General features: G+C 64.3%; 418 protein-coding genes, 7 tRNA genes and 2 riboswitches (1 of these 427 only partly in view). Of the genes, 198 read left to right on the plus strand and 227 right to left on the minus strand.

From position 1 onward, the window contains the following. Nucleotides 1–21: 21 nt before the first annotated feature. The 7 genes from F812_RS23140 (at nucleotide 22) to F812_RS23160 (ending at nucleotide 8,134) form a co-directional block, all read left to right on the plus strand. Nucleotides 22–1,698, plus strand: a complete 1,677-nt coding sequence (locus F812_RS23140) for a hypothetical protein (protein ID WP_156827328.1) — start codon at nucleotides 22–24, stop codon at nucleotides 1,696–1,698. Nucleotides 1,699–1,705: 7 nt separating this feature from the next. Next, nucleotides 1,706–2,653 carry a site-specific tyrosine recombinase XerD gene (locus F812_RS0108335; RefSeq protein ID WP_020085511.1) on the plus strand — a complete coding sequence of 316 codons (948 nt, stop codon included), beginning with the start codon at nucleotides 1,706–1,708 and terminating at the stop codon, nucleotides 2,651–2,653. 517 nt (nucleotides 2,654–3,170) lie between these two features. Beyond that, nucleotides 3,171–4,127, plus strand: a complete 957-nt coding sequence (locus F812_RS0108340) for an acetyl-CoA carboxylase carboxyltransferase subunit alpha (protein ID WP_026867953.1) — start codon at nucleotides 3,171–3,173, stop codon at nucleotides 4,125–4,127. A gap of 195 nt (nucleotides 4,128–4,322) precedes the next feature. Next, entirely contained in the window at nucleotides 4,323–5,324 is a 1,002-nt protein-coding gene (locus tag F812_RS23145) for a L,D-transpeptidase family protein (RefSeq protein WP_020085513.1), read from the plus strand. A gap of 87 nt (nucleotides 5,325–5,411) precedes the next feature. After that, on the plus strand, nucleotides 5,412–6,263 hold the full coding sequence (locus tag F812_RS23150; RefSeq protein ID WP_020085514.1) for a L,D-transpeptidase family protein: 852 nt from the start codon (nucleotides 5,412–5,414) through the stop codon (nucleotides 6,261–6,263). 167 nt (nucleotides 6,264–6,430) lie between these two features. Next, nucleotides 6,431–7,399: a L,D-transpeptidase family protein gene (locus F812_RS23155; protein WP_156827329.1), complete on the plus strand. Its 969-nt coding sequence runs from the start codon at nucleotides 6,431–6,433 to the stop codon at nucleotides 7,397–7,399. Nucleotides 7,400–7,543: 144 nt separating this feature from the next. After that, the gene (locus tag F812_RS23160; protein ID WP_156827330.1) at nucleotides 7,544–8,134 is read left to right on the plus strand and encodes a TIGR00645 family protein; all 591 of its coding nucleotides are present in this window, start codon (nucleotides 7,544–7,546) and stop codon (nucleotides 8,132–8,134) included. A 12-nt stretch (nucleotides 8,135–8,146) separates the two neighbouring features. On the opposite strand, the gene F812_RS0108365 is transcribed toward F812_RS23160, so the two are convergent. Then, nucleotides 8,147–10,315, minus strand: a complete 2,169-nt coding sequence (locus F812_RS0108365; RefSeq protein WP_020085517.1) for a putative bifunctional diguanylate cyclase/phosphodiesterase — start codon at nucleotides 10,313–10,315, stop codon at nucleotides 8,147–8,149. A 380-nt stretch (nucleotides 10,316–10,695) separates the two neighbouring features. On the opposite strand from F812_RS0108365, the gene F812_RS23165 reads away from it, so the two are divergent. Further along, nucleotides 10,696–11,841 (plus strand): saccharopine dehydrogenase family protein, encoded by a 1,146-nt coding sequence (locus F812_RS23165; protein ID WP_020085518.1) that lies wholly within the window; start codon nucleotides 10,696–10,698, stop codon nucleotides 11,839–11,841. Nucleotides 11,842–11,881: 40 nt separating this feature from the next. On the opposite strand, the gene F812_RS0108375 is transcribed toward F812_RS23165, so the two are convergent. From F812_RS0108375 to F812_RS0108395, 5 genes are all read right to left on the minus strand, one after another. Beyond that, nucleotides 11,882–12,316 carry a GlcG/HbpS family heme-binding protein gene (locus F812_RS0108375; RefSeq protein WP_020085519.1) on the minus strand — a complete coding sequence of 145 codons (435 nt, stop codon included), beginning with the start codon at nucleotides 12,314–12,316 and terminating at the stop codon, nucleotides 11,882–11,884. 89 nt (nucleotides 12,317–12,405) lie between these two features. Beyond that, complete coding sequence (locus F812_RS23170) at nucleotides 12,406–13,149, minus strand: glycoside hydrolase family 25 protein (RefSeq protein ID WP_083929128.1); 744 nt, start codon at nucleotides 13,147–13,149, stop codon at nucleotides 12,406–12,408. Nucleotides 13,150–13,151: 2 nt separating this feature from the next. Further along, nucleotides 13,152–14,318, minus strand: coding sequence for a slipin family protein (locus F812_RS0108385; protein WP_020085521.1), 1,167 nt, complete (start codon nucleotides 14,316–14,318; stop codon nucleotides 13,152–13,154). A gap of 378 nt (nucleotides 14,319–14,696) precedes the next feature. Then, nucleotides 14,697–14,761, minus strand: a tRNA-Pro gene (locus F812_RS0108390). Nucleotides 14,762–14,764: 3 nt separating this feature from the next. Further along, nucleotides 14,765–14,839: transfer RNA gene (locus tag F812_RS0108395), tRNA-Gln, on the minus strand. A gap of 417 nt (nucleotides 14,840–15,256) precedes the next feature. Here F812_RS0108395 and F812_RS23175 point away from each other — a divergent pair. Together F812_RS23175 and F812_RS0108405 are read left to right on the plus strand one after the other, a co-directional pair. Next, a complete protein-coding gene (locus F812_RS23175) occupies nucleotides 15,257–16,951 on the plus strand; it encodes a GMC family oxidoreductase N-terminal domain-containing protein (protein ID WP_198011165.1) in 1,695 nt (564 codons plus the stop codon). A gap of 11 nt (nucleotides 16,952–16,962) precedes the next feature. Then, nucleotides 16,963–17,901: a 50S ribosomal protein L11 methyltransferase gene (locus tag F812_RS0108405; RefSeq protein ID WP_020085523.1), complete on the plus strand. Its 939-nt coding sequence runs from the start codon at nucleotides 16,963–16,965 to the stop codon at nucleotides 17,899–17,901. Between the two features lie 35 nt (nucleotides 17,902–17,936). Here F812_RS0108405 and F812_RS0108410 read toward each other — a convergent pair whose 3' ends face one another. The 4 genes from F812_RS0108410 to F812_RS0108425 form a co-directional block, all read right to left on the minus strand. Continuing rightward, on the minus strand, nucleotides 17,937–19,403 hold the full coding sequence (locus tag F812_RS0108410; RefSeq protein WP_020085524.1) for a polyhydroxyalkanoate depolymerase: 1,467 nt from the start codon (nucleotides 19,401–19,403) through the stop codon (nucleotides 17,937–17,939). Nucleotides 19,404–19,599: 196 nt separating this feature from the next. Beyond that, nucleotides 19,600–20,262, minus strand: coding sequence for an SCO family protein (locus F812_RS0108415; protein WP_020085525.1), 663 nt, complete (start codon nucleotides 20,260–20,262; stop codon nucleotides 19,600–19,602). Nucleotides 20,263–20,275: 13 nt separating this feature from the next. After that, entirely contained in the window at nucleotides 20,276–21,106 is an 831-nt protein-coding gene (locus F812_RS0108420) for an ABC transporter permease (RefSeq protein ID WP_020085526.1), read from the minus strand. Beyond that, complete coding sequence (locus F812_RS0108425) at nucleotides 21,103–21,897, minus strand: ABC transporter ATP-binding protein (protein ID WP_020085527.1); 795 nt, start codon at nucleotides 21,895–21,897, stop codon at nucleotides 21,103–21,105. The genes F812_RS0108420 and F812_RS0108425 overlap by 4 nt, the downstream gene beginning before the upstream one ends. Nucleotides 21,898–22,280: 383 nt before the next feature. On the opposite strand from F812_RS0108425, the gene F812_RS23180 reads away from it, so the two are divergent. Next, nucleotides 22,281–23,708, plus strand: coding sequence for an ActS/PrrB/RegB family redox-sensitive histidine kinase (locus tag F812_RS23180; RefSeq protein WP_156827333.1), 1,428 nt, complete (start codon nucleotides 22,281–22,283; stop codon nucleotides 23,706–23,708). 322 nt (nucleotides 23,709–24,030) lie between these two features. Then, complete coding sequence (locus F812_RS0108435) at nucleotides 24,031–24,597, plus strand: ActR/PrrA/RegA family redox response regulator transcription factor (protein ID WP_020085529.1); 567 nt, start codon at nucleotides 24,031–24,033, stop codon at nucleotides 24,595–24,597. A 15-nt stretch (nucleotides 24,598–24,612) separates the two neighbouring features. Here the strand turns inward: F812_RS0108435 and F812_RS0108440 are convergent, their stop codons facing one another. Beyond that, on the minus strand, nucleotides 24,613–25,143 hold the full coding sequence (locus F812_RS0108440; protein ID WP_020085530.1) for an MmcB family DNA repair protein: 531 nt from the start codon (nucleotides 25,141–25,143) through the stop codon (nucleotides 24,613–24,615). 226 nt (nucleotides 25,144–25,369) lie between these two features. On the opposite strand from F812_RS0108440, the gene F812_RS0108445 reads away from it, so the two are divergent. From F812_RS0108445 to F812_RS0108465, 5 genes are all read left to right on the plus strand, one after another. Then, a complete protein-coding gene (locus tag F812_RS0108445) occupies nucleotides 25,370–27,877 on the plus strand; it encodes a Lon protease family protein (RefSeq protein ID WP_020085531.1) in 2,508 nt (835 codons plus the stop codon). Then, entirely contained in the window at nucleotides 27,874–28,740 is an 867-nt protein-coding gene (locus F812_RS0108450) for a hypothetical protein (protein ID WP_020085532.1), read from the plus strand. Before F812_RS0108445 ends, F812_RS0108450 begins: the two co-directional genes overlap by 4 nt. Before the next feature lie 114 nt (nucleotides 28,741–28,854). Then, nucleotides 28,855–29,580, plus strand: coding sequence for a YjbE family putative metal transport protein (locus F812_RS0108455; protein ID WP_020085533.1), 726 nt, complete (start codon nucleotides 28,855–28,857; stop codon nucleotides 29,578–29,580). A gap of 12 nt (nucleotides 29,581–29,592) precedes the next feature. Beyond that, nucleotides 29,593–30,480: a bifunctional DNA-formamidopyrimidine glycosylase/DNA-(apurinic or apyrimidinic site) lyase gene (gene mutM / locus F812_RS0108460; protein ID WP_026867957.1), complete on the plus strand. Its 888-nt coding sequence runs from the start codon at nucleotides 29,593–29,595 to the stop codon at nucleotides 30,478–30,480. A gap of 18 nt (nucleotides 30,481–30,498) precedes the next feature. Continuing rightward, a complete protein-coding gene (locus tag F812_RS0108465) occupies nucleotides 30,499–31,272 on the plus strand; it encodes an enoyl-CoA hydratase (RefSeq protein WP_020085535.1) in 774 nt (257 codons plus the stop codon). Here the strand turns inward: F812_RS0108465 and F812_RS23185 are convergent. From F812_RS23185 to F812_RS0108485, 4 genes are all read right to left on the minus strand, one after another. Then, nucleotides 31,259–31,900 carry a hypothetical protein gene (locus F812_RS23185; protein ID WP_020085536.1) on the minus strand — a complete coding sequence of 214 codons (642 nt, stop codon included), beginning with the start codon at nucleotides 31,898–31,900 and terminating at the stop codon, nucleotides 31,259–31,261. The genes F812_RS0108465 and F812_RS23185 overlap by 14 nt on opposite strands. Before the next feature lie 13 nt (nucleotides 31,901–31,913). Next, nucleotides 31,914–32,507, minus strand: coding sequence for a hypothetical protein (locus F812_RS0108475; protein ID WP_020085537.1), 594 nt, complete (start codon nucleotides 32,505–32,507; stop codon nucleotides 31,914–31,916). Between the two features lie 117 nt (nucleotides 32,508–32,624). Next, entirely contained in the window at nucleotides 32,625–33,560 is a 936-nt protein-coding gene (gene argF / locus F812_RS0108480; RefSeq protein WP_020085538.1) for an ornithine carbamoyltransferase, read from the minus strand. 32 nt (nucleotides 33,561–33,592) lie between these two features. After that, nucleotides 33,593–34,762 carry an aspartate aminotransferase family protein gene (locus F812_RS0108485; protein ID WP_020085539.1) on the minus strand — a complete coding sequence of 390 codons (1,170 nt, stop codon included), beginning with the start codon at nucleotides 34,760–34,762 and terminating at the stop codon, nucleotides 33,593–33,595. A gap of 695 nt (nucleotides 34,763–35,457) precedes the next feature. On the opposite strand from F812_RS0108485, the gene F812_RS0108490 reads away from it, so the two are divergent. Continuing rightward, nucleotides 35,458–36,024, plus strand: coding sequence for a GcrA family cell cycle regulator (locus F812_RS0108490; protein ID WP_020085541.1), 567 nt, complete (start codon nucleotides 35,458–35,460; stop codon nucleotides 36,022–36,024). A gap of 103 nt (nucleotides 36,025–36,127) precedes the next feature. Here F812_RS0108490 and F812_RS0108495 read toward each other — a convergent pair whose 3' ends face one another. Next, nucleotides 36,128–36,625, minus strand: a complete 498-nt coding sequence (locus F812_RS0108495; protein ID WP_020085542.1) for a DUF2244 domain-containing protein — start codon at nucleotides 36,623–36,625, stop codon at nucleotides 36,128–36,130. Nucleotides 36,626–36,664: 39 nt separating this feature from the next. Here F812_RS0108495 and nth point away from each other — a divergent pair, with 39 nt between their 5' ends. Then, nucleotides 36,665–37,387 carry an endonuclease III gene (gene nth / locus F812_RS0108500; RefSeq protein WP_020085543.1) on the plus strand — a complete coding sequence of 241 codons (723 nt, stop codon included), beginning with the start codon at nucleotides 36,665–36,667 and terminating at the stop codon, nucleotides 37,385–37,387. A gap of 156 nt (nucleotides 37,388–37,543) precedes the next feature. Beyond that, complete coding sequence (locus F812_RS0108505) at nucleotides 37,544–39,358, plus strand: putative bifunctional diguanylate cyclase/phosphodiesterase (RefSeq protein WP_020085544.1); 1,815 nt, start codon at nucleotides 37,544–37,546, stop codon at nucleotides 39,356–39,358. Between the two features lie 3 nt (nucleotides 39,359–39,361). Here the strand turns inward: F812_RS0108505 and hisF are convergent, their stop codons facing one another. Both hisF and hisA read right to left on the minus strand, forming a co-directional pair. Then, nucleotides 39,362–40,135 (minus strand): imidazole glycerol phosphate synthase subunit HisF, encoded by a 774-nt coding sequence (hisF, locus tag F812_RS0108510; RefSeq protein WP_020085545.1) that lies wholly within the window; start codon nucleotides 40,133–40,135, stop codon nucleotides 39,362–39,364. Nucleotides 40,136–40,140: 5 nt separating this feature from the next. Continuing rightward, the gene (hisA, locus tag F812_RS0108515; protein ID WP_020085546.1) at nucleotides 40,141–40,872 is read right to left on the minus strand and encodes a 1-(5-phosphoribosyl)-5-[(5-phosphoribosylamino)methylideneamino]imidazole-4-carboxamide isomerase; all 732 of its coding nucleotides are present in this window, start codon (nucleotides 40,870–40,872) and stop codon (nucleotides 40,141–40,143) included. Nucleotides 40,873–41,004: 132 nt separating this feature from the next. Here hisA and F812_RS0108520 point away from each other — a divergent pair, with 132 nt between their 5' ends. Both F812_RS0108520 and F812_RS0108525 read left to right on the plus strand, forming a co-directional pair. Next, nucleotides 41,005–41,313, plus strand: coding sequence for a hypothetical protein (locus F812_RS0108520; RefSeq protein ID WP_020085547.1), 309 nt, complete (start codon nucleotides 41,005–41,007; stop codon nucleotides 41,311–41,313). Between the two features lie 255 nt (nucleotides 41,314–41,568). After that, complete coding sequence (locus tag F812_RS0108525; protein ID WP_020085548.1) at nucleotides 41,569–41,928, plus strand: hypothetical protein; 360 nt, start codon at nucleotides 41,569–41,571, stop codon at nucleotides 41,926–41,928. A gap of 132 nt (nucleotides 41,929–42,060) precedes the next feature. On the opposite strand, the gene pyrE is transcribed toward F812_RS0108525, so the two are convergent. From pyrE to hisB, 4 genes are all read right to left on the minus strand, one after another. Further along, nucleotides 42,061–42,618 carry an orotate phosphoribosyltransferase gene (gene pyrE / locus F812_RS0108530; protein ID WP_026867959.1) on the minus strand — a complete coding sequence of 186 codons (558 nt, stop codon included), beginning with the start codon at nucleotides 42,616–42,618 and terminating at the stop codon, nucleotides 42,061–42,063. A 105-nt stretch (nucleotides 42,619–42,723) separates the two neighbouring features. Then, entirely contained in the window at nucleotides 42,724–43,377 is a 654-nt protein-coding gene (gene hisH, locus F812_RS0108535; RefSeq protein ID WP_020085550.1) for an imidazole glycerol phosphate synthase subunit HisH, read from the minus strand. A 2-nt stretch (nucleotides 43,378–43,379) separates the two neighbouring features. Next, the gene (locus F812_RS23190; RefSeq protein WP_020085551.1) at nucleotides 43,380–43,928 is read right to left on the minus strand and encodes a DUF2628 domain-containing protein; all 549 of its coding nucleotides are present in this window, start codon (nucleotides 43,926–43,928) and stop codon (nucleotides 43,380–43,382) included. Beyond that, nucleotides 43,928–44,521, minus strand: a complete 594-nt coding sequence (gene hisB / locus F812_RS0108545) for an imidazoleglycerol-phosphate dehydratase HisB (RefSeq protein WP_020085552.1) — start codon at nucleotides 44,519–44,521, stop codon at nucleotides 43,928–43,930. The genes F812_RS23190 and hisB overlap by 1 nt, the downstream gene beginning before the upstream one ends. Before the next feature lie 142 nt (nucleotides 44,522–44,663). Between hisB and hslV the strand changes: the two genes are divergently transcribed. From hslV to F812_RS23200, 6 genes are all read left to right on the plus strand, one after another. Further along, a complete protein-coding gene (hslV, locus tag F812_RS0108550; RefSeq protein WP_020085553.1) occupies nucleotides 44,664–45,233 on the plus strand; it encodes an ATP-dependent protease subunit HslV in 570 nt (189 codons plus the stop codon). Next, a complete protein-coding gene (locus F812_RS23195) occupies nucleotides 45,230–46,279 on the plus strand; it encodes a YdbT family protein (protein WP_020085554.1) in 1,050 nt (349 codons plus the stop codon). The genes hslV and F812_RS23195 overlap by 4 nt, the downstream gene beginning before the upstream one ends. A gap of 49 nt (nucleotides 46,280–46,328) precedes the next feature. Further along, nucleotides 46,329–46,646, plus strand: coding sequence for a DMT family transporter (locus tag F812_RS0108560; RefSeq protein ID WP_020085555.1), 318 nt, complete (start codon nucleotides 46,329–46,331; stop codon nucleotides 46,644–46,646). A 10-nt stretch (nucleotides 46,647–46,656) separates the two neighbouring features. Next, nucleotides 46,657–47,970 (plus strand): ATP-dependent protease ATPase subunit HslU, encoded by a 1,314-nt coding sequence (hslU, locus tag F812_RS0108565; protein WP_020085556.1) that lies wholly within the window; start codon nucleotides 46,657–46,659, stop codon nucleotides 47,968–47,970. 252 nt (nucleotides 47,971–48,222) lie between these two features. Further along, a complete protein-coding gene (locus tag F812_RS0108570) occupies nucleotides 48,223–49,281 on the plus strand; it encodes a WD40 repeat domain-containing protein (protein ID WP_020085557.1) in 1,059 nt (352 codons plus the stop codon). Nucleotides 49,282–49,419: 138 nt separating this feature from the next. Continuing rightward, nucleotides 49,420–50,139 carry a hypothetical protein gene (locus F812_RS23200; protein WP_020085558.1) on the plus strand — a complete coding sequence of 240 codons (720 nt, stop codon included), beginning with the start codon at nucleotides 49,420–49,422 and terminating at the stop codon, nucleotides 50,137–50,139. On the opposite strand, the gene gcvA is transcribed toward F812_RS23200, so the two are convergent. The 11 genes from gcvA to F812_RS0108630 all read right to left on the minus strand — a co-directional run bounded on the left by gcvA (nucleotide 50,123) and on the right by F812_RS0108630 (nucleotide 62,840). Then, nucleotides 50,123–51,085 (minus strand): transcriptional regulator GcvA, encoded by a 963-nt coding sequence (gene gcvA / locus F812_RS0108580; RefSeq protein WP_040498092.1) that lies wholly within the window; start codon nucleotides 51,083–51,085, stop codon nucleotides 50,123–50,125. The genes F812_RS23200 and gcvA overlap by 17 nt on opposite strands. A gap of 248 nt (nucleotides 51,086–51,333) precedes the next feature. Beyond that, nucleotides 51,334–52,134 carry an oxygen-dependent tRNA uridine(34) hydroxylase TrhO gene (gene trhO / locus F812_RS23205; RefSeq protein WP_020085560.1) on the minus strand — a complete coding sequence of 267 codons (801 nt, stop codon included), beginning with the start codon at nucleotides 52,132–52,134 and terminating at the stop codon, nucleotides 51,334–51,336. Continuing rightward, entirely contained in the window at nucleotides 52,135–53,088 is a 954-nt protein-coding gene (gene pip / locus F812_RS0108590; RefSeq protein ID WP_020085561.1) for a prolyl aminopeptidase, read from the minus strand. After that, a complete protein-coding gene (locus tag F812_RS23210; RefSeq protein WP_020085562.1) occupies nucleotides 53,085–53,483 on the minus strand; it encodes a hypothetical protein in 399 nt (132 codons plus the stop codon). The genes pip and F812_RS23210 overlap by 4 nt, the downstream gene beginning before the upstream one ends. Nucleotides 53,484–53,496: 13 nt before the next feature. Continuing rightward, the gene (gene gyrB / locus F812_RS0108600) at nucleotides 53,497–55,935 is read right to left on the minus strand and encodes a DNA topoisomerase (ATP-hydrolyzing) subunit B (RefSeq protein ID WP_020085563.1); all 2,439 of its coding nucleotides are present in this window, start codon (nucleotides 55,933–55,935) and stop codon (nucleotides 53,497–53,499) included. Nucleotides 55,936–56,103: 168 nt separating this feature from the next. Then, entirely contained in the window at nucleotides 56,104–57,303 is a 1,200-nt protein-coding gene (gene recF / locus F812_RS0108605; protein ID WP_020085564.1) for a DNA replication/repair protein RecF, read from the minus strand. A gap of 223 nt (nucleotides 57,304–57,526) precedes the next feature. Beyond that, the gene (gene dnaN, locus F812_RS0108610; protein ID WP_020085565.1) at nucleotides 57,527–58,645 is read right to left on the minus strand and encodes a DNA polymerase III subunit beta; all 1,119 of its coding nucleotides are present in this window, start codon (nucleotides 58,643–58,645) and stop codon (nucleotides 57,527–57,529) included. A 357-nt stretch (nucleotides 58,646–59,002) separates the two neighbouring features. Further along, nucleotides 59,003–60,556, minus strand: a complete 1,554-nt coding sequence (gene dnaA / locus F812_RS0108615) for a chromosomal replication initiator protein DnaA (RefSeq protein WP_020085566.1) — start codon at nucleotides 60,554–60,556, stop codon at nucleotides 59,003–59,005. 101 nt (nucleotides 60,557–60,657) lie between these two features. Beyond that, complete coding sequence (locus F812_RS0108620; protein WP_245257655.1) at nucleotides 60,658–61,128, minus strand: rhodanese-like domain-containing protein; 471 nt, start codon at nucleotides 61,126–61,128, stop codon at nucleotides 60,658–60,660. 631 nt (nucleotides 61,129–61,759) lie between these two features. Then, on the minus strand, nucleotides 61,760–62,023 hold the full coding sequence (rpsT, locus tag F812_RS0108625; protein WP_020085568.1) for a 30S ribosomal protein S20: 264 nt from the start codon (nucleotides 62,021–62,023) through the stop codon (nucleotides 61,760–61,762). Nucleotides 62,024–62,285: 262 nt separating this feature from the next. Further along, nucleotides 62,286–62,840: a thioredoxin family protein gene (locus F812_RS0108630; RefSeq protein WP_020085569.1), complete on the minus strand. Its 555-nt coding sequence runs from the start codon at nucleotides 62,838–62,840 to the stop codon at nucleotides 62,286–62,288. 132 nt (nucleotides 62,841–62,972) lie between these two features. On the opposite strand from F812_RS0108630, the gene F812_RS23215 reads away from it, so the two are divergent. Further along, nucleotides 62,973–64,178 (plus strand): cyclic nucleotide-gated ion channel, encoded by a 1,206-nt coding sequence (locus tag F812_RS23215; protein ID WP_020085570.1) that lies wholly within the window; start codon nucleotides 62,973–62,975, stop codon nucleotides 64,176–64,178. Between the two features lie 14 nt (nucleotides 64,179–64,192). Here F812_RS23215 and F812_RS0108640 read toward each other — a convergent pair whose 3' ends face one another. The 4 genes from F812_RS0108640 to fabA all read right to left on the minus strand — a co-directional run bounded on the left by F812_RS0108640 (nucleotide 64,193) and on the right by fabA (nucleotide 67,970). Next, nucleotides 64,193–65,050 carry a glutamate racemase gene (locus F812_RS0108640; protein ID WP_020085571.1) on the minus strand — a complete coding sequence of 286 codons (858 nt, stop codon included), beginning with the start codon at nucleotides 65,048–65,050 and terminating at the stop codon, nucleotides 64,193–64,195. Nucleotides 65,051–65,139: 89 nt separating this feature from the next. Further along, the gene (gene fabI, locus F812_RS0108645; RefSeq protein ID WP_020085572.1) at nucleotides 65,140–66,009 is read right to left on the minus strand and encodes an enoyl-ACP reductase FabI; all 870 of its coding nucleotides are present in this window, start codon (nucleotides 66,007–66,009) and stop codon (nucleotides 65,140–65,142) included. Nucleotides 66,010–66,140: 131 nt separating this feature from the next. Beyond that, nucleotides 66,141–67,376 (minus strand): beta-ketoacyl-ACP synthase I, encoded by a 1,236-nt coding sequence (gene fabB / locus F812_RS0108650; protein WP_026867961.1) that lies wholly within the window; start codon nucleotides 67,374–67,376, stop codon nucleotides 66,141–66,143. 57 nt (nucleotides 67,377–67,433) lie between these two features. Further along, entirely contained in the window at nucleotides 67,434–67,970 is a 537-nt protein-coding gene (gene fabA / locus F812_RS0108655) for a 3-hydroxyacyl-[acyl-carrier-protein] dehydratase FabA (RefSeq protein ID WP_020085574.1), read from the minus strand. Nucleotides 67,971–68,392: 422 nt separating this feature from the next. Here fabA and irrA point away from each other — a divergent pair, with 422 nt between their 5' ends. Beyond that, nucleotides 68,393–68,836, plus strand: a complete 444-nt coding sequence (irrA, locus tag F812_RS0108660; RefSeq protein WP_020085575.1) for an iron response transcriptional regulator IrrA — start codon at nucleotides 68,393–68,395, stop codon at nucleotides 68,834–68,836. A 58-nt stretch (nucleotides 68,837–68,894) separates the two neighbouring features. Here the strand turns inward: irrA and F812_RS23220 are convergent, their stop codons facing one another. Beyond that, on the minus strand, nucleotides 68,895–69,398 hold the full coding sequence (locus F812_RS23220; RefSeq protein WP_245257656.1) for an SH3 domain-containing protein: 504 nt from the start codon (nucleotides 69,396–69,398) through the stop codon (nucleotides 68,895–68,897). A gap of 541 nt (nucleotides 69,399–69,939) precedes the next feature. Here F812_RS23220 and F812_RS0108670 point away from each other — a divergent pair. Beyond that, complete coding sequence (locus F812_RS0108670) at nucleotides 69,940–70,938, plus strand: 2-hydroxyacid dehydrogenase (RefSeq protein ID WP_020085577.1); 999 nt, start codon at nucleotides 69,940–69,942, stop codon at nucleotides 70,936–70,938. Between the two features lie 61 nt (nucleotides 70,939–70,999). On the opposite strand, the gene F812_RS25385 is transcribed toward F812_RS0108670, so the two are convergent. The 7 genes from F812_RS25385 to F812_RS0108705 form a co-directional block, all read right to left on the minus strand. Next, a complete protein-coding gene (locus F812_RS25385; RefSeq protein ID WP_020085578.1) occupies nucleotides 71,000–72,199 on the minus strand; it encodes a metalloprotease in 1,200 nt (399 codons plus the stop codon). A 93-nt stretch (nucleotides 72,200–72,292) separates the two neighbouring features. Next, the gene (locus F812_RS0108680) at nucleotides 72,293–73,129 is read right to left on the minus strand and encodes a HesA/MoeB/ThiF family protein (RefSeq protein WP_020085579.1); all 837 of its coding nucleotides are present in this window, start codon (nucleotides 73,127–73,129) and stop codon (nucleotides 72,293–72,295) included. A gap of 113 nt (nucleotides 73,130–73,242) precedes the next feature. Continuing rightward, nucleotides 73,243–75,072 carry an AsmA family protein gene (locus F812_RS0108685; protein ID WP_020085580.1) on the minus strand — a complete coding sequence of 610 codons (1,830 nt, stop codon included), beginning with the start codon at nucleotides 75,070–75,072 and terminating at the stop codon, nucleotides 73,243–73,245. Nucleotides 75,073–75,682: 610 nt separating this feature from the next. Next, nucleotides 75,683–76,312 carry a hypothetical protein gene (locus tag F812_RS0108690; protein WP_020085581.1) on the minus strand — a complete coding sequence of 210 codons (630 nt, stop codon included), beginning with the start codon at nucleotides 76,310–76,312 and terminating at the stop codon, nucleotides 75,683–75,685. 66 nt (nucleotides 76,313–76,378) lie between these two features. Next, nucleotides 76,379–76,762 carry a hypothetical protein gene (locus F812_RS25390; protein ID WP_020085582.1) on the minus strand — a complete coding sequence of 128 codons (384 nt, stop codon included), beginning with the start codon at nucleotides 76,760–76,762 and terminating at the stop codon, nucleotides 76,379–76,381. 31 nt (nucleotides 76,763–76,793) lie between these two features. Then, a complete protein-coding gene (locus F812_RS0108700) occupies nucleotides 76,794–79,910 on the minus strand; it encodes an efflux RND transporter permease subunit (protein WP_020085583.1) in 3,117 nt (1,038 codons plus the stop codon). Nucleotides 79,911–79,921: 11 nt separating this feature from the next. Continuing rightward, nucleotides 79,922–81,655 (minus strand): efflux RND transporter periplasmic adaptor subunit, encoded by a 1,734-nt coding sequence (locus F812_RS0108705; protein ID WP_020085584.1) that lies wholly within the window; start codon nucleotides 81,653–81,655, stop codon nucleotides 79,922–79,924. Nucleotides 81,656–82,113: 458 nt separating this feature from the next. Between F812_RS0108705 and F812_RS0108710 the strand changes: the two genes are divergently transcribed. Further along, nucleotides 82,114–82,443 (plus strand): hypothetical protein, encoded by a 330-nt coding sequence (locus F812_RS0108710; protein ID WP_156827336.1) that lies wholly within the window; start codon nucleotides 82,114–82,116, stop codon nucleotides 82,441–82,443. A 127-nt stretch (nucleotides 82,444–82,570) separates the two neighbouring features. Here the strand turns inward: F812_RS0108710 and F812_RS23235 are convergent, their stop codons facing one another. From F812_RS23235 to exbB (F812_RS0108730), 4 genes are all read right to left on the minus strand, one after another. Beyond that, nucleotides 82,571–83,362 (minus strand): tetratricopeptide repeat protein, encoded by a 792-nt coding sequence (locus F812_RS23235; RefSeq protein WP_020085586.1) that lies wholly within the window; start codon nucleotides 83,360–83,362, stop codon nucleotides 82,571–82,573. 207 nt (nucleotides 83,363–83,569) lie between these two features. Further along, the gene (locus F812_RS0108720) at nucleotides 83,570–84,376 is read right to left on the minus strand and encodes an energy transducer TonB (RefSeq protein WP_020085587.1); all 807 of its coding nucleotides are present in this window, start codon (nucleotides 84,374–84,376) and stop codon (nucleotides 83,570–83,572) included. Further along, entirely contained in the window at nucleotides 84,373–84,837 is a 465-nt protein-coding gene (gene exbD / locus F812_RS0108725) for a TonB system transport protein ExbD (RefSeq protein WP_020085588.1), read from the minus strand. The genes F812_RS0108720 and exbD (F812_RS0108725) overlap by 4 nt, the downstream gene beginning before the upstream one ends. 20 nt (nucleotides 84,838–84,857) lie before the next feature. Beyond that, nucleotides 84,858–86,003 (minus strand): tonB-system energizer ExbB, encoded by a 1,146-nt coding sequence (gene exbB, locus F812_RS0108730; RefSeq protein ID WP_020085589.1) that lies wholly within the window; start codon nucleotides 86,001–86,003, stop codon nucleotides 84,858–84,860. Nucleotides 86,004–86,498: 495 nt separating this feature from the next. Here exbB (F812_RS0108730) and F812_RS23240 point away from each other — a divergent pair, with 495 nt between their 5' ends. From F812_RS23240 to F812_RS0108755, 5 genes are all read left to right on the plus strand, one after another. Then, entirely contained in the window at nucleotides 86,499–87,218 is a 720-nt protein-coding gene (locus F812_RS23240) for a Crp/Fnr family transcriptional regulator (RefSeq protein WP_020085590.1), read from the plus strand. 102 nt (nucleotides 87,219–87,320) lie between these two features. Beyond that, nucleotides 87,321–87,563: a hypothetical protein gene (locus tag F812_RS0108740; RefSeq protein WP_020085591.1), complete on the plus strand. Its 243-nt coding sequence runs from the start codon at nucleotides 87,321–87,323 to the stop codon at nucleotides 87,561–87,563. A 334-nt stretch (nucleotides 87,564–87,897) separates the two neighbouring features. After that, nucleotides 87,898–89,067: a tonB-system energizer ExbB gene (gene exbB, locus F812_RS26980; protein ID WP_020085592.1), complete on the plus strand. Its 1,170-nt coding sequence runs from the start codon at nucleotides 87,898–87,900 to the stop codon at nucleotides 89,065–89,067. Between the two features lie 93 nt (nucleotides 89,068–89,160). Next, complete coding sequence (exbD, locus tag F812_RS0108750; RefSeq protein WP_020085593.1) at nucleotides 89,161–89,685, plus strand: TonB system transport protein ExbD; 525 nt, start codon at nucleotides 89,161–89,163, stop codon at nucleotides 89,683–89,685. A 2-nt stretch (nucleotides 89,686–89,687) separates the two neighbouring features. Continuing rightward, nucleotides 89,688–90,548 carry an energy transducer TonB family protein gene (locus F812_RS0108755; protein WP_026867964.1) on the plus strand — a complete coding sequence of 287 codons (861 nt, stop codon included), beginning with the start codon at nucleotides 89,688–89,690 and terminating at the stop codon, nucleotides 90,546–90,548. Here F812_RS0108755 and F812_RS0108760 read toward each other — a convergent pair. The 23 genes from F812_RS0108760 to F812_RS0108870 all read right to left on the minus strand — a co-directional run bounded on the left by F812_RS0108760 (nucleotide 90,545) and on the right by F812_RS0108870 (nucleotide 111,116). Continuing rightward, nucleotides 90,545–91,672 carry an alpha-hydroxy acid oxidase gene (locus tag F812_RS0108760; RefSeq protein WP_040498093.1) on the minus strand — a complete coding sequence of 376 codons (1,128 nt, stop codon included), beginning with the start codon at nucleotides 91,670–91,672 and terminating at the stop codon, nucleotides 90,545–90,547. The two genes, F812_RS0108755 and F812_RS0108760, sit on opposite strands and share 4 nt — an antisense overlap. 40 nt (nucleotides 91,673–91,712) lie before the next feature. Beyond that, entirely contained in the window at nucleotides 91,713–92,396 is a 684-nt protein-coding gene (locus tag F812_RS0108765) for a Fe2+-dependent dioxygenase (protein WP_020085596.1), read from the minus strand. A gap of 109 nt (nucleotides 92,397–92,505) precedes the next feature. Further along, on the minus strand, nucleotides 92,506–94,953 hold the full coding sequence (locus F812_RS0108770; RefSeq protein ID WP_156827337.1) for a TonB-dependent receptor: 2,448 nt from the start codon (nucleotides 94,951–94,953) through the stop codon (nucleotides 92,506–92,508). Nucleotides 94,954–95,229: 276 nt separating this feature from the next. After that, nucleotides 95,230–95,475, minus strand: a complete 246-nt coding sequence (locus F812_RS0108775) for a hypothetical protein (RefSeq protein ID WP_040498094.1) — start codon at nucleotides 95,473–95,475, stop codon at nucleotides 95,230–95,232. 2 nt (nucleotides 95,476–95,477) lie between these two features. Further along, nucleotides 95,478–95,747, minus strand: a complete 270-nt coding sequence (locus tag F812_RS0108780) for a cytochrome C oxidase subunit IV family protein (RefSeq protein WP_020085599.1) — start codon at nucleotides 95,745–95,747, stop codon at nucleotides 95,478–95,480. Between the two features lie 4 nt (nucleotides 95,748–95,751). Continuing rightward, entirely contained in the window at nucleotides 95,752–96,330 is a 579-nt protein-coding gene (locus F812_RS0108785; protein ID WP_020085600.1) for a cytochrome c oxidase subunit 3, read from the minus strand. Continuing rightward, complete coding sequence (locus tag F812_RS0108790; protein WP_020085601.1) at nucleotides 96,327–98,276, minus strand: nitric oxide reductase activation protein NorD; 1,950 nt, start codon at nucleotides 98,274–98,276, stop codon at nucleotides 96,327–96,329. Before F812_RS0108790 ends, F812_RS0108785 begins: the two co-directional genes overlap by 4 nt. A gap of 10 nt (nucleotides 98,277–98,286) precedes the next feature. Further along, nucleotides 98,287–99,090, minus strand: coding sequence for a CbbQ/NirQ/NorQ/GpvN family protein (locus F812_RS0108795; protein ID WP_020085602.1), 804 nt, complete (start codon nucleotides 99,088–99,090; stop codon nucleotides 98,287–98,289). 4 nt (nucleotides 99,091–99,094) lie between these two features. Continuing rightward, nucleotides 99,095–100,468 carry a cbb3-type cytochrome c oxidase subunit I gene (locus F812_RS0108800; protein ID WP_020085603.1) on the minus strand — a complete coding sequence of 458 codons (1,374 nt, stop codon included), beginning with the start codon at nucleotides 100,466–100,468 and terminating at the stop codon, nucleotides 99,095–99,097. A gap of 25 nt (nucleotides 100,469–100,493) precedes the next feature. Continuing rightward, the gene (locus tag F812_RS0108805; RefSeq protein WP_020085604.1) at nucleotides 100,494–100,946 is read right to left on the minus strand and encodes a c-type cytochrome; all 453 of its coding nucleotides are present in this window, start codon (nucleotides 100,944–100,946) and stop codon (nucleotides 100,494–100,496) included. A gap of 254 nt (nucleotides 100,947–101,200) precedes the next feature. Further along, on the minus strand, nucleotides 101,201–101,497 hold the full coding sequence (gene tatB / locus F812_RS23245) for a Sec-independent protein translocase protein TatB (RefSeq protein ID WP_020085605.1): 297 nt from the start codon (nucleotides 101,495–101,497) through the stop codon (nucleotides 101,201–101,203). Nucleotides 101,498–101,523: 26 nt separating this feature from the next. After that, entirely contained in the window at nucleotides 101,524–101,724 is a 201-nt protein-coding gene (gene tatA / locus F812_RS0108815; RefSeq protein ID WP_020085606.1) for a twin-arginine translocase TatA/TatE family subunit, read from the minus strand. Between the two features lie 53 nt (nucleotides 101,725–101,777). Next, entirely contained in the window at nucleotides 101,778–102,125 is a 348-nt protein-coding gene (locus F812_RS0108820) for a cupredoxin domain-containing protein (protein ID WP_020085607.1), read from the minus strand. A 53-nt stretch (nucleotides 102,126–102,178) separates the two neighbouring features. After that, a complete protein-coding gene (locus F812_RS0108825; protein WP_020085608.1) occupies nucleotides 102,179–103,216 on the minus strand; it encodes a cytochrome c peroxidase in 1,038 nt (345 codons plus the stop codon). A 12-nt stretch (nucleotides 103,217–103,228) separates the two neighbouring features. Further along, complete coding sequence (locus F812_RS25395; protein WP_020085609.1) at nucleotides 103,229–104,164, minus strand: methylamine utilization protein MauJ; 936 nt, start codon at nucleotides 104,162–104,164, stop codon at nucleotides 103,229–103,231. Between the two features lie 31 nt (nucleotides 104,165–104,195). Then, entirely contained in the window at nucleotides 104,196–104,564 is a 369-nt protein-coding gene (locus tag F812_RS0108835; protein WP_020085610.1) for a cupredoxin domain-containing protein, read from the minus strand. Between the two features lie 78 nt (nucleotides 104,565–104,642). After that, the gene (gene mauA / locus F812_RS0108840; RefSeq protein WP_020085611.1) at nucleotides 104,643–105,194 is read right to left on the minus strand and encodes a methylamine dehydrogenase (amicyanin) small subunit; all 552 of its coding nucleotides are present in this window, start codon (nucleotides 105,192–105,194) and stop codon (nucleotides 104,643–104,645) included. Nucleotides 105,195–105,258: 64 nt separating this feature from the next. Next, on the minus strand, nucleotides 105,259–105,891 hold the full coding sequence (gene mauD, locus F812_RS0108845; RefSeq protein ID WP_020085612.1) for a methylamine dehydrogenase accessory protein MauD: 633 nt from the start codon (nucleotides 105,889–105,891) through the stop codon (nucleotides 105,259–105,261). After that, on the minus strand, nucleotides 105,891–106,457 hold the full coding sequence (locus tag F812_RS23250; protein WP_020085613.1) for a MauE/DoxX family redox-associated membrane protein: 567 nt from the start codon (nucleotides 106,455–106,457) through the stop codon (nucleotides 105,891–105,893). The genes mauD and F812_RS23250 overlap by 1 nt, the downstream gene beginning before the upstream one ends. A gap of 10 nt (nucleotides 106,458–106,467) precedes the next feature. Further along, entirely contained in the window at nucleotides 106,468–107,661 is a 1,194-nt protein-coding gene (mauB, locus tag F812_RS0108855) for a methylamine dehydrogenase (amicyanin) large subunit (RefSeq protein ID WP_020085614.1), read from the minus strand. Nucleotides 107,662–107,798: 137 nt separating this feature from the next. Continuing rightward, entirely contained in the window at nucleotides 107,799–108,641 is an 843-nt protein-coding gene (locus F812_RS0108860; RefSeq protein WP_020085615.1) for a cytochrome c biogenesis protein CcdA, read from the minus strand. A 368-nt stretch (nucleotides 108,642–109,009) separates the two neighbouring features. After that, a complete protein-coding gene (locus F812_RS23255) occupies nucleotides 109,010–110,452 on the minus strand; it encodes a sensor histidine kinase (protein WP_020085616.1) in 1,443 nt (480 codons plus the stop codon). After that, the gene (locus tag F812_RS0108870; protein ID WP_020085617.1) at nucleotides 110,442–111,116 is read right to left on the minus strand and encodes a response regulator; all 675 of its coding nucleotides are present in this window, start codon (nucleotides 111,114–111,116) and stop codon (nucleotides 110,442–110,444) included. Before F812_RS0108870 ends, F812_RS23255 begins: the two co-directional genes overlap by 11 nt. 386 nt (nucleotides 111,117–111,502) lie before the next feature. Here F812_RS0108870 and napG point away from each other — a divergent pair, with 386 nt between their 5' ends. Both napG and napH read left to right on the plus strand, forming a co-directional pair. Beyond that, a complete protein-coding gene (napG, locus tag F812_RS0108875) occupies nucleotides 111,503–112,294 on the plus strand; it encodes a ferredoxin-type protein NapG (protein WP_020085618.1) in 792 nt (263 codons plus the stop codon). Between the two features lies 1 nt (nucleotide 112,295). After that, nucleotides 112,296–113,237, plus strand: coding sequence for a quinol dehydrogenase ferredoxin subunit NapH (napH, locus tag F812_RS0108880; protein WP_020085619.1), 942 nt, complete (start codon nucleotides 112,296–112,298; stop codon nucleotides 113,235–113,237). Nucleotides 113,238–113,251: 14 nt separating this feature from the next. Here the strand turns inward: napH and F812_RS23260 are convergent, their stop codons facing one another. From F812_RS23260 to F812_RS0108965, 17 genes are all read right to left on the minus strand, one after another. Beyond that, nucleotides 113,252–113,611: a response regulator gene (locus tag F812_RS23260; RefSeq protein WP_020085620.1), complete on the minus strand. Its 360-nt coding sequence runs from the start codon at nucleotides 113,609–113,611 to the stop codon at nucleotides 113,252–113,254. 4 nt (nucleotides 113,612–113,615) lie between these two features. Next, a complete protein-coding gene (locus F812_RS23265; RefSeq protein ID WP_020085621.1) occupies nucleotides 113,616–115,046 on the minus strand; it encodes a sensor histidine kinase in 1,431 nt (476 codons plus the stop codon). A 10-nt stretch (nucleotides 115,047–115,056) separates the two neighbouring features. After that, nucleotides 115,057–121,350, minus strand: coding sequence for a HAMP domain-containing protein (locus tag F812_RS0108895; protein ID WP_026867970.1), 6,294 nt, complete (start codon nucleotides 121,348–121,350; stop codon nucleotides 115,057–115,059). Between the two features lie 63 nt (nucleotides 121,351–121,413). Beyond that, complete coding sequence (locus F812_RS0108900) at nucleotides 121,414–121,686, minus strand: DUF5985 family protein (RefSeq protein WP_020085623.1); 273 nt, start codon at nucleotides 121,684–121,686, stop codon at nucleotides 121,414–121,416. Then, nucleotides 121,683–121,943, minus strand: a complete 261-nt coding sequence (locus F812_RS0108905; protein WP_020085624.1) for a DUF5985 family protein — start codon at nucleotides 121,941–121,943, stop codon at nucleotides 121,683–121,685. Before F812_RS0108905 ends, F812_RS0108900 begins: the two co-directional genes overlap by 4 nt. Beyond that, nucleotides 121,940–122,320 (minus strand): hypothetical protein, encoded by a 381-nt coding sequence (locus F812_RS0108910; protein WP_020085625.1) that lies wholly within the window; start codon nucleotides 122,318–122,320, stop codon nucleotides 121,940–121,942. Before F812_RS0108910 ends, F812_RS0108905 begins: the two co-directional genes overlap by 4 nt. A gap of 383 nt (nucleotides 122,321–122,703) precedes the next feature. Beyond that, nucleotides 122,704–123,435: a type 1 glutamine amidotransferase gene (locus tag F812_RS25400; protein ID WP_020085626.1), complete on the minus strand. Its 732-nt coding sequence runs from the start codon at nucleotides 123,433–123,435 to the stop codon at nucleotides 122,704–122,706. Nucleotides 123,436–123,487: 52 nt separating this feature from the next. Beyond that, complete coding sequence (locus F812_RS0108920) at nucleotides 123,488–124,261, minus strand: FadR/GntR family transcriptional regulator (protein WP_020085627.1); 774 nt, start codon at nucleotides 124,259–124,261, stop codon at nucleotides 123,488–123,490. Nucleotides 124,262–124,439: 178 nt separating this feature from the next. Continuing rightward, nucleotides 124,440–125,387 (minus strand): alpha/beta hydrolase, encoded by a 948-nt coding sequence (locus F812_RS23275; protein ID WP_083929135.1) that lies wholly within the window; start codon nucleotides 125,385–125,387, stop codon nucleotides 124,440–124,442. A 53-nt stretch (nucleotides 125,388–125,440) separates the two neighbouring features. Then, nucleotides 125,441–126,802: a glutamine synthetase family protein gene (locus tag F812_RS0108930; RefSeq protein ID WP_020085629.1), complete on the minus strand. Its 1,362-nt coding sequence runs from the start codon at nucleotides 126,800–126,802 to the stop codon at nucleotides 125,441–125,443. Between the two features lie 22 nt (nucleotides 126,803–126,824). Further along, the gene (locus F812_RS0108935) at nucleotides 126,825–127,898 is read right to left on the minus strand and encodes a hypothetical protein (protein WP_020085630.1); all 1,074 of its coding nucleotides are present in this window, start codon (nucleotides 127,896–127,898) and stop codon (nucleotides 126,825–126,827) included. Next, nucleotides 127,895–128,941 (minus strand): branched-chain amino acid ABC transporter permease, encoded by a 1,047-nt coding sequence (locus tag F812_RS0108940; RefSeq protein ID WP_020085631.1) that lies wholly within the window; start codon nucleotides 128,939–128,941, stop codon nucleotides 127,895–127,897. Before F812_RS0108940 ends, F812_RS0108935 begins: the two co-directional genes overlap by 4 nt. Then, the gene (locus F812_RS0108945; protein ID WP_020085632.1) at nucleotides 128,938–129,837 is read right to left on the minus strand and encodes a branched-chain amino acid ABC transporter permease; all 900 of its coding nucleotides are present in this window, start codon (nucleotides 129,835–129,837) and stop codon (nucleotides 128,938–128,940) included. Before F812_RS0108945 ends, F812_RS0108940 begins: the two co-directional genes overlap by 4 nt. 2 nt (nucleotides 129,838–129,839) lie before the next feature. Continuing rightward, a complete protein-coding gene (locus F812_RS0108950; protein ID WP_020085633.1) occupies nucleotides 129,840–130,553 on the minus strand; it encodes an ABC transporter ATP-binding protein in 714 nt (237 codons plus the stop codon). Beyond that, on the minus strand, nucleotides 130,553–131,704 hold the full coding sequence (locus tag F812_RS0108955; protein WP_083929136.1) for an ABC transporter substrate-binding protein: 1,152 nt from the start codon (nucleotides 131,702–131,704) through the stop codon (nucleotides 130,553–130,555). Before F812_RS0108955 ends, F812_RS0108950 begins: the two co-directional genes overlap by 1 nt. Nucleotides 131,705–131,715: 11 nt before the next feature. Further along, entirely contained in the window at nucleotides 131,716–132,363 is a 648-nt protein-coding gene (locus tag F812_RS0108960) for an ABC transporter ATP-binding protein (protein ID WP_020085635.1), read from the minus strand. 400 nt (nucleotides 132,364–132,763) lie between these two features. After that, nucleotides 132,764–133,531: an SDR family NAD(P)-dependent oxidoreductase gene (locus F812_RS0108965; protein ID WP_040498095.1), complete on the minus strand. Its 768-nt coding sequence runs from the start codon at nucleotides 133,529–133,531 to the stop codon at nucleotides 132,764–132,766. 131 nt (nucleotides 133,532–133,662) lie between these two features. On the opposite strand from F812_RS0108965, the gene F812_RS0108970 reads away from it, so the two are divergent. The 4 genes from F812_RS0108970 to F812_RS0108985 are packed head-to-tail and all read left to right on the plus strand — an operon-like array spanning nucleotide 133,663 to nucleotide 137,479. After that, the gene (locus F812_RS0108970; RefSeq protein WP_020085637.1) at nucleotides 133,663–134,448 is read left to right on the plus strand and encodes an SDR family NAD(P)-dependent oxidoreductase; all 786 of its coding nucleotides are present in this window, start codon (nucleotides 133,663–133,665) and stop codon (nucleotides 134,446–134,448) included. A gap of 60 nt (nucleotides 134,449–134,508) precedes the next feature. Then, the gene (locus tag F812_RS0108975) at nucleotides 134,509–135,879 is read left to right on the plus strand and encodes a glutamine synthetase family protein (protein WP_020085638.1); all 1,371 of its coding nucleotides are present in this window, start codon (nucleotides 134,509–134,511) and stop codon (nucleotides 135,877–135,879) included. Between the two features lie 53 nt (nucleotides 135,880–135,932). Further along, entirely contained in the window at nucleotides 135,933–136,694 is a 762-nt protein-coding gene (locus tag F812_RS0108980; protein ID WP_020085639.1) for an SDR family NAD(P)-dependent oxidoreductase, read from the plus strand. Between the two features lie 29 nt (nucleotides 136,695–136,723). Further along, complete coding sequence (locus F812_RS0108985; protein WP_026867977.1) at nucleotides 136,724–137,479, plus strand: creatininase family protein; 756 nt, start codon at nucleotides 136,724–136,726, stop codon at nucleotides 137,477–137,479. A gap of 67 nt (nucleotides 137,480–137,546) precedes the next feature. Here the strand turns inward: F812_RS0108985 and F812_RS0108990 are convergent, their stop codons facing one another. After that, the gene (locus F812_RS0108990) at nucleotides 137,547–138,992 is read right to left on the minus strand and encodes a flavin-containing monooxygenase (RefSeq protein WP_020085641.1); all 1,446 of its coding nucleotides are present in this window, start codon (nucleotides 138,990–138,992) and stop codon (nucleotides 137,547–137,549) included. A gap of 258 nt (nucleotides 138,993–139,250) precedes the next feature. Between F812_RS0108990 and F812_RS0108995 the strand changes: the two genes are divergently transcribed. Together F812_RS0108995 and F812_RS0109000 are read left to right on the plus strand one after the other, a co-directional pair. Beyond that, entirely contained in the window at nucleotides 139,251–140,009 is a 759-nt protein-coding gene (locus F812_RS0108995; protein WP_020085642.1) for a TorF family putative porin, read from the plus strand. Between the two features lie 335 nt (nucleotides 140,010–140,344). Then, a complete protein-coding gene (locus tag F812_RS0109000; RefSeq protein WP_040498151.1) occupies nucleotides 140,345–141,496 on the plus strand; it encodes a DUF2778 domain-containing protein in 1,152 nt (383 codons plus the stop codon). A gap of 36 nt (nucleotides 141,497–141,532) precedes the next feature. Here F812_RS0109000 and F812_RS0109005 read toward each other — a convergent pair. Together F812_RS0109005 and F812_RS0109010 are read right to left on the minus strand one after the other, a co-directional pair. Further along, nucleotides 141,533–141,609: transfer RNA gene (locus F812_RS0109005), tRNA-His, on the minus strand. 272 nt (nucleotides 141,610–141,881) lie between these two features. Next, complete coding sequence (locus F812_RS0109010) at nucleotides 141,882–142,241, minus strand: HigA family addiction module antitoxin (protein ID WP_020085644.1); 360 nt, start codon at nucleotides 142,239–142,241, stop codon at nucleotides 141,882–141,884. 454 nt (nucleotides 142,242–142,695) lie between these two features. On the opposite strand from F812_RS0109010, the gene F812_RS23280 reads away from it, so the two are divergent. Then, complete coding sequence (locus F812_RS23280; protein WP_051113804.1) at nucleotides 142,696–144,357, plus strand: FMN-binding glutamate synthase family protein; 1,662 nt, start codon at nucleotides 142,696–142,698, stop codon at nucleotides 144,355–144,357. A gap of 71 nt (nucleotides 144,358–144,428) precedes the next feature. Here the strand turns inward: F812_RS23280 and F812_RS0109020 are convergent, their stop codons facing one another. The 12 genes from F812_RS0109020 to F812_RS26480 all read right to left on the minus strand — a co-directional run bounded on the left by F812_RS0109020 (nucleotide 144,429) and on the right by F812_RS26480 (nucleotide 154,992). After that, nucleotides 144,429–145,376: a DUF2950 domain-containing protein gene (locus F812_RS0109020; protein WP_020085646.1), complete on the minus strand. Its 948-nt coding sequence runs from the start codon at nucleotides 145,374–145,376 to the stop codon at nucleotides 144,429–144,431. A gap of 36 nt (nucleotides 145,377–145,412) precedes the next feature. Further along, a complete protein-coding gene (locus F812_RS0109025; protein ID WP_020085647.1) occupies nucleotides 145,413–146,690 on the minus strand; it encodes a DUF3300 domain-containing protein in 1,278 nt (425 codons plus the stop codon). Nucleotides 146,691–146,707: 17 nt separating this feature from the next. Then, nucleotides 146,708–147,649 carry an HlyD family secretion protein gene (locus F812_RS0109030; protein ID WP_020085648.1) on the minus strand — a complete coding sequence of 314 codons (942 nt, stop codon included), beginning with the start codon at nucleotides 147,647–147,649 and terminating at the stop codon, nucleotides 146,708–146,710. Continuing rightward, nucleotides 147,646–147,882: a DUF3302 domain-containing protein gene (locus tag F812_RS0109035; RefSeq protein WP_020085649.1), complete on the minus strand. Its 237-nt coding sequence runs from the start codon at nucleotides 147,880–147,882 to the stop codon at nucleotides 147,646–147,648. The genes F812_RS0109030 and F812_RS0109035 overlap by 4 nt, the downstream gene beginning before the upstream one ends. A 3-nt stretch (nucleotides 147,883–147,885) precedes the next feature. Further along, nucleotides 147,886–149,397: a DUF1254 domain-containing protein gene (locus tag F812_RS0109040; RefSeq protein ID WP_020085650.1), complete on the minus strand. Its 1,512-nt coding sequence runs from the start codon at nucleotides 149,395–149,397 to the stop codon at nucleotides 147,886–147,888. A 293-nt stretch (nucleotides 149,398–149,690) separates the two neighbouring features. Next, complete coding sequence (locus F812_RS0109050; RefSeq protein ID WP_020085652.1) at nucleotides 149,691–150,284, minus strand: HdeD family acid-resistance protein; 594 nt, start codon at nucleotides 150,282–150,284, stop codon at nucleotides 149,691–149,693. A gap of 2 nt (nucleotides 150,285–150,286) precedes the next feature. Further along, entirely contained in the window at nucleotides 150,287–150,688 is a 402-nt protein-coding gene (locus F812_RS23285; protein WP_020085653.1) for a DUF1622 domain-containing protein, read from the minus strand. Between the two features lie 10 nt (nucleotides 150,689–150,698). Further along, nucleotides 150,699–151,640, minus strand: coding sequence for an HAD family hydrolase (locus tag F812_RS0109060; RefSeq protein ID WP_020085654.1), 942 nt, complete (start codon nucleotides 151,638–151,640; stop codon nucleotides 150,699–150,701). 224 nt (nucleotides 151,641–151,864) lie between these two features. Beyond that, nucleotides 151,865–153,436 carry an arylsulfatase gene (locus F812_RS0109070; protein WP_020085656.1) on the minus strand — a complete coding sequence of 524 codons (1,572 nt, stop codon included), beginning with the start codon at nucleotides 153,434–153,436 and terminating at the stop codon, nucleotides 151,865–151,867. 72 nt (nucleotides 153,437–153,508) lie between these two features. Next, the gene (locus F812_RS26475) at nucleotides 153,509–153,673 is read right to left on the minus strand and encodes a hypothetical protein (RefSeq protein ID WP_020085657.1); all 165 of its coding nucleotides are present in this window, start codon (nucleotides 153,671–153,673) and stop codon (nucleotides 153,509–153,511) included. Beyond that, a complete protein-coding gene (locus tag F812_RS0109080; protein WP_040498096.1) occupies nucleotides 153,670–154,653 on the minus strand; it encodes a formylglycine-generating enzyme family protein in 984 nt (327 codons plus the stop codon). The genes F812_RS26475 and F812_RS0109080 overlap by 4 nt, the downstream gene beginning before the upstream one ends. A gap of 186 nt (nucleotides 154,654–154,839) precedes the next feature. After that, entirely contained in the window at nucleotides 154,840–154,992 is a 153-nt protein-coding gene (locus F812_RS26480) for a hypothetical protein (RefSeq protein WP_020085659.1), read from the minus strand. A gap of 569 nt (nucleotides 154,993–155,561) precedes the next feature. On the opposite strand from F812_RS26480, the gene F812_RS0109090 reads away from it, so the two are divergent. From F812_RS0109090 to F812_RS0109110, 4 genes are all read left to right on the plus strand, one after another. Then, complete coding sequence (locus F812_RS0109090; protein ID WP_020085660.1) at nucleotides 155,562–156,584, plus strand: SphA family protein; 1,023 nt, start codon at nucleotides 155,562–155,564, stop codon at nucleotides 156,582–156,584. Nucleotides 156,585–156,766: 182 nt separating this feature from the next. Next, nucleotides 156,767–158,050 carry a sensor histidine kinase gene (locus F812_RS23290; RefSeq protein ID WP_020085661.1) on the plus strand — a complete coding sequence of 428 codons (1,284 nt, stop codon included), beginning with the start codon at nucleotides 156,767–156,769 and terminating at the stop codon, nucleotides 158,048–158,050. Between the two features lie 244 nt (nucleotides 158,051–158,294). Then, the gene (locus F812_RS0109105) at nucleotides 158,295–159,353 is read left to right on the plus strand and encodes a Fe(3+) ABC transporter substrate-binding protein (protein ID WP_020085662.1); all 1,059 of its coding nucleotides are present in this window, start codon (nucleotides 158,295–158,297) and stop codon (nucleotides 159,351–159,353) included. A 91-nt stretch (nucleotides 159,354–159,444) separates the two neighbouring features. After that, complete coding sequence (locus tag F812_RS0109110) at nucleotides 159,445–161,181, plus strand: ABC transporter permease (protein WP_083929137.1); 1,737 nt, start codon at nucleotides 159,445–159,447, stop codon at nucleotides 161,179–161,181. A gap of 77 nt (nucleotides 161,182–161,258) precedes the next feature. Here the strand turns inward: F812_RS0109110 and F812_RS0109115 are convergent, their stop codons facing one another. The 5 genes from F812_RS0109115 to F812_RS0109130 all read right to left on the minus strand — a co-directional run bounded on the left by F812_RS0109115 (nucleotide 161,259) and on the right by F812_RS0109130 (nucleotide 165,924). Then, on the minus strand, nucleotides 161,259–161,834 hold the full coding sequence (locus F812_RS0109115) for a YceI family protein (protein WP_020085664.1): 576 nt from the start codon (nucleotides 161,832–161,834) through the stop codon (nucleotides 161,259–161,261). 26 nt (nucleotides 161,835–161,860) lie between these two features. Further along, nucleotides 161,861–162,412: a cytochrome b gene (locus F812_RS0109120; protein WP_020085665.1), complete on the minus strand. Its 552-nt coding sequence runs from the start codon at nucleotides 162,410–162,412 to the stop codon at nucleotides 161,861–161,863. A 194-nt stretch (nucleotides 162,413–162,606) separates the two neighbouring features. After that, a complete protein-coding gene (locus F812_RS26485; RefSeq protein WP_156827338.1) occupies nucleotides 162,607–162,915 on the minus strand; it encodes a hypothetical protein in 309 nt (102 codons plus the stop codon). A gap of 411 nt (nucleotides 162,916–163,326) precedes the next feature. Next, a complete protein-coding gene (locus tag F812_RS0109125) occupies nucleotides 163,327–164,175 on the minus strand; it encodes a class I SAM-dependent methyltransferase (RefSeq protein ID WP_020085666.1) in 849 nt (282 codons plus the stop codon). A gap of 216 nt (nucleotides 164,176–164,391) precedes the next feature. Then, entirely contained in the window at nucleotides 164,392–165,924 is a 1,533-nt protein-coding gene (locus tag F812_RS0109130) for an acyl-CoA carboxylase subunit beta (protein ID WP_020085667.1), read from the minus strand. A 148-nt stretch (nucleotides 165,925–166,072) separates the two neighbouring features. On the opposite strand from F812_RS0109130, the gene F812_RS0109135 reads away from it, so the two are divergent. From F812_RS0109135 to F812_RS0109150, 4 genes are all read left to right on the plus strand, one after another. Then, on the plus strand, nucleotides 166,073–166,468 hold the full coding sequence (locus F812_RS0109135) for a VOC family protein (protein WP_026867982.1): 396 nt from the start codon (nucleotides 166,073–166,075) through the stop codon (nucleotides 166,466–166,468). 391 nt (nucleotides 166,469–166,859) lie between these two features. Further along, entirely contained in the window at nucleotides 166,860–167,663 is an 804-nt protein-coding gene (locus F812_RS0109140) for a hypothetical protein (protein ID WP_156827339.1), read from the plus strand. Nucleotides 167,664–167,831: 168 nt separating this feature from the next. After that, nucleotides 167,832–168,263, plus strand: a complete 432-nt coding sequence (locus F812_RS0109145; RefSeq protein WP_026867983.1) for an Hsp20 family protein — start codon at nucleotides 167,832–167,834, stop codon at nucleotides 168,261–168,263. 232 nt (nucleotides 168,264–168,495) lie between these two features. Then, entirely contained in the window at nucleotides 168,496–168,726 is a 231-nt protein-coding gene (locus F812_RS0109150) for a BQ00720 family protein (protein WP_020085671.1), read from the plus strand. Nucleotides 168,727–168,868: 142 nt separating this feature from the next. Here the strand turns inward: F812_RS0109150 and F812_RS0109155 are convergent, their stop codons facing one another. From F812_RS0109155 to hisS, 4 genes are all read right to left on the minus strand, one after another. Further along, nucleotides 168,869–169,153 carry a hypothetical protein gene (locus F812_RS0109155; protein ID WP_020085672.1) on the minus strand — a complete coding sequence of 95 codons (285 nt, stop codon included), beginning with the start codon at nucleotides 169,151–169,153 and terminating at the stop codon, nucleotides 168,869–168,871. Nucleotides 169,154–169,371: 218 nt separating this feature from the next. Next, nucleotides 169,372–170,070 carry an ATP phosphoribosyltransferase gene (gene hisG / locus F812_RS0109160; RefSeq protein ID WP_020085673.1) on the minus strand — a complete coding sequence of 233 codons (699 nt, stop codon included), beginning with the start codon at nucleotides 170,068–170,070 and terminating at the stop codon, nucleotides 169,372–169,374. Then, on the minus strand, nucleotides 170,070–171,251 hold the full coding sequence (locus F812_RS0109165; protein WP_020085674.1) for an ATP phosphoribosyltransferase regulatory subunit: 1,182 nt from the start codon (nucleotides 171,249–171,251) through the stop codon (nucleotides 170,070–170,072). The genes hisG and F812_RS0109165 overlap by 1 nt, the downstream gene beginning before the upstream one ends. Before the next feature lie 213 nt (nucleotides 171,252–171,464). Beyond that, entirely contained in the window at nucleotides 171,465–172,955 is a 1,491-nt protein-coding gene (gene hisS / locus F812_RS0109170) for a histidine--tRNA ligase (RefSeq protein ID WP_020085675.1), read from the minus strand. Nucleotides 172,956–173,291: 336 nt separating this feature from the next. On the opposite strand from hisS, the gene rlmN reads away from it, so the two are divergent. From rlmN to F812_RS0109190, 4 genes are all read left to right on the plus strand, one after another. Next, nucleotides 173,292–174,527: a dual-specificity RNA methyltransferase RlmN gene (rlmN, locus tag F812_RS0109175; protein WP_051113805.1), complete on the plus strand. Its 1,236-nt coding sequence runs from the start codon at nucleotides 173,292–173,294 to the stop codon at nucleotides 174,525–174,527. Nucleotides 174,528–174,532: 5 nt separating this feature from the next. Continuing rightward, nucleotides 174,533–174,955, plus strand: a complete 423-nt coding sequence (locus F812_RS0109180) for a hypothetical protein (RefSeq protein ID WP_020085677.1) — start codon at nucleotides 174,533–174,535, stop codon at nucleotides 174,953–174,955. A 66-nt stretch (nucleotides 174,956–175,021) separates the two neighbouring features. Continuing rightward, nucleotides 175,022–175,453 (plus strand): hypothetical protein, encoded by a 432-nt coding sequence (locus tag F812_RS0109185; protein WP_020085678.1) that lies wholly within the window; start codon nucleotides 175,022–175,024, stop codon nucleotides 175,451–175,453. 120 nt (nucleotides 175,454–175,573) lie between these two features. Further along, on the plus strand, nucleotides 175,574–176,167 hold the full coding sequence (locus tag F812_RS0109190; protein ID WP_020085679.1) for a hypothetical protein: 594 nt from the start codon (nucleotides 175,574–175,576) through the stop codon (nucleotides 176,165–176,167). Nucleotides 176,168–176,272: 105 nt separating this feature from the next. Here F812_RS0109190 and F812_RS25405 read toward each other — a convergent pair whose 3' ends face one another. After that, entirely contained in the window at nucleotides 176,273–177,031 is a 759-nt protein-coding gene (locus F812_RS25405; protein WP_156827340.1) for a hypothetical protein, read from the minus strand. Between the two features lie 214 nt (nucleotides 177,032–177,245). Between F812_RS25405 and F812_RS0109200 the strand changes: the two genes are divergently transcribed. Next, nucleotides 177,246–178,517: an argininosuccinate synthase gene (locus F812_RS0109200; protein WP_020085681.1), complete on the plus strand. Its 1,272-nt coding sequence runs from the start codon at nucleotides 177,246–177,248 to the stop codon at nucleotides 178,515–178,517. A 123-nt stretch (nucleotides 178,518–178,640) separates the two neighbouring features. Here the strand turns inward: F812_RS0109200 and F812_RS0109205 are convergent, their stop codons facing one another. Continuing rightward, nucleotides 178,641–179,036 carry a (R)-mandelonitrile lyase gene (locus F812_RS0109205; RefSeq protein ID WP_020085682.1) on the minus strand — a complete coding sequence of 132 codons (396 nt, stop codon included), beginning with the start codon at nucleotides 179,034–179,036 and terminating at the stop codon, nucleotides 178,641–178,643. Between the two features lie 348 nt (nucleotides 179,037–179,384). Here F812_RS0109205 and F812_RS23300 point away from each other — a divergent pair, with 348 nt between their 5' ends. Then, nucleotides 179,385–179,579, plus strand: a complete 195-nt coding sequence (locus F812_RS23300) for a hypothetical protein (RefSeq protein ID WP_020085683.1) — start codon at nucleotides 179,385–179,387, stop codon at nucleotides 179,577–179,579. 73 nt (nucleotides 179,580–179,652) lie between these two features. Here the strand turns inward: F812_RS23300 and F812_RS0109215 are convergent, their stop codons facing one another. Further along, complete coding sequence (locus F812_RS0109215) at nucleotides 179,653–181,440, minus strand: SLC13 family permease (RefSeq protein WP_020085684.1); 1,788 nt, start codon at nucleotides 181,438–181,440, stop codon at nucleotides 179,653–179,655. A 152-nt stretch (nucleotides 181,441–181,592) separates the two neighbouring features. Between F812_RS0109215 and F812_RS0109220 the strand changes: the two genes are divergently transcribed. The 3 genes from F812_RS0109220 (at nucleotide 181,593) to F812_RS0109230 (ending at nucleotide 185,101) form a co-directional block, all read left to right on the plus strand. Continuing rightward, nucleotides 181,593–182,384: a hypothetical protein gene (locus F812_RS0109220; RefSeq protein ID WP_020085685.1), complete on the plus strand. Its 792-nt coding sequence runs from the start codon at nucleotides 181,593–181,595 to the stop codon at nucleotides 182,382–182,384. Nucleotides 182,385–182,625: 241 nt separating this feature from the next. Beyond that, complete coding sequence (gene typA, locus F812_RS0109225) at nucleotides 182,626–184,464, plus strand: translational GTPase TypA (RefSeq protein ID WP_020085686.1); 1,839 nt, start codon at nucleotides 182,626–182,628, stop codon at nucleotides 184,462–184,464. Nucleotides 184,465–184,660: 196 nt separating this feature from the next. Beyond that, entirely contained in the window at nucleotides 184,661–185,101 is a 441-nt protein-coding gene (locus F812_RS0109230) for a nuclear transport factor 2 family protein (protein ID WP_198011167.1), read from the plus strand. Between the two features lie 36 nt (nucleotides 185,102–185,137). On the opposite strand, the gene F812_RS0109235 is transcribed toward F812_RS0109230, so the two are convergent. Continuing rightward, complete coding sequence (locus tag F812_RS0109235) at nucleotides 185,138–185,806, minus strand: TetR/AcrR family transcriptional regulator (RefSeq protein WP_020085688.1); 669 nt, start codon at nucleotides 185,804–185,806, stop codon at nucleotides 185,138–185,140. A gap of 192 nt (nucleotides 185,807–185,998) precedes the next feature. On the opposite strand from F812_RS0109235, the gene F812_RS23305 reads away from it, so the two are divergent. Further along, on the plus strand, nucleotides 185,999–186,292 hold the full coding sequence (locus F812_RS23305) for a putative quinol monooxygenase (RefSeq protein WP_020085689.1): 294 nt from the start codon (nucleotides 185,999–186,001) through the stop codon (nucleotides 186,290–186,292). 57 nt (nucleotides 186,293–186,349) lie between these two features. On the opposite strand, the gene F812_RS0109245 is transcribed toward F812_RS23305, so the two are convergent. Then, on the minus strand, nucleotides 186,350–187,630 hold the full coding sequence (locus F812_RS0109245; protein WP_156827341.1) for a hypothetical protein: 1,281 nt from the start codon (nucleotides 187,628–187,630) through the stop codon (nucleotides 186,350–186,352). A 247-nt stretch (nucleotides 187,631–187,877) separates the two neighbouring features. Between F812_RS0109245 and F812_RS0109250 the strand changes: the two genes are divergently transcribed. Together F812_RS0109250 and F812_RS0109255 are read left to right on the plus strand one after the other, a co-directional pair. Continuing rightward, nucleotides 187,878–189,719 (plus strand): cation:proton antiporter domain-containing protein, encoded by a 1,842-nt coding sequence (locus F812_RS0109250; protein ID WP_020085691.1) that lies wholly within the window; start codon nucleotides 187,878–187,880, stop codon nucleotides 189,717–189,719. Between the two features lie 166 nt (nucleotides 189,720–189,885). Then, nucleotides 189,886–190,737, plus strand: coding sequence for a hypothetical protein (locus tag F812_RS0109255; protein WP_020085692.1), 852 nt, complete (start codon nucleotides 189,886–189,888; stop codon nucleotides 190,735–190,737). An 83-nt stretch (nucleotides 190,738–190,820) separates the two neighbouring features. Here F812_RS0109255 and F812_RS23310 read toward each other — a convergent pair whose 3' ends face one another. Then, the gene (locus F812_RS23310) at nucleotides 190,821–191,132 is read right to left on the minus strand and encodes a hypothetical protein (RefSeq protein ID WP_020085693.1); all 312 of its coding nucleotides are present in this window, start codon (nucleotides 191,130–191,132) and stop codon (nucleotides 190,821–190,823) included. Between the two features lie 245 nt (nucleotides 191,133–191,377). Between F812_RS23310 and F812_RS0109265 the strand changes: the two genes are divergently transcribed. The 12 genes from F812_RS0109265 (at nucleotide 191,378) to F812_RS0109315 (ending at nucleotide 200,106) form a co-directional block, all read left to right on the plus strand. Next, nucleotides 191,378–191,467: transfer RNA gene (locus tag F812_RS0109265), tRNA-Ser, on the plus strand. A 170-nt stretch (nucleotides 191,468–191,637) separates the two neighbouring features. After that, the gene (locus F812_RS0109270; protein WP_020085694.1) at nucleotides 191,638–192,867 is read left to right on the plus strand and encodes a tyrosine-type recombinase/integrase; all 1,230 of its coding nucleotides are present in this window, start codon (nucleotides 191,638–191,640) and stop codon (nucleotides 192,865–192,867) included. Further along, nucleotides 192,864–193,280 (plus strand): hypothetical protein, encoded by a 417-nt coding sequence (locus tag F812_RS26490; RefSeq protein WP_156827342.1) that lies wholly within the window; start codon nucleotides 192,864–192,866, stop codon nucleotides 193,278–193,280. Before F812_RS0109270 ends, F812_RS26490 begins: the two co-directional genes overlap by 4 nt. A 102-nt stretch (nucleotides 193,281–193,382) precedes the next feature. Further along, nucleotides 193,383–193,586 (plus strand): excisionase family DNA-binding protein, encoded by a 204-nt coding sequence (locus tag F812_RS27270; RefSeq protein WP_020085696.1) that lies wholly within the window; start codon nucleotides 193,383–193,385, stop codon nucleotides 193,584–193,586. A gap of 290 nt (nucleotides 193,587–193,876) precedes the next feature. After that, nucleotides 193,877–194,161, plus strand: coding sequence for a hypothetical protein (locus tag F812_RS0109285; RefSeq protein ID WP_020085697.1), 285 nt, complete (start codon nucleotides 193,877–193,879; stop codon nucleotides 194,159–194,161). 246 nt (nucleotides 194,162–194,407) lie between these two features. Then, nucleotides 194,408–195,529, plus strand: coding sequence for a hypothetical protein (locus F812_RS0109290; RefSeq protein ID WP_020085698.1), 1,122 nt, complete (start codon nucleotides 194,408–194,410; stop codon nucleotides 195,527–195,529). A 59-nt stretch (nucleotides 195,530–195,588) separates the two neighbouring features. Continuing rightward, entirely contained in the window at nucleotides 195,589–196,050 is a 462-nt protein-coding gene (locus F812_RS23315) for a gene transfer agent family protein (protein WP_020085699.1), read from the plus strand. Beyond that, nucleotides 196,047–196,472, plus strand: coding sequence for an HK97-gp10 family putative phage morphogenesis protein (locus F812_RS25410; protein ID WP_020085700.1), 426 nt, complete (start codon nucleotides 196,047–196,049; stop codon nucleotides 196,470–196,472). The genes F812_RS23315 and F812_RS25410 overlap by 4 nt, the downstream gene beginning before the upstream one ends. An 8-nt stretch (nucleotides 196,473–196,480) precedes the next feature. Further along, nucleotides 196,481–198,991: a tape measure protein gene (locus tag F812_RS25415; protein WP_020085701.1), complete on the plus strand. Its 2,511-nt coding sequence runs from the start codon at nucleotides 196,481–196,483 to the stop codon at nucleotides 198,989–198,991. A 12-nt stretch (nucleotides 198,992–199,003) separates the two neighbouring features. Continuing rightward, nucleotides 199,004–199,243 carry a hypothetical protein gene (locus tag F812_RS0109310; RefSeq protein ID WP_020085702.1) on the plus strand — a complete coding sequence of 80 codons (240 nt, stop codon included), beginning with the start codon at nucleotides 199,004–199,006 and terminating at the stop codon, nucleotides 199,241–199,243. 146 nt (nucleotides 199,244–199,389) lie between these two features. Beyond that, entirely contained in the window at nucleotides 199,390–199,578 is a 189-nt protein-coding gene (locus F812_RS27275) for an HGGxSTG domain-containing protein (RefSeq protein ID WP_083929163.1), read from the plus strand. Between the two features lie 54 nt (nucleotides 199,579–199,632). Beyond that, nucleotides 199,633–200,106, plus strand: coding sequence for a hypothetical protein (locus F812_RS0109315; protein WP_020085703.1), 474 nt, complete (start codon nucleotides 199,633–199,635; stop codon nucleotides 200,104–200,106). A gap of 707 nt (nucleotides 200,107–200,813) precedes the next feature. Here the strand turns inward: F812_RS0109315 and F812_RS23330 are convergent. Next, nucleotides 200,814–201,119 (minus strand): helix-turn-helix domain-containing protein, encoded by a 306-nt coding sequence (locus tag F812_RS23330; RefSeq protein ID WP_020085704.1) that lies wholly within the window; start codon nucleotides 201,117–201,119, stop codon nucleotides 200,814–200,816. A gap of 88 nt (nucleotides 201,120–201,207) precedes the next feature. On the opposite strand from F812_RS23330, the gene F812_RS0109325 reads away from it, so the two are divergent. From F812_RS0109325 to F812_RS0109340, 4 genes are all read left to right on the plus strand, one after another. Further along, nucleotides 201,208–202,323, plus strand: a complete 1,116-nt coding sequence (locus F812_RS0109325; RefSeq protein ID WP_156827343.1) for a tyrosine-type recombinase/integrase — start codon at nucleotides 201,208–201,210, stop codon at nucleotides 202,321–202,323. 91 nt (nucleotides 202,324–202,414) lie between these two features. Further along, nucleotides 202,415–202,828 (plus strand): hypothetical protein, encoded by a 414-nt coding sequence (locus F812_RS0109330; protein ID WP_020085706.1) that lies wholly within the window; start codon nucleotides 202,415–202,417, stop codon nucleotides 202,826–202,828. Nucleotides 202,829–203,342: 514 nt separating this feature from the next. After that, the gene (locus F812_RS0109335; protein ID WP_020085707.1) at nucleotides 203,343–203,654 is read left to right on the plus strand and encodes a hypothetical protein; all 312 of its coding nucleotides are present in this window, start codon (nucleotides 203,343–203,345) and stop codon (nucleotides 203,652–203,654) included. A gap of 519 nt (nucleotides 203,655–204,173) precedes the next feature. Then, nucleotides 204,174–204,401, plus strand: a complete 228-nt coding sequence (locus F812_RS0109340) for a hypothetical protein (protein ID WP_020085708.1) — start codon at nucleotides 204,174–204,176, stop codon at nucleotides 204,399–204,401. 38 nt (nucleotides 204,402–204,439) lie between these two features. Here F812_RS0109340 and F812_RS0109345 read toward each other — a convergent pair whose 3' ends face one another. Then, nucleotides 204,440–205,675: a hypothetical protein gene (locus F812_RS0109345; RefSeq protein ID WP_020085709.1), complete on the minus strand. Its 1,236-nt coding sequence runs from the start codon at nucleotides 205,673–205,675 to the stop codon at nucleotides 204,440–204,442. 253 nt (nucleotides 205,676–205,928) lie between these two features. Between F812_RS0109345 and F812_RS23335 the strand changes: the two genes are divergently transcribed. The 3 genes from F812_RS23335 to F812_RS0109360 are packed head-to-tail and all read left to right on the plus strand — an operon-like array spanning nucleotide 205,929 to nucleotide 206,674. Further along, the gene (locus F812_RS23335; protein ID WP_020085710.1) at nucleotides 205,929–206,153 is read left to right on the plus strand and encodes a hypothetical protein; all 225 of its coding nucleotides are present in this window, start codon (nucleotides 205,929–205,931) and stop codon (nucleotides 206,151–206,153) included. 11 nt (nucleotides 206,154–206,164) lie between these two features. Further along, a complete protein-coding gene (locus F812_RS0109355; RefSeq protein WP_020085711.1) occupies nucleotides 206,165–206,401 on the plus strand; it encodes a hypothetical protein in 237 nt (78 codons plus the stop codon). A gap of 24 nt (nucleotides 206,402–206,425) precedes the next feature. After that, nucleotides 206,426–206,674, plus strand: a complete 249-nt coding sequence (locus F812_RS0109360) for a hypothetical protein (RefSeq protein ID WP_020085712.1) — start codon at nucleotides 206,426–206,428, stop codon at nucleotides 206,672–206,674. Nucleotides 206,675–206,970: 296 nt separating this feature from the next. On the opposite strand, the gene F812_RS0109365 is transcribed toward F812_RS0109360, so the two are convergent. Together F812_RS0109365 and F812_RS0109370 are read right to left on the minus strand one after the other, a co-directional pair. Next, nucleotides 206,971–210,618, minus strand: coding sequence for a mechanosensitive ion channel domain-containing protein (locus tag F812_RS0109365; protein WP_020085713.1), 3,648 nt, complete (start codon nucleotides 210,616–210,618; stop codon nucleotides 206,971–206,973). A 168-nt stretch (nucleotides 210,619–210,786) separates the two neighbouring features. Further along, nucleotides 210,787–211,797, minus strand: a complete 1,011-nt coding sequence (locus tag F812_RS0109370; RefSeq protein WP_020085714.1) for an ELM1/GtrOC1 family putative glycosyltransferase — start codon at nucleotides 211,795–211,797, stop codon at nucleotides 210,787–210,789. 453 nt (nucleotides 211,798–212,250) lie between these two features. On the opposite strand from F812_RS0109370, the gene F812_RS0109375 reads away from it, so the two are divergent. Continuing rightward, nucleotides 212,251–213,474, plus strand: coding sequence for a hypothetical protein (locus F812_RS0109375; protein WP_020085715.1), 1,224 nt, complete (start codon nucleotides 212,251–212,253; stop codon nucleotides 213,472–213,474). 63 nt (nucleotides 213,475–213,537) lie between these two features. Here F812_RS0109375 and F812_RS0109380 read toward each other — a convergent pair whose 3' ends face one another. After that, a complete protein-coding gene (locus F812_RS0109380) occupies nucleotides 213,538–213,936 on the minus strand; it encodes a phasin family protein (RefSeq protein ID WP_020665372.1) in 399 nt (132 codons plus the stop codon). 443 nt (nucleotides 213,937–214,379) lie between these two features. Here F812_RS0109380 and F812_RS0109385 point away from each other — a divergent pair, with 443 nt between their 5' ends. Next, a complete protein-coding gene (locus F812_RS0109385) occupies nucleotides 214,380–215,261 on the plus strand; it encodes an SDR family NAD(P)-dependent oxidoreductase (protein WP_156827345.1) in 882 nt (293 codons plus the stop codon). A gap of 256 nt (nucleotides 215,262–215,517) precedes the next feature. On the opposite strand, the gene F812_RS0109390 is transcribed toward F812_RS0109385, so the two are convergent. Both F812_RS0109390 and F812_RS0109395 read right to left on the minus strand, forming a co-directional pair. Next, nucleotides 215,518–215,733 (minus strand): hypothetical protein, encoded by a 216-nt coding sequence (locus F812_RS0109390; RefSeq protein WP_020085718.1) that lies wholly within the window; start codon nucleotides 215,731–215,733, stop codon nucleotides 215,518–215,520. A 46-nt stretch (nucleotides 215,734–215,779) separates the two neighbouring features. Then, entirely contained in the window at nucleotides 215,780–216,127 is a 348-nt protein-coding gene (locus F812_RS0109395) for a DUF883 family protein (protein ID WP_020085719.1), read from the minus strand. A 154-nt stretch (nucleotides 216,128–216,281) separates the two neighbouring features. On the opposite strand from F812_RS0109395, the gene F812_RS23340 reads away from it, so the two are divergent. Together F812_RS23340 and F812_RS0109405 are read left to right on the plus strand one after the other, a co-directional pair. After that, complete coding sequence (locus F812_RS23340) at nucleotides 216,282–216,473, plus strand: hypothetical protein (protein ID WP_020085720.1); 192 nt, start codon at nucleotides 216,282–216,284, stop codon at nucleotides 216,471–216,473. 115 nt (nucleotides 216,474–216,588) lie between these two features. Beyond that, on the plus strand, nucleotides 216,589–216,777 hold the full coding sequence (locus tag F812_RS0109405) for a hypothetical protein (RefSeq protein WP_020085721.1): 189 nt from the start codon (nucleotides 216,589–216,591) through the stop codon (nucleotides 216,775–216,777). Between the two features lie 109 nt (nucleotides 216,778–216,886). Here F812_RS0109405 and F812_RS0109410 read toward each other — a convergent pair. Continuing rightward, nucleotides 216,887–216,962 (minus strand) — tRNA-Thr (locus F812_RS0109410). A gap of 219 nt (nucleotides 216,963–217,181) precedes the next feature. Between F812_RS0109410 and F812_RS0109415 the strand changes: the two genes are divergently transcribed. Beyond that, complete coding sequence (locus tag F812_RS0109415; protein ID WP_020085722.1) at nucleotides 217,182–217,445, plus strand: hypothetical protein; 264 nt, start codon at nucleotides 217,182–217,184, stop codon at nucleotides 217,443–217,445. 6 nt (nucleotides 217,446–217,451) lie between these two features. Here the strand turns inward: F812_RS0109415 and F812_RS0109420 are convergent, their stop codons facing one another. The 4 genes from F812_RS0109420 to tsaD form a co-directional block, all read right to left on the minus strand. Beyond that, nucleotides 217,452–218,111: a class I SAM-dependent methyltransferase gene (locus F812_RS0109420; RefSeq protein ID WP_020085723.1), complete on the minus strand. Its 660-nt coding sequence runs from the start codon at nucleotides 218,109–218,111 to the stop codon at nucleotides 217,452–217,454. After that, the gene (locus F812_RS0109425; protein ID WP_020085724.1) at nucleotides 218,108–218,560 is read right to left on the minus strand and encodes an EVE domain-containing protein; all 453 of its coding nucleotides are present in this window, start codon (nucleotides 218,558–218,560) and stop codon (nucleotides 218,108–218,110) included. The genes F812_RS0109420 and F812_RS0109425 overlap by 4 nt, the downstream gene beginning before the upstream one ends. A 67-nt stretch (nucleotides 218,561–218,627) precedes the next feature. Beyond that, on the minus strand, nucleotides 218,628–219,623 hold the full coding sequence (locus tag F812_RS0109430) for an NAD(P)H-dependent glycerol-3-phosphate dehydrogenase (RefSeq protein ID WP_020085725.1): 996 nt from the start codon (nucleotides 219,621–219,623) through the stop codon (nucleotides 218,628–218,630). Nucleotides 219,624–219,710: 87 nt separating this feature from the next. Continuing rightward, nucleotides 219,711–220,862, minus strand: a complete 1,152-nt coding sequence (gene tsaD / locus F812_RS23345; RefSeq protein ID WP_020085726.1) for a tRNA (adenosine(37)-N6)-threonylcarbamoyltransferase complex transferase subunit TsaD — start codon at nucleotides 220,860–220,862, stop codon at nucleotides 219,711–219,713. A gap of 63 nt (nucleotides 220,863–220,925) precedes the next feature. Here tsaD and hemC point away from each other — a divergent pair, with 63 nt between their 5' ends. The 6 genes from hemC (at nucleotide 220,926) to F812_RS26495 (ending at nucleotide 228,595) form a co-directional block, all read left to right on the plus strand. Further along, a complete protein-coding gene (gene hemC / locus F812_RS0109440; RefSeq protein ID WP_020085727.1) occupies nucleotides 220,926–221,855 on the plus strand; it encodes a hydroxymethylbilane synthase in 930 nt (309 codons plus the stop codon). Then, nucleotides 221,855–222,592 (plus strand): uroporphyrinogen-III synthase, encoded by a 738-nt coding sequence (locus tag F812_RS0109445; RefSeq protein ID WP_020085728.1) that lies wholly within the window; start codon nucleotides 221,855–221,857, stop codon nucleotides 222,590–222,592. Before hemC ends, F812_RS0109445 begins: the two co-directional genes overlap by 1 nt. A gap of 57 nt (nucleotides 222,593–222,649) precedes the next feature. Next, nucleotides 222,650–224,416, plus strand: a complete 1,767-nt coding sequence (locus tag F812_RS0109450; protein WP_020085729.1) for a COG4223 family protein — start codon at nucleotides 222,650–222,652, stop codon at nucleotides 224,414–224,416. A 13-nt stretch (nucleotides 224,417–224,429) separates the two neighbouring features. After that, nucleotides 224,430–226,079, plus strand: coding sequence for a heme biosynthesis protein HemY (locus tag F812_RS0109455; protein WP_020085730.1), 1,650 nt, complete (start codon nucleotides 224,430–224,432; stop codon nucleotides 226,077–226,079). Nucleotides 226,080–226,341: 262 nt separating this feature from the next. After that, entirely contained in the window at nucleotides 226,342–228,291 is a 1,950-nt protein-coding gene (gene acs, locus F812_RS0109460) for an acetate--CoA ligase (RefSeq protein ID WP_020085731.1), read from the plus strand. 127 nt (nucleotides 228,292–228,418) lie between these two features. Next, nucleotides 228,419–228,595 carry a hypothetical protein gene (locus F812_RS26495; RefSeq protein WP_156827346.1) on the plus strand — a complete coding sequence of 59 codons (177 nt, stop codon included), beginning with the start codon at nucleotides 228,419–228,421 and terminating at the stop codon, nucleotides 228,593–228,595. Here the strand turns inward: F812_RS26495 and F812_RS0109465 are convergent. Next, nucleotides 228,588–230,660, minus strand: coding sequence for a M3 family metallopeptidase (locus tag F812_RS0109465; protein ID WP_020085732.1), 2,073 nt, complete (start codon nucleotides 230,658–230,660; stop codon nucleotides 228,588–228,590). The two genes, F812_RS26495 and F812_RS0109465, sit on opposite strands and share 8 nt — an antisense overlap. A 565-nt stretch (nucleotides 230,661–231,225) precedes the next feature. Here F812_RS0109465 and F812_RS0109470 point away from each other — a divergent pair. Next, nucleotides 231,226–231,627, plus strand: coding sequence for a DUF2794 domain-containing protein (locus F812_RS0109470; RefSeq protein WP_020085733.1), 402 nt, complete (start codon nucleotides 231,226–231,228; stop codon nucleotides 231,625–231,627). Between the two features lie 110 nt (nucleotides 231,628–231,737). Here the strand turns inward: F812_RS0109470 and F812_RS0109475 are convergent, their stop codons facing one another. The 3 genes from F812_RS0109475 to F812_RS0109485 all read right to left on the minus strand — a co-directional run bounded on the left by F812_RS0109475 (nucleotide 231,738) and on the right by F812_RS0109485 (nucleotide 236,015). Continuing rightward, nucleotides 231,738–232,511: a Bax inhibitor-1/YccA family protein gene (locus tag F812_RS0109475; protein WP_026867987.1), complete on the minus strand. Its 774-nt coding sequence runs from the start codon at nucleotides 232,509–232,511 to the stop codon at nucleotides 231,738–231,740. A 214-nt stretch (nucleotides 232,512–232,725) separates the two neighbouring features. Further along, complete coding sequence (locus tag F812_RS0109480; protein WP_020085735.1) at nucleotides 232,726–235,308, minus strand: ABC transporter permease; 2,583 nt, start codon at nucleotides 235,306–235,308, stop codon at nucleotides 232,726–232,728. Next, nucleotides 235,305–236,015 (minus strand): ABC transporter ATP-binding protein, encoded by a 711-nt coding sequence (locus F812_RS0109485; RefSeq protein ID WP_020085736.1) that lies wholly within the window; start codon nucleotides 236,013–236,015, stop codon nucleotides 235,305–235,307. Before F812_RS0109485 ends, F812_RS0109480 begins: the two co-directional genes overlap by 4 nt. A gap of 180 nt (nucleotides 236,016–236,195) precedes the next feature. Here F812_RS0109485 and F812_RS0109490 point away from each other — a divergent pair, with 180 nt between their 5' ends. Both F812_RS0109490 and thpR read left to right on the plus strand, forming a co-directional pair. Continuing rightward, on the plus strand, nucleotides 236,196–236,843 hold the full coding sequence (locus F812_RS0109490; protein WP_020085737.1) for an arylesterase: 648 nt from the start codon (nucleotides 236,196–236,198) through the stop codon (nucleotides 236,841–236,843). 31 nt (nucleotides 236,844–236,874) lie between these two features. Continuing rightward, the gene (gene thpR / locus F812_RS0109495) at nucleotides 236,875–237,444 is read left to right on the plus strand and encodes an RNA 2',3'-cyclic phosphodiesterase (protein ID WP_020085738.1); all 570 of its coding nucleotides are present in this window, start codon (nucleotides 236,875–236,877) and stop codon (nucleotides 237,442–237,444) included. A gap of 22 nt (nucleotides 237,445–237,466) precedes the next feature. Here the strand turns inward: thpR and F812_RS0109500 are convergent, their stop codons facing one another. Together F812_RS0109500 and F812_RS0109505 are read right to left on the minus strand one after the other, a co-directional pair. Continuing rightward, the gene (locus tag F812_RS0109500) at nucleotides 237,467–238,393 is read right to left on the minus strand and encodes a DUF2865 domain-containing protein (protein ID WP_083929142.1); all 927 of its coding nucleotides are present in this window, start codon (nucleotides 238,391–238,393) and stop codon (nucleotides 237,467–237,469) included. A 129-nt stretch (nucleotides 238,394–238,522) separates the two neighbouring features. Then, nucleotides 238,523–239,455: a DUF2865 domain-containing protein gene (locus F812_RS0109505; RefSeq protein ID WP_156827347.1), complete on the minus strand. Its 933-nt coding sequence runs from the start codon at nucleotides 239,453–239,455 to the stop codon at nucleotides 238,523–238,525. Between the two features lie 239 nt (nucleotides 239,456–239,694). Between F812_RS0109505 and F812_RS0109510 the strand changes: the two genes are divergently transcribed. After that, nucleotides 239,695–241,143: an MFS transporter gene (locus tag F812_RS0109510; RefSeq protein WP_020085740.1), complete on the plus strand. Its 1,449-nt coding sequence runs from the start codon at nucleotides 239,695–239,697 to the stop codon at nucleotides 241,141–241,143. Here F812_RS0109510 and F812_RS25420 read toward each other — a convergent pair. From F812_RS25420 to htpX, 5 genes are all read right to left on the minus strand, one after another. Next, nucleotides 241,124–241,654: a GNAT family N-acetyltransferase gene (locus F812_RS25420; protein ID WP_198011168.1), complete on the minus strand. Its 531-nt coding sequence runs from the start codon at nucleotides 241,652–241,654 to the stop codon at nucleotides 241,124–241,126. The two genes, F812_RS0109510 and F812_RS25420, sit on opposite strands and share 20 nt — an antisense overlap. A gap of 6 nt (nucleotides 241,655–241,660) precedes the next feature. After that, on the minus strand, nucleotides 241,661–243,244 hold the full coding sequence (gene purH / locus F812_RS0109520) for a bifunctional phosphoribosylaminoimidazolecarboxamide formyltransferase/IMP cyclohydrolase (RefSeq protein ID WP_020085742.1): 1,584 nt from the start codon (nucleotides 243,242–243,244) through the stop codon (nucleotides 241,661–241,663). Between the two features lie 96 nt (nucleotides 243,245–243,340). Beyond that, the gene (locus F812_RS0109525; RefSeq protein WP_020085743.1) at nucleotides 243,341–245,056 is read right to left on the minus strand and encodes a heparinase II/III family protein; all 1,716 of its coding nucleotides are present in this window, start codon (nucleotides 245,054–245,056) and stop codon (nucleotides 243,341–243,343) included. Between the two features lie 119 nt (nucleotides 245,057–245,175). Beyond that, nucleotides 245,176–246,591 (minus strand): RsmB/NOP family class I SAM-dependent RNA methyltransferase, encoded by a 1,416-nt coding sequence (locus tag F812_RS0109530; RefSeq protein WP_020085744.1) that lies wholly within the window; start codon nucleotides 246,589–246,591, stop codon nucleotides 245,176–245,178. A gap of 101 nt (nucleotides 246,592–246,692) precedes the next feature. Further along, on the minus strand, nucleotides 246,693–247,664 hold the full coding sequence (gene htpX / locus F812_RS0109535) for a zinc metalloprotease HtpX (RefSeq protein ID WP_020085745.1): 972 nt from the start codon (nucleotides 247,662–247,664) through the stop codon (nucleotides 246,693–246,695). Nucleotides 247,665–247,834: 170 nt separating this feature from the next. Between htpX and F812_RS0109540 the strand changes: the two genes are divergently transcribed. The 3 genes from F812_RS0109540 to F812_RS0109550 all read left to right on the plus strand — a co-directional run bounded on the left by F812_RS0109540 (nucleotide 247,835) and on the right by F812_RS0109550 (nucleotide 250,373). Further along, nucleotides 247,835–248,071 carry a DUF1674 domain-containing protein gene (locus tag F812_RS0109540; protein WP_020085746.1) on the plus strand — a complete coding sequence of 79 codons (237 nt, stop codon included), beginning with the start codon at nucleotides 247,835–247,837 and terminating at the stop codon, nucleotides 248,069–248,071. 257 nt (nucleotides 248,072–248,328) lie between these two features. Further along, entirely contained in the window at nucleotides 248,329–249,543 is a 1,215-nt protein-coding gene (locus tag F812_RS0109545; RefSeq protein ID WP_020085747.1) for a vWA domain-containing protein, read from the plus strand. A gap of 116 nt (nucleotides 249,544–249,659) precedes the next feature. After that, nucleotides 249,660–250,373 (plus strand): extensin-like domain-containing protein, encoded by a 714-nt coding sequence (locus F812_RS0109550; RefSeq protein WP_020085748.1) that lies wholly within the window; start codon nucleotides 249,660–249,662, stop codon nucleotides 250,371–250,373. 10 nt (nucleotides 250,374–250,383) lie between these two features. Here the strand turns inward: F812_RS0109550 and F812_RS0109555 are convergent, their stop codons facing one another. Beyond that, entirely contained in the window at nucleotides 250,384–251,163 is a 780-nt protein-coding gene (locus F812_RS0109555) for a DUF1223 domain-containing protein (RefSeq protein WP_245257659.1), read from the minus strand. Nucleotides 251,164–251,507: 344 nt separating this feature from the next. Continuing rightward, a complete protein-coding gene (gene acnA, locus F812_RS0109560; RefSeq protein ID WP_020085750.1) occupies nucleotides 251,508–254,237 on the minus strand; it encodes an aconitate hydratase AcnA in 2,730 nt (909 codons plus the stop codon). 246 nt (nucleotides 254,238–254,483) lie between these two features. On the opposite strand from acnA, the gene ccmA reads away from it, so the two are divergent. The 5 genes from ccmA to F812_RS0109585 all read left to right on the plus strand — a co-directional run bounded on the left by ccmA (nucleotide 254,484) and on the right by F812_RS0109585 (nucleotide 257,492). After that, nucleotides 254,484–255,152, plus strand: coding sequence for a heme ABC exporter ATP-binding protein CcmA (ccmA, locus tag F812_RS23355; RefSeq protein ID WP_051113794.1), 669 nt, complete (start codon nucleotides 254,484–254,486; stop codon nucleotides 255,150–255,152). After that, a complete protein-coding gene (gene ccmB, locus F812_RS0109570; protein ID WP_020085752.1) occupies nucleotides 255,149–255,817 on the plus strand; it encodes a heme exporter protein CcmB in 669 nt (222 codons plus the stop codon). Before ccmA ends, ccmB begins: the two co-directional genes overlap by 4 nt. Nucleotides 255,818–255,945: 128 nt before the next feature. Further along, nucleotides 255,946–256,698 (plus strand): heme ABC transporter permease, encoded by a 753-nt coding sequence (locus F812_RS0109575; protein ID WP_051113808.1) that lies wholly within the window; start codon nucleotides 255,946–255,948, stop codon nucleotides 256,696–256,698. 6 nt (nucleotides 256,699–256,704) lie between these two features. Then, entirely contained in the window at nucleotides 256,705–256,893 is a 189-nt protein-coding gene (gene ccmD, locus F812_RS0109580; protein WP_020085754.1) for a heme exporter protein CcmD, read from the plus strand. Next, nucleotides 256,890–257,492, plus strand: coding sequence for a DsbE family thiol:disulfide interchange protein (locus F812_RS0109585; RefSeq protein WP_020085755.1), 603 nt, complete (start codon nucleotides 256,890–256,892; stop codon nucleotides 257,490–257,492). The genes ccmD and F812_RS0109585 overlap by 4 nt, the downstream gene beginning before the upstream one ends. Nucleotides 257,493–257,606: 114 nt before the next feature. Here F812_RS0109585 and F812_RS0109590 read toward each other — a convergent pair whose 3' ends face one another. Then, nucleotides 257,607–258,245, minus strand: coding sequence for a carbonic anhydrase (locus F812_RS0109590; RefSeq protein WP_020085756.1), 639 nt, complete (start codon nucleotides 258,243–258,245; stop codon nucleotides 257,607–257,609). Nucleotides 258,246–258,566: 321 nt separating this feature from the next. Here F812_RS0109590 and F812_RS0109595 point away from each other — a divergent pair, with 321 nt between their 5' ends. Beyond that, nucleotides 258,567–260,111, plus strand: a complete 1,545-nt coding sequence (locus F812_RS0109595; RefSeq protein ID WP_020085757.1) for a SulP family inorganic anion transporter — start codon at nucleotides 258,567–258,569, stop codon at nucleotides 260,109–260,111. Nucleotides 260,112–260,219: 108 nt separating this feature from the next. Here the strand turns inward: F812_RS0109595 and nhaA are convergent, their stop codons facing one another. Together nhaA and F812_RS23360 are read right to left on the minus strand one after the other, a co-directional pair. Continuing rightward, entirely contained in the window at nucleotides 260,220–261,422 is a 1,203-nt protein-coding gene (gene nhaA / locus F812_RS0109600; RefSeq protein WP_020085758.1) for a Na+/H+ antiporter NhaA, read from the minus strand. A 70-nt stretch (nucleotides 261,423–261,492) separates the two neighbouring features. After that, nucleotides 261,493–262,317, minus strand: coding sequence for a PfkB family carbohydrate kinase (locus F812_RS23360; RefSeq protein ID WP_020085759.1), 825 nt, complete (start codon nucleotides 262,315–262,317; stop codon nucleotides 261,493–261,495). A gap of 207 nt (nucleotides 262,318–262,524) precedes the next feature. Between F812_RS23360 and F812_RS0109610 the strand changes: the two genes are divergently transcribed. From F812_RS0109610 to F812_RS0109640, 7 genes are all read left to right on the plus strand, one after another. Beyond that, on the plus strand, nucleotides 262,525–263,415 hold the full coding sequence (locus tag F812_RS0109610) for an HpcH/HpaI aldolase/citrate lyase family protein (RefSeq protein ID WP_026867993.1): 891 nt from the start codon (nucleotides 262,525–262,527) through the stop codon (nucleotides 263,413–263,415). Between the two features lie 202 nt (nucleotides 263,416–263,617). Beyond that, nucleotides 263,618–264,670, plus strand: coding sequence for a MaoC family dehydratase (locus F812_RS0109615; protein WP_020085761.1), 1,053 nt, complete (start codon nucleotides 263,618–263,620; stop codon nucleotides 264,668–264,670). A gap of 141 nt (nucleotides 264,671–264,811) precedes the next feature. After that, complete coding sequence (locus F812_RS0109620; protein ID WP_271029653.1) at nucleotides 264,812–265,840, plus strand: NAD(P)/FAD-dependent oxidoreductase; 1,029 nt, start codon at nucleotides 264,812–264,814, stop codon at nucleotides 265,838–265,840. Between the two features lie 360 nt (nucleotides 265,841–266,200). After that, the gene (sdhC, locus tag F812_RS0109625; RefSeq protein WP_020085763.1) at nucleotides 266,201–266,626 is read left to right on the plus strand and encodes a succinate dehydrogenase, cytochrome b556 subunit; all 426 of its coding nucleotides are present in this window, start codon (nucleotides 266,201–266,203) and stop codon (nucleotides 266,624–266,626) included. After that, nucleotides 266,623–267,003: a succinate dehydrogenase, hydrophobic membrane anchor protein gene (gene sdhD / locus F812_RS0109630; protein ID WP_020085764.1), complete on the plus strand. Its 381-nt coding sequence runs from the start codon at nucleotides 266,623–266,625 to the stop codon at nucleotides 267,001–267,003. The genes sdhC and sdhD overlap by 4 nt, the downstream gene beginning before the upstream one ends. 7 nt (nucleotides 267,004–267,010) lie before the next feature. Next, nucleotides 267,011–268,852 carry a succinate dehydrogenase flavoprotein subunit gene (gene sdhA, locus F812_RS0109635; protein ID WP_020085765.1) on the plus strand — a complete coding sequence of 614 codons (1,842 nt, stop codon included), beginning with the start codon at nucleotides 267,011–267,013 and terminating at the stop codon, nucleotides 268,850–268,852. 321 nt (nucleotides 268,853–269,173) lie between these two features. Then, nucleotides 269,174–269,773, plus strand: coding sequence for a hypothetical protein (locus F812_RS0109640; protein WP_020085766.1), 600 nt, complete (start codon nucleotides 269,174–269,176; stop codon nucleotides 269,771–269,773). A 375-nt stretch (nucleotides 269,774–270,148) separates the two neighbouring features. On the opposite strand, the gene F812_RS23365 is transcribed toward F812_RS0109640, so the two are convergent. Then, nucleotides 270,149–271,513, minus strand: a complete 1,365-nt coding sequence (locus F812_RS23365) for an ATP-binding protein (protein ID WP_198011169.1) — start codon at nucleotides 271,511–271,513, stop codon at nucleotides 270,149–270,151. Between the two features lie 254 nt (nucleotides 271,514–271,767). On the opposite strand from F812_RS23365, the gene ppk2 reads away from it, so the two are divergent. Further along, nucleotides 271,768–272,676, plus strand: coding sequence for a polyphosphate kinase 2 (gene ppk2 / locus F812_RS0109650; protein ID WP_020085768.1), 909 nt, complete (start codon nucleotides 271,768–271,770; stop codon nucleotides 272,674–272,676). A 102-nt stretch (nucleotides 272,677–272,778) separates the two neighbouring features. Here ppk2 and F812_RS0109655 read toward each other — a convergent pair whose 3' ends face one another. Then, entirely contained in the window at nucleotides 272,779–273,222 is a 444-nt protein-coding gene (locus F812_RS0109655) for a hypothetical protein (RefSeq protein ID WP_020085769.1), read from the minus strand. A 210-nt stretch (nucleotides 273,223–273,432) separates the two neighbouring features. On the opposite strand from F812_RS0109655, the gene F812_RS25425 reads away from it, so the two are divergent. Further along, nucleotides 273,433–275,004 carry a calcium-binding protein gene (locus F812_RS25425; RefSeq protein WP_156827349.1) on the plus strand — a complete coding sequence of 524 codons (1,572 nt, stop codon included), beginning with the start codon at nucleotides 273,433–273,435 and terminating at the stop codon, nucleotides 275,002–275,004. 122 nt (nucleotides 275,005–275,126) lie between these two features. Beyond that, nucleotides 275,127–276,005 carry a thermonuclease family protein gene (locus F812_RS23375; RefSeq protein ID WP_020085771.1) on the plus strand — a complete coding sequence of 293 codons (879 nt, stop codon included), beginning with the start codon at nucleotides 275,127–275,129 and terminating at the stop codon, nucleotides 276,003–276,005. 44 nt (nucleotides 276,006–276,049) lie between these two features. Here the strand turns inward: F812_RS23375 and F812_RS23380 are convergent, their stop codons facing one another. The 5 genes from F812_RS23380 to F812_RS0109690 all read right to left on the minus strand — a co-directional run bounded on the left by F812_RS23380 (nucleotide 276,050) and on the right by F812_RS0109690 (nucleotide 282,825). Next, nucleotides 276,050–277,141, minus strand: a complete 1,092-nt coding sequence (locus F812_RS23380; RefSeq protein WP_020085772.1) for a CarD family transcriptional regulator — start codon at nucleotides 277,139–277,141, stop codon at nucleotides 276,050–276,052. A 479-nt stretch (nucleotides 277,142–277,620) separates the two neighbouring features. After that, a complete protein-coding gene (fdxA, locus tag F812_RS0109675) occupies nucleotides 277,621–277,959 on the minus strand; it encodes a ferredoxin FdxA (RefSeq protein ID WP_020085773.1) in 339 nt (112 codons plus the stop codon). Nucleotides 277,960–278,070: 111 nt separating this feature from the next. Beyond that, nucleotides 278,071–278,493, minus strand: coding sequence for an RNA-binding S4 domain-containing protein (locus F812_RS0109680; RefSeq protein ID WP_020085774.1), 423 nt, complete (start codon nucleotides 278,491–278,493; stop codon nucleotides 278,071–278,073). Beyond that, a complete protein-coding gene (locus F812_RS0109685) occupies nucleotides 278,490–281,711 on the minus strand; it encodes a helicase-related protein (protein ID WP_020085775.1) in 3,222 nt (1,073 codons plus the stop codon). Before F812_RS0109685 ends, F812_RS0109680 begins: the two co-directional genes overlap by 4 nt. A gap of 250 nt (nucleotides 281,712–281,961) precedes the next feature. Then, nucleotides 281,962–282,825: a DUF3108 domain-containing protein gene (locus F812_RS0109690; protein ID WP_020085776.1), complete on the minus strand. Its 864-nt coding sequence runs from the start codon at nucleotides 282,823–282,825 to the stop codon at nucleotides 281,962–281,964. Between the two features lie 379 nt (nucleotides 282,826–283,204). Between F812_RS0109690 and rpmB the strand changes: the two genes are divergently transcribed. Next, on the plus strand, nucleotides 283,205–283,498 hold the full coding sequence (gene rpmB, locus F812_RS0109695) for a 50S ribosomal protein L28 (protein ID WP_026867995.1): 294 nt from the start codon (nucleotides 283,205–283,207) through the stop codon (nucleotides 283,496–283,498). 216 nt (nucleotides 283,499–283,714) lie between these two features. Here the strand turns inward: rpmB and F812_RS0109700 are convergent, their stop codons facing one another. Together F812_RS0109700 and F812_RS0109705 are read right to left on the minus strand one after the other, a co-directional pair. Continuing rightward, entirely contained in the window at nucleotides 283,715–284,203 is a 489-nt protein-coding gene (locus F812_RS0109700) for a VOC family protein (protein WP_020085778.1), read from the minus strand. Continuing rightward, nucleotides 284,200–285,105, minus strand: a complete 906-nt coding sequence (locus F812_RS0109705; RefSeq protein ID WP_040498098.1) for an SDR family oxidoreductase — start codon at nucleotides 285,103–285,105, stop codon at nucleotides 284,200–284,202. The genes F812_RS0109700 and F812_RS0109705 overlap by 4 nt, the downstream gene beginning before the upstream one ends. A 112-nt stretch (nucleotides 285,106–285,217) precedes the next feature. Here F812_RS0109705 and F812_RS0109710 point away from each other — a divergent pair, with 112 nt between their 5' ends. Continuing rightward, nucleotides 285,218–285,628: a winged helix-turn-helix transcriptional regulator gene (locus F812_RS0109710; RefSeq protein ID WP_020085780.1), complete on the plus strand. Its 411-nt coding sequence runs from the start codon at nucleotides 285,218–285,220 to the stop codon at nucleotides 285,626–285,628. Between the two features lie 24 nt (nucleotides 285,629–285,652). On the opposite strand, the gene F812_RS27110 is transcribed toward F812_RS0109710, so the two are convergent. The 3 genes from F812_RS27110 to F812_RS0109725 form a co-directional block, all read right to left on the minus strand. Next, on the minus strand, nucleotides 285,653–286,312 hold the full coding sequence (locus F812_RS27110; RefSeq protein ID WP_020085781.1) for a methyl-accepting chemotaxis protein: 660 nt from the start codon (nucleotides 286,310–286,312) through the stop codon (nucleotides 285,653–285,655). A 172-nt stretch (nucleotides 286,313–286,484) separates the two neighbouring features. Next, nucleotides 286,485–286,634, minus strand: coding sequence for a hypothetical protein (locus F812_RS23385; RefSeq protein ID WP_156827352.1), 150 nt, complete (start codon nucleotides 286,632–286,634; stop codon nucleotides 286,485–286,487). An 82-nt stretch (nucleotides 286,635–286,716) separates the two neighbouring features. After that, nucleotides 286,717–286,968 carry a GlsB/YeaQ/YmgE family stress response membrane protein gene (locus tag F812_RS0109725; protein ID WP_020085783.1) on the minus strand — a complete coding sequence of 84 codons (252 nt, stop codon included), beginning with the start codon at nucleotides 286,966–286,968 and terminating at the stop codon, nucleotides 286,717–286,719. A 278-nt stretch (nucleotides 286,969–287,246) separates the two neighbouring features. Between F812_RS0109725 and F812_RS0109730 the strand changes: the two genes are divergently transcribed. From F812_RS0109730 to atzF, 17 genes are all read left to right on the plus strand, one after another. After that, entirely contained in the window at nucleotides 287,247–288,062 is an 816-nt protein-coding gene (locus F812_RS0109730; RefSeq protein ID WP_020085784.1) for a hypothetical protein, read from the plus strand. A 144-nt stretch (nucleotides 288,063–288,206) separates the two neighbouring features. Next, nucleotides 288,207–288,809 carry an ANTAR domain-containing response regulator gene (locus F812_RS0109735; protein WP_020085785.1) on the plus strand — a complete coding sequence of 201 codons (603 nt, stop codon included), beginning with the start codon at nucleotides 288,207–288,209 and terminating at the stop codon, nucleotides 288,807–288,809. Between the two features lie 8 nt (nucleotides 288,810–288,817). Next, on the plus strand, nucleotides 288,818–290,080 hold the full coding sequence (locus F812_RS23390) for a CmpA/NrtA family ABC transporter substrate-binding protein (protein ID WP_020085786.1): 1,263 nt from the start codon (nucleotides 288,818–288,820) through the stop codon (nucleotides 290,078–290,080). A gap of 359 nt (nucleotides 290,081–290,439) precedes the next feature. Beyond that, nucleotides 290,440–291,756, plus strand: coding sequence for a CmpA/NrtA family ABC transporter substrate-binding protein (locus F812_RS0109745; protein WP_020085787.1), 1,317 nt, complete (start codon nucleotides 290,440–290,442; stop codon nucleotides 291,754–291,756). Nucleotides 291,757–291,787: 31 nt separating this feature from the next. Beyond that, nucleotides 291,788–292,717, plus strand: coding sequence for a nitrate ABC transporter permease (ntrB, locus tag F812_RS0109750; protein WP_020085788.1), 930 nt, complete (start codon nucleotides 291,788–291,790; stop codon nucleotides 292,715–292,717). Nucleotides 292,718–292,729: 12 nt separating this feature from the next. Continuing rightward, nucleotides 292,730–293,539, plus strand: a complete 810-nt coding sequence (locus F812_RS0109755) for an ABC transporter ATP-binding protein (protein WP_020085789.1) — start codon at nucleotides 292,730–292,732, stop codon at nucleotides 293,537–293,539. A gap of 1 nt (nucleotide 293,540) precedes the next feature. Then, nucleotides 293,541–294,773, plus strand: a complete 1,233-nt coding sequence (locus tag F812_RS23395) for an NAD(P)/FAD-dependent oxidoreductase (RefSeq protein ID WP_020085790.1) — start codon at nucleotides 293,541–293,543, stop codon at nucleotides 294,771–294,773. A gap of 14 nt (nucleotides 294,774–294,787) precedes the next feature. Beyond that, nucleotides 294,788–296,563: a NirA family protein gene (locus tag F812_RS0109765; protein ID WP_020085791.1), complete on the plus strand. Its 1,776-nt coding sequence runs from the start codon at nucleotides 294,788–294,790 to the stop codon at nucleotides 296,561–296,563. After that, nucleotides 296,560–298,176, plus strand: coding sequence for a sulfite reductase subunit alpha (locus tag F812_RS0109770; RefSeq protein ID WP_020085792.1), 1,617 nt, complete (start codon nucleotides 296,560–296,562; stop codon nucleotides 298,174–298,176). The genes F812_RS0109765 and F812_RS0109770 overlap by 4 nt, the downstream gene beginning before the upstream one ends. 11 nt (nucleotides 298,177–298,187) lie before the next feature. Continuing rightward, complete coding sequence (locus F812_RS0109775; protein ID WP_026867996.1) at nucleotides 298,188–300,890, plus strand: nitrate reductase; 2,703 nt, start codon at nucleotides 298,188–298,190, stop codon at nucleotides 300,888–300,890. 368 nt (nucleotides 300,891–301,258) lie between these two features. Continuing rightward, a riboswitch (guanidine-I (ykkC/yxkD leader) is annotated at nucleotides 301,259–301,375 on the plus strand. A 116-nt stretch (nucleotides 301,376–301,491) separates the two neighbouring features. Further along, complete coding sequence (locus tag F812_RS0109785; protein WP_020085795.1) at nucleotides 301,492–302,556, plus strand: putative urea ABC transporter substrate-binding protein; 1,065 nt, start codon at nucleotides 301,492–301,494, stop codon at nucleotides 302,554–302,556. A gap of 48 nt (nucleotides 302,557–302,604) precedes the next feature. Further along, the gene (locus F812_RS0109790) at nucleotides 302,605–303,423 is read left to right on the plus strand and encodes an ABC transporter permease (protein ID WP_020085796.1); all 819 of its coding nucleotides are present in this window, start codon (nucleotides 302,605–302,607) and stop codon (nucleotides 303,421–303,423) included. Further along, nucleotides 303,420–304,271, plus strand: coding sequence for an ABC transporter ATP-binding protein (locus F812_RS0109795; protein ID WP_020085797.1), 852 nt, complete (start codon nucleotides 303,420–303,422; stop codon nucleotides 304,269–304,271). The genes F812_RS0109790 and F812_RS0109795 overlap by 4 nt, the downstream gene beginning before the upstream one ends. 107 nt (nucleotides 304,272–304,378) lie before the next feature. After that, nucleotides 304,379–305,104 carry an urea amidolyase associated protein UAAP1 gene (locus F812_RS0109800; protein WP_020085798.1) on the plus strand — a complete coding sequence of 242 codons (726 nt, stop codon included), beginning with the start codon at nucleotides 304,379–304,381 and terminating at the stop codon, nucleotides 305,102–305,104. 11 nt (nucleotides 305,105–305,115) lie between these two features. Next, nucleotides 305,116–305,763, plus strand: a complete 648-nt coding sequence (locus tag F812_RS0109805; protein WP_026867997.1) for an urea amidolyase associated protein UAAP2 — start codon at nucleotides 305,116–305,118, stop codon at nucleotides 305,761–305,763. A gap of 1 nt (nucleotide 305,764) precedes the next feature. Continuing rightward, nucleotides 305,765–309,388: an urea carboxylase gene (gene uca, locus F812_RS0109810; RefSeq protein ID WP_020085800.1), complete on the plus strand. Its 3,624-nt coding sequence runs from the start codon at nucleotides 305,765–305,767 to the stop codon at nucleotides 309,386–309,388. After that, nucleotides 309,385–311,184: an allophanate hydrolase gene (gene atzF / locus F812_RS0109815; RefSeq protein ID WP_020085801.1), complete on the plus strand. Its 1,800-nt coding sequence runs from the start codon at nucleotides 309,385–309,387 to the stop codon at nucleotides 311,182–311,184. The genes uca and atzF overlap by 4 nt, the downstream gene beginning before the upstream one ends. Nucleotides 311,185–311,396: 212 nt before the next feature. On the opposite strand, the gene F812_RS0109820 is transcribed toward atzF, so the two are convergent. Further along, on the minus strand, nucleotides 311,397–312,659 hold the full coding sequence (locus tag F812_RS0109820; RefSeq protein WP_020085802.1) for an MFS transporter: 1,263 nt from the start codon (nucleotides 312,657–312,659) through the stop codon (nucleotides 311,397–311,399). 305 nt (nucleotides 312,660–312,964) lie between these two features. On the opposite strand from F812_RS0109820, the gene F812_RS0109825 reads away from it, so the two are divergent. Both F812_RS0109825 and F812_RS26070 read left to right on the plus strand, forming a co-directional pair. After that, nucleotides 312,965–313,660, plus strand: coding sequence for a cysteine hydrolase family protein (locus tag F812_RS0109825; RefSeq protein WP_020085803.1), 696 nt, complete (start codon nucleotides 312,965–312,967; stop codon nucleotides 313,658–313,660). Between the two features lie 551 nt (nucleotides 313,661–314,211). Further along, nucleotides 314,212–314,907, plus strand: a complete 696-nt coding sequence (locus tag F812_RS26070) for a trypsin-like serine peptidase (RefSeq protein ID WP_198011170.1) — start codon at nucleotides 314,212–314,214, stop codon at nucleotides 314,905–314,907. A gap of 194 nt (nucleotides 314,908–315,101) precedes the next feature. Here the strand turns inward: F812_RS26070 and F812_RS0109830 are convergent. Next, a tRNA-Arg gene (locus F812_RS0109830) sits at nucleotides 315,102–315,178 on the minus strand. A gap of 144 nt (nucleotides 315,179–315,322) precedes the next feature. On the opposite strand from F812_RS0109830, the gene polA reads away from it, so the two are divergent. Then, nucleotides 315,323–318,322 carry a DNA polymerase I gene (polA, locus tag F812_RS0109835; RefSeq protein WP_020085804.1) on the plus strand — a complete coding sequence of 1,000 codons (3,000 nt, stop codon included), beginning with the start codon at nucleotides 315,323–315,325 and terminating at the stop codon, nucleotides 318,320–318,322. A gap of 307 nt (nucleotides 318,323–318,629) precedes the next feature. Here the strand turns inward: polA and F812_RS0109840 are convergent, their stop codons facing one another. The 6 genes from F812_RS0109840 to trxA form a co-directional block, all read right to left on the minus strand. Continuing rightward, nucleotides 318,630–321,413 carry a [protein-PII] uridylyltransferase gene (locus F812_RS0109840; RefSeq protein ID WP_020085805.1) on the minus strand — a complete coding sequence of 928 codons (2,784 nt, stop codon included), beginning with the start codon at nucleotides 321,411–321,413 and terminating at the stop codon, nucleotides 318,630–318,632. After that, nucleotides 321,410–324,286 carry a DNA mismatch repair protein MutS gene (mutS, locus tag F812_RS0109845; protein WP_020085806.1) on the minus strand — a complete coding sequence of 959 codons (2,877 nt, stop codon included), beginning with the start codon at nucleotides 324,284–324,286 and terminating at the stop codon, nucleotides 321,410–321,412. Before mutS ends, F812_RS0109840 begins: the two co-directional genes overlap by 4 nt. Nucleotides 324,287–324,414: 128 nt before the next feature. Next, complete coding sequence (gene olsB, locus F812_RS0109850) at nucleotides 324,415–325,422, minus strand: l-ornithine N(alpha)-acyltransferase (RefSeq protein ID WP_198011171.1); 1,008 nt, start codon at nucleotides 325,420–325,422, stop codon at nucleotides 324,415–324,417. Nucleotides 325,423–325,511: 89 nt separating this feature from the next. Then, nucleotides 325,512–325,730, minus strand: a complete 219-nt coding sequence (locus tag F812_RS0109855) for a Trm112 family protein (RefSeq protein ID WP_198011178.1) — start codon at nucleotides 325,728–325,730, stop codon at nucleotides 325,512–325,514. Nucleotides 325,731–325,755: 25 nt separating this feature from the next. After that, complete coding sequence (locus tag F812_RS0109860) at nucleotides 325,756–326,430, minus strand: LON peptidase substrate-binding domain-containing protein (RefSeq protein WP_020085809.1); 675 nt, start codon at nucleotides 326,428–326,430, stop codon at nucleotides 325,756–325,758. 142 nt (nucleotides 326,431–326,572) lie between these two features. Continuing rightward, a complete protein-coding gene (trxA, locus tag F812_RS0109865; RefSeq protein ID WP_020085810.1) occupies nucleotides 326,573–327,487 on the minus strand; it encodes a thioredoxin in 915 nt (304 codons plus the stop codon). Between the two features lie 297 nt (nucleotides 327,488–327,784). On the opposite strand from trxA, the gene F812_RS0109870 reads away from it, so the two are divergent. Beyond that, nucleotides 327,785–327,859 (plus strand) — tRNA-Gly (locus F812_RS0109870). A 72-nt stretch (nucleotides 327,860–327,931) separates the two neighbouring features. On the opposite strand, the gene F812_RS25430 is transcribed toward F812_RS0109870, so the two are convergent. Continuing rightward, complete coding sequence (locus F812_RS25430; RefSeq protein WP_020085811.1) at nucleotides 327,932–328,843, minus strand: ParA family protein; 912 nt, start codon at nucleotides 328,841–328,843, stop codon at nucleotides 327,932–327,934. Nucleotides 328,844–329,015: 172 nt separating this feature from the next. After that, the gene (locus tag F812_RS23405) at nucleotides 329,016–329,594 is read right to left on the minus strand and encodes a hypothetical protein (protein ID WP_020085812.1); all 579 of its coding nucleotides are present in this window, start codon (nucleotides 329,592–329,594) and stop codon (nucleotides 329,016–329,018) included. A gap of 211 nt (nucleotides 329,595–329,805) precedes the next feature. Between F812_RS23405 and F812_RS0109885 the strand changes: the two genes are divergently transcribed. Genes F812_RS0109885 through F812_RS0109895 form a run of 3 tightly spaced genes read left to right on the plus strand, consistent with a single transcriptional unit; the run spans nucleotide 329,806 to nucleotide 331,900 of the window. Further along, nucleotides 329,806–330,429 (plus strand): LemA family protein, encoded by a 624-nt coding sequence (locus tag F812_RS0109885; protein ID WP_020085813.1) that lies wholly within the window; start codon nucleotides 329,806–329,808, stop codon nucleotides 330,427–330,429. After that, nucleotides 330,426–331,256 (plus strand): TPM domain-containing protein, encoded by an 831-nt coding sequence (locus F812_RS0109890; RefSeq protein WP_020085814.1) that lies wholly within the window; start codon nucleotides 330,426–330,428, stop codon nucleotides 331,254–331,256. Before F812_RS0109885 ends, F812_RS0109890 begins: the two co-directional genes overlap by 4 nt. 17 nt (nucleotides 331,257–331,273) lie before the next feature. Beyond that, nucleotides 331,274–331,900, plus strand: coding sequence for a TPM domain-containing protein (locus F812_RS0109895; RefSeq protein WP_020085815.1), 627 nt, complete (start codon nucleotides 331,274–331,276; stop codon nucleotides 331,898–331,900). A gap of 28 nt (nucleotides 331,901–331,928) precedes the next feature. Here F812_RS0109895 and F812_RS0109900 read toward each other — a convergent pair whose 3' ends face one another. Next, on the minus strand, nucleotides 331,929–332,906 hold the full coding sequence (locus F812_RS0109900) for an NADPH:quinone oxidoreductase family protein (protein ID WP_020085816.1): 978 nt from the start codon (nucleotides 332,904–332,906) through the stop codon (nucleotides 331,929–331,931). 67 nt (nucleotides 332,907–332,973) lie between these two features. On the opposite strand from F812_RS0109900, the gene F812_RS0109905 reads away from it, so the two are divergent. Both F812_RS0109905 and F812_RS0109910 read left to right on the plus strand, forming a co-directional pair. Continuing rightward, nucleotides 332,974–333,531 carry an RNA methyltransferase gene (locus tag F812_RS0109905; protein WP_020085817.1) on the plus strand — a complete coding sequence of 186 codons (558 nt, stop codon included), beginning with the start codon at nucleotides 332,974–332,976 and terminating at the stop codon, nucleotides 333,529–333,531. 65 nt (nucleotides 333,532–333,596) lie between these two features. Further along, a complete protein-coding gene (locus tag F812_RS0109910; RefSeq protein WP_020085818.1) occupies nucleotides 333,597–334,121 on the plus strand; it encodes an invasion associated locus B family protein in 525 nt (174 codons plus the stop codon). A gap of 73 nt (nucleotides 334,122–334,194) precedes the next feature. Here F812_RS0109910 and F812_RS0109915 read toward each other — a convergent pair whose 3' ends face one another. Genes F812_RS0109915 through F812_RS0109925 form a run of 3 tightly spaced genes read right to left on the minus strand, consistent with a single transcriptional unit; the run spans nucleotide 334,195 to nucleotide 336,748 of the window. Continuing rightward, nucleotides 334,195–334,830, minus strand: a complete 636-nt coding sequence (locus F812_RS0109915) for a Smr/MutS family protein (RefSeq protein WP_020085819.1) — start codon at nucleotides 334,828–334,830, stop codon at nucleotides 334,195–334,197. Continuing rightward, complete coding sequence (gene mltA, locus F812_RS0109920) at nucleotides 334,827–335,957, minus strand: murein transglycosylase A (RefSeq protein ID WP_020085820.1); 1,131 nt, start codon at nucleotides 335,955–335,957, stop codon at nucleotides 334,827–334,829. Before mltA ends, F812_RS0109915 begins: the two co-directional genes overlap by 4 nt. Before the next feature lie 44 nt (nucleotides 335,958–336,001). After that, nucleotides 336,002–336,748, minus strand: coding sequence for a Tim44/TimA family putative adaptor protein (locus tag F812_RS0109925; RefSeq protein WP_020085821.1), 747 nt, complete (start codon nucleotides 336,746–336,748; stop codon nucleotides 336,002–336,004). 339 nt (nucleotides 336,749–337,087) lie between these two features. Here F812_RS0109925 and secB point away from each other — a divergent pair, with 339 nt between their 5' ends. Next, nucleotides 337,088–337,597: a protein-export chaperone SecB gene (secB, locus tag F812_RS0109930; RefSeq protein WP_020085822.1), complete on the plus strand. Its 510-nt coding sequence runs from the start codon at nucleotides 337,088–337,090 to the stop codon at nucleotides 337,595–337,597. Nucleotides 337,598–337,656: 59 nt separating this feature from the next. Here the strand turns inward: secB and dnaQ are convergent, their stop codons facing one another. The 5 genes from dnaQ to F812_RS0109955 form a co-directional block, all read right to left on the minus strand. Beyond that, the gene (gene dnaQ, locus F812_RS0109935; protein WP_020085823.1) at nucleotides 337,657–338,379 is read right to left on the minus strand and encodes a DNA polymerase III subunit epsilon; all 723 of its coding nucleotides are present in this window, start codon (nucleotides 338,377–338,379) and stop codon (nucleotides 337,657–337,659) included. A 102-nt stretch (nucleotides 338,380–338,481) separates the two neighbouring features. Continuing rightward, nucleotides 338,482–339,096, minus strand: coding sequence for a dephospho-CoA kinase (gene coaE / locus F812_RS0109940; RefSeq protein WP_020085824.1), 615 nt, complete (start codon nucleotides 339,094–339,096; stop codon nucleotides 338,482–338,484). Further along, entirely contained in the window at nucleotides 339,096–339,926 is an 831-nt protein-coding gene (locus F812_RS0109945; RefSeq protein WP_020085825.1) for a shikimate dehydrogenase, read from the minus strand. The genes coaE and F812_RS0109945 overlap by 1 nt, the downstream gene beginning before the upstream one ends. After that, nucleotides 339,923–340,537 (minus strand): Maf family protein, encoded by a 615-nt coding sequence (locus F812_RS0109950; protein WP_020085826.1) that lies wholly within the window; start codon nucleotides 340,535–340,537, stop codon nucleotides 339,923–339,925. Before F812_RS0109950 ends, F812_RS0109945 begins: the two co-directional genes overlap by 4 nt. Next, nucleotides 340,527–341,417, minus strand: coding sequence for a pyruvate, water dikinase regulatory protein (locus tag F812_RS0109955; protein WP_020085827.1), 891 nt, complete (start codon nucleotides 341,415–341,417; stop codon nucleotides 340,527–340,529). The genes F812_RS0109950 and F812_RS0109955 overlap by 11 nt, the downstream gene beginning before the upstream one ends. A 414-nt stretch (nucleotides 341,418–341,831) precedes the next feature. Here F812_RS0109955 and hemE point away from each other — a divergent pair, with 414 nt between their 5' ends. The 3 genes from hemE (at nucleotide 341,832) to rho (ending at nucleotide 344,951) form a co-directional block, all read left to right on the plus strand. After that, on the plus strand, nucleotides 341,832–342,899 hold the full coding sequence (gene hemE / locus F812_RS0109960; protein WP_020085828.1) for a uroporphyrinogen decarboxylase: 1,068 nt from the start codon (nucleotides 341,832–341,834) through the stop codon (nucleotides 342,897–342,899). A 32-nt stretch (nucleotides 342,900–342,931) separates the two neighbouring features. Further along, nucleotides 342,932–343,462 carry a protoporphyrinogen oxidase HemJ gene (gene hemJ / locus F812_RS0109965; protein ID WP_026868000.1) on the plus strand — a complete coding sequence of 177 codons (531 nt, stop codon included), beginning with the start codon at nucleotides 342,932–342,934 and terminating at the stop codon, nucleotides 343,460–343,462. 223 nt (nucleotides 343,463–343,685) lie between these two features. Continuing rightward, the gene (rho, locus tag F812_RS0109970; protein ID WP_020085830.1) at nucleotides 343,686–344,951 is read left to right on the plus strand and encodes a transcription termination factor Rho; all 1,266 of its coding nucleotides are present in this window, start codon (nucleotides 343,686–343,688) and stop codon (nucleotides 344,949–344,951) included. A 113-nt stretch (nucleotides 344,952–345,064) separates the two neighbouring features. Here the strand turns inward: rho and F812_RS0109975 are convergent, their stop codons facing one another. Both F812_RS0109975 and F812_RS0109980 read right to left on the minus strand, forming a co-directional pair. Beyond that, on the minus strand, nucleotides 345,065–346,003 hold the full coding sequence (locus F812_RS0109975; RefSeq protein WP_040498099.1) for a sterol desaturase family protein: 939 nt from the start codon (nucleotides 346,001–346,003) through the stop codon (nucleotides 345,065–345,067). A 132-nt stretch (nucleotides 346,004–346,135) separates the two neighbouring features. Then, on the minus strand, nucleotides 346,136–348,166 hold the full coding sequence (locus tag F812_RS0109980) for a thioredoxin domain-containing protein (protein WP_020085832.1): 2,031 nt from the start codon (nucleotides 348,164–348,166) through the stop codon (nucleotides 346,136–346,138). Nucleotides 348,167–348,259: 93 nt separating this feature from the next. On the opposite strand from F812_RS0109980, the gene mnmE reads away from it, so the two are divergent. Next, complete coding sequence (gene mnmE / locus F812_RS0109985) at nucleotides 348,260–349,606, plus strand: tRNA uridine-5-carboxymethylaminomethyl(34) synthesis GTPase MnmE (RefSeq protein WP_020085833.1); 1,347 nt, start codon at nucleotides 348,260–348,262, stop codon at nucleotides 349,604–349,606. A gap of 70 nt (nucleotides 349,607–349,676) precedes the next feature. On the opposite strand, the gene F812_RS26500 is transcribed toward mnmE, so the two are convergent. Together F812_RS26500 and F812_RS23410 are read right to left on the minus strand one after the other, a co-directional pair. Beyond that, nucleotides 349,677–349,982 (minus strand): hypothetical protein, encoded by a 306-nt coding sequence (locus F812_RS26500; RefSeq protein ID WP_156827353.1) that lies wholly within the window; start codon nucleotides 349,980–349,982, stop codon nucleotides 349,677–349,679. Between the two features lie 10 nt (nucleotides 349,983–349,992). Continuing rightward, nucleotides 349,993–350,436, minus strand: coding sequence for a hypothetical protein (locus F812_RS23410; protein WP_020085835.1), 444 nt, complete (start codon nucleotides 350,434–350,436; stop codon nucleotides 349,993–349,995). Between the two features lie 229 nt (nucleotides 350,437–350,665). Here F812_RS23410 and mnmG point away from each other — a divergent pair, with 229 nt between their 5' ends. From mnmG to F812_RS0110030, 7 genes are all read left to right on the plus strand, one after another. After that, complete coding sequence (mnmG, locus tag F812_RS0110000; RefSeq protein WP_020085836.1) at nucleotides 350,666–352,540, plus strand: tRNA uridine-5-carboxymethylaminomethyl(34) synthesis enzyme MnmG; 1,875 nt, start codon at nucleotides 350,666–350,668, stop codon at nucleotides 352,538–352,540. After that, nucleotides 352,537–353,211, plus strand: a complete 675-nt coding sequence (gene rsmG, locus F812_RS0110005; RefSeq protein WP_020085837.1) for a 16S rRNA (guanine(527)-N(7))-methyltransferase RsmG — start codon at nucleotides 352,537–352,539, stop codon at nucleotides 353,209–353,211. Before mnmG ends, rsmG begins: the two co-directional genes overlap by 4 nt. 4 nt (nucleotides 353,212–353,215) lie before the next feature. Next, entirely contained in the window at nucleotides 353,216–354,040 is an 825-nt protein-coding gene (locus tag F812_RS0110010) for a ParA family protein (RefSeq protein WP_020085838.1), read from the plus strand. A gap of 89 nt (nucleotides 354,041–354,129) precedes the next feature. Further along, nucleotides 354,130–355,020, plus strand: coding sequence for a ParB/RepB/Spo0J family partition protein (locus F812_RS0110015; RefSeq protein ID WP_026868002.1), 891 nt, complete (start codon nucleotides 354,130–354,132; stop codon nucleotides 355,018–355,020). Nucleotides 355,021–355,196: 176 nt separating this feature from the next. After that, nucleotides 355,197–355,520, plus strand: a complete 324-nt coding sequence (locus F812_RS0110020) for a phosphoribosyl-ATP diphosphatase (RefSeq protein ID WP_020085840.1) — start codon at nucleotides 355,197–355,199, stop codon at nucleotides 355,518–355,520. Between the two features lie 59 nt (nucleotides 355,521–355,579). Continuing rightward, nucleotides 355,580–356,590, plus strand: coding sequence for a type I pantothenate kinase (gene coaA, locus F812_RS0110025; RefSeq protein ID WP_198011172.1), 1,011 nt, complete (start codon nucleotides 355,580–355,582; stop codon nucleotides 356,588–356,590). A 237-nt stretch (nucleotides 356,591–356,827) separates the two neighbouring features. Continuing rightward, a complete protein-coding gene (locus F812_RS0110030; RefSeq protein WP_020085842.1) occupies nucleotides 356,828–357,082 on the plus strand; it encodes a hypothetical protein in 255 nt (84 codons plus the stop codon). An 86-nt stretch (nucleotides 357,083–357,168) separates the two neighbouring features. On the opposite strand, the gene leuB is transcribed toward F812_RS0110030, so the two are convergent. From leuB to dapB, 4 genes are all read right to left on the minus strand, one after another. Further along, nucleotides 357,169–358,284, minus strand: a complete 1,116-nt coding sequence (gene leuB / locus F812_RS0110035; protein WP_020085843.1) for a 3-isopropylmalate dehydrogenase — start codon at nucleotides 358,282–358,284, stop codon at nucleotides 357,169–357,171. 140 nt (nucleotides 358,285–358,424) lie between these two features. Further along, nucleotides 358,425–359,021: a DUF4337 domain-containing protein gene (locus tag F812_RS0110040; RefSeq protein ID WP_020085844.1), complete on the minus strand. Its 597-nt coding sequence runs from the start codon at nucleotides 359,019–359,021 to the stop codon at nucleotides 358,425–358,427. Beyond that, entirely contained in the window at nucleotides 359,008–359,655 is a 648-nt protein-coding gene (locus F812_RS0110045; RefSeq protein WP_020085845.1) for a 2,3-bisphosphoglycerate-dependent phosphoglycerate mutase, read from the minus strand. Before F812_RS0110045 ends, F812_RS0110040 begins: the two co-directional genes overlap by 14 nt. Before the next feature lie 41 nt (nucleotides 359,656–359,696). After that, complete coding sequence (gene dapB, locus F812_RS0110050) at nucleotides 359,697–360,503, minus strand: 4-hydroxy-tetrahydrodipicolinate reductase (RefSeq protein WP_020085846.1); 807 nt, start codon at nucleotides 360,501–360,503, stop codon at nucleotides 359,697–359,699. A gap of 205 nt (nucleotides 360,504–360,708) precedes the next feature. Between dapB and F812_RS25435 the strand changes: the two genes are divergently transcribed. Further along, nucleotides 360,709–361,284 (plus strand): hypothetical protein, encoded by a 576-nt coding sequence (locus tag F812_RS25435; RefSeq protein ID WP_020085847.1) that lies wholly within the window; start codon nucleotides 360,709–360,711, stop codon nucleotides 361,282–361,284. A 7-nt stretch (nucleotides 361,285–361,291) separates the two neighbouring features. Here the strand turns inward: F812_RS25435 and F812_RS0110060 are convergent, their stop codons facing one another. The 3 genes from F812_RS0110060 to F812_RS27115 all read right to left on the minus strand — a co-directional run bounded on the left by F812_RS0110060 (nucleotide 361,292) and on the right by F812_RS27115 (nucleotide 364,042). After that, on the minus strand, nucleotides 361,292–361,804 hold the full coding sequence (locus tag F812_RS0110060) for a GNAT family N-acetyltransferase (protein ID WP_020085848.1): 513 nt from the start codon (nucleotides 361,802–361,804) through the stop codon (nucleotides 361,292–361,294). Between the two features lie 165 nt (nucleotides 361,805–361,969). Further along, nucleotides 361,970–362,422 (minus strand): phasin family protein, encoded by a 453-nt coding sequence (locus F812_RS0110065; RefSeq protein ID WP_020085849.1) that lies wholly within the window; start codon nucleotides 362,420–362,422, stop codon nucleotides 361,970–361,972. 282 nt (nucleotides 362,423–362,704) lie between these two features. Next, nucleotides 362,705–364,042 (minus strand): ATP-dependent DNA helicase, encoded by a 1,338-nt coding sequence (locus tag F812_RS27115; RefSeq protein ID WP_273219359.1) that lies wholly within the window; start codon nucleotides 364,040–364,042, stop codon nucleotides 362,705–362,707. Between the two features lie 419 nt (nucleotides 364,043–364,461). Between F812_RS27115 and F812_RS0110075 the strand changes: the two genes are divergently transcribed. Beyond that, nucleotides 364,462–365,490 (plus strand): aspartate-semialdehyde dehydrogenase, encoded by a 1,029-nt coding sequence (locus F812_RS0110075; protein ID WP_020085851.1) that lies wholly within the window; start codon nucleotides 364,462–364,464, stop codon nucleotides 365,488–365,490. 107 nt (nucleotides 365,491–365,597) lie between these two features. Here F812_RS0110075 and F812_RS0110080 read toward each other — a convergent pair whose 3' ends face one another. The 5 genes from F812_RS0110080 to dapF all read right to left on the minus strand — a co-directional run bounded on the left by F812_RS0110080 (nucleotide 365,598) and on the right by dapF (nucleotide 370,290). Next, nucleotides 365,598–366,194 (minus strand): septation protein A, encoded by a 597-nt coding sequence (locus F812_RS0110080; RefSeq protein WP_020085852.1) that lies wholly within the window; start codon nucleotides 366,192–366,194, stop codon nucleotides 365,598–365,600. Between the two features lie 109 nt (nucleotides 366,195–366,303). Further along, nucleotides 366,304–366,912, minus strand: coding sequence for an inner membrane-spanning protein YciB (locus tag F812_RS0110085; RefSeq protein WP_020085853.1), 609 nt, complete (start codon nucleotides 366,910–366,912; stop codon nucleotides 366,304–366,306). Between the two features lie 79 nt (nucleotides 366,913–366,991). Next, nucleotides 366,992–368,092, minus strand: a complete 1,101-nt coding sequence (gene ftsY, locus F812_RS0110090; RefSeq protein WP_020085854.1) for a signal recognition particle-docking protein FtsY — start codon at nucleotides 368,090–368,092, stop codon at nucleotides 366,992–366,994. Next, nucleotides 368,089–369,345: a tRNA (N(6)-L-threonylcarbamoyladenosine(37)-C(2))-methylthiotransferase MtaB gene (gene mtaB, locus F812_RS23420; protein ID WP_020085855.1), complete on the minus strand. Its 1,257-nt coding sequence runs from the start codon at nucleotides 369,343–369,345 to the stop codon at nucleotides 368,089–368,091. The genes ftsY and mtaB overlap by 4 nt, the downstream gene beginning before the upstream one ends. Before the next feature lie 39 nt (nucleotides 369,346–369,384). Continuing rightward, nucleotides 369,385–370,290 (minus strand): diaminopimelate epimerase, encoded by a 906-nt coding sequence (gene dapF, locus F812_RS0110100; protein WP_040498100.1) that lies wholly within the window; start codon nucleotides 370,288–370,290, stop codon nucleotides 369,385–369,387. 154 nt (nucleotides 370,291–370,444) lie between these two features. On the opposite strand from dapF, the gene F812_RS0110105 reads away from it, so the two are divergent. Then, on the plus strand, nucleotides 370,445–371,578 hold the full coding sequence (locus F812_RS0110105) for a PQQ-dependent sugar dehydrogenase (protein WP_026868005.1): 1,134 nt from the start codon (nucleotides 370,445–370,447) through the stop codon (nucleotides 371,576–371,578). A 56-nt stretch (nucleotides 371,579–371,634) separates the two neighbouring features. Here the strand turns inward: F812_RS0110105 and F812_RS23425 are convergent, their stop codons facing one another. Further along, nucleotides 371,635–372,132 carry an EF-hand domain-containing protein gene (locus F812_RS23425; protein ID WP_083929150.1) on the minus strand — a complete coding sequence of 166 codons (498 nt, stop codon included), beginning with the start codon at nucleotides 372,130–372,132 and terminating at the stop codon, nucleotides 371,635–371,637. A gap of 417 nt (nucleotides 372,133–372,549) precedes the next feature. On the opposite strand from F812_RS23425, the gene ffh reads away from it, so the two are divergent. From ffh to rimM, 5 genes are all read left to right on the plus strand, one after another. After that, nucleotides 372,550–374,109, plus strand: a complete 1,560-nt coding sequence (ffh, locus tag F812_RS0110115; protein WP_020085858.1) for a signal recognition particle protein — start codon at nucleotides 372,550–372,552, stop codon at nucleotides 374,107–374,109. Nucleotides 374,110–374,206: 97 nt separating this feature from the next. Continuing rightward, nucleotides 374,207–374,578 carry a 30S ribosomal protein S16 gene (gene rpsP / locus F812_RS0110120; RefSeq protein ID WP_020085859.1) on the plus strand — a complete coding sequence of 124 codons (372 nt, stop codon included), beginning with the start codon at nucleotides 374,207–374,209 and terminating at the stop codon, nucleotides 374,576–374,578. A 322-nt stretch (nucleotides 374,579–374,900) separates the two neighbouring features. Continuing rightward, nucleotides 374,901–375,083 (plus strand): hypothetical protein, encoded by a 183-nt coding sequence (locus F812_RS0110125; protein ID WP_020085860.1) that lies wholly within the window; start codon nucleotides 374,901–374,903, stop codon nucleotides 375,081–375,083. Nucleotides 375,084–375,291: 208 nt separating this feature from the next. Continuing rightward, nucleotides 375,292–375,669: a hypothetical protein gene (locus F812_RS0110130; protein WP_020085861.1), complete on the plus strand. Its 378-nt coding sequence runs from the start codon at nucleotides 375,292–375,294 to the stop codon at nucleotides 375,667–375,669. A 22-nt stretch (nucleotides 375,670–375,691) separates the two neighbouring features. After that, nucleotides 375,692–376,282, plus strand: a complete 591-nt coding sequence (gene rimM, locus F812_RS0110135) for a ribosome maturation factor RimM (protein ID WP_020085862.1) — start codon at nucleotides 375,692–375,694, stop codon at nucleotides 376,280–376,282. An 8-nt stretch (nucleotides 376,283–376,290) separates the two neighbouring features. Here rimM and F812_RS0110140 read toward each other — a convergent pair whose 3' ends face one another. Continuing rightward, nucleotides 376,291–377,553: an FAD-dependent monooxygenase gene (locus F812_RS0110140; RefSeq protein ID WP_026868006.1), complete on the minus strand. Its 1,263-nt coding sequence runs from the start codon at nucleotides 377,551–377,553 to the stop codon at nucleotides 376,291–376,293. Nucleotides 377,554–377,677: 124 nt separating this feature from the next. Here F812_RS0110140 and tesB point away from each other — a divergent pair, with 124 nt between their 5' ends. The 4 genes from tesB (at nucleotide 377,678) to F812_RS0110165 (ending at nucleotide 382,471) form a co-directional block, all read left to right on the plus strand. Then, the gene (gene tesB, locus F812_RS0110145; RefSeq protein ID WP_020085864.1) at nucleotides 377,678–378,580 is read left to right on the plus strand and encodes an acyl-CoA thioesterase II; all 903 of its coding nucleotides are present in this window, start codon (nucleotides 377,678–377,680) and stop codon (nucleotides 378,578–378,580) included. Nucleotides 378,581–378,819: 239 nt separating this feature from the next. Continuing rightward, nucleotides 378,820–379,158, plus strand: a complete 339-nt coding sequence (locus F812_RS0110150; protein WP_026868007.1) for a P-II family nitrogen regulator — start codon at nucleotides 378,820–378,822, stop codon at nucleotides 379,156–379,158. A 44-nt stretch (nucleotides 379,159–379,202) separates the two neighbouring features. Continuing rightward, nucleotides 379,203–380,522 carry an ammonium transporter gene (locus tag F812_RS0110155; protein WP_020085866.1) on the plus strand — a complete coding sequence of 440 codons (1,320 nt, stop codon included), beginning with the start codon at nucleotides 379,203–379,205 and terminating at the stop codon, nucleotides 380,520–380,522. A gap of 512 nt (nucleotides 380,523–381,034) precedes the next feature. Next, nucleotides 381,035–382,471 carry an ammonium transporter gene (locus tag F812_RS0110165; protein WP_020085868.1) on the plus strand — a complete coding sequence of 479 codons (1,437 nt, stop codon included), beginning with the start codon at nucleotides 381,035–381,037 and terminating at the stop codon, nucleotides 382,469–382,471. Nucleotides 382,472–382,604: 133 nt separating this feature from the next. On the opposite strand, the gene F812_RS0110170 is transcribed toward F812_RS0110165, so the two are convergent. Further along, nucleotides 382,605–383,177, minus strand: coding sequence for a L,D-transpeptidase family protein (locus F812_RS0110170; protein WP_245257662.1), 573 nt, complete (start codon nucleotides 383,175–383,177; stop codon nucleotides 382,605–382,607). Between the two features lie 129 nt (nucleotides 383,178–383,306). On the opposite strand from F812_RS0110170, the gene F812_RS0110175 reads away from it, so the two are divergent. Both F812_RS0110175 and F812_RS0110180 read left to right on the plus strand, forming a co-directional pair. Beyond that, nucleotides 383,307–383,993 (plus strand): response regulator transcription factor, encoded by a 687-nt coding sequence (locus F812_RS0110175; protein ID WP_020085870.1) that lies wholly within the window; start codon nucleotides 383,307–383,309, stop codon nucleotides 383,991–383,993. A gap of 187 nt (nucleotides 383,994–384,180) precedes the next feature. Continuing rightward, complete coding sequence (locus F812_RS0110180; protein WP_020085871.1) at nucleotides 384,181–384,708, plus strand: Crp/Fnr family transcriptional regulator; 528 nt, start codon at nucleotides 384,181–384,183, stop codon at nucleotides 384,706–384,708. Between the two features lie 246 nt (nucleotides 384,709–384,954). On the opposite strand, the gene F812_RS0110190 is transcribed toward F812_RS0110180, so the two are convergent. The 3 genes from F812_RS0110190 to fic form a co-directional block, all read right to left on the minus strand. Further along, nucleotides 384,955–385,863: a hypothetical protein gene (locus tag F812_RS0110190; protein ID WP_020085873.1), complete on the minus strand. Its 909-nt coding sequence runs from the start codon at nucleotides 385,861–385,863 to the stop codon at nucleotides 384,955–384,957. 125 nt (nucleotides 385,864–385,988) lie between these two features. After that, a complete protein-coding gene (locus tag F812_RS0110195) occupies nucleotides 385,989–386,660 on the minus strand; it encodes a YggS family pyridoxal phosphate-dependent enzyme (protein WP_020085874.1) in 672 nt (223 codons plus the stop codon). Then, on the minus strand, nucleotides 386,657–387,820 hold the full coding sequence (gene fic, locus F812_RS0110200; protein ID WP_020085875.1) for a protein adenylyltransferase Fic: 1,164 nt from the start codon (nucleotides 387,818–387,820) through the stop codon (nucleotides 386,657–386,659). Before fic ends, F812_RS0110195 begins: the two co-directional genes overlap by 4 nt. A 380-nt stretch (nucleotides 387,821–388,200) precedes the next feature. Between fic and leuS the strand changes: the two genes are divergently transcribed. The 5 genes from leuS to F812_RS25440 all read left to right on the plus strand — a co-directional run bounded on the left by leuS (nucleotide 388,201) and on the right by F812_RS25440 (nucleotide 394,506). Then, nucleotides 388,201–390,837, plus strand: coding sequence for a leucine--tRNA ligase (leuS, locus tag F812_RS0110205; RefSeq protein WP_020085876.1), 2,637 nt, complete (start codon nucleotides 388,201–388,203; stop codon nucleotides 390,835–390,837). Between the two features lie 109 nt (nucleotides 390,838–390,946). After that, nucleotides 390,947–391,516 (plus strand): LPS assembly lipoprotein LptE, encoded by a 570-nt coding sequence (lptE, locus tag F812_RS0110210; RefSeq protein WP_020085877.1) that lies wholly within the window; start codon nucleotides 390,947–390,949, stop codon nucleotides 391,514–391,516. A 100-nt stretch (nucleotides 391,517–391,616) separates the two neighbouring features. Then, nucleotides 391,617–392,669 carry a DNA polymerase III subunit delta gene (gene holA / locus F812_RS0110215; protein ID WP_051113811.1) on the plus strand — a complete coding sequence of 351 codons (1,053 nt, stop codon included), beginning with the start codon at nucleotides 391,617–391,619 and terminating at the stop codon, nucleotides 392,667–392,669. 71 nt (nucleotides 392,670–392,740) lie between these two features. Further along, the gene (locus F812_RS0110220) at nucleotides 392,741–393,742 is read left to right on the plus strand and encodes an adenosine kinase (RefSeq protein ID WP_020085879.1); all 1,002 of its coding nucleotides are present in this window, start codon (nucleotides 392,741–392,743) and stop codon (nucleotides 393,740–393,742) included. A 35-nt stretch (nucleotides 393,743–393,777) separates the two neighbouring features. After that, a complete protein-coding gene (locus tag F812_RS25440; RefSeq protein WP_156827355.1) occupies nucleotides 393,778–394,506 on the plus strand; it encodes a hypothetical protein in 729 nt (242 codons plus the stop codon). Between the two features lie 77 nt (nucleotides 394,507–394,583). Here F812_RS25440 and argE read toward each other — a convergent pair whose 3' ends face one another. From argE to F812_RS0110240, 3 genes are all read right to left on the minus strand, one after another. Continuing rightward, nucleotides 394,584–395,750, minus strand: coding sequence for an acetylornithine deacetylase (gene argE / locus F812_RS0110230; protein WP_020085881.1), 1,167 nt, complete (start codon nucleotides 395,748–395,750; stop codon nucleotides 394,584–394,586). A 49-nt stretch (nucleotides 395,751–395,799) separates the two neighbouring features. After that, nucleotides 395,800–396,207 (minus strand): Co2+/Mg2+ efflux protein ApaG, encoded by a 408-nt coding sequence (gene apaG, locus F812_RS0110235; RefSeq protein ID WP_020665374.1) that lies wholly within the window; start codon nucleotides 396,205–396,207, stop codon nucleotides 395,800–395,802. 136 nt (nucleotides 396,208–396,343) lie between these two features. Then, a complete protein-coding gene (locus F812_RS0110240; RefSeq protein WP_020085883.1) occupies nucleotides 396,344–397,561 on the minus strand; it encodes an O-succinylhomoserine sulfhydrylase in 1,218 nt (405 codons plus the stop codon). Nucleotides 397,562–397,710: 149 nt separating this feature from the next. Continuing rightward, nucleotides 397,711–397,789, minus strand: a riboswitch (SAM riboswitch). Nucleotides 397,790–397,892: 103 nt separating this feature from the next. Here F812_RS0110240 and F812_RS0110245 point away from each other — a divergent pair. After that, complete coding sequence (locus F812_RS0110245) at nucleotides 397,893–399,029, plus strand: 2'-deoxycytidine 5'-triphosphate deaminase (protein ID WP_020085884.1); 1,137 nt, start codon at nucleotides 397,893–397,895, stop codon at nucleotides 399,027–399,029. A gap of 981 nt (nucleotides 399,030–400,010) precedes the next feature. On the opposite strand, the gene F812_RS0110250 is transcribed toward F812_RS0110245, so the two are convergent. Then, a complete protein-coding gene (locus tag F812_RS0110250; protein WP_040498101.1) occupies nucleotides 400,011–400,358 on the minus strand; it encodes an ArsR/SmtB family transcription factor in 348 nt (115 codons plus the stop codon). Nucleotides 400,359–400,515: 157 nt separating this feature from the next. On the opposite strand from F812_RS0110250, the gene F812_RS0110255 reads away from it, so the two are divergent. Further along, nucleotides 400,516–401,289: an SDR family oxidoreductase gene (locus F812_RS0110255; RefSeq protein WP_020085886.1), complete on the plus strand. Its 774-nt coding sequence runs from the start codon at nucleotides 400,516–400,518 to the stop codon at nucleotides 401,287–401,289. 155 nt (nucleotides 401,290–401,444) lie between these two features. On the opposite strand, the gene dapE is transcribed toward F812_RS0110255, so the two are convergent. From dapE to dapD, 3 genes are all read right to left on the minus strand, one after another. Continuing rightward, nucleotides 401,445–402,617 carry a succinyl-diaminopimelate desuccinylase gene (gene dapE, locus F812_RS0110260; RefSeq protein ID WP_020085887.1) on the minus strand — a complete coding sequence of 391 codons (1,173 nt, stop codon included), beginning with the start codon at nucleotides 402,615–402,617 and terminating at the stop codon, nucleotides 401,445–401,447. Further along, complete coding sequence (locus F812_RS0110265) at nucleotides 402,614–403,351, minus strand: hypothetical protein (RefSeq protein WP_020085888.1); 738 nt, start codon at nucleotides 403,349–403,351, stop codon at nucleotides 402,614–402,616. The genes dapE and F812_RS0110265 overlap by 4 nt, the downstream gene beginning before the upstream one ends. A gap of 75 nt (nucleotides 403,352–403,426) precedes the next feature. Further along, nucleotides 403,427–404,305, minus strand: coding sequence for a 2,3,4,5-tetrahydropyridine-2,6-dicarboxylate N-succinyltransferase (gene dapD / locus F812_RS0110270; protein ID WP_020085889.1), 879 nt, complete (start codon nucleotides 404,303–404,305; stop codon nucleotides 403,427–403,429). Nucleotides 404,306–404,492: 187 nt separating this feature from the next. On the opposite strand from dapD, the gene F812_RS0110275 reads away from it, so the two are divergent. Next, nucleotides 404,493–404,984 carry a hypothetical protein gene (locus tag F812_RS0110275; protein ID WP_156827356.1) on the plus strand — a complete coding sequence of 164 codons (492 nt, stop codon included), beginning with the start codon at nucleotides 404,493–404,495 and terminating at the stop codon, nucleotides 404,982–404,984. A 3-nt stretch (nucleotides 404,985–404,987) separates the two neighbouring features. Here F812_RS0110275 and F812_RS0110280 read toward each other — a convergent pair whose 3' ends face one another. Continuing rightward, nucleotides 404,988–405,632: a TlpA family protein disulfide reductase gene (locus F812_RS0110280; RefSeq protein ID WP_040498190.1), complete on the minus strand. Its 645-nt coding sequence runs from the start codon at nucleotides 405,630–405,632 to the stop codon at nucleotides 404,988–404,990. A 41-nt stretch (nucleotides 405,633–405,673) separates the two neighbouring features. On the opposite strand from F812_RS0110280, the gene argH reads away from it, so the two are divergent. From argH to F812_RS0110300, 4 genes are all read left to right on the plus strand, one after another. Then, entirely contained in the window at nucleotides 405,674–407,083 is a 1,410-nt protein-coding gene (gene argH / locus F812_RS0110285) for an argininosuccinate lyase (protein WP_020085892.1), read from the plus strand. A gap of 63 nt (nucleotides 407,084–407,146) precedes the next feature. After that, complete coding sequence (gene lptM, locus F812_RS0110290) at nucleotides 407,147–407,347, plus strand: LPS translocon maturation chaperone LptM (RefSeq protein ID WP_040498192.1); 201 nt, start codon at nucleotides 407,147–407,149, stop codon at nucleotides 407,345–407,347. Nucleotides 407,348–407,439: 92 nt separating this feature from the next. Beyond that, the gene (gene lysA / locus F812_RS0110295) at nucleotides 407,440–408,708 is read left to right on the plus strand and encodes a diaminopimelate decarboxylase (protein WP_020085894.1); all 1,269 of its coding nucleotides are present in this window, start codon (nucleotides 407,440–407,442) and stop codon (nucleotides 408,706–408,708) included. A 166-nt stretch (nucleotides 408,709–408,874) separates the two neighbouring features. Beyond that, complete coding sequence (locus tag F812_RS0110300) at nucleotides 408,875–411,583, plus strand: TIGR02302 family protein (protein WP_245257663.1); 2,709 nt, start codon at nucleotides 408,875–408,877, stop codon at nucleotides 411,581–411,583. 96 nt (nucleotides 411,584–411,679) lie between these two features. Here F812_RS0110300 and F812_RS0110305 read toward each other — a convergent pair whose 3' ends face one another. The 12 genes from F812_RS0110305 to F812_RS0110365 all read right to left on the minus strand — a co-directional run bounded on the left by F812_RS0110305 (nucleotide 411,680) and on the right by F812_RS0110365 (nucleotide 432,071). Next, nucleotides 411,680–412,642, minus strand: a complete 963-nt coding sequence (locus F812_RS0110305; protein WP_020085896.1) for a hypothetical protein — start codon at nucleotides 412,640–412,642, stop codon at nucleotides 411,680–411,682. An 87-nt stretch (nucleotides 412,643–412,729) separates the two neighbouring features. Then, on the minus strand, nucleotides 412,730–413,806 hold the full coding sequence (locus F812_RS0110310; RefSeq protein WP_020085897.1) for an extracellular catalytic domain type 2 short-chain-length polyhydroxyalkanoate depolymerase: 1,077 nt from the start codon (nucleotides 413,804–413,806) through the stop codon (nucleotides 412,730–412,732). Between the two features lie 136 nt (nucleotides 413,807–413,942). Further along, complete coding sequence (gene pbpC, locus F812_RS0110315) at nucleotides 413,943–416,126, minus strand: penicillin-binding protein 1C (RefSeq protein WP_020085898.1); 2,184 nt, start codon at nucleotides 416,124–416,126, stop codon at nucleotides 413,943–413,945. Between the two features lie 10 nt (nucleotides 416,127–416,136). Then, nucleotides 416,137–421,458, minus strand: coding sequence for an alpha-2-macroglobulin family protein (locus tag F812_RS0110320; protein ID WP_020085899.1), 5,322 nt, complete (start codon nucleotides 421,456–421,458; stop codon nucleotides 416,137–416,139). 325 nt (nucleotides 421,459–421,783) lie between these two features. Continuing rightward, nucleotides 421,784–422,368, minus strand: coding sequence for a hypothetical protein (locus F812_RS23435; protein ID WP_020085900.1), 585 nt, complete (start codon nucleotides 422,366–422,368; stop codon nucleotides 421,784–421,786). A 135-nt stretch (nucleotides 422,369–422,503) separates the two neighbouring features. Next, complete coding sequence (locus F812_RS23440; RefSeq protein WP_051113796.1) at nucleotides 422,504–424,993, minus strand: hypothetical protein; 2,490 nt, start codon at nucleotides 424,991–424,993, stop codon at nucleotides 422,504–422,506. A 498-nt stretch (nucleotides 424,994–425,491) separates the two neighbouring features. Then, a complete protein-coding gene (gene phoB, locus F812_RS0110340) occupies nucleotides 425,492–426,187 on the minus strand; it encodes a phosphate regulon transcriptional regulator PhoB (RefSeq protein WP_020085901.1) in 696 nt (231 codons plus the stop codon). Nucleotides 426,188–426,218: 31 nt separating this feature from the next. Next, nucleotides 426,219–426,929, minus strand: coding sequence for a phosphate signaling complex protein PhoU (gene phoU, locus F812_RS0110345; protein WP_020085902.1), 711 nt, complete (start codon nucleotides 426,927–426,929; stop codon nucleotides 426,219–426,221). A 145-nt stretch (nucleotides 426,930–427,074) separates the two neighbouring features. Next, nucleotides 427,075–427,890, minus strand: coding sequence for a phosphate ABC transporter ATP-binding protein PstB (pstB, locus tag F812_RS0110350; protein WP_040498197.1), 816 nt, complete (start codon nucleotides 427,888–427,890; stop codon nucleotides 427,075–427,077). A 26-nt stretch (nucleotides 427,891–427,916) separates the two neighbouring features. Continuing rightward, nucleotides 427,917–429,239, minus strand: coding sequence for a phosphate ABC transporter permease PstA (gene pstA / locus F812_RS0110355; RefSeq protein ID WP_026868016.1), 1,323 nt, complete (start codon nucleotides 429,237–429,239; stop codon nucleotides 427,917–427,919). Further along, complete coding sequence (gene pstC / locus F812_RS0110360) at nucleotides 429,239–430,702, minus strand: phosphate ABC transporter permease subunit PstC (protein WP_020085905.1); 1,464 nt, start codon at nucleotides 430,700–430,702, stop codon at nucleotides 429,239–429,241. The genes pstA and pstC overlap by 1 nt, the downstream gene beginning before the upstream one ends. A gap of 283 nt (nucleotides 430,703–430,985) precedes the next feature. Beyond that, nucleotides 430,986–432,071, minus strand: a complete 1,086-nt coding sequence (locus F812_RS0110365) for a substrate-binding domain-containing protein (protein WP_020085906.1) — start codon at nucleotides 432,069–432,071, stop codon at nucleotides 430,986–430,988. Nucleotides 432,072–432,447: 376 nt separating this feature from the next. Between F812_RS0110365 and F812_RS0110370 the strand changes: the two genes are divergently transcribed. Both F812_RS0110370 and F812_RS0110375 read left to right on the plus strand, forming a co-directional pair. Beyond that, complete coding sequence (locus F812_RS0110370; protein WP_026868018.1) at nucleotides 432,448–433,227, plus strand: succinate dehydrogenase iron-sulfur subunit; 780 nt, start codon at nucleotides 432,448–432,450, stop codon at nucleotides 433,225–433,227. Nucleotides 433,228–433,405: 178 nt separating this feature from the next. Then, a complete protein-coding gene (locus tag F812_RS0110375; protein WP_020085908.1) occupies nucleotides 433,406–433,798 on the plus strand; it encodes a VOC family protein in 393 nt (130 codons plus the stop codon). Nucleotides 433,799–434,016: 218 nt separating this feature from the next. On the opposite strand, the gene F812_RS26075 is transcribed toward F812_RS0110375, so the two are convergent. Then, on the minus strand, nucleotides 434,017–434,166 hold the full coding sequence (locus tag F812_RS26075; RefSeq protein ID WP_020085909.1) for a hypothetical protein: 150 nt from the start codon (nucleotides 434,164–434,166) through the stop codon (nucleotides 434,017–434,019). A 279-nt stretch (nucleotides 434,167–434,445) separates the two neighbouring features. Further along, a complete protein-coding gene (locus tag F812_RS0110390) occupies nucleotides 434,446–435,021 on the minus strand; it encodes a GNAT family N-acetyltransferase (RefSeq protein WP_040498102.1) in 576 nt (191 codons plus the stop codon). Nucleotides 435,022–435,375: 354 nt separating this feature from the next. Here F812_RS0110390 and zapE point away from each other — a divergent pair, with 354 nt between their 5' ends. The 7 genes from zapE to lpdA all read left to right on the plus strand — a co-directional run bounded on the left by zapE (nucleotide 435,376) and on the right by lpdA (nucleotide 445,886). Beyond that, nucleotides 435,376–436,491, plus strand: coding sequence for a cell division protein ZapE (gene zapE, locus F812_RS0110395; protein WP_040498198.1), 1,116 nt, complete (start codon nucleotides 435,376–435,378; stop codon nucleotides 436,489–436,491). Nucleotides 436,492–436,721: 230 nt separating this feature from the next. Continuing rightward, a complete protein-coding gene (mdh, locus tag F812_RS0110400) occupies nucleotides 436,722–437,687 on the plus strand; it encodes a malate dehydrogenase (RefSeq protein WP_020085913.1) in 966 nt (321 codons plus the stop codon). A 133-nt stretch (nucleotides 437,688–437,820) separates the two neighbouring features. After that, complete coding sequence (gene sucC / locus F812_RS0110405; RefSeq protein ID WP_020085914.1) at nucleotides 437,821–439,020, plus strand: ADP-forming succinate--CoA ligase subunit beta; 1,200 nt, start codon at nucleotides 437,821–437,823, stop codon at nucleotides 439,018–439,020. A 54-nt stretch (nucleotides 439,021–439,074) separates the two neighbouring features. Further along, entirely contained in the window at nucleotides 439,075–439,974 is a 900-nt protein-coding gene (gene sucD / locus F812_RS0110410; protein WP_020085915.1) for a succinate--CoA ligase subunit alpha, read from the plus strand. A gap of 112 nt (nucleotides 439,975–440,086) precedes the next feature. After that, on the plus strand, nucleotides 440,087–443,038 hold the full coding sequence (locus F812_RS0110415) for a 2-oxoglutarate dehydrogenase E1 component (RefSeq protein ID WP_026868019.1): 2,952 nt from the start codon (nucleotides 440,087–440,089) through the stop codon (nucleotides 443,036–443,038). A gap of 71 nt (nucleotides 443,039–443,109) precedes the next feature. Then, nucleotides 443,110–444,408 carry a 2-oxoglutarate dehydrogenase complex dihydrolipoyllysine-residue succinyltransferase gene (odhB, locus tag F812_RS0110420; protein ID WP_020085917.1) on the plus strand — a complete coding sequence of 433 codons (1,299 nt, stop codon included), beginning with the start codon at nucleotides 443,110–443,112 and terminating at the stop codon, nucleotides 444,406–444,408. A 74-nt stretch (nucleotides 444,409–444,482) separates the two neighbouring features. Next, nucleotides 444,483–445,886, plus strand: coding sequence for a dihydrolipoyl dehydrogenase (lpdA, locus tag F812_RS0110425; RefSeq protein WP_020085918.1), 1,404 nt, complete (start codon nucleotides 444,483–444,485; stop codon nucleotides 445,884–445,886). 51 nt (nucleotides 445,887–445,937) lie between these two features. Here the strand turns inward: lpdA and F812_RS23445 are convergent, their stop codons facing one another. Both F812_RS23445 and F812_RS0110435 read right to left on the minus strand, forming a co-directional pair. Then, nucleotides 445,938–446,960 (minus strand): TraB/GumN family protein, encoded by a 1,023-nt coding sequence (locus F812_RS23445; RefSeq protein ID WP_020085919.1) that lies wholly within the window; start codon nucleotides 446,958–446,960, stop codon nucleotides 445,938–445,940. 56 nt (nucleotides 446,961–447,016) lie between these two features. Continuing rightward, complete coding sequence (locus tag F812_RS0110435; protein WP_040498200.1) at nucleotides 447,017–447,979, minus strand: tyrosine recombinase XerC; 963 nt, start codon at nucleotides 447,977–447,979, stop codon at nucleotides 447,017–447,019. 421 nt (nucleotides 447,980–448,400) lie between these two features. On the opposite strand from F812_RS0110435, the gene F812_RS0110440 reads away from it, so the two are divergent. Next, nucleotides 448,401–448,760 (plus strand): HU family DNA-binding protein, encoded by a 360-nt coding sequence (locus tag F812_RS0110440; RefSeq protein ID WP_020085921.1) that lies wholly within the window; start codon nucleotides 448,401–448,403, stop codon nucleotides 448,758–448,760. A gap of 146 nt (nucleotides 448,761–448,906) precedes the next feature. Here the strand turns inward: F812_RS0110440 and fsa are convergent, their stop codons facing one another. Then, entirely contained in the window at nucleotides 448,907–449,560 is a 654-nt protein-coding gene (fsa, locus tag F812_RS0110445; protein WP_020085922.1) for a fructose-6-phosphate aldolase, read from the minus strand. A 144-nt stretch (nucleotides 449,561–449,704) separates the two neighbouring features. Here fsa and F812_RS0110450 point away from each other — a divergent pair, with 144 nt between their 5' ends. Continuing rightward, nucleotides 449,705–451,933 (plus strand): primosomal protein N', encoded by a 2,229-nt coding sequence (locus tag F812_RS0110450; protein ID WP_051113797.1) that lies wholly within the window; start codon nucleotides 449,705–449,707, stop codon nucleotides 451,931–451,933. Between the two features lie 28 nt (nucleotides 451,934–451,961). Here the strand turns inward: F812_RS0110450 and F812_RS0110455 are convergent, their stop codons facing one another. Together F812_RS0110455 and F812_RS23450 are read right to left on the minus strand one after the other, a co-directional pair. Beyond that, the gene (locus F812_RS0110455; protein WP_020085924.1) at nucleotides 451,962–452,249 is read right to left on the minus strand and encodes a hypothetical protein; all 288 of its coding nucleotides are present in this window, start codon (nucleotides 452,247–452,249) and stop codon (nucleotides 451,962–451,964) included. Nucleotides 452,250–452,453: 204 nt separating this feature from the next. After that, entirely contained in the window at nucleotides 452,454–453,074 is a 621-nt protein-coding gene (locus tag F812_RS23450) for a BA14K family protein (protein ID WP_083929153.1), read from the minus strand. A 361-nt stretch (nucleotides 453,075–453,435) separates the two neighbouring features. On the opposite strand from F812_RS23450, the gene F812_RS0110465 reads away from it, so the two are divergent. Both F812_RS0110465 and atpA read left to right on the plus strand, forming a co-directional pair. Beyond that, complete coding sequence (locus F812_RS0110465; protein WP_026868022.1) at nucleotides 453,436–453,996, plus strand: F0F1 ATP synthase subunit delta; 561 nt, start codon at nucleotides 453,436–453,438, stop codon at nucleotides 453,994–453,996. 118 nt (nucleotides 453,997–454,114) lie between these two features. Next, a protein-coding gene (gene atpA / locus F812_RS0110470) for a F0F1 ATP synthase subunit alpha (RefSeq protein WP_020085927.1) crosses the window boundary here: on the plus strand, nucleotides 454,115–454,368 show its 5' end (the start). The gene runs 1,276 nt beyond the window's last position; the window shows 254 of its 1,530 coding nt (coding positions 1–254); its start codon is at nucleotides 454,115–454,117; its stop codon lies off the right edge, out of view.

Genomic DNA, 454,368 nt, shown 5'->3' on the forward strand with positions numbered 1-454,368 from the left:
TGGATGATGCCTGCTCCGGGCATGACCCAAGAGCTCGACCCCAACGGCTCGGGCACATGGCGGCAGCCGGGGCGGAACACCGGCGTCGAGCGGGAGGAGCTTCCGCCGACCTCGGGCGCGGAGGAGCGGGCACGCGGCGTCATCCGGGAAGAGCTGGACCCGGTCATGGCAACGGACGGCTCGGGCCTGCCCTACGAGATGTGGAGCGGCCTCGCCCCCGAGCAGCTTGCCGAAAGCATCGCCCAGCTCACACTTCCTCCGCGCTCCCCCGCGCTCAACGCCCTCTGGCGGCGGGTGATCGCGTCGGATACATCCGCGGGCTCGGGAGGTCCCGCCCGTTTCACGGCGCTTCGCGTGGAAGCTCTCGACCAATCGGGCCTGATCGACGAAGCCGCCGCGGTTCTGGCGAAGGCGCAGGCGGGCTCCAGCGATCCACTTCTGATGGCGCTCACCGCGCGCAGCGAGATCGGGCTCGGCAATACGGAGCGAGGATGCGAGATCGGCCGCGGCCTCCTCGCTGTCCAATCCGGGCTACCGAAGCCGATCCAGGCGGATGCCATGCTGATCAACGGCTATTGCGCGGCCCAGCGTGGCGACAGCGAGGGGGCGGCGCTGCAAGCGAGCCTTTTGCGCGATCTCGATCTCGCAGGGCTTGCGGGCGTGGACATGCTGGATGCTGTGGCCGCCGGCATCGCTCCCAAGATTCCGCCTGGCGCCAAGCTTTCGCTCCTCGATTACCGGATCGCCTCGCTCAAGGGCGGACTTGACCGGGCGCAACTCGTCGCGTCCGCAACACCAGCCTTGCTCGCGGGCCTGGCGCACGACCCGAGGACGACGCCGGACGTGAGGCTCGCAGCCGGAGAGGCGGCCGCAGCCCTCAACATCATTTCGGCGGCTGATCTCGCGCAGCTCTACCGGGCCTCGGGCGCCGGAGGCGATGCCGGCACCATCGAGCGAGCCGGGCTCTTCAACTCGGTAGAGCGGGAGCAGACCCCGCTCCGCAAGGCCCGCCATATCCGCGCGTTTCTCGACGAGGCGCGGCGCGCGGGGATCTACTGGACGGCGCTCCAGACCATGGCCGGCCCGACGCAGGATCTTGCGCCCGAGCCCGAGATAGGATGGTTCGCGGAGACGGCGATCGAGATCAACCTCGCGAGTGGAAATTTCGAGGGCGTGCGCAGGTGGGCCCAGCTCGGCGGCTCCGCCGGAGCCCCGTCTCCCAATGGGGGACAGCCTCTTGCTCATTGGCTGGCGCTCGCCGACATCGCCGACCCTTCCCATCGTTCCGGCCAGGGACCCGGAGCCGGACAGAGCCTCGGCTCGATCGAGAGCATGGCGCTCCACGGCCGTTTCGATCCGGCTCTCCTGCATCGGCTGGCCACGGTGCTCGATGCACTCGACATGAGCGTGCCCCTCCCGCTGTGGGATCTCGCGAGCCGCTCGCCTCAGCCCTCCAACGGCCACCTGCCGGATACCGGGGTGCTCTCCCAGCTCGCGGAGGCTTCGAAGAAGAAGGAATTCGGACGGACCGTCCTGCTCGTGCTGCGGACGATCGGGCCATCGGGGGCAGAGGGCGCGCACATGATCGCGCTCGGCGACTCCATACGCGCGCTCAAGCGGGCCGGGCTCGAAGCGGAAGCGCATCAGCTCGCGCTCGAAGGGCTGTTCGGCGCTTGGCCGCGCGCGGTCAGTCAGTGATCCGCCCATGACGAGCGACGACCAGCGCCATGTTGCAGCCTTTCTGGAAATGATGACCGCCGAGAAGGGCGCGTCGGCCAATACGCTGGAAGCCTACCGGCGCGATCTCCAAGACTACACGGCGTATCTGGCGCAGGCCGGTGTCGCGCTCGCGGGAGCGCAGAAGGCCGATGTCTCCCGCTATCTCCAGGGGCTGTCCGTGGCCGGACTGAAACCGGCCTCCCGCGCGCGCCGGCTCTCGGCCGTGCGGCAGCTCTACAAGTTCCTCGAAGCCGAGGGCGCGGTGGGGGAAAGCCCGGCCACCGGCATCACGACGCCCACGCAACGCAGAGCCTTGCCGAAGACGCTTTCGGTGGACGAGGTGGACCGCCTGATCGACGCTGCCCAGCGTGCGGCGGATGGTCTTTCAGGGCGCGACCTCGTGCGCGCCGTGCGCCACCATTGTCTCCTCGAGATGCTCTACGCGACCGGCATGCGCGTCTCCGAGCTGGTGTCTCTGCCGCGCAACGTGCTCAAGGGCGACCCCCGCCTGCTCACGATCCGGGGCAAAGGCGGCCGGGAGAGGCTGGTGCCGCTCAATTCAGGCGCGCGGGCTGCTCTCGAACGGTATCTCGCGCTCGGCTCGCAGCCAGAGGATCGAGTCGCGCCGATGATCGCCACCCGCTATCTCTTTCCCTCACGCGCCGAGGGTGGACACCTCACGCGGCAGCGTTTCGCGCAGGACCTCAAGGAAACCGCCATCCAGGCGGGGCTCGATCCCGAGCGCGTCTCGCCCCACGTGCTGCGCCATGCCTTCGCCAGCCATCTGCTCGACCGCGGGGCCGATCTGCGCGCCGTCCAGAGCCTCCTGGGACACGCCGACATCTCGACGACCGAAATCTACACCCATGTGCTGGAAGAACGGCTGAAGCGCCTCGTCACCGAGCACCACCCCCTGGCGAAAAAAGCGCCCTAGTCTCCAGTTTCTATTTTAGGTGGAATCTCAAACGCGAACCGATGGATGCGGCGGCGTGTCTGGACCCCGGCCTCCGTCGGGGTGACGTTTCGGGCCGGCGCTGGCGCTCGGCCGCGACCAGTGCCTATCGTTTCCGGCGCCATGGCGTTGCCCGCTGTGCTGTTCGGCGGAGGACCTGGATAGGCCGTTCGTGCAGAGCACGACTTCGTCGTGACGCCGGTTTGACGTTTGTCTTGTAGAACCCGATGCCCCAAGCTCATCGTCACCCCGATGAAAGTCGGGGTCCAGACACGCCGAGTGTTCGGCTGCCCTCGTATTTCCGCCGGGTTAGAACGCTGCCAAGGGCGGAATTCGCTTTGCCGGTCCGCGGCGCGTTTACGAAAATGCACGCGGGTGTTGACAGAAAATCCGGGAAAAGGTCAACGTGCCCCCCAATTTCCTGCAATCCCGACCGAACGCCGCAAACTGTGCGGCAGGATGAGGCCTCTCCTTGGAACCCACGAAGTCCGATCGCCCGATTGCCGTCCGCACCTACCTCGATTTCGAGAAGCCGATCGCCGAGCTCGAAAGCAAAGTCTCGGAGCTCAAGGCCCTCGAAGGCGATGAAGGCGTGTCGATCTCCGACGAGATCAAGAAGCTCGAGCAGAAGGCCAAGGCTGCCCTGGTCGACACCTATGGCAAGCTCACGCCGTGGCAAAAGACGCAGGTCGCGCGTCATCCCGACCGCCCCCATTGCCTCGACTACGTGAAGGCCTTGATCGAGGATTTCACGCCGCTCGCGGGCGATCGCTATTTCGCCGAGGACGAAGCAGTAATGGGCGGTCTCGGCCGTTTCCGCGGCAAGCCTGTGGTGATCATCGGCCACGAGAAGGGCTCCGATACGGAAGGGCGCATCCGCCACAACTTCGGCATGGCGCGGCCGGAAGGCTATCGCAAGGCCGTGCGGCTCATGGACATGGCCGACAAGTTCAACCTGCCGGTGATCACGCTGGTCGATACGGCCGGCGCATACCCGGGCATCGGCGCCGAGGAGCGCGGACAGGCGGAAGCCATCGCCCGCTCGACCGACAAGTGCCTCGAACTCGGCGTTCCGATCATCGCCGTCGTCATCGGCGAGGGCGGATCTGGCGGCGCGGTCGCCATCGCCACCGCCAACCGCATCCTGATGCTCGAGCACTCCATCTATACGGTGGCCTCACCGGAAGCGGCGGCCTCCATCCTGTGGCGCGATTCCACCAAGGCGATCGACGCGGCCACCAACATGAAGATCACGGCCCAGGACCTCGACACCCTGGGCGTCATCGACGTGATCATCCGCGAGCCGGTGGGGGGCGCGCACCGGGACCGGACGCTGGCCATTCAGACCGCCGGCGACGCCATCTCCAAGGCTCTGGCCGAGTTCGATGGCAAATCGCCGGCCGAGATCAGGCGCTTGCGCCATGACCGGTTCCTGGGGATCGGGCGTCAGTTGTAGGCAAAACGCCTCGCGTATCTCCGGTGCATAAACGAGGACGGGCCAAGACCCGCGCCCCGCAAATGCCGTACCTGTGCCGTATTCAGCGCTCACACTTGACAATCAAGCTCGCGCACTGAAAACTTTGGGGAATCCGTAACGTTAATGATATCTTTACGGTTTCGGTCGGATGGTCGTTCGTATGCGCCAGGGGGAATGCGTGTGCGTCTAAACATCCTCGGTGACAGGATTGTCGCTCGTCTCAAGCTCGTGCTGTTGGCCGGGCTTTTGGGTGTTGCGCTTTCGGCGTGCTCCAGCGCGCCTGCCCTCCTTCCCCCGTCAGAACAGCCGCTCACCGCTGAAACCGTGTCGCTTCTCGGCAAGAAGGGCATGAACACGAGCGCGCCGATCTTCGTGCGCATCTTCAAGGAAGAGTCCGAGCTCGAAGTGTGGAAGATGCGGGACGACGGCCGCTTCTATCACTTCAAGACTTATCCGATCTGCAATTGGTCGGGCGAGCTGGGCCCCAAGCAGGAGCAGGGCGACAAGCAGGCGCCCGAAGGGTTCTACACGATCTCGCAATCGCAGATGAACCCCAACTCCAAGTTCTATCTGGCCTTCAACCTCGGCTATCCGAACGCCTACGACCGCGCCCACAACCGCACGGGCGAAGCGCTGATGGTTCATGGCAAGTGCAAGTCCGCAGGCTGCTACGCCATGACGGATGCGCTCGCCGAGGAGATCTATGCTCTGGCACGCGATGCGTTCCGCAGCGGCCAGACCAGCTTCGAGGTGCATGCGTTCCCGTTCCGCATGACGCAGGAAAAGCTCGACCGCTTCAAGAAGCACAAGTGGTACGCCTTCTGGAAAACGCTGAAGGAGGGTTACGACTTCTTCGAGGTCAACCGCATCCCGCCGGCGATCGCGGTCTGCGAGAAGCGCTATGTGGTGAACGCGGTGCTCTCGACGCCGCAGCGCATCGACCCCAACGGGCGCTGCCCGACGTTCCTGCGTCCGGCCCTGCAGCCGTTCGCACCGCGTCCGTCCGAGTGGCAGCTCGCGTCTGAACGCCTCACCGTGAACGGACCCAAGACGCGTGATGCCACGGAAGTGGCCAGCACAACGGCACGCTCTCAGGACGTGTTCTCATTCGGAACGGCCTCCGGCCCGTTCTCCGGCATGCCGCCGGGGGCTTCGGCGCTCGGATACAATCCGTAGCGCGGGCCCGTGGCCACGCCCTCCAATTCTCGCCCCTCATCGCCGGACGGCACTCCTGAGCAGCGGCGTCCACGCAAGCCGTCGCGCATGCGCAGCGTCACCAATTTCATCGTCCGCCTGTTGCTGCTGGTGCTGGTGGCCGTGCCGATCTCGGCGGGGCTATTCGCACTCGCCTGGCCGCTCGAAGCCGAGCGGGAGTGGATCCGCGTGCAGCGCTTCTGGCGCATGAACCTCGCCAGCTTCGGCATGACGCTGCCGGGCACGCCGGATCTCGCCAACTTGAGCGAGCGGCTTTCCGCTCACGGGCTCGCGGTCGGCAATCCGATCTTCATGCGCATCTTCAAGCGTGAGTTCGAGCTCGAGCTCTGGATGATGCGCGACGGAAAGTTTCTGAAGTTTGCGACCTACCCGATCTGCAAGTGGTCGGGCGAGCTAGGCCCCAAAATCAAGACCGGAGACCGGCAGGCGCCCGAAGGCTTCTATGCGGTGGACGCGAAGGCGCTCAACCCCAACAGCGCCTGGCACCGCTCGTTCAACCTGGGCTTTCCCAACGCCTACGATCAAGCGCACGGGCGCACGGGATCGTTCCTCATGGTGCACGGCGGATGCGGCTCCATCGGCTGCTATGCCATGACCAATCCGGTGATCGACGAGATCTGGCGCCTGGTGACGGCAGCCCTGCGCGGCGGGCAGCAGCGGTTTCAGGTGCAGGTGTTTCCGTTCCGCATGACGGACGGCAACCTCAACCGGCACGCGGCCTCGCCGCTCGCCGGGTTCTGGGGCAACCTCAAGTCCGGCTATGACATGTTCGAGGCGAGCTATGTGCCGCCGAAGGTCAGCGCCTGTGGCAAGCGGTATGCCTTTACCGCTGGGGCTGACGGCTACGACGGCAGTGCGCCGATCGAGGCCTCGTGCCCGGCTGGCCCCGCCACGCCTTAAGCGGGAACCCCGCGAGGGGGCGAAAGTTTTCCACACCCTGCGGCCCGACTGTGGCGCACCGGCTGCGTGCCCAGGGCTGAATTATCGATAAAGCAACGCTAAGGTTTAACCGTCGCGACGCCCGTGCTTTCAATTGCTTGGCGTCATCTCTGGTGAGTGGTGTTGGCATGTCTGGCTCAAGGCCGGGATGGAGACGATTTGCGGTTCTGCTGGTTGCCGCGGCCGGCATGGCGGCCGGTGGCCAGCCCGCCTCCGCCATCAGCATCGAGCTCAAGGACGTGGCCGCCGATCGCATCGAGCGGCAGAGAGCGGCTGTCGAAGGGCGCCTGCCGCTGGCCAATACGCCGGATGTCGGCCGCTTTCAGGAGCGGCTTGCAGAAGCCGGTGTGAAATCCGGCTCGCCTATTCTGATGCGCGTTTTCAAGGAGACGTCCGAGCTCGAGCTGTGGATCGAGAAGGATGACCGCTTCATCCTGTTCGCCACTTATCCGATCTGCCACTGGTCCGGCACGCTCGGACCGAAGCTCAAGGAAGGCGACAAGCAGACGCCGGAAGGCTTCTACACGATCACCAGCCGCCAGCTTCGCCATCTCGGCCGCTGGCCACGGGCGATCAATCTCGGCTTTCCCAACGCATTCGACCGCGCACACGACCGCGACGGATCGTACATCCTGATGCACGGCGGCTGCTCGTCGGTCGGGTGCTTCGCAATGACCAACCCGGTGATCAGCGAGATCTACGGGCTCACCAAAGCCGCCCTCAACGGCGGGCAGCGCTATGTGCCGATGCACGTGTTTCCCTTCCGCATGACGGACGAGGCTCTAGCGGCCCGCGCGGGAAACCCATGGCACGGCTTCTGGTCCACGCTGCAAGCGGGCTACAAATCTTTCGAGCGCACGGGCCGGCCGCCTCGCGTGAGCATCTGCCAGGGCCAGTACAGCGTGGAGGATGCGCCGCCCAAATCGGACGCTGCCGCCGAAGCGCCTGCCCCCAAACGCGGGCGCGGGAAATCACGCAGCGACATGATGCTAGGTGCGCTGCGGACAGCCTGCCCCGCCCCCGTGGTCGTGACCGCCGAAGGCAAGGGCAGCGCGGCTGCGGCGCCGGGCGGAATGGAAATCGCGAAGCCGCACTAGTCTCCCGACACAGCGCTCCTCCCCTTTCCTGCCCAAACTTCAGGCAGCGGCTCCGGCCACTCCGGCGTCTTGCGGCGCTGGCTTCGCGCGTGCCATACAGCCAACGTTCAGGCAGCAAAGGCGAGAGACCTCATGTGGGATGCAATGACGAGGAAGATCGAGAAGGCCTTGGAAGTTCTGATCTTTGCGAGCCGTTGGATCCTGGCCCCCTTCTATCTGGGTTTGGCCGTCTCGCTCCTGGTCCTGCTGATCAAGTTCATGGCTGAGCTGTTCCACATCGCGACGCACGCGTTCAGCGCCACCGAAAGCGAGGTGATCCTGGGCGTGCTGGCGCTGGTTGATCTCACGCTCACCGGCTCGCTGCTCATCATCGTGATCTTCTCGGGCTACGAGAACTTCGTCTCGAAGATCGATCACACCGGACACAGAGACTGGCCGGAGTGGATGGGCACCATCGACTTCTCCGGGCTCAAGCTCAAGCTGCTCTCCTCGATCGTCGCGATCTCGGCCATCCAGCTTCTGAAGCAGTTCATGTCGATCCAGAACATCTCGGAGCGCGAGATCTTCTGGCTGGTCGTCATTCACGTAGTGTTCGTGGTGTCCAGCGTGCTGCTGGCGCTATCCGATCGCATCTCGGGGCATGGCAGCTCAGGGCATGGCACCTCAGGGCTTGGCGGCGTTCATGCGCCGGCTGCCAGCACCGACAGCCAAGCCGGCAAGACAGGCGGCCACTGAGCCCTGCTCGCCTCAGGCGACGCGCTTCGGCTTGCGCTTCGTGAGAAACGGCAAGAGCGCATCCTGAGCGCGCGCCTTGCTGAACAGGAAGCCCTGGCCCTGCTCGCAGCCGATGCTGCGCAGGCAGGCCAGCTCGTCAGCCGTCTCGATGCCTTCGGCCGTGATGGTCTTGCCCAGCGTCTCGCCGAGACCGACGATGGCGCGCACCACGGCCTGCTTCTCCACGTTGCCGGAGATGCCCTCGACGAACGAGCGGTCGATCTTGATCTTGTCGAACGGGAAGCTGCACAAATACCCAAGCGAAGAATAGCCGGTGCCGAAGTCGTCCATGGCGATGCGCGTGCCGAGTTTTCGCAGCTCGGCCAAGGCATCGAGCACATGGTTCGAGCGATCGAGAAACAGGGATTCGGTGATCTCGAGCTCCAGGCGGCCGGGCGCGAGACCTGTGGCCGTCAGCGCCGCCTTCACCATGTCGCGCACGTTTCCGCAGCGGAATTGCATCGGTGACAGATTGACGGCCACCCGCACGTCCTCCGGCCAGGACGTGGCATCACGGCAGGCGCGCGTCAGCACGAAATCGCCCAGCGCCCAGATGAGACCGGCCTCCTCGGCGATGGGAATGAACTCGGCGGGAGAAACATAGCCGCGGCGATGATCGGTCCATCGTACCAGCGCTTCCGCCGCCACGATACGGCCGGTGGAGAGCGAAACAAGCGGCTGGTAGTGGACGTCCAGGCCGCCCGTTTCCAGCGCTGCTCGCAGATCGCTTTCGAGCGAGCGGCGCTCCTGGGCGCGCGCGTTCATCTCCTCCTCGAAATAGCGGAACGCGCCCTTGCCGCGCAGCTTCACCTGCGACAGAGCGAGATTGGCATTCTTGAGAAGATGCCCCGCCTCCGCGCCGTCGCTCGGGGCGATGGCAATGCCGATGCTGGCGCCGATGGTCACCTGCTGACCCTGGATCTTGTAGGGCGCGCTGATCACCTCGATCAGGCGGCGCGCAACGACGCTCACCTCCTCGGGCTCGGCGACGTCCGGCATGATGATGCCGAACTCATCGCCGCCGAGGCGGGCCGCCTTGCTTCCCTGGCGCAACGTCTTGGCGACGCGGCGCGAGACGGCCTGGAGCAGAAGATCTCCAGCGGCGGGGCCCATGGTCTCGTTGACAGACTTGAAGTTGTCGAGGCCCACGCAGAGCGATGCGCCGATGCCGCCACTCTCCTTGATAGCCGTGAGCATCTCCTCGGCGTGCTCGAGGTGGCGTGCGCGATTGGCAAGGCCGGTCAGAGGATCGTGATGGGCGAGATAGGTGACCTGGGCTTCCGCCCGGCGGCGCTCGGTGATGTCGACCGCCGCAACGAGAACCGCGGGCGTGCGCTCGTGGACGATCGCCTGCGAAAAGATTGCCACCTCGATATTGGTTCCGTCGCGCTTCAGATGCGTCCAGACGTGGTCGGCCAGAATACCGGGCGCGGAGCTGTAAAGCTGGTCCAGGCGCCCGCTGTCCTCGCCGAGATGCAGGCATTGCACCGGCCGGCCGATCATATCTGTGCCGGGATAGCCATAATGATTGCGGGCCGCGGCGTTGGCCGAAAGGATCGTCTTCCCCGTCTGAGACACGACGTACATCGGAACCGGATTGGCCTCGAACAGAAGGCGGAAGGAGGCCTCGCGCTCTTTCAGCTCGGTGATGTCGACGCGCAGGCCGATGATGCCGCCGTCGCTGGTTCTGCGTTCCTCGATCAGGATGCAGCGCCCATCCGCCAGCCACTGCTCGTGGCGCTCCCGGGGACTCGTGAGCCTCTGAAGCCTCTCCGCAATCCACTCTTCCTCGCGCCCGTTGGCGGAGGGATAGTCGCCTCGCATCACGCCGACGCGAAGCGTGTCTGCGAGGCGTACGCCCACTTTGAAGAGGTCGGCGGAGCGGTGATAGATCTTCGAATACTGCTCGTTCCAGAGAACGTAGCGCCCTTCGGAATCGAGGAACACGATGCCCTGCGGAAGAATCTCGATGGCTTCCCGCAGGCGGGCATTGGCTGTGCGCGCATCCTCGATGGCGGTGCGCGCCATCTCAAGCGCCGCTTCCAGCTCGGAGATCTGGGCGGCTGCGTCGGCGCCGTGGCGCGCGGCAGCGTCCCCGCTCAAGACCTTCAACGCGGCACGCAGCGGGCGCCGTCCCGTCACGGTTCGACGACTATCGGATTTCCGCCTTTTCATGGACGCGCCCATTCGATCCTCGGTTCACGCCGAAAATAATGGGAGGCAGGTTTTAACGACCCCTTTCACAGTCCAGATCCGCCCACTGCCGAACCTCTTGGAATTGCGCGATAAATGGCTACTTTCCGAGCAAGAGGAGCGTCACGAAATGGGACAGGCAGTGACGAGGCTTCGACATCTGCCATCCAATTGGACAGTTTCTTATGTTCAGTAGCAGGCGTGTGCTCATCCGCCGTGCTGCGGGATACACGGACTTTAAAGGGCTGATCGAAAGCCTCGCATTTGATGCGTCCCGCGCAGAGTTTATTTATGGTTAGCCGATCCTTACAAATCGACGAGATCGCCCGATGAGGGATGCCGAGCGATCCCGATTTTCCGTACTCATCCTCGGCAGCACAGGCGCATTCGGCGCGAAGATCGCCGAGTTGCTGGGGCGATCCGGCGACATCGATCTCGTGCTGTCGGCCCGAACGGCTACGACACTCTCCGCGCAGGCCGAGGCACTGACGCGCGCGACCGGCAGGCAAGTCCGCTGGGCTGCGCTCGATGGCGATCGCATCACGGCGGAGGCTCTTTCGCCGCTCGGCGTCGATCTCGTCATCAACGCCTCGGGGCCGTTTCAGAAGGGCCATTACGGTCTCGCCCAGGCCGCAATCGCCGCCTCCTGCCATTACATCGACCTCGCGGACGCACGCGATTTTGTGGGGGGCATCGGCGCGCTCGATGCGGCTGCGCGCGACGCAGGCGTTCTCGTCGTCAGCGGGGCGAGCTCGGTTCCGGGCCTTTCATCCGCGGTCGTCGCGCAGCATCGCGAGGCGTTCCAGGCGCTCGACAGCATCGACATCGCAATCTCGCCGGGGAATGCGTTCGATCCCGGCGTGGCGACTGTCGCATCCGTGCTCGGGGGCGTGGGGCAACCGCTGCGGACGCTGCTCGACGGCCGCTGGCGCACCGTGCACGGCTGGCAAGGTCTGCGCCGGGTCTCGTTCGGGGACGCGGGCACACGATGGGTGGGCTATGTGGACGTGCCAGACCTAGATCTTTTCCCGGCGCATCAACCAAATCTTAGAACGGTGCGTTTTCAGGCGGGGCTGGAAGTCTCCATCTTTCACCTCGGCCTCTGGTCAGCCTCCTGGCTGGTTCGCAGCGGGCTTCTGGCGAGCCTCTCTCCGCTGGCTTCGACAATGCTCGGGATCAAGCGCAAACTGCACCGGCTGGGGAGCGACCGCGGCGGCATGGTGGTGGAGATGCGCGGCACCGGACGCACCGGTGCGCCCAAGGCCCTAAGCTGGCTGCTGGTAGCCAGCTCCGGCCACGGGCCTTACGTGCCGGCGCTCGCTTCCGTCGCTCTGGCACGGCGGCTCGCCGGCGGCTCCGAGACAAGGCGCGGCGCAACCGCCTGCTACGCGCTCGCTGGCCTCAACGAGATCCTTGCCGAGGCGGACGGCCTCGACATCGTGTGCACCACAAACGACTTGCCCCTCCCGCGGTAAGGCGAGAGGGGCAAATGCTTGCGCGAACTAGCGGAGCGCGTCAGGTGCGCCAGGGGTGCTCCGGAAGATCGGAAACGCCGACCACCTTCACGCCAGCCGCAGCCACCTGGTGATCGTTCTCGACGGAGCTGCCGGAAACGCCGATGGCGCCAACAAGCACGCCTTCCTTGTCCACGATCGGCAATCCGCCGGGGAACGTGATGAGGCCATCGTTCGAATGCTCGATGCCGTACAGCGAGCCGCCGGGCTGCGAGAGCTTGCCGATCTGGCCCGTCGGCATACCGAAGAACACCGCTGTCTTCGCCTTCTTGATTGCGATATCGATGGAGCCGACCCAGGCGTCGTCCATGCGATAAAACGCCTTCAAATTGGCGCCGCTATCGACAACTGCGATGCACATCTTGGTTTTGGTCTTCTCCGCCTCCTTGCGGGCGGCGTCGATGATTTTTTGAGCGTCGTCGATCGTTACGTGCATGGGTCCTGTCCTCCACAACGCGCGAGCCGTGCGCGGGACCGTCATATCACTATGATCGGCACCAATTTCAATGGCTCGGCAAATTAACCCTAGTCGGCCCGGCGCAGATCAGCGCCCGACGCAAAACCGTCGAACTCCTCTCGTGTTCCGCGAAAGACGTTGAGGTCGATATCTCCCGAAACGCCGGGGCGCCTGCCGCGATTGTGGTATTGCCAGATCACCCACTGGCTTCTCCGAAACAGCGGCGGGACGACGAGGCTACGCGCCCAGAAGCGCTCCTTCTCCAGCACTCCCGACAACATGGCGCCGTCGTACTCGGCCGTCGTATAGACGAGAGGGCGGCGCCCGTAGTGCCGTTCGAGCATGTCGATAAAATCCGTCAGCTCGGCCGCGTGATCCTCGATGGTCGCGCTCCACGTGCAGGGGCCCATGTGCTCGGCATCGACGACCGGCGGCAGCGCCTTCGGGTCCTTTGGAACCGTATCGATGAAGTTTTTCGCCTGCTCCGCGGCCGAGCGGCAGAGTGTAAAGAAATGATAGGCGCCGCGCGGCACGCCAGCACGGTCCGCCTCGCTCCAGTTGCGCGCAAAGCTCTTATCGCGAAAGGTCTCGCCCTCCGTCGCCTTGATGTAGGCGAAGCCGATGCCGCTCGATGCGAGCGCCTGCCAGTCGATCTCGCCCTGATGGTTGGAGACATCCACGCCGGTGACGGGATACCACCAGGATGCGGGTTCGAAATGCGGATAGAGAAGCGGAGCCGTCGCCGCGGCCAGCGCGGCAACGAGCCCCGTTCCCAGTATCGCGAGAAGACTTCGCCTCAAACGCCGGGACACGCTTACTTCCCGTCTGCGGCCTTTTCAGTGCCAAGCTTGTAGAGGTTGGAGAGCAGGGCCTCGAAGCCGCCCGCACCGGCACCCGTGTGCAGGTCGATGCGGCCGACCTTCTCGACGAGCTTCTCCAATGCTTCCAGCTCCTTCAAGCGCAGCAGGAGCGGATTGTTCTCCATCAGCTTGGAGGTGTTGAGCAGCGAACGGGTGGCGGCCGTCTCTTCCTGGCGGCGGATGATGTTGGCCTTGGCGACACGCTCGGCCTCCACGACCTTGTTCAGAAGATCGCGCACATCACCCGGCAGGATCACGTCCTTCACGCCGATCTCGCCAATCTCCGCGCCCAACTGACCGGCACGATTGGTCACGTAGGCGCGGACTTCGTTATCGATGGTGTGGCGAGCCGCCAGAATGTCGTCCAGCGTGCGCGTGGCCACGGCCTCGCGGATCGCGAACTGGATCAGGCGATAGAGCGTGGCGTTGACGTCCGTCGCCGCGGACGCGGCCTTCTCCGGATCCACGATGCGCGCGAACGCCGTCAGCGTCACGCGGATGCCCACGCGATCCTTGGTCAGGATCTCCTGCGCCGTCACCTCGAGCGGCTGCGGACGCAGGTCCATCGATACGATGCGCACGGTTCTGCCCACCGACCAGAACGCGTGGCGGCCGGGAGCCAGGCGCTCGGTCAGCACGCCGTCCACGACCAGAAGGCCAGCGTGGTTCGCCTCGATCACCGTCTCGACGATCGCGCCGCCGGAGCGGGCGGTATCCAGCTTATCGAGGTGCCGCTTGTCGACACGCAGCGAGCCGGCCGTATCGACAAGCTCGACGTCGATGGCCGTCAGCGTCTTCCAGAACGCGCGTGTGCTGTTCGGCAGCACCAAATGCTTGGCGTCGCCGTCCATCGAGACGATGGCGACCTCGGTCGGGCCGGGCTGAACGATGACGAAGTTCTCGGTCGCGATGTCCGGCTCGGTCTTGGCGAGCAAGAGCGCCCGCTCGGGCGCGATCTCGGCCCGCAGAACCTTGACGGTCTCGATCGTGAGCTGACCGAAGGGATCGAACTCCATGAACCGGCCCGGCGGCAGCAGCTTCTCGAAGCGGCCGTCGCGGCGAAGAAAAGCGCGCTCGTCGTCCTTCACGACAGCCGTGGTCCAAAAACGCAGGCGGGACATGGGGTACTCCAGAAACGTGAGGGCCCTTGCGGGCGAGTGAGGGATGTGAACGAAAAGAAACGTGTACGTCTAATGCAAATCGGCTGGCTGGTTACCGTTGTGTATTCAGACCGCCGACCGTTGTCCCACGACGATGTCGCGGACTCCAGCTTGAGCTACGGGGCGTCGGCCTTTCGCCTTCCGCGCGGCCCCGCTTTTCCCCGAAGGGATTGCGAAAAACCTGCGGATGGCTCCGGCTCTGCCCCGAAGCGGTATCCGCTGGAGCGCGGAGCGCATCGGCGCCTGCCTTCCGCCTCCCTCGCTCAGCCGGAGCCTTGCGAGAGAAACATGGGCCGGAACAACGGCCGGCTGCCCGGATGAGATCGCTGAAAGGCGATTTGGCATGGGAGTCGAACCCACGACAGCAAGATCCCTAATCTTGTGCTCTACCCACTGAGCTAGCCGTTTGGAGAAGCTAAAGAGAATCGAACTCCCGACCTCCCGGCTCAAAGCCGGGCGCTCTACCACTGAGCTACAGCCTCGTTTTTTTCCCGAAAGACGCGGAACACGCCGCCGCAGGGCGGAGCGCGCCAGCCGGATCTCAACGAGTCCGGACACGTGGCGCCACATCAGGAGATGGTGAGTAAACAGCCGAATTTGGCGAAATTCCACTTCGTCTGCCCGAAACCTGCGTTCATCGTTACGGAGAAGCCACCCCTCTTCACCTGCGTTAATCGGGGAGGGCCGGACGCGTTGCACTTTCAAGCGGGACGGGCTACCCCCCTAAGTAGGACGTGGTCCGACGGTACGAGGGAAAAACTCCAGATCCGCGATCCGAGGCTTTCTCGGCTGGGGCGTCACGCGTGAAACAGCGGATGGGGGAGGCAGGCGGCAGCTTGGCCGCCTCGCCGCGCCCGGACAAGCCAGACGCGGCTTCTTCGCGTCAACGGGGTTTCGCAATGTCACGATTGAGCCTGCCACTCTCCGCCTTGAAGACCAGCTACGACGTGATCGTGGTGGGCTCGGGCTATGGCGGTGGCGTCACCGCCTCCCGCCTTTCGCGCGCCGGAAAGCGCGTCGCGGTGATCGAGCGCGGCCGGGAAATTCTGACGGGAGAGTTCCCTCAGAAATTTTCCGAGCTCAAGAACGAGTTCCAGGTTACGGGCAAGAGCTTCCGCACAGGATCCGACCAGGCGATCTACGATGTGCGCCTCGGGAAGGACATGCACGTGCTGGTGGCGTGCGGTCTCGGCGGAGGCTCACTCGTCAACGCGGGCGTGTCGCTCGTTCCGGATCGCCGCGTGTTCACCGACGAGATGTGGCCGGGTCAGATGGCGCAGGACGGGCTGATCGACGAAGGCTATCGCCGCGCCCAGCAATGGCTGCGTCCCGCTTCCGATCCCCGGGCGCGGGAGATGACGAAATTCAAGGTGCTCGAGCAGGCGGGGAAGGCTATCGACGCCAACCCCGTGGCATCCCCTATCGCCGTCAGCTTTGCCGATACCGTGAACCCGGCAGGCGTAGCGCAGGCGGCGTGCACGCGATGCGGCGATTGCTGCGCGGGGTGCAACGTGGGCGCCAAGAACACCGTCGCGCTCACCTATCTTCCCGATGCCGTGCGTTACGGCGCCGAGGTGTTCACCGGCCTCAAGGTCGATACGGTTCGCAAGACTACGGACGGCACCTGGCGAGTGACGGCGCGGGCCGTGGGGCCGGACCGCAGCCGGCCGGAGACCGTCATCGAAGCCCCCGTCGTGGTATTGGCCGCAGGCACCCTCGGCTCCACCGAGATCCTGCTGCGCTCGCGCGAGGCGGGGCTCGCGCTTTCCGAGCGTCTGGGGCAACGCTTCTCCGCCAATGGCGATATCATCGCCTTCGGCTACGGCGCAAAAACGCCCGTCAACGGCGTGGGTGTCGGGCACCCCTCGAAGGTCGACGGGCTCGAAATCGGGGCCGCCGTCTCCGGCCAGATCGAGATCCGCGATGCGGACACGCTCGCCAACGAGCTCAACGTGCAGGAAGGCGCGCTGCCCTCCGCCTTCGCCTCCGTGCTGCCGGTGCTGTTCCTGCCGAACGGACGGCTGCTCGGCGCGCTGTCGAGCCTCGTCAACGGCGTCTACAAAGGCCCGTTCGCGAGCCTCCAGACTTTCTTCGCCGTCTCGCACGACAGCGCCTCCGGCCGCTTCTCGCTCGAGGACAATCAGCTCGCGCTCGCCTGGCCAGATGCCAAGGACGAGCCGGTCTATGCCAAGCTCGATGCCATCCTGTCCAAGCTCGTGACCGCGAGCGGCGGCTCATACGTCAAGAACCCGCTGGCGGGAACCGTCATGGGCCATCAACCCGCCACCGCGCATCCGCTCGGTGGCTGCGGCATGGGGCGTGAGCGGAGCGACGGCGTGGTCGATCACAAATGCCGCGTGTTCTCGGGTGCCGCCGGCGCGGGCGAGACCGGCATTCACGAAGGGCTTTACGTCATCGACGGCGCGGTGATCCCGCGCTCGCTCGGCGTCAATCCCTTGCTCACCATCACGGCGATCGCCGAGCGGGCCATGCTGCACTTTGCACAGGACCACGGTCTCAGGTACACAACGGCACCGGTCACCGAGCCGGTGCTCACCGCTTCCAGCCCGGGCTACGTTGCCGCCCCGGCCTGAACCGAGATCCAATGCGCATCGAATATCACCGCACCCTGATCGCCGATCACGTCCGCAATCAGGCCTTCCACGACGCCCTCTCCCGCGTGATCAAGACGGGGGAGACCGTGGTTGCAGACATCGGCGCGGGCACGGGCCTCATCGGCCTCATGGCCGCGAAGCTCGGCGCGCGCGAGGTCATTCTCTACGAGGCCGCCGAGGTGGCCGGGGTCGCGGCCGCCACTATCAAGGCCAACCGCGCCAGAGCCTGCCATCTGATGCCCTGCCATTCGACGGAGATGGAGGATCCCCCGCGTGTCGACGTCGTCGTTTCCGAGACGCTCGGCAACTACGCGTTCGAGGAGAACATCATCGACACGCTGGCGGACGCGCGCAAACGGCACATGAAGGATGGCGGCGTGATCATCCCTGCGCGCATTCGCCAATTCGTTGCGCCCGTGATCTCGGACCGCATTCATCGCGAGCTCATCGTGTGGAACGACGTTGGCTTCGGCCTCGACCTCTCGGTCGCGCGGCAGATGAGCCTCAACAACGTCTATGTGCGAAGCTTGACGCCCGACGAGCTGCTGGACGGCGGCCGCGGCGCCAAGGTCTGGGATACGGTTACGCTCGGCTCCGATACGCGGGCGAGCCGCAAGGGCGAAGCGTCCTTCAAGGTGGAGACGGACGAGACCGTCTACGGCTTCGCATACTGGTGGGATGCCGAGCTGATCGAAGGCGTCACTCTTTCGACGGCACCCGATGCGCCGCGCACGCATTGGGAGCAGCTCTATTTTCCGCTGGAGAAGCCGATGGCGCTCGCGGCGGGAGAAAGCGTGCTGGCGACGCTGAGGTCGCGCTCGTCGGAGGAAGCGGGAACGCATCTCGCGTGGACCGCGGTTCACTTCGACCGGGACGGAGCGTCCAAGGCCAAGCAGGCGATGGATCTCGACAAGGGCTGGATTCCCTAGCTCTGCGGCAGGCGCGCCCCGCGATGACGCAGGCTTCAGTCCTCGTCGTGGCCGACCTGCTCGTGCAGGCACACCACACCATTGATCATGATGCTGGTGGCCAGCGTCTCACGGCGCAGCGCGCCTGCGAGCGGCCGTGACGATATCGGCTCGGCGCCGACATCGTTAGCCGGCGCAAAGGTGAAAGCGACGGACGCGGGATCGTATCCGCCGACGGCAGGCGGAGCCTGACGCCGAGAGGAAGACGCGCGCGCCGGGATCAGCTCGGCGCGCGGATCGAAGGTTCTCACGAACTGCGCGATGCGAGGCGCGATCTCGGCGCGGAAGCGCGAGCCGTTGAAGATGCCATAGTGACCGACGCCCGCGCACTCGACGTGCAGCTTTCGTTCGTCCGGCAGGCCGCTGCAGAGCGCGTGGGCGGCGCGGCACTGGCCGAGCCCCGTGATATCGTCCTTCTCGCCTTCGATGGTCATCAAAGCGGTGCGGTGGATCTTGCCCGGATCGACGCGGCGGCCGCGGCTCGTCATCTCACCCTTGGGCAGGGTATGACGCACGAACACGTTGTCGATGGTGTCGAGATAGAACTCGGACGTCAGGTCCATGACGGCGAGATATTCGTCATAGAACTCGCGATGCTTCTCCGCCGAGTCGCCATCGCCGCGAATGAGGTGGAGAAACAGCTCCTTGTGCGCATTGGCGTGGCGGTCGAGGTTCATCGACATGAAGCCGGAGAGCTGCAGGAAGCCCGGATAGACGCTGCGTCCCGCTCCCTTATAGGGCCACGGCACCGCCGTGATGACATGGCTCTCGAACCATTTGACGCCGTGCTCCACCGCAACACGATTGACGGCCGTGGGGCTGACTCGCGTGTCTATGGGTCCGCCGGCGAGGATCATGCTCAGCGGCACGCTCGGATCGCCATCCTCCTCCATGAGAGAGACGGCGGCCATCACGGGAACAGCGGGCTGGCAGACCGCGAACACGTGCACGTCACCCTTGAACAGGGTGAGCATCTCGCGAACGTAGTCGATGTAATCATCGAGCGCGAACCGGCCGGCCTGGAGCGGCACGCTGCGCGCGTCCTGCCAATCGGTGATGTAGACCTCATGGCTCGGCAGCAGCGCTTCGACCGTGCCGCGCAGCAGCGTGGCAAAGTGGCCCGACATGGGGGCCACCAGCAGAACACGCGGATCCTGCGCGCGCTCCGCCATCGGCAGATCGCGGTGGAAATGGATCAGCTTACAAAAAGGGCGGTCCCAAACGACCTCCTCTCTCACCGCAACGCGGCGATTGCCGATCTCGGTCGAGGCGAGCCCGAAGATGGGCTTGTCGTAACGGCGCGTCGTGCGCTCGAACACTTCGCAAGCGGCTGCCGCGTGGCGGCCGACGGGCGTATGCTTCAAGGGATTGAATGGGCTTTCGACGATGTAGCGGACAGACTCAGCGACTGCGCGCGCCGGCTTCAGAGCGGCATGGCTCATCTCATAGAGGTGATAAAGCACAGTCGATTCCCCGCTCTCGTGTGCGCCCGAAGTGCCGCGGGCCCGCCGCAACGTGATCGCCCTTGCTGTACGTCAGGCAGCGATCGCCGAACGGCCCCGATGCGCGGCGGATAGCCGCGAGACACGAACGTTGTTGATTTTTTGCTCGTCCCCCATTGCCGAGGATGCACTGATTCGAGCGGTTTACCTAGGTACGTCACCCGCTTGCAGGGGAAGCGGCAACTTTCGACAGCTCGTCTGCGAGTTTTTCCGCGTCGACGCTGTGCGGGAAGTGCTTCACGAACTCGCCGTTCGCGTCCATCAGGTACATGAACGAGCTGTGATCAACGCTGTATTCTCCGGGCCTCTCGGCGTCCGGCACCTTCTTCGCGTAGACGCGGTAAGCCTTCGTCACGCCCGCGATGTCCTCAGGCGTCCCGGAGAGCGCAACGATGTTCGCATGGAAGCTCGCGACGTACTTTCCGAGCAGCTCGGGGGTATCGCGCTCAGGATCGACGGTGACGAAAATCGGCGTGAGGCCCTTGGCCTTGTCGCCCATCCGGTCCAGTGCCGCCGCGATCACCTGCAGGCCTGCAGGGCATACGTCGGGACAGTTGGTGAAGCCGAAATAGACGAGCATCGGCCGGCCGCGGAAATCCTCGTCGGTCACGCGTTTGCCGGTGGCATCGAGCAGACTGAACGGACCGCCAATGAGCGCCTTGCCCGACGTCTGAGTGCCCACGCCGGGCGTGCCGGGCAGCGTGACCAGCAGAACGGCCGTCGCGACACCCGCCGCGAGACCGAGCAGCAAGGCGAGGAACAGCGTTCGGCGCGAGGCGCCGACGCGGGCCGGCTTCGTTTCATTCGTTTTCTTCGTCATCGGAGCCTCTCGCTCATTCACCCATGTGCACCAGCGTTCCGGCGTTGCGGGCACTCTCGATCAAATACCGGAACAGCGCGACGCCGGCGGCAAGGTACACGAGGTTCAGAAGAAAAGCCCAGAGCATAAGGTCGCCCCGGAACTCCCCATGCAACACGATCGCGCGCAGGCCCTCGAATACATAAGTCGGCGGCAGCGCCCACGAGAACGGCTGAAGCCAGACGGGCAGCGTCGTCACGGGATAGTAAACGCAGGAAAGAGGCATCATAAGAAAGGTCATGAGCCAAGCGATATTCTCGGCGCCCAGACCGTAGCGCAGCACCGCGCCTGTCGACACCAGGCCGAACGACCAGCTCGTGATGACGAGGTTGGCGAAGAAGGCCGCGAGAGGCAGGCCGATGCTGAAGAGGCTGTAGTCGAACATCAGGTAGGCGATCACGACCACAGGGATCATCGAGACGGCGAGCTTGATCAGGCTCACCATGACGAGGCTCGCGATCAGCTCATAGGAGCGCAACGGGCTCATCATGAGATGTCCGAGATTGCGCGCCCACACCTCCTCCAGAAAGGCCATGGCGAAGCCGAGCTGGCTGCGAGCGAGGATATCCCACAGCAGCACGCCGCCGACGAACAGCCCGGCAGCGGCCGCCGCGAGGCTAGTGGTCTGCGCCAGATGAAGCTGCACGAATCCCCAGGTGAGCATCTGCACGAGGGGCCAGAACACCATTTCCAGGGCACGGGGGCCGGACGACCGCAGCAAATACCAATGGCGCAGCACCATGGCGTGGATCCTGCGGACAGTCGCGGCAGCGCCGGTCTGCGGCTCGAGCAAACGGGAGGTCATGAGCGCGTCTCCGCGTCGTGCCGTCCGCCGCGGCGCGCGATGTCGAGAAAAACCTCCTCCAGCGTTTCGCGGCCGAAGCGCTGGACGAGCGTGGCGGGCGTCTCGTCGGCGACGATACGCCCCCTGTCGAGCATGATGACGCGATCGGCCATGCGCTCGACCTCGCCCATGTTGTGGGAGGCGAGCAGGATGGTGGCGCCGGTCTCGCGCCGATAATCCTCGAGGCGCGAGCGCACCCAATCGGCGGTGTCGGGATCGAGCGAGGCCGTCGGCTCGTCGAGCAGCAACAACTCCGGCACGTTGAGGAGCGCCTTGGCAAGGCTGACGCGCGTCTTCTGTCCGGCGGACAGCTTTCCGTAGGGGCGGTGAAGGAACTCGTCGAGCCTCAAGCTGGCGGACAGCTCGCGGATGCGCGCCTCGAAGCCGATCACACCGTAGAGGCGGGCGAAGATCGAGAGGTTCTGATGCACGGTAAGGCGCATCGGCACATCCGAATAGGGGCTTTCGAAATTCATGCGGTGCAGCACGCGATGGCGGGCGGTGCTCATGTCGGCGCCGAACACCTCGGCCACGCCGGAGGTCGGAATGATGAGGCCCATCAGCATCGAGATGGTGGTGGTCTTGCCCGCACCGTTGCCGCCGAGAAGCGCCGTGACGGTGCCTTTCTCGAGCGTGAAGCTTATGCCATCCACGGCCACCACATCGCCGTAGGCCTTGCGAAGGTCGCGAACGACCACCGGCGGGCCGGCGCGGTTTTCACCGTCAACCCCGCGCTTTACCGTGTCCAGCATTGGTGACGTCCACTCGAGCAGGGTTTTGCCAGGCCGCGGCTTCGCTTTTCGCGACACGAGGGCGGCGTTTTCCTCCCCCTATCTGGCGCAGGCATCGCCCGCTTGCAAGCCGTGCCGGAGCGTGATCATTTTTGGTTGAATTGGGGTCCGACCCCATATTTTTGACAAGGCCATCTTTCGGACGGATAGGGTTCGAAACGATCATGGTCTAGGTTATTTGGCGAGACCGATGATTCACGTTTCGGACAGATAGGGTCCGAAACGATCATGGTCTAGGTTATTTGGCGAGACCGATGATTCACGTTTCGGACAGATAGGGTCCGAAACGATCATGGTCTGGAATCCGGGCTTAAGTCAGCCTCACAACGTAAAGCAGTCCGTCCGTGGCAGGAAACCTACCTAAAAACGTCGAACCCAGGCTCTCCTTCGACGGAGACAGCCAGCTCAGGCTGCACACCATCGTCCGCTTGAGGTGGGTCGGTGTCATTGGCCAGATCCTCGCCTTGAGCGTCGTGTATTTCTGGCTGGGTTTCGATCTTCCGGCCGGTCCCTGCCTCATCGTGATCGCGGTCTCGGCGTGGGTGAATGTCTTCCTCGCCATCCGCTATCCGGCGCGCCACCGGCTCTCTGTGAACTTCGCGACAGCGCTGCTCGCCTACGACATCATCCAGCTCGCCTCGCTCCTCTATCTTACAGGTGGAATCGACAACCCCTTCACGATGCTGATCGTGGCGCCCGTCACGGTATCGGCTGCCACCCTGCCGCTCGTTCATACGATCGGCCTCGGCGTGCTCGCGCTCGGCTGCACATGGGTTCTGGCCTTTCACGCCATGCCGCTACCCTGGTACGTGGAGCCGCCTCTCGCCCTGCCCATCCTTTACAAGATCGGCATCCTGTTCGCCGTCGCCGCCTCCATGCCGTTCCTGGCTCTCTACGTCTGGCGGCTGACGAAAGAGGGCCGGCAGATGTCGACCGCGCTCGCCGCAACCGAGCTCGTGCTGTCGCGGGAGCAGAAGCTGCATGCGCTGGACGGGCTCGCCGCGGCGGCGGCCCACGAGCTCGGAACGCCGCTTTCGACGATCACGCTCGTGACCAACGAGCTGGCGCGCCAGATGGACGACACGAACCCTTACCGGGAAGACATCCTGCTGCTGCGCAGCCAGGCCCAGCGCTGCCGCGAGATCCTGCAAAAGCTCACCCGCCATCCGCCGGACGAGGACCCGCTGCACGCCACGCTGACCGTGAAGGAAATGCTGCACGAGGTGGCAGAGCCCTACATGGGCGGGCGCGTTGCGATCCAGATCCGCGCCACGCCCTCCTCGTCCGCAGCAGGTCCCGAGGCCCGCCAGCCAACAAGCCTGCGCCGGCCGGGCGTCATCTACGGCCTTGGCAATATTATCGAAAACGCTGCCGACTACGCAGGCTCGAGAGTGGAGGTCAACGCCGAGTGGGACGGCCAGAACGTGGTCGTCGTGATCGCGGACGACGGCCCCGGCTTCAAGCCCGAGGTGATCGACAACCTCGGCGAGCCTTACGTCACCACGCGCACGGCAGGGCAAAAGGGGAAGAGCGGGGGCAAGGTGTCCGGCCTCGGTCTCGGCTTCTTCATCGCCAAGACGCTGCTCGAGCGGTCTGGCGCCCGGTTCAGCTTCGATAACCGGCCCGCCCCCGAGCATGGCGCCGTCGTGCGCATCGTCTGGCCCCGCGCCGCGTTCGAGGCGGAGCTCGAAGGGCGCGAAAATCATGTTGCATTGCCATCCCGGCGACGCGAGCCGCCGAGCCCGGGCGACCCCATTTCGGACGCCATTTAAGAGCTTCGGCGCCGATTGTCGTCCAATTGCACCCTGTACGGCGCGAAATCTGCCGGCTGTTCACCATAAACAGCGCGAAAGATCTCGCGGATTAGGCATGCTCGATATTGCATCTGCCCCTAAGGCATCCGATCCTTTAGCATTGGATCACTTGGGTAATTGATTCATCAGTTGTGCTACTTTTCCGGAACGAGCCGGTCTTCAATTCTGGCCCCCCATGCATGGCATGGCTGAGCCACGCTGCCGGGATAGGTCTCTTTCGGAAAATGCTTTAGCGAAGCGTACTCTGATCATATAAAGCCAAAAAAGCGGGAGACGCGCGGTGGTGACTGAAGATCTATCATTTCGGCAGGACGAGCTGCCTGAGGACCGTTCGCTGATCATCGTGGACGACGACCGTCCGTTCCTGCAGCGGCTGGCCCGCGCCATGGAGCTACGCGGGTTCGAGGTTCGCAGCGCCCACTCGGTGGCCGAAGGCATCGATCTCATCAAAGCCCAGGCCCCGGCGTTTGCCGTGGTGGACATGCGGCTCGAGGATGGCAACGGCCTCGACGTGATCGCCGAGCTGACCCGCGCCCGCCCCGATGCCCGCATCATCGTTCTCACCGGCTACGGCAACATCGCAACCGCTGTCTCGGCCGTGAAGCTCGGCGCCGTCGACTATCTCGCCAAGCCTGCCGACGCTGACGACGTGACGGACGCGCTTCTTGCGCCCCATAACGCGAAGGCTGCGCCCCCCGAGAACCCGATGTCGGCGGATCGCGTCCGCTGGGAGCACATTCAGCGCGTCTACGAGCTGTGCAACCGCAACGTCTCCGAGACAGCGCGGCGCCTCAACATGCACCGCCGTACCCTCCAGCGCATCCTTGCCAAGCGCGCCCCGAAGTAGGATCGGCTTTCGCTCTCAAACGTCGCCTATCCCGCGCCCTACGGCTGCGGGCAGCGTAGGGTCGAGCAGCACCGACAAACGCGACGCCGATGCGCGAGCCAGGCGCAAGGTCATGGCCTTGCGCTTCGGAGCGGGAAGGCGCAAGTCGGGCGCGGGCCGGATCACCTCTCCGCCGTAGCGATCGGCCACGATAAGGCCGGTCTCACCCGGCAGCACGTCGAGTGGAAAATCCGGCATCACGGCGAAGAAAAGCCGATCCGAGAACTCCCGATACTCGGGCCATTTGTGGTCGGAGCGGAAATCCTCGATCGAGGACTTGATCTCCACAATCCATATTGTGCCATCGGGCGCGAGGCCCACGACATCGGCTCGCCGCCCGTTCGGCAACGGCAGCTCTGAAATTGCCGCAAGTCCGTGGGCCGCGAGAACCCGCACCACGCCGCGGCAGATCTCGCGTGCCACCAAAGATTGCGGCCCACCGAGGCCGATGCGGGGAATATCCGGCAGGGCTTCTGCGTTCTCCACACTGTCCTCGACGCCGGTCATTGATCTGCCATTTGGGACTGACACCACTTTGCCCTGAAGTTGACCCAACCCTGATCTCAACTGTCTCAGCCCCGTAAGACTACCGCATCGCAGCCTCGCCCGGCTATCCGCTTCGCTCTTTCGTTTCGCGTGGCATCGGATAACCGGCTTTCACGTTCGGCAAGCGCATCAGCCACCCGGATTACCTCGAACCGCGATCTCAGGACCCCGAGAGGCTTTCATCCCCATGTTCTTCAAGCGGCTCACGAAGACGAAATCAGCTCCGGCCCCCTTGCAGCCGGCCGAAGACACGGCGAGACCCGATGACGCGATCCCCGTCCCCGCCCTTCAAGCGAACAGCGGACCGCAACCGCTTGGCGCGAGCGACCTGCGCCGGACTGTCGACAGCAAATCGCTCGGTTTCAAGACAACGGCGGACCTCGAGCCCGCCGAGGGGCTGATCGGCCAGGATCGCGCGCTCAAAGCGCTCGATTTCGGCCTCCGCATCCGCGCGCGGGACTTCAACATTTTCGTGCTGGGGCCGCCCGCGTCCGGCAAGAGCACAGCCGTCCGCGCACATCTCGCGAAAGTTGCAGCCGCCTCGGCCACGCCGTCTGACTGGATCTACGTCAACAACTTCGATGATCCGCGCCGCCCGCGCGCGATCGAGCTTCCGGCGGGACGCGCGAAGGCGCTGAGCAAGGGCATGCTCGCCGCGCTCCACGAGCTGGCCGCGACGCTGCCAGCCGCATTCGACGCCGAGGACTATCGCGCACGCCGCCGCGCCATCGACGAGGAGTTCCGCGGCTCCCACGAAGACGCCCTCGACGCGGTCTACGCCAAGGCCGCGCAGCAGAACATCGCCGTTCTGCGCACGCCTCTCGGCTTCGGCATGGCGCCGATGCACGAAGGCAAGGTGGTGAAATCGGAAGTGTTCAACCAGCTTCCCGAATCCATGCGGCGCGACGTGGAGACCCGCATCACGTCCCTGCAGGCCGAACTCGAACGCATTCTCTCGAGCGCGCCCAAGGCCGACAAGCGCAGGCGCGAGCAGCTTGCCGAGCTCAACGAGGAAGTTGCCCGCCACGCCATCGAGGATGCGCTGGACGAACTCAGCGCCAGTTTCTCCGACGTCGCCGAGGTGGCGAAGTTCCTGGCGGATGCCGAAGACGACATGATCGCGAACGCGGCGCGCTTCGCTACGCCTGCGACGGAAGCGGAGCGGACGCCGGCCGCCCTCGCGGAAGATCCGCGCTTCCGCCGTTACATGATCAACGTGATGGTCTCCCACGAAAGCGATACGGGCGCGCCCGTGCGTGAGGAGATGTCCCCGACGACGGGCTCGCTTTCCGGATACGTGGAGCCCGCCCCGCAGTCCGCCGCACAGCGCGCCGACTTTCTCGCGATCCGCCCCGGTGCCTTGCATGGCGCCAACGGCGGCGCGCTCATACTCGATGCGCGGCGGATCACATCCTCCACGGCCGTCTGGGAGGCGCTGAAACGCGCGCTCAAGAGCGGCGAGATCCGCATCGATGCCGCGTCCGGCGTGCCCGGTGCCGCGGCGTCTCTTGATCCCGACCCCATTCCGCTCGCGATCAAGGTCGTGCTGCTGGGCGACGCCGATCTCTTCTATCGCCTGCGGCAGGACGATCCCGACTTCGCGGGCCTCTTCAAAGTCCAGGCGGACTTCGACGAGACCATCGACCGCAACAAGGACAACGACGCGGCGTATGCGCGCCTCGTCGCGTCCATCGTCAAGCGTCACGAGCTGAAGCCGGTGGATGCGGCGGGCGTAGCGCGGCTGATCGAGGAAGCCGCGCGGATCGCGGAGGACAGCGAGAAGCTCTCCATCGAGGTCGGCTTGATCGCCGATATCGTGCGGGAGGCCGACTACTGGTCCGACAGCGCGGACCACAAGGTGACGAAGGCCGAGGATGTCGCCCGCGCGATCGAGGAGCGCACGCGGCGCGCCGACCGCGCCCGCGACGACGTGCAAGAGTCCGTCGAGCGCGGCATCATGCTGGTGGATACGAAGGGCTCGAAGGTTGGCCAGATCAACGGCCTCTCGCTCGTACAAAAGGGCGGCTTCAGCTTCGGGCGTCCGGCGCGCATCACGGCGCGCGTGCATCTGGGGCAGGGCCGCGTGACCGACATCGAGCGCGAGGTTCAACTCGGCGGCCCGCTGCATTCCAAGGGCGTCATGATCCTATGGGGCTATCTCGCGGGACGGTATGCGCAGGACGTGCCGCTCGCGCTCGCGGCCACGCTGGTGTTCGAACAGTCCTACGGCACCGTCGAGGGCGACAGCGCGTCCTCGGCCGAGCTGTTCGCGCTTCTCTCCGCGCTTTCGGATGCTCCCGTCCGCCAGGACCTGGCCGTGACCGGCTCCGTCAACCAGTGGGGCGAGGTGCAGGCCGTCGGCGGCGTCAACGAGAAGATCGAGGGCTTCTTCGACGTGTGCTCGGCGCGCGGCATCACGGGAACGCAAGGCGTCATCATTCCGCACGCCAACCGCCAGCACCTGATGCTGCGGGAGGACGTGGTGAAGGCGGTGAAGGACGGGCGCTTTTCCATCTACGCCATCAAGACGGCAGACGAGGGACTTGCGCTGCTCACCGGGCTCGAGGCCGGGCAGAAGGGGGCGGACGGCCGCTTCGGCGCGGAGACCGTGAACGGGCGCATCGAGGCGCGGCTGCGCACCTTCGCCGAGCGCGCCCGATCATTCTCCATCGAAGGATCGAAGCCGGCGTCATGATCACCCACGTCGCACAGGCTGACGAGCAGCGCGGGCGGGTCGTACTCTGGCTCGGCGCGTCGGGAGAACCGCAGGATACTGCGGTCGAGGCGGCTCTCTGTCTCGCGCAGGCCTTCCAATCGGAAATCGAAAGCCTCTTCATCGAGGACCGTCAGCTTTTCGATCTCGCCGAGTTGCCGTTCGCCCGTGAAATCTCTCTTTCGGGGCGGCGCTCGCGGGTGCTTTCCGCGAACGATCTCGCGCGGGATATACAGTCCCATGCTTCGGCTGTTCAGCGCCGCGTGATGGCGCGGGCGCGGGCGGCGGACGTCACCGCGAAGACGCGCGTGGTGCGCGCCGAGCCGGTCACAGCGCTCGCGCAGGCGTGCGCTGAGAACGGCCCCTGGAACGTGGTGACTGTCGGCTCGCCGATCCGTCGCGGAGTGGAGACGGGCCTCGCGGAGCTTTTCGAGGCCGTTCACGCCACCACGGGCATCGTCGTTGCTGGCCCCAAGGCCCGGCGCACGCATGGGCCGGTGATCGCGGTGGTCGAGGAGCTCGAGCGCGTGGTCCCGATGATGCGCGCGGCCGAGCGCATCGCCACGGCCACCGGCGGCGATACGCGGATCTGGCTGCTCGTCCACGATCAAAGCCACCAAGACTGGATCGAAGGGCAGATCCGTCTCGCACTCGGCGCCTATGCCGCCATCAAGCTTGAGGTGGTGGACATGACCACCCGCAGCGCCCAGGACGTGGCCCGCATGATGCAGCGCGAAGGGGCGGGGTTCGTGATCGCCCGCTTCGGCGGCCGGCTCGCGCCAGAAGAGGCGGACGTGGTGCCGCTGGCGGAGACGCTGGAAGGCCCGCTCTTCCTCGTGCGCTGATTTTCCCCAGAGACCGTGACCGCGGAAGGCTTGTTCGGCTGCCGGCCTGGCTTTACTAGCTCCCTAACGGACCGATCCCTAGGGGTGGGCGGGCGCGATGCCGCGAGAGGATCTATGACCTGGTTGGAGACGCTTTTCGGACCCGCCGGCTCCTATGCCGTCCAGGTGCTCAAGATCATCGGCATCGACATCGTCCTCGCCGGCGACAACGCGGTGGTCATCGCGCTTGCCTGCCGCACGCTTCCCGCCAACAAGCGAACGCTCGGCATTCTGCTCGGCGCGGGCACCGCGGTGGTGCTGCGGATCATCTTCACGCTCGTCGTGCAACAACTGCTCGACATCAGCCTGCTTAAGCTGCTTGGCGGGCTCCTGCTGATCTGGATCGCTGTCAAGCTGGTGACGGCGGAGGAGCCGGACGAGCATTCCATCAAAAGCGGGACCAGCCTCTGGGAAGCGGTTCGCATCATTGCCATCGCCGACATGGTGATGAGCCTCGACAACGTGCTCGCCATCGCAGCGGCGGCCCACGGGGATGCGTTCCTGATCATCATGGGCCTCACCGTGTCCATCCCGCTGGTGGTGGGCGGCGCGACGATCATCACCCAGCTTCTCGTGCGCTATCCCATCCTCATCTGGGCGGGCGCCGCTCTGCTCGGCTGGGTCGCCGGAGAATTGATCGCCACCGAACCTATGCTGCACGCGCACGTCGCGTCGCTCGCGGATACGCTGGGGCTCACGGCGAAGCATCTTGCACGCGCCTTCGAGGTGATCGGCGCGCTTCTCGTGATCGCGATCGGCTATTCCATGCGACGGCTGGCCGATGCCGGTAAGAGCGCTTGAGTAGGGGCTGACATGCCTGAGCTGCCAGAGGTCGAGACGGTCCGCTTGGGATTGGAGCCGGTGCTCGTGGGCGGCACGTTCTCGAGTGTCACGACCAATCGCGCCGATCTGCGGTTTCCCTTTCCTCCGAATTTCAGCCGCCGCCTCCGCGGCGCGCGGGTCACGGAGCTCGAGCGGCGCGCGAAATATCTGATCGCCCATCTCTCGACGGGCGAGGCGCTCGTCATGCACCTCGGCATGACGGGACGCTTTCACGTCCATCGCGCGGGGGCGGCACGGGCGCAGCTTCTCGGCGAGTACGAAAACTCGGTCCCGGCCGACGACAAGCATTTGCACGCCCTGTTCGAGATGGCGGGGGGAGCCAAGGTCGCCTACTTCGATCCGCGCCGGTTCGGCTACATGCTGCTGATCCCCGAGACCGAGCTTCCCGACCACGCACTGATGCGGGGCCTTGGCGTCGAGCCGCTGACGGAGGCGCTCAATGCGGCTTACCTGGCGAACCGAGCGGCGGGACGGAAAAGCGATCTCAAGGCATTTCTGCTTGATCAGAGGATCGTAGCGGGGCTCGGCAACATCTACGTGTGCGAAGCGCTGTTCCGAGCCGGGCTCAAACCCAGCCGCCGCGCCTCGATCCTCGCGGGACGTGGCGGACGGCCGACCGAGCACGCGATGCGGCTGGTGGCGGAGATCAAGGCCGTTCTCGCCGAAGCGGTGGCGGCAGGGGGCTCGACATTGCGCGACTATCGTCACGCGGATGGCGCAAGCGGGAGCTTCCAGAGCGCCTTTCAAGTTTACGGGCGCGAGGGTGAGCCTTGCGTGAGGCCGGGGTGCCGGGGCACTGTTCAACGCAGCATCCAAGGCGGGCGGTCGAGCTTCTACTGTCCGGTATGTCAGCGCTGAACGCGGGAGAGGTGCATCATGGCCTATGAGACGATCCTGGTGGAAACGCGGGGGCGTGTGGGCCTCATCACCCTCAACCGTCCCCAGCAGTTAAACGCGCTCAACGACCAGCTCATCGGCGAGCTCAATCTGGCGCTCGATGGTTTCGAGGCGGACGAGACGGTCGGCGCGATCGTGGTCACCGGATCGGAGAAGGCGTTTGCCGCTGGTGCCGACATCAAGGAGATGCAGTCCAAGACCTACATCGAGGCCTACAAGTCGGATTTCATCGCGAGCTGGGAGCGCATCACGCGCTGCCGCAAGCCCGTGATCGCGGCGGTTGCGGGCTTCGCGCTCGGCGGCGGGTGCGAGCTTGCCATGAGTTGCGACCTGATCATCGCCGCCGACACCGCCAAGTTCGGCCAGCCCGAGATCAAGCTCGGCATCATGCCGGGCGCGGGCGGCTCGCAGCGTCTGATCCGCGCGGTGGGGAAGGCGAAGGCCATGGAGATGTGCCTCACGGGCCGGATGATGGACGCGGCCGAAGCCGAGCGGTCCGGGCTCGTCGCGCGGATCGTTCCGGCGCAGGATCTGCTGGCGGACGTGCTGAAGACGGCCGAGACGATCGCATCGAACTCGCTTCCGGCGGTGATGATGACCAAGGATTGCGTCAACCGCGCTTACGAGATGACGCTACAGGAAGGCATCCGCTACGAGCGGCGCACGTTCCACGCTCTGTTCGCGACGCATGATCAGAAAGAAGGAATGACCGCGTTCATCGAGAAGCGGCGCGCGCAATTCAAGAACGAGTAACGCGCGTCTGCGTCACCGCCGACATCACGCAAAGCGCGACGATGGCGAAGCCGCCCCAGAGGAACACCTCGTTGGCGGCCCAATCGCCCTTGGCGGTGTCGAGCTTGCCTCCACCGATCAGGTAGACGAGGCCGCCGGCCGCCGCCGAACCGTGGATCAGGGTGAGGATGAGGGGCGGAACCGGTAGGTTTCTGATACGGCCCAAGCGGTAGCCGTAGATGCCGAGGCAGGCGGCAAAAAGCACAGCGCCCGATCCATACTGGAACGCGTGGCGCCAGGTTACGTCGGACAGCGAGTAGACGGCGAACAGCGCGGAGGCGCCCCAGGCGTAGACCAGCGCAGCCAGCCAGACGTTGCAGCGGAGCGCTTCCTTGATGCTGGCAAAAGCATCCTTCGGAGCGGAGAGCTTGGCAGTGCGCGACCAGAGCGGCGCATTGATGCCAAGGCCCGTGCCCACAACCAGCGCGACCAGCAGACCGGCCGCGATCGCAGGCAGGAACTTGTCACCGCGCCCGGCGCCGAGCACCATCATCGTCGTGCTCAACGCAGACGCCAGCAACAGCCACGGAAGCAGTGGCCGAAGAGAGATTCCCGGAGCGTAAGGCCCGCCGTGCTGATCGATGCTCATGCGAGCATCTTAACTATGGGGAATTCTTCTTAGCGTCAATCAACGCGTGGGCAGAAATGACCGCCAAGGCCAAGGCACCAAACAGAAAAATGCCGTTGCCAGCCCAATCCGCGTCGCCGGTGTGGAGAAATTCCTTGTCGGGATCGATGGCGAGCCCGGTCAGGGTCACGATCATGCCCGCCAACTGGCCGATGCCGAGATAGCGCCCGAGGCGCAGGAGCGTCGCGTCGTCATGTCCGCGGGCGGCATCCTTCGCGAGGAGCGCCGAGAAGCCGAGGCAGAGCACGCCGGCTCCGGCGAAGGCCGCGGAGAAATGCGGCCATTCACGCCAGGAGAGCACGAGCACGTAGACGAGAACGAGCGCGGCGGCGCCCCACAGCCAGACGAGGCCCATGTAACGGGCCGTCACGCTCTCGATCCTGCTCGGCGCGGCGGCGGAGCGAACGAGCCCGCGGCGCTCACTGATGGCGGCGAGGGCGAGCAGCAGCGTTGGGAAAGCGGCGGAGGCGAGCAATCCGAGCGGCTCTCCGGCCACCGCGGAGAAATAGACGCCAGCGAGCCCGAGACCCAAGACCAGCGCCCAGCCGATGATGGAAAAAGCGGTCATTTCAGCATGTTCCTCCCGTTCCCCAGCGCACACGGTTGCTCTTACAGCACCTTTTGCGGGGTCTGGGAAGGCAGCCCAATTCCTTACGGCGCAGCGATCGCGGGACGTGCCTTGGCGTCAGACGGCGCCGAGGCTCCAGGCGAGAATGGCCTTCTGGGCGTGCAGGCGGTTCTCGGCCTCGTCGAACACCACCGACTGCGGGCCTTCGAGCACGCTCTCCGTGACCTCGTTGCCGCGATAGGCAGGAAGGCAATGCATGAAGATGGCGCCCTTGTTGGCCTTGGCCATCAGCGCATCGTCGACCGCGTAGGGCTTCAGGAGCTGCTTTCTGCGCGCGCCATCGGTCTGACCCATGGAGACCCAGGTGTCGGTCACGATGCAATCGACACCACGCACGGCCTTCACCGGATCCGTCATGATGGTGACGTCGGCCTTCTCGCGGCGGACCCAATCGACCACGTCGTCGGTGGGGCGCAGGGCCTCGGGGCAGGCCACGCGAAGCTCGAAGCCGAAGCGGGCGGCGGCATGCATCCACGAGACGGCGACGTTGTTGCCGTCTCCGACCCAGGCGACGGAGCGGCCCTTGATGGGTCCCACCCGCTCCTCGAAGGTCATCACATCCGCCATGATCTGGCAGGGGTGAGACTTGTCGGTGAGGCCGTTGATCACGGGGACGGTGGCGTACTTCGCGAGATCCAGCAGCGTCTGGTGCGAGTTGGCGCGGATCATGATGGCGTCCGCGTAGCGCGACAGCACGCGCGCGGTATCGGAGATGCTCTCGCCGCGGCCAAGCTGGAGGTCGCCCTGGTTGAGCATGATGGTCTGGCCGCCGAGCTGGCGCATGGCCACATCGAACGACACGCGCGTGCGGGTGGACGGCTTCTCGAAGATGAGGACCAGAACGTCGTCCTCGATGCCCTTGGGGCGCAGCTTCGCAGGCACCCGCTTGCCCGCCGCTTTCATGGCATGGGCGGCATCGATGATGCGCCGGAGCGTCTTCGTATCGATCTCGTCGAGATCCAGGAAATGTCGAATAGCGGGTGCTTTGGCCATGGCGCTTCGGCCGGCTCCAGATCCGGGGTTGGCTATCGGGTTTGAGATTTCGAGACGTGCGTGAGCGCGCGCGACAGGCGTTCGATGCCTTCGCCGATCTCCTGCTCGTCGACCGTGAGCGGCGGGAGCAAGCGCACGACGTTGTCGCCCGCGCCGACAACGAGCAGCTTCTCGGAGAGCGCCGCCGCCACCACATCCGGGGGCGCGGCGTTGACCTTGATGCCGGCGAGGAGACCTTGCCCGCGCACCTCGGTGACGAGCGAGGGGAACTGGTCCTGAATGCGGGCGAGGCTCTGGCGCAGGCGCAGCGCTTTCTGCTGCACACCTTCGAGGAAACCCGGCTCGAGCACGACGTCGAGAACCGCGCTGCCGACCGCCGTTGCCAGCGGATTGCCGCCGAACGTCGAGCCGTGCGTGCCGGCCGTCAGGCCCGATGCGGCGCGCTCCGTCGCGAGCACGGCGCCGAGCGGGAAGCCGCCGCCGATGCCCTTCGCAATTGCCATGATGTCCGGAGTGATGCCGGACCATTCGTATGAGAAGAGCTTGCCCGAGCGGCCGACGCCGGTCTGCACCTCATCGAAAACGAGGAGGATGCCGGCCTCGTCGCAGAGCGCGCGCAGGCCGCGCAGATAGTCGGCCGCGCCAACATGCACGCCGCCTTCGCCCTGCACGGGCTCGATCATGACGGCCGCCGTCTCCGGGCCAATGGCCTGGCGGACAGCTTCGAGATCCCCGAACGGCACATGGTCGAAACCGGGGGCCTCGGGACCGAAGCCTTCGAGATATTTCGGGTTTCCGGCGGCGGCGAGCGTGGCCAGGGTGCGGCCATGGAAGGCGCCCTGAGCCGTTATGATGCGCCAGCGCTCCGGATTCCCGGCCACATAATGATAGCGGCGCGCAGCCTTGATGGCCCCTTCGCACGCCTCGGCGCCCGAGTTGCAGAAAAAGACCTTATCCGCGAACGTGACCTCCACCAGCCGCCCGGCGAGCTTTTCCTGGCCGGCGACGCGGTAGAGATTGGATGTATGCCAAAGCTGGCCCGCCTGCTCGGTAAGCGCGGCGACGAGGCGCGGATGCGCGTGTCCCAGGGCATTAACGGCAACGCCCGAGCCGAAATCCAGATAGCGCTCGCCGGCATCTGTCTCCAGCCACGAACCCTCACCGCGAGCGAACACGATATTCTGGCGCGCGTACGTGCTCATGACCGCAGGCGACGGGCCCTTCGAAGCGCCCGTGTTTGCCGAGGTCGAGGCTGTGAGGGGTTTGGACATCTCGCCCATTCCGCTCCCCCAAAATGACGAAAGCCGCCCTCCCGGCGGCCACGCGAAGGAGGCGTGATACGCGCAAGGGGCCCGCCTGTCAACGAAAGCAATTGCAGATGCTCTGCGAGAACGGCGTGCAGCCAAATCTGCCACCCGACTACAACGCCCCGGTGGCGACGCTGGCCTAGACGAAGCGAGAAGGAGGGGTTGCAGCGGGAATTAATTACGGGGAAAGCCGCGCCAGTGCCGAGCTTTCGGGGTCCCGCGACTCAATCTGTGGCGAACGCGCCACTCGTCCCCTGTCAATGCCCGATGTTCATGCAGCGTCTGCTTGTACAAGAAAATCAAGTTATTGTAGGTTAACAGGGTCCAGACACGACATGTCGCGTTGTAGTGCGGCTGTCCCCGAGTCCCCCGTCTGGCGTGCGTTCGGACCTTGTATCTGCGCGGCCCTCGCCCCGCTGGTCCGCTCTAGTTCCTGCGTCATCATCAGTTCGCGTTGCGAGCAGTCGTGGTTCTGCTCACGTTTGGCGTGTGTTCAACGCTATCCGTGGCCAGTTTCCGCCCCTTTGCTTGCGCGCCTGCCTGTCTGGGTTCTTGGCCCGGAAGGCGCATGCTTTGAGGAGCACCGATTAATGGCCTGGAACGATGAACGGGTTGAGCTCTTGAAGAAGCTCTGGTCCGAAGGGCTCTCCGCAAGCCAAATCGCCGGACGCCTCGGCGGTGTGACACGCAATGCCGTGATCGGCAAGGTTCATCGGCTCGGACTTTCGGGGCGCGCGACCACCTCGCGCATGAAATCGCATCGTCCGCGCGCCCGCGCCGCGGCCGCCGCCACCGCCCGCCGGATGCAGCAGAAGACCCGCTTCGCGCCCCAGGGCAACCCCGCGCTCCGCGCGCTCTATCAGCCGGAGGCCGAGCCGTTCACTCCGTCCGTCGAGGAGCTCGTCATTCCGCTCAAGGAGCGCCGCACGATCCAGACGCTCACCGAATGCAGCTGCCGCTGGCCGATCGGCGATCCGCAGTCCGCCGACTTCCACTTCTGCGGCAAGAACAAGGTGACCGGCCTGCCCTATTGCGAATTCCACGCCCGCCGCGCGTTCCAGCCGCCGCAGCCGCGCCGCCGCGAGCGCGAGATCTCCGAGCCGCGCATTCCCGCGCTGGCGCGCGCCGGTTCCGACAAGGAGTCGGCCGACGTCTGATCCGACGAAGGGGACAGAGGGCTTATCAGTTTTTGCGGGGGGAAGAGGTCGGGCGCGCCGGGGGGTGCGTCCGACCTTTACTTTTGGGCTCTCTGCCGAGACGTCAGACAGGCGTGCCGACGCGCGCGGCATCCAGCGCGCTGCGCAGGGCCTCCGCGAAATCGCGACGCTCGTCATCGTTCAGCAGACGGCCGAACTCCAGCTCGCGGCCATGGGAGACGAGTTTCAAATTGTTTCCGCCATCGGGGCGCTCGGTAAACAGCACGCGGACCCAATACGGGTTGAACTCGAAGCTCTTGCTTTTTCCCGACGCCGAAATCTGCGTGAGCTTGAGTGCGTGGGGCGTCAGCTCCACCAGCTCGTAGGCGCGCGCGGCCCGGTAGTTGAGCTTGAACGCGATATAGACCAGAAGAACGTCGAGCCCAAAGAAGCCCATGACGGGCCAAGCCCCCAGCAGCAGGAAAACCAGCCCGGTCACGAAGCTTACGGCCCCGATGCCGATCATGAGGATCAGGAACCCTTTTGGTCCCAGCGAGCGATGGGGGTGGAGAATGGCGCGAAACAGGCTCGCGTCGGATGTTGCGGGCACACTATCATTCATCCGATCAGACTATCCCCAGGTTCGATGTTGTCAAAGCGCATGTCCTCCAGAAAACGTATCGCGCCCTCTCCCGGTTCACCGGCGAAGCCGTCCTCCCCTTCAAAAAAAAGCAGCGGCCGGGGCAAGCTGACGTCCGCCGAGATTGCAGAGATTTTCCGGCGTTTTGCGGCTGCAAACCCTGAGCCCAAGGGGGAGCTCGAACACACGAACCCGTTCACGCTGCTGGTTGCGGTGGTGCTTTCCGCGCAAGCCACTGACGCGGGCGTGAACAAAGCCACGCGCGCCCTGTTCCAGAAGGCGGATACGCCCGAGAAGATGCTGGCCCTCGGCGAGGACGCCGTGCGCGACCACGTGAAGTCCATCGGGCTCTTCCGGGCGAAGGCCAAGAACATCATTCTTCTCAGCGAAAAGCTGATCCGGGAGTATGGCGGCTCGGTGCCCATGGACAGGGATGCGCTGGAGACGCTTCCGGGCGTGGGACGCAAGACCGCCAACGTGGTAATGAACGTCGCTTTCGGCGCGCCGACGATGGCGGTCGATACACACGTGCTCCGGATCTCGAACCGCATCGGCCTTTCCAACGGGAAGACGCCGCTTCAGGTGGAAGCAGATCTCCTGGCCAAGATTCCGCCCGAGTACGGCGTTCCGGCTCATCACTGGCTGATCCTGCATGGGCGCTATGTGTGCAAGGCGCGCAAGCCCGAGTGCCCCCGCTGCCTCATCAACGACATCTGCAGATACCCGGACAAGACGCCGGGCTGACCCGCACCGTTAAGGCCTCGTCAACCACGACCGCGAAAGCGCCGGCGCGCGGGTAAACCGATTAAGACCGCGCTTACGCCTGTCACCTACAATTTTCGGAAATTGCAGCTGGCTTTTTTTACATCACGTTTTTTGTTGCCGGAGTGTGTGCTCGCTATGGCTCGCCCAAACGAAACGAACCCGCAGGACGCCAATGTCGCGCACGACGCAGGCGTGGCCGCCGACACCTTGCGGTTGATCGAGCACACGAAAAAGCTCAGCCAGCTCAACTCCCGCTTCGAGGTCGCGCTCAACAACATGGCGCGCGGTCTTTCGATGTTCGATGCCGATCGCCGGCTCATTGTCTGCAATGGGCTCTATCGCGAAATCTACGATCTGCCCGAGGAGCTCACCGTTCCAGGGACGCCGTTCTCCAAGATCGTCGCCTATCACTCGGCCAAGGAGGGATCGGCGAACTCAGTCGACGACCTCAAGCGCCAGCAACTCTGGATCGAACAGCACGCGACCGAGCTCCGGCACGGCAAGGTGTTCACCCACACGCAGAATCTCAAGAACGGCCGCATTATCCTCGTCACCAACCAGCCGCTCGAGGATGGCGGGTGGGTCGACATCCAGGAGGACGTGACCGAGAAGACGCTGGCGCAGGAGCGGATCGCCTGGCTCGCGCGGCATTGTCCGCTGACGGAGATCGCGAACCGGTTCCATTTCCGCGAGATGCTCGATGAAGAGATCCAGAGGCTGAAGCCGAACGGCAGCCTCGCCGTTCATCTGATCGATCTCGACTACTTCAAGCAGGTGAACGACACGCTTGGCCACGCGGCGGGCGACGCGGTGCTCAAGGCGGTGGCCAAGCGGCTCCGCACTACCGTGCGCGACAACGACCTCGTCGGGCGCCTCGGAGGCGATGAGTTCGCCATTATTCAAACCGACATCAGCGGACCCGAGCAGGCGGCGAGCCTGGCTCTTCGTCTCGTCAGCGTTCTCAATGCGCCCTACCGGGTGCTGGGGGCGAACGCCGGCCTAGGGGCCAGCATCGGCGTCGCGATATGTCCGGACCACGGAGCCGACCCCGATACCCTGCTCCGCCGTGCCGACATGGCGCTCTATCGCGTGAAAACGTGCGGCCGTGGAAGCTCTTACATCTACCATCCGGAAGACGAGCAGCTCGTCAACGAGCGCATCGAGCTTCAGGCGGATCTCGCCGAGGCGCTGAAGAAGCGGCAGCTTTCCCTCCACTATCAACCGATCGTGGATGTCGAAGCGGGAACCGTAACCGGATGCGAGGCGCTGATGCGCTGGCAGCATCCCAAGCTCGGCATGGTGCCGCCCTCGACCTTCATTCCCATCGCGGAAAGATCGGGCCTCATCCTCGCCATGGGTGAATGGGCCCTGCATCAGGCGTGCCGCGATGCAGCCGGCTGGGCTCCCAGCATTCGCGTGGCGGTCAACATCTCGGCCGTGCAGTTCGATCACGGCGATCCGGCCGCGGTCGTCGAGGAGGCGCTTGCCGCATCCGGCCTCGCGGCCGACAGACTCGAGGTGGAGATTACCGAATCCACGCTGCTGCGTTGCGAGACCAAGACGCTTCAGAATCTCGAACGCCTGCGCGCACGCGGCGTGCGCCTCGTGCTCGACGACTTCGGCACCGGCTTCGCCTCGCTCAGCTACCTGCGCAATTTCTCGTTCGACAAGATCAAGATCGATCGCTCGTTCGTCGCGGACATGGCGGAGCGGCGCGATTGCATGGCAATCGTGGGCGCCGTCACGGGGCTTGCGAAGACGCTCGGCATCGGCCCCGTCGCCGAGGGGATCGAAGACATCGAGCAGCTCACTGGCGTCTCGATTGCGGGCTGCCGGGAAATGCAGGGCTTCTATTTCAGCCGCCCCGTCCCCAGCGCCGACGTCGAGGACGCGGTGGCGCAGTGCCTGACGCGGATCTCCGAGGCATCCGGAAAGCCGAACGCCGGCTGATCCTCAGGTGCCACGCACGGCGATGCCGGCCTTGGCCATGTGCTTCTTGGCTTCCCCAATGGTGTAGGTGCCGAAGTGGAAGATCGAGGCGGCGAGAACCGCGCTCGCATGGCCCTCCTTGACCCCATCCACGAGGTGATCGAGCGTACCGACGCCGCCCGAGGCGATTACCGGCACGTGCACGGCATCCGAGATCGCCCGTGTCAGCGCGATGTCGAAACCCGCCTTGGTGCCGTCGCGATCCATGGAGGTGAGCAGGATCTCGCCCGCGCCTAGGCTCACGACCTCTTTCGCGTATTCGATCGCATCGAGGCCCGTGGGCTTGCGGCCGCCGTGGGTGAAGATCTCCCAGCGCGGGGGCTCACCTTCAGCGGAAACGCGCTTGGCGTCGATGGCCACGACGATGCATTGCGCACCGAACTTCTCGGAGGCCTCTTTCACGAACTGGCGGTTGGTGACGGCTGCGGTATTGATCGACACCTTGTCGGCACCGGCTTCGAGCAGCTTGCGGATGTCCTCGACCGTGCGCACGCCGCCTCCCACGGTGAGCGGCATGAAGCAGCGCTCGGCGGTGCGCTCCACCACGTCGAAGATCACGTCGCGGGCTTCCTGCGAGGCGGTGATGTCGAGAAAGCAAAGCTCGTCCGCGCCTGCCGCATCATAGGCGGCTGCGGCTTCCACCGGGTCTCCGGCATCGACAAGATCGACGAAGTTCACGCCTTTGACGACGCGTCCGTCCTTCACGTCCAAACAGGGGATGATGCGCGTCTTCAGCATGGGGATCAGCTCTTGGCGTTGAGGAGCGCGAGGGCTTCGGCGGGGTTCAGGCGGCCGTCGTAGAGGGCGCGGCCGGTGATGGCACCTTCGAGCATCCGGTATTCCGGCGTGAGGAGTGCTTTCACGTCGTCGATGGAGGCGAGGCCACCCGAGGCGATGACCGGAATGCTGGTCGCGCGTGCCAGCTCCGCTGTGGCGGGCAGATTCAAGCCCTTCAGCACGCCGTCGCGCTCGATGTCGGTATAGATGATGGCGGCGACGCCCGCGTCCTCGAAACGGCGGGCGAGATCGATCGCGGTCAATTCGGACGTTTCCGCCCAGCCTTCGACCGCCACCTTGCCGCCCTTGGCATCGATGCCGACGGCGACCTGGCCGGGAAAGCGTTTGCAGGCCTCGCGCACGAGCGCGGGATCGCGCACGGCGATGGTGCCCAGGATCACGCGGCGGATGCCGCGGGAGAGCCACTGCTCGATGGTAGCGAGGTCGCGGATGCCGCCGCCGAGCTGGGCCGGCATGGTGATCGCCTTCAGGATGGCATCCACTGCGCCCGCATTCACGGGCTTTCCGGCGAAGGCGCCGTTGAGGTCCACGATATGGAGATACGTGAAGCCCTGCTTCTCGAACGAGAGGGCCTGATCGGCGGGATCGTCGTTGAAGACGGTGGCCTCGTTCATATCGCCGAGCTTCAGGCGAACGCACTTGCCGTCCTTGAGATCGATGGCGGGGAAAAGGATCACGTCGACTCCTCGCGCGGCGGAGAGCGTCCGCCGGCATTCTTGGGGTGGCAGGGCCTGCCCGCCATCAGATTGCTTTGTTCGTGCCCGATGAATAGGTATTGCTTCGAAGCGTCAAGTGCGTGTCTCAAGATTATGTCACCAGCGCCCCATAGCCTGCTTTCGTCCCGCCGCTCGCGCCCGGCCCTGACCGAGGCCGACGCCGTCGACATCTGGATCGCCCGCTGGCTCAAAGTTCGCCGCCGCGATCTCATTCAGCGTTACGCCTGCGACCCGCGCCGCCTCTATGAGATCTGGCAGGAGGAACGCTTCGCCGGGAGCCGCGCGAAAGCTCTCGAGGTGTTCCTCGCGCGCTTTCCCTCGCTCGCCGACCGCATTGATCCCGGTGCCCATGTCCGCATTCCGAAAGCGCCCCATCCGGACCAGCTTCAGCTTTTCAACTGAGACGCAAGCCGTTAATATTTGCGTGCAGCAATATGCCGTATTGCGTTGATTTTTCTTATTTGTTTTGATTCCTCCGCGGTCCACGAGAAGCCCTGACGGCGCTTGCCTCGACAACCACCGCCACGGTTAGACCGTGTCTCTTCCCTCAAGAGAACAAAATTCGAACGGACTCTGGACGTGGTGAGCGACTCATGCCACGTTCTCTCTACGTTCTCACCGCGTCCACCTCACTCTTCTTTGCCCCCGGAGAGCCCCATGCGCACCTATCTCATCTCTTACGATCTCGCGAAGCCGCACCTCATCAAGCACGTCGTCGCTCAGGCCATCATGGCTGCCGGTCATAGCTGGGCGCGCCCGCTGGAGCAGACCTGGTACGTGCGCACGGAGGAGAGCGAGGAGGCGATCGAGGCCAAGCTGATGCGCATTCTCGATTCCGATGACGGGCTGCTCATCCAGCGCGTGAAGGATGAGGCGGTTCTGACCAACACCTCGGTTCGCTGGTTCAAGCAGCGCCATGCGGGCGTCGAGACCGGCGGCGATACCAACATCATCGCCTTCCCGCTGGCCAAGGCCGGCACGGACGAGCCCGAGCTGCCGTTCGCCGAGGCTTGCTGATCGCCTGGCGATCATTGCGATTTTCGAGTGGCCGGAGCGTTCCCCATCACCCCGCCCCGTCACTCTCAGAGGGAGGCTTTCGAGCCTCCCTTTTTTATTGGCCGAATGAGACGTGGGGCGTCGCGGCGACGGCTATGCCTTCAGGAACTCGCTGGCCTTGAACAGCGAGGCAAAGGGGATGCCCGCGTCCGCGTAGAGCTTCTCGGCGTTCTCCTCACGGTCGAGGATCGAGATGACGAGCACGATGGTGGCGCCGGCCGCGGTAAGTGCTTCGACCGCCTTCATGGCCGAGCCGCCGGTGGTCGTCACGTCCTCGACGATAACGACGCGCTTGCCTTTGACGTCCGAAAGCCCTTCCACCAGCTTCTTGGTGCCGTGGTCCTTCACGGTCTTGCGCACGAAGAAGCCGGGTAGGGGACGGCCCGCGCGGCGGCTCGCGATCGAGATCGGCGTGATGAGCGGCACGGCACCCATTTCGAGGCCGCCCACGATGTCGCCGTCGACAGACGCGATGCGTGCGTACAGCAGTTCAGCCAGAAGCTCCGCGCCCTCGGGATCGAACATCGAGGGCTTCATGTCGAAGTAGTGGTCACTCTCCTTGCCGGAGGCGAGCACGACATGGCCGCGCACGAACGATTTCGATTTGATGATGTCGAAGAGGCGGGCGCGAGCGTCGGCGGCGTTTGTCATGGTCGGGCAATCCGTGTTGGCTTCGGGTTGCTCATAAACGGCGCAGCGGGCCACGTCCATCCGGCGTTTTCCCCTCTGCCCCCGCTCACGGACGGGGAGACAGGTTCAGGGTGCCCACTTGAGGAAGTTGCCGATGAGAGAGAGGCCGAGGGTCTGGCTCTTCTCGGGGTGGAACTGGGTTCCGGCCACGTTGTCCTTGGCGATCAGCGCCGTGACCGGTCCGCCGTAGTCCGTCCGCGCCACCACGACCGCGGGATCGCGCGGGACGAAGTGGTAGGAGTGCACGAAATAGGCGTGGAGCCCATCCGGCCCAGTGGGGATGCCGGCGAGCAGCGCGTGGGGCGCGGGAACGTCGAGCGTGTTCCAGCCCATGTGCGGAATCTTGAGTGCCGGATCGTTGGGCTCTATGGCACGCACCTCGCCTTCGATCCAGCCAAGCCCATCCGTCACCTCGAACTCGAGACCGCGCGAAGCCAGGAGCTGCATGCCGACGCAGATGCCGAGGAAGGGGCGCCCCTTCTCGTGCACGGTGCTCTCGAGCGCATCCCGCATTCCCGGAACCGCTTCGAGACCGCGTTTGCAGTCGGCGAAAGCGCCGACACCGGGCAGAACGACGCGATCGGCGGTCCCCACGTCGTCGGCCTTGGCGCTGACGATGATCTCGGCATTGGCGCCGGTTTCACGGGCGGCACGCTCGAAGGCCTTGGCCGCCGAGTGGAGATTTCCGGACCCGTAATCGATGATGACGACGCGCTGCATGATCAGGCTTTGGTGGCGTATCTGGTGCGGAGGGATTGAGAGAAGCCGCGCAGCGCGTTTTCCATGCGCGAGACGGTATCGTGCCCGGGATCGGGATTGCCGGAAGAGCCCGGCGTTTCGACGGGGATGGAGGGCAGCCAGGCTTCGAAGAAGCGGCGCTCGGCTTCATCAGGTCCGCGGCCGCTCACGGTCGCGATTTCCTGCCAGCCCGCGCGGCCAAGCGACCAGCGCTTGATCTCGCTCGCCTCGAAGCCGGTGAGCACGTTCAAGATCAGGAACGTCCAGACGATCCAATCCGTCTTTGCGCCCGCGAGATTGAGGATGGCGATCGCGAGGATGGCGGCGCCCGCATAGGCGGCAAGGGCCAGCCATTCGCCGCGAACGATCAGGTAGACCGGCGAGAACAAGGCCGCGCGCCAGGAGAAGCCGTCTCTGACGAAGAGAAGGCGCTCGGCTCGCGCGAGCCGGGTGCCGCTTGCATGCGGCGGTTCATGCACCGTGAAGGCTGCCACGCCTGCTCCGCTGATCATACGCCACAGCGACCCGAGCATCAGGCCAGCATTCCTTTCGTAGAGGGAACCCGGCCCACCTGCCGCGGATCGAGCGCGACGGCCCCGCGGAGCGCGCGCGCCAGTCCCTTATAGCAGGTCTCGGCGATGTGGTGGTTGTTCTCGCCGTAGAGCGTTTCGATGTGGAGCGTGATGCCGGCATTCTGCGCAAATGCTTGAAACCACTCGCGGAAAAGCTCCGTGTCGAACTCGCCGATCTTGGGCTGGGAGAAGGCGACCTTCCAGATGAGGTAGGGCCGGCCGGACACGTCGACGGCGACGCGCGTCAGCGTCTCGTCCATCGGCAGATGCACGTCAGCGTAGCGCGTGATGCCCTGCTTGTCGCCGAGCGCCTTCGCGACAGCCTGCCCCAGCACGATGCCGACATCCTCTGTCGTGTGATGGAAATCGATGTGGAGGTCGCCCTTGGCTTCGAGCTTGATATCGATGAGCGCATGCCGGGCCAGCTGCTCCAGCATGTGGTCCAGGAAGCCGACACCGGTCGAGATATCGAACGCGCCGGTGCCGTCGAGATCGACCGTTGCGGTGATCTGCGTTTCCTTGGTCTTGCGAGCGATAGTGGCTTGCCGCTTCACGGGAATTCCTCGATCGGGAGCGCGTCTGCGGCTCCCCTTGTTGCCTTCAGGAACCCAAGCGTCTATCAGCTTCAGGGGTCCCGTTCCAGTGCTGCCCGCAGCGCTTTCGGGGCCTCATCCTTCATCCGTGGCGTCAGGTTCCATGTCTCAGACCCAGCTCAACTCCGCCGACAGCTCCTCCTGGCACGCGACCACCATCCTGACGGTTCGCAAGGGCGGCCGGGTGGTGATCGCCGGCGACGGTCAGGTAAGCCTCGGCGCGACCATCATCAAGGCCAATGCCCGCAAGGTGCGCCAGCTCGGTAAAGGCGGCGTTATTGCCGGATTTGCGGGTGCAACCGCCGATGCGTTCACCTTGTTCGAGCGGCTCGAAGCCAAGCTCGAGCAATATCCCGGGCAGCTCATGCGCGCGGCCGTGGAACTGGCCAAGGACTGGCGGACGGACCGCTTCCTGCGCAGGCTCGAAGCGATGATGATCGTCGCGGATCGCGACGTTACGCTGGTGCTGACCGGAACCGGCGACGTGCTGGAGCCCGAGCATCACGTCATGGGCATCGGATCGGGCGGCATGTACGCTCTCGCGGCGGCCCGCGCGCTGCTCGACCAGCCGCTCGATGCGGAGACCATCGCACGGCGCGCCATGGCGATCGCGGGCGAGATCTGCGTCTACACCAACTCGAACCTCGTGGTCGAAAGCCTGGATTCGAAATGATACGCGACGAGGATATCGAGGCTGCCGTCGCGCAAGGCATCATCGACGCTGCCCAGGCCCGAAGCCTTCGCGATCTTGCGCGGAGCCGCGCACAGCGGGCGCCAGAGCCCGCAGAGCCGGGCGCCGATCCCGACGACGAGAAATTCCGCCTGATCGGCGGCTTCAACGACGTCTTCGTCTCTATCGGCGTGCTGCTTCTGGTGGGCGCGCTGTTCGGGCTCGCGAGCCAGGTCGGATTTCCCGGCGGCTTCGCCATCGTGGCGCTGGTCGCAGCTTGGGGGCTTTCCGAATTCTTCTCGCGCCGGATGCGCCTCGCACTGCCTTCTATCGTTCTGGCCCTGATGTTTACTGGCGCCGGGGCATTCGTCGGCGGCACGTTCGGCGGAGGATTGTTCGGCGGCGAGCCTTCGCTTCTGTTCTCCGGCATCGGCGCATCGCTCGCGGCAATCGTGCACGAGCGGCGGTTCGGCGTTCCGATCGATTGGGCGATCGCGGCCTCGGGCGTCGTCTGCACGCTCTCGGCCGCACTCTCGCTCGCGGCTCCAGACTGGACGCGCGACAACTATGGCCTCCTGGTCGCTGTGCTGGGGCTTCTCGTGTTCGCCATCGCCGTGCGCGTCGATGCGAGCGACCCCATGCGGCGCACGCGGCGCTCCGACATCGCCTTCTGGCTGCATATGCTCGCCGCTCCCATGATCGTGCACGCCGCCGTGCCGTTGATCGCCGGCGACATGGGCAACATCAACGGCGCGCAATCCTTGGCGGTCCTCGCCGTATTCGCGCTGCTCGGCATCGTCGCGCTCATCATCGACCGGCGCGCGCTCCTGATCTCGGGACTCGCTTATGCCGGTATCGCTATCGGTTATCTGGTGTCGCAAAACATCGCCGAGGACATGGGGCTTTCGCTCACGCTACTCGGCCTCGCAGTGCTCGTGCTCGGGCTGTCGGCGGGCTGGCGGTCGCTGCGGCGCACTCTGTTGCCGCTGCTGCCGCTCGGCCCTCTCGTCCAATACGTGCCACCGACCCATGTGACGGATGCGCGATGATCACCCTGTCCCCCTACCGGGGATCTGACGTCTCTTTCGGAGCTCACTCATGGGTTGGATCTACCTGATGCTCGCCGGTGCGTTCGAGATCGCATTCACGACGGCCATGCGCTTCACGGAAGGCTTCACCAAGCCGTTCGCCACCCTTCTCGTGCTCGCGCTCGCCGTGGTCAGCATCTTCTTCGTCACCAAAGCTTCGGAAAGCATCCCGCTCGGCACCGCCTATGCGGCATGGGGCGGGATCGGCGCGCTCGGCACGGTCGTTGTCGGCATTTTCTTCTTCAACGAGCCGGTGACGCTTTGGCGCATGGTTTTTCTATCTCTGCTCATCATGTCCATCATCGGGCTCAAGCTCGTCACCGATTAGGCAATTCCCCATGACCACGTTCTCTCCTCGCGAAATCGTCTCCGAGCTCGACCGCTACATCGTGGGCCAGGGAGACGCAAAGCGCGCCGTTGCGATCGCCCTCAGAAACCGCTGGCGGCGCCAGCAGATCGAGGGGCCGCTGAAAGACGAGGTGCTGCCCAAGAACATTCTGATGATCGGCCCGACGGGCGTCGGCAAGACCGAGATCGCCCGCCGCCTGGCCAAGCTCGCCGGAGCGCCCTTCCTCAAGGTGGAGGCCACGAAGTTCACCGAGGTGGGCTACGTCGGCCGCGACGTCGACAGCATCATCCGCGACCTGGTGGAAGTGGGCCTTTCGCTCGTGCGCGAAGCCAAGCGCAAGGAGGTGCGCGCGCAGGCCGAGAAGAACGCCGAGGAGCGCGTGCTGGATGCGCTGGTCGGCCCCACGGCCTCGCCGACGACGCGGGAGTCGTTCCGCAAGCGGCTGCGCGCCAACGAGCTCAACGACAAGATCATCGAGGTCCAGGTGGCCGAATCCGCCGCCGGGCTGCCGATGCTCGATATCCCCGGCATGCCGGGCGCCTCCATGGGCGCCATAAACCTCGGCGACATGCTGGGCAAGATGATGGGCGGACGCACGAAGCCGCGCCGCATCACCGTGAAGGACAGCCACACGCTGCTGATCGCGGAGGAGAGCGACAAGCTGATCGACAACGAGCAAATCACGAGCGAGGCGATCCGCGCCGTGGAGAACAACGGCATCGTGTTTCTCGACGAGATCGACAAGATCTGCTCGCGGGGCGAAACCGGGCGCTCGGGCGCGGAAGTCTCGCGCGAGGGCGTGCAGCGCGATCTCCTGCCCTTGATCGAAGGCACCAGCGTCTCGACCAAGTATGGGCCGGTGAAGACCGACCACGTGCTCTTCATCGCGTCCGGCGCATTCCATGTGGCGAAGCCGGCCGACCTGCTGCCGGAGCTGCAGGGCCGTCTGCCGATCCGTGTCGAGCTCAAGGCGCTCACGCGGGAGGATTTCCGCCGCATTCTCACGGAGCCGGAGGCGAGCCTCATCAAGCAGTACACCGCGCTGATGGCGACCGAAGGCCTCACGCTCACCTTCACCGAGGATGCGATCGACGCGCTCGCGGACACGGCGGTGCTCGTGAACTCCACGGTCGAGAACATCGGCGCGCGGCGGCTGCAGACCGTGATGGAACGGGTGCTCGACGAGATCTCGTTCGAGGCTTCGGACCGCAGCGGCGATACCGTTTCCATCGATGCCGCTTACGTCACGCAGCGTGTCGGAGAGCTCGCCAAGAACACCGATCTTTCGAAGTTCATTCTTTAGATCTCCGATGGCCGCATCGCGCTCTCGCCTTCCGACGTTGCGGGGCGCGATGCGAAAATCGGGCAAAATTCCCGCGTCAGCTTCGCCTTCTCTCCTCCCCTCAGGTTCGAAAAATCTTGCCCCGTAAAACGCGCCGCATAAAAGTAACGGTATAATAAAACAATACCGGAGAGGCGCAGGATGGCTCGATTTCAACGCGGAGGCGCCTTATGCGCGACCGCTCTTTCCTTGCTCTTGGCTTCTGCCGTGGGCATGGCTGTGGCTGAGGAGACGAAGCTCGTCTCCGTTCTCACCCTTTCCGATCATGATGCCGACGTCTGGTCGGCCACCTATAGTGCGGACGGAAGCCGCATCCTGACCGCCTCCGCCGATCACACCGCGCGCGTGTGGGACGCCAAATCAGGAAAGGAGCTTTTGAAGCTCACAGGCCATACCGAAGCCGTGCGGCACGCGGCCTACAACGCGGATTCGAGCCTGATCGTGACGGCCTCGCGCGATGCGACCGGGCGCTTGTGGGACGCAACCACCGGCAAGGAGATCGCGGTGCTCGGCGGTCACGAGCTGATGGTGGAGCACGCAGAGTTCAGCCCCGACAGCACCCGCATCGTGACCATTCCCCACGACAAGACCGCGAAGCTCTGGGACGGAAAGAGCGGCGCTGCGATCGCTGATCTCACCGGCCACGATGCTTATCTCACTTGGGGCGCGTTCAGCCCGGATTCGAGCCTTCTGATCACGACTTCAAGCGACGAGACCGCACGCGTGTGGGACGCGAAGACGGGCAAGCTGCTGCACACTCTTTCAGGTCACACGGGCATGGTGAGCTATGCCGCGTTCAGCCCGGACGGAGGTCGCATCGTCACCGGCTCGACGGACAAGACAGCGAAGATCTGGGACAGCAAGACGGGTGCGCTGCTGCTCACGATAGCGGGCGGACACACGCGGGCCGTGCTGCGCGTTGCTTTCAGCCCGGACGGCAAGCACGTGATCACGGGCGCCGCCGACAAGCTGGCCAAGATCTGGGACGCCAATACGGGCGCTCTGCTCGTGACGCTGGAAGGCGGGCACAAGCGCATTCTCTCGGTCACCGCCTACAATCGCGACGGGCGGCTGGTTGTGACAGCGTCGCACGACAAGACGGCACGCGTCTGGGATGCGGCGACCGGGGCGCCGCTCGCGGTGCTGACGGAGCATACCAAGGAAGTCGATACGGCCGAGTTCAGCCCGGACGGACGGCAGCTTCTGACCAGCTCTTTCGACGGCCTCGCGAAAGTGTGGAACCTGCCGGAGGCGGCAACGGCCGCTAAGTAGCGCGACACACCTCTCACACCCCCGGCCCGCAGTTCCTCAGGGAACTGGCGGGCGCAGCGCACGCATGGCAGACATGGGGCTCGATCTTACTGCCACGCTCCATTCCGGATGCGCGGTTCCTGCCTGTCCGGATTTCTCATGACCAACATCATCGCGCTTCTCGGCGGCCTCTTCGGCGCTGCCATCGGATGGGTTCTCGCCGCCGTGCTCGCAAGTGTGCTCGGAGGCTACTACGGCGTTACCGATTTCGAAGGCGCGCGCGGCATGATCGCGGTGTTCACCTTCGGACCCATCGGCGGCCTGCTGGGTCTCATCATCGGCGTCTGGCTCGCGCTTCGGCTCAAAAGCGGCGCGAAAGTAACCGGCAAAGCGGTGGCTATCCGCCTGCCGATCGTACTGGCCGGCATCGCGGGGCTCGTCGCCGGAACGGTGGGCGTGCTCTACTGGTTCAGCCCCATTCTCAACCCGAGCGGGGCTTCTCCGCGTCTGGCGTTCGAGATCCGCCTGCCAGCCGGCGCATCGGTTCCCGAGCGCGGTCTCGATGTCTCGCTCTTCACCGAGAAGAATACGATGCCGGCGACGATGGACGCGGGTGTCGTGCGAAAGGACGGCGAGCGGCAGGTCATCGCGGGAACGGTGGAGCTCACCTACCGCTCGTCCTGGCGCATTCTGGAATTGAAGATGCCGGGCGTGCCGGAGCACATCTTTCTGATCAAAGTTGGCGCGCGGCCCGGCCACGATGCCGATTTCCGCGACTGGGAGCACGTGTCGAACGTCGGCAACGAAACCAACCGGCCGCGCCTCGCAACGGCGGACGACGCCTACGACATCCGCTATCGCGTCATCTGGCCCGACTAGACCTGGGTTTCGATGGCGCCTTCTCTACCGCGAGCGAGGATGCGATGCGCGCGACGGCGTCTGCGGTCTGCTCGATCTCGCCTTTCAGCCATGTGCGGAACGCGGCCATTGCCTTGGTTTCCTTCCGCGCCGCATCGCGCACGAAGTAATACCCATACTTTCGCACCGCGATCGCGAACGGACGCACCAGCCGACCGCCTACGAGGGCGTCTCCCGCGATGATCTCGTCGGCGAGGGCAAAACCTTGCCCGGCTTCGGCGGCGGGTATGGTGAGATGCCCGTTCAACGTCGGGCCTTCGGGGGCGATACGATCGGCGAGCCCGGCTTCCTCCAGCCACTCCTTCCAATAGCGGCGCGATTCCTCCTGAAGCAGAAGGCTCGGCTGCAAGCTGGCGGGGGTGAGCGGCTTTCCGCCCCGAAGCATCGCGGGGCTGCAAACCGGTGTGATCCCGGTCTTGACGAGCAGGTCTGACGCCACATTGCGCCAGCTTCCCATGCCATACCGGATTCCGGCGTCCGCCTCATTGCGCGCGAAATCGGCCAGACGATCCGCCGAGTCCAGAACGAGGTCATATTCGGGATGAGCGGCCGTGAAGCGTCCCAGACGCGGCACGAGCCATAGCGCGGCGAACGATGGCTCGACGCTGACGACGAGCTGTTGCCGCCTGCGCCGGCGGCGCGCCGATATGCTGTCGGTCGCGCTGGAGATCAGGTCGAAGCTCCGCGTGATATCGGCAACGTAGCTCTTGCCGCGCTCTGTCAGCTCGACGCCGCGCCCGGTGCGAACGAACAGCTTCGTTCCGAGCCAATCCTCCAGCTCGCGAATGTGACGGCTTATGGCGGCGTGCGAAACGTTGAGCTCGCCCGCGGCCGCCGTGAAGCTCACGTGACGCGCAGCGGCCTCGAAAGCCTTCAAGGCGTTGAGGGAGGGCAGGCTTCGGCTCATGCCTTACGTGTAACAAAAACTTACATGTGGTGTAAAGCAACGGCGTTTGTCCGCTTCGGCCTGCAGCCTCACACTCCGCTCGACATCACAACGAATGGAGGGCGGCATGCTGCTCGCACTCAATGCGCTTATCCAGTTTTTCGAAGACCTCGTACTGTTCGGCCCGCGTAGGAAAGGTTCACGCGAGCGTGCGCGAGACGCGGCGCGATCGAGACCGGGAGAATGAGCGTATCGCGTCGATCGCGGGCTTAAAGCTCGTCGCCGGCTGAGCAGTTCGGGCATTCGGGTGCGCCGGCCGCGACGGGAAAGCCGCAGAGCTTGCACATCACGTGCTTGCCGGGCTTCACGCCATGCTCAAGCGCCACGCGTTCGTCGAACACGAAGCACTCGCCTTCCCACAGGCTCTGCTCGGGCGGAATCGTCTCCAGGTATTTCAGGATGCCGCCTTCGAGGTGGTAAACCTCCGGAAACCCCTGGGTGAGCATGAACGCCGACGCCTTCTCGCATCGAATGCCGCCGGTGCAGAACATGGCGACGCGCGGATGCTTCGCGGGATCGAGGTTCGCGGCCACGTAATCCGGAAACTCCCCGAATGACTGCGTGCGAGGATCGATCGCGTTCTTGAAGGTGCCGATGCCGACCTCATACGCGTTGCGCGTATCGATCAGGATCACATCCGGATCTTTGATGAGCGCATTCCAGTCCTCCGGCTTGACGTAAGTGCCGACCTGCCTCGACGGATCGGCCTCCGGCCTGCGTAACGTCACGATCTCGCGCTTGATCTTCACCTTGAGGCGGCGAAACGGGATCTCGTCCGCGTAGGACTCCTTGCTCACGAGATCGGCGAAGCGCGCTTCTGCCCTCAGATCCGCGAGAAACGCGCGGATGGCTTCATCGGTGCCCGCGATGGTGGCGTTGATACCTTCGGGTGCGAGCAGGATCGTGCCCTTGATGCCGGTGTCGCGAGCGCGCGCGAGCAAGATCTCCCGCAGACCGGGGAGATCGGCGAGCGAGACGAACTTGTAAAACGCTGTAACGGTAACGGACATTCAGCTCTTGCCTGAGAGTTTGTCGACCGCGCGCTTCATGGTCTCGAACACGCCGGGTTCGGTCATGGCGTGACCGACGCCGGGGACGATTTCAAGCCGGCAGCCCGGCCAGCGTTTCGCGATCTCGTAAGCTGCGCGCGGCGGACAGAGGAGATCGTAGCGCCCCTGGACGATCACACCCGGAATTGAGCCGAGACGGGATGCCCCGTCAAGAAGCTCGCCGGGCGCAAGAAAGAAACTGTTTGCGATGTAGTGGGCTTCCATGACCGGTGTCGGCGGAATGCGGCCTTCCTCTGGAAGCGTTTCAGGAAGCGTGGTCACGCCGGGCGCGAACTCTGAGAGCGTGCGTTCGAACTGATGCCATTGCCGAGCCGCCGGGCCGCGCACAGCCGGATCGGGATTCAAAAGTCTCACCACATAGGCCTTGAGCGGGTCGGAGCGCTCGCTTTCGGGCAAGGCAGCCACGAAATTCTCGTAGAGATCCGGACGCAGCTCCTGCGGCGCCCGGCGAAACGCCCAGTCCACCTCCGCGTCCGTGCCGAGAAAGACTGCGCGCAGGAGCAGGCCTGACACGTGCTCGGGATAGGTTTCGGCGTAAGCGAGCGCCAGCGTGGAGCCCCACGAGCCGCCGACGATCAGCATCTTCTCGAAACCGAAATGGGTGCGAATGCGCTCGATATCGGCGACGAGATTCTGGGTGGTATTGGCTTCCGTGCAAAGATAGGGATGGCTGCGGCCTGCGCCGCGCTGATCGAACAGGATGGCGTGGAAGCGGTCGGGGTCGAACAGAAGGCGATGGCTGTGCTGCGCTCCGCTGCCGGGGCCGCCATGCAGGAAGAGCGCCGGAATGCCTCCGCGCCGGCCCACCTCCTCGACATAGATCCAGTGGCCATCGCCCACGTCGAGCATGACGGCATCGAAGGGCCGGGGCGGGGCGGCATCGGGGCTCGTCATGTGCGGAGGGTCTCAAGCGCGTGGCGGATGTTAGCCGCGAAGGCGCGGGCGCCGAAACAGCGGAAGGTGAAGGTTTCCCCATCGTCACTGTGCACGTCCACGATGCGGGTGAGCCAGCCGAAGCGCTCTCCCACGCTCACGACCCGCGCAAGCTCCAGAGTCTTGGAGACATCTCCCCCATGCACCGCTTCGTTCAAGGCATTCGGACCGAAGCTCAGTGCGTCACGCGTCAGCGTCACCGCGCCGCCGACCCAAAGGCCACCCATCCTTCGTCGCAGCCAATCGACGGAGCTGCCCGTAAAAAGCGACATCAGCGACGGCTTTTCGGGCGCGCCGTCGCTGATGAAGAGATTGGCATATTTCCAGGCGATGACATCCGATGAGGGCCTAGTCATCGGCGGACACCCTCTAGACGTCGAGGTTGGCGACGGTGAGGGCGTTCTCCTGAATGAACTCGCGACGCGGCTCTACCACGTCACCCATCAGCTTGGAGAAGATCTCGTCCACCTCGGACACGTCGCCGATCTTGACCTGCAGCAGCGTGCGCACGTCGCGATCGAGCGTCGTCTCCCAGAGCTGCTCCGGGTTCATCTCGCCGAGACCTTTGTAGCGCTGAAGCGAGAGGCCCTTGCGGCCGGCCTCGTAGATCGCGTTGAGGAGCGATCGCGGGCCCAGAATATGCAGCGTCTCCGCCTTGCGGCGCAGCTTCGTGCCGAGTCCGTAGACCTCCGCCAGATGAGCGCGCTTCTCGTTCAGGCGGCGCGCATCGAGGGAAGCCAGCAGCGCGCGGTCGAGAGCGTGCGCCTCGGTAACGCCGCGAACCTCGCGGCGGAACAGGAAGCCGTCGTTGCCGTAGACGCCGGACCAGCCCTTCTCCGTCTCCTCCGCCACCTCATTCAAGCGCGCAGCGACCGTGTTTGCAGCGGCGCTCGCCGAATCCGACGACTGCAGGAGCACCGGATCGAAGGCGCCCGCGATGGCCGCCTGCTCGACGATGAGGCGCGAATAGCGCGAGTGTAGCTGATCGATGAGGCCGACGATGCCGCGCGCCTGATCGACGATGTCACGCAGATCCTTGCCCCCGCGCTCGGAGCCGCCCGCCACCAGCACGGTGTCCTCGAGGCCGCTGTCGATCAGATAGTCCTCGAGCGCGCGCTGGTCCTTGAGATAGGTGCCGCTCTTGCCGCGGCTCACCTTGTAGAGCGGCGGCTGGGCGATATAGACGTGGCCCTTCTCCACCAGCTCGGGCATCTGCCGATAGAAGAACGTGAGCAGCAGCGTGCGGATGTGCGCGCCGTCCACGTCGGCGTCCGTCATGACGATGATCTTGTGATACCGCAGCTTGGAAAGATCGAAGTCGTCGCGAATGCCCGTGCCGAGCGCGCCGATGATGTTGGTCACCTGCTCGGAGGAGAGCATCTTGTCGATGCGCGCGCGCTCGACGTTCAGGATCTTACCTCGGATCGGAAGAACGGCCTGATACTCGCGCTTGCGGCCCTGTTTGGCCGAGCCGCCTGCCGAGTCGCCCTCGACGATGAATAGCTCGGTATTCGACGGATCGCGGTCCTGGCATTCGGCGAGACCGCCGGGCAAGCGCAGGCCATCGAGAGCGCTCTTGCGCCGCGTCAGCTCGCGCGCCTTGCGGGCCGCTTCGCGTGCGAGGGCTGCCTCGACGATCTTGCCGACGATGGCTTTGGCTTCCTTCGGATGCTCCTCGAACCACGCCGCGAGCTCCTCGAAGACGACGCTTTCGACAACAGGTTTCACTTCGGAGGAAACCAGCTTGTCCTTGGTCTGGCTCGAGAACTTGGGATCAGGCACCTTCACGGAGAGAACGCAGGTGAGACCTTCGCGCGCGTCCTCGCCGGAGAGATCCACCTTCTCCTTCTTGGCGATGCCGCTATCGACTGCGTACTTGTTGATCACACGGGTCAACGCGCCGCGGAAGCCCGCAAGGTGCGTGCCGCCGTCGCGCTGAGGAATGTTGTTCGTGAAGCAGAGCACGTTCTCGTGGTAGCTGTCGTTCCACCAGAGCGCGACCTCGACGCCGACGCGATCCTTGTCGGCGCGAACCATGATCGGCTCGGAAATAAGGGCCTGCTTGGAGCGGTCGAGGAAGCGCACGAACGCGGCCGTGCCGCCGTCGTAGAGGAATTCCTCGCGCTTCACGTCTGCATGGCGATTGTCGGTCAGCACCACCTTGGCGCCGGAATTCAGGAACGCGAGCTCGCGCAAGCGGTGCTCGAGCGTGGCGTAGTCGAACTCCACCTTGGAGAACGTTTGCGGGCTCGGCAGGAAGGTGACCTCCGTGCCGCGGTTGTCCTTGGCATCGCCCACGACCTTGAGCGGCGCGACGGCGACGCCGTCACGAAACTCGATGATGTGCTCCTTGCCTTCGCGCCAGATGCGGGCCTTGAGCCAGGTCGAGAGCGCGTTGACGACGGACACGCCCACGCCGTGCAGGCCGCCCGAGACCTTGTAGGAGTTCTGATCGAACTTTCCGCCCGCATGAAGCTCGGTGAAGACGATCTCGGCCGCCGATCGCTTCGGCTCCTGGTCGTCGTCCTTTTTGATGCCGGTCGGAATGCCGCGGCCGTCGTCGCGCACGGTGCACGAGCCGTCCGGGTTGAGCGTCACCTCGCACGACTTGGCATGGCCGGCCAGAACCTCGTCGATGGCGTTGTCGACCACCTCGTAGATCATGTGGTGCAAACCCGAGCCGTCATCGGTGTCGCCGATGTACATGCCCGGGCGTTTGCGCACGGCTTCGAGGCCTTTGAGCATCTTGATGCTGTCGGCGCCGTAGTCCTCGGGCGCGGGTGATTTCTTGGCGGGCTCAGCGCTCATTCGGTCCCTGTCGCGAGATTGCTCCTGAATGACTGGAAGTCTACCATATGACAGCCGGAAACGGCGCAAAAAAGCGCGTTTCCCGGGCCTTCTCCCATACCTAAAACGATCAGAGAATCAATATGTTGCTGGCCTGCGTCGGCAAGGCCGGAACGGGGAGCGTGCAGGTCAGGCGGATTGCACCACCGTGCCCTGCTCGACGCGCCAGAACTGAGCCCTTCCCGAGAGGCTGGAAAAGGCCTGATGATCCGTACCCGTCATCCATGCCTGGGTGCCGAGGCGCAGCAATTCGTCGAACAGCGCCGCGCGGCGGTCGACGTCGAGGTGAGCCGTCACCTCGTCGAGCAAGAGCATCGGCGTCATGCCGTCGCGGCGGGCGGCGACGAGCTCGGCGTGCGCCAGGAGCAGGCCCATCAGCAGCGCCTTCTGCTCGCCAGTGGAGCAGAGCTTGGCCGCCATGGCCTTCGGGCCGTGCGAGACGGCGAGGTCGCTCCTGTGCGGACCATCAAGGGCGCGGCCCGCGCCGCGGTCCCGCTCGCGCACGTCGCGCAGCAGGCGGGCATATCCGTCCTCCACATCCACAGCCGCGCGCGATGCAAGATCCCGGTCCACGGCTCCTTCTAGGCCGACGACGCTCCAGGGAAACGGCGAGCCCGGATCTCGCTCGCGGCGGGCGTCGATCACTGACGAGAGCGCCGCCACCGCCTCGGCGCGAGCGGCGGCGATGGCAATGCCCATCTCCGCCATCATGATTTCGAGGCCGTCGAGCTGAGCGCCGCGCGTAACGCCATCCGAGAGCAAACGGTTGCGTTGGGCCATGGCCCGCTCGAAGCGGCCAGCCCGCGTGCGATGGCTCGGATCGAAGCAGAGGATGAGGCGATCGAGGAAACGGCGGCGCTCCGAGGCCGCTCCGGTGAACAGCCCATCGGTCGCGGGTGTGATCCAGACCATCTCCACATAGTCGGCGAGCGCGCCGGAGCCGGTTTTCGTCTCGCCGTCGATACGAACGAGGCGTCCGCCCGCTCGTTCGCTCTGTCCTTCGGAAGCAATCTGGCCGGTTCCGATCGTCACCGGGCCGAAGGCCGTGTGCACGCGCGCCGAGACGGACCAGCCGCCCTCACCGCCCGCGCGTCCGAGATCGGAAAACGGCGCCTGACGGAGACCCTGGCCGGGCGCCAGCAGCGAGACGGCCTCGAGCACATTGGTCTTGCCGGAACCGTTGGGCCCCGTCAGCACCAGGGGCGTCGCGGCCAATTCCAGATTGAGCGACGCGTAGTTGCGAAAGCCAGTGAGCGCGAGCCGCTCGACCCAAAGACGGGGAGTGACTTGCGTGGCGTTCGGCGTGTCCTGTTCCGTGGCCGAGGCCAAGCGTTCTGTCTCTTTGCGTTGTGCCCCGCGGTGTTCTCTCCCGCTCACCTCGTTGCATTGGAGAGCATTGCGAAACCTCGAGGCGTGTCTGGATCCCGATCTCCGCCGGGATGACGTATTTCTCGACGGCCAACTCCAAGGGAGCGGCTGGAGCGGCGTTATGGCGCCGCTTCCTGCTCGCTTCGATGTGCCCCGTGCCGCTCGCCGCCTGTCGATCCGGCGCTCAGACGCGCATGGGCATCAGAACATAGAGCGCGGTCTGATCCTCGCCGCCGCGGATCATGGTGGGCGAGCCAGGATCGGCGAGCAGGAAGCGCGCCTCCTCGCCTTCGAGCTGTCCCGCGATGTCGAGAAGATACTTGGCGTTGAAGCCGATCTCGAGCGGCGCTGCCGTATAGGTGACCGCGATCTCTTCAGTCGCGCTGCCGCCTTCGGGATTGTTGACCGAGAGCACGAGCTTGCCTTGCGAAAGGTTGAGCTTCACGGCGCGGCCGCGCTCGCTCGCGATGGTGGAGACGCGATCCACCGCGCTGATGAAATCGGCGTTCTCGACGCGCAGCTCCTTGTCGTTCCCCTGCGGGATAACGCGGCCGTAGTCGGGGAAGGTGCCGTCGATCAGCTTCGAGGTGAGCGTGACGGAGCCGATCTCGAAGCGCACCTTGGACGCGGAGACAGCGACGTTCACGGTGTCGGCGCTCTCTTCGATGAGGCGGCCGAGCTCGTGCACCGTCTTGCGCGGAATGATCACGCCCGGCATACCCTCCGCGCCCTTGGGACGCGGCAGCTCGGCCTGGGCGAGGCGATGGCCGTCGGTGGCGACGGCGCGCAGCATGGGCGTCTTTCCAGACTCGGCGATGTGGAAGAAGATGCCGTTCAGGTAGTAGCGGGTCTCCTCGGTGGAGATCGCAAAGCGCGTCTTGTCGATCAGGCGCTTCAGATCCTTGGCCGCAACCTCGAACGAATGACCGAGGTCGCCGGCATTGAGATCCGGAAAATCCTCAGGTCCGAGCGTCTGCAGCGCGAAACGGGCAGAGCCCGCGGCCAGCGTCAAACGCTCCTTCTCGGCATCGCGGCGGATGTCCACCTGGCTGCCTTCGGGGAGCTTGCGGACGATGTCGTGCAGGATGTGAGCGGGCACGGTGACGGCGCCGGGCGCGCCGACTTCGGCACGCACTTCCTCGATCACCTCGCGCTCGAGATCGGTAGCCTTGAGCTCGAGCGCCTGGCCGGAGGCCTTGAGGAGAACGTTGGAGAGAATGGGAATCGTCGTGCGGCGCTCGACGACGCTCGTCACATGCCCGAGCGCCCTCAGAAGTTCACCGCGTTCGATCACAAGCCGCATCGGTTGCCTCGACAGTTGCGAGTCCTGCCCTCGCCGGGGCCAGATCGCAGGTGGGACCAAAGGTGAGCCATCGTTCCTCCGACGGCCAGAGGGATGAAAGACTCAGCTTCGTCATGGATGAAAGAAAATGGCGTGCGACGCACAACTTGCCCCGATCATGGCCGCAATTTCAAGGGGTCGCCCCCTATTTCTTAGGGTGGTTTCGCACCCGTTGGCGCGATTTTCGAGCATGGCGGAGAAAAAACTTCGGGAGCAGCATCCGAAGACGCCGCTCCCGCCCCGCTTAGACGTGGTGCCGATCTCCCTCGTAACACCACATCCGTTGCTCAAATCCCTAATCTTCCCAGCACACTACAATCAGTGGCTGAGGAGTTTCTTAAGCTCGTCGATCTCGTCGCGGAGACCCGCATCGCCAGCGATCACGCCCTCGATCTTGCGGATCGCGTGGAGCACCGTCGTGTGATCGCGGTTGCCGAAGCGGCGGCCGATCTCGGGCAGAGAGCGGTGGGTCAACTGCTTGGCGAGATACATGCCGATCTGGCGCGGCCAGACTACGGAGCGATGACGACGCTGCGAGAGCAGATCACCCTTCGAGACGCCGAAGTGGCGCGAGATGATGCGAAGGATGTCCTCGATCTTGATGCGGCGCGGCTCGACGCCCTGGAACAGGTCGCGCACGACCGTCTCGGCGATGTCGAGCGTGATCGGAGCGCGCATGTGCTGCCAGGTGAGGTAGAGGCGGTTGACCGCGCCTTCCAGCTCGCGGCCGCTTTCCGTAAGACGACTGGCCAGGATCTCGATGACCTCGCGCGACAGCTCGAAAGCCGGATCGATGGCGCGCTTCTCAGCCAGACGCTGCTCGAGAACACGCATGCGGAGCTCGTAATCGAATCCACCGATCTCAGCCACGAGGCCGCGCTGGAGACGCGAGCGCATGCGCTCGTTCAGCCGCTCGATCTGTGCCGGATGACGGGCAGAGGCCACGACAACCTGACGGCCGCCATCGAGCAGAGCGTTGATGATGTGGTCGAACTCCTGCTCGGTCTTCTCGCCCTGCATGAACTCGAGATCATCGATCAGGAGCATGTTGATCGAGCGGAACTTCTCCTTGAAGGAGAGCGGATCCTGGGCGCGGAGCGCTTCGACGAACTGGTAGCGGAAACGCTCGGCGGTGAGATAGAGCACCTGCGCGTTCTGGGCGCGACGCTTCACCTCCCAGGCGATGGCCTGGAGAAGATGCGTCTTGCCGAGGCCGACCGACGAATAGAGATAGAGAGGATTGAAGGCCGGGCTGTCGGTCAGAACGGTCTCGGCAACCTGAACGGCACCGGCATGGGCCATGCGGTTCGACGTGCCGACGACGAAATTGTCGAAGGTGTGGTGGGGATCGAGCGGCGAGCCCTCGAAGCCGTCGATGCTGGTGCGACCCGCGACCGGACGGACGACCGGCATACGGACCGGCTCGAACGAACCGAGTGCACGCGGCTCGGCCACGGCCTCACGCGGCGCGGCGGCGACAGGCTCTGCCTGGGGAAGCGTGTTGCGCGCGGGATTGCTGCCCGGCTGGCGAACCGAGACTTCCACGTGCTCGGCCGTCTTGAACTCGGCCTTACAGCAGGTGAGCAACTCGTCCAGATAATGAGACTGGATCCACTTGCGGAGGAATTTGACGGGTACGGAGACCTTCACGGTCTTGCCGTCGAACTCGTCGAACTCGAGCGCGTTGAACCAGCTCGTGTAGATGTCGTCACCGAGGCGGGCGCGAAGCGTTGCGCGCACCTTGGCACCCTTACCCTCCGTACCAGTGCCTTCGACGGGCTTCTGGTCGCTGACGGCGAGCGAACCCGAAGGTCCCCGCACTGTCCGCTCGGGTGCCGAAAAAGATAGCTCCGCTTTGGAAATCGCTTGCATTTTGTACCCCGCACTTATGTTGCATCCGCCTTCCGCAAGGCAGAACTTCCACGGCGCCGCTCATTCGCCCAAACGGGCGACGCCATTCCTTCCAGACGCCTCTATCCTTGCCGCCAAGGCAGCCCGGCCGCTTTCCAACCGGAGACGTGCCCTCGTCTGTGGTCGGTATCGAGGGGTCCCTCGAAACCTTCCGCCACGTTGCGGCAGCGCGTATAGCCAGCGCCTGCCATTGCCGCTGCAGCCGATCGGCTGCGTGCCCCCGACCGGCATATGAAGAACACCTCTGTGTCCTTCGAAACGCCGGCCCCATCGAGTAGTCCGCTCAACTTTTCGACGAACCCCGGATCAATCCGGTTATCGGGAAAGGTCTGCCACTCGACAGTCACCACACGCTTGTTCAGCGTGCTGAGATCGGGAAGACCGACAAACGCCCATTCCGCTCGTGTCCGCACATCGACCAGAACAGCCTCGGCGTTATCCTTAAGATGCTCCCAAGTTTCCGCAGCGGGCACATCCTCGATTTTGCCGGTGTCGCTCAAACCCTTACCCTCGACCGCACGTCTGGCCAGCAAGAACTATTGTCCCCAACTGGCACAGTTAATGTAAACACACCCCAGTATTGCTTCAGTAAAAGAACGCCCGCATCCCGCAAAACTAGCGGGATACTCGTACTCCACTGAAATACTGAAGAATTCAGGATGACGCTACGCAACCAAACCCTGAGTCGTGGGCGGAACATTACTGGACATATCAGCCCTAGAAGTTCCGTCGCGCTGACAAGGACTCTTTTAACGGGTTGGTAACCTCTTAGCAAGCGTAGGGGCGGGTGGAGAACCGGGGTGCGAATGGCTGAACGGGCGGTGGGTGCAACGTGGAAAACTTGAGTCCTTTCCACAGGTGCAGTGGGGAAACTCGTTGAGCTGAAAGCCAATTCGACAGAGGGCGAGCGGAGCCCGAAACGAAATGCGGCGCTCGTATGTCGAGCGCCGCGGGTCTGCTTTTTTGTTTGGAGGGTAGGCGGAGGATGGGTTGCCTGAAGATCCAGGATGGCCTGTCTGCGCGGCCGTCGCCCAAAATTTCCGCCACTTAGAGGCTTTGGACGGGGAGCGCCGATTCCGCCTCCCGGCCTTCCCTGTTGCGAACACGACACACTTTGTTTGCTGATAAATATTCGCGCGAAAGAGTCGTGGGAAGATTCAGGGATCAGGCCATCGCCTTGATGCGCTGCGCGAGGCGAGAAACCTTACGGCTAGCGGTCTTGGGGTGGAAAATGCCCTTCTGCGCGGTGCGTGCGAGAGCCGGCTCGGCAGACTTTAGAGCAGCGGCGGCGGCATCCTTGTTGCCGGACGCGATCGCTTCCTCGACCTTGCGGACTTCCGTCTTCACCGCCGAACGGCGGTTCTTGTTGACCTCAGTCCGGCGCACCATCTGCCGAGCTGCCTTCTTTGCCGACTTCGTATTGGCCATAAACGCTATCCTTCTCTTCGGAGGCTCCCCGCTCTGGGGCCACACTCCATGGCTCTGGTCCCACGACCGAGTTTCGGCCCGGGCGCTGCCCGCGGTTCTAGCGCGGGCTCAAATGCATTCGCCGCCCGAAACACGCGTTCCGAGCGGATGAGTGGCAGGTCTATAGCTGTGCTGGCCGTCTGCGGTCAACGCATTTGGCCATTTTCAGGGGGATCTGCGGCGTTCAGGGGGGTTACTTTCGCTTAACCCTATCCCCGGCGGCTCAATCGCCCTTCCACTTTATCGAGCAGCCCATGGACGGGATCTGGTGGGCCGGGCCACGGCCGGTTTCGGCCACCCCCTTCATGGCCTCGAACAGCTCGCGGCGGGCGTCCGGCGGCGCGGCGTCCTTGCGGCTCGAATCCAGGCGGCCGCGGTACTGAAGCTCGAGGTCGCGGTTGAAGCCGAAGAAATCCGGCGTGCAGACCGCCCCATAGGCGCGGGCAACCTCTTGGCTTTCATCGAAAAGATAAGGGAACGGAAAGCGGAGCGCCTCCGCCACCTCCTTCATGCGCGGAAAGCTGTCCTCGGGATAAGTGGCGACGTCGTTCGACGATATGGCCACGCTCGCGATGCCGAGCCTGGCGAGGTCTGCGGCGTCCCGCACGATCCGGTCCAGGATGGCCTGAACATAGGGACAATGGTTGCAGATGAACATGACCAGCGTGCCGTTCGGCCCGCGCAGCTCCTCCAGCGTGTAGGTCTTGCCGTCGGTCGCCGGCAGGCGGAAGGCGGGCGCCTTCCAGCCGAAATCGCAGACAGGGGTCGATTCCGCCATTTTCAGATCTCCGGGATTTTGCCACATCGCGTGATCAGAAAGTGCCCGAGGGCAGCGCGATCACGGGGGCGAGACAGCTTCATGGCAGAAGCTTAGACTCCCGTCCCTCACGTGGCGAGGGGCCGAGAGGGCATGGATCAGAAGCGCGACATCAGTCCGGCGAAGCGCCCGCGCGGCGGGGGACGCCCTCACGTCTCGCTGCGCAGACGGGTCTTCGAGATCATCGAGGTGGGCCACGGCGACAGCCGCGCCAGCCGGATCTTCGATGGCGCGATCGTCGCGCTCATCCTGCTCAACATCGCAGCCTTCGTTGCGGAGACCGTGCCGTCGCTCTCGGATGCCTACGATCCCTTCTTCAACTTTTTCGAGATCCTGTCGGTCGCGATCTTCAGCCTCGAATACGGGTTGCGTCTCTGGACGGCAGTCGAAGTGCCGTTTCTCAAGCGGCTGCCACCCTGGAAGGCGCGCCTCAAGCTCGCGCTGCGCCCGGCGCTGCTGATCGATCTCGCCGCGATCCTCCCGTTCTTTCTCGGAACGCTGCTCAACGTCGACCTGCGCGTACTGCGGGCGCTGCGCCTTCTGCGTTTCTTCAAGCTGTCGCGCTATTCGCCCGCCCTGCACACGTTGCTGCGCGTGATCGCCAACGAGCAGCGCGCGCTGATCGGCGCCGGGCTACTGCTCATGACGGTGGTGCTGTTCGCGTCCACCGGCATCTACTACATCGAAGGCGCAGCCCAGCCCGACAAGTTCGGCAGCGTGCCGGATTCGGCGTGGTGGGCGATCGCCACCCTCACGACGGTCGGCTATGGCGACGTGGCGCCCGTGACGCCACTCGGGCGGCTGTTCGGCTCGGTGGTGATGGTGACGGGGCTCTGCATTCTCGCGCTGCCGGTTGCGATCATCTCGGCGGGTTTCGCGCAGGAGCTCGGACGTCGCGACTTCGTCGTCACCTGGTCCTTGATGTCGCGCATTCCACTGCTGGCCGAGCTCGACGCGGGGGCGGTCGAGAAGGTGATGCCGCTGCTTCACGCCCACAACCTGCCGCCCAACGTGGAGGTTTTGGGCGAGGGGACTGCGGGGCAGGCCATGTTTTTCATCGCCTCGGGCCAGGTGGTGCTCCGGACGCCCGAGGGCGAGCGTGTCTACTCGAAGGGCGACTTCTTCGGCGTCGTGGCGATGCTGGAGCAGGAGTTCTCGCAAGGCTCGTTCGTGACGCGCTCCAAGTGCCGGCTTCTCAAGCTTCACAGCGAGGATTTTCACCGGCTGGAGGTGGTGAGCCCGGAGATCGGCGACTATCTGCGGCGCAAGGCGCAGCTGCGGCGGGAAGGCGCGACCTAAATCCGCCGTGCGGATTAGACGTCGAGGCGCGTGAAGTGCAGACCTTCGCCAGCAAACACCCGCGCACGTGCGCTCGCCTCTTCCGGATCGCCCGTCGTCAGCAGCACGAGTCCCGGAGATGCACCCTCCTCGCCCTTGTAGCGCGGATGGCGGGACAAATAGTCCTCGAGACTGTCGGCGACGATGTCGGGCTGGGAGAGAATGCGCGTCGCTGCCGGCAGATGGCGCCGGAACAGATGCTCGACAAGCGGAAAATGGGTGCACCCCAGAATGACGCGATGGGGGGCTTCGCCACCGGCCTGCTCCATCGCGCCCGCGATACCGTCTTCGACCAAGCGCTCGAGCTCAACCTCGTTGGCGCCCTGCTCGATCGCGCCAGCCAGCTCGGAGCACACCTGCTGGATGACGGTCACCTTCGGGCAGCGCTTCCTGATCTCCTCGGCGTAGACGTTGGAGGCGATGGTGCGCGTGGTGCCGAAGACGGCGATACGATCGGTGAGAAACTTCTGCGGATACTGGGGCGTGGTGACGGCCCAGGGCGTCTGGGTCGCGGCTTCCACCGTGGGGGCGACGATGCCGACGACGTTGTGGCCTTCGGCTTTCCAATGCGTGGCCGGCAGCCAGGTGGTCTGCAGACGGCGGGCCGCGACGGCGGTTGCCGTATTGCATCCGAGCAGGACGAGCTTGCAGCCGCGCCGGAACAGCGTCTCGACGGCGGCGCGCGTCAGCTCGATGATTTCCTCGGACGCGCGGTTGCCGTAGGGCACGTGCGCGTGGTCGGCCAGATAGACGAAGGACAGCTCGGGAAAGCGCTGGTTCAGCGCGCGCAGAACGGTCAGGCCGCCAAGCCCGGAATCGAAGACACCAATCATGGGGCCCCTTGTTTGCGCGGAAGCGCCTTTCGGGTCAACCGATTTGGCGTCCGCTCCGGAACCTGGCGCGCGACGTCAGAATGCCGAGACTACTCGGCGGCCTCGGACGGCGGACGCCCGGCAGCGCTGGCCTCCTGGTCGGCGGCCTTGAGAGCATCGAGGGTCGGCATGGCGACCGTATTGTAGCCGCAGTCGACGAAGTGCACTTCGCCCGTGACGGCGCCCGACAGGGGCGACAGCAGGTAAAGCGCGGCGCCGCCGATCTCGTCGAGCGTGGGCGTGCGGCGGAGAGGGGCGTGGTCGCGCTGATAGTTGAAGATCACGCGCGCGTCCGAGACACCGGCGCCGGCGAGCGTGCGCATGACGCCTGCCGAGAGCGCGTTGACGCGGATGCCCTGGGTGCCGAAGTCAGCCGCGAGATAGCGGACGCTGGCCTCGAGCGCGGCCTTGGCCACACCCATGACGTTGTAGGAGGGCACCCAACGCGTGGCGCCGCCGTAGCTCAAGGTGAGCAGAGATCCGCCGTTCGGCATGAGGGCCGCCGCGCGCTTAGCGATCTCGGTGAACGAGAAGCACGAGATGACCATCGTGTTCGTGAAGTTGTCGCGGGTGGTATCGGCATAACGGCCAGCCAGCTCGCGGCGATCGGAGAAGGCGAGGGCGTGGACCACGAAGTCGATCGTGCCCCACTTCTTCTTGATCTCGTCGAAGGCGGCATCGACACTGGCCAGATCTGACACATCGCAGGGAACGATGATCTCGGAGTTCACCGACTGAGCGAGCGGAATGGCACGGCGGCCGAACGCATCACCCTGATAGGTGAAGGCGAGCTTGGCTCCCTGGCCAGCCAGCACCCGCGCGATGCCCCAGGCGATCGAGCGGTCATTCGCAACACCCATGACGAGGCCGCGCTTGCCAGCCAGCAGCGGTCCAGGTTTGGCAACATCAAAATCGGCCATCGACGTCCTCGCACTCACACCAAATTTGCGGCCGATCTCAAACCAGCCGCGTCCCTTATTATAAACTCTCATGCCCAGGGCCGTCCTTAGGGGGCGAGATTGCCCCTTATGGCGCGAACCCTTGCAAGAATTCAGCCATCGTAGCGGTTAAAGATCAAAGTCGCATTTGTTCCGCCGAAACCGAAGCTATTCGACATGACACAGTTAAGCTCAGTGTTGTCGATGCGACTCCTAACAATCGGCATATCCTCAAACGCGGGATCCAGCTCCTCAATATTAGCGCTTTCACAGATGAAGCCATTGTTCATCATGAGCAGCGAGAAGATGGACTCTTGTACACCGATGGCGCCAAGAGAATGTCCCGTAAGTGACTTCGTTGCGGAAATCTTCGGGATGGTCTGGCCAGCGAAGACCTCGCGGATGGCCTCGATTTCCTTCTGATCGCCGACAGGCGTCGCCGTCGCATGCGGATTGATGTAATCGACCGCGTGCTTCAGGCCCTTGCCGTCCAGCCCCTTCATGGCGAGACGCATGCAGCGGGCCGCGCCTTCTCCGGAGGGCGCCACCATGTCGTGGCCATCCGAGGTCGCGCCGTAGCCCACCACCTCACCGTAGATCTTGGCGCCGCGAGCCTTGGCGCGCTCCAGCTCCTCGAGAACGAGGACGCCTGCGCCGCCCGCGATCACGAAGCCATCGCGATTCTTGTCATAGGCGCGGCTCGCCGTTGCGGGCGTGTCGTTGTAACGGGACGACATCGCGCCCATGGCGTCGAAGAGGACGGAGAGCGTCCAGTCCAGCTCCTCGCATCCTCCGGCGAAAATGACGTCCTGCTTGCCCCACTGAATCAGCTCCGCCGCATTGCCGATGCAATGAGCAGACGTGGCGCAGGCCGAGGAGATCGAATAGTTGACACCCTTGATCTGGAAGCTGGTGGCAAGCGCGGCGGACGGGCCCGAGCACATGGCTTTCGGAACCTCGAACGGCCCCACCTTCTTGGGATCTTTCTGGCGGGTGGTGTCCGCGGCCCAGACGATGGCACGGGTGGACGGGCCGCCAGAGCCCATGATGATGCCGGTACGCTCGTTCACGACCTCGCCGGGCTCGAGGCCCGAGTCGCGGATCGCCTGATCCATAGCAATGTAGTTCCAGCCCACGCCGGCTTCCATGAAGCGTTTCGGCTTGCGCGGAACCTGAGATTCCCAATCGAGCTTGGGCTCCCCGTGCACCTGGCACCGGAATCCGAGCTCGGCATACTTATCCGCCCGAACGATGCCCGATTTGCCTTCTCTCAGCGAGGCGAGCACCTCTTGAGTCGTGTTCCCGATCGAGGACACGATGCCCATGCCGGTGACGACCACTCGTCTCATCGACAAAACCCCTTCCTCGCCGCCCCAATGCAAGCCCCCGCCATCCAGCTCAAGGGCTCATCCGGCGGCCGGTGCTTCACCCGCCTCGAACAGGCCGACGCGCAGGTCGGTCGCTGTGTAAATGACTTGACCATCAGCCTTAAGGGTCCCGTCCGCAATCGCCAGCTTCAGGCGCCGCAGAATGACCCGCTTCAGATCCACTACGTACTCGACCTTCTTGACCGAAGGGAGAACCATGCCGGTGAACTTCACCTCGCCCACGCCGAGCGCCCGGCCACGTCCCGGGGCGCCCAGCCAGCCGAGGAAAAAGCCGGTCAGCTGCCAGAGGGCGTCCAGCCCGAGGCAACCCGGCATCACCGGATCCCCCATGAAGTGGCACTTGAAGAACCAATCCAGCCGCTCGTTGCCCTCGACGGCAAGCTCCGCAACCACTTGGCCTTTATCATGGGCCCCCTGGCTGTCGGAGATATGGGCGATGCGGTCGAACATCAACATGGGTGGCAGAGGCAATTGTGCATTGCCCGGCCCGAACAACTCGCCGCGCCCGCACGCCAGCAAATCCTCGAAGTCATAGCTTGAACGGCGCTCGGCCATCGATCCGCTTCGTCCCTCTGTGACAAACATTTGACGTGCACAACTCCAGCAACGCCAGTCTTTGGCGGAAACGCCTCTGCGCCCGCTTTAAGCCGCGTTGTCCTAGCACATCCGACTGACGTTCAAACGGTAATCAGAGGCACCGTCAAGGGAGCGCATGGAAAAGGTGACGTATTGTCCAGAGGTGCGCGTGAGGCGGGTCAGACGCGCTGGACGCATCCCCTCCCGGATTTGCGCGAAAAATCCCCCCTAAAACAGGGTGTTGGGGCCCGGTTGCAGTCCCTTCGCACTGCTTCTATACTGACGTGGTTTGCAAAATCTGGCCTCGGGCGTGGCCATGCCTCCACTAGCGGGGCTGGTTGCTGATCTATTGAGTCGACCCGTTCATGAACGAAGACGTCTCAGACGACCTGACTAACGCGATGAGCGAAGACGGCACGGCCGAAGCCGGCTTGCCGCCCGTGCACTCGGCGATCGCCGAACGGCTGCGCAAAGCGGGCCTGCGTCCGACGCGCCAACGCGTGGCGCTCGGCGCGCTTCTGTTCGCAGGCGAGGATCGCCACGTGTCCGCCGAGATTCTGCATGCAGAGGCGCTGACCAGCGGCGAGCAGGTCTCGCTCGCGACCGTCTACAACACGCTGCATCAGTTCACGGGCGCCGGCCTTCTGCGCGAGCTCGCGATCGACGGCGGCAAGGCCTACTTCGACACCAACACCTCGAACCATAATCACTTCTTCATCGAGGAGCAGGGCAAGCTGATGGACATCCCGGGCGATTCGATCCGGGTGGACGGCCTGCCTGAGCCGCCGGCCGGCATGCGCGTGAGCCACATCGACGTGGTCGTCAGGCTGGTTCCCAAGACCTGATACGGGCGAAAAACACGCAACCGAGAAGGCGCATGCGGTCCCCCGCGATGCGCCTTTGTTATTTCACAACCTCGTTCTCGTAGACGCCCCAGAGCTGCTTCTGGAGCATGTATCCCCGGAACTGGTCGATGGTGACGCGGCACCAGCGGCCGTCGCAAGAATGGACATTGGCGATCACGCCCGCTTCGACGTTGACGACGGGGCGGGAGCTTTCGCTGTCGCTGTACCTCACCGCGATCTGCGGGGCAGGCTTGCCGGCTTTCACATCCCAAGGCGTGACCAGGGCCGTGCGCCGGCCCGACAACAGGGATTGGACGACCCAGCCGGTCGCACCCTCGGCGTCCCGCACCTGGCGCCAGCCCTCGAACTCGCTCACCACCTCGACAGGCAGCCCGGCCCGGCGGAACACCCAGGAGGTCGGATAGTCCGTGCCCGGCCCCGCACGCAGATTAACGCGATCCGCCTTGAGGCTCACGAAACGGGGGAGGGGCAATCCGCTTTCGGAGGAACGGGCCGGGGCAACCGCCGCAGGCCCCTGGGGGGCGGCCGCGCCACCGGCCATCGCGGCCCCTCCCGAGGCCGCAAACACCGCAAATACCGCGCAAAACGTGCGGCCTCCGCATCTCATTCGCATCTCCCGCTCCCGCACATGGGCCGCGCGTCGTGGCCTCTACATCCATCCAGCGACTGGCATCCAGCGCCTGGTCTGCCCGTGACGCCTTCGGCAGATCCTCCCCGGGCCTCGACCCCGACCAGGAGCGCCCTGCCGGGCCTCAGACAATCCATCACTTTGTCACGGGCATGACCTTCTGTTAGACACTCCCTGATCTTAGAGCAGGTTCACGTCGTCTCGACCCGAATGCCGCGCGAGCATGCTCCAAATCACACTAGAGACTGATTTACGTTCTCGGCGCGAGCAAGATTGCTCGCTTCTCGCGCGATCAGGCTCTAAGTCACTGTTAAAGGGTCTGCGTTCAGGATCCGGGCGCGCGGCAACGCGGGCCTCACCTGAATCGAACAGGCTGACTTTCGTAGTGTCGCATTTTCTACGACGAACCGATCCACTTCGTCGGAAAGTGCTCTAGGCCGCCGGTGGAAGACAAATGCCCAATCCTCAGAAGAAGCCAGTCGTCATCGTCACGCGCAAGCTGCCCGATGTGGTCGAGACGCGGATGCGCGAGCTGTTCGACGCCCGTCTCAATGCAGACGACAAGCCCATGACGCAGGCGCAACTGGCGGAGGCCGCGAAGGTTGCCGACGTGCTGGTGCCCACCGTCACCGATCGCATCGATCGCGCCGTCATCTCGCAGGCAGGGCCGCAGTTGCGCCTGATCGCAAACTTCGGCACCGGCGTCGACAACATCGACCTCGACACCGCGCGCAACCGGGCGATCACCGTCACCAACACGCCCGGCGTGCTGACCGAGGATACCGCCGACATGACGATGGCGCTGATCCTCGCCGTGCCGCGGCGGCTGCCGGAAGGCGCAGCCTACCTCAAGGATCCGAAGACCCGCTGGGCGGGCTGGTCGCCGACGTGGATGCTCGGCAACCGCATTTTCGGAAAGCGTCTCGGCATCGTCGGCATGGGCCGCATCGGACAGGCCGTGGCCCAGCGCGCGAAGGCGTTCGGCTTGCAGATCCACTATCACAACCGCAAGCGTGTCTCGCAGGCGATCGAGCAGGAGCTGGAGGCTACCTACTGGGAAAGCCTCGACCAGATGCTGAGCCGCATGGACATCGTCTCCATAAACTGCCCGCACACGCCTGCGACCTATCATCTGCTTTCGGCCCGGCGGCTCAAGCTGCTGAAGCCGACCGCCTACATCGTCAACACGGCGCGCGGCGAGGTGATCGACGAGAACGAGCTCGCGCGCATGATCGAAGCGGGCTCCATCGCGGGCGCGGGGCTCGACGTCTACGAGCACGAGCCTGCGATCAACCCCAAGCTGCTCGCCTCCGAGCGCGTGGTGGCGCTTCCGCACATGAGCTCTGCGACCATCGAAGGGCGCATCGACATGGGCGAGAAGGTGATCATCAACATCAAGGCGTTCCTCGACGGGCACGCCCCGCCGGACAAAGTTCATCCCGCGATGTTCTAAGCGAACGGCCTCTCAGGAGGCCGTTCTGCTTTCTGGCGGCAGTGACAGGCGCGGCTGGCCGTCACGCGAGAAAGTGCGCGGCGGTGGCGACGTAGAAGGCGACCGTCGCCAGATAGCCGGCGATGAGCCAGTTTCGGCCCGCATCCGAAATGGGCTCGATGGGACGCACCCGCTTCGAGGATGCGAGCAGCACCGGCGCGGTCAGTACCAGCAGCGCCGTCAACACGTACCATTCGAGATAGACGGACACGCCTATCCCCACCATCAGCGCCAGCATGTTGATGATCGTCTTGAATTCTGGATCGGAGCTCGACAGCGCGGAATCGAGCACATGGCCGCCATCGAGCGGCAAAACGGGCGCGAGATTGATGCCATTCAGGATCGCGCTCAGGAATGCGAGCTGGGCGAATACCTCGTCTCCGGTCAGATAGGCGCCCGCCGCGAACGCCGCAGTCGTCACGAGGCTGAAGCCCGGCCCCATGAGCGCTACGAACCCGCGCTCCGCCTCGTTGCGGTGGGGCTCCGCGGATACCGCGACGCCGCCGAAGAAGGGAATGAAGAAAACGCCTTTCACCGGGAGACCGACCCATCGCATGGCGAGGGCGTGGCCGGCCTCGTGAATGATCAGGAGCGCGAGCAGGAGGGCTGCGAATTTCCAGTCGAACAGATAGATGAAGCTCGCGTAGGTGAGAATGCCGGTGACAGCGGCGGCTCGGAGCTTGCTGCCGGATGTCACGAGGCCCGCCGTGCCGGCCTGGGCTTCGCAATAGTCGCGGAGGCGGCGCGCGTTGAACCTCGCGCCCAGCGGAATGAGCACGCGGCTGAGAAAACTGCCGTGTGTCAACTCGTGCACGGTCGTCATCAATGTCTTTCCGGCGCGCTCCACTAAGGTGCAGGCGACGAAGTGATCGCGGCCCGGAGCCACGCTCGGATCGCTCCCTTCCGGCAGGATCTCGATCAGGAGGCCTTCGAGCGGACGGCTTTCAACCTCGCGGTAGGCCATCGGGACCACGCGGTCTCCGAAGCTCGCCGTGCCTTCGTAGATGTTGGTCGTGCCGGGGCGCAGGGCTGTCGCGATCTCGATGCGGGGCGGGCCCTCGAATACGATTTTCCGGGCCGACGCGGCGCTCCAGACGATATCGATAGGCGCGTTGATCTCGACGGAGGTGGCATAGCGCTGGCGGCGGCGCCCGAACACGGCGTCGCGCGTGGCCCGTATGAGGCACAACAGGATCTGCGCAAGATCGGCGATTATCGTCATGAATCTGGCTCGCGGAAACCCAAGCTCGCAGGCACGCGTGGATCGCCCGCGTCCCTTGAAACACTGTCTCAAGGCATGACCCAGGACCTTCGCTCAATCAGTTTCGGCGGGAACACCTTCGGGCGAAATCCGATGCACGGAGAGATCGAAGATTGCGGGCTCGAGGCCCGTCAGCGGATTTTCGGGATCCCAACCGACGCGAACCGTCTCGAAGCGCGGCTCCTTGGCATCATAGAGCAGGATGCGGCCGGCCAAGCTATCGCCGACGCCGGTGATCTCCTTGATCACCTCCGTCGCCTGAAGCGTGCCGACGACGCCGACGACCGATCCGAGCACGCCCGCCTCCGAGCAGCTCGGCACGGTGCCTGGCGGAGGTGCCTCCGGGAACAGGCAGCGGTAGCTCGGATAGAGTGTGCCGTCCGCCGTCCGCGCGAACGGCTTCAGCGTCGTCAGATAACCGTCGAAGGGGCCGACTGCGGCGTGCACCAGCGTGCGGCCCGCGAAGAAGCACGCGTCCGACACGAGATAGCGGGTCGCGAAGTTGTCCGATCCATCGGCAACGATATCGAAGCGGGAGATGATATCGGCGGCATTGGCGGCATCGAGACGGACATCGAACGTCTCGACCGCCACATGGGGATTGAGATGCGCGATGGTCTCACGCGCGCTTTCGACCTTGTCCATGCCGATCGAGGCCGTCGTATGAATCACCTGACGCTGGAGATTGTCGAGTGAGACGGTGTCGTCGTCGATGATGCCGAGCGTTCCCACGCCTGCCGCGGCCAGATAGAGCAGGAGAGGGCTTCCGAGCCCGCCTGCGCCGACGACTAGCACGCGCGCAGCCTTGAGCTTGGCCTGCCCCTGTCCGCCAACGGCATGGAGAAGAAGGTGCCGCTTGTAGCGCTGGATTTCCTCTGGCGTGAGCGCCATGCCGTCTTTCTTTCTCGCCTGTGAAGCCGAAAGGTATTCTACACCATCGGGACGGCGAGACACCCCTTTGAACGCAATGGCCTTCGGACGCGAGCCTTCGGCGGCTAGGGCAATCAGCCCCCGGGGTCTGCGCCAGAAACCTTGGTCTGGGCGGCTTTGCCGGGCTCGGCCGGGCTGATGCTGGGCGTGGCCCATGGCCCCTGAACCTTGAAGGTTCCAGTGGGGTCGGCCGCGGTCGCGGCGGCCGGCTTCTTTGCGACCGAGATCAGGAGATCGAGCGCACTCTTGTCGACATCGATGGTTCCGGTGACGCTGACGGCGCGGCCTTCGGCGACCGCCTTCACGGAGTCGGCGGTCAGAACCCCATTGAGCGCGGTGAAATGGGCCGAGAACTGGTTTACCACCGTCGTTCCTGCGCCTGCAGGCCCCCATCCGCCAGATGCCGAGGTGGCGGAGGCGGCACGAGGAAGACCGTCGAGATCGATGCCGACGCGTCCGCCCTCTCCGATCTCTAGAGAAAGCGTGCCCGCGAGTGATTGAAGAATGGCAGCCTGGCTTGCACCGTGGGCGTTGAGATCGACGATAATGTCGCCCGACCCGTCGAGTGCCGCCGGGCCGAGACGGGCATTGGAAATCGTTTCGAGATCGATGTCGTCGAGATCCGCGCGAAGGGTGTAGAGCGGATCGTCTCCGGTCATATCGACCGTGAACTGGCCCTCACCGGTTCCACCCTGCTCCAACTCCAGCTCCGCGATCTCGCCATAGAGCTTGCCGCCCTTCACCGAGAGGCTCGCCGCGCACCGCCCGAGGCGATCGGAGCCGCTCATGACGTTGCCGGCTGAGATGCGGATGTCGGCGTCGATCTCCTTCAACAACGAGGGAGACGCGAGGCCCGGAATCTTGAGGCTCCCAAGCCAATCGGAGACGAGAGCCAGCGCATATGGCCGGGAGGGCGCAACATAGGGCGCAATATCAAAGGTGGGGAAGGCGAGGGTGCCTTCGATCGATGGGCGCTCCGGCCTGAAAGCGGCTACGAGGGCACCTGTCGCGGCGTTACCGTCGAGCGAGAACTGGGCGTTTTCGAAAGAGACCGCGCGATCGTCCAGCTTGAGCTGCCCCTTGGCGGAGAACGGACCTAGTCCAGGGCCGGTGGCCGGCCAGGAGATGCCGAGCCATCGGCCGGCGCCGCGGAGATCCGAGAACGAAAGCTCGGCGTTCTGCGCCGTGATCTGGCCCCGATCGCCCGGCGCGGCGCGGCCGTTGAACGAGGCCGCAATATACTTACCCTTGAGTTTCGCGCGGACGGTGATCGCGGCGTCGGGCTTGCTCGGCGGGGCGGTGAAGGCGAGATCGATCTCGATCGGCTCTCCGCGATAGTCGAAACGGCCGTTGACGTTCACGAGGCCGTGGCGGTCCGTGGAGATTTCGGTGTTCACCCGCGAAAGTGTCTCGGTGGTGCCTTGCACCGTCTTGATCACGATCGAAGCGTCAATCAACGCAAGGCTGCGGAATTTGAAGCTCGACAGCGCGGAGACGATCGATCCCAGGACCTCGGGTGCCACGGCGCCAGCCGCGGCAGGAGCATCTGCCGGTTGAGCGGATGCGGCTGTTCTATCGATCACCAGCTTGGCGCCATCCAGCACGATGTCCGCGCCGCCGCCTTGCACGAGCGTGCGCAAAACCGCTGCGACCCTGGTCTCTCCGGCCGCGGGTCCCACGAGCGCGACAGTCCCCTCTTCGAGCGTAATGGACGGAGAGGCTGACAGCGAGATCGGTGTGGTGATCTTGACGGTTTCGCCGGATGCAGCGCGGACGATGGTGCCCGGTATCGGCTCGCCACGACGTGCGCCGACAAGGACGGGCACGACGAGCGCTGCACCAATCGCGGCGAGCAACACGACGGTAACGAATAGCGGGCGACGCTTGTCAGCTTTGCCGGTCATAAGGCCGCTGTCCCGCACAGGAGTTCTACAGATCGAGAGATGATCGGAGCCCGCCGACCAAGTCTCGAGCCGATCGGGCATCTCTACTTACCTGAAGGCGACACGCGTGCGCAATACATCATGAGAGCCTAAATCGGCGCCATATGTGCAGAAAAATTCATATCTTCAGATGCATAGCCCCTTACTCCCAAAAAACTAGATATTCAGACTAGTGAACATTTTCAGAACACGACGGACGCCACATTTTCGCGACGTGTCAATCACGCAAAATTCTACAGGCTCCACGCGTTTCCACGCATGACTTCAATCAACGTTTGAATCACTAAAACCGCGGTTTCTGTGTGGGCGAGCGTCATGTGCCTGACGCTCCTTGACGAACACAATCTCGCCTCGAACATGACGATGCGGCTTTCCGGCGGACCAGTTCGCACGGTTCGTACACGGCCCCTTGGCGCAATGTCCGAAGGCCGCCCGCCGGGCGTCTCCGTCGCGCCAGGGCAGGTCGTGCGCGTGCGCTGCTGTGGTGATGCCCACGATCAAGGCGGCCAGCGCCACAATTCTCATCAAAGTTCGCATAACTCACCTTCTCCGTTTGTGCTGCCGTTGATTTTCATGTCTGGGTGGGCCACGCGTCGCCGTGCACCATGCGGATGGTGACCATCCGGCTCGAGCGCGTGAATTCGATGGTGGCCATGACGGGCGGCTGGCGCGACCGCTCGATCCAAAAGCGATCGACGTGGCGGTCCGGCCAGTCACGCTCGTCGTTGATCGCGGAGGCGAACGTGGCCTGGAATGCCGCCTTCACGTCCCGGTGCTGCGCGTCGCCTTCGAGCTGGGCGGTGAGCGAGCACACGTAGCCGTTGCGCGGCGCGCGAAACTCCGACTGGATGAGCGCGATGGCGCCGAGGCCCGACGAGAACGTCCAGCCGCCGACAAGCTTGGTGAAGTCATTCCGGTGGCGAGACAGTTCGCCATCAGCGACGGAGCGGCCACGGAACTGCTCGGCCCATTTCTGCAAATGACCGGGCGCGGCGCCATGAGCGAAGCATCCGTCCTTGGCGAACTGCATCAGCAGCGAGACCGGGCTGTTCTCGGCGATCTCGTGCTTGTCCAGCCCCGTCTGCCAAAGCATTGGCGCATGAGCCTGCGACGGCGCGTGGCGCGGCATGGCAGAAACACTGCCTTCGATCCCGGCAACGGCCGCCACCACGGCGATGCCTGCTCCCAACAATCCGATCATGCACGTTTCCCTTCTCGAGCCTCGCGCCGGGGGACCGTGGCGCGCACGGCCCTCCGGTCTCGCCTCTCAATCGATCTTGAAACGGATCTGCTCTGTCTCATGGCCGGGCATGGTGAGGTTCACGACGACGGTCGTGCCCTTTCCGGCATCGAAGCCACCGGTGCCTTTGAGGCCGTTCTCGCCGGATGGCGCGAGGGTGACGACCTCGGTCTTTCCGCCCGCCAATACAGTGGCGGACGCCTTGGCGCCGCTGACGTCCTCGACCTTGCCGTCCTCGTGCCTGACGAAAAGCTCGAGGGTGTTGCCCTTTGCTACGAGCTCCAAGTGGTGATGTCCGTTGTGGACGAGGATGCCGCCATGCTTGGCCTCGTGGTCGTGGGCAACTTCGTCCGCCAAGGCGAGAGACGATCCGAGTGCGAGGACCGCAAGGCCAAGGAAAAGCTTCTTCATGATGGTGTGCTCCTTGTTTTGAAGACCGTGATCAAAAGGCTTCGGCGTGAACTGTCTGATCCTGCTCGTCGAGCAGCCGCTCGAGCGGCTTGCGCCCGAACATCAGGAACAGGACCGGGGTGAGGAAGGCGTCGAGGAGAGTGGCCGTGACGAGGCCGCCGAAAATGGTGATCGCCACGGGATGGAGGATTTCCTTTCCGGGCTCGTCCGCACCGATCATGAGGGGCACGAGCGCGATGCCTGCGGCGAGGGCGGTCATCAGCACGGGCGTCAACCGCTCCAGCGTTCCGCGCACGACCATCTCGCGGCCGAAGCGCTCGCCTTCGAACAGAACCAGATTGATGTAGTGGCTGATCTTCAGGATGCCGTTGCGCGTGGCGATGCCGGTCAGGGTGATGAACCCGATGGCGCTCGCAACCGAGAATGGCTGCCCCGCCAACCATAACGCCGCTACGCTTCCGATGAGTGCGAGCGGAACGTTGCCCATGATGATCAACGCGAGCGCCGTCGAGCGGTAGCGCGTGTAGAGCACGACGAAGATGAGGGCGAGCGAGACGAGCGACAGCAGCGCGATGAGGCGGGAGGCTTCCTCCTCCGCCTGGAATTGCCCTTCGAGATTGGTGAAGTAGCCTTGCGGAAGCGGCGCATCCGCCAGCTCCGCGCGGACAGCGGCCACGATGCGGGCCATGTCCGAGCCGTCAGTGTTGGCGAGAACCGCGATGCGGCGCCGGCCGTTCTCCCGCAGGATCTGGTTGGGGCCGTCGGTCTCGATGACTTCGGCAACGCTGGACAGCGGAATGCGGCCGGCCGGGCTCTCGATCAGCATATCGCCGAGCGCGCGGGTCTTGCGATCCTCATCGGAGAGCCGCAGCACGACATCAAAGCGTCTCTGGCGATCTATGATCTCGGAAACGACGCGCCCATTGGACAGCGTCTCCAAAGACTGCGTGATGGTGCTGGGATTGAGGCCGTAGCGCTTGGCCTTCTCGTAATCGATGCGGACCTGAAGCTCCGGAATGCGAACCTGCTTCTCGGTTTGCAAATCCACGATGCCCGGGATGCTGCGGAGGCGCGTTTCGAGGCCCGCGGCGAGACTTCTCAGGGTGTCGTAGTCGTCGCCATAGATCTTGAGCGCGATCTGCGCCCGCACACCCGACAGCATGTGGTCGAGGCGGTGCGCGATTGGCTGCCCGACGGTGATGGACGCCGGCAACACCGTGAGGCGTGCGCGGATGTCCGCGAGCACGGTTTCGCGGCTGCGATCGGATCGTTTGAGGTCGACGTCGAGCTCGCTCGTGTGGACGCCTTCGGCGTGCTCGTCGAGCTCAGCGCGTCCGGTCCTGCGGCCCACAGAGTGAACCTCCGGCACCTCCGCCACGATCTTCTCGGCGAGCCGCCCGATGCGATCGGATTCGGCGAGGCTGACGCCAGGCTGGAGCGTCACGCTGACAAGCACGGTTCCTTCGTTGAAAGACGGGAGGAACGCGCGCGGCAGATAGGCTGCGGCCACGAGCGCGGCCGCAACAGCAATGACCGGCATGCCGACGACAAAAGTGGGACGTTCGAAACACCACACAAGGCCGCGCCGCTGCCACCGCTTCAACACGCGAACGAGCCCGCTCTCGTGCTCCGACAAGTGCTTCATGCGCGGAAGAAGCCAATAGGCGAGGACAGGCGTCACCGTCATGGACACCAGAAGGCTCGCCAGGATCGAGACGATGAAGGCGATGCCGAGCGGCGCGAAGAGACGCCCCTCGATGCCCGACAACGCGAACAGCGGGATGAACACCAGCACGATGATCGCGGTGGCGTAGAGAATGCCTGTGCGGACCTCGATCGAGGCCGCGGCGACCACTTCCGCGATGGAGCGCCGGTCGCGTCCGCCCGCTGCACGGTGGAGACCGAGACGGCGGTAGATGTTCTCGACGTCCACAACGGCGTCGTCGACGAGTGCGCCGATGGCGATGGCCAGACCGCCGAGCGTCATGGTGTTGATGGAAAGCCCCATCGCCTGAAACACGATGACGCTGGTGAGCACCGAGAGCGGGATCGCGAGCAGCGAGATGAGCGTGGTCTGCCAATTGAGGAGGAACGCGAACAGCACGACGGCAACCACGACAAGGGCCTCGACCAGCACCTTCTTCACGTTGGCGATGGAAGATTCGATGAAGGTGGCCTGACGGAACTGGATATCGGTGACGCGCACACCTTCCGGCATCACGCGCTGCAACTCGGGCAGAACGCGCTCGATCTCCCGCGTGATCGTCACGGTATCGGCATTGGGCTGCTTCTGAATCGCGAGAATGACGGCAGGCTTCGCGTTGAACCCGGCATCTCCGCGTTTGGTCCGCGCGGCGAAATCCACGCTCGCGACCTGGCTCAAGGTCACGGCCTGCCCGGATCGATAGGTAACGACGAGATTGCGCAGATCCTCGATGCGGGTGGAGCGGCCAATGTTGCGAATGAGGTACTCGCGCGTCTTCTGATCGACGAAGCCTCCGCCGGTGTTGGCGCCGAACGACTTGATGGCGTCCTCGATGGCATCGAAACCGATGTCGAGTCCGGCCATGCGCCGGGGATCGGGAATGATGCGGTACTGGCGCACCTGCCCGCCGATTGGGATGACCTGGGACACTCCCGACACGGTGAGAAGCTGCGGGCGCAGCGTAAAATCGGCAAGCTCGCGCAGCGTCATGGGATCGGCCGTCTCGCTCGACATGGCGATCAGCATGATCTCGCCCATCACGGAGGAGATCGGCCCCATCTGCGCGCCTATGCCCGGCGGAAGCTGCTCGCGAACGAGTTGCAACCGCTCCGCAACCTGCTGGCGGGCGCGATAGATCTCGGTGGACCAATCGAACTCGACGTAGACGATGGAGAGGCCGACGCCGGAGACAGAGCGGACGCGGGTGACGCCCGGCATACCGTTCATGGCAGTCTCGATGGGGAAGGTCACTAGTTGCTCGACCTCTTCCGGGGCGAGGCCTTCCGCTTCCGCCATGAGCGTGACGGTCGGCCTGTTGAGATCCGGAAACACGTCCACCGGCAGACGCGACAGCGTGACGAGGCCATAGATGCTCATCGCAACGGCGGCGACGAGGACGAGAATGCGGTTAGCGAGGCTTCCGCGAACGATTGCGTTGAACATTCACGCCCCCACTATCGGATCTGATTGATCAGCTCGGCGCCCTGGACGACGACACGGTCGCCTTTGGCCAAGCCGTCAGTGACCAGGACGCTGCCTCCATCGAGCGGAGACGTGCGCACCGCACGCGGCTCGAAGGTTTCCGGCGCCATCTTGATCCACACCTGCGGGAGACCGTTCGTGGAACGCACGACCGCGCCATCCGGCACGATGATGCCTTCGACGGGTGTGCCCTTCTGAACCAGCACCCTCACGGTGGCTCCGATCGCGAGAGACGCGTGCGGATCCTCAACACGAAACAACATGGGCAGCGACTGCTGGCGCAGCGTCGGCGCGCGGCCGATGTAGGTGAGGGGGATGGCGTGACCTTGCCCATCGATGGCAGTCGCGGACGAGACGGCGCCGTCGTCCGCACCCATCATGCCGATCGCCTCGATCCACAGACGCTTGGGGTCGACGATCTCGAACAGTGTGTCGCGTGCGCCGACGACCTGGCCCGCGCGCACGTTGGCAACGGAGATGATGCCGGAGACCGGCGCCTTGAGCTCCAGCCGCTCGGCCGCCTTCGGTTCCAGAACGCGCTTCTGCTCGCGCAGCGACTCGATCTCGGTCTTTGTGTCGTCGATCTCACGCTGGGGGATGTAGTCGCCGGAAATGCGGGTGAGGCGCGCGAGCTTCTGTTCGGCGATCCGCAGCTTACCTTCGACCTCGGCGGTGAGCTGTTGCAGCGATCCGCGGTCGAAGACCGGCATGGCGGGCGCGAGCAGCGCGAGCACGTCGCCTGCGGCCACCTTCTCGCCGACGAACGAGATGCCGCCACCGGCCAGCTCAATCTGCCCCTCCATCGGAGCCTGCACGCGCCCTTCGTAGGCGGGATCGACGATGACGGTGCCGACAAGCTCGCTTCCCGGCTGGGCCTTGTCGGTTGCAGCCGGGGCCGTTCTTACCTTGAGAAGACGTTGCGTGGGCTTCGGCAGAAAGACCTCGCCCGTTGGAAGCTTGCCGGGGGTATTTCCGGCCGCCTGCACTGGCGCACCGTCTCCGCCGTGATCGTGACCTTCGTGCGCCCAGCCGCGCGAGGGCACGGAGGCGGCAAGTACAAGTGCCACAAGCACGATCTCGGCGGCCTGGCGCAAATGCCTCGCCAGCGGGGCTTCGGGCGTTGCAGGCTCGGGAGTTGCGGCGACGCGCGGCGTATCATCGGGCGGAAGGCGTAGCGGGCGGAAGGCAAATGCGAGGAAGAAGCCGCCGAGGCCGATCGCAACGGCGAACATCCAGAACTCCGGCCGCTGCAGTACGCTGCTCCAGGAGAACGGCTGGGCTGGCGGCTCCACGGCGGCCTCCGCCACCACGAGACGGCCCGCGAGCAGATCGGCAATCCCTTCAGCCATCACCGTGAAAGTGAGCGCGTTCGCGCCGGGCTCGTGCAGCCAATCGGCTTCGATCTCGTAGACGCCGTCGCCCAGTGCCTTCGCTTTCGCCGACGGAATGCCCTCTCCGTTCAGCTCGATCGTGGCGCCATCCACGGGCTCGTTGGTCGCGATGCGGTCGAGATAGATCGTGAGCGTGTGGTCTTTCGCGACGGCCACCAGCTCGACATCGGAGCCTTCGCTCACGAGCCGAGGAATAGCGGCTGCGGAGGGCGCCTCCGCGCCTTGTCCTCCGTCTCCGTGGTCGTGGCCGGGACCGGCAAACGCGGAGCCGGCAAAAATGAGAACGGAAAAAAGCAGAGCGGCTAGACGAGTCATGCTTCGAGCCTCGAGGACTTGAGGAACGTCGAGCATGCCCGCACCTTGCTGGGGGGTTACGCGCCGGGCGCGGGCATGCTCTTCGCTCAGATCACGGAGCCGGATCCACGCGCTTTGCGTGCGTGGAGACACGCGCAAGCGACGGTCAGACTCCCGAGCGAACTCGACGGGTGCAGGATCGGAGTTTCGATCTGCGCGGACCCGAAATACGGGCTTCCAGCCACAGAGAAACTACGGAAACGGCGCCAATCGGCTGCTGGTCACGAAGCCTCGCAATCCGCAAAGCTGCGGATCAGGAGGCCGGATCAGGCCGTGGCGCGGGGTGGGCGGAAAAGGGGATAGGAGTGTTGTCCGAGCGGCAGGTATGCGCCAGTGTCGAACTTAAGGACGCGGGACTGAAGGCTGAGCTTCAGGCCGCATTCGCCGGTAGGCACGGCCAACGACCCGCAGCAGCTCGCATGAACGTGCGTGCAGACGTGGTTGACGTGCGAAGGCTCATCACAATCCGCGTCCGTGCAGGATTGGGCGTGGCCGTCGTGAGCATGAAGATCCTGACCACCCAGGTCATGGCCATGATGCTGCATGGCCAGCGTGTCGTGAGCGCTTATGGCGAAAGCCGATTTGCTCACCAAATAGCCGTTAAGGCTGCTGGCGAAAACGGCCACAGCAACCATGACAATTCGCAGGAACTGGCGCGTCATACGGCTCATAACCTTAGGAAAGCCGGAAGATTCGAGATCGGTCAAGCCCAAACCTGGCACGTCTTCGTCGCATACGGGCTCGCGTGATCTCAACTCAACATCGCGATCATGGCCGGGCTCACAATCGTCGGCGACAACTGTGACCGAAACGAGATCGGCGTGGAGACTAGGCTTACGGCGCCACCAGTCGAGTGACGTTTGCCTGACGAAGCCCCTATTCGCCGCTCAGAATTTCGCGTGTGATCTCCCGGAGCACCGGAAGCGGGTGATGGCTGAGAGCTTCGACCACCTCAAGACGATAGGGCTCCGGCGCGTGTGCGTAAGACGTTCGCAACCAGCGGAGTCCGTCGTCGATCCGACCGGCCGTGACCAAATGGCATCCATAGTGAAACTGGCCCCGCACGCAGCCGCCTTCAGCGGCCCACCTGAACCAGAGCGCCGCTGAGCGCGCCTTCTTCGCAGCGTCGCCCTGGCTCGCCTGCGCGGAGGCGCGCCAGCATCCCAGCATGTTCATGGCTTTTGCATTGCCACGGCGGGCCGCACGCACGAACAGCGTGAGCGCGGAGGCGATGTCGCGGGGCACGCCGCGACCTTCGGCGAGCAGGCAGCCGAGATTGAAGGCGGCCCAGGCGTGATCCTTGCCGGCGGCTTGGCGGAACCAGCGGGCGGCTTCCGCAAAATCCTGCGCGACACCCCAGCCGCGCTCATAGCAGCGGCCGACCATGTTGAGCGCTTCCGCGTCGCCGCTGCGCGCCGCGCGCTCGAACCAGAGAAGCGCGGCAGCGGGGTCGGGCTCCACACCGTGGCCTTCGAGCAGCCTGTGACCCCAGCCGATCTGAGCATCGACGCAGCCTGCCACCGCGCAGTCGCGCACCTCCTCGGGCGGAAGCTCATGGCTCTGCTGCGGAGCCTCGCCTCCCACGACGCGGACGTAGAGCGTCTCGTACTTTGAGCCTTCGGCGACGGCTAGCGAGAAACCTTTCTGGATGCGGGCGTCCGAGCTCATGGCCGCACCTGGCCAGCGACAAGCTCACTGCGTCTCGCCATTGCGGACAAGCTGCACGCGCTTTCGTCGTTCATAATGATAGGAACATGCCTCAAAATTCGCGGCCCTGCGACGAAGGTCGGAAATATGACTTACAGCATCAAGATATAAGTCCGCTTTCCCTATAAGTACATCCGTATTGCTCCAAGCACGCGCAATGCGCGCGAGCTAGCGGATATTGAACTGGATGGGCAGCGACAGGCTCAAAGCCGCAGTCGACGACTGCTCGGGTGGTGCGGGAAGCGGATCGGCACGCTCGAGCATCGCGAGCGCTTCCTCATCGAGAAGCGGAGAGCCCGAGCCTTTCAGAATGCGCCGGTCGGTGATGTGCCCGGTGTGGTCGATCGAGAAGCTCACCGTGACCACGCCCTGCACCCGGCGATTGCGCGCCTCTCCGGGATAGCGCTTGTGCTTGCTCAGATGCAGATGAAGCGCCCGCTGCCAGGACAGCTGGGCCTGGTTGGGCTTGTTGGAGGAGCCCTGATGGGGCGCCGCGGCCTTCGGCCCTTCCGCGGCCTCGATCTTCGGCGGCGCGGCGGCCTGAGAGGCGGCGACGGCCTGAGCCTGCACCATCTCTTGAGGCTTCTTGTCCTCCTTGACCTCTTCTTCCTCGACCGGCTTCACCTTTTCGAGCGCGACCTCGGGCTCGCGTACGAGCGGGGCTTCCTGAAGCTCGGGAATTTCCTCCTCGGGCTTGACGTCTTTCACCTCCTCTACCGGAGGCGTCGGCACGGAATCCTCGGCGGGCATTCCCAGCGCCAGATCCTGATGCTGATCGCGCGGCGCAACCGGCATGGGCGCAAGCTCAAGCATGAGCGCGCCTTGCGGCTCCTCGTCGGCCTCCTGCTCAGGCCATTCCCACAATGCCGCCATCGCCCCGCCGACGTGGAGCGCCACGATCAACATCCCAGCGCCGATCCAACGGCGCCAACGCCGCCCGGCTGGCTCCAGGATATCGATCGCCGAGATCGTCATGGGGTGCTGACTGCTCCTCCGGCCGGCGGCGCAGGAACGGGAGCGGGCGCCTCCTCGAGGCCGACCATCGCGACCTTGAGATAGCCTGCGGCGCGGAGCAGGTTCATGACGCGCATGACCTCTCCGTAGGGCACCGTCTTGTCCGCCCTCAGAAACACGCGCTGCTCGCGATCGCTGCTCGTTGCGCTGTCGAGCGCGCCGGCGAGCTGCGTGCTGGCGATCGTGTCGTTGCCGAGAGCCAGTGACAGGTCGGATTTGACTGTCAGGAACAGCGGCTTGTTGGGCCGAGGTTGCGGCTTGGCGCTCGCGACCGGCAGATCAACGGGCACATCGACGGTGGAGAGCGGCGCCGCCACCATGAAGATGATCAGCAGCACCAGCATCACGTCGATGAACGGCGTGACGTTGATTTCGTGATTTTCGGCCAAGTCGCCGCTGCCGTCGTCAAGACGTCCAGCCATGTCTTACCCTCACTCCCCGATCATTCCGCAGCGCGGGCAGGTCCCACTTTGTAGCCGCGATCGAGATCGCGCGAAACGAGACGCATGACCTCAGCCGAAGCCTCGGCGATGATCGCTCTGTAGCCGGCGATCGACCGCGCGAACTGGTTGTAGATGATGACGGCCGGGATGGCGGCGACGAGGCCGATGGCCGTTGCGAGAAGCGCCTCCGCGATGCCGGGCGCGACGATCGCAAGGTTGGTCGTCTGCGCTTCGGAAATGCCGATGAAGCTGTTCATGATGCCCCAGACGGTGCCGAACAGGCCGACGAACGGCGAGGTGGAGCCGATGGTGGCTAGGACGCCCGTTCCCCTGTTCATGTCGCGCCCGGCCGCAGCGGCCAATCCGTCGAGACGGGAGGATACGCGCTCCTTGATGCCGGCCTTGTCGGACACATCGGCCGAGAGCCGCAATTCGATGGCGGCGAGATCGATCAGCCCGGACACGATGCCTTTCCGGCCGCCCAGGCGCTGAGCAGCTTCCGCGAGGCTGTGGGAGGCGTTGATCTCGGAGAATGCCTGAATGAGGCGCCGCTTCGCCCAAGTCAGCTCGATGGACTTGGCGAGCCACACCGTCCACGTCACGACGGAGGCGAAGGCGAGGCCGATCATCACCGCTTTGACGACGATGTCGGCCGACATGAACATGTTCCAGGGCGAGAGGTCGCGCGGCAGATGCGCCGCATCGGTCGACTTCGCGACCGGCGCTGCGCCGGGGGCTGCCGCGTCCGCTCCATGATCGGCGTGCGCGGGCTGAAGCGCCTCCGGCTGGCCCGGCTCCGGCGCAGCGAGGGGCGTTGCGGGCGGCACATCGGCTGGCGCGGGCGCGGCGGGCGCCGCAGCCGGTGTCGCATCGGCGGGAGCGGAAGCAGATGAAGGTGCGGCCTCCACGGCGGGTGGCGTCGGCTGCGCTTCAGCGGGTGCCGCAGCCGGAGCCGCTGGAGCAGGAGCCTCGCTCGCCGCTGCGGGCGGCTGCGTGGCCGCGCCCTGTTCCTGGGCCGGGGCAGGCGCAAGCTCCTGAGCACTCAGGGGCGGGGCAACGGCGGATGCGATCAGAGCGACCACTGACAGAAGGCGGACGGTCTGGACTGCGCGATGGCGCCAAGCCGGCATTACGGTGGAATACATCATCATGATTTCAGCGAACCCGCTCTTGCGCGTCTCTTGCGACGATCGATTTCCGGGACATAGATTAAACTATACTAGGCTCGTCAATAATAAGTCGCAACGGCACACACAACAGCCGCTCCCGAGGCGTGCGCAATAGTGTCGCGTGCCCCTCCTTACAGGGCCGATGGACCGTTTTCGAGGGAGGATTATCCGTCACACGGCGGAAGTCTTTGCCAGATCTCAAGTGACCATGCCGCCAAGTGCTGGGCCGCCAAGTGCTGGCCCTCACATCGGCGGACGTCTGGACGGGGCGCAACCCGCCTCCCATTATGGTCGGCACGCTCCGTCACAACAAATTGTCCTGAAACGGATTTTGTTCGTTGCTCGCGGGTTTCCGGCGAGGTCCGCTACCCGCTTACACCGGGAACCTTCCTGCCCGTTAGGTATTCGACACTGAGACGGCAGGTCGCACGCCGTCCAGAGCACGCCGTCGAGACCTGAGCCGAACAACGCATGACCGTGTTTTCCGACTGGCCCCAGAACAGACTCCTCTTGGCATTGCCGAGCCGCATTCGCGGACAGATTCTCCCGAGCCTCGAGCCGATCAAGTGCGAGCGCGAGCAGGTGCTGCTGGATGCGGATTGCATGCTCGACCACGTCTACTTTCCTGATAGCGGCGTGATCTCGGTGGTAGCGGTCTATCCGGACGGCGCGATCATCGAAATGGCCACCATCGGCCGGGAAGGCGCGACCGGATTCCAGGCCGTGTTCGGAGCCAAGACATCCTCTGCGCGGCTTCTCGTCCAGCTTCCGGGCACGGCCGCAAAAATGCCTCGCGCGGCGTTTCTGCATTCCATGGAGACCATCCCCGCCTTCCGCAGTCTGATGCAGTGCCACGTGCACGCCTTCCTCGAGCAGGTGATGATCTCCGCTGGCTGCAACGGCACGCACAATCTCACGCAACGGCTGGCGCGCTGGCTGCTGATGATGCGGGACCGGGCTGACGACGACACCATGCTGCTGACGCAGGATCTGCTGGCGGAAATGCTCGGCGTGCAGCGCCCCTCGATCACAAATTGCATTCACACGCTGCAACGCGCGAAGCTGATCGACTGCGGACGCAAGCGGATCACCATCCTCGACCGGAACGGGCTCATTCGCGCCTCCTGCGAATGCTATGCGCTCACGCGCGCGCGCATTGCCCAGCATCTGCCAAAAACTTATCCGAATTAGGGCTGTTCGGTCATTTACATGACCGACACGGGAGGCGGGTTTCGGTCAGATACCCGACGCAACCTCTTTGCCTGCGCCAGCTCCATCCGCGAAAGCACGACCATGCCCATCCGCAAACTGATCGACAGCGCCTCTTTCGCACCGGAAACGCTCGACGTGATCTATCGCGCGTTCGATCTGGCCTGGGCCGAGGTTGCACCGCGGTTCGGCAACGATCCGACTGCAATCGAGTTCGCGCGCAATCGTCTTGCTCAGATCGTGCTGGCGCAGTCGCCCCCCGAGCCCACAGATCCACTGCCGATCAAGACCGCCGCCGTCGCGGCTTTCGTCTCGGCCCTTCCGTAGAAGACCTAGACGGCGCTCGCGGCCGTTCGACGCCTCCCCCTCTTCGGTCTCACGCAGGATCGACGCGTCCGCTGCGGCCCCGCGCGTGGAAAGACATTTCAAACAGCGCCTTTGCCACCGGCGGCTCGCACGCAGTGTTGCGCGCGTTCGGCGCTTTACGTTGGTAGCCGGGTGCCTTGCCGAGGCGATATGTTGAGGCTAGAAGTAGGGAAAGATTGGACATACCAGATAATTTCGTTCCTTTGAGGGGTCTCCGGGCTTGCATACAACCTATTCGGTGCTTCTGGGCCAACCCATATCCGCTGTCTCTCCGCGCTCCTTGCGGCCTCGCTCCGTGGCGCAGCTTTTCGCGGTGACGGCGCTGATCTCTTACGGCGCGTTCGCCCTCGCCCCGGCGCACGCTCAGGATGCGGCCCCGCCCGCGCCGGCCGCTTCCACGGCGCCCGAGGGCGCGCCGCCCGTCCCTGCTCCGACCTCCGAAGCATCTCCTACCGCAGCGGCCCCTGCGGCGGACGCACCGCCGGCGCCGACGGCCACTCCGGAGCCGGCAGCCGCATCTCCGCAAGCTCCGGCGTCTGTTGAAGCGCCTGCATCCGCTGAAGCTCCGGCTGGGGCCGCCGCCGTGCCCGCGCCTCAGACGCCTTCGACCACCACGCCGGAGACGGCCGCGCCCTCACCGGCCGCCGCGCCGGAGAGCACCCCGCCGACGACCGAAGCTCGCGAGACTGCTGCCGGAGAGGCATCGCCCGCCGCCGCGCCCTCGCCGCAGTTCCCCTCGTCGGCTCTCCCCCACGACCTCTCGCCGTGGGGCATGTTCATGGCGGCGGACATCGTCGTCAAAGCGGTGATGATTGGCCTCGCCTTCGCATGTTTCGTGACGTGGACGGTGTGGCTTGCCAAGACGATCGAGATTTGGGCGGCAAAGGCCAAGCTCCGCCGGGCCATCGCCCACATCGGCCAAGCCGCGAGCCTCGGCGACGCCGCTCAGGCGTTTGCCAAGATCGGCGGCGCGGGCAGCGTTCTCGTCCGCGAGGCGGTCGAAGAGGTGGAGCGCTCCTCGCGGGTGCTCGATCAGATCGACGGCCATGGCGTCAAAGAGCGTGTGACATCACGTTTGTCGCGCGTGGAAGCCGCCGCGCATCGGCGCATGACGCTCGGCACCGGCGTGCTCGCTACCATCGGCTCCACCGCACCCTTCGTCGGCCTGTTCGGCACCGTCTGGGGCATCATGAACAGCTTCATCGGCATCTCGAAGTCGCAGACCACCAACCTCGCGATCGTCGCGCCGGGTATCGCCGAAGCGCTTCTCGCAACGGCCATCGGCCTCGTCGCGGCGATCCCGGCCGTCATCATCTATAACGTGTTCGCTCGCTCGCTCGCCGGCTACAAGCTGCTGCTCCAGGATGCCTCCGCAGGCGTGGAGCGGCTGGTCAGCCACGAGCTCGATCAGCGCAAGCTCTGGAAAACATCAAAGCCTGGAAAGACGGCGACGGCGGCGGAATAGGCTCGGTCGCGAGCCTACGTTCCCGCGTCCGATGTCTCGTTCCCTGGATCGCGCTTCTCGCGCCCGCGCCCGAAAGCGTTTTTGGAGACTCCCATGGCCGGCAGCCTGAACTCGCGTAGCGACAGTGACGATCTCGACGAGAACCACGAGATCAACGTCACGCCGTTCATCGATGTGATGCTGGTGCTGCTGATCATCTTCATGGTGGCGGCGCCGCTCTCGACGGTGGATGTTGCGGTGGATCTGCCAGCCTCCAACGCGCAACCCCAGCCCCGTCCCGCCGAGCCGATCTTCCTCACCGTAAAAAGCGATCTCACGCTCGCCTTCGGCAACGACACAGTGGGGCGCGATCAGCTCAAAGCCCGGCTCGACGAGAAGACGCACGGCAACACCGACGAGCGGGTGTTCGTGCGCGCGGACAAGTCGGTCGACTACGGCGATCTCATGGAAGTTCTCAATCTGCTGCGCACGACCGGCTATCTGAAAATCGGCCTCGTGGGGCTCGAGACGCTTCCTCCTGCGGGAGGTGTGGCTCCTGCGGGAGGTGTGGCTCCTCCGGGAGGCGTGGCTCCGGCCTCAGCGCCGCAGACGCCCTCTTCCGCGGCAGGAGGCCAATAGTCGTGTCCTCCGCCCGGTGGCTCCATCCGCAACGTGACGGCGAGTCGCTTCTGACATCGGCTTCCCGGTGGGCAGGGGCGGCACTCTGCGTTGCGGCCGTTCAGGGCGGATTGGTGTGGGCGGCGCTCAACTGGCCGCAGCCCACCGAAAGCGCGGGTGAGCCTGCGGGCGCCATCATGATCGAGATCGCGCCGGTTCCGATCGCGCCCGACGTGCCGGCGCAAGAAGTGGCCGTAGGCCCGGAGCAGGCGCAGTCCGAGGAAAGCCAAGCGAACAAATCCGAGGAAAAGCCGGAGGAGGAAGTCGAGCCGGAGCCCGAGCCGCCCAAACCTCAACCGGAGCCCATCGAAACGCCGAAAGTCGAGGAGCAACCGAAGGCCGAAGCGATCCTGCCGCAGCAGGTGGAGCAGCCGCCCGAGGAGAAGAAGCCGGACCCCGAGATCAAAGAGCCGGTCAAGGAAAAGAAGAGGATGCGCCGTCCGCCGCGCCAGCAGTCGGTCGCCTCGCAGGCTGCCGCACCGAAGCCGGTCGACAAGGCAGAGCGCGGCAAGACCAACGCAGCGCCTCGCGCCGGTACCTCGTCGTCGATGTCTGCTGCGACGTGGCGCGGGCGGCTCGTCGCCCATCTCAATCGCCACAAGCGCCATCCGGGCGGCAGTGCACGCGGCGTGTCCGCGATCACGTTCACGATCAGCCGCTCCGGAAACGTGACGGCGGTCAGCCTCGCGCGCTCGTCGGGCAATGCCGCTCTCGATCAGGCTGCGCTGTCTCTCGCACGGCGCGCGAGCCCGGTTCCGGCTCCGCCGGACAGTGTGCCGGGCGGCTCGATCACCATCTCGGTTCCCGTGCGTTTCACACGTTAGCCTGCTTCGCTTGAATTCGCTCTCCAGGCCGTCGGCCAGAGCACATCCCGGTTGATGTCCGCGAGCGTGGCGCACCCGGTCAGCGCCATGGCGGCCTCGAATTCCGCCCGCAGGATGGTCATCAGATGTGCGACGCCGACAGGCCCCGCCACGGCCAGTGCATGCATGACCGGCTGGCCCACCATCACCGCGCTCGCACCAAGCGCTAATGCCTTCAGCGCATCCGTTCCGCGCCGAATGCCTCCATCGAGGAGCAGGGGAACGCGGCCCTTCACACGCTCCGAAACAGCCTCCAGCGCATGGAGGCTCGCGGGCAGCGTATCGAGAGAGCGCCCGCCGTGGTTCGAAACCACGATGCCGTTCACGCCCGCTTCAATCGCGCGCTCGGCATCGGCGGGCGATACGATGCCCTTGAGAAGCAAGGGCAGCGCCGTCTCGCGGCGCAGCCAAGCGATATCGGCCCAGGTGGGGGCGCCGTCGAGCAGCCCCTTGAACACCGGGCTTTCGCCTGGACCTGCGCGGGAGGCCGGTTGCGGCAGGCCCTCGATATTCACCGGACGAACGTGAGGCGGCAGGCGAAAGCCCGCGCGCTGCTCATCGTTGCGCACGCCATTCACCGGCGCATCCACCGTGACCATGAGTGCGCGGTAGCCAGCCGCTTCGGCCCGGCGCACCAAGGCGAGCGTGTCTTCGCGACTTGCCTGCATGTAAAGCTGGAACCACAGGGTCGTGCCGGATTCCTTCGCGATCTCTTCGAGAGACGTGCCCGCAAGCGTGCTGACCGTCATCCATGCCGACGCGGCCGAGGCGCCGAGCGCGGCGGCAAGCTCACCTTCGGGATGCACAAGCTTCTGATGGGCGACGGGCGCGAGAAGGATCGGATAGGGAAGCGGTGCGCCGAACAGCGTGCTCTGGGTCGACGCCGCCCTCATGTCTGCGAGAACGCGGCCAACGAGCCTTCGCGTATCGAAGGCCTCGCGGTTCCAACGCTGCGTCAGGCCGTCGGCTCCCGCGCCAGCGACGTAGGCCCACACGTCGGCGGGCAGGCGTGCGCGGGCGTGGCGCTCGTAGTCGGCAGCCGACACGCAATCGGCGGGGACGGGGCTGGTCGCGCCGCCAGTCACGCGGCACGCCCACTTTGCGCTTCGATACCGGAGAGCATCCTCATGTCTCCGACCACTGGCGGATGAGATTGTGGTAGTGCGCCGTCAGGCCGACCACCGCAGGGTCGTCATCCGGCAGCCGCTCCCGAATGCTCATGATGGACATGTCCAGATCGTAGAGCATGTGCCGCTTCCAGTCGTCCTTCACCATCGATTGCGTCCAGAAGAACGCGCCCCAGCGGCTGCCGCGCGTGACAGGTGTGACGCTGTGCATGCTGGTGGCGGGATAGACGACCATGTGACCGGCGGGCAGCTTCACGGAGTGGACGCCGTAGGTGTCGTGCACCACCAGCTCGCCGCCGTCGTAGTCTTCCGGCGGGGTGAGGAACAGGGTCGAGGACACATCCGTGCGCAAACGCTGGCCGGAGCCTGGCAGTGCGCGGATGGAGCCATCCACATGGGCACCGAATGTCATGCCCACGTCGTAGCGGTTGAACATCGGCGGGAGCACGCGAAGCGGCAAGGTGGCCGTGGTGAAGCGCGGATTGGCCGAAAGCGCGCGCAGGATGATCTGTCCCAGCTCCTGGGCCGCCGGCGACTCCAGGGGGACTTGAAGGTTGTGCTTCACCTTCGCGGCCTGATCTCCGGCCGTGGTCCGCCCATCCACCCACGACGTCGTCTCCAGCACCCGGCGAATGTGCGCCAGCTCATCGGGGCTCAGGACATCCGGAATGGTGACGAGCATGCTGACGGTCTCCTGAAGGCGTCTCAAACGCAGATTGCCGGGCAAGCCCGGCAATCGCACGATCGGTGATTTCCAGGCGGGCAACGCGCCCGGCTGATTGATCCCGGCTTTAGAAGTCGATGCTCGTGCTCAGCCAGAATGTGCGGGGCGGACCGAGAGTGGCACGGCGAGCGCCCCAGTTCATCGATTGAGCGTACGTCTCGTCGAACACGTTGTCGACGTTGAAGCGCAGCTCGACGTTCTCCGTCAGATCATAGGACGTCATGAAGTTGACGAGGAAGTAGTCGGGCAGCTTGCCCTTGATGCCGTTCGGGATGATGCGCTCGGCATCGTCCGGACGGCCGGCCCACGACTCGCCGACGTACTGCACGCCACCGCCGATGGTGAAGGCGTCCGTTACATCATAAGTGGTCCAGAGGGTTGCGGTGACGTTCGGCGTGAAGGCAAGCTCGTCGCCGTTGGTCCTGAGATAAGGACCATAGTCGGCCGGGTTTGCCCGCCGGCGCACATCGTCGAGGTAAGCGCTGTGCTTACGCTCGGTATCGATGAAGGCCGCGCCGCCGAACACCTTCCACTGATCCGTCAGATTGCCGGCAATGCCGAGCTCGAGACCCTGAGCGATCTGCTCGCCGTAGCCCTTCAGCGTCGTCACGGTCTCTCCGGGATCGCGCCCGGTGATCGCGACGTTGTGCTTCTCCGTGCGGAAGAGGGCCGCCGTCGTGGTCAGAGCCCCGCCGAACCAATCCCACTTGGTGCCGATCTCATAGTTATGCATCTCGACCGGCTTCGCCCCGTCCCTGAGGTTGGGGAAGCTGTTGTCGCCGCCGCGGGAAATGTCCGAGGTGGACAGGTAGGAGCCGGGCGGCAGATGAGAGATGCCGAACGCACCGTAGAAGCTGCCGTTCTCAACCGGCTTGTAGACGAGACCAATGCGTCCGCCGAGGGTCGATTCCGAGTCCGAGAAGTTGTCGCCGATGCTGCCGCCCGTGTCGGTGATGTCGACCTGATAGTGCTCCGCCCGCAGGCCGCCGGTGATCTGCCACTGGCGGTTCAACTCGATGGTATCGAAGGCGTAGGCAGCAATGGTGTCGATCTCAATGTCGCTCTTCTCGGTGAAGCGGAACAGGCTCTGCTTCACGCGATCCGGATTGGGATCGTAGAGCGGGGTAGATCCGGGAGCTGGCAACGCGGCCGGCGTATTGCCTCCGCGCGATTCCTCGCGCGTGATCTCGATGCCCGTCGAGACCGTGTGACGCCAGGAGCCCGTGCTGAAGCGGGTGGCGACATTGGTCTGGTTGGTGATGCTGGTGTTGTAACGGTCGTAAAGCTGCGTGGCCGTCGCGACGAGCGGGTTCGTGCCGCCGGGGAGTGTCGTGCTCTCCGGAGGATTCGGATGCGTGTACCGGGACTGGCGGTCCACCTCGGCCCAGCGCGTCTGATTGGTGACGGTGGTGTTGTCCGAGACGTCGTATTCGAAACGCGCCGTCACCGCATTGGTGCTCACGTCGTCAAAGTCGCTTCTGAGGCCATAGAACGCGTCGCGCGGAGCGTTCTTGTAGCGCGGGTTGTAGTAGAGCGTGCCAGGGATCGTCTGGCCGGGAACGCCCCAATCCGGACGATCGTCGCGCTCCAGGTGCTCGTAGGAAAAGATCGCGCGGAAATCGGTGTTGAGGCCGAAGGCGATGGACGGCGCCAAGCCGTAGGCGTTGTTCTCGGCCATCTCGCGGCCTGCGACGCCGCTGTCCTCGATCATGCCGTTCATGCGCACGGCAACGTTGCCCGAGTGCTGGTTGACGTCGATCGTCGCGCGGCGGCGCATCTCGGAATCGTACTGGTCGAAGCCGATGAGAGCCTCGCCTCTGACGAAGTTCTCCTGCTTCGGGGCCTTGGTGATCATGTTGATGTAGCCGCCGGCACCGCCGCGGCCGTTGTCAGACGCCGCGCCCTTCACGACCTCGACCTGCTCGATGTTGAAGGTGTCGCGGGCGTAGCTGCCGGAATCGCGCGCGCCGTCGATGAAGATGTTGGCGCTGCTGTCGAAGCCGCGAAGCTGGAAGTTGGTGGGCGAGGTGCCGAAGCCGTTCTCGCCTGCATTGAAGCTGATGCCCGGGGTGCTTCTCAGCGCCTCCGTCAGGTTTCTCGCGTTGGTCTGCTCGATGACCGTTCCGGAGATCACGGTGACGGTCTGCGGCATGTTGAGGAGCGGCGCCGTCATCTTCGGCGACGTGGAGAAGTCGGCCTTGAAGCTGCCGGGCGCCACGGGGCCGGCCTGGCCGGGGAGCGGCGGGGACGGAGGGGGAGTGGGCGCCGCCTGGGGGGCCGGGCCGCCGGCATCCTGGTTCGAGTTGGCGTTATTGTTGCCGCCGCCACCGCCCACGGTGATTTCTTCGAGGGGCACGTTGGTGCTCTGGGCGTAGGCGGACGTCGAGAACGCCGCCGAGACCGCCAGCATGGGCAGAAGGCCAAGGGTGGTCTTCATGGCAGCCGGTACGGAGATCTCGTTCCGGTCTGACGTTTCGCCTGGAAAATCGCCACCCACGGTCTTGGCGCAAGTCATTACGCATTCCCCCTAAGTAATTACGATCGCTTGAAAAACGAACGTGATGCTTCTGTCGCCCTGGCTAAAGCCCGGCATCGCCGCTGAGCGGCAAGACAAGGGGAACGTGCGGAATCTATACCTCTGATGTCAACTATAAGGGGGTCGCAGTCCGCCCTTTCGCCGCGGAACTGCCACATTTTTGTAACCTTCAGTAATAATACGGATACCCGCTGCGGCCGCTGCGACGTTAGTCCGGCTATATCTCTGATTTTATTGATAATATAGCGACTGCCACTAAGCGCCCTCGCTAATACCCTCATGGATCCTGCGGGCCAGCCAACGGGCGGGGAACACACTGAACAGGGATCCGAAAAGGCCGGCCGCTACGAGGCCCGGCACCCCATAGGGCGCCATTGCGGGAATTGCGATCGCGATAAACGCGCCGTTGATGGCGAAGGCTGGCGCCATCAGCGCGAGGCAAAAAAGGCGGAGCCCTAGCGGGATGTCGCTGGTGCGTGCGGGGGGATGCACTTTCTCCATGATCACCCCTTCGATCCGAACGTGTAGAGGGCGAAGCTCAGGAGCAGAAACCCGCCGATGGCGAGCCCGAATGCGTTCATCCAGAAGTGTGAGCCCGCGAGACCGAGATAGCGGCCGAGGATCACGCGCGCCTTGAGCCCAGCCAGCAGCAGCACGCCCCCGGCGACGATGGCGCGTCCCGCTCCCTCTGGATGCATCGTCGTGAGCGCGGCGGTCGCCGCGCTCAACACCAGCAGCGCGACCCAGGCTTCGACGAGATAGCGCGCAGGCATGGTGTCACCTCAACACGTAGATGATCGGAAACAGCAGCACCCACACGAGATCGACCATGTGCCAGAAGGCGACGGCTGCTTCCATGTTGCGCACGCTGTCAGCCCAAGCGACCAGCGCGAGGACGACTATGCCGGCTACGACGTGAAGCGCGTGGAACCCCGTGATCAGGTAGTAGAACGTGAAGAACTGGCTGGTCTCGATGCCGATGCCGAGGGATGCCTTGCTCGCATACTCGAAGCCCTTCACTATCAGGAAAACGATGCCGAGCGCACCCGCCGCGCCGAGCCAGAGGCGCGCCTTGCGTCTCTCCTCCCGCTCACGCGAGCGGACAGCGACAGCCGCGCAGAATCCGCTGGTGACGAGCACGAGTGTGTTGATGGCGCCCGCCGTCTGATCCAGCATGGCCTGATCGGCGGCGTATTTCACGGGATCGATCGCGCGCACCGCGAGGCATACGATGAGAGCTGCGCCGAACACGAGCAGCTCGCTCGCGATCAGCACCCACATCATCAGCTCTCCGGGAAGCTCCGAGAGGATGTCGCGCTCGCCTTCGGCGGGCCGTATCTCGAGATCGTCCCTCATCCGCTGACCAGATGGCGATAGAGCTGAGGAAGTGCGGCCGTGAGCTTCTCGGGATCGGGAATGACGACATACCCGCCCTTTCCGAAAATCCGGCTGAAGGTCGCCTGTGATTTGCTGTCGATGGTGACGCCGAACACGGTCTGGCCTTGGCGGCGCGCCTCCCTGACCGCCATGTGCGTATCCTCAATGCCGTGGCGTCCTTCGTAGTGGTCGAGATCGTTGGGCTTGCCGTCCGTCAGCACGAGCAGCAGGCGGCGTTGGCGCGGACGCTTGGCCAGTTGGTGCGAGACATGGCGAATGGCGGCGCCAAGGCGCGTGTAATGACCGGGGCGCAATCCCGCGATGCGGGCCTCGACCTGAGGTCCCATCGCATCATCGAAGCTCTTGCATGTCTGGACGAAGACGCGGTCCCGTCTCAGGGACGAGAACGCATCGATGGACGTTTCGTCGCCGCAGGAGTCGAGGCCCCAGGCGAGAGCGATCAGAGCCTCGCGCTCGATGTCGATGACCTGGCGGCCCGCCACGTAGCTCTCAGTCGAACGCGATGCGTCGAGCAGGATGGAGACGGCGAGATCGCGCTCCTGCGTGCGGCTCGCGACATAGACGCGGTCCGAGTGCTCGCCGGTCGCCGCAAGCTCGACGCGAGCCTCGATCGCCGCCTCGATGTCGATGTCGTGGCCTTCGATCTGGCGGGTGAGCTGAACACGCTTCGGCCGCAGCGCCTCAAACTGGCGGCGGACGTTGCGGATGCGCCGGTGTGTGCGCTCCCCATCCGGTGTTTCGGGAACGAGGGGCGCGGGTGTCGCCGCGCCAGCCAGCACGCGGCAATAGTCCGGCAGATAGGTCTTGGTGCGATGATCCCATTCCGGATAGACGTGCGTGCCCGCAAGCCGTTCGAACTCCGCTTCCTCTGGGGAGAGATCTAGGTGGAGCCGCAACCGCGTGCGGGCACGTTGAGGAACCTGCGTGAGGCTGATTTCGTCCTGGTCGTCGGCGGCTTTCTTGGCGTTGTCCGGGTCGTCGTCATCGACACGGCGATTGAGGTTCAGAAACTCCGCCCACGAGAGGATGGCCTCGAACTTGTGCAGGATAAGGTTGTCTTTACGCGCCGCCTGGTCGGAGTTCTTCCGCGACGCCTTGAACGTGCCCTGCTCGGCGTTGGGAGGTGTCTCGGACTCGCCGTGGCTCTCCTCCTCACGCGCGATCTTGGCGCGCTCGGCGAGGGGATTGAGATCCGGCCAGAGCAGAACCGGCATGAAGGGGCGATAGCCGCGCGGCGCAGAGAACCGTGAGAGATCCTCCGCCTGGCCGCGGACGGCAGCCGAAATGGCGGCGGCAAGCTCGTCTCCGGGAGGCGCAGCGCCAAGCATGTGCCGAATTGTTGCTTCGACGGCCGCCTCGTAGCGCGGCAAGCTCCGCTCGGGCCGCTGCTCGCGGCTCGACAACACGAGGGCCGCGTGCACACGGCGCAGCCCGGGGCAGGCGGCCAGCGTGTCGCGCGTCATGCTTTGCGCGGCCTGAAGCATGCGGATGTCCGCCCGCAACGGATCGGTCTCCGGAACGGGGCGGCGGGCAAATACGACGGCGGCGGCGAGCCAGACATAAAGCGCGATGTTGGCGTCGTGATCCGGGAAGGCCGCAATGCGATCCGGCAGGCGCAACGTCTCGCCGTCGAAGCTCGGCTCGGCCAAACGCTCGGCGCTTTGCCCGAGCGCACGGCGCCACGACAGCCGGTGATGCGACTCCTGAGCCGTTGCCGTCTTGATCTCCACATCGCGAGCCCCGCCAAGGCCCCGGAAGAGAACACCGAGGCGTCCGCGCGTTTCGTCGAGCGTGGCGGCGGCGTGATCGAACGTATCCGGTGCGTCGAGACCGCTGACAAGCGAATGCCACAGCTTCCCGACGCTTTCCTCCGGCTCCCAGGGCTCGAAATCGACGCCGCTCATCTTGCTCCGCTCACCCGTAGACGGCCGTCACGAGATCGTTGAGGCCTTGCTTCACATCCGGGTCGTCGCTCAGCGGCTCGATGAGAGCGGCACGAATGGCCCGCTCGATCGCCATGCCGCCATGAACGAGGCTCGCGCAATAAACGAGCAGGCGCGTCGAGACGCCTTCCTCGAGATCCTGCCCCTTCAAGGCGCGGAGCTTGCCCGCAAGGCGGACCAGCGGCGCGACGCGCTCCTTCGAAAGACCGCTTTCGCTCGCGACAATGTCGATCTCGCGCTGCGGAGCGGGGAAATCGAAGTCGATCGCGAGGAAGCGCTGCCGCGTCGACGGCTTCAGCGTCTTCAGGATGTTCTGATAGCCGGGGTTATAGGACGCGACGAGCATGAACTGCGGGCCGGCTTCCAGCGTCTCTCCCGTCCGCTCGATCGGCAGGATGCGCCGGTCGTCGGTCAAGGGATGGAGGACAACGGCGACGTCCTTTCGCGCTTCCACCACCTCGTCGAGGTAGCATATGGCGCCTTCGCGAACTGCCCGCGTCAAAGGACCGTCCACCCACTCGGTCTCACCGCCCTTGAGCAGAAAGCGGCCGATGAGATCGGCAGCCGAGAGGTCGTCGTGACAGGCGACCGTGTAGAGCGGCCGGCCGAGAACCGCGGCCATATGGGCCACGAACCGCGTCTTGCCGCATCCGGTCGGTCCCTTGAGCAAGAGCGGCATCCGGTTGCGGTAGGCCGCCCGGAACACGTCGCACTCGTCTCCGTTGGGGAGGTAGAAGGGGGCAGATGCCCCCTCCGAGAGTTGAATGGCCGCCATGCTTCTACTCCGCTGGGTTCAACGCGGTGGTCCGGCCGGCCGAGATGATCTCACGGCGCGGCACGAGTGTAGCGAAGACGAAGAGGAGCGCGCCGATCACGACCGCGACGCCCGCCCCGAAGCGCATGTAGTAGAAGAGCGCGAGCTGGTCCTGAACCTCCATGTAGTACTGGCCCAAGACCCGCTGCAGGTGCGTCTGGATCGTGCCTGCGAACGTCAGCACGAAGGTCATGAACGCCATGCCGCCCGCCATCAGCCAGAAGCTCGCCATGTTGAGCACCTGGTTGTAGGGATCGCGGTTCTTCAGCATCGGGAACGCATACGTGAAGATCGCGAGATTGAGAGAGACGTAGGCTCCGAAGAACGCGAGATGGCCGTGGGCCGCCGTGATCTGCGTGCCGTGGGTGTAGTAGTTCACCCCATGCAGCGTATGCAGGAAGCCCCACACGCCCGCGCCGAAGAACGCCAACACCGTGCAACCGAGCGACCACAGCAGGGCGGCCTTGTTGGGATGATCACGACGTCCCTTCCACACCATGACGAAGCTGAACACCATCATGAGGAAGAACGGAATGATCTCGAGCGTCGAGAACACCGAGCCGATCCACTGCCAATAGCCGGGCGTGCCGATCCAATAGTAGTGGTGACCGGTTCCGAGAATGCCGGAGAACAGCGCCGTGCCGACGATGACGTAAAGCCACTTCTCGACGATCTCGCGATCGACACCCGTCAGCTTGAGCATGAGGTAGGCGAGGATCGACGCCATCACCAGCTCCCACACGCCCTCGACCCAGAGGTGGACGACGTACCACCAGTACATCTTGTCGAGGCTCAGGTTGTGCGGGTTGTAGAAGGCGAACAGGAAGAAGATCGCGATGCCCCAGAGGCCGATCAGAAGCACAGTGGTGATCGCCGTCTTCTTTCCGGCGAGAACCGTCATAGAGATGTTGTAGAGGAACATGAGCGCCGCGACGACGATACCCATCTTCACCCACAAGGGCTGCTCGAGGAACTCTCGCCCGTCCTTGCCGAGCAGGATGTTGCCCTGGAACAGATCGAAGACATAGGTGACCACAGCGCCGAGCGTGCCGAGCACCAGGATCGCGAGCTGATAGTAGGCGATTTTCGTCGAGTGGATCTCACGCCCGGCTTCTTCCGGAACGATGAAGTAGGCCGCGCCGAAGAAGCCGACCAGCAGCCACACGATCAACGCGTTCGTGTGAAGCATGCGGACAATATTGAAGGGCAGGAGTTCCGACAGGGTGTTGGGCGAGATATAGATCCAGCCGGCCAGCAGCCCTCCCGAGACCTGCACGATAAACAGCAGCATCGCCGTTAGAAAGTAGGCGAAGGCGATCTTTTGACTTTCATATTTCATCGCATTTTTCTCCGTGCATTCGTCTTCAGCCGGAATCCTTGGGGGGCCAGCCCTGGGTGTCGGTCTTGTCCGCCCAGATCAGGAAGTTGGTGAGGTCGCGGATCTCCTCATCGGTGAGGTGGAAGCGCGGCATCTGACGGCGGCCCGCGATCCCCGTGGGCTGCGCTTCGATCCATCCCTTGAGAGCAGCGAATGCATCGTCCGGAGATTCCGTCACACCCCAGCGGGTCATGACGTTGCCGACCTCAGGAGCGAAGTACGCTCCCTCGCCGTGCAGGCTGTGACAATTGATGCAAGCGTGCGTCTCCCAGACGCGCTTTCCGCGTGCGACCGAGTCCGTGAGCGGCATTGCCACCGTGGTTTTTGTGACGATCTGGTAGTGGCTGTGAGCTGTCAGCCCCAGAAAGATGATGATGAAGAAAAGCGACCCGCCAAAAAAAATGTTCCGGGCCATGGTTTTCGTCATGACTTCGCGCATTGTAGACAGCCTCCCTTCGACGGCCCATGGGTGGCCAACACTGGCGCGAAGGGAACAGGCCTTACTTGACGAAAGGCAAGAGTCTCGCCGTTTTCTGAACTGCGGACGGACACAAACGGCGCATGAGGCGCGTCGTGTTGCCTCAGCCGCGCAACACTATGATGAGGCTGTTCGGGCGCGACGATCCGCGCATGATGGCGCACAACGTGAGCCCACCTTCGGGCTTGCGGCGCAGGCGCGATAGAGCTCGTCCGCTAGGACGCGTCGCCCGACGATGCCGGTTTTCTCTCCATCGGCCGGGCGGGCACCCGGCCGGGGCCGAGATCACGGGCGGCGGCGTTCTCGAGAGCCTGCATCTCCTTGCGAACGAGATCGAGATCCGCTTCGCGAACCGTGGCGTCGATCTGCTCGCGCAACGATGCGACCGTGCGTTTGGCCATGCCTGCGTATCGGCCAATCGTGCGTAAGAGAACCGGCAGATCCTTCGGACCCACAACGACCAACGCGACAAGCGCCACGATCAGGATCTCGCTCCAGCCGATCTCGAACATGGGTCACCTCACGGATTTCGAAGGACCTAAAGGGCGTCTGCGGGCTTGCGGGCGGCTTCGTCCACGCCGATCTCCGGAAGAGGCGGGACGGCCTCGTCAGCAAGGCCTTTCTTGAAGCTCTTGATGCCCTTGGCGACGTCGCCCATGAGATCGGAGATCTTGCCTCGTCCGAACAGGAGCACGGCCGCGAGAAGGACCAGAAGGATGTGCGGTACGCTGAGACCCATTTCTCTCTCCAGTTTGGCTGCGTGCTCTTTGCTTGTGCCGCTCCGCCCGCAGGCTAGGGCTTCTGTGCGGCCGAGGCCGGGAGGATTTCGAACTCTGCCTTGATGATGGGATGAATCCAGCAGCGCACCACCGCGGGTCCGGCCTGGCGAAGCGTGAGCTTCCGCTGCGTGCCCGGAACCTGTGTATCCAGGTTGTCGACCGTACCATCGGGATAGGTGATGTAGAGATTGTGGGCCATGTCTGACTGATTGTCGAAGATGATCACATCGCCGACGTGCTTGACGCCCTCGATCGCTTGCAGCTCCATATGATGGATCACCACCCGATGCTCGGCAGCGTGAACCGCACCCGACACGAGCGCCATGAGGCACATCGCCCAGACCGCTCTCAGAAAGATCATCGCGCTTCCTCGCATTGTGCTTGCTCGTGTTGTTCTGGCTCGTGCCGTGCCTGTTACGGCAGCCGCGGAATGGCCGTCTCCAGAGGCTGTCCCTGGATCGTCTTCAGATAGGCGATCAAGTCGTCTCGCTCCTGCTTGGTCAACTTGATGGCTTTCATCTCGGGCGAGAGGCTCGGGCGTGCCTTGCCGCCATCCTCGTAGTGCGAGATCACCTCGCCGATCGTCTTCATGCTCCCGTCGTGCATGTAAGGACCGGTGAAACGGAGATCGCGCAGGGACGGCGTCTTGAAGGCGTGGCGCATGATCACGACAGTCGGCGGCGCGAACTCGCCTCGGCCGATGTCCTCGGAGGCTAGGCCGATGTCGTGGAAGCTGTCGTCAGTGAAGCGCCAGCTCGAATGGCATTTGTTGCAGCGCCCGGCCTCGTTGAAGACGACGAAACCGCGCTTCGCCTCTTCGGATATGGCGCTTTCGTCTCCTTCGATCCAGCGGTCGAACGGCGCGGGATTGGAGACGAGCGTCCGCTCGTAGGTAGCGAGCGCGGCGAGCGTGTTCTCGATGCCGATCTCCTGGCCGGGGAACGCAGCTTCGTAAAGCCGTGCGTAACCATCGATGCCCTTGAGACGCGTCACCATCTCATCAAGCGGCATTCCCATCTCGTGCTCGGCCGTGAGGGGGAGAGCGGCCTGCTGCTCGAGCGAACCAGCGCGTCCATCCCACATCAGGGCCGTGAGCCACGCCGCGTTGAGCACGGTCGGCGTCTTGCGCGGAAGCGGCACGCCTGTCACGCCGACGCCGCGCGGAAGACCGTCCGACCAGTCGAAGCCGGGGTTGTGGCAGGACGCGCACGAGATGGCGCCCGTGCGGGAGAGGCGTGGATCGAAGAAGAGATGCTTGCCGAGCTCCGCCTTCGCCGCGTCGAAGGGATTGCTCTTGGGAAACGGGGTCTCGGACGGGCGCCGATACTTCTCCTTGAGCTCACGCGATACCAGCACCGTCTCGGCCGCGTGAGCGGCGAGGCCCGCGAAAGCGCTGGCCAGCACGACGAGCGTGGCGGCGGCCATACGGAACGACAACATGTGCGCTGCCATCTCGCTCCTCACCTAGACCGGTCCGGAATTTTCGGGGATCTTGTCCTCGATGTCGGCGGCAACGGCGAAGTGGCCGCCCTCTCGCAGGCTCGCAAGAACGATGTCCCGCGCCACCAGATCGACGAGGTTAGCGAGGGCCGCAAACGCGGCGTCCGACTGATAGCCACACGCGCCGATGCTTCCCTCCGCCTCGCTCCCCTTCTGGCCCAGCAAGCCCGCCAGAAGCGCCTTGCGTTTCGGCTCTATGCCGCTCGCAAACTCTCCGAGCGTCGCGCCGTTCAGCTCCGGCTGGAAAGCGAACACGCTACTTCTCACCAGAAGGTCCGTCGTGATGACCGGATCGTCGTAGCCTTTGAGACGCGCGGTGAACGGCGAGCGGCCCGCCACCGCCGCATCCACGATGGCGCCGGCGCATATGAAGCGCCACGCCGCGCTGGTCGTGCAGCGGGATTCGCGATAGAGGCGGAGGATCTCTCCATAGGCCGCAGGCACGGACTCGAGGCCTGCCTCCGCCAAGAGCGCGCTCGGCCGAAAGGGAACGCAGCGCCAGCGCGCGCCGTGGTCGATGTCGGCGACGCGCCAGCCCGAAATCTCGATCCCGCGCCCGTACTGAAGCGCCAACCGATCCAGCCTGGCGACGAGGTTCCTGTAGCAGGCGGAAAGTGCGGCGACCGCTCCGGTCGAGGAGAACGTGTAGACGATCTCCTCCAGCTTGCCGGAGGCGTTCGCACAGTCGTCGATGGTGCACTCCTTGCCGTCGAGGATGACCTGTCTGTGCCCGTCGCGCGCCGAGACGAGAATATCCGTCTCCGCCGTACGTGTGACGGGATTGCGCAGAAAGAATCCCACGACGAAGACGCGCTCGTCCTTCGCCGCCTCCGAAGCCTGGATGGTTGGCTTCGGCGTTTCGGCCTTCAACGGCGACAGCAGGTTATGAGGAATCCACATTGTGCACCGGCTCGGATGACGGAGGGGGCTCTTACGATTTCGGCTTAACCGTCACTTTGCCCTTCATGAAGGGGTGCGGCGTGCAGATGTATCCGTACTCTCCAGCCGTGTTGAATTTCAGCGATAGGGACTGGCCGGCGCGAAGCATGTCGCCCACAACCTTTAGTGGCTCCGACAAGAAGACGTTGTGGGGGACGGCGTCATGATTGGTCCAGGTCACGGTCGCGCCTTCCTCGACCTCAATGGCCGCGGGCGCGTATTTCATCTTGGAGATGTCCACCTTGACGGCCTCCGCAGGTGCGGAGCCGGAATCGACCTTCTCGATCGCATCGGCGGCGAGCGCTGCATCGAAGGCTGCCGCCACGAAAACAAATAAGGAAAGAACAGTCCTGATCTTCATCGTCTCACAGATCCTCTTCACGAATGGAGAACGGGCAGCAACGACGGCGGCCGTTGCTGCCCCAGTGACGGTGGGCGATCAGCCCGCCTTACCCACGATGGGCGAGATCGTGCAGTGATAAGTCATCGCGTCATCCTCGGCGCCGAAGCACCAGATGATGTCGTTGGCGAATTCCGGACGGTAGACGGGAAGCTCGCCTTCAGTGTTGAGGCACGGGCAGGTGAGCGCGACGTTCTTGCCGCAGCAATCGCGGTAAGCGATGAGGTAGCTCTGCTTGTCGCCGGGGTTGTAGCAGCTCGCCACCCAGGAGCTCGGCGAGAGCTTGGTGCCCGGAGGGCAATCGGTGAGCGTGCCGCCGGCGCAGCCGCAGATGTAGCCGTCGAGCGAGCAGTGACGCCAGTAGTCGCACTGGTGGATATCCTGGTCCTGCGGATGCCAGCCTTCGCGGCTTCCGGCGCCTGCATGCGCGCGGCTCACGCGGCCGCTGCGATCGACCGGCAGAAGAGGCACGAGGGCAGCGCCGGCCACGGCGGTGCCAACGCGGCTGATGAAGCTACGGCGGCTGGTGCGCCCGGCGATGTGCCGGGAGAACTTTTCGACGAGGTCATCGAATTTGCTTCTGTTCGTCATTGTCGTTGTTCCATTGATTTTGAAAGTTGATCCCTAGACGTAGTCGCGACCCTGCGGCCCGCCCTCACATGGTGAGCGGAGGAGCAGAGTGCTCCGAGGGGGAGCCCTTCTTGGTCGCCATGTAGTCCTGCAGAGAGGCGTGGCCGGTGCGGCTCGCCTCGAGCAAACTTTCGAGGTGCTCGCGCGTGTTGCAGAGACCCTTGGCCTTGATCACGCCGGCTTCGTCGATCAGCACGCCGTAAGGCACCTTGCCGACCTGGAAGCGCATGCCGATCTCGGCCGAGATCACGTAGGACAGGTTGTCGAGCTTGTGCTTTGCGAGGAACGCCTTGTGCTCCTCCTCGGCACCGTCGCTCACCAGCATCACGTTGATGCCTTCAGCGCGCGCCACGGACTTCACGATCGGCAGAAGCTTCTCGCAGGCGGGGCACGTGGGCGAGGTGAAGAGCAGCATGGTCTCGTGACCCGCCGGATCCACGCCGCCGATCTGACGGCGCTGACCCTTGACGTCGATGATGCTGAACGTCGGGGCCTTGTCGCCGATGCCGGGGCCGTGATCGGTGATCATGGCGCCAAGCGGCGCGGAGCGTTCGTGCAGGAGACCGACCTGCCGGGCAATGCCGAGGAGAACCAATCCCCCGGCGCAGAGAGCGACCCACTGAAGGACGCTGGACGCGATTAAGAGCTCGTTTGTCATCACAGTGTTCCTTCCTTGGCGATCGTACGCTTGCTCAACGGAAGCTGGCGGAGCGACACCAGCTCATTTGCACAGAGGTAGATGAGCACCACGCTCGCCGCCGCGAGCGCGGCGATGATGAAGTCGTTGGCACTCACGGCCCGCGTCCACATCGGCTGCGCGGCGAGCCAGGCGGCTCCCCCAAAAAGCGCGATGTTGCGTGCCACCAGCGCCCAATTCAGGCGCTGGCGAAGTCCTTGGCGGAAGCATCCGCAGTCGATCTCCGTGCGGCCGCGAAGGATGTTGATCGCGATCGCGAGTGCAAAGACGACGAGGAGGGCTCCGGCGGCAGCGGCCGCGATGTGCGGCACGATGCCAAGGGCGAGGGCTGCAGCGATGACCAGCTCGATCCAGGGCAGAGCGAAGGCGAAGGCGCCATCGACGGCCCTGGGAAGCAGACGGAAGTTGCGGACGACGCCGTGGAACTCGTCTGCGTTCTGGAGCTTGGAAATCGCCGCGCCTGCGAAGACCAGTGCCAGCAAGAAGCGCAGGAACAGGTCAATCATCGGGAACGACGATACCAACATGATCAAAGCCTCACTGATCGACAGTCGTCAGGACCAGCGGAACCGAGCCGAGCTGCTCGACCTTCGAGGTCTCCTTGCCGGTGGCGGCGTCGTAGATGTAGAGCGTGCGATCCACGGAGGAGAGACCGTAGAGCTGGGGCTCCTTGTCCGCGCTGACGCCGATCGAGTTCACGTCGTGATTGAGCTCGATCTTGTTCAGGCGCTTGCCGGTTGCCGCGTCATAGACGAACACGAAACGGCTCGCGTACTTATGCGTCCACTGCGCGCGCTGATCGGCGAGAAGGAAGATGCGGTTGCTTTCGCGATGGTAGGCAACCATGTTCCAGCCGCCCGGCGCCCACTTGTCGGCTTTCTCCTCCGGCGTGAAGGCCTCGAACGTATCGAGGAATTTCGCGTCTCCGGACGAGAAATCGACCTGGTACATGGTGCCGTCGTAGCTCGGCCACACGAGGCGCTTGGCCTTGGTGGAGTAAGCCGGCGTGTTGATGAGATGCTTGTTCTCCGGGTGGAGAATCTTGGTCTTCTCGTGCTTCAGGCTGCCATCCTTGCCGAAGGTGGCCTTGAGGAGGTGGCCTTCGCGGCAGTGCATGAAGAACGTGTCGCTGGCGGTCGGGAAGATGTGATAGCAGTCCGGAACGTCCATCACCTTCACGAACTTCTTCGCTTCGAGATCGACAAGGCCGACGCCCGGGCTCGGCGAGAACTGATAGAGCAGCAGCGACTTGTCGTCGGGCGTCAGCGCCGTCATCCACTGGTAGGTGTTCACCAGCAGGCGGATCTCGGGGATGTCGATGTCGGCGATGACGTTGTGCGTCTGCGCGTCAAGCACCTCGACGTAATCGTCGCGCTTGCCCTTCGAGATGCGCGAGAACACCGTGCTCGCGTGGGCGAAGAACTTTCCGTCCGAAGAGACGATCGGGTTGGGAACGAGGCCCGTGTCGCTCTGTGCCAGCAGCTTCGCGTTGTTGCCGTCGACCGTGATGATGCGGGTCGCGACGGCGAAGTCGGCCGGATCGGTCACGTAGACGCGGCGCGCGTCGCTCGGAGGCGCGGACAGGATCTTGGGATCGTCCTCGAGCTGCGAGGTCACTTCCTTGGAGACGTGCTGCGGAATCGCAGCGCCGCCGGCGAGCGCGTATGAGCTGACAACCGCAATCGCCAAGGCCGAACAAGCGGCTGTAAGCGTGGGCGACGAAAACTTCATGTCTTTCCTCCTATTGGATGGACTACGAGCGTTTTTATTGGGGCCGTGAAAAGGACGACGGAGGGGGAGCGGGCCCGCGTCGCCGCAGCCCACCTCCGAAATTCGTGACAAAGGGATTTGCCGTTTGGCCTAGGGGATCAGGCGATCAGCATCGCCGCGATCGCGAAGCCGGAGCCCACGAGGAGCATGCCATCCAGGAGCGCCGCGTTCTCCTGATTGCGTGCTAGCCAGCCGGTGATCGACGCGTCCGTCAGCGGAAGCGCGTTGAGCACGAGCGGCAGGAAGCGGCCAAGATTGAACACCAGGAAGACGCCGACGGCGAATGTCACGGAGCCTGAGAAGAGCGCGGCCCCCGTGACGGCATAGAGCAAGGGCGTCTGCACGTAGGTGAGATAGTTGAGGCCGAGCGAGAAGCCGTACAGGAGGCCGATCACCCACTTCGGGAAGCGCTGGCGGGCGTCATGCGGCACCTGGCAGCGGCGCTGCGGATAGGGCACCTTCACGAAGCCGAACTGATGGGCGCCGTAAGCAACGAGCAGGGCGGCAAAGGCCGGAATGGCGTAGGCGTGTACGCTTTCGAGACCGAGCACGGCGCCCGTTACGCCAAGCGCACCGCCGAGGACAAGCGCGCCGAGCGCATAGCCGATGGCGTGCGCGACGAGCGTAGGCGACCAGGCCACGACCGAGCGCAGCGAATACTTTCCGCTGGGGCGCAGCAGGCAGACGCTCGAATATCCACACGGAGACCACGTGGAGAGCAGGCCGCCAGCGAACGCGACTGCAACGAGCAGCCACGTCAGCGACGCTTCCATCGGCACGCCGGCCGCGAGGAGGTGAACAGCGGCGACACCCGACACGGCACTCATCGCCATCAGGATCGCACGCGTCGCCCGCGAACGCGGCGCAGCGAAGATCTCCGCGTCGGGGATGCGTTCAGCGCTGCCGGAACCGGCGACAAGAACAGCCGTCTGCTCTGCCATAAGAAGCCTCCAATTCGTATTCGTGCGTTTCCAATTTTGTTTCTTGCCGGCGGCGGCCCATTCGCAAGGCCGTCACCGGAGGAGCAAATCTTTTCCGTTGCCTCGCAAGGATGCGCACCCTCACGAGAGCCACGTCTTTTCTTCTTTCTGCCCGCCGTCGAACGGCAGGGCCGTCGTGTCCTTCCCGGAGCGACCGCTCAGGCAGTTGCGGCGGGCACAGAGCGGATGGTTCGCACCGGACCCGCCTGCATCTGCGTTGTCGCGCTAAGGAGGAAACGACATCACGCTCGGCAGAATGCGGGATCATTCTTTCAAGCGCCTCGAAGCACCCTTACAAATTTGACAGGAATCAAATTTCGTCCGCGCACTTAGCGCCGGACGTGCCGCACGCGGTAACCGGAGCGCATGCGCAGTTGAGCTTGCGGCGTCACTCTGACGGGGCGAGCCGGGAAATGAATGAGGACCTTGAGACCGGGATTGTTGTCACAAAGCTCAACCACCGCGCGATGAAGCTCACCGATGGCGACGGCAAAAGGAATTCCCAGGCCATGGCCCGGCTTCGCGCGTGACGTCTCAAGCCGATAGAAGCGCTGAAACAAATTGCGCATCTCATCGGGGGGAACACCAGCGCCGTTGTCGGCAATTATGATGTCCGTGCCACCCCGCACCTGGTCGATGCCGATGCGAATGGTGGTTCCGGCCGGGCAGTACTGAATTGCGTTCTCAACGAAATTGACGATCATTTCGAGAAGCAGCTCACGGTCGCCCTGCACGGCGGGGATCGGCCCCTCCGGCAAGGCCGCCTCAAGATGGAGATCGTGGTCGGATATGATCGGCTCGTAGACATCAATGACGTGAGACACCAGCGCGACCAGATCGACATCGACAAAGCGCGATCGCCAATTTCCCGACTGCAACTGGCCGATATTCAAAAGCGCTTCGAAGATCGCGATGAGGGAATCGATATCCTGAATGTTCTCCTCGATCTTGCGCTTGAACTCGTCCTGACTGAGCACACCAGTGCTGACGAGCTCGAGACGCTGGCGCAGGCGCGTCATCGGCTTCTTCAAATTATGCGCAATATCGGTGGAGGTCTGGTTCAGCGTCTGAATGAGATTGCGCGAATAGTCGAGCGACGTATTGATGGCATAGGCGAGCTCGGACAGTGCATCTGTGCCGCCTTGGAAGATAATTCGCCTGTCGATGTCGCCTGACGAGAATGCGGCCAACGTGGTGTTCATGACGTCGATACGCTGGCGCGAGCGGCGTGACAGGAAGGCCCACGTGGCAAATGCCAGGGCCAACACCGATCCATTGACCGCCACAAACGCGGCGAGCAATTCCGTGCGCTTCTCGAACGCCTTTACATCCGTCTGGCCGACGAGAAGGCGTCCGGCGGAGAACGGCGCGGCCGCTACATAAAAGCGATTGCTCGAAAAGCCGGTGCCTACGCGCGCGGAGTGGATCGACAGGTTTTCCGCCTGCCATGCCTGACGCGCCGAAATCTCCGAGGAGGTGTGAATAATGACGTCGCCGTTCCGATCCTTGATCGAGACGAACACCGCATCATCCTCATCCCAGGCACCCTTCGCGCCAACGAAGCTGACGAGCTGCGGGAAGCCGTGACTGTTCTCGTATGCGACGAGGGATGCCAGGATGCGATCGACACGCTCCTGGATGCGAGACGCAATCTCGGCCTGGGACTCGAGGCAAAGCCCTGCGAACGCGAAACTCGAGACGATCAGGAGAATCACGGCAACGCAACCCGCCACCTGCAGGTTGTAGCGCGTCAGGAAGATCTCATTCTTCATATATGGAGTAGCCGCAGCCGCGCACGGTATGGATCAAGGCCGTCTTGAACGGCTTGTCGACCTTGGCTCTTAGTCGAGAGATATAGGTCTCGACGACGCTGGTCTTCGGCTCGAAGCGGAAGCCCCACACGCGCTCCAGCAGCATGGTGCGGAGCACGACACGCCCCTTGCTGCGCAGCAAGATCTCGAGAAGCAGGCACTCCCTGGGAAGCAGGTTGAGCTGCCTGCCGCCGCGCGTCACGATCCGGTGGGCGACATCCATCTCGAGATCACCCACCACGAGCTTTTCATGCTCGTTGCGCATCGGCGACCTGCGGCCGAGCGCGTTGACGCGCGCCAAAAGCTCGGAAAAAGCAAAAGGCTTTACGACATAGTCGTCGCCGCCGACCTCTAACCCCTGAACACGATCGTTGATGCCGCCGAGCGCAGTCAGAAACAGGATCGGAACGGCACGCCCGCTGCTTCTCAGCGTGCGCGCGACGGCGAGGCCATCCAGGCCCGGAAGCATCCGGTCCAGGATCACAAGATCGTAGTCTTCCTGGATACCCAGCAGCACGCCGTCCTTGCCGTTACCAACGGAATCCACGGTGTGGCCTGCCTGCCGCAACCCATTCCCGACAAAGGAGCAGGTTTCCGGATCGTCTTCGATCACCAAAATGCGCATAACCGAAGCCTCGCTGCGTCAGTAGCGTCACTTCTTGGAAATAAATTTTATTTCCTATTACTCACAAACCTGCAGCGACGCAACATCGCACTGCGACTCTTCGAGCCTACCATCGCAGGGTCTCGAAGACGATCGGAGAGCGAGGATATTTTCTTCTCTCTTACCGTCGGAACCCGCGCTGAAAACGGATCGAAATTTACATTGCGTGTAAGGTTTCTGTTTTGATTGCCGACCGTAAACCTTCTCGTCAAACTGAACGGCGTGACAGAGCGCATATTCGCGCGTCACGCGGGTTTTTGTCGGCGGTCTGCTGCTGACGCGCGCCTCGTGCATTCCAGCCGACGACGCTTTCGACGCACGTATTTCAACCGCGCAAGAGTGGTTTCATGAAAGACGGACGCACTGGCGATGGCAGCGGAGAGAGCGCGCTCCGCAACGGGGACAGAGACAAGACGCAGGAACGGCCCGCAGCCCGGACGCCGGCACGCGCCAGCTCCAACAGAGTGTCCCGTCGCGATTTCATAGGAAACGTCGCCAAATCGGCCGGCGTCGCCTGCCTCGCAGCCGTCGCCCTCGACCAATACATCCGGACCGCCCGCGCAACTGATGCGAAAGCGCTGCGGCCACCCGGTGCCATCAAGGAAGAGGAGTTCCTGGCCGCCTGCGTCCGATGCGGGCTCTGCGTGCGGGCCTGCCCCTACGACACGTTGAAGCTCGCGACCATGGGCGAGGAGACTGCCCTCGGCACGCCCTACTTCGTAGCCCGCGACGTACCCTGCTTCATGTGCGATGACGTTCCCTGCGCTAAGGCCTGCCCCACCGGCGCACTCGATCGCGAGATCCCCAACATCCGCCATGCCGACATGGGGATTGCCGTGCTCGTCGACCACGAGACGTGCCTCAACTACAAGGGCATGCATTGCAGTATCTGCTATCGTGTCTGCCCCATTCGCGACGAAGCCATCACGCTCGAGAAGCAGACCATTCGCGGGCGGCAGATGATCATTCCGACCGTACATTCCTCGAAGTGCACCGGCTGCGGTACCTGCGAGAAGCAATGCGTGCTCGAGGAAGCGGCCATCCGCGTGCTGCCGCGTCCGCTCGGCCAAGGCAAGGCCGGCCGCAATCACGCGGGGCGGCCCGTGACTGGACACGGAACGCTGAAGCGAGATCTCTAGGATGGGTGCCCTCAAGCCGTATATCGAGCGCATGACGTCGGACGCGAGATCCTACGCGGCGGCGCGGCGGGGCTGGCTGTTCGCTCATCGTTTCTGGCTTATCCGGCGAATCTCGCAACTCGCCGTGCTCGGTATCTTCCTCACCGGCCCGTGGCTCGGCATCTGGATCGCGCGCGGCAACTTCGCTTCGAGCGAGATCGTCGGCGTTCTGCCGCTCGCGGACCCTTTCATCTTCCTGCAATCGCTTGCAGCCTGGCACAAGCCCATCGCGCTCGCCGTGATCGGCGTAGCGTTCATTTCGGCGTTCTATTTTCTCGTCGGCGGACGGGCGTATTGCAGCTGGGTCTGTCCGGTCAACGTCGTGACGGACACCGCCTATTGGCTGCGCGAGAAGCTGGGCCTGACGCGCGACCGCAAGCTCGACAAGCGCACGCGCATCTGGGTGATGGTGGCGGCCCTCCTCGCGTCTGCGTTGAGCGGAACGATCGCATGGGAGTTCGTCAACCCGGTGAGCCTGCTTCAGCGCGGCCTCATCTTCGGCATGGGTGCGGGATGGGGCGTCATCGCCGCCGTTTTCATGCTCGACCTTTTCGTGACGCGGCGCGGCTGGTGCAGCCACCTGTGTCCTGTCGGCGCCTTCTACGGGCTGATCGGATCCAAGAGCGTGGTACGGGTGAGTGCCATCAACAGATCCGCCTGCACGGATTGCGGTGCCTGCTTCAAGGCGTGCCCGGAGCCTCACGTCATCACGCCCGCCCTCAAGGGAGCGGGCACACACCTGATCCTGTCCGGCGATTGCACGAACTGCGCGGCCTGCATCGACTCCTGCTACATTGATGTCTTCCAGTATGGAAACCGCTTTGCGGCCAAGCACGACCCGAGCCGATTCCTCATCGAGCCGCATGGGGTGCCGGCCTCTCAACGGCGCGAGACCGCCGCCTGACCCTAACGCTTGCCTCACATGCACTTGCGCAGCGTCTCGCAGATCTTGTGGGCATCGTAGGGCTTGTCGACACGGAGCTTGTCGCGATCCTCGAAGCGCAAGGCGCTGGCGCCGTATCCCGTCGCAAAGATGTAGGGAATGTCGCGCTCGTTCAGAACGTCCGCGACGGGCGCAGAGGTCTGGCCAGAGCCGAGGTTCACGTCCAGCACCGCCGCGTCGATCGAATTGAGAGAGATGCATTCGAGGGCCTGGCGCGTGTCGTAGGCTGGGCCGACGACGATGCATCCCGCATCCTGCAGGATGTCCGCGAGCACGATCGCGATGAGAGGCTCGTCCTCCACCACCAGGATGCGCTTACCGTTCAGCGGATCCATGTCATTACCCGTCGATCGGAAGGAATAGTTCACACGAAATACCTCTGTCAGTAAACTCGCAGGCGTATTCGCCGTTCGATTGCGCAGCCAAGGACTTCAAGAGGCGCGTGCCGAAGCCGACGTGGCTCGGCTCGACGGCCGGCGGCCCGCCGTTCTCCTTCCACCTGAAATGCAGCCGCTGCTTCTGCGGCGCGGGGTCGACGCTCCAGGAGATGGCGATCTTTCCGTCGGGCACGGAGTAGGCCCCATATTTGACCGCATTGGTGAGAAGCTCGTGGATGGCCAGGGTGACGGATATGGCATCACGGGAAGACAGCACCACGTCCTCGCCATCGCGAAGGAGACGCGGTGTCTCGTCGCGATAAGGCGCGAACAGCGCATCGAGCACGTCGACCAGGCGCGCGCCGTTCCATTGGCTCTGGGTCAGAAGATTGTGGCCGGTGGCCAAGGCGTGGATGCGAGACAGGAAGCGGTCCTTCTGCTCGCCCTGCGCGCCCATCATGCTCTGCAAGGCAATGGACTGCACCGTGGCCAGCATGTTCTTGACACGATGATTGAGCTCGTCGATCAGCAGCGAGCGGGCTTCCTCGGCCTGCTTTCTTTCGGTTATGTCGAGCGCGAGCCCCGTCAGGGAGCCTGGCAGACCATTGACGCCGGGAACGTAGTGGCCCTGCTCACGCAGCCACCGGATCGTGCCGTCGCTGTGCTTCACGCGCAGCTCGGCCTCATAGGCGCCACGCGTGACGATGGCCTTTTGCCATGCTTCCGTGACGGCGCCCACGTCCTGCTCATGTATCCTCTTCAGCCACTCGTCCGTCGGGCACGTGCTGTCCTCGGGAGGAAGCCCGAGAATCACGTTCAGGCTTTCGTCCCACTGGCTCATGCGATTACTGAGATCATGCCGCCACGTTCCCATCTTCGCTGCGGCGAGGGCCTGGCGGAAACGTTCCTCGCTCTTGCTCAGACGCGCCGTGGAGGCCTCCAGCTCCGACGTTCGTTCCGCCACGCTCCGCTCGAGGTTTGCGGCGAGGCGCTCGAGCTCGCGCGCCTTGCGGTAAAGCTCGATGAAGACTTTCACCTTGGCACGCAGGATCTGCGGAACGACCGGGACCGGGACGTAGTCCACCGCGCCGAACTCGTATCCGCGGATGCGATCGAGATCAGAGAGAAGAACAGCGGAGATGAAGATCACGGCGATGTTCTGAAAGCGGGGATGCTCGCGAATGAGCTGAACGAGCTCGAATCCATCGAGATCCGGCATGCAGACGTCCACGAGAACGACGGCGACATCCGTCTTCAGGAGAACTGCCAGGGCCTCGTTTGCCGAGTTGGCGGAGATCAGATTTTCTCCCAGGTCACGCAGGATCACCTCGTAGCTCAGGAGCTTCGAAGGTTGATCGTCCACGAGCAGGATGTTCACTGCTTCCGGCAGCACGTCGTCCCTCCTAGCGGTGCAGCCACATGCGCAACGAGGCCAGCAACTGCTCCGTGTTGACGGGTTTCGCCAAGTAGTCCGAAGCTCCCGCTTCCAGACATTTCTCCCGGTCGCCCTTCATGGCTTTCGCCGTCAGGGCGATGATCGGCAGCCGCCTCCATTTCCCTTCGGCGCGAATGGCCTGCATGGTTTCATAGCCATCCATCTCAGGCATCATGATGTCCATGAGAACGATGGAAATCTCAGGGCTTTCCCGCAAACACTCGATCGCCTCGGCGCCGTTTGTCGCGGTCAAGACGTTCATTCCCCGCCGTTCGAGCACACTGCTCAGCGCGAAAATGTTGCGGGCGTCGTCATCCACCAGAAGCGCCGAACGGCCCACCAGCGCGTCGTCCGAGCGATGGAGGCGCTCGAGCATGCGCTGCTTCTCAGGCGGCAGATCGGGCACGACGCGATGCAGGAAGAGCGCGGTCTCATCCAGGAGACGCTCCGGCGATTCCACACCCTTGACGACGACACTGCGCGCCATGGAATGCAGCTTTTGATCGTCTTCCGCAGACAGCTCGCGGCCCGTGAATACGACCACGGGAATGCTGGACAGCTCGGCGTCGTCGCCCAACGTCTCCAGGATCTCGAAGCCCGTCATGTCGGGAAGCTTGAGATCGAGCACGACGCAATCAACGGGTGTCACGCGTAGATAGCTCAAGCACTCGGCGCCGTTCGAAACCGTGTCGATGTCGATGTCCTCGTGGCTCAGCAGCTCCCTGATGCCCATCTGCTCGGCCGGATTGTCCTCCACTACGAGAAGTCGGCGGCGCCGGTTCGCGCTGAACTCCTTGATGCGCTCCAGCGCCTCGCGAAGGACTTCAGTCGTTGCCGGCTTGGTGAGGAAGGCGAACGCGCCCTGAGCCAGTCCGTGCTGACGATCCTCGTCCAGTGTGACGAGTTGCACCGGAATGTGACGTGTGGCCGGGTTCTGCTTGAGCTGACTCAGTACGCTCCACCCCAGCATGTCCGGCAGGAAGACGTCGAGTGAGATGGCGTTGGGATTGAACTCGTTGGCGAGCGCCAGCGCGTCGGCTCCCCTCTGCGTGATAACGACCTTGAAGCCGCTGTCCTTGGCGAGGTCGGCGACGATGCGTGCGTAGTGCGGATCGTCCTCGACGACCAGAAGGACAGCATCGCCGGACGCGATGTCGTCCCGATCGTCCTCAACGGTTTCCACCACGCGCTCCGGTAAACGGAGCACCGGCGGCTCGAGACGCGTCCTGTTCCGGGCCACGGTCTCCGCATCCGCGACCACGCTCACCGGCGCCGAATATTTCTGCGGCAGGAAAAGGGTGAACGTGCTGCCCTTGCCGGGCGCGCTGTGCAACTGGATCTCGCCGCCGAGAAGGCTCGACAGCTCGCGGCTGATCGCGAGGCCCAATCCCGTGCCGCCGTACTTTCTGCTGGTGCTGGCATCCGCCTGCTGGAAGGCCTCAAAAATGATCTTCTGCTTCTCCGGCAGAATGCCGATGCCGGTATCCGTCACCTCGAAGGCGATCACGGACGGCGCGCCATTGAGCGTTGGATGGTCATAGCTCCAGCCGCCGGTCGCCGACGAGACCGTGAGCTTGACGCCGCCGCTCTCGGTGAACTTGAAGGCGTTCGAAAGAAGGTTCTTGAGCACCTGCTGAAGCCGTTTCGCGTCGGTGACGATGCTGCGGCCCAGCGTCGGACTGAGGTCCACATCGAACGACAGACTGCGGTTCTCGGCCTCGTGGCGGAACGGGCGCGCGATGGAGTCGAGCAGGCTCGGCAGATGCAGCTCTTCCGCATCGACGGACACTGTTCCGGATTCGATCTTGGATAGATCGAGGATGTCGCTGATGAGGTTCAACAGATCGCTTCCGGCTCCGTGAATGGTACGGGCAAACTCCACCTGCCTGTCGGAGAGGTTTCCGTCTGCGTTCTCGCTCAACTGTTGGCCCAGAATAAGGATGCTATTGAGCGGCGTTCTGAGCTCATGGGACATGTTCGCCAGGAATTCGGACTTGTACTTCGACGTGAGCGCGAGCTCGGTCGCCTTCTCTTCGAGCGCTCGGCGGGCGTGCTCGATCTCCTGATTCTTGGCCTCCACCTCGACGTTGCGCTCGGCAAGCTGCTGTGCCTTCTGGCCGAGCTGATCGTTCGTCGTCTGCAGCTCCTTCTTCTGCTCCTGCAGCTCCTGGGCGAGCTTCTGGCTCTGCTTCAGAAGCGCTTCGGTCTGCATGGTGGCTTCGATGCTGTTGAGAACGATGCCGATGCTGGCGGTCAACTGCTCGAGGAAGGTGAGGTGGGCCTTGTCGAACTCGTAGAGCGACGCGATGCCGAGCACGGCCTTGAGCTGCTCTTCGAAGACCACGGGCAGCACGACGATGCTGCGCGGCCGGGTTTCCAGCAACCCCGCGCCCACCGGAACCACGTCCTCGGGTATGTCGGTCACGAGAATGCGCTGCTTCTCGACAGCGCACTGGCCGATGAACCCCTTGCCCAGCTCCACGGTCTGAGGATAGCCGCGATCGGGATGATCGGCGTACTTGCCGAGAAGCTTGAGCTTCTGATTGTCGTCGGGGCTCATCTGATAGATGACGCCTTGCTGGCCGCGCACGAGCGGCACCAGCTCGGAAAGAAGCCTGCTGCCAACCGTGGTCAGATCACGCTGGCCCTGCAGCATGCCAGTGAAGCGCGCGAGGTTGGTCTTCAGCCAGTCCTGATCCGTGTTCCGCTCGGTGGTGAGGCGGAGATTGTCGATCATGGTGTTGATGTAGTCTTTCAGCTCCGCCACCTCTCCGCGGGCGTCCACCTGAATCGAGCGGGTCAAGTCTCCCTCGGTCACAGCGGTCGCCACCTCGGCGATGGCGCGAACCTGGTTCGTGAGATTGTCGGCAAGCAGGTTGACGTTGCCGGTGAGATCCTTCCACGTTCCGGCAGCGCCCGGCACGTTGGCCTGTCCGCCGAGGCGGCCCTCGACGCCCACTTCGCGCGCCACCGTCGTCACCTGATCGGCAAAGATGGCCAGCGTGTCCGTCATGTCATTGATGGTCTCAGCGAGGGCAGCGACCTCGCCCTTCGAATTCACGGTGAGGCGCTGCTTGAGATCTCCGCCCGCGACGGCATTCACCACCTTGACGATGCCACGCACCTGCTCCGTGAGGTTGGCCGCCATCACGTTCACGGTGTCGGTCAGATCCTTCCACGTACCGGCGACGCCAGGAACCTGAGCCTGGCCGCCCAACTTGCCCTCCGTGCCGACCTCGCGGGCGACGCGCGTCACTTCGGAGGCGAAGGCATTGAGCTGATCCACCATCGTGTTGATGGTGTTCTTGAGCTCCAGGATCTCGCCCTTCACGTCCACCGTGATCTTGCGCGAGAGGTCACCTCGCGCCACCGCCGTCGTCACCTCGGCGATGTTACGCACCTGGGCCGTGAGGTTTCCGGCCATCGAATTCACGCTGTCGGTGAGATCTTTCCAGGTGCCTGCCACCACACCAGGCACGACGGCCTGCCCGCCGAGGCGGCCTTCGGTGCCGACCTCACGGGCGACGCGTGTCACCTCCGCCGCGAACGAGCGGAGCTGCTCCACCATCGTATTGAGCGTTTCCTTGAGCGATAGGATCTCGCCGCGCACGTCCACCGAGATCTTCTTCGAGAGATCGCCCTGGGCGATGGCGGTTGCGACCTCTGCGATGTTGCGCACCTGGGCGGTGAGGTTTGACGCCATGAAGTTGACGCTGTCGGTGAGGTCCTTCCAAGTTCCGGCGACGCCCGGCACCTGCGCCTGTCCGCCGAGCTTGCCTTCCGTTCCGACCTCGCGCGCCACGCGGGTCACCTCGCCCGCGAAAGCGTTCAACTGATCCACCATGGTGTTGATGGTGGCCTTCAGCTCGAGAATTTCGCCGCGCACATCCACCGTGATCTTGCGCGAGAGATCGCCCCGCGCCACGGCGGTCGTGACGTCGGCGATGTTGCGCACCTGCGTCGTGAGGTTTGCCGCGAGCAGGTTGACGTTGTCGGTCAGATCCTTCCACGTGCCCGCGACACCCGGGACATTGGCCTGCCCGCCGAGACGGCCTTCCGTACCCACCTCACGCGCCACGCGCGTCACCTCTCCCGCGAAGCGGTTGAGCTGATCCACCATCGTGTTCAGCGTTTCCTTGAGCTGCAGGATCTCGCCGCGCACATCGACCGTGATCTTGCGCGAAAGGTCTCCGTTGGCGATCGCGGTTGCAACGTCGGCGATGTTGCGCACCTGATTGGTGAGGTTGGAGGCCATGGAATTGACGCTGTCGGTCAAATCTTTCCAGGTGCCCGCGACGCCCGGCACCTGGGCCTGCCCCCCGAGCTTGCCTTCGGTGCCGACCTCACGGGCGACGCGCGTCACCTCGGCGGCGAAGGCGTTGAGCTGATCCACCATGGTGTTGATGGTCTCGGCAAGCTGAAGGATCTCGCCGCTGACGTTGACGGTGATCTTCTTGGACAAGTCTCCGAGCGCCACGGCGGTGGCGACCTCGGCGATGTTGCGCACCTGCCCGGTGAGATTCGACGCCATGGAATTGACGCTGTCGGTGAGATCCTTCCAAGTGCCCGCGACGCCGCGCACCACGGCTTGGCCGCCGAGCTTGCCTTCGGTGCCGACCTCACGGGCGACGCGTGTCACCTCGCCCGCGAAGGCGTTGAGCTGATCGACCATCGTATTGATGGTTTCCTTCAGCTCCAGCACCTCGCCGCGCACGTCCACCGCGATCTTCTTCGAAAGGTCTCCGTTGGCGATGGCCGTGGACACCTCGGCGATGTTGCGCACCTGGGTCGTCAGGTTGCTCGCCATCGAGTTCACACTGTCGGTGAGGTCCTTCCAGGTGCCCGCAACGCCGCGCACATCCGCCTGGCCACCGAGGCGGCCTTCGGTGCCCACCTCACGCGCCACGCGCGTCACCTCGAAGGCGAAGGCGTTGAGCTGATCGACCATCGTGTTGATGGTCTCCTTGAGCTGAAGGATCTCGCCGCTGACGTTGACGGTGATCTTCTTCGAGAGGTCCCCGCCGGCGATGGCGGTGGCGACCTCCGCGATGTTGCGCACCTGGTTGGTGAGGTTGCCAGCCATCGAGTTGACGTTGTCGGTGAGATCCTTCCAGGTACCGGCGACGCCCGGAACCTGTGCCTGGCCGCCGAGACGGCCTTCGGTGCCCACTTCACGCGCGACGCGCGTCACCTCGGAGGCAAAGGCATTGAGCTGGTCCACCATGGTGTTGATGGTGTTCTTCAGCTCCAGGATCTCGCCCTTCACGTCCACCGTGATCTTGCGCGAGAGATCGCCGCGCGCCACGGCCGTCGTCACCTCAGCGATATTGCGCACCTGCGTCGTGAGGTTCGCCGCCAGCAGGTTCACGTTGTCGGTCAGGTCTTTCCAGGTGCCTGCGACGCCCGGCACGACAGCCTGGCCGCCGAGACGGCCTTCCGTGCCGACCTCGCGGGCGACACGTGTCACCTCCGCCGCGAACGAGCGGAGCTGATCCACCATGGTGTTGATGGCTTCCTTGAGCTGGAGGATCTCTCCGCGCACGTCCACCGTGATCTTCTTCGAAAGGTCGCCGTTGGCGACTGCGATGGTGACGTCGGCGATGTTGCGCACCTGGGCCGTGAGGTTCGAAGCCATCGAGTTCACGCTTTCGGTGAGGTCTTTCCAGACGCCCGTCACCTCGCTCACCTGGGCCTGACCGCCGAGCTTTCCGTCCGTGCCCACCTCACGCGCCACGCGCGTCACCTCGGAGGTAAAGATCGAGAGCTGGTTGATCATCGTGTTGACGATGGTGGCCGAGCGCAGGAAGTCGCCGGCGAGCGGGCGGCCGTCGACATCGAGACGCATCTTCTGCAGCAGGTCTCCCTGCGCGACCGCGCGAATGGTGCGCGTGACTTCCGCCGTCGGCCACAAGAGGTCGTCGATCAGGGAGTTGATGGAGGATTCCATTTCGCCCCAGGCACCGGCCGGAGTGCCGATGCGCACGCGCAGCTTGGTCTTTCCCTCGCGCCCGACCACCTCTCCGACGCGATCGAGCTGCTGGGCCATGCGCTCGTTCGTCGAGACGATCTCGTTGAAGGCATCGGCCACCCGCCCCCACAGATCAGGCCAATCGCCCGGCAGCCTCACAGAGAAGTCACCCTGACGCATGGCCTGGAGATTGTACAAAAGCTCGCCGAGGTGGCCGCTCATGTCCCGGCCGTTCGCGGGCTTTGCGAGGGGGACTTCCTCTGAGGACGCTACGCCTGTGCCTAAGTCGGTCATCTAGTTGCTCCGAACGAGATACGTATCGGTTGCGTTAAGCGTGGACGAGAGCACGTGCCGTCACTATCCCCGTCGGGGCTTGTTCTTCAGAACGATTGCGAAGACGATGAGAAAAAACGTGAGGAGCCGCACGAAGTAGTAGACCGGCTCATGCTCCTCCAACGACGGATTGACGCCGAGATAGAAGCGGCCGATGCCGTCGACACCGAAAGCGACGGCGAACAACAGAAAAAATACGTCCCGCGTCTGCCGCCAGAACTTGAGGAAGAAAAGCGAGGCCATCAGAGAGGCCATCGCCACGGCACCGAGCAGAACGGAGTTGACCTGATCGTTCATTCCGAATCCCACACCAAGCCATAGAGGAGGATCATCATCGCGCCGAGCGCGCTCGCCGTGCGCCACAACGAAAGGTCACCATCGGGAATGACAAGCTTGTCGATCACCAGCAGAAGATTGTTGATGGTGAGGCCCGCGAAGCAAAGTCCGCTCCAGAGCAGCAGGCGGTAGCCGCTCTTCGCGTAAGCATTCAGCAAGAGGTACGTGCACAAGAGGGCCGTCATGGCACAGAGGCTGTAGATGGTCGCGACGATCATCCACGGTCCTTTCTCAGTTTGAACGCATTGGCGAACTCCCGAATTCGGCGCGGCTTCGAGTGGATTATGTTGGTAACGGCGATGAGGTTGCTCTTGTAGGTCTCGGCCAGACGCGCCACCATTTGCTCAATCTCCGGAGAACGAGGGGCATACCGGTATATTCCGTCCCCGCACGCGAGCAGTCCGTCGTTGCACAGATTGGCAAGGATCTCCTCCGTGCTCTGCTCTGAGATATAGAGTCGTCTGGCCGTGGAGGTGACATCCCAAACCTCTTCCTCGTGGCGGCGTAGAAGAAGCAGAGCCTCTATCTGGGCGATCGAATCGATGTGCCTCAGGATGAAGTCCTGAAGATCCAGAGGTACTGGGCTCTCCGACATTGCTCTTCTGGACTCACCCCTTTGTGCTGCGTGATAGGTGTGCTGCGTGATAGGCAAACTGCGCCAGCCGATGTGACAGTCATCGGCCAGGCTCAGCGGACGGATCGACAAAAAAAGTCTTGCTCTCGTGCACCCCGATAGCGGCGAACTCAGCAAAACGCGGCACGGGCGCGAAGGTTCCCATCTGAGGCCGAAGAAAATTGGAGCCGCCGGCGGCGGTGCTACGAGGCCGTCATCTTGACCTCTGCTGGAGCACTCTTTCGCCAGATCCTGGCCTCTAACGGATGATTGCAAAACGCAGCGAGCCCGCCACCCCAAAGGGGTGCTGGCTCACTGATCGTGACGTCTTTGAAAAGGGTGCGCGGGGCCGGACGCGGAATGCTCTAGAAGAGATCCATCCAGCGGTTCACTACGCGCTCACCAAACGCGCGCTGAGCAGCGTCGAACTGCGCGAACTCGCGGTCCATCCTCGCAGCCATGTCCGCGATCTCCGCCTCGGAATGGCCGGTCTCGGACGAGAGTTCCCTGCGAAGCCAGATGTCCACGACCTCGCGCTCGGCTTCGAAGTGGCACTGGAAGCCATAGGTCTTCGCACCCACGCGATACACCTGATTTGGAATATTGTCGCCGTGCATCAGGTGAACGGCCCCCGGCGGTAACGCCAGCGTGTCGTTGTGCATCTCAAAAAGCGGAATGCTCTCGGGTGTATCGTGGAGCAGCGCATCCGATGCGGCTTCGGGCTTTACCCTGAGCTCCGTGAACCCGAACTCGAAGAAGCCTTGCGGCATCGCACCGCCGCCCAATGCGCAAGCGATGCTTTGCGCGCCGAGGCAGGATCCGAATACCGGCTTTTCGTCCTCGTGAAACGCGCGGATCGTCCGGAACAGGCCGTCGAAATAATCTGCATAGCGCGGATCGTGAGCACCGATCTCGCCGCCGAACACGATCAGCCCGTCAAACTGCTTCGTTTGTTCGGGGAGCGCGTCGCCCTTCAACCTGAACGACCAGTGGAGGTCGGCCCCCCGATCCTGCACGACTTTTCCGATGCATCCTGTTTCTTCGACACCGGCCATGCCGCCGGGCATGATGGCGAGAATCTTCACGGGAACGGTCACCAGGGTCTTCCAGCTCTCGAATGAAGGATCGCCTCTCGGCGACGCGTGGTCTCTACTTTTTCGATTTCGCGGGCTTCGGCATGAGGTTGTACAAACTCACGCGCGTCGCCTCGATGTGCATTTTCATGCGCTGCGCGGCAAGCTCACTGTTCTGGCTCTCGATCGCCGCGTAGATACCCTGATGATGATCGTTCGCGCGATCCTCCAGGCGGTTGAACACCTTTCCGACGGGCAGGAACATCGCCGCGCGCGATTGCTCGACCGCCTCGAAAAGAAAATGGTTCATGGACGCTTCGGCGATGGCGAGATGAAACTCGGAGTCGCAGGCGAAGAAGCGTGCGATGTTGGAGATGTTCGCGCGGCTTTCCTTGTTCGCACACAGCGCATCCATTTCGGTGAGCGCGCTGCGCAGGCGGGCGAGATGCTTCTTGTCGCGCCGCACGGCCGCGAGCGAAGCTGCAGCGCATTCGTTCGCCAGCCTGTATTCGAAGAGGCTGTCGAGAAGACCCCTCTGGGTCTCCATGTAGGCCTCGATCTCCGCATTGTTCAGCCGGTTCTGGCCGAGCACGATGAGACCTCCCGCAGCGCCGCGCTTGACCGCGAGCAATCCCTCGCCTTCGAGTACGCGGATCGCCTCGCGGATCGTCGTTCTAGATACGAGCATCTGCGTGGCCAAATCCCGCTCGGGAGGGAGCTTGTCTCCCGGCATGAAGCGGCCGAGGAAAATTGCCTTGCGAAGCTGCTCGACGACCAGCTCGTAAGTCGCTGTGGCCCTGATGGAGCCGATCGAATGATCCGGCTGTTTAACGGGAGCAGAGGGGTTCACGTGTTTTGCTCTCATTGTCTATGCGCGCGCTTTGTGCACATGCACAATGATATAGCACCTATTGGACCAATGGTCTAATGATTGATTGGTTGCTCTTAGCCTGTGACGATGTGCCCATTGAGGTCAATCAGTTTCGAAAAGCAATTCAAGTTTTTTGCTAAGAGAAAGAGAAACGGCATCAGGCGGATTTTCCGCCTAATGCTTCGGCCATATGACGGGCGCACTCGCCGAGCGCCGCGTCTGCTTCCGGCAAAAGACCGCGAAGCGAAACGAAGCCATGGATCATGTCCTCGTAGCATTTGTGCTTCACCTCGACACCGCTTGCCGCGAGCTTGCGAGCGAAGTCCTGACCCTCATCACGCAGGGGATCGAAACCGGCGGTGATGACCAGGGCTTGCGGCAGCCGCGATAGATCTTTCGCGAGCAGCGGAGAGGCCAGCTCGTTGCCTCCGTCACCGTTGGGGCCAAGGTAGCTCGCGATATAGAAGGGCATGCTGTTCAGGAGGTAGCCCTTCGAGTAGAGGCGCTTCGACTCGTTCTGGCTCGTGAGGTCCGTCACCGGGTAGATGAGAAGCTGATACCTGATTTTCGGGCCGCCTTTGTCCCGGGCCTGGAGGCAGGCCGCGATTGCAACGTTGCCGCCCGCGCTGTCGCCGCCGACTGCGATCCGATCCGGATCGACGCCGAAGGCGGCTGCGTTGGCGCTCATGTATTCAGCGACCGCGTAGGCATCGTGTGCTGCCGCGGGGAAGGGGTTTTCCGGGGCCAGCCGATAGGCCGGCGACACGACGAGACAGCCGGCCTTGCTGGCGAGAACCCGGCAAATGGAATCGTGCGTGTCGATGTCGCCGCGGATGAAGCCGCCACCGTGGTAGTAGATCAGAAGGGGGCGCTTTTCACCGACGAGCCCCTCCGGCTGATAGGCCCGCGCGGGGATGGATCCTGCGGGGCCTGGTATTTCGAATTCCCAGACGCGCCCCATATGGGGGGCCGGCGCATCCACGCCCGCCATATCTCCCTTCCACTCTTTTCTCGCCTCGTTCGGATCCTGCACCTCCACCGGAACGGCATTGGGGTTTTCAGGCTGAGACAGGATGTTTTTCAGGGTGGGGTGCAATTCGCTCATAAGGGGACCACGTAGATTGTCGTTGAAGGAAACTGAAAGCGAGAAACGCGGGCTCAAACCGTCTTGAAGTAGCGCTTCAGCTCGTACGGCGTGACCTGCTCGGCCTGCCACGCCAGCCAGTGCTGCCACTCGATGTCCCGAGAGGCCGCGTAGTGCTCGACGAAGGCGCTGCCCAGGTAATCCTTGGCGATCTCGGAATTGCGGAACATCTCGGTCGCTTCGGGCAAGGAGGACGGCAGGCGCGCCCAATTGGGATCGAGCGCGGCATTGCCTTCCGCGCCTGCGAGCGGCGCGAGCTTGCTCGTCAGTCCCAGGTGACCGCCGGCGAGCATGGCCGCAAGGACCAGATACATATTGGTATCGGCGCCCGGCACGCGATGCTCGAAACGGAAAGCGTTGCGGCCCGGCTGGCGGATGGCGCGCAGCGCGGCACTCCGGTTGTCGTAACCCCAGGATGCATTCTCCGGCGACCAGGACTTGTAGTCGAACCGGCGGTACGAGTTGACGTTCGGCCGGAACAGGATCGAGAACTCCGGCATCGTCTTGATGAGGCCGGCCGCGTAGCTCAGCGCCGGGTCCGACATTGTGGTCCGCGCGGGATCGAAGAACGCGTTCTGCCCGTTCTGCCAAAGGCTCTGGTGCACATGGCCGCCGGACCCGGACTCGCCGATCTTCCATTTGGCCATGAACGTCGCGACCAAGCCACGCTCCGCACAGAGCGCGCGGAAATAGGATTTGGCGCGCGTTGCATTGTCGGCTGCTGCGACAGCCCCGGCAGGCGCGAGCGCGAACTCCAAGGCGCCGAACCCGAGCTCGGTGTGGAACGCTTCCACCTCCACGCCCGCGCCGCGCATCCGCTGCATGAAAGCGCATGCCAGCTCGCGCACGCCGTCCGATTCCGCAAGCCGATAGGCATTGTGCATGGCGCCGAGGGGCTTCATCTCGTGATGGCGGCCTTCCGCCATAAGCCCCTCGTCCGCATGCATGACGAATGCTTCGAACTCGATGCCGAACATGGGTTCGTAGCCCGTCTCCTGGAAGCGGGACGCCACCTTCTTCAGGACGGACCTCGGCGCGAGCGGATAAGGCGAGCCGTCGGGATTGTACATGTCGTAAATGACGGCGGCGGTGTTCTCGCGCCAATTGAGGGGCACGGCCGTGTCCGGATCCGGACGGGCCTTCATGTCGGGGAAGCCGTTGTCGAAGGAGCTGTGCCTCGTCACCCAGACGTCGTCGACCGGCGTAAACTGATAAACGATGGTGCAGAAAGCGCCTTGCGAATCCGGCTTCACCTTCGCGGCCGGCAGGAACTTGCCGCGGAGCGCGCCGTCTAGATCGACGGTCTCCATCTGCACGAACTCTATTCCCTGCTCCGGCAGGCTTCCCAAATCCAGTCGCTTGGCTGGCGCGGCCATTCTTGATCCCAGCTTTCCGTTTCTATTTCTTCTGTGCGGCGCCGCCGATATGGGCGGGTTTCGTCATGCCTACCCGCTCGTAAATCGACTGCGGCACCAGCTTCGGATCCTTGTAGACGTACCAGGTGCACTTCCCGCCGGCTTTGGCATCAGGCCACGTGGGCGGATCGACGACACGCGTCGGATAGCCGAACCTGCGCATCGGCATGCGCTCGTTCAGCGCGCAACAGTGAACGCAGTAGAGGCACACGCCCTTCTTGTTCCAGGCCCACTCGTGCTCGGATGTGGTGACACCGAAGCCGTAAGGCGGCTCCATGCGCGGCGGCAGGCCGGTGTCCGGATCATCGCGATAGGTGCGCCCGCCGGAGCCGCACGGATCGAAGCGCATCCCCCAGCGGTCCTCCTCCTCGAACACTTCGATGGTGCCGAGGCGTCCGGGCCCGCTCAGGTGCCCCCGCAGGCCTTCGAGCGCATAGTGCATCAGAAGGTCGAACGAGCGCGGCCAGGGATTGTTGTCCACGTCGTAACGCACATAGTAGGCGTACATCGGCGCCATGAGCGCATCCCACAGCTCACCGATACAGCTTTCTCCGATCTGCTTGGCCGCGACGTCGACAAGGCCGTAGACCCAATCGCATTTTCTATCGTGGGTGTCGCGCCAGAGCTGGCGTGCCTGCTCGAGTTCGGCGCTCGCCTGATCGGCATGACCCGCCACGCACGACGACGCGCACGCTTCGATCAGCGCGTTGTAGCGCGCCCAGCCGGCCTCGGGATCGAACTCCGTGCCGTCGGCGTTCTTCACCAGATCGCGGATGCGGCGCTCCTCGGCGTCGATCACCTGGGTCGCGACACCGCGCGCTTCGAGAAACGCCCGTATCTCGACGATCCAATCCCGATAGAGCTCGTGCGCCTCGACCGCCTCGCGGATGGTATAGCGCGCAAGCTCGGCCGCGTCCTGGAAGCGACCTTCGGCGAGAGCCTTGTCAGCCAGCACGTACGTAGAGGCCGCGTGATCCAGATATCCGCCTCGACGGATCTCGTAGCCGATGGCTTCGTGATGAACCAGCGGCGAGGCGCTTTCCCGGCTTCCTGTCATGATACATCTCCGCCGGCGGCACGATCCTGGCTCCGGCGACGCCAGATCTCATCGATTTCGTCACCGCCGACCAGTCCGTGCGGCCGCAGGATCATGCACAGCACAATGGTGACGCCCAGGAAGACGCCGGTAAGGCCGAACATCTCGGGCAGCTTGATGCCTGCGAGCGACGGTCCGTTCTCGAGATAGCGCGTGATCTCGAAGCCCACCGTCATGACAACGGAGCCGATCACCGCCCCGCTCACGCTGTAGACGCCGCCGACCACGAGCATCGCGAGCGTGAGGAAGGTAAGATCGAAGTAGAAGCTTCTCGGGCTGATGGTGCCCACAAACAGCGAGAAGAGGACGCCCGCGACGCCGAGCAGCGCCGCGCTCAGAACCCATGCCGCCAATCGCAGCCGCTTGATGCGAACGCCCATGGCGCTCGCAGCGGCGATATTCTCGCTGGCGGCGCGCAGCTGAAGGCCCCATCGGGAGTCTCTGAACAGGCGCGCCACAAAAATCGCGGCGATGGCGCAGAACGCGGCCCACCCCAATGTGGCCTTAACGGGAACGCCGTATATGGCGCGGGGGCCGCGCGTGAGATCCACCCAGTTCATGATCACAACATGCACGATGACGAGCAGCGCAAGCGTTGCGATAGACGCCGGGGTTCCGGTCTGCCGCACCAGCATCGAGCCCACCAGAAAGGCGATCACGACGGTCACCAGCAGGGCGATGGCGACGCTGGTCCAGATCCCGAACTCCATGCCCGCGAGCCCGAACGGCGCGTTGGCGAGCGCGGTCTTCTTGATCGCAATGGGCGTCACGAGAATGGCAACCGTGTAGGCTGCGATCCCCATGAACGCGATGTGTCCGTAGTTCGTGATCCCGGCATTGCCCATGAACACCTGCAGACCGATCACGGCGATCAGGTTCACCATGAAGATGAAGACGATGCGCTGATAGAACGGCTCGGCGAAGAGCGTGGCCGCCACCGCGATAAGCGCGACGATGGCCCCGAGCAGAAGGGCGCCTTTGGCCGATTGAACGAGGTTGCTCAAGACTTTTCTCCGAAATCCGGACGCTCGCCGAGAATGCCCTGAGGCCGGAACACCAGAACCACGCCGATCAGGAAGAACACGATCGCGTCTCTGAACCCTGCGATCTCCTGGGGCAGCACAACCTGGAGCGTGACCTCCGCGATGCCGAGGGCGAAGCCGCCCACGACGGCGCCCGGCAGGCTGCCGAAGCCACCCAGCACAGCAGCAACGAATGCCTTGAGCACCGGCGCAAAGCCCATGAAGGGGTCAACGGCGCCGCGCCGCGCCAGAATGAAGATTCCCGCGAGGCCCGCGAGAAATCCCGAGATTGCGAATGCGGTCAAAATCACGCGATCCGCCTTGATGCCCATGAGGCGAACAGTCGGTACGTCCTTGGCGGCCGCCCGCATGGCCAATCCGACGGTCGTGTAACGCAGCAACGCCACGAGCCCGATGATGGCCGCGATGGTGACGCCCGTTTCGAGCACCTGGACGATGGGAATCTGGACGGAGCCGAGGGAGATCGAGGACGCGATCCAGTCGGCAGTCGGAACGGCCTTCGGCCTGCTTCCGCCGAAGATGAGGGCGATGTTCTGGATGACGATGCTCGCGCCGAACGCCGTCAACATGCCGGTGGTCGGTGAGGCGTTTCGCACGGGCTTGAAGGCGATCCGCTCCAGCAGGAGCGCGGCCGCAACCGTCATCAGAACGCCGAAGGGAAGAACGAGGAGGGGGTCGCGCACACCGAACATGAGCAAGAGGAACATCGCGTAGCCGCCGACGGTGATCATGTCACCATGGGCAAAATTGACGAGGTTCATCACGCTGAACACGATGGCAAGGCCGAGCGCCAACAGCGCATACTCGCCGCCGACGCTGAGGGCATTGAATGCCTGTTGGAGAATGTAATCCGACACGATCAGTGGCCCTCCAGACCGAGATACATCTCCATCACCTCGCCGGAAGCCTTGAGATCCGCGGCTTTACCTCCGAACACCAACGATCCGCTCGCAATCACGTATGCGGAATCGGCAAGATCGAGCGCCTCGTTGGCGTTCTGCTCGACAAGGAGCATGGTAAGGCCCTTGGAGCGCAATCCGTGGAGGAGCTCGAAGATCTGATCGACGACGCGCGGCGCGAGACCGAGCGATGGCTCGTCGAGCATCAACATCTTCGGGCGCGACATGAGCGAGCGCGCGATGGCCAGCATCTGCTGCTCGCCGCCCGACAGCATCCGCGCACGGGCCGCGTAGCGCTTGCGCAGAATGGGAAACAGCTCAAGGTACGTTTCGAGATCCTCGGCCACGCCGTCCCTGTCCTTGCGGCAGGCCGCGCCAAGCTGAAGGTTCTCGCCAACCGTGAGGTCGGCGAAGACGCGCCGTCCTTCCGGCGTCAGCGTGATACCGCGGGTGACGATCCTTTCGGTGGGCTCGCCCGTGATATCCGCTCCATCGAGCCGGATCTTGCCGGCCGACGTGGGTGCGAGCCCAACCACAGACGACACGAGGCTCGTCTTTCCGGCGCCATTGGGACCAAGGAGGGCGACGATCTCGCCCCCCTTGACCTCAAGAGAAACGCCGCGGACAGCCTTGATAGGCCCGTAGCTCACATGAACGTTCTCGAGCTGCAACATCAGGGCGCCGCAACCCAGCTCGGACGAACGGTCTCGATGGGCGTCATCTTTCCATCCTTGACCTGCATGACGGTCATCTCCTTCAGGGGCACGCCGCCGCGATCCTTGTAAGTGATCGAGCCGGTGGTGATGCCCTTGAGATCCTGGATCTCCTTGATGGCGCCGTTGATGGCGGCGGAGTCGAACGAGTTCGCCTTTTCAACCGCCGCCTTCACCACCTCGACCGCCTCGCCGCCGAGGCCGAAGAAGATGTTCTGCACCTTGAAGCCTCTCTTGGTGCAATCATCATAGAAGGCCTTGAGGGCGCTGCCCTCGCCGGGGAACCCGTGGGTGACGAACGTGGCGAGCCCGGCGCCGCCCGCCGCGACCTCGGGGAACGACGGATCGTCGAAGCCATCGGTGCCGAACACGGGCATATCGAGACCCGTGGCCTTGATCGTGCGCACCAGAACGCCAGCGTCCGGTACGAGGATCGCCGCGAAGATCATGTCGGGCTTGTCGGCGATGTTTTTGATCTCGGTGACCTGCGCGTTGTAGTCAGCCAGACCGTGGTGGTAGTTGACGCGTCCGACGATCTTGCCGCCGAGCTTCTCGAAGGCCTTCGCAAAATACTCCGGCGTGACAGCCGAATAGGCGCCGACGTCGTTGGCAATCATCAACACGGCCTTGCGATGGCCGGCCTTGTAGGCAACTTCGGCGGCGCCAGCGGCGGAGGCGTTGTCTCCGAACGGCACGAGATATCCGTTCTCAGGAGAGGCAACGGGGAATGCGGGCTGCGTCGCGCCGACAGAGAGAACCGGAATGCTCTTGGGCAGGGCGAGCTGCGCGATCGGGATCAGGCCGTCGTCCGTGGGCGGCCCCAGAAGCACGTTCGCGCCCTGATCGATGAGATCCTGGCCAACGTTGCTCGCGGTCACCGCATCGCTCTTCGTGTCGCGAATGATGAGCTTGACGGGCTTTCCGAGAATACCGCCAGCCTCGTTGATCTGCGCCACGCGGCACGAAACGCCGTCCGGGCTGTCGTAGGGCGCCAAGCCGCCGGTCACAGCCGCCGCGTAGCCGATTACGAGCTGGTCAGCGGCGTTCGCCGGGCCGCTCCCAACCACGCCCGCAATGGCAATGGAGGTCAGCAATACGTCTCTCAGTCTCATTCGATGCTCCTTTAGCTTCCAGCGTGCTTTTTCGATCGCTCGTGTCCGATGTAGACCTCGATCACCCGCGGATTCCTGCGGATCTCCTCCGGCAGGCCGCTGGCGACGATCTCGCCCGCGTCCAGCACGAAAATTCGCTGGCACAGGGTCATGATGAAGCGAAGGTCGTGGTCGATGACGACCACGCCGCACCCGAACCGGTCGCGAATTCCCTTCACGGCCGAAATCAGCGCGGTGGTTTCGACAGCGTTCATTCCCGCCGCCGGCTCATCGAGGAGAAGAAAAGAAGGACCGAGCGCCAAGGCTCTCGCGATCTCGAGACGGCGCTGATTGCCGTAGGAGAGCGCGCCTGCTTTCCAATGCTGGATGCGTTCAAGCTCGAACCAGGCGAGCAACTCGCCGACATCGATCGCGGCAGTCTGCTCGGCGCGATCACGCTGGCCGCTCGTCAGCGCCACCTCGATGTTCTGGCGAACGGTGAGGCGCGTGAAGAGCTTGATGTTCTGGAACGTCCGCGCCAGACCTGCGGACATGCACAACTGCGGGCTGGTGTTGCTGACGCGGCGGCCGGCGATGGTGACCTCACCCTCGTCCACCTGCATCAAGGATGTAATCGCGTTGATGAGCGTAGACTTCCCGGCGCCGTTCGGACCGATCAAGCCGACAATCTCTCCAACGCCACAGTCGAGATCGACGCCCCGAAGAACTTTCAGCCCCCCCGAAGCTCTTTCGCACACCGCTGACGACTAGGCCACTTACGCGGACATCAGGTGCTGCGTCGTCCCGGCGCTCTTGGGTATCCCCCATTACCTGCGTTCCGTTTCCCAACTCGTGAACCTAGTTCCAAATATCTAATATTGCCTTTAGTCTACATTTCAGTCCATAGTTTGATCTAAGTCAACAACAATTGTGCGTCACGCTATCGGTCTCACACCAAATGCGTGACGCGACGACGAAGGATCTCCGTGAATGGCTCTCGCGTGCCCGATCTCCAGACAAAAGCCTTGTCGGGACGCGGCGAATAACGAGATCCGGAGGGCGTTCCGGGCGCTCGCGCCCTCACAGCTTCGCCAGCAATCCTCCATCTACGGCGAGATCGATGCCGGTAATGAAGCGCGCTTTCTCCGAGAGCAGGAAAAGCGTGGCAGCAGACACATCTTCAGGTTGACCGATGATGCCGAGCGGGGTTCTCGCCTCCATGGCGGAGACGCGCTTGCTATCTACGTAGATGTCCGCGGTCATCGGCGTTGCGATCGATCCGGGGCAAACGGTGTTCGATCTGATTTTTTCGCGCGCGTACTGCATGGCGAGGGATCGCGAGAAAGACACGAGACCTGCCTTCGAAATCTGGTAGGCATCCGCCGGACCGCCGTCGATGATGTTCTCCATGTTCCTCAAGGCGACGACACTCGCGATGTGCACGAAGGATCCGCCGCCTGCCTTGCGAAGCAGCGGGAGGCTTTCTCTCACCACACGGATCGCGCCCGTAAGGTTCACGTCCATGGTCGCAGCAAATACAGCGTCGTCGGCCTTCTCGACGGAGCCATCACGCTCGAAGAAGCACAGCCCTGCTGCATTGACGACGCAATCGATCTTGCCGTGCGCCTTGTCGATCTCGGCGAACACGGCGCGGATGCTCGCGGCATCGCGCAGATCTCCCTGGAAGAAGCGCGCGCGCTCGAATCCTTTCAATTCCAGCGGTTCGGGCTTCAAATCGAAGGCGAAGACGCTTGCGCCCTCGCTCAGGAGATCGCGTGCGATCGCAAGGCCAATTCCTCCGCCCGCACCGGTAACGAACGCGATCTTGTTTTCGAATGTTTGGCTCATCGGTATAATCTCCAGACCATTGAGGGCGCGGAACATGCCACCGAATGAGCGGCGTCGCATCTCAAAAAACTCACCGACGTTGCGCGAGCTTTCACGACATCAGCATCTGAACGAAGCGGAGACGATCTCAAATGACACTTGAAGGCAGGCGCGCAATCGTGACAGGGGGCGCAAGCGGAATCGGCGCTGCGATCGCCGAGCGGCTCGCGGCCGATGGCGCGCACGTCGCGGTCGCCGATCGCAACCTTTCAGGCGCCTCAACTCTCGCGAAAGACCTCTCGCAGCGCGGGCTTCGTGCAATTGCGGTGGAGGTGGACGTCGCCTCGTCCGCCTCTGTCTCGGCGATGATCGACACATGCGTGCGCGAACTCGGCGGGCTCGACATTCTGGTCAACAACGCGGGCATCGTTCATCGCGAGGATGGCGACGTCGAATCCACGACGGAAGAAGCTTGGGACACGACGCTCGCCGTCAATCTCAAGAGCATCTTCCTCTGCTCCAAACATGCCATCCCGGTGATCGAACGGGGCGGCGGCGGCTCGATCGTCAACATTTCCTCGATCGTTGCGATGATGGGCTCATTCCCGGCGCAGATCGCCTACACCGCGAGCAAGGGCGGTGTGCTGTCGATGACACGCGAGCTTGCCGTGACGCTCGCCCGGCGCAACATCCGCGTCAACGCGGTGTGCCCGGGCCTCACCGCGACGGCTATGGCGGCCCAGCTCGTGCAGGACGACGCGGCGTATCAGCTCCGGCGCCTGCATATCCCAATGGGCCGCATGGCGCGCCCGGAGGAGATCGCGGCGACCGTGGCGTTCCTGGCGTCCGACGAATCTTCCTACATGACCGGCCAGATGCTTCCCGTCGACGGCGGCATGACGGGTGCCTACCTCACGCCCCCCGATCCCTCCAACTAACGCGATCAGAGAGACACGATGCGCCACCTCGCCCGCGCATCCAACAATCAGGAAACCTAAATGACAACGACACTGGACGATCTCAGGCGCATGATCGAGGCCGGCACGATCAAGACCGTCGTATGCGGGCTTGGCGACTTGTGGGGACGCCTCGTCGGAAAGCGCCTGACGGGTAAGAACTTCCTGCAGTGCGCCTCCGGCTCCGAAGGCCTGCACGCCTCGGTCTATCTGTTCTGCACCGACATGGATATGGACCCGCGCCCGGGCTATGCGATCACAGGCTGGGACAAAGGATTCCAGGATTTCGTGATGAGGCCGGACCTCGACACGATCCGCATCACGCCGTGGATGCCGAACACCGCCTTCGTTCTCTGCGACGCGGTGGACGAGACCACGGGCGAGCTTCTCCCGATCGCACCGCGCACCATTCTGAAACGTCAGATCGCACGGGCGCAAGCGATGGGTCTCGCGTTCAAATGTGCAACCGAGCTCGAGTTCTTCACCTTCCGGGACACCTATGACACGGCTTGGCAGAAGAGATACCGGGGGCTCGATCCCACGTCGCGCTATCGCGGCGACTACCACATCCTTCAGTCGACGCGCGACGAGGAGGTGATCGGTGAGATCCGCGATCTCATGGAGGCTGCAGGCATCGAGATCGAGAATTCGAAGACCGAGTGGGGGCTCGGCCAGCAAGAGATCGCGCTGCGCTACACCGATGCGCTCGAGATGGCCGACAGGCACCTGATGTACAAGTGCTGGGTGAAGGAGCTCCTGAGCCTGCGCGGCATGTCCGCGACGTTCATGGCCAAGCCCTTCATCGACGAGGTGGGCTCGTCCTGCCACGTTCATATCAGCCTTTGGGACAGCGGCACGGGCCAGCCGATCAGCTACGACGCCGATTCCCACACTCACATGTCCGATCGCTTCGGCTCGTTCGTCGCCGGAATGATCGAGCATGGCCGCGAGTTCGCCCTGCTCGCTGCTCCCACCATCAATTCCTACAAGCGCTTCCGCACCACGTCGTTCGCACCCGTGCAGCTCGTCGTCGGCGGGGACAACCGGACGTGCGGCTTCCGTCTCGTCGGACACGGCAAGAGCTTCCGGGTCGAATCCCGCATTCCCGGCGCGGACGCCAACCCCTACCTCGCGCTCGCAGGAACCATCGCGAGCGGCCTCAACGGCATCGAGGCGCGGAGCCCGCACCCGGCGCTCTACACCGACAACGCCTACGAGGACGCCTCTCTTCCGCGCGTGCCCGGAACCATGCGGGAAGCGGTCACGCTGTTCTCGGCGAGCCAGAAGGTGCGGGCCGCCCTCGGCGACGAGGTGCACGACCACCTCAAGAACTTCTCGGAAAACGAACTCGATGCCTTCGAGCGCGAGACCGTCACCGACTGGGAGCTGATGCGCTACTTCGAGCGCATCTGATCTCGCAAAGCCATTTCAACAAATATCAAAACTATTCAAGCAAAGGACACGACATGACGGACGTGAAGAACGTCGCGCTGGTTACCGGCGGGACAGGCGGCATCGGCGGCGAGATCAACAAGAGGCTGGTGGACGCTGGCTACCTCGTGGTGGCAGCGGATATGAACGTTCCGCCCGAGGCTTCCACCAAACCCGCGACGGATCAACCGAACGGCGTCGTTCTCTATCGCATGGATGTTCGCAATGGAGCAGAGGTCGATGCGTGCGTCGCGTTCTGCACCACGCTGGGCAAGCTCAAAGTCGTCATCAATTGCGCCGGCCTTCTTCGCCATGGCCTGGTTGAGGACATCACCGACGACGCCTTGAATACGGTGTGGGACGTCAACATCGCGGGTGCGGCGCGCGTGTGCCGCGCGGCAAGCCCGCACCTCTCGGAAGGGGCCTCGATCATCAATATCTCGAGCGTAACGGCAAAGATCGGCCGCATGCGCGGCGGCGCCATGTACGGCTCCTCGAAAGCTGCCCTCGAGGCGCTCACGCGCTATCTCGCCATCGAGCTTGCGCCCCGCGGCATTCGCGTGAACGCGATCGCGCCGGGCTTCATCGCGGTGCTGCCCATGAGCGCCTCCATGCGCTTCATCGCCCATGCCGACAACGACCAGGACGCGCTGGCCTGGTGCATCGATCAAACGCCGATGGCCCGGCCTGGGCGGGCGGACGAGATCGCCGGTCCCGTGCTGTTCCTCGCCTCCGACGACGCCTCCTACATCACCGGCCACGTGCTGATGGTGGACGGCGGCGTGACGGCGGCTTGATCGGGCGTTGAGAGAAGGGAGACCCGGACATGCCACGCTGGGATATGCTCACGAGCCCCGAGATCGGGGATCTCGTGGCGAGCGGAATGGACCTCGCCGTGCTGCCGGTGGGAGCCACGGAGCAGCACGCGGCGCATCTGGCGACGGGGACCGACACGTTCTCGGCCGACACAGTGGCGACGCTGGCGGCGAAGGAGGCGGGCGTTCTCGTGCTGCCCGCCATTCCCTATGGATGCTCGCACGGGCATACGGAGAAATGGCCGGGAACGATCTCGCTCGATCCCGTGACGCTCACGGGCGTGATCTATGACGTTTCGCTGTGGGCCATCCGCTCCGGCGTTCGGCGGATCATCTTCCTGTCGGGCCACGCCACCAACGGCCCCTCTCTTGGGAGCGCAATCCTGCGGCTACGATACGAGCAGCCTGAAGCCCGCTTTCGTCAGCTCGGGCTCTGGGACATCTCGCAGCGTGCCGGACAGCTCTATTCGAGGGACGCGGAGGATTTTCACGCCAATCGGGGCGAGACATCCCTGCTTCTGCACGCGGCTCCCGACATGGTGCGCATGGAGAAGGCTTTCGACATTCCGGATGTGACGCCTGGCAAGGTATTCCAATACCCGCCGCCGCGCACGACGCCCACGGGCGCTGTCGGCAATCCGAGCGAAGCGACGGCAGAGGACGGGCAGATGATGATGTCAGTGCTGGTGGAGGACTTCGCGGCGCTGCTCAAGACGGCGCTGGTGGAGCCGTGGCCCGACATTCCTCCCGGACCGGACGCGGCCTGAGACCCGACCTAAAAAAGTGGCCTAGCTCGACGAGCTAGGCCACTCGAGTTTAGCGCTGCTGCGTGCGCTATTTGAAGGTCACCATGAACCGCCGGGCAAGCTTGGTTCCGAAGATGTAGGCGGAGGCACTGAACGGCCACTGCGAAACGACCTTGCCGCTACGGGCCTGGAAGTAGTTGCTCGTCGAGCCCCAGACGGTGCGCGAAAGCCGGTCCTGCAGCCACGCATTGAACTTGCGGAACCAATCGGGGTTCACCGACACCGTCTTGGCTCCGCGCTTCAGAAGCTTGGAAATGAGGGACGCGGCGAAGTCGGCCTGAGCCTCGTAGAACGACACCAGCGGCACGCTGTTCGTGTTAGGGCCGTACATCATGAAGAAGTTAGGGAAGCCCGGCACCATCAAACCCAGAAGCGCCTCGGGCTCGCCGTTCCACTTCTCATGTAGATCGACGCCGCCTTCGCCCTTGACCTTGTAGCCACCGAGATAGTTCGCGGCGTCGAAGCCCGTGGCATAGACGATGAGGTCTAGCTCGTGCTCGGTGCCGTTGGCATCCACCGCGCCTTTCGGCGTGAGCGATTTCACGGCATGGGGAATGAGCTCGACCTTCGGATTCTTCAGGTCGTCATAGTAGGTATCGCTGATGACCGTGCGGCGCGCCTCGAAGGGAAACGCGGGCGTGGCAAGCTTGAGGAGATCAGGCCTGTCTCCGAGAGAGGCGTGAAGGTAGGCGAGCGCCTGATCCGCACGCTTCTGGTTCGAGCGGCCGCCCTTGCGCGCGTGGCTCGCGCCGTACTGGCGCACGTCGTAGCCGGCGTAGAGCTTGAACCTCTTCCACCAGGACACGGGGCCGAAGCGATTCCAGCGGCGCTCGCTCGGCGTGAAATCGCGAGCGAGCTTCGGCAGCAGCCAGTTCGGCTCGATCTGGAAGATCTTAACCGACCTGGCATCGCGCGCGGCTTCCGAGATTACCTGCACCGCCGAGGACCCAGTGCCCAGGATGCCGACGCGCTTTCCATGCATCGTCAGCCCTTCAGGCCAACGCGACGTGTGCGTCTGATCGCCGAGGAACGGCGTCTCACCGCGCGCGAACGGCGGCAAAAGGGGAAGGTTCAGGAAGCCGACGGCGCTGATGACCGAGCGGAACGGGCCGTGCTTGGCGCCCGACGCCGTGGTCACGGTGTAAGTCTTGGTCTCGTCCGACCAGGCGACGGTATCGACCTTCTCGTTGAAGCGAATGTGGCGGACGATGTCCCATTTGGCAGCGACGTGATTGAGATAGTCGAGCAGCTCCTGCTGGCTCGCGTAGTTCCGCGTCCAGTCATAGGGCTCGAACGAAAACGAATAGATGTGCGATTCGAGATCGACCTCGGCACCGGGATACCTGTTGTTCCACCACGTGCCCCCAAGGCTTTGCTCCTGCTCGAAGATCGTGAAATCCGTAATGCCCCTTCTTTTGAGGGCAATGGCGGCGGCGAGGCCGCTAAAGCCTGAACCGATGATCGCAACAGGCATCACCGCATGCCCCTCAACCGAAGCCCTCGGGTTCACTCGCAACCTCTTCTTGACAAATGTCTATGTGGTCTATTAGTTAGACCTATTGACCATTGTCAAGATTGTTCTCTTGACCAGAGCGGAAGGGGCGCTCTGCAGAAACGAATGGCAAGGCACGGCCGCGATGTGGGTTGAGTTCAGCAACGACGCGGACAGACGGAGACGATTTCTTTTGGGTGCAGGAGACGGACAGGATCCGCCTGCAGAACGGGGGTTGATATGACGACAAAGAGTTTCGCGGGCGCGATTGCCGCTCTTGGACTTTCCCTTTGCGCGGCCACGACTGGGGCTCAAGCCGAGGACAGACAGTTCGGCTACGCGCTGACCATCACGGGTGCGAGCGAATTCATGTTCCGCGGCATCTCGTACACGGACGAAAAGCCCACCGCGAACCTCTATGCCGAACTCAGCTACGGCATCGCCTACCTCGGACTGTGGACGTCCAACATCGACTATGGCCCGGTCGGCCCGTGGGAGCAGGACGTCTATCTCGGCATTCGTCCCGTCACCGGCCCTATCAACTGGGACATCGCCGCCTACTACTATCTCTACGGCAACCGCGACAGCGGCCAGTTCGGCTCGTCGTCCGACATCGATTATTACGAGTTCAAGATCTCCGCGAGCACCACGCCCGTCACCAACATGACGGTTGGCGCGACGGTCTGGCTGACGCCCGACCAGGGTTATGCAGCGACCGACAACATCTCGTACGAAGGCACGATTTCCTACGACCTGCCCAAGCTCGGCATCTTCTCGCCGACGATCAGCGGTCTCGTGGGCCACTCGGAGTCGGGCACCAACGTGTATTATCCGACCGGATACTGGGTGGGCGAAGATTCCTACACCTACTGGAACGCGGGCATGAAACTCGCGGTCGACAAGTTCTTCATGGATTTCCGCTACTGGGACACGACCTTGGATGACGGTCTCGCCGACTCTCGGTTCGTCTTCTCGGCAGGCGTCAACCTTTTGCCGTAGCTTCGCGTCGGCAAAAGCCTGAGGACTTCCACCTTCAGGCTCACACTACCAGAGTACCTAGACTAACCCACACTTGGCCGCTGCGCTCCCAAGCGCGGCGGCTTTGCCGTTTTCGGCCCCGGACCGGCGTGGGCGCCCCATCATTGGCGCCCGTGACGCCCGCCTGGAGAACACCTTTCTCCGCGAAAAGAGATAAACTGACCGGGGTCCGGCCGGGTCCGGACACCTCATTCGACCCCCGTGAGGCCTTACTCTCACCCCGACTCGCGCGCTACCAATGCGATCTTGATTACCCGAGGGGCGCAAATTCCGCCCCGATGTGGCAAAAGCATCGCATGGATCGACATTCGCCAAAGCGCGCATCCCTAGCCCTCGCCATCACCCTCGCGGCGAGTGGTTTGCTCGCGTTTGCGCGGCCGGGCCTTGCGCAAGAGGCGACGGACGCGGCGGCGGGCTCTGTTCCGGCCGCGGCGGACGAGATCGCTGATATTTTCAGCAAGGTGGGCGATCAGCTCTACGACGAGTGCATCTTCGAGCTCTCCGACGAGCAGGTCGAGGTGCAGGCCGCTCTCATTCAGTCCTACATCCAGCAGGGCGCGGAAAGCGCGATGGCGCGCAAACTGGCCGCGGCCCAGATCCAGCCTCCCAAGCTCTCGGAAAAATGCGAGCAGGTGCGGAAATCGCCGCCGCCTCCACCTTCGGCTCCCGCCCTGAACTGGACGACCACCACGCTTCCGATCCCAAAGAAGCCGGTTGTCGAAGCAGCACCCAAACCCGCCAAGCCCGCAGGGCCCGCCCCTGTCATCACGCTTGCGAACAAGAAGGTGTTGCCGCAGTGGGATTGCGCCGATGGCGTCGACTTCGTAACCATTCACATCAAGGGCTATGAGCGAAAGCTCACCGGCGGAGAAATCTGCAACCCGTTCGAGGACGTGGTGCACGAAGTGCCGCCTTCGGTGCCGAGCTTCCGCCTCGGCTATACCATCAAGACCGGGCGTCTTTTCATCATCTCGGATGCTCCTCAGATAAACGGCCAAACGGTCGTGTGGGGTCTCTCGGGACGAGATATCTGCCGAAATAACCCCGATCCCGATTGCTTTGCCGCCAAGGCCATCGGTCCCCTGCCGCCCGGCGAATACACCTTTGCCTCAGAGCGCGGCCAGCGCGTGAGCTGGGGCCCGCGCACGAAGCGGCACGTGGCCGGCATCTACCTTCGAAAGCTCTGGAACCGCGATCTGTTCAGCCCGCAGCACACGGCCGCGATCCTGGCGCGCGGAAACATTGCGATCCACATGCGCCTCAAGGGGGAGATGTCGGAAGCGTGCATCGGGCTCGAGCCCAAGGGGTGGGCCTACGTCGCGTCCCTGATCAAGGAGGGGCGGGCCACCGGTCTCAACGTCTATATCGACGAGCCACACCCGCAGATCGCGGAGGCGCCCCCGGTGATCGTCGCGTCCTCGTTCTCGCTCACGTCGCTCTTCAAGTGACGCGGCCGGTGCGATCGCTGAAAATGGGAGTTTGGGTGGTACCGCCTCCCCGGATCGAACGGGGGACCTCTAGATCCACAATCTAGCGCTCTAACCAGCTGAGCTAAGGCGGCTTACCGGTGGGGACTCGCGCTTTGCGCAACGATTTCATCGCTGCGGGGCGAGCCCTGTCAACCATCAAACCTGTGCAGCCAGCCTCGGAATGTTCAGATCAGCGTTCTAAATCAACGCCCTAGAAACAAAATCTCGGCTCGTGAGAAGCCGAGACCGAGACGTGCCGTAGGCCTGCTTGGGGAGCTTATAGAAGCGGGGCGACCTTCCCGCAAGATCAATGATCGACGGCGGCAAATCGCCAAAGTTGCATAGTCTTGCAAGGGGCGCCGCCCTAAACGAGCTGCCGCTTCCGCGATGCCTTCGTCGTCTTGGCGAGCGGGCGCATGGATTGGCGGAAATCGCCTTCCGGCTGCACCCGCCATGCATCGTGATGCGCCTGGAGGACAAGCCAGTACAGCGCGCTTGTGCCAGACAGCCTGGCCAATCCCAGAGCCATATCCGCGGAGACCCGCCCGCGCTTGTCGAGGAAGCGGGAGACCGTCTTGCCCGAAACACCCAACTCCTTCGCCAGCTTCTTCTTCGAGACGCTGAGATGGGGGAAGATGTCTTGACTGAAGATCTCGCCCGGGTGGGGTGGCCCCAGAAGTATGAACTCCTCTCGCTCCTGTTCCTTGAATCTACAATTTTTCATCGGGTTATTTCGTTTTCTTGTTTCTCCCTTTCAATCTAATATGATTGTCGCAATTCCATCATATCGAAATCTCGAGAAACCACGCGCAAAGACAAACGCGTGCTTTTATTGTCACGCGCCGGCACGACCTGCTGCCCCCGCAGGGCTCCGGCAATTACAGCGGACGATGCGGTCCGCTTCGCTCGTTCACCTTTGCATCACCAATTCCGGCTAGGCTTTTCTTCTCATTTTGTTGTTTTCCGATTCCCTGTCCGCGTGATCCGGGTCTCAGGACATGCTGCGGACGTCGCCTTACTCCACGTTGATTTTCTGAACAGTTGTTTGCGTGCGTCCCCCGTCGGAAGGCGGCGCTTCAGCGCCTCGCGTCACCTTCGCAAAACCACCATCAAACCTTTTGTAGAAAGGTGAGAGGGCGCTGCCACGCGGCGTGGCCCGCTGCAACGGAGACCCGATGATGCGTCAGTTGCTGTTGCCATTCGTGCCTCGCTATCTGCCGCTCTCGCTGTCGGTCGCCGGGACGCTCGCGCTCTGTGTCCTCGCCTGGCGCAACCCGGACATCGCTCCCTATCTTTCAGCGCCCATTCTGGTTTTTCTCTTTTTCTCTGCGCTCGGCGTCCGCGATCTCCTGCAGACGAAGCACGCCATTCTCCGCAATTATCCGATCGCCGCGCATTTGCGCTTCCTGCTCGAAAACATTCGGCCGGAAATGCGCCAGTACTTCTTCGAGGCAGACAAGGACGGATCGCCGTTTCCCCGCGACAAGCGGGCCATCGTCTATCAGCGCGCCAAAAAGGAGCTCGACAAGCGCCCCTTCGGAACCCAGTACGACGTCTACGAGAACCGCTACGAATGGCTCCACCATTCCATGGCACCGAAGGAGCCGTCCCGCGATCCCTTCCGCGTTCTCGTCGGCGGCCCGCAGTGCGCCCAGCCCTATTCAGCGTCGGTCTTCAACATCTCGGCCATGAGCTACGGCTCGCTTTCGGCCAATGCCATCCGCTCTCTCAACAAGGGCGCCAAGATCGGCGGATTTGCCCACGACACGGGGGAGGGGGGCTTCACGCCGTACCATCGCGAGAACGAGGGCGACATCATCCTGCAGATCGGATCTGGCTATTTCGCGTGCCGGAACCCCGATGGCTCGTTCTCACCGGATCGCTTTGCCGAGGTTTCTGCCGATCCGCAGATCAAGATGATCGAGCTCAAGCTCTCCCAAGGCGCCAAACCCGGGCATGGCGGCGTGCTGCCGGCTGCGAAGGTCACCGAGGAGGTCGCGCGCATCCGCGGCATCGAGGTGGGGCGCGACTGCATCTCGCCCGCGCGGCACCCGGCCTTCACGACGCCTCTCGAGCTCATGCAGTTCGTCGCAGAACTGCGCCGTCTTTCCGGCGGCAAGCCCATCGGCTTCAAGCTCTGCATCGGGCATCAATGGGAGTTTCTTGCCGTGGTCAAGGCGATGCTGGAGACGGGCATCACGCCGGACTTCATCGTCGTCGACGGCAAGGAAGGCGGCACAGGCGCCGCACCGCTCGAGTTCATGGATCACATGGGCATGCCGCTGCGCGACGGGCTCGCCTTCGTCCATGCAGCGCTCGTGGGCACCAACCTGCGCGACCGCATCAAGATCGGCGCCTCGGGCAAGATTGCAACCGCCTTCGACATGGCGCGCGTAATGGCGATCGGCGCGGACTGGTGCAACGCTGCCCGCGGCTTCATGTTTGCCGTCGGCTGCATTCAGGCCCAGCAGTGCCACACCGACCGCTGCCCGACCGGTGTCGCAACGCAAGATCCGCTGCGCCAGCGGGCGATCTCCGTGCCGAACAAGGCGCTGCGCGTCGCGCAGTTCCACAAGGAAACCGTCAAGGCGCTGGCCGAGCTTGTGGCTGCGGCCGGCCTCGATCATCCCGGCGAGCTCAAGCCCCATCATTTCATGCACCGGGCCGCGCCGGATCGCGTCGTTACTTTCGCCGAGCTCTATCCCGCGCTCCGTCCCGGCGAGCTGTTGTCGGGAACCCGCGACAGGCACTTCGAGGCAGCCTGGGCCTTGGCACGCGCCGACAGCTTCGCGCCCTCCAGCCATGGCATTCACTTCGTTCCCGTGCTCGCGGCCGAATGATCTAGAGCGCGATCAATTTGGATTGAACCAGGATCACGCTTCGGACCAATGGGGTCCGAAGCGATCATGGTCTAGTCACGATCCACACGCTGCCAGGGCGCTTGGGGATCAAACGTCTGCATGCGACCGGCGATCCGCGCCGTGTCGGGTCCCAGATCGCGCTGATAGACGACGCCATCCTGATTGACGATGAACGTCATGATACCGGACGCCCCGTAGACGGCGGGGATGGCCGCGAGCGCGAAGCCGCCGATCATGCGGCCACCGACTAAATAGTTCTGTGCGCCGCCCGAGGCGTCTTTGCCCTGCGCGGTGAGCACGTGGAACACATAGCCATGATACGGCGCGGGCCGATCCTTACGGGCCGAGTACCCTTCCGCACGGGCGTCCGCCACCAACGGCCCGAGAGGACTTTCGGGCTCTCCCTCTTCCGTAGGCCAGTAGAGGCCGTCCATCTTTCCGTCGCTGCTCAACAGGCGGCGAGCGTACTGGACGCCTTTCCCATCCCGGTCGGCCTCCGCATATTCCCTTTGCGCGTCGACATAGGCGTGCATCACCTCTATAGCGGAGAGCTCGTTTTCGCCGATGCGGCGCGCGAGGATTTCATCGGCGCCGGCGGCCGTGTCGAACCACCATTTTCCGGCCGACTGTGCAATGGGAATTGGGAAGGGATAGTCGTCCTTTCCCAGGTACAGGGTATAGGGTCCGCCGCCGGGCGCCTCACGCAGCTCGTGCGCTTCGTCATAAGCTGCCACGAAACGCTTTCTCGCCGCCGCGTCGGCCACCTCGTCCCCGGAGCTTGCCAGCTTGCGGCCTTCGTGGCCGAGCACCGTGACGATATCTCGGGGATTGCCGGACTTAACGGAGGCGACCAGTGCATCCACGGCCTCTTGCGGGGAGGCATACGTGGCGGGCCTCGCATCGGCCGCACTCCCCATAAGCGAGAGAAACCCGAGAGAGACCAGCGAAGCGAGCGCATATCGCCGGGTTTTGGAACCAGTCTTTTCCGTCGGAGACATCGAAACCTCCTCGTGACCGATTGAAGCGAAATCGACCTACCGGCGGCGCCCGCCGCCGCCACCGCGATGCATGCCGCCTCCACCGCCGACGCGGCCACGGGCAGCAACCGCACGGCTGGCATGTCCGCGCTCCGCGAAGCGTTTCACATCCTGGCCGCGCTTGACGTCGAAGGCGCCCGGCGGGGGTTTGCGCGCCCGCGCCCGGTCCAGGTCGCGGTTCACGTTTCCACTGCCAGCCTTGCCGACCTTCTTGTCGCGCGTTCCGGCGCGATCGCCAGCGCGATCCTTGACCGTGTCACCCGCCTTACTGCCGGCCTTGCCGTCCGCCTTGTCGCGGATCTTCTCTCCAGCCTTGTCACTGATCTTCGCGTGATCCGTCTCCTTGAGACGCTGCTCGATCTTGGCACGGTCGAGATCACCTGCGTCGCGGCCGCGGAATTCCTTGCTGGCCTCACGCGCACGCGTTTCCTTTCCGAACTTTTCACGCACCTCCTTGTTGCGGTAGGGAACCGCTCCGCGATGATCGGGCCTGTGCTCCCACTTGTCCGACGTGATGCGCGCCCTGTTGACGTTGATTTTGTTCCACTTGTCGACGTCGATATCGATGTCGTGGCGGCGCCAGTCGAAGTGGTTCCAATCCCAGATCCCGGCCGCGATGGCGATGCCGGCCGCCCAGTAGACTCCATTCACGAAGGAGGCGCCTGGATATCCCCAGTAGTACGGCGGGTAATCCGGATACCACCAATCGCCATACACCACCTCAGGCTGGTAAACCGGGACGTACACGGTCTCCGGCGTCGCAGGCTCGATGATGTACACCGGCGCGCCGCCCGACCCGCTCTCCTTCACCACCTTCTGCTGCTTGTTGCTCTTGAGATTGCCCGCCTCGTCCGCCTTGGACCGCAGGAACTGGATCTGGTCCATCACCTCGCTTTGTTGGGCGAGGAATGCGTCACCCAGCTTCTGCGTCCATTCGAGCTTGTCGCTCATCTGCTTCAACACGTCCGGGAACTGGACGAGCGCTTTTATGCTCGGGTCCCATTCCTTTGCTTCCAGCGCCTTCACGAGGGCATCGCCTTTGAGCTTCGCGTTGGCTGGCTCGCTCCGCCATCTGGCGGCTTGAACGACATCGAGCGGATAGGTCGAGGCAATGAGCACATTCGTCAGCAGTTCATCGGGGTAGAGCGCGACGGGGGCAAGGAGCTGGTCCAGCTCTTCCTTTTTGAGCTTGTCGTCATCGGCCAGCGCACCGCTCACGGCTGTGGCCCATGCCAAGAGGATGGCGATGGCCCATAGCGATATTCGTTTCAGCATCGCGTCCCTCCCTTTTTTCAGAACGGGTTCACGTAGTTCAGGATGGCTGTCATGCGCAGCATGACGCGGCGAATGACGTGGCTCGGCTTGACGTGATCGGTGAAGATCGCGACCTGGCCTGTGCTTCCGGCGGGTAGGCGCTTTTCGAGATCGGCGTCATCGAGCTTGATGCGGACGACGAAGGGCGCGGACTGCACGACCTTGGGCGTGACGGCGAAGCCCGACGGCTGTATCTGCCCGGTGGCAATCGCCTGCAGGATGCTCTCGACGCGGGCCTTGTATATTTGTCCGGGCAGGAACTTGAATGTTATCTCCGCCTTCTGTCCCGGCTCGATGTAGCGCGCGTTTATCTGCGCGATCTCGGCGGCAAGAATGACTTCGGACGTATCTATGAACGCCATCACGGGCGCCAGCGGGAGAGAGGCCACGCGCGCGCCCTTCCGCAAGGCGAGGTTAGTGACGTAGCCCTCGGCAGGGGCCCGCACCACGGTCTTGTCGAGGTTCCATTTCGCCGCCTCCAACTGCGCCTTGAGCTGTTTGACCTCGGCTTCGCGCTGTTGAACATCGAACAGGCGGCCAGCGTCGCGACTCTGCAATTGCCCCATCTGCTCGTAGCGCAACTCGGCGAACTTGAGCTGCGCGTCGAGCGCGTCCACCTGAGCCTGATAGGTTGTCGGGTCTATGCGGAAGAGGACGTCGTTCGCCTTGAGAGGAGTGTTAGCGGCGACCGGAACCTCGAGCACCTCGCCGGCCACATCGGGGACGATCTGCACAGAATGACGGCCGACGACGACCGGCCCAGACGGCGCGCCCCACCCCATGGGGATGAAGAGGCCGATGTTCAAAAGCAGGAAAACGAGGATCGGCGACAGCTTCCAGAACAGATTGAGCGAGACGATCTTAAAGCGGACGAGAAGATAGAGGATCAGCAGATAGACATTGAACAGGAAGACGATCATTTGCCGCTCTCCCTCTTCGGCGCATCGACGAAGGCCCATACGAGCGAAAGCGGCCAAAAGACAAACCCGCAGATCAACGTCACCCAGCCTGCCACCTCAACGGCGGCAGGCCAGGGATGATTTCGCTGCTTCGCGATATATCCCGGTGCCATGCCCATGGCGACGAACACCGCCACTGCCGTGACAATCAGAACGATCAGGATAAAGATCGCGAAGTAGTCGATGAAGGACATATTTCATTCCTTACCTTCACCGCTGCTCACGCCCTCCGCAGCCGACACTGCGCGCCGTACCGGAGGCGGCGCCCATTGTCCGGTGGCCACCTCGGGCCGGGGTGCATAGAGACGCATTGTCACGCCAAGCGCGCCGCTCGCGGGGCTCGGCAGCCAGTTACTCTCCTTATCCGGGCCGGGGTTCTGGTTCTGAATGTAGATGTCGAGCGAGCCGTCGTTGTTGAACTTGAGCGCGTCACGATCTCCGATCGCAAAGCGGTTGATCGGGTTCGACACCTGGAATCCGTCCGCGTCGTACATCGTGATCGACCAGAACGAGTCGACGGGCGGTAGCTCATCCTTCGCGAAGTGGATGATGTACTTGTGCTCGCCCGTCAGCGCTTCGCCGGTCGAGTCCGCCACGACGAGCGGATAGATCGCGTCTTCGGGCTGGTTAGCACCGAGGCCCACCATCGCGACGATCGCCCGCTTCAGATAGTAGTTGCCGTAGACCCCCATGGTGTCGCTGTTGATCTGCCAGCCGTTCGCCACGCGCGCTATGGTGGGCACCTTCTCGCGCATGAGGATCAGCCCGTCCTCGGCTCCTTTCTTCAGGGCGGCCTGTATCTCCTCATCGAGCGTGCTCGGATCGAAGCTCTTTCCCGGGACAATGCCGATGCGGCCCAATCGCGACACGACGGACCAATCGGTTACGTGGGGCGGGTGCGTCTTCATCAGCTCCGCGCCCAAGGCGAAGAACTTGAGAGGCGGCATCTTGTTGACCTGCTCCAGCGTTGGCGTCTTCATGTCAACGCTCGGATCCGGGGCGGCGGCTGCAGGCGTTTTCGGCTCCTTCCCCCAATCTTCGAGAGGCGTGATCGTATAACCCGCCTGGATGGCGTGAACGGCGTCATAGTCCGCGGGGCCGTTGGTCTGGGTGCGCCCGATGATCCAAACGCTCGGAGTCGGTGCATCGATACGTGCGACGCCGTCCGGCAAGGCTCCGCTCCAGCCTTGCGGCACCACCGCGAAGTGAGCTGCCTCCGTTCCGCTCGTGCGCTTTCCGGGAACGGCGAACACGTCCGTCCACATGTCGATCATGGGCAGCAGGTAGTAACGGCCGTGCGTATTCGGCGCCGACACGATGACCGGGCCATTGGAAAGATCGAGCCATGCCGACGAATAGAGCGTGTCGAAATTCGGCCGGACCACAGCCTTGAAATTAGCATCCGGAAACGCTTTGAAGTGCCAAAACGCGTTGGGCGGCCCGAAGCCGGCCATCGTGCCGGGCTCGACGTTGGTTGCCTGGCGCCGGGTGATATCCATTGTCACCAGCGGATAGAGGAAGATGTAGGCTTCCTCCGCAATGGTCCGCGCCTCGGCGGGCGAAATCGTCTCGGCACGCGCCTGGCCGCCAGCGATCCCGAACGCTGCCATCGCGATCGCCACCGATGTCAGAAATTTGCGTGTGCGCTGCTCTCTATTGCGGCTGCGGCCGTCTCCGTCGAGATCTGCCTCTGCTTCGTGCTTGTGCATTATCATTTCTACGCCTCCTCCACTCCGACCCTTCGTTCTCCGAATTCTTTCCGTTCTCACTTTTGAACCTGACCATCTCTTCCACGCCGCCTTCAGGTCGCGGGCAGCGGGACAATGCGCTCTCGCGACGGCACGCAATCCGCGCCGCCTTTTGACGTCACACGAGAAGCGTCTGCGCGGGCTTTGGGCGCCATGCCCCAAATTCCCGCGCAGACGAATGCCACGAGCACGCCGATCAACGACGCTGTCCAGTGCGACCGCTCGTGGCCCGTTGGCATGGCGACCTCTGGAACCTAGATCTTGACCTCGGCATGACGACGCAGACGCATGGCGAACGCGACGAGAAGGATGCCGTAGACAATGGCGAAGGAGCCGATCACCAGGATCAGCGCCAAAGCTCCGGCGCCGGGCCAGAGCACCAGGAGACATCCGAACGCCACGGAGAGAATGCCGCTCGCGATGAGAAGCCATTCGTCGTCGATCTCCTTGCGGAGCTTGATCGCGCCGACGATCTCCATGATGCCGGTGGCGATGGCCCAGGCCGCGATGAAGAACAGGAGAACCAGGGCGGTGATCTGCGGCCACATGACCGTCAGCACACCCGCGGCAATGCCGAATATGCCGACGAGCGCCAGCCACCACCTGGGCGCGGGGGCGCCGCCGCGGATAGCGGCCACGACCGAAAGAATTCCGTCGACGAATGCGAACGCGCCGTACATCAGAACCAATGTCAGCAGCGTTACGCCCGGCCAGATGAAGGTGAGCACGCCGAATATGATGGCGAAAATGCCCTTGAGAAGGATGATCCCCCAGTTTCTGGCAAGCGCATCCAGCATCGGGCGCATGGTAATCGTGCCTGGAGGATAGGTTGCCGGCGAGCTTTGCATGTCTAGTCTCCCATCATTGTTGCGGGACGCCCCGCATTTGAAACTTCGTTGCGATTGGCAGCCTCGCGTTGGCGCTCCCTCACGTCGGCGATGTCACGCTCCAGGAAATAGTTGAGAAACGTGCGCACGACAGCGATGGCAGCCAGCCGGGCCACCTGATCCCACTCGGTGGTGATCGCGGTCTCGATGATGTCGGCGGCGAGCTGAAACGTCAGACCCGCGACCAGCCAGCGCCCATAGCGGAGCCAGATGTCGCGTCGTTCGGCTGCGTCCGGCACCGAGACGAGCAGCGTCTTGAGGACCGCGACGAAGGCCTCCACGCTGCCGAAGACGATGACCAGGAATGCCATCGCGTCGATAGCGACAATCGCGCTGCGGGTCAGGAGGGCAAACGTTTCCTCCATGGCGTCCTCCTCAGGCGCTCGCCCGGTCTTGACGATTGGCATCTATGAAGACCGATCGCCAATCTCTCTTCACGCTGACCAGGATGAGACCGTACGCTTCGGCGCCGTCGAGCGCATCCGCGAGCGGGCTCAGCTTGAAATCCCGGTCGTAAGACGCCTCGCGCACCTCGTCGTCGTGATGGAGCAGAAGCGCCAGCCGCGCGCCCGTCCCGGATCGGACATAGCGCAGCATGGCCAAGTCTCCATCGGAGTTCCCGAACGCGAGAATGGGGCGGCGGCCGATATGCAGGCCGATGTTCTGCACCTTGGCTTCCCGATCGTCGAAGCAGTTGAGATCGGCGAGCTTCATGATGTCGACATGCGCGCCCTCGACCTCCATGCGGGTCTTGACGCTCGATCCGATGACCTGCTCGGGCGGAATACCATAGGCGGTCTCCGCGAAGGCCCGGATCAGATCGATGCCCCCTCCCGACACGATGAACGTCTTGAACCCGTTTGAGCGCAGGAACTCGAGCAGTTCGACCTGCGGCTGGAAGGTGCAGTGCGGGAACAGTCGGCCGAACTTGGGGTGGCGCGCGGTTGCTAGCCAGGCGCGTGTGGTGCGCTCAAAGTCCTCCTCGCTCATGCCTGCGTGGGTGGCGAAGAAGATCTCCATGATCCCCTTCTTTCCAAGCGCGTGGATCGCCTTCATGTCGCGCCCCAGGAACGCCTTGAACACGGCGACATCCCTCAGAGTGGGATCACGCTCGACCAATTCCTTGATGCGATCGAACAGAAAGAAGACCTGCACCTGCATCGGGTACTCGCACCACAGCGTTCCATCGTTGTCGAACGTGGCGATACGCTCGGAGGGCGGCACGTAGTCTCTCCCTCCTTCCTTCGTCACCCGCGCGACGAAATCGAGAATGGCCGATTTGGCCGCACCGTCGCTCCAGCTCGCAAGCTCCCTCATGACGGAATCCGCCTTGCTGGCGCATGCGACCGCAGTGCCGAAACAAATCGCGCGCAGCGGCCAATGAGGGAGAGGATCACATGACGCGAGAGAGGAACGGTTACAGGACCGATGTGCGCGTGGCGCTCGTCGAAGCGGATCTGCATGGCGTGCTCCTTTCGCTCGGCGAAACTTGAGCAGTCTGGCGGCGGACGAGCCCGCCGCCCCATCAAACTTCGTTCAGGTCAGTGGTGGGCACCGCTCGCGGCCTCGCTCATCTTCCTCATCGCATCATCGATGGTGAACGTGTTCGGCGGCTGAATGGCCGGGAAATCCTTAAAAGTCGACGCGAACTTGGCCGCTGCGGCCTGCGCCACATAGATGAAATACGCGTTGTGAAGGAACCAGTCGTAGTACGTGTTCGAGGTGATATCTCCGAACTCGTAGGGGTCCGTGCGCAGGTTAAAGATCTTCGGCAGGCGCAGGCGCACGAATGGTTCCGACCAGACCTGCATCGTGCCGCGCACACGCTGCTCCATGAACACGATCTTCCAGTTGTCGAAGCGCATGGCCAGCACGTCGCCGTCGTCGCTGAAATAGAAGTAGAAGTTGCGGGGGCTCTCCTTCACCTCGCCGGTGAGATAGGGCAGCAGATTGAATCCGTCGATGTGGTTCCTATAGGTCCGGCCGATCGCCTCGTAGCCCTTCTTGCACTTCTCGACGATGTCCGGCTCTCCGGCCATGGCAAGGAACGTGGGCAACCAATCGTGATGCTGCACGATGCCGTTGCAAACCGAGCCTGCCTTGATCTTGTGAGGCCAGCGAACCAGAAGCGGAACGCGGAACGCGCCTTCCCAGTTCGTGTTCTTCTCGGACCGGAACGGCGTCATCCCGCCGTCCGGCCAAGAGTTGCGGTGTGGACCGTTGTCGGTCGAATACTGAACGAAGGTCTTGTCGGCGATTCCGAGTTCGTCGAGCGCATCGAGCACCTGCCCGACGTTCTTGTCGTGATCGATCATGGTGTCATGATAGGGTGACTGCCAGCGCCCTGCCTGACCGCGGCTTTCCTTTTTCGTATGCGTGAAGAGATGCATGTGGGTCGTATTGAGCCACACGAACCAGGGCTTGCCCGCCTTTTCCTGGCGTTTGATGAAGTCGATGGCGTGCGCGACGAAATCATCGTCGCAGGTTTCCATGCGCTTTTTGTTGAGGGGGCCCGTATCCTCGATCTTCTGCTTTCCGACCTTGCCCCACCTTGGCATTTCCGTCGGGTCGTCCTTGTCGCTCGCAAAGGAATGGATGACACCGCGAGGCCCGAAGGTATCGCGGAATTTCGGATCCTTCGGGTAGTCGTCCATCTCGGGCTCTTCCTCGGCATTGAGATGGTAGAGATTGCCGTAGAACTCGTCGAAGCCGTGATTGGTCGGCAGCATGTGATTGAGATCGCCGAGATGATTCTTGCCGAATTGGCCGGTTGCGTAGCCTTGGTTCTTGAGCGCGGCCGCAATGGTGATGATCTTATCGTTCATGCCAATGGGCGCGGCGGGAATGCCGACTTTCGACAAGCCGGTGCGATAGACACTTTGGCCTGTTATGAACGCGGATCGGCCGGCCGTGCAACTCTGCTCGCCGTAGCTGTCGGTGAAGAGCATGCCTTCCTTGGCGAGGCGATCGATGTTGGGCGTGTGATAACCCATCAGCCCGTGCGTGTAGCAACTGAGATTGGACTGCCCGATGTCGTCGCCCCAAATGACGAGAATGTTGGGCTTCCCGGATTTTCCGTTCTTTCCGTTACCGTTCTTCGCTGCCTTGGCCATACGCGTTACTCCTTAGGCGTGCGCATTCTCACCATCTCCATTGCGATCCCCGTTACGCGTGCCGTTTTCGTCTCATGAAATGGGCTCGGCACGCCCGCGGATATCCGACCAGAAGCGCTGGCTCGCCTCCGACGACCAGCCGTACCAGTAGCCGCTAAGCGTGAAGAGACCGACCGCCAGCACAATGACGCGCCATGTCACGGTTCGTTGCGCATCGGTTGGCCGGTCTTCCGTCATGGATGCGGCTCCTTGCGAAAGACGCAGCGGAAGCCGACGTGGCTTGTGGAGGTATCGATCGGCTCAGGGTGGCGCGCGGCCGGGCGGTAGCGGCGGCAATAGTTGGGCGCACAGAGATGCGATCCTCCTTTGAGGACCTTCCGGGGGATGCGGATCTCGGGCTGGCAGGGATCGTAGCTCGCGTCTTCGCGCGGCCCGCGCGGGTTCTCGGGTATGCAGCACGCCTTCGGCGCATCGGCCGGGTGTCTCGGCGCATACCAATCGGTCGTCCATTCCCAGACGTTGCCGATCATGTCGTAAACGCCGTATCCGTTCGGCGGAAAGGTTTTCACGGGCGAGGTGCGCTCGAAGCCATCGAGCTTCAGGTTCTCCTGCGGGAAGCTCCCCTGCCAGGTGTTCGCCATATGGCGGCCCTCCGGGTTGAGCTCATCGCCCCAGGCAAACTCCGCGCCTTCCAATCCGCCACGCGCGGCAAACTCCCATTCCGCCTCGGTGGGCAGCTGCTTGCCGGCCCACCTGGCATAGGCTTCGGCGTCCCGGTAGGCGATGTGCACCGCCGGATGATCGTCGAGCCCCTTGATCCAGCTTCCGCGGCCGTGGGGATGGCGCCAGCTCGCCCCGAAGCGGAACTCCCACCACCGGGCCCATTCGCGCAGATCCACCGCTCCAGGCGGTGGCCGGAAGACGAGAGAGCCAGCTCGGAGCATATGAGGAAGTGCGCCAGGATAGTCCTCCGCCTTAGGGGCGATCTCGGCGAACGTGATGTAGCCCGTCTCTTCGACGAACCGGCGGAACTGGGCGTTTGTGACCGGAGTGGCGTCGATCCAGAACTCGCCGACGCTCACGCGATGGACCGGGGCTTCCTCGGGATAGTGCTTGTCCGATCCCATCAGGAAGGTGCCCCCCGGGATCAGCACCATGCTGCTCAGCGCATCGGCTTCCGGAGCACGCACTCTTTCGATGGGCTGTAGCTTGGCCATAGGAATCAACCCCGGTCGAATGCACCGAAACGCAAATTCCCCGCTCAAGCGCTGCCACTGACATGGCAGATCGTGACGATCCTCAGTACACCAAAACGTATACGTCCCAAATGGAACGTTATGCCTGTATTAAAATAGTATTTATGCTCATTTCCGCTTCTTCACCTCGCACGTAGCGAGATCTCCTCAGGAGAAACGGACCAGAAAATTCACTCCCACGGCGGCAACAAAAAACACCAGGGCGCAAACGAATGAAACGGCAAACGACTTAGACAGCATCACACACACCTCCGCTTCCACTGCGGACAACTCCGCGGCGGCGACATTGGGAAGGCTCATGACTTCCGCGCTCGATCCGTCGCTAAGGGGGAGCCGGCAAAAGCTCCGCGATGCGGCACACCGACAGGTGAGAGGCCGGATAAAAGGAAATTGCTCGTTGAAGCGCACCCGGCCGTGTTCGCGAGATGCGAAAACGCGGACCTAAACCGGTCCCCGGGCAAACGCCGTTCGAAAAGTTATTAACAGCGCACATGTCCAGCCTCGAGCTGGTTATGTAGCTGCGACCCCATCAAACCGTATGAAAGTTTGCCCGCAAACAATAGCGAGTCAACATTTTTTCTTCATTGCAGTGCGATATTCGCCTGCCACCAAAATAAAGCGCATTTAGTAAACGACGGCGGATTGAGTTTGGCTTGTTGCCCTCCCGCAACCGAAACACGGCGAAAATCGCATATGGATATTGTTTGAATTCGTTTCCCCATTGGCTCATTCGAACCCGACCGCGTTTCCGTCTCAAGCACGCAGATCCGATTTTCAGTTGAAACCGCGAATTCTCTGTACAGCGTTTTCCATCGAGGCGACGGCACCGTCTTACGGTGTCTAACAAGCCGGCATTCTGGAGCACGCCAATGACCCTTCGAACGAAGCTCCTCGCGCTCACGGCTATTGCGGCCGCCGCCATGCAGACCGGCGGGGAAGCGCGCTCGGCTGAAAATGCCACTGGCTTCTATCTCCTCGGCAGCAAAACGGCGATGGGGGGCTATGTGCCGCCACCTGGCACCTACCTTACGGACATCAACTACTACTATTCCGGCGAAGCGGGCGGTGCGGCCGCAGTCGGCATCGCGTTACGGCAGACCGGTGCGCTTCTCAATATTGAAGCCAACGTGCACATCGACGCCGACGCCTATATCAACGCGCCTTTCGCGCTTTGGATCGCGCCCGAGAAAGTTGCCGGAGGAAACGTCGGCTTCGGCGTCATGGTCCCGGTGGGGCGGAAGGCGGTGGATGTCGGCATCGACACCCTGTTGCAGGTCACGCTTCCCAGCGGGCGCGTGCTGGATGCGGACCGCCACTTCGATCTCGACGACGCTTCGACGAAATTCGGCGACCCTGTCCTCAATGCGCTGATCGGCTGGCATCAGGGCAACTGGCATTGGACAGTCGGCGCCTTGCTCAACGTGCCGATCGGACCGTGGGAATCCGACAGCATCAGCAATCTGTCCTTCAATCGCTGGGCGCTCGATACGACGGCGGCGATCACTTGGCTCGATCCGGGAAAGGGAACCGAAATCTCCGTCGCAGCCGGTTTCACGTTCAACGGCGAAAACCCCGACACCGACTACAAGACCGGCACGGAATTCCACGTCGAATGGGCGCTGATGCAGCACCTTTCGAAAACATCCTCGATCGGCATCGGCGGCTATCACTATCAGCAGGTGACGGGAGACAGCGGCTCGGGCGCGCGGCTCGGCGATTTCGAAGGGCGCGTGACAGCGATTGGTCCCGTTCTCAACCACACCTTCACGTGCGGGAAGATCCCCATTTCAACCCAGCTCGAATGGATGCACGAGTTCGATGCCGAGAACCGGGCTGAAGGGGACAGCGCGTTCCTCAACGTCACAATACCGCTTTCAGTTGCGGGACCATGACGAGCGCATCTGCCTTGCGCCGCGATCAGAGCCGGCCCATCGCGGGCGGGCGGGAGTTTTCCAGGCGACGCTAGTCCGAAAGCCGCGAACAAGCTTCCTTGCATTCTGCCATTGCCTTAGGTCATCTTTCCTGTAACGGAACGACAGGATCCAGAGGCACCGGTATACCCGTGTTGCAGCCCATGAGCCGCCATTCGCTGGTGCTGTTCGGCGAGGATTTGCCCGCCCTCCCACTCGCTCGACTGGAAGCGAGCGGCGCCGCGGCCGCGTTGCTGGTCGATGTCGGGGCGGGGCGCATCGTGGCGTCCAACACAAAGGGCGCGGCAATGCTCGGGCTGGCAGAAGGCGCCGCGTCCGCGTCGTGGCTCGATGCGTCGATGCCCGCGCTCATCCGGCTGCGCCGTCTCGCCGCGAGATCCGCATCGACACGCACGGCGGCCATCGCCGAAGTCCTTTCTTTCTGGACCTCACGGGGCACGGTCAGCGTGACTTGCCACGTAGAGATCTCGCACAGCGGCGGCCAAACGCTGGCGACACTTATCGCGCAGCCGGACAGCGGCGCGCACGCTTACGCCTCCATGGCAGAGCCTCCCTCGCTCTTCGCTGAGGACGATGCGGCCAAACTCAAGGAGATCGCGCGGCGCATTCGGGAGGGACAAGCGCAAGGCCCCGCCAGACGCAAGCCTCGGCCGGATCCTGCTTCCGCCTCGGACGGCCCCACCTCTTCCGAGATGCGTGAGCTCGCCCCAACGCTGCGTGCCAACCTCGCCCACGAGCTCAAGACGCCGCTCAGCGCCATTGCTGCCGCAGCAGAGATCATGAAGGACCAGCGCTTCGGCCCGCTCGGGGCGGATCGTTACGTCGGCTACGCCAGCGACATCTACGGCAGCGCGCAGCACGTGCTGGGGGTGATCGAACGGATGCTCGCGGAGGGACGCGGCGCGGATCCGCTCGTGCTGACAAGGGATCTCGATTTCGCTGAGATCGATGCCGGTGCTTTGCTCGAAGCCTCGGTGTCGCAAATGGCGCCCCTCGCCGCGCAAGCCGAGATCACGCTGACGCTCGATCTCGCGCCCCGGCTGCCGCACGTGGTCGCCGATGCGACGAGCCTGCGCCAGATCATCTTCAACCTGCTGACCAACGCCCTCAAGTTCACCGGCCGCGGTGGACGGGTCACGGCTGGCGCGCACTACGACATCGACGGACCGCTGACGCTGGTCATTAAGGACACCGGTCCCGGCATGAGCCGGCCCGAGATCGATCGCGTCCTGAGGCCGGCTGCAGGCGGGCCCGCAGTGAAGCCCGAGGCTCCCCTCCTTTCCTCGCGGACGGGGCTGGGGCTCGGCCTTCCGATCGTTCAGGCGCTCGCCGAGGCGAATGGGGCGGAGTTGCGGATCGAGAGCACGCCTGGAAGCGGCACTTCGGCCTCGATCGTCTTCCGGAAGGAACGCATCGTACCGGTCTGATCAGGGGCTCGCTCGTCGAGGACCCTGCGTTGATCTCCCTCGGGCAGCCGGTGGCCGCGCTCCGCCAACCTTAGACATGTTCTAACTTGTTTCCATCGTCGCACATTTGTTGACTTTCTTGACGCACTTCTCGGTCACTGCTCTATGGACGGCTCGGCTTCGAGGCCCATCGCGAAGCGAGCCATCGCCTCCTGATGGGAAGCCGATAGCGGGACCTTGACCCCGATTATTGGAGAGTTAACTGATGTTTCTCTTGCGACCCCGTCTTCGCGCGGCTTGCCGTGCGCTTTCGTTCCCGATCCTCGCGCTTGCAGCGCTCACCACGGCCGGCGCCGGCGCCCGTGCCGAGGAGGTCGTGAACGTCTACTCCTACCGCGAGCCCGGACTGATCGATCCGATCCTGAAGGCGTTCACCGAAAAGACCGGCATCAAAGTCAATGTCGTCTTCTCGCGCGATGGTCTCATCGAGCGCGTAACGGCAGAGGGCAAGAACAGCCCGGCCGACGTCATCCTCGTCAACGAGTCCGGCCTGCTGTTCAAGGCCAAGGATGCCGGCGTCACGCAGCCGTTCCAGTCGAAGGTGATCGACGAAGCCCTCGAGCCCAAGTTCCGCGACCCGGAGCATCATTGGTTCGCCATCACGCAACGCGCGCGCGTCGTCTACGCGTCCAAGGACCGCGTGAAGCAGGACAGCATCACGTACGAGGAGCTCGCGGACCCGAAGTGGAAGGGCAAGATCTGCATCCGCTCGGGCCAGCACACCTACAACATCGCACTGATCGCCTCCATCATCGCGCACGACGGTGAGGAGAAGGCGGAAGCCTGGCTTACTGGACTTCGCGACAACCTCGCACGCAAGCCCGCGGGCGGCGATCGCGAAGGCGTGCGCGACGTGCAGGCAGGCCTTTGCGATCTCGCAGTCGGCAACACCTACTACATGGCTGCGATGCTGAAGAACCCCGAGCAGAAGGCATGGGCGGATGCCGTCAAGATACTGTTCCCGAACGCGGCGGACCGTGGAACGCACGTGAACGTCTCGGGCGCTGCGCTCGCAGCCCACGCGCCCAACAAGGACAACGCAATCAAGCTGTTCGAGTTCTTCCTGTCGCAGCAGGCCCAGGAGATCTACGCTGAGAACAGCGGCGAGTATCCGGTGATCGCGGGCGCCAGCGCCTCGGCTCTCGTCAAGAGCTGGGGTGACCTCAAGGCGGATCAGCTTTCGACGGCCGACCTCGCGAAGCTGCGCAAGAAGGCCTCGGAGCTGGTCGACAAGGTGCGCTTCGACGCCGGCCCCAACTCCTGATCGACGCCTGCCTTGGCACCATTACGCGAGGGCGCGCACCCTATTTGCCTGCCCTCGCACCTTCCTTGAACGACGATCGGACTCCTAGCCGATGAGCGCTCCTCCTCCCGTCTCCGCGAGCCCTCGGTCCCCCGGCGTGATCGACAGCTTCAAGCGTTTCTTCGCCGAGCGCCGCGGCACACAGTTGGCGGCAACGCCGGGCTGGAGCCTCGCCATCTCCCTGGTGCTGGCGATCGTCGTGCTTCCCATCGCCGCCGTCCTCTATATTGCGGCGACGCCTGCCAGTAACGACTGGCCACATCTTCTCCAATCCGTGCTGCCGCACGCCCTTCAGCAGACCCTTCTGCTGGCCGCAGGCACCGGCCTGCTCACGCTGGTCATCGGCACGGGCACGGCCTGGCTCGTCACCATGTACCGCTTTCCCGGGCGCGCGCTGCTCGACCGGCTCCTAGTGCTCCCGCTCGCGATCCCAACCTACATCGTCGCCTACTGCTACGCAGAGCTTCTCGACTACGCCGGCCCCGTGCAGTCCGCGCTGCGGGCGACATTCGGATGGACATCGCCACGCGACTACTGGTTTCCCGGCATTCGCTCGCTTGGCGGGGGCATTCTGGTGATGTCGGCTGTGCTTTATCCCTACGTCTATCTCGCCGCCCGCGCGAGCTTCATCCAGCAATCCGTGTGTGCGCTCGAAGTTGCCCGCACGCTCGGACGCTCACCCTTGGGAACTTTCCGCGCGGTGGCGCTGCCGCTCTCGCGGCCGGCTCTTGTGGCGGGCGTGGCGCTGGTGCTGATGGAGAGCCTGAGCGATCTCGGCGCGGTTCAGCACCTCGGCATCGAGACTCTGTCGGCGGCCATCTATTCGACTTGGCTGCAGCGCTCCAACCTCGGGGGCGCCGCGCAGATCGCCACCGTCATGCTCGGGCTCATCGTGGTGCTCCTCGCCGTCGAGCGCTTCGCCCGCGGGGGCGCCAAGGTTCATCATACGACCGGACGTTACCGGGCCATTCCCTTCCAGGACATCGACGGGTGGCGCGGCTATGTGGCAGCGCTCTGCTGCTCGCTGCCGTTCATCGCGGGCTTCGTCGTGCCGTTCGCCTTACTCTTGCGCTTCGCGCTCGGGCATGCCGGCGTCGCCATCGAGGGCGGCTACCTGCGCGCGACGTGGAACAGCTTCTTCCTCGCCACCCTGGCCGCAGCCGCAACGGTAACGCTCGCGCTTCTCATCAGTTACGGGCCGCGCGTCGCGCGCAACACCATCTCGCGCCTCGGCGCGCGCATCGCGGGCTTCGGCTACGCCCTCCCGGGAACCGTGCTCGCCATTGGCGTGCTGATCCCGCTCGCCGCGCTCGACAACAGCATCGACGCGCTGGCACGCAGCCTGTTCGGCGTCTCGACGGGGCTCATCATCTCGGGGTCCGTGGTGGCGCTCGTCTATGCCTATGTCATCCGTTTTCTGGCGGTGGCGGTAGGCGGCATCGAAGCGGGGCTCGAGCGCATCTCGCCCAACCTGGATGCTGCCGCGCGCACGCTCGGGGAGAGCGCGGGCTCGGCATTGTGGCGCATCCATCTTCCGCTACTGGTGCCCGCACTCGGGGCTGCCGCGCTTCTCGTGTTCGTCGACGCCCTCAAGGAATTGCCCGCGACGCTGCTGCTGCGTCCTTTCAACTTCGAAACGCTGGCCACGCATGTGTATGCCTTTGCCGCGCTCGAGCAGATCGAAAGCGGCGCGCTCGGAGCGCTGACGATCGTGCTGACGGGCCTCGTTCCCCTGATCGTGCTTCACCACGCCATCGCGAGCGGACGGGCGGGCGGCAGCGGCTCCTGACGCGGCGGTGACGACAGAAAAAGCCCCGGGATCGAGGATCCCGGGGCTTGGATTTTGGAAGGCTCGGCAGCCTGCGGCTACTTCTGGATACCTTCGACCTCGAGCGTCAGCTCGACCTCCTTGGAGGCCGGCCCGAGATTGAAGTTGATGCCGTAGTCGGCGAGCGTGAGCTTGGTGGTTCCGGTGAAGCCCGCGCGGTTGCCGCCCCACGGGTCGGCGCCGCCGCCGACATAGGCCGCATCGATCGTGACCGGCTTGGTCACGCCGCGCAGCGTGAGATCGCCGGTGATCTTGGCCTTGCCGTCTCCGGCGGGAGCGACAGACGTGCTGACGAAGGTGGCCTTCGGGAATTTCGTGACGTCGAGGAAGTCGGCGTTGCGCAGATGCTTGTCGCGCTCGGCATGATTGGAGTTCACACTCGCGGTATCGATCTCGACGCTCACCTTGGAGGTTTCCGGCGCCTTCTCGTCATAGGAGAACGTTCCCGAGAACTGATCGAAGCGGCCGACCAGCCAGCTAAATCCCAGATGCTTGATGCGGAAATTGATCGAGGCGTGCGCGTTCTTGGTGTCGATCGTGTAGTCGGCCGCCGTAGCCTGTCCGGGCAGCAGGAGAGCCGCCATCATTGCCAGCGGTGCGAGACGAACCATCATTGAAACTGTCCTTTCTGGTGGAAGATCTAAGATTTGCGCGGACCGGACCACATGCGCGAAAGCGTGCGGTCCCGGTCGACAAAATGGTGCTTCAAGGCCCCAGCCGCGTGAGCGGCTGCAAGCGCGATCGTGAAGTAGGCGAGATAGGCGTGGACGACGCCGGCGGTATCCTCCAGCCCCTTGTTCTCGCCAGGCGAGGGCACACTGAAGAGGCCGAAGACATCGATGGGCCGGCCATCGGCGGTCGAGATCAGATACCCGCTCACCATCAGGGCGAGCAGGAGCGGATAGAACCCTCGATGCACGATGCGGGATGCCGTCTTCTCGAAGTCGGTGAAGCCCTCGTCCGACGGCTTCACGTTCGCGAGGCGCCAGCCGAACCGCACCGCGAGCGCGATGAGCAGCAGAATGCCGACGCCTTTGTGAATGCTGGGAGCCGTGTGGTAGTAGGGGCTGTAGTAGTCGAGATCGACCATCCAGAGACCGAGGCCGAACATGGCGAAGATAGCGATCGCCATGAGCCAATGAATTAGACGGCTCACGAGGCCGTATCCGGCCAGCGTGTCACGGATGAACATGTCAGTCCCCTCGATCTCCCAACGCCTGCGTTAGATAAAGCGCGCAAACGCCATTTCAATGATGGGACAAACCCGGATAGGTGCGAGCAGGGAAACAATCCGGTGCGACGGCGGCGACAGAGCGCCTCAAAAGGAAAACGGCCGCGAGCAGGCTGCTCGCGGCCGCTGATCATGATGCCCGCCGATAACGGTCCTCAGAATCCGAAATAGAGACGGATGCCGGGGCGGCGATAGTATCGCGGATAATAGTAGGGGGAATAGCCGCCGTAGTAATAGGGCCGGTAGGGCCTATAGAAGCGCGGGCCGTAATAATGGCGATGGTGCCATCTGCGGTAATGCCGGTGCTTCCAGCGACGATGGACCTGCTCAACGGAGCTGTCTGCAGTAGCCGCTATTTTGGCCACTCCAGCAGCGGTGCCGGCAGTCATGGCCTGGGCAGGGGCAGTCGCGGAAAAGAGCACCGCTCCGACTCCCAACAAGGCCATGGCGATGAGGCTTCGCATGGCTGTTTCCTTTCTGCAGTTGATCCCCAGCGTACTTCGCGGATCTTACGCACCTACGAGCCCAACACATGCGCTCGTAATTTGACGACCACGGAACAACCCGAGGCCGGCTCAGTGTGCGCGGGCAACAATCCGCATCGGGAGGCTGTGGCCTGTCGATCATCAACGACGATCGCGGACGCACATACCACACGATAGTAGGCCACCATTGTCCCAACGCCTCCCGATATCGCCTTTGCGCAAGATCAAGTGCAGCAGGACTATGGTCATCTCCTTATGATGTAGAACTCTTTGGCAAGAGATCAATTCTCACTTGCTCAGTATTGCGCTGCGGAATGAAGATTCTCTATCCTACGTCTGAACAATTGTTGGTTAGAACACGTATGAGCCTATGACCCGAGAGCGTTGGGCTCAGGCCACTTGTGCCTCGACGGGACGTGCGCTTGGCCCCGGCACAAATGCGGTGACCGGCTTCTTAAGCTCAACGATGAGATTGTCGTCGAACAACGACATCCAGTTCATCCAGCGGAACTCGTAGCCGATGCTCGCGGCCAGCGCCTTGAGGGAGCGGGGCGTGAAATAGTTGACGTGGTCGGGAAAGCGGAAGCCGCACCACTGTGAGCCCATGATAAAGCGGTTGGCCGAGTTGTAGTTTGGCGAGCGCAGCAGGATCGTGCCGCCCGGTTTCAAACGCTTGAAAGCGCGTTCGAGAATAAGCCGCGGCTGTGCCTCGTGCTCGAGATAGCTGCGCATCAGAATGGCGTCGAAGAAGTTTTCCTCGAAGCGCTCGATGCCGCTGGTGGCAGGCTCATGATAGACGGTGCCGCCGCGAGCCTCGAAAATGGGCCTGGCCTTCTGGCTCAGGCCCTCGCTGATCTCGATGCCGTAGGGGGTCGGTCCGTCGGGAATGCGGGTGGAGCCTCCGCAGCCGATCTCCAGCACACGGCCTTCCGGCCCGACGGCGCGCTCGTGGCGGGCGCGATCAATCACCTTGCCGAGCTTCAGGCGAAAGCGCGTCAGCGCGTCGAAGCGAGCGAGCTTGTTCTTTTTCCGCCGCTCCTTCTCCTCCGCGTGCTGCTTCTCCCACGCGTAGGTGACCGAAAGGTCCTCATAGTCCGGCACGAGGCCGAGATAGACGAAGCCGCAGGAGTTGCAGGCAACCACTGGCCATGGGCTACGCGTATACTTGTGCACGACCGTCGCGCCGGTCTGCTGGCAGACCTCGCACGTCGGCCGCTCGTGCGACCTCAATTCCGACATGTAAAACCCCTCGAAGGGGTACACGCCTCCGTTCGGCGGCGCGCGGCCCCGTTGATTAGCTCCTGAACGGGGCCGAGGTTACCGGGCGAGCCCGGTGAGTTCAAGAAATGGCGCTCCTGACGTAGGGGGCATCTGCGTACACAGACAGCCGCCACACGGAAAAAGGGCGAACTCTCGTTCGCCCTTTCCCTATGCCGGTCGATGCCCCTGCCCCGCTTAGAGCGGGATGTTGTCGTGCTTCTTCCAGGGGTTCTCGAGGGTCTTGTTGCGCAGCATATTGAGCGCGCGGCAGATACGCCGGCGGGTGCCGTGCGGCAGGATCACCTCGTCGATGTAGCCGCGCTCGGCGGCCACGAACGGATTGGCGAAGCGCTTCTGGTACTCGTCGATGCGGGCCTGGATCTTGACCGGGTCGCCGAGGTCGGCGCGATAGAGGATCTCGGCTGCGCCCTTCGCGCCCATGACCGCGATCTCGGCTGAGGGCCAGGCGTAGTTCACGTCGCCGCGGATGTGCTTCGAGCTCATCACGTCGTAAGCGCCGCCGTAGGCCTTGCGGGTAATGAGCGTCACCTTCGGCACGGTGGCCTCGGCGTAGGCGAACAGCAGCTTGGCGCCATGCTTGATGAGCCCGCCGTACTCCTGCGCGGTGCCCGGCAGGAAGCCCGGCACGTCGACGAAGGTCACGATCGGAATCTCGAAGCAATCGCAGAAGCGCACGAAGCGGGCAGCCTTGCGCGAGGCATCGCTGTCGAGCACGCCTGCGAGCACCATCGGCTGGTTCGCGACGATGCCGATCGTGCGGCCTTCCATGCGCGCGAAGCCGGTTACGATGTTCTTGGCGTAGGCTTCCTGGATCTCGAAGAAGTCCGCTTCGTCCACGACCTTCAGGATCAGCTCCTTCATGTCGTAAGGCTTGTTCGGGTTGTCGGGGATCAGCGTATCGAGCGAATAGTCCGGCCGGTCGGGGCTGTCGGAGGTTGGCAGCGCGGGCACGCCGGACTGGTTGTTGGACGGCAGGAAGTCGAACAGCCGGCGCATCTGCAAGAGCGCCTCGACGTCGTTCTCATAAGCACGATCGGCGATGGACGACTTGGTGGTGTGGACCTTGGCGCCGCCGAGCTCCTCGGCCGTCACGGTCTCGTTGGTCACGGTCTTCACGACGTCAGGACCCGTCACGAACATGTAGCTCGTGTCCTTCACCATGAAGATGAAGTCCGTCATCGCGGGCGAGTAGACGTCGCCGCCCGCGCAGGGGCCCATGATGACGGAGATCTGCGGGATCACGCCCGAGGCGAGCACGTTGCGCTGGAACACTTCGCCGTAGCCGCCGAGCGCGTCGACGCCTTCCTGAATGCGCGCGCCGCCGGCATCAAACACGCCGATGATGGGCGCGCGGTTCTTGAGCGCCATGTCCTGGATCTTGGTGATCTTGCGGGCGTGCGTCTCGGAGAGCGAGCCGCCCATCACCGTGAAGTCCTTGGCGAAGACGTAGACCACGCGGCCGTTGATGGTGCCCCATCCGGTAACGACGCCGTCGCCCGGAACCTTGGTCTTCTCCATGCCGAACTCGGTGCAGCGATGCTCGACGAAGGTGTCGAACTCCTCGAAGGAGTTCTCGTCCATCAAGAGCTCGATGCGCTCGCGGGCGGTCAGCTTGCCGCGCTTGTGCTGGGCGTCGATGCGGGCGATTCCGCCACCCAGACGGGCGTTATCGCGCCGGCGCTCAAGCTCCTCGATGACTTCCTTCATTGAGACGTTCCCCGTATGTAAATGTCCGGTGACAGGATGTGGTTGGGCGTGGGATAGCACAGCCCCCGGCGGCCAGCCAATGGACGTATGCGACCTCGCGGCTCGTTCGGAAGCCAGAGAGTTGCAACAACGAGCAAGGAGACCTTCCGTGGCGAAAGCAATCCATATGATGGTGCGTGTGCTCGAGGAAGCCCGGAGCGTCGCCTTCTACTCCCAGGTTTTCGGGCTCTCGGTCGCCCAGCGGGTGGACTTCGCCGACTTCACGCTCATTTACCTTAGCAACCCGGAAGCCGACTTCGAGGTGGAGCTCACGGTCAACAAGGGCCGCACGGAGCCCTACGATCTCGGCAACGGCTATGGGCATCTGGCGTTCGTGGTCGACAATCTCGAGGCGGAGCATACCCGGATCGCTGGCCTTGGGTATTCTCCCAAAGATATCAAACAGATGACCCATGAGGGGAAGCCGTTCGGCCGGTTCTTCTTCATCGAGGATCCGGACGGCTACAAGATCGAGGTGCTCGAGAAGGGCGGCCGGTTCAAGTAGGCAGCGGGCAGCGGGCAGCGGGCAGCGGGCAGCGGGCAGCGGGCAGCGGAAGTGAACCTCTGCCGCGTGCCTTTCTCAAGGGGCGTGTCTCGCCCGCGGCCGGATCCGCGAAGCACGGCTTCACCATCACCCGGGATCCGCCGTTTTCGGGCGACCGGGCAGTCTCTCCCATGATCGCCGCGGCGGAGGCCGGGTTTGGAAGCGCCGCGTGCGCGGCTCACGCGGCGTTTCGGCAGGCGCAAAGCGCAAGCTCCGCATCAGCAAATGCCAGTAACTCTTTGACTCATCGTATCGTTTCATGCCTTTCGCTTGCCGATGCAGCTCATACTGACTCGTCTGGTGCCAGGGGCCTGAATCGTCTCGTGCCCACCAGGGATGTCAGAGGGAAGCCGTGCACCATCTCGTGCCGAAGGCATCAAACGTTGCAGGGGCGGCACATCATACTGTGCCGGTGCCGGCCAAGGCTCCTGGCGGGGTCCTCTCATCCCTCGCCTGCCCACGCAGCGGCGTATCCTGCCCGGCGCTTGCGGCTCTGTTCGGATCGCTCGCGCCCTCCGGAGACGAGGCGCAAGCGTGGGTCCAGTCGCTGGCCCCCTGCGGCCATTGCCGGGTTGCGTTCGAAAGCGGCCGGGATGCGCTGCGCCACCTCCGCCTCGGACAACGGGAGCGGGAGGTTCTGCTCGCTGCTTCGGCTGGCGGCGTGTTCGTCGTGACGGAGCCCGGGATGTCGCGCTCGCTTAGCGCGGCCCGGCGGCGGGCTGCCTTGTCGCTCGGAAAAGCCGGTCTCGTGGCGCCCGTGGCCATGCCAAAGGGAGAGGGGCCGCCCGGCGTTCTCCGCCCTGCACGCGCCACGGTGGCCCTGACAGAGCTGGGACGCTACGTGATGGCGGCCTATGGGCGGTTCCTGAAAGAGGGCAAGCCCGTGCGGTGGACGCGCCCTTCACGCCGGATTGCCCTTCCGGGGCGCGATCCCTCGCTGCTACGGGACGAGGCCATGGCGCGCACCCACAGCGCGCTTCGCGACACGCTGGACGAGCTCAAAGGCGTGCTGATCGCCGCCATCGCCCGGCCGCAGAAAAATCCGGACTTGCTCGACAGCGTCACCCGCCATCTCGAGCGCAAAGCCACGCTGCTCCGCGCGGTGCTCGAGCCCGCCCGGATCGACGCCGGCGCGGCCCTCAAATCCAGCGCCTGAGGGTTGCAGACGCGGGTCAGCTCCCCGCTTGAATAGCGACGCTTCCATCCCATATCTGTTGCATATCAGAGATCCGGAGCCTGAAAGGGGCCGGAGGGCGGAGATCCAACAGGATGCCGCCGCGTTTAAGGAAGAAGAAGGTCGCTTATCGAAAGGGCTTTCGTGTCCATGAGCAGGTTATCTGTGCTGTCCAACCCGCTATTGCTGGGGTTCGAGGAGATCGAACGTCTCATCGATCGTACCGGCAAGGGTGGAAATGAGGGTTACCCCCCTTACAACATCGAACGTGTAGGCGCTGCTGACGGAGCGAGGGAAAAGCTCCGCATCACAATCGCGCTCGCCGGGTTCACACGCGATCAGCTCGAGATTGTCGTCGAGGACAATCAGCTCACCGTGCGCGGACGCCAACAGGATGACAAATCCCGCGAGTATCTCTATCGCGGAATCGCAACGCGGCAGTTTACCCGGACCTTTGTCCTGGCCGACGGCATCGAAGTGCAGTCCGCGGAGCTCTCGAACGGGCTCTTGGCTATCGACCTCGTCCGACACGAGCCCCACCGGCTCGTAAGAAAGATCGAGATCGGTGCCGGAAAGGATTGATGCGGCGTTTCGACGCGAAGCCAAAGCCGGGACGTTTGATTCGCCTCAGCTAGGTGCCCGTCCGCTACAGCCAAGCTTCTAGAATCGTAAGATCATGGTCTCGGTGGCGAAGGATTTTGACCGCCTGCCTCGTTACCATGACGTTGGAATGCCTCGAGAGAGGAGGAGTTGCGTCATGAAGGAGAATACCTCTAAGCGGCGTCGCGCTTCGCGGCCTGCTGTAGCCCCGGTAATGAGCGAGATCGAGCTGGCCAGGCTCGGTGGCGGACAGGTGGCTTACATCAAAACCCTGTCCTCCGACGAAGCGCTCCGTATGTTTCCCGCGATCGAAGATCTGCCTCGCGGCATCAACCTCTTTGCCTTGCATGCCGCCGACGGCACGCCGATCGCGCTGACCGATACACGGCAAGCGGCTCTCAGCCACGCCATGGATGGCGAGCTCGAGATCGCCAGTTTGCACTGAACGACCCTGCGAGCGTCAGGCCACCCGGCCTGACGCCTTTTCATCGTTTTGGATCACGCAACTCCAATAACAACTTGGGCGGGCCTTGCGGAGCAAGGCTCGCCCTTTGTCGTTCGAGCTTCTCTCGTGGAGTTGGGGCGGACTAGCCCTTGGCCTTGCAGGCGTCGAGCTGCTGCTTCCTCTTCTGAAGCTGCACTTTCCACTGGTCGGGGCCGACGCCGCCGCACCACGCGACATGCGCCTTCAGATCCGGGCTCCACTCGGGACCGGTAAAGCCGCATTTCAACGCTACGTTTTCCTGCTGCTGCTGAATCGCGAGCTTGCCATAGGTGTCGCAATTGGCCTGCGCGCTTGCGCCGGACGCGAGCCCCGCCACGCCCACGAGCGCCGTGAGGCAAGCTGCTGCTGAGAGACGCGGTGTGAGCATAGTCCTACCAATCCCCTTCTCTGCCGATCCTCGTGCAGGATCGTTCCTATCCCTAGAACACCCCTCATGAACCCGGCCTGAATGTGAACCGAGGCGGCAGGAAAATTCAACTCGTTTGGCGCGTCGGAAACGTGGCAGCCGGTGGCGCGGCTCATAACATCCGCACACGCCGTAGCTTTTTCTGAGCGGAGACGGGGGAAGTGGGGAGGCGCGGGGCCTCAAGCCGTCATGCGGGCGGCGATCTCGTTCATCGCGGCCTGCGTCGCGGGCGACCACTCGGCAGCGTTCGAGGCGATCAGATTGGCCTCAGACCGCAGCACAACGCCGTCGTCCAGAACGCGCAAGCCGTTGGCGGCCAGGGTGGTGCCGGTGGTGGTGATGTCGACGATCAACTCGGCGGTGCCCGCCGCGGGCGTGCCTTCCGTCGCGCCGAGGCTCTCTACGATGCGATAGTCGGAGAGCCCCTTGGCGGCGAAGAAGCGCCGCGTGATGTTCAAGTACTTGGTCGCGACGCGATACCAGCGGCCGTGCGCGCGCCGGAAAGGCAACGCGATCTCAGCGAGGTCGGCCATGGTGCGGACGTCGATCCAGCAATCCGGCACGGCCACCACGACATCGGCGCGGCCGAAGCCGAGCTTCTTCAGGAACGTGACGCGGGAAGCGGCATCCGACATCTGCTCGCTCACGAGATCCTCGCCTGTGACGCCGAGATGCACACGGCCGGTCTTCAGATACCAGGCGATCTCTGATGCCGAGATGAAGGCCACCTCGATGTCGGGAAAGCCCACCACCTCGCCGCGATAGCCGCGCTCGTTTCCGGTCTTGCGCAACGTGAGGCCGGCGGCCGCGAAGGCTTCCGCGGTCTGCTCCATGAGGCGCCCTTTGGAGGGCACGCCCAAGATCAGCTTGTCGGACATCAGGACGCGCCTCCGTTGTTGAGGGCAGCAAGGAGGCGATAGGTGTGAATGGCGGCGCCGACTGCTGGCACATCTTCGGCGGCGCCGACGGCTTTGACGAGATGATCGTAACGGCCACCGCCAGCGACCGGGCTTTTGCGGCCGAGGCTTGGGTTCACGACCTCAAACACGAAGCCGGTGTAGTATTCGAGGGCTCGGCCGAACTCCGCCGAGAACTCGGCCCGATCGAGATCGACGCCTGCGCGCGACATCAGCTCGAGCCGCCACTCGTAGGCGCCGACGGCCGCTTCGATGTTGACGCCCATCAGCGTCGCCAATTCGCGAATGCGGCGCGCGGAGGAGCGGGCGGGCGCGACGATCGCCACATAGCTTGCGATGAGCTGCGCGGTTTTCTCCGAGAGCGGATCGGATCGCGCATCAGCCACGCGGCCGAGCAGGTTCTCCGCGATCTCGGCCGTCGAGCGCAGCCCGACGGGCTCGATGCCGTTGGCTTCGAGATAGCTTGCGACGGCGGCTTCGGCGGCCGCGGGATTATCGGGATCGAGCACGTCGCGCAGCGCTTTTGGAATCTGCGCGGAGGCGGCGCCGGGCTCCAGCGTCAGGCGCCTCAGCTCGGCCTTGAAGGCTTCCGGATGCCAGAACAGGTGCATGAGGCGCTGGCGCCAGCGCGACGGCATGTCCGCCGCCTTCAGAATGGCGCGGAGCAGGCCGAGGTCGCCGAAGCGAAGCGTGTAGTTGGTGAGGCCCGCCGCATCGAGGCCGGCCACGATGGTCGCGACGATCTCAGCCTCCGCGCGCTCGCGATTGGCTTCGCCGAACGCCTCGATGCCGGTCTGACGGAACTCGCGCGTGTGAGCGTGGCCGCTGCCCTGCGGCTGAAAGCGGAAGGCCGGACCGTTGTAGCTGTATTTGGCGGCGACGTTGCCCTCTGGATGGCGCTCGATATGGAGACGGCAGGTCGGCACCGTCAGGTCTGGACGCATGCACAGCTCGTCACCGTCCGGATCGGTGAAAACGTAGGTGCGCGCCCGCAGCGTCTCGCCCACCACATCGAGAAAGACGCCGGCGGGCTGGATGATGGCGGGTGAGACAGCTTCGAAGCCTGCCCGCGTGAACACGGAGAGCAGGGTCTGCGAGCTGGCCTCCAGCGCCTCGAAATGTTTCGCCGTCTCAGCGGGCATCGGATCTCGTCGGGTTCGTCGTTTTTGGTTTGTCCCCGGAAGGGGAAAGGCGGGCGTCAGAGGAGAGCTACATGGTAAAGATGATCATCCCCTTGCACCCTGACATAGGGCGTCCTGCATTTCGCTGACAGGGGCAATGTTGTTCGCGAGAGAGGGTTAGGGGTCCGGAGGTAGAGGCGCACTGTGATCCGTCAATCCCCCACGCGCCTGCAGCTAGCCGTGTCTGGCCAAGATTTCCCGGACCGCCTCGACCAAGTTGGCTTCGGGCACGGAAACCTGGGCAGGACGGGCCTCCTTCCATTCCTTGTTGTCCTTGATGGCGGCGGCTGCTTTGGCGCCCTCGATCAGGTCTTTCAGGATGACCTGCCCGGCCTCACGCTCGGTCGAGCCCTGGATGACGGCGACCGGGGCGCCGCGCTTGTCGGCGTATTCGAGCTGGCGGCCGAACTTCTTCGGATTGCCGAGATAGAGCTCGGCGCGGATGTTCGCCTCGCGGAGCGTCTGCACCATCTTCTGGTAGGCCGGGATCTGGTCCTTATCCATGACCGTGACTACGACCGGTCCCAGCGCTGGTGGGGGCGCGCGGCCGATCAGGTTCAGAGCAGCCTGGAGGCGCGAGACGCCGATGGAGAAGCCGGTGGCCGGAACCTTCTGGCCGGTGAAGCGGGCGACGAGATCGTCGTAACGGCCGCCGCCGCCGACGGAGCCGAAGCGGACGGGGTTGCCCTTCTCGTCCTTTGCCGGGATCAGAAGCTCCGCCTCGAAGACGGGGCCGGTGTAGTATTCGAGACCGCGGACGACGGAGGGATCGATGGCAATGCGTCCGTCGCCATAGCCGGCCGCGGAGACGAGCGACCAGATCGTCTGCAGCTCGCCGAGGCCCTGTTTCCCGATCTCGCTGTTGCCAAAACGCTGGCCTAACTGGGCGAGCTTGTCCTCGACGTTGCTGTGGGCCTCGAAGATCGAGGTGACTGTGACGATGGCGGCCGTGTCGAGCTCGGCGCCCTTCGTGAAGTCGCCGCTCTCATCCTTGCGGCCAGGGCCGAGCAGAGCCTTCACGCCGTCGATGCCGAGGCGGTCGAATTTGTCGAGCGCACGCATGACGGTCAGCCAACGGGCGTTGCTCGCTTCGTCCGTCAGGCCTACGACCTCGCGCAGGCCATCCAGCACCTTGCGGTTGTTGACTTTCACCACGTACTGGCCGCGCGGGATGCCGAGCGCTTCGAGCGTGTCGGCGGCGAGCATGCACATCTCGGCGTCGGCCGCGACGCTCTCGGCCCCAACCGTATCGGCGTCGAACTGCGTGAACTGGCGGAAGCGGCCGGGGCCCGGCTTCTCGTTTCGGAACACGGAGCCGGTGGCATAGCGGCGGAACGGCTTAGGCATATCCTGGAAGTTCTCGGCGACGTAGCGGGCCAGCGGCGCGGTCAAGTCATAGCGCAGAGAAAGCCACTGCTCGTCTTCGTCTTGAAAAGAAAAGACGCCCTCATTCGGACGGTCGCTGTCGGGCAGGAACTTGCCCAGCGCGTCCGTGTACTCGAACGCCGGGGTCTCGAGCGGCTCGAAGCCGTAGCGCTCGTAGACGGTGCGGATAGTCTCCAGCATGGCCTGCGTCTGGCGCAGCTCCGCCGGGCCGATGTCGCGCATGCCTTTGGGAAGGCGCGCCGTCGGCCGTCTGGGAGCGTCTTTGTCGTTCTTGGCCATGCGTCGGTTCTTTGCTTCGAGAGTTGCTGATGCGCAGGAAAATGCCGATTTCAGCGCGTGGCGCCTTATAGCGGACAGGGCGGGCGGGGAAAAGGTTACCAGAGGGCCGCAGGCAAGCGGGCTTCCGAAGCGGGCGCGAAGCCGCTACATAGGGTCCTGTCTCAACGTGCTTGCTTAAGCAGACCCTCTTCCCCCAGACGTCATGCTGGCGGAGGCCAGCCTCCAGCTTCGTCTCGTGGAGGCAACCGGCGTTCTCCTCCGGACGTGCTCTGGATCCCGGCCTACGCCGGGATGACGAAGAAAACAGCGGCGTTGGAGTTATTTGAAGCGAAGGCGATGACACTGGTTTTGGATCAGACACCACGTCAGAGCGGAGCAGAGGCGAGCGCCACGGCTCCCTTCAAGCCGACGCTTGCCGGCATGAGCCGCGAGCGGCTGCGGGAGGCGCTGGCGGCTGCCGGGGTGCCCGAGAAGCAGCTCCGCATGCGCGTGATCCAGCTCTGGCGCTGGCTTTACATCACCGGCGCGACGTCGTTTGACCAGATGACGGACGTCTCGAAGGATCTGCGCGGGGAGCTCGAGGCCCGCTACACGCTGGACCGTCCCGAGATCGTGGCCGAGCAGGTCTCCGTGGACGGCACGCGCAAGTGGCTGCTCCGGCTGCCCAGGCGCGGACACGAGGCCCGCGCGCCCGAGATCGAGACCGTCTACATCCCGGAGAGCGACCGGGGCACGCTCTGTATCTCGTCGCAGGTGGGCTGCACGCTGACCTGCAGCTTCTGCCACACCGGCACGCAGCGGCTCGTGCGCAATCTCGAAGCGGCCGAGATCGTCGGCCAGATCCTGCTGGCACGCGACCGCATCGGCGACTGGCCGGGTGCCGCACGCCCGGACGACACCGGCCTTCTGCCGGCTGGCGAACGCAAGATCACCAATGTCGTGCTGATGGGCATGGGCGAGCCGCTCTACAATTTCGACAATGTGCGGGAGGCGATGGACATCGCCTCCGACGGAGAAGGCATCTCGCTCTCCAAGCGGCGCATCACGCTTTCGACCTCCGGCGTCGTGCCCGAAATCGCCCGCTGGGGCGAGCTTTCCGGAACCATGCTCGCGATCTCGCTGCATGCGACGCGCGACGAGCTTCGCGACGAGCTGGTGCCGATCAACAAGAAGTATCCGATCAAGGAGCTTCTGGACGCCTGCCGCAGCTATCCCGGCGCCTCCAACGCCAAGCGCATCACCTTTGAATACGTGATGCTGAAGGACGTGAACGACAGCCCGGCCGATGCCAAGGCCCTGGTGAAGCTGCTGGCGGGCATTCCCGCCAAGATCAATCTCATCCCGTTCAATCCCTGGCCGGGCTCGCGCTACGAGTGCTCGGACTGGGAGACCATCGAGCGCTTCGCGGACATCGTGAACAAGGCGGGCTATGCGAGCCCCGTGCGCACCCCGCGCGGGCGCGACATCCTCGCTGCCTGCGGCCAGCTCAAGAGCGAAAGCGTGAAGCTCAGGGCGCGAGATCGGCAAGCCGCCGAGACGACGCCGGAGCCCTCCGCCGGAACGGGAGCCTGAGCGGCATGGTGCTCAAGACCCTCGGGCGGATGATCTGGATTCCGATCGCGTTCCTGCTCGCCGCCTGTGGGGCGATGTTCGTGCTGGTGACGCTCGGGCTCGAAACCATCACACACGCGGTTCACAACCTCGACGAGACGGATACGATCTCGGCCGCCTACGACGTGGTCTGGCAGGGCACCATCATCGCCTCGGGCGCAACCCTCATTCCCGCGCTGCTGGTGGTGATCGTGGGCGAAGTCGCGCGCATCCGCTCCTGGCTCTACTACATGGTGGGCGGGGGGCTGGCGCTCGCCATCATTCCGCTTCTGGCCCGCATCGATACCTCGGCCATGACGTACTCGCTGCCTGCACTCTGGCAGGTGTTCGCCACGGCCGGGTTCGCGGGCGGGCTGATCTACTGGCTCCTGGCCGGGCGCAACGCTTGAGCGCTTGATGCAACTCCCTTATTTTGGGTCCCCGTGAGTGGGGCGGGGCGAGACCGGAGTGGCCTGATGTTCGTCACGGTTGTCAGGATCATCCTGGGTTTCATCGCGGCCGTGCTGGTCGCGGGCGCCGTGCAGGTGCTGTTCGTCGCCGGATACGACGATCTCCTCAAAGGCAACTTCAGCGCGATCTCAGATCAACTCGAAGGCCTCGGGTTGCTGACGCTCCTTGCCGCCACCCAATCCGCTGTTTTCTCAGCCCCATTTGCGTTCCTTGCCGCCGCCATCGCTGCCTGGCAGCCGATCCGCTCCGGCCTTTTCTTCATAGCCGCCGGGATCCTGATCGCGCTTGCCGGGTTCTTTGCCCAGTATGCGGGCGAGGCGGGAAGCGCGACCATTCTCAACCGCTACGCGCTCGCCGCCTATGTCGCCTCCGGCTTTGCCGCGGGCCTCGTCTACTGGCTGGTGGCGGTGCCGCGCGCTCGTCCCGCCTCGGCCTAGGCTGCTTCGGGTCATCATCCTTTAGGTTAAATCCCGCATTATCAGTTGCCAGGGGGCCACCCGAGGCGTATTTTGTGCGCCGCACAATAATCAGAGGCGAAACAGGAAGGGGAGAGTGTGATGCATCACGTCGACACCGAACTCACCGCACGCTTCGCCAAGAGCTACACGACGGCGGCCTTTGGCTATGCGCGCGCGGCCTCTGCCGCTTACGCCGTTCTGGCCGACCAGACGCTCGATTTCTGGAGCCAGGCCACGAAGGGCACGCCGCGTAGCGACGCCTTCACACCGTCGAAGCCGTACCTGATCACCGGTCCACGCCCGTACCGGTCGGCGTACACGCCGGAAGCGGCTGCCGTGCCGGTTCCACTCGATTTCTTCCGCATTTCCGATGCCTGGGCCTCGTCGCCCATGTTCGCGCCCATGCGGGCCTGGTGGGGCCTGTTCCCGCTCGAGGGCAATCCGGCTTGCTGGCCCATGGCTTATGCCATGATGACGGCTGGCGTGCCCCGCTCGGTCGCGCTGCCTGCCGCCGAAGCCAACATGGCGGCCATCGACGCGGCGGAGGCCGCCTCCACCTCCATCGATCGCGCGTTTTCCAGCTATCGCTCCGAGAGCGGATTTGCGGTGGCGCAGGTCATCTCGCCCAAGGCGGTGCTCAGCGCGATGCTGCTCGCCCCGTTCGCCTCGTCGATGAAGCTTCCCTGGGCGTGACCGCCAAGACTGGCGACTAACATTCTAATTCAACACGTACTTCACGCTTCGGGACATGGAGCCCAAAGCGATCGTCGCGTTTGCGGCGATTGATCCGCCGGGGATCTATTCCGACTTCGCGGGCATCGGCACGGTCACCACGACGGCATTGCTGCCGCCCGGCATGACCGGCGAGATCGAGCCAAACGACGGCATCGGGGGATGCTCGTTGCTGCTGGTGGAGGCCGGCGGCTTCACGACGATGGGCGCCTTGGCGGTTTCCGCCTTCTTTTCCGGCTCCTTCGCGGGTTCCTCGGCGGGAGCAGCCGCGGCCTCCGTCTCGACCTTCGCGGGCTCCGCCTTCTTCCCGGCGGCCTTCTTTTCCACGACGGGCGGAGCTTCAGCCGGCGCGGTCTCGATCACGGCCGTCTTCTTCGTTTCTACCTTGGCCGCCGGGGGCTTGGCCGGGGCCTCCTCGTCCTCGATCCGGGTCACCGCCGCCTTCACGGCCGGAGCCGCGGGGGCTGTGGCCGGCGCAGGAGCCGCCGTCTTCTTAGGCTTGGTTGCGGCCTTATTGGCGCTTTTGGGCGGAGCCGGCGGACGCGCGACGCAGCGGGCCGGAACCGTGGTTCCGTCCTTGAGCGCGATGTCGGCTATCCAGGCACACGTCTTGAGATCCCGGCAGGAGGCCTCGAAAAGACCCGCACATTGGGCGGCAGCGGCCTCGGTGGCTGCGGGATCGGGATTGGCCGGCGCGGCTTCGGCCACCGGCGCTATCGGTTGATTGGCCCAGGGAAGGACCTCTTCAGCGGATGCGGAATAGGCGCCGACCACCCCGGTCAGCGCGATGCCCGCCACGATCTGCGCGGCCGTTTTCAGTTTCACAATCGTTCCCCCGAACGGCTGATGCCCCTTTTGGCTCTCTTCCGCCAGCTTAGGGCGTTTGACGCAAAAAAACACGGCGGGATGATGGAGATTTTCCCCTCCGTAGCATAAAGCATCGTCGCGGCTCGCAGATTAACTGTGGGAAGATGAGACGGAGTGCGCCTTGTAGGCCCGGGGCGGGGATTGTAAGGCAATCGCGCCCACGAGCCGGGGCATGCGGAGAATCGAGAAGGAAGAGGTCGGGACGATGAGCGCGAATGACGGAAAGCCGAACATCAAGAAAGTGGTGCTCGCGTACTCGGGTGGCCTCGACACCTCGATCATTCTCAAGTGGCTGCAGGAGACCTACGGCTGCGAGGTGGTGACGTTCACCGCCGACCTCGGTCAGGGCGAAGAGCTGGAGCCGGCCCGCAAGAAGGCTGAGATGCTCGGCATCAAAAAGGAAAACATCTTCATCGAGGACCTGCGCGAGGAGTTCGTTCGCGATTACGTGTTCCCGATGTTCCGCGCCAACGCGCTCTACGAGGGCATCTATCTGCTCGGCACGTCCATCGCGCGTCCGCTGATCGGCAAGAAGCAGATCGAGATCGCACGCAAAACCGGCGCCGATGCCGTCTGCCACGGCGCGACCGGCAAGGGCAACGACCAGGTGCGCTTCGAGCTCACCTATTACGCGCTCGAGCCCGGCATCAAGATCATCGCCCCCTGGCGCGAGTGGACCTTCAAGGGCCGCGAAGATCTGATCGAGTTCGCCCGCAAGAATCAGATTCCGGTGGCGAAGGACAAGGAAGGCGAGAGCCCGTTCTCGGTCGACGCGAACCTGCTGCACTCGTCCTCCGAGGGCAAGGTACTGGAAGATCCGGCCAAGAAAGCCCCGGAGATCGTGTACCAGCGCACCATCTCGCCCATGGACGCGCCCGACAAGGTCACCACGATCAAGATCGGCTTCGAGAAGGGCGATGCCGTCTCGCTCAACGGCAAGCGACTTTCGCCCGCGACGCTGCTCAAGGCGCTCAACGACCTCGGCCGTGACAATGGCATCGGCCGCATCGATCTCGTGGAGAACCGCTTCGTGGGCATGAAGAGCCGCGGCGTCTACGAGACGCCGGGCGGCACGATCCTGCTGCAGGCGCACCGCGCCATCGAGAGCCTGACGCTCGATCGCGGCGCGATGCATCTCAAGGACGAGTTGATGCCGCGCTATGCGGAGCTCGTCTACTTCGGCTTCTGGTTTTCGCCCGAGCGCGAGATGCTGCAGGCGCTGATCGACAAGAGCCAAGAGCATGTCGAGGGCGAGGTGACGCTCGAGCTCTACAAGGGCAACGTCATCGTCGTCGGCCGCGAGAGCCCGAAGTCGCTCTACTCGCCGACGCTCGTCACCTTCGAGGACGACAAGGGCGCCTACGACCAGAAGGACGCGCAGGGCTTCATCAAGCTCAACGCGCTACGTCTCCGCACGCTCGAGATGCGGAACCGGGGCAAGTAAGACGCGCGCGTCCGTTGCATGGAAACTCGAACGCCGGCCGTCTCGCGCGGCCGGCGTTTTGCTTTTTGGCGGCAGCGAACGCCAGTGTCGCACTCCGGCGTGTCACTCTTTTGGAGCGTCCGCTCAGCGCCGATACTGCGCCTCGCTGACCTGCTCCAGCCAGTCGACGGTCACGCCGTCCTTAGCTTCCTGAATGGCGATGTGAGTAAGCGCCGTCGTCGATGTGGCGCCGTGCCAGTGCTTCTCGCCAGGCGGAAACCAGACAATATCGCCGGTCCGGATCTCCTCCACAGGTCCGCCTTCCCGCTGCGCCCAGCCACAGCCCGCCGTGACGATCAGCGTCTGGCCGAGCGGATGCGTGTGCCAGGCGGTGCGGGCACCGGGCTCGAACGTGACGCTCGCTCCGGCAGCGCGTGCGGGCTCCGGCGCCTGGAACAACGGATCGATGCGGACGGCACCCGTGAAGTATTCCGCTGGTCCTTTGCGTGAAGGCTCGCTGCCACCTCGCTTGATGTCCATCGACGCAATCCTTCGCTCGTTTTCCGATCCTCAGTCTAGCGCATGTCTCGTTCGCCTCGAACCGTGCGCATGCGCGCTCAATCCGTCGACAGACGATAAAAATAGCCAGATCTCTCTCAATACGCGACGGATTTGCGCGTCACGCACGTTGTCAGACTAACAGGGCGTGGAACCCTGGTTCTCAGTCGCTCGTTACTACGCCGGATACCTAAAGGAGACTTCACTGTGAAAATTGCCGCGTTCGCACTTTCCGCCGCCTTACTTGGCGTTATGAGCCTCTCGCCCGCAAGCGCATTGCCATCGTCGCCGGCAGCCGGGACAGCCACCGCGCAAACTCCGAGCGTCGACATGATCGCTCACAAGCCCGGCCACCCGCCGAAGAAGTACTACGGGCCCAAGAAGTACTATGGCCCGAAGCATCAGTTCCGTCCGGGCGGCCGCTACTCTCATGCGCCGAAGGGCTGGCACCGCCACAGCAAGCGTCCCGCGTACTGGCAGACTCGCGGCTGCATCGCAGTCGGCCCGGTTTGGTTCTGCCCGTAACCGGATCATCACCGAGAATTTAGTCGTGCCGGGAGCCTCTGCTCCCGGCACGATTTTTTTGGACGCACCTTTGCTAGTTGAGCGGCCAAGCCAACATGATGAGCGGCGTGCCGATGAACAGCACCATCAGCGAGAGCGGAAGACCGAGCCGCCAGAAATCGCCGAAACGGTATCCACCCGGCCCCATCACCAAGAGATTGTTCTGGTGTCCGATGGGCGTGAGGAAATCGCACGCGCAGCCGAGGGCTACCGCCATCAGGAACGGGTCGGCGTTATAGCCGAGCGATTTGGCCACCACGCCGGCCACAGGGCCGAGCATGAGAACGGCCGCAGCGTTATTGAGGAACGGCGTGAGGATCATTGCCGACGCGAGCATCATGGCGAGTGCTGCGTATCCCGGAACGGCGGCGCCTAGAACTGCCATGTTGTGGCCGATCAAGTCCGTGACGCCGGTCGCCTGCAAGCTTTGCGCGATCGGGATCAGGGACGCGAGGAGAACGAGAACAGGCCCCTCGATGGCTTCGTAGGCATCCTTGAGAGAGATCTGCTTCAAGAGGATGACGGCGACGGCCGCGGCGAAGAAACCTACCGCCACCGTGACCGCCTTGAACGAGATCAGGATCATCGCGACGGCGAGCACAGCCAGCGAGACCAATCCCTGCGATGTCGTTCCAAGGCCGATGGCGCGATCGGCGAGGGGCAACAGACCTAGATCACCGATGGTCGATTGCAGGTTCTTTTCCCAGCCCTGGAGCACGACCACGTCGCCCACCTGGAACTCGTGCGTCTGGAGCCGCGCGGAGCGGCGCCTGCCGGCGCGGCTTACGGCGAGCGCGTTGACGTCGTAACGCTGGCGCAGCGCGAAGTTGCGCGGCGTGCGGCCGATCAGCGGCGAGTCCGCGCCGACCACCGCCTCGATGGTCGCCAGCTCGTCCTGCTCACCCTCCGTCTTCGCGAGCTCGCGGGCGTGCGCGAGATCGAGCTTCGCTTCGTCCACCAGATGCTTGAGGGCGGACGGCTCCGCCTGAACGGTTACGATGTCTCCCACATAGAGCGGCCAGTGCGGGCTCGGGATGTAATTGTGCCCGCCTTCGCGGATGACGGCAGCAACGACGACATCGCCCTCGGCCGCCTTTTCGAGATCGCCCACCGTTTTGCCCGCGAGCGGCGACTTCTCTCCAATAACGAGCTCGGTGGTGTAGTCCTCGATGGAGAAGCGTTCCTCGGCCGTGGGGGCGCCCTTGCGATCCTTCGGAAGGAGCCGCCACCCGAACGCCAGGAACACGACTGCGAGCACCGTGAGCGGGAGGCCGACCCAGGCGTAGTCGAAGAGGCGGAACGGCTCTCCGACGACATCCTGGCGGACCGTCGAAATGAGCAGGTTCGGAGAGGTGCCGATCTGGGTGATGGTTCCGCCGATGAGGGAGGCGAAGGCGAGGGGCATCAGATAGATCGAGGGCGATTGCTTGGACCGGCGTGCGACCTGGATGGCAATAGGCATGAAGATGCCGAGCGTGCCGACGTTCTTCACGAAGGCCGACAGGAGTGCGACGGCGGCGGCGAGAATGCCGATCTGAGCCGAGGGGGTGTCCACGTTCTTGAGCAGGCGCCGGGCGAGACGATCGAGGACGCCGGAGCGGGCGATGGCCTTGCTGACCACCAGCACAGCTGCGATGACGACGATCACCTGATCGGAGAAGCCGACGAAGGCCTTGTCCTGGGGGACGATGCCGGCCGCGATGGCTGCGAGCAGGGCCCCCAAGGCGACCACGTCGTAACGCCAGCGATCCCAGATGAAAAAGCCGAGCATGGTGACAACGATGGCGATGGCAGCCATCTGGTCGGCAGTCAGTCCGAACATTGAGCGAAGCCCCCTTCGAGCGCGTCGTTTTCGCAACCGGCCGTGACAGAGGGACAGGGGCGGCCCCGATTGCCCTTGAATTGCCGCCGTCTCCCCGTCACGGTTGAGCGTTCTTCTCATAACTCCCAAGTCAAGCAGAAGCTCCAAGCCACATGACCCGCTCCTCGCTCAACCGCACGCTGCGCCGGGCCTACTTCTGGCTGACCCTGGTGCTCGTGATCTCGCTTCTCTCGAAGTTTGCCGACCGCATTCCCTTCGTTGCGGGCACACCGGTCGAGGCGGCGGCGACCGACCTCTACGAGTATCTCAAGGACATGGCGCTCGTGTTCGTGACGGTGGTGGCCGCCTATCTCGCCAACGTGTTCCAGAAGCGCTCGAAGTTCGTGGAAAGCCTGGAGGAGGAGTGGCGGGGAATCGTGCGGACGAAGTCCACGCTCTACACCTATTGCGAGAAGCCCTACGTCTCGACCGACGACTACCTGGCCGCGTTCTGCCGCATTTCCGAGACCATCGACAACATGCGGATCGTCTATGCGAACGCGGGCGAGACGTCGTCGCTGATCGGCCTCTACCCCTATGCGCCGCTGCACGACATGCGCCGCGCACTCCAATCGATCGATCCCCGAAAGCGGCCGGACATTCCGCCCGAGGACCGGCGGCTGGCGCGCGACGCCATCATGCAATCGTTCTATGCGCTCCGTGAAACCATGCTCGAGGAGCTGGACCTCGACGAGCCGGCGCATCCGCTGCTCATCTCGGCCGGACGGCGCCTCAAGCAGCCGGGGGCGGCCCGATCCGCCCGCGTCCGGCAGGAGCGGCAGCGCAAGCGGCAGGATGCGCTGCCGACGGTGAAGCCCGAGGTGGATGCTTTCCTGGCGCAACTTTACGAGGCTGAGCAGGCGAGCCCGGCGCCCAACGGAGACGGTAAATCGCAGAGGGTCTGATGGCAGCCCCGGGCGCCGATGCCTCATTTTTCCTCGGGGAGGCGGATTCCCTGCCTGAAAACCCGTCAACTTTGGCTAGTTTTGAGGACTTTGGCCCAAAACACGCGCTAACACCTTTCCGATTGACGCGGGGCCCTTGCTGTCACTGGCGGTCAGACGCCGGGTATGCTACGTCCGCGCCAGATTTATTGCGGCGCACATATTTCTCCACTTAAAGTTGCGCCCACATCTCAGGACGCACATGGACATCCGCAACATCGCGATCATCGCGCACGTCGACCACGGCAAGACGACCCTCGTCGACGAGCTGCTGAAACAGTCCGGCTCGTTCCGCGAGAACCAGAAGATCGCCGAGCGCGCCATGGACTCAAACGATCTCGAGCGCGAGCGCGGGATCACCATTCTCGCGAAGTGCACGAGCGTGGTGTGGAAGGACACCCGCATCAACATCATTGATACGCCGGGCCACGCCGACTTCGGCGGCGAGGTGGAACGCATCCTCAACATGGTGGACGGCGTCGTGGTGCTGGTGGACGCCTCCGAAGGTCCGCTGCCGCAGACCAAGTTCGTCGTCTCGAAGGCGCTGAAGCGCGGCATCCGGCCGATTGTCGCCATCAACAAGATCGACCGCCCGGACGAGCGGCATCTCGACGTGCTGAACGAGATCTTCGATCTGTTCGCCAATCTCGACGCCACCGACGAGCAGCTCGACTTTCCGGTGCTCTACGGCTCCGGCCGCAACGGCTGGATGGCGCTCGATCCCGCAGGCCCGCGCGAAAATCTCGCGCCCATGTTCGATCTGATCGTGCGCCACGTTCCGCCGCCGACGGTCGAGCCCGGCCCGACGCGCATCCTCGCCACCACGCTCGAGGCCGACAATTTCCTCGGCCGTATTCTCACGGGGCGCATCTCCTCCGGCACGCTGAAGCCGAACCAGCCGCTCAAGGCGCTGGACCGCAACGGCAAGCTTCTCGAGACGTTCCGCGTCACCAAGGTTCTGGCATTCCGCGGCCTAGAGCGCGTCTCGGTGGAAGAAGCGCACGCGGGCGAGATCGTGGCGGTGGCCGGCATGAGCGAAGCGACCGTGGCAGATACGCTGTGCGATCCGTCCGTCGAGGAGCCGATCGCCGCGCAGCCGGTCGATCCGCCGACGCTCTCCATGACGTTCCGCATCAACGACGGGCCGTTCGCCGGACAGGAAGGCGACAAGGTGCAGAGCCGCGTGATCCGCGACCGGCTGTTCAAGGAAGCCGAGCGCAACATCGCGATCCGCGTGACGCCTTCGCTCGAAGGCGGCGACTCTTTCGACGTCGCCGGACGCGGCGAATTGCAGCTCGCCATTCTGCTCGAGAACATGCGCCGCGAGGGCTTCGAGCTCACGGTTTCGCGGCCGAAGGTGGTGTTCAAGATCGACGAAGCCACCGGCCAGAAGCTCGAGCCGATCGAGGAAGTCATCATCGACGTCGACGACGGGCATACGGGGATCATCGTGCAGAAGCTCTCCGAGCGCAAAGGCGAGCTGCGCGAAATGCGCCCCTCGGGCGGCGGACGCACGCGCATGGTGTTCTACGTGCCGACGCGCAGCCTGCTCGGCTATCAGGCGGAGCTCCTGTCGGATACGCGCGGCACGGCCGTGATGAACAAGCTGTTCCACGCCTACGAGCCGTTCCGCGGCGAGATCGCCGGCCGGCACACGGGTGTTCTGATCTCGAACTCGGATGGCGAAGCCGCCGCCTATGCGATCTTCAACCTGCAGGACCGCGGTCCGTTCTTCATCGGCGCACAGACGCGCGTCTACGTCGGCATGATCGTGGGCGAGCACACGCGCGACAACGACCTCGAAGTGAACGTTGTAAAGGGCAAGAAGCTCACCAACGTCCGCGCCTCCGGTAAGGACGACGCGGTGCTGCTCACGCCGCCGATCAAGCTCACGCTGGAGCGGGCCATGAGCTACATCACCGACGAGGAGCTCGTGGAAGTCACGCCGAAAACCATTCGTCTTCGCAAGCGCTGGCTCGATCCCAACGAGCGCAAGAAGCAGGAGCGGAAGCGGGAATCCGAACGCGAGGCTGTTGCGTAGACTCAATGACGACAGCATGCTCTCGCCATAAGGTAGTGGCGAATGCTGTTTGATACTTCTAATGGTGGTAAGGGCAGCGTACAGTATGTGAACCGAGCGCGTTAGCGCTCGTACTTGAAAGTGTGATTTTATTTATTGCAGCTTCAAGAGGGCTGCTCCCAGACGTGTTCGGACACCGACAGATGGGGATTTCACGTTGAAGAAATTGGACGCGTACATGGCGCGCGAGATTTTGGACAGCACGCACAACGCCTGGAGCCGGGGCGACGTCGAGGCTCTGCTGGCGCTCTATGCGGACGACCTTACCTATTGGTGCAATGCGGGATCTCTGGACGGTGTGCCTTACGTCATCGAAGGCAAGCAGGGGCTTCGGACGTTCCTGCGGTCGATCCTATCGGTCGCCGAGAGCGCGACGGCGACCGAGCACTTCCAGTTCGAGGAGGGCATCGGCCGCGCGAAGGTGGAAGCCTACATCCGCCATCGCCGCACCGGCCACGTGCTCTCGGGCTCGTATCGCCAGATCATCACGTTCCGCGGCCGCAAGATCATCAGGCTCGAAGAATACCATGACGCCGCCAAGATGGCGGCGTTCTGGCGAATGGTGACGAGCGAGGAAACCGCCGAAGGCCACAAGTAGAACGCCGCCGCGAACCACCCCCGCGCGCTTCCCGCCTCACGGAGCACGCATCCGCCCGCCTTTCTCGCGCAAAGCCGCAGGGGCACCTTCGAGAAACTTCGTCACCGTCAGCCCGACGAACTCATCGAGGTCCGGGCAGACCTTGATGCCGTAAACCCAGCGGCGAATGGCGAGGTAGAAGATCTCGCCGTGCAATCCCCACGACAGCTCCATCGCCTCGTCGCAGACTGCCTTCTCATCCCGCCGTCCTGCGAGCCTCAACAGCTCGACTGCAACCGGCGTGATGACCTTGCGCTTGATGAGGTTCAGATAGCGCTGGTTGATGTTCACGCCGGCGAGACCGGCGTAGACGAACGTGCGAACCCACTCCGGACGATCGATGGCATTGAGATAATCCCTGTAGAAGCGCACGAGACGCTCTGCGAGCGGCAAACCGTGCTCGTCGAGCAGCGCATCCCAAGCCGGGTCCCAGCGGCTGAGGAAGATGCGGTCGTAGACGCGATCGACCAAGGCTTCCTTCGTCGGGAAATAGCGGAACAAGAGGGCGTGCGAGATGCCGAGGCGGGCCGCGAGATCCCTCATGCTGCCGCCGAACCCGACCTCGGAAAAATAAAGGCTCGCGCCTTCGACGATCTCCTCCTCGCGCTGGCCGGGATCGAGACGCTTTCGCTTCGGCTTCGCAGTCTCGGCTTTTGCTTCGGACATGGCGCTCGCTCGCCTCAGGGGATCGTTGTTTCGTGCGGCGCACCGGACCAGCGTGTCCACGCCCGGATACACCCGGAGGGGAATAGGTGCGACTTGTTGACCAATTGGTCAACGGCAGTCTCGCATGCATTTTAGTGACCATATGGTCATTACGTCAAGCAGATGACCGCCGCATTGCCAAGGAGACCTCTCATGTCGAACACTCCGATCGTCGTCACGCTGCGCCTCACGCCTTCCGACCCCAAGGCGTTCGAATCCTTCCTCACGGAGATTCTTCCCGACACGCGCAAGGCGCGCGGCTGCCGCTTCAACAACACTTACACCGGCTCGAACCCCGGCGAGTTTCTGCTGATCCAGGAGTGGGATTCGGCCGAGGACCAGCAGGCCTACATGGCCTGGCGCGAGTCCACGGGCGTGCTGCAGAAGTTTCTCGGCCACCTCGCAAAGCCGGCCGAGGTGCAGGTCTGGACGGCGAACGCCGCGTAACTCGAGCTTCGATCCGATTTGCGGGCGGCAGTTGGCACGGCCGCCCGCAAGCAGCTCCTACTCGATCACGATCGTTGCCACGTAGTCCATGGTGCGGTTCACGTTGTCCGTGGGCAGCATCGAGTTCAGCAGATACGAGGTCGGTGAGTAATTTTCGGGCACAGCGCGATTGAAAGCGCTTCTGATCAGCTTGGCGCGCAGCCGTTGAACCACCGTGCCGCCACTGACGCCGAGATAGTAGTCTTTCAGCTTCTCGAATTTCGGCTGCATCGTCTCAGCCACCTTGCGGTGCCCCTCCGACATCTTCGAGAGTGCCTTCGGGTTCTCGACGAAAACCGACTCCAGCAGCGCCTTACGATCCGCTGCCGGGATCTTGAGACCGTCGATCACTGTGAGCGGCCCGTCTGCAAGCCCCACGACCGAGGTGCGGCCCGCACTCGTCACCGTGTTGCCCGCCGCGTCGAGTGGCTTCATCGGCGGCTTCACGCAGGAGGGGACACGGCTACCCTTGAAGTCGTCTGCGGTCTTGGCCGGATCGCAATCCTTCAAGGCCAGGAGCGACCAGGCAAACTCCGAACAGTAGAGATCGATCGTGCCTGCCGGGTTCTGCCCGAGCGCGATCTGCCCGACGTGTTTTACGAACTCGAGGGGCTTACCGGGCTTGTACTTCGGCGCGTTGTAGTCGTCGTTGAATTTGATCTGGCTCGGATAGACACGCTTGGCGTTGCTGTTGAAGCGCGTGGCCCAGGCTGTGATATTGGCGCGCTGCGTATCGGTGAGACCGCGCGGGCGCACGACGTGGAGGTAGCTCAAGGTCCTGTAGTGCTCGCTCGTCAGGTCCGCCGTCATTCCCTTCCCGAGGTACTCCTCGTTCAAGGGGTTGTCCAAATTGCGGACCTTGCCATCCTTGATGTAGGCGAGGCCGGTGTGGCTGATCCCCATTTGCACGTTCGGATAGGCGCCAGCCCCGCCCCATTCGGGCCGGAAAGTGAGCAGGAGGTCGCCCGTCTGGACGAGGCCGCTCTTGGCGAGGCGCGCGGCCATGCCGGAGCGCGGCGTCACAATGAGACGGAAACCGGCGTCGCTCCCCGTCTTGATGGCATCCGGGTGCTTGAAGTCGACGAGGATGTCGGTGGTGTTGAAGGCGTTCGGCAAGGGCGCCCGGGTGCTCGAGGGAAGTGTGAAATAGATCGGTATGTTGAGTTTCTTGGCCAGACGCTCGTTGGCTTTCTCGCTGAACGTGAAATCCTTGGCCGCCCACGCAGGCAAGGCTGTCAGCGCCAAGGCCATCGCCGAAACGAGCGAGGCGCTTGGGATCAATCTTCTGGACTTCGACATCGGCATTACGCTCCGCCCTTAGGTGTTTCGACTTCCTGAACAGTCCTTCCCCATCGCTGATCTAGCACGCCGCCCAGCGCTGCCAAACGTTCTCGCGCGGCCGCGCACTTCAGAAATTCATCCTGAAGCGGAGCATGGCGAGACGTTCGGCGAATTCTCGGGCGTCATCCCGGCGCAAATGCGGATTTTGCCTTGCAATCTGGGCTCCGGGCACGAAAACTCCTGGCTCAAATCGGCCAGGAGGAACATGGAACACGACATTTCGCTGATCGCCACAATTTCGATGGGCCTCGTGCTCGCCTTCATCGGAGGGTTCGCCGCCCAGTCGCTGCGTCTGCCGCCCCTGGTCGGCTATCTTCTCGCTGGCGTTGCACTGGGGCCGTTCACTCCCGGGTTCGTCGGAGACGCGCACATCGCAAGCCAGCTTGCCGAAATTGGCGTCATGCTGCTCATGTTCGGTGTCGGCCTCCATTTCTCAATCAACGATCTTCTCGCCGTTCGGGGCATTGCCCTGCCGGGCGCCGTGGTTCAGATCGCAGCTGCAACGGGGTGCGGCCTAGGGCTCGCCCTGCTGTGGGGCTGGAGCGTGGGAGCCGGCCTCGTGTTCGGCCTCGCCCTCTCGGTTGCAAGCACGGTGGTGCTGCTCCGGGCGCTGGAGCAGCGCAATGCGCTCGACTCGCTCAACGGGCAGATCGCCGTCGGCTGGCTGATCGTCGAAGACCTGGCCATGGTGCTGGCGCTCGTGCTGCTGCCGGCTCTTGCCGGTGCGTTCGGCGCTGAGGGTAGCGCCCGCGGCGTTGCCAGCCATTTCTCCGGCGGCAGCATCGGCATGACGCTGCTTCTCACGCTCGGCAAGGTGGCCATTTTCACAGCGCTGGTGTTCGTGGTGGGCACGCGCGCGGTGCCTTGGGTGCTGCAGCTCGTCGCCCGTACCGGCTCGCGCGAACTCTTCACGCTCGCCGTGCTCGCCATCGCGCTTGGCATCGCCTACGGGTCGGCGGAGCTGTTCGGCGTCTCCTTCGCGCTCGGTGCGTTCTTTGCAGGCGTCGTACTCAGCGAATCCGATTTCAGCCACAAGGCCGCCGCCGACTCGCTGCCGCTCCAGGACGCGTTCGCGGTGCTCTTCTTCGTGTCGGTCGGCATGCTGTTCGATCCGAGCATTCTCGTGCGGGAGCCGCTGGCCGTTATTGCAACGGTGTTGTTGATCGTATTCGGCAAGTCGCTCGCGGCGTTCGCGATCGTGCTGGCACGCGGCTATCCGATCAACACGGCGCTCACGGTTTCGGCGAGCCTCGCGCAGATCGGCGAGTTCTCGTTCATTCTCGCGGGACTCGGCGTGACGCTCGGGATGCTGCCTGCGGAAGGGCGCGACCTGATCCTCGCGGGTGCGATCCTCTCGATCACCCTCAACCCGCTGGTGTTCGCCACGGTGGATCCGCTGACCGCTTGGTTTCGCGCACGGCCGCGCCTGCTCGCGCTTCTCGAACGGCCAAGCCAGTTCGAGACCGTGCCGGAGAAGTCAGAGGGCTCCGGCTTCAAGAACCACGCCATCATCATCGGCTACGGCCGCGTGGGCAGCGCCATCGGCGAGGTGCTCAAGGCCCAGAACCTCGACTTCGTCGTCATCGACGAGGACCGGCGCCGGGTCGAGGATCTGCGCAAGAAGGGCATCGCCGCCGTCTATGGCGATGCGACGGCGGCGGGCGTGATGGAGGCTGCCGGGATCGACTCGGCCAAGCTGCTCATCCTCGCCATTCCGCCGAGCTACCAGAAGCGCCAGATCCTCGAGCTCGCGCGTGCCGCCAATCCGGGGATCGACACCGCAGTGCGCACCCATCGCGCCTCGGAGCTTGCTTATCTCAAGGAGCAGGGCATCGGCATCGCCATCATGGGAACGCGGGAGGTGGCGCTCGGGCTTCTGGGCTACGCGCTCACCAGCCTCGGTCTTTCCGCCGAGAGGGCGGAGGCGGTGGTGCAGGACGCCCGCCTTTCCGGCGATGGCGCCGCTTTCGAGCCGCCGGCGGAGGTGGAAATCCCCGAGGCGACGCCCGAGCTCAGGGAGCACCGCGAGACGGACGACGCACCCTAGCGCGCCGTCGCGCCAGAGACGTTCATAACGGGCGTGGCCGTTTGGCTACGCCCGTTTGCTTTCCGGCACCCGGGCAGACGGCCATGCCCCGGGTAGACGCTTCCCACCGTCCCGCAACCTCTTTAGGATCGCCCGCGCAGTGGAGACGGGTTCGGGGAGTACGGGCATGACGCAAGCGGCAGCGATCGGGGCGGACGCTGTTCCCGAGACCAAGCACGAGCGAACGGTCTACGCCGCAAGCGGGGGACGCAAGACGTTCTTCTCCTTCGTGTTCCTCATCCTGCTGCCGTTTTTTGCCAGCTTACCCGCCATGATGTACATGCGGCTCAAGCATGGGCTGTTTTTCGACGCGATCGGCCTCGGCATCATGGCGACCGCCTTCACGATCCTCATGTTCCTGGTTTTCGTGGAGCTTCTGTTCTCGCTGCGCACGCGCATCGAGCTCGGCGAGACGTCGGTGAAGATGACGCTGCCCACGGGGCGCGGGCCGACGCCGATGCTGTTCTACAAGAGCTACGAGATCCCCTACGATCAGGTGCACACGGTCGAGACCCGGCGCGAGATCTATGGCGGGTCTCTGGTGCCGATGTTGCTCAAGGGCGCGCGGATCATCACCAAGGACGAAAAGTCCATTCCCATCGGCTACGTCAGCGAAGCCAACGTGGACCCGTGCTTCCCCTATACGGAGATCGCCAAGAAGATCGCGGACCGGGCCCGGCTTCCGCTGATCGACCGGGGCAACGTGCGCCGCTCGTTCCGCCGCAAGTTCTTCGGCATCAAGGGCAGCCGGGTGAACGAGGTCGATCTGGTGGACGAAGCGCAGATCGCCGATCTCAACAAATCGCACCACAACGTGGTGATGGGGCTTGTCGGCGCGCTGGTGGTGCTGATCGTGATCGGTATCGTGGACGACTTCGCGAGCGAGACGCCGATCGGGCAGACGGCCTCGGCCGCGCTCCCCACCGCGAGCAAGCTGGCCCCCACAGCGACTGCTCCGGCGAAAACCCAGAAAAAGTAAGCGGCAGCCTTCGGGTTAGGGCGCTCGGACCGCGTCACGGCAGGCTCATGCCGCCACGTGGCTCGTTTGGCCTGCCCGCGCCGTTAATTGACGAAGATCCTGACGCTCCTGCGGCGCCTCCCGGCGTAACCGCTGAGCAGCGCGAGGGCGCCAAAGGTCAAAAACGTGGGGACGTCCAGGATCGGGCCGAGCAGGCCGTTCCACAACCATGGCGCGACGGCCGAGACCGCCTTCTTGGCCGCCGCGAAAGAACTGGGGCTCAGCTCCTGCCAGTGCTCGTCCAGCGAGGTGGCGTGGAAGCCCCCAGAGCCATAGACCGGCGGCGTGGCATCGACGACGAGCGCGACGGTGGCAACCAGAAGAAAGACGGCGGCGAGAAAGCGGAAAACGGCCATTTGCAGCTCATGCCTCGGGCGCGGGTATCGGCGGCAGCCGGACGAGCCCCGAAACTCGCGGGACCTCCAGCCGCCTCCTATCTAACATGCGGGAGGGAAAAAGAAGATGGGTCGCACCGGTTGGCGTGTTGCCTCCCAGACGGTTCTGAGTATAGTGCGCCGCTTCAGGCCCGTTCGGTCCCAATTTCTGGGTTTTCCGGCTTTCGGTCCTGTCCCCTCGCCTGTTCCGGGCAGGGTGTATCTGCGGAGAGATGGCCGAGTGGTTGAAGGCGCACGCCTGGAACGCGTGTAGGCGGGCAACCGTCTCGTGGGTTCGAATCCCACTCTCTCCGCCAACCCCACGTCCACCAGCGTCCATTGCGGTTCGCAGATAGGGCTGTTTCCCTAGCAAAATCAGCGGCAATTTGTACGCGGCAGTTCGCCAACATCCGTTGGCATCCGGAAAATTTGATGGTATTCCCGTTGGTGTCGCGTATCGAAATACCAACATCGACGGGAGCCTTTCATGCCCCTCACCGATACGGCGATCCGCAACGCCAAGCCACGCAGCGAGCCGTTTAAGATTTCGGACGGTGGCGGCCTGCATCTCCTAGTTCAGCCGAACGGCTCTCGCCTTTGGCGCCTCGCCTACAGGTTCGCCAGCAAGCAGAAGACCCTCTCGCTCGGCAGCTATCCGACAGTCTCGCTCGCCAAGGCGCGAGATGTGCGCGAGAGCGCGAAACGCCTGCTTGCCGACGGGATCGATCCCAGCGCGCAGAAGAGGCGCGACAAACTCGCTGCGCGCGCGGCAGGTGATGCCACGTTCAAGGCCCTCGCGCTCGAATATCTCGACAACCGCCGCCACACTCTGACGCCGCTCTATGCCGATCAGCTCCTGCGTCGGCTGGAAGCTGACGTTTTTCCGTATCTGGGGACGCGGCCGATCACCGAGATTGACGCACCCGAGCTCCTCGACGTGCTTCGCAGGATCGAAAAGCGCGGCGTGCTGGAGCAGGCGCGCCGGCTCCGGCAGAGCATTGGCCAAGTGTTCCGCTACGCCATGATCACGGGCCGCGCGAAGCACGACCCGTCGACCGCTCTCAAAGGAGCTCTGAAACCCAAGGGCCGGCAGAAGCATCACACGCCGATGCCTCGCGACGAGTTGCCCGGGTTCCTGCGCGGGCTCGACGCCTACGATGGCGATCCGCGCACGGCGCTCGCGTTGCGCCTCATCGTGCTGACCATGGTCCGCACGACCGAGTTGCGGGCTGCCCGCTGGGAGGAGTTCGAGCACCTTGACGGCCGCGAGCCGCTGTGGCGCATCCCGGCGGAGCGGATGAAGGCCCGGTTCGAGCACCTCGTGCCGCTATCGAACCAGGCGGTTGCCGCGCTCGCGGAACTCCGCGCGCTGCCTGGGGCAAAGACGAATGGTTTCCTGTTTCCCTCGCCATCGCGCGAGGGCTGCATGTCCAACAATACTATGCTGTTCGCGCTCTACCGCATGGGCTGGCACGGCCGCGCGACGGTGCACGGGTTCCGCGGAGTCTCTTCGACGATCCTCAACGAGATGGGCTTCCCGCCTGACTGGATCGAGCGGCAGCTTGCCCATGACGAGCGTGATGACGTGCGCGGTGCTTACAATTCCGCGCAGTACCTTCCCGGTCGCCGCCAGATGTTGCAGCGCTGGGCAGACTGGCTTGCTGAGGTGAAGGCATCTGGCAAGGTGATAGTTCTCGCTCGGGAGGCCGCTGCATGACTAGACCCGATTGGATGATCCTTCTCAACAGCGTTGAAAATCCGCTGACGGACAACGATCGTGCGGTAGCAATCGCAGATGTGCTCGACGCTGGTAATCCCTCGGTGCTGTTTTGTCAGATGCTGTCGGGAATGATTAGGCCTCGCGGAAAAAACTCGACTGGGTATTGCCTAGAATTGCGCCGCAAGCACAATGGCCGCCCCAGATCTCAACTTGGGCCAATTGGCAGCGAGATGGAGCGGCTTGTTGACCGGGAAGGCAAGACGGTCGATGTCGCCGTGGCAGAAATTCAGCAGCGGTTCGGAGTGAGGGGCAACAGCAAGCGCAAGTGCGAGACATCCTTGAAGTTAGCGCGCGAGTTCACGCAGCTTGAGCGGCTTCTCGATGAACCTGTGCCCAAAGCGCCCAAGTAGCTACGCAAGAAACTATTTTGTTTTCTGCGGTCGCATTTCGTTGAGCCTTAGCGCGAACGTTTACATCGTCCGACCCGAACCTAAGTCGTTCGCGGAGGGCCGATGACGTCAGCGACAGAAATTGCACCCGATAATACCGAGAGGATTGCTTACCGGCCAAAGGAGGCCTGTAAAGCGGCGGGCGTGGGAAAAACGTGCCTCTACGAGGCTCTCAAGAGCGGAGCGCTAAGGTCAAGACTCATGGGGCGCAAACGCCTCATCATGCGCGATGACCTGCAGGCGTGGCTCAAGGGGGTGTCGGCATGATGGCACTCTGCAAAGTCCGTCCCATGAAGCGAGCGGCCGGCGGCAAATCCGTCCCATCATCTGATTGGACGAAGCCCGCAAAAAGGGTGAGATCGGATGACGATCTCAACAACGGCCGTCCCATAACCGCAGGTGGACCGTCCAAACGCACCCTTGGGACCGTCCTGAGATCTCTGTTCACCCGGCCTGCCTCTATCGAGGTATCAAAGGCATGCGAGCAGCGGCAGCCGGCCGACACACGCCGATGGACGTTTGAATGGCCCACTGAGGTCTTGGTCCGACGTGCCACCTTGCCGCTCGACCAGTTCGCTGCTTGGCTGCGTGAACACGGCCGCCGCGAACTTACGCGCCGTCAGCTCGTTTCCCAATATTGGGAGTGGATCGAGCTCACCGAAACTCGACCCGCCTCCTGGCCTGCATTTGATCGCTCATTGCGAAACGCGGGTATCCAGAAGGTGCGCCTCACGCGCGGCACGCGGGAGTATCGGTATCGCCTCGCGCCGGCACGGCCGAAGCTCGTTGCCAGCACCGAAGCGCGCGACCAAGCGATGGGGGATCGTCGCAGCGTCGCCTGACATGTACGCATTTCGCGATTTTCTACGCATATCGACCCGGATATGTCTGCCGGGCGCACATGAAAAAGGCACCCCGGAGCGTCGCTCCGAGGTGCCTTCGGAAATTGTCTGAGCCTGCCAACTCAGTGTCGCCGTTGCGTTCGAGTTCTCAATCCCCATCGAGAAGCGGAAGCACGTCGTCTTGCGCAGCGGTAAATTTATTCGCCGTTCGCGTCAAGCGCCGCCTGCTCCAATGCAGGGAAGCGAATGTTTAAACAGATCGGCGACATCGAGCAGCGCACGCGCGACAACTTTCCGGACGGGATATTTGCACGGCTTCCGAATGCGGTTGCGCTCGATAAGAGCCTCGCTGCCGACGGGCTCGTTTACGTGGCTGCCCGGCTCACTTGGGCAGATCAAAAGGGGCGGTTCAGAGCATCCGACGCCTTACTGAAGCAAATTGGAATGGGCCGCGAGCGAGCGCGAAAGGCCAGGTCCATTGCCAAGGCATGTCGCTATCTCCTGCGATACCAGCCACACAATCCTGCCCGTGGCGAGAAAGCCGCGGTGGCCGTCGAACGGCTAACGCTGCCGATGATCGGGGGCGAACAGGGATATCGACTCGTATGGCGATCTTGGTTCGATGCGGCGGGCTTAGATATCACTTCCAGACCCAAGCTACCCGCAATTGATCGCATCAAAGCGCTTGCCGCTATCCTGTACATGAACGCGATGGGCCGGCGTGTATTCGCCAGAGAACTCGCCACGCGCTTCGGATGGTCCCGGCCCACTGCCGCGGCCGTTTTGGCCGCCCTGGGTCACGCTGGCATCGTCGACAGACACGAGCAGCGCGACGCGCGTGGCCGCATCTCGAGTGTCCGCTATTCCACTGTCAAAAAACTGGGCGACGGATTTCTGGGCGACGGAAACGCGGGTGACATACGTAAGAGACTTACCTACGAAGCTCCTTCGGAGCAATTCCCTTACGAAGGTTCCATATCCTACCAAGAGTCTGCATCGCGGCGCGATGCGCCGACACCGCATGAGGAGAAGGGTGAAGACGGGATCGGCGAGATTGTCGATGATCTGCGGAGGCGAGACCTAAATCGTGTCGTAGCATCGCCGGTTTGGCGGGACCGGGGAGGCATAAAGCATCTCGTAGATGTGCACGGCGCATCCGCCGTGATCGAGATCGTCAAATCCCGCCTGATCGACGCGATGATCGATGGCCGCCGACGTGGATCGATCCGCTCCTGGCGCTATTTCATCGGCGCGCTGGAAGACCACGCGACGCGGTGTGACCTGATGCGGCGCGGCGAGAGGCCGGGCGACGTGTTGGGTGCGCACCGCCGCGCGCCATCGATGAAGATGGACTTCGACATGGCCTAATCGCATCGGTTCCAGAATTGCGAGTTGATTTCCCGCCAGTCAAACTCAGAAGGGACAACATGAACGAGCACCACGCATCGCAGGCCGCCGACCCTTGCGCTTTTACGACGGACTTTGCTGACAGCGAATACCGTTTTCGACTCAACATCGTTGGGCTTGAGGAGCTCGAAGAGAAGTGCGGTGTTGGCATGGGCGCGATCTACATGCGGCTACACAGCCCCAACTACACGCTTTCCGACGTGAGGGAGACGATCCGTCTCGGGCTCGTCGGCGGCGGCCTGCGGCCGGAACGCGCACTAACTCTGGTCAAGCGCTACGTTGACGAACGCCCGATCGACGAAAGCTGGCTGCTCGCGCGAACGATCATCGGTGCAACCATGCACGGTGTTTTCACCGATCCGGCGACGGCGCCCGTTCTGGCGGCAGATGCCGAACCGGAGGAGGTGCCGGATGGTCCAGCTACACATTCGGTACTCTCCTCGGTGGGGAAATCTCGATTCGGCGCAAGGCAGCAGCCATGAGCAAGATCAAGGGCGTCCGTGAGCTGAACCTGAAGCTGGGCAAGATCGGCCCGGCGGTGATCGCAGAGATCCGGCGCTCGCTTCGCCGCGGCTCGCAGAAGATCCAGAACACGGCAGCCTCCGGCATCATGGAAAGCGGATCGAAAAACAATCCAGGCCCATCGAAGCCTGGTGAATATCCAGCAGGCAAATCAGCCGGCGGCTTGGCTAGCGGGATCACGAGCGTGGAAGCGTCCTCGCCCGGCGTGGTGCGCTTTGTGAACGGTGCTACTGCGCCCTACGCAGAGCACCTCGAGTTCGGAACATCCAAGATGGCGCCGCGACCGTTCATGGCTCCGTCATTTGATAGGCATGTCGACGCCATCAAGACCGACATTCGTGCCGCTGTTAAGCGCGGCATCCGCAAGGGGGCATCACGCTAGGAGCCAACATGGATCTCGAAAAACTCAACGTCGTGCTTGAACTTCAGCATCAAAAGTTCCTGAACAACCTGACGCAAGCTCAAGTGCAGACCTCTCGGCAGCTATCCGCAATCGAGAAGCGCTTTGCTGCGACGACGGCGCATGTCCGTCAGAGCTCAACGGCGATGGGCGCCGCGCTTGGCGGAATCGGTGCCTATGTTGGCGTTCGAGCGGTCACGGAATATGCCAACTCGTGGACCCGGCTGACCCGCTCGATCGATTCCGGGGGACGCGTCTTCGGCATCGCTCTGAAGCCAGCCGAGGAGCTGAACGAGCTTGCGAACGATGCCCGCATCGATGCCGAAGCCTACACCAAGACGTACATTCGCACGGCGGCGGCGATCCGAGACTATGGATATGACAGTGACGTCGCTGCGAAGATCACTTCGACGCTGGCGAAGGCTCTCAAGCTAGGATCCGCCTCGGCGTCCGAACAGGCTTCCACTATCCTGCAGTTCTCGCAGGCCCTGCAGAAGGGCAAGCTGGACGGCGACGAATTCCGCACCGTCATGGAGAACGCAGGCGTCATTCAGGAGCTACTCGCGGAGCGCCTCGGCGTGACCAAGGGCGAGATTGTCAAGATGGCCGCTGAGGGCAAGCTCCAGATTCGAGATCTCGCAGGAGCGATGCTCGACGGTGGTGCAAAAATCGAGCGCATCTTTCGACAGATGCCGGCGACAGTCGACGAAGCGTTTGTCGTGCTTCGAAACAATGTCGTCCAGTTTATCGGACACGCTGATCAGGCCACTGGTGCAAGCCAAGCGCTCGCGGACGGCATCGTCAAGATCTCGAAGAACCTGGACATCCTTGCCGTGGCGGTGGGTGCCGTTCTAGGCTCGGCCACCTTGCGGATGTCGGCTTTTGCCGCCGCAACGGTTGCTGCCGCAAATCCGCTTACACTCCTTGCCGCGGCCGTCGGTGCCCTGACCGTTGCATACGGTGTATTCGGCGAGGAGGTAAAAGTCACCGACGATGGTGTCGTAAGCCTCAAGGATGCGCTCACCGCTTTCGCGAAGGTTGCTGGAGAAGACGCCAACGTTGCGATCTCGAACATCACAAAGTCATTAGAGACCAGCCGCAAGGAGATATCGGCTAATAAGTCAGCTTGGTCTGAGTTTTCAGACCACGTGACAAAAAAAGCGAGCGAAATCGAGAGAGCTTTCAAGCTGTCGCTGCAGTTCCTGACGCAGACCGCCTCCCAGGGGATTCGCGACGGCATGGGCCTCGGGCCAGATCGCTGGGAGCATGAAGCCCGTATGATCTCGGCGCAGCGCAGTCTCGCGCAGCGAAACTATGGCGCCGGGCTGGGCAACTACCTCGATGGCAAGCTCAACTATACGCCGAAGCCGCTAGGCGATGCGAAAAGTGACTCTAAGAAGAGCCAGTATGAGCGTGAGGTCGACGCGATCAAAAAACGCACGGCCGCGCTCCAAGCCGAATTGCAGGTGATCGACGCCACCACCTATTCACGGGAGCGCTCGAAGGCTGCGGCCGAACTCCAGCACGCTCTGACCCTGACCGCCGCCAAGGAGGGCCGGAAGATCACGAGCGAGGAGCAGGAAGCCGTCGGAAAGCTGGCGGACGCCTACGCCAAGGCGGCCGTCCAGATCGAGTTCCTGCAGAAGCTTCAGGACACGCGGCAAGAGAACGAGGATCTCGAGCATGAGATCGCTCTGACCGGTCTTTACGGAGAGGCGCTTGAGAAGGCTCGCAAGGAGCAGGAGTTGCTCATTGCCGCCAAGCGCGCTGGCATCGAGCTCACGTCCGAGCAGAAAGAGGAAATCAATCGTCTCGCGGACCAGAACGCACGCCTGCAGGAAACGCAGAAGCTGATCTCCGACGTGCGGGACCAGTCGCGCGACGCCCTGAAGGGTTTCATCACGGACCTGCGGGACGGTGCAAGCGCCACGGAAGCCCTCGGAAACGCTCTGACACGGATGTCCGACAAGCTGATCGATATGGCAGTCAACGGCCTCGTTGAGGCGGCGCTGGGACCGCTGTTCAAGGGCGGGCCGAATAGCGCGATCGGAAACCTATTGGGCCTCAGCGGTGGCGACGTCGGCTTGGGATCGTGGGCACCGTTCGCCGACGGCGGTTACACCGGGCCAGGCGGCAAAAATCAGCCCGCCGGCGTCGTCCACAAGGGCGAGGTGGTCTGGTCGCAGGATGACGTGGCGCGGGCAGGGGGTGTCGCCGCCGTAGAGGCGATGCGCCGTGGCATGCCTGGCTATGCGTCGGGCGGTCCTGTGGCAATTCCGACGATCAACGTTCCGAACGTGCCGACCGCAGTCACGCCCGTCAGGGGAGGCGGCGCTGGGCCTGTCGTGATGAACGTGACCATCAACGCACCGAACGCGACGCCGGCCGGCGTCGACGCGCTCAACAACACCACGTTGCCGCAGCTCAAGAAGCTGATCAACCATGTCGTAGATGAGAAGTTCGTCCGGCAAGAGCGCTATCGCCGGCCGGGCGTCATCTAGGGAGGGTGCGAGATGGCGAACGTCTTTCCGGAATCCGTTGCCTTTGCGGCGCTCTCCTTATCGCAAGAGCTCTGTATCACGATGTTGCGCAAGGGCCTCCTGACCCACGGCGACGTCGACGAGATATTCGCGAAGGCGGTTGAAGCGCAATCATCCATTGCCTCTCCCATCAACGATGGCGCAGCCGCTCTTCTCAAGGATCTTCAGCAGGCTATCGAATGGGAATGGCCTCGGGGGGCGCCTGGCGCATGAACAAGCCCATCCCGAAATCGGGGACGTCTCCCAATCCACCTGAATGGGACGTCCCGCCTCTGGCGCCATCGCCACCCTGGATGGTCATGCCCAAGTTGAGCCGCTGGGAGCGCGTGGCGCTCTCGTTCCTCTCGAAACCGCTGCGCATGCAGTGCGGCGCCAAGACCCGCGCGGGCGCCTCATGTCAGGCGCCGGCAATGCCCAACGGCCGTTGTAAGCTCCACGGAGGGCGTTCCACCGGTCCTCTCTCGGATGCCGGCCGAGAAAGGATTGCGGCCGCTCAACGACGGCGGTGGGCAACGTGGCGAGCCGAGCGCCATGCGCTTCAGCCTTGACCTATACTTGACGGAAACCGTCGCGCATCATGGGGTATTAGAGAGCGTCAGGAAATGGCGGATAGCGCAGAAGGCACCGGCGGCGGCGAACGCCCAATAGGGTGGTTCAACTATGGATGCAGCTATCTGGATGCGGCGGAGCACCTCGTCCGAGCGATCGAGCAAGGGCAGCTAACCCTTCGCTTCGATAGCCCCGTGTCCTTTCTTGTCGGGCATGGCCTCGAACTCCTGATCAAGGCCTATCTGCGATCAGCGGGCATGACTGACGCACAGGTTGAGAGGATTGGCCATAATCTCCAGACGCTCCTCTCCACCGCCGCAGCTCGGAACCTGGATTTCGAACTCACCGAGCTCGAGCAGGGGCACGTCGCTCTTCTGAATAGAGATTTCGGGGGGCGGCCCTACGCGGTCCGGTATCTAAGGACAGGTGCAAAGCAGGTGCACGACGATCGGGTCGTTCTCGCCGCGGCTCGGCGCCTTGAAGATCATATCAGGCCCGGAGTCCTTGCGTCTATGCGTGGAAGCTAGTCGACTGGTGCTTTGCGCAGGGCCTGTCGCGCAAATCGACGAACGCGCTTCGTAAACTGGCGCTTGATTTTCCTCAGCTCTCCGCGGCGCCAACGCAGCATGCGGCGACTGCGACGCGAAAACGCATCACACTCTATCCCAGCACTGCCGCGGTTGCCCATCATGGATACGTCGTCCCTCTAGGGCTAACAATCTATGCAACACGCCACGTTGCGCAACACCCTATACGGGTGAGGCTCGGTGTTGCGCACGAGGTTTCAGCCCGACTGGTTTCAGAAGAGGTTTCAGGTGAAACCGGGGGCTGTGACGGGAGGGTTTCCGCCAGACTGGTTTCCGAGCCGGTTTCCAGCGGAAACCGGGGGGCGTCGGGTTCGGATGCGCACCAACGAGAGCGCACCACCCGAACGCACCAGCCCAAGCTGGGGGGCGGTTACAGGTCGGTTGCAGGTGGCAGGGGTGTGTGCAACCTCGTGGCGCGTGCCACCATGCGCGATCACCGGCACCCATTGCCGGAATTTGGGATTGGCGGCATGCGATGCCGGTCTGCCGTGTGTCACCTGTTTCACGGGCAGGCGCGCGAGGCAGCGCCAGCGCGCCAACCGGTCGGGCTCGGCCGGACGGGTCGGGTCGAGCCGGACGGGTTGCGCCCGACCGCCCACCCGATTCGTCCGCAAGAATTACGCCCGTAAATTTTGCCCCCGTTATTCTTACGGGGGTTCTGGCTTCCGGTCGCGGCGCGGCCTGATCCACCGCGCGCCGCTGCCTCGTGCGCCATCCTCGGGCTGGAGTTCCACGCCCGCCGCGAGAAGGGCAGCAACGATGCGATCCCAAACATCGGCGGAGACGTGGCCGTGCCGTCGGCTCGGCGAGACGCTGAACGGCCCGCCAATCTCGATCCGATGAACGGTGCGAGGCGTCACGCCTGCCTTCTCAGCCAGATCGGCGACCGTCAAGCTGGCGAGCGCTCGAGCCGCCGTGATCTGGCGGCCATCGAAGGTTGGAAATTCATCCATGGCGCCCGTTCAACCACGATTTCAAATAGGGCTCAATGGCATCCCTTTACAGGGATAAATTATATCCCTATATTGGATGTGACAAGAGGTGATTATCGCTACCTATCGGCTCAACGGGGAAGCCATGAACTCGATCGTCGTCACCTACAATAACGGACAGGTCGCTCCGCACGCTGGTCTCTCGGAAAGCGCCCGGGCCTTTGCCGCGGCGTCGCTCGCCGAGAACACGCGGCGAGCCTACGCCGCGCAGTGGCGGCTCTGGACGGCCCACTGCCAGGCGAACGGCCTCACCGCTCTTCCTGCCGACACGACGGCCGTGGCGAATTGGATCGCCCAGCGCGCAACGGAGGGCGACGTCGGCGGCAAGCGCCGCAAGGCCGGCGCGCGCGGCCAAGCGATCGCGACGCTCAGGACCGCGCTCGCCGCGATCGGCGCCGCGCATCAGGCCAACGGCATCGTGCTCGATACCGGCGCCGCCGAGTTGCGCATGGTCCTGAAAGGCATCCGCCGCGAGAAGACGGAAAAGATCGCCAAGGCCGCGCCGCTCCGCGCTGGGCTGCTCATGGAGGTGATCGCGGCTTTGGGCGACACGCCCCTCGAGGTTCGCGATGCTGCCTTGCTGTCGCTCGGCTATGCGTTCGCGCGCCGCCGCTCCGAACTCGCTGGCCTCGATCTCGATCGCCTCGGCGACGGTGATGGCGTGCTTTCCAGCGATGCTCATGCTCTGACCGTCACCCTCATCCGGCACAAGACCCAAGCCGGTGAACCGCTGGTTTCGACCGTGCCCCGCGACGGAAGCGAAACCGCGGTGAAGGCGATCGAGCGCTGGGTAGCTCTCGCCGCCGTCAAATCGGGCGAACCGGTCCTGCGCCGAGTGCTCAAAGGCGGTAAGATCACCACCGAGCGCCTGCACCCGCAGAGCGTCACCGGCATCATCCAGCGCCGCGTTGCCGAGCACTTTATGCGCAAGGGCGTGCCGGCCGCCGTCGCCCAGCGCGAGGCCGAACTCTATTCCGGCCACTCCCTCCGGCACGGCTTCTGCACCACGGCGGCTGAGGCGGGCGCCAGTGTCCAGGCGATCATGAGCGTCACCGGACACAAATCGGTCCCGATCGTCATGGGCTACACGGCCGCCGCAGATCGGGCGCGCATCAGCCCGCATCGGATCAAGGGCGTGGGGCTAACCTCGGCCGCTAAGCTTTAGGGCTTACCGACCCGTACCGAATCTATGGGGAACGGTGACGAACTCTCATGATGAGTTGGGCCGAAGGCGAATCACCCGGTAATGGATTGATATGATCCTTTCACTGGATGATATCGACAAACTCCGGAGGTCGAGACCGAGGCGCTTGCTAAAGGTGGGCGAGCTTCCAAATGCGGTCAGGGAGGCCTTGGGGCTGTCGGTCCCTGATGTGCACCTATCTACGGAGAGCCTGGAGCACATCAACAAGGATCATCCCGATGTGAATGACTTCGATCTGCTCCACCTGCCATTCGCCATCAAAAACGGACTGCTTCTAAGGGAGAACAAGAAGCCATCGATCTTGCTGGCGTTCTACAAAGTCCCCGAGGACGAGCGCTACTACATTGCTGCGTTCAAGCTGGCCGAGAAGGGAAGTGAAATCTGGCTTAGTAGCTTCTACCGGGCGAAGAAAAATCAGCACATCAAGCTACGGCGCAAGGCGACCGTGTTGCAGGAGAGACGCTGAAACAGAACAAGCGCGCCTCGGACCGGGCGCGCCTGCGCTGAATTCGAAGCAAGGTGGGGCCTGCCACGTCAACCCCACAAAATGCGCCCGCTGTCCGGAAATCCCTAGTGCGGTGCTACGGCAGGCAGATTAATCACCGTGTCACATGCTTCGAAGTTGAAGGTATGGAGTCGCCCTAACTCAGTCAATGATAGAAGTAGAATCTTTGATAAAATTCAATGGCTTACAATTTCATTAGTAGTTAGAATCGGTTAGGCGGTTTCGCGGTGTGCGCAACTTGTGGCGACTGTGTTGAAAGCGTGACGGGTTCGCAAATGTTCCCCGCGGGCGCCGGTTGACACGATCAGCGCCGATAAAGCGAATTAGAAACGAGCGATCGAAGGCTAGTACGCTGTGTGTATCTCGGTTCGATTCTAGAAAAATACGTCTACGAACGATACGTTTTGTGGGGGTGCAGTAAGCACGTGAATGCTTGCCCCGATGAGAAGCGGCGAGGCTGCAGGAGCGCGGACCAATGCAAACATTTCTCATACTTGCCGGGATGCTATGGGCCTTTGGCGGCATGGGAGTATTGGCGGCCGCGAAAAGCGCCATCCACGAGATACTCGCATGTCTTGCAATTTCCTTCGCGGTGATGTTCTGGGCTTTCGCGGCCGTGCTGCATCAGCTTCGAGCGACGGCGAACGCTTTGACAACGGCCATTCAGACAATCCCGCCCGACCAACGCAAGCACGAGGCGCACGCCAACGGGCACATGCGAGCAGATCCCGTTGACTACTGGCGACCGAGCCAAGCCGCTCAAGATCTCATCAACAGTGGCCACTAAACGGGTGGGTGGCATGGCGCGGAAGATCGGCCGGATCATCGGCGCGTCGCTAGTCTTCTGGTTCGCCGGACGAGTGTTGACCGGGGCAGGAGGCCAAACTGGCAGCGTACAGTCTCCAAGAGCAATCGAGAATGCTCGCCTCGATGCGGAAATTCAGCACGCTCTGAAGACGACGGGTACCTATGTTTCGACTGACAGTCGCTCTGCGCTTCCCCCGCGCGATGCTCTATGGGTTGCCCGCGTTGCGACCTTGGCTTGCCTATCTAAGCGAAGCATCGAGACGATCCAGTTGTTGGATGCCCTAGGGAAGAGCGGAGGCGTTCGAAACCCGGCGTCAGATCCATCGAAGACTGATTGCGTCCACGTCGCAGCCGGCACCCGCATCGCTGTCGATGACTGGGGAGGCAAGACCGACATAGCAACGGTGCTGGTGCGAGGGTCCCATCGACGCTTTATGATTGCAGGAGACATAGGTGTTGAGCGCTTTCGTTGATCGGTTGACGGATCGGGCCTCGATACATGTTTGAAATCACCGGCGACGACATCGCCCTTCTGAACGACACGGACCTGCGAACGCTGATCGGCCGCCTGTGCGAAGCCGATCTTCGTCGGCGAGGCCACTCGACCTCCTACGTCACCTGGGGCGGCAACCAGACCGCAAAGGACGGCGGGCTCGATGTCTATGTAGCGCTACCGAGCAAGACTTCGCACCAGATACATCCGCACGACAAAACCCCGGAGCGGTGAAGCTCCGGGGTTCAAGGAATTGCCGACAATCTCGGCAATTACTCCGCCGCCACGAGACGGTGGCACCTGCCGACGCGCTGGGCGGCGGGGATCAGGCCACGCTCGCGCATGTCCTTCAGCCACTTCGACGCCGTGCCCTTGTTGACGTGGTGGGCGTCGGCGAGTGCGTCCTGGCTGTCGATGCTGTGGCCGAGCGCAAGGCGCGTGACCACGTCGCGCTCGAATTCAACCCGCGATGACGGACGGTTGCCCCCGTTGCGCGGATTGTCGGGCTTCGGACCGCGACGGTTGCCGCCGTTGCCCGAGTTGCCGTCATCGGGGCGCTTCGGTTGCCCAGGGCCAACCGCGCCGTGGTTTCCCGAGTTGCCGCCGTTGTCGAGCAACCCGGCAACCGGGAACGACGACTGCAGGGTGTCCTTGACGCTCGGTTGCGCCAGTTGCCCGGCCCACGGTTTCCGAGCGTTCCAACGGTCGGCTTCGGTTTCCTCTCGCGGCTCGGCGAACAACGGTGCGCCGAACGTGGCAATCAGAACAGCCGCGAGGCCGAATGCCCAGGCCCAACCGCTGGCCGCATATACCTCGAACCACGTCGGCTCGGCCGGACGCGGCAGCGCATCGAGCTTGGCCTTGAGGCCGGGCAGCTTCTGCTCCAGCTCGATCTTGCGGATCGCGCCGGCCATTTCCTGCCGCAGTTCGAGGATCGGCTTGCAGGCCTCGAAGCTGTCCTGCCGGGTGACGTCGTTGCACTCCTTCGTGCGGCGGAACACCGTGCGATCGACCGGTGCTACGCTCATGGCCGCCTGAACCTCGGCCGGGGTGCGGGCCCCTTCGAGGCGTTTCCATTCCGCCGAGGCCTTGTCGTAGTCGGCCTTGGCGATGTCGTAGGCGGTGCGCTGGCCGCCCTCGTCGCCGGTCTTGCCGCGCTGGGCTTCGAGAAGCGTCAGAGCGAGCGCCGCGACGGAGACGGTGAGCAGCAGGAGCGCGATCGGGGCAGCGATGGTGCGCTGCCTTGCGAGCGCGCCGGGTTTGAATGCCACCCACGCAGCGCGAGCCTGCGAGAGCGACATGGCGATGGCGGCGAGGACGAGCACGACGCCCGCGATCGAAACCGTGGCTTCGAAGCCGAAGGCGGCGACGTTGACGGTGAAGTGCTCGAGCTGCATGCCGAGCCCGTAGGCGCGGAGTGCGTTGACGGACGCCTCGGCGATGATGGCCGCGCCGAGCGGCAAGTAGGCCCATGGCGGTACGCGCCAGGTCGTGGTATGCGTGGTCATGCTTTCAACTCCTAGCTGGGTTTGAAGCGTGAGGCTCACCGCCCGGCATTGCAGTGCCGGGGCTAACGGTGGGCCTTTTGCGTGAAGATCGATATCCGAGCCGCTTGCCGCTGCCTGCTGACCGAAGTCTCGCGCTGGTTTGCGGGGCGGGAAGGTCAATACCCCTCAGAAATCACCTTGACAGTTTAAAATATAACTCATAATTCTACATCGTCAAGTTTGTAATTAAACTCATGTCGAGATACAAGTGCGCATGACAACTGCAATCCTGGATCTCGCCATGTCACCGAAGAAAGATCAGCGCGAAAGCTATCTTCAGCCGAGCCGCGATGGGAAAAAGGCCTTGTTGTTGTGGTTGCCTGAAGATCTTCACAAAAAGCTCAAGCTTGCTGCGGTGGAGGATGAGACCTCCATGCAAGAGGTGGGGGAGAGAGTGTTTCGCGACTATCTAGCCAAGCGTGCGAAGCGAAAGGATTAGGAGGTCCGGAAATGACGAAACGCATCACAACCATCCCTGCCATGATCAAAGGCCTGGGCGGTGCCGAGAAGGTCGCACAGTTCCTCGGAACAAGTGCGACCGACGTGAGATCATGGGCGAAAAAGCGCAGCGTCCCGCCTGGATGGCACCTGCGGCTGTCGCTCTGGGGCAAGCATTTCGGGTTTGACATCGCCAACGGCGTGTTCGGGCTCCCGGAGAAATACCCGGCCGACCTCAAGGGCAACTGACAACCCGACGAATGGATATTTCGAATGTCGAACCATGACGACCAGCAGACCGCCGGCTCGGACGTTGAACCGCGGCCACTTCCCGAGGATAGCGTCGACGCCGTGCGCGGGATTGTCGAAATGATCTACTGCACCCGAGACGCCTGCTTCGCGAATGGCGCTCGAGAGAACAAGCCGATGGGGCAGGGACTTGACTTCCTGGCCCATGAGTTGGCTCGGCACTTGGACGTCATCGAGGACGCGCTCTTTCCGGGGCGCAGAGAACTCGGCTAGGGACGAGCACTTCTTCCAACAGGCCGACCTGCGCGCAACTGCCACGACTATCTGCTGTTGGTCTATTTGTTGGCACTCGTCGTTTTAGCGCCAGCTTATCACATTGTTTTAGAGCGGTTTTGTCCGCATAGTGTGACCGGCACTCTCCCGCCATTTTATCGCTCACGCGCCGATGGCGCTCCGCGAGGGCGCGGCACTCGCCGCGGGTCGCCTTGCTCCCCGGCCCTCAGGGCCGAAGCTCAATCTCCTTCCGCTGTACCGCTCACGCGCCGATGGCGCTCCGCGAGGGCGCGACCTTACGACATCGCGATTTCCTTCTCGCGCAGGGCGCGCTCGATGGCGACGTAGAGGTCGTTGATCACGGTCGAGCGGTGAGCGGGTTGCAGCACGAACGCGCGTACCTCGAACTCCAGCGCGTGGGCGCCGAAGCCGATGAAGAACACGCTCGGGGCAGGCGTATCGAGCACCTGCGGCGTCGCCTTCACCGCTTCGAGAATGAGCATCTGGGCCCGCAGCGTGTCCGTGCCGTAGGCGATCGAGACCTTGAGCGTCACGCGCGTGATGCTGTCGGTGCGCGTCCAGTTGATGACCTTCTCGGTGATGAGGGCCTTGTTGGGGATGATGATCTCGCGGTTCTCGCCGTCGGTCATGCTGGTGGCGCGGATGTGGATGCGCGAGACGGTGCCGGTGAGATTGCCGATGGTCACCGTGTCGCCGACACGGACCGGGCGCTCGAACAGGATGATGAGGCCCGAAATAAAGTTGGCGACGATCTCCTGCAAACCGAAGCCGACACCGACGCCAAGCGCAGCCACGATCCATTGTACCTGGCTCCAATCGAAACCAATGCTGCGGAAGGCAAAGATGAGGCCGACGATGGCGATCACATACCGGCTCACCGCACCGACCGCATAGCGGGTTCCGGCCTCGATACGCAGGCGATGAAGCGCCGTGATCTCGAGCAGCCCGGGCAGATTGCGGGCGGCGATGAAGGTGATGACGCCGATCGCGAGCGCGACCATGACGTTGGACACCGTCACCGGGACAAGGCGGGTCGCGCCGTCCACCGTCACCGTCTGCTGCCAGAGGGCGACGTCGAGGAGAGCGAGCGAAGGAATCGCTTCGCGCCAGAACAACCACAGGCAGGCAGCCAGAAGCAGGAACGCGATGAGACGGACGAGCTTGCGCGTCTGATCGCTGATGGAGGCGATATCGACCTCCGGCTCCTGCTGCAGAACGGGGGGCGCCTCTCCGGCTGCCTCGCTCGCCTCCACGGCGGCCGCCTGGGCACGTGCCTTCTCGCGGCGCTCATGGGCGCGCTTGATTTCGAGGCGGCGTCGGGCGACGAGCACCTCGCGCATGGCGACGTTGTAGACGAGGAAGGCGCCGACCGCGATGGCAACCGAGAGGATGAGGCTGGTCTGGATCTGCGCCGCGCCATCATAGTAGCCCGCGAGCGCGAGTCCGGCGATGGCGAGTGGCGTCATCCAGAGCAGGCTGTGCCACAACACGCGCGTGACCCAGAGCGCGCCCCCGGGCGTCAGGCGCTCTGCGAAAATACCGCGCCGCGGTCCCGTGACCCGGGCCACGAAGATCGATACCGCCAGGGCGCCCACAAAGAAGGCGAGCCGCCCGAGGCCATCACGCAGGTTCTGGGCGCTGCTGACGCTGATGGCGCCCAAGATGAACGCGACCGGCGTGACGACGTACTTCAGCCACTTGAGGTCCTTCCAGAGCACCACGCGGGCACGATCCGACCAGCCGAAGTGGGCGGAGAACAATCCGCCCTCCACGCAGACGAACTGGGCGAAGCGCAGGAATGCGAGAAGGGACGCCGCACTGAGGAGGCCCGCGCCGACGGCGAACGCAAACTCTGAGGCAAGGGGTGGCTGCGTGAGAAGCCAGCCGGCGAAGCCGATCAGGATCGGGGTGTTGGCGGCCAGCAGAGCCGTGATCAACAGCGCTTCGGGCGTGCGCCAGTAGCTATCGGTCGAGTAGCGGCCCACGGCCTCGGCGATGGCGCGGAGGCGCGCCAGCAGCCGCCGCGAGAACACGGTGAGCACGCCGAAGACGGCGAATGCGGCCAACGCCGGGATCGGGTTCGCCATCAAGCGCTCGAAGAGCGTTTTGCCGGTGGCCATCCAGGCCTCCGGAGACGCGATCCAATCGAGGCTCTCCTTGACCTGGTTCAGCGAGCTGAAGCTCACCGGTCCTGAGCTCGGCAGCCAGAGAAGGCGGCTGTTGAGAAGCGCGCCGAGCTGGGTCGTCTGATTGAGCAGGTCCCGCTCGGCGCCGTTCAGCTCGGCGAGCTGGCTGATACGGGCGGCCAGCGCGTCATGCAGCTGCACGTAAACCTCGCGGCGGGCGACCGCGAGCTTCTCGATGGCGGGGCGGACATCCGGCGGCGGCACAGGCTCGCCCTGCTTGAGCGAGCTTGCGAGCACGCGATCTGCCATGCCGGCCGCATCGGCCAGCGCACGGCGGCCTTCATCGGCTTGCAAGCGCTTCAGACGTGCATCGACGATGGCCTGGTCGCGATCCCAGATGCGCCGCTGGAGCCTGCTGGTGGAGGGAAGCTGGGCGCGCATGGTGCGCAGAAATTCGCTGAACTCGCCGCCGATACTGCCGATCTCCAGAACCTGCTGGGCGGCGGCCTTGCTGTCGCGAATGCGCGCGATCTCGGCCTGAACTTCTGCGAGCTTTGCCTTGCCCTCCTCGAGCGCACGCGCCGTCTCGGCCTCGCGCTGACGGAGCACCTCGGTATCCTTCACGAAGGCGCGCAATACGGGGTGCTGAGAAGCGAGCTTGCGGGCTTCGCGGTCGATTTCCTGCTGCCGCTTGTCGGTCTCGGCCTGCTTCAGCGCGTTGACGCGGGCTTCCAGAATGGGAATGCGGCGTGACAGCTTTTCGAGCTTGGCGGCTGCAAGATCGCGCCGGGCCGTGGTCGCGGCCTGGCGCGAGGGAAGGCTGATCAGCTCCTGATCCAGCATGTTGAGTTTCGCAGAGCGCGCACGCCGCTCCGACAGAAGCGCCGACCGGCGCGCATCGGCGATGATCGGATCCTCTTCGCGCGGCTGCATGTTCTCCGGATTCTCGAGCGCATCGAGGGCCTGCTTCTCCGCCAGCTGCTCGTCGCGCGCCGCGGTCGAACGCGTGCTCATGTCGCGCAGCCGCGTTTCGAACTGGCCAAGCTCGGTCTTGAGAGTGGCCGCCTCGCTGTTGGCCGCATCGAGCGCCTGCTGCGCCTCCGTCAGCGGCAGCGTTTCGGTGCGCTTGGCAAACTCATCGTCGTTTCCTTCCTTTTGCAGAGCTTCCAGCTGCTGCTTGGCTTCCGCCTGGCGCTCGGGCGCGCGCTGGCTCGATTCCTGGAAGCGTCCGGCCGCAGCCGCGCTCGCAACCGCCGCCTCGCTTTGACCGAGCGAAGCACGCAGGAGCGTAAGAGCCTGGTCGCGAATCCCCGGGGCGATGTCGGTGCGTGCCTCGAGCTCGGCAATTCTCGATTTGATGCGATCGACTGCGCGCTCAGGGCCGGTGGGGGCTTCCGCCGCATCGTCTTTGGTTGCCGGTGTCCCGTCGCCCTTTGCGGCTGGCGCGGGGGCCGCCCCATCGGGGGCGGGCGCGGCGGCAGGCGGCGGCGTTGCCGGAGCCGCGGCAGCCGGCGCGGGCGTGGCTGCGGGGGCTGTTGCCGGAGGGGCCGCAGCAGCAGGAGCTGGAGGAGCAGGCGGCACGGCGGCTGCGGGAGCCGCGGGCGGCGCTGGCTTGGCCGCGGGCTCAGCAGGCTTCTGTGCCGGTGGCGCGGCCTGCGGCTGCGCGGCAGGAGCGGCTTGGACCGGAGCCGGATGCGCTGCAGGCGGCGGGGCCTGGGCAAGCGATGCTGCGGGCATAACGAAGAACGCGAACGCAAGCGCGCCGCATCCGAGGCTCAGTCGAGGACATTTCATCATGGGCGCCGAACTAGCCGCATCTGTGCTGGCAATCAACCATCCGCGCCGGGATTCGACGATTCGAGCGGCGCGCGGGTAGGTGGGTAGATTTTTCTTCTTTCTGGCCTTTGTGTGGCATGGGGCTTGTCCGCGAGCGGTACGGCGTTCAAGCCCCCCTCACTTCGCGCTTCAGGACGCGTCCAGGCCCGTTGCCGCACACACCACGGCCGCCAAGCGATCGAGGTGATTGCCGTCGAGGGGCTCGAGGCTCGCGGCGAGCGACGCCAGTCCGTCCGCGTCGGCCGAGGCGAGGGGGAGCGTGGCGAGCCAGCGCTCGGCCACGAGGCCGGCGACGGCTTCGTCATCGCGCGCGGGCTTCACCTTGTCCGGCACCAGTGCGACGGCGGGACGGCGGGAGAGGGCTGCTTCCGTCATCATCGACATGGAGTCGCTCGTCACCAGGACGAGGTCGCAATCGAACGATCTCTCGATGGAGCCGGGCCCGGCCGTGCGGAAGTCGATCAGCGACACCGCGCCTGCCAGCTTCCCGGCCAGCGGCAGCACGTGATCGTAGGCAGCGGACGGCGTGCGCGGGGAGGTGACGATGGTGAGGCGGCAGCCGAGCTTTTCGACAAGCGCCTCCGCGAGAGACGCGAGGCGGCGCCAGTCGTCCGGCTCGAAGGCCGCGTACCACGTCGGGCCGCCGATCAGAATGCTGACGCGCGCGCCCCGCATGTCGGCAGCGCTTTGGATGGGGCGGGGAAGGGGAACGCGATCCGGATCGAAAGGCGTCGGTTTCGGACCGGCAACGACCTTCGGCGGCTCGGCAACCGAGGCGTAGGGCGTCAGCACCAGACGGAAACGGTCCAGCGCGAAGCCGCGCGTGGAGCCGCTGAAGACATTCGGCACGTTCCAGATCCGCGCGAGGCCCACATTGGCCGCGAGCGTGGCGCCGCCCGCGGAAACGATGATGTCGGGCTTCTCCATGCGTCCGGGATCGACGCCATGCACGGCGGGAAGAAACCAACCAGGCGGCAGCAGACGGCCGAGCTTCGGCACCAACGCCTTGGGAAGCGGCAGGCGCAAGCCGATCTCGAGGCGATCAACGACGATGGGGCCCCGGCGGCTCAGCGAGGCCACGACGCCTTCGCTTTGCCGATAATGGCCGGGACGGCCGTCGGAGATCAGGAGCACGCGCACGGGCCTGGTGCCGTGTCCTGTGTCTGTCGGTTGATGTTGCAGGCGTATCCCCTAGCCGTGTGTCCCGTCGGGCCATTCTCTGAAACCTCACCGATCTTGTCCATCGGGCGAAGCCTCCGCCAAACGCTCCTGGGGCCGACGTTCCGGGGGACGATCCATCTCGGGTTCAACCCGGATGCCCCAAGCCGTCGTCAGCCGACAAACATTTTCTTTGATCGGCACCGATTGCGGACGTAATACTCCAGACATTCAATTCATTCAGCCCCGGTTCGCGCGCTCGGAAGCGCCGGATCGGACGGGGGCATTAGGGATCGTGCGGACGGGGGCTTGCCCGGCTGCTCACCCTTCGAGGAAAACGGAAGGCGTCAAAGGGGCGTTGCCCGGATGCTCTAGGCTTTCCGCGTCTCCCTCCGGCATACTGGCGCATAGGGTTCACTTCCAGGCAGGCTTTTCATGTCTCTCGGTGCACGCGTCTTCGTGTTCGTCGTCTATTTCCTGCTGGCGCTCTCCTTCGTCGCGCAGACGGCCCTCCTGTTCTGGGAGTTCGGCCCGGAGAAGGCGCTGATCTTCGCGACCTTCGACAGCCACCTCTTTCTCTTCTTCCCGACGCTCGGGCTGGTGGCGCTGGCGGCGTTCTATCTTCCGTCCTGCGCCTTCGTGGACATGTACTGGCGGCACGTCTCGTTCGGGCGCCTCAGGTTTCTCGTGGGCCTCATCATCGTCGGCGCGGCGGCGGTCTATATCGCGCTCGGGCTCTCGGCCAATCCGCACCGCTCGGTGTGGGACATCAAGCCGGCGACGCTCATGGCCGACAAGAGCGAGCCTGCGGGGTGCGGCGATGCCAGCAAGCCCTGCGAACGCATCGCCTTGATCGAAGGCGTCACCAATCTCTCCGAGGTCAGCCGCCGGCGCATCGGCGTGCGGGAATTCTATCGCTCCTGCCAAGCGGAACCGCTGATCGAGGCCGGCACTGCCGAGGAAACCAAGCGCTTCTGCTTCGCCTCGACGCCACTGTCGGAAGCGCCGCGCCTCAGCACGGATGCGGAATGCTGCCGCGCGCAGCAGCGCTTCCAATCGACGATCGACCGCCTGTACGTCGATCCGACGCAGCAGTCGATCACGGGGCGCATTCACAAGCTTCTCTTGCCGGCGAAGGTGTTCTTCCTGTTCCTGCTGCTCGCCATCAGCGTCCTGCTCACGCTGCGGCATACCGGCGTGAAGCGGCACTATCCGGATCGCATCAGCCGGATCGAGGTCAGCGTGCTGGTCGGCGCTGCGGCGATGATCTTCTTCCCGCTGATGAGCCAGGCTTACGTCCAGTCTGCGGATGCGCTGTTCGGCGTGCAGCAGAAGGGCGGCTTTCGCTCCATTGTGACGCTGATGAGCTTCCTGTTCGGCGCGTGGGCGATGCTGTTGCTGCTGTTCTCGTTCCGCCAGCACGATCAGGATCTGGAGCTGGCCGCCAAGCTCGCCGGCGTGGCCGCCAGTACGATCGCCGTGTTCAAGTACGATCTGCTGGTCTCGATCATCGTGCGCTATCTGGGCTCGGGTGCCGATACGCTGGCCGTTGCGGTTCTGATCGGATTGGCGCTGCTGGCGGTGGTGGTTCTGATGTCGCCGTTTGCCCGCCGCGTGTTCGTCGGATCGGACGTGAAGGCGACGGAGGCAACACAATAAGTGGTCACTCCGGCCGCGCAGAACTGCGCGCCGGATCTCAAAGCGGGTTGCTTCGGCAGGGTGCTAGTGCCGAATGTCCGTTTCGACCTCATCCATGTGGGACTTGATCACACTCGCCGTTTCATCGGCGAGCTTCTGGTTGAGCCGGGCGAAGTACTGGAACTCGGCCTGGTACTGCTGCTGCGCGCGCTGAATGAAGTCGGAATACGCCGCAAACAGATCCTGCACCGTCTTGCATTCCATGAACCGCTGCGAGGCGGCCATATCCTCGTTCAAGCGCCGATTGACGAAGCCCAGCCACTCGTTGTTCGCCCGCGAGACCTGCTCGAGAAAGCGCCCATTCAATTCGGTCATGGCTGCGAACATCGGCCGGTTCATACTCAACCAGGCCTCGAAGGAGGCCAGTCCTGGATTCTTATCCAGGCCCTGGTCGGCTAGCGATCTTGACGCGTTTGCATTCATCGTACGCTCCTCCACCAGTCGTCCGGCTGCACGAGACGCCGGACCTACGCAAATATCGAAGACGCGATCGGCAATTGTGAAATGCACAATGCCTTCTGTGGTTGCACATCACTATTCCGGACTGGCGCGGAAATGAGCCTGGCGACCAATCCCAGGAGAGCGCTCTCACGAACGAGACGATCTCCTCCCTTATCACGTGATCGAGCACCCACAGTGTGCTCGTCGCTTAGGCAACAATGCGCGATTGTTTCGAAGTTATCCACAACATCCAGGCACCTTTGCGACGGTTTGTCCCGGCTGGGAGATGCGTTCAAAAATCACACGCAGATTGATCCTTCTCAACGGCTTTGGCGTTTGGTCTTCAAAATCAAACCCGTTCGTGCGTTCCTCATCTCAACGCGGAAAATTTCCCCGCGAACGGCGTTCTCAAATTGAGCGAGCCCATGTCGAATTTTTTCGTGTCACTCGCGGATCTCTGGATCAGGCGTGCTGCCGCTCCGAAGCCCGAGGCCTTCGCTCTCGTTCGCGATCTTTCGCCTGCCGTCGTCATCACCGGTGCGTCGCGTGGAATAGGACGTGCGCTTGCGCAACGCTTCGCGGAGGCGGGGCACGATCTTGTTCTGATCGCGCGCGCGCCGGATCCGCTCGAGAAGACCGTGCAGGAGCTCTCCCGCTCGACCAAGTCTCGCGTGGTTCCGCTTGCGCTCGACGTCACGGCGCCGGATGCCCCGCAACGGCTGGACGCCGCGCTCGCGGCCGCCGGGTTCTATATGGACGTGCTCGTCAACAATGCGGGCATCGGACTTTCCGGGCCATTCGTTGAACAGGAGGACGCGGACATCGAGCGGCTCATCGCTCTCAACGTCACCGCCGCGACCCGCCTCATGCATCACGCGTTGCCCGCGATGCTCGCGCGTGCACGTGGCGGCATCCTGAACGTGGGTTCGCTCGGCGGGCTCGTGCCTGGCCCCAATCAAGCGGCCTACTATGCGAGCAAGGCCTATCTCATCTCGTTGACGGAGGCGGTGGGCCACGAGGTTCGTGGACGCGGCGTGCGCCTCGCGGTGGTGGCGCCGGGGCCCGTCGAGACGACGTTCCATCGCTCCATGCGGGCGGAGGGCGCGCTCTACAGAACCCTGGTGCCGAGCATGAGCGCGGAGGCGGTGGCGCGCAGTTCCTACAGAGGCTACCGAATTGGCCGTACCGTGATCGTTCCCGGCGTTCTCCCGGCGCTCAATGCAATTGCGCTCAAGTTCCTGCCTCACGCCCTCAGTGTGCCGCTGGTGGGCTTTCTGCTTTCAAACGGATCGCGCCGCGCTTCTTGATCTCTTCCGGTGCGACCAATTGTACGGATTGCGTCCTTAGCGTTCCCGATCGAACAAAGTTTGCAGAGTTGAAACGATTTCGCGCTCTAATGACACTCAAGCGCCAGGGAATTGGTCCCGCGTACCTTGGTTGCAGATAGCGGCGGCCTGGCGAGACGAAGAGTCTCGATAGGTCGCCGCCATTGCTTTCAATCCGTATTAAGAAGTCTTAACCGCTCGTGACCTTGTCACGGAGCGCGTTTCGCGTTTGCCGCGCTCAAGCCGCGCCCTTGGTCTTTGCTGCGACCTGACGCGCGAGCTTCTCGACAAGAGCCTTGTCGATCTTTGCGGGCTTGCGGCCAATAGGGCGGTCGGGCTTGTCGGCCGTCACGTCGCCGACCGAGACGGGATCGCTCGCGGGGAACGTGTCTTTGAGCGCTTCGTCAAGCTGGCTCTCGAGCTCGGCCTTCGGAAGCTTTTCTTTCACTGTCATGGTTTCCTCCCGAAATCCCATCTGCGATCTAAAAACGCCGCGCGTTCTAGATGCGGCGGCGCAATGCGCGATACCCGGGCTCGACGTAATCCGACAGCCGCTCGAGCAGATCGTTGTTGCGGCGGGCCGGCGACATCTTCCAGAGCGCACCGGCCGCGCAGGCGAACGCTGCGACGACACCGAGAGCGAGAAGCGGCTGCTCCTGCACGAAGCGCTTGGTGGCGGAGACCGCCTCGTCCACGCTCTCGCCCGCGCTCTTCAGCGCCTTCGCGCCTTCCGTCTTGACGGTATCGGCGACATCCTCGGCCTTGTTCTTGAGCTGCTGGACGGTGTCCTGCGCGTCGCGGGCGCGCGCCGATGCGTTGCCCTGATAGGACTCGAACGATTGGGCCATGTGCTGCTCCTTGGCGTTGTGAGTGAACGGGGGTGAATGGGAAGGTTCAACCGGTCAACGCAGAAGCGCGCATTTCGTTCCAGCGGGTGCCGGAACCCACGCTCGGCGTGGCGCGTTCGACGAGAGATCTTCAGCTCTTCGCGAGGGCGCTCAGATGAACGTGTCCGGCTACACCGACAGCGACATCAAACTTTTCAAAGCCGTGCTCGACGCCTCCATGACCGAGAGCATGGCATGTGGCGCCGCCATTCCCCTCGACCTCATGACCATGCGGCTGTTCAAGGCCGCGCGCGAGGGCGAGCGTGATCCACAACGGCTCGTTGAAGCGGTGCTCGGGCTGCACTAGGCGCCAGCTAAAGTGCCGGGAGCGGCCGGGTTTGGTCCCGGCTGTGGTTCCCTCGCACTAGAGAGGGAGTCGCGCGCTGGCGAAGATAAGGGGCTGATTCGTTCGGGGGCCCCTTATGAAAGACTCGCAAAAGCAGACCCTTTGCTTTCTTGTCCTTGGCACGAGCCTGGCCGTGCTCCTTCAGAACCTCGCCAAGCGCCGGTATGTCGTCACAACCCGGCCGATCACGCGTACTGGCGGAGGTGAGGTCATCGATTTCGCGGCCTGGAAGGAGCTTCGGGGCCGCAATCAGGTTTTGATGTAAGGGTATCGCCCCACAAACGCCGGTTCGCCCAGATCCGGCGGCGCGCGCGCCGGCCACGATCACGGTGGCGCGCCGACGAGATAGATTTTTCGAAAGTCCCTGGAAATAGTGGTGCCGCAAACAGGACTCGAACCTGTGACCCCGTCATTACGAATGACGTGCTCTACCAACTGAGCTATTGCGGCGAGGCTGCCGTGCGGGAGCCGACTTACAAAATAAGGCTCAGCAGCGCGCCTTGATAGGCCGAAACGGCCCGGCGTTCAAGGCCCCGCCTTCAGCAAATTCTGTCTTCGGCCTGGGGCCAGCCGCCGCATTCCCTCGGGGCGCAGGATTCGGAACCCACTTTGGGTGTCAAAGCGTTAACATGGCGGACCTCGTCACTCCACCACACACGGAGGGGGAGCATGACAATGACGTCGCGGAACCCTGTTCTGGACGATCTGATCGCGCGGATGCGCCAACCCATCAATGTGCGGGACCACGCCAACGAGGAGGCGGTTCGCATCATGGTGAGGCTCGGCCTAAGTCACCCGATGACCCTGGCCGCAGCCTTGAAGGTGGTCGCGTCCGAGATGAGGCATGGGCGGATGCAGGAAATCGAGGCGACGGCGCGGGCGCTCCACGCCAAGCTTCTGCGGCGGCACGACGAGCCCGGCACTCCGCAGTGACGCGGATCACAGCCGCCAGACGGACGTGCGCTTGATCTCGGCGTCCTCGAGCTCGCGGGTTACGGGAACCTGATACTCCGCCGCGAGCGTGAACCGGCCAACCGGAAAATAGGAGCGCTTGGGATCCCCGATCAGCACGGAGGCGCCGGACGCGGCCGCCTGCTCGATGTAGGCGGTGACGCGGGCCGCAAGCTCGCGCTCGTAGAAGAGATCGCCGACCAGGATCACGTCGGCCCGCTCCGGCGCGCTGGCCAGCAAGTCCTCTCCCGTGGTTTCCACTTCGACAGAATTGAGCGCCGCATTGAGCCTCACGGCCGCAAGCGAAAACGCGTCGATGTCGGCAGCCAGAACTTTCGCCGCCCCTGCGCGCTTTGCAGCGATGGCGGTGAGACCGGAGCCCGAGCCCAAGTCGATGACGGAGAGGCCGCGCACGAGCGCGGGCGTATCGAGAAGATAGCGCGCAAGTGCCTGTCCGCCAGCCCAGGCGAAAGCCCAGTAAGGCGGCGGCACGTTCATCTCGCCCAGCTCTTCCTCGGTCTTCTGCCAAATGGGCAGACTTTCCTCGGCAAGGTGAAGGCGGATCTCCGGCACGAGCGGCGGCGTGAGCGGGCGTGTGTTGGCAGCGATGAACGCTTCGGCGCGGGGCGCCTCGTTCGGGGCGCTCACGCCTTGGCTTTCTTGGTGCGTTTCGCCGGCGAAGGCGCCACGCCGGCCATGCGGCACACCTCGGCCCACTCCTTTTCGGTCACAGGCTGCACGGAGAGGCGCGAGGCGGTGACGAGCTTCATCTCGGCGAGCTTCGGATTGGCCTTCACGTCCGCAAGCGTGACGGGGCGCGGCATGGGCTCCACGGCCCGCACGTCCACGCACTCCCACGCGCCCGTGTCGTCCGTTCCATCCGGATGCGCCAGCACGATCACCTCGCAGATGCCGACGATCTCCTTGCCGATGTTCGAGTGATAGAAGAACCCGAGATCGCCGATCTGCATCGCGCGCATGTTGTTGCGCGCCTGAAAGTTGCGTACGCCCGTCCAAGGCTCGCCCTTGGCGCCCTTCGAGACGAGTTCATCCCAGGAGAACGCGTCGGGCTCGGATTTGAAAAGCCAATAGGCCATGGAAGCGTCGATCTCCGAGTGTGTAGGACGGGGTGCACCTTACGCCATATTCGGCGTGTCTCAAGCCTCAGTCCTCGGCCTTGAACGGGCGGCGCAGAAGGCCGGAGATGGCATCGTCCACGCTCACGCGCCCTTCCAGAACGGCGTGTACGGCTTCCGTGATCGGCATCTCGATGCGCTTCTCCTCCGCAAGCCGCACGACGGCCGCCGCGGTGTAGACACCTTCGGTCACGGCAACACGCGCGCCGAGCACGGCTGCGAGCGTCTCACCCTGGCCCAGCGCGCGACCCAGGCTCATATTGCGCGACTGCACGCTGCCGCAGGTGAGGACGAGATCGCCGAGGCCAGAGAGCCCCATCATGGTCTCGGGCCGCGCGCCGAGCACGTGGCCGAGCCGGCGCATCTCGGCAAAGCCGCGCGTCACGATGGCTGCGTGTGCGCTGGCGCCGAGGCCCTTGCCGTGGACGATGCCGGCGGCGATGGCGAGCACGTTCTTCAAGGCGCCGCCCAGCTCGACGCCGACGATGTCGTCCGACCAATAGAGGCGAAGCTGGCGATCCCCCAGCCGCTCGGCCAATTGCCTGCCGAGGGTTTCGTTGCGGCAGGCGATGGTGAGCGCCGCGGGCAGGCCACGGGCCACGTCCGCCGCGAAGCTCGGGCCTGAGAGCACGGCGAGCATCACATCCGGCGCGGTCTCGGCGATGACCTCGCCCAAGAGCTTGCCCGTCTGCTGCTCGACGCCCTTCGCGCAGACGACGAGCGGCTGGCCGGGGCGGACGAGGCGGGCCAGCGTCGCGGTGATGGCACGCACGTGCTGGGCGGGGCAAACCAGCAGAATGGCATCGGAAGCCGCGCAGTCCTCGAGGCGCGCGGTGGCCTTGAGCCGGGTATCCAGCTCGACGCCAGGAAGGAACGAGCGGTTGACGTGGCGCTCGTTGATGTCGGCCACGGTGTCCGGCTCGCGCGCCCACAGCACGACATCGCGCCCGGCGAGAACGAGGGTCTGCGCAAGCGCGGTTCCCCAGGCTCCGCCCCCGATGACACCGATGCGATTGATGGTCATGAGCTCACGCTCCCAATTGGGCCCCCGGGACGGGCGCGTTGCCGCGTCCCCAGCGGCGCAGGGACAGTACTTGCCTGTTTCCCGTGATCAAGCTTTTACGCCAGCCCCGATGGCAGCGGGAGCGGTTGGATCAAGCGGCCAGCGGGGCCTCGCCGCAAAATCAAGCCCATCCACCCAGCCGCGCGCCAAGCGCTCCGCGCCTGCCCAGGCGATCATGGCGCCGTTGTCCGTGCAGAGGGCGGGCGGCGGGACTGAGAGCGCAAAACCCCGCTCGGCAGCCAGCCGCGCGAGGGCAGCGCCGATCTTCCGGTTGGCCGCCACGCCTCCGGCCACCGTGAGGCGGCGCGGGCGATCCGGGCCGAAGGCGCCTTCGGCCATGTCCATGGCGCGGCCGACGCGGTCGGCCACGATGTCGCAAACGGCGGCCTCGAAGGCGGCGCACAGGTCCGACACGTCGCGATCGGTCAGAGGAGCGGCCGCCTCGGCGCGCTGGCGTACCGCGGTCTTGAGGCCGGCGAGCGAAAAATGCGGCTCGGGGCGCCCAATCATCGGGCGGGGCAAGGGAAAACGTTTAGGATCTCCGTCGCGGGCGGCCTTCTCGACCTCAGGGCCGCCGGGATAGCCGAGCCCCAGAAGCTTGGCGGTCTTGTCGAAGGCCTCGCCGACGGCGTCGTCGATGGTGGTGCCCAGGCGGCGATAACGGCCGACATCCTCGACCAGCAGCGTCTGCGTGTGCCCGCCCGAGACCAGCAGCATGAGGTAAGGGGGGGCGATGCCGTCGGTGAGCCCCACGGTGAGCGCGTGGGCCTCCAGATGATTGATGGCGAGAAAGGGCCGGCCGCTCGCCAGTGCCAGCGCCTTGCCGGTCACGAGCCCCACCACGAGGCCGCCGTTCAGACCAGGACCGGCGGTCGCGGCGATGCCCGACAGATCCCCCAGCCCGAGACCGGCTTCCGCAAGCGCGGCCTTCACCAAGCTGTCCAGGCATTCCACGTGGGCGCGGGCCGCGATCTCCGGCACGACGCCGCCATAGGGCCGATGCTCGGCGAGCTGGGAGCGGACGACGTTGGAGAGGATGCGGCCGCCCCCCTGCTCGTCGCGGACGACCACGGAGGCCGCCGTCTCGTCGCAACTCGTCTCAATGCCGAGAACCACGAGGCGGCCCGGCGACGGTGTCGTTTCCCTGACTTCGGCCGGCACGTTCTCGTCCCGTTTGCGTTCGACCCGCCGGGCGGGCATTAATGGCGCCGCCTGCCGACGGTCCATCCTAGACCGTCGCCCCTAGCATCCGGAGCCCAAGACTTGCAAGCTCGCACCTATCGTATCGGTACACGTGGATCGCCGCTCGCTCTCGCCCAGGCGCACGAGGTGCGCGGGCGTCTCATGGCGGCACACCGGCTGCCCGAGGACGCCTTCGAGATCCGGACCTACAAAACCACCGGTGACATCATCGTGGACCGTCCGCTCGCGGAGTTCGGCGGCAAGGGGCTCTTCACGAAGGAGCTTCAGGAGGCGCTGCTTTCCGACGAGATCGACTTCGCCGTGCATTCCATGAAGGACATGCAGACGCAGCTTCCTGACGGGCTTGGCATCGCCGCCGTGCTGCCGCGCGAGGACGTGCGGGATGCGTTCCTCTCCCTCAAGTATGCTTCCCTCGACGCTCTTCCCCACGGCGCCGTCGTCGGAACGTCTAGCCTGAGGCGGCAGGCGCAGGTGCAGCGGGTGCGGCCCGACCTCAAGGTGGTGGCCTTCCGTGGCAACGTACAGACACGGCTGCGCAAGCTCGCGGAAGGCGTGGCGGATGCGACCCTTCTCGCCTGCGCGGGCCTGAAGCGGCTCGGTCTTGCCGACCGCATCACGTCCGAAATCCCCGTGGACCACATCCTTCCTGCGGTCGCGCAAGGCGCCATCGCCATCGAGATGCGCAGCGACAATGCCGAGATCGGCCAGATCCTTGCGCCGCTCAACGACGAGACGACGGCGATCCGCGTCACGGCCGAGCGCGCATTCCTGCGCCGCCTCGAAGGCTCCTGCCGCACGCCCATCGCGGGCCTCGCCGAGCTTCGGGGCGACCGCCTCTCGTTCCGCGGCATGACGTTCTCGCTCGACGGGTCGGAGTGCTTCTCGACCGCCATCGAAGGACCGGCGGGAGACGCGGCGGCGCTCGGCATCGCCGCGGCCGATACCCTCCTGAAGCAGGGCGCGCACGCCCACGTCAACCGGGCTCCCTGATGCGTCTCCTCATCACAAGACCTGAAGCGGGGCCGGAAGGCGATCCGCTCGCGGCCGCGCTCACAGCGATGGGGCATGCGGTCGTGCAGGCGCCGATGCTGTCCGTCAGCTACACCGACACCGTCCCGAACCTCGCGGGCGCGCAGGCCCTCATCGCGACCAGCCGCAACGGCCTCAAGGCCTTCATCCGGCGGGGACTTCCGAGCGAGGCCGTACTCGCGCTGCCACTACTTGCGGTCGGTCCGGCGACGGCCGCGTTCGGCCGGGAGATCGGCTTTCGGACCGTCGTCGAAGGCGCGGGCACGGGGCGGGAGTTGCTGGCGCAGATCAAATCCGACATCGACCCCGCGGCCGGCGTTCTGGTGCATCTCTCGGGCGAAACCCTGGCCGTGGATCTCAAGGGCGCCCTCGAAGCCGCGGGTTTTCAGGTGCGCCGCGAGATCGTTTACCAAACTCACGCCGCGAGCGGTTTTCCCGACGAGGTCACGGCTAAACTCCGGGCCGGTCTTCTGGACGGCGTCGTTCTCATGTCGCCCAGAACGGCCAAGGTCTATGCCGGGCTGATCACCGAACTCGGGCTTGCGGATTCGGTGCGCCGCCTGGTGCACTTCTGTCTGTCGGACGCGGTGGGCCGTGCGCTCGCAAGACTGGAGCCCGTCAATTTCGCAGTCGCTCGATCGCCCAATTCGCAAGAAATGCTTGCTCTCATCGCCCACGAGGCGTCAGAATCTTTCTAGGTCCCACCTCGTCCCCCCTCGAGGTCCGACCCCAAAGCCCCTGGAGACCCTGCTCCCATGACCGATAAGCCCGATCCCGCGAAGGATGCTGGCCGGACCGACAATCCTGGCGCGAAGCGTCCACACGCGACGCTGGACCTCAAGGCGACGGAGGTGAAGGCGCCCGCATCGCCCGCGCCGGCAACCGGCAGCAGCGGCACCGCCTCGTCCGCTTCCGCAACGCCGGCCGCGTCATCGTCTTCGTCCAGCACGGCATCTGCTGCCAGCCCGTCGTCGCCGGGATCGTCGTCAACGTCCACGGCGAAGCCGTCTTCCGGGACGAGCACTACGGACGCCTCGGCGAAGGCTGCTCCGGGCGCCGCGTCCAAAGCCGCACCTGCGGCCGCCAAGCCCGAAACAAAAGCGAGCGGCGGCGGTGGCGGCTTCTTCTCCCACCTCGCGGCGGGCCTCATCGGCGGCGGCCTCGTCTACGCGGGCGCGGCCGTGCTTCAGCCGGGCTGGCTTCCGAACTCCTCCAGCGAAGCGGTGTCGCAGCTCTCCTCGCGGATCGCGGCGCTCGAATCCGCTCCCAAGGAAAGCCCCGCGCTCGCCGCCAAGATCAGCGAGGCCGAAGGCCGCCTCGCCAAGCTCGACCAGATCGAGCAGAGCGTGACGCAACTTCGCGACGCGCAAGGCACGCTCGCAGCCGAAACCAAATCGCTCAAGGATGCCGCCGAGAGCGGCGCCGCCAACGGCGGTACCGAGCGCGTCGCCAAGCTCGAGGAGCAGCTCGCGCTGATCGCCTCCGGCGCACCGGCCTCGGACGGACGCATCCCGCAGCTCGCAGCCCTCGCCGGCAAGATCTCGGACGTCGAATCCTCGCTTTCGGCTCAACTCGCCGAGCTGCGAAAGAGCCTGCCGGCCGAGGTCGATGCGCGCATTACCGCGACACAGGAAGCGAGCGAGGCGGCGAAGGCTGCAACCTCGCGCCTCGACCGCGAGGTCGCTCAGCTTCGCACCGATCAGGCACGCAGCGCACAGCGTGACGAAGCCACCAAAGCCGACACCGAACGTCTCTCCGCGGCCGTCGAGGCCGTGAAGGAGGAAGCGGGCAAACTCTCCAGCACGATCGGCGAGCTTCGCGCCTCGATCGAAACGCAGATCAAAGCGCTCGCCCGGCCGGCCGACGTCTCGGCTGCCGTGAGCCCGGTTGCGAGCAAGCTCGCCGAGCTCGAGCACAACGTTCAGAGCGTCGTGAAGAGCGAAGCGACCCGCAAAGAGAACGCGGAGCGCATCGTGCTCTCGCTCGAGCTTTCGAACCTCAAGCGCGCGCTCGACCGCGGGCAGGGGCAGGGCTACACCGCCGAGCTCGAGGAGGTGCGCAAGGTTTCCGGAGGCCAGCTCGACCTCAGCGCCCTCGATCGCTTCAAGGATACGGGCGTCGCGACGGTGGCGGAGCTGAAGGCGAGCTTCCGTCCGGTCATGAACGCGGTGATCGATGCGGATCTCGAGCCGGCGGACGGCTCGGTCATCGACCGGCTGCTCGCGGGCGCCAAGTCCGTGGTCCGGGTTCGCCGCGTGAGCCACGATGCGGAGGACACCAGCGCGGAAGCGGTGGTGTCGCGTATCGAGACCGCCCTCAACGAGGGACGGCTCGGCGACGTGATCGCGCTCGCCAAGACGCTTCCACAGAGAGCGCAGGCGCCTATCGAAGACTGGCTGACCAAGGTGGCGGCGCGCAACTCCGTGGACGAGGCGATCGCGGCCGTCGACGAGAAGCTCAAGGCCTCGCTTTCCGGCACGGCTGAAGCGGCACCCGCCGCGCCGGCCCCCGTACAGAATTGAGAGGAACGGAGCGATGACGCGTCTCGTCCTTTTCCTCCTCGGCGTGATCGCGCTGGCCTCCGGGCTCGCGTGGCTTGCCGACCGTCCCGGCTCGCTGCTGATCACGTGGCAGGGCTATGAGATCGAAACCAGCGTATTCCGCGCCGTCGTGATCTTCGCGGCGCTGGTCGGCTTCGCGGTTCTGGTGTGGACCATCCTCACGCAGATCTGGTCGAGCCCGGCGGCGCTCAGCCATTTCCTCACGCGCCGTCGTCAGCGCCGCGGTCTCGACGCGCTGTCGAGCGGCATGATCGCGATCGGCGCGGGCGACCGCTCGATGGCCACGCGCTACGCTCTGCAGGCACGGAAATCGCTGCCGAACGAGCCGTTGACACATCTTCTGCGCGCGCAGGCCGCGCAGCTTTCCGGCGACAAGGCCACCGCGCGTCGCATTTTCGAAGCGATGCTCGGCTCTCCCGACACGGAGCAACTGGGATTGCGCGGGCTGTTCCTCGAAGCCGGGCGTGAAGGCGAGCGCGAGGCGCAGCGGCAGTTCGCGGAGCGGGCGCTGGCGCTCAATCCGAAGCTCTCGTGGCCGGTGGAAGCGTTGTTCGACCTGCAGTGTCAGGCCGGTGACTGGGCGGGAGCCTTGCAGACACTCGCGCTCGGGCGCCGTCACGGACAACTCGAGCGGCCAATCGCGGATCGCCGCCGGGCCGTGCTGCTCACGGCTCAGGCGCAGGCACTCGAGGAGGAGGATGCCGAGAAGGCGCTGACGCTCGCGCTCGAAGCGCACGGCCTCGCCCCGTCTCTCATTCCGGCGGCCGGCATCGCGGGACGCCTGCTCGCCGCACGCGGAAACACGGCGCGGGCCGCCAAGGTCATCCAGAAGACGTGGGCCAAGTCTCCCCATCCCGAGCTTGCGACCGCCTATGCTTACGCGCGCATCGGCGACAGCCCCCGCGACCGCCTCGACCGCGTGAAGCAACTCTTCATGCTCAATCCGCACTCCATCGAAAGCTCGATCGCCGTGGCGGTCGCGGCCATCGAGGCCCACGACTACGCGGAAGCGCGGCGCATGCTGCAGCCGTTCATGGAGACCGGCCTTACGCGCCGGGTCGCCGCGCTCCTGGCGCGCATCGAGGCTGAAGAAAGCGGTGACAAGGGACGGGCACGCGAGTGGCTGGCCCGTGCCGTGACCGCGCCCCGCGACGCGGCTTGGACCGCCGACGGCGTCACCTCGGACCGCTGGGCTCCGACCTCTCCGGTAACCGGCGCGCTCGATGCATTCGAGTGGCGCGTTCCGGTGGAGGAGCCGAACGGTGGCGAGGAGCGGATCCTCGGCGCGGATCTCACCGAGTTCATCGCTTCGGGCGAGCCCGAGACGGTGATCGCGAAGGCCGAGCCGGTCGCAGCGGCGCCGAAGGACGTTACGCCGTCCGACGCCGTGCCCGAGGAGCCCAAGACAGCACCGCCGGCCGCCAAGACGGCACCCACTGACAAGGGTGGCGCACCCGCGGTGGCGGCGGATGCTCCGAAGAAGTCGCCTCCCCAGGCTGCCGACAAAAACGGAGATGCGTCCAGCCGCACGGATCGCTCGCGGATCTTTACGTCGCCTCATGCGCCGGATGACCCGGGGCTCGAACCCGAAGAAGGCGAACCGCCGCGTTCGGCAGCCGGATAGCTCCCGGCAGGCTCGCAGTCCCACCATCCGGCCCCCAAAGCGCTCGCTCGGGGTGATGCAAGCTCAGGCAATCCCACGGGCTGCTTAGACGATAGGCAGCCCGCGGCGGGTGTATTGCTGCCCTGATTGGAATCAAATCCGGTCGGCTCGGGATGTATGAGAAATGCTCTGATATAAGTTCGACCAAGGGGGAAGTTGTCGCGTTCACCCCCATTGCCCATAATGACGCCAGAACAATAACCAGTTCCGGGAGGAATTAACGATGTCGGACAAGGCGTATCCTGTTACGCCCGAGTGGGCGAGCCGTGCGTGGCTCGACGAGGCCAAGTACAAGGCGCAGTACGAGCGCTCCGTGAAGGACCCGGATGGCTTCTGGGGCGAGAATGGCCGCCGCATCGATTGGGTGAAGCCCTACACCAAGGTCAAGAACACAACCTTTTCGCCCGACAACGTCTCGATCAAGTGGTTCGAGGACGGCACGCTCAACGTTTCCGCCAACTGCATCGACCGGCACCTGGCCACGCGCGGCGACCAGATCGCGATCATCTGGGAAGGCGACGATCCCACCGAAGACCAGACCATCACCTACCGCCAGCTTCACGAGCGTGTCTCGAAGCTTGCGAACGTGCTCAAGGCGCATGGCGTCAAGAAGGGCGATCGCGTCACCATCTACCTGCCGATGATACCGGAAGCTGCCTACGCGATGCTCGCGTCGGCGCGCATCGGCGCCATTCACTCGGTGGTGTTCGCAGGCTTCTCCCCGGATAGCCTCGCGGGACGCATCGAGGATGCGGGCTCTAAGTTCATCATCACGGCCGACGAAGGCCTGCGCGGCGGCAAGCCGGTGCCGCTGAAGAAGAACACAGACGAGGCGCTCAAGAAGTGCGCGAAGGGTGACGAGAAGGTGCTCGTCGTGCGCCGCACAGGCAACGCGGTCGCCTGGACCGAAGGGCGCGATCTTTGGTTCCATGACGAAGTCACCAAGGTGTCGGCCGACTGCCCGCCCGTCGAGGTCGAGGCCGAGCATCCGCTGTTCATCCTCTACACCTCCGGCTCCACCGGAAAGCCCAAGGGCGTGGTGCACACCTCAGGCGGCTACCTGCTGTTTGCGTCCATGACGCACCAGTACGTATTCGATTACCATCCCGGCGACATTTACTGGTGCACCGCCGACGTGGGTTGGGTGACCGGCCACAGCTACATCCTGTACGGACCGCTCGCAAACGGCGCGACCACGGTGATGTTCGAGGGCGTGCCGACCTATCCGACGCCGTCGCGCTTCTGGGACGTTGTCGACAAGTGGAAGGTCAACACCTTCTACACGGCACCGACTGCGATCCGCTCTCTCATGGGCGCGGGCGACGATTTGGTGAAGCGCTCGGACCGCTCGTCTCTCCGCCTGCTCGGCAGCGTCGGCGAGCCGATCAATCCCGAAGCTTGGGAGTGGTACTACCGTGTGGTCGGCGAGCAGCGCTGCCCCATCGTGGACACCTGGTGGCAGACCGAGACCGGCGGCATCCTGATCACGCCGCTGCCCGGCGCCATTGCGCAGAAGCCCGGCTCGGCCACGCTTCCGTTCTTCGGCGTGCAGCCGGCGCTGGTCGACGACAAGGGCGCCGTGCTCCAAGGCGCGGCGCAGGGCAATCTCGTCATTCTCGATAGCTGGCCCGGCCAGGCGCGCACCCTGTTCGGAGATCACGACCGCTTCGTACAGACCTACTTCAGCACCTATCCCGGCACGTACTTCACCGGCGACGGATGCCGGCGCGACGAGGACGGCTACTACTGGATCACCGGCCGCGTGGACGACGTAATCAACGTCTCGGGACACCGCATGGGCACGGCGGAAGTGGAAAGCGCGCTCGTGTGCCATCCCAAGGTCGCGGAAGCGGCCGTGGTCGGCTACCCGCACGACCTCAAGGGCCAGGGCATCTACTGCTACGTGACACTCAATGTGGGCGAGCACCCCTCGGAGGAGCTGCGCAAGGAGCTCGTGCAGCACGTGCGCCGCGAGATCGGGCCGATCGCCTCTCCCGACGTGGTACAGTTCGCGCCGGGCTTGCCCAAGACGCGCTCGGGCAAGATCATGCGCCGCATTCTGCGCAAGATCGCCGAGGACGAATTCGGTAGCCTCGGCGATACGTCGACGCTGGCCGATCCGTCCGTGGTCGACGACCTGATCACGAACCGGCAGAACCGCAAGGCGGGCTGAGCCGGGTTACTTCAGCTTTCACGCTTTACACGTCTTTACGCGCCAGACCCTCCGGTCTGGCGCGTAATTGTTTCTGATGCCTGGTCTCTCATTCCTCGCGGCGGTGAAGGCTCGGAGCATGCCTGAGATGCGTCTGGATCCAGGCCTTCGCCGGGATGACGGTGTGGGGTTGGCGGGGCGCTATCGCAACTCCGTCACACCTGCGGATGCCGGTATCTCGACACGGACACGTGCGCCGGATCTCGAGGCGTTCGCTACGCCTCGCCTCTTGGCGCCGGATGCACTATTGCGCGCGCTCAAGTAAGCCCGCGCTTCTTCAGCAGCCCTTCGATCTCCGGCGGGCGGCCGCGGAATGCGACGTAGGCGTCGAGTGCATCCTGCCGGTTTCCGGCCGCGTAGATATTGGCCTTGAGCTTGTTCGCGGTTTTGCGGTCGTAGATGTTGCCTGCCTCCTTGAAGGCCGCGAAGGCGTCCGCGTCCATCACCTCAGACCACAGGTAGCTGTAGTAGCCCGCCGCATAGCCGCCGATGATGTGCTGGAAATGCGGGATACGATGGCGCGGTACGATCTCGGCCGGCATGCCGATGCGCGCCAGGATCTCGCTTTCGAAGGCGTCGACGTCGAGCCCCTTCGTGTCCTTCAGCGAATGCAGCTCGAGATCGAGCAAGGTGGAGGCCGTGTACTCGACCGTCTGGAAGCCCTGGTTGAACGTGCGTGCGGCCTCGAGCTGCTTCAGGATTCGCTCGGGCATCGGCTTGCCTGTCTTGGCATGGAGAGCGAAACGCTTCAGCACCTCTGGCTCGGACAGCCAGTGCTCGTAAAGCTGCGAGGGCAGCTCCACGAAATCGTGCAGCACGTTGGTCATGGCGAGCGAAGGATAGGTCACATCCGACAGCAGGCCATGCAGCCCGTGCCCCAGCTCGTGGAACAGGGTGCGCGCATCGTCGAAGGAGAGCAGCGCCGGCGTGCCGGGCGCGCCGCGGGCGACGCTCATCACGTTGACGACGATGGGGCGCACGCTGCCCGTCAGCTTGTGCTGGCCACGATAAGACGACATCCAGGCGCCCGAACGCTTCGAAGGCCGCGCATAGTAGTCGCCGTAGAAGAGACCCACGTGCTCGCCCGCCTTGGTCTTCACCTCCCACGCACGCACGTCCTCATGATAGACGGGCACGTCGGTGCGCTCCTCGAACACGAGGCCGAACAGCTTGCCCGCGGTATCGAAGGCAGCGGCGAGCACGTTCTCCAAGACCAGATAGGAGCGGACCTCGGCCTCATCGAGATCGTAGCGGGCCTTGCGCTCCTTCTCGGCGTAGTAGCGCCAGTCCCAGGCCGCGATCTTGAAGTTGCCGCCTTCGGACCGCGCGCGCTTTTCGAGCGCGGCCTTCTCCTCGCGGGCCCGTCGAAGGGCAGGGGGCCACACCTTGTCGAGGAGGGCGCGGACGCTGGCCGGTGTCTTGGCCATCGTGTCGTCCAGCACGTAGGCCGCGAACGTCTCGTAGCCGAGGAGATGGGCCAGCTCGCTGCGAAGCTCCATCATCCGGACGACGATGGCGCGGTTGTCGGTCTTGCCGCCAAGCTCGCCGCGCTTGATCCAAGCTTTCCAGGCTTCCTCGCGCAGATCCCGGCGCGCAGAGAACTGAAGGAACGGCTCAACGCTGGAGCGAGCCAGCGTGATGGCGTAGCTGCCGGGCTTGCCGAGCGAGACGGCAGCCTGGGCCGCAGCGTCGCGCACGGAGCCGGGAAGACCATCGAGATCGCGGTCACCGTCCAGAAACAGATGCCAGGCCTGCTCATCCGCGAGCACGTTCTGATTGAAGGACGTGCCCAGCGTGGCAAGCTCGGTGTTGATCTCGGCGATGCGCTTGCGTGCCTTCGCGCCAAGCTTCGCGCCGGCACGGACGAAGCTCTTGTACGTGCGCTCCAGCAGGCGCAGGCCCTCGGCATCGAGGCCGAGATCGTCGCGACGCTCATAGAGGTCGGCGATGCGAAGAAACAGGCGACGGTCGAGCATCATCGCGCTCTGGTGTTTGGCGAGGCGCGGAGAGAGTTCACGCTCGATCGCCTGAAGCGCCGCGTTGGTGTCGGCGCTCGTGAGATTGAAGAAGACGTCGGCGACCTTGGTGAGCAACACGCCGCTCTTTTCGAGCGCCACGATGGTGTTCGCAAAGGTGGGCTTGGCTGCACGTCCCGCTATCTCGGCCAGCTCCTTCTTGTGCTCCTTCAGGGCGGCATCGAAAGCGGGGCGGAAGTGGCGCGGCTCGATCGAAGCGAACGGCGGCGCCTTGAATGGCGTGCGCCAGGGCTTGAGCAGCGGGTTCTGCGCCGCTTTGTCCGCGTTCTTCTTCGGGCCGGCTGCCTTTGCCATGATCCAAATCCTTCTTTCGTGAAGTCCGAGCCCCGGATCGATAGCGGATTGCGGGGCCCCGCGCAAAGACGTGCGTCAATTGATGGCGCGCTTCACGCAAATGGGATCGGGGCCGGCTTGAAGCCGGCCCGTCAGCCCGGGACGAGAGGAGGATTGGAGGAGGGGAGTTGTCCGCCCGGCTGCCGGACACAGACCAGACCGGGGGCTCGGAGGTCCGATCCGCCGAGGCAACCGGGCGGGGGTCAACATCGGAAAGTCTGGATGCGATTGTGGGCGCGCGCAGGGCGCAAACGCGACGTCAATCTGACGTCACGGAGGAATTTCTGTGCGGGAGGGAAAAAAGAAAAATGGCCCGGTCCAGGGAGATTGGCCTCGGATTGGGGGCTTGGGGGCAGTAAATCCGAGACGGAGATGGACCGGGCCGGGACGCTGTTGTTTCCCACTCTACGCATCAATGAGACTTGGCGAAGGACGCTTTGTGGCAGCGATGTGAAATGTTGGCGCGGACCGTCTTGAAAAATTTCGGACCCGTGCGATCATACCTTCTGATCAAAGGGAGGCGCCCTTGAGCGAATCCGACCCCATACGTTTCCGCCCGCGTGAGCCGGGCCTCTATGCGCATAGCCAAGCTCATCGCAGCTTATCGTCCTCATCCCCTTCCCGAAGCAGCTCGCCCGTCGTTGCGTTCAATCGTGCCGAGCTGGATGCGATCCTGGCCGTGTACGCGCGCAAGGTGGCGGCTGGCGAGTGGCGCGACTATGCCCTCGACATGGGGCGCGAGAAGGCTGTGTTCGCCATCTTCCAGCGGACCTCCGAGTATCCTTTGCTCCAGGTGGAGAAATGTCCGCGGCTCGCCCGCCGGCAAGGCGCCTACAGCGTGGTGCTGAGGAGCGGCGTGATCCTGAAGAGAGGGCATGAGCTTCAGCGCGTGCTCTCGGTCTGCGAGACCCTCAAGCTCGGGCGTTGACGCACTCGCCCGTTCGGCCCGCCCCGTCAGGCCGGTCTCGACAAACAGAAAGGGCCCCGCCGGATGGCGAGGCCCTTTCCATTTGCAGGGTGGTGTTCCGGGGCTTGTGCTTACTCGCGGTTACCCATGAGCGACAGCAGGTTGACGAACAGGCCCACGAAGTCCTGGTAGAGCGAGAGCGCGCCGAAGATCGAGGCCTTGGCGGCGGCTTCCGCATTGCCGGCCACCTCGAAGTAGGTGTCCTTGATGCGCTGCGTGTCGTAAGCGGTGAAGCCCGCGAAGACGAGAACGCCGATCACGGAGATCGCGAAGCTCATCGCGCTCGACTGCGTGAAGATGTTCACGATGCTGGCGATGATGACGCCGATCAGGCCCATGAACAGGAACGAACCCCAGCCGGAGATGTCCCGCTTCGTCGTGTAGCCCCAGACGCTCAGGCTCGCGAAGGTAGCGGCCGAGATGAAGAACACGTTGGCGATCGACGTGCTGGTGAAGACCAGCAGGATCGACGAGAGGGACGCGCCGACGAGGGCGGCGTAGATCCAGAACGACGTCTGGGCTGCGCCGACGCTCATGGCGTGAGCGCGGAACGAGAAGAAGAATACGAATGCGAGGGGCGCAAGGAACAGCACCCACTTCAGCGGGCTGGTGTAGATGGCCACGCCGAAAGAGGTGAGACCCATGCCGTTACGCAGGGTCGCGGCCGCAGCGGACGGATCGTTCGTGACCGCAAGCGAGAACACGAGGTATGCGACGATACCGGTGAGCGCAACGCCGGCCGCCATATAGTTGTAGACGCCCAGCATGTATGAACGCAGACCTTCGTCGACGTCGGCCCGGCCGACCGTCGTCGGTTGCGTATATCTGCTGTCAAACTGTGCCATCGTGATGGAGTCCCCTTAAAGACTTCTAGCGCAAACTCGATTTGCCTACGGCATATTGGAACCGTGCCACCCGCTTTCAAGAGTTGATGGCGGCACTCTCAATTTGCCGTACAATTGGGTCCATTCATAAGGCAATTCGGCTGGAATGTTAATCTTGAGTGATCGAGAAAATACCTAGGTATCGCGACATCCGGTCGAAGTTAAATCTACGCAATTATTGCGATCTCAGCGTTTGAGCGGGCTTGGCCCGCAGCACCGCCCAGGTGCCGAACGCCCCGAAGGCCAGCACCAAACCGACCGCTACAGCCAGCGCCTTCAGCACAGCGTCCAGGCTGAAACTGAAGGGGATTTTCATGACCTCCTGAACGGCGATCCAGGCGGCGAAGGCGCCGAGGCCTACCGCGAACAGCGCGGCGACGACGGCCAGCAGCAGATATTCGACAGCGTGCGAGACGAGCACCCGGCGGCGGGTTGCACCCAGCACCTTCAGCACCACGGCTTCCAACACGCGCCGGCGCTGCGCGGTGGCGAGTGCACCTGCCAGCACCAACGCACCGGCGATCAGTGTCACGGCGCCGGCGACGCGCACGGCCACCATCACCTTCTCCAGAATGGCGGTTGCTGCATTGAGCGCGTCCTTGACGCGAATGACGGTGACCGCCGGGAACGCCTTGCCGACCGCCCTGCCGAGCTGGGCTTCGGTTGCGACAGGCGTGCCCGGCGGGAGGCTGACAGTGGCCAGCAGATTGTGGGGGGCTCCCTTGAGGGCGTTGGGCGAAAACACCATGACGAAATTGAGCGTGAGGCTTTCCCATTTCACCTCACGCAGGTTGGCGATGCGGGCCGTGAGATTCCGTCCCAGCACGTTGACCGTGACCTGATCCCCGATGCCGATACCGAGGTGACGCGCGAGGTCGCGTTCGAAGGAGACCAAGGGCTCTCCGTCATAGTCCGCGGGCCACCATTCGCCGTCCACGAGGCTCGATCCCTCGGGAAGCGTGGCGGAGTAGGTGAGGCCGCGGTCGCCGTTCAGCACCCATTGCGCTTCGGGAGGCAGCTTGAACTCCTCCGCCTTGATGCCCTTCATCTCGACGAGGCGGCCTCTGAGCATCGGCGCTTCCACGAGATGCGCGCCGGGCGCCTCCTGCTCGACGAGGCGGGAGAGATCCTCCGAGCTCGTCTTCGGCACATCCAGCAGGAAATAGCTCGGGGCCTTCTGGGGCAGGCGACTGGTCAGCTCGTTGACAAGCGAAGCGTCCGCAAGGGCGACGGCGACCAGCAGCGAGAGACCCGAGCCAAGGGATACCACCACCGACCGAGTGAGACCGCCGGGCGCGCCGATGTTTCCGATGGCAAGCGCCAGCTCAGGCCATTTGGGCCGCGGCACGCGGCGCGCAAGCCAGGTCACCAGGCTTCCGAGCGCGGTGAACACAGCAAACACGAGCACCAGCGCGCCGCAGAAATAGAGCGCGATGCGCGTCGATTCCGCCATCATCAGCACGAAGCCGAGCAGCAAGGCCGCGATGAGCACCGTGAGCGCGATGATCTGCGGGCGCGGCCACACGGCCTCGGGCGCGACCTCGTCTCGAAAGAGAACGCTCGGCTTGATCAGCTCCGCGCGACCGAGCGGCCAGAGCGTGAACAGCAGCGCGACGAGCACGCCGTAGACCGCGCTCGCGACGATGCTTGCGGCCGAGTAGGCGACCTCGGCCTTGATCGGCAGTTGATCGCCATAGAGCGAAACGAGCAGGCGCGGCGCGGTGAGGCCTACTGCGAGACCCACCGCGACGCCGATCAGGGCGATGGCGAGAACCTGAACCAGGAAAATCAGCAGCACCGTGCGGCTGGTGGCGCCTACCGTCTTCATGGTGGCGATGACATTGCGGCGACGCTCGATGAAGGTGGCGACGGCGCTCGCGATGCCGACGCCGCCGACCAGCAGGGCGGCGAGCCCAAGGAATGTGAGGAACTGGCGCAGACGGTCGAGCGTGCGCGTAACCTGGGGAGAGGGATCGCGCCTATCTCCGATGACGAACCCCGATTGCGCGAGCTCCGATTTCGCCATGGTGCGGAACGCGCCGACATCCTGAGGCGCGCCACCTTGCTCAGACGGAAGCTTCAGCGCATAGCGCCAGCGCACGAGCGTACCGGGCTGGACGAGCCCGGTCTTGGCGAGGGTCACGTGCGAGACAAAGACGCGCGGTCCGTAGGTGAGCCGATCAGCCACGGCATCGGGCTCGTTCACGAGGGTTGCGCGCACGACGACCTCGGCATCGCCAACCCGCATCCTGTCGCCGACCTCGAGGCCGAGCTGGGAGAGCAGCACCGGGTCTGCGACTGCGCCATTCTCGGCATTCAGAGCCTCCGCGAAGGCCGACCCGTTTACCTCAACCTCGCCCGCGAGCGGATAGGCCGCATCCACCGCCTTGAGTTCGACCAGGGCCTGCTCGTTGCCGTCCAGGCTCCGCGCCATGGTGCGGAGCGTCGCGGTTTCGCTCATGCGGCCGCGCGCCTCGAACCAGGCGCGCTCGGCATCGGTGGCCCGCGCGTGCATCCGCGCGAACGTCACGTCACCGCCGAGAATTATCTCGCCCTGGCGCTCGAAGCCGTCACGCAACGCATCCGACAGCGTGCTCACGGTCGCGATCACGGCCACGCCGAGTGCGACGCACGCCATGAAGATGTAGAAGCCGCTGAGGCCGGCGCGCAGCTCACGGAGGGCTATCCCGAGCATGCGTCCCGTCGACAGACGGGAGGCTGGCCGCGAAGAGCCGGAGGCGATCGCCGTCGACGTCATGCGGCCACCACGGCTTGCTCGTCGGCCACGATGCGTCCGTCCGCCATGCGGATCGTTCGCTCGCACTCCTTGGCCAGCCGCTCGTCATGGGTGACGAGGACGAGCGTCGCGTCGCTCCTGCGCTTCAGGCCGAACAGCAGATCGACGACCTGCCGGCCAGTCTTGCCGTCGAGGTTGCCGGTCGGCTCGTCGGCGAGGAGAAGCTTGGGCTCGGGCGCCAGTGCGCGGGCGAGGGCGACACGCTGCTGCTCGCCGCCGGAAAGCTGCGCCGGGAAATGATCGAGACGCGCGGCGAGGCCCACTTCCGAAAGAAGGGCGCGGGCCTTCTCGCGTGCTTCCGCCACGCCTGCGAACTCGAGTGGCAACGCCACGTTCTCGAGCGCGGTCATGGTGGGAATCAAATGAAACGACTGAAAAACGATGCCGATGTCCTCGCCGCGGGCGAGCGCGAGCTGATCCTCGCCCAGGGCATTGAAATCGCGGCCCGCAACCTGCACATCCCCTCGTGTGGCGCGTTCGAGGCCCGCGAGAATCATGAGAAGCGAGGTTTTTCCCGACCCCGACGGCCCGACGATGGCAACGGATTGTCCCTCGGTAATGTCGAGGGTTATGCCCTTCAGGATCTCGACGACGCCGGCGCGGCTTTCGAGGTTGAGCCGGACGTCGGTAAGGCGGATGATCGGCTGGGGCACGTGTCGGGGCTCCATGAAGTTCGGAATTTTGTCTCACATCCGTGCGATGTGGGCGCATCATCTGCCCGTTCTAGCTCGAACTACGCAATCGGCGGGCAGCGAGACGAGACAGATACGAGTGTCGAGGCGAGGTGAGGCAAAAAAATGAAGGCAAAGCAAAGTGCTTCGACAGTCTGGCGTCACATGGTGAGGACGATGGCGCTCGTCAACCTCTGGCTTGCCGCCGGATTGGGCGGCGCATTGGCTGCCGATGAGGCAGCACCCATTCGGATCGTGGCATTCGGCGACAGCCTCACCGCCGGATACATGCTGAAACCGTCCGAGGCCTTCCCCGCACAGCTCGGCGAGGCACTAAAGACGAAGGGCTACCCGGTCGACGTCACGAACGCTGGGGTTTCGGGTGACACGACGGCGGGCGGCCTCGAACGCTTCGACTGGGCGGTTCCCGAGGGGACGGACGCGGTGATCCTGGAACTCGGCGCCAACGACGCGCTACGCGGCGTCGATCCGGATATCACGCGGGCCAATCTCGATGAGATCCTGAAGCGGCTCTCCGCGCGCAATATCGACGTGCTGGTCACCGGCATGCTGGCGCCGAAGAACTGGGGCAAGGAGTACGAGGCGCGCTTCGCCACGATCTACAGCGATCTGGCGAGCAAGCATGGGGCACTGCTCTATCCCTTCTTCCTCGACGGCGTTGCGCTCGATGCCAAGCTCAACCTGCAAGACGGACTGCATCCCACCGGCGAGGGCGTCGGCGAGATCACCAAGCGCATTCTGCCGAAGGTGGAAGAGCTGATCACACGGGTACGCGAACGCCGCGTCTCGGTCTCGAAATCCTGATCCACCGGACTCTCAATTACCGGACACCGCCATGCCCCGCCTCTTCACCGGCCTCGAGCTGCCGCCCGCGCTCTCGGACCAACTTGCGGACTTCGCGACACCCCTTGCGGGGGCGCGCTGGATCGAGCCCGAGGACATGCACATCACGTTGCGGTTCGCAGGCGACGTCGACAACCTCACCGCAGCCGAGTTTCATGCCGCGCTGTCCGCCATCGACGAGCCGGCGTTCGAGATACGGCTTTCGGGTTTCGGCGCCTTCGGCGGGCAGCAGCCGCGAACGCTTTGGGCGGGCATTGAGGACAATCCCTGGCTCGACGCACTGGCGCGTGCCAACGAGCGTGCCGCTCGAAGCGCGGGCTTGCCGCCCGAGAAGCACAGCTTCAAACCGCACGTGACGCTGGCGCGGCTCAAGGGCACGCGGCCGGAAGCCGTGGCGCGCGTGCTGGAGCAGCTCGGCGCTTATCGCAGCGTGCCGTTCTCTGTGGAGCGGTTCGTGCTGTTCTCCTCGCGGCCCAAGGTGGGCGGCGGGCCTTACGTGGTGGAAGACGCTTTCACACTGCGCGGAGCCGACTACGAGAGCCAATGGGCGGGCGAGATGTGAGGCACCCGGCGCTTCGCTGGCATCACCATGCAAAGAGCCCGCGTCCGGCGGGCTTCGGGGCGGCCACGCGGCGTTGCGCACGCAGCGGGCCTTGAGCGCGACGGGCTCGCGTCTTGGCCATCACGGGGGGCGCGGCCTGCTCGTCATTCGGGAACGCCGATGCCACCGGCGGCGGGCTCATTGTCGCCGAGGTGAGGGCGACGCGCGTTTCCGTCTGCATCGCTACCGGCTCGATCGCGGGAGCCATGGCAATGCCGTGCGGTTCGGGCTCGATGGCGGTCTCGACCAAGCGGCCGGGACGCGACGGCTCGTTCTCGATCTCCGCGAGCAGCGTTTCGAGCGCGGGTGGCGGGGAAGTCAGTCCTGCGAGGCGCGATTTTCTCAAGGCCTCGGCCGCCGCGTAGCTGGCGTGCCGCGCCTGTGTCTCTCCTGACCAGGGGGATGCCTGGCACCCGCAGCCGTTCTTCAGCGATTTGCGATAGGCGAAGGCGTTCTCGAGCTGCCCATATGCGCGGCCTCTCAGGTCGGTCATGGCGGCAATGTCCTCGCTGCCGCGTGGCAGCGTGAACAGGCGGGCCTCCGACCGGCAGCTCGACGCACAGGCGGCCGCGTCCTGGGCCACCTGGGTCTGATCGGCCACCTCGCTCACGGGCCAATAGTATCCGTCACACATCCGCACGCAGACGGTCCGCACGTTCGACAGGGCCGCGGACGCCGTGGGCTCGTTCGCCTGAAGCCAGGGCGAATAGGCGCGCACGGGGCTGTAGGCCCGATTGAGGTTTCGAAGTGAGGGCGTGGGGCGCGCGAGGATCGAGGCTTCGAGTGGGGACGCATCGCTCCTCCCACTGAAGACTTTATCGAAAAGGGATGGGCCGGCTGCCTCCGTCTCCGCGCTGCTCAGCGCGCAAAATCCGGCCAGAACCCCCACGAACGCAACCGCACACCGCATTTCACACACGGGGGCCTTGCAGGCCACCCCTCTACGCACACCCGACTTCGGGAAGCATGGACGAAGAGGGCAAATTTTTGCTGAACGCCGGTTCCGTTTTATGCGCGAACGCTATCCATGAACGAAGGATTACCGCTGGACGAGCACCACACGGTTCTCGGAAAGGCGGATCGGGGCCGGACGCACCGCGACGCGTGCCTTGCGCGTCGCTGCGAGAGCGGCACCGCTGCGCAGCGAGCGGGTCATCGACGGCGTGGTGCGCATCGCGACGACGCGGCGCGCCTCCTTCTCGCGGGACGCCCGGACCACAGGCGTGCGGACCGCAGCGGCTTTGCGCGTGGCGCCTTGCTGCGCCATCTCGACGGAAGCCCGCGCGCCTGCCGCGCTCATGGCGACGAGATCGGCGCCGGTGCGGGCCCGCGTGCGTTTTTCCTCGTCGGTCACGATGGAGGCGAGCCACTCCCGCTCGATCTTCTCAGCCGGATTTTCATGCGCGGCCCCTTGCTCCAACGCATAGAGGCGGTGGCGGTGGGCGGACGCATCCGTCCAGGGGCTCGCACTGCACGTGCAGGCCGAGTCGTAGGAGACGCGATACTGGAACGCGGTCGCGAGCTGCTCGTAGGGCATGCCGTCGAGGCCAGTCATGGTCTCGGGCGCGCCATCCTTGTTCTTGTAGACGAAGAGCTTTGCGGGCGAGGAGCAGCTTGCGCGGCACGTCGCCTCGTCGCGGCCGAACTCGCCCGGCTGGGCCGCGGCGCTGATGGGATAATAGTAGCCGTCGCACAGACGGACGCAAAGCGTGCGGTAACCCGCTTCGAGATTGCGCTGCTTGGGGCGCTGGCTCATACAGCCGCTGCCGTTCTTGCCGCAGCCCGAGCCTGCACGCTTCGCGGTCTTGCGGATTGCGGCGGGCTGAACCTTGGCCTTGCCGCGCTGCTCCTCCGGGCGAGCGTAGGTGCCGGAAATGAGATCTGCGAGGCTGTCGCCGGAGCCCAGCACCTCCGAATGCAGAGAGGCGGGACGCTTCTCCCCTGTGGAGGCGGCGACGGTGACAAAGGCCAACAGGCCGGCGAGACACAGAAAACGGACAAACAACACGGGCGGGCCTGACCAAGTGAACGCGGAAACGGCGCTCCGCCACGATCCGGCGGAGCCTTAATTCTGGCTTAACGGATTAGCCCATCCCTCGCAAACACAACTTCGCCAACATGTTGAACAGGCAGGCTTCCGAGGTAGATGAACGTTAACGGCGCCACGGAATGCGCGCGAACGGGGCTCGTTTGGTTTATAGAGCGGGAGGGATGCCGATTGCGGGCGCGCGCTTCGCAACCGGCCGGGCAATTGGGGGGCCGACCGTGCAGGAGACCGCTGAGACCACGGGGCCGCGCGCCGCGGCACCACGCCGGGCGCTCGTTTCCTGGGTGCTGTTCGATTGGGCGGCTCAACCCTATTACACGCTGGTGCTCACCTTCCTGTTCGCGCCCTACTTCGCGAACGTGGTGGCGGCCAATCCGGCCGAGGGTCAGGCGCTCTGGGGCTACGCGGCCGCAACGGCCGGCGTGCTCATCGCGTTGGGCAGCCCGTTCCTCGGCGCCGTAGCTGACGGCGGCGGGCGCCGAAAGCCCTGGATCGCGGCTTTCTCGATCCTGTTCGTGGCAGGCCTCGCCACTCTCTGGAACGCCGTTCCCGGAGCGGACAGCTCGACGGTGTTTCTCATTCTCGCCGCCTTCGTCGTGGCGACGGCCATGGCTGAGTTCACGACCGTCTTCACCAACTCTATGATGCCGAGCCTGGTGCCTCCCGATCAGCTCGGCCGGCTTTCGGGCACGGGATGGGCGGTCGGTTATGCGGGCGGGCTCGTCAGCCTCGCGATCATGGCCGGGCTGATCGTGGCCGAGCCTACGAGCGGGCGGACACTGCTGGGGCTCGAGCCGGTCTTGACGCTCGACACGGCCACCCGCGAAGGCGACCGGCTGGTGGGGCCGTTCTCCGCGATCTGGTACGCGCTCTTCATGATCCCGTTCTTCCTGTTCGTGCCCGACAGCAAGCGCCCCCCTGGCACGGCCAGCAGCCGTCCGCCACTCGCCGAGCTGTTCGCCACGATCCGCGCGCTGCCCTCGAACCGCGACATGCTGCTCTTCCTCATCGCGCGCATGCTGTACACAGACGGGCTCGCGGCGATTTTCGCCTTCGGCGGCATCTACGGCGCTGCGGTGTTCGGATGGGGTGCGCTCGAGCTTGGCCTGTTCGGCATCGTGCTGACCCTCACCGGCGTGTTCGGCGCGCTGATCGGAGGCGTTCTGGACGATCGTATCGGCTCGAAGGCCGTGATCATCGGCTCGCTTCTGCTGCTGCTCGTCGGCGCGTTGGGCATCCTTTCGGTCGATGCGACGCACGTTCTCTACGTCAACGAGGTGACGGCCAAGCTCCCCGGATCGAAGCCGTTCTCGTCTTCCGGAGAATTGGTGTTCCTCGCCTTCGCGGTGCTGGTCGGCCTGGTCGCCGCTCCGGTTCAGGCGGCAAGCCGCGCCTTGCTCGCGCGCCTCGCGCCGCCCGACAAGATCACGCAGTATTTCGGCCTGTTCGCGTTCTCCGGGAAGGTCACCGCGTTCATGGCTCCGCTGATGGTCGCGGCAGTGACGCAGGCGACCGGCGACCAGCGCATCGGCATGGCTTCGATCGCGGTGTTCCTGATCGCGGGCCTGCTGCTGATGATCCCGGTGCGAAGCGTCAGGAGCCAGAACCCTTAGCGCCGGATTCGTTTCGCTTCGAGACCATGAACCAGGACGGCCCCATCTGCGGATCGTGCCAGACGCGCTGCCATCGAAAGCCCGCCTTCTCATAGGCTCGCACGGCGCGCTCGTTCTTGACGGAGGGAAACACGCAGACGGCAACCGCGAGCGTTGTGGCGAACACCTCGTCGCGCAGCATGGCGAGCGCAACCTGCCCCACGCCCTTGCCGCGATGCTCCTCCGCCGCAACGAAGAGATCGAGATCCCAGGTGCCGGGCTCCAGATCCTCCGGAAGATTGTCGCCCCACAAGGTGGCATCGACGGCGTGGGCATAGCCCACCGGTTCGCCGTCCGCCTCGATCACGCGGCAGATCGCATGGTCCGAGGCCAGCGCCATGTTGACCTCGGCCTCCGTGGCCGAGACCGGCCCCCACCACTCCTGAATGTCCGGCCGCCCCAGCCAACGGCGGATGAGGCCGAAGTCGGCGCGTGTCGCCGGTCTCAAGGTTATGCGAGGCGCATCCGTCAAATCGATCTAGTGCCTGAAGTGGCGCATGCCGGTGAGCACCATGGCGAGGCCCTTTTCGTCCGCGGCGCGGATCACCTCGTCGTCGCGCATGGAGCCGCCGGGCTGGATGACGGCGGTCGCGCCCGCCTCTGCCGCAGCCAGCAGGCCATCCGCAAACGGGAAGAAAGCATCTGACGCGACGGCCGAACCTTTGACGTCCAGCCCCGCCATCTCCGCCTTGATGCCGGCGATGCGCGAGGAGTTTACGCGGCTCATCTGGCCGGCGCCGATGCCGACGGTCGCGCCATCCTTGGCGTAGACGATGGCATTGGATTTGACGAACTTGGCGACCTTCCAGGCAAAGACGAGATCGGCCATCTCGGCAGAGGTTGGATGTCGCTTGGTCGCGACGTGCAACCGCTCATAGAGCGCGAGATCGGCCTCCTGCACGAGCAGCCCGCCCGCCACCGTGCGCGCTTCCAGACGCTGGGAGGCGACGAGCGGCCATGCGCCGGTCACGAGCAGGCGCACGTTCTTCTTGGCGGCCACCGCCTCCTTCGCCTCGTCGGTCACGGAGGGTGCGAGGATCACCTCGACGAACTGGCGCTCGACGATCTTGCTCGCGGTCGCGCCATCCAGCTCGCGATTGAAGGCGATGATGCCGCCGAATGCGGATTCGGGATCGGTGCGATAAGCCCGATCGTAGGCTGCTTCGAGCGAATCGGACTCAGCCACGCCGCACGGATTGGCGTGCTTCACGATTACACACGCGGGCCGGTCGGTGAACGACTTCACACATTCGAGCGCTGCTTCGCTGTCGGCGACGTTGTTGTAGGAGAGCTCCTTGCCGAGAAGCTGGCGCGCGCTGGCGACGGTTCCGCTTTCGGCGTTGGGGCTGACGTAGAACGCGCCCCGCTGATGCGGGTTCTCGCCGTAGCGCATGTCGAGCGCCTTCTTGTACTGCGTGGTGTAGGTCGGCGGAAAGCCCTTGGCCGAACCGTCCGCGCTGTCCGCGACGGCGCCCAGCCAATTGCTGATGGCGGCGTCATAAGCCGCAGTGCGGGCATAGGCCTTGGCGGCGAGGCGCTTGCGGAACTCGGGCGTGGTGCGTCCTGCGTTGGCCGACATTTCCGCGAGCAAGGGCTCGAAATCCGCCTGATCGACGATCACCGTTACGGACGCGTGGTTCTTTGCCGCCGCACGGATCATGGCGGGGCCGCCGATGTCGATGTTCTCGACGCAATCGACGAAGGAGGCGCCGCTCGCCACCGTTGACTCGAACGGATAGAGGTTCACGATCAAGAGGTCGATGGGCTCGATCTTGTGCTCCTCAGCCGCGCTGATGTGCTCAGCGTTGCCGCGCACGGCCAGCAGTCCGCCGTGGATCTTCGGGTGCAGCGTCTTCACGCGGCCGTCCAGAATTTCAGGAAACCCGGTGACGTCCGCCACGTCGGACACCGCAAAGCCCGCGCCCTTCAGCTTGGCCGCCGTGCCGCCCGTCGAGATCAGCTCCACGTTGCGCTCCGCGAGCGCGTGGGCGAGCTGCTCAAGCCCAGTCTTGTCGGAGAGCGAAATCAGGGCCCGGCGGATTCTGGGATTGGGATCTTTCATCGGTCGCGACGTGTCCTCTGAGCGTTAGGCGGTGTTCGCGAGCCTGATAAGGCTTCCCACGAGCATCGGCTAGAAATTCCGCGCTGAAAACGTGACTTATACCGATTTTTCCTGGCCTTCGAATACCCAGCGCACTTCGGTTTCCCCGAACGTGGCGCCGCGGGCGACGATCTGCAGCGCCCGCCTCGGCCCGGCGGAATCCGCGAAATAGGTGCTCTCCTCGATCGCGAGACGGGCGCCTTCGAGGCTGAACCACCAGGTATCGCCGCTCGGGAGCGTGATGATGGCGATGTTAGGGTTATCGTCGCGCCAGCAGCGGATGCCCGGATAGAGGTGGAAGTGGATGGCGAACGGCACGTCCTGCCGGAGGCGCATGGTGCCGCTTTTTCCCGCTATGCGGTCGATGCCCAGCAGGCGGCGGCCGGTTGCGCTCAAGGCCAGCGTGCGGTGGTGGATGAGACCGAACCGGCGCACATAGCCGTCATGGCTGGCGGCGATCTCCAGGCTGCCGTCGTGCTCCTCGACGCGATAGGGCACATCTTCAGGAAAGCGGATGGGCGGTCCGCCCACCAAATCCTCGAGCGTCTTGTGGCGCACCAGCTTGGAGGAAGACTTCTCGCCGAGGCAAAGCGTGTTGTGGCTCGCCGTCGCACGGGACGCCGCCCGCCATTCCGCACTGGCCGAGCCCGGTGCGCCTCCGTTGACGAGCATCAGCTCGGTTCCCACGCTCATCTCGAACGAGAGACAGCCGGCGTGGGCCTCGGCCGCGGCCTCGAGCGGAGGCGGCTCCCCCGCGTCCATGATCAGAATGGATGGGCCGCGCTCCAGCCTCAAATACTTCGAGGCAGGTGCCTGCACCGGAATGGTGCCGGGGTTGTCGTCGTAGACGAGCACGGTCGCGAGACCGGCGGGCGAGGCGACGCCCATGCCGTTGAAGCGCGCGAGCATGCCGTCGCCGAGCCGCATGTATTTCAGCATCGCCAGCATCGCCTTCAGCGTGGCGGCGAGCTCCGGCGGCGCGGTGCGGCTGCGGGCCGCGAAGCACTGGTTCAGCGGCAGGAGATCCAGCATCAGCTCCACGAGCACGCCTGGATTGCGGCCGATGTGCCCGCCGTCGGAGAGGATCTGCCGGTCGAGCTCCTGCACGAACAGTTTCTCCGTCTCGGCCACCTGACCTTCATGACCCGAGATGCAGAGCTGCGCGAGCAGAAGCGACAGCAGCGAGAGGAGGCGCGGGTATCCGCTCGGGCTGTTGCGCCAGCTCGCGGCAAGGCGCACGAGCTGGACGCCGAGACTTTCGGTGATGATCTCATACGTCTCGGCGTCCGCGTCCTCCAGCAGAAGCGCCGAGTGAGAAATCCACGAGATGAGACGCCGCCCGGTGACGTGAGGCTCCCAGGCGAGGCCGCCGCCACTGTTGCCCCGATGGCGCATCGCCCATTCCGCGGCGAGCAGGCGCGCCGTCTCGCGCGCCTCGGGACGCGCGGCCGCCGCCAAGTGACGAAGCCATCCGAAGCCGTGCAGCTCGCACTCCCAGGCTTCGCTCGGCGGGATGACGTCGAACGGCGAGACGTCGTCGGCAAGCGCGACGGCGCCCGCTAATCCGAACTGGCCGATCTCGACCTCGTCCCAGAAGCTCGGATCGGCGGTTCTCAGATCCTGCGGAACGATGAGAAGCTGCTCGGCCGCCGATGCGCCGAACTGCCAGCGGAACGGCGGCGAATAGAGCACCGACGAGATGGCGCCTCGCCTCAGCCGGTCTGCGGCCAGATGCGTGATCCTGATCCGCTCTGAGAACTTGAGGCGCGCCATTCTCTCCCTCGGGCCGCGTACACCGGCCGAACGAATGGGGCCGCCAAACGGCAAGCCCCGCTGGCGGATGGTAGCACGCCGGATCGCCTGCTCAATCAGCCCGGTTTACTTATGGGGTCTCAAAGCTGCTTTCTAAGGCGCGCGGCATAAAATCCATCCAGCCCGGACAGACCAGGCTCGGCGCGTGGCAGATGGCACGGAAGCGTGCGCAGGTCGCCTTCAGGCGTGAGCCAAGCGCCCTCAATTCCGGCCTCTCCGGCGGCGACAGGCACCCTCGAAAAATCGCTGTTCAAAGACAGGAAGCGGGCGATCTGCGCAGGCCCTTCCTCGGGCTCCAGAGAACACGTGCAGAAGACGAGCAGTCCGCCGGGACGCACCAGATGCGCGGCGTGCTCCAGCAAGCGTTGTTGAAGGGCGACGCGGTCCGATGTGTCGTCCTTGCGCTTCAGATGCAGGATGTCCGGATGGCGGCGGATGGTTCCGGTGGCGCTGCACGGCGCATCGAGCAGCACGGCGTCGAACTGGCGCCCTGGCGCCCATGCGGTGATGTCGGCCTCCACCCGCTCGGCCTTGAGGTCCAGGCGGGCGAGGTTCTCAGCAAGGCGCTCGAGGCGCGCCGGCACGTTGTCGACGGCTGTCACCAGAGCACCGGCAGCGGCGAGCTGCGCCGTCTTGCCGCCGGGCGCCGCGCAGAGGTCCGCGACGTGAAGGCCGGCGACGTCGCCGAGGAGGCGCGCGGGCAGGGAGGCTGCCGCATCCTGCACCCACCAGGCACCTTCGGCGTAGCCCTCGATATCCTCGATGCGGCCTCCGCGCTGAAGCCGCACCGTTCCGTTCGGCAGGACTTCTCCGCCGAGCCGCTCGGCCCAGGATGCCGGATCCGATTTCACCGAAAGATCGAGCGCGGCTTCCTGGAGCGAGGCGGCAGCGATGTCGCGCGCCTGCGCCTCACCATAGGTCTCGGTCCAGCGGGCGAGCAGCCACGGCGGCATGTTCACGGTGACGGGATCAAGCTTGGCCAGCACATCCTTCCCCAACGTCGAGACGCGGCGAAGAACGGCGTTGGTCAGGCGGTCGAAGCGCCGCGCCTTGTGGTCGTCCCGGCATTGATCGACGGCGAGACTGATGGCGGCGTGGGGCGGCGTATCGAGCAGCAAAAGCTGCGCGGCGGCCGAGAGAAGGATGGGCCACAGGCGACCGCTGTCGGCAGGCAACGGCTTTTCCAGAAATGAGGAGACGACGGCCTGCAACTCGCCCTTTCGGCGCAGCACCGTCATCACGATCAGACGCGCCAGCGCGCGATCGCGTGGCTCCAGCGGACCGGCGCGCTCGGAGGCCGCCTCGAACGCATCGTCGAGGGCGCGGCCGCGATCGAGGATCGCCCCGAGGCAGGCGACGGCAAGCGCGCGCGTGGCATAGCCCGCAGGGCGCGGACGGGGGCTGGAAGGTTGCTTGCCGGATTTGCCTGCGACGACAGAACCGCGCGCGCCGGAATGGCGGGGGCGCTTTGCGTCAGGGCGGCGCGGAGACGTCATCGGAGCTTTTCACCGGGGTTGGGCTGGACGCCATAGCATCCGCTCCGGCTTCCTTGGCCGGAGCGGAGAAGCCCGTCAAGCACCGCGTCGCCGCGACCCGGCTAACCCCAGGGTCCGCGCGTAGAGCTGCCCGCTCCGCGCGACGGGTCCGACCAGGGGCCCGAGCCGCCCGGCGATACGTCCGGCCCACCGAGGTTGACGCCGCTGCGCATCATTTCCTGCGCCAGCGCCTCTAAGGCCGCGATGCGGTTCTCGGTGTTGGGATGGGTCGAGAACAGGTTGTCCATCCCCTGGCCGGTCAGCGGATTGATAATGAACATGTGGGCTGCGGCCGGCACCTGCTCCGCCTCCTCGTTGGGGATGCGCTGCGCGGCGTTGTGGATCTTGAAGAGAGCGGACGAGAGCCAGCGCGGGTTGCCGCAGATGAGAGCGCCCATGCGGTCGGCGCTGTACTCACGCGAGCGGCTGATCGCCATCTGCACGAGCATGGCGGCGAAAGGCGCGACCAGCATGGCGAGGATGGCGCCGATCATTCCCACGCCACCGCCGCGCTCGTCGCGGTTTCCGCCGAACAACATGCCGAACTGAAGATACTGGGCGAGCATCGAGATGGCGCCGCCGATGGTGGCGGCGACGGTCATCGTCAACGTGTCGCGGTTCTTGATGTGCGCCAGCTCGTGCGCGATGACGCCCGCGATCTCCTCGCGGTTCAGCGTTTCGAGAAGGCCCGAGGACGCGGCGACGGCCGCTCGCTGCGGGCTGCGCCCGGTCGCGAAAGCATTCGGCTGCGGATTGTGCATGATGAAAACGCGCGGCATGGGCAGCTCCGCGCGGCGCGCCAAGTCCCGCACGAGGCCGTAATATTCAGGTGCTGTGCGTTCGTCCACCTCCTGGGCCTGGAACATCTTGAGCACCATCGTGTCCGAGTTCCAGAGGCTGAACAGGTTCATGGCCAGCGCCACGAAGAACGCAATGACCATGCCCTGCTGACCACCGACAGCCGCGCCCATGGCCACGAAAATGGCCGTCAGCGCAGCGAGCAGAAAAGCTGTCTTGGCGTAGTTCATCGGCATCCGTCACTCCATCCCGCCCGAAGGCAGGCCTCCTTTAAGCTTCACGTTCGAGGCCCGGTCGTTCAAGCGCCTCGCGCGATCTTTCGAGACTGCTATATAGGAAGGGGTCTGGCGCGAGACCAGAATCCCTCTCCTCGCTCCGTCCCGACGACAAGGGTCCTATTTGCGCAATGACGACGCCGATCGACAAGCTCCCGACAGATCCCGAGGTTTCGGCCGAATCCGTGCCAAAGCGGACATTGTCGCCGGAAGCGCAGCGGGCGCTTCAGGAGGCGGCGGAGCGGCGGGAGGCGGCCGAAGAGGCGGCCCAAAGCAACGCCAAGCGTCCCGAAGTCGGCGGCCGGGATGGCCCGGAGCCCACGCGCTACGGCGACTGGGAAAAGGGCGGGATCATCAGCGATTTCTGAGCCCCGATCGGCCGCGTCCCTCCGCCTGTCCCGAAATGATCGCTGGCATGGAGAGGCATCGTAAGCCTCTGAGATTTCCCCTGCGCGGATGGCTGTATTCCAACGCACTGCATAACCTAACTTTTTCTTCCTGTTAACACTCCTTTAACCGGGTCTGCAGACGCGCCCGGACCAGACGCGCACGCCCGCATTTCCGGCACCTCGGTTGCACGAGCCATCCCAAGAAAATTTGGACTGGCTCAACGAGAGACACACCGATGCGCGGATGGCTGATTGAAAAAACAAGAAGCTTCAAGGGCGACGAACAAGGCAGCGTCGCCGTCATCTTCTCGATGATGCTCGTGGTGCTGGTGTTCGCGGCCGGCATCGCGGTGGACTACGGACGCACGCTCCATGCGCGCTCGACGCTGATCTCGGCGGCGGACGCTGCCGCGCTTGCTGCCGGGCGCGCGCTCGGCGAGGGCACACGTACGGATGGCGAGCTCAAGGCGCTCGCGGAAACCTACTTCAAGGAGAACATCGGCGACGGCATGGCGTTCGGCGACGTGACCGATTTCGCCGTCTCCATCGACAGGCAATCCGGCAAAGTGCGGGTCGATGCATCGGCGAACGTCCCGATGACGCTCACGCGTGTCGCCGGCTTCGACACCATCGAGGTGCCGGCTATGGCCGAAACGATCTCGTCCCAGCGCGACATCGAGCTGGCCCTGGTGCTCGACGTGACCGGCTCGATGGGAAGCCCGTCGTCCAAGATTGCAGATCTGCGCACGGCCGCCGCCGATCTCGTCGAGCTGATGCTTCCAGACGAAGGTCGTCCCGGCAAGGTGCGCATCGGGCTTGCGCCTTACGCGGCGAGCCTCAACGCGGGCAGCTATTTCAAAACCGTGACCGGCCGCTCGAGCGGCACGGGCTGCGTGTTCGAGCGCAGCGGCTCTGCTCGCTTCAGCGAAAGCGCACCCGGCACCGGAGCCTACCTCGGCTACAACAAGGACGTCGAATGCCCGTCCGCGACGGTGCAGGCGCTGACCGACAGGAAGGCGACGCTGAAATCGCAGATCGCGGCGCTGCGTCCGAACGGAAACACGGCGGGCCACATCGGCACGGCGTGGGGCTGGTATCTCCTTTCTCCGCGCTGGAGCGGCGTCTGGCCGTCGGCCAGCAAGCCCGCGGCCTACGATCCCAAGACGACGATCAAGGCCGTTCTCCTCATGACAGACGGCGAGTTCAACACCGAGTACGTCGCGGCGAACGGCAGCTCGTCGGCCCAGGCGCGCGCGCTCTGCACGAACATGAAAGCGCAAGGCGTCGTGGTCTACGCGGTGGGCTTCATGGCGGGACGCACGGCCGAAAAGCTTCTCAGCGAATGCGCCACCTCCGCCAACCACTACTTCTCCGCTTCCGACGGCGATGCGCTCAAAATGGCCTTCCAATCGGTGGGCCGCAGCCTGACGGATCTGCATCTCACGCAATAACGTCCGCCCGCACCGCTCCCGCTCTTCATCTCGGCCGCGTTGCTGCCCAGCCCGCGAGGCTTTAGGGTAGCGCCGGGATTGGGGAGCCGGCAGCACTCGCGGGTGCAGGGGGACGGATGCGAAGAAAGCCACGACGTCTATTCTCGAAGCTCCTGCTGCTGCTCTTTCTGGCCGTCGCCGTCGTGGGCGGCTTCTGGTTCGGTCTCATCCCGCAACGGCTGAGCCCGTTCAGCCCGATCTCACTCGAAAATCCGCCGTCGTTCTTTGTCGACCCCAAGCTCTCAGCGCTGCGGTTCGATCCCGTGCTGTGCAACGCTGTGCTCAAGGAGCCGCACATCGACGCGACGCAGATACCGGATCGTCCCATGAAGGACGGCTGCGGGTGGGAGAACGCGGTGCGTTTCACCACCACGGGCGGCGCGAAGATCGGCGTCGAGCCTCTCACGTGCGAGATGGCGGCGGCGCTGACGCTCTGGGTGGAGCACGAGGTGCAGCCGCTCGCGAAAGAGATGTTCGGGCAAGAGGTGGTGCGCCTCGGCGACATGGGGACTTACGGCTGCCGCAATATCGTCGGCAATCCGTTCTGGAAGGGCGTGCGCAGTCAGCACGCCACCGCGAACGCCATCGACATCTCAGGCTTCACGCTCGCCGATGGCCGGTCGATCAGCCTGCTCAAGGACTGGAAGGGATCGGGCAAGGAAAGCGAGTTCCTGCGCAAGGTGCACAGGCGGGCGTGCAAGTATTTCCGCGTCTCGCTGGGTCCGGACTTCAACGCCGCGCACAACAATCATTTCCATTTCGACCGCGGCCTGATGTGGACGTGCCGCTAGGCCGCCGGGATCAGTCTCCGAGGCGGGCAGCGCCGATAATGGGGCCGGTGCTCGCTTCCTGGATCAGCACGATCAGATCCTCGGTCTCGGGGCGCATGATGGCGGCGCGGGCGAGGCGGATGGTGGCGGGCCGGCCGTTCCACAGCCCGACGGGGGTCAGCTCGCGCACGACGTTGTAGTAGGTCAGCGTCTTGCCGTTGTTCTCGCCGCCCCGCACCGACACCTGCGCCGACTTCTGCACCACGGCCAGCCATATGGTGGCCTCCTTCGGCTCTGATCCGGCAGGCGCGGCGCCTGCTTCGATGATGATGTTGGAGCCGTAGTGCCAGAAATGCACGGGCACGCGGCTGCTGGACAGGGCCGTCTCAGTGGCTCGCACCGCACGGTCGATCTCCGACTGGCTCGAGCCCAGCACCTCGGCGGCGCCGTTCACCACAGCCTGCGGCGTGTAGACGGTGCCAATACCGAAGCGTTTCGCGTACTCGCGCTGGCGCTCGGCATTGCGCGGGCCGGCAAGCGTGTCCTTCCAGCCGAGGTAGTCCCAGTAGTCGATGGGCAGCGACAGGCCGACGATATTCTGCTGATCGAGATATTGTTTGAGCAGGGCGTCGGCCGCCGGGCAATCGGAGCAGCCCTGGCTCGTGAACATTTCGATGACAGCGCGCGGCGGACCGCTTCGCTGCACCATCTCCGGCATCTGCTCGGTCTCGGCGTTGGCGAGCACGGGCGCCAACAGCACGGTCGCGGCCATGAGCGCCAAGCGGCGCGCAAAACGTAGGGCTCTCGACACGGTGTCCTTTTGCATGATCCGAGCGCGTACCGTCGTCCGCCGTGCCTAAGTGCGGTGTGCGGACCTGGAGCTTAAAACCGCGATTCCCGCCATGAGCCGAACCGGTCTCAGGCGATCAGGGTCCAAGGCGCACATCCGCGCCTTCCCTAGATTGATAAGATCTGACGGGCCGATGGTCCAGGGTGTGCGATCCCCGAGAGGGATCAACATACGCCCGTGCGCAATGGAGCCCTAAGCCTTTGGCGAAAAGATAAATTCCGACATCTGACAGACGCGGCCGAGGCGATCATGAAAAAAAGATCATGATTGCCTCGGGCTGATTGGTGTCGGTTCGGGCAGCGCGCCTATGCTGCCAGGTTGCGGAGCACGTACTGAAGAATGCCGCCGTTCTTGTAGTACTCGATCTCGTCCAAAGTATCGATCCGGCAGACGAGCGGCACGGCGAGCTTAGAGCCATCCTTGCGGGTGATCTGGGCTTCCACGATCTGGCGCGGCTTGAGGCTCGCGAGACCCTTCAGCGTCACCGTCTCGCTGCCGTCGAGGCCGAGCGTCTGCCACGTGGTGCCCGGCTCGAACACGAACGGGATGATGCCCATGCCGACGAGGTTCGAGCGATGGATGCGCTCAAACGACTGGGCGACGACCGCCTTCACGCCAAGCAGGTTGGTGCCCTTGGCCGCCCAGTCACGCGAGGAGCCGTTGCCGTACTCCACGCCTGCAAACACGACGAGCGGCACGCCTTCGGCGGCATAGCGCTGCGCCGCGTCGTAGATCGCGAGCTTCTCGCCCGAGGGATGGTGGATGGTGTAGCCGCCCTCGACGACGTTTCCGGCCTCGTCCTTCACCATGAAGTTCTTGATGCGGATGTTGGCGAAGGTGCCGCGCATCATCACTTCATGGTTGCCGCGGCGGGTGCCGTACTGATTGAAGTCGGCGGGCTTCACGCCTTCCTCGAGCAGATACTTGCCCGCGGGAGAGGCGGCCTTGATGGAGCCGGCCGGCGAGATGTGGTCGGTCGTGATCTTGTCACCGAACAGCGCGAGCACGCGTGCGCCTTCGAGGTCGGTGATGGGACGGGGGGACTTGGTGATGCCTTTGAAGTAGGGCGGGTTCTGCACATACGTGGACTTGTCGTCCCAGCCGTAGGTGAGACCGGCGCCCGCCTTGATGGTGCGCCAGCGATCGTCGCCGTGAAATACGTCCGCGTACTTCGACTTGAAGAGGTCGCGCGAGATATTCTCCGCGATGAACTTCTGGACCTCCTGGTTCGTCGGCCAGATGTCCTTCAGGTAGACAGGCTTGCCATCGCTGCCCGTGCCGAGCGGCTCGGTCGAGAGATCGCGCGCCACGGTGCCTGCGAGCGCATAGGCCACGACCAGCGGCGGAGACGCCAGATAGTTGGCCTGCACGTCGGGGCTCACGCGGCCTTCGAAGTTGCGGTTGCCCGAGAGCACGGCGGCGGCGACGAGGCCGTTTTCGTTGATCGCCTTCGAGATCTCGGCGGGAAGCGGGCCGGAGTTACCGATGCAGGTGGTGCAGCCGAAGCCGACGAGGTTGAAGCCGATCTTGTCGAGATACGTCTGCAGGCCCGCCTTCTCGAGATAGGCGGCGACGATCTGGCTTCCAGGCGCGAGCGAGGTCTTGACCCAGGGCTTCGAGGTGAGGCCCTTGGCGACGGCATTGCGCGCGAGCAGACCCGCGGCGATGAGCACGGACGGGTTCGACGTGTTGGTGCAGCTCGTGATGGCGGCGATTACGACGTCGCCGTGGCCGAGATCGAAGTCGCGGCCTTCTACGGGCACGCGCTTCGCCCCTTCGCCGGGCTTCTTGTACTCGCTTTCAAGGGCCGTCGCGAAACCGGACTTGACGTCGGGCAGCGCGATGCGGCCCTCGGGACGCTTGGGACCGGCCAGAGACGGGCCGACGGTCGCGAGATCGAGCTCCAGCGTATCGGTGAAGACGGGATCTCCGGCGTCCTTGGTGCGGAAGAGGCCCTGCGCCTTCGTGTAGGCGTCGACGAGCGCGATGCGCGCCGGGTCGCGGCCCGAGATGGTGAGATAGTTGAGCGTCTCGCCGTCTACCGGGAAGAAGCCACAGGTGGCGCCATACTCGGGCGCCATGTTGGCGATGGTCGCGCGATCGGCGAGGGTCAGGTGGTCGAGGCCCGGTCCGTAGAACTCTACGAACTTGTTCACCACGCCTTTCTTGCGCAGCATCTGCGTGACGGTGAGCACGAGATCGGTTGCCGTGACACCTTCCTTGAGCGCGCCGACCAGGCGGAAACCGATCACCTCGGGGATCAGCATCGACTGCGGCTGGCCCAGCATGGCAGCCTCGGCTTCGATGCCGCCGACGCCCCATCCAAGAACCGCAAGACCGTTGACCATGGTGGTGTGGCTGTCGGTGCCGACGAGGGTATCGGGATAGGCGAGCGTCTCGCCCGAATCCGTCGTTGCAGTCCAGACCGTCTGCGCCAGATACTCAAGGTTCACCTGATGGCAGATGCCGGTGCCCGGCGGCACGACGCGGAAATTCGCGAACGCGCCCTGGCCCCACTTGAGGAAGAGATAGCGCTCGCCGTTGCGGTCATACTCGAGCTCGACGTTCTTCTCGAACGCGTCGGCATTGCCGAAAGCGTCGACGATGACCGAGTGATCGATGACGAGATCGACGGGCACAAGCGGATTGATCTTCTTGGCGTCGCCGCCGAGCGTCAGCATGCCATCGCGCATTGCGGCCAGATCGACGACGGCGGGCACGCCGGTGAAATCCTGCATCAGCACGCGCGCGGGCCTGAACCCAATCTCCTTCTCGGCCTTGCCCTTGTTCACCAGCCATTCGGACACCGCGACGATGTCGGCTTTCGTCACCGAGCGGCCGTCCTCATGACGAAGCAGATTCTCGAGCAGAACTTTCATCGAATAGGGGAGCTTCGAAATGCCCGCGAGGCCGTTCTTCTCCGCCTCGGGAAGCGAATAGTAGACGTATGGCTTGCCATCGACGGACAGCGTCTTGCGGCATTTGAAGCTGTCCAGGGAAACCGGCGCAGAGTTGGCAGTCGTGGAAGCGCTCACGTTTCTTCTCCTTGAGGCGGGATGTTTCGAGCGGACCGAAACGAGAAATTTCTGGCCGCGTTACGCTTGGCGGGACGTGCCCAGCAGGACGCGGGCGGACCGGATGCATTTTTTGCAGTAGCGAAGCGCGAAGCAAGCCAATTATATAGGCGACTAAAGTCTAGAACCAGCACAGCCGTGCTTGTTAATTTTGCAAATCCTCTATGTCGCAGGCCCATTCGCGCGGGCTCGAGCTGGGTCGATCGCTTGTTTCTTCATGCTGACAATCTGACTGTGGAACGTGGGACGCGAACCGTCATCTCGGCGTTGTCGTTCACCGCGAAAGCAGGCGAAGCGTTGCTGCTCGTGGGGCCGAACGGAGCGGGAAAGACGACGCTGATCCGCACGCTCGCGGGTTTCATCACGCCAGCGGCGGGGACGATTTCCCTCAATGCCGAGTTCACCGATCAGGATGTGGCGGAGGCCTGCCACTACGTCGGTCATTTAACCGGCATCAAGGCCAATCTCACGGCAGAGCAGAATCTCGTGTTCTGGGCGGAGTATCTCGGTGCCCGGGAAAGCACGCCGATCGAGGACCGGGTTCACGACGCGCTTTCTCACTTCGGTCTCTCTCAGCTCGCCGACTACCCAGCGGGTCTTCTCTCCGCGGGACAAAAGCGCCGGCTCGGACTTGCCCGGCTCAGCGTGGCGCACCGGCCGATCTGGCTGCTCGACGAGCCGACTGTCTCGCTCGATGCCGCTTCGACGGACTTGCTCGCCAAGCTCATCCGCAAGCACCTCGCCAACAACGGCCTCGTCATCGCGGCGACGCACCTGCCGCTCGGGCTCGAGGATCCGACATATCTGCGCCTCGGGCCTGCACCTTCGACGGGCGCGGCGCCCGGCGACACTCTCTCGGGGGGCGGCGCGCCATGACGGGCTTCTGGGCGCTTCTCAAGCGCGACCTCACGCTGGCCGTTCGCGAAGGATCGGCGCTCGGCACCGCACTCGGCTTCTATCTCGTGGTGGTGGCCATGCTGCCACTCGGCCTCGGCCCCGACCTCAAGCTGCTCTCGCGCATCGCGCCGGGCGTGCTTTGGATCGCGCTGCTGCTCGCCGCGCTGCTGTCGCTGCCGCGCATGTTCGAAGCCGACCACGAGGACGGCTCGCTCGAAGTGATGGCCACCGCGCCGCTTCCGCTGGAGCTGGCCGTGGCAGCCAAGGCGCTCGCGCACTGGATCTCGACGGGGATTCCGCTGGCGCTCATGGCGCCTGTGCTGGGTCTGATGCTCAACCTCGACATCACGCTTACGCCGGCGCTCGTGGGCACCATGCTGGCCGGCACGCCCGCGATCAGCTTCCTGGGCAGCGTGGGCGCCGCGCTCACGCTCAAGGCACGGCGCGGGGGGCTGCTGCTCGCGCTGCTGGTACTGCCGCTCTACATCCCGACCCTCATTTTCGGCATTTCCGCCATAGGGTTCGCAAGTCTCGGCCAGGATGGGCTCAGTGCCTCCCTGCTGATCCTGCTCGCGATCTCGGTCGCATCGGTGGCAGCGGCGCCGCTCGCCTCGGCTGCGGCATTACGGCTGCAAATGTCGTAATCCTGCGTCAATGCTGCGCTTGGCTAGCGCCCCTAAGGGATCAGTGGCCGTGAACCTTACCTTTGTTTAACGCGCCCTGGAGCGGAATACCGGTTTCCAGTTTTCTGGAAGCGCTTTAGATGAAATCCATGCAAACACTCACTCAGCGTCTCGCAAACCCGACCCGCTTCATGGAGCTTTCGCGCGCGATCCTGCCTTGGATCGCGGCTGGCGCAGCTCTGTTCATCGCGTATGCGATGTATCTCGTCTTCTTCGTCGCGCCGCCCGACTACCAGCAGGGCGAGACCGTCAAGATCATGTACATCCACGTTCCTTCGGCCTGGCTCGCGCTGATGGGCTATTCGATCATCGCACTGTCGAGCTTCGGGCTCCTGGTGTTCCGCCACCCCCTCGCGGACGTGTCGGCCAAGGCCGCAGCGCCGATCGGAGCCGCATTCACCCTCGCCGCGCTGATCACCGGCTCGCTCTGGGGCAAGCCGATGTGGGGCACCTATTGGGTGTGGGACGCGCGGCTCACCTCCGTGCTGATCCTCTTCTTCCTCTATCTCGGGCTTATCGCGCTGCGCTCATCGCTCGAGGACGAGGCGCTGGCGGGCAAGCTCACGGCCGTGCTGGCCCTGGTCGGCGTCGCCATCCTGCCGATCATCAAGTTCTCCGTCGACTGGTGGAACACGCTGCACCAGCCCTCTACCGGCTTCACGAGCTCGGTCGATCCCAGCATGCGCACCCCGCTCCTGCTCTCGGCCATCGGGTTCACGCTGCTCTTCATCGCGCTGCATCTCAAAGGCATGCAGAATGAGATCCTACGGCGACGCGTGAAGACGCTGCGTCTCGCGGAGATCGAGCGCGGCGACCGGGCGTTCTCGGAACGGGTGGAGTAGAGCGTCATGGATCTCGGCCCGCACGCAGCCTTCATCTGGGCGTCCTATGCCGCATTCGCCGCGATCATCGGCCTCCTCATCGGGTGGACGCTGCTCGACGGCTGGCGGCAGGCCAAGGCGCTCGCCGATGCAGACCGGCGCGGTCTCAAGCGCCGCTCCGACAGAACCGCAAATCAGGGACAGAAGACCTCATGAGCACGGAAACCAGCACGCCCCCCGAGCGCAAAAGCCGCGGCTGGGTGATGGTTCCGCTGCTCATTTTCGTGGCGATCGCGGCTCTGTTCGCGTTCGCGCTCACCTCGGGCGATCCCAGCAAGCTGCCGTCAGCGCTCATCGGCCGTCCTGTGCCGCAAACGGAGTTCCCGCCGCTCGAAGGGTTGCTGTCGAACGGCGCGCCCGTGCCCGGCTTCCACGCCGCCGACCTCGCCAAGGGCAAGGTCTCGGTCGTCAACTTCTGGGCCTCGTGGTGCGTGCCGTGCATCGAGGAGCATCCGCTGCTGATCGAGCTCCGGAAACGCTCCGGGGTCGACATCTATGGCGTGAACCACAAGGACCAGGCAGAAGCCGGCCGGCGCTTCCTCGGCCGCTACGGCAATCCGTTCACGGCGGTGGGCACGGATCGCACGGGGCGCAACGCCATCGAGTGGGGCGTGTACGGCATGCCGGAAACCTTCGTCATCAACGGCGAGGGCAAGATCGCCTACAAGCACGTGGGGCCGATCTCGCCGGATAGCCTCGAAAAGACCCTGCTGCCCGCCATCGAGAAGGCGCGCGCGGTCGCAGTGCAAAAGTAGCGGGCTGGCCTTCCAGGCCGGGCGACGCTTTTTCGAGCCGGATCAATCGCCAAAAAAAGATCCCGGCGTTTGCCGGGATCTCGAGAAATCAGCTGACGATCAGCCCCGCACTCACTAGACGGGAAAGAACTCGCCGCGGGAGTGGTTGAGAACGCTCAGCGTGCCCGTCGCGATGTCGAAGTACGCGCCGTGCAGCGACAGACGGCCCTTGTCCTCCACCTGCTTGACGAAGGGGAAGGTGCGGAGGTTCGCGATCGAGGTCTTGATGCCTTCGTGCTCAAGCAGCCTCAGCTTCTCGGCCTGCGGGGCCATCTGGTGAGCGGACACGACGTGCAGACGCGCCTCGTCCAGCATCGACATCCAGCGCGAGATGAACTTGGCCTCGGTCTGGATCGCGGCGCTCTGATCGAGCGCGGTCTTCACGCCGCCGCATCCCGAGTGGCCCATCACCACGAGGTGCTTGATGCGCAGGTTCATGACTGCGAACTCGATGGCCGCGCTCACGCCGTGGAACTTGCCGCCCGTCTCGTACGGGGGCACCAGGTTGGCGACGTTGCGCACAACGAACAACTCGCCCGGCATGGCGCTGAACACGGTTTCCGGATCGACACGGCTATCGCAGCAGGAGATGATCATCACCTCCGGGTCCTGCCCGTATGTCGCGAGCTCTTCGTAGTGATCCGCGTTCGGAACGAAATGGCGGTGCTTGAAGCGGCGGTAACGGTCGGTCAGTTGTTCTGGGAAGCTCGACATTCGGGTTCGCCTCAAAATGAAGTGCCTGGGAAATTACGATACGAGGGCCGGGCGTGTCTGCCTCACAACACCTCAGATATCGGTCAGTTTCTACTCCAACAGCGGACGCACGCGACATTGCAATCGTCGCACCCAGCGCGCAGTTGTGCACAGAACGCCGAGTACCCGGCATGGTTAAACCCTGTATTTCAAGGCGTCTTCTGGTTGCGGGACCCCCTGCCAGCCGTTATCGTTCGCCGCACCAATGGCAAACTAGTGCTGGCTCACAGCAATCAAGGGGGGCGCGCCAGCCGGTAAAGCAAGGCTTGGCGTGATTATTCTATGACGTCACAGTCTTCTTCCGCGCCGAAATCGACATACGGGCAGGACCTGCTCGCATCGGTTGTCGTCTTCCTGGTGGCCCTGCCGCTGTGCATGGGCATCTCCATCGCTTCGGGCATGCCGCCTACGGCGGGTATCATCACCGGCATTATCGGCGGCCTCATCGTGGGCGTGCTGGCAGGCTCGCCACTCCAGGTCAGCGGACCGGCCGCCGGTCTCAGCGTCCTGGTGCTCCAGTTCGTGCAGGCCAACGGCGTCGAAATGCTTGGCGTCGTTGTCCTGTTCGCCGGCCTCTTTCAGCTCGCCGCAGGCGTGCTTAGGCTCGGCCAGTGGTTCCGCGCCGTCTCGCCTGCGGTCATCCACGGCATGCTCGCCGGTATCGGCGTTCTGATCCTCGTCGCGCAGTTCCACGTCATGCTCGACGGAAAGCCGCTCGGAACGGGCATCCAGAACCTGATCGGCATGCCAGGCGCTCTTCTGACGGCGATCGAGGCCGGCGACCATCGCCTCAAGGCGGCAGGTATCGGCCTTCTCACCATCGTGACGATCGCGGGCTGGTCGTTCGCGCCCAAGTCGTGGCGCCTCATGCCGGCCCCGCTCGTCGGCGTGGTCGTGGCCATGCTGGCGGCCGGTCTGCTCGGCCTTTCCGACATCCACTACGTGGTCGTGCCCGACAACATCTGGTCCACGGTCGTGTTCCCCACGCCCGACAACCTGATGCGCATCGTGGAAGCCCCGATCCTGATCGGCGCGATCTCGATCGCGTTCATCGCCAGCGCCGAGACGCTGCTGTGCGCGACCGCCGTCGATCAGATGCACCGGGGACCGCGCACCAAGTATGACAGGGAGCTCTCCGCGCAGGGTGTGGGCAATGCCCTCTGCGGCCTGCTCGGCGTTCTTCCCATGACCGGCGTGATCGTACGCTCCAGCGCGAACGTGGACGCCGGCGCGGTAACGCGGCTCTCGGCCATCATGCACGGCGTCTGGCTTCTACTGTTCGCGAGCGTGCTGCCATTCACGCTGAGCTACATCCCGATCTCGGCCCTTGCCGCCGTTCTCGTCTACACCGGCTACAAGCTCGCCTATCCGAAGATCGTGCCGACGCTGCAGAAGTTCGGCACCAGCGAAGTCGCGATCTACTTCATCACCGTCGCAACCATCGTCGCCACCAACCTTCTGGCGGGTGTGGTCGTGGGTCTGGTGCTGTCGCTGCTCAAGCTGCTCTATGCCTTCTCGCATCTCGAGGTGCGCAAGGTGGAAGAGCCGAACAGCAACCGCGTGGACCTGCATCTCAAGGGTGCCGCGACGCTGATCCGCCTGCCGATGCTCGCAAGCGAGCTCGAGGGGCTGAAGCCGAACACGCACGTCCACATCCACATCGACGATCTCGACTACATCGATCACGCCTGCATCGACCTGCTGACAAACTGGGATCGCCAGCACAAGGCCAGCGGCGGCTCTCTCGAGATCGAGTGGGAAGGGCTCACGCAGAAGTATCAGAACCGTAGCGGCCTCAGAGCTCGAGCGGAAGCGACAGGGCGCTAGAGCCTTTTTCGAAGGCGTGGATGCCGGTTCGGCTCTTCATGCGCTCACAAGATCGAACGACATCATGGCCGGGGCGACCCGGCCATGATCGTTTGCGAGGCCGGTTTCTCAGGACCGCGCCGTGATCGGGGCGGGCGAAGCGTTCCTGAGGATGGCATATCCGAGCAGCGCCGCGCACAGCGAGCCTGAGAGCACGCCGATGCGAATGTCCGCGGCGTAGGTGGGCTCCGGAAACGCCAGCATGCCAATGAACAGGCTCATGGTGAAGCCGATGCCCGCAAGCACGGCAACCCCGAAGAGCTGAACCCACGTGCTTCCTTCAGGACGCGTTCCCACTCCCAGAGCAATAGCCGCTCGTGCGAACGCGAACACGCCGATCGATTTACCCACGAGGAGGCCGAGCGCGATGCCGAGCGGAATGGGGCTCAAGAGCCGATCGGGCGTGATGCCGACGAGAGAGACGCCGGCGTTGGCGAAAGCGAAGGCAGGGAGGACTCCGAAGTTGACCCACGGATGCAGGCTCTCCTGAAGCTTCGAGGCGAGCGACTCGACTGTTCCGTTCCGCGTTCCGTTTGCGAGGGGCGTCAGAGGAATCGCAAACGCCGTGACGACACCCGCCAATGTGGCGTGGACACCCGACTTCAGCACGCAGAGCCACACGAACGTGCCGACCAGCACATAGGCGGCGGTGCGCGTGATGCCCCTGAAGTTGAGGACGGCCAGCGCCAAAACCCCGATGCCGGCAAGACCGAGGGCCAGAAGCGAGAGCTTGGACGTGTAGAAAAACGCGATGATCAGGATCGCGCCGAGATCGTCGATGATGGCGAGCGCAAGCAGGAAGATTTTGAGAGCCGACGGAATCCGCGAGCCGACGAGCGCGAGCACGCCGACCGCGAAGGCGATGTCGGTCGCGGTGGGGATGGCCCAGCCCGCGAGGGCGTGCGGGTCGCCGTAGTTGACAGCGACGTAGATGAGCGCCGGCACGATCATGCCACCCAGCGCGCCGATCGCCGGAAGCGCCGCCTGCTTCAGCGACGATAGCTCGCCTTCCACCAGCTCCCGCTTGATCTCGAGGCCGACGTGGAAAAAGAACACGGCCATCAGGCCGTCGTTGATCCAATGCAGAAGGTTCTTGTCCACCTCCAGCGCGCCGATGCGGATCGTAACCGGCGTATCGAGGAGAGCGTCGTAGACGTGAGAGAGCGGCGAGTTGGCGAGCAGGAGAGCCAGGATGGCCGCAAACAGGAGGATGATCCCGCCCGACGCCTCATGATGGATGAACCGAAGGGCGCCGCGCAGCTTTCCGACCATCACCTATCCCAACCAATCGCTTGAGCCTTTTTGTTTTTTGCCGCACGAGGATACGTGGGTCAACCTTTGCTCATGCGACCAGTTCGACAGGCAAGGGCGGCGCGTTCTGCCACGGCGAAGGCCCAGACAGGTTGAGCTCGTCCGAGCCCTTAGAGCGCGCGATGACGCTCGCGACACCCGCTGCGGCGGAGGCCGCGTGAGAGAGCACGTCGCCACCGTTGAGCATGTTGGCCGTGAACAGCGCAGCGAGCAGATCGCCGGTTCCGTGCGGCACCTCGGTTTCGCGCGGCACGCTGCAAAAGCCCGAGCGCTCTTTCGTGACGATCACATTGGCCAGGCGATCGGTTCCAACTGGAATCGAGCTCGCGAGCACAACCGGCACACCGAGCGTCCGCGCCGCCTCCACCACGTCGCCAAGCGACGACACAGGGCGGCCGGAGAGAAAGGCCAGCTCGAAGCGGTTGGGCTTGATATGCGTCGCCTTGGGCACGAGGCGATCGCGCACCGCTTCCGCCACGCTTTCGGGGACGTAGAGTCCCTCCGGGTGATCACCGAGAACGGGATCGCAGACAATCAGCGCGTCGGGGCGCAACGCGCGAACGCGATCAATCATCGCTTCCGCTAGGCGCACGTGATCCGGGCCCGGAAAGAACCCGGTCAGGATCGCATCCACCTTCGGCAGCCAGCCGTTCTCGCCCAGGGCCTCGGTCATGGCCGCCAATGTATCGGCGGCGACCTGACCGCCGCCGGTGCGGGGGTGGCCAAGATGGTTCGACAACAAAACGGTAGGACAGGCGATCACGTCATGTCCCATGCGCTCCAAAGCCGGCATGACGGCCCGAAGGCCGACCGAGCCGCGGGCGACGAACGACGAGATGGCGAGGATCGTGGCCATGGATCTCCCTGGAGCTGGCAATCGGCGGGTCGAGGCGGGCGCCCTTTCCTCGAGGGCGCCACAGCTTAAGGCCGCGGACTAGATCCAAGCACGGCTTTTTCCAGAGGCATTCCCGGACTGAACAATAGTCGCGTTGGTGCCAACTCCAGTTTGGACTATTTTTGCAGCGCAACATCCGCGTAAATAATACCAAGAGAGGCGACCGAAATGGCTCCGATACGCCCCCGACGCAGCGTTCTCTACATGCCGGGTGCCAACGACAGGGCGCTCGAGAAAGCGCGCTCTCTTCCCGCAGACGCCCTCATTCTCGATCTCGAGGATTCCGTTGCCCCCGATTCCAAGGTCGAGGCGCGCAACAAGGTGGTGGCCTCGGTGAAGGAGGGGGGCTATGGCCGGCGCGAGATCGTCATCCGGCCCAACGCGCTCGAAACGGCCTGGGGCACGGCCGACATCCTGGCTGCGGCCTCGGCGGCGCCGGACGCCATTCTGGTTCCCAAGGTGCAGCACGCGGGCGACATCATCAGCGCGGCCAAGATCCTGAAATCGGTCAACGCGCCGGAAAAAACCAAGCTCTGGGCGATGATGGAGACGCCGCACGCCATTCTCCACGCCGCCGATATCGCCGCCGTCGGCGCGGACCCCGAGAACCGGCTCGTGTGCCTGGTGATGGGAACGAACGATCTGCTCAAGGAAAGCCGGGCGCGTGCCGTGCACGACCGTTTCGCGGTGGTGCCGTGGCTCGCCCTCGCGGTGGTAGCCGCGCGCGGCTACGGCCTCGACATCATCGACGGTGTCTACAACGATTTCAAAGACGAGGCGGGCTTCCGCAACGAGTGCGAGCAGGGACGGACGCTCGGAATGGACGGCAAGACGCTGATCCACCCGTCGCAGGTGGGCCCCTGCAACGAGATCTTCTCGCCCTCCGAGGAGGAGGTGGCCTGGTCCAAAAAGATCATACGCGCGTTCGAGGAGCCCGAGAGCGCGCACAAGGGCGTCATCACCGTCGACGGCAAGATGGTCGAGCGCCTCCACCTCGTGCAGGCGAAGCGAACGGTGGCCATCGCGAACTCGGTCAAGGAGATCGAGGACTGGTTCTAGGGCGGTTCGATGCAAGAGCCCGTGGCTGCTTGCTTTTCTGCCCATTTCTTCCCGGCCCCAGGTCGCGGGGCCGCAGTCCCGCGCCGGGAGTGAGGTGGGCGCGATCACCCCCGGGGCGAGCGAAATGGCGCACTCGCATCATCCGGCCAAAAATGGCATAGGACGGCCCTGACCTGAACTTTCGAGGACCGAGACGAGAGCGATGACAAAGACCAATCCCGGCAACTTTTTCGAAGACTATCGCGTCGGACAAGTCCTGAACCACGCCACGCCGCGCACCCTGAACGAAGGCGATGTCGCGATCTACACCAGCCTGTACGGCCCCCGCTTCGCGGTCCAGTCCTCGGACGAGTTCGCGCGCGCCATCGGCTATCCGCGCTCTCCGGTCGACGACCTGCTGCTGTTTCACGTGGTATTCGGCAAGACCGTTCCCGACGTCTCGCTCAACGCCATCGCCAACCTCGGCTATGCGGGCGGCCGCTTCCTCAAGCCCGCCTATCCCGGCGACACGCTCTCGACCGTCTCCGAGGTGATCGGCCTCAAGGAGAACTCCAATCGCGAGACGGGCACCGTGTACGTCCGCTCGACGGGCCGCAACCAACGGGGCGAGGTGGTCCTCGAGTACACGCGTTGGGTCATGGTCCGTAAGCGCGACAAGAACTCGCCCGCGCCGGAAGCCGTCGTTCCCAAGCTCTCCGATCGCGTCGATCCCAAGGACATCGGCGGCGCGGTGCCGGTTCTCGACACCAAGGCCTACAATTACGCCCAGGCGGGCGCTCCCTACCGCTGGGACGACTATGCCGTCGGCGAGCGGATCGACCACGTGGACGGCATGACGCTCGAAGAGGCCGAGCATCAGATGGCCACCCGGCTCTACCAGAACACGGCCAAAGTTCACTTCAATCAGCACACCGAGACGAAAGGCCGTTTCGGCAAGCGCATCGTCTATGGCGGCGTCACCATTTCGCTCGCCCGTGCGCTGTCGTTCAACGGCATGAACAACGCCTTCCACATCGCGGCGATCAACGGCGGACGCCACGTGGCGCCGCTGTTTGCGGGAGACACCGTCTATTCCTGGTCTGAGGTGCTGGAGAAGGCCGAGTTGCCGGGACGCACGGACGTGGGTGCACTGCGTACCCGTCTCGTGGCGGTGAAGAACCAGGATGCGAGCACGTTCCCGTTCAAGAAGGACAACGGCGACTATGCCGATGGCGTGATCCTCGATCTCGACATCTGGGTGGTGCTGCCGCGTTAATCCGCGATAAGCTCCAAAAGAGATAAAGCATTGCGGGATGGCGACTCCTCGTTTTGAATGGTTGCCAATCGCACCCGATTCATTGCTTTTCTAGACGTGATCACTCCCTGAACGGGACAAACACTTTTTGGCGGCCGCGAGGTGGACTTGCGGCCTCCTCGGAGGGGCGAGGCGCTCGCCAGGAAATCTTTGACGCAGAAGGTAGCTGTCATTGGAGCAGGCTTGGCTGGCTTGTCGTGCTCCTCCTATCTTCGCCGCGCGGGATGCTTTGTCGAAGTCTTCGAGCAGGAACGCATCATCGGAGGCCGGGTCGCCACGGCGCGAAACGGTCTCGTCGCGTTCGATTCCGGGGCTCAGTACCTCACCGCGCGCTCCGACAAATTCCGCTCTTACATCAACGAGCTGGTGTCTTCCGGCTACGCTGCGCGATGGGACCCCAAGACGACGTCGGGCGAGACCAAGGGCGTGCAGCTCCACACCTGGTATGTCGGCACGCCCGGCATGAGCTCGATCGTGCGCCCGCTGGCCGAGAGCATTCTCGTTCACACCGGCAAGAAGGTGCACACGCTGAAGCCCACGGACAAAGGCTGGACCATCTGGTTCGAGGACCAGACGAGCGCCGGCCCGTTCGCGGCGGTGGCCGTCACCGTTCCGGCGCCAGCCGCGCGGCTGCTTCTCGGCCGGGTCGAGGGCATGGTCGAAACGCTCTCGCGCGTGCGCATGGTGCCGACATGGTCGGTGATGGTGCGCCTCGCCGAGCGGACGCTGCCCGATCAGGACGTCTATTCGGACATGTCGGAAGTGCTGCGCTGGATCGCCCGCAACAGCTCGAAGCCGGGCCGTAACGTGAGCGGCGGGGGCGAGACTGTCGTGATCCACGCCTCTCCGAGCTGGAGCCGGGAGACGGAGGACGCGGATCCCGAGGCGGTGGCCGAGGAGATCTGGGGCGAGGTGACGCGCCAGCTCGGGCTTCCGGCCGTCACGCCGCAGCAGATCAGCGCGTATCTTTGGCGCCACGGGCTCGTCGAGCAGTCGCTGGGGGAATCCTTCATCTACTCGAGCCACTACAAGGTGGGGGCCGCGGGAGACTGGTGCCTGGGGCGGCTTGCGGAGCACGCCTACGAGAGCGGGCAGGGGCTCGGCAAAGCGATCGTCAGCTCGCTAATCTGAGTTGAGAAATCGTGTTTAAAGCCCGCCTGTTGCGATGGCGACGCGCACCATTTGGCGAATTGCCCCGTCTGTTGCAGCGCGCTAATAGTCTTCCAGGCCATCATTTCGTCAGACTCTTCACTCTGGCGGATGAGTACGGTTCAAGCTGAGATCCGCGTTTTTTCGTGTCCGGGATGGACCGCATTCCGGACCCTGGCGTACTGGCCGCCCTGGACCACGTTTTCCTCCCGGGGCGAGACGATCACGGCCGAACGCCATGCGGGCGGAGCTACGGCCAAGGTTTTTTTGTTTGTTGCGCTTCTGCCGACGGACCCTGCTGGGTGCGTACGGCCGGAAACGCTCTCGGGGGACGGAGAATAAATGGCTGACGCCAAAGCCGAGCGGGGCTCGCAAGCGGCACGTCCGCTTTCGCCGCACCTGCAGATCTACAAGATGCCCGTCAACATGCTGATGTCGATCGTGCATCGCATAACCGGTGCCGCGCTCTATTTCGGAACCGTGCTCGTGGCCTGCGTGCTGGTAGCCGCGGCGAGCGGTCCGGATGCCTACGCCACGGTAACCGGCCTGCTCGGCACCTGGCTGGGGCAGCTCGTGCTGTTCGGCTACACCTGGGCGCTGCTGCATCATCTCGCGGGCGGTATCCGGCATTTCATCTGGGACACCGGCCGCGGCTACAAGCTCGAAACGGTGGATCTGCTCTCGTGGGGCACCCTCGCGTTCTCGGCCATCACGACGGTGCTGATCTGGCTCTATGTCCTGTTCGTCGCCGGAGGGAGCGCGCCATGAGCATGCGCACGCCGCTCAAAGAGGTTCGCCGGCTGGGCTCCGCCAAGGAAGGCGCCGATCATTTCTGGACGCAGCGGACGACCGGTGCCGCCAACCTCGTGCTCTCCATTTTCGCGATCTGGCTCGCGGTCAGCCTCATCGGTGCCGACCACGCCACGGTGAAGGCGACCATCGCTCAGCCGATCATCGCGCTGCCGCTGCTCCTGTTCGTCACCTCGGCTGCCATTCACATGCGTCTCGGCATGCAGGTGATCATCGAGGATTACGTGCACGGCGAGGCAGCGAAGATCGTGCTGCTGATGCTGAACTCCTTCTTCGCCATCGCCGTTGCTGCGGCGAGCGCGCTTTCCATTCTCAAGCTCTCCTTCGGAGGCTAACGTCACGATGGCTGCCAAGACCAACGGAAAAGAGCCGGCTTCGCCCGCCATCAACGGCAAGGCTTATCCCACGCACGATCATACCTACGACGTGATCGTCGTCGGCGCAGGCGGCGCGGGTCTTCGCGCGACGCTGGGAGCCGCCGAAGCAGGCCTCAAGACGGCCTGTATCACGAAGGTGTTTCCCACGCGCTCGCACACCGTCGCCGCACAGGGCGGCGTCGCGGCCTCGCTCGGCAACATGGGCCCCGACAACTGGCGCTGGCACATGTACGACACCGTCAAGGGCTCCGACTGGCTCGGCGACCAGGACGCGATCGAGTATCTCTGCCGCCATGCGCCCGACGCGGTGTACGAGCTCGAGCACTACGGCGTGCCCTTCTCCCGCACGGAGGATGGCAAGATCTATCAGCGCCCGTTCGGCGGCATGACAACGGAATTCGGCTCGGGACCGCCGGCACAGCGCACCTGCGCGGCCGCCGACCGCACCGGGCACGCCATGCTGCATACGCTCTACGGACAGTCGCTGCGCCACTCGGCGGAGTTCTTCATCGAATACTTCGCGCTCGACCTCCTGATGGACGAGGAGGGTGCGTGCCGCGGCGTAATCGCGCTTTCGATGGAAGACGGCACGATCCACCGCTTCCGCGCCAAGCGCACCATTCTGGCGACGGGCGGCTACGGACGCGCCTACTTCTCCTGCACCTCGGCGCACACCTGCACCGGCGACGGCAACGCCATGGTGCTTCGTGCGGGCCTTCCGCTGCAGGACATGGAGTTCGTGCAGTTCCACCCGACAGGCATCTACGGCGCGGGCGTGCTGATCACCGAAGGCGCGCGCGGCGAGGGCGGGTATCTCACCAACAGCTCGGGCGAGCGCTTCATGGAGCGTTACGCGCCTCATGCGAAGGATCTCGCCTCGCGGGACGTCGTCTCGCGCTCGATGACGGTCGAGATCCGCGAGGGGCGTGGCGTCGGTCCCGACAAGGACCACATCTACCTGCACCTCGATCATCTCGATCCCAAGATCCTGGCGGAACGGCTGCCCGGCATCACGGAAAGCGCCAAGGTATTCGCGGGCGTGGATCTCACGCGCCAGCCGATCCCGGTGCTGCCGACCGTGCACTACAACATGGGCGGCATCCCGACCAACTATCACGGCGAGGTGCTGACGCTGAAGGGCGGCAACCCGGACCATGTGGTGCCGGGCCTGATGGCCATCGGCGAAGCGGCGTGCGTTTCGGTGCACGGCGCCAACCGTCTCGGCTCCAACTCGCTTATCGACCTCGTGGTGTTCGGGCGGGCGGCAGCGCTGCGCTGCGCTGACTCCATCGAGAAGGGCGCGTCACAGCCTGATTTCGCGAAGGACGCCACGGACGCCGCGCTCGCCCGTCTCGACCGTTTCCGCTATGCCAAAGGCAAGGAGCCGACGGCGGCGCTGCGCCTCAGGATGCAGAAGGTGATGCAGGCGAACTGCGCCGTGTTCCGCGATGGTCCCGTCCTCAAGGAAGGCGTGCAGAAGATCCTCGATATCTGGAAGGCATCCAAGGACATCGGCGTCACCGACCGCTCGCTGATCTGGAACTCGGACCTGATCGAGACGCTCGAGTACGACAACCTGATCGCGCAGGCCGCGGTGACGGTCGTCGGCGCCGAGAACCGGAAGGAAAGCCGTGGCGCACACGCCCGCGAGGACTATCCGAACCGCGACGACGTCAATTGGATGAAGCACACGCTGGCGTTCGCCGACTATGAGAAGAAGTCCGTCTCGCTCGATTTCCGGCCGGTGCACACGCACACGCTGACCAACGAGATCAAGTACATCGAGCCCAAGGCACGCGTTTACTAGGGCATTCTGGCCGACGCAGATTTTCCGCCCCGGATCGAGAGATCCGGGGCTTTTTTTGCCGGTTTCTCACGCTATTCCTGCACGGCGCCGGGAATTGCCGCCTTCTCGACAGACTGGCGTGCTCAAAGCAGCCCCGAGGCGCATTTCTGCACTTGTCAGACACTGCCGACGCGTAAATGTTGTGCCTCTTCCGGCGGCGCTCCGTCCGCCGACAGTCTGAGACGCTTCGGCATGCAGCCTGAATGGCGTCCCAGGCATTCAAGCGCAGTTTCCGCGGAGGGCGATGGGCCCGCCAGCACACGGCTCGAGAGGCAGACGAGATTGGCGAAGGACCCGGCACCGACACCTTCCGACGACGGCGACTCGCGGATCGCGCCGGATCCGTTCGCGGCCGTGCTTCCGGCCATCGCCGCGCTCGGCACGATCTCCTCCATCGCGACGATCAACTGGGCGGCTCGCGAGCGGACGGCTGACCGGATGCGGCCGAAGCGCAAGGCGGTGACGGCGCTGCGCGAGCTCGAGACCTGCTGCCTGCATCTGACCGAGATCTTCCGCCGCTTCCAGCGCAATCCCCGGCTGTTCGCGGGCGAAGGCGCGCAGGGGGCCTCGCCTCTGAAATTCGGCGTACACGGACCGCGCGTCACATCCGATGCGGCCAAGCTCTACCAGCAGGCGATCAATGACGTGGCCTCCATGCTGGTGCTCGCCTCGCAGAGCGCCTTCGAGGTGATGTGCGCCATTGAGGACGGCACGGTGGAGGCGCCCGAGCAGATCTTCTTCGGCTTCGGCGAATGCCAGGACAGCCTGAACAAGCTCATCCAGAACCGCGCGACGCTAAAGGTCTCGGTCGATGTCGGCACCGAAGTCGCGGACCGGCTCACCACGCTCGTGCGCGAGCTCAAGAAATATCGCACGGACTGACGCCCGCGTTTCCGGCGTTGCCCTCTGCACCGCGGAGAAGTGTCTGGACCCCGATCTTCATCGGGGTGACGTTGAGTTTGGGCCGTCGGTTTCTACAAAACCAACGTCATGCCGGCGGAGGCCGGCACCCGCGACACATTTCGAGGTGGGTGCACTTCAATCCGTTGAACCGGTGGATGCTTGCGTGAACCCCGGCCCGCGCCGGGATGACGTTCCATTGGCGGATACTGCCAAGCACAAAACTTCACATCATCCGGATGTCATGTCGAGGCCTTGCTGCGCATGGACGGGTTTCTCCCACCGGGAGAAGGAAGGGCGTTCTCTCGAACGCTTCACTTCCTCGCTCTTTGCGGGGAGAGGAGAGAGGCCCCGTCTCTAGCTGCGCTGGCCGCCGAGTTCGTCGAACAGGATCGAGAATGTGGAGCCCTTTCCGACCACACTCGAAATGCGCAGCTCTCCGCGGTGGCGGATGACGATGTGCTTGACGATGGCGAGGCCGAGCCCCGTGCCGCCTTTGTCCCTGCTTGCCGCCGCGTTGGCGCGGTAGAAGCGCTCGGTAAGCCGCGGCAGATGCTCCGGAGCGATGCCGGGGCCGTCATCGGCGATGGCGACCAGCACGCGTGGAACCGGCGGCGAGCCATCGAGAACACGGGAGACTGCGATTTCCACGCGCCCATTCTCGCGGCCGTACTTGATGCCATTGTGCACGAGGTTCTGGATTACCTGCACGATCTCGTCGCGATCGCCGCGTATCCTGATGGGGCCGTCGCTCTTCGTCACCACGATCTTCACTTTCGAGGCGGCGGCCAGAGGCTCCAGCGCCTGCGCCACGTAGGCCGCGACCTCGTTCAGCTCGACGATTCCCTTCGGCGGCAAGTGAACGCGCATCTCCACGCGGCTCAGCGAAAGGAGATCGTCGATGAGGCGGGTCATGCGGTTTGCCTGGCTCGACATGATGCCGAGAAAGCGGGCGCGCGCGTCCGGATCGTCCCGCGCCGGCCCCTGCAGCGTCTCGACGAAGCCGCGCAACGAGGCGAGCGGCGTGCGCAACTCGTGGCTGGCGTTGGCGATGAAGTCCGCGCGCATCTGGGCGAGTTTGTCCTGCTCGGTAAGATCGCGGAACGAGATGACCAGCAACGGCAGGCCGCGGCGCGTTTCCTTGCCGCCCAGACGAGAGACGGTCGCCGAGATGCGCCGCTCGACCGGAACACGCTCGAACAGATCGACGACGACGGGCTCGTTTGAAACGGCCGCCTTCTCCACCGCCTCGTTCAGCTCCGGATTGCGCGAGACGTGGCTCAGCGGCTGTCCCGGCCGCACCTTCGGAAACAGGTCCTGAAAGAGCGCGTTGAAGTGCAGAACGTTGAAATTATGATCGAGGGCGAGCACGGCGTCGGGAATGGCGTCGAGCAGAAGCCGCCAGCTCGCGGCCTCCTTTTCGTTCAATGTCGGCCCGCGCACGAAGCGCTCGCGATCCCCGGCAGAGGCGTCATCGCCGTTTTCGCCGTCGGAAGGGCCTTGCCCGCCGATGGCCATCGCCATCACAGCAAAAGCAGCGACGGCCAGTTGCCAGGAGATGCTTCCGGCCACGGCCAGCCCGACGAACAGAAACGCCGCGACGGCAACGGCCCAGAGGCGGCTGCACAGGCGACTGCGAAATCCGCGCAGGCCTGCCCGCAAAGGCTCGATCTTCGTTGTGAGTGCTGACAGGTATCGGGTCAGCCACCGGGGCTCCGTCATGGGCGCCCATATTGCCTCGATCCGCAGCATGGGCTCAACCCTCACGGCGCACCCGCCGGACCGGTTGGGTGTTTATGGTTTTCAAAGCGAAGCTCCTCCGCGGGCGATGTCCGCAATTCGGCTTCCTGATAAACAACACTTGTGTGACAGTTCATCTGCGCCCCGAGGCGCTTTCGCTTTTCATTGAATTGCTTCAACGTTCCTCTATCCCGGCAAGCAGGCTGGGCAGCGCTCGAGGGACGAGGACGGAAACCATGGGAAAATCGAAGAACGGCAAGACCGAGAAGGAAAGCTCGGGGGTGCCGCAAGCCTATCCGGGGTTCGACCTCGACAATCCCACCTTCCCCCCGCAGCTCGAAGAGCGCGCGCTCAAGTCAGGCGGGTATCCCTACGACGACAAGCTCAAGCGGAAAGTCTACGAGGATCAGCTCCAGCAGCTGCAACTCGAGCTGATCAAGTTGCAGGACCATGTGCAGGCCCAAGGCGAGCGGGTCGTGGTCGTGTTCGAGGGACGCGACACGTCGGGCAAAGGCGGCTGCATCGCGCGTATCCTGGAGCGGGTTAACCCCCGCCACTCCCGCTCCGTCGCGCTTTCGAAACCCACCGAAGCGGAGCGCGGGCAATGGTATTTTCAGCGCTACATCAGCCATTTGCCGACGCGCGGCGACATGGTTCTGTTCGACCGGAGCTGGTACAATCGCGCGGGCGTCGAGCGCGTGATGGGGTTCTGCAGCGAGGATGAGGTGGCGCGTTTTCTTCGCGACGCGCCCGAGTTCGAGGCGCTTCTGGTTCGCGACAACATCCGCTTCTTCAAGATTTACCTGACGGTGGGGCGCGAAATGCAGCTCAAGCGCTTCCACGAGCGGCGTCATGATCCGTTCAAGCAATGGAAGGTGACCGAAATCGACCGCGCGGCCATCGGCAAATACGACGATTACACGCGGGCCGAGGCCGACATGCTGCGCTTCACCCACACTGCCGTCAGCCCGTGGACCGTGATCAACGCCAACGATCAGCGGCGCGCGCGCCTCGAAGCCATGCGCGTGATCCTCTTGGCGCTGGACTATGCGGGCAAGAACAAGGACGCGATCGGGGCTATCGATCCCAAGATCACCACGTCCGGGGCGGACTACCTGGCCACCCTCAACGGCAAGCAGTCCTGAGAGCGGTCAGGGTCCGAAAGACGACACCGGTGGGCAAGAAAATCGGGCTCCAACCCATGTGGCTGGAGCCCGATTCACGTGAAATATGGTCCGGTTTCCGGGTCAGGGCAGACGGCAGCCGGACGTGAGGAAGCCGTAGAGCCAAGCGGTGGCCGCGCCGAACCCGGCCCCCGTGGCCAGCACCGGCCAGATCAGGTTGATGTCGTTCCCCAGAAACGGCGGCTCGCTCCTGATCAGCGGGATCAGAACCAGGGTACCGACCAGCGCCGGGCCAATGAGCCCGAGCAGAGCGCCCCGAAAGGTCATCGAGCCCCGCGGCACGCTTCCGAGAATGAGGGCGAAGACCGCGCCCCAGACGCCACCCCACACCGCATCGGTTGCGATCTGCGGATAGCCGGTCATCAACGACGGTTCCATGGACCACGGCAGGCGCGTCGCATATCCCGAGTTGTAAAGCCAGAGACCAATCAGCTCGTGCACCGTGACCAGCGCGATCGCCCCCGCGATGAAGCCGAGCACGAGGCTCTTAAAAGACGTTCCCTCCATGACCTTTTCCCCTCCTGAGCTATGATGAATCGAGCGTTCCGCTTCTTTTTTAGGCAGTATTGACCGCTTCGGGGGATGTTGGAAGGCCTGATCCGCCAGAAGTGGCACGGCAGAGTCGCCCGGCGTTTGCGTTCATCTTTTGCGCGATACTCAACTAATATTCAATCTATGGTTGATATATGTCGTCGAACCCAATGCAGGGAGCGACCGATGCCGGGTATTCGCGTGGAGAGGCTGCCTGTGCGGACAATGGGGTTGGGCCTGCTCGGCTTCGACCACCTGCAGATCGTGTGCCGGAGTGATTTCCAGGATCCCGGCCGCCCCGTACGCCAGGACGATTGGTTCGTCATCGAAGGCCTCCGGGAGGCCGACGACGCGGGCGTGCGCCTCGGCGTCGAGGGCTGGCACGGCGGCACCACGCTTTCGGAGGCGAACGCCAATCTCAGGGACGATGCGCTCGCTCTCAAGATCGGCACCCCCGAAAGCCGCGGCGGCCGCGACATCGTCGAAGGAAGCGCGGCCATCGAGCTGTGGGCGAGCCTCGCGTCCTTCGCGACCGACATCGAACTCCAGCGCTTTCCCTACATCGCGCTTGCATTACCGGGGTCCGCGTTGCCGACGCTCAACTCGTCATCGCTCATTGCTTCGCTGCTCCATCACACCGGGATCGACGTGGAGGCCGCCCTGCCCGCTGGGGTGCGCTTCTCGCCGGGCACCTCGACGCTGCTCGGAACGTCGCGGGACGACAAACTCCGGACCGGAAACGGCTTCACCGCCCTCCTCGGCGGCAAGGGCGCGGACGATCTCTCGGGCAACGACATCTCGGGCCAGATCGACAAGCTGTATGGTGGCCGGGGGGACGATACGTTCCATTGGTCGGCGGGCCTCAACATCGTCCACGGCGGACAACCGGGCCTCACCTACGACGAGGACGGCCGCGACACCATCGTCTACACAGGGGCCGGCGATGTGACGCTCGAGGCGCCCTTCGCGCGTGAGCCGCACCATCAGCCCGACTTCATCGCGACCTACCGCGCCGGTCAGGATCACCTGCTCTCGATCGAGGAGGTGGTGTGGGACGGTACGGGCGACCGGCTCACGATCGGAAAAGGGGTCGGGCTATCGCCGAGCCCGCTCAAGGTGGAGTTCAATCGCAACGGCGGCGCGGGAGGCGGGGGTGTGCTCGATCTCTCGCACTCCGATGTCGGCTTCCGCATCACGGCGCATGCCGACGCCGAGCTGCATCTCGACGGCCGCACAGGCGACAGAGCAGGATCCGGCGGCCTCCGTGTTTCAGGTGCCGAGCGGATGATCGCGAGCCCGCACGAGGACCGGTTCGTGATCGCGTCGCCCGGCGCGTCGCTGGTGATCTCCGATGCCGCACCGGAGGATCGCCTCGCAGTGACGTGGACGCCATCGCACATGGCGGCGGCTTATGATGTCCGCTCGCGCGAGCTCGTCGTTCATCTCTTTCCGAGCGAGGCCCATCAGCGGAGCAGTTTGGTCCGCCTCCTCAACTTCAAGAATGGAGCGCTCGGCATCGATCTCGACCGTCCCCTTGCGCTTGCCGACGAAGCGGATGGCGCCTTGCTGGTGTCCGGGCCGCTCCCCGCCCAAGACGACGCGTACGACCTTTCGGCGCCCATCCTGATGGCCGATCCTTCGCTCGATTTTCTGAGCGCCAGCATCTTCTGTCTGGATACTTTCGACGACGTGCTCTGCCACGACTATCCGGTATTCGGCGCGGGCGACGCGATAAGCGCGCTGCAGAACGCCGGCTAACGCGCAACCGGGCGATGATTTTCGCGCGCAGGCTGATACGGTGTGAGACTTCTTGCTCTTCTCATGGAGCCTCAAAGCCGCCCGTGCTCAGGATCTGCATCCAAACGAAACGCGTGGCCACCATGGCCTCGGCCGCCATCGCAGCGTGCTGGGGTCTCGCCGTTGCATCACGGGCCGACGAAACGTGCGCCACAGATGCGGGGTCTTCGCACGATGTGGTGCGGGTGATCGATAGCGAGACCGTGCTTCTCGACGATGGGCGGGAGGTTCGCCTGATCGGCGCGCTGGCTCCAAAGGCGGATGCCATCGCCGCCACGCCGGATGCCTGGCCACCCGAGCGCGAAGCTCTCCGCGCGCTCGAAACACTGGTCTCCGGTCGCGCAGTCACCTTGCGCTACGAGGGCCGCAAGCGCGATCGCTATGGACGTGAGTTGGCGCAGCTCTACGTCGCGGGGGTGAGCGGACCCGAGTGGGTGCAGCGGCGCCTGATCGCAGACGGCCATGCGCGGGCCTATGCGCTACCTGGAAATTCGGGCTGCCTTCGCGCGCTTCTCGGCGCGGAAGAGGAACCCCGCACCGCGCAGCGCGGACTCTGGAGCCGCACGACCTATCGCGTGCGCGAGGCTTCCGAGGTGGATGCGTTGCTGCGTCTCGCCGGCCGGTTCGTTCTGGTCAGCGGGCGCGTGTCGCAGGTCGCGCGCACGCAACGGACCACCTACATCAACTTCGGCTCGGATTGGCGCCGTGATTTCACCGCCAGCATCGCGAGCTCCCTGGTCGACCGGAGCCCGGATGGCGCGACGCGTCTCAGCGCGCTTGCTGGAAAGGAGATCCGCGTGCGGGGATGGATCGAGCGGCGCAACGGGCCGATGATCGTGCTTGGCTCGTTCGACGAGATCGAAACGCTAAACGGGAATGAAGGTGCGCCGCCGCCCGGATCCAAAGCGGCCGCCGACACTAAGTCCGCGACGCCGCCCCCAGATACGACAACACCCCGCTGACGGGCAGCGGGGTGTCGCAATTCTGGGTGGCTGTGTAAGGCTGCTTATGCGGCCTTCACCTCGGCATCCGTGCCATCCGCCATACGGCGGCCGCGGGCGCTCTTGGAGAGCACCTCGGTGATGCGCTGCACGGCGCCGCGCTCATCGAGCTTCTCGACGGCTGCGATCTCGCGTGCCATGCGATCGAGCGCGTCCTCGTAGAGCTGACGCTCGGAGTAGGACTGCTCAGGCTGGGCCTCGGAACGGTAGAGATCGCGAACGACCTCGGCGATCGAAACCAGATCACCGGAGTTGATCTTCGCGACGTACTCCTGCGCGCGGCGGCTCCACATGGTGCGCTTCACGCGGGCGCGGCCCTTCAGCGTCTCCATAGCCTTCTTGACGATGCCGTCATCGGCGAGCTTGCGCATGCCGACGCTGTCGAGCTTGCCGGTGGGAACGCGGAGCGTGAGCTTCTCCTTGTCGAAAGTAATGACGAAGAGCTCGAGCGACATGCCCGCGATCTCCTGCTCCTCGATGCCGACGATGCGGCCGACGCCGTGAGCCGGGTAAACGATGAACTCGTTGGTCTTGAAGCCGTGGCGCTGGCTGACGGACTTCTTCTGAGCCGCGCTCTGCGCCGCCATGACCTGACGGGCGGCCGCGGCCTTCTCGGCGATCTCCTTCGGAGTGGCCGGCTGAACGGGGGCCGTCAGCTTCTGGCCGCCAGACTTGGCGAGCGCAGCAGCGGCGCGGGCCGGCGTGACGGCCTGATGGCCGGCGACAGTAGCCGCCGCAGCGGGCGCGGCAACGGACTTTGCCGGAGCGGCCGCCTTGGCGGCCGCAGGCTGAGACTGAGGAGCGACAACCGCCTTCAATGCGGGCTTCTTCCCTGCGTTGGCTGCGGTAACCGCCTTCTTCATCTCGGGTCCTTTCACGACTGATTTTGCAACGGGTGACTTGGCAACAGGCGACTTGGCGACGGAAGCCTTGACAGGGCTCGGCTTCTTGGCATGACTTGCGGAGACGGCGGCGGCGGTTTTCTTCGCGCCGGGCTTGGCAGCAGCAGATTTGGTCTGGGAGGGCCGGGCAGCGGTCTTGGACGCAGCGGGCTTGGATGTCCTAGCCTTGGCGTGCGCTTTGTTCTTCTGAGCCATAGACTTCGTCTCACTCTCTCGTATCACAACGCTCGGCCCCGAATGGGTCGAGCCGTACTCTTCTCTGCAACCGGGTCTTGTTGAGCCCGTAGACCGTGCAGTCACACATAGACCCGGACGTCGGCAGGTCGCCTTTGCCGCCGTTCCAGGACCTCCCCAGCATGTCGGGTTGCCGAGCCGAAATAGCTACCCGCTTACTCTCAGTTGGACGATAAGTCACAGATCTCAGATGGGCGCCCACATTCGGCGCAGCAATCGGCCACAAAGCTCCGAAAAGCTCGCGGCAAGTGCTACGTTGGGCCGTCTTCGTTCCTGTTCGGTTCTAATCTGTCCAAGGATATACTTGTAACACAAATTTCATGAAAATTGAAGCGCGATAAGGAATATAGGTGATCTAGGGCTTAAAGAACTTGATTAAGTCTTCGAGTTGCTGCGACGCACGCACGGACGACGACTACGCTATTTTACGCAGTCTCCACTTAGTCGCCTTGGCCAGGTTCGGAAGAAAAATATTTATCGAACTTGTCTTTTTCATCCCTGTACTGCTCGGCCTCCGGTAACGGGGGCTTCTTCGAAGTAATATTCGGCCATTTGTCTGCGTATTCGCGATTGACCTCGAGCCAGCGCTCCTGGCCTGGCTCCGTGTCCGGTTTGATGGCATCGACAGGGCATTCCGGCTCGCACACCCCGCAATCGATGCACTCGTCGGGGTGGATCACCAACATATTGTCACCCTCGTAGAAGCAATCGACGGGGCACACCTCCACACAATCGGTGTACTTGCACTTAATGCACTTGTCGTTGACGACGTAGGTCATGTCGGAGGTGTCCGGATCTTCTGAAGGTGCGTTCGCTTGATCTCGGGATGTGCCAAATGCCGGACCCCATAGCAAGCCCCGCAACGTCACAGCCGCGCCATTTGACGTTCGTCAGGTGGATCGTTTGAGCTCGTCAATCTGCCGGCGCTCCCGCTTGGTCGGCCGTCCGGCCCCGGGAGCCCGCTCGCCCCAGGCCATGGGCTCGGCCGTGTCGGCCGCCGCCCCGGCGGGCGGCGCGCGCGGCGTCAAGTCCTCATAGAGCAGCTGTGCCTCGGCCGCTGGTCCCCGGCGCTCTCCCAGCCCCAGCACCTTGAGCACCCGGACATTGCGGTGAAGGCGGGAGGTGACAACATCGCCGATCTTGATCGCCTGGCTGGCCTTCTCGGCCTTCACGCGGTTGACCTTGATCTTGCCCTCGGTGACGGCGGTCGCCGCCAGCGTCCGGGATTTGGCCACCCGCGCAAACCACAGCCACTTGTCGAGACGCTGATGTCCGGTCTCGGCGGCGGCAGGGCTCGCGGCGGGTTTCGTCATGTGGAGTTCTTTTCCCGGGCCTGCTTGGCCAACGCATCGCGCAGGGCGCCGAGCGAGGCAAAGGGTGAATCGGGATCGGGCCCGCCCTTCTTGGCTGGCGGGCTCGCCGAGCGCATGACCGGCGCTTGCCGATCCTCGTGACGGCGGCGATCATCGCCGCGCCGCTCATCGCGGCGGCGTTCTCCGTGTCCGCCGTCGCGATGACGCTGCTGGGGCCGCGGGCGGTTCCGGTCCTGATCGCGCTGCGTGCGGTCGCGGTCTCTGCCGCGCTCCCGGTCACCGCGGTGACGCTGAGGTGCCTCGGACGCATTGACCTGAGACTGCGCGTCGCCCGCGTTGGCCGAGGCCTCGCTCTGCTGAGACGCGGCGGCGTCGGCGGGAGCGGCAGCAGCCGGCGCGTGACCGCGTCCCTCTCCACCGCCTCGACGGCGACCGTGATGGCGGTCCCTGTGCTCGCGGCCCTGACCTTCGCGGCGGCCTTCCTCGCGGCGCTGAGGGCGCTCGTCGCGATGGCGGCGCGGGCGCCAAACGTCGATGACGATGGTTTCGTCGGCCTGAGCTTCCGTGGCTGCTTCCGCAGCGGGAGTTGCCTCCGCCTGCGCGGCGGGTTCCGCCTCGGCGGGCACGGGCGCGGCGTCCTGCGGAGCAGCGCTCGCCTCCGCCTCCGCCGTTTCGGGCGCGGGTTGCGAGGCCTCTGGCGCACCGGACGCCGGATCGGCAACCTGAGCCGCATCGGCGCGGGCGGGCTCGACAGGCTTCGGCACGGTCTTGCGATCAAGCCGGAAGCCGAGGGCCTTCAACACGTTGCTCAGTTCGTCCGGCGAGCAGCCGAGGATCGACATCATCTCCGGCGTCACGATGAAGCCGCCATCGCCGGTGGATCCCTTGGGCGGGGCTGTCGCGTTCTCGGGCGATGCCCGGTAGGCGAGCAGCGGACGGATCAGATCAGCCAGACGCTCGAGGATGTCGAGGCGCACGGCGCGCGGACCGCACACATGGAAGCCATAGGCGCGATAGAGCGCTTCCGGGGCTGTGGTCTGGACGGCGGCCGACGTGAGACCGGCGCGCGGAAGCTCCGGCAGCGTCTCGAGCGTGAGGCCGTGCGCGGGGGCATGCTTCAGCGCCCAGAGCGTGACGGCGAGCTCGGCAGGAGCGGGCTTCAAGAGAGTCGGGAAGTAGATGTTGAACGCGCCGAAGCGAACGCCGTACTTGCGGAGCTGCGCGCGCGCCTCCTGATCGAGGTGCTTCATCATGTCGGCGATCAGCTCGCGCTTCACCATGCCGAAGCTCTCGGTGAGGCGGAAGGCGATGCCGCGGGCGAGGCCCGTGAGATCCTCCGCCTTGGCGATATCGACCAGCGGTTTCAGCCGCTCGGCGATGACCTCGTCACGCCAGGCTTCGAGGCGGGCCTGGACCTTCTCGCGGTCGGGGCCGGTCAGGTGCTCATCGGCCAGCAAGTTGATCTGCGGCTTCAGGGGATCTTCCGCGGGTTCGAGCGCGGCGATCTCCTCGTCGCGCCACAGGATGCGGCCCGAACGATTGACTTTGAAAGCGTCGGCCTTGGCCGCAGCGACGCGGCGGGCGCGCATGCCAAGCTCGCGCGACAATACCTGCGCAGCGGCACTGCGGGCGGCCTTGCCGTGGATGCCGTCGCCGCTCTGGGTCTCGGGCGAGAAACGAAACCCCTTGAGGCTTCCCACATAGTGGTTCTCGACGCGGATGGCGCCGTCCTCGCCGATTTCGGCGTTGAGCTCCTCCTTGTCGCGCAGGCCCTTCATCAGGGCGCTGGTGCGCCGGTCGACGAAGCGCTGCGTCAACTGCTCGTGGAGCGCGTCAGACAGCGCATCCTCAATGGCGCGCGTGCGGGCCTGCCAATGACCGGGGTCCTTCAACCAGTCCGCGCGATTGGAGACGAAGGTCCAGGTGCGAATGTGCGCGATGCGGTTTGCGAGCGTATCGATGTCGCCGTCGGTGCGGTCGGCGAAGGCGACCTGCTTGGCGAACCAATCCTCGGGCACGCGGCCTTCGGGGCCCATGAGGTAGCCGTAGATCGTTCCGATCAGCTCGGCGTGGTTTTGCGAAGAGATCTTGCGGTAGTCCGGGATCTGGCAGACTTCCCAGAGCCGCTGAACGGCGGCGGATGTCGTTGCGTATCCGGCGATTTCGCGATCGTTGGCCAGCGTCTCGAGGGCGATCACGTCATCGGCCATGCGCGCGCGCGTCAGGCGCTGCTCGTTCGGCATCTCGCGAAGGCTGTCGCGGAGGCGATCGAGGGACGAGAATTCGAGGCGGCGGTTACGCCACTGAAGCACGCGCACATTGTCGAAGGTGTGCGTTTCCAGCCGCTCCACGAGATCCGCATCGAACGGCTCGCAGTTGCCCGTCACGCCGAAGGTGCCGTCGTTCATGTGGCGGCCCGCGCGGCCTGCGATCTGTCCGATCTCGTTGGCCGTGAGATTGCGGAAGTTCTGACCGTCGAACTTGCGCACGGCGGAGAACGCGACGTGATCCACATCGAGATTGAGGCCCATGCCGATTGCATCGGTGGCGACGAGGAAGTCGACGTCGCCGGACTGATAGAGCGCGACCTGCGCATTGCGCGTGCGCGGCGAGAGGGCGCCGAGCACCACGGCCGTGCCGCCGCGCTGGCGGCGGATGAGCTCGGCGATGGCGTAGACCTCGTTGGCCGAGAAGGCGACGACGGCCGAGCGGCCCGGCAAGCGCGTGATCTTTTTCTCGCCCGCATAGGTGAGGCGCGAGAGGCGCGGGCGCGAGATGAAGTTCGCGCCGGGGATCAGGTCCTGGATGGCATCGCGCATGGTCTGCGCGCCGAGCAGCAGGGTTTCGGCACGGCCCCGCGCATGAAGCAGGCGGTCGGTGAAGACATGGCCGCGCTCAGGGTCACCGGCGAGCTGGATCTCGTCGATGGCGAGGAAGTCCACGTCCACGTCTCGCGGCATCGCCTCGACGGTCGCCACCCAATAGCGTGCACGCTCGGGCTTGATCTTTTCCTCACCGGTGATGAGGGCGACCTTGTCGGCGCCGATGCGGGCGGAGATCTTGTCGTAGACCTCGCGCGCGAGCAGCCGCAGCGGCAGACCGATCATGCCGCTCTCATGACCGAGCATGCGCTCGATCGCGAGATGGGTCTTGCCGGTGTTGGTGGGGCCGAGTACCGCAGTGACGTTGCGGATGCGCGTTTCCAGATCGCTGGCCATACGCGAGATCTCCTTTGGAAGAGCCCTTGGCATTGCATTGCGAGGGTTCGAGATCAAGCTATTTGATTACGCGGGGGAAAGGCGTCCATCCCGGTGGAATTCTTCTAAAGCTGACTCGCGTCTGCTCGCCTGCAAAATGCGTCGTTCCCGCCGCCGTCGAGAACGTGCCACGACGCCGGAAATGCCCGAGGGCACCGCGGGGAAGCCGCGATGCCCTCTGCAGATGTCGGACTATGACGGAAAAGCGACCCTAGTTGGCCGAGGCGACCTGACCGCGCTCGGGAAGCTCGATGTTCACGCGCTCGAGGTTAATGCGGGCTTCGCCGGCGGCCGTGGGGACCGACACCGACTGGGGCAGCATCAGCTTGGCAGCAGGCACGACGCGGAAAGCGATCTCGATATCATTCGTGGCGGCGAGCTGGCGCGTTTCCTCGGTCGGACGGTATCCGGCGATGGGCGTATATTTGACGCGGCAGACGGTGGCCGTCTCGCCCTTCACGCCTTCCACTGGGATCTCCCGGGCATATCGCAGATCGATGTCGAAGCGCTGCTTGCCGTCGAAAATCGCCACCTTGCGGCCGCAAGGCGAGGGCGCATCGGTGTGCGTGATCGCCATGATGGCACTCAGGGGATCAAATACGTTGTTGAGGTGCGAGCGGGTGAGGGGCACCGTATCCGGCGCTTCCAGGGTAACCGGAAGAACGGTGAGGCGATCGATGCCGTTCTGATCGAAGCCCATGGTAACGGAGCCGTTGCGCACGGAGCTTTCATAATCAAAGCGGAAATCGGCGGGCTTGGGGGCCTTGGCCTTGAGGGTGCCCGAGCTGTGGGTCACGCCCTTCCAATGGAAGACGCCGAGAAGTGCGGAAATCTGCACATCCGTATCGAGCGTGTAGCTCGTGCGGCCGACGTTGGATTTGAAGCGGAAGGTGCCGAGATCGAACCCGTTGAGGGTGATCTTGTAGCTGGCGTCGACCCGGACCGGGGAAACGCCTGTAGGCGACGGGGCGGCCGTGGCCAGTGGCGAAAGCGGCACCAGAGCGGCAAGAGCTGCCGAGCCAAGCGCCAAAACGCATCCACGCACGCGACGAGACTGTACCTGGTACATGATCATACTCACCAACCCTTCTCGCCGCGACTCTCAGCGAAAAGGGACTAAAACGGGTTTACGATACGACTTCGTAGGACACATTCTGCCCCGTAAGGCTTAACAATTCGCTCACGGTCGCGCCGGATTGGCACGGCGCTCAGCCCGTTTAATCCCCAAATCATCTATTCCGTTCCCGGCCCGAATTTTTGCCCGGAGTGCCTTTTCAGCGCGGCGGAATGGCCTCATACGCTTGACGTTCTTGCGGCGGCTCGCGTATAGAAAGCCCCGACTGTCCCGCAGATCTGTATCTGCGGGCTATTTTCATTGATTTTCCCCGTGATTTCGGGTCCGTCCTCGGGGCGGGCGGTCGGACGTGGGGCTCGACCGAACGAAGGATAGTCAGATGACCAGGCGCTGTGAGTTGACGGGCAAGCTGCCGCTTTCGGGCCAGCTCAGAAGCCATGCCGAGAACAAGACGAAGCGCAAGTTCCGTCCCAACCTCGTTAATGTCACCCTGATCAGCGAGACGCTCGATCGCCAGGTGAAGCTCCGCATCACCGCTCATGCGCTGAAGTCGGTGGAGCATCGCGGCGGTCTCGACGCCTTCCTGGCCAAGGCCGACAACGAGGAGCTGTCGCCCGACTGCCTCAAGCTGAAGCGCGAGATCGCCAAGGCAAAGGCCGAGAAGGCAGCCTAAGGCTCAGCCCCAGGCTTCGAAATTCAAAATGCGCCCGCCGGAAACCGGCGTGGCGCATTTTTTCGTGTCGGCCAGCATTGAACCAGGATCACGGTACCGGGCTTTAACGAGACCGGTGATTCACGCTTCGGACTGATAGGGTCCGAAGCGATCATGGGACTTCAGTGAGACCGATGATTCACGCTTCGGACTGATAGGGTCCGAAGCGATCATGGTCTAGGCCGAGATCAGCTCGCCGAGATCGAGGCGCCCGGTGGTCATATCGAGGCTCCCGTCGGGCTGGCGAGGCCATTCCGCCTCGGGGCGGTCCCGATAAAGCTCGATCCCGTTGCCGTCCGGATCGCGCAGGTAGATCGCCTCGCTCACTCCATGGTCGCTTGCGCCCTCGATCTCGATGCCGGCCGCCACGACGCGGCGTAGCGCATCCGCGAGGGCGGCCCGCGTGGGATAGAGAATGGCCACATGGTAGAGCCCGGTCGTTCCGCGCGGCGGGGGAGAGCCGCCACGGCTCTCCCAGGTGTTGAGGCCGATGTGGTGGTGATATCCGCCTGCCGAGACGAACGCCGCCTGGCTGCCATAACGCTGCGTCAGCTCGAAGCCCAGCACATCGCGGTAAAATCCCAAGGCGCGCTCAAGATCGGCCACCTTCAAGTGCACGTGCCCAATCCGCGTGCCGGGATCGATGGGCTTTTTCTCCGTCGTCATGTGTGCGCTCCATGGTCGGGCAAGAAAGTCTGGCTGTTGGCGGCCAGGTAGCTGCGTAGCGTTTCGGGTTTTCGTCCAGTCAGCTTCTCGATCGCATCGCTGACGTTTGCGGCCCGCCCGAGGCGGGTGTTGGTGTCGAGCGACGCCAGGATGGCGGCCATGGGCTCGGGCACGCCGGCCGCAACCATGCCACGCACGAGGTCGTCGTCCGAGACCTGCACGACCTCGATCGGCTTGCCCAGCGCCTGGCTGACGAGGGCTGCGATCTCGGCTGTGGTCTCCGCCACCGGCCCGGTAATGTCATAAATCGTATTCCCCCCGGGCTCGGCCGCAAGGGCGAAGGCGGCGGCGCGGGCGCAGTCGTTTCGCGAAAGGTGGGCGATGCGTCCGTCACCCGAGGCGGTGAACCATTTTCCGCTCGCCAAGGCGCCCGGCAGCGAAAAGGCGAGGTTCTCGAAATACCAAGCGTTTCTCAAGATGGTCCAGCCGCGGCCGCTCAGGGCGAGCGCCTGCTCGGTACCCAGGTGATCCGGCGCGAACGGAATGGGAGAGCCGTCCGGATTTGGCATCGAGGTGTAGACGATGTGCCGGACGCCGGCGGTCTTGGCCGCCGCGATCGCAGCCTGGTGCTGCGCCAGCCTGCGGCCCGGCGTGTCGAGCGCGTCCGTCGAAATGAGAAGAAGGCGGCCCGCGCCTTTGAAGGCCTCCCCGAGCGAGCCGGGATCGTCGAAGTCGCCGCGCCTCACCTCGACCCCGCGCGCCGCGAAATCTGCCAGCTTGGCCGGGTCGCGCGTCACGGCGATCAGGCGGGCTGGCGGCACGGCGCAGGTGTCGAGCAGATGCGCCAGCACACGTCGGCCGAGCTGGCCGGACGCGCCCGTCACAAGCAATGTATCGGACACTTTGGTTCTCCTTTGTGATGTTGTCTCATTTAGAGACCACGTCTAAGATGGAGACTTACTGTCCGTAAAGACGGCAGTTTTTCGGGAGATAGGCACGTCGAGGTAACCGCCCATGGACGCCAGCAAGGTCAGTCGCGATGCGCAGGAAGACCCCGCCGCCTGTCCGGTCCGGGGCGTGCTCGATCGCATTGGAGACAAGTGGAGCACGCTCATCGTGTGCGTGCTGGGGGAGCGGCCTTACCGGTTCGGAGAGCTGCGCCGGGCCATTCCCGATATTTCGCAGAGGATGCTGACGCAGACGCTCCGCGATCTACAGCGGGACGGCTTGGTGAGCCGCCACGTATTCCCGACGCTGCCGCCGAGCGTCGAGTATCGGCTGACGCCGCTCGGGCAATCACTGCTCGCGCCGCTTTCGGAATTGATCCGATGGGCGGATGCGCATCACGCGGAGATCCGGAAAGCGCGCGAACGGTATGATCGCGAAGGCGTCGCAGCGACCTCCGACATCGCGGAAGTCACGTGAGGGGCTCGGCTCGCTCGGAGGCTATCAGAGAACGATGGTGCTGCGGAGCTGGGTGAGCTCCGTCGTCATGCGGCTGGTCACCGCCTCGCCGCGGTCGGCCAGGCTGGTCATTTCCTGCGCGACAACGCCGAAGCCTGCGCCGTGCTCCATGGCACGCGCTGCCTCAATGCGCGCGTTGAGCGCGAGCAGACGCAACGTCTTGAGCGTCGTGCGGATGTCCTCGGCAGCGACGTCGACCTTGCTCAACGCAGTGGCGCCTTGTGCGAGACGCTCGGCGAGGCGCGACAGGGCGCCTGCTTCGAGGATGATGCCGTCGAGGTAAGCCGGCGCGTTGGTGTCGGGATCGATGGTCGATGAAGCGCCGCCGGTCTCGTGCACGTAGAGGATTTTGCCTTCGCGATGGCGGATGCGATAGCTCACCTGCCAGTTGCCACCGCGCGAGAGCGCCTCTGCAACTGCGGCATCGACCTTCGGCAGGTCATCCTTCACGATCAAAGAGGCAAATCCGGTCCGCTCACGAATGAAAGTGTCGCGATCGTAGCCGGTGAGACGGCTGAAGCCCTCGGACAACCAGACCATGGCGTAGTCGTTGCTGTTCTGGCCGCGATACATGAAGCCGTCGATTCTCACGCCGATGCTCCTCAGGAAGTCGTCGGCCGAAAAGGCTGTCGTCTCTTGCGTCATCGCGTCGAGCGCTCCGAAATCATCTGTCTTTCTCGAGAGTGAAGTGAGTCGCTGTTCTATTTGAGCCGATTCGCGCATGGAAAGCGCGTCGCTGATTGCGGCCAGATGATCATTTTTCTGCCCGCGGACCGGTCATCCGAGACTGCGTTTTGGGCAGAGACGGCGGGGGCGATCACCCAGGTTGCCGCGCCAAGCGCGACATCGACCAGCCGGCCAGAACGAGAGCGACGGCGTAGGAGAGATCGAGAACGGGAGGGACTTTCTCGGCAAACGCGATCCGGAGAGGGCCGCCTGCGAACAGCGCGGCGAACGAAAGTGGCATCGCCCATGCCGCCTTCAGAGCTTGGCGGCGTTCGATAAGGCATGGCGACAACCGTCTCGCCATGCCCAGCTTCTCTCGCCCGTCAGCGCGCGACGAGCCTAATGATGAATATGACCAGAAGTGCGCCGATAGTTGCGTTGATGATGTCTCCCAACAACCCGCCGCCGATATAAAGGCCAAGCCTCGGCAGAAGCCATCCGGCAACAACAGCACCCACGATGCCGAGCACGATATTACCGACGAGGCCGAAGCCGCCGCCTTTGATGATCTGACCGGCCAACCAGCCGGCGATGGCTCCGATGATGAGCCAAATGATGATGCCTTCCAAAGCCATGTGTATTCCTCCGGTTTGACATGACGCAAAACGGACGTTTCAGGCTCTCGAACACCCTGCCTGTGCGGGCCTTGACCCGCGCCGACAGACTTCGCGACGATACTTGAGTTCGCAGATCCCTGAAACACGCCCGGTGTGCGGCTGCACACAATCCGCACGCGCATCCTTAGGGGACGGAGAATTCAGTATAATTGCCGGACGGCATGGACACGCCCCGGCGCGGATGGCCAAAGTCTCCGCATCATCCTCCTCGCGTTTTTAGGAGTGCGGCCGAGCCCATGGCACTTCTCGGACTCACCTTTGCCTTCCTGTTTGTCGGACACAGCCTGGTGAGCCCCACGCTTCCCTTGATGCTCGAAGACGTGCTCAAGGCTTCGGGGCGCGATGGGCGGGTGGAGTACCAGATCATCAACGGCGCGCCCCTCAAGTGGAACTGGGAGAACTCGGCCTCGGCGGAAGGGATCGACGGGCGCGCGGCGCTTTCCGCGAAGCGCTACGACGCGGTCGTCCTCACCGAGCGCGTTCCGCTGAAAGGCACGATCGAGTGGGAGGATTCGAACGGCGCGGCCTTGCGCTGGTTCAACCTTGCGCACGCCTCCAACCCCAAAGCGCGCGTCTACCTCTACGAGACATGGCACAGCCTCAAAAGCGGCACAGGCGCCGAAGTCCCTTATGACGGGGACGGCGGCATTCCCTGGCGCAAGCGTCTCGACCTGGATCTTTCGCTCTGGGAAGGCATCGCCGATCACGTCAACGCGGCGCGTCCCGCAGGCAGCCCCGAGATGCTTCTCGTCCCCGCCGGGCAGGCAATGGCCAAGCTTCACGACGAGATCGCCGCCGGCCGGGTGCCGGACGTGCACGACATCCGGGATCTCTTCAGCGACGACATCCACCCAAACGACCTTGGGCGCTATTTCATCGCCATGGTGCACTACGCGGCGCTCACCGGCCAAAGCCCGGAGGGCTTACCGCGCGCGCTCAAGAACGAGTGGGGCGGGGACTATCAGGCTCCCTCTGAAGCACTCGCGGCCAAGATGCAGAAAGTGGCCTGGGACGTGGTGCGCAGCTATCCGCGATCCGGCGTGATGCCCTAAAGGTCAACACGCTGCCCGTTCCATAGGCATTTGGCGCGAACGAAAGTTGTTGCTGCCGCGGGCGCGACGCGGTCTCCCGTTGCGCGGCCCCGGCTAACGCGCGAGTAATGCGGACATCCCGGCAGCCGTCCGCAGGCCTTTCCCTTGAGCGCATCCGACTCCGATTCCGCCATCAAGATTCTCCTCATCGACGAGAATCCGATCCGGCGCGCCATCATCGAGTCCGGGCTCGCGGATGCAGGCTTCAAAGCCGTGACGGTGCTCTCGAACACCACGCGGCTGATCGATCACATCTACAATCTCGATCCCGATGTCGTTCTGATCGACCTCGAAAATCCGAGCCGCGACGTGCTCGAGCAGATGTTTCAGGTGTCGCGCGTGGTGCGCCGTCCGATCGCGATGTTCGTCGACCGCAGCGACAAGAGCGAGATTGAAGCCGCCATCGAGGCCGGCGTGTCGGCGTACATCGTCGACGGTCTCAAGAAGGAGCGGGTGAAGCCGATCCTCGATATGACGGTGTCGCGCTTTCACGCCTTCAATCGCCTGCGCGCCGAGCTCGATGAGGTTAAGAGCGCGCTGAAGGACCGGAAGATCGTAGAGAAGGCCAAGGGCATCCTCATGAAGAGCCGGGGTATCGACGAGGACAAGGCTTACGAGCTTTTGAGAAAGACGGCCATGTCGCAAGGCAAGCGCATTGCCGACGTGGCGCAGGCGCTCGTCAGCTCGGTGGATCTTCTCAAGGAGTAGAGGCAGGCATGACGGCGACGGCGAACGATCGGGGAGGGAGCAAGCTTCGCGAGGTGACCGCGGGGTTCATTCCGCTCGTGGACTGCGCGCCGCTGGTCATCGCCTCCGAGCTCGGCTTCGATCGCCAGCACGGCCTCTCTCTCGTGCTTCATCGCGAGGTGTCGTGGGCGAACATCCGCGACAAGCTCGAGATCGGCGCGTTCGATTGCGCGCACATGCTTGCGCCGATGCCGATCGCCGCGCAACTCGGGCTCGGCCGCGCGACGGAGCCCATCATCGCGCCGATGGCGCTCAGCCTAAACGGCAATGCGATCACCGTGTCCCTGCCGCTCTATTCGGCCATGCTGGAGCACGACGCGATCGCGACGCGCGCGGGGGGCATGGCGGCGGCGAAGGCAGTGGCTGCCGTCGTGCGGTCGCGACAGACGGCAGGGCTCGAGCCGCCGACCTTCGGCATGGTCTATCCGTTCTCCTGCCACAACTACGATCTGCGCTACTGGCTGGCGGCGGCCGGCGTCGATGCCGACAACGACGTCAATCTCGTGGTGGTGCCGCCTCCGTTGATCGCCGACACCTTGAAGGCGGGGCGCATCGACGGCTTCTGCGTGGGACAACCCTGGAACAGTGTCGCCGTGGAACAGGGCAATGGCGTGATCGTCGCAACAAAGAGCGAGCTTTGGGCGCGCAGCCCCGAGAAAGTGCTCGGCGTTCGCGAAGCCTGGGCCGAGCGAAACCGCGCGCTCGTCGCTGATCTCGTGCGCACCCTGGTCGCCGCCGGGCGCTGGCTCGATGAGCCTGCAAACAGAGGCGAGGCCGCGCGCATTCTTTCTCAGCCCCAGTATGTCGGCGTCGCGGCAGACATTCTGCTGCGGCCGCTCTCGGGAGAGCTCATCCGGGGCGGCGAGCAGAGACAGGATCGCGATCCGGATCTGGTGGTGTTCCATCGCGGGTTCGCCAACTTTCCTTGGCACTCGCATGCGGTGTGGCTGATGACCCAGATGATCCGCTGGGGGCAGATCCGCGAGCCGTTCGATCTCTCGGCGCTGGCCCAGCGCGTGTTCCGCACAGACCTCTATCGCGAGGCCGTCGCCGGATCGGACGTGCCCCTGCCGCCTTCTGACAGCAAGCGCGAGGGCGTGGCGGCGACCGAACCCGGCGCGTTCTTCGGCGGCGATACCTTCGATCCGGAAGCGGCGCTCGCCTATCTCAGCGCGCTCGACATCCGCAATTCCGGCGCCGATCTCGAAGCCTTCGCGTCCGTGAACTCGTAGGCGCCTCAGAGGCTCTCCCCCGGAGGCCCTTCTGCCAAACGCCTCAGCATTTTTTGCGTGCGCTGCACAAACTTCGCGCATGAACCGCGCTCGCACAGCTATCCAGACTTTCGCCATCTCTCGAATAACGCTCGCTGATTTGCGTTTTTCTGAGTTGGCACGATCCTTGATCTTATCTCTTTCGAGACGGGCGGCACGGGCTGCTCGAATTTCGACATCGCGGCTCAACGGCGAGCCGCACCACAGGGCAACGCTGCCTCGACGAGACGGGACCGATGTGCGGTCCGCGTGTCTTCGATGCAGCGTTTTTTGTTTCTGGCAGGCGCGACCCGTTCGGGGCGCCCAGGGCGGAGGATCGGATGACGGCTTCAAAACGTGGAGCAAAGTTGCAGCAGCCCGGCGTGACGCGCCGCTCGCTGCTCAAGGGAAGCGCGACGGCGGCCCTTCTGGCCGCTGCGAAATCTCTTGTGCCGGGTGGCGCCAGCGTCGCGTGGGCCGCAGGGCCTGAAACGACCAAGGCCGTGCTCGGCTACATCGCGCTCACCGATGCCGCGCCCCTAATCGTGGCCAAGGAGAAGGGGCTGTTCGCCAAGTACGGACTGCCGGACGTGGAGGTCGCCAAGCAAGCCTCGTGGGGCGCAACGCGCGACAATCTCGTGCTGGGCTCGGACGCCAACGGGATCGACGGCGCGCATATCCTGACGCCGATGCCGTATCTCATGTCGGTCGGCAAGGTCACGCAGAACAACGTCCCGGTTCCGATGCACATCCTGGCGCGCCTCAACTACGACTGCCAAGGCATCTCGGTGGCGAAGGAGTACGAGGGCCTCAAGATCGGTGCCGACGCCTCGGCGCTGAAGGAGGCTTTCGCGAGGAAGAAAGCCGAAGGCAAGGACGTGAAGGTCGCCATGACCTTCCCCGGCGGCACGCACGACCTGTGGCTGCGCTATTGGCTCGCGGCCGGCGGCATCGATCCCGACAAGGACGTCTCCACGATCGTCGTTCCTCCTCCGCAGATGGTGGCGAACATGAAGGTGGGCAACATGGATGCCTTCTGCGTGGGCGAGCCGTGGAACGAGCAGCTCGTCAATCAAGGCATCGGCTTCACGGCCTGCACCACGGGGGAGATCTGGTCGCGACATCCCGAGAAAGCGCTCGGGATGCGCGCGGCCTGGGTCGACAAGAACCCCGCTGCTGCCCGCGCGCTGCTGATGGCGGTGATGGACGCGCAGCAATGGTGCGAGAAGCTGGAGAACAAGGCCGAGCTGGCCGCCATTCTCGGCAAGCGCCAGTGGTTCAACGTGCCGCCCGCCGACATCATCGGCCGCATCAAGGGCGACATCAACTACGGGCGTGGGCGCAAGGAAGCGGGCACCAATCTTTTGATGAAGTTCTGGGAGGACGGCGCGGTCTCCTATCCCTTCAAGAGCCATGACGCCTGGTTCGTCACCGAAGATATCCGGTGGGGCAAATTCGAGCCCGGCACCGACGTGAAGGCCCTCGTCGACAAGGTCAACCGCGAGGACATCTGGCGCGAAGCTGCAACGGCCCTCGGCGTCACGGCGCCGGCCAGCACCTCACGCGGCAAGGAGACCTTCTTCGACGGCAAGGTTTTCGATCCCGACAATCCCACGGCCTACCTCGCGTCCCTCGCGATTACCCGGCTCGCCGCCTGAGCCCGATCTCTCAACCGGAGTTTCAACGCGCATGAACGCTCTCCCTGCACGGCCCGTGCTGGTCGACACGTCCGCCGGACGTGCGATCGCCGCCGCTCCTCCCTCGGCTCCGGCTATCGCGGAGACGAAGATCTTACCGCTCAAGACACCGCGCGGGAGGAGATCTACGCAGCTGATGTCGATCGGAAGCGAGATCGCGTCGGCCACCATTCCGCCTCTCCTCGTGCTGGCGGTGCTGCTGCTCGTGTGGCAGCTCGCGACCTCCGGTCCCGACGCTGCGCTGCCCTCGCCCACTAAGATCTGGACGGAGTCCAACGATCTCATCGTCTCGCCGTTCTTCGTCAACGGATCACAGGACATCGGCCTCGGCTGGCGCGTGATCACGAGCCTCGAGCGCGTGTTCTATGGGTTCGGCCTCGCCGCGGCGGTGGGCGTGGTGATCGGTGCCGTCATCGGGCAAAGCGTCTGGGCGATGCGCGGGCTCGATCCGATCTTCCAGGTGCTGAGAACCGTGCCGCCGCTCGCGTGGCTGCCGATCTCGCTCGCCGCCTTCCGCGACAGCGGCCCCTCGGCCGTGTTCGTGATCTTCATCACGGCGGTGTGGCCGGTGATCATCAACACGGCCGTCGGCATCCGCAACATTCCCCAGGACTATCGCAACGTGGCGGACGTGCTGCGGCTGAACCCCCTCGAATACTTCTGGCGGATCATGATCCCCGCGGCCGCGCCCTACATCTTCACCGGGCTGCGCATCGGCATTGGCCTTTCCTGGCTCGCGATCGTTGCGGCGGAAATGCTCACGGGCGGCGTCGGCATCGGCTTCTTCATCTGGGACGCGTGGAACTCGTCGCGCCTCTCCGACATCGTCGTGGCGCTCATCTACATCGGCGTCGTCGGCTTCGTGCTCGACCGGCTGGTCGCGCTCGCGGGCCGCATCGCAACGCACGGCACCAGCGCCTGAGGAGACCGCATCATGATCGCACCAGCCAACAAGCCTTTCCTCCAACTGCAATCGATCTCCAAGACCTTCCGCCGCGGTGGCGCCGAGACGGAAGTTCTCCACGACATCAGCCTCGACATCGCCAATGGCGAATTCATCTCGATCATCGGACATTCGGGTTGCGGCAAGTCCACGCTGCTCAATCTCATCGCCGGGCTCACCACCGTCACGACCGGTGCCGTTCTGCTGGAGCAGCACGAGGTCAACGAGCCCGGCCCCGAGCGTGCGGTGGTGTTCCAGAACCACTCGCTGCTGCCCTGGCTCACGGTCTACGACAATGTGCGGATCGCGGTGGACAAGGTGTTCGCCAAGACCAAAAGCCGGGCGGAGCGCCACGCCTGGACGCTGCACAATCTCGATCTCGTGCAGATGGGCCACGCGAAGGACAAGCGGCCATCGGAGATCTCGGGCGGCATGAAGCAGCGCGTGGGCATCGCGCGGGCGCTCGCCATGGAGCCCAAAGTGCTGCTGATGGACGAGCCGTTCGGCGCGCTCGACGCGCTGACGCGCGCGCACCTGCAGGACTCCGTGATGCAGATCCACGGGCGCCTCGGCAACACCGCGATCATGATCACGCACGACGTGGACGAAGCCGTGCTGCTCTCGGACCGCATCGTGATGATGACCAACGGACCGTCGGCCCGTATCGGGGAGGTGCTGGACGTGAAGCTGCCGCGCCCGCGCAACCGGCTGGAGCTGGTGTCGGACCCGCACTACATCCACGCGCGCGAGGCCGTGCTCAAGTTCCTCTACGAGCGCCATCGCTATGTGGAGGCGGCTTGATATGGGCGAGCCACTCGTCATCGTCGGAAATGGCATGGCGGCCACGCGGCTCGTGGACGAGCTGACGACGATCGCGCCGGGCCGTTTTTCGATCGCCGTCGTCGGCGATGAGCCTTCGCTCTCATACAACCGCGTGCTGCTGTCGTCGCTGCTCGCGCGCGAGATCGACGAGGATGCGGTTGAGCTGAAGACTGCCAAGTGGTGGCGCAGCCGCGGCGTAACGCTCGTCTATGGCCGCCGCGCCGTTTCGATCGATAGGGGTGCGAAGCAGCTTCATCTGCAGGACGGACTGACGCTCGGCTATGGAAAGCTGGTGCTGGCCACCGGGTCCGAAGCTGTGCGGTTGCCGCTTCCCGGAGCCGATCTTCCCGGTGTCGTGACCTTCCGCGACAAGGCGGATGTCGCGCGCATGCTGTCGCTCGCCCGGCCGGGCGCCCGCGCCGTCGTCATCGGCGGCGGCCTTCTTGGCCTCGAAGCGGCTTACGGGCTGATGAAGGCGGGTGCGCACGTGTCCGTGGTGCATCTCATGGAGCGGCTGATGGAGCGGCAGCTCGACAGCCATGCCGCAGGGCTGCTCAAAGCGGCGCTCGAAGAGCGGAGCATCGACGTGGTGCTCAACGCCGAGAGCGACGTGATCGAAGGGCAGGGCCGGGTGACGGGGCTGCGGCTCAAGGATGGGCGCGTTCTTCCGGCCGATCTCGTCGTGATGGCCGTCGGCATTCGCCCCAACACCGGCCTCGCGCGCGAAGCCGGGCTCGCGGTCAAACGCGGCATCGTCGTCGCCGACGATCTGCAAACCAGCGACCCGAGCGTCTACGCCATCGGCGAATGCGCCGAGCATCGCGGCGTCTGCTACGGCCTGGTGGAGCCAGCCTACGAGCAGGCCCGCGTGCTCGCGCGCACGCTGGCGGGTGCGCAGTCCCACTACGCGGGCTCGCTGCTGTCCACCAATCTCAAGGTCTCGGGCGTGAACGTATTCTCGGCCGGCGATTTCCTCGGCGCGCCGGGATCGGAGCCCATCGTGCTCACGGATCCGGACCGCAAATGCTATCGCAAGCTCGTCTTGAGCGGCGGCCGGCTGACGGGTGCGGTGCTCGTCGGCGATACCGGCGATGCGCTCTGGTACCTGGACCTCATCCGCACGGGACGGCCGGTCGAGAAACTGCGGGCCGATCTCGTGTTCGGCCGCGCGTTCGCCGAGCCGCAGGCCCACGTCCAGGCCCGGGCCGCATGAGCGAGGGAAGCCCCATGACAGCGGACTTTTCCATAGAGCAGAAACGTTATCTCGAAGGCTTCGTGTCTGGCGTGCAGGCCGGACGCACCGCGCAAGGCCTTAAGCCGATCGGTGCGGATGGCGCGTCCGCAGCACCAGCGCCCATGGGGCCGGACGCCGCGCACATGAAGGCGCAGGATGCCACCAGGGCCAAGGGCAGGAAGCTCGTGGACCAGGAGACCTGGAAGCGGGAGGAGCATCCGTTCGATGCCTATCCGCGGCTCAAGGCGCAGGCCGAGGCGGGCGAGTATCCCAAGCCGCAGGACAATTTCCGCTGGCGCTACTATGGGCTCTTCTACGTGGCCCCCGCGCAGAACAGCTACATGTGCCGGTTGCGCATCCCGAACGGCATCCTCACGCACTGGCAACTGGCCGGGCTGGCCGACACGGCCGAGGCTAACGGCGGCGGCTACGCGCATGTGACGACGCGCGCCAATCTTCAAATTCGCGAGATCGAAGCCACCCATGCCGTCGACGTCGTCGAGGCGGTGCAGGATCTCGGCCTCACCTCGCGCGGCTCCGGTGCCGACAACATTCGCAACGTCACTGGCACGCCGACCGCCGGCATCGACCCGCACGAGCTGCTGGATACGCGACCCTTCGCGCGCGCGTGGCACTTCCACGTTCTGAACGACCGGTCTCTCACGGGCCTGCCGCGCAAGTTCAATGTCGCCTTCGACGGAGCGGGCTCCATAGCCGCCCTCGAAGAGACGAACGATATCGGCTTCCAGGCCGTCGAGGTGGCGGAGGGCGCGCCGGTTGCGGCCGGCGTTTACTTCCGGCTCGTGCTCGGCGGCATCACGGGACACAAGGACTTTGCACGCGATACGGGCGTCATTCTCGCGCCTCGCGACGCGACACGGGTTGCAGACGCTATCGTTCGCGTGTTCATCGACAGCGGCGATCGCACCAATCGCAACAAGGCGCGGCTCAAGTACGTGCTGGACGATTGGGGCTTCGACAAATTTCTCTTCGCGGTCGAAGCCAAGCTCGGCCACCCGCTGATCCGTATCGACGGACAACATGTCAAGCCGCGCCGTGCGCCGGACCGCTTGGCGCACATCGGCGTGCATCCCCAGAAGCAAGCGGGGTTCAACTGGATCGGCCTCGTGCTTCCCGTCGGCAAGCTCACGGCGGAGCAGATGCGGGGCGTCGCGTCGCTCGCCCGCGATCTCGGCGACGGCGATCTTCGCCTCACCGTCTGGCAGAACCTGCTCGTCTCCGGCGTTGCAGATGCCGACGTAACGGAGGCGCTCACGCGCATCGCGGCGATGGGGCTCTCCGCCGAGGCGGCTGCGGTTCGCGCGGGTCTCGTAGCCTGCACAGGCAGTACGGGCTGCAAGTTCGCCGCGGCCGACACCAAGGGCACGGCCGAGCTGATCGCGGCGCACGTTGAGCGGCATCTCACGCTCGATCTGCCGGTGAACATCCACTTGACCGGCTGCCATCACTCCTGCGCGCAGCACTACATCGGCGACATCGGGCTGATCGGCGCCAAGGTTCCGGTCAACGACGACGGCGACACGGTGGAGGGCTTCCACATCCTCGTCGGCGGAGGCTCCGGCGCGGATGCGAAGATCGCGCGCGAACTCTGGCGCGACGTCAAAAGCGAGGACTGCCCGGCGGCCGTCGCGCGCCTTCTCAGCGCCTATCTCGCGCACCGTGCCGATCGCAGCGAGACCTTCTTCACTTTTGCCAATCGCCACGACACCGACACGCTGAAGCGGCTCGCCGAGGAGCAGCAAGGATGACCATTCAATCTCCATCACCGGCGACCGCTCTCATTCCGGAGACGGCGCCGTTCTCGGCCGAGCAGCGCGCTTGGCTCAACGGATTTTTTGCGGGCGTGCTCTCGCTCGATCCCGGCGTGAAGCCGGCCACGCTGACCGATCTCGACGCGGCGAACGCGGTCATTCCGTCCGGCGACGGTGACGACGGATCCGCACCCTGGCACGACCCCGCGATGGAGATCGGCGAACGGATGCAGCTTTCCGAGGGCCGCCCGCTTCGCCGGCGCATGATGGCAGCGATGGCGCAGCAGGACTGCGGCCAGTGCGGATACAATTGCGAGGACTACGCGAACGCCATCAGCGAGCAGGCGGAGCCGCGGCTCAATCTCTGCGTTCCGGGCGGCAAAGCCACGGCGCGCATGCTGAAATCGCTCGTCGAGGAGATGGGAGGCGGCGTTCTCGATCCCGACGAGAAGGCGGCGAAAGACAGTGCCAAGCCGGACAAAACGAGCGACGTGCGGCCCGGCCGCTCGCGGGAGGCCCCTGTGCTCGCCCGCTTCGTCTCGCGCCAGAAGCTCAATGGAGCGGGATCGGAGAAGACGACGAACCACATCGAGATCGATCTTTCCGAATGCGGGCTCGACTACGAGCCGGGCGACAGCTTCGGCATCGTGCCCAACAACGATCCGAGGCTCGTGGATGCCATCCTGACCACCATCGGCGCGCCTGCGGATTTCCCGATCGGGGAGAAAACGCTGCGGGACGCGCTGATCGAGGACACGTCACTCTCGCCCGCGCCCGACTCGCTCTTCCAGCTCATCTCCTATCTCACGGGCGGGGAGCGGAAGCGCAAGGCACAGGCTCTCGCAAAAGGGCAGGATCCCGACGGGGATGCCGCGACCCTCGACGTTCTGGCCGCGCTCGAAAAATTTCCCGGGATTCATCCTGACCCCGAGGCGTTCTATGAGGTGCTGGAGCCCATGCAGCCGCGCCTCTACTCCATCTCCTCGTCGATCAAAGCCAATCCGGGACGGGTTTCGCTCACGGTGGATGCGGTGCGCTACACGATCGGCGAGCGGGAGCGGCTCGGCGCCGCGTCCACCTTTCTCGCCGATCGCATTGAGCCCGGCGCGACGCTGCGCGCCTACGTGCAGAAAGCGCACGGCTTCGCGCTGCCGAAGGATGACGCAACACCGATCATCATGGTGGGACCTGGCACGGGAGTGGCACCCTTCCGCTCCTTCCTGCAGGAGCGCCATGCCACGAAGGCGCAAGGGCCGGCGTGGCTGTTCTTCGGCCATCAGCGGCGAAGTGCGGATTTCTTCTACGAGGCGGAGCTCGGCGTTCTCCAAGAGGCCGGAACGCTGACCAAGCTCTCGCTCGCGTGGTCTCGCGACGGCGGCAAAAAAGTCTACGTGCAGGACCGGATGCGTGAAGAGGGCGCCGAGCTGTTCGCTTGGCTGGAGAAAGGCGCGCATTTCTACATCTGTGGGGACGCCAAGCGCATGGCGAAGGACGTGGAGGCCGCGCTCACGGACGCCGTGGCGCTTCACGGCAAGGTCTCGGCCGAAGACGCCGCCGCCTACATCTCTGCGCTGAAGAAGGTCGGCCGCTATCAGGCGGACGTGTATTGAGGGCCACCACGATGAATGCGCCTTCTTCCGCTCCTGCCATTCGAACCACGTGTCCCTATTGCGGCGTCGGGTGCGGCGTGCTCGCGAAGCCGGATGGTTTCGGCGGGGCTCAAGTGCAGGGCGATCCGGAGCATCCGGCGAACTTCGGGCGTCTGTGCTCCAAAGGCTCCGCCCTGGGAGAGACGCTGTCTCTCAATGGCCGCCTGCTCTCTCCGATGATGCGCGGCGGCTCAGACATGCTGGAACCCGCCTCGTGGGGTGCTGCGCTGGATAGCGTTGCGCGCGGCTTCCAGGAGACGATCGCGAAGCACGGCCCGGACTCGGTCGCGTTCTATGTTTCGGGCCAGCTGCTGACCGAGGATTACTACGTCGCCAACAAACTGATGAAGGGCTTCATCGGCTCGGCCAATATCGACACTAACTCCCGCTTGTGCATGGCGTCGTCGGTTGCGGGGCACCGGCGCGCATTCGGCAGCGACACCGTGCCCGGCTGCTACGAGGATCTTGACGACGCTGATCTCCTGGTGCTCACCGGCTCCAACGCGGCCTGGTGTCATCCGGTTCTCTATCAGAGGATGCTCAAGAACAAGCGCGAGCGAGGCGCGCGCATCGTCGTCATCGATCCGAGGGCGACCTCGACCTCGGACGAAGCTGACCTGATGATCCAGATCGCGCCGGGCATGGACGCTGTGCTGTTCTCGGGCCTTCTCGTGCATCTCGCCGAGCACGGACAGCTCGATACGGCTTTCATACACGGCCACACCTCGGGATTTGCCGACGCGCTGGCACGCGCGCGCCACCTCGCGCCGAGCGTGGAGGCGGTCGCGGAGCGGTGCCAGGTGGCGCCCGCGTGCGTCGAGACGTTCTACGCCTGGTTCTCCGCAACGGAGAAGGCCGTTACTCTGTACTCGCAAGGCGTGAACCAATCGGCGCAGGGAACCGACAAGGTCAACGCCATCATCAACTGCCATCTGGCGACGGGCCGCATCGGCAAAGCGGGGATGGGTCCGTTCTCGCTCACCGGGCAGCCGAACGCCATGGGGGGGCGCGAGGTGGGGGGGCTCGCGAACCAGCTCGCGGCGCACATGGACTTCTCTCCGGAGAACGTCGACCGGGTACGCCGCTTCTGGAACGCACCCCATGTTGCCGAGCGGGCCGGCCTCAAGGCCGTGGACCTGTTCGAGGCCGTTGCGGAGCGGCGTATCAAGGCGCTTTGGGTGATGGCGACCAATCCCGCGGTGAGCCTGCCACGTGCGGACGCCGTCCGCACCGTTTTGCGGCAGCTCGACCTGCTCGTGGTGTCGGACATCGTCGCCAACACCGACACCATAACCGCCGGGGCGCATGTGGTGCTGCCCGCCTCCGGATGGGGCGAGAAAGACGGCACGGTGACGAACTCGGAGCGGCGCATCTCGCGGCAGCGCGCGTTTCTGCCGCCGCCCGGGGATGCCAAGCCCGATTGGTGGATCATCTCGCAGGTGGCGACGCGGATGGGTTTCGGGAGCGCATTTTCCTATGCGTCCGCCGCCGAGATCTTCGCCGAGCATTGCGCGCTCTCCGCATTCGAGGCCAACGGCACGCGCGGCTTCGATGCCTCGGGCCTCTCCGCGCTTTCGGGGCTGGCTTACGAGGAGCTGGTCCCTACGCAATGGCCGGTCGACAAAGCTTCCCCGACTGGACGCAAGCGGGTGTTCGACGATGGCCGTTTCCATACCGTAGACCAGCGCGCGCGCTTCGTCGCGGTCGAGAACCCCGCGCTCTCCATCTCAAACGAGCGCTATCTCCCGCTGCTCCTCAATACCGGCCGCGTGCGCGACCACTGGCATACGATGACCCGAACCGGAAAATCGCCGCGTCTCGGTGCGCACATCGACGAGCCGCAGGTGTCGGTTCATCCTGACGATGCGCGGAGCTTCGGCGTCGCGGACGGCGAGCTGGCCCGCGTCCTCACGCTCCATGGCAGCGCCGTGCTGCGCGTCTCCGTAACGCCTGCACAGCGGCGCGGAGAAATTTTTGCTCCCATTCATTGGAACGGGGCCACGGCCTCCGATGCGCGAGTGGGGGCACTTGTCCAACCTGCTTGCGATCCGATCTCGGGACAACCCGAGCTCAAGGCTACGCAGGCGACACTCGCGCCAGCGCTCTATGCGGCCTACGGCTTTCTCCTCGCGCGTGGCGCGGTTGCGATCCCGGACGGCGTCTGGTGGGCGCGCTCGACCGTGGAGGGCGGCGTGGGATACCGGATCGCCGCGCCTGCGATCGGCGGCCATTGGTCCGGCATCGCGAAACGCCTCATCGGAGAGAGCGTTTGCCGTGCTCAACTGCTGGACGACGGCCAGGGCTGCTATCGCGCTGCCATCGTCCAAGACGGCCGGCTTATGTCGTGCCTGTTTCTTGCGACGACGCCTCATGCGCTTCCGAGCTGGGAATGGCTGAAGCAGCAGCTTGCCGCGCCGGCGCTCTCCGATGCCGCGCGCCGCGCGTTGCTGGCAGGCCGTGCGGCTGACGCAGGCGCCGATCACGGGCCAATCGTCTGCGCCTGCTTCGGCGTGGGCCGCGCTCAGATCTGCAAAGTGATTGCCAGTGGACGGGGCTGCTCTGCGGAGGATGTCGGGGCGGAACTCAAAGCCGGAACGAACTGCGGGTCGTGCCTGCCTGAGGTGCGCCGCCTTGTGGCCGAGACCGCCAAATCCGCACCCCCCGTTACGGCGTGAGACCTTCTGCCGCTAATGTTTCGCATCCTGCTTCCGGGCGAGTGGACCGATGGCATCCGTGCGCGCGATCAGCGCCGCGCGTAGATAGCAGAGGATACGCTTCATGATTTTTTCCAGCACTCTCGTCGCGCCGCCTCACTCTCGCTCGATGTGTCCAGGCTCTGCCGAGAGGAGCGTTTCGTCAATCGCGGCAGGGGCTGCAAGCGATTGGTTCTGGCGCTCGCGTGGCCAGGTTCCCCCGACGGCCTCCTGATTGCCTCTCAACTATGCAACTGGCAAAAAAGAGAGCACGCCGCACCGCGCGATCCGCCGAAAGGCCCGCTGTTTGCGGCATCTTTCGTTTGGCACGGCCTATGCAGCTTCTATCCGCATAATGCCTCTAGGGTTCCGGTTGCCGCGCGTGCGGGGCAACGCTGGTCCGAGAGAGGCGCTCTCGCCCAGGCCGCGCCCGGGCGAAGCCACGGCGGGATAAAAGCCCGGGAGACCTACACCGCAAGGAGCTTTGGCTCTCGAACGGAAGGCCTCCTCGTGTGCGTCTTGCGCTCCCGTTCGCCTCAGCCCCTTGCGATCGACAGTTGGTGTCAGCACAGGGGTGAACCTCATGAACCGAACCGTCTCCAGACTTCTCACCGGCGCCGCCGCGGCGGCCGCGATGCTCGCTCTCGCGCTCCCTTCCGCTCAAGGCGCCGAGAAGAAGGACTTCAAGGTCGCCTGGTCGATCTACGTCGGTTGGATGCCATGGGGTTATGCGGCCGACAGCGGCATCGTGAAGAAGTGGGCGGACAAGTACGGCATCACCATCGAGGTGAAGCAGTTCAACGACTACGTCGAATCCATCAATCAATACACGGCCGGCGCGTTCGATGCCGTGACGCTCACCAACATGGATGGCCTTTCCATTCCGGCCGCCGGCGGCGTCGACACCACGGCGGTGATCGTCGGCGACTTCTCGAACGGAAATGACGCCGTCATCCTCAAGGGCAAGGACAAGCTTGCCGACATCAAAGGCCAGACCGTCAACCTCGTCGAGTTCTCAGTCTCGCACTATCTGCTCGCCCGCGCCCTCGAAAGCGTGAAGCTTGCGGAGAAGGACGTGAAGGTCGTCAACACCTCCGATGCCGACATGGCCTCCGCCTACAAAACCCCGGACGTGACCGCCGTCGTCACCTGGAAGCCGATCGTCTCGACGATTCTCGAATCTCCCGATGCGAGAAAGGTGTTCGACAGCTCACAGATCCCGGGCGAGATCATCGACCTCATGGTCGCCAATACCACCGTGCTCAAGGACAATCCTTCGTTCGGCAAGGCGCTCGTCGGCATCTGGTACGACACGATGAAGGCCCTCGCCTCCGATGCCGCCGCCAAAGAGCACATGGCGAAAGCCTCGGGCACGGACGTCGCGGGCTTCGACGAGATGCTAGGCACGACGAAGATGTTCTACGAGCCCAAGGATGCTCTCGCGTTCGTCAACGGCGCGGAGCTCAAGACCACCACCGAGCGTGTCTCGACGTTCCTCTTCGACAAGGCGCTTCTCGGCAAGGATGCCAAGTCGGCCGGAGCCATCGGCGTCGAGTTTCCCGACAAGAGCGTGTTCGGCGACAAGGCGAACGTGAAGCTGCGCTACGACGCGACCTTCATGCAGGCCGCCGCGGACGGAAAGCTCTGATCGAACGGCTCGATCCCTTTCAGACACCGGGAGGCCGCGAGACAGCCGATGCGCCTGTTGAACATCAAGCCTGATCGCACGTGGAGCTTCGCGCTCGCGGCCTTGCCGTTCGCCGCCCTGATCGGGGCCTATCTGATCGGGTCGGGGATGCGGCTCGCCGAAAATCCGAACGACAAGCTGCTTCCGAGCTTCAACGCCATGCTGGATGCCTTCCGGCACATGGCGCTGACGCCGGACCCCAGGAGCGGCAACTATCTGATGTGGAGCGATACGCTTTCGAGCCTGTCGCTTCTCCTCACGGCCCTCGCCATCTCCACGTTCATCGCGCTCGTGTTCGGCATTCTGATCGGACTTCTGCCGATCGCCGGTACCACGTTCGGGCCGGTGGTGGCGGTGGCCTCCATGGTGCCGCCGCTGGCTCTGCTGCCGATCCTGTTCATCGTGCTGGGCCTGGGCGACGGGGCCAAGATCGCGCTGATCGTCATCGGCACAACGCTGAAGCTCATCCGCGACATGGCGTTGCGGGTGAAGGACATTCCGTCCGAGCTTCTGATCAAGGCGCAGACGCTCGGGGCCTCTACGTGGCAGATCGCGCTCCGCGTCGTGCTACCCCAGATGCTTCCGCGCCTGATCGACAGCGTGCGGCTCGAGATCGGGCCGGCTTGGCTGTTTCTGATCGCAGCGGAGGCGATCGCGGCCGACTCCGGCCTCGGCTATCGCATCTTCCTCGTCAGGCGCTACTTGGCGATGGACGTGATCATTCCCTACGTCATCTGGATCACGCTACTCGCCTTCCTGATGGATCTCGGGCTCCGCCTCCTCCAGCGCAAGGCGTTCCCCTGGTTTGCGGGAGCGCGCACCGCATGACCGGGATCGTCTTCGACAAGGTCTGGAAGGAGTACGGCGATCATGTCGTGCTCGAGCGGATCGACATCACCATTGCACCGCGCTCGTTCGTGGCGCTGGTCGGCCCGTCGGGATGCGGAAAGACGACGTTTCTCAGGATGCTGCTCGGCGAGGAGGCGCCCACGCGCGGGCAGATCCTCGTAGGGGGCGCCCCCCTCAAGGTGGAGCCGGGCGCGGATCGCGGCGTGGTGTTCCAGCGCTACTCGGTGTTTCCCCATCTCACCGTGCTGCAGAACGTGATGATCGGCCGCGAGTTCGAGCACTCGCGCTTTCTCGGCAAGCTGTTGGGGGCGAAGCGGCGTGCGGCGGAGACCGAAGCGCGTACCCTGCTCGACGCGGTGGGCCTCGCCGGTCATGAAACGAAATACCCGGCCGCTCTTTCCGGCGGCATGCAACAACGGCTCGCCCTTGCGCAGGCCCTCAACCGCAAGCCGAAGATCCTTCTTCTCGACGAGCCGTTCGGCGCGCTCGATCCTGGCATTCGCGCGGACATCCATGTGCTCATCCGCAAGATCTGGAACGAGAACGATCTCACCGTCGTGATGGTGACGCACGATCTCAGCGAGGCCTTCCGGCTCGGAACCCGCGTCATCGCGTTCGAGCGTCCCCGCAATCGCCCGGAGGAGCTCGAGCGCTACGGCGCGACGCTCGGCGACGATCTCGCGGCGCAGACGCAAGCCGGCGCGTCGATCACACGCGATTTCGAGGTCTGGCCCAAGAAGATCGCGAGCCCCCTCGGCGAGTCCGACGCGGGCACACAACTCGACCTCAAGCTCGCGACCAGCAACGACAACCCCGCGGCCAGCTAGGCCGCGCCACGACAACCGGCGGGGACGACCCCGCGCGGCTTCCTTCTCATCCCGGGACGGCCCGGACCAGCATAGCGGGCTGGCAGCCCGCAGAGAGGAGCAGCGGCGTGAGCGAACTCATCTACAGCGATGTGCTTCCGGGCGGGAAGCATTGGTCCATGGTCCTGCGGCGCACTCTTCGCCTGCGTCTCACGGACGTGGAGGGCGGGGCGAACTGCGGGATGCTGTTCTACAATCCGGCCAACCTGCTCGAGCGCTACAACGCGCCCGATACGCTCAAGTGCCAGCACACGTTCAAGCTCACGTCCGGCCACTGCCTCTACTCCGATATGGGGCGCATCTTCTGCTCCATCGTTGCGGATACGCACGGCTGGCACGACACCGTGTGCGGCAACAGCACGAAGGCGCACGTGATCGGGAAGTGGGGTGAAACGAGCTACCAGGCGCAGCGCAACGACTGGCAGCAGAACGGACGCGACAGCTTCCTCGTCGAAGCAGCGAAATACGGCATGGGGCGTCGCGATCTCGCCGCCAACATAAATTGGTTCAGCAAGGTCTCGACCGATGCGAGCGGGGCGTTGTCGTTCGACACACGCGCGGCAAAAGCCGGGGCGGACATCGAGCTGCGCTTCGAGATGGACACGCTCGTTCTGTTCCATACCTGCCCGCATCCGCTCGATCCCAGTGCCACTTGTCCGAGGAAACCTGTCCGCTTCGAAATCCTGGAGGGGCCAGAGGCACGGGCCGACGACGCGTGCCGCACCTCGGCGCCCGAGAACGGCCGCGGTTTCGAGAACAACCGGCTGTTCCATGCCGGATGCGGCTGCGGGTGAGGAGGCGCATCATGATCAAGGACAGCTCTCTCTCCTCAGGCACCGCGGCCTATCGGGAGACGGTTCCGGCAGGCGGCTACTGGATGCATGTCGTCAGGCGTGGCGAGACGCTCCGCATCGTCGACCTCGAAGGCAACCAAGCCGCGGACACGCTCTTCTTCAACGCCGACGATCCGCACGAGCGCTATTCGGCCTGCGACACCATCCGCGAGCAGGGAAACGTCTACCTTGGCGCGGGATCCGTGCTGCTGTCCGATCTGTGCCGTCCTATGCTCACGATCACGGCAGACACGGTGGGACGCCACGACACGCTCGGCGGGGCGTGCGCCACCGAGAGCAACACGGTGCGCTACGCGCTCGAAAAGAAGAGCATGCACGCCTGCCGCGACAGCTATCTCCTGGCTGTCGTCGAGAACGAGCACTACGGGCTCACCAAGCGCGACATCGCCCATAACATCAACTTTTTCATGAACGTGCCGGTGACGCCCGACGGCGGCCTCACGTTTGCCGACGGCGTCTCAGGGCCGGGCAAATACGTGGAGATGCGCGCAGAGATGAACGTGATCGTCCTCATCTCCAACTGCCCGCAGCTCAACAACCCCTGCAATGCCTACAACCCCACACCCATCGCGGTGCTGATCTGGCCGGAGGGCGCGTGACGTGTTCAAGAAAGTCCTGATTGCAAATCGCGGCGCCATCGCCTGCCGGATCATTCGCACGCTCGACCGCATGGGCGTCGGCAGCGTCGCCGTCTATTCGGACGCGGACCGTCATTCCATGCATGTGGCACAGGCTGGCGAAGCCGTGGCGATAGGTCCGGCGGCGGCGGCGCAAAGCTACCTCAAGACCGAGGCCATCCTTGAAGCTGCAAGAGCTACCGGCGCGGAAGCCATTCACCCCGGCTACGGGTTCCTGTCCGAGAACCCGGACTTCGCGGATGCCTGCGCGGCAGCGGGAATCACCTTCATCGGGCCGAAACCGGATCAGATGCGGGCTTTCGGCCTCAAGCACCGCGCTCGCGAGCTGGCGCTCGCGGCGGGCGTTCCGCTTGCGCCGGGATCCGGGCTGATCGCCAACCTCGACAACGCGAAGGCCGAGGCTCAGCGCATCGGCTATCCGGTGATGCTGAAGAGCACGGCGGGGGGCGGCGGCATCGGGCTTCAGCTTGTCTCCTCCGCGGCGGAGCTGGCCCCGCTCTACGAGAGGGTCGAGCGGCTCGCCCGCAACAACTTCAAGGACCCGGGTCTGTTCCTCGAGAAGTACGTCTCGCGGGGGCGGCATATCGAAGTGCAGATTTTCGGCGACGGACGCGGACGCGTGATCGCGCTCGGAGAGCGGGATTGCTCCGCGCAGCGGCGCAACCAGAAAGTCATTGAGGAGACCCCCGCGCCGGGGCTCTCAGACACAACGCGCGCCGCCCTGTGGGAGACAGCCCGGCAGCTCGGGCAATCGGTGTCCTACGAGAGCGCCGGGACGGTGGAATTCCTTTACGACAGCGATACGGACGCGTTCTACTTCCTCGAAGTCAATACGCGCCTGCAGGTGGAGCACGGCGTCACCGAGGAGGTGCATGGCGTCGATCTCGTGGAGTGGATGGTCCGCCAGGCGGCCGGCGAGACGCTGCCGCTCGATCAGGAGCGCATCGCGCCCAAAGGGGCGTCGATCCAAGTGCGGCTCTATGCGGAAGATCCAGGGCGCGATTTCCGTCCGAGCTCAGGGCAGCTTTCGCATGTGAGCTGGCCGGACGACGCGCGGGTCGAGACATGGGTGGAGAGCGGTGCGGAGGTCTCTCCGTTCTATGATCCGATGCTCGCGAAGATCATCGTGAAGGCCGACACGCGGGCCGCTGCTCTCTCCCGGCTCCAGGACGCGCTTGCGGCCACCACGATCGGCGGACTCGAGACCAATCTCGACTATCTGCGGCAGCTCGCGGTGTCGGACGTGCTGGCGAACGGGCAAATGCTGACGCGCACGCTCGCGACCTTCGATTACGAAGCTGCGACGATCGAGGTGCTGGTGCCCGGCACCCAGACCACGATCCAGGACTGGCCAGGGCGTATAGGCTATTGGGCCGTCGGCGTGCCGCCGTCCGGGCCGATGGACCACCTGTCGTTTCGTCTCGCGAACCGGCTCGTGGGCAACGCGGAAGGAACGCCCGCCCTAGAGCTCACGCTTTCCGGGCCGACGCTTCAGTTCAATTGCGACAGTGTCATCTGCCTTACGGGCGCGGATATGAGCGCCAAGATCGGCGGGCGCGCCGTACCGTTCTGGGAGCCTGTGGCCGTTTCGAAGGGAGACGTGCTGACGCTCGGCAGCGTCACCGGCGCCGGGGCGCGCGCCTATCTCGCCGTGCGCGGCGGCTTCGATGTGCCCTCCTATCTCGGAAGCCGGGCGACGTTCACGCTCGGAAAGTTCGGCGGGCACGGCGGACGGGCGCTGCTGACCGGAGACGTGGTGCACATCGCACGGCACGGAGCGAACGGCGGCGTTGCCGCGCCGCTCGCGACCGAACTCCGTCCCTCCCTCGCGCGCTGCTGGGAGATCGGTGTTCTCTACGGCCCCCACGGCGCGCCGGACTTCTTCACTGAGGACGACATCGCCACGTTTTTCGCCGCGTCCTGGGAGGTGCACTACAATTCCAACCGCACTGGCGTGCGTCTCATCGGTCCCAAACCCGCCTGGGCGCGCTCGGACGGCGGCGAGGCGGGTCTGCATCCGAGCAACATCCACGACAACGCCTATGCCATCGGCGCGGTCGATTTCACCGGAGACATGCCGGTGATCCTGGGGCCGGACGGGCCTTCCCTCGGCGGCTTCGTTTGTCCGGCCACCATCGTCCAAGCCGAGCTGTGGAAGCTCGGCCAGCTTCGTCCGGGCGACAAAGTGGTCTTCAAGCGCCTCACGCCATCGGAGGCGTGCGCGCTCGAAATCAGGCAGGACAGTGAGATCGCCACATTGGCCGTCGCGGCCAGCCCAGCGGCCGTCGATCCGGATCTCGTCGGCGCGGACGGCTGCATCGTCGGCGAGCATCCGGAAGAGGGCGCGCTGCCGCGTGTGGTCTACCGGCGCGCGGGCGACAAATACCTGCTCGTCGAGTACGGGCCGATCGTTCTCGATTTTGAGCTGCGCTTCCGCGCGCATGTGCTGATGAGCAAGCTCGAAGCCCTGGCAGTCCCCGGCATCATCGACCTCACGCCCGGCATCCGCTCGCTTCAGATCCACTACGACAGCCGGACGCTGCCGCTCAAAACGCTGCTCACGGAGCTGGCTGCCATCGAGGAGGCGATGGGCGACATCGGCGATATCGAGGTGCCGAGCCGCATCGTGCACATGCCGCTTTCCTGGGATGACGCGGCGACGCAGCTCGCGGTCTCCAAATACATGCAGTCCGTCCGCGCGGATGCGCCGTGGTGCCCGTCGAACATCGAGTTCATCCGCCGCATCAACGGGCTCGAGAGCGTGGAGGACGTCAAGCGTATCGCCTATGGCGCGAGCTATCTCGTGCTGGGCCTCGGTGACGTCTACCTCGGCGCACCGGTGGCGACGCCGATAGATCCGCGCCATCGCCTTGTGACGACGAAGTACAACCCGGCACGCACCTGGACTCCCGAGAACGCCGTCGGCATCGGAGGAGCCTACCTCTGCATCTACGGTATGGAAGGGCCGGGCGGCTATCAGTTCATCGGGCGCACCAGCCAGGTGTGGAACACACACCGGGTGACGGCGGAGTTCGAAGCGGACAAACCCTGGCTGCTGCGGTTCTTCGATCAGATCCGCTTCTATCCCATGGGCGCGGACGAGTTGCTCTCGTTCCGCGACGGCTTCCTGCAAGGCAAAGCGGGTCTCAAGATCGAGCCCACGACATTCAAGCTTTCGGACTATCGCCGTTTCCTTGCCGACAACGGGGACGACATCGCCCGTTTCAAGCAGAGCCAGCAGGCGGCCTTCGAAGCGGAGCGATCGCGGTGGCAGGCGAGCGATCAATCTGGCGCGGCCGTCAGCGATGCCGGCTCCGATACCAGCGCAGAAGACGACCTGCCAGCGGGCTCGCTCGCGGTGGCGAGCCCGGTCCCCGGCGCGGTGTGGAAGATCGAGGTGAGCAAGGGAGCGCGCGTCAAAGAGGGCGACGTTCTCGTCGTGGTCGAGTCGATGAAAATGGAAATGTCAGTGCACGCGCCCGCAGACGGAACCGTGAGCGAGATCCGCTGCGCAGAGGGCCGGCCGGTCGCTCTCGGGCAGACATTGATCGTTCTTGCCGAAGATGCTTCGGAGGCTGCGCAATGACCTCGGCGCTTTCCTCGCTTTCGCTCGACCTCGCAACCTTGAAGGCATCCTATGACGCAGGCGCTTTTACTCCTCGCGACGTGGTCGATGAAGTCTACCGGCGCATCGGTGCGGCGGGCGAGCGGCCCACCTGGATCTCGCTCGTTCCGCGTGAGGCGGCGCTTGCCCGCGCGGAGGACGCCGCGAAGGGTCCGCTCTCCGGCATTCCCTTCGCGGTCAAGGACAACATCGACGTGGCGGGATTGCCGACCACATGCGCGTGTCCGGATTTCGCCTATGTTCCCGCGCGATCGGCGACAGTGGTCGAGCGGCTCGAAGCAGCCGGCGCGATCGTGATCGGCAAGACAAACCTCGATCAGTTCGCAACGGGGCTGGTCGGCACGCGCTCGCCTTACGGCATTCCCACAAGCGTCTTCGATCCGGACTACATCTCCGGCGGATCGAGCTCCGGCTCGGCCGTCGCCGTCGCGGGCGGTCTCGTCTCTTTCGCACTTGGAACCGACACGGCAGGCTCGGGGCGCGTGCCCGCTGCCTTCAACAACATCGTGGGATTGAAGCCCACCAAGGGCCTGCTCTCGGCGCGAGGGGTGGTGCCGGCTTGCCGGACCCAGGATACCGTCTCGATATTCGCCCTCACCGTGGCGGATGCGGCTGCGGTGACGGCCGCTGCTGTCGCCTATGACAACGACGACGCCTATTCGCGGCGCGCTCCGCGTCCGTTCGCACTCGAAGCCCATGCGGGATCTTTGCGCGCGGGCATTCCGAAGAGCGGTCTCGAATTCTTCGGAGACAGCGAAGCCGCGCGGCTCTACCGGGCGAGCGTGGATCGTCTCGCCGAGATGGGTGCCGAGATCGTCGAGATCGATTTCACGCCGTTTCAGAAGGCCGCGCGCCTGCTCTACGCGGGTCCCTGGGTGGCGGAACGGCTCGCGGCGATCCGGGCTTTTGCCGATGGCAATCCCGGCGCGCTCGATCCGATCGTCGGCGGCATTATTCGAAACAGCGCGTCTCTCACGGCCGCCGACGCCTTCGCCGGGTTCTATGAGCTCGCCGCGCTCGTTCGTGAGGCGGAGGCGCAATGGCGCGCGATGGATGTGCTTCTGCTGCCGACAACGGGGACGACGTACAAGATCGGGGACGTGCTGGCCGATCCCCTTCGTCTCAATTCCAACCTCGGGCTCTACACGAATTTCGTGAACCTCATGGATCTCTCCGCGCTTGCCATTCCGGCTGGCTTCCGCTCGAACGGCTTGCCATTCGGCGTGACGCTGATCGGGCGCGCGTTCGAGGATGGGCGTCTTGCCGCCATCGGCGACGGCTTACACCGCAAGCTGGACAATCTCCGGCTGGGTGCAACCGCCGCGACGCTGAATGAGACGCCTGCGGTCGCGGCTGCGCCACCTACCGGCCGCGTCTCCGTTGCCGTGGTCGGCGCGCATCTTTCGGGCCAGCCGCTCAACGTTCAGCTTCATGAACGCTCGGCCCGCCTGGTTCGGACTACACGGACCGCTGCGGGATACAGCTTCTATGCATTGGCCGGAACGAAACCGGCTAAGCCCGGGCTCGTACGCGACAACCGGGGCGCGGGCCACATCGAGGTCGAGATCTGGGACATGGACGAGGCGGCGTTCGGCTCGTTCGTCGCGCTCATTCCGCCGCCGCTCGGCATCGGCACGCTCGCACTGGCGGACGGAAGCCTGGTGAAGGGGTTCCTTTGCGAGCATCACGCCGTCGGCGACGCTACCGACATCACCGCCTATGGCGGGTGGCGCGCGTGGCTCGCACAGCGGGCGTAGCGCCTCTGCAACAGGCCGCGCCGTCTTTTCGAAAGGCGGGGCGTGCGCCAAGGTCTCGCCTGAATGTCTGCGTTGGGTGAGGCGGGGGCCGGTCTTCGCGCGAAACAACAGCCACTCGGGTGGGAGTCTCTGTTCGCGGGGTCAGAAGACTGGAAGCATAAAGCCGGACGGGCCTCGTCTCGTCCGCGCGGGCGCAGCCCGGCCCCCTTGCCTCACGCGTGACGCTGACGCACATGCATACCGGCGAGCGACGCCAGCCATATGACGAAGCCGCCGAGCGCGAGTGCCACGCCGACCCATCCCGTGGACGTCCATCCATAGCCCGCCGCGATGGCGAGGCCGCCCAGCCAGGGGCCCAACGCGTTCGCGGCATTGAAGGCCGAATGGTTGAGCGCCGCAGCCAGCGTTTGCGCATCCTCCGCCACGTCCATGAGGCGCGTCTGCAGCACCGTTCCGAGGCCACCGCCGCACCCGACAAGAAAGACCGCCACCATCGCCGTTCCCACATGGCCGAGCGCGAAAGGATAGAGCGCGAGGGCTCCCGCGCTCCACAGCAGCGTGCCGCCTATGGTTGGCATCACTGCCCGGTCAGCGAAACGCGCGCACACGAGCGTACCCGCGGTCATGCCGACGCCGAAGACGCTAAGCACGACCGGCACGGTGGAAGGTGCCGCGTGCGTCACCTCCATCAGCGTCGATGCGAGATAGGTATACACCGCGAACAGGCCGCCGAAGCCGATGGCGCCAATGCCGAGCGTCAGCCAGACCTGAAGCCGCCAGAGCGCGCCAAGCTCGCGCAGGGGGCTCGCGCCCGGCTGCGGCCTGCTCAGCGGTGCAAATGCGTAGAGCAGCCAGGCGGTAAGAAGTGCGAGGACCGCTACGACGGCGAACCCCCAGCGCCAGCCCATGACCTGCCCCACGCCATTCGCCAGGGGAACGCCGACGATGGTCGCGACCGTCAAGCCCAGCATCATGCGCGCGACGGCCTGCGCCCGCCGGTTCACGGGGACGAGCGAGGCCGCCATGAGCGAGGCGACGCCGAAATAGGCGCCGTGCGGGAGGCCGCTCAGAAAGCGGAAGGCCAGCATCGTGCGGTAGTCCGGGGCGAGCGCGCTCAGAGCGTTGGCGACCGCGAACACCAGCATCAAGCCGATCAAGAGCGCGCGCCGCTCGAACTTCGCGGCGAGCACCGCGATGACCGGCGCGCCCACGACGACACCGAGCGCATAGACGCTGATGACATGACCGGCGGTCGGCTCGTCAATGCCGAGGCTCGGAGCAAAATAGGGCACGAGGCTCATGGCCGCGAACTCGGTGGTGCCGATCGCGAAGCCGCCCATGGCCAAGGCGAACAGAACGAGCGCCGCGTGGACCGGGGGCGCATCGGGAGAGACGCTTCCGGTGGGCGGGGCTGCGGCGCCGATGCCCATCCCGCGATCGGCATCCTGAAACGCTCGCCGAAACCATGCCGTCATTGCTCGATCCCTGAGACTGTGCTCGTCTGCGCTGACCGGTGCGGCGGCCATCCATGTTGCGATGCAACGTATTGGCGATGGCAAATGTTTCAATCGCACTCTGGGAAGGCGAGCTATGCGCCACGCGCGCGCCAATGCGGCGCAGGGGCTTCACATCGCTCGGAGATTGCTCAGACGTAAGCGTTTGCGCGTCGGCGTCTTGGGTTCGACGTGCGGAGTTCTGGGGAGCCCGCAGTCTCGCTTGCTTTTGCAGAGGCGAAGTGCACTGCTAGCCGTTCAATTGCTGGCAACGTTCGGGACCGCGCATGAGCTGGAAGACCGCGTATCGCTCCTTCTACTATCAAGGTGCGCCGGAGCCCGCCGATCCCGATCTCGACAAAGCCCACACCGCGCTGCTCGTGATCGACGTGCAGAACGTGTATCTCGCGCGTCCTGAGCGCGCCTCGCTCTCCGCCGAGGAGCAGGCCCGCTACGACGCGTGGACGCCGTTTCACGACCGGATGAACGGCATCGTGCTGCCGCGCACGCGCGACCTGCTTCAATCCTTCCGCGCGGCCGGCATCGAATGCCTGTTCGCGCGGATCGCGTGCCACACCAAGGACGGCCGTGACCGCTCGCTGTCGCAGAAGATGCCGGGCTGGAACAATCTGCTGCTGCCCAAGGACGAGGAGCCGTCGCAGATCCCGAAGAGCCTCGCGCCGGCTGGTGACGAGATCGTCGTCACCAAGACCACCGACAGCGCGCTCACCGGCACCAATCTCCGGCTGATCCTCACGAACCTCGGCATCAAGACCGTGGTGTGCTGCGGGATCTTCACCGACCAGTGCGTCTCCTCGACCGTGCGCAGCCTCGCGGACGAGAGCTTCAACGTCGTCGTGGTGGAAGACTGCTGCGCGGCGGGAACCGACGAGCTCCATCACAAGGAGCTCGAGATCATGAACATGATCTACTGCCACGTGATGTCGTCAGCCGAGCTCAAGGCGCTGATGGGGTTGGGGTGAGCGCGGGCGGTTTCGCAGTAGAGCGAAGCTACGAAGACCGACAACCGACCGTCAGGTGAAAGTAAGTCGGCTTGCGCGGGAAATGCTGAAGCTCTGCGAAGTGGGGTGAATGGCGGCTGTTGACCCGGAGCGGACATCTGCACGCGCGAGACTGCTGATGATCGAATGGGCAACCGTGCCGTCTTGCAACATATCGCGCTGATGCTGCGCGGTCCGCAGCCAGCACAAGGGTAATGGATTTACTAGCCATAAGGAGAGTAAATAGGATCGAATGCGAAAAGGGGGGGGGAGCCATGATGAGAAGATTTGCTCTTTGTGCGGTCGCAATCGTCTGGGAAATTGCTTCAACAGGTGCTTTATGGGCGCAGCAGTCAAACCATCGAGGGGTTAAGAGCCAGGATCAGGATCTAGCCGGAGTTTCAGAATACTGGACAGAAGACCGCATGAGGAGCGCGGAACCGACCCCATTTCCCAATCCGCCTCCCGTCGCTCAGAAGAGCTCTGAGAAGCCGGGCGGGCCTCCGCTCGTTGTACTTGAGCCGAGCAGGGGAATGGCGAAGCTTCATCCGAAGCGAGCCCGCAATGCCCAGCCTGTGGCCGACCCCTCTGTGACGATCGCTTCTCCGAACGGAAAACTTTTCTACGTCAATGGAGGTAAGAATTGGGTGTGTTCCGCAGCTGCTGTGCACCGAGAACTTATTGTCACGGCTGCCCACTGCGGCTACCACCGTGACACCAAAGCGTACTCAACGAATGTGCTATTCGTGCAGCAGTATTCACCGACATCGGCAGGTCGGCGGTTCGTCGTTTCCGAGATTATTGTGCCCGGAGATTGGCTCGACTCTGGATACGGATACACAGATCAGGCACTGATGCGCGTGCAGGGCAGCTTCGCTGAGCACTACGGAGTGGTACTTCGGCCTAACCCATCGTGGGTCTTGCCAGGCGGTCAGTTTGGCTATCCAGCAGAGCGACCGTTCCCGGGGAATCGCATGTATTTCGTTTTCCCGGTCGAGCCTGGCAGCCCGGACCCAAACGATCTACTTACGGCGTCTATCTACTCGGATATGACCAAAGGGTCGAGCGGAGGGCCTTGGGTCGGAAATAATCCGCAGGGTCAGCTTGGCTACGTGTTTGGTCTTAACTCATATAAAAAATCGGGCGATAGCGCCCGTATGTATTCGCCGTATTTTGATTTTCTTATGGGCGCCTTAATAAAATGTGCGCTCACTAAGCAGTGTTCATGATCTTAATTTTGAGTAGCTGATTCTCGACGAGTAATCTGAAAAAGTCGGAGTTGGATGCCTCTTGACTTCCGCTGCTGGCCCGAAGCGGACCCACACAGAATTTGCTAGCGCTGCCGCTGTCGGTCGAAGAGCCGAACTTCTGCCGTCCAGATCACGGTTTGAGGGGAAAGTAGTCTGCAGCCCCAAGGGCCGGATGGCGCACCCGACAGGATTCGAACCTGTGACCTCTGCCTTCGGAGGGCAGCACTCTATCCAGCTGAGCTACGGGTGCAGCGCGTCGACCGGTGCCGCAGGGGCGCCGGGAGGCTCCTGATAGCGCATTCCGGGACGTGGGGCAAACGGCCTCTTGGCAGGCCGGGGAAGTTCATGCCCAGGGTGCTGACCAGCCCCCTCTTACCCCCTATATTGCCCCGCCATGAGCGAAAACTCCTCCAAAACTCCCCGCGCCGCCGTCTGCTCCGTTCCCGAGGGCGAGCCCGTGCCGATCGTCAAGGGTAGCCACGTCTACCTCGTGGACGGCTCCGGCTACATTTTCCGCGCCTTCCACGCGCTGCCGCCCCTCACGCGGCCCTCGGACGGCCTGCCGGTGGGCGCGGTGCACGGCTTCGCAGCCATGCTGTGGAAACTCCTGGTCGAGACCAAGGCCGCGGAGGCCCCGACCCATCTCGCCGTCATCTTCGACGCCTCGGAGAAGACGTTCCGCAACGAGATCTACCAGGAGTACAAGGCGCACCGCCCGCCCGCGCCGGAGGAGCTGGTGCCGCAGTTCCCGCTGATCCGCGAGGCCGTGGGGGCCTTCAACGTGGCCTGCATCGAGCAGCTCGGCTACGAGGCGGACGACCTGATCGCGACCTACGCCAAGCAGGTGGTGGACGCGGGGGGCGATGTCACCATCGTCTCGTCCGACAAGGACCTGATGCAGCTCGTGCGGCCCGGTGTCGTCATGTGGGACGGCATGAAGAACAAGAAGATCGGCCGCGACGAGGTGTTCGAGAAGTTCGGGGTGGCGCCGGAGAAAGTTGTGGACGTGCAGGCGCTGGCGGGCGACTCCACCGACAACGTGCCGGGCGTACCGGGCATCGGCGTGAAGACGGCGGCGGAGCTCATCACCTCATACGGCGACCTCGACTCGCTGCTCGCAGCCGCCGGCTCGATCAAGCAGCCGAAGCGGCGCGAGAAGCTGATCGAGTTCGCCGAGCAGGCCCGCATCTCGCGCGCCCTCGTCACCCTCAAGGACGACGTGCCGGTGACCGTTCCCGTGGAGCAGACCGGCGTGCAGGATCCGAAGCCCGATGCCTTGCTCGGCTTCCTGCGCAAGATGGAGTTCTCGACGCTCACCAAGCGGATTTCCGAGAAGCTCGGCGTGGAGGTGCCCGCCGCACCCGCCGGCGAGGCCGTGGCGCCCGCGAAGTCTGCGCGCGGCGCGGCTACTCCGGCCGCCGGTAAGGACGGCGCCAGCCCCGAGGATCATGGCCCCGGGACGCCCGCCGCAGGCGCTGCTATTCATTCGGCGCGCATCGTCAAGGTGCCGTTCAACCGCTCCCAATACGAGACCGTCGTCACGCTCGACCGGCTCGCCTGGTGGATCGCCGCGGCCCGCGAGGCTGGCCGGGTCGCTTTCGACATCGAGACCACCGCGCTCGACTGCATGACGTGCGATCTCGTGGGCTTCTCGCTGGCGGTTGCGCCGGGGAAGGCCTGCTATGTGCCGGTCGGTCACCGCGCCGCGACGGGCGGCTTCGATTTCGGCGACGGCGGGGGGCTTGTCCAGGCTCCTCTGCGCGAAGCGCTCGCACTCATCAAGCCGCTGCTCGAAGATCCGGCCGTTCTCAAGATCGGCCAGAACATCAAGTTCGATTGCCTGGTGATGAAGCGGCACGGTATCCGCGTGGCGGCCATCGACGACACCATGCTGATCTCCTACGTGCTCGATGCGGGCCGGGGCGGTCACGGCATGGACGATCTCGCCTTGCGCCACCTCGGACACACCTGCCTCTCGTTCGACAAGGTGCTCGAGCATGCGCCCGGCGCCAAAAAGGCGGAGAAGACGTTCGCGCAGGTGCCGATCGACAAAGCGACCGAATACGCCGCCGAGGATGCGGACGTGACGCTGCGGCTCTGGCACAAGCTCAAGCCGCGGCTTGCGGCCGAGCATCTCGCCACCGTCTACGAGACGCTGGAACGCCCGCTGGTGCCGGTCATCGTCGGCATGGAGCATCACGGCATCCATGTGGACCGCAGCGTGCTCTCGCGGCTCTCCTCAACCTTCGCCCAGACGCTCGCCCGGCTCGAGGAGGAGATCAACGATCTCGTCGGGCACAAGTTCAACCTCGGCTCTCCGAAACAGCTCGGCGAGCTGTTGTTCGACCGTCTCCAGCTTCCCGGCGGCAAGCGCACCAAGAGCGGCCAGTGGGAGACGCGCGCGAGCCTGCTCGACGATCTGGCGGCGAACGAGGACGTGCCGGAGGAGGCACGCGGGCTGATCAACAAGATGCTCGAATGGCGCCAGCTCTCGAAGCTGCGCTCCACCTATACGGATGCGCTGCCCGCGTTCATCCATAGCGATACGGGGCGCATTCACACGAGCTATGCGCTCGCCTCCACCACGACGGGACGGCTCGCCTCGTCCGATCCCAACCTGCAGAACATCCCCATCCGCACCAAGGAAGGGCGCGAGATCCGCACCGCCTTCATCGCGGAGACGGGGAATACGCTGGTATCGGCGGACTATTCGCAGATCGAGCTGCGCGTGCTCGCCCACATCGCGGATATTCCGCAGTTGAAGCGCGCCTTCGCGGAAGGCCTCGACATTCACGCGATGACGGCGTCGGAAATGTTCGGCGTGCCGGTGCAGGGAATGCCGGCGGAAGTGCGCCGGCGCGCGAAGGCGATCAACTTCGGCATCATCTACGGCATCTCCGCTTTCGGCCTCGCCAACCAGCTCGGCATCTCGCGCGAGGAGGCGGGCGCCTACATCAAGACCTACTTCGAACGCTTCCCCGGCATCCGCGATTACATGGAGGCCACGAAGAAGCAGGTCCACGACACGGGTTTCGTGGAGACGATCTTCGGGCGGCGCATTCACTATCCCGAGGTCAACACCAAGAACCCGTCGGTGCGCGGGTTCCTCGAGCGAGCGGCTATCAACGCGCCGATCCAGGGCAGCGCAGCCGATATCATTCGCCGGGCTATGATCCGCATGGAGGGCGCCCTCGACGCCGCCAAGCTGTCATCGGCGCGGATGCTGCTGCAGGTGCATGACGAACTGATCTTCGAGGTGGTGGCAGGCGAGGCGGACCGGCTGATCGGCGTGGCGCGCCGCGTGATGGAAAAAGCTGCGGAGCCAGCCGTGCACTTCTCGGTGCCGATCCACGTGGACGCGAAAGCCGCCGCGAACTGGGAAGCCGCGCATTAGCTCTCGGCGTTGTCATCCGGGGGCGGGGGCGTCCGCGATCGCGACAACTTCTACTTGCGTGGACCCCGACCTTCGTCGGGGTGACGTGGGTATTATGAGCGACCTCAAACATCGGATGGCCGATGCAATCAAAAGAGAAAAGCGGCTGAAGGATTGGCGCCGTGCCTCGAAGGTTCCGGGTCATTGAGACGATGAACCCAGAATGGAGCGACCTGTTAGATCCAAGCTCGGGCATCAGTTTTGGCCCAGCGGATATCGCTCGGGAGACCTACTGATTTTCGTGTCTTCGAACGGGGAGTTGAGGTGATTATCCAGCTTCCGCGGGCGATGAGCCGGAAGCAGGCCCCTCGAGGATCGTGGTCAGGCGGTCCTTGATCGATTGCTGGCGGTTGTCACTCTCGATCTTCTTGCCCGTAAGATCGGTGACATAGAATACGTCCACCGCTTTCTCGCCGAAGGTGGTGATGTGGGCGGAGGCAATATCCAGCGAAAGGTCGGAGAGCGCGTTGGTCAGCTCGTAGAGAAGACCCGTGCGGTCGCGCCCCGTCACTTCGATCACCGTGAAGGCATCGGAGAGCGCGTTGTTGACGTAGACTTCCGGCGCGACGGTGAAGGCTTCGACGCGAGGCGGGGCGGGGCGGCGCTTCTCCAACAGGGCGCGCACCCAGGTCTCTCCGCGCAGCAAGCGCTCGATGGTCTCCTCGATGCGGGTTGCGCGGCGCAGCTCGTCCTCGTCCTGGTCCATCTCGCGCGCGAGCAGGAAGGTGTCGAGCGCGAAGCCGTCGCGCGTGGTGGTGATGTGGGCGCCCGCGATATTGGCGCCGTTGGCCGCACACGCACCCGCGAACAGGGACAAGAGCCGCGGGTGGTTGGGCGCGAACACCGTGAGCTCGGTGATGGCGGTGAAGGCATCCGTCGCGTGCTCCGCCGCGAACGTCTTGCCCTCGCTCTCCGCCCGCCTCAACAGGCGCGCGTGATAGATCTGCCGCTTGGGCTCCGTGCGCAACCAATAGTCCGGATAGTGCCGGCCGATGAAGCGATCCACGTCTTCGGCTGGCCAGTCCTTGAGCGCGGCACGCAGCTCCGCCTGCGCGTCGGCGACGATCGTGTCGCGCGGCACCTGCGTGTGCCCGCCTGAGAGCAACGGCTCGGTCTCGTAGTAGAGGGTGCGGAGAAGCTGGCCCTTCCAGCCGTTCCACACGCCGGGGCCGACGGCGCGAATGTCCGCGACCGACAGGAGAAGCAGCAGCTTCAGCCGCTCCGGGCTTTGCACGATGTCGGCGAAGTCGCGCACCGTCTTGGGATCCGAGATGTCGCGGCTCTGAGCCACGTTGCTCATGGTGAGATGCTGCTCGATGAGCCAGACGACAGTGTCGGTCTCGGCAGCCGAAAGGCCGAGACGCGGGCACAGCTTGCGGGCGATGCGCGCGCCGACGAGTGAGTGGTCCTCGACGCGGCCCTTGCCGATGTCGTGCAGGAACGCGGCGATATAGAGCACGCGGCGGTTCTGAATGGTCTTGATCAGCTCGGTGGAGAGGGGGAGCTCGCCCGCCGATCCGCCACGCTCGATGTCCGTCAGCATGCCCACGGTGCGGATCAGATGCTCGTCCACCGTGTAGTGATGATACATGTTGAACTGCATCATCGCGACGACTTTGCCGAACTCCGGAATGAAGCGGCCGAGCACGCCCGCCTCGTTCATCCGCCTGAGCGTCGCCTCCGGACTCACGTGGCCGGTGAGCAGCTTCATGAAGATGCGGTTCGCCTCGGGATCCTCGCGCAGTTTGTCGTCGATGTAGCTGTAGGAGCGGCGCAGCTCGCGAATGGCGTTGGGATGCAGGAACGTGTTCGTGTTCTCCGCCTGGGCGAAGAAGCGGATCAGGTTCACGGGATCGCGCTTGAAAACGCCGGGATCGGCGATGTTCATGCGGCCGTTGTCGATGCGGAAATCCGTCTTCTCGCGAATCTGGCGTCTGAGCTTCCAGGTCATGGGATTGAGCAAGCCGTCGAACATCGGCGAGCTCTTCAACTGCTGCATTTCGAGCGCGGCGCAGAGAATGGTGGTGAGATCACCCACTTCCTTCGCGACGAGGAAGTAGTGCTTCATGAAACGCTCCACCGCGCGCAGGCCGCTCTTGTCCTTGTAGCCGAGGCGCTCGGCGAGAACGGGCTGGATCTCGAAGCTCAGAAGCTCCTCGGCGCGGCCGGTGTAGAAGTGAAGGAAGCAACGCACGGTCCAGAGGAAGTCCTCGCACTGGCGGAAGGTCGCGACCTCTTTCTCGGTGAAGATGCCCTTGGCTACGCTGGTGGGGCCGACCTCATGACCCAGGAGATATTTCGAGAGCCAATGCAGCGTGTGCAGGTCGCGCAGGCCACCTTTCCCATCCTTGATGTTGGGCTCGACCTTATAGCGGCTTTCGCCTGCGCGGCGGTGGCGCTCGGAGCGCTCGGCCATCTTGGCGTCGATGAAGGCTCGCTCCGACCCCTTGATCACCTCGTTGCGAAACCGCTGCTCAAGCTCTGAGAAAAGCTGCTCGTCGCCCTGGATCAGCCACATGTCGAGCAGGGAAGTGCGAATGGTGGTGTCGGCCTGCGCCATCTTGAGGCACTGGTCCACCGTGCGCGTGGCGTGGCCCACTTTGAAGCCGAGGTCCCACAGCATGTAGAGCATGTACTCGGCGACACTCTCGCCCCACGGCGTCTGCTTGTAAGGCAGCAGGAACAGGAGATCGATGTCGGAGCCCGGGGCCAGCAGCTCACGGCCGTAGCCGCCGGTCGCGACTACCGCCATGCGCTCGGCGTCGGAGGGATTGGTGGCGCGATAAACGTGGGCGACGGTGTAGTCGTAGAGCAACCGCACCAGCTCGTCCTGGAAGCGCGCGAGGCCCATGGCGCAGCGGCGGCCATTGCCGTCCGCCTCGAGCTGAAGGCGCGCCGTGCCGCGCGCGGCCTTCACCAGAAGCTTCAGCCGGTCGAGCACCGCGGGCCGGGCTTCCGACGCACTGCCGTGGGCGTTGAACAGCGCCGTCAGCGTATGGCGCAGCTCCTGCGTGTCGAAATAGGGGGCGGGCGGAAACTGAGATACAGTCATTGGCGGGGCTCTTCGGATCGAAGCTGCTTGAGGCGGTAGAGCGCCTCGAGCGCCGCCTTTGGGGATAGCTCATCAGGGTTCAGGTCGTCGAGCGCAACATCCAGGCGCGAAGGTCCGCGGCGCGCCGCCTCGCTCGCCGGGCGGGCGGCGGCGAACAGCGGCAGCTCCTCCAGCGGGCCGTTCCCTTGCCCGCGACGTCGGTCCGACTTTTCGAGCAGCGCCAGCACCTCGCGCGCCCGGGAGATGACGGGCGCGGGTAATCCCGCGAGCTTCGCGACCTGGATGCCATAGGAACGATCGGCCGCCCCCGCCTTCACACGGTGCAGGAACACGATGTCGTCCTGCCATTCCTTCACGTCCATTGTGACGTTGGCGACGGAGGCGAGGCGCCCGGCGAGCGCGGTCAGCTCGTGGTAGTGGGTCGCGAAGAGGACGCGGGCGCGCGTTTCCTCGTGCAGGAACTCGACGGCGGCCCAGGCAATCGACAGGCCGTCAAAAGTCGCGGTGCCGCGCCCGATTTCATCGAGGATCACGAGCGACCGCGACGTGGCCTGATTGAGGATAGCGGCCGTCTCCACCATCTCGACCATGAACGTGGAGCGGCCGCGTGCGAGATCGTCGGCCGCACCCACGCGGCTGAAGACGCGATCGACGACGCCGATGTGCGCCTCGCTCGCCGGCACGAACGAGCCCATCTGCGCGAGGATGGCGATCAGGGCGTTCTGGCGCAGGAACGTGGACTTGCCCGCCATGTTCGGCCCCGTGACGAGCCAAATGCGCGCGTCCGGCATCTCGTCGAACCCCGGCGGGCGCTCGGCACCAGCGCGGCCGAGACGGCAATCATTGGCGACGAAGGGGCCGCCGCGTGCGCGTTTCAGCGCCTGCTCCACGACGGGATGGCGCCCACCCAAAATCTCGAAGGCCGTTCCGTCGTCCACTTTAGGGCGAACGTAACGCTCGTTGTGGGCGAGGTGGGCGAGGGCTGCGGTATGGTCCAGCTCGGCAAGCGCCGCCGCGATGTCGGAGAGCGTCCGCTCCTCCTTGGCCACCGCAGCCGCCAGCTCGTTGAACACGTCCTGCTCGATAGCCAAGGCGCGATCGGCGGCGGAGGCGATGCGGCCTTCGATCTCCGTCAGCTCGGCTGTCGTGAAGCGGACGGCGTTGGCCATGGTCTGGCGATGACGGAACGTACCGCTCAACGGCGGCTCCGTGAGCGGCTTGGCGTTGGCCTGCGTGACCTCGATGAAGTAGCCGAGAATGTTGTTGTGGCGGACCTTGAGCGTCTTGACGCCCGAGAGATCAACGTAGCGGGCTTCCAGCTCCGCCATCACGCGGCGGCTGTCGTCGCGGAGCTTCTGCGCCTCGTCCAGGCTCGCGCGAAAGCCCGGGCGCACGAAGCCGCCGTCGCGGCGCAGATGCGGCGGCTCGTCGACGAGCGCGGCCGTGAGAAGCGCCAGGAGATCGGCGCCCTTTCCATCGATGCGCTTCAGGAGACGCGCGATCTCGTCGGGAAGGCCGATGGCGCCGGCCTTGGTCCGCAGATGAGACGCGGCCTCTTCGGCTGATGCAAGGCCCTGGCCGATGCTCGCCAGATCGCGCGGTCCGCCGCGGCCGAAGGCGAGGCGCGAGACGGCGCGCGCCAGATCCGGCGCGCCTTTGAGGGCATCGCGCACGGCCTCACGCACCGGCTCGTCCTCTACGAAAAACGCGACCGCATCGAGCCGCTGCTCGATGGCGCGCGGATCGGAGAGCGGCGCGGCCAAGCGCGCGGCCAGCTCACGCGCGCCGGCGCCTGTCACCGTGCGGTCGATGGCATCGAGCAGGCTTCCGGACTTGTCGCCCGATGTCGAGCGCACCAGTTCCAAGCTCGCGCGGCTCGCGGCGTCGATGGTGAGGGTTGCGCCGGTGCCCATGCGGCGAGGCGCGCGTACCACCGGCTTCTTGCCGATCTGCGTCAGCTCCACATAGCGCAGGACGGCTCCGATGGCAGCCAGCTCGGGTCGCGTGAAGGACCCGAACGCGCCGAGGTCGGACACGCCGAGCCGCGCCTTGAGATCGCGCTCGCCCGCGAGGCTGTCGAAAGAGGCGGCCGGGACGGGGGTCGCCGCGGCACCCGCGCGTCCGATCCAGGCTTTTACCTCGGCGTCCGCCATCAGGCCATCCGCGGCGATCACCTCGCCCGGTGCGAGCCGCACGAGCTCGCCCGGCAGGTCGCGTCCGCTGGACTCTCCCACCTCGAACTCGCCCGTCGAAATATCGAGCGAGGCGATGGCGACGAGCGCATCGGACCCGATGAGGGGCTCCTCCGCATCGGCGCCCGGCGCCCGGAACAGGGCGGTCAGATAGTTGCGGGAGCGCGCATCGAGAAGCGTATCCTCCGTCAGCGTGCCCGGCGTGACCAGGCGCACGACGTCGCGGCGCACGACGGCCTTCGCCCCGCGCTTCCTCGCTTCCGCCGGGTCCTCGAGCTGCTCGCAGACCGCGACGCGGAAGCCGAGCCGGATCAGACGCTGGAGATATTCGTCGGCGCGATGGATCGGCACCCCGCACATGGGAATGTCCTGGCCGAGATGCTTGCCGCGCTTGGTGAGCACGATGCCCAGCGCCTGAGAAGCGACCACGGCGTCGTCGAAGAACAGCTCGTAGAAATCGCCCATCCGGTACCAGAGGATGCTGTCCGGATTGGCCGTCTTGATCTCGAGGAACTGGGCCATGGAGGGCGTGGCCTCGCCGATGGCGGCGGCCGCGGGAAGCGTCGCGTCCTCACGCGGGGCGGGGGATGGCGCAGCCTCTGCGCCTGCATCCCCGCGGATCTCCGCCGGCCCGGCACCTGCCTGCTCGATGTCGTCCCGATGTCGTCTTCGACCCGCCATGCCGACGTCGCCAATCCCCAAGCGCCAAAGCCGTTCCCGGCCAACGGATAGCCGGTTGCGCGCGAGATTGGAAACCCCGCGCGGCGGCGCGGGAGGAATTTCGTGGGGACCGTGGCTGGGAAGGGAGCCTAAACCTCGGCGGCAATGCGGCTTTTCAGCTCGTCCGGCGCGCCGAAGTGATCGAAATACCTAGGATCGATGTTCTCGACCGGCAGGATGACGAAGACGTCCGTGGTGCCGAACTGGCGATCGATCACGGCGCCGTCGCCCACGAACGCGCCCAGCCGCAGATACCCCTTGATGAGAGGCGGCAGCGCCTTCAGCGCCTGCTTGGCGTCCACCTTATCGCGCGGAATGCGATCCATCGGCACGTACAGCTGATCGTGAGCCCGGCAGCGCCACTCGGGCGGGGCGAGGGCGTGGTGATGAAGGAAGCTCAAGGCCATCGCATGGGCGCCGGGATCAGTGCCCTCGAAGCTCGCGCAGCCGATCATCACGTCGACTTTGTGCTCGCGAATGTAGGTCCAGAGGCCATGCCAAAGCAGCTCCACCGAGCGCTTGGTGCGGTAGGGCCTCAGCACGCACGAGCGGCCGAGCTCCATGAACCGGTAGCGCGGCGACTTGGCGGCGATGAGGGGATCGATGTCGTATTCGCTGGCGGTGTAGAACCCGAGGCTCCGCTGAGCCACCTCCTGGCGAAGCACGCGATAGGTGCCGACCACGTGCGGGCGGCGCGTTCGCGTCCAGGTTTCGCCGGCCATGGTGTCGGTCGAACGATCCTCGACGAGCAGATGGTCGCACACCGCGTCATAGGGATCCTGGTCGAGGCGGCGCATTCCGGCGATCACGCTCGGTGTCGCGGACATTTCCTCGTAGAACACCTCGAAGCGCAGCCGCTGGGCGCGCAGGATGTCCTTGCGGCCCTGGGCGAGCCGGACTTCGAGGTTACCGATGCGGCCATAGACTTTCGCTTGCGGCTTGCGGACGAAGGGAAGCGCTTTGGAGCGGGCTTTCTCGTTCAGGGCCCGGAGGGCCAGCAGACCACGAGGCGCCGCAGTGAAGAGGGGATTGTCCTGCAAACGTCCGGCGATGCGCTTCGTGATGTGACGCATCCTGGCCTGTCGTTCGATGCTCATGGGGGTTCCGTCCAAGATCGGGGCCGGCATGTCGTCGGCGCGGTCACTCAAGCACGAATCGGAGACAATTTTGCGACGAATGGGCCGGATCAGGAGGAGTGCGGAGGGCTCCTCGGAGCCGGCTCATCCAGCGAGCGAGCGGCTTCGACCGTCATCAGCGGCACGCCATGGCGGATCGGAAACGCCAGATTGGCCTTGGCGCTAATCAGCTCTCGCGCGGCACGATCGTAGGTGAGAGGGCCCTTGGTGAGAGGGCAGACAAGCAGCTCGAGCAGCTTGGGATCGGGCTCCCCGCTCGCGGCCTCGATGGACGTTTCGTCGCTCATGGCATCCTCACTGCAGCGTTCCGGAGCCGCCGCGCATGGCCTGCTCCATCTCAGCCAGCGCCACCAGCACGTCAGCCCTCGTCTTGAGATCGGCGGCCTCGAGAAGCGCCTGCTTTTCCTCCGGCCCGTAGGGGCACATCACGCACAGCGCGTTGATGAGGAACTCGCTCGGCGCGCGCTCGATCACGGACCAGTCGGTCTTGAGGTTGTTGCGCGCAAGATAGGATTTCAAAGCGCCGATGAGGCGGGCGCGGTCGATCTGCTCCTCGCCGAGGCCGCGTGTGAGATCGCCTGCGAAGCGGTCGTAGCTCACCGTGGCCGCGCGATAGGACTTGCCCGTCTCCGCCTCGCCCACAATCTCGAAGCGGGAGATGCCGGTGATGGCGATGGCGAGGCGGCCGTCCTCCAGCTCCTGATAGCTCGTGATGCGTCCGGCTCCGCCGATGCGGCGCAGCTCGACCGTCTTGCCTGGCGGGCTCTCGTCCGAATCTCCGCCCGACGGCTGGACGATGCCGAGGATGCGCGAGCCGCTCATCACGTCGTCGATCATCTCGAGGTAGCGCGGCTCGAAAATGCTGAGCGGCAGGATCGACCCCGGCAGCAGAATGGCCCCCCGCAGTGGAAACAACGGCAGGCGTGAGGGGAGATCGGCAGGGTGCCGGTATTGATCGGCAAAGGCCACGAAACGGGCTCCTCGACTTCTAGGGACTCGGGTCTCAGGGCGAGACGCTTCAGGTAGGGAGAGATTCCGAAGGCATTCCGAGTGTTTTGGCAAGACCGATGATTTCCGCATCCGGGCCTGCGCGGCCCGGCGCGATCCGGATCTAACTGAACAGGATCGACGAAAGGCGGCGGCGGCCCTCGAGGGTGTGCTCGTCCTTGGGTCCCCACGCATCGAACAACTGAACGAGCTGCTTGCGGGCAGCCTGGTCGTTCCAGTTGCGATCGCGGCGAACGAGATCCAGGAGGTGCTCCAGCGCTTCCGGCTTCTTGCCGCGTGCGGCGAGAGCCACCGCCAGATCGAACCGCGTCTGATGGTCGGCGGGATTGGCAGCGAGGCGCTGCTCCAGCTCGGCGCTGTTGTCGGACTTGTCGGCCATCCTAGCGAGTTCGAGCGCCGCGCGGGCGCTCTGCACAGGCGCGCTGCCCTGCTTGTCGGGGGGCACGAGCGTCAGCGTCTGGGCGGCGCGGTCCACGTCGCCGCTCTTCAGATAGCAGCGGGCAAGGCCTGCGAGGGCCTGCGCGTTCTGCTGGTCCTCCTGAAGCACGGCCGCGAAAGCCTCGGCGGCGCTTTGCAGATCACCGGCTTCGAGCGCAGCTTCGGCTGCTTCGAGCACGCCCGCGATGTCGGCCTCGGCATCCTCGCCCAGAAGACGCTCGATGAAGGCCCGCACGGCGCTCTCGGGCTGGGCGCCCATGAAGCCGTCGAGCGGGCGGCCGTCACGGAACGCATAAACCGTCGGCAGCGATTGAATGCGGAGCTGGCCCGCAATGGCCGGATGCTCGTCGGTGTTGATCTTCACCAGACGCACCTTGCCGGCGTAGCTCGTCACCACCTTCTCGATGATGGGGGTGAGCTGCTTGCAGGGGCCGCACCAGGCAGCCCAGAAATCGACCAGCACCAGCGCCTCGCGCGACGCTTCGATCACGTCCTTGCCGAAGCTTGCCGAAGTTCCGTCCTTGATCAGATCGCGAGCGGCCGGCGAAGCCCCGCCGGGCTTCAGTGCTCCCAAATCCATTCCTTCACTCCTCAGAGATCATGCGGGCGCTCCCAAGAGCTTCGCAGCCGCGTTTCAGCCTGACAATATGGTAAGCGGCACGACGACTTGCGACCCCGGCCCCGCTCTCGCCGCGGACTGAACCGCAATTGCGCCCGCCGCGCAATGTCCAAGGCCCTTTTTCCGTCCTTCGCTCGGCCGGGACGCCCATTTTTCGGCCGAGACCGAGATTTCGCTGGAAGACGCTTGCAAAGGCGCTTCGGTTAGGCAATAAGACCGGGCGCCTCGCTTCGAGGCGCGATTTACCCCATTTCGGACGCGGGCGTAGCTCAGGGGTAGAGCATCACGTTGCCAACGTGAGGGTCGTGAGTTCGAATCTCATCGCCCGCTCCATTCTTCCAGATTTGCTGACTTTGAAGCTCCCAGGCTGATCGCCTGGGCGGACGGCGTTCGTGCGGCCGGCCGTCACGGGGCGACCGAGACGGGGCCTTCGGGCGTTCCTGCCTGCGGAATGACCGGAGGCGAGGACGGCTGAGAGGTCGCGCCCGTTGGAATGCCCATGCGCGCCAGCACCTCCTCGCAGAGCTTGCGCAAGGCCTTGCCGGTCTCGCCCGGATACTTCGCGAAGTAGGACCGGTCGGGAGCGTGAAAGCGGGCAGCCTCCTGCAACGCGACGGCGCGCGGCACGACCTGATCGAAGCAACGGTTGTCCGGATTGCTGATCAGCCAGGCGTGGTAGTCCTCCTCGGTAGGAGAGCCGACATCCTTCATGTTGACGAGCACGCCCATGTTCTCGGCAAAACCCATCTCAGGGTTCAGCGCCTTGAAGCGGCGGAAGACCTCGAGCCCGCACACCGACACGTAGTCGGCCTTGGTGGGCGATATGTGATAGTCCGCTTCGCGTAGCCAGCTTTCCGTCAACACGGAAAGGCCCGGCGGGCAGTCGATGAGAATGATGTCGAACACGGAGCGCGCTTCTGCGAGCAGCGCGCCGATCACCTTGCGCAAGCGTCCGTGCAGGCTCTCCTTCGACACCTCGCGCTCGAACAACGTGAGCTGCATGTCGCTCGGGACGAGATAGACCGTGCGCGCGTCATCGACATCCGACACGTTCCTCACGACGAAGCGCGGCCAGTCGGCCTGCGCATCCTGCAGCACCCGCGCCACGAGGAAATCGACGATGGTGAGCCCGTTCTGCTGCAAGCGATGCAGATTGGGAATCGTCATCAGCATGCTGGAGACGGAAGCCTGGGAATCGCTATCGATCACCAGCACATTCTTGCCGTGATAGGCCGACAGCGTTTCGGCCAAAGCGAGCACAAGGGTCGACTTGCCGACGCCGCCCTTCGTGTTCATCACAGCGATCGTATTGCGCATGACGAAGAGAGGCCTCCCCTGCCTCAGATAGTCGCGTCGACATCCCCGCATCGTCCGATGTGCGTCGGGAATGTGGCAGCCTCGCGAAGCACGGCGGATTTTCTCACCGGCGCCCCGCACGGGCAGACCTGTGATACCAAACTGCCAGCCTCTTTCGTCAAGAGTTGATCACTTACCAGCGGGTACCGGCGCGCACCCACGCCGTGCCGCCTTCTCTCACGAGAACGCGTGCGCGCTCACGCGCCACGACAGGCGGATAGGCCACCACATAGCGCTCTGCGGGCCGCACCTCGATTGCGCGCTGGCGTACGCCGTAGACCGGCGGCGACACAACGCGCACGCGGCGGCCGGGACGCACGAGCACCTCGCGCGGCACGAGCTTCACCTCCGCCGGAACCGGCACCTTGCAGCGGCGCTCTCCGTAGGGGCCGTAGGTCGATTCCCAGCGATAGCCCGCGGGGCGAACGACGATCTCCTGCATCACGGTGCGCGTGACGGGCGGCGTCATCTCATAGCTGACACGTCCTGGTGCGATCATCACGCGCTCGGGCCGCACGACGACCACGGGCTCGGTTTCCACCACGCGGCGATAGCCGGGTTGCACAACCACATCCCGCTCCACGGTGCGATAGACATCCGGCAGGCGCACCTTGTCGTAGCATTCGCCGCCGCCGCGGCAGGCGAGGGCGGGGGAAGCGAGAGACGCAAGGGTGACAACGAAGGTGACGGCCGCAGTGCTACGCAATGACATGAGAGAAAGGCTCCAGGGGTGGGAGCCACCATTGTAACCGATCCAGGCGCGGCGACCGCGTCCAAGGTCTTCGATTGGTTAAGTGCAACACCCTGAGAACGTAGCGGTTTTAATCAGTTTGAAGAGATCGGACCCGTGCTGTCGATTTCCCGGCGCCGCGCCATCTGCTAATCCTTGTAGCGATGTACCCCACCCTGACGAGGTTCCAGTCATGACCCCCGCCCTCGCTTCCCGCATCTCCCGCCCGCTGGCCCTGCTGACTGCCACACTCATGGCGCTCACGCTGGCCGGCTGCGGCATCAACAACATTCCCACCTACGAGCAGAGCGCCAAGGCCGCGTGGTCGGAGGTGCTGAACCAGTACAAGCGGCGCAGCGATCTCATCCCGAACCTCGTGGAGAGCGTGAAGGGCTTCGCCGAGCAGGAGCGCAAGGTGCTGACCGACGTGACGGAAGCCCGCGCGAAGGCCGTCAGCGTGCAGGTGCCCGCCGACATCCTCACCAACCCGGACGCGATGAAGCAATTCCAGGATGCGCAGAACACGCTGGGCGGCGCGCTGCGTCAGCTCCTCGCCGTGGTCGAGCGCTATCCGGACATCAAGTCGGGGCAGAACTTCCTGGCGCTGCAGAGCCAGCTCGAGGGCACCGAGAACCGCATCGCAATCGCGCGGCGCGACTACATCCAGGCCGTCCGCCAGTACAACACCGAGATCACGACTTTCCCGGGCCGCCTGTGGAAGTCGTTCCTCTATCCTTCGGCTGCCGTGATGGCGACGTTCGACATTCCGGCGGAAGAACAGAAGGCGCCTAAGGTCGATTTCGGCACGAGCAAGTGAGCGCAAGAGCTGCCCGGCCCCTGATCGCTTCGTTCACGGCGGCGCTTTCAGCGCTCGCCGTGAGCGTGCTTCTGTGCGTGGCCGCTTACGGCGCTCCCACCTTCCCGCAACTCACCGGACGCATCGTCGACGAAGCTGGGATCCTTTCGGCCGAGGATCGCAGCGCGCTCGAAGCCGAGCTCAAGGCACTCGAGGAAAAATCGACCGACCAGCTCGTGGTGGTGACGGTGCCGTCGCTCCAGGGCTACGAGATCGAGGAGTTCGGCTATCAGCTCGGGCGTCACTGGGGCATCGGGCAGAAGGGCAAGGACAACGGCGTTCTGCTGATCGTCGCGCCGAACGATCGCAAGGTGAGGATAGAGGTCGGCCGCGGCCTCGAACCGCTCATGACCGACCTCATGAGCAAGATCATCATCGAGAACGCGATCGTGCCGGAGTTTCGCCGCGGTAACTTCGGCGCGGGCATTCGCGCCGGCGTTCGCGACATCAAGGACACGCTGCTGGGCGATGCGGAGGAAGTGAAGGCGCGCGCGCGCGGGCTCGACAAGGGCGATGGGCCCGACTGGCTCGGCTTGCTGATCATCGCGTTCTGGATCGCGATCTTCATCTACATCGTCTACGCGCAATCCCGCTACGCGGCGCAGGCCCCGCAGACGCTCGGCCGCGACCAGCGGCGGCGCGCGCGGCGCGGCCAAGACGGCGGGATCGTCATATTCCCGGGCGGCGCTTCCGACTCCTGGGGCGGCGGATGGTCCGGAGGTGGCGGTGGCGGCTGGTCGGGCGGCGGTGGTGATTTCGGCGGCGGCGGCGGTTCGGGAAGCTGGTAGAGCAAGGATCGGGTCCGATGGGACTTCTGTTTTCTGAGACGGACGAGCATCGCATCGCGGAAGCCATCACGCGTGCCGAGCGGCAGACGTCCGGCGAGATCGTGGCGGTGGTGGCATCCGAGAGCAGCACGTATCTCTACGCGCCGTTCCTGTGGGCATCCGTCATCGCGCTCCTCGTGCCGTGGCCGCTCATTCTCTGGACGTGGTGGCCCTCCGCCTGGATCTATCTCGCGCAGGTCGCGGCCTTCGCCCTCGTGCTCGCCGTCGCGCTGCCGCGTCCCGTTCGCTACTGGCTGGTGCCGCGGCGCATCAAGCGGCTTCGCGCGCACCGGCGCGCGCTCGAGCAGTTCGTCGCGCAAAACCTGCATACGACCGCGGGGCGCACCGGCGTTCTGATCTTCATCTCGGTTGCCGAGCGGCACGCAGAAATTCTCGCCGACGCGGGCATCGAGGCGCGCGTGCCGAAAGGAACGTGGCAGGAGATCGTCACGCGCCTCACGGCTGCGTTCACGGCTAATCGCCACGCGGAGGGCTTCATTGCGGCCATCGAGGACGTGGGCGGGCATCTCGCCACGCACTTTCCGCCCGGGTCGTGCGATGCCAACGAGCTGCCCGATCACCTCATCGTGCTGGACGCAAACTGATCCGGCGGGCGCCGTTAAAACGCGCATCTCAGTCGAGGGTCAGCACGATTTTTCCAACTGCCTCGCGGCGGTCGAGTATTCCGATGGCTTCGCGGATCTTTTCCAGCGGGTAGGTGGCTTGAATGCGCGGATCGAGCTTGCCCTCCGCGACCCAGCGCAGAACCTCGATCATGTTGGCGCGATGACGCTCCGGGTGGCGGCGCACGGCCTCGCCCCAGAATACGCCAATGGCGTCGGCTCCCTTCAGCATCAGCAGATTGAGCGGGATCTTCGGGATGTCACCGGCCGCAAAGCCGACGACGAGAAAACGCCCCTGCCATGCGAGCGCGCGGATCGCGGGCTCCGCATACTTGCCGCCGACGCAGTCGTAGACCACGTCCACGCCGCGACCGCCGGTCAGATCCTTCAATGCCTGCTTCAGATCGACCGCGTCGTAGTTCACTACGTCGTCGGCGCCGAGAGCCTTGCAGATTTCGAGCTTGTCGTCGGAGGACGCAGCGGCGATGACACGCGCGCCCAAGAGCTTGGCGACCTCTATCGCGGCTTGTCCCGCGCCGCCCGAAGCGCCGAGGATCGCGACGGTCTCGCCGGGCTTCACACGGCCGCGATCCTTGAGGCCGTGAATGGCCGTGCCGAAGGTGACGCTCACGGCCGAGGCGACGGGAAAGGAGACGGATGCGGGAACCGGGATCAGGCTTTCGGCCGCGATCACGATCTTCTCGCGCGCGCCGCCATAGCTGACCGCAGCCGCGACACGTTCGCCGGCCACGACGCCGGTCACACCCGGCCCCACGCGCTCCACCACGCCCGCGATCTCACCCGAGGGCGAGAAGGGAAGGGCGGGCTTGGTCTGGTATTTTCCCCGGGTGATCAAGGTGTCGAAGAAATTGAGCGCGGCGGCGTGGACACGCACCACGACTTCGCCGGGGCCGGCCTCCGGATCGGCAATCTCCTCCACGACCAGGGCCTCGGGGCCGTCTAGGCTCTTGCAAAGGGCCGCCTTCATGTGTGACCTCCCGGAACGAAATTCCGAGGATCTCTAACCGGAGACCTCTTTCAAGGCGAGCCTCTTCATGACCACCCCTGCCTGGCCCCCCAAATCCCGCGGCTATTTCGCCATCGGCGCCGAACGTTCGTCCAAGGCCCTGAACCTCGGCAACCTGATGCGCTCGGCGCACGCGTTCGGGGCACACTTCACGTTCACGATCGGGGCGCAATACCAGGCACTCGAGGCACGCGCCGACACCTCGAAGGGACATTGGCACCTGCCGCACTACAACTGGCAGACTGCGGGCGAGATGGTGCTACCCAAGGGCTGCAAACTCGTGGGGATCGAGCTTCTGGACGAGGCGGTGGCTCTGCCGAGCTTCCGTCATCCGCTGCAGGCCGCCTATATTCTCGGGCCGGAACGCGGCTCGCTGTCCGCGGAGGTTCTCGAGCGGTGCGATTTCACCGTCAAGATCCCGACCAGCTTTTGCGTCAACGTGGCGATGGCCGGGGCGATCGTGATGTACGACCGCGTGAAGAGCATGGCGCACTTCGCGGAGCGGCCGGTCTCAGAAGGCGGACCCTCCGCAGTCTCCGGATCGGTTCGGACGGATGGTCACCGAAAGGGACGGACGGACGGGTGACAGGGTGGCGCCTCAACTCGTATAAGAGGCCAGATTCGTCAGAATAGGGGGCTGTCGATCCGCGCATGACATCGTCTCATACGATCCCGACGCTCCTCTCCGGTCTGCTGCTTTTGTGGGCTCTTCCGGCCGGTGCGCAAACCGCGACCGAAGGCGCGCTCGAAACAGGAAAGTTCGGCGACTGGATCGTGCATCGCAATGCCGGCGATGGCCCGAAGATCTGCTTTGCCGCCACACAGCCCAGGATCAAAGAACCCGCCGGCGCCAACCGGGCCAAGATCGTGCTCTATGTTTCCGCCTGGCCCAAGGAAGGCGTAAAGTCAGAGGTCTCGATCAAGCTCGGCTATCGCATCAAGCCGGACAGTCCGGTCGCGGTGACGGTCGGCACGGATTCGTTCCAGCTTTTCGCCGAGGAAGATCGGGCCTACGTCTCCGACGCCACGGAGGAGCTGAAGCTGATCGAAGCCATGAAGAAGGGATCGAAGCTCGTCGTTCAGGCAACGTCCAGCAAAGGCACGCAGACGACGGACACCTATTCTCTCAGCGGGCTCGGTCAGGCTCTCCAGGCGATCGCATCGGCGTGTCCGTGAGGCCTGCGCTCCAGGGCTTTCATGAGACCAATGATTCACGCTTCGGACTGATAGGGTCCGAAGCGATCATGGTCTAGCGCACGCGATCCGGATTGCGGAGCTGCACGTAGATCGCGCCTTCGCCGCCGTGGGGGATGGCGGCAGTCGTAAAGCTCACCACCACGGCGCGCAGCTCGGGCTCTCCGAGCCACATCGGAACGTTGCGGCGCAGCACGCCGCGCTCGGACGATCCGAAAATATCGTCATCGCGCTGGGCCCGCGGTCCGCCTTTGCCGGTGATGACCAGCACCCAGCGCAGCCCGCGCCTGTATGCCGACATGAGAAAGTGGCGGAGCGCGACATGCGCCTCGTTCTGGCGCATGCCATGCAAGTCGATGCGCGCTTCGATCTCGATTTGCCCTTGGCGCAGACGGCGTGCCGACTTGCGATCGAACGTCATCAGCTCCGGCGGGGAGCGGGATGGCGCGGGCGGCGACGCAGATGTGGCGGCGTGTTTCGCGCCAGCGGTGTGGGGTTCTGCGTGAGATTTCTTTGCAGCCTTGCCTTTGGGCTCGAACAGCTCAAAGGCGTCCGGATCGAACACCGCATCCGCGAGGTGGCGCTGCTTCTTCACCTTCAAAGGCTCTAGACTCGAGGCGGTGTGCTCCCAGAAGGCTTCGTCCTCCTTCGTAAGATGGCGCCGGCGCGGCGGATGCGTCGGCTTCTTCATGGGAGCGGCTGCTCGTGCGGCAGCAGCACGAAAAAGCGGCCCGCATGCTTGGTCGTGCCCGCAAGCGCGCCCGCCTCCGTCCCGGAACCGAAATAGATGTCGCCGCGCTCTGGGCCCCTGATGGCCGAGCCCACGTCCTGGGCGATCATGAGGCGCGCAAAACCTTCCTCTCCTCCCCAGGGCTTCAAGTCGGGCGCCGTAACGAACACCGGCGTGCCGATGGCGTGGAAGCCGGTGTCGACGGCGAGGCTCCGGCCGCTCGACAGCGGGATCTCGAGCGCGCCGAGGGGGCCGTCGTCCTCGTTCTCGAGTTCGCGGAAGAAAATGAAGGACCGGTTCTCCTGCATGACGCGGCGGCCGCGCTCCGCATCGGCCGAAAGCCACACCTTGAGCGCATCGAGCGACATCTGGTCCGCCGTGAACTGACCCGCGTCGATGAGGTGGCGTCCGACGGAGGTATAGGGATGACCGTTCTTGCCGTCGTAAGTGATGCGCACGGTCGTGCCGTCCGGAAAGCGGATGCGGCCCGAGCCCTGAATGTGCATGAAGAATGTGTCGACAGGATCCGAAAGCCAGACCAGCTCCAGCCCCTGGCCTTCGAGCGCGCCGCCTTCGATCTCGGCCCGCGTCGCGTAGGGCTCGATGCCGCTCGCCGTCTTGCGCGCATGGGTGAGGCCGTCTGCGAGCGCGCCGCGCTCGGCTTCGCCCACGAGGTTCACCAGATCGGGCGGGCGGCGATAGACGGGAATGGAGAACGCCTCGGTTCGGGTTCGTGAGCCCGGAAGGACCGGCTCATAATAGCCGGTGAGCAACCCCCCGGCCCCGCGGTGCTCGACCCGGTGGGGGACGAAGCTCTCTTCGAAGAAGGCACGAGCCCCGGCCGCTGTCGTAATGCCGGCGGCACGATCCGCGGCCCGGCGGACGGCGGCGACAAGCGCTTCATCGGCTGTCCTGGTCTTGCCGGATGCAACGCCGGCCGGCCGCTCGAAAGCCTTTGCGGACCGGATGAACGCCTTGAACGCCGCCAGGTGATCATCCGCCTCCCAGCCCGGCAGATCCGAAAAGCGGAGGGGCACGAGCCGCAAATCCGGCAAGGCCTGCTCAGACGATTGTGCTCCAAGCGGCATGGTCGGTCGTTCGGCTCAGACGGACGTCGTTCAGATTCGCGGGATCAATTCGGCGCCTGGGTGCCGACCAGCTTCCAGTTCAGATTTCTCCGGGCATCCTTCGTGGAGATGTCGCGGGAGAACGTCCAGATGTCGGTGACGTCCTTGATGCGGGAGTCGTCCCCGTCGATGATGGTGCCAGCCTTGTCGCGCGTGGCGCTGATCAGCTGGCTCACGAAGCGCACCGTGATGCTGGCGACGCCCTTGGGGCTCACCTCGGCTTCCAGGATGTCTGCCTTGTTGATGCCGACGAAGCTCTGGTCGATAACCTGTCCGCGCTGCTCACGCTCGGTGATCGCCCGGTTGAAGCTATCCAGAACGTCCGCGCTCAGGAGATCACGCAACATGCGCCGGTTGCCCTCGGCGAAGGCCGTGACGATCATCTCGTAGGCCTGACGCGCGCCGCGCAGGAAGTGGTCCGGATCGAACTTCGGATCGAGCTTCAGGATGTCCATCATCCGGGTGGCGAGCGCGGTATCCTCGCCGGCGAACGACTTGATGCGGGCCTCGACCTCGGCCACGGAGACGGCGGCATCCGCCGGCTCCACGTCCCGATCGCGGCGGGGCAACGTCACCACCTTGTCGGACTGCGATTGAGCCGCGGTTTTCTGCATGCTGGCTTCGCGCCTGCGCTGCTCGATCCGCGTATCCTCGTCACCGGTCTTGCGGCCGAGAACGCTCCTCAGCTTCACGATCGCGACAATGGCAACGATGAGGGAGAGAAGCGTCAGAAGATTGATTTCGCCATTCATTATCTGCAGCTTCCTGGCAAGGCCCACGCAACATGGGGCGTTTGCCCTGATGTAAGATCGCTCTTGAAGTTCGTCCAGGCGTGCCAAATCCGGGCCGCGAGGAAAACCGCAGGCGGAGGCACACTCATCATGTCGCTCAACTTAGGCCACAACGTGGGAGAAGCCAACATTCTTGCGGTCAGAACCACGTGAGAGGGCCAAGTTCGGGACATTGGCCGATTGCCGCGCCGCCCTCTCCGTGATAGCCAGCTTGCCGTTCACGATATCCCTTGTGTCAGAACGGCGCGGGTCCCCGCCCGGATCGGCACGCCCTCAACATAAATCGAAAGCTTACCGACTATGGCAGACAAGACCAAAGGCAGTCCTCCAGCCTCCGATGGCGGCGATCAGCAGGCACAACAGCCGATCGAGGCCCAGGTCGTCGGCCAGTTCATCAAGGATCTCTCGTTCGAGAACCCGAGCATCGGCAAGCTTCTGGAGGGCCCCTCCGAGACCCCGAACATCAAGCTCGAGATCAACGTCGCCGCCAAGCGGCTGCAGCAGCCCGAACTCTACGAGAGCGCCATCGACTTCAAGGCCGTCGCCTCCACCAAGGACGGTACGATCTACGATCTCGAAATCGTCTATGCGGGCCTGTTCCGGCTCCGGAACATCCCGGAGCAGGCGCTGGAGCCGTTTCTGCTGATCAACTGCCCGACGCTGATCTTCCCGTTCCTGCGCCGTCTCGTGGCCGACATCACGCGCGAGGGCGGTTTCCCGCCTCTGCTGCTCGACCCCATCGATTTCGCGCAGCTCTTCGTGCGCCGCAAGCAGGAGATGGCGGCGTCGGCCTCCGGCAAGCCGAACTGATCTAGATCTGCTGACCCAGATCTTTCCGCTTCAGGCCCGAAAGGGTCTGAAGCGCCTGCTCAGGATTTCGCCGCGTCGTCCGGGGCGAAATAGCGCTTCCAGAGGGCCTTGGGACCCAGCGTCTCGACGAAGGCCCGATGGGCGGCGATCAGCTCCGCCGTGAGCCGCGGCTCCAGCGGCACGGGCCGCGGGCCGCGTATGGCCACACCGTTCACTTGCGCCCCGCGACCGGCACGGCCTCTTTCGGCTTGCAGTCCGAAGCTCGCCTGCCGCTCACCCAACAGCTCGACATAGACCTCGGCCAGCAGCAGGGAGTCCATCAAGGCGCCGTGCTTGATGCGCTTCGAGTTGTCGATACCATAGCGCTTGCAGAGCGCATCGAGGCTGTTGGGGCCGGCGGGATGCTTGCGCCTAGCGAGCTGAAGCGTATCGACCACGCGGCTCATCGAGATGGCCGGGTGTTTCAGACGCTCGAGCTCCATGTTCAGGAAGCCCACGTCGAAGGTCGCATTGTGAATGACGAGAGCATCCTGGCCGATGAACTCGAGGAACTCGCCAGCTACCTTCGAGAAGACCGGCTTATCGACCAGAAACGCGGTCGAGATGCCATGCACTGCCTCGGCCTCCGCCGGAACGGAGCGCTCGGGATTGATGAAGCGATGGAACTCCTGCCCGGTCGGGATGCGGTTGACCAGCTCGATGCAGCCGATCTCGATGAGACGGTCGCCCTTGCGCGGATCGAGGCCGGTGGTTTCGGTATCGAGAACAATCTCGCGGAGCATTGAGGAGCTTTCACATCGAACGCGAGACTGGGATGACCGAATACATAAATTCGCTTGTCCGGCTCGGGGCCTTTCAGGCGACGCCTGGCGTGGCGATGATGCTTATCGCCAATGGCGCGCGTAGGCGTCGGCCGGCATCGAGCGCAATGCGGAGAGAATAGCATCGACCTGGGCCTCGCTGTCGGCAAGGGTGCCCCCCGTATCCACAACGAAATCGGCCCGATGCCGCTTCATGGAATCCGGCATCTGCCGCTCGAGCAGAGCGTCAAGCCGTTCGTCCGTCATGCCGGGGCGTTCGAGAACGCGGGCTCGCTGAAGATGCCCGGGCGCCGAAACCACGACGACCGCATCCACCTGTGCATCCAGCTCCGTTTCGAGGAGCAGGGGGATTTCCAGTACGGCCACCTTGTCGCCCCGGGCAGCCGCGGCCCGGAGGAAATCCTGCTCCCCCTTGCGAACGAGCGGGTGCACGATCTTCTCCAGGATGCGAAAGCGCTCCGCATTGTTGGCGAGCACGGCCGCAAGGCGCGCCCTGTCGACGCGGCCATCGGCAGTCGTGCCGGGGAACGCCGCCTCGATCCTGGAAACCGCCTCGCCCGCATAGAGGCGATGGACCTCCGCGTCCGCATCGAACACCGCTATCCCCCGCTCGCGGAACATGGCCGCGATCGTGGATTTACCCATGCCGATGGATCCTGTGAGGCCGAGGATCTGCATCACACGGCCTCAATGTCGGCGGCGATCAGATCATAGAGCTCGTCAGTGACCTCCGGGCGCAAGCCAAACCATTTTTCGAATCCCGGCACGGCCTGGTGCAAGAGCATGCCGAGACCATCGACCGTGCGCAGTCCATGGCGGCGCGCCTCACGAATGAAAGCGGTCTCGAGCGGAACGTAGACGATGTCGGACACGATGCAATCAGGGTGAAAATCGGTGAAGTCCATGTCCAGGCTGCCAGCGCCCTTGAGACCGACAGAGGTCGTGTTGACCAAAACGGCGGCCTCCGTTGACGCGCGGGAGCGCTGGTCCCACGGCAGAACTTTCACGCGCGGTCCGAAAGTCTGCGCGAGGGCTTCGGCGCGTTCGACAGACCTATTGAAGATGCGGACTTCCGGCACGCCAGCCTCGAGAAATCCGTAGACGATGGCGCGGGCGGCGCCACCGGCTCCCAGAATGGAAACCGGCGCGTCGCGACGGCCCCAGTCTTCGGCTTCACGTCCGAGATAGGTCATGTAGCCATAGGTGTCGGTGTTGGCGGCGCAGAGACAGCCGTCTTCGAGCCACAGCGTGTTGGCGGCGCCGACAGCGATCGCGGACGCATCGCGGTTGGCTGCGAGACGGAAAGCGGCTTCCTTATGAGGAATGGTGACATTGCAGCCAGCCAGCCCTTCGGCTGCGAGCCCGTTGAGGAACGCTTCGATTTCGCCGGGAGACACCGCGCGCTTGGTGTAGGTGCCGTCAATCCCGTAGTGCTTCAGCCAATAGCCATGGATGATGGGCGAGCGCGAATGCTCGATGGGCCAGCCGATGACGCATGCGTGTTTCATGTGGCGAGCATCCCCCGGCGCCGCAACTCGTGCAACACGGGCAGCAGCGGAAGGCCCAAGATGGTGCTGTGGTCACCCTCGACGTTTTCGAACAGTTGCACTGCCGGTCCCTCGATCTGATAGGCGCCGACAGAGGTGAGCACCACGCCGCCAGCGCGCGCGAGGTAGCTGTCGAGGGCGGCTTCGCTGAAGGCGCGCATCGTCAAATGCGCGGTCTCGACATCCTTCCAGAGCACCACGCCGTTCGCGGCCAAGGCGGTCGCCGAGTGCAGGGCGTGCGTCTTTCCGCGAAGCGCGCGCAGGCAATCGCGGGCCTCGGCAATCGACTTTGGCTTCTCGAACACCACGCCTTCGAACGAGAGAACCTGGTCGGCACCGATTACGAGCGCACCCGGATCTTGCATGCTCACCGCTAACGCCTTTTGCTCAGCGAGCGTGAGCGCGATCTCTTCGTGGGAGACGGCCGGGACCGCGGCGAGCAGACGGCCGCGAATGGCCGCTTCGTCCACATCCGCGGCGCGGACCTCGAAATCTACGCCGGCCGACGCCAGAAGTGCGCGTCGTGTGGCGCTGCCGGATGCGAGGACAAGCCTCGGCTTATCAGCTGTCATGGTTCGATCCGGCGCTCGATTCAGCGGTCGCGTCGTCGGAGTTCACCTCGAGCTCGCCTGCTTTCTTATCCTGCAGGAGGCGGATGATGGTGGCGGCCGTTTCCTCCACCGAACGGCGGGTGACATCGATCACCGGCCACCCATGCTTGGCGCAGATCTTCCGGGTGTGGGCGATCTCGGCGGCGATTCGGCTTCGGTCCACATAGTCGTCGAGATCCCGGTCCGCGAGGAGGAGCGCGCGGTTGCGGCGAACCTCGGCGATGCGATCCGGGCTCGCGATCAGGCAGACCACGAAAGCGGAATGCTGGCCCGCGATCTCCTCCGGGAAGGGAAGCGACGGCACGATCGGAACGTTGGCCGTCTTGTATCCGCGCTGGGCGAGATAGATGCTGGTCGGCGTTTTCGAGGTGCGCGAGATGCCGAGCAGGATGATGTCCGCCTCGTTGAGATCCGTCGGCAGACGGCCGTCGTCGTGCGCCATCGTAAAGTTGAGCGCGTCGATGCGGCGGAAGTAGTCGGCGTCGAGGACGTGCTGGCCCGCGACCGTCGGCGTCTGAGGCGCGCCCAGGTAAGACTCGAACACCTGCATGATGGGCTGCAGCACGGCGAGGCAGGGAACCTTCAGCTCCTTGCAGCGCTGCTCGAGCTCCGCGATCAGCGTGAGGTTCACGATCGTATAGAGAACGATGCCCGGCGCCTGCTCGATCTCCTGCAACACGCGCTTCAACTGCCGCGCGTTGCGCACCAGCGGATGCACGTGCTCGATGGGGCGGATCTGCGCATACTGGACGGACGCGGCCTTGGCGATGGTAGTCAGCGTCTCACCGGTCGAATCCGAGACGAGATGAAGATGGAAGTAGCTCGGCTGGCTGTTGGCCATCTGTGGATCAAGAGCCTTCTTGTTCTGTGGGTCGGGAGGCGGCTCGGCTGTCGCTGTGGGTTCGGGGCGAGTTGTCCACGGGGATACCCCGAATATGCGCGATGTGAACTGTTTTTCTCACGAGTCCAGGCCGGCTGTTGATTGCCGTGTCTTCGACACTCCCTCATTCGTAATCAACACGGTATCCCCAGCGCACGGGAGCAATGGCGCCGGGGCAAGTGGTTGACTCTCATCGCGTGTTCCGGGCCTAGTGGCACCCTGTCCCCGCGGCACGCAACAGATTGCGTGGTCGTTCGTTCCTGGGGCAAAAGGCAGGGGACAGACGTGGGACAAGGCCGCCATGCCCGAAACTCACGCCCCTAATAGCAATAACAACAACTAGAAGACTCTTAGTTATTTATTGAAGGGAAGGTTATGGCCGACAGCGCGGAGCGTGGGACGAAGGCGGTTGCCGAGCGGCGGTTTCTGAAACCGTTCAAGGGAGAGGTGCTCGACGTTCCTCCGATCTGGCTCATGCGACAGGCAGGGCGCTATCTTCCGGAGTACAAGGCCACGCGCGCGGAAGCGGGGAGTTTTCTCAAGCTCTGCTATACGCCGAAGCTGGCGGCCGAGGTGACGTTGCAGCCGATCCGGCGCTACGGGTTCGATGCGGCCATTCTGTTCTCGGATATTCTGGTGGTGCCGGATGCGCTGGGCCAGGGTGTGCGGTTCGAGGAGGGCGAGGGGCCGAAGCTCGATCCTGTGCGCTCGGCCGGAGATCTGAAGCGGCTCGATCTTGCGGCGACATCTTCGAAATTCAGCCTCGTTTGCGAAACGGTTGCCCGGCTGCGGCAGGATTTGCCGGCCGAGACGGCGCTGATCGGGTTCTGCGGCGCTCCCTGGACGGTCGCGACCTACATGGTGCAGGGGGAAGGCTCGACGGATCAGGCGGAAGCGCGGCTCTGGGCCTATCGCGATCCAGAGGGGTTCGAGCAATTGATCGACCTCTTGGTGACGGCCTCGATCGACTATCTCGATCAACAAGTTAAGGCGGGTGCCGATTGCCTGCAGATTTTCGATACCTGGGCGGGCGCGCTGCCGGATGATGAGTTCGACCGCTGGGTGGTGGCGCCGACGCGCGCGATCCGCGAGGCGATCAAGGATCTACATCCCGATATTCCGGTGATCGGCTTCCCGCGCGGGGCGGGTGCGACGGCGGTTTGGTACGTGTCGGAGACAGGGGTGGACGGCATCGGGTGCGACACGGCGACGCCGCCGTTCGTGATGAGCGAGGCGTTCGACGAGGAGGACGTGGTGATCCAGGGCAACCTCGATCCCCTGCTTCTGGTCGCGGGCGGCGAGCGGCTCGACGAGCGTGTGGATGAGATCCTTGATCTCATGCGGGACAAGAGATTCATCTTCAACCTGGGCCATGGAATCGTGCCACAAACGCCGCCGGAAAACGTCGGGCGGCTGGTCGAGCGCGTGCGGGCGAAACGTTAAGGTTTTGATTTATCTCTAAATTGCGGGTGGTGATGGTTGAAGCCAGCAGACAGGATGCTTCTCCCGGAATGCGGGCGGCGGTGGCGCTGGTCGTTACGGCGGCGCTTGGTGTCGCGGCAGCGGTGATCGCCGGGCCGGCGGCCTATCTCTGGCTGAAGGCGGTGCATGTGATTGCCATCATTTCCTGGATGGCCGGCATGCTCTACCTGCCGCGCCTCTTCATCTACCACTGCGATGCGCAGCCCGGCTCGCAGATGTCGGAGACGTTCAAGGTGATGGAGCGGCGGCTGCTCAGGATCATCATCAATCCGGCCATGATCATCGCCTGGGTGATCGGCCTTTGGCTCGCCTGGCAGGGTGGGTTTTTCCAGTCGGGCTGGCTACACGCCAAACTGGCGCTGGCGCTGGGGCTTTCCGGGGTTCATGGTTACTTTTCTGCCGCCGTGCGCAGGTTTGCCGAGGATCGCAACACGGTGACGGCGCGCCAGTGGCGGATGTGGAACGAAGTGCCGACAGTACTGATGATCGGTATTGTCATTCTGGTGATCGTGAAACCGTTTTAGGATTTTTGCGTTTCACTCGGGACCTTCCGCTTGTCGAATTCGTTTGCTATATAGGGGTTAGATCGAATCGGCTCCTGGTCTCTCCGGCCAGAGAGTAGGCTGCACAGCGCACCTCGCTGTCGCCAAACGGCGCGGCTCTCCCAGCCACCACCCACATTCCCCACCCCAGGCCCGGCACTGCCCTCTCCCACCTTGTCTGCCGTGGCCGCCATGGAGCGGTTTCATGACCGAGATGAAGCTCGAGGACCTCAAGCTCAAGTCCCCTACCGAGCTCTTAAGCTTTGCCGAGGAAGTCGGCGTCGAGAATGCCAGCACGATGCGCAAGCAGGAGCTGATGTTCGCGACGCTGAAGCAGCTTGCGGCGAAAGACATCGAAATCACCGGCGTTGGAGTCGTCGAAGTGCTGCAGGACGGCTTCGGCTTCCTGCGCTCGCCGGATGCCAACTATCTGCCCGGCCCTGACGATATCTATATCTCGCCCTCCCAGATCCGCCGCTTCGCCTTGCGCACCGGCGATACAGTCGAGGGCCAGATCAGAAGCCCGAAGGAAGGCGAGCGCTACTTCGCTCTACTCAAGGTCAACCGGATCAACTTCGAAGATCCCGAAGCGACCAAGCATAAAATTCATTTCGATAACTTGACGCCACTCTATCCTACGAGCTGGCTCAAGATGGAAATCGAAGATCCCACCATCAAAGATCTGTCGGCCCGTGTGATCGACATCGTCGTGCCGCTCGGCAAAGGCCAGCGTGCCCTGATCGTCGCGCCGCCGCGCACCGGTAAGACGGTGCTGCTTCAGAACATCGCGCACTCGATCACCGCCAATCACCCCGAGTGCTACTTGATCGTTCTTCTGATCGACGAGCGTCCCGAGGAAGTCACCGACATGCAGCGCTCGGTGAAGGGCGAGGTGATCTCCTCGACCTTCGACGAGCCGGCTTCGCGCCACGTGCAGGTGTCCGAGATGGTGATCGAGAAGGCCAAGCGCCTGGTCGAGCACAAGCGAGACGTGGTGATCCTGCTCGACAGCATCACGCGCCTCGGACGTGCCTATAACACGGTGGTTCCGTCCTCCGGCAAGGTGCTCACGGGCGGCGTCGACTCCAATGCTCTGCAGCGTCCGAAGCGCTTCTTCGGTGCGGCCCGCAACATCGAGGAGGGCGGTTCGCTCACCATCATCGCGACCGCGCTGATCGATACCGGCAGCCGCATGGACGAGGTGATCTTCGAAGAGTTCAAGGGTACCGGCAACTCGGAAATCATTCTCGACCGCAAGGTCTCCGACAAGCGCGTGTTCCCGTCGATCGACGTGGCACGTTCCGGCACCCGCAAGGAAGATCTGCTCGTTCCGAAGGATCAGCTCAAGAAGGTGTATGTGCTCCGGCGCATTCTCAACCCGATGGGCACGATGGACGCCATCGAGTTCCTCATCGACAAGCTGCGCTCGACGAAGACCAACGGCGAGTTCTTCCAGTCGATGAATACGTGAGATGCAAAGGCCGCGGTTTCCGCGGCCTTTTTTGTCGGTCTGCTCCGATCTTTCATGAAAAAGGGCCGCTCTCGAAGCGGCCCTTTCTGCATTGCGGACTTGTATATCGACCGCTACTCGGCGGCGTCGTGGATGGCGCGGGCCTGTGCGGCGGCCGTCACCGGCCGCTGAGGCTGGCCGTTGCCGGGCTTGTAGTGGATCGGAAACAGAACCTGCTCCATGTAGCCCTTGGGGAACTCCGGCACCTCGTCGATGCCCATGTCCTTCGCGGTGATCGGACGCGGCGGCTCCGCATGGAAGGTGCCGAGCATGCGATCCCAGATGGTGAGGAACAGCCCGAAGTTGCAGTCGCCCTCCTTGCCCCAGTTCACGTGATGCAGGTGGTGGATCTGGCCGATCGAGAGGTGGTTGCGGAACGGTCCCAACGCGTAGGCCACATTCGAGTGCTGGATGATGAGCTGCACCGAGATGGCAAAGCCGAGCAGGAGCGCCACGTGGACCGGCATACCGGCGATGGCGAGCGGAGCCGTACCCAGCACGAGGTCCACGACCTGGTGCAACGGGTGGCGAACCAGGCCATTGAAGCCATAGAGGCGGGAGACACCGTGATGCACCGCATGCAGACGCCAGAGGAATGAGAAGCGGTGGCTCAGGTAGTGCAGGAACATCAGGGCGAAGTCTGCCAGCACCATGGCCATCAGAAGCTGCGCCCACACCGGCCAATCCCGCGGCCAGATACCGGCGTTGAGGCCGCCCGAGAATAGCCAGCCCATCAGCGGAATGGTGAGGATGCCGTTGAGGTTCTGCATCTCGTAAACGATGGCATGGATGACGTTGGTCTTCTCGTCACCGTGCGACTCGTTCCACTCGTCGTACCAGGGAAGAATACGCTCCGCGACAAAGGCGGCACCGATCGCGATCAGCATCAGAAGCGCGATCCACGCGTAGGAATGTCCGTTGGTCACGACGTAATAGGCGGCGCCGTTCAGACCGAAGAACATGAACGGGAAATACCCGTACCGCACCAGATTACGTAGAAATCCAGACGTCATTGGAACCTCGTCATCAATCCTTCCGGCATTTCATACGCTTGCAACAGTACGCGTGGCTTGTATGAAGCCTAACTGTGGTAAACGCGGATTTCACACCATTTTTTGTCATTGTACTCGTAAGAAAACTTGATCTTACGCAATTGAGCGCAACTCGTAGACAAGGTGTCGCAGATCGGACTCAGTCGATACGGGCCGGGAGCACTGGGGACCGAGACACGTATAGGCGGTTGATCTTCCGTCGACTGCCGATTTTCCGTGGAGGGCTGGCGGGCCGACCTCACCCACGGTGCCGGAGACTTCGATCTCGAGTGCTCCGGGCACGGACAGACTGTGAACGACGGATCGTAGATCGGTACTGGGATCGTTCTGGCCCCTTACTAATACAATGAGTTGTGGAGACAAGAGGTCTATTGCCGCGGCCAGAAGGCCCGTGTGGCCGGCGAGATTGCGCGCGATGTCAGCCGAGAAAGTGCGCATGATCTGCTCGGCCCGTTGAACGTAACGCGTGTTGCCGGTCAGGGTTCCGAGGTGGACCAGATTGGAGACCATCACCCCGTTGGCCGACGGGGTGGCATCGTCTCCGGAAGATTTGAGCCGGACGATCACATCCCGGGTATCGTCGGCGGCCGTAAAGTAGCCCCCGCCGTCATCGGCCCAGTAGTGTCTATCGAGCACATCGGTCCATGCCGTGGCGCTGGTCAGGTAGCCTCCGTCGCCCGTCGCCTGATAGAGGCGGAGGGCTGCCCAGATCATGTTGGCGTAATCACTGGCCGTTGCCGGCGCCCGGCCCTGACCGTGGCGCACCGCGTGAACGAGGCGACTGGAGACCGTCATCTTTTTCTCGACGAAGGTGAAGGCTTGTTTTGCCATCGTCACCCAGTCTGACCGATCGAATACGGAGCCTGCACGGGCGAGCGCTGCGATCATCAACCCGTTCCAGTCGGCCAGAACCTTGTCGTCCCAGCCCGGGCGGATACGTTTGGCGCGGACCTCGAGAAGCTTTTCGCGGAGTGCTGCGAGCTTCTCCTCCTCGGCCGGCGCTTCGAGCCCCTTGTCCTTCAGCCGGTTCAGGATGGTGTGGCCTTCCCAGTTCCCCTCCGGGGTGACGTCATAGGCGGCGTTGAAGATCGCGGCGTCCTCGGCACCGAGCACGGTGAGGATCTCCTCCGCCGTCCAGACGTAGAACTTGCCTTCCTCTCCCTCCGAGTCCGCGTCGAGGGCCGAGGCGAAGCCGCCGCCCTCCACCACCATCTCGCGGGCGATCCAGGCGACCGTCTCCTCGATGCGTTTCGCGAGCAGGGGGCTCCTGGTCTCGCGCCACACCTCCGTCATCAGGTCGATCAGCAGCGCGTTGTCGTAGAGCATCTTCTCGAAGTGAGGGACGAGCCAGAGCTCGTCCACCGAGTAGCGCGCGAAGCCGCCGCCCAGATGATCGTAGATGCCGCCCTGGCACATGCGCTCCAGCGTGGTGACGACGGCCGCCTTGGCAGGCTCGTGGCGGTAGCGGATCGCGCCGCGCCAGAGGAGCCAGAAGAAACTCCATTGCGGAAACTTGGGTGCGCCTTCGATGCCGCCCCGAATGGAATCGACCGCGCGGGTGAGGCGCTGGGTGATCTCGCGAAGAAGGGGATCGGTCACCGCCGATCCGTCGATCTCGCCGCTTCGCTGGGAGAGGGCGTGAACGAGCGCCTCGGCATTACCCGCCACCTTCTCCGGCTCGTTGCGGTAGATGCCGGATATGCGCTCGAGCACGTCCACGAAGGAGGGGCGACCGTAGGCTGCGAACTTCGGGAAGTAGGTGCCGCCCCAAAAGGGGCGCGCGTCGCTGTCGAGGAACATGGTCAGCGGCCATCCGCCTTGCTGGCCGAGGCGGTGAAGGGCGCCCATGTAGATGGCGTCGATGTCCGGGCGCTCCTCCCGATCGACCTTGATGTTCACGAAGTGATCGTTCATCACGCGAGCCGTCACCTCGTCCTCGAAGCTCTCGTGAGCCATCACATGGCACCAGTGGCAGGCCGAATATCCGACGGAGAGCAGGATCGGCTTGCCGGTGCGCTTGGCCTCGGCCAGGGCTTCCGGTCCCCATGCCCACCAGTGGACAGGGTTCTCCGCGTGTTGAAGAAGATAGGGGCTGCTCTCTTCGGAAAGGCGGTTGCGGCTCATGGTAGGGTCCTGTCGCTTCTTGTCCTGTGTCTCAGATGAGCGCGCACAGCACGAAGACGTTCCGATTCATTTCTTACGGTGCCGAGACTAGCCATGGCCCAATCCTCAGAGCCAACCATTTTCGCGCTGGCCAGCGCACCGGGGCGTGCGGGGGTCGCGGTGGTGCGCATCTCCGGGAGCGGTGCCGGGCGGGTGATCGACTTCATGGCCGGTCCGCGCGCGGAAGCGCGCCGCGCCGTGGGGCGCTTCGTCCGTCATCCTGAAAGCGGCGAGAAGCTGGACCGCGGCGTGGTGATCTGGTTACCCGGACCCAAGAGCTTCACCGGCGAGGATGTGGCGGAGCTTCACCTGCACGGCGGACGGGCGGTGGTGGACGCGGTGCTCTCGGCGCTGTCCATCATGCCGGGATTGCGGATGGCCGAGCCCGGCGAGTTTGCGCGCCGCGCGTTCGAGGCGGGGAAGCTCGATCTCGCGGAGGTGGAGGGGCTTGCCGATCTCATCGATGCCGAGACGGAGGGGCAACGCCGGCAGGCTCTCGCCCAGGCCTCGGGTGTGCTGTCGGATCTCTACGACGGGTGGCGCGCCAGCCTGATCGAGGCGCTTGGTCTCATCGAAGCAGGGCTCGATTTCGCCGATGAAGGCGACATCGGCGCCAAGACGTTCACCGATGCACGAGCCATCATCCAGGTGCTCGCGCGTTCGGTGAACCATCACCTCGAGGATGGTCATCGCGGAGAGATCCTGCGCCACGGGTTTCGGGTGGCGCTCACGGGCCCGCCCAACGCCGGGAAGTCGAGTCTCCTGAATGCGCTGGCGCGGCGCGACGTGGCGATCGTTTCTGCCGAAGCCGGGACGACCCGCGACGTCGTCGAAGCGCGGCTCGATCTCGGCGGCCTCCCTGTGATCGTCTCGGATACGGCGGGCTTCCGGGATGCGGAGGGGGCCATCGAGCGGGAAGGCATGCGGCGGAGCAAGGCGGTGGCGGAGGCGGCCGACCTGGTGCTGTGGCTGACCGATGCGACCGAGCCGCAGACCTTGCTGCCGCCGGACCTCGCGGCCGTAGCCGACCGGACGCTGCTCGTGCTCAACAAGATCGATCTCCTGCCTGGCGGTGAGGCGCCTGCCTTGCCCGACGACATGGTGCCGCTTTCGGTGGAGACGGGCGCGGGTGTCACGGAGCTCATCGAGCGCCTTACGGTGATCGCTCGCGAGCGGATCGGTCACCAGGAGGAGCCCGCGCTCACACAGGTCCGTCACCGGAAGCTCGTCGAGGCGTGCCGGGACAATCTCGATGCGTTCCTGCTGGGTTCACCGGATGAGGTTGAGCTTCGCGCGGAGGATCTGCGCCGTGCGGCGGATGCGCTGGGGCGCATCACCGGACGGGTGGACGTGGAGGACGTGCTGGATCACATCTTCGGCCGTTTCTGTATCGGGAAATGAGCGCGCATTTCGGCATGAAGTGTTTCACGTGAATCCTCCGGTTCCGGATAATGAATATCCGGTGGACGGTTCAGAAAGGCGCGTCGATGCCGGAGCATTTGGTCCGGAATTTCCGGTGGTGATGGATTTTCGGCACGGAATGTTTCACGTGAATCCGTCCGTCCGTCCGTCCGGGCTTGAGCGCGTGCGCGCTGCCGGATCGTGCACGCGCATCGGAGACGCGGTTGCTGTTTGTCGTGCCGCCGGATGCTTCGTCCGGCATAATTTGTTTCACGTGAATCCATTTTTCCGGCGAAACGGCATCCAATGTTTCACGTGAATCCAAAATTGCGCGTTTCGCGCCGACATGCGGCACGCGATGTTTCACGTGAATCATCGAAACGGCTCTATCGGCTGACGAGGCCGGACATGATTTCGGAGTTGGATGCCAGCGCCGACATGCCCGGGTCCTCCTCGGCGGCCGGGGCGGTGCGGGCGATCTGTCCCTTTGGCTGGCAGCGCTCCTTCGCCAGAGTGAGGAGGTATTCGTTGCGCTGGGAGAGTGCGCGCGCCTCCTGTCCCGCTGCGTCCTGAAAGTCGAGGCCGAGCCAGGCGGGCCAGGCCATGAAGCCGACGATCCCGGCGGTGACGTTCTGCCCGAACTTCCACTGCTGCTCGGTGGCCAGATCGGAGATCTTCTGGTTGTTGACCTTGGTCTCTGCCGCGATCTGGTCGCAAGCTATGCTGCGGTCGGTGGCATGGAAGAGGGGCGGGATCTGCGGTGCGCGCCCGGCGCAGGCGCCGAGCGTGAGGGTGAGCAACGCAATGCTTCCCGCTTGGTACTTCGACATCGATAGCCCCCCGACAATCGCGACGGGGCTAGCCTGCGGGTGACAAAGTGGCGCCGGCAAGATCGGTGCGGCATAGACCTGTGCGTTGTCCTCCGTATCCACATGAAATGGGGCGGAGGCGTTCGGAGAAGGGAGCCTGCGACAGGGATGCGGGTCGCTTTGACCGTGGAGCCACCCTCCTGTATCTCTCCGCCATTGTTGCAGGCGCGCAGGATTGGGTGATCGGCAGATGGCCGAGAGAAGCTTCGACGTGATCGTTGTCGGTGGCGGCCACGCGGGTGTGGAAGCCGCGGCTGCGGCCGCGCGCATGGGCGCCTCGGTGGCGCTCGTCACCCACCGTTTCGAGACCATCGGCGAGATGTCGTGCAATCCGGCTATCGGCGGTCTCGGCAAAGGTCATCTCGTGCGGGAGATCGATGCGCTCGACGGGCTCATGGGGCGCGTCGCGGACGCGGCAGGCATTCAATTCCGCCTTCTCAATCGTTCGAAGGGACCGGCGGTGCAGGGGCCGCGCGCGCAGGCCGACCGGGCGCTCTATCGGGCGGCGATGCAGCAGGCAATCCGGGAGACCGGTGGTCTTGTGGTCATCGAAGGCGCGGTCGAGGACCTGGTGGTGACTGGCGATGTGGTCGGCGGGATCATCACCCAGACGGGCGAGCGAATGCTGGCCGGTTCCGTGGTGTTGACGACTGGAACATTTCTCAATGGTCTCATCCACTTAGGAGATCAGACTCATCCGGCTGGACGGGTGGGTGACGCGCCCGCGCTGAAGCTCTCCGAGCGCCTCTATGGGCTGGGGCTCAAGATGGGCCGTCTCAAGACCGGCACGCCAGCGCGGCTCGATCGCCGGTCGATCGACTGGGATGGTCTTCCGCAGCAGGAGGCGGATGCCGATCCGGTGCCGTTCTCTTTTCTGACGAACGCAATCACCAATCCGCAAGTGACGTGCGCGATCACCACAACCAGCGAGGCGACGCACGCGATCATACGCGCCAATCTCGCGCGTTCGCCCATGTACTCCGGGCAAATCGCCTCGCGCGGTCCCCGCTATTGCCCGTCGATCGAGGACAAGGTGGTGCGGTTCGCCGACCGCAGCGCGCATCAAGTGTTCCTGGAGCCGGAAGGCCTCGATGACGACACCGTCTATCCGAACGGGGTCTCGACGTCGCTTCCAGCCGATGTTCAGGAGGCTTTTCTCAAGACACTTCCGGGACTTGAGAAGGTTGTCCTCAAGCGTCCAGGCTATGCGATCGAGTACGACTACGTCGATCCCCGCGAGCTTCTGCCGACTCTCGAGACCAAGCGGCTCAAGCGACTTTTCCTTGCGGGGCAGATCAACGGCACGACGGGATATGAGGAGGCGGGCGCGCAAGGCTTGGCCGCCGGCATCAATGCTGCGCTCGTTGCGGCAGGGGGCGTGCGTACGTTCGTCGTGTCGCGCGCGGATGCCTATCTGGGCGTCATGATCGACGATCTCGTCACGCGGGGGGTCACCGAGCCCTATCGCATGTTCACGTCGCGGGCCGAGTATCGTTTGCGGCTTCGCGCAGACAATGCAGATCAACGACTTACGCCAATGGGCGAACAAATCGGCTGTGTGACCTCGTTACGTTCACGGTCGTATTCCAATAAAAACAAGATGTTATCAGAAATAGCTAATGTTCTTTCTCAAAAAACGCTCACACCGACAGAAGCGGAACGAAACGGAATCGAAATCAACAAGGACGGAAGGCGGCGAAACGCGTTCGAGCTTCTCTCTTATCCTGACATGACTTTCTGCCGCTTGGCTGAGATTTGGCCTGAGCTGGCGAATTTCGATCCGGCGCTTGCGGCTCAGACAGAAATTGACGCTCGGTACGACTCCTATGTGCGCCGGCAGGAGGCGGACGTGGCGGCGCTCAAAAAGGACGAGGCCATCGCCATTCCGGCGTCTTTTGATTATGCAACTCTGCCGAGTCTCAAGGCAGAGCTTCGGGCGAAGCTCGAAGCGCAGCGGCCGGCTACGCTGGCCCAGGCCGGAAAGATCGAGGGCATGACGCCGGCTGCGCTCATGCTCATTCTGGCCACGCTCAAGAAGCAAATTCCGCGGAAACGCGCGTCATGACAGCGGCTTCGGGGGCTTCCGGCCGGATCGACACGGCGGAGGCGTTTCAGGGCGCCTTTGCCGTTTCACGTGAAACGATAGACCGGCTTCGCACCTACGAGGCGCTGCTCAGGAGCTGGCAAAAAGTCATCAATCTGGTTTCGCCTACGACCCTGGACGAAATCTGGCACCGGCATTTTGTGGATTCGGCCCAGCTTCTGGCGTTCGCGCCCGAGGGAGCAAAAAACTGGCTCGATCTGGGCTCGGGCGGCGGCTTTCCGGGTCTCGTGCTGGCAATTTTGCTCGCGGAGAAAAATTCCGACGCCCGAATGACCCTGGTCGAGTCCGATACGCGCAAGGCGGCTTTCCTCGGCGAGGTGGCCCGGAAAACGGGGCTTGCTGTGGAGATTCGCGGGGAGCGGATCGAAAAGTCCGCGACTCAGGCTAAGTCTCAGATAAAAGACGTGATCACGGCGCGTGCGCTGGCGCCTTTGCCGAAGCTTCTGGGGCTCGTTCAGCCGTTTTTTTCTCCCCAGACCGTGGCCTTGTTTCCTAAAGGCCGGGACGCGGAGGCGGAAGTCAGCGAGGCAGAACGGCAGTTCGCCTTCGATTACACGCTTGCTCCGAGCCTGACGGACGCTCAGGCGCGCATTGTGATAGTGCGAAATTTGGCTTTGAGGACGGAGGGTTAGACCCGTGACTGGCCTCGGTACGAAACTTAGGGCGCTGGCGGTCGCCAATCAGAAGGGCGGCGTCGGCAAGACCACGACAGCGATCAATTTGGGCACGGCGCTGGCCGCGATCGGCGAGCGCGTGCTTGTTATCGACCTCGATCCGCAGGGAAACGCCTCGACCGGCCTCGGCGTGCCGCCGGAAGCGCGGACGCGGACATCTTATGATGCCGTAATGGGCACGGTTAGCCTCTCGGAAGCGGCGGTTCAGACTGCAATTCCTGGACTTTTTGTCGTTCCGGCGAACTCGGACCTAGTGGGTCTCGAATCGGATCTCTCGGGCGATGTGAGCCGTGCTTACAAGCTTCGCGACGCGGTGGCAGCGCTGGCCGCGCAATCTCGCGGCAAGCCGGCCGATCAGGCCTTCAAATACGTACTGATCGACTGTCCGCCCTCGCTCAACATCCTGACTTTGAACGCGCTGGCTGCCGCGGATGCCGTTTTGGTACCCGTGCAGTGCGAATTTTTCGCGCTGGAAGGTATTTCTCAGCTCAAGGACACGATCGACCAGATCCGCGCGACGCTCAATCCGAGCCTGGAAATCCAAGGCGTCGTGCTGACCATGCATGACGCGCGGACCACGCTTTCGCGCGAAGTCGCGGACGAAGTCCGGGCCTTCTTCGGCCCCAAGGTCTACGAATCCGTGATTCCGCGAAATACGCGGGTCGCGGAGGCCCCGTCGCACGGCAAGCCGATCCTGCTTTACGATTACGATTGCGCCGGGAGCCAAGCCTATATCCGTCTCGCGACCGAGATCATCGAGCGCGAACGTCAAACCAAAGCCGCGTAATGGCCTCTAAAACATAAGTTTTTCGTCGTGCTTCGTACTGTGTAGTCGGGAGCGGTACGGAAAGCACCCGGGAGAAAACAGGTCAGGTCATGAATTCAGCGCTACCGAAAAGCCGGCTGGGCCGGGGGTTGGCCTCTCTCATTGGGGAATCGCCGCAGGCGCATCCGCGTTTGCCTGCTGAGGGCGAGCAGCGGCTTGCGCCGGTTGAACAGCTTCGGAGCGGGCGGTTCAATCCGCGCAAGGATTTCGCCGAGCAGGATCTGGCGGAACTCGCTGAATCGATCCGAACCAAGGGCTTGGTTCAGCCGATTGTCGTGCGACCGCACCCCGAGGACATGCAGGCTTTCGAGATCGTGGCCGGCGAGCGGCGCTGGCGCGCGTCGCAGAAGGCCGGCCTGCATATGGTCCCGATCATTGTGCGGGATCTTTCGGACCGCGAGGTTCTCGAACTTGCGATTATCGAAAATGTCCAGCGCGCGGATCTCAACGCCATCGAAGAGGCGAACGGCTATCGCGAGCTGATCGAGCGGTTCGACTACAGCCAGGAGCAGGTGTCCGAAATCATCGGCAAGAGCCGGAGCCACGTGGCCAACACGTTGCGGCTGCTCAGGCTTCCGGATTCAGTTCAGGCTTACGTGCAGGAGGGAAAGCTCACTGCCGGGCATGCCCGCGCCCTCGTGGGCCGGGACGACGCCGAGGCGCTCGCCCAGCGGATTTTGGAACAGGACCTCAACGTCCGCGAAGCGGAAGCGCTGGTTCAGGCCGGGCCGATTGGCGTGCCGGGCAATACGGGTGCGAAGAAGGTTCGAGAGAAGGATCCGGATACAAAAGCCTTCGAGAAAGAGCTGGCGGACTCCCTTGGGCTCAAGGTGGAGGTCAAGCGCGGCTCGGGCGAGAGCGGAAATCTGGTCATCAAGTACGGCAACTTCGACCAGCTCGACTATATTCGTATGCGCCTGATAGGCATGCCGGGCGGTTGAGCCGTGACGTCGAGGTCGGCCGCGGGACTAGGTCCAAATTGGGCGGCTGCGACGGCAGACTTGTTGCGGTGGAGCGTGGCAGTTCTTCTCGGGCCGTGGCCCGGCGTTTTCCTATTTCGCATTTCCGGGCTCGAACCTCTTGATTTCGATCCTGAAATGCTCTGGGGTTCTTCGCCATGAGCACCGATATTCTTTTCCGGCTGGCGGAGACGATCCGCGCCCGCCGTTCCGAATCCGCGGAAAAATCCTACACGCGCCAGCTCCTGCTGGCCGGGCCTGAGCGTTGCGCCAAGAAGCTCGGCGAGGAAGCGGTCGAGACCGTTATCGCGGGCGTTAGCCAAAGCGACGAAGCGCTGCGTGCGGAAGCAGCCGATTTGCTTTATCACTTGCTGGTGTTGCTCGAAGCGCGCGGCGTTGCTCTTGAAGATGTCCTGGCCGTTCTGCAAAGCCGCACCGTCCAGTCTGGACTTGCTGAAAAAGCATCCAGAAATTCTTCGTGAGTGTTGTCCTGCCTTCAGAATTCTTTGGAGAAGCCGCAAGGCTTCCTGGTGATCCGCAAATGAGTATGGCGCGGGATACTGCGGCGGCACGAGAGACGGGGCGCCTCGAGCTCGTCGGGGCGCCCGGAAAAGACATCCAATTCTCTCCTTATCGTGTTTTTACCCGCGAGGAGTGGGCCAGGCTTCGCGCCGACACGCCCATGACGCTGGCGCCCCAGGAGCTCGAGCTTCTGTCGGGTCTGCTCGAGGAGCTCAGCGTTGAAGAGGTGGAGACGATTTATCTTCCCCTCTCCCGCCTCCTCAATCTCTACGTGGCGGCGGCGCAGAAGCTTCATGCGGTCAGCTCGACGTTTCTCGGCCGGACCGACTGCAAAGTGCCCTTCATCATCGGTGTGGCGGGGTCGGTTGCGGTCGGTAAGAGCACGACCGCCCGCGTGCTCAAGGCGCTGCTCGCGCGCTGGCCGGACCATCCGCGCGTCGACCTTATCACGACAGATGGATTTCTGTTTCCCAACAAAGAGTTGGAAGCGCGAGATCTGATGAACCGGAAAGGCTTTCCGGAGAGCTTCGATACCACGCGGCTGTTGAAGTTCCTGGCGGATGTGAAGAGCGGCAAGGAGCGCATCGAGGCGCCGGTCTACTCGCATTTCCACTACGACATCATCTCCGGTCAGAAGATCGTAGTCGAGCGTCCGGATATCCTGATCGTCGAGGGGCTTAACGTGCTGCAGCCCGCCACGTTCGAGCGGGGCAGTGAGGCGGGTCCTTATGTTTCGGATTTCATCGACTTCTCGATCTTCATCGATGCGGATCCGAGCCTAATCGAGACATGGTACCTGGAGCGCTTCATGCGGCTCCGGAGCACGGCGTTTCGCGATCCAGCTTCCTTTTTCCATCGCTACGTCACGCTCACGCACGACAACGCCGTGGCGCGGGCGCTCGAGATTTGGCGCTCGATCAACCTCAAGAACCTCTCCGAGAATATCCTGCCGACGCGGCCGCGGGCCCGGCTGATTCTGCGCAAATCGCAAGATCACAGCGTCAGTACGGTGGCGCTTCGGAAGCTCTGATGCCCGAGATGATTCGCGCTCTTTTGCCGCTGTTGCATTGCGATAGTGGATGTCCGCACGCCTAAACATTGGGCTACGGACCGTTTGCCTACGCTATTTTTCGAGAAAAATGTCCCCGTGTGCCCGCGACTTGAGGGCTCCCGACCTAAATCGGGAAGTTTTCCCTCTAGACTTGCTGCGTCGCAGCAACAAAATAAGGGAAAGTTTCTCGGTTCTTAGCTCACAAGGAGACACACTATGAAGCGCATTCTCGCTGCCGCAGCCGCTCTCGCCCTTTGCTCGGGCGCTGCTCTCGCCGACGACAAGCCGACTGCCGACGAGGCCGCAAAGATCAAGGCCGCCGTTGCCGATTGGGGCTGCGAAGGCGGCGAGTACGAAAAGGAGACCGAGGGCACGGGTGTGTTCGAGGCCGAGGACGTGAAGTGCAAGCAGGGTCAGTACGACTTCCGTCTCGACAAGGACTTCAAGGTATTCGTGATCACGAAGGACTAATACGTCCCTTCGACTGAATTCAAAGGGCGCCTCTCCTTGAAGAGGCGCCCTTTTTATTTGCGGATCACGCTGCTCTGCGGCTTCGATCAGGCCGTAAGAGTTTCGAGCTTGCCCAGGATCGCGGCGCCCATTTCCGAGGTGCCGACCTGGCGCATGCTGGGCTGCATGATGTCGCCGGTGCGATAGCCGTCTGAGAGCACGGCGGCGATGGCCTTATCGATGAGGTCGGCTTCATCGGACATTCCGCACGAGTAGCGGAGCGCCATGCCGAAGCTCGCGATGGTGGCGATCGGGTTCGCAAGGCCCTTGCCGGCGATGTCAGGGGCCGAGCCGTGGACCGGCTCATAGAGAGCGAGGCGCTTGCCGGTCTTCTCGTCGGCGGCGCCGAGGGACGCGGACGGCAGCATCCCGAGCGAGCCGGTCATCATGGCGGCTTCGTCCGACAGCACGTCGCCGAACAGATTGTCGGTGACGATGACGTCGAACTGCTTCGGATTGCGGATGAGCTGCATGGCGCAGTTGTCGGCCAGGATGTGCTCGAGCTTTACGTCCGGGGCGTAAGACTTGTGGGTGGCGGTCACCACCTCGTTCCAGAGCACGCCGGTCTTCATCACGTTGCGCTTCTCTGCGGAATGGACCTTGTTCGAGCGCTTGCGGGCGAGGTCGAAGGCGACCTTCGCGATGCGCTCGATCTCGCGCGTCGTGTAGAGCTGGGTGTCGACGGCGCGCTTCTGGCCGTCCTCAAGAGTGACGATCTCCTTCGGCTCGCCGAAATAGACGCCGCCGGTCAGCTCGCGCACGATCATGATGTCGAGGCCTTCCACCAGCTCGCGCTTGAGGGAGGAGGCATCGGCAAGCGCCGGATAGCAGATCGCAGGGCGGAGATTGGCGAAGAGATCCAGATCCTTGCGGAGACGGAGCAGGCCAGCCTCGGGGCGGACGGCATAGGGAACCTTGTCCCACTTGGGGCCGCCCACGGCGCCGAAGATCACGGCATCGGAGGCTTTGGCCTTGGCGATGCAGTCGTCGGTGACGGCGACGCCGTGCTTGTCGTAGGCCGAGCCGCCGACGAGGTCGCTCTGGGTCTCGAACTTGTGCTTGCTGCTCGTCTTGTTGAAGAACGCGATGATGCGCTCGACCTCGGCCATGGTCTCGATGCCGATGCCGTCACCCGGGAGAAGAAGCAGCTTGTGCGTCGTCATGATGAAAGAGGTTCCGTCAAAAAGGTGGGATTTCGCTGGCGCGGTACTAGCGCGATGGCGGATAGGCGGCAAGCCGCACATGCGGGGGGCGGTCATTAACCCTCGCGCCCGGACAGACATCGAGCAGGATGCGAGGGGTCTCAGCCGATGAAGGGAATGTCGAGAAAAAGGGAAAAGCCGTTGATGGTCATGAAGGTGCCGAGAGCACCCATCACCGCGCTCGTGATCAGCAGCGTCGAGCCACCGGAGATGATGGCTACACCGCCCAGCACGATGGCGATCTGCAGCAACGCCTCGCCATAGTCGAAATAGGGATCCTGGCGCATGGCAACGTCTCGCTCGGCTTCGAGCGCCTTGCCGCGGTTGAACAGCTCGTCGAGCCCTTCGTTGGTCTTGGGATTCGAGGTGAGCTCTGCGTCGATCTTCTTGTAGTCGGCGATCTTTGCTTCGATGGCGGCGCGTGCCTCGGCCGTGAGCGCGGGATTGCTCAGCACCGTCAGCTCGAGCTGGTCAACCTCGAGACGCAAGGTGTGGCGGCGCATGTTCTTCGCCTGGAAGAAGCCCCAGACATTGGTCGCCTCGATGTTCTTGAGGGTCGCTTCCTTGGATGCGTTGCCGCCGCCCATGGAACAGATGGCGAGAATTACGGCGAGAACGCCGATGTAGACGCCAATCCAACGGTCGCGGTCGCGCTGATTTTCGTCGCCTGCTTCGCGGCCGAGATCATCCCAGACCACTATCGCGGCCCTCCGAGCGAACGAGCTCACGATACTCCGCGACGTCGCCGGTATCGGTCATGCGGTAGACCTGCGGGGCGGCCGTTGCAAGCTCGCGATCGAGGATCTGGTGCTCGTCCAGCTTTTCGAGGTGCATGATCAGGGCGCGCAGAGAATTTCCGTGCGCGGCGATAATGACGTTCTTGCCGGCGGCGACGTGCGGCCAGATCACATTGCGATAGTAAGGCTGCACGCGGGCTGCCGTGTCCTTGAGGCTCTCGCCGCCCGGCGGGGGCGTGTCGTAGCTGCGGCGCCAGGCGAGCACCTGCTCTTCGCCCCACTTGGCGCGGGCTTCTTCCTTGTTGAGGCCGGACAGCTCGCCGTAGTCGCGCTCGTTGAGAGCGGCGTCCTCGATCACTTCCGGTGTCGGCCCGCCGATCTCACCCAGGATGATATCCAGCGTATGCTGAGCGCGTTTCAGCTTGCTGGTGAAGGCGATGTCGAAGCGAAGTCCTTCGGACTTCAGAACGCGACCGGCCCAGCAGGCTTCGATCACGCCCTTGTCCGTCAGATCCGGATTACGAATTCCGGTGAAAATGTTCTTCTTGTTCCATTCGCTTTCGCCATGCCGCACGAGCACAAGTCGGTTCGTCATGGACCCAATCCGTTTCGTTCTTTGCAGCGTCGACATTTCGTCTAAAGCCCCAATACATCGCTCATGTTGAACAGGCCCGGACCTTTGCCCTGGCCCCAGAGCGCCGCCTTGACGGCGCCACGCGCGAAAATGCTACGGTCGGCGGCGCGATGCGTGATCTCTATCCGCTCGCCTTCGCCGGCAAATACCACCGTATGATCGCCGACTACGGTGCCGCCGCGCAGGGTGGCGAAACCGATGTCGCCACGGCGGCGCGGGCCGGTGTGGCCGTCCCTCGATCTTACGCTGTGTGTCTTGAGATCGATTCCTCGCCCTTCGGCCGCTGCGGCCCCCAGCATCAAAGCCGTGCCGGATGGGGCGTCGACCTTCTGGCGGTGATGCATCTCGACGATCTCGATGTCGAAATCAGCGTCGAGGGCTTCCGAGATGCGCCGCGTGATGGCCGTCAGCAGATTGACGCCGAGGCTCATGTTGCCTGCCTTGATGACCGTAGCGTGGCGGGCGGCCGCTTTTATCGCGGCTTCATCGCTTTCGCTGAGGCCTGTGGTGCCGATGACGTGCACGATGCGGGCGTTCGCGGCGAGCCCGGCCATCTCGATGGTGGCGGCGGGAATCGTGAAGTCGATCACGGCGTCGCTCTTGGCGGCGGCCTCCAACGGATCGGAGGAGACGGCCACGCCCAATGGCGCAAGTCCGGCGAGTGTGCCGACGTCGGATCCGATGTGGGGAGAGCCTGGGGGTTCGGTGCCGGCGCTCACGATGCAGCCCGGGGTGGCAGAGACCACGCGGACGAGCTCGCGGCCCATGCGGCCGGCCACTCCCGTCACGGCGATTTTGATCTCGCTCATCACAACCTCGCGGGTTCGATTGGGCGCCGATATAGCAATGGAGGGGGCTGAGAGGAAGTGCGGCTCTTGTGTCGGGGGCAGGTTCTCAACTGCGGCAGAGGTCCGGCAACCGCGGAAGGGGCGTCTTCGCCATTTTGTCCCGGATTTTGGCCATGATGGCGTGTAGAACGGGGGACTTCCAGGTTTGTCAGCCCACGGGGTTAAGATGGCCTTCCGCCCGGCCTGTCTGACCATATCGATCATCGTACTTTGGTACGGTGGGGCTCATGCCGTGCAGCAAGTGAAAAGTCTCTACACCGCAATTGACCTCGCGGCGTGCCGAACGGTTGCGGGCGCGCGCCACAAGCCGGCGCGGCTTTGCGAGGGGCTGCCCGGCTATCCGGTCTATGTGGCGGAGGGCAAACGGGGCGTCTATCTCAGTGTCGGGCCAAATGCGGCCGAGCGGCGCGCCGCTCAACAAACGCTGAAAGCTTTCAATACTTTGTCGGACAAGAGCGGCAACCGCTCGACGGTGGAGTGGCGCTTTGTCGTGCGCAACGAGAAACCGGTGCCGTACGCGACGATCGTCCGTTACTTCACGCAAGGCACGGGTGGCGCGGGCGAGGTGCTGGTGGTCGCGCGGGTGACGGAGCGCGAAACCTGCCACATCGCCTATGTGGATGCGCTGGCGACGCCGGATGCGATCGTGCTCGCGCGCAAGATCGCCGATACGAAAGCGCGGTCCGGAACCTGTCCGGCGGAACCTTCGGTACAAGGGCTTACGGGGCGCAGCCCGATGTGAGGAGCGGTCAGGAGGACCAGGCGAACGCGATCTTTTCGAGCTTCTGGTCGCCGATTGTCTCGAAGGCCTGCTTCACGGGGCGTCCGCCCCGGCGCCAGTAAAAATCCGTCGCCATGGTGTTCTGAGCGAGAGCCCAGACGATTAGACCTTTGAGACGCCGTTGATCGAGGCTGTGACGGCAGGCCTCGAACAGATGCTCGCCGAGGCCCAATCCTTGATGGACCGGCGCGATATAGAGCTCGTAGATCTCGCCTTGATAGGGGCCGCGTGTGCGCGAGAAGCCGAGCGTGGCATAGCCGACGATGGCTCCGGACTTTTCAAGCACGATGAGGCTGTCGCCACTGCGAATGACGCTCGTCCACCATTCGGCACCGCGGCGGCGGATCATGTTTTCGAGGTGGAGATGCGGGATGATCCCGCGATAGGCCTGCTGCCAAGATTGCGAGAAAGTCTCGGCGACGGACGTGGCGTCGGCGAGCTTGCCTTTCCGGATCTTGATATCGGAACGCGACCCTAACATCCCTTCACTATAGCGCTTATTTCGGAGGGCGGAAGGCTATCCGGGGTGAGGTTCAGAAAAAAACCAGAAGGCGCCAGCAAAACGCCCGGCGATCGAAATCGCCGGGCGTTGCTCATGTCTCAACCGTCTTCTGCGTGCTGCGATCAGCACGAGCCGATCCGAAGATCAGCCGGCCTTCTTGATCTGCTCGAAGGTCTTCGTGGCAGCCGAGTTCAGGCTGTCGAGGGTCTGCTGTGCAACCTTGGTCGAGAGCTCGAACAGCTCCTTCGACTGGGCGCCGGCAGTGGTGAACTGCTGCTGCACGAACACCGTCTGAAGACGAAGGAACTCGGGCAGCGTCTTGGCGCGAGCGAGAGCCTCGGCGGCCTGGAAGACAGCTTCCGTGTTGGTCTCGGTGTTCTTGAGGACCTTGTCGCTGAGCGACTTGGCGCCGGCCTGGGCAGTGACGATCACTTCCTCGATGACCTTCACGCCGTCCTTCGCGACGGTGTTGAACTTGCCGTAGGTCTCGCGGGCCTTGGAAACGCTGTCCTCGGCGATGGCCTGGACCTGGTCCGGGATGCGGGCTTCCTTGGCGGCAGAGAAGAACTCTTGGGTCTGGCGGGCGAAATCGTTCACGGGGGGCTCCTATGGGAAAATGTATGCGGCTAATTGCGAGTCAGGGCGCGGCCGGATCGGACTGCGAAAAATGAATGTGCGAACCGGTGCGTCCAAGCTTGTGATGCGTAACATAGCAGAGAATTATTGCAGTGCAACATGAAAAAATGTTGCTTCGCAGTAAGCGCCTCTGACCCATATCTGGCTTGGGTTAACGCGGTCCGCACGGCGTTAAGGAAAGCGGCGGAGTCAGGGATTGTTTCGCACATGCGAAATATTCGTGACGGTTCATTCTCTTAGGCGCTAAAGGCTTGGGAAAAGGTCGCGGTACCCCATGGCGGCGCGATCGAAGAGAATGTCGCGGGGCTCCAGCTTGCGGGCCAGCGCGAGCCCCTCCAACGACCGGCACCGCGACAAAGCGACATAGGCTTGTCCGTGGGCGAAGGTGCCCCGGCCGAGATCGATATACACGTTTTCGAGAGTGAGACCCTGCGCCTTGTGGATTGTGAGCGCCCAGGCGAGCCGCACGGGGAACTGTTTGAACGTACCGGCTACGGTGCCGACGATCTTCTCCTGATCCTTGTCGTAGGCGTAGCGGCGCTGCTCCCAGCTCGCGGGCTCCAGCTCGTGCTCCCGGCCGCCGACCTCGATGAAGACTTTTTTCTCCTCGAGGCGGGAAATGCGCGCGATGGTCCCGTTCACCCAGCGGCGGTCGGGGTCGTTGCGGAGGAGAATAATCTTTGCGCCGGCCTTGAGAGTGAGCGCGGTGTCGGTCGGTTGTGACGCCTGCGTGAAATCTCCTGTTATTCCAGCGTCATAGGTGTGCGCCCTGCCGGGAAGCGCGTCGAGATAGGCGGTATTGATGCGATGGGCGGCCGCGTTCGTCGGGGTGAGGATGACGAATTTTTCTCCCTCGCTCAGGGTGCGTATGGGAGCCACGCGCTCGTTCAGTTGGGAGAGGTCGTCCTCGTCGGCCTCGCCATCGCGGATGCGGTTCAAGACGGAGATGAGGCCTTCATCACTCTGGCGGAACACCTGAGTGAGCTCGAGGCGGGTGGTGCCCGCGCCTTCGTTCAAGGCCGGGACCGAGAAGAAGAAAGGACCTCCGAACTCCGACTCGAGATGCTGGGCGACCTCCACCTCCTGCACGACCGGCGGAAGCTGATGCAAGTCGCCGAACAGTATGAGGCGCACGCCGCCGAAGGGCTCGCGGGGGCGCCCGCGGTTGACGCGCAAAGACTGGTCGATGGCCCACATCAAGTCCGAGCGGACCATCGAGACCTCGTCGATGACGAGATACTTGAGCTTGCGCATGATGGTGCCGTTCCGGCTCCGCCGGATGTCCTCGAGGCGGAGGAGGCGGGGCGGCAGGCCGAAGAAGGAATGAATGGTCTGCCCGCCGACGTTGACGGCGGCGAGCCCGGTGGGGGCCAGCACCACCATCTCGGAGTCGACGGCGTTGCGAAGTCCCCGCAGCAGCGTGGATTTTCCGGTTCCGGCGCGGCCGGTGACGAACAGGTGGCCGCTGTCCTCGCGCACGAACGCTAGCGCGGTGCGGTACTCGTCGGTCGGGGTGATGCCTTCCGGCCAGAGACCAGCATCGGCGGGATCGGGGATCAGGGCTGGCGAGTGGGGCGGCACGGGCAACCTTTTGATGGCGACGGGTTCCGACCTAAGGCGATGCTCGCCCTCGTGTCAAAGAACGGTGTGGGTTTTCCCGTCCGGTGGCGGATTTGGCGTGTGCCGCTGCAATCCGTGAGCCTGTCTGAGCGCCGGCCTCCGCCGGTGTGACGCAGGTTTGGGGCAACCGGTCTCCTTATTGGAACATCATCCTGGCGCTGGGACGGAGCTAAGTTTCGCGGGGCGGCCAGGAGCCAGAGACATCAGGAACTGAGCAAACACTTCCGAGGCGGCCGCCATTACGACGAAATGGTCCTTGAAAGGGGGGGCTGGCGCGCGTAAGTGAAGCCCGCCGTCGGATTTTTTCCGACGCGTTCTCAAGCCACCGCCGGAATTTGTCGTCGTCGACCCTCCGGCGGTTCAATAGGGACTCCTGAGCCATGGGCTACAAAGTTGCTGTCGTGGGTGCGACCGGTAACGTCGGCCGCGAGATGATGAACGTGCTCACCGAGCGCCGGTTTCCGGCTGACGAGATCTTTGCGATCGCGTCGCGCCGCTCGCTCGGCACCGAAGTTTCGTGCGGCGACCAGACGCTCAAATGCCAGGATCTCGAGCAGTTCGATTTCTCGAAAGTCGACATCTGCCTGATGTCGGCCGGCTCCGCCGTGTCCAAGGAGTGGAGCCCGAAGATCGGCGCCAAGGGCGCCGTGGTGATCGATAACTCATCGTACTGGCGCTATGACCAGGACGTGCCGCTGATCGTGCCCGAAGTGAACGCCGACGCGATTTCCGGCTTCGCCAAGAAGAATATCATCGCCAACCCCAACTGCTCGACCGCGCAGATGGTGGTGGCGCTGAAGCCGCTGCACGATGCCGCCAAGATCAAGCGCGTTGTGGTTTCGACCTACCAGTCCGTGTCGGGCGCCGGCAAGGATGCGATGGACGAGCTGTGGGCGCAGACCAAGGCCAAGTACGTGCCCGGCCAGGACGTGGAGCCGAACAAGTTCCCCAAGCAGATCGCCTTCAACTGCATTCCTCATATCGACGTCTTCATGGAAGACGGGTTCACGAAAGAGGAATGGAAGATGGTCGCCGAGACCAAGAAGATCATGGACCCGAAGATCAAGCTCACGGCCACGTGCGTGCGCGTGCCGGTGTTCGTCGGTCATTCGGAGTCGGTCAACATCGAGTTCGAGCGTCCGATCTCGGCTGACGAAGCGCGCGAGATCCTGCGTGATGCGCCGGGCGTGCTGGTGGTCGACAAGCGCGAGCCTGGCGGCTACGTGACGCCGGTCGAAGCTGCCGGCGAGTATGCCACCTACGTGTCGCGCATCCGCGAGGACACCACCGTCGAGAACGGTCTCGCGCTTTGGATCGTTGCGGACAACCTGCTCAAGGGCGCCGCGCTCAACGCAGTGCAGATTGCCGAGACGCTGATCAGCCGCAATCTGCTGAAGGCCGCCGCCTGAGCAGGTTCGGGTCGTTTCAGAACTGCCAAGGGCGCGTGGAGTGATCCGCGCGCCCTTTGTGTTTTCGAACTTGCGAGGATGAGCGAGGTGTGCGCGGAGGCGCTGGGCTATTCGCCCGCCGTGTCCTTGTTCAGCGCGTGGCGTTGAAGGAGCCCGACCTGCGAGATGGCGAAGGCCATTGTGATCGGCATGATGCCGAAGACCTTGAACGTCACCCATTGGTCGGTGGTCAGCAGGCGCCACGCGAACTCGTTCAGGATGGCGAGGAACACGAAGAAGCAGGCCCAGCGAAAGGTGAGCTTCCTCCAGCCTTCGTCATCGAGCGAGAACACGTCTCCGAACAGGTAGCTGAGCAGGGATTTCTTGAAGAAGAGGCCGCCGAACAGGACGGCGGCGAAGATGCTGTTCACGATGGTCGGCTTGAGCTTGATGAAAAGCTCATCCTGCAGCCAGAGCGTGAGGCCGCCGAACACGAGCACCACCACGCCGGAGACCAGAGGCATCACCGGAACGCGGCCGAACAGGAAGCGCGAGGCGATGAGGGATGCTGCCGTGGCCGCGATGAAGCAGCCGGTGCCCCAGAAGATTCCGGCCCGCGAATTGACGATGAAAAACACCACGAGCGGGCCGAGCTCGACGAGGAACTTCATGAGCTGCTGAGAGCCGCTTTCCTGTGTTCCGGTCTTCATTTCCGTCTGGCTCATGACTCTCAGTCCGCTGTCCGCTCGCAGGTTTCACTCGTGTGACCATAGACGGCCATGGTGGCAAAAGAAACGCTGGCCGCTCCGGACCTGTCGCCGGTCTGCGCGCCGCTCAAAGGTGGTGCTTGCTCATCCACTTGGTCAGTAGCCACGCGTAGAGGCCGCTCATCGGCAAAACGATGAAAAGCTTGAAGGCGATCCAGATGTCCACGCCGTTCATGGCGTGACCGAAGATCGTATAGACGTGATCGTCCTTGAAGCTGACGCGCACCACCTCGTTCAGCACCGCCGTGAACAGGAAGAACCAGGCGAAGCTGCGGGTGAAGGTGTCCCACCCTTCCTTGGTGTAGTGGAACGTCTTCTCGAACACGTACTGGAAGAAATTGCGGTTCGTCCAAAGGCCGATGAACAGGAAGCCCGCGAACAGTGCGTTGAAGATGGTGACCTTGATCTGCACCCACATGGGATCGTGCGTGATCAGCGTCAGGGCGCCGAAGACGATCGTGACCGTCGAGGCGATCAGCGGGAAAATCGGCGGCCTGCGGAACATGTAGATCATGGCCACGATGGCGAGCAGCGTGGTGAGGATCAGGGCCCAGGTGCCCGCGTTGATGCCGTAGGCCGCGTTGACCACGAACATCGTCACGAGTGGTCCGAACTCGCTCAGGATGTTGACGGTCTGCTCGGCGTTGAACGGATAGAGGCGCTTGCGGGGGCTCATGATCGCTCGGTGACCTTCGGTTTATTTTCTTAGTGCCACATCGCCAGGCGCATTGCTCCCGGCCGTTGCAGCTCAAGTTTCAAATTTCGGCAATGGCGCGTGCATAGTCCTTGGCAGAGAAAGATTGCAAATCGTCGACACCTTCGCCGACGCCGATCGCGTGAACGGGCAGGGCGTGCTTGGCGGCAATGGCGACCAGGATGCCACCGCGGGCGGTGCCGTCCAGCTTGGTCATTACGAGGCCGGTGACGCCTGCCCGATCGCGGAACACCTCGACCTGTTGCATGGCGTTCTGGCCGGTGGTGGCGTCAAGCACCAGGATGACGTCATGGGGCGCGGTGGGATCCACCTTGCGCATGACGCGGACCACCTTCTCCAGCTCGGCCATGAGGCCTTCCTTATTCTGAAGCCGCCCGGCGGTGTCGACGAGAAGCACGTCGAACTTGCCTTCCTGCGCGTCTTTCAGGGCGTCGAAGGCGAGGCCGGAGGCATCCGATCCCACATCGCGGGCGAGCACGGGCACGCCGGTGCGCTCGCCCCAGACCTTGAGCTGGTCGATCGCGGCGGCGCGGAAGGTGTCGCCGGCGGCCAGCATAACGCGGCGCCCCTCGCGGGTGAGCTTCGCGGCGAGCTTGCCGATGGTGGTCGTCTTGCCGCTGCCGTTCACGCCGAGCACGAGCACGACGTGAGGTTTGCGCGTCTCGTCAATGACGAGCGGACGGGCCACGGGCTCCAGCACACGCGCGACTTCCTCGGCCAGGGTCTCGCGGATCTCCTCGCTCGAGATCTCCTTGTCGAAACGGCCCTTGGCGAGCGCGGTGGTGATCCGGCTCGATGTTTCGATGCCGAGGTCTGCGGCGAGCAGGACTTCCTCGAGCTCGTCGAGCGTGTCCTGGTCGAGCTTCCGCTTCGTGACGAGGCCGGTGATGCTTTCGGTGAGGCGTGAGGACGTTTTGGAAAGGCCCGATTTCAGGCGCTCGAACCAGCCCTTGCGCTGAGGCGGCTCGGGGGTGACGGCGGCGACGGGTGGTTCGCTCTTCTCTTCCGGCGCAGGTGCGGGCTCCGCGCGGGCCGTGGCCTCGCTCGCCTGTTCGTCGGAGGGCGGCGGAGAAGGCTCGTTCGAGGAGCCGCCCAGCCAGCGGCCAAAAAAGCCCTTCTTCTTCGGTTCGTTCGTGCTCACGAGAGGACCATTCCAGTCAGGCGGCGCCCATCGTTTGGACCAAGCGTGGCCCAATGAAAGGTGCCGATCGGCGCTTCGCGATCGACGCGCACCTCCGCATACTGCGGCGTGCGCCCGGTGTCGCTGCGCTCCATGAGAATTTCAATGCGCTCGCCCTGCTGGCGATCGAGAAAGCGGGCGTGAGCGCGCTCTCCCTCCCGGCGCAGGCGCGCGGCGCGCTCTTTGACTGCCGCGCGATCGACCTGCGGCATGCGAGCCGCAGGTGTGCCCTTGCGTGGCGAGAAAGGAAATACGTGGAGATACGTGAGGCCGCAGTCCGCCACGAGATCGAGCGTGTTTTCGAACATGGGCTCGGTCTCGGTCGGAAAGCCGGCGATGAGATCGGCGCCGAATACCATGTCGGGCCTCAAGCGGCGCGCTTCCTCGCAGAAGCGGATCGCATCGTCGCGCAAGTGACGGCGCTTCATGCGCTTCAGGATGAGATCGTCTCCGGCCTGCAGCGAGAGATGAAGATAGGGCATGAGCCGCGGCTCGGTGGCGATGGCGTCGAGCAAATGCTCGTCGGCTTCGATCTGATCGATGGAGGAGAGGCGGAGGCGGCGCAGCTCCGGCACGTGCGTGAGCACCTGCTTCACCAGGCGGCCGAGCGACATGCGCCCGGGAAGGTCGGCGCCGTAGGAGGTTATGTCGACGCCGGTGAGGACGATCTCGGGGTACCCGGCTTCGACCAGCTTGCGGACCTGGGCGACGACCTCACCTGCCGGGACCGAGCGGGACGGGCCGCGTCCCATGGGAATGATGCAGAATGTGCAGCGGTGATCGCAGCCGTTCTGAATCTGCACGAAGGCGTGGGCGCGCGAGCCGAAGCGGTCAATCATGTGGAGCGCGGTGTCCTTCACGCTCATGATGTCGTTGACGGCGACCTGCTCCAGCGCGTCCGTTGCGAGCGCATGGAAGGTGTTGGCGTCGAGCTTCTCGGCATTGCCGACGACGTGGTCCACGCCCTCGATCTCGGCAAAGCGCTCGGGCTCGATCTGGGCGGCGCAGCCGGTGACGATGAGGCGCGCCTCGGGATGATCGCGGCGCAGCTTGCGGATCGTCTGCTTCGCTTGGCTCACGGCCTCGCCCGTGACTGCGCACGTGTTGACGATCACGCACTCGCCGAGGCCGGCCGCGGCAGCGTGGCGGCGCATGACTTCGGACTCGTAGGCGTTGAGGCGGCAGCCAAGCGTAACGATCAGGGGTTCGGGCATCACGTTATGGGAGCTTTGGCACTGAAGCTTCTGGGCTGATTAGGGCAAACGGCCTTCGGGAACAAGGCAGGGCTGCCCCTTAGCCGCTGCGGCAAGCTCGGCTTCCAGGATGCCCTCGTGCTCCATCTCCACCGGACCTGTCATGAGAATGTGGTTGTTCGGGGCCCATTCTATGGTCAATGGGCCGCCGGGCAGGGTGACGGTGACCTTGCGCTCGGTCAGCTTCTTGCGCATGGCGGAAACGGCGGAGGCGCAGGCGGCGGTGCCGCAGGCGCGCGTCAGGCCGGTGCCGCGCTCCCAGGTGCGGATCTTCATCGTGGTGGGAGAGGTGACCTCGGCGAGACTCACGTTCACCCGCTCGGGGAAGAGGGGGTGGTTTTCGATCAGCGGGCCGAAACGGCCGAGATCGTAAGTCTCTACCGGCCGATCGACCCAGAATACCACGTGGGGATTCCCGACGTTCACCACCGAAGGGGAATGCAGGACCGGCTTCTCGATCGGGCCGATCTGCAGCTCGATGGCGCGGGTGTCGTGGAACTTCTCCGCGAGCGGAATCTCGTCCCAGCCGAAACGCGGCTCGCCCATGTCCACCGTGATTGCGCTCATGTCCTTCACGGACACGGCGAGGATTCCGGCGCGCGTCTCGAAGTTGAAGTGCGTCTTGCCGCTGAGCCCGCGCTCCAGCCAGCCGATGCAGCGAGTGCCGTTGCCGCAGGCGGAGGATTCGGATCCGTCCGTGTTGAAAATCAACACGTAGGCTTCCGTATCCGCGGTGCGCGGGGGATAGAGCACCATCATCTGGTCAAAGGCGGTCTTCGGGTTTTCCGCGACAGCCTTGATCTCGGCGGGCTTCAGGCTCGAAGCCCCATCGCGAAGATCGAGAACGACGATCTCGTTGCCGAGTCCGTTCATCTTTACATAGCGGTGGGGAGTTGGCGCGCTCATGGGCCGACTATATGGGCGAAGCGGCGTCAAAAGACAATTGATGCGGGCACGTGGCGGGCGTGCGGCGTGACAAATGCGGCTCCGACCCCTTCGGCATCCCGTGTCGGCTTCCTAAATAGGGCGGATACCCGTTTCGAATTCCTAAGAGGTGTTCATGAGCTTTCGACTGGCCGTTTCCGCTCCCCTTTTGTTCCTGATGGCCACGCCTGTGTTTGCCGTGCAGACCAATTCTCCTGAAGCGTCAAAGACTCCCATCAAGCTCACGACAGTGGCCGAGGGGCTCGAGAACCCGTGGGGTCTCCAGTTTCTTCCCGATGGCCGGTATCTGGTCACCGAGCGGCCGGGGCGGTTGAGAGTGGTCGAGAAGGACGGAAAGCTCAGTCCGCCAATCAAAGGTGTGCCGGAAGTCTATGCCCAGGGCCAGGGCGGCCTGCTCGACGTGGCGCTCGCGTCCGATTTTGCCGAAAGCGGCCGCCTCTTTCTCTCCTATGCGGAGCCCAGGGGTGAAGGAAAGGCGGGCACCAGCGTGGCGCGCGCCAAGCTCGTTCTCGGTCCCGAAGGTGGCGAACTGCAGGACGTCACGGTGATCTTCCGGCAGGAGCCGGCCATCGTGAGCCCCAATCACTTCGGCTCGCGCATCGTGGTCACGCCGGAGGGCACGCTGTTCGTCACGACAGGCGATCGCTTCAAGGCACGGCCGGAAGCGCAGAATCCCGCGAGCACCGTGGGCAAGGTGGTTCACATCACCGCCGACGGCGCGCCGGTTTCCGAAAAGCCCGTGAAGGATGGATGGGACCCGAAGGTGTGGTCCATCGGCCATCGCAACATGCAGGGCGCCACCTATGACGCGGCGGCCAAGCGGCTCTGGACGATCGAGCACGGGGCGCAGGGCGGCGATGAGCTCAATCATCCTGAGGCCGGAAAGAACTATGGGTGGGCCGTCATCACCTACGGCAAGGATTACTCGGGCGAGAAGATCGGCGAGGGCACGTCGAAGCCGGGGATGGAGCAGCCCGTGTACTACTGGGACCCGTCGATCGCGGTGTCGGGTCTTGCGCTCTACACGGGCGATCTCTTTCCGGAGTGGAAGGGCAACCTGCTCGTTGGCAGCCTCAAGTTCATGCAGGTGCAGCGTCTCGTGCTGAAGGACGGCGAGGTGATCGCACACGAGGTGCTGGCCGATGACATCGGCGAGCGGGTGCGCGACGTGCGGCAGGGGCCGGAGGGCGCCGTCTATGTGCTGACGGACGATTCCAACGGACGCCTCGTGCGCATCGAGCCGAAGTAGGCGGTCTTTTTCCTCATGGGAGGCCGGAAGGGCAGCGGTGGCGCTGCCCTTCATTTTTAGCGGCGCGGGATGGTCTGATCCGAGGTGCCGCCGTCGTCCTTGGGCTTCACCTTGTCGATGCCGTGCACCTGCACGGTCTCGGTGCGGTCGATCTGACAGTCCTGGTTGCGGTCGAGGAGCTTGAAGGCGACGTTGGGCTTGCCCGTCATTTCCTCGAGCGTCACCCGGCCATCGCCGTTGGCGTCGTAGTAGGCGATATTGGCGATCTCGAAGAGACGGTCGCTTTTGACCAGCGTTTGATATTCCTGGGCGTCGAGGGCGCCGTCACCGTTGGCGTCGGCCTCTCGGAACGAGGTGGTGATGTACTGGGTCCACTCCTCGCAGGTGACGGTTCCGTTCTTGTCGAGGTCCCAGGTCTGCGCCGCGCCGATGAACGTGCGGTCGAAATCGTTGGTCTTGGCGAACGGATTGCCGCCTGAGGCGCAACCACCGGCCGCGACGGCCGATGCCAGAGCCAAGCCCGATAGCGCGCTTAAAGCGCGTCTCTGCAACATATGAGTCCTCCCCCTGGGGGTTCCCGGCCCCGTATCCCCGGGAATTCGTCTTCCCTGGGCTTAGATCTGTGCGGAATTATGGTTTGCCCGCGGTCCCCCTGACAATCCGTCAGGGTCCCGTGCCCACATTTTAAGGCCGAGTCGGTGAGGCAAGGCGTCGCGCCGGGCCGCCGTCCACCGGTTAATGGACTGAGCGTTGACAGTGGGCGCCTGATCGGTGATGGTGCCGCCAAATTCCGATGGCCCTGTTTTTCAGAGCCGCCGCCCTGCACATGGCCCACTTTTGGGACTTACGATCCGGTCCGGACCCCGAGGTTCGGCGCGATCTTGGTCCAAAGGAGCCGGGAGGCAGGGGGGTCCACACCCGACAGCGCGTCGCGCCCTCGGGTGCGTTTCCCGTTTTGCAGAAAGGTTTCGATGTTTCAATCGCTGTCAGACCGGCTGGGTCAAGTTTTCGAGAAGCTCACCAAACGCGGTGCGCTGACCGAGAACGACGTCTCCGAGGCGATGCGAGAAGTGCGCCGCTCGCTGATCGAGGCCGACGTGGCACTCGACGTGGTCCGCGATTTCATCGATCGGGTGAAGACCAAAGCTATCGGCCAGGAGGTTCTGCGCTCGGTCACGCCCGGCCAGATGGTCGTCAAGATCGTCAACGACGAGCTGGTGCGGACGCTGGGCTCGGATGCGCAGCCGATCGATCTTCATGCCGCCCCGCCGGTTGCCATTCTGATGGCCGGTCTGCAGGGTTCCGGCAAGACGACCACCACGGCCAAGATCGCCTGGCGGCTCAAGAACCGCGACAAGAAGAAAGTGCTGATGGCGTCGCTCGACACGCGCCGTCCCGCGGCGCAGGAGCAGCTTCGCGTGCTCGGCGAGCAGACCGAGGTTCCCACGCTGCCGATCATCGCCGGGCAGACGCCGATCCAGATCGCCAAGCGTGCGATGGAGGCGGCGCGTCTCGGCGGCTATGACGTGGTGCTGCTCGACACCGCTGGCCGCACCACGCTCGACGAGGAGCTGATGGTCGAGGTGGCGGAGGTCAAAGCCGCCACGCAGCCGCACGAGATCCTGCTCGTGCTCGACAGCCTCACCGGCCAGGACGCCGTCAACACGGCCAAGGCCTTCGACAGCCGTCTCGGAATCACCGGCACCGTGCTGACGCGCGCCGACGGCGATGGCCGCGGCGGCGCGGCGCTTTCGATGCGCGCTGTCACCGGCAAGCCGATCAAGCTGCTCGGTACCGGCGAAAAGTGGGACGCGCTCGAAGACTTCGATCCGCAGCGTGTTGCCGGCCGCATCCTCGGCATGGGCGACATCGTCGGCCTCGTCGAGAAGGCGGCGCAGACGATCGACGTCGAGAAAGCGAAGTCGATCGCCCAGAAGATGAAGAAGGGCGAGTTCGATCTCGAGGATCTCGCCGAGCAGCTCGCGCAGATGGAGAAGATCGGCGGCATGGGTGGCGTGCTCGGCATGCTGCCCGGCATCGGCAAGATGAAGGCGCAGATCAATGAAGCCGGTCTCGAAAAGGATCTCAAGCGCCAGCGCGCGATCATCTCGTCGATGACGCCGAAGGAGCGCCGCCAGCCCAAGGTTCTGGATGCCAAGCGCAAGCGGCGCATCGCGGCCGGGTCCGGCACCAGGGTCGAGGACATCAACAAGCTGCTGAAGCAGCACCGGCAGATGGCCGACATGATGAAGGCCATGGGCAAGAACCGGGGGATGATGTCGCGCATGTTCGGCATGGGCGGCGGTGGCGGGCCGTCCGAGGCCGAGATCGCTCAAATGCAGGGCGAGCTCGCCAAGCTCGATCCGAAGGCGCTCGAGCAGTTGCCGGCCGATCTCAAGGATGCATTGCCGAAAGGATTGCCAGGGCTTGGAGGCGGCGGTGTTCCGCGGCTGCCGGGTCTTGGTGGCGGTTTGCCCGGACTTGGCGGGCAGCTTCCGAAATTCCCCGGTTTCCCGGGGAAGAAGAAATAGCGAATCCGGCAGCGACCACGGGCTCCGGATTTTCATCCGAGGCGCCGGCGAGCTGCCAAACCAAAACTCGATACGAAAGAAGAAAGGACTTCATTCCATGTCAGCCAGGATCCGTCTTTCGCGCGGTGGCGCCAAGAAGCGGCCCTACTACTACATCGTCGTCGCGCACAGCGCCTCTCCGCGCGATGGGCGCTACATCGAGCAGATCGGCACCTTCGATCCGATGCTCAAGAAGGACAACCCGGAGCGGGTGAAGCTGAACCTCGACCGCTGCAAGCACTGGATCTCGGTTGGCGCGCAGCCGACCGACCGCGTCGAGCGCCTGTTCGACGGCGCCGGGCTTCTGAAGCGCGAAGCTCGCAACAACCCGCAGAAGTCGCAGCCGAAGAAGAAGGCTCAGGAGCGCGCTGCCGCCAAGGCGAAGGCCGCCGAGGAAGCTGCCGCCGCTGCTGCGGGCGGCGACGCGTAAGAGACGGCACCGTCTTAGCGCCGATATCTTCAGCACGGGCGTCCGGCCGTATGGGCCGGGCGCCCGTGTGCGTTTTGCTGGCCCACGGGCCCAAAGCTGCCGCTGCAATTCAGCATCAGTGACGAACTTGTTGCGGGTCCCTACCCGCCTGGGTGTCGCAGGGAAGCGCGAATTGTCATAGTTTTGAGATCAAGGCCGTCGTGGTCGAGGTGGGTCGGCGGCCCGTCTGTGCGGCAAAGGCTCTTGGGGGCAGGGGCGGCCGGTTGGCCGGCGCAAGTCCGGAAAACCGGGTGTTTCTGCGAAACATTCGGGGACTTTTTCGATGACATTGAGATCCAATCTCAGCGAGGCCGAGGCGGCCTGGTGGGATCGGCGTAACGAGGTGCTGGTCCAGGGGACCGCCCTTATGAGTGAGAAGCCCGACACCGATACGTGGACGAGGAAAGAGCGGCGGCTCTGGCTCTACGCGCTCGCGATCGGCAACCGGATCGAGCGGCTGCAATAGCCCATCCGGGTTTTCCCTTGCCAGCCTTGGCGTCGCTCCTCGCGATTTAAGGATGCGAGGAGGTGATGGCTCTCGCGCCTGCAATCCGTGGTAGTTTAAGTCTCGCCGAGACAATCGGCCGTCTGACATTTGTCAGGCGCGCGGGCGCGGCAGCGTTTCGCATTCATTCCGGCACGAATAACGAGCAGCAATTTGTTGGGCTGACGCGATGCTCGACGAAGGCGTTTACGGATTGCGTTTCGATCTTCTCCCAAGCGAAGGCGACGCTGGAGCAGGCCTGAGCGCCTGCGGCGACGGGCTCGCCGTTCTTCGCGGCGGACAGATTCTCGGCTCCGATCGCTACGGGGGTGTCTTCAAGGGATGCTACCGGTATGATGCCGTTCGCGGCGAGGCGCTCGTCGAGGTGCGGCTGGCGGTTCCTCCGAACGGGGTGCTGCTTACGGGGCTCGAAGCAGGGCCCGAGGGGGCCTTCGTCGATGTGTCGGGGCGCTTCCAGCCGCCCAGGCCGGTCTCGTCCGCAGTGGTGGACGTGTCCGGCGTTCCCATGGCGGTCGAACTGCGGTTCGTCGGCCCTCTCAAGCGTTGAAAACAGATAACGGCATTGATCGATGACGCAGGACGGCGGCGCGGGTGAGCGCAAATCGGTGCGGCGCGTGCTGCTCGGGCATGTGATGGGCGCTCACGGGATTCGGGGCGCGGTGCTGGTGCGCAGCCATACGGGCGACCCCGAAGCGATCGGCGACTATGGTCCGCTCGAGAGCGAGGACGGCAATGCGCGGTTCGTGCTTACGGTCGAGGGCGGCACGCAGAAGGGTCTCATCTGCCGCATCGACGGCGTGAAAGACCGCACGGCCGCCGAGAAGCTCAAGGGCGTCTCGCTCTACGTTCCGCGCGACCGGCTGCCACCCGCGGAGGAGGGCGAATACTACTACGCCGACCTCGTCGGGCTGGCCGCTGTGACGGAGCAAGGCGCTGCGCTGGGCACGGTGGTGGCGGTTCTCAATTTTGGGGCTGGTGACATTCTCGAGGTTCGCCCCGAAGGCAAGAGCCGCACAGAGCTCTATCCGATGACCGAGCAAGTCGTGCTGCGCGTGGATCTCGACGGCGGCACCATCGTGCTGTCACCTCCCGAAGAGGTGAATGCTGGCGATGAAGGGGCCGCGGAAGCGAACGAGGGAGAGGGGCAGGAGGACGCGTAACGTGCGCGTCACAGCCGCTCGGATTTGAAGAGCCGTGGCAGATCGCCAGTGAGGCCAGCCGCTTCCGACACGAGACGGCGCTTGAGGGCCGGCATCCGGTCCACGAGGCCGAGGCCAAAGTCGCGGGCGGCCCGCACCAGAAGCGCGTCGTTCGAGAACAGACGGTTCAGGCCATCGAAAGCCGCGGCGGAGAGGGCCGAGTCGAACCGGCGCCAGCGCTCGTAGCGGCCGAGCGTTTCCAGGTTGCCCGGATCCAGTCCGATGCGGAGCGTATCGACGACGATCTCGCTCAAGGCGGCGACATCGCGGAAGGCGAGGTTCACGCCCTGCCCAGCGATCGGATGAACTCCATGGGCGGCATCACCGAGCAGCGCGAAGCGCGGCGCCACGTAAGCGCGTGCGAGGTGCATTTCGAGCGGCCATGCCTGGCGCGGTCCCGCAAGCGAAAGCTTGCCAAGGCGGCCGGCGACGCGCGTCTCGATCTCGGCGAGAAAGCCCTCGTCGTCGAGCGCCAGGATGCGCTTGGCCTCGTTCTCCTCCTCGCTCCAGGTGAGGCAGGCGCGGTTTCCAGGAAGCGGCAAAATCGCAAACGGACCGCCCGGCAGGAAGTGCTGCACGGCATGGCCGTTGTGCGGGCGCTCATGGGCAATGGTGGTGACGATTGCCGTCTGGCCATAACGCCAGCCGATGGTTTTGATGCCTGCGCCGTCACGGGAGGCGGAACGGCGTCCTTCAGCGCCGACGAGCAGCGCGGCGGCGATCGTGCTTCCATCGCGGAGTGTGACGGCGACGGCGCTGCCCGTATCGGTGAAGCTCGCAATCTCGCCTGGCACGATAAAGGTCAGGCTGGGGTCGGATGCGACGGAGCGATAGAGCGCCTGCTCGAGCGCCGTCGCGGGGACAATGTAGCTCGCGGGCTCGGCGCTGCCGGTCCCGCGCGCCTGATCGAGGTGGTTGTCGTATTTCAGCAGCACGGGGCGGATGCCGGCCTCGAGGCTCGAGTCCGTGATCTCGATCTCGCTCACGGGTTGCGCGGCAGCAGCCACGTCTTTCCAGATGCCGAGCGTGTCGAGCATGCGCTGTGCGCCTGCGGACAGGGCGAAGGCGCGGGCGTCGGGCAGAGGCGTGCCGGTGCGAGCTGTGCGATCGACGATGGCGATGCGAATTTCGTTTCCAAGCGCGGAGAGCAACGTGCGCGCGAAGGCGAGGCCAGCGAAGCTCGCGCCGGAGATCACAATGTCAAAACGTCGTGTCGCGTGCGTTTCGGCCATTGGCCCCCGCGGGGTTGTGAGGCGGGCGGAGGGCCAGCCTGCTACAGTTGGTTGCCTTGACCCATCCGGTCCGGCAGCCCATCGTCCGTCCCGCCGTGGTTAGCATCTTTTGCGGGGAGTCTCCATGTCTGCAGGTCAAGAGCAACCGTGCCGTGCGCTTGCCGGCCTGCTCGACATTCTCAATCTCGAGCCGCTGGAGCTCAATCTGTTTCGCGGGTTCACGCCGCAGGTGGGGTGGCGGCGCGTCTATGGCGGGCAGGTGCTCGGGCAGGCGCTGGTCGCGGCAGGGCGTACCGTGGCCGAGGCGCGGTCGATCCACTCTCTGCACGGCGACTTCCTGCTGGCGGGAGACCCCTCCCATCCGATCCTCTACGAGGTCGAGCGGACGCGTGACGGCGGCAGCTTCACCACCCGGCGGGTGAAGGCGATCCAGCACGGGCAGGCGATCTTCACCATGAGCGTTTCCTTCCACAAGGACGAGGAGGGCTATGAGCATGCGCTCACCATGCCGGACGTGCCGCCGCCCGAGGCTCTGCCCTCCGTCAAGGAGCTGATGGCGCAGCTCATCGACACGCTGCCGGAAAACATGCGCAGCTATTGGCAGCGCGAGAACCCGATCGAGCTGAGGCCGGTGGACGTCTCGCGCTACCTCAGCCGGGATCCGCAGCGCCCCGTGCAGCAGCACATCTGGCTCAAGGCCAATGGGCCGCTGCCGGACGATGCACGGCTCCACCAGTGCGTGCTCGCCTACGCTTCCGATTTCACGCTGCTCGACACCGCCCTGATCGGGCACGGCAAGCTGCTGTTCGATACCGACATCCAGCTTGCGAGCCTGGACCACGCCGTGTGGTTCCATCGTGCGTTCCGCGTGGACGACTGGCTGCTCTATGCGCAGGACAGTCCCAATGCGTCCGGCGCCCGCGGCTTCTGCCGGGGATCGTTCTTCACGCGTGACGGCCGGCTCGTCGCCTCCACGGCGCAGGAAGGGCTGATCCGGAAGCGGCAGACAGCTTTCCTGATTAAATAATCAGCAAACGCCGTTCAGTGCATAAAGCTTGGGCAGCTTCGCGCTGTCCCCTTGCCTATTTTGTGGGCCTTCGTTTCAAAAATATGAATTGATTCAATCCTCTACGGGGGATGCCCGGACTTGGCACAGCTCTTGACTCTCTCTCCGTCGATTGTTGCCAGCGCAGTTGCTGGCGGCATGTCGGAGGCCTGTCTCACGCCTTCCAACGGAGCGGGGACGAAACTCAAGGGGTGCTCTCCATGAAGCTTATCACTGCAGTCATCAAGCCCTTCAAGCTGGAGGAGGTGCGGTCGAATCTGACCGACATCGGCCTTCAGGGCATGACCGTCACCGAGGTCAAAGGTTACGGCCGCCAGAAGGGTCACACCGAGGTCTACCGCGGCGCTGAGTACGCCGTGAGCTTCCTGCCCAAGATCAAAATCGAGGTCGTTGTGGCCGACGCGCTGGTCAACAAGGCGGTCGAAGCGATCGTGAAAGCCGCCAAGACCGGCCAAATCGGCGACGGCAAGATCTTCGTCTCCTCGATCGAGCACACCCTGCGCATCCGCACGGGTGAATCCGACGACGCGGCGCTCTGAACATGCGGGATGCACATAGCTTGAAAGACAGGGGAGTTCACGAAATGAAGTCTAACTTGTTCACACGTGCGACCGGGGTCCTCGCGACCGCTGCCGCGCTCTCGCTCGCCGCTCTGCCGGCGTTTGCGCAGGATGCAGCGGCGCCGGCGCCGACGCTCGACTCTGGCGACACGGCGTGGATGCTCGTCTCGTCCGTCATCGTGCTCATGATGGCCGTTCCGGGCCTCGCACTGTTCTACGGCGGCATGGTCCGCAAGAAGAACGTGCTCAACACCTGCGCGATGGTGTTCGCCACCGTCTGCTTGCTCTCGATCGTCTGGACCTTGTTCGGCTACTCGCTCGCCTTCACGGACGGCGGCGATCTGCAGGCCTACATCGGCGGCCTCTCCAAGGCTTTGCTCGCCGGTGTGACCAAGGACAGCCTGCAGGGCACCATCCCCGAGTCGCTGTTCGTCTTCTTCCAGATGACGTTCTTCGCCATCACCCCGGCGCTGATCATCGGCTCGGTCGTCGATCGCATGAAGTTCTCAAGCCTGCTCGTCTTCATGGCGCTGTGGTCCGTGATCGTCTACATCCCGGTCTGCCATTGGGTCTGGGGCGGCGGCTTCCTCTCCAAGGACGGCGTGCTCGACTTCGCAGGCGGCACCGTGGTGCACATCAACGCCGGTATCGCTGGCCTCGTCGCGTCGATCATGCTCGGCCGCCGCAAGGGCTACGGTGTCGAGAACCTCGCTCCGCACAACCTCGTCCTGACGCTGATCGGCACCTCGCTGCTGTGGGTCGGCTGGTACGGCTTCAACGCCGGCTCGGCCGTTGCCGCGAACTCGTCGGCTGCCATGGTCGCTCTCTCGACCCAGGTCGCCACGGCTGCCGCTGCGCTCGCGTGGATGGTCGTCGAATGGATCGTGCATCGCAAGCCGACCATTCTCGGCATCTGCTCCGGCGCCATCGCCGGCCTCGTCGCCATCACGCCTGCTTGCGGCTTCGTCGATCCGATCGGCGCGATCTTCATCGGCCTGGCTGCCGGCGTGATCTGCTACATCGCCTCGACGGCTGTGAAGCGCGCGCTCGGCTATGACGACAGCCTCGACGTGTTCGGCGTCCATGGCGTCGGCGGCATCGTCGGCGCAGTGCTTACGGGCGTGTTCGCGAAGGAAGCTATCGGCGGCACGGCGGGTGCTCTCGAGGGCAACGTCGGCCAAGTCTGGACGCAGGTCTACGGCGTGCTTGCCACCATCGCATGGTGCGCGGTCGCGACGTTCGTGATCCTGCTCGTGATCCGCATCGTGATGGGTCTGCGCGTGTCGGAGGCCGTCGAGGTCGAAGGCCTCGATGCAGGTCTCCACGGCGAGACCGTGCAGTAAGACCACTCGGCCGGCGGTCTGCGCCGCCGGCCGATCGGCTCTTTCTCTCTCGCGGCGCCGGAGCGCAAGCTTCGGGGCCGTTTTTCTTGCGTGCGTGGTCGTCACGCGCTTCAGCGCGTATCGGCAGCGGCCGTGCCGCACAAATAATGGGCTCGATCGAGAATCTGCCTGAAATTCGGGCCTCGGATGAGCGCCGTTCGCTCATGTCGGGAGTGGGCTTCTTCATATCTCGCAAGCGTTTCAACGCGTTGGCGAACGCCGAGCGATTGGCATGAGTTTTGATATTCGCCTTGCCGGTATGGCTGCTCTCCCCGGGGCAGACATACCGGGGGCGTTTCATGAAGCTGATCCGGCACTCATCACATCCTTCAAGCACGAAGTCGTCTGGCGGGCGCGACAGGCCCGCGCATCAAGGCACACGGCTGCCCGGGGGCACGTTCGGCGGATCTACTCCGAAACTGGCGCGGTGCTCACGTGCCACTCGAGGGGTCAACACGAGGGAGTTTGGGACCATGACACCAACACTACTCAAGCGCGTCGCGGGCTGCGCAGCAGCCCTGACGCTCACGCTGGGCTCGGCCGGTGCGGCGCTCGCACAGACGCCGACCGTCGACAAGGGCGATACCGCCTTCATGTTTCTGTCGACCATCATCGTGCTGCTCATGACCGTTCCGGGGCTCGCGCTCTTCTACGGCGGCCTGGTGCGCTCCAAGAACATGCTCTCCGTTCTCATGCAGGTGCTGGCCATCACGTGCATGGTGTCGCTGATCTGGGTGACCTACGGCTACAGCATGGCCTTCACCAACGGCGGCATCCTCAACGATTACGTCGGCGGCTTCTCCAAGATGTTCCTCGCAGGCGTCGATGCAACGACGCTTGCCGCCACGTTCTCCAACGGCGTCTATATTCCCGAGCTGTCGTTCGTCGCCTTCCAGATGACGTTCGCGTGCATCACGCCCGCGCTCATCATCGGCTCGCTCGCCGAGCGCGTGAAGTTCTCGGCGATCATGCTGTTCGTCGCGCTGTGGGTGACGTTCGTCTATTTCCCGATGGCGCACATGGTCTGGTACTGGGGCGGGCCCGACGTGTTCGCGGAAGCCGCTAAGGCCGGTGAGCCGAAGCTCTCGGAAGTGCTGAACGATGCGGGCCTGCTCTTCAAGTGGGGTGCGATCGACTTCGCGGGCGGCACGGTGGTGCATATCAACGCCGGTGTCGCGGGTCTCGTGGGCGCGCTCATGATCGGCAAGCGCGTCGGTTATGGCCGCGAGCAGATGGCTCCGCATTCGCTGACGCTCACGATGGTCGGCGCCGCGCTGCTGTGGTTCGGCTGGTTCGGCTTCAACTGCGGCTCGAACCTCGAGATCAACGCCACGGCTGCGATGGCGATGATCAACACGTTCGTTGCAACGGCGGCGGCCGGTCTCTCGTGGATCGCCGTCGAGTGGCTGGTCAAGGGCCGGCCCTCGCTGCTTGGCCTGGCGTCGGGCGTGGTCGCCGGTCTCGTGGCCGTCACGCCGGCCGCTGGCTTCGCCGGTCCGATGGGCGCGATCGTGCTCGGCTTCGTTGCCGGCGCGGTGTGCTTCATGTTCTGCACGGGCGTGAAGAACCTGCTCCGCTACGACGACAGCCTCGACGTGTTCGGCGTGCACGCCGTCGGCGGCATGATCGGCGCGATCGCCACGGGCATCCTGGTGAGCCCGGAGCTCGGCGGGTCGGGTCTTGCCGACTACATCTCGAAGCCCGGCGAGCTTGCGCCCGGCTCCTACGACATGGTCACCCAGGTGATCATCCAGGCGAAGGCCGTCGGCTTCACGCTGCTGTGGACCGGCATCCTCTCGGCCATCCTGTTCAAGATCGTCGACATCCTGATCGGTCTGCGTCCGGGTACGGACTACGAGCGCCAGGGTCTCGACATCGTCGATCACGGCGAGCGGGCCTACAACCACTAAGGCTCGCCTCCTCGGGAGCCTGCCGGCCCTCCGCCCGGCAGGTTTCTTCCGATCGCTAGGCTCCCGAGCACGCGTCTCCCCTAGACGTGCTCTAAACTCGACCCGGGGCTTCGCGCTCCGGGTTCTTTTTTTGTCAGATGACGATCAGGCGGGTCCGGGGGCCGATGGCGGCAAGCACCTTGAGAAGATCCTGCCGCGCGAGCGCCACGCATCCCTCGGTTGGGCGGTAGCTCGCCTCGGCCACGTGCATGAAGATCGCGCTGCCCTTCGCGCGATAGCGCGGGCGGCGATTGTAGCCGACCACGACCACGATGTCGTAAAGCCTGTCGCGGCGCCACAGACGCTCCGCACTCGCCGGATAGGGGTGCTTTACGAAGCGGTTATAGTTGCGATCTTCTGTTGCGTCGCACCATCCGTCATCGGGTCTGGTCTCGCGCACGGCGAGGGGCGTGACAGGGCGACGCAACTGGTCGCGGCGGTAATAGGCGCTTTCGAATCCAAACCTGCCGCGCGGCGTCGCGCCATCGCCTTCGCGCTTGGCGGTGCGAATTCCGCTTCGGCCCAAGGCACATTTGAGCGTGAGGCTGCCGCATGTCAGCCTGCCCACCGTGCTGCGGGGCGTGAGGCTCCTCACGATGATGTTACGGACGGTGATGGCAGATCCCCTTTTCCACCGGTCGGCCGGTTCGATAACCCTCCGGGCCACGGCACCCTACCTCAGGCGGGAAGCAGATGCTAAGAGGATGCGTCCAGGGTGGGCTGGTACGGACGTGTCGGCTTCGTACCCGAAATCCTTTATACGTTAGCTGCAACTTTTGAACTGGAGCCGCCGATCATGAGCGCTGCACGCAAGATCCTGCTTGTCGACGACGACGAGGATCTCCGCGGGTCCCTTCAGGATCAACTGGCGCTGCACGACGAGTTCGACGTGTCGGTGGCGGGGACGGCGGGCAAGGGCATCGAGGCGGCCAAGACGGGGCATCACGATCTCGTCGTGTTCGACGTTGGCCTTCCCGACATGGACGGGCGCGAGGCGGTGCGCCTGTTGCGCAAGACGGGCTTCAAGAGCCCCATCATCATGCTGACCGCGAACGACAGCGATGCCGATCAGATTCTCGGCCTCGATGCGGGCGCGAACGACTACGTCACCAAGCCGTTCAAGTTCGCCGTGCTGCTGGCGCGCATTCGCGCGCAACTGCGCCAGCACGAGCAGAGCGAGGACGCGGTTTTCACCATCGGGCCCTACACGTTCAAACCCGCTTCCAAGCTCCTGCTCGACGAGAAGGGCGGAAAGATCCGCCTCACCGAGAAGGAAACGGCGATCCTCAAGTATCTCTACCGCACGGGCGACAAGGTGGTCTCGCGCGAGACGCTGCTGCACGAGGTGTGGGGTTACAACGCCGGCGTGACGACGCACACGCTCGAAACGCATATCTATCGTCTGCGTCAGAAGATCGAGAAAGATCCCTCGAATGCCGAGATCCTGGTGACGGAGACCGGCGGCTACAAGCTTTCGGCGTAAACAGGTTATTCCTCAGCCATCAACAGGGCTCCGGGCGGGCCTGGACCCAAGGGGCCGAATCGCCCGAGCTTTCCCTCGTGGCGAGCGTAAGGGCGTCTCGCGCCAGAGGGTGACGCCCAGTCCGCTTCCATGTTTCGGCACGCGTGCGGTGTGCCGATCGTGCGGGTTTTGTTGCGGGGGTTGTTTTATGGCTATCGATGCACTCGTTCTTCCTCTTCTCAACGTGCCCTTATTTCAGGGCCTGAAGCCGCTGCAGCTCACCGAGATCGCGCGGCGCGCGGATCGCATCGTGTACAAGCCGGGTGACGTGATCGTCACGGCGCACGCGGAAACAGATGCGGCCGTGCTCGTCGTTTCGGGCGAGGCGGTGCGCACAGAAGGCCCGGGGCTCGAAGCCGGCAGCGGGGAGGCTATTCCCGCAGGTGCGCTCATCTCGGAAATGACGATGCTGATCGAGACCGAGTGCACGTCGACCGTGGTGGCGAAGACGCCTGTGCGAGCGCTGCGTATCACGCGTTCGGAAATGCTCGCGCACATGACGGCCGATCCTACGCTGGCCGATCATTTCATCGAGAAGATCTCGGGGCGGCTCTCCTCGTTCGTCGAGGGGCTCAGGGACATCGACCGCTCGCTCGCGGAGATCAGCGGCACTCCTGTGCTGGCCGCAGCGGATGCGGCCGCCTCTCAAGCGGCGAGTGCAGTCGCGCTTCATTGAGCGGCGTGAAGGTCGCTCTCGCCTCGAACATGTCTCGTGCGGCTGGATCCCGATCTTCATCGGGATGACGCTCAAATAAGGCGGGCAGACTGGCTATGCGTCAACGTCATCCCGGCGTCGTGACGAAGTCGCGCTTCGCACGAGCGGCCGGGATCCAGATACGTTTGGTGTGAGCCTTGCGGTGCGCGCGCTCCAGGTTTTTGCTCGCCTGCTTATGAAGCGGCATCCACCGTGCGGATAAATCCCTTAGCGAACGCGGCGCGGGTTCATGTAGAGATCGGCTTCCTGGCGATCGAGCTCCGGCTTGATCTTGCCTGCGAGCATACCCTTGTAGAGCCGCTTCATGTGACGGCGGCAGTCGCCGTTGAAGACCATCATCGCGCCGAACAGCTTCATCACTGTCATGATGCGCTTGTCCGTGCCCGTGCGCAGGCGGCCTTTCCACTTGCCGCCGATGGAAAACACCTTGCCGTCGATGTAGCCGATGGTGCTGCCGGTCTGATCGATCAGCGAATAGTCGCCGCCCAGATTGATGAAATCGCGCTTCAACCGGTAGAATTCGGGCTTGCCCTTGTTGTCGATGATGAAGAACGAGAAGTTCTCCGGCATGAACGGCCACTTGTTGGCCGAGCGCTCCAGATAGATGATGTAGTTATCGTCATCGGTGTTGATCGAATAGGTCATTACCGGCAGGCCACGAGCGCCGATGGTCTGCTGAAGCGAGCGCCCGATCATGAGATCCATGGTGGCGCGCCAGTTGAGGTTCTCGGTGAAGAGCTTGAAGACGAGGCGCTTGTCCATGCCCTGCGCCTTCTTCCAAAGCTCCTCGCGGTAGCCGAAGAGGCCGGTGCGCTCGCCGTTCTCGATGATCTCTCCGAAGATATCCATGTCGGAGGTGAACTGGCGGGACTTCGCGCGGTTGCGCGTGCGCTTGTAAAGACCGAACTCCGTGAAGTTGAGATCGGTAATCCAGATGTCGACCAGGAAGCGGTCCCAGCCGTCGGACACCTTTTTCGTAGGCTTCTTTTTCGCCGTGTTGCGCGTCCGCTCCTCGGCAGCCGCTTGCTTCGCGGCTTCGGCGCGTGCGTCGCGCGCGGCATCGGCGGCCGCGGCGTCTGCGCTGGCGTCGGCCACCTTGAGGGCGGATGCTGTCATGCCGGGTCTCCTTCGTTGAAGCGAATCACGTACTTCGCAAAAGGCTAGCACTCGCGGCCGTCTAAGGCCGACGGCGGCGTGGAAAAGCGACGGCAAAAGCTGTGGGTAGCCACGGAATAGGGGGCCTAGCGTGCTCCGAAAATGGCCGAGCCGACGCGGACATAGGTGGCGCCGAAGCTCGCGGCCGTTTCGAAATCGCTGCTCATGCCCATGCTGAGCTCGGGAAGCCCGAGGTCGCCCGCGAGCTTCGCGAGGAACGCGAAGTGCACGGCGGCTTCCTCCTCAACCGGAGGGATGCACATGAGGCCGGAGATCTCGAGGCCGAGATCGCGCCGGCAATGGGCGAGGAAGGCGGCCGTCTCTTTTGGAACGATGCCCGCCTTCTGCGGCTCCTCTCCCGTGTTCACCTCGATGAAGAGCTTCAGGCGCTTGCCCTGGCGCTGCTGCTCGTCCGCAATGGCTTTGGCGATCTTTGGCCGGTCGATGGTGTGGATGGCGTCGAACAGCTCCACGGCCTCACGCGTCTTATTGGACTGGAGGGGACCGATGAGGTGCAGCTCGAGATCGGCGTAGAGCGCGCGCAGCTCCGGCCATTTGGCCTTGGCTTCCTGCACGCGGTTTTCGCCGAACAGGCGTTGGCCCGCTTCCAGCACCGGGAGGATTGCGTCCCGGCCGAAAGTTTTCGAGACCGCGATGAGGTGGACGGAGGCCGGGTCGCGGCCAGCCTCGCGGGCGGCGGCGTCAAGGCGGGCTTTCACGCCGGCGAGAGCAGCGGCAGGGGAGTGAGTGTCGGTCATGGTGCCTTCGCGGGATAAGGCTCGAACGCATGATCGTCCGAGCCTAGGAGCTTCATGTACTTGCGGTGGATGAAGAGCTTGTCGCGGCCGACCTTCTCCTCGTGGAGCACGCCGATTGCGGCGAGCTGTTTCAAGTATCGGGACGCCGCAACGCGCTTGGCGACGCCGCGATCCACGAGGTGACCGATGCGCGTGTACGGCTGCGCGAAGATCGTCTGGATCAGCTCCCACGAATAGATGCTGCTGGCATTGGCGCTCACATAAGCCGCCGTATCCGTCATCAGGTCGCGGATGGCGCGGATGCGCATGTTGGTCCATCTCGCTGTGGTCTCGACCGCGGTGAGCATGTAGAGCACCCACGGTTCCCATTCGCCGCGCTGGGTCACGCCTTGCAGCAAGGCGTAGTATTGCCCTTTGGTGCGCACGATATGGCGGCTGAGATAGAGCGTCGGAATGTCGAGCAGTCCGGCCTGGAGCAACACCAGGATGTTCAGGATGCGGCCGGTGCGGCCATTGCCGTCGATGAAGGGGTGAATGGCCTCGAACTGGTAGTGCAGCACGGCCATGCGCACGAGCGGATCGATGTCGTCGGCGGTGTTCGCATACTGCTCCCAGTTGGCGAGCAGCGCGCGCAGCGTGTCAACGCCTTCCGGCGGTGTGTAGATGACCTCTCCGGTGAACGAGTTGCGAAGCGTCGTGCCCGGCGTTGCACGCACGTCGAGGTCAACGCCCTTGATGTGGCTGCATATCTCGATTGCCGTGCGCGCGGTGAGGGGCCGCGATTTCAAAGATTCGGCGCCATGGTAGATCGCCGCGCGATAGCGCAACGCCTCCTTGGCGGCGAGGTCGTTGCCGTCGTCGGCGTGACTGGCTTCGCGGAACAGGGCGTCGTTGGTGGTGACGATGTTCTCGATCTCGGAGCTGTCCTTGGCTTCGAGCAGGGGGATCGTGTTGATCAGCACCGACTGATCGGGGATGTCGCGTCCGGCGAGACGAAGCTCGGCCACGGCGATGCGCGCAGGCATCGTGGCCTTCAGAATCTGTTTGGAGTCGAGCTCGAATGCCGGCGGCAGCCTGGGCAGGTCGTTGAAGGGCTTGCTCGGATCGATGGGGATGCCCGGCGGCGGCCAGCCTGAGTATTTGGGTCCAAGGTCTTCCATCACGCGGCCTCTCGGTGTGGCGTGTGTTTTTGCGGTTTATGTTCACGAAGTCATAGTTCGTGAACATATGGGAGGGGATATGCGCATTCGAGGACCTTATCAAGGCTTATATGTTCGCGTAATGAGAATTTGTGAACATATTTGGCGGGACAGGTCTATCAAACGAACACGTTTAGCCGGATATGTATACAAAAAGTATGTTGGTGAACATATGAGGCCAGATGTGTTCACGAGATGGACGCATCCGGCGGGACGTGTTCGCCGGGCCGCCAAATAGGCGCATGTCCAAACCACAAGCGCGCGCAACCGCTTCCTTGACCCGGCCCCCCCTTTCGGGCTGAGTACGCGCCATTCTTAACGCCCCGCGAGTTTACCCTTCCATGGCAACCGAACGTTACAACGCGCCCGCACGAGAGAAGCATTGGCAGAAGGTCTGGGAGGAGGGCGAGATTTTTCGCGCGTCCGACGACCGTTCGCAGCCCAAATGCTATGTGCTCGAGATGTTCCCCTATCCGTCGGGGCGCATCCACATGGGGCATGTGCGCAACTATGCGATGGGCGACGTGGTGGCGCGCTTCAAGCGGGCCAAGGGCTTCAACGTGCTGCATCCGATGGGATGGGACGCCTTCGGCATGCCGGCCGAGAACGCCGCCATCGAGCGCAAGACGCATCCGGCGACGTGGACCTATGCCAATATCGAGACGATGAAGACCCAGCTCAAGTCCATGGGTCTCTCGCTCGACTGGAGCCGCGAGATCGCGACCTGCAGCCCGGAGTACTATGCTCAACAGCAGAGGCTGTTCCTCGACCTCTACAAGAAGGGGCTCGCCTACCGGAAGTCGTCGAAGGTCAACTGGGACCCGGTCGATCATACGGTGCTCGCCAACGAGCAGGTGATTGACGGCCGCGGCTGGCGCTCGGGCGCGCTCGTCGAGCAGCGCGAGCTGACACAGTGGTTTTTCAAGATCACCCAGTATTCGGACGAGCTGCTCGAAGCGCTCGGAACGCTCGACAAGTGGCCGGAAAAGGTGCGCCTCATGCAGGCCAACTGGATCGGCCGCTCCGAGGGCATGCTGGTGCGCTGGGCGCTGGACACGGCGACGGCGCCCAAGGGGCATTCGGAGCTCGAAATCTATACGACCCGGCCGGACACGCTGTTCGGCGCGTCGTTCATGGCGATCGCCCCTGACCATCCGCTGGCGCGGGCCGCGGCCGAGACCAATCCGGAGCTCGCCGCCTTCTCCGACGAGTGCCGGCGCATGGGCACGTCCGTTGCTGATCTCGAAACGGCGGACAAGCGCGGCTTCGATACCGGCATCCGCGCGGTGCATCCGTTCGATCCGGACTGGACGATCCCGGTCTACGTGGCGAACTTCATTCTGATGGACTACGGCACGGGCGCGATCTTCGGCTGCCCCGCGGGCGATCAGCGCGACCTCGATTTCGCACGCGCCTACAATCTGCCGGTGATCCCCGTGATCCTGCCGCCGGGCGCGAAGGCCGAAGGCTTCACGGTTGGCGAGACGGCCGTCGACGGCGACGGCACGATGATCAACTCGCGCTTCCTCGATGGGCTCTCGACGGAGGCGGCGTTCGAGGAGGCGGCGAAGCGGCTCGAAGGCGCGACGCTCGGCGGAAAGCCTACCGGCCAGCGCAAGGTGAACTACAGGCTTCGTGACTGGGGCATCTCGCGGCAGCGCTATTGGGGGTGTCCGATCCCGGTCGTCCATTGCGACGACTGCGGCATCGTTCCGGTTCCTGCAAAGGATCTGCCGGTGAGGCTGCCGGACGACGCCACCTTCGACAAGCCCGGTAACCCGCTCGACCGGCATCCGACGTGGAAGCACGTGCCGTGCCCGAAGTGCGCCAAGCCCGCGCGGCGCGAGACGGACACCATGGACACGTTCGTCGACAGCTCCTGGTATTTCGTGCGCTTCACGGCGCCCCATGCGGACGTGCCTGTGGACACGGACGCCGCAAACTACTGGCTGCCGGTCGATCAATACATTGGTGGCATCGAGCACGCGATCCTGCATCTTCTCTATTCACGCTTCTTCTATCGAGCGATCTCGGATGCGGGGCACGGGTCCAAGAACCTGCGCGAGCCGTTCGCCGCGCTGTTCACCCAGGGCATGGTGACCCACGAAACCTACAAGTCCCAGACCGGCGCCTGGCTCTTGCCGAGCGAGATCCGTTTCGAAGGGGAAGGCGAGGGGCGGAGCGCGGTAGAGCTGGCCACGGGCAAGCCCGCGGTGATCGGCTCCATCGAGAAGATGTCGAAGTCCAAGAAGAACCTGGTCGACCCCGATGACATCATCGAGGGGTGGGGTGCGGACTGCGCCCGCTGGTTCATGCTGTCGGACAGTCCGCCCGAGCGCGATGTGGTGTGGACCGAAGCCGGCATCCAGGGCGCGGGCCGTTTCATCCAGCGCGCCTGGCGCGTGGTGGACGATCTGGCCGAGAAGGCGGCTCCGCGCGGGACCGCGAAGCCCGAGACGCTCTCTCCCGATGCGCTGGCGCTGCGGCGCGCGGCCCACAAGGCGGCCCATTCCGTGGCGCAGAGCATCGAAGCGCTGCGCTTCAACGTTGCCGTCGCCCAGATCTATGAGTTTACCAACATCTTGTCTGCATCTCTCGCCAAGTTCGGTGCAGGCGGAAAGATCAGCGAAGATTTTGCATGGGTGTTCCGGGAAGCCGGCGAACTATTTATCCAGATGATCGGCCCGATGATGCCACACCTGGGCGAAGAATGCTGGGCGCGGCTTGGATACAACACTTTGCTGGCCAATCAGCCCTGGCCCGCGGTCGAGGCGGCGTTGCTCGTTGACGATAAGATCACCATTGCCGTACAGGTGAATGGCAAGCGTCGCGACGAGCTTCTGATCGCCCGTGACGCTGCGGAAGACGAGGTCAAAGCGGCTGCGCTCGCGCTCGAACCCGTGGTGCGGGCTCTCGAGGGGCGGTCGCCCAAGAAGATCATCGTCGTGCCGCAAAGGATTGTGAATGTCGTTGCCTAGGGCGTCTGACGCCCCGGGTCTTTGAGTGGAGCCATGATCTCCTTATTCGGGCCGGTTCGGTTCGAGGCGGTCATGGCTAGGGGCAGGCGGGACTCTGGCAGGCGGGATTATGCGTTCGAGCGTTGAAAACCGGAACGCTAAGGGCGGTGCTGTCAGCTGGCGCGCGGTTTCGCGGCTGGTGTTCGCTGCCGTCGTGGTTACGCCCCTTCTCGCAGCTTGTGGCAACGGCGGCTTCCGTCCGCTCTACGGCTCGACGTCGCTCGGCGGCGCGGCTGCCGACGCGAGGCTCGCCAAAGTTTCCGTTTCCACCATTCCGGGCCGCGTAGGCCAGCAGATCCGCAACGAGCTGATCTTCCAGGCGACTGGCGGCGGCGGCGAGGTGCAGAACCCCGAGTTCAAGCTCGATGTTGCGATCCGCGAAAGCGTGACCTCCACTCTCGTCCTTATCGACGGTGACTCGAGCGGGCAGGTCTACAGCATCGAAGCCAAGTTCCAGCTCGTCCGGATCTCCGACAAGTCGGTGGTGCTCTCCGGCACGAGCTACGGCCGCGCCAGCTTCGAGCGCAACAAGTCGATCTTCTCCAACGTACGCGCGCGCGAGGATGCCGAGAACCGCGCCGCCAAGGTTGTGGGCGAAGACCTCAAGTCGCGCCTCTCGGCGCATCTCGCCGGCGCCTAGCGCTTCCTCTCATGAGATCCAATTGGTGGCGCAGCCGCGCTCTCTCGCGTATGAGAGCGGAATTGCTCATGTCAGAAGATCGGTTTTCGAGGCGCTCTCCATGGTTGCGGTGAAGGCGCATCAGGCTCAGGCGTTTCTCGCCTCTCCGGATCCCAAGATCCGCGCGGTGCTGTTCTTCGGCTCGGATGCGGGCCTCGTGAGCGAGCGGGCGCAGGTGCTGGCGAAGGCCGCCGCGCGACGCTTCGATCCTCCCGGCGAATTGCTTCGTCTCGACGATGCAGACCTCGACTCCGATCCGGACCGGCTGGTGGTGGAACTCGGGACGGTGCCCATGTTCGGCGGACCCAAGATCATTCGCACGACGGCGAGCCGGCGCGTGAACGCGGCCGCACTCAAGCCTCTGGTCGAAGGCGGAGCACTCGAAGGCGTGCTGATCGTCGAGGCCGGCAATCTCAAGCCCGAGGATTCCCTGCGCGCGCTCTTCGAGAAGGCGCCGTCGGCGGCGGCGATCGCGTGCTACGCCGATGCGGCGCAGGATCTCGATGCGCTGATCCGCGAAATGGTGCGGGAGGCTGGCATCACGATCTCATCCGATGCGCGTCAGGCGCTGGTGGAGCGGCTCGGGGCGGACCGGGCCCTCTCGCGCGGCGAGATCGAGAAGCTGCTGCTCTACGTCGATGGCGGAGCGGAGATCAGTGTCGACGATGTGGAAGCAGTCGTCGGCGATGTGTCGGAGCTGGCGCTCGAGCGGATCACCTTCGCCGCCGCGTCCGGGCAGGTTGCGCGCGCGCTGGTAGAATGCGGGCGCGCCGTCTCCTCGGGCGAGAGCCCGCAATCGATCATTGCCGCGACACAGCGGCATTTCCAGAAGTTGCATCGCGTGCGGAGTGCTCTCGACCGGGGCACCTCGATGGAGGATGCGCTGCGTCAGATGCGCCCGCCCCTGCATTTCAAGCAGAAGGACGCCTTTGCCGCGCAATGCCGCCTTTGGACCGGGCCTCGCTTGTCGGATGCGCTGTCGCGCATTTCGGCGGCCGCCAAATCCGCCCGCCTTGCGGGGTCGCTCGAGGAGGCGTTCTCTGAACGGCTGGTCCTGGGGCTCGCCATGATGGTGCGGGACGGCGCCGGACAGGGACGAGCCCGTCAAACTTGAGCACGCGCGTTGCGCGCCGGGTCGCAAAGCCTATAGTGCGCGTTTTTTCGGATACTCGGGGGAGAGACGTTATGCCTGGCACGCAATTCGATGTGGTCGCGATCGGCAATGCGATCGTCGATATCATCGGCCGCTGCGACGACAGCTTCCTCGACCGGCATGGGGCGCCCAAGGGTCATATGCGGCTCGTGGAGCCGGAGACGATCGGGAAGATCTACGAGACCATGGGACCGGCGATCGAAATCTCGGGCGGTTCGGCGGCGAACACCGTGGTCGGCGTGGCCTCGTTCGGCGGGCGCTCGGCGTTCATCGGTAAGGTGGCCGAGGACGAGTTTGGCCGCATCTTCCGCCACGACATTCGCGCCTCCGGCGTGAGCTTCAACACGCCCGCGGTGGTCGATACGGGCCGGGCAACCTCGCGCTCGCTCATCCTCGTCACGCCCGACGGGCAGCGCACGATGAACACGTTCCTCGGCATCAGCACCGATCTCGATCAGGGCGAGGTGGACCCCGAGGTCATCAAGGCTGCGTCCATCGTCTATCTCGAGGGCTATCTGTTCGATCGCGACGAGGCCAAGGCGGCCTTCCGGCAGGCCGTGGAGATCGCGAACGGCGCAGGTCGGCGCGTGGCGCTCACGCTCTCGGATTCGTTCTGCGTCGACCGTCACCGGGCAGAGTTCCTGGCCCTCATCCGTTCCGGCATCGGCATCCTGTTCGCCAACGAGAGCGAGATCCTCTCGCTCTATGAGACGTCGGACTTCGACGAGGCCGTGAAGCACGTGGCGCGCGATACCAAGCTCGCGGTGCTGACGCGCAGCGAGAAGGGCTCGGTCATCGTGTCAGATGGCACGCCGATCCTGGTCCCGGCCGAGCCGGTGAAAAAGGTGATCGATACAACGGGTGCGGGCGATCTCTATGCCGCGGGTTTCCTCTATGGTCTCGCGCGCGGGTACGAGCTGCCGATGGCGGGTAAGCTCGGCAGTTTCGCGGCGGCCGAGATCATTGGGCAGATGGGCGCGCGGCCGGAGGTGAAGCTCGCGCATCTTGGGCGGATGCGGGGGCTGATTGGCTGAGGCGCGAGCGGGACGGAGTGCCGGGGGTTTTCGCGGTGCCGAGACTTACCCGGTTTGTTCCGCAGACATACAAGTCGAGGATTCATTTTCGCAACAATTATCAGCCCGACACGACTTCTTATTGGTTCTGCTTAATTTTCTCCTTGGCAAATCAGGGAGAAATTCTTCAAGATTCCCTCCATCGAATCGTGGATGGATGGATCGCCCGCATGCCTTCCGACTATGCCCGTCGCGGCCGGCCAAGAGGCAGCGGCCTCGATGACCGTGTCCAGCTTCGGCGTATCGTCGAGCTGCTGGAGGCGGACCCGAATCTGAGGCCGACGACCGCTATCAAGGCTATCGGCGTCTCCGATCCTTCGACCATCCGTCGTCTCAGGGACAAGCTCAAATTGTCAGACATTCAAGGTGGCGCTTCGAACGGCGGCGAACGGGAATCTCCCGTGGTCCATCGCCCGGCCGAGCTTTTGGAAGCCCACTCCTCGCATTCGCCGGTTTCGGTTCGCCGGCCGGCGGCTTTGGGCACCGGGGCACTCGCGGAGGCCATTCCGGCCGCAAGCCCCGATGCCCATCCGTCCTGGGTTACGCAATGGTGTGCGTTGGGCCTCTCCGCGGTGTCGTCCACCGTCGAAGCGCAGATGGCCCTCATGGAGGACCTGCTTCGGGTTCCTCACGTCGAGTCCATGTTACGTCAGCAACTGGTGTTCAACGAAGTCGCGAAAGCGTTCTGTCTCATGAGTTCGGACGTCCGATCTACTCTTCACTGATCATTGCCTAGAACCAACACTACCCTTGGCCGCACCCCAAAGCGGCCTTTTTTCATGCCTGCTTCCGAGCGTGAGGGTCAGCCTTCGGCCCAGTCCGCCAGGCGGTCGAGGAAGGCGAGGCAGCGCTCGATCTCGGAGATCGCGATCCACTCGTCGGCCGTGTGAGCCTGGGCGATGTCGCCGGGGCCGCAGACGACGGAGGGAACCTTGGCGCCCTGGAACAGCCCCGCCTCTGTGGCGTAGGAGACGGCGCGCGTCTCGTTCTGTCCCGCAAGCTTGAGCGCGAGCGCGACGACCTCGGACTCGGTGTCGGCGGCGAAGGGGGGAACGCGGTTCGACTGGCGAATGACGATGTTGGCTTCCGGAGCGAGACGGCGCATCTCCGGCAGGCACTCCTTCTCGGCAAACGCGACGATACGCTTCTCGATGCCATCGACATCGAGGCCGGGCATGGCGCGCACCTCGAAGCCGAAGCGGCAGGTGGCGGGCACGATGTTCGAGGCGATGCCGCCTGTGATCTCCGTCACCTGCAAGGTGGGATAAGGCGGCACGTAACGCGTATCGGGCGGGAGCGCCATCAGCTCCTTCTCGATCGCACCTAGCTCGCCGATGAGGCGTCCCGCGACGGAGATGGCGTTGACGCCGAGGTGCGCCATGCTCGAGTGCGCGGCGCGGCCGGTGATCTCCACGGCCCAGCGGACGGGGCCTTTGTGGCCATCGACCACATCCATTGAGGTCGGCTCGCCCACGATCACGGCGCGCGGCTTCGTGAGGCGATCCCCTAGCTCTGCGATCATCGGACGGACGCCGGTGCAGCCCACCTCCTCGTCGTAAGAAAAGACGATGTGGAGCGGCACCTTCAGCTTGCGGCGCTTGAAGTCCGGCACCATCGCCAGCACGCAGGCGAGGAAGCCTTTCATGTCGGCGGTGCCCCGCCCGTAGAGCCGGCCGTTCTCCTGGCGCACGGTGAAGGGATCGCTGGTCCAGGCTGCGGGATCGGCGGGAACCACGTCGGTGTGGCCCGAGAGGCCGATGCCAGCCACACCCTCGGGGCCGACGGTCGCGAACAGGGAGGCTTTCTCGCCGTCCTCGGTCGGCACCAGATGCGAGGTGACGCCGTGCCCGGCGAGATAGCTCTCGACGAAGGCGATCAGGGCGCGGTTCGATTTGTGGCTGGTGGTGTCGAAAGCCACGAGGCGCGTGGTGAGATCGATGGCGGAGGAAAGAGGCGCGGCGATTGGCATGGGGGAGCGTCAGGTTGCGGTGTTATCGGGGTGGCGAGGACGGGCAGGGTCAGTTGACGCTGCGCGTCGCGTAGGGGCTGTCGAGCGAAAAGGCGGGAATGGCCACGTCGAACAGGCGTCCGTTTTCGTCGGTCATCTGGTAGCTGCCGACCATGATGCCGGACGGCGTCGAAAGCGGGCAGCCGGAGGAATACGTGAAGGACTGGCCCGGCGGAATGACGGGCGTCTGCCCGACGACGCCGGGGCCGCGCACCTCGTCCGTCTTGCCGCGCGCATCGGTGATGCGCCAGATGCGGCTCTTGAGCTGCACCGTGTGTGCGCTCTCGTTGGCGATCTCGATCGTGTAGACCCAGAAGAAGTAGCTCTCGTCGGGTGTCGACTGATCGTCCGAATATTCGGGCGTGACGCGGACGCGGATGCCGTGCGTCACCTGCTCGTATGGGGTCTCATCGGTCACAAGACGGGTCCGCCTTTTGTTTGGCTGAGCTTTACCATGGCAGGCGGCGTTTGCGTCAACGAGTTTAGGCGCGCGCGCCGGAGCGCGGCCGGCGTCATCGAGCCGGTGCCGCGTTCCTGTTTGTCTGACGCCCCCCTCAGCCTCCGCGTGCAGCTTTCACGGCCTGATCGAGGTCTGCCAGCAGATCCTGCTCGTTCTCGAGGCCGACCGAGAGACGCAGCATGCCGTCGGTGATGCCGAGTTCGGCACGCGCCTCCGGGCCGATGCGGTAGTGGGTGGTGGTCGGCGGGTGGGTGATGATGCTCTTGGCGTCGCCCAGGTTGTTCGAAATTTTGATGATTTTCAGTGCGTTCTGAAGGCGGAACGCGGCTTCCTTGCCGCCTTCCACCTCGAACGCGATCATCTGTCCGCCGCCCGTCATCTGTTTCTTGGCGAGGGCGGCCTGGGGATGGTCGTCGCGGCCGCAGTAGATCACGCGGCTCACGCCTTTCGTTCCGGCGAGCTGATCGGCGATCACGGCAGCCGAGCTGCTCTGCGCCTTGACGCGCAACGGGAGCGTTTCCAGGCCCTTGAGCATCACCCAGGCGTTGAAGGGGCTCAAAGACGGGCCGGTCTGGCGGATGAAGTCCTGCAGGTGGTCGGTCAGGAACTTGTTCGAGCAGAGCACCGCGCCGCCGAGGCAGCGGCCCTGCCCGTCGATGTGCTTGGTCGCCGAGTAGACGACGACATCGGCACCGTGGGCGAGGGGGCGCTGCAGCATCGGGGTGGCGAAGACATTGTCGACCACGGTCGTGACCCCGGCCTTGCGGGCGATGGTGGAGACCGCCTCGATGTCCACGAGGTCGAGCGTGGGGTTGGCGGGCGTCTCGAAGAAGAAGGCCTTGGTGTTGGGGCGCAGCGCCGCCTTCCAGGCTTCGATGTCGCGTCCGTCGATCAGGGTCGCGGCGATGCCGAAGCGCGGGCACAGGGTCTCGACGATGTAGCGGCAGGAGCCGAACATGGCGCGGGCGGCAACCACGTGGTCGCCGGCTTTGAGGAACGAGAGCAGGCCCGCGGTGACGGCGGCCATGCCGGTGGCGGTGGCGCGGGCGACCTCGGCGCCTTCGAGCAGGCGGATGCGCTCCTCGAACATGGCGACCGTGGGGTTGCCGAAGCGCGAATACTGGAAGCCGGGGTCTTCGTTCTTGAAGCGGGCCTCGGCCTGCTCGGCAGAGGCATAGACGAAGCCCTGCGTGAGGAAGAGGGCTTCGGACGTTTCACCGAACTGCGAGCGGAGCACGCCGCCGTGAACGAGTTGCGTTTCGGGGCTCCAGCTCTCGGGATCGGCGGTGATCGGCGTCTTCTTGTTTGCCATGGGAGTGTCCTTCGCGCGCGGCGGGCGTTGCACCCGCTCGATTGGAGGCCGATGACGGCGCGCCGATCCGATTGGCCCGGCACGATCACGGCCATGAAAAAACCCGGCTATCCTCCCCGCTGCCATGAGCCAGGGCGGACCTCAAGCCGGGTCTCGCGCATGGGCCCTCTTTAGCGAGTTGTTTAACGTGGCTGCAAGCCGGCCGGCCAAATCACCACGATCCGCCCGTAAGCACAGGCTTGGCGGGCGGATTTGAGCGGGATTAGACCCTCCGGGCTCTTGGCGTCAAGGGGCGCTTCGTCTAGAGCGTGCAGGGACAGGAGTTAACCCGATGCCGCAAGATCCGAAAATCGCCGAGCCGGAGCCGGATTTTCCGCTTGGGGCGGCCGTGTCCGACGGCATCTTTCCGGTGCAGACCATCCGGGCGCTGATCTCGGCGGGCGGTCTCACGGCGGCGCAGCCGTTCGAGACCGGCCAGATTCAGCCCGCCAGCGTGGACCTGCGGCTCGGGCCGCGCGCCTATCGCGTGCGGGCGAGCTTCCTGCCGGGGCCGGGCGGGGTGGTCGCGGACAAGCTTTCCGATCTCAAGCTGCACGAGTTCGACATCGAGAATGGCGCGGTGCTCGAGACGGGGTGCGTCTATGTGGTGCCGCTGCTCGAAAGTCTCGCGTTGCCGGAGAGCATTGCCGCTTCTGCCAATCCGAAAAGCTCGACGGGCCGCCTCGACGTGTTCACGCGCGTGATCGCGGATGGGGTCTCCGCGTTCGACCTCATTCCGGCGGGATACAAGGGGCCGCTCTACGCCGAGATCTGTCCGCAGACGTTTCCTATTGTGGTGCGCAAGGGCTCGAAGCTCACGCAGCTTCGCTTCCGTCATGGCGATCCGCGCGAGACGGACGAAGGGCTTCAGCGGCTGCACGCGGCGGAGACGCTGGTCTCAGGCGCGCGCGCCGACATTCACGACGGCATCGCGCTCTCGGTGGATCTTGCGGGCGACCGCGACGGGCTCGTCGGCTACCGGGCCAAGCGGCATACGGGCGTGGTGGATGTGGACGCGCCTGGGGCCTGCGCGATCGCGGATTATTGGGAGCCGGTGCGCGCCGACAGTCAGCGCCGCCTGATCCTCGATCCGGACCAGTTCTACATTCTGGCTTCGAAGGAGGCCGTGCACATTCCTCCCACCCACGCGGCCGAGATGATGCCGTTCAATCCGCTGGTCGGCGAGTTCCGCGTGCACTATGCGGGCTTCATGGACCCGGGCTTCGGCCATTCGGCGGCGGGCGGCAGCGGCTCGCGCGTGGTGCTGGAAGTGCGCTCGCATACGGTGCCGTTCATTCTGGAGGACGGGCAGATCATCGGGCGGCTCGTCTACGAGCGGATGATGGCGCTTCCGGAAACGCTCTACGGCCGCGATCTGGGGAGCCACTACCAGGCGCAGGGGCTGAAGCTCTCCAAGCATTTCAAGTAGAGTGCATTGCGTTCGCACCCGCGTCTCCGGTTCGGAGGCGATGCGGAGATGCGGCTGGATCCCGGCCGTCGTCCGGGCGGAGCACGACGTCTCCCCGACGCGGAGCATCGCTCTGTTATGATGCCGGGATACGTTCGTGGAAGAGATGCGCTTTTCTCCACGGTGTCTGGATCCCGGCCTCCGCCGGGATGACGTTTGTTTTGTGGGAACCCGGCAGCCCAAACTCACCGTCACCCCGATGGAGATCGGGGTCCAGACGCGTTTCACACAGGGGACGCTCGGGCCGGTGTCCGGTGCCCACCCATCACCTCTATGGCCGGGCTTGGCTCGGCCATTCAGGGGTCAGGCATTCTTCCGTTCGGACAAGCGGCCCTGGATGACCGCCTGTCGATGCGAAGCATCGCTCCGCGATGAGGGCGGTCATGGGTGTGTTTGGAGAATGCCGCCTCCGTGCCGTTGGGCGGCCTTCATGCAATCGGCGGTCAATCGGCGGTGTGTCTGGATCCCGGCCTTCGCCGGGATGACGTTTGTTTTGTGGGACCCGGCAGCCCAGACTCACCGTCACCCCGATGGAGATCGGGGTCCAGACGCGTTCACACAGGGGACGCTCGGGCCGGTGTCCGGTGCCCTCCATCACCTCCATGGCCGGGCTTGACCCGGCCATCCAGGGGCGAGGCATTCTTCCGTTCGGACAAGCGGCCCTGGATGACCGCCTGTCGATGCGAAGCATCGCTCCGCTATGAGGGCGGTCATGGGTGTGTTTGGAGAATGCCGCCTCCGTGCCGTTGGGCGGCCTTCATGCAATCGGCGGCGTGTCTGGATCCCGGCCTTCGCCGGGATGACGTTTGTTTTGTGGGACCCGGCAGCCCAGACTCCCCGTCACCCCGATGAAGATCGGGGGCCAGGAGCGTTTCACACAGGGGGACGTTTTCCGGCCGTGTGTCCGGTGCCCACCCATTACCTCCGTGGCCGGGCTTGGCTCTAGCTGCCGCTCTTTTCGGCGTCCGGGCATTTGAGGGGTTTCGCGGCCTTGAGGATAGCGGCGACTACGCCCGGAAACTTCGCCTCGATCTCGTCGAGACGCAGGCTGTTCACGACCTCGGTGCCGCGGCGCTCGGACTGGATCAGGCCCGCTTCCCGCAAAATCTGAAAGTGATGCGACTGCGTCGACTTCGGCAGGTGCGCAGGTGCGGCCGTCGAGCAGTTGAGCGGGCAATCGCCCGTCACCAGGCGGCGCACGATCTCGAGCCGGACCGGATCGGCGAGCGCGTAGAGCACGCTTTCCAAGCGGATGGCTTCAGCCGGGGGATGTAGGAACGGTCTCTGCACGCCTTCAGATATGGCCCAAGATTCTTAAAATTCAATAGTTCGATAATCTTGAACTACGGGATTGCCGTTCATATGTCTGGGTGCAGCCGGGGCCAAGGTGGTGGTCGGCGCTACCAAGGTTTCTGACTATGCATATGAAATTTATGGAGAAATTTCCATGGTACGTCCCCTTGAAGGCAAAATCGCTCTGGTTACGGGCGGCAGCCGCGGCATTGGCAGAGCCGTCGCGGAGCGTTTGGCCGCTGATGGCGCGCTGGTCGCGGTCCACTACGGCAAGAACCGGCAGGCCGCTGTCGAAACGGTCTCGTCCATCACGGCTCAGGGCGGCACGGCGTTCGCAGTCGGGGCGGACCTGGCCGCCAAGGATGGCGTGAAGACCCTGTTCGCGGCGCTCGACGACGAACTCAAGGCGCGGACCGGGGCGAGCCAGTTCGACATCCTGGTCAACAATGCGGGCATCGCGCCGTTCGCAAACTTCGCGGACACCACCGAGGCGATCCTCGACGAGATCTACGCGGTGAACGTCAAGTCTGTGTTCTTCGTGGCGCAGGAGGCGTCGAAGCGGCTGCGGGACGGCGGGCGTGTCGTCAACGTGTCGAGCGTCGTCGCGCGCACGCCCTCTCCGGACCTTATCGCCTATTCGGCGCTCAAGGCGGTGATCAACAACCTCACGCAGTCGCTGGCCGTGGTGCTCGGCGCGCGGTCGATCACGGTCAACGCGGTGGCGCCCGGTGCGATCGACACGGACATGGCGGCCGCACTCGTCAAGGACCCGGCCATCGCGGAGCATCTCAAGAGCCAGCAGGCGCTGAAGCGGATCGGCCAGCCGGAGGATATCGCGGATGCCGTCGGCTTCCTCGCGAGCCTCGATGCGCGCTGGGTCACGGGACAGACCGTCTATGTCTCCGGCGGCGCGGCGCTGACCATCTGACGTAGACGGACATCGAGCTTGCCCCGGCAGTCGGCGGATCCTTCCTCCGCAACGACCGGGTGATGGAGTGAACGCGCGTGCGGGCTATCCCTGGCCTCCCCCAGAGGCACGCGCAAACCCCTGCACTCCCTCACCTGAGCCGGGGCATTTTTCTTTCATGAGCCCGCGAAATAGCGCGCGAGGAAGCGCTCGTAGATGGCGGTGAGCGTCACGAGGTCGGAGACGGGCACGTGCTCGTCGACGGCGTGGATCGTCTTATTGACGAGGCCGAACTCCACCACGGGGCAGAGGTCCTTGATGAAGCGGGCGTCAGACGTGCCGCCGCCGGTGGTGAGCGCGGGCGTGCGTCCGGTCTCCGCCTGGACCGCCGCTGAGAGCGTGTCGACGAGCACGCCGGGGCTTGTCAGGAACACGTCTCCCGTTCCGGCGAACGCGAGGTCGTAGCGGGCGTCGACTGTCGCCGCCGCTGCCGCGCACTGATCGCGCACCCACGCTTCGATGGTGGGCCGGCGCCAAGTGTCGTTGTAGCGAATGTTGAAGGTGGCGCGGGCCTCGGCCGGGATGACATTGGCGGCGCGGTTCGGCACCGAGATGACGGTTGCCTGAAGGTTCGAGGGCTCGAAGTGGCGCGTGCCGCCGTCGATCTCGGCGGACGAGAGCCGGTCGAGAATGCGAACGAGCTTGGGCAGCGGGTTCTCGGCTTTCTGCGGATAGGCGGCATGACCTTGCTTGCCGTGCACGACGATCTCGACGGTAAGCGATCCGCGACGTCCGACCTTGATCTCGTCGCCGAGCGCTTCGGGGTTCGAGGGCTCTCCGACGATGCAGTCGCTCACCACTTCGCCGCGCTCGCGCAGCCACTCCAGCACCTTCATGGTGCCGTTGATGGAAGGGCCTTCCTCGTCGCCGGTGATGAGGAAGGAGATCGAGCCGCCGATCTTTCCGCCGCTGGCCGCGAGGTGCCGCAACGCGGCGGCGGCGAAGCAGGCGACACCGCCCTTCATGTCCACCGTGCCGCGCCCGTAGAGGATCCCGTCCTTGATCTCGCCCGCGAACGGCGGAACGCTCCAGGCTTCGAGATTGCCCGGCGGGACGACGTCGGTGTGGCCCGCGAAGCAGATGTGGGGCTCGGCGGTTCCGAAACGCGCGTAGAGGTTTTCGACGTCCGGCGTGCCGGGCTCGCTGAAGGTCATGCGGTGGCAAGTGAAGCCCGCAGGGCGCAGCACGCTTTCGAGCAGGGTGAGGGCGCCGCCTTCGGCGGGCGTGACGCTCTCGCAGCGGACGAGCGCCTGCGTCAGCGCGATCGGATCTCTGGGATCGAGGCTCATGTCGGGCTCGGCTTCTGTGTGCGCGCGGGCGGATGAGGAGCGTGGTCGCCGGGCAGCGTTTCTATGATCGTGATCTTCTGCCAGATCTTGTTCGACAGGTCCGAGGTCAGAAGCTCGATGTCGCCCACGGTCTCGACCACGACCGGGTCGCTGAGCTTCTCCGCGTAGAGGGCGGCGCATTTCGCGGTGAGCGACAGCATTTCGGAGCAGTAGTCGAGGTAGCGGATCAGCTCAAATGGCGTCATGGGCCGGTCCGGCGAGCTCGCCGTGCGGAGGTGGCCGAGCATGCTCGGGTCCTTCGTCAACTGGTGCATGTCGATGACGTGGATGATCGACCGCAGCTCGTGCAGCGCCTTAAGCGCGCGGTCGCGTTTCCACCGCGTTTCGAGGGAAGCGAGAAAATAGGCCGCGCCGCCGAGCACGATGACGAGGTTCACGCCCGCATCGACGCCCTGCATCATTTCCGAGAGGTCATCGGAGGTCTTGAGCGCAGAAGCCTCGATGGCGAAGAGTGCGGCGAGGGCGAGCACAATTGCGAGCAGCGCGAGCAGCGAAAGGCGGAGCCCCCAGATCGGCTGCGAGACGGCGACGATCCGTTCCGAGGTCTGCTGGGCCAGGCCCACGACCTCGCTACAGACGCGGCTGAGGCCCGAGCCCGGGAAGCGCTGCTCGATACGCTTCTGGAGCGTGAGGAGCGTATCGATGATCTTGGTGGAATCGAGAGAGCGGTACATCGGCCGGACGGCGTTTCGAAAGGTGTTTCCTACCTAGCACAGGCCGCCGGCCGTGTATCCCGAGCCGTGACCGGCTCAGTCGCGCAGCAGCTCGTTGATGGAGGTCTTCGAGCGGGTTTTCTCATCCACGCGCTTGACGATGACGGCGCAGTAGAGGTTCGGGCCGGGCTCGCCGGAGGGGAGCGGCTTGCCGGGCATCGCGCCGGACACGACCACAGAGTAAGGCGGGACGCGGCCGAAGAACTTCTCGCCCGTCGCGCGGTCGATGATGGTGGTGGAGGCGCCGAGGTAGACGCCCATGGAGAGCACCGAGCCCTCGCCCACGATGACGCCTTCAGCAACCTCGGCACGCGCGCCGATGAAGCAGTTGTCCTCGATGATCACGGGGCCGGCCTGGAGCGGCTCCAGCACGCCGCCGATGCCGGCGCCGCCCGAGATGTGGCAGTTCTTGCCGATCTGGGCACACGAGCCCACGGTCGCCCAGGTGTCCACCATGGTGCCGCTGTCGACGTAGGCACCGAGGTTGACGAAGGAGGGGAGCAGCACGACGCCGGGAGCGATGTAGGCCGAGCGGCGCACGAAGGCGCCGGGCAGGACGCGGAAGCCGCCCTTCTTGAAGTCCTCTTCGGTCCAGCCCTGGAACTTCGGGGCCACCTTGTCCCAGTAGGAGGAGCCTGCGGGGCCGCCGGCGATGAGGCCCATGTCGTTCAGGCGGAAGGACAGGAGAACCGCCTTCTTGAGCCACTGGTTGACGACCCATTCGCCGCCCTTCTTCTCGGCGACGCGGGCCTCGCCCTTGTCGAGCAGCGCGAGCGCGGATTCGACGGCATCGCGCACGGCGCCCTTGGTTGCGGAGTTCACGCTATCGCGCGTCTCCCAGGCCGTCTCGATCGTCTTCTGAAGGTCGCTCATGCTCGTCTCTGCCCCATTCTTAATCGTCTTGGGGGCGTTCATGCGGGCTCTGCCGGGGTCTGTCAATGCTGGAGGAATTTCGGGTTTTTCCCGAGCGGACAGTGTCTCGGCAAACTCGGCGTTAACGCCATTGCTCTATTTTTAGGGAACGGCTGTGCTCGCAGGCTCAGGACACGCGGCGCGCCGGGCACCTGTGTCGGATTTTGTAATGCGTAGGCGGGAGGTTCGCGTGCTTGGAACCCAAGAGCTCGGTGCGAGAGGCCCGGGCGGCGTTGTGACGGCAGGTCCGTGGATCGCACGGGACAGCTACATTGCCGAGACGGCGGTCATCATCGACAGGCTGACGGCGAAGATCGAGCGGCTCGAGCGGCGCGAAGAAGCGCTGAACGCCAAGGTGGCGGAGCTGGTGGAGCATACCCAGCAGGCTGGCCGGTTCCAGGCGCTCGCAGAAAGCCTCAGAAATTCAAGAGATTATAAGCTGGATGAGACGATCCGGCTGGCCAAGGAGCTGCGCGGGAGGATCGAGGCCATCGAAGGTCCGCGCGCCGACTACCACGGTCTCACCTACAAGACGCTGGCGGCCATCGACCGCAAGCTCTCCGAGTTGTCGGCTCCGAAGTCCCGCAAGATTTCCTTCGCTGGGTGGCCTCGCTTCACCGGGGTGATGGCGACTGTTTGCGTCATCGGGGCTCTGGCATCGATGACGCTGCGTCTCGTCTAAGGCCTAGCGCAAGGCGGATTCGACCAGTCGTTTGGCGTCGGCCGAATCCCATTCGGCCGGGCCCGGGAGGCGGCCGATCTCGCGCCCTTCCGGATCGATCAGGATGGTCGTCGGCATGCCGATCGCTTTTAGTGCCGATCCGCTACGCGTCGTCGTATCTATATAGAGCTTCAGAGACTTAACCCCTGTCTCGTCGAGAAATTTCTTGACGGACTGCACGCCGGTGCGGTCCACGGCGAGTGCAACCACCTCGAAGGTGCCGGAGCCCAAGGCGGTCTGAAGGCGGTCGAGGGAGGGCATTTCCTCGCGGCACGGCGCACACCACGTCGCCCAGAGGTTCAGGAGAACCGTCTTTCCACGGAAGTCCTTGAGGGTCTTGGGGTTGCCGTCGCCGTCCGTGAAGCTCACGTCCGCCAGCGGCTCGAGCGTCTTCTTGAAGACGAAGGCGGGCATCCCGGCAGCGCGCTTCTGCACATCGGTCGCGGCCTTTTCTCCCGATTGCTCCTCGTAATCGCCCAAGCCGATGTTGTCAGGCCGGCCAAGCGTGCCGTATACCGCCGCAAAGCCGACAAGAGCCGCAACTGCGGCCATGGCCACCACTGCTGCGTAGCTTTTTTGAGGTGCGCGGGAGGTGGTGCCGTTGTTCATGATTGCTTCCATCGAAGTGGGTCTCACGGAGGGCCCGTTCCGTGACAGATAAAAACGCCAACAAGATGTGGGGCGGCCGCTTCGCTGCCTCGCCTGCCGAGATCATGGAGGAGATAAATGCCTCCATCTCCTTCGACAAGGTTTTGGCGCCGCAGGATATCCGCGGCTCGAAGGCGCACGCGGCGATGCTAGGCGAAACCGGCATCATCACCAAGAGCGATGCGCGCGAGATCCTGCGCGGGCTCGATCAGGTGGCGGCTGAGATCGAAGGTGGCACGTTCAAGTTCTCGCGCTCGCTCGAGGACGTTCATATGAACGTGGAGAGCCGGCTGAAGGAACTGATTGGTGCGCCCGCCGGGCGGTTGCACACGGCGCGCTCGCGCAACGACCAGGTGGCGACCGACTTCCGTCTGTTCATCCGGGATTCTGCCGACGCAATCATACGGGCCATCGCCGATCTCCAGCTCGTGCTGGTGAAGAAGGCGGAAGCGCACGCGGCAACCGTGATGCCGGGGTTCACGCATCTCCAGCCCGCGCAGCCGGTGACGTTCGGCCATCATCTGCTCGCCTATGTCGAAATGCTCGGGCGCGACCGCAGCCGGTTCGTGGATGCGCGGCGGCGGCTCAACGAGTGCCCGCTCGGGTCGGCGGCGCTCGCCGGCACGTCGTTCCCGATCGATCGGGCCAAGACAGCCGAGGAGCTGGGCTTCGACCGGCCGATGGCGAACTCGCTCGATGGCGTGTCGGACCGGGATTTCGCGCTCGAAGTTCTCGCGGCGTCCTCGATCGCGGCGGTTCATCTCTCGCGGCTCGCCGAGGAGATCGTGATTTGGATGACCCCGCAGTTCGGGTTCATCAAGCTGTCGGATCGCTTCACGACCGGGTCCTCCATCATGCCGCAGAAGCGCAATCCGGACGCGGCGGAGCTGGTACGCGCCAAGGTGGGACGCATCTCGGGGGCGTTCTACAGCCTGCTGACGGTGATGAAGGGACTTCCGCTGGCGTATTCCAAGGACATGCAGGAGGACAAGGAGGCGACGTTCGACGCCATCGCCTCGCTGCGTCTCGCCCTTCTGGCCATGACCGGCATGGTGGGAGACCTGGAGCCTGTCGAGGAGACCATGCGCGCGGCGGCCGGGCGCGGCTACTCCACGGCCACCGATCTCGCCGACTGGCTGGTGCGGGAGCTCAAGATGCCGTTCCGCGATGCCCATCACGTCACGGGGGCCATCGTGAAGGCTGCCGAGGACAAGGGGCTCGAGCTCGAAAACGTGCCGCTGGCCGTGATGCAGGCCATCGAGCCGCGGATATCGAACGGCGTTTACTCTGTTCTTTCCGTGGAGAATTCCGTAAAGTCCCGCAAGAGCTATGGGGGAACTTCGCCACAGAACGTCGCGAAAATGGCGCGAGCCTGGGCGCGGCGCTTGGAAAAGGACGGCGGGGGGCGCTAAACTCCGCCCCAGTTCCGTTTTAGGGTTTCCAGAATTCCGGCGGGCTTCGAGGGCTTGATCGAGATGACGAGTTGGTTTCGCGCACTTCTGACCGTGTCCGCACTGGCGCTCGCGCTCGGTGGGTGCGGTGTGCGCGGATCCCTGGAAACGCCGGCGGAAGCCAAAGCCGACGCTACCGCCGAGGCCCAATCGGGCCAGGGCAAGCCCGAAGGCGCGGCTCCCAAGCCCCACAAGGGCTTCATCCTCGACGGCCTCCTGCGCTAAGCCGCTTCCCGGTCTTTCCGTTTCCGCTTTTCCGGGAACCCCGGCTCCCGCTATAGGTGCGGTCACAAATCGATCGGACCGCTTCCACTCCCATGCATCATTTCAGCTACAAAGGCGGCGTGCTTCACGCCGAGGACGTCAGCCTCGCCCGGCTCGCATCGGAGGTCGGGACGCCGTTCTACTGCTATTCGACCGCCACGCTCGAGCGGCACTATCGTGTGCTGGATCAAGCCTTTGCAGGCCAGGACGCGGTGATCTGCTTCGCCGTGAAGGCGAACTCCAACCAGGCGGTGCTCGCTACGATGGCGCGTCTGGGCGCGGGGATGGATGTCGTCTCGGAAGGCGAGCTGAGGCGCGCGCGGGCTGCGGGCGTTCCGGCCGACAAGATCATCTTCGCGGGCGTCGGCAAGACCCGGGATGAAATGGCCTACGCGCTTCGCGAGGGCATTTTCAGCTTCAACGTGGAGAGCGAGCCCGAACTCGAGGCGCTGTCGGAGGTGGCGGCGGGCCTCGGTGTCAAGGCGCGGGTGGCGATCCGGGTCAATCCGGACGTGGACGCGAAAACCCATGCCAAGATCTCGACCGGCAAGTCCGAGAACAAGTTCGGCATCCCCTATCTCAAGGCTGTGGCGCTCTATGCGGAAGCGCGGCGGCTGCCTGCGCTCGCCGTGCAGGGAATTCATATGCACATCGGCAGCCAGATCACCGATCTCGCGCCGTTCCGCGATGCCTTCAGGCTGATGCGCGACCTCACGCTGGAGCTCAGGCGCGAGGGGCACGACATTCATCATCTCGATATCGGCGGCGGCCTGGGCGTTCCCTACCGCGGCTCGAACGAGGTGCCGCCGCATCCGGACGAGTACGCCGCGCTGGTCAAGGCTTCGCTCGGTGATCTCGGTGCGAAGATCTACCTCGAGCCCGGCCGCATGATCGTCGGCAATGCAGGGGTTCTCGTTGCGCGCGTGACCTACGTGAAAGAGGGAGCGAACAAGCGCTTCACCATCGTTGACGGCGCGATGAACGACCTGATCCGCCCCACTCTGTACGAGGCCTTTCACGAGGTGTGGCCGGTTGCGGAGGCGCGTGCGTCCGAGCCGTCCGTGCTGCAGGACATCGTGGGGCCGGTGTGCGAGACGGGCGACTATCTGGCGATCGACCGAACTCTGCCGCCGTTCGAGCCCAACGATCTCCTGGCGGTGATGACCGCGGGCGCCTACGGGGCGGTGATGTCGTCGACCTACAATACGCGCCTCCTCGTGCCGGAGGTGCTCGTCAACGGCGAGACCTATGCCGTGGTGCGGCCCCGTCCGTCCTACGATGAGCTGATCGGCCTCGACCGGCTGCCGCCCTGGCTGGCGTAAGGCCGGATCTTGGCTGCGGGTATGGCAGGCGGGGCAGCTTGTCCGTTGTCGCGGCTCGGTGCTCACGGCGTTCATTGGCCCCCTGCAATCCAAGGACGGGGCCTCGAACGTTAGCGCTTTTTAATGAAGGCGCCCTGGGGGCCGTGCTAGGTTTCGGGCCATGGAGATGGACCAGAGTTCCCGAACATCCGATCGCGTGTTCGAGCGTAAGATCTGGCGTGCCCGCGTCGTGGGCGCGTTCGAGCAGCTCTGGCTCAAGCTTTGGCTCGTGCTCGCCGTCGTCGCGGTCTTTCTGCTGGTGTCCTACGCGGGCCTCTGGGCCTATCTGCCGCCTGTCGTTCACGCGGGCCTGCTCGGCGCGTTCGGCGTGGCACTGCTCGTGGCGCTGGCATCGCTCGCGCGGGTGACGTGGCCGACGCGCGACGACGCGATAAGGCGGATCGAGCGCGCGTCCGGCGTGCCGCACAGGCCGGCGACCTCCTATGAAGATACACTCAGCGCGCCGTCGTCCGACCCGGCGACGCTTGCCATCTGGCAGGCGCATCGCGCGCGCATGGCGGCGATGCTTGCCAAGCTCAAGCCCGGCAAGCCCCATCCGAGAACAGACCGGTTCGATCCCTTCGCCGTCCGCGCCGCTTTGGTGCTCGGCGTCGCCGGGCTAACCGGGCTCATGGGACCGACTGCGTTCGAGCGGGTGCGGGCGGCGTTCACGTTCGGCGCCGCGTCCGCGCATACGGAAGCGCGCCTCGATGCATGGCTCACGCCGCCGTCATACACCGGCCGTGCTCCCGTCATGCTGGCGGACGGAGCCGGGGGCGCGAAGGCGCAGCCGGCGGCTGCCGAGGGAGATGCGCGGCCTGCGGTGCACGAGGTTCCCATAAAGAGCCTTCTGATCGTTCGTGCCGGTGGCATGGGTGATGCTCCGCTGTCCATTGAAGTCGTGCCGACGGTGGCCGAGGGCGAGAAGCCCTTGGTCGAGCGCGTGGAAGCGAAGTCGGAGCAGGATACGGGCGATCTCAAGGAGGTGCGCTTCGAGATGAAGCGTTCCGCCACCGTTCGCGCGCTTGCCGGACGCAGCGAGCTAGCATCGTGGCAGATCTCGGTCACGCCCGATGCTTTGCCAAAGATCTCGCTGTCGCGTCCGCCGGAGCTGACGCCGCGCGGCTCGCTCAAGCTCACCTACAAGGTGGAAGACGACTACGGCGTGGCGTCGGCCGGCGTGCAGCTCAAGAAGCTCGCCGATCCGCCGCGCGATCCGAAGCGGGCCTGGGCGCAGCCGGAAGCGCCGCGCGGGCCGCGTCCACCGCTCATGCGTCCGCCGAAGCTCGAACTGCGTCTGCCGAAAGCGAACGCGACGTCAGCGGAAGCGCACACCTATTTCGAGATGGCGTCGCACCCCTGGGCAGGACGCAAGGTGATCATGACGCTCGAAGCCAAGGACGTGGCGGGGCAGGTGGGCAAGAGCCCGGGCTTCGAGATGATCCTTCCGGAGCGCCACTTCACCAAGCCGCTCGCGCGCGCCATCGTCGAGCAGCGCAAGAAGCTGCTGGAGGATAGCCGCTATCGTCCGGTGGTGCTGACCGCGCTCGATGCGCTGACGCTCGAGCCCGATGGCTTCATCGACGACACCAAGGTCTATCTCGGTCTCAGGACGGTATTCCACCGCCTCAAGAACGATCGCTCGCGCGCCGGCCTTTCGAGCGTGATCGATCAGCTCTGGCAGATCGCGCTCCGTATCGAGGACGGCAACCTGTCGGATGCGGAGCGTGCGCTCAAGGACGCGCAGGACAAGCTGGCCAAGGCTCTGGAGAACGGCGCATCGGAGGAAGAGATCAAGCAGCTCATGCAGGAGCTGCGGCAGGCGCTCAACGATTTCATGAACCAGCTTGCGCAGCAGAACGAGGGCGGGCAGCAGCAGGAAGGGCAGAACCAGGATCAGCAGACGCTCGCCCAGCAGGATCTCGAGCGGATGATGCGCAATCTCGAGGAGATGGCAAAGAGCGGCTCGCGCGAGCAGGCGCAGCAGCTTCTCTCGGAGATGCAGGATCTCATGGAACGTCTGCAATCGGGCCGGCAGGACCAGGCCCAGGCGCAGAAGAACCAAGAGATGATGAAAATGATGGAAGAGCTGGGCGACATGGTCGGCGACCAGCAGAAGCTGATGGATGACACCTTCGGCGAGCGCCGCGAGGAAGACGGCAACCAGGAGGGCGGACGCAACGGCCAGCAGCAACCGCCTCCCGGCATGAAGGGCATGGGCCAGGAGGGCCGCGAAGGCGGAGCCGGGGCGCCGCCGGGCATGGCGGGTGAGCCGCAGCGCGGCCGCGGTCAGCGCGGTGGCGAGCAGCCGGGCGGACAAGCGCAGCAGGGTCAGGGCAACCAGCTCGGGCAGGGCAATCCGCGCCAGGGCGGCCTCTCCGATCTGACGCAGCGGCAGCGCGAGCTGAGGGATCGCCTCGGTCAGTTGCAGCGGGATATGCGTGGGAAGGGCGCCGGGTCGAGCCAGCAGCTCAAGGACGCAGAGCGTGCGATGGAAAGCGCGGAGGATGCTCTCCAGCGCGGCGATCTCGACGAGGCGACCGAGCAGCAGTCACGCGCGCTCGATCAGATGCGCCAGGGTGCGCAGTCGATGGCGCAGGAGATGATGCGCAACATGCCTCAGCGCTATGGCCAGTCCGGCGATACGCCGCGTGATCCGCTGGGCCGTCCGCAACGATCGCAGGGGCCGGATCTCGGCACCTCGGTGAAGGTGCCGGATCAGATCGACATCCAGCGGGCGCGTGAGATTCTCGAGGAGCTGCGCCGCCGTCTCGGCGATGCCACGCGCGCGCCCGTGGAGCTGGATTACCTGGAGCGCCTGCTTCGCCGCTTCTGACGCGGTGCGCCTCTCAAGCTCGTCTCATGATTTTCGGATGGTGTGCGGTGCGGATGCTTTCGCGCCGCCTCGCTCGCGTCCGGATAAGATCAGGCTCTAAGGTGCGGCAACGGCGGGGGCGGAGCGGATGCCGAGGCCGCCGACCACCTGATGGCTCACGAGATTGGTGGTGAGGCGGCCGCCCGGCGGCTCTTCGCCCGAGAGCCAATCGCTGAACTGGCGCCAGAGATCGTAGAACAGCAGGCTGCCGTCGCGCTCGGACAGCGGCATCAGATACGGCGCAAGGGTGAACTTGTATTCGAAGAAGTACGAGACACGTGCGGTGCGCAGCTCAATGCCGACGAGCGCCTGCCCGACGGCGCCTGCCATCTGGTACTCGTAAGTGCGCTTCTCCGAGTTCGCCATCTGCACTTCCGAGTGAGGCAGCGAGACGCCCGCGCCGAGGCCGACGTAAGGATAAATGCGGGGCGTGAAGCTCGGCAGCCGGAAGAGGCCGTTCAGCGTCAGCATGTTGTGCCCGTGGCTCGCTTCAAGTTTGCGGAAAACGCTACGGATGACGGCCTTCTCGGGAGCGGGCGCGCTGTCGATGGTGCCGGTGAAGGCTGCCTCCTGGTCGAAGCGCGAGATGGTCTTCGAGTGGGTGAAATCGAGCATCGTTCCGATGCGGCCGGTGCCGAGCCAGCGCACGATGCGGGCGCCGTAGTAGATCGGATTGACGAACGGCTTGCCTTCCCACTCGACCTCTTTGACCGTGAAGTCGTGGACGCCGGTCTTCTTGATCGAGACGTCGCTCGGGTAGGTGTAGGGGACGCCCGAGTAGCCGGCGAACATGAACTCGCCGCCCGCGGGCGCGTAGGCTGAAGGCGCGCCGGCTGGGGCGGCGGCGCGATCCGAGGAGGTGCCATCGGTGCTCTGCTCCATCACGATCGGAGCGGCAACGACGGCGAGCGCGGCGATGGCGAACAGGCTCGACAAGGCCTCGATGCGTCGGGTGCCCATTTGCGGGGCGGGGCGGCGCGGCTGCTCCAACGTCCAGGTGGCGCCCGTCAAGATCCGCATTCTGTTCCCTCTGCCGGCTTGGAATCTGGCTGCCGGACCAAGTAGCGGATTGCGGCAGTCCGCTCAATACCTCAGGGTTTTTCAGCTTCAAGATCGCGGCTGGCTGAGGCGGCCCAGCATCTTGAACACAATGTCGATCTGGGGGGCTTCCCGCGTCAGATAGTCGTGTCCGGTGTAACCCCACCAATCCCAGCAGCCTTGCGGGTTGATGGGCGAGGATGAGGCTTGGGGAAACAGCACGATGAACGCGTTGTTGTCGGCCCAATTGGCGTAGCCCGACTCGCGGATGAAGGTCTCGCCGGTGTTGGTTCGGTTCTGAGCGCAGCCGTGGAAGGCGATGTGAACGCGGCAGGTGGTGGTCTCGGCGCAGGATTTGGGAATGTAGGCGACGCCGCGCTTCTCCATGCCGTGGTTAGGCTCATCGGCGAAGAACGGGCGCTGGTCGAACTCGATGAAGGTGCCGCCCGGCGTTTCGACGCGGGGCGCGAGATTGCCGTAGATGTGCTTCAGCACCTCGCCGGCCTGGTCGTAGTCGCAATCGACGACGTAGGGCTTGGCGGTGTCCTCGCACGCAAGCCCCTGGTCCGACGTGACGAAGGCGTGCCCGGCCGGCTTGTCCGACACATAGACGAGGTTGGCCTCTTTCAGGCCGAGGCGCTTGTAGAACTCGTAGGCCGAGGCGACGATGGCAGGGACAACGGTGCGATCGTTGGAGCCCGAGAACAGGTAGACCCGGTCCTCCATCAAGCTCGCCAGCGGATCGATACGGCCGGTGTCTGCGAGCTTTTTGGTTTTCTCCACGAGGAGGTCGACATCCGGGATGCCCCAGACGGCGAGCGCATTCAACATGCAGCCGTTGATGGCTTTGGAGAGATTGAGAAAGGCCGCGCCGGGGCCGGGCATGAGATCGGAGAACGCGCTCTCGGCGCAGCCGTAGGGGCCGCCCGCGATGATGGCCGCGCCCGAGACGATCTTGGAATGAGCGATCTGAAACTGGCCGGCCATGTAGGCGCCGGAGGAAATGCCGGACACGGACGTCTCGGAGATGTTGGCCGCGAGGGCCGGCAACTCGACGATCGCATCTTCGGCGTGGCCGGAAGCCGAGGCGAGGAACAGGGCGAGGACGCCGAAAAGCGCGCGTGTCGTGGCATAGCGTCGTTGCACTGGTCTCATCCTGTCGTGTCAGGCGATCGGTGTCGCGCGCTCGGCGCTCGGCCCCACAGTAGCGCGTGAAACGCCGTTCCGCCAATGCGCCGGCCTAGGCAAAAATCCCGCCAGCCGCAGAGCTTACACGTGATCCTCAGCGGAGGCGCACGGTGACGCGGTCCACGTAGCCCTTGGCGTCGATCACGGTCAGCTTGGCGAAGCCGCGCCCGTCCGGCTGCCATTCGACCTCGCGGCGGAAGGGGTCCGACTGTACGGGCGTGCCGTCGACGAGCCACGTGAGGGGAAGGGCGCCGCCTTCAGCCTTGAGGATCAGCGGCTCGGCTTCGCGTTCCTCGACGTCGAGCTCGGACCGGTCCGGCGGGAAGGAGATGAGCACCGGTGGCTCCAGGAACGGGCCGGTGGCAATCTGGCTGTCGCCGGGCTCGCGGAAGCGCTTGAGCGGGGGCGGCAGGCTTGCGCCGGTGGCTTTGATCACGCCAGCGGGGGCAGACCGGAACGGCGCCGGCCGTTCGGCGATACGCGCGAAGGTATCGAAGAGAATGGGTGCGGCGGCCATGCGGCCCATCAGGCCCGGCGTCGAGGCGCCATCCGGACGGCCGACCCACACGCCGACGACGTGGCGGCCGTCGTAGCCGATGGCCCAGGCGTCGCGATAGCCGTAGGACGTGCCGGTCTTGTAGGCGATGGCGCCGCCTTTGACGTTCGGCGGGGGCGGGGCGTCCTTCAGGATGTCGGTTACGTACCAGGAGGACACGGGAGACAGCAGGCGACGGCGCGGGTTCGCGGCCGGCTTTGCCTTGCCTTCTCCGTCGCGGGTCCAGGACAGGCTGATCGGCTCTCCGCCGTGCGCAAGTCCGCCGTAAAGCGCGACGAGGTCCCGCAGCGTCATGCCGAGCCCGCCGAGGGCGATGGCGAGCGAAGGCTGTGTATCGCGCGGCAGCGCGGGCTCGATGCCTGCGCGGCGGAAGCGGCCGATGAGGCGGCCGGGGCCGACGGCGGCGAGCACCTTGACGGCTGGCACGTTGAGCGAGTTGCCGAGCGCCTCGCGGACGGTGACGGTGCCGTGGAAATCCTCGTCGAAGTTCTCGGGCGTGTAGGTGCCGAAGCGCGTGCGGCGATCCTCGATCAGCGTCTCGGGATGTGCGAGGCCCGCCTCGAAGGCGAGACCATAGATGAAGGGCTTGAGGGTCGAGCCGGGCGAGCGGATGGCCGCCGTCATGTCGATGGCGCCCTGGCGATCGTTGTCGAGGTAGCCGGCCGATCCTACGTGGGCCAGCACCTCGCCCGTGTTGTGATCGATGACGATGACGGCGCTCGACAGTTTGGGCCCGAGGAGTTTCGTTTCCTCGGCGGCGAGCTTCTCGACGGCCGATTGCAGCTCGCGGTCGAGCGTAAGGCGATGGATGGTCTTGGCCGGTTTCGCCGCGACCTCGGCTTCCGAGAGGTGCGGGGCGAGTTTCAGGAACTCGAGGCGCTGTTTCGGAACGCGCTCATCTTTCGCACGCTCGGCCTCGGCTTTCGGCAGCACGCCTTCCTCGACGGCGCGATCCAGCACGCGGTCACGGGCACGGCGGGCGCGCTCGCTGTAGCGGTCCGGGCGGCGGGTCTCGGGCGATTGGGGAAGGGCGACGAGAAGGGCGGCTTCACCCGCGGAGAGGTGGCGCGGCTCTTTGCCGAAGTAAGCGAGAGAGGCTGCGCGCACGCCTTCGATGTTGCCGCCGAAGGGTGCGAGACGCAGGTAAAGCCGCAGAATGTCGTCCTTCGAGAGGCGCTCCTCGAGCTGAAGCGCGCGGGCGACCTGGCGCAGCTTGCCGGCGCCGGTGCGCTCGTGCTTGCCGTCGAGCAGGCGCGCAACCTGCATGGTGAGCGTGGAGCCGCCGGAGACGATCTGGCCGTGACGCAGCAGCAGATAGCCCGCGCGCAGGAAGGCCAGCATGTCCACGCCGCCGTGGCTGTAATAGCGCTTGTCCTCGAAAGCCATGAGGATCGCGAGATAGCGCGGATCGACCTCGCTCACGTCGACGGGCAGGCGCCAGCGCCCGTCCTTGGTGGTGAAGGCGCGCAGCAGCTTGTTGTCACGATCGAGCACCGTCACCGACATTTCGTTGGCGGCTTCGAGCGGGAGCGGACCGATCTGGTGCTTGACGATCTCCAAGGTCGCCATCGCGGCGGCGGCCACGAAGGCCACCGCCGCGACAGAAAGGACGGCGAGCCGCAGAGAGCGGGGGAGAGGCCTTGTCCATCGCGATGTGCGACCGGGGGGAGAGGACAAGGCCGCTTCCGCGGCGCGCCGTTTCTTGAGGAACGGGAAGCTCATGTTCCCGGCCCTAGCTCTTGGGTTTCACGATGAGGGTGCCGGCACCGGAGCGGGCGTAGCGCTCCGGACGATACATGTCCTCAATGGTGGCAGCGGGGTGGACGAACGTGCCCGGTGTCACGGCGCGAACGATGTAGGCGACGGTGGCCGAGGCCGCGGGCTCCTTGGCCGCGCTCGGGTTCGCCGGAGCCTCCGCCGAGCCGTTGCTGTCGCTGTTGCTCTCCTCCTCGTTGTCGCTGCTCGACGAAGGGTTGGACGTTCCCCAGAGGTTGAAGGCCGCGACGAAGCGGTCGTCACGGAACTCCGTGTGGTCAGGCCGCAGCGTCGTTTTCAGCCAGTCGAGCGTCTTGATGTCGCCGCTGTCGACGAGGCGCGGGTTCTCGATATCGAGGCCGGCTGGCAGCCGGTCCACGAGCAGCACGCGGCCAGCGGCCTCGTCGCTCGTGATCTTGAGCACCGCAACGAGACGCTCGTTCTGCGCAAGCTCGCTCTTGCCGCCGGTAGCGCTCTCTAGATCGACCTTCTTGCCGTCGAGCGTGTAGTAGGCGCGCTCGATCTCGAAGCCCTTGGAGATGGCGGGCTCCGTCGTCAGGCTGGCGCCGATCACGGTGACCACCGCGTCTGTAGACGCATCGCCGTCGTTGGTGACGGTGATGCCCTTCTCCAGCTCTTCCGGCGTGACGGCGCGGATGATCGATCCGTTCACCGGCGCGCCGTCCACGAGGAGCTTGGCGGACTTGGTCTGCTCGCCGAGGGCATGGGCGGCCAGCAACATCCACGCCTGTTCCTGTGTGGAAGTGTAGTTGCGGGCGACATACGCCTTGGCGATGACGTTCACGAGACGCGGCGTCTCCGATTTCACAATGCCGGTCTCGGAGGCGAGCGTGACGAGAGCGGCGCCGTCGCGGATGTCCGAACCGTAGTCCGAGCGGGCGACGTTCTGCTTGTCATCCGAGGAGAACGTGGTGAGGGCCGCCTTGAAGGCCGTTTCCGCGCGCTCCTTGTCGCCCACCATGGCGAGGGCAGCGCCGAGCTGCGCCTTGCCGAGCGGCGTCGTGAACTTGTCGAGCTTGGTATCGACGTAGTAGCGGAGCTCACCCACCGGTGCGCGGCCGTTGCGGGCCAGCACGTAGAGGGCGTAGGCACGCTCCTCGCCGCCTTCCGAGAAATCCTCACCGTTCAAGGCGAAGTTCTGGAGACGGTCGAGCGCCTGGTTGAAGGGAAGCTGGCGCACGTCGTAGCCGGACTCGCGGGCACGGGTGAGGAAGTCCGTCACGTAACTCGTGAGCCAGAGGTCGCCGCTGCCGGGACCCCAGCTTCCGAACGCGCCGGAGCTGTCCTGCATCTCGAACACGCGGGCAACCGCACCCTGCACGCGCTCCTTCAGGGCCTTGTCGGTGCCGATGCCGACGCGGGCGGCGACGGCGTTGGCGTAGAGCAAGGGAAGAGCACGCGAGACAGTTTGCTCGGCGCAGCCATAGGGGTAGCGGTCGAGCGCGGTCAGCAGGCCGGGAACGTCCATGTTGGCGGTGGGGCCGACCGAGAGGTTCACCTTGGTGCGATTTCTGATGAGGCCAGCGAGCAGGTCCTTAGAGAGTGTGAGCTTGCCGCCGTTGGGTGCGAGTGCGCTCACCGTGGTGCGCTTGATGTCGCCTGCGGGCGGCTTCACGTCGAGCGTCAGGCGGCGCGAGAGAGCGATGCCGCCGGGACCCGAGACGCGGACGTCGTAGGTACGCAGACCCACGTCGGAGGGCTTGAAGGTGACCTGCTGCGACTTGCGCTCGCCGTTCTTGAGGGCGACGGCCTGTTCGGCCAGCGCGGTTTCACCCTCGGTCTGGTCGACGAGATTGGCGGTGTAGGTGCCGTCCGGCCCATCGACGTTGTGAAGCGAGAGATCGACACGGGCTTCGTCGCCGAGGGTGAGGAAGCGTGGGGCCGAAGCCGTGAGCGCCACCTCGTCACGCACGATCACGTCGCTGGTGCCGTGGCCGAGCTTGGTCTTCGACCAGGCCACGGCCATGACACGCACGGTGCCGTTGAAGCTCGGGAGCGGGAAGCTCACGTTCGCGGTTCCGTCGGCGCCGACGGTCACGATGCCGGAGTAGTAGGAGACGGTTTCCTCGACAGGCGGGCTGCCTTGCAGGCCCGTGCCTTCCATGCCGTCACCACCGGAGCGGAGCTTGCCGCGCTCGGCGCGCATGCCGTCGATGAGGCGGCCGTAGAAGTCGCGCAGCTCGAGGGCGAGCTTGCGCTGGGCGTAGAAGTGCAGCTCCGGTGCCGGAACCTGGTAGCGGGTGAGGTTGAGGATGCCGACATCGACGGCGGCGACCGTGATGCGCGCTTCCTCTCCGGCGTCGAGGCCTTCCACCTTGACCGGAATGGTGAGCTCGGAAGCACCCTTCACCTTGGCTTCCGTGGGGATCGCAACCTTGAGTGTGCGCTTCGACTGATCGACGCCGATCCAGCGGACGCCGATGGCGCGGCTCGGCATGCGCTTGGCCGCCTCGTCCATGGGCCGGTAGAGCAGAGCCGTTGCGTAAGCGCCGGGACCCCAGTCCTCGCCGACCGGAATTTCCACGTCGCTGCCGCCTTTGGCGATCTCGACCTCCTTGGTGGAGAGCAGGCCGCGGCCGAGCACGGTCACGAGCGCCTTGCCGCCCTGCTTCGAGGCGATGCGGAGCTTCGCGGTCTCGCCGGGCTGATAGGTTTCCTTGTCGAGGGCGACGTCGAGCATCTCGGGGCTGTCGGCCGTATCGCCGGCATTGTACCAGCCCGCGTTGAAGACGACGCTCGAGAGCGTGCCGGAGGTCGCCGACGAGCTGACCTCGAGACGGTAGCGGCCGTAGTCGACATCCGCGGAGATGGACGCGGGCGTCGTTGCCGTGGCGTCGGCCTTGCCGCTCGCGATCTTGCGCGTGATGGTCTGGCTCTCGTAGGCCCAGTAGCCGTCGCGGCGATACCACTGCCAGGAGCTGTCGAGGCGGACGAGCTGCCAGTCGAGGCTGGCTGCCGTGGGCTTGCCGTCGCCGTCGAGAAGCACGACCTCGAAGTTCGCCTTCTCGCCTTCGCCGAGCGCGGAGGTGGAGAACAGCGGCTTGATGCCGATGCGCGGGTCACCGAGGCTCACTGGCAGCGTGATCGAGCGCTCGACGGAGCGGCCGCCGCTCTCGCGCAAGCGCACGATGACATTGGCTTCGAGCGGGCGGGCGGTCTTGGTGACGGCCGGGAGCTTCACGGAGAGAGCGGCTTTGCCGTCGGCGTCAGTCTCGACGACTTCCTCGAGTGGCTGACGAACGGGGCTCACGGTCTCGTCCGCCTCGCCGAAGCGATAGCCGGCATACCCGTCGAGATCCTTGCTGGAAGCCTTGACGACGATATCGCCTTCAATGTCGAGGCCCGCGGCCGGAGGACCGTAGAGATAGCGGCCGGAGACGTCGATGGTCTTGGTCTCGTCGGGGGCGAGCTTGCCCTCACCCTCCTTCAGCGTGAGATCGAGACGTTCGGGAACATAGTCCTCCACCAGGAAGGAGACCTGCGTGATGGCGTCTGCTTTCGGGTCGGCGTGGAGACGTGCGCGCCAGGTGCCGGTCATTGCGCCGCCGCCGAGCGCGAGGCGAAGCGAGCGTGCGCCAAGCTCCTGCTCAGAGAGCGGATAGCGGCCGTACTCGACGCCATCCGGACGGACGACGATGAGGGTGACGGGGAGGGATGCGGCCGCGCCGGTCGAGTCGCGGACGAGGGCGGTGACGTTCACCTCCTCGCCGGGGCGATAGACGCCGCGCTCGGTGTAGAGATAGCCGTCGAGCGGGCCGGGTGCGTCGCGGCCCTTCACGCCGCGGTCCGAAAGATCGAAGGCGTTAGTCGTCAAGTCTAGGAAGGCATACTCGCCGTTGCCGTTCTCGGCCACCAGGATGGCGGGCGCATTGCCGCCTTCGCCCTTGGACTGGCCGGGCTCGAAGCGCACGTAGCCGTTCTTGTCGGTGGTCGCGGTGGCGAGCACCTCGTTGTTGCGGGCGACGAGGCGCACGCTGGCGTTCGCGATGGCGTCGGCGCTCGCGAGCGAGCGGACGAACGCGTGCACGCCGTCATCGCCGGAGAACGCGGTGAGGCCGAGATCCGAGACGATGAACCACTGGGTCGCCTGCTCGCGCCAGGTGTCCTGGGTCACGTCGGCGGGGCGGGCGATCATGGCGTAGGCGCCGGGCTTCAATTCGCCGATGGCTTCGCTCACGGGGAAGGCCGCGGTCACCTCGGAGTTGAGCTTGGTCGGCACTTCCAGCTCGCCCTTGTAGACGAGGCTGCCGGTGTTGTTCTTCAGGCCGTCGAGCTCGTAGCCCTGGAGCTGGCGATCGAGATTGCCGTTCGCGAGGGCGTTGGCGAGATTGCGGTCACCGATGCGATAGACCTCGACCTCGACCTTGCCGGTGTTGATGGCGACGAGCGGGATGCCCTGCTGGCCGCGGCTCGGCAGCACGTAGCTCTTGCCGGTGAAGTGAACGGTGGGCTTGCGGTCGGGAACGTAGACGGCGAGCGTCACCTGCTTCGGAAGCGGCTCGTTCACGTCGGAGGGAAGGCCGGAGCGGATCTGGATCTCGTATCGCTGGCCGTGCTCGACGCCGTCGATGCAGAGCTGGCTGCCTTCGGCGGTCACCGACTGGGGGTCACGGCCGTTGACGGAGACGAACTTCGCGAAGTCCACCTGTCCGCGCGACAGGTTCTCGGAGAACTGGATGCAGACGCGGGGCGTGGCGGCATCGCTGTCGGTCGAATAGTCGGTCATGCGGAAGCCGTGCTCGGCGCGCAGCTTTTCATAGGCTTCGCGCACGTTGGCCACTTCGGCGATGGAGAGGCTGGACTTCAGGGCTTCGATGGCCGGGCGCCAGTAGGAGCGGCGCTGCATGGCCTCGCCCAGCACGGCGAGGGCGCGGGCTTTCATGGCCGGGTCGGAGGCAAGCTTGTAGGCGCGGTAGGCGGCGCCCGATGCGTTGACGGGAAGATCGTAGGTTTCCGAGCCCTTGTTGGGATCGGGCTTGATGGCGAGCAGCGCCTTGGCGAGGCCGATCCAGTTCTCGGGGCTCTTGGCGTCCGAAGCAACCGCGATGGCGTAGGTGCGGGAGGCTGCGCGCGGGTCCTGGGCGAGGACGCGCTCGGCGGCGAGCCTCAGGTCGCCGGGCTTGCGGCCGTCTCCTTTCCACGTGTCCTTGATGTAGGTCTCGTAGCGGTCCGCATCCTTGGCCACGCCTTTGTGCGCGAAAGGCCTCTCCTCGGCTCCGGCGGCCGCGAAGCCGGCCAGAATGAAAACACACGCAAGAATGCTTTGAAGAAAGCGCATAGCCCTTCACCCTTGGATCACTTATCTGCTGCGCTCCCTATCGGGGATCGGGAGGCTGGTCGCTGTTCTCCAGGGAACAGCGCAGGAGCGCGTCAGACGCACTTGGCCGGCGGCCAAATTTCGTGTGCGGACACTATCATCGTGTTGCCCGCACGCGTGAGCCCATCAGACCTGAATGATCAAACGTTGGCAGCAAGATAGAATTTACCGGCAAGTTCCGCTCGATGCGGATCTTTCACCCGGGGGGCGCAAACGGGAAAAGGCCGGCTGCCTGGGGGGGATGGCAACCGGCCTTTGGGGGGCGTCAGGAGACGGCAGTGTGGGGTTAGTGGCGCAGCAGGGCCGCCGGCATAGGAGCTTCGGCCCCGGCAAGAAGCGAGGGGTCGAACAGAGCCGGCTGGCGGGGGCCAGCCCAGCGGCGCTCGGCGGTGAGGCTGCCGGAGGGGCCGGCGGCACGCCAGATCTGGGCAAAGGAGCGGACCGCGCGGCCGGCGGTGGCCGGGCAGGTATCCGAGTAAAGCTCGTAGGAATCCCGCTTCAGCGGATCGCGGCGCATGCAGTCGCCAATCCAGACGGTGGTGGAATCGAGCACGAGCTGCTCATGGGCATCGAGGAGGCGAACGTCGGTCACGAACCGGCACTCGGCGCCTTCGAGCGTCACGCCGGATGCGCGGCGGGCAAGCAGCGCTTCGACGGCGATGCCGGCGGCGGCGAGTTCGGGAGCGAGTTGCGAGAGGGCGGCGGCGGCAGGGCTTTCTGCGGAGAGCGCGAGAAGCCGGTATTTGATTTCTCCCGCCGGAGCGCCGGATGCGCGCTGCGCTTCGAGATGGCGGGTGATGAATGCTTTCAGCCGGGCTTCCTTTTCCTCCTTGGTGACGACGTTCATGCGAGCTTTTGGACCGAAGCGCATTCGTTTTTGTCCTTATTTGGGAAGCGGAGCGACGTCCGTAATTTCCCGTCGTGTAGTTGTGGGGCCATTTAGGCGCCAAGACGGTTAAGCAAGTGTTGAGCGGTGACCCGTGCGCGGCTCGACTTTCGTCCGCGATCACGTGTTGGCGATCGCGGGACGCAAGCGGCCCGCGATGGCGACGACATCGTCGGCTGAGGGATCGCTTTCGTCGATCACGTCAAGCGCTTCAAATGATTCCGAAAGCTCGTCCGTTCGATTTGCTGCGACCTCCGGCGCGACGCCCGTTGACTGATGCGCGTTCACCTCAGTCGCGGAAATTTGTCGGGGTGCGGGAATTTTTTCGTTGTCCTGCTCGATGCCCTCAAGGGCCTGACCGAGGCGGCCGATCAAACCGCCGGGACCGTCGGCTGCATCGAGGGGCAGGGTGAGAGTTGCGGTCTCGCGCTTCAGGACGACATCCACGCGCGGACGGGGTGCCTCCGGCGCTGCCGCTCTCCGTGCCTCGACGATGTCGGGCTGATGGCTCGGGACCGTGTTCGAGTTCGCGGGTTCCGCGAGGGGCTCGTCGTCGAAGGCTTCCGGCTCGGCGCTCAGCTCGGCCTTGGCGCTTCGCGCGTAGGGGCCGAAATCGTCCGACGTCGAAACTCTCGGTGTGGCGGGCTTTGCTTTGGGAGGCGCGGGGCGCGCGGGCGTCCACGCGGCGGTCCAGCTCTCGGCCCGAGTAGGAGCGGCGGGCTCGACAGCCGGGGGAACGGCGGTTTCAGCCGGCTGCGGGGCGAAGGCCGGCTCGGCATCGGCGCGGTGCGGCATGGCAGGGCCGAACCCGGAGCCGAACTCCGGTCTCTGCTCCTTCCCGAAATTTTGCGCGAACCGCGGCTCCATGGGGCGTAGAAGATCGCGCTCGATGCGGCGGCGCTGGGCTTCGGCCTCGACGCGGCGGGCGGCACCCATCACGGCGCCGAGGATGATCTCGGACCAGGCGCCATCGCGGAATCGGTAGACGCGGAACGCCTCGGAGCCTGCAAACTTGGATCCTTGCTTCGCGAGCTTCTTGCGTACGACCCCGGCGAACGGCGTCCAGGTGCGGCGGAAGATCTTGTCCTTCTCGAAGCTCGTGAAGAGGTTAGAGAGAAGCTGGGCCTCAGTGCGCAACTCCTCGCGCTCCGCCGCGCCTACGTGGGGTGGCGCATCGAGAGGAACCGCGACGTAGTAGGCGCCGTGCAGGTCGAAGACGACGTGGCGGAACAGCTCGAAGCTTTCGCGGATCTCGGGATCGCGATGGATATCGTTGAAGCGCGAGAGAATTTCGATGACCGGGCCGCGTTCGGCTTCGCGCATCTTCGGCATGAGGCCGTGCAGGCGGTGGGCTGGCCGGCCGATGGAAACCAGGAACAGGCAGATGTCGACGAAGATGGCCACCGCGAGCGGGACGTAATCTCGTTTCGAGAGACCGCCTTCCTCCGTGACGACGGTCGCCGCGGGGCCGGCCTCGACCGACTGCATCGCCTTCTTCTGCAGCTCGCGCAGCTCGTCCGCCGAGGGCGGGAGCTTGAAGGAGAGGAGCCCGTAGAAGGTGGTGGTGAGACGGCGGAAGGCCTCGATGGTGGCTTCCGAGCCTTCGACGGCGGCGATGGTGGGTTTTTCCAGGACCGGCAGCTCGTTGATGGCGCGTGCAGCGCCGCGCAGAGCCTGGGCGAGCTCCGTATCGGGGCAGACGAAGCCTCCGTTCTTGGGGTCTCCGAAGGTGGATTTGTCGGCGCGCTCGGCGAGGTCCTGGCGCATCTGCTTCAACTGCGGGTCCGTGCGCAGCGCATTGAAGCCCGAGACCGTCATGTCGAGCTTGCGACTCAAGGACTTCATGAACTCGTTGCGGGTGCCGGACTTGGGATCGATGATCGCGGGATCGTTGGCTGCGATCCTGGCGAGGTCGCCGTCGAGAGCGGCCATGTCCGTCTTCACGGCGGCAACGCGGCCGGCGACGAACTCGGATGCGAAGGAGAAGCGGGCGGCGTCCTCGTCCCGCATGCGGCGGCGGGGGCCATCGCCCGGCTTGCTGTTGGGGCAGGAGGTGCCCTTGGCGCGCTCGGTCTCGGCCTTCGCGCGCGAGACGGTGGCGAGCTGGACAAGGGTGGCGTTCAACTGCTCGAGGCGCGTCGAGGCGGCATTGAGGGAGCTCTGCACGGCGGTGACAGCCGATTCCGCCGAGCGCGAGCTTTCGGCGCGGCTTTCGAGAACCTTCCAGTAGAAGCCGAACCCGAAGCCGACCGAGATGATGGAGAGGAACAGGTAGCCCGCGATGTAGGCGAGGCGCGTCATGGTGCCCACGGGGGCGAACATCTGGTCCAAGAGCCAGACGATCATGGTCATCAGCATGGCCACGGAGAAGCCGATGATCACCTTATGAATGAGCGGCAGGTCGCCCATGTTGGCCTCGATCAGCTCCAACATGCCGACGTAGGTCGCCACCCACGACAGGGTGCCGAGGCCGATGATCAGGACAAGCTTCTTGAGGTCGCGCGGAGCAACGGGGTCGGCGTCGCCGCCTGTCGCGTCGGGGAGAAGTCCGAGCTTGAAGGAGCGCGCAAAATATCCGCGCGAACGCCCCGAATCCGGCGCGTACACCATGGGTGTCGACCTGTCTTAGAGGCTTGCAGGAAAACTCTGACGGTCCCTCTGCGAGCGCAATACGCGATAAAGCCGATCAACCCCCGGCATCTCGTGATCCGGGATCTGAATAAAACGGGTTTTTGTCGCGAGTGGGGCTGCCGCGTGTCGGAAGTTGGCAGTGAGCGGCAGTAGGCAGTAGGCAGTAGGCAGTAGGCAGTAGGCAGTAGGCAGTAGGCAGTAGGCAGTAGGCAGTAGGCAGTAGGGAGGGAGCTGCCAGATCACGATGTGGCTGGATCCCGGCCTACGCCGGGATGACGTTGCATTTGGAAGTCACTCCCTCACTCCATCCGCATCCCGGCGACACGGCAAAGCGGTGCCGCGCACGGACGACGGCTGGATGTGGGTATGTCCGAGCAGGGTACAGGAACTCATGCGGGCGACAGGGCGTCGGCAGGACCTTCACCAAGGAGGTAACCTCCCTAGCTGCCGGCTGCCTGTTGCCCGTTGCCTTGCTTCTCAGCCGCTGTTGCGCTCGCCAAAGACGTAGCCGGAGCCACGAACGGTGCGGATCGGGTCGCGCTCCTTGCCGCGGATGAGCGCCTTGCGCAGGCGGCCGACGTGCACGTCCACGGTGCGCTCGTCAACGTAGGCATCGCGGCCCCAGACGCCATCGAGAAGCTGGGAGCGCGAGAGCACACGGCCCGGGCTTTCCATCAGGAACTCGAGAAGGCGGAATTCGGTGGGGCCGAGATGCACCTCGCGCAGGCCGCGCGTGACCTTGTGGGCCGGGCGATCCAGCTCGATGTCGGCGAAACGCAGCACGTCCGCCAGACGGTCCGGAGAAGCCCGGCGCAGGATGGCTTTCACGCGGGCCATCAGCTCGGGAAGAGAGAACGGCTTCACCACGTAGTCGTCGGCGCCGGTCGAGAGGCCGCGGATGCGGTCTCCTTCCTCGCCGCGTGCGGTGAGCATGACGATCGGAATGGATTTCGTCTCCATTCGCGCCCGCATGCGCCGGCAGATCTCGATTCCCGAGACGCCCGGAAGCATCCAGTCGAGAACCAGGAGGTCAGGTTTCTCCTCCGCAACAAGGATCTCCGCCTCTTCGCCGTTCTCGGCGTGGGAGACGCGGAACCCTTCCGCTTCGAGGTTGTAACGAAGCATCTCCGCCAGAGGCGCCTCGTCCTCGATAAGAAGAATCTTGGCCGTCATCGTTTATCGCTCATCCTAAAAAATGCGAGGCTCAACCCTGCGAGAACAGGGTGGAGCTGGTGTCGTCGCTCTTCGGGCGGTCGTCGATGATATTCACGCCACGCACGAGGAAGTGCACTGTTTCGGCGATGTTGGTGGTGTGGTCGCCAACACGTTCGATGTTCTTGGCGCCGAACAGCAGATGGGTGGAGAGACCGATGTTGCGCGGATCTTCCATCATGTAGGTCAAGAGCTCGCGGAACAGCGAATTGTACATGGAGTCGATGTTCTCGTCGTCGCGCCACACGGCGAGCGCCCGGTCGGCGTCACGCGCGGCATAGGCGTCGAGAACCTCCTTGAGCTGCGAGAGCGCCAGCTCGCCCATGTGGCGCAGGCCGGTCATGAGGGGCTTCGGGTGCGACTCGTGGGCAATGGCGAGCGCGCGCTTGGCGATGTTTTTCGCGAGATCGCCGATGCGCTCAAGGTCGCCCGTGATGCGCAGCGCCGCCATGACGTGACGCAGGTCGTTGGCGAGCGGCTGGCGGCGGGCGATCATGGAGATCACCTGCTCCTCGATGTCACGCTCGAGCTGGTCGATCTGCTTGTCCGTCTTGACGACCTGCTCGGCGAGCTTGGGATCGCGGCGCTCGAGGGCGTCGAACGACTGCCCGAGGATGTGCTCTGCCAGGCCGCCCATGTGGGCGATCTTCTTGTCGAGGAGAGCGAGCTCTTCCTCGTACGATTTCACGATGTGCTCGTTCATAAGGTCTCCTTTGGCCCCTTGGGGCCCGGCGGCTTTGCTCGTGACGGCGGGTGCCTCCGACCTCGAGGCGCGCCACGGCATGAAGCCGCTCAGCAGGGATTTTCGTTCGGTCGTCATCGGACAGGGTCCTGACTGAGGCGATGCGTCAGCCGAAGCGGCCGGTGATGTAATCCTGCGTGCGCTTGTCCGTCGGGTTGGTGAAGATGTCGTTGGTCGCGCCTTCCTCGACAAGGATGCCGAGATGGAAGAACGCGGTGCGCTGCGAGACGCGGGCTGCCTGCTGCATCGAGTGTGTGACGATGATGATGCAGAAGTTCTGCTTCAATTCGTCGATGAGCTCCTCGACCTTGGCGGTGGCGATGGGGTCGAGTGCCGAGCACGGCTCGTCCATCAGGATCACCTCGGGGCCAACGGCGACGGCGCGGGCGATGCAGAGGCGCTGCTGCTGGCCGCCGGAAAGGCCGGTGCCCGGATCGTTCAGGCGGTCCTTGACCTCTTTCCAGAGCGCGGCCTTCTCGAGGCTGGTCTGCACGATGTGGTCAAGCTCGGCCTTGGTGCCGGCGAGACCGTGGATGCGGGGACCGTAGGCCACGTTCTCGTAGATCGACTTGGGGAACGGGTTCGGCTTCTGGAACACCATGCCGACGCGGGCACGGAGTTGAACGACGTCGAGGGACGGATCGTAGATGTCCTCGTTGTCGATGGTGATCTTGCCGGTGACGCGGCAGATTGGAATGGTATCGTTCATGCGGTTGATGCAGCGCAGGAACGTGGACTTGCCGCAACCCGAGGGGCCGATGAAGGCCGTCACGCTGCGATCGGGGATGTTCACGGTCACGTCGAAGAGGGCGCGCTTGTCGCCGTAGTAGACGTTGACGTCCTTGGCGTGGACCTTGGTGCCATCCGTGGTGCCGAGTTTAACGGCGCGGTTTTCTATCTCAGAGGTCTGCACGTTGAGCATCTCTAACTCCAGGATCAAATTGGGGACTACCAGCGCCGCTCGTAACGGCGGCGGAGAATGACGGCGGTGACGTTCATGCACACCAGGAATGCGAGCAGGATGAGGGTGGCGCCCGCGGTGCGTTCGACGAAGCCGCGCTCGGCGGCCGTCGCCCACATGTAGATCTGCACCGGCAGAGCCGTCGCCGCGTCGATGGGCGTCTTCGGATACTCGACGACGAAGGCGACCATGCCGATCATCAGCAGCGGCGCCGTTTCACCGAGCGCCTTGGCGAGGCCGATGATGGTGCCGGTCAGGATGCCGGGCACCGCGAGCGGCAGCACGTGATGGGTAATCGACTGCATCTTCGAGGCGCCGACGCCAAGGGCTGCTTCGCGGATGGACGGCGGCACGGCGCTGATGGCTGCGCGGGTCGCGATGATGATGGTCGGCAGCGTCATGAGTGCGAGCACCAGGCCGCCGACGAGAGAGGCCGAGCGCGGGATGCCCATGAAGTTGATGAAGATCGCGAGACCGAGAAGACCGAACACGATGGACGGGACGGCCGCCAGATTGTTGATGTTGACCTCGATGGTGTCGGTCAGGAAGTTCTTCGGGGCGAACTCCTCGAGGTAGACGGCGGCGGCGACGCCGAGCGGCACCGCGAACAGCAGCACGATCAGCATCATGTAGAGCGAGCCGACGAGTGCGACGCCGACGCCCGCAGTCTCGGGCTTGCTCGATGCACCGTAGGTGAAGAGGCCGGTGTTGAAGTGCTTGGCGAGGAAGCCGGCCTCGGCGGCCTTGTCGAGCCAGGCGAGCTGCTTGTCGGAGAGCTGGCGGCGGCCTTCGGGAATGTTCCGGTCGAACTGGCCTTTCATGAGGCTGTCGACGTTGCCGTGTGCCAGAAGGGTGAGCTGCACCGATTTGCCGATCAGAGACGGATCAGCCAGCACGGCCTTGCGGATCTGCGTGTCGGCGTTGGCCGAAAGCAGCGCCGCGGCGGCCTTCGCGTCGGCGCGGTTGGCGGGATCCACGCCGAGCACCTGGAACAGCGCGCGGTTGGCGAGCTTGGTGTAGTCGGCCATCAGCAGATCGCTCTCCGTCGGCGGCGAGGATGAGCCGAAGGCGCCAGCGTCGAGGTTCACGTCGAGCGTGAAGGCAGACTGCGTGAATGCGGAATAGCCGCGCACCAGGATGGTCGAGAACAGAGCGACGAGAAAGAGGATGCCGAACAGGATCGCGGACACGCCGTAGGCCCTGAACCGCCTCTCGGCGGCATAGCGCTTGGCGATACGAGCCTGGATGTCCTGCTTGGAGCGGGAGGCGATCAGAGTTCCGGTTGCCATAGGAGCTGTTTCCACAGTCATTATTCGTACTGCTCCCTATATTTGCGCACGATATAGAGCGCGTAAATGTTGAGGGCGAGAGTGAAGACGAACAGGGTTAGGCCAAGGGCGAAGGCGACGAGCGTCTGAGGAGAGTTGAATTCGAGGTCGCCGGTGAGCTGGCTCACGATCTTCACGGTGATCGTAGTGACCGGCTCGAAGGGGTTCAGCGTGAGGTTCGGCGCAATGCCCGCGGCGAGCACCACGATCATGGTTTCGCCGATGGCGCGGGAGGCTGCCAGCAGGATGGCGCCGACGATGCCGGGGAGCGCGGCGGGGAGAATGACCCGCTTGATCGTCTCGGACTGGGTGGCGCCGAGGCCGTAGGAGCCCTCGCGCAGGGACTGCGGCACTGCGTTGATGATGTCGTCCGACAGAGAGGAGACGAACGGGATCAGCATCACGCCCATGATGAGGCCCGCCGTCAGCACGCTCGTTGCCGAGATCGAGAGGCCCGCGAGGGCGCCTGCGTCACGCAGCAGGGGACCGAAGGTGATGAGGGCGAAGAAGCCGTACACGATGGTGGGGATGCCAGCGAGGATCTCGAGCAGCGGCTTGGTGGTGAGGCGGATCTTGCTGGAAGCGTATTCCGACATGTAGACGGCGCTGAAGAGGCCGACCGGAACCGCAACCAGGAGTGCGACGAGCGAGATATAGAGCGTGCCCCAGAGCAGCGGGAGAAGGCCGAACTGTCCACCGGCTTCGTTGGTGGCGCCGGCTGCGGAGAAGCGCGGGTCCCAGACGGTTCCGAACAGGAAGTCCGTGATCGGCACCATGCTGAAGAAGTGGATGCTCTCGAACAGCATCGAGAGGACGATGCCGAGGGTCGTCAGGATGGCGACCATCGAGCAGCCGAGGAGACCGGCGAGAGCCACGGATTCGACGGCGTTGCGGGAGCGCAGCTTGGGGCCGACCTGGAAGAAGCCGAAGGCCATACAGAAGAGCGAGAGGCCGAGCGCGGAAGCTGTGAGCAGGAGCTGGCTCGAATTCTTGACGGCGAGCTGGAAACGGGCCGCGTCGACGGCGAAGGGCTCCGGGTTGACGGCGAGCGGAACACCCTTGCTGAGGAGGAGTGCCTTGACGTCGGTCGCCGGGTCGGCAGTCTTGTCGAGCTCCTCGCTCGAAAGCCGGGACAGGCCCTTCTCGATCATGCCGATGGTGGACATCGTCAGCGCGCGGGTCTGCTCGGGGCCGGCCAGAACAGTCTCCGGAAGCCGCGACGAGACCATGGACGATACGACCGTCGGCGAGATCGCGGACCAGAGGATGAGGAGAAGCAGGGCAGGCAGCGTGGTCCACAGCAGAACGTAGGCGCCGTAGTACCCCGGCCGCGAATGGAGGGCCGAGGTCTTGCCGTTCACCGATGTCCGCGCGCGCCAGTTGCCCAGCACCCATCCAACAACGCCGAGGGCGAGAATTATCAAAACCAGAATGGTCGTCGACACCGGGCTGATCCCTATTTCGATTTCAGAGTTTGAACCCAGGGCACGGTCACACGGGCCTTTCGGGCGCCCGTGTCAGGCTCGCTTTTCGTGTGACCGTGCACTGGGCTCGTGCTTTTCGTGTCTGAGGTCGCCGGCCCGTTGGGAGCGTCGGAAGACGAGGCTCGCGCGCCGCTTGGAGTGGGTCGCAGGAGACGAGAAGGGAGAGCGGTAAAACACGATCACCGGCTCCCCCTTCTCATACTCCTTTGGTCGTCGTCAGTCAGTCGAAGTGATCGCGGCGGGCTTACTTCGCAGCCGTCGCCAGCGTCTTGCCGCTCTTCACGAGCTCCTGGACTTCCTTGCGCTCTGCGTCCGGAAGCGGAACCAGGCCGTACTCGACGAGCGGGCCGTCAGCCGAGAGGATCTTGTCCGAGGTGAAGAACTCGACGTACTCCTTGAGGCCGGGGATCACGCCGAGGTGCGCCTTCTTCACGTAGAAGTAGAGCGGACGCGAAACCGGGTACTTGCCGGAGGCGACGGTCTCGAGCGAGGGCTCGACGCCGTTGATGGTGGCGACCTTCAGCTTGTCCTTGTTGTTCTCGTAGAACGAGAGACCGAACACGCCCACGCCCTGCTTGTTGGACTGGATGCGAGCGAGCGTCTCGGTGTAGTCGCCGTCGATGTCGACTGCGGCGCCGTCCTTGCGGACCTTGTTGCAGGCCTTGTCGGCGGCCTTCTTCTTGGCTTCGTCGTCCTTGCCTTCGGCCTTGGCGAGCTGGAGCTTGTCGCCGCCGGTGGCCTTGCAGCCAGCGTGGAGAACCTTCTCCTCGAACACTTCGCGCGTGCCGTGCTTCTCACCGGGGATGAAGGCGGCGATCGGGAAGTCGGGGAGGGTCGCGTTCACTTCCTTCCAGGTCTTGAAGGGGTTGGCGACGAGAGCGCCGTCCTTCGGAACCTCAGCGGCGAGCGCGAGGTAGAGATCCTTGGGCTCGAGCTTCCATTCGCCGGCGCCCGAGTCGACGGCGAATACGATGCCGTCATAGCCGAACTTCACCTCGACGATGTCGGCAACGCCAGCCTTGGCGCACTCTTCCTGCTCGGCAGGCTTGATCTTGCGCGAGGAGTTGGCGATGTCGATCTTGTCCTCGCCGACGCCGGCGCAGAACTGCTTGAGGCCAGCCGACGAGCCGCCGGACTCGATGACGGGGGTCTTGAGATTGGAGAACGTCTTGCCGAACTGCTCGGCAACGATGTTTGCATACGGCAGAACCGTCGATGATCCTGCAACCTTGACCTGGTCGCGCGCCAAAGCCGCACAGGCAAACGCGCCCATTCCGACGGCGGTGGCCGTCGTGATGGCGATGAACTTGCTGTTCACGCTAATCTCCATTGTCTCGTGGACTATGCAACGAACGCGGCCCTCCGCCTGCGTTCTGCTTCCCGAAGCTGTTGCCCCGGCGCTCTTTTACTAGCGGCGGGAGACTGTGGATTTATGACAGTCTAATATATTGATTTATAATGATTTATTTTAATTATCTGGAATCTGCGGAAAGTCCGCGCCGGTCGGACTGGCGATATGGCTCGGGCGCTCCGCGGGCTGTCTATTGTGACAGTGGCGACGGCACCTTTCCAAAGTCGGTGCCTGGCGGTCGCAGTCAAAGGTCGCACGGCGCAATTGCGGCAAAGCGTTGACAGGGTCCGATCCGGGTCTCATGAGAAGAGACCTTCCTCATTTTACCTTGTTCGACCAAGAGGGCCGGCTCTCCATGGTTCAGCTCACGCTTCCCAAAAACTCGAAGATCCAGACGGGCAAGACGTGGAATGCCCCCGACATCAAGGGAAAATGGCGCGAGTTCCGGATCTATCGCTGGAACCCGGACGATGAGGAAAATCCTCGCATCGACACCTACTGGGTGAACGAGGAGCAGTGCGGGCCGATGGTGCTCGACGCGCTCATCAAGATCAAAAACGAGATCGATCCGACGCTGACGTTCCGCCGTTCCTGCCGTGAGGGGATTTGCGGCTCGTGTGCCATGAATATCGACGGCACGAACGACCTCGCCTGTCTCAAGGGCCTCGACGAGGTCAAGGGTGCGGTCAAGATCTACCCGCTGCCGCACATGAAGGTGGTCAAGGATCTGGTGCCGGATCTCACGAACTTCTACGCCCAGCACCGCTCGATCGAGCCGTGGCTCAAGACGGATACGGCTGCTCCGCCCAAGGAGTGGAGGCAGTCGCGTGAGGACCGCGAGAAGCTCGACGGTCTCTACGAGTGCATTCTCTGCGCCTGTTGCTCGACCTCGTGCCCGAGCTACTGGTGGAACTCGGATCGCTATCTGGGTCCGGCCGCCCTGCTGCAGGCCTATCGCTGGGTCATCGACAGCCGCGACGAGGCCACGGGCGAACGGCTCGACAATCTCGAGGATCCCTTCCGCCTTTACCGCTGCCACACGATCATGAACTGCGCGAAGGCATGCCCCAAGGGGCTGAGCCCCGCCAAGGCGATCGCCGAGCTCAAGAAGCTGATGGTGCAGCGGCGGGTCTAGCGCCGCCTCCGGGACGTGTCTGGACCCCGGCGCACTTCGGTATGATGATATCCATGTGCCGGCGGGCGGACTGCTCAAGAGGTCTGTCGCGCGTTCCGTCGCCGTCGGCGGATGGGTCATGGCACGCTCATCATAAGCGGAGCGATCGCCCGCTGCGCTTCAACAGGAAGGGGTCCGCGTGCTCGACCATATCGGTTTCCCGGTTTCGGACTATCAGAGGTCCAAGGCGTTCTACGAGACGGTGCTGGCTTCGCTCGGCATGCGCCTGCTGATGGACATGGATCTCTCCGACGAAGGCGGGCCTGCGGGCTATGCCGGGTTCGGCGCGGAGCGGCCTCAGTTCTGGATCGGAACGGGGAAGCCGTTGACGGGTCGGCTGCACGTCGCCTTCGCAGCGAAGGATCGGGCTCAGGTGCGGGCCTTTTACGAGGCGGCGATCGCGGCTGGTGCGCGCGACAACGGCGCGCCCGGCCTCCGGCCTCATTATCACGCCAATTATTACGGGGCTTTCGTCATCGATCCCGACGGGCACAATATCGAGGCCGTCAGTCATCTGCCTGAAGACGATTGAGAGTCTTTTTGCCGCTTTTGGCGGCGGCCATACTCGTTTTCGATTATATCGTTCGCCGCAAACGATTGCGTTTCGCGAGCGGAATTTCCGTTTTTTGCGGACCCCAGAAATAACAAGACCGATGGCGCGTCTCGCTGCCATCGGTCTTCAAGTTGGGAAATTGAGCCGCCGTCGCCGCGCCTGTTGCCCAGACAGGAGCGGGTCCAGCGGTCCGCCAGTTAGGCGGCCTTCCGCTTCTTCGCAGCAGGCTTGCGCGCAGCCGGCTTCTTCACAGCCTTGCGAGCGGCGGGCTTCGCAGCAGCCTTACGAGCGGCCGGCTTCTTAGCAGCCTTGCGAGCGGTGGTCTTCTTAACAGCAGCTTTAGCCATAGTAGTCTCTCCCTCTAGAGTTCGAATCATTTCGAACAAAAAAATCATGAGCAAGTTCGATCATTTTGTTGACATGGAAAGTGGATTCAGCCTGCCGATTTATTCGTATTCGGCTGAAAGTGTTGCGTGAATTCAACAAAATGGTCGACATTCTAAGAGACTACGCCGTCATTCTCGATCTCGTATCAGCTGCGCTCGGCAAATTTCGGAATCTGAAATCCAATTTTCGCATCGCGTGAAAGCGGATTTCGACTCCGAAACCTGCATCACGCGACGCGCTCACGCCGCTTTGACGACACGGCGCTGCAGATCGAGAACCGCCATCATGAAGCCGACGCGATCCTCCACCGCCTCTGCGAGGAGCGAGAAATAGTTCGCTTCCTGAGGGACGATCTCGCCGATCACCTCGCCCAACTCGAAGCGCAGATCGGCTTCGTGCTTGCGTGCGATGGCCTGCATCTTCGCGTTAGAGGCGAGGCAGCTCATGTAGATGAGGTGCACACCGCGGTTGCGCGCTGCGCGGATGACGCGGCCCATGAGCTCGGATCCGATGCCCTGCTCCTGGAAGGCCGCTTCGACCGAGAACGCGGCTTCCGCTTCGCGTCCCCAGGTGTCGCCAAGTTTCTTCAACTCGGCTGCAGCGCGCACCTCGCCGTCCTCGATGTAGGCGAACACGGTCGAGCCCGCGTCAGTCATGTGGGCTGCATAGTCTTCGATGAAGGCGTCGGAAACTCCGTGCGCGAAGCGCATGGTCCGGCTCGCCTTGTCCAGTCGCAGCAGGTGGTCGCGAAACATCGCTTGTTCCTGCGGCCAGAGCTTGCGGAATGTGCCGCTCGCACTCCGTCGCTCACTCATTGCGTCAATCCTCCAGATTGAATCGCAGCGGGGCAATCGATCGTGACTTTCGGGCTCACAGGAGCTCCGGCTAACCTCCGCTGTGATTCGGCGCCCTGACTTATTCCAGGCGCCGCTCACCGATATAGAGCTTGTTGTGCGTTGCACAATGCGCCAAATACGTGACGAAAGATGCGGTGTTTTACCGTTTCCCTGTAGCTGTGGGGTTTTTGCCTATGTTGCGCCGCAAAAATCGACGGGCAGCATTGCGCCTGGCGCAGGCGTGTAAGAAGGCGTGGCCAAGTTGAGCATCGTTTCCGTCGCGTCATGCTGCATTTTCTGGCAGTTTCGCGCGCGGCCGGCGCAGGCGGGATCATGATGGCGGGAACAGTTCTCAAGCTTTACGAGCGGCGGCTGGCGCTCGGCGAGATAGAGCCGGATGCCGCTCAGCGGGAAGCCGCGGCGAGGCTCGATCAGCTCGCTCGAACGCTGGAAGTCTGGCGGCCGCCCGGCCGCAGCGGTCTTCTCTCCTCCTTCTTCCGCTCGCGCGCGGCTCCTCCTCCCAAGGGCCTCTATCTCCACGGCGCGGTCGGACGGGGCAAGACCATGCTGATGGACCTCTTCTACGAAGCGGTCGCCTTCACGCCGAAACGCCGGCTGCACTTCCACGAGTTCATGGCCGAGGTGCACGACCGCATCCAGCGGGGGCGGGCGACCACGGACGGCGATCCCATTCCGTTTGTGGCGGCAGAGATCGCGGCCGAGGCGGGGCTGCTGTGCTTCGACGAGCTCACCATTACGGACATTGCGGACGCGATGATCCTCGGGCGTCTGTTCAAGGCGCTGTTCGAGCGCGGGCTGGTGGTGGTCGCGACCTCCAACGCGGCGCCAGATCGTCTCTATTGGAATGGCCTCAACCGGCAGCTCTTCCTACCGTTCATCGATCTCCTGAGGGAGCAGGTGGATGTGGTGGAGCTTCTTTCCGCCAAGGATTTTCGTCTCGACAAGCTCGCGGGGCGGCAGCTCTATTTCAGTCCGTGCGATGCAAAGGCCGCGGCCGGGGTGGAGGAGCACTGGGCTAGGCTTACGGGCCAGCACCCGGGGGCGCCGGTTCTCGTGGACGTGAAGGGCCGGCAGGTCCGGGTGCCGCTGGCATCGATGGGGGTTGCCCGGTTCGGCTTTGCCGACCTCTGCGAGAAGCCGCTCGGCGCGCTCGACTATCTCCACATCGCGCACGCCTTCCATACGATCGTCATCGAGGGCATCCCGGTGCTCGGCGCCCAACGGCGCAACGAGGCCCGGCGGCTCATTCATCTCATCGATACCCTCTACGACAACCGCAACTGCCTGATCGTCTCGGCGGAAGCGGAGCCCGACCAGCTCTATACCGAGGGAGACGGGGTGCAGCTCTTCGAGCGGACGGCATCCCGCCTCATGGAGATGCGCAGCGAGGCCTATCTCGCGCGCGGGGCCGCCTCCAGGCCCATATAAGGAGACTATAGTTCATGCATCGGGCTGATGATCGACAAGCAGATTGGGCTGCTTTGGTCGAATGCGTCCGTTTTGGGCTCGCGCGGGCTTGAGCCCCTAGTCTTTTCGTCATACCAAGGCCGGAGTTTTTGATCCCCGACACGATCGGGCGCATATTTCATGAGGACACGTATCCACCTCAGCAACCAGGGCCTCAGCGAAGGGCCTCTGTCTCCAGGGAGAATGGTCTAATGGCGCGGACGAAAATCGCGTTGATCGGCGGCGGAATGATCGGTGGCACGCTTGCCCACCTGATCGGTCTCAAGGAGCTCGGCGACGTCGTGATTTTCGACATCGCGGAGGGCATCCCCCAGGGCAAGGCGCTGGATATCGCCCAGTCGGGCGCGGTGGAGGGATTCGACTGCACCCTCAAGGGCACCAATGCCTACGCGGACATCGAGGGCGCCAGCGTCTGCATCGTCACCGCCGGCGTGCCGCGCAAGCCCGGCATGAGCCGCGATGACCTGATTGGCATCAACCTCAAGGTCATGGAGCAGGTCGGCGCCGGCATCCGCAAGTATGCGCCGAATGCCTTCGTCATCGTCATTACCAACCCGCTCGACGCCATGGTTTGGGCGCTCCAGAAGGCCTCGGGCCTGCCGCGCAACATGGTGATCGGCATGGCGGGCGTTCTCGATACGGCCCGCTTCCGGCACTTCCTGGCCGAGGAGTTCCGGGTCTCGGTCGAGGATGTGTCGGCTTTCGTTCTCGGTGGCCATGGCGACGACATGGTTCCCTTGGTCCGCTACTCGTCCGTTGGCGGTATTCCGTTGCCGGACCTCGTGAAAATGGGCTGGATCCGCCAGGAGCGCCTCGACCAGATCGTGGACCGCACGCGCAAGGGCGGTGGCGAGATCGTGGGTCTCCTCAAGACCGGCTCGGCCTACTACGCACCGGCTGCTTCCGCGATCGCGATGGCCGAGAGCTTCCTCAAGGACAAGAAGCGCGTGCTGCCATGCGCCGCGTATCTCAACGGGGAATACGGTGTTAAAGGATTGTACGTCGGCGTGCCGACGATTATCGGAGCGGGCGGAACGGAGCGGGTCGTCGAAATCGACCTGAACTCGGCCGAGCGCTCTATGCTCATGAAGTCGATCGAATCCGTGAAGGGTTTGATCGACGCCTGCATCAAGATCAACCCACAGCTCGGCGCCTAGGCACCGAGCCAAACGCCAGCCGACGCGGGGTACGGACGGGTTCTCTCCTCTTTTGTGTGGCCGCCCCCCTGTGGCCACACGCCGTCTGTGCCGCGCTCCCATCATTCGTTTCCTCGAGGGATTACGCGGAACCATGAATATTCACGAGCACCAAGCCAAAGATCTGTTGCGGCAATACGGCGTGCCGACCTCCGGCGGCGGCGTTGCGTTCACGCCTGAAGAAGCCGAGAAGATCGCGGCTGGGATCGAGACCGAGGTTCGCGTCGTCAAGGCGCAGATCCATGCTGGCGGCCGCGGCAAGGGCCACTTCAAGGAGAAGGAAGCGGGCGAGAAGGGCGGCGTTCGCTTCGCCAAGTCGCCGGCCGAGGCGCGCGAGCTTGCTAGCCAGATGCTGGGCAAGACGCTCGTCACCATTCAGACCGGGCCTGCTGGCCGCGTCGTCCGTCGCATCTATCTTACGGAAGCCGCCGACATCGGCCGCGAACTCTATCTCTCCGCGCTCGTCGATCGTGCCAGCTCGCGCGTCGCCTTCATCGCCTCGACGGAAGGCGGCATGGACATCGAGAAGGTCGCCCACGAGACGCCGGACAAGATCCTGACGCTGACCGTCGATCCGGCGACCGGGCTGCAGCCCTTCCACACGCGCAAGATCGCCTTCGCGCTGGGCCTCAAGGGCGACCAGGTGAAAGAGTGCGCGAAGATGGTGGAAGGTCTCTACCGTCTCGTGCTCGAGAAGGACGTGAGCCTCCTCGAGATCAATCCCCTGGTGGTGACGAAGGAAGGGCATCTCACGGCGCTCGACGCCAAGATCTCCTTCGACAGCAACGCACTCTTCCGCCATCCCGACATCGTCGCCCTGCGCGACGAGACCGAGGAAGATCCGATGGAGATCGAGGCGGCGCGTCACGAGCTCAGCTACGTGAAGCTCGACGGCTCGATCGGCTGCATGGTGAACGGCGCCGGTCTCGCGATGGCGACCATGGACATCATCAAGCTCTATGGAGCCGAGCCCGCGAACTTCCTCGACGTTGGCGGCGGTGCCTCCAAGGAAAAGGTGAAGTCGGCGTTCCAGATCATTCTGTCCGACCCATCGGTGAAGGGCATCCTGGTCAATATTTTCGGCGGCATCATGCGTTGCGACATCATCGCGGAGGGCATCGTTGCGGCCGCGCGCGAGATGGCGATCAATGTGCCGCTGGTCGTGCGCCTCGAGGGCACCAACGTCGATCTCGGCAAGGAGATTCTCGCCAAGAGCGGCTTGAAGATCGTGCCGGCCGACGACCTTGCGGACGCCGCCGCCAAAATCACATCAGCGATCAAAGCCGCCGCTTAAGAGCGTAACCGCTCTTCCGCTTTCATTCGAATTCGTCTGGGCAAGAGACACGACATGGCAATTCTCGTCGACAAGTCGACCATCACCATCTGCCAGGGCCTGACCGGCAGCCAGGGAACGTTCCACACCAAACAGGCACGCAGCTACGGCTCCAAGGTGGGAGGCGGCGTGACGCCCGGCAAGGGCGGCACGAAGCATTCCGATCCGGAGCTCGCGGATCTTCCGCTGTTCAATACGGTGATCGAGGCCAAGGCCAAGACCGGCGCCACGGCGACCGCCATCTACGTTCCGCCGCCGTTCGCGGCCGACGCCATCCTCGAAGCGATCGACGCGGAAATGCCGCTGATCGTCTGCATCACCGAGGGCATTCCGGTGCTCGACATGGTGCGCGTGAAGCGGGCGCTGCAGGGCTCCAAATCGCGTCTCATCGGACCCAACTGCCCCGGCGTGCTGACGCCCAACGCCTGCAAGATCGGCATCATGCCCGGCAATATCTTCCGTAAGGGAACTGTCGGTATCGTGTCGCGCTCCGGTACGCTCACCTATGAAGCGGTGAAGCAGACGACGGATGCGGGCCTCGGCCAGTCCACCGCTGTCGGCATCGGTGGTGATCCCGTAAAGGGAACGGAGCACATCGATGTGCTGGAATTGTTCCTGGCTGATCCCGATACGCATTCGATCATCATGATCGGCGAGATCGGCGGTTCCGCCGAGGAAGAAGCTGCCGAATTTTTGATCAGCGAGGCCAAGAAAGGCCGCAAGAAGCCAATGGCAGGCTTCATCGCAGGCATGACCGCACCTCCGGGGCGGCGCATGGGCCACGCCGGTGCTATCATCTCCGGCGGACAAGGCCGTGCAGAGGACAAAGTCGAGGCCATGCGCCGTGCCGGCATCGCCATTGCGGACAGCCCGGCGTCGCTTGGAACAACTTTGACCAAAGTTCTAAAGGGCTAAGTCGGGTTACGCGTATAAGAGTGTCATCGATAGCGCCGAGAATCGCCTAAATCCTGGGGAGAGATGGTCACCTCATCTCCGGCGCAAGCCGGAATAAATGGCGGGGTTTCGCATGTCACGGCACGCGCTTAACGAGCAGTTTCTTCGCACCTCTTTTCTGAATGGTGTCAACGCTCCTTACATCGAGGAGCTGCAGAGCCAATACGAGAAGAATCCCGGTTCCGTCACCGATGAGTGGCGGCTCTTCTTCGAGAGCATGCGGGATCAGCAGGGGCGGGGATCTGCCGACGGACAAGAAGACGGCAGCGCCCGGGATCCGTCCTGGAGCCTGCCGCTCTCGCAGCTCCAGGGCGCTCCCACCGAGCTCGTCTCCGCGCTCACCGGCGACTACGGCGACGTCGAGCGCGGTTTGCGCGACAAGATCCAGGCGAAGGCGTTCGGCAGCGGTTTCGAAATCACGCCGGCCGCCTCGTTCCGCGCGATCCAGGACAGCGTTCGCGCGATCATGCTGATCCGCGCCTATCGCGTGATGGGCCACCTTGCTGCGGATCTCGATCCGCTCGGGCTTGCCGAGCGCAAGATCCACAAGGAGCTCAAGCCCGAGACCTACGGCTTCACGGAGGCCGATCTCGACCGGCCGATCTTCATGGACCGCTACCTGGGGCTCGACACGGCGTCGATCCGGCAGGTGGTGCGCATCCTGCGGCGGACCTACTGCCGCAAGATCGGCTACCAGTTCATGCACATTACGTCGCCCGCGCAGAAGTCGTGGATCCAGCACCGGATCGAGGGCGAGGAGAAGGACATCCGCTTCACCGAGAACGGCAAGCGCGCCATTCTCCGCAAGCTGATCGAAGCGGAGATGTTCGAGCGCTTCGCCGACATCAAATACACGGGCACCAAGCGGTTCGGTCTCGACGGCGGCGAGGCGATGATCCCGGCGCTCGAGCAGATCATCAAGCGCGGCGGCCAGCTCGGCGTGAAAGAGATCGTCATCGGCATGGCGCATCGCGGGCGCCTCAACGTGCTGTCGAACGTGATGGCGAAACCGTTCCGCGCCATTTTCAACGAGTTCAAGGGCGGCTCCTGGAAGCCGGACGACGTCGAAGGCTCGGGCGACGTCAAATACCATTTGGGTGCGTCTTCCGACCGGCAGTTCGACGGCAACAACGTGCACCTCTCGCTCACCGCGAACCCGTCGCATCTCGAGATCGTCGATCCGGTGGTGCTCGGCAAGGTGCGCGCCAAGCAGGATCAGCTCAAGTGCGAGCCGAGCGACCGGACGCCGGTGCTGCCGCTGCTGCTGCACGGCGATGCCGCGTTCGCGGGACAGGGCGTCGTGGCGGAGTGCTTCGGGCTCTCGGGCCTCAAGGGCCATCGCACCGGCGGGTCCATTCACTTCATCATCAACAATCAGATCGGCTTCACTACCAATCCGCGCCATTCGCGCTCTTCGCCCTATTGCTCGGACGTGGCGCGCATGATCGAGGCGCCGATCTTCCACGTGAACGGCGACGATCCGGAAGCAGTGGTGCATGTCGCCAAGATCGCGACGGAGTTCCGGCAGAAGTTCCAGAAGCCGGTCGTGATCGACATGTTCTGCTATCGCCGTTTCGGTCACAACGAGACCGACGAGCCGGCGTTCACGCAGCCGTTGATGTACGATCGCATTCGCAAGCATCCGACCGCGGTCGAGATCTACTCGAAGACGCTCATCGATGAGGGCGTGCTCAAGTCCGAGGACGTCGAGGCGATGAAGGGCGAGTTCCGCTCGTTCCTCGAGACGGAGCTTGCGGCCGCGGATGCCTTCAAACCGAACAAGGCCGATTGGCTCGACGGACGGTGGAGCGGCGTTACGCTTGCTGACGATGACGAGCGGCGTGGCAATACCGGCGTTTCGCTCGAAGCGCTGCGGGAAGTGGGCAAGCGGCTCACCACCATTCCGTCCGACTTCAACGCCCACAAGACGATCGTGCGGCTGCTCGAGCGGCGGCGCGAGATGATCTCGAAGGGCGAAGGCATCGACTGGGCGATGGCCGAGCATCTGGCCTTCGGCACGCTCGTCAACGAGGGCTATCCGGTTCGCTTGTCGGGCCAGGATTGCGAGCGCGGAACGTTCTCGCAGCGTCATTCGGTGCTGATCGACCAGGAGACGGAGCGGCGCTACACGCCGTTGCGGCACATTTCTCCCACGCAGGCGCGCTTCGAGGTCATCAACTCGATGCTGTCGGAGGAGGCCGTTCTCGGGTTCGAGTATGGCTACTCGCTGGCTGAGCCCAACGCGCTGGTCGCCTGGGAGGCGCAGTTCGGCGACTTCGCGAACGGCGCACAGGTGGTGTTCGACCAGTTCATCTCTTCGGGCGAGCGCAAGTGGCTGCGTATGTCGGGCCTCGTGTGCCTTCTGCCGCACGGCTATGAAGGTCAGGGGCCGGAGCATTCCTCCGCGCGTCTCGAACGCTTCCTTCAGCTTTGCGCCGAGGACAACTGGCAGGTCGCAAACTGCACGACGCCCGCCAACTACTTCCACATCCTGCGCCGCCAGCTTCATCGCAACTTCCGAAAGCCGCTGATCCTGATGACGCCGAAGTCGCTGCTGCGCCACAAGCGCGTGGTCTCGCGGCTCGACGAGATGGGGCCCGGCACGACGTTCCATCGCGTTCTGTGGGACGATACGCTGCGGCGTCCCGATGCCGAGATCAAGCGCGTGGTGCTGTGCTCGGGCAAGGTCTACTACGACATCGCGGATGCGCGCGATGCGGAGGGACTGGACGACGTCTATATCCTGCGGCTCGAGCAGCTTTATCCGTTCCCGGCGCGCGCGCTCATTCACGAGCTGAGCCGCTTCCCCGGCGCGGAGCTGGTGTGGTGCCAGGAGGAGCCCAAGAACATGGGCGCCTGGAGCTTCGTCGAGCCGAACATCAACTGGGTGGCCGATCGCATCAATCCGGCGGGACGGCGCGTGCGCTATACGGGCCGCGCCGCGTCGGCATCCACGGCGACCGGTCTCATGAGCAAACACATCCACGAGCAGAAATCGCTCGTGGCGGATGCATTGAAGAGCTGAAGCCAGGAGGCTTCTGCAGAACGCGGGATGCCGGTCGCCTCGGCGGCCGGTCAGCAAGGGGCGAGACTGCGATGACGATTGAGATCCGCGTACCGACTCTCGGCGAGTCGGTCGCCGAGGCGACGGTCGGAAAGTGGCTTAAGAAGCAGGGCGATGTGGTGAAGGCCGACGAGCCGCTCGTCGAGCTCGAGACCGACAAGGTCACGGTCGAGGTGCCGGCACCCGCGGCGGGGCTGCTTTCGGAGATCCTGGTCTCGGAAGGCGCGACGGTCGCAATCGGAGCAGTGCTCGGCGCGCTTGCGGAAGGCGGCGGGGCACAGGCCCATGCGAAGACTGCGGCTCCGCAACCGGCCGCACCGAAGGCGGAAGCACCCGCCGCAGCGCCTGCCCGCGGTGCGCCGCCGAGCCCGGCGGCTCGCAAGCATCTCGCGGAAGCCGGCCTTTCATCCGATGACGTCGCCGGATCGGGGCGGCGCGGTCAGGTGCTCAAGGAAGATGTCGTGGCGGCTGTTGCTCAGGCCGCGGCCGCGCGCCAGAAGCCCGCGCCGCAGCCGCAGCGCGAGGCGGCCGCTCCTTCTCCGGCCCCTGCCCCTGCGCGCGTTCCCGTTCCTCAAACCCCGCACGAGATCTCGACTCCCGATATCCGCGTGCCGACGGCGGTGAGCGAAGCGGGCCGTGAGGAGCGCGTGCGTATGACGCGGCTTCGCCAGACGATCGCCATGCGTCTCAAGGAAGCCCAGAACACGGCGGCGATGCTCACCACGTTCAACGACGTGGACATGTCGGCCGTGATCGCCATGCGCGCGCAATACAAGGACCTGTTCGAGAAGCGCCACGGCGTGAAGCTCGGCTTCATGGGCTTCTTCGTGAAGGCGTGCATCCAGGCGCTGCGCGAAATTCCGGCGGTCAACGCCGAGATCGACGGCGAGGATATCGTCTTCAAGAATTACTACCACATCGGCGTTGCCGTCGGCACGGACCGCGGGCTCGTGGTGCCGGTGCTTCGGGAAGCCGACCGTATGTCGATCGCGGAGATCGAAGGCAAGATCGCCGAGTTCGGCAAGCGCGCGCGCGAGGGCAGGCTCTCGATCGCGGAGATGCAGGGCGGCACCTTCACCATCTCGAACGGCGGCGTCTATGGCTCGATGCTTTCGACGCCCATCCTCAACGCGCCGCAGGCGGGCATCCTCGGCATGCATCGCATTGAGGAGCGGCCGGTGGTGAAGAACGGCCAGATCGTCGCGCGTCCGATGATGTATCTCGCGCTGTCCTACGATCACCGCCTTGTCGACGGCAAGGAAGCGGTGACGTTCCTGGTACGCGTGAAGGAGTGCCTCGAAGATCCGCAGCGCTTCATCCTGGAGCTTTGATTTTTCCCTCCCAAGGCCGCCCTCGATCTGTGCCGCGCGCAAGAGGGCGCTGACACCTAGCAAAGGTTTTCGTGATGGCTGGACCCTACGATCTCATTGTTATCGGCAGTGGGCCGGGTGGCTATGTGTGTGCCATTCGCGCCGCGCAGCTCGGGCTCAAGACGGCCATCGTGGAAAAGCGCGCCACGCACGGCGGCACCTGCCTCAACGTGGGGTGCATACCGTCCAAGGCACTGCTGCACGCCTCCGAGCTTTACGAGGAGGCCGGGCATAGCTTTGCGCGTATGGGCATCAAGGTCTCTCCGGAGCTGGATCTTTCGCGGATGCTCGCCTTCAAGGACGAGGGCGTGAAGGGGAACGTCGATGGCGTGGCGTTCCTGCTCAAGAAGAACAAGATCGATCCCTATCACGGCACGGGCCGCATCGCGGCGCCGGGCAAAGTCGAGGTGACGGCGCCGGGTGGCGAGCGGCAGGTGCTCGAAACGCGCTCGATCGTGATCGCAACGGGCTCGGACGTGGCGCGGCTGCCGGGTATCGAGATCGACGAGACCGAGATCGTCTCCTCGACGGGTGCGCTGTCACTTCCGAACGTGCCCGAGCGGCTGCTGGTGGTGGGCGCGGGCGTCATCGGGCTGGAACTCGGCTCGGTGTGGCGCCGCCTCGGCTCAAGCGTGACGGTCGTGGAATATCTCGATCGCATCCTGCCTGGTATGGACGGCGACGTGGCGAAGTCTCTCGAACGCCTCTTCATCAAGCAGGGTCTGTCGTTCCGGCTCGGAACGAAGGTGGTGTCGGTCGCGCGCAAAGACGGCGGGCTGGACGTGACGCTGGAGCCAGCCAACGGCGGCGCGCAGGATCATATCGAGGCGGACGTGGTGCTGGTTGCCATCGGCCGCGTGCCCTACACGGACGGGCTGGGGCTGGACGACGTGGGCGTTTTGCGCGACGAGCGCAAGCGGGTGGTCGTCAACGGGCAGTTCGAGACCAACGTGACGGGCATCTATGCCATCGGCGACGTCATCGCGGGGCCGATGCTGGCGCACAAAGCGGAAGACGAAGGGATCGCCGTGGCCGAGATTCTGGCTGGCCAAGCCGGGCACGTGAACCACGACGTCATCCCGAACGTCATCTACACCACGCCGGAAGTGGCCTCAGTCGGCAAGACGGAGGAGGAGCTGAAGGCGAAGGGCGTCGACTATACGGTGGGCAAGTTCCCGTTCCTCGCCAACGGGCGCGCGAAGGTCAACAGAACCACCGATGGGTTCGTGAAGGTGCTTGCGGACGCGGCGACAGATCGCATCCTGGGCGTGCACATCATCGGCGCGAACGCCAGCGAGCTGATCGCGGAAGCCGCTGTGATCATGGAGTTCGGCGGATCGGCAGAGGATCTTGCGCGGACGTGCCATGCCCATCCGACGCTGTCGGAGGCGGTGAAGGAAGCCGCGCTCGCAGTCGCCAAGCGCGCTATCCATATGTGAGACGCGGAGCGTTCTCGCGCCGAACGAATTGGCTCCGGACGGGACTGAACGCTATTCGATGGCGGTCACGGTGAATCCGGCTTCGCGCATCAGGGCGACGAGGCCGGTCTTGCCCGGCAGGTGCAGGGCGCCGGTGGCGATGAAGATCGGTCCCTTCTCCATGTGGGAGATGGCCACGTCGCGCATTTTGCGATTGCGCTCGACCACCAGCGTCCGCTCGAACGACGCAAACGCGTCAGGGGCGACACCTGCGCGCCGTGCGAGCGCGATCTGCAGGTCCCAGAGGGCTGAGATACGCCGTTCCAGGTAGAGCTGGACCATCGTTTCCAGGAGATCGTCCGTCTTGTCGACGAGGGCGAGGTTGGCGCGGAGCATTCCCAACTGCTCGTCCTCCGGAACCGAGGCGAGCGCCAGGAGCTGCTCCTCCGTCGTTTCCATGCCTTCGACGGGCATGCCGAGGCTCCGGGCCTGCTCGGCCACTACCATGTCGAGAACGAGGTATCCTTTCTGGACGCGGCGGCGCTCGCACTCGGAGGCCGCGAGCAGCATCGTGATCATCCAGGGCTTGTAGATATGCGCGGCCGCCGCCGGCACGCCGACGCCCTCGATGGATCTGCGCACTTTCGCGAACTCGTCTTTGGTGAGCAGCTTATCGAGGGACCGGCCGTCACTGAACACGGCCTGTTTCGTGGCTGCAGAATAGACGCCGTTGGTTGCTTCCTGCTGCTGGCTGGCGTTCTCGATCAGAAGCGTCTTGGCTTCGGAAAGAGCGGTGCGGGTCGCGTCCGTGAGGCGCGTAACGCGGTCGTCGGTCAAATGGACCGTGCCGAAAAGATAGGACGTCTGAAAGCCGGGACGCTCGAGCTTCCAGAGAACGGCGCGGCCGTTCTCGATCGTCTCGGCATCGCGCAGGATGCGGGAGTAGACGAGGGGGTCGGCGGCGGCGAACTCCTGAAGCAAGCTCTTGCCCTCGCATAGTTTGCCAGGCCGGGCATGTCCGGCTGCCTCGGCAGCCAAGGAGCCGAACGTTGTCAAAACGATCAGAGCCGTGGTCAGCCGGGCCGAGTTCCGCAACGTTCGCTCCTTTGGGTCCTTTGTAGCCGACATTGGAACCTGACTTGCGAAGGCGTTCAACGTCGCGGGTGGGCCTTGTCGTAGACCGCCAGGATGCGCTCGCGATCGACCTCCGTATAGACCTGCGTTGTCGAAAGCGAGGCGTGGCCCAAAAGTTCCTGGATCTGGCGGAGATCGGCACCCGCGGCGAGAAGATGCGTCGCGAAGGAATGGCGCAGGGCGTGGGGCGTGGCCGTTTCCGGAAGCGAGAGCTCGTCGCGCATGCGGGCGATGGCGAGCTGGATGAGGCGCGGCGAAAGAGCCCCGCCTTTGGCGCCGACGAACAGCGGCGATTGCGGGTCCAAGGGATAGGGACAGAGGGCGATGTAGCGCTCGACGGCACGCTGGGTGACAGGGAGAACGGGGACCAGGCGCTCCTTCCCGCCTTTGCCGGTGATGCGCAGCACGTCGCGTCCCGAGACGGGCGCGTCGCGGCGCGCGAGGCCGAGGGCTTCGGAAATGCGCAGGCCGGCGCCGTAGAGAAGTAGCATCACCGCGACGTCGCGCGCGCGGATCCAGTCGTCCTCCGCGCCCTCTTCATCGACGAGGGCCGCTGCTTTGTCGACTGTCAGCGGCTTCGGCACCGTATGGGGGATGCGCGGCATCGCGACCTGAGCCAGCGCCCGGTTGGCGACGAGGTTCTCGTTCTCGAGCCAACGATAGAAGGTGCGAAGTGCTGAAATGGCTCGCGATAGAGAGCGGCTTGCGGTGCCCTGCCGCCGTCGCGCGGCGAGGAAGCGGCGGACAGCCTTCACGTCCAGGCGGGCGAGATCGTTGAGGCAAGGGGGGTGGCCGAGGTCGTGTTTCAGGAACACGATGAACTGTCGAAGGTCGCGCTCGTAGGAGGCCAGCGTCGCATTGGAATAGCCGCGTTCGTGTGTGAGATGGGCAAACCAATCCGCCGTCGCGCGACGGAGATCGCTGGCGAGAGGCAGCTCGCCATCGGCTTCGAGAAGGCTATCGATGGTGTCGCGCGTCATGCGGGCGAGCAATCCGTTTTCAGTGTTCGAGCATCGTAGGTGATTTGCACCGTATGCGTGACACCTTGCGCGAAGGCCACGTTTTACGGGTACAAATTGCGCATCCGGAGATTGCGGCCGTGCCTCGCGCGCGGTGCGAAGGAGAGATGCGCACGACGAATCGCTGCGAATCGTCACTCATCTCGATGTGCGCGATTGCGCAGAAAACCGCGTAAATGCTATGCAACTGTGACGCTGCACGCGCTTCTCATGCACGCAAATAGCGTGTTTACGGGCGATTCTGAGCTCCGTTGCGCGTGCAAGCGTGACCAAAACTCCAATCTAGGGCAAAAAAGCGCAGTCTTTTTAAATCCATAGCCGCGGAAATTCATTCTTAATGTATGGTTTCGCGGTCATTGATTCCATTTCTGGGGAAACTCTCATGGCTAAAGCCGCCACCAAATCCGTTGCAAAGACCAAAGCCGCTCCGAAGCCGGCCGCCAAGGCTGCCAGCAAGGCAGCAGTGAGCACCGTCACGCTTCGCCACATCGGCACGGCAATCTCCGAGACGCATGATCTTCCGAAGAAGCAGGCCAACGCCGTGCTCGAGGATTTCGTCGCTCTCGTCACGAAGCACCTCAAGAAGGGCGACCGCATCCGCATCGGCGGCCTCGGCATCCTTCAGGTTCGCAAGCGTCCCGCCCGTCTCGGCCGCAACCCGGCTACCGGCGAGCAGATCAAGATCAAGGCCAGCAAGAAGGTTGCCTTCCGCGCTGCCAAGGATCTGAAAGAGCAGATCTAAGCATTACCGGGATCGGTGCTTTGCTTCGGACGCCCTCGTTCGAAGCAGGCATGGTCCGGTGTGCCCGGTGCGAATGAAAAAGGCGAGCAGGCCGGTATCCCGGCCGCTCGCCTTGTTCATTTTGACTTCGAGGAAGCGACGGCTGGCTAGATGGTCTGGCCGGTCTTCTTCCAGTCAGCCACGAATTGCGCGAGACCCGAATCCGTCAACGGATGCTTGACGAGAGCCTTGAGGATGGCGGGCGGAATTGTCGCCACATCGGCGCCGATGAGGGCGGCTTCCTTTACGTGGTTCACCGTGCGGATCGAGGCGGCGAGGATGTCGGTCTCGAGATCCTGATAGTTGTCGTAGATAGCGCGGATCTCGCGGATGAGGTCCATGCCGTTGAGGCCGATGTCGTCGAGTCGGCCGATGAATGGAGAGACGAACGTGGCGCCGGCCTTCGCAGCCAGGAGGGCTTGGTTTGCCGAAAAGCAGAGCGTGACATTGACCATGGTGCCTTCCGACGTCAGCGCCTTGCAGGCCTTGAGGCCGTCGAGCGTGAGCGGCACCTTGATGGTGACGTTGGTGGCGATCTTCCGCAGCACCTCGGCTTCGCGCATCATGCCGGCATAGTCGATGGCGGCCACCTCGGCCGAGACCGGGCCGGGGACGACAGCGCAGATCTCGGCGATTGTCTGCTTGAAGTCGCGGCCGGATTTTGCAATCAGCGACGGGTTGGTGGTCACGCCATCGAGAAGTCCGGTTGCGGCCAGCTCCTTGATTTCGCTGACATCAGCAGTATCGACGAAAAACTTCATTCTCGGTCCTTTGTGCTGCCCCTCGTGGGCATCCTTCAAGTTGAGAGAGGTGCGCGGCCTTGTCCATGGCCGTCAGCTCGCCCTATCTCTCCGCATAAGCTATCGCTTTCAAGCTTGGTAGCTTCTAATCCGGTAGCGGGACACTTGGATAGCCTTCTTGGCATTAATGAAAAGGGTGAAGGCGCGGCGCGGACGCTGGTTCCGGTGCTGATGCCGGGGGCCCCGCTTGACCAGACCTACGACTATCTGGTTCCGCCGGGGCTTGCCATCGAGCCGGGCGCCTTTGTTCTCGTCCCGTTCGGGCCGCAGACGCGCATCGGCGTGGTGTGGGACGGACCGCTCGGCGGCTCCGATCGTCCGGTCGATCCCAAGAAGATGAAGACGCTGACCGAGCGGCTCGATGTTCCGCCGCTGCCGTTGACGTCGCTCAGGTTCGCAGAGTGGATCGCGGGCTACACGCTTTCGCCGCTCGGCATGGTGGTGCGGATGATGATGAGCGCGCAAGCCGCGTTCGAGCCGGTGAAGCCGCGTTTCGGCGTGCGTGCGGTGGCGGATGCGCCTGACCCGCCGCGCATGACGCCGGCGCGCCGGCGCGCGCTCGATCTCGCGCGCGACGGCTCGATCCGCGCGAAGTCCGCGCTCGCCCAGGAAGCCGAATGCAGCACGGGCGTGGTGGATGGTCTCGTCGCGTCCGGAAATCTGGTCGAAGTCGTCATTCCCGAGCGGCGTTTTCCGCTACCCAATGCGGACCACCGGCAAACGGAGTTCACGCGCGAACAGGCGGAGGCGGTGCACGCGCTGGTCTCGGCCGTCGACGGCGGCAGCTTCTCGGTATCGCTGCTCGACGGCGTGACGGGCTCGGGCAAAACGGAGGTTTACTACGAGGCGGTTGCGGAAACGCTGCGCAAGGGGCGGCAGGCCCTGATCATGCTGCCCGAGATCGCGCTCACCGGGCAGTTCATGAGCCGGTTCGTCGCGCGCTTCGGATGCGCGCCCGCAGAATGGCATTCGGCCTTGTCGCCTGCCGAGCGCGGACGCGTGTGGCGCGCGGCGGCGACGGGCGAGGCGCGCGTGGTCGTTGGCGCGCGCAGTGCGCTGTTCCTGCCGTTCACCGAGCTCGGTCTCGTGGTGGTCGACGAGGAGCACGATCCTGGTTTCAAGCAGGATGACCGGGTGCACTATCAAGCGCGCGACATGAGTGTCGTGCGCGGCAGCCTCGGGAAGTTTCCCGTGGTGCTCGCCTCGGCAACGCCGTCGATCGAAAGCCATGTCAACGCGCGGACCGGGCGCTACCGGCATATCATCCTGCCGGGACGTTTCACGGGCGCTGAGCTGCCGGACGTCAAGCCGATCGACATGCGCACGCATCCGCCGGAAAAGGGGCAATGGCTCTCGCCGGTGCTGGTGGAGGCGGTCGCCGCCACGCTCGCGGAGCGGCAGCAGTCTCTCCTGTTCCTGAACCGGCGCGGGTATGCGCCGCTGACGTTGTGCCGCAGCTGCGGTCATCGTTTCGAATGCCCGCAGTGCACGGCATGGCTCGTGGAGCACCGGTTCCGGCGGCGTCTCAATTGCCACCATTGCGGTTTCTCGCTGCCCATGCCGGAGACGTGTCCCAAGTGCGGCGAGGAAGGATCGCTCGTCGCGTGCGGACCGGGTGTCGAGCGCGTGGCGGAGGAGGTGCGGGAGCGCTTTCCGGACGCGCGCCTTGCGCTGTTGTCATCGGACCTCATTCCGGGGCTCGAGGAGATGCGCCGCATCATCGGCTCGATCGAGAGCGGTGAGGTGGACATCATCATCGGGACGCAGATCGTGGCCAAGGGCCACAACTTTCCGCTGCTGGCCACGGTTGGTATCGTCGATGGCGATCTGGGCTTGTCGATGGGCGCCGATCCGCGGGCCGGCGAGCGGACGTTCCAGCTTCTGCATCAGGTGACGGGGCGTGCCGGGCGCGCTCTGACCAAGGGCCGCGGCTTCATTCAAACGCACATGCCGGAGCATCCGGTGATGGAAGCCATCATCTCAGGCGATCGCGAGAGCTTCCTCGACCGGGAGATCGACATGCGACGGCGCGGCGTGCTGCCGCCGTTTGGCAGGCTTGCCGCGCTCGTCATCTCGGCGCGCGACAAGGATCTGGCGGAAACGTTCGCGCGTGAGGTTGCGCGGCGCGCGCCACGTGCGGAGCAGATCGAAGTGCTGGGTCCCGCCGAGGCGCCGATCTCGATCGTGCGCGGGCGGCATCGCTGGCGGCTGCTGGTGAAGGCGCCCCGCGACAAGAACATCCAGGCCTTCCTGAGGGCATGGGGTGAGGCGCTTCCGAAAATCGGAGGTGATCTGCGCCTCACCGTCGATATCGATCCCTACAACTTTCTCTAGGGCCGTCTGTGTCTACGCCAAGCGCGGCTTAGCGATGGTGGCCCGACGAGAGGATCGTGCCGACTGCGAGCACGCCGAGGCCGATGGCGATGCCCTTCGCGATGTCTTTACCGCGGTTGTCGCGGTGGCGCTTGTAGGCGTAGCGATGGCGCGGGCCGTAGTAATCGCGCGGGCCATCATAGTGGCGCGAATAGCCGCGGCCTTCATATCCGTTCCATCTGTCATGGGCGCTGGCGGCGGTCGCGAGCGGACCCATGTTGGCGGCGAGCAAGCTCGTGATGACGGCAGCGCTGGTGGCGAATTTCTTGAACGACATATCGTGTCCCCTTCGTCCCGATCCTTGCGCCGGGACTGTCCCGGCACGTTGAGATCCTTGATAGCGGGGACACTCTGAACTCGTGTTGAACGATGCTTGCAGCTTCCGTTCATCTTCGTTGGAGATGCGTAAACAACGCGCCGGTCAGCTTTTTCGAGCTGCCGGCGCGGGTTTTCGATCTTCTGCTGGTTCAGCGCGGCTCAGCTATTTGAGGTAGGGGCAGAGCTTGCGCTTGCCGTCGTTGGCGAGGAAGGTTCCCGTGGCCCGGTCGAACGAGCGGTAACGGGACTCGCACCGCGCAACGGCGTCACCGTCGTTGGCATAGACGACGGCGTCGTCATCGTAGTCGTCGTCGTAATAATAGCTGTCGTAGTAGGAAGGTCCGTAATCATAGAAGTACGGATAGCCGCCGTAATAGCCGCGCGGGAAGCGGCGATGCGGGTAGCCGTGGTGATGGTGCTTGCCACCGCGCCATGCGTAGTTGGGGCCGGGACGCGGACCTCGGAACGCCGGAGGACCGGGCCGGTGTTGTCCGGCGCGGAAACCAGGATTTCCGCCGCCGAGAGATCTCGGGATCGAGCCAGGGCCTGCGGGCTTGAAGGCAGGGCCGCCGCCTCTCGAGGCGGGCCCGATACTGCGAAAACCTCCGCCTGCCCTCATACCTCCTCCGCCGCCATCCTTACGGACGTTGATGACGGGCGCTCTCGTGGTGTCGTTCGACAGCGCTCTCGCGGGGCCGGGCGCGGCTGGCGCTGCTGCGGCTGGCGCTGCGCCCAACGGAAGGGCCGCCAGGGCCGCGACGGCCAGTAGTCTCGCTGTTTTCATGCCTTATGCTCCTTAGTTTGGTTTGCACCACGCGACTGGGCCACGTGGAAGGCGCTCGGGCCGTTACCTAAGGATGTGGGGTCTGCGCGAAGGAATCACACCGATTGGCCGGGGGCTGAGGATTATTTTCTCGGAGAGGGCCGGGCGGAGTGCTGAATGGCCGCGGAAATGCCGCGTTAGAGACGCGTTAGGCCGGTTGATGCGCCGTGACGCACATGATACAGAACCGCGGGCTTCAGACGGGGTACAGCGCAACTCAGCGGTGCGGTTTGTCCTGTCTGCAACGTCATCATCATGAAAAAGGGCTGTGGCTTCGGCCGCGGGGCTCCTCCAACCCCTTGAGCGCGCGAGATTTCTTGACGTGGCGACAGAAGAACCAATCGTAGGCGGAGTGGCCGGACGCTATGCGGCGGCCCTGTTCGATCTTGCAGTCGAGCAGAAAAATGTGGCCGAGGTCGAGCAGGATCTCGCAAAATTCGAGCAGCTTTACGACATGAGCCCCGATCTGGTTCGGCTCATCCGTAGCCCGGTCATCGCAAGCGAAGACCAGGCCCGTGCGCTCGGCATTCTGCTGGATAAGGCGGGCGTCGGCACCCTGACGCGCAATTTCTTCAACCTGGTGGCTCGTAATCGCAGGCTGTTCGCGGCTCCCGACATGGCGCGCGCCTTCAAGGCGCTCGCGGCCAAGTCGCGCGGCGAGGTCACGGCGGAAGTGGCCAGCGCCCATCCGCTGACCGATGCTCAGGCCGAAGCCCTCAAGGCTGCTCTCAAGGCCACTGTCGGCAAGGACGTGACGCTCGCGACGAAGGTCGATCCTTCGCTGATCGGCGGTCTCGTCGTGAAGCTCGGCAGCCGCATGGTTGATTCGTCGCTCAAGACGAAGCTTTCCAATCTCACGCTTTCGCTCAAGGGAGGCCATTGACGCCAGGCTTTCGGCCTTGCGCCCTGCCTTCCCCACGTACGTTTCAGAGCCTGCCGAACAGGCGCGCTCACAAGATCAGAACACATAGAGAAAACGCCCCAAGAGACGAGGTCAAGTGATGGACATCCGGGCTGCAGAGATCACCTCGATCCTGAAAGATCAGATCAAGAATTTCGGTAAGGAAGCTGAAGTTTCCGAGATCGGCCAAGTGCTGTCGGTCGGTGACGGCATTGCGCGCGTCTACGGTCTCGACAATGTTCAGGCCGGCGAGATGGTCGAGTTCCCGGGCGGCATTCGCGGCATGGCTCTCAACCTCGAAGCCGACAACGTCGGCGTCGTTATCTTCGGCGACGACCGCACGATTCGCGAAGG

It is taken from the genome of Hyphomicrobium zavarzinii ATCC 27496 (genome assembly GCF_000383415.1).
In the GTDB taxonomy this organism is placed as follows: domain Bacteria; phylum Pseudomonadota; class Alphaproteobacteria; order Rhizobiales; family Hyphomicrobiaceae; genus Hyphomicrobium_C; species Hyphomicrobium_C zavarzinii.

Bases quoted from the DNA above. Each gene is read 5' to 3' on its own strand.
- F812_RS0109710 (WP_020085780.1), top strand. From the start codon at position 285,218: ATGGACGCCAGCAAGGTCAGTCGCGATGCGCAGGAAGACCCCGCCGCC.
- F812_RS0109480 (WP_020085735.1), bottom strand. From the start codon at position 235,308: ATGACGTCGACGGCGATCGCCTCCGGCTCTTCGCGGCCAGCCTCCCGT.
- F812_RS23150 (WP_020085514.1), top strand. From the start codon at position 5,412: ATGCGCAGCGTCACCAATTTCATCGTCCGCCTGTTGCTGCTGGTGCTG.
- F812_RS0108495 (WP_020085542.1), bottom strand. From the start codon at position 36,625: ATGAATGATAGTGTGCCCGCAACATCCGACGCGAGCCTGTTTCGCGCC.
- F812_RS0109215 (WP_020085684.1), bottom strand. From the start codon at position 181,440: ATGTTCGGACTGACTGCCGACCAGATGGCTGCCATCGCCATCGTTGTC.
- F812_RS0109690 (WP_020085776.1), bottom strand. From the start codon at position 282,825: ATGATCATGTACCAGGTACAGTCTCGTCGCGTGCGTGGATGCGTTTTG.
- F812_RS0108770 (WP_156827337.1), bottom strand. From the start codon at position 94,953: ATGACTTGCGCCAAGACCGTGGGTGGCGATTTTCCAGGCGAAACGTCA.
- purH (WP_020085742.1), bottom strand. From the start codon at position 243,244: ATGAAAGATCCCAATCCCAGAATCCGCCGGGCCCTGATTTCGCTCTCC.
- F812_RS0110045 (WP_020085845.1), bottom strand. From the start codon at position 359,655: ATGACGAACCGACTTGTGCTCGTGCGGCATGGCGAAAGCGAATGGAAC.
- F812_RS0109550 (WP_020085748.1), top strand. From the start codon at position 249,660: ATGCGAAGAAAGCCACGACGTCTATTCTCGAAGCTCCTGCTGCTGCTC.
- F812_RS0110075 (WP_020085851.1), top strand. From the start codon at position 364,462: ATGGGCTACAAAGTTGCTGTCGTGGGTGCGACCGGTAACGTCGGCCGC.
- F812_RS0108485 (WP_020085539.1), bottom strand. From the start codon at position 34,762: ATGAGCACGTACGCGCGCCAGAATATCGTGTTCGCTCGCGGTGAGGGT.
- F812_RS23255 (WP_020085616.1), bottom strand. From the start codon at position 110,452: ATGAAGAATGAGATCTTCCTGACGCGCTACAACCTGCAGGTGGCGGGT.
- F812_RS0108415 (WP_020085525.1), bottom strand. From the start codon at position 20,262: ATGACGAAGAAAACGAATGAAACGAAGCCGGCCCGCGTCGGCGCCTCG.
- F812_RS23195 (WP_020085554.1), top strand. From the start codon at position 45,230: ATGATACGCGACGAGGATATCGAGGCTGCCGTCGCGCAAGGCATCATC.
- thpR (WP_020085738.1), top strand. From the start codon at position 236,875: ATGCCCCGCCTCTTCACCGGCCTCGAGCTGCCGCCCGCGCTCTCGGAC.
- F812_RS0109905 (WP_020085817.1), top strand. From the start codon at position 332,974: ATGACCACCCCTGCCTGGCCCCCCAAATCCCGCGGCTATTTCGCCATC.
- F812_RS0109730 (WP_020085784.1), top strand. From the start codon at position 287,247: ATGGCACTTCTCGGACTCACCTTTGCCTTCCTGTTTGTCGGACACAGC.
- F812_RS0109945 (WP_020085825.1), bottom strand. From the start codon at position 339,926: ATGAAACACGCATGCGTCATCGGCTGGCCCATCGAGCATTCGCGCTCG.
- lptE (WP_020085877.1), top strand. From the start codon at position 390,947: ATGCGTTCGAGCGTTGAAAACCGGAACGCTAAGGGCGGTGCTGTCAGC.
- F812_RS0109245 (WP_156827341.1), bottom strand. From the start codon at position 187,630: ATGTCGAAGTCCAGAAGATTGATCCCAAGCGCCTCGCTCGTTTCGGCG.
- F812_RS0108525 (WP_020085548.1), top strand. From the start codon at position 41,569: ATGCGCACCTATCTCATCTCTTACGATCTCGCGAAGCCGCACCTCATC.
- F812_RS0110370 (WP_026868018.1), top strand. From the start codon at position 432,448: ATGGTTCAGCTCACGCTTCCCAAAAACTCGAAGATCCAGACGGGCAAG.
- dapB (WP_020085846.1), bottom strand. From the start codon at position 360,503: ATGAGCGAGATCAAAATCGCCGTGACGGGAGTGGCCGGCCGCATGGGC.
- F812_RS0110435 (WP_040498200.1), bottom strand. From the start codon at position 447,979: ATGACGCGCGACACCATCGATAGCCTTCTCGAAGCCGATGGCGAGCTG.
- F812_RS23235 (WP_020085586.1), bottom strand. From the start codon at position 83,362: ATGAGCTCGGACGCCCGCATCCAGAAAGGTTTCTCGCTAGCCGTCGCC.
- olsB (WP_198011171.1), bottom strand. From the start codon at position 325,422: ATGAGCATCGAACGACAGGCCAGGATGCGTCACATCACGAAGCGCATC.
- lpdA (WP_020085918.1), top strand. From the start codon at position 444,483: ATGGCTGGACCCTACGATCTCATTGTTATCGGCAGTGGGCCGGGTGGC.
- F812_RS27275 (WP_083929163.1), top strand. From the start codon at position 199,390: ATGCAGTGCGGCGCCAAGACCCGCGCGGGCGCCTCATGTCAGGCGCCG.
- exbD (WP_020085588.1), bottom strand. From the start codon at position 84,837: ATGGCTGGACGTCTTGACGACGGCAGCGGCGACTTGGCCGAAAATCAC.
- F812_RS0109120 (WP_020085665.1), bottom strand. From the start codon at position 162,412: ATGTTCATCCGTGACACGCTGGCCGGATACGGCCTCGTGAGCCGTCTA.
- F812_RS0108935 (WP_020085630.1), bottom strand. From the start codon at position 127,898: ATGACAGGAAGCCGGGAAAGCGCCTCGCCGCTGGTTCATCACGAAGCC.
- F812_RS23405 (WP_020085812.1), bottom strand. From the start codon at position 329,594: ATGTCATTGCGTAGCACTGCGGCCGTCACCTTCGTTGTCACCCTTGCG.
- F812_RS23395 (WP_020085790.1), top strand. From the start codon at position 293,541: ATGGGCGAGCCACTCGTCATCGTCGGAAATGGCATGGCGGCCACGCGG.
- F812_RS0109700 (WP_020085778.1), bottom strand. From the start codon at position 284,203: ATGACGACGGAGAAAAAGCCCATCGATCCCGGCACGCGGATTGGGCAC.
- F812_RS0109090 (WP_020085660.1), top strand. From the start codon at position 155,562: ATGACCCTTCGAACGAAGCTCCTCGCGCTCACGGCTATTGCGGCCGCC.
- F812_RS0108560 (WP_020085555.1), top strand. From the start codon at position 46,329: ATGGGTTGGATCTACCTGATGCTCGCCGGTGCGTTCGAGATCGCATTC.
- F812_RS23390 (WP_020085786.1), top strand. From the start codon at position 288,818: ATGACGGCGACGGCGAACGATCGGGGAGGGAGCAAGCTTCGCGAGGTG.
- F812_RS0109035 (WP_020085649.1), bottom strand. From the start codon at position 147,882: ATGTCCTTCATCGACTACTTCGCGATCTTTATCCTGATCGTTCTGATT.
- F812_RS26475 (WP_020085657.1), bottom strand. From the start codon at position 153,673: ATGACGGAAGACCGGCCAACCGATGCGCAACGAACCGTGACATGGCGC.
- F812_RS0108995 (WP_020085642.1), top strand. From the start codon at position 139,251: ATGACGACAAAGAGTTTCGCGGGCGCGATTGCCGCTCTTGGACTTTCC.
- fabA (WP_020085574.1), bottom strand. From the start codon at position 67,970: ATGGCCGAGCGCCGTTCAAGCTATGACTTCGAGGATTTGCTGGCGTGC.
- fabI (WP_020085572.1), bottom strand. From the start codon at position 66,009: ATGGCCGATTTTGATGTTGCCAAACCTGGACCGCTGCTGGCTGGCAAG.
- F812_RS23435 (WP_020085900.1), bottom strand. From the start codon at position 422,368: ATGCGCTTCGGTCCAAAAGCTCGCATGAACGTCGTCACCAAGGAGGAA.
- tatB (WP_020085605.1), bottom strand. From the start codon at position 101,497: ATGTTCGAGATCGGCTGGAGCGAGATCCTGATCGTGGCGCTTGTCGCG.
- F812_RS0109655 (WP_020085769.1), bottom strand. From the start codon at position 273,222: ATGGAGGGAACGTCTTTTAAGAGCCTCGTGCTCGGCTTCATCGCGGGG.
- rsmG (WP_020085837.1), top strand. From the start codon at position 352,537: ATGACAGCGGCTTCGGGGGCTTCCGGCCGGATCGACACGGCGGAGGCG.
- F812_RS23250 (WP_020085613.1), bottom strand. From the start codon at position 106,457: ATGTTGGTATCGTCGTTCCCGATGATTGACCTGTTCCTGCGCTTCTTG.
- polA (WP_020085804.1), top strand. From the start codon at position 315,323: ATGAGCGAAAACTCCTCCAAAACTCCCCGCGCCGCCGTCTGCTCCGTT.
- holA (WP_051113811.1), top strand. From the start codon at position 391,617: ATGGTTGCGGTGAAGGCGCATCAGGCTCAGGCGTTTCTCGCCTCTCCG.
- F812_RS0109315 (WP_020085703.1), top strand. From the start codon at position 199,633: ATGGCGGATAGCGCAGAAGGCACCGGCGGCGGCGAACGCCCAATAGGG.
- hisS (WP_020085675.1), bottom strand. From the start codon at position 172,955: ATGGCCAAGAACGACAAAGACGCTCCCAGACGGCCGACGGCGCGCCTT.
- F812_RS23330 (WP_020085704.1), bottom strand. From the start codon at position 201,119: ATGGATGAATTTCCAACCTTCGATGGCCGCCAGATCACGGCGGCTCGA.
- F812_RS0110140 (WP_026868006.1), bottom strand. From the start codon at position 377,553: ATGGCCGAAACGCACGCGACACGACGTTTTGACATTGTGATCTCCGGC.
- dnaQ (WP_020085823.1), bottom strand. From the start codon at position 338,379: ATGCTCCGCGAGATTGTTCTCGATACCGAAACCACCGGCCTCGATCCG.
- F812_RS26070 (WP_198011170.1), top strand. From the start codon at position 314,212: ATGGCGAAGCTTCATCCGAAGCGAGCCCGCAATGCCCAGCCTGTGGCC.
- F812_RS23310 (WP_020085693.1), bottom strand. From the start codon at position 191,132: ATGGCCGTTTTCCGCTTTCTCGCCGCCGTCTTTCTTCTGGTTGCCACC.
- F812_RS0109390 (WP_020085718.1), bottom strand. From the start codon at position 215,733: ATGACAGTGAAAGAAAAGCTTCCGAAGGCCGAGCTCGAGAGCCAGCTT.
- F812_RS0108405 (WP_020085523.1), top strand. From the start codon at position 16,963: ATGCGCATCGAATATCACCGCACCCTGATCGCCGATCACGTCCGCAAT.
- F812_RS0109200 (WP_020085681.1), top strand. From the start codon at position 177,246: ATGCGGAGAATCGAGAAGGAAGAGGTCGGGACGATGAGCGCGAATGAC.
- F812_RS0109510 (WP_020085740.1), top strand. From the start codon at position 239,695: ATGCCGATTGCGGGCGCGCGCTTCGCAACCGGCCGGGCAATTGGGGGG.
- F812_RS0109270 (WP_020085694.1), top strand. From the start codon at position 191,638: ATGCCCCTCACCGATACGGCGATCCGCAACGCCAAGCCACGCAGCGAG.
- F812_RS0108835 (WP_020085610.1), bottom strand. From the start codon at position 104,564: ATGAAGATCAGGACTGTTCTTTCCTTATTTGTTTTCGTGGCGGCAGCC.
- F812_RS0109500 (WP_083929142.1), bottom strand. From the start codon at position 238,393: ATGCGGTGTGCGGTTGCGTTCGTGGGGGTTCTGGCCGGATTTTGCGCG.
- mauD (WP_020085612.1), bottom strand. From the start codon at position 105,891: ATGACAAACGAGCTCTTAATCGCGTCCAGCGTCCTTCAGTGGGTCGCT.
- F812_RS0110245 (WP_020085884.1), top strand. From the start codon at position 397,893: ATGCCGCAAGATCCGAAAATCGCCGAGCCGGAGCCGGATTTTCCGCTT.
- F812_RS0108440 (WP_020085530.1), bottom strand. From the start codon at position 25,143: ATGACCGGCGTCGAGGACAGTGTGGAGAACGCAGAAGCCCTGCCGGAT.
- F812_RS25395 (WP_020085609.1), bottom strand. From the start codon at position 104,164: ATGTGGATTCCTCATAACCTGCTGTCGCCGTTGAAGGCCGAAACGCCG.
- F812_RS23385 (WP_156827352.1), bottom strand. From the start codon at position 286,634: ATGCCACTTTCGTTCGCCGCGCTGTTCGCAGGCGGCCCTCTCCGGATC.
- F812_RS26485 (WP_156827338.1), bottom strand. From the start codon at position 162,915: ATGCGAAGCCTCATCGCCATGGCCTTGTTGGGAGTCGGAGCGGTGCTC.
- mauB (WP_020085614.1), bottom strand. From the start codon at position 107,661: ATGAAGTTTTCGTCGCCCACGCTTACAGCCGCTTGTTCGGCCTTGGCG.
- ccmD (WP_020085754.1), top strand. From the start codon at position 256,705: ATGGATCTCGGCCCGCACGCAGCCTTCATCTGGGCGTCCTATGCCGCA.
- F812_RS0109465 (WP_020085732.1), bottom strand. From the start codon at position 230,660: ATGGCAAAGGCAGCCGGCCCGAAGAAGAACGCGGACAAAGCGGCGCAG.
- F812_RS0108980 (WP_020085639.1), top strand. From the start codon at position 135,933: ATGACGGACGTGAAGAACGTCGCGCTGGTTACCGGCGGGACAGGCGGC.
- mutS (WP_020085806.1), bottom strand. From the start codon at position 324,286: ATGGCGGGTCGAAGACGACATCGGGACGACATCGAGCAGGCAGGTGCC.
- F812_RS0108985 (WP_026867977.1), top strand. From the start codon at position 136,724: ATGCCACGCTGGGATATGCTCACGAGCCCCGAGATCGGGGATCTCGTG.
- F812_RS0108445 (WP_020085531.1), top strand. From the start codon at position 25,370: ATGTTCTTCAAGCGGCTCACGAAGACGAAATCAGCTCCGGCCCCCTTG.
- F812_RS0109110 (WP_083929137.1), top strand. From the start codon at position 159,445: ATGAGCGCTCCTCCTCCCGTCTCCGCGAGCCCTCGGTCCCCCGGCGTG.
- napH (WP_020085619.1), top strand. From the start codon at position 112,296: ATGGGTGCCCTCAAGCCGTATATCGAGCGCATGACGTCGGACGCGAGA.
- F812_RS0109575 (WP_051113808.1), top strand. From the start codon at position 255,946: ATGCAAACACTCACTCAGCGTCTCGCAAACCCGACCCGCTTCATGGAG.
- F812_RS0109340 (WP_020085708.1), top strand. From the start codon at position 204,174: ATGTTTGAAATCACCGGCGACGACATCGCCCTTCTGAACGACACGGAC.
- F812_RS23260 (WP_020085620.1), bottom strand. From the start codon at position 113,611: ATGGATCCGCTGAACGGTAAGCGCATCCTGGTGGTGGAGGACGAGCCT.
- mauA (WP_020085611.1), bottom strand. From the start codon at position 105,194: ATGACGAACAGAAGCAAATTCGATGACCTCGTCGAAAAGTTCTCCCGG.
- F812_RS0108910 (WP_020085625.1), bottom strand. From the start codon at position 122,320: ATGTCGGAGAGCCCAGTACCTCTGGATCTTCAGGACTTCATCCTGAGG.
- dapF (WP_040498100.1), bottom strand. From the start codon at position 370,290: ATGAGCGCGCCAACTCCCCACCGCTATGTAAAGATGAACGGACTCGGC.
- F812_RS0109020 (WP_020085646.1), bottom strand. From the start codon at position 145,376: ATGTCTCCGACGGAAAAGACTGGTTCCAAAACCCGGCGATATGCGCTC.
- F812_RS0109910 (WP_020085818.1), top strand. From the start codon at position 333,597: ATGACATCGTCTCATACGATCCCGACGCTCCTCTCCGGTCTGCTGCTT.
- F812_RS0108895 (WP_026867970.1), bottom strand. From the start codon at position 121,350: ATGACCGACTTAGGCACAGGCGTAGCGTCCTCAGAGGAAGTCCCCCTC.
- F812_RS0108520 (WP_020085547.1), top strand. From the start codon at position 41,005: ATGTCACCAGCGCCCCATAGCCTGCTTTCGTCCCGCCGCTCGCGCCCG.
- F812_RS0109060 (WP_020085654.1), bottom strand. From the start codon at position 151,640: ATGAGGGAGCTTGCGAGCTGGAGCGACGGTGCGGCCAAATCGGCCATT.
- rimM (WP_020085862.1), top strand. From the start codon at position 375,692: ATGACGCAGGACGGCGGCGCGGGTGAGCGCAAATCGGTGCGGCGCGTG.
- F812_RS0109010 (WP_020085644.1), bottom strand. From the start codon at position 142,241: ATGAAAAATTGTAGATTCAAGGAACAGGAGCGAGAGGAGTTCATACTT.
- F812_RS0109250 (WP_020085691.1), top strand. From the start codon at position 187,878: ATGGAACACGACATTTCGCTGATCGCCACAATTTCGATGGGCCTCGTG.
- F812_RS0108825 (WP_020085608.1), bottom strand. From the start codon at position 103,216: ATGGCAGCGCACATGTTGTCGTTCCGTATGGCCGCCGCCACGCTCGTC.
- F812_RS25385 (WP_020085578.1), bottom strand. From the start codon at position 72,199: ATGACGATAATCGCCGATCTTGCGCAGATCCTGTTGTGCCTCATACGG.
- gcvA (WP_040498092.1), bottom strand. From the start codon at position 51,085: ATGAGCCGAAGCCTGCCCTCCCTCAACGCCTTGAAGGCTTTCGAGGCC.
- gyrB (WP_020085563.1), bottom strand. From the start codon at position 55,935: ATGAGCGCTGAGCCCGCCAAGAAATCACCCGCGCCCGAGGACTACGGC.
- F812_RS0109950 (WP_020085826.1), bottom strand. From the start codon at position 340,537: ATGACAGCTGATAAGCCGAGGCTTGTCCTCGCATCCGGCAGCGCCACA.
- F812_RS0109745 (WP_020085787.1), top strand. From the start codon at position 290,440: ATGACGGCTTCAAAACGTGGAGCAAAGTTGCAGCAGCCCGGCGTGACG.
- lysA (WP_020085894.1), top strand. From the start codon at position 407,440: ATGCATCATTTCAGCTACAAAGGCGGCGTGCTTCACGCCGAGGACGTC.
- F812_RS0108955 (WP_083929136.1), bottom strand. From the start codon at position 131,704: ATGAGACTGAGAGACGTATTGCTGACCTCCATTGCCATTGCGGGCGTG.
- F812_RS0110255 (WP_020085886.1), top strand. From the start codon at position 400,516: ATGGTACGTCCCCTTGAAGGCAAAATCGCTCTGGTTACGGGCGGCAGC.
- F812_RS0109385 (WP_156827345.1), top strand. From the start codon at position 214,380: ATGTCGAATTTTTTCGTGTCACTCGCGGATCTCTGGATCAGGCGTGCT.
- F812_RS0109125 (WP_020085666.1), bottom strand. From the start codon at position 164,175: ATGTCGGAATTGAGGTCGCACGAGCGGCCGACGTGCGAGGTCTGCCAG.
- coaE (WP_020085824.1), bottom strand. From the start codon at position 339,096: ATGCAGATCCTCGGCCTCACAGGATCCATCGGCATGGGTAAATCCACG.
- F812_RS0109150 (WP_020085671.1), top strand. From the start codon at position 168,496: ATGAGCGAGATCGAGCTGGCCAGGCTCGGTGGCGGACAGGTGGCTTAC.
- F812_RS0109975 (WP_040498099.1), bottom strand. From the start codon at position 346,003: ATGACGTCTGGATTTCTACGTAATCTGGTGCGGTACGGGTATTTCCCG.
- F812_RS0108705 (WP_020085584.1), bottom strand. From the start codon at position 81,655: ATGACTCGTCTAGCCGCTCTGCTTTTTTCCGTTCTCATTTTTGCCGGC.
- F812_RS0110080 (WP_020085852.1), bottom strand. From the start codon at position 366,194: ATGAGCCAGACGGAAATGAAGACCGGAACACAGGAAAGCGGCTCTCAG.
- F812_RS23450 (WP_083929153.1), bottom strand. From the start codon at position 453,074: ATGAAAACAGCGAGACTACTGGCCGTCGCGGCCCTGGCGGCCCTTCCG.
- F812_RS0109485 (WP_020085736.1), bottom strand. From the start codon at position 236,015: ATGGAGCCCCGACACGTGCCCCAGCCGATCATCCGCCTTACCGACGTC.
- trxA (WP_020085810.1), bottom strand. From the start codon at position 327,487: ATGGATTTGGGAGCACTGAAGCCCGGCGGGGCTTCGCCGGCCGCTCGC.
- F812_RS0108905 (WP_020085624.1), bottom strand. From the start codon at position 121,943: ATGATCGTCGCGACCATCTACAGCCTCTGTGCCATGACGGCCCTCTTG.
- F812_RS23290 (WP_020085661.1), top strand. From the start codon at position 156,767: ATGAGCCGCCATTCGCTGGTGCTGTTCGGCGAGGATTTGCCCGCCCTC.
- F812_RS27110 (WP_020085781.1), bottom strand. From the start codon at position 286,312: ATGACGCAAGAGACGACAGCCTTTTCGGCCGACGACTTCCTGAGGAGC.
- mnmG (WP_020085836.1), top strand. From the start codon at position 350,666: ATGGCCGAGAGAAGCTTCGACGTGATCGTTGTCGGTGGCGGCCACGCG.
- F812_RS23315 (WP_020085699.1), top strand. From the start codon at position 195,589: ATGAACGAGCACCACGCATCGCAGGCCGCCGACCCTTGCGCTTTTACG.
- F812_RS23210 (WP_020085562.1), bottom strand. From the start codon at position 53,483: ATGACTAGGCCCTCATCGGATGTCATCGCCTGGAAATATGCCAATCTC.
- F812_RS25425 (WP_156827349.1), top strand. From the start codon at position 273,433: ATGCCGGGTATTCGCGTGGAGAGGCTGCCTGTGCGGACAATGGGGTTG.
- F812_RS0108775 (WP_040498094.1), bottom strand. From the start codon at position 95,475: ATGGAGAAAGTGCATCCCCCCGCACGCACCAGCGACATCCCGCTAGGG.
- F812_RS23360 (WP_020085759.1), bottom strand. From the start codon at position 262,317: ATGGCCACGATCCTCGCCATCTCGTCGTTCGTCGCCCGCGGCTCGGTC.
- F812_RS23155 (WP_156827329.1), top strand. From the start codon at position 6,431: ATGTCTGGCTCAAGGCCGGGATGGAGACGATTTGCGGTTCTGCTGGTT.
- argF (WP_020085538.1), bottom strand. From the start codon at position 33,560: ATGGCCAAAGCACCCGCTATTCGACATTTCCTGGATCTCGACGAGATC.
- F812_RS0109915 (WP_020085819.1), bottom strand. From the start codon at position 334,830: ATGAAGAAGCCGACGCATCCGCCGCGCCGGCGCCATCTTACGAAGGAG.
- htpX (WP_020085745.1), bottom strand. From the start codon at position 247,664: ATGCCGATGAACTACGCCAAGACAGCTTTTCTGCTCGCTGCGCTGACG.
- F812_RS0109025 (WP_020085647.1), bottom strand. From the start codon at position 146,690: ATGCTGAAACGAATATCGCTATGGGCCATCGCCATCCTCTTGGCATGG.
- F812_RS0109080 (WP_040498096.1), bottom strand. From the start codon at position 154,653: ATGGCCAAGCTACAGCCCATCGAAAGAGTGCGTGCTCCGGAAGCCGAT.
- hslU (WP_020085556.1), top strand. From the start codon at position 46,657: ATGACCACGTTCTCTCCTCGCGAAATCGTCTCCGAGCTCGACCGCTAC.
- F812_RS0109825 (WP_020085803.1), top strand. From the start codon at position 312,965: ATGAGCTGGAAGACCGCGTATCGCTCCTTCTACTATCAAGGTGCGCCG.
- F812_RS0109430 (WP_020085725.1), bottom strand. From the start codon at position 219,623: ATGACCATCAATCGCATCGGTGTCATCGGGGGCGGAGCCTGGGGAACC.
- F812_RS0109540 (WP_020085746.1), top strand. From the start codon at position 247,835: ATGACGACGCCGATCGACAAGCTCCCGACAGATCCCGAGGTTTCGGCC.
- F812_RS0108450 (WP_020085532.1), top strand. From the start codon at position 27,874: ATGATCACCCACGTCGCACAGGCTGACGAGCAGCGCGGGCGGGTCGTA.
- F812_RS0109455 (WP_020085730.1), top strand. From the start codon at position 224,430: ATGACGCGTCTCGTCCTTTTCCTCCTCGGCGTGATCGCGCTGGCCTCC.
- F812_RS23165 (WP_020085518.1), top strand. From the start codon at position 10,696: ATGAGGGATGCCGAGCGATCCCGATTTTCCGTACTCATCCTCGGCAGC.
- pstA (WP_026868016.1), bottom strand. From the start codon at position 429,239: ATGACTGTGGAAACAGCTCCTATGGCAACCGGAACTCTGATCGCCTCC.
- F812_RS0109185 (WP_020085678.1), top strand. From the start codon at position 175,022: ATGTTCGTCACGGTTGTCAGGATCATCCTGGGTTTCATCGCGGCCGTG.
- F812_RS0108630 (WP_020085569.1), bottom strand. From the start codon at position 62,840: ATGGCGGAATCGACCCCTGTCTGCGATTTCGGCTGGAAGGCGCCCGCC.
- sucC (WP_020085914.1), top strand. From the start codon at position 437,821: ATGAATATTCACGAGCACCAAGCCAAAGATCTGTTGCGGCAATACGGC.
- fabB (WP_026867961.1), bottom strand. From the start codon at position 67,376: ATGAGACGAGTGGTCGTCACCGGCATGGGCATCGTGTCCTCGATCGGG.
- F812_RS0109220 (WP_020085685.1), top strand. From the start codon at position 181,593: ATGACCCGCTCCTCGCTCAACCGCACGCTGCGCCGGGCCTACTTCTGG.
- dapE (WP_020085887.1), bottom strand. From the start codon at position 402,617: ATGAGCCTCGATCCCAGAGATCCGATCGCGCTGACGCAGGCGCTCGTC.
- hisF (WP_020085545.1), bottom strand. From the start codon at position 40,135: ATGCTGAAGACGCGCATCATCCCCTGTTTGGACGTGAAGGACGGACGC.
- exbB (WP_020085589.1), bottom strand. From the start codon at position 86,003: ATGTATTCCACCGTAATGCCGGCTTGGCGCCATCGCGCAGTCCAGACC.
- sdhA (WP_020085765.1), top strand. From the start codon at position 267,011: ATGGCTGCCAAGACCAACGGAAAAGAGCCGGCTTCGCCCGCCATCAAC.
- F812_RS23335 (WP_020085710.1), top strand. From the start codon at position 205,929: ATGACAACTGCAATCCTGGATCTCGCCATGTCACCGAAGAAAGATCAG.
- F812_RS23340 (WP_020085720.1), top strand. From the start codon at position 216,282: ATGAACGTGTCCGGCTACACCGACAGCGACATCAAACTTTTCAAAGCC.
- F812_RS0108465 (WP_020085535.1), top strand. From the start codon at position 30,499: ATGGCCTATGAGACGATCCTGGTGGAAACGCGGGGGCGTGTGGGCCTC.
- F812_RS0109130 (WP_020085667.1), bottom strand. From the start codon at position 165,924: ATGAAGGAAGTCATCGAGGAGCTTGAGCGCCGGCGCGATAACGCCCGT.
- F812_RS0109310 (WP_020085702.1), top strand. From the start codon at position 199,004: ATGGCGAACGTCTTTCCGGAATCCGTTGCCTTTGCGGCGCTCTCCTTA.
- F812_RS0110150 (WP_026868007.1), top strand. From the start codon at position 378,820: ATGAAGCTTATCACTGCAGTCATCAAGCCCTTCAAGCTGGAGGAGGTG.
- F812_RS0109925 (WP_020085821.1), bottom strand. From the start codon at position 336,748: ATGAATGGCGAAATCAATCTTCTGACGCTTCTCTCCCTCATCGTTGCC.
- F812_RS23410 (WP_020085835.1), bottom strand. From the start codon at position 350,436: ATGTCGAAGTACCAAGCGGGAAGCATTGCGTTGCTCACCCTCACGCTC.
- F812_RS0109885 (WP_020085813.1), top strand. From the start codon at position 329,806: ATGACCCCCGCCCTCGCTTCCCGCATCTCCCGCCCGCTGGCCCTGCTG.
- odhB (WP_020085917.1), top strand. From the start codon at position 443,110: ATGACGATTGAGATCCGCGTACCGACTCTCGGCGAGTCGGTCGCCGAG.
- pbpC (WP_020085898.1), bottom strand. From the start codon at position 416,126: ATGAGCTTCCCGTTCCTCAAGAAACGGCGCGCCGCGGAAGCGGCCTTG.
- F812_RS0109000 (WP_040498151.1), top strand. From the start codon at position 140,345: ATGGATCGACATTCGCCAAAGCGCGCATCCCTAGCCCTCGCCATCACC.
- F812_RS0109395 (WP_020085719.1), bottom strand. From the start codon at position 216,127: ATGGCCCAATCGTTCGAGTCCTATCAGGGCAACGCATCGGCGCGCGCC.
- phoB (WP_020085901.1), bottom strand. From the start codon at position 426,187: ATGACGGCCAAGATTCTTCTTATCGAGGACGAGGCGCCTCTGGCGGAG.
- F812_RS0109955 (WP_020085827.1), bottom strand. From the start codon at position 341,417: ATGGCCAACAGCCAGCCGAGCTACTTCCATCTTCATCTCGTCTCGGAT.
- F812_RS0108740 (WP_020085591.1), top strand. From the start codon at position 87,321: ATGCCCATCCGCAAACTGATCGACAGCGCCTCTTTCGCACCGGAAACG.
- F812_RS0109235 (WP_020085688.1), bottom strand. From the start codon at position 185,806: ATGTCCGAAGCAAAAGCCGAGACTGCGAAGCCGAAGCGAAAGCGTCTC.
- F812_RS0110320 (WP_020085899.1), bottom strand. From the start codon at position 421,458: ATGCGCTTTCTTCAAAGCATTCTTGCGTGTGTTTTCATTCTGGCCGGC.
- F812_RS26500 (WP_156827353.1), bottom strand. From the start codon at position 349,982: ATGATTCACGTGAAACATCGCGTGCCGCATGTCGGCGCGAAACGCGCA.
- F812_RS0109405 (WP_020085721.1), top strand. From the start codon at position 216,589: ATGAAAGACTCGCAAAAGCAGACCCTTTGCTTTCTTGTCCTTGGCACG.
- F812_RS0108780 (WP_020085599.1), bottom strand. From the start codon at position 95,747: ATGCCTGCGCGCTATCTCGTCGAAGCCTGGGTCGCGCTGCTGGTGTTG.
- F812_RS0109475 (WP_026867987.1), bottom strand. From the start codon at position 232,511: ATGGCACAGTTTGACAGCAGATATACGCAACCGACGACGGTCGGCCGG.
- F812_RS23190 (WP_020085551.1), bottom strand. From the start codon at position 43,928: ATGCTCGGGTCGCTGTGGCGTATGATCAGCGGAGCAGGCGTGGCAGCC.
- rlmN (WP_051113805.1), top strand. From the start codon at position 173,292: ATGACACTGGTTTTGGATCAGACACCACGTCAGAGCGGAGCAGAGGCG.
- F812_RS26495 (WP_156827346.1), top strand. From the start codon at position 228,419: ATGCGTCTGGATCCAGGCCTTCGCCGGGATGACGGTGTGGGGTTGGCG.
- ntrB (WP_020085788.1), top strand. From the start codon at position 291,788: ATGAACGCTCTCCCTGCACGGCCCGTGCTGGTCGACACGTCCGCCGGA.
- F812_RS0109895 (WP_020085815.1), top strand. From the start codon at position 331,274: ATGGGACTTCTGTTTTCTGAGACGGACGAGCATCGCATCGCGGAAGCC.
- F812_RS0109145 (WP_026867983.1), top strand. From the start codon at position 167,832: ATGAGCAGGTTATCTGTGCTGTCCAACCCGCTATTGCTGGGGTTCGAG.
- F812_RS0109785 (WP_020085795.1), top strand. From the start codon at position 301,492: ATGAACCGAACCGTCTCCAGACTTCTCACCGGCGCCGCCGCGGCGGCC.
- pyrE (WP_026867959.1), bottom strand. From the start codon at position 42,618: ATGACAAACGCCGCCGACGCTCGCGCCCGCCTCTTCGACATCATCAAA.
- F812_RS23380 (WP_020085772.1), bottom strand. From the start codon at position 277,141: ATGGCTCAGAAGAACAAAGCGCACGCCAAGGCTAGGACATCCAAGCCC.
- mnmE (WP_020085833.1), top strand. From the start codon at position 348,260: ATGGCCCAATCCTCAGAGCCAACCATTTTCGCGCTGGCCAGCGCACCG.
- F812_RS25430 (WP_020085811.1), bottom strand. From the start codon at position 328,843: ATGCGCAATACGATCGCTGTGATGAACACGAAGGGCGGCGTCGGCAAG.
- nth (WP_020085543.1), top strand. From the start codon at position 36,665: ATGTCCTCCAGAAAACGTATCGCGCCCTCTCCCGGTTCACCGGCGAAG.
- F812_RS0109530 (WP_020085744.1), bottom strand. From the start codon at position 246,591: ATGACGTCTCCGCGCCGCCCTGACGCAAAGCGCCCCCGCCATTCCGGC.
- F812_RS0110390 (WP_040498102.1), bottom strand. From the start codon at position 435,021: ATGAGTGAGCGACGGAGTGCGAGCGGCACATTCCGCAAGCTCTGGCCG.
- F812_RS0110125 (WP_020085860.1), top strand. From the start codon at position 374,901: ATGACATTGAGATCCAATCTCAGCGAGGCCGAGGCGGCCTGGTGGGAT.
- F812_RS0109425 (WP_020085724.1), bottom strand. From the start codon at position 218,560: ATGGCCTATTGGCTTTTCAAATCCGAGCCCGACGCGTTCTCCTGGGAT.
- F812_RS0108900 (WP_020085623.1), bottom strand. From the start codon at position 121,686: ATGAACGATCAGGTCAACTCCGTTCTGCTCGGTGCCGTGGCGATGGCC.
- F812_RS0110155 (WP_020085866.1), top strand. From the start codon at position 379,203: ATGAAGTCTAACTTGTTCACACGTGCGACCGGGGTCCTCGCGACCGCT.
- F812_RS0109345 (WP_020085709.1), bottom strand. From the start codon at position 205,675: ATGACCACGCATACCACGACCTGGCGCGTACCGCCATGGGCCTACTTG.
- F812_RS0108800 (WP_020085603.1), bottom strand. From the start codon at position 100,468: ATGAAATATGAAAGTCAAAAGATCGCCTTCGCCTACTTTCTAACGGCG.
- F812_RS23300 (WP_020085683.1), top strand. From the start codon at position 179,385: ATGATCGCTCACAAGCCCGGCCACCCGCCGAAGAAGTACTACGGGCCC.
- F812_RS0109365 (WP_020085713.1), bottom strand. From the start codon at position 210,618: ATGATGAAATGTCCTCGACTGAGCCTCGGATGCGGCGCGCTTGCGTTC.
- F812_RS0108950 (WP_020085633.1), bottom strand. From the start codon at position 130,553: ATGTTGCAGCTCGAGAACGTTCATGTGAGCTACGGGCCTATCAAGGCT.
- F812_RS0108685 (WP_020085580.1), bottom strand. From the start codon at position 75,072: ATGACCGGCAAAGCTGACAAGCGTCGCCCGCTATTCGTTACCGTCGTG.
- F812_RS0109755 (WP_020085789.1), top strand. From the start codon at position 292,730: ATGATCGCACCAGCCAACAAGCCTTTCCTCCAACTGCAATCGATCTCC.
- F812_RS23160 (WP_156827330.1), top strand. From the start codon at position 7,544: ATGACGAGGAAGATCGAGAAGGCCTTGGAAGTTCTGATCTTTGCGAGC.
- F812_RS23140 (WP_156827328.1), top strand. From the start codon at position 22: ATGACCCAAGAGCTCGACCCCAACGGCTCGGGCACATGGCGGCAGCCG.
- F812_RS0109330 (WP_020085706.1), top strand. From the start codon at position 202,415: ATGATCCTTTCACTGGATGATATCGACAAACTCCGGAGGTCGAGACCG.
- F812_RS0108720 (WP_020085587.1), bottom strand. From the start codon at position 84,376: ATGACGATCTCGGCGATCGATATCCTGGAGCCAGCCGGGCGGCGTTGG.
- F812_RS0110305 (WP_020085896.1), bottom strand. From the start codon at position 412,642: ATGCGGATCTTGACGGGCGCCACCTGGACGTTGGAGCAGCCGCGCCGC.
- F812_RS0108765 (WP_020085596.1), bottom strand. From the start codon at position 92,396: ATGCTCGTCACCATTCCGGATGTCCTGAGCCCCGATGAGCTGGCGCAC.
- F812_RS0110365 (WP_020085906.1), bottom strand. From the start codon at position 432,071: ATGGAGATTAGCGTGAACAGCAAGTTCATCGCCATCACGACGGCCACC.
- F812_RS0109205 (WP_020085682.1), bottom strand. From the start codon at position 179,036: ATGGACATCAAGCGAGGTGGCAGCGAGCCTTCACGCAAAGGACCAGCG.
- F812_RS0108795 (WP_020085602.1), bottom strand. From the start codon at position 99,090: ATGGCGGCCATTCAACTCTCGGAGGGGGCATCTGCCCCCTTCTACCTC.
- coaA (WP_198011172.1), top strand. From the start codon at position 355,580: ATGAGTATGGCGCGGGATACTGCGGCGGCACGAGAGACGGGGCGCCTC.
- F812_RS0108785 (WP_020085600.1), bottom strand. From the start codon at position 96,330: ATGAGGGACGATCTCGAGATACGGCCCGCCGAAGGCGAGCGCGACATC.
- F812_RS0109070 (WP_020085656.1), bottom strand. From the start codon at position 153,436: ATGGCCAAGGCAGCGAAGAACGGTAACGGAAAGAACGGAAAATCCGGG.
- F812_RS23275 (WP_083929135.1), bottom strand. From the start codon at position 125,387: ATGAGCGAATTGCACCCCACCCTGAAAAACATCCTGTCTCAGCCTGAA.
- F812_RS23305 (WP_020085689.1), top strand. From the start codon at position 185,999: ATGTCGAACACTCCGATCGTCGTCACGCTGCGCCTCACGCCTTCCGAC.
- hemJ (WP_026868000.1), top strand. From the start codon at position 342,932: ATGGTTGAAGCCAGCAGACAGGATGCTTCTCCCGGAATGCGGGCGGCG.
- F812_RS0109360 (WP_020085712.1), top strand. From the start codon at position 206,426: ATGTCGAACCATGACGACCAGCAGACCGCCGGCTCGGACGTTGAACCG.
- fic (WP_020085875.1), bottom strand. From the start codon at position 387,820: ATGGAAGACCTTGGACCCAAATACTCAGGCTGGCCGCCGCCGGGCATC.
- lptM (WP_040498192.1), top strand. From the start codon at position 407,147: ATGACGAGTTGGTTTCGCGCACTTCTGACCGTGTCCGCACTGGCGCTC.
- F812_RS0110015 (WP_026868002.1), top strand. From the start codon at position 354,130: ATGAATTCAGCGCTACCGAAAAGCCGGCTGGGCCGGGGGTTGGCCTCT.
- hisH (WP_020085550.1), bottom strand. From the start codon at position 43,377: ATGCAGCGCGTCGTCATCATCGATTACGGGTCCGGAAATCTCCACTCG.
- F812_RS0109805 (WP_026867997.1), top strand. From the start codon at position 305,116: ATGATCAAGGACAGCTCTCTCTCCTCAGGCACCGCGGCCTATCGGGAG.
- F812_RS0108860 (WP_020085615.1), bottom strand. From the start codon at position 108,641: ATGGCAGAGCAGACGGCTGTTCTTGTCGCCGGTTCCGGCAGCGCTGAA.
- sdhD (WP_020085764.1), top strand. From the start codon at position 266,623: ATGAGCATGCGCACGCCGCTCAAAGAGGTTCGCCGGCTGGGCTCCGCC.
- mltA (WP_020085820.1), bottom strand. From the start codon at position 335,957: ATGCCGCTTGGAGCACAATCGTCTGAGCAGGCCTTGCCGGATTTGCGG.
- hslV (WP_020085553.1), top strand. From the start codon at position 44,664: ATGTCTCAGACCCAGCTCAACTCCGCCGACAGCTCCTCCTGGCACGCG.
- F812_RS0108490 (WP_020085541.1), top strand. From the start codon at position 35,458: ATGGCCTGGAACGATGAACGGGTTGAGCTCTTGAAGAAGCTCTGGTCC.
- F812_RS0109115 (WP_020085664.1), bottom strand. From the start codon at position 161,834: ATGATGGTTCGTCTCGCACCGCTGGCAATGATGGCGGCTCTCCTGCTG.
- F812_RS0108570 (WP_020085557.1), top strand. From the start codon at position 48,223: ATGGCTGTGGCTGAGGAGACGAAGCTCGTCTCCGTTCTCACCCTTTCC.
- sucD (WP_020085915.1), top strand. From the start codon at position 439,075: ATGGCAATTCTCGTCGACAAGTCGACCATCACCATCTGCCAGGGCCTG.
- F812_RS0108805 (WP_020085604.1), bottom strand. From the start codon at position 100,946: ATGCGCGAAGTCATGACGAAAACCATGGCCCGGAACATTTTTTTTGGC.
- F812_RS0109445 (WP_020085728.1), top strand. From the start codon at position 221,855: ATGCGTCTCCTCATCACAAGACCTGAAGCGGGGCCGGAAGGCGATCCG.
- dnaN (WP_020085565.1), bottom strand. From the start codon at position 58,645: ATGCGGCTTGTGATCGAACGCGGTGAACTTCTGAGGGCGCTCGGGCAT.
- F812_RS0109355 (WP_020085711.1), top strand. From the start codon at position 206,165: ATGACGAAACGCATCACAACCATCCCTGCCATGATCAAAGGCCTGGGC.
- F812_RS23425 (WP_083929150.1), bottom strand. From the start codon at position 372,132: ATGTTGCAGAGACGCGCTTTAAGCGCGCTATCGGGCTTGGCTCTGGCA.
- rpsP (WP_020085859.1), top strand. From the start codon at position 374,207: ATGTCAGCCAGGATCCGTCTTTCGCGCGGTGGCGCCAAGAAGCGGCCC.
- F812_RS0109980 (WP_020085832.1), bottom strand. From the start codon at position 348,166: ATGAGCCGCAACCGCCTTTCCGAAGAGAGCAGCCCCTATCTTCTTCAA.
- rpsT (WP_020085568.1), bottom strand. From the start codon at position 62,023: ATGGCCAATACGAAGTCGGCAAAGAAGGCAGCTCGGCAGATGGTGCGC.
- F812_RS23200 (WP_020085558.1), top strand. From the start codon at position 49,420: ATGACCAACATCATCGCGCTTCTCGGCGGCCTCTTCGGCGCTGCCATC.
- F812_RS0110415 (WP_026868019.1), top strand. From the start codon at position 440,087: ATGTCACGGCACGCGCTTAACGAGCAGTTTCTTCGCACCTCTTTTCTG.
- F812_RS0109490 (WP_020085737.1), top strand. From the start codon at position 236,196: ATGGCGCTCGTCAACCTCTGGCTTGCCGCCGGATTGGGCGGCGCATTG.
- F812_RS27270 (WP_020085696.1), top strand. From the start codon at position 193,383: ATGACGTCAGCGACAGAAATTGCACCCGATAATACCGAGAGGATTGCT.
- F812_RS26075 (WP_020085909.1), bottom strand. From the start codon at position 434,166: ATGGCTAAAGCTGCTGTTAAGAAGACCACCGCTCGCAAGGCTGCTAAG.
- irrA (WP_020085575.1), top strand. From the start codon at position 68,393: ATGAGCGAAGACGGCACGGCCGAAGCCGGCTTGCCGCCCGTGCACTCG.
- F812_RS0108690 (WP_020085581.1), bottom strand. From the start codon at position 76,312: ATGATCGGATTGTTGGGAGCAGGCATCGCCGTGGTGGCGGCCGTTGCC.
- trhO (WP_020085560.1), bottom strand. From the start codon at position 52,134: ATGTCCGTTACCGTTACAGCGTTTTACAAGTTCGTCTCGCTCGCCGAT.
- F812_RS0110265 (WP_020085888.1), bottom strand. From the start codon at position 403,351: ATGTACCGCTCTCTCGATTCCACCAAGATCATCGATACGCTCCTCACG.
- F812_RS0109190 (WP_020085679.1), top strand. From the start codon at position 175,574: ATGCATCACGTCGACACCGAACTCACCGCACGCTTCGCCAAGAGCTAC.
- nhaA (WP_020085758.1), bottom strand. From the start codon at position 261,422: ATGGTCGGAAAGCTGCGCGGCGCCCTTCGGTTCATCCATCATGAGGCG.
- F812_RS0109685 (WP_020085775.1), bottom strand. From the start codon at position 281,711: ATGGCCAGCGATCTGGAAACGCGCATCCGCAACGTCACTGCGGTACTC.
- F812_RS0108335 (WP_020085511.1), top strand. From the start codon at position 1,706: ATGACGAGCGACGACCAGCGCCATGTTGCAGCCTTTCTGGAAATGATG.
- F812_RS0109840 (WP_020085805.1), bottom strand. From the start codon at position 321,413: ATGACTGTATCTCAGTTTCCGCCCGCCCCCTATTTCGACACGCAGGAG.
- F812_RS23375 (WP_020085771.1), top strand. From the start codon at position 275,127: ATGGCCTCGGCCGCCATCGCAGCGTGCTGGGGTCTCGCCGTTGCATCA.
- F812_RS0109180 (WP_020085677.1), top strand. From the start codon at position 174,533: ATGGTGCTCAAGACCCTCGGGCGGATGATCTGGATTCCGATCGCGTTC.
- hisG (WP_020085673.1), bottom strand. From the start codon at position 170,070: ATGTCCGACAAGCTGATCTTGGGCGTGCCCTCCAAAGGGCGCCTCATG.
- secB (WP_020085822.1), top strand. From the start codon at position 337,088: ATGGCAGACAAGACCAAAGGCAGTCCTCCAGCCTCCGATGGCGGCGAT.
- ccmB (WP_020085752.1), top strand. From the start codon at position 255,149: ATGACGGGCTTCTGGGCGCTTCTCAAGCGCGACCTCACGCTGGCCGTT.
- F812_RS0110130 (WP_020085861.1), top strand. From the start codon at position 375,292: ATGCTCGACGAAGGCGTTTACGGATTGCGTTTCGATCTTCTCCCAAGC.
- F812_RS0108990 (WP_020085641.1), bottom strand. From the start codon at position 138,992: ATGCCTGTTGCGATCATCGGTTCAGGCTTTAGCGGCCTCGCCGCCGCC.
- F812_RS0108375 (WP_020085519.1), bottom strand. From the start codon at position 12,316: ATGCACGTAACGATCGACGACGCTCAAAAAATCATCGACGCCGCCCGC.
- leuB (WP_020085843.1), bottom strand. From the start codon at position 358,284: ATGACGACGCACAAGCTGCTTCTTCTCCCGGGTGACGGCATCGGCATC.
- F812_RS26480 (WP_020085659.1), bottom strand. From the start codon at position 154,992: ATGAGCCTTCCCAATGTCGCCGCCGCGGAGTTGTCCGCAGTGGAAGCG.
- mtaB (WP_020085855.1), bottom strand. From the start codon at position 369,345: ATGCCCGAACCCCTGATCGTTACGCTTGGCTGCCGCCTCAACGCCTAC.
- F812_RS0109375 (WP_020085715.1), top strand. From the start codon at position 212,251: ATGTCTCTCGGTGCACGCGTCTTCGTGTTCGTCGTCTATTTCCTGCTG.
- F812_RS0109900 (WP_020085816.1), bottom strand. From the start codon at position 332,906: ATGAAGGCGGCCCTTTGCAAGAGCCTAGACGGCCCCGAGGCCCTGGTC.
- phoU (WP_020085902.1), bottom strand. From the start codon at position 426,929: ATGAACGAGCACATCGTGAAATCGTACGAGGAAGAGCTCGCTCTCCTC.
- F812_RS23185 (WP_020085536.1), bottom strand. From the start codon at position 31,900: ATGAGCATCGATCAGCACGGCGGGCCTTACGCTCCGGGAATCTCTCTT.
- F812_RS23240 (WP_020085590.1), top strand. From the start codon at position 86,499: ATGACCGTGTTTTCCGACTGGCCCCAGAACAGACTCCTCTTGGCATTG.
- pstB (WP_040498197.1), bottom strand. From the start codon at position 427,890: ATGCTCAACGTGCAGACCTCTGAGATAGAAAACCGCGCCGTTAAACTC.
- F812_RS0109165 (WP_020085674.1), bottom strand. From the start codon at position 171,251: ATGCCCGCTGAGACGGCGAAACATTTCGAGGCGCTGGAGGCCAGCTCG.
- F812_RS0109615 (WP_020085761.1), top strand. From the start codon at position 263,618: ATGACAAAGACCAATCCCGGCAACTTTTTCGAAGACTATCGCGTCGGA.
- F812_RS0108670 (WP_020085577.1), top strand. From the start codon at position 69,940: ATGCCCAATCCTCAGAAGAAGCCAGTCGTCATCGTCACGCGCAAGCTG.
- F812_RS0108700 (WP_020085583.1), bottom strand. From the start codon at position 79,910: ATGTTCAACGCAATCGTTCGCGGAAGCCTCGCTAACCGCATTCTCGTC.
- F812_RS0110195 (WP_020085874.1), bottom strand. From the start codon at position 386,660: ATGACCGACACTCACTCCCCTGCCGCTGCTCTCGCCGGCGTGAAAGCC.
- F812_RS0109770 (WP_020085792.1), top strand. From the start codon at position 296,560: ATGACCATTCAATCTCCATCACCGGCGACCGCTCTCATTCCGGAGACG.
- F812_RS0108710 (WP_156827336.1), top strand. From the start codon at position 82,114: ATGAACGTGCGTGCAGACGTGGTTGACGTGCGAAGGCTCATCACAATC.
- F812_RS25410 (WP_020085700.1), top strand. From the start codon at position 196,047: ATGAGCAAGATCAAGGGCGTCCGTGAGCTGAACCTGAAGCTGGGCAAG.
- acs (WP_020085731.1), top strand. From the start codon at position 226,342: ATGTCGGACAAGGCGTATCCTGTTACGCCCGAGTGGGCGAGCCGTGCG.
- F812_RS0110180 (WP_020085871.1), top strand. From the start codon at position 384,181: ATGGCTATCGATGCACTCGTTCTTCCTCTTCTCAACGTGCCCTTATTT.
- F812_RS0108790 (WP_020085601.1), bottom strand. From the start codon at position 98,276: ATGAGCGGCGTCGATTTCGAGCCCTGGGAGCCGGAGGAAAGCGTCGGG.
- F812_RS23220 (WP_245257656.1), bottom strand. From the start codon at position 69,398: ATGGCCGGTGGCGCGGCCGCCCCCCAGGGGCCTGCGGCGGTTGCCCCG.
- F812_RS0108455 (WP_020085533.1), top strand. From the start codon at position 28,855: ATGACCTGGTTGGAGACGCTTTTCGGACCCGCCGGCTCCTATGCCGTC.
- F812_RS0108975 (WP_020085638.1), top strand. From the start codon at position 134,509: ATGACAACGACACTGGACGATCTCAGGCGCATGATCGAGGCCGGCACG.
- F812_RS26490 (WP_156827342.1), top strand. From the start codon at position 192,864: ATGACTAGACCCGATTGGATGATCCTTCTCAACAGCGTTGAAAATCCG.
- F812_RS0108425 (WP_020085527.1), bottom strand. From the start codon at position 21,897: ATGCTGGACACGGTAAAGCGCGGGGTTGACGGTGAAAACCGCGCCGGC.
- F812_RS0110085 (WP_020085853.1), bottom strand. From the start codon at position 366,912: ATGAGCCCCCGCAAGCGCCTCTATCCGTTCAACGCCGAGCAGACCGTC.
- F812_RS0109525 (WP_020085743.1), bottom strand. From the start codon at position 245,056: ATGGCGCGCCTCAAGTTCTCAGAGCGGATCAGGATCACGCATCTGGCC.
- F812_RS0110175 (WP_020085870.1), top strand. From the start codon at position 383,307: ATGAGCGCTGCACGCAAGATCCTGCTTGTCGACGACGACGAGGATCTC.
- atzF (WP_020085801.1), top strand. From the start codon at position 309,385: ATGACCTCGGCGCTTTCCTCGCTTTCGCTCGACCTCGCAACCTTGAAG.
- F812_RS0108420 (WP_020085526.1), bottom strand. From the start codon at position 21,106: ATGACCTCCCGTTTGCTCGAGCCGCAGACCGGCGCTGCCGCGACTGTC.
- napG (WP_020085618.1), top strand. From the start codon at position 111,503: ATGAAAGACGGACGCACTGGCGATGGCAGCGGAGAGAGCGCGCTCCGC.
- F812_RS0110220 (WP_020085879.1), top strand. From the start codon at position 392,741: ATGCCTGGCACGCAATTCGATGTGGTCGCGATCGGCAATGCGATCGTC.
- leuS (WP_020085876.1), top strand. From the start codon at position 388,201: ATGGCAACCGAACGTTACAACGCGCCCGCACGAGAGAAGCATTGGCAG.
- F812_RS0109155 (WP_020085672.1), bottom strand. From the start codon at position 169,153: ATGCTCACACCGCGTCTCTCAGCAGCAGCTTGCCTCACGGCGCTCGTG.
- pip (WP_020085561.1), bottom strand. From the start codon at position 53,088: ATGACGAGCCCCGATGCCGCCCCGCCCCGGCCCTTCGATGCCGTCATG.
- tatA (WP_020085606.1), bottom strand. From the start codon at position 101,724: ATGGGTCTCAGCGTACCGCACATCCTTCTGGTCCTTCTCGCGGCCGTG.
- F812_RS23440 (WP_051113796.1), bottom strand. From the start codon at position 424,993: ATGGTGTACGCGCCGGATTCGGGGCGTTCGCGCGGATATTTTGCGCGC.
- F812_RS0110240 (WP_020085883.1), bottom strand. From the start codon at position 397,561: ATGGCAAACAAGAAGACGCCGATCACCGCCGATCCCGAGAGCTGGAGC.
- zapE (WP_040498198.1), top strand. From the start codon at position 435,376: ATGATGGCGGGAACAGTTCTCAAGCTTTACGAGCGGCGGCTGGCGCTC.
- F812_RS0110105 (WP_026868005.1), top strand. From the start codon at position 370,445: ATGAGCTTTCGACTGGCCGTTTCCGCTCCCCTTTTGTTCCTGATGGCC.
- argE (WP_020085881.1), bottom strand. From the start codon at position 395,750: ATGCCAATCGCCGCGCCTCTTTCCTCCGCCATCGATCTCACCACGCGC.
- tsaD (WP_020085726.1), bottom strand. From the start codon at position 220,862: ATGCCCGCCCGGCGGGTCGAACGCAAACGGGACGAGAACGTGCCGGCC.
- F812_RS0110020 (WP_020085840.1), top strand. From the start codon at position 355,197: ATGAGCACCGATATTCTTTTCCGGCTGGCGGAGACGATCCGCGCCCGC.
- F812_RS0108820 (WP_020085607.1), bottom strand. From the start codon at position 102,125: ATGATCTTTCTGAGAGCGGTCTGGGCGATGTGCCTCATGGCGCTCGTG.
- dapD (WP_020085889.1), bottom strand. From the start codon at position 404,305: ATGAACGCCCCCAAGACGATTAAGAATGGGGCAGAGACGAGCATGAGC.
- fdxA (WP_020085773.1), bottom strand. From the start codon at position 277,959: ATGACCTACGTCGTCAACGACAAGTGCATTAAGTGCAAGTACACCGAT.
- typA (WP_020085686.1), top strand. From the start codon at position 182,626: ATGGACATCCGCAACATCGCGATCATCGCGCACGTCGACCACGGCAAG.
- F812_RS25415 (WP_020085701.1), top strand. From the start codon at position 196,481: ATGGATCTCGAAAAACTCAACGTCGTGCTTGAACTTCAGCATCAAAAG.
- F812_RS0110190 (WP_020085873.1), bottom strand. From the start codon at position 385,863: ATGACAGCATCCGCCCTCAAGGTGGCCGACGCCAGCGCAGACGCCGCG.
- exbD (WP_020085593.1), top strand. From the start codon at position 89,161: ATGGCCGGCAGCCTGAACTCGCGTAGCGACAGTGACGATCTCGACGAG.
- F812_RS0109680 (WP_020085774.1), bottom strand. From the start codon at position 278,493: ATGACGAAACCCGCCGCGAGCCCTGCCGCCGCCGAGACCGGACATCAG.
- F812_RS0108475 (WP_020085537.1), bottom strand. From the start codon at position 32,507: ATGACCGCTTTTTCCATCATCGGCTGGGCGCTGGTCTTGGGTCTCGGG.
- F812_RS23175 (WP_198011165.1), top strand. From the start codon at position 15,257: ATGTCACGATTGAGCCTGCCACTCTCCGCCTTGAAGACCAGCTACGAC.
- F812_RS0109050 (WP_020085652.1), bottom strand. From the start codon at position 150,284: ATGCAAAGCTCGCCGGCAACCTATCCTCCAGGCACGATTACCATGCGC.
- F812_RS0109040 (WP_020085650.1), bottom strand. From the start codon at position 149,397: ATGCACAAGCACGAAGCAGAGGCAGATCTCGACGGAGACGGCCGCAGC.
- F812_RS0109415 (WP_020085722.1), top strand. From the start codon at position 217,182: ATGACAATGACGTCGCGGAACCCTGTTCTGGACGATCTGATCGCGCGG.
- F812_RS0109775 (WP_026867996.1), top strand. From the start codon at position 298,188: ATGAATGCGCCTTCTTCCGCTCCTGCCATTCGAACCACGTGTCCCTAT.
- F812_RS0109725 (WP_020085783.1), bottom strand. From the start codon at position 286,968: ATGGCTTTGGAAGGCATCATCATTTGGCTCATCATCGGAGCCATCGCC.
- F812_RS0108385 (WP_020085521.1), bottom strand. From the start codon at position 14,318: ATGTCCCGCCTGCGTTTTTGGACCACGGCTGTCGTGAAGGACGACGAG.
- F812_RS23285 (WP_020085653.1), bottom strand. From the start codon at position 150,688: ATGGAGGAAACGTTTGCCCTCCTGACCCGCAGCGCGATTGTCGCTATC.
- F812_RS0109380 (WP_020665372.1), bottom strand. From the start codon at position 213,936: ATGAATGCAAACGCGTCAAGATCGCTAGCCGACCAGGGCCTGGATAAG.
- ffh (WP_020085858.1), top strand. From the start codon at position 372,550: ATGTTTCAATCGCTGTCAGACCGGCTGGGTCAAGTTTTCGAGAAGCTC.
- F812_RS0108640 (WP_020085571.1), bottom strand. From the start codon at position 65,050: ATGATTGGTGTCTTCGATTCCGGGCTTGGCGGCCTGACCGTTCTGCGC.
- F812_RS0109610 (WP_026867993.1), top strand. From the start codon at position 262,525: ATGGCTCCGATACGCCCCCGACGCAGCGTTCTCTACATGCCGGGTGCC.
- F812_RS0108930 (WP_020085629.1), bottom strand. From the start codon at position 126,802: ATGGCCGCGCCAGCCAAGCGACTGGATTTGGGAAGCCTGCCGGAGCAG.
- F812_RS0108970 (WP_020085637.1), top strand. From the start codon at position 133,663: ATGACACTTGAAGGCAGGCGCGCAATCGTGACAGGGGGCGCAAGCGGA.
- F812_RS0109590 (WP_020085756.1), bottom strand. From the start codon at position 258,245: ATGTCGAGCTTCCCAGAACAACTGACCGACCGTTACCGCCGCTTCAAG.
- F812_RS0109030 (WP_020085648.1), bottom strand. From the start codon at position 147,649: ATGATCGTCTTCCTGTTCAATGTCTATCTGCTGATCCTCTATCTTCTC.
- F812_RS0109545 (WP_020085747.1), top strand. From the start codon at position 248,329: ATGCGCGGATGGCTGATTGAAAAAACAAGAAGCTTCAAGGGCGACGAA.
- F812_RS0110280 (WP_040498190.1), bottom strand. From the start codon at position 405,632: ATGAACAACGGCACCACCTCCCGCGCACCTCAAAAAAGCTACGCAGCA.
- F812_RS0109335 (WP_020085707.1), top strand. From the start codon at position 203,343: ATGCAAACATTTCTCATACTTGCCGGGATGCTATGGGCCTTTGGCGGC.
- hemE (WP_020085828.1), top strand. From the start codon at position 341,832: ATGGCCGACAGCGCGGAGCGTGGGACGAAGGCGGTTGCCGAGCGGCGG.
- mdh (WP_020085913.1), top strand. From the start codon at position 436,722: ATGGCGCGGACGAAAATCGCGTTGATCGGCGGCGGAATGATCGGTGGC.
- F812_RS23215 (WP_020085570.1), top strand. From the start codon at position 62,973: ATGGATCAGAAGCGCGACATCAGTCCGGCGAAGCGCCCGCGCGGCGGG.
- F812_RS0109255 (WP_020085692.1), top strand. From the start codon at position 189,886: ATGACGCAAGCGGCAGCGATCGGGGCGGACGCTGTTCCCGAGACCAAG.
- F812_RS0109585 (WP_020085755.1), top strand. From the start codon at position 256,890: ATGAGCACGGAAACCAGCACGCCCCCCGAGCGCAAAAGCCGCGGCTGG.
- dnaA (WP_020085566.1), bottom strand. From the start codon at position 60,556: ATGCAAGCGATTTCCAAAGCGGAGCTATCTTTTTCGGCACCCGAGCGG.
- ppk2 (WP_020085768.1), top strand. From the start codon at position 271,768: ATGGGAAAATCGAAGAACGGCAAGACCGAGAAGGAAAGCTCGGGGGTG.
- F812_RS0108965 (WP_040498095.1), bottom strand. From the start codon at position 133,531: ATGAGCCAAACATTCGAAAACAAGATCGCGTTCGTTACCGGTGCGGGC.
- F812_RS0110440 (WP_020085921.1), top strand. From the start codon at position 448,401: ATGGCTAAAGCCGCCACCAAATCCGTTGCAAAGACCAAAGCCGCTCCG.
- F812_RS0109290 (WP_020085698.1), top strand. From the start codon at position 194,408: ATGTTTAAACAGATCGGCGACATCGAGCAGCGCACGCGCGACAACTTT.
- F812_RS0110455 (WP_020085924.1), bottom strand. From the start codon at position 452,249: ATGTCGTTCAAGAAATTCGCCACCAGCGCTGCCGTCATCACGAGCTTG.
- F812_RS23280 (WP_051113804.1), top strand. From the start codon at position 142,696: ATGCGTCAGTTGCTGTTGCCATTCGTGCCTCGCTATCTGCCGCTCTCG.
- rpmB (WP_026867995.1), top strand. From the start codon at position 283,205: ATGACCAGGCGCTGTGAGTTGACGGGCAAGCTGCCGCTTTCGGGCCAG.
- mutM (WP_026867957.1), top strand. From the start codon at position 29,593: ATGCCTGAGCTGCCAGAGGTCGAGACGGTCCGCTTGGGATTGGAGCCG.
- F812_RS0109765 (WP_020085791.1), top strand. From the start codon at position 294,788: ATGACAGCGGACTTTTCCATAGAGCAGAAACGTTATCTCGAAGGCTTC.
- F812_RS23145 (WP_020085513.1), top strand. From the start codon at position 4,323: ATGCGTGTGCGTCTAAACATCCTCGGTGACAGGATTGTCGCTCGTCTC.
- F812_RS0108870 (WP_020085617.1), bottom strand. From the start codon at position 111,116: ATGCGCATTTTGGTGATCGAAGACGATCCGGAAACCTGCTCCTTTGTC.
- fsa (WP_020085922.1), bottom strand. From the start codon at position 449,560: ATGAAGTTTTTCGTCGATACTGCTGATGTCAGCGAAATCAAGGAGCTG.
- tesB (WP_020085864.1), top strand. From the start codon at position 377,678: ATGTCTGCAGGTCAAGAGCAACCGTGCCGTGCGCTTGCCGGCCTGCTC.
- F812_RS0109105 (WP_020085662.1), top strand. From the start codon at position 158,295: ATGTTTCTCTTGCGACCCCGTCTTCGCGCGGCTTGCCGTGCGCTTTCG.
- F812_RS25435 (WP_020085847.1), top strand. From the start codon at position 360,709: ATGGCCTTCCGCCCGGCCTGTCTGACCATATCGATCATCGTACTTTGG.
- F812_RS0110165 (WP_020085868.1), top strand. From the start codon at position 381,035: ATGACACCAACACTACTCAAGCGCGTCGCGGGCTGCGCAGCAGCCCTG.
- F812_RS0110300 (WP_245257663.1), top strand. From the start codon at position 408,875: ATGGACCAGAGTTCCCGAACATCCGATCGCGTGTTCGAGCGTAAGATC.
- F812_RS25390 (WP_020085582.1), bottom strand. From the start codon at position 76,762: ATGAAGAAGCTTTTCCTTGGCCTTGCGGTCCTCGCACTCGGATCGTCT.
- F812_RS0110030 (WP_020085842.1), top strand. From the start codon at position 356,828: ATGAAGCGCATTCTCGCTGCCGCAGCCGCTCTCGCCCTTTGCTCGGGC.
- F812_RS0109820 (WP_020085802.1), bottom strand. From the start codon at position 312,659: ATGACGGCATGGTTTCGGCGAGCGTTTCAGGATGCCGATCGCGGGATG.
- F812_RS0108505 (WP_020085544.1), top strand. From the start codon at position 37,544: ATGGCTCGCCCAAACGAAACGAACCCGCAGGACGCCAATGTCGCGCAC.
- F812_RS23365 (WP_198011169.1), bottom strand. From the start codon at position 271,513: ATGACGGAGCCCCGGTGGCTGACCCGATACCTGTCAGCACTCACAACG.
- F812_RS0109790 (WP_020085796.1), top strand. From the start codon at position 302,605: ATGCGCCTGTTGAACATCAAGCCTGATCGCACGTGGAGCTTCGCGCTC.
- F812_RS0109795 (WP_020085797.1), top strand. From the start codon at position 303,420: ATGACCGGGATCGTCTTCGACAAGGTCTGGAAGGAGTACGGCGATCAT.
- F812_RS0108680 (WP_020085579.1), bottom strand. From the start codon at position 73,129: ATGGCGCTCACGCCAGAGGAAATCCAGCGCTACAAGCGGCACCTTCTT.
- rho (WP_020085830.1), top strand. From the start codon at position 343,686: ATGACCGAGATGAAGCTCGAGGACCTCAAGCTCAAGTCCCCTACCGAG.
- F812_RS0109595 (WP_020085757.1), top strand. From the start codon at position 258,567: ATGACGTCACAGTCTTCTTCCGCGCCGAAATCGACATACGGGCAGGAC.
- F812_RS0110060 (WP_020085848.1), bottom strand. From the start codon at position 361,804: ATGTTAGGGTCGCGTTCCGATATCAAGATCCGGAAAGGCAAGCTCGCC.
- F812_RS0109450 (WP_020085729.1), top strand. From the start codon at position 222,650: ATGACCGATAAGCCCGATCCCGCGAAGGATGCTGGCCGGACCGACAAT.
- sdhC (WP_020085763.1), top strand. From the start codon at position 266,201: ATGGCTGACGCCAAAGCCGAGCGGGGCTCGCAAGCGGCACGTCCGCTT.